The sequence below is a fragment of the Bradyrhizobium sp. AZCC 2262 genome, assembly GCF_036924535.1.
GTDB lineage: Bacteria > Pseudomonadota > Alphaproteobacteria > Rhizobiales > Xanthobacteraceae > Bradyrhizobium.
Genome location: NZ_JAZHRT010000001.1, coordinates 4159047 through 4618773, shown reverse-complemented (window position 1 = coordinate 4618773; position 459727 = coordinate 4159047). Strand labels below are relative to the sequence as shown.

433 protein-coding genes, 1 tRNA gene and 7 pseudogenes (2 of these 441 only partly in view) are annotated in these 459727 nt (G+C 63.0%); 258 read left to right on the top strand and 183 right to left on the bottom strand.

What is annotated here, in order from left to right:
• Together V1283_RS22055 and V1283_RS22050 are read left to right on the top strand one after the other, a co-directional pair.
• Positions 1–1617 carry the 3' portion of a S8 family serine peptidase gene (locus tag V1283_RS22055; RefSeq protein WP_442895769.1) on the top strand. Its footprint begins 93 nt before the window's first position, so only the last 1617 of its 1710 coding nucleotides appear in the window; its start codon lies beyond the left edge, outside the window; its stop codon occupies positions 1615–1617.
• Positions 1618–2168: 551 nt separating this feature from the next.
• Entirely contained in the window at positions 2169–2690 is a 522-nt protein-coding gene (locus tag V1283_RS22050) for a TIGR03809 family protein (protein WP_334388551.1), read from the top strand.
• Between the two features lie 72 nt (positions 2691–2762).
• Here the strand turns inward: V1283_RS22050 and V1283_RS22045 are convergent, their stop codons facing one another.
• The 9 genes from V1283_RS22045 to V1283_RS22005 all read right to left on the bottom strand — a co-directional run bounded on the left by V1283_RS22045 (position 2763) and on the right by V1283_RS22005 (position 13150).
• Positions 2763–3893 carry a hypothetical protein gene (locus V1283_RS22045; RefSeq protein WP_334388550.1) on the bottom strand — a complete coding sequence of 377 codons (1131 nt, stop codon included), beginning with the start codon at positions 3891–3893 and terminating at the stop codon, positions 2763–2765.
• Positions 3894–4042: 149 nt separating this feature from the next.
• Positions 4043–4750 (bottom strand): hypothetical protein, encoded by a 708-nt coding sequence (locus tag V1283_RS22040; protein ID WP_334388549.1) that lies wholly within the window; start codon positions 4748–4750, stop codon positions 4043–4045.
• Between the two features lie 319 nt (positions 4751–5069).
• Positions 5070–6440: a TIGR03808 family TAT-translocated repetitive protein gene (locus V1283_RS22035; protein WP_334393135.1), complete on the bottom strand. Its 1371-nt coding sequence runs from the start codon at positions 6438–6440 to the stop codon at positions 5070–5072.
• Between the two features lie 604 nt (positions 6441–7044).
• Entirely contained in the window at positions 7045–8208 is a 1164-nt protein-coding gene (locus V1283_RS22030; RefSeq protein ID WP_334385105.1) for an IS110 family transposase, read from the bottom strand.
• A gap of 79 nt (positions 8209–8287) precedes the next feature.
• A complete protein-coding gene (locus V1283_RS22025; protein WP_334388548.1) occupies positions 8288–8932 on the bottom strand; it encodes a pyroglutamyl-peptidase I in 645 nt (214 codons plus the stop codon).
• Between the two features lie 136 nt (positions 8933–9068).
• Positions 9069–10061: a methylmalonyl Co-A mutase-associated GTPase MeaB gene (meaB, locus tag V1283_RS22020; RefSeq protein WP_334388547.1), complete on the bottom strand. Its 993-nt coding sequence runs from the start codon at positions 10059–10061 to the stop codon at positions 9069–9071.
• Between the two features lie 54 nt (positions 10062–10115).
• On the bottom strand, positions 10116–11627 hold the full coding sequence (locus V1283_RS22015) for a tripartite tricarboxylate transporter permease (protein WP_334388546.1): 1512 nt from the start codon (positions 11625–11627) through the stop codon (positions 10116–10118).
• Positions 11628–11630: 3 nt separating this feature from the next.
• Positions 11631–12116 carry a tripartite tricarboxylate transporter TctB family protein gene (locus V1283_RS22010; RefSeq protein ID WP_334388545.1) on the bottom strand — a complete coding sequence of 162 codons (486 nt, stop codon included), beginning with the start codon at positions 12114–12116 and terminating at the stop codon, positions 11631–11633.
• A 38-nt stretch (positions 12117–12154) separates the two neighbouring features.
• Entirely contained in the window at positions 12155–13150 is a 996-nt protein-coding gene (locus V1283_RS22005) for a tripartite tricarboxylate transporter substrate binding protein (protein WP_334388544.1), read from the bottom strand.
• Positions 13151–13372: 222 nt separating this feature from the next.
• Here V1283_RS22005 and V1283_RS22000 point away from each other — a divergent pair, with 222 nt between their 5' ends.
• Together V1283_RS22000 and V1283_RS21995 are read left to right on the top strand one after the other, a co-directional pair.
• Entirely contained in the window at positions 13373–13843 is a 471-nt protein-coding gene (locus V1283_RS22000) for an SRPBCC family protein (RefSeq protein ID WP_334388543.1), read from the top strand.
• A gap of 142 nt (positions 13844–13985) precedes the next feature.
• The gene (locus V1283_RS21995) at positions 13986–14156 is read left to right on the top strand and encodes a hypothetical protein (protein ID WP_334388542.1); all 171 of its coding nucleotides are present in this window, start codon (positions 13986–13988) and stop codon (positions 14154–14156) included.
• Positions 14157–14267: 111 nt separating this feature from the next.
• Here V1283_RS21995 and scpA read toward each other — a convergent pair whose 3' ends face one another.
• The 8 genes from scpA to V1283_RS21955 all read right to left on the bottom strand — a co-directional run bounded on the left by scpA (position 14268) and on the right by V1283_RS21955 (position 21514).
• Complete coding sequence (gene scpA, locus V1283_RS21990) at positions 14268–16424, bottom strand: methylmalonyl-CoA mutase (RefSeq protein ID WP_334388541.1); 2157 nt, start codon at positions 16422–16424, stop codon at positions 14268–14270.
• A gap of 42 nt (positions 16425–16466) precedes the next feature.
• Positions 16467–16931 (bottom strand): GFA family protein, encoded by a 465-nt coding sequence (locus V1283_RS21985; protein WP_334388540.1) that lies wholly within the window; start codon positions 16929–16931, stop codon positions 16467–16469.
• A complete protein-coding gene (locus tag V1283_RS21980) occupies positions 16928–18796 on the bottom strand; it encodes a methylmalonyl-CoA mutase family protein (RefSeq protein WP_334388539.1) in 1869 nt (622 codons plus the stop codon). The genes V1283_RS21985 and V1283_RS21980 overlap by 4 nt, the downstream gene beginning before the upstream one ends.
• Positions 18797–18888: 92 nt before the next feature.
• Positions 18889–19380, bottom strand: coding sequence for a 2-amino-4-hydroxy-6-hydroxymethyldihydropteridine diphosphokinase (folK, locus tag V1283_RS21975; protein WP_334388538.1), 492 nt, complete (start codon positions 19378–19380; stop codon positions 18889–18891).
• A gap of 1 nt (position 19381) precedes the next feature.
• Positions 19382–19753 (bottom strand): dihydroneopterin aldolase, encoded by a 372-nt coding sequence (gene folB / locus V1283_RS21970; RefSeq protein WP_334388537.1) that lies wholly within the window; start codon positions 19751–19753, stop codon positions 19382–19384.
• Positions 19750–20607 carry a dihydropteroate synthase gene (folP, locus tag V1283_RS21965; RefSeq protein WP_334388536.1) on the bottom strand — a complete coding sequence of 286 codons (858 nt, stop codon included), beginning with the start codon at positions 20605–20607 and terminating at the stop codon, positions 19750–19752. The genes folB and folP overlap by 4 nt, the downstream gene beginning before the upstream one ends.
• 74 nt (positions 20608–20681) lie before the next feature.
• On the bottom strand, positions 20682–21089 hold the full coding sequence (locus V1283_RS21960) for a DUF4332 domain-containing protein (protein WP_334388535.1): 408 nt from the start codon (positions 21087–21089) through the stop codon (positions 20682–20684).
• Between the two features lie 59 nt (positions 21090–21148).
• Complete coding sequence (locus V1283_RS21955) at positions 21149–21514, bottom strand: DUF2267 domain-containing protein (RefSeq protein WP_334388534.1); 366 nt, start codon at positions 21512–21514, stop codon at positions 21149–21151.
• A gap of 336 nt (positions 21515–21850) precedes the next feature.
• Between V1283_RS21955 and V1283_RS21950 the strand changes: the two genes are divergently transcribed.
• The 5 genes and pseudogenes from V1283_RS21950 (at position 21851) to V1283_RS21930 (ending at position 28378) form a co-directional block, all read left to right on the top strand.
• Positions 21851–23482, top strand: a complete 1632-nt coding sequence (locus tag V1283_RS21950; RefSeq protein ID WP_334388533.1) for a helicase HerA-like domain-containing protein — start codon at positions 21851–21853, stop codon at positions 23480–23482.
• Between the two features lie 96 nt (positions 23483–23578).
• Entirely contained in the window at positions 23579–24901 is a 1323-nt protein-coding gene (locus V1283_RS21945) for a glycosyltransferase family 87 protein (RefSeq protein ID WP_334388532.1), read from the top strand.
• A 17-nt stretch (positions 24902–24918) separates the two neighbouring features.
• Entirely contained in the window at positions 24919–26319 is a 1401-nt protein-coding gene (locus tag V1283_RS21940; RefSeq protein ID WP_334388531.1) for a M20/M25/M40 family metallo-hydrolase, read from the top strand.
• 442 nt (positions 26320–26761) lie between these two features.
• Positions 26762–27193: pseudogene (locus tag V1283_RS21935) on the top strand (PAS domain-containing protein); the annotation flags it as partial.
• Complete coding sequence (locus V1283_RS21930; RefSeq protein ID WP_334393134.1) at positions 27173–28378, top strand: PAS domain-containing sensor histidine kinase; 1206 nt, start codon at positions 27173–27175, stop codon at positions 28376–28378. The pseudogene V1283_RS21935 and the gene V1283_RS21930, both read left to right, overlap by 21 nt.
• A 140-nt stretch (positions 28379–28518) precedes the next feature.
• Here the strand turns inward: V1283_RS21930 and V1283_RS21925 are convergent, their stop codons facing one another.
• From V1283_RS21925 to V1283_RS21915, 3 genes are all read right to left on the bottom strand, one after another.
• Positions 28519–29502: an NAD-dependent epimerase/dehydratase family protein gene (locus V1283_RS21925; protein WP_334388530.1), complete on the bottom strand. Its 984-nt coding sequence runs from the start codon at positions 29500–29502 to the stop codon at positions 28519–28521.
• 31 nt (positions 29503–29533) lie between these two features.
• Complete coding sequence (locus V1283_RS21920; protein WP_334388529.1) at positions 29534–30313, bottom strand: class II aldolase/adducin family protein; 780 nt, start codon at positions 30311–30313, stop codon at positions 29534–29536.
• A gap of 115 nt (positions 30314–30428) precedes the next feature.
• On the bottom strand, positions 30429–32078 hold the full coding sequence (locus V1283_RS21915; protein ID WP_334388528.1) for an ArnT family glycosyltransferase: 1650 nt from the start codon (positions 32076–32078) through the stop codon (positions 30429–30431).
• A gap of 347 nt (positions 32079–32425) precedes the next feature.
• Here V1283_RS21915 and V1283_RS21910 point away from each other — a divergent pair, with 347 nt between their 5' ends.
• Entirely contained in the window at positions 32426–33301 is an 876-nt protein-coding gene (locus V1283_RS21910; protein WP_334388526.1) for a DUF308 domain-containing protein, read from the top strand.
• A gap of 182 nt (positions 33302–33483) precedes the next feature.
• Positions 33484–33897, top strand: coding sequence for a MucR family transcriptional regulator (locus tag V1283_RS21905; RefSeq protein ID WP_057854862.1), 414 nt, complete (start codon positions 33484–33486; stop codon positions 33895–33897).
• Between the two features lie 75 nt (positions 33898–33972).
• Here the strand turns inward: V1283_RS21905 and V1283_RS21900 are convergent, their stop codons facing one another.
• From V1283_RS21900 to V1283_RS21890, 3 genes are all read right to left on the bottom strand, one after another.
• The gene (locus tag V1283_RS21900) at positions 33973–34401 is read right to left on the bottom strand and encodes a SufE family protein (protein ID WP_334388525.1); all 429 of its coding nucleotides are present in this window, start codon (positions 34399–34401) and stop codon (positions 33973–33975) included.
• 83 nt (positions 34402–34484) lie between these two features.
• On the bottom strand, positions 34485–34904 hold the full coding sequence (locus V1283_RS21895; protein WP_334388524.1) for a DUF5330 domain-containing protein: 420 nt from the start codon (positions 34902–34904) through the stop codon (positions 34485–34487).
• Positions 34905–34964: 60 nt separating this feature from the next.
• Entirely contained in the window at positions 34965–35153 is a 189-nt protein-coding gene (locus V1283_RS21890) for a hypothetical protein (RefSeq protein ID WP_334388523.1), read from the bottom strand.
• Positions 35154–35328: 175 nt separating this feature from the next.
• Between V1283_RS21890 and V1283_RS21885 the strand changes: the two genes are divergently transcribed.
• From V1283_RS21885 to V1283_RS21875, 3 genes are read left to right on the top strand one after another with little or no spacing between them, the layout of a single operon-like run.
• Positions 35329–37137: a PAS domain-containing sensor histidine kinase gene (locus V1283_RS21885; protein WP_334388522.1), complete on the top strand. Its 1809-nt coding sequence runs from the start codon at positions 35329–35331 to the stop codon at positions 37135–37137.
• Positions 37130–37867 carry a peptidoglycan-binding domain-containing protein gene (locus V1283_RS21880; RefSeq protein WP_334388521.1) on the top strand — a complete coding sequence of 246 codons (738 nt, stop codon included), beginning with the start codon at positions 37130–37132 and terminating at the stop codon, positions 37865–37867. Before V1283_RS21885 ends, V1283_RS21880 begins: the two co-directional genes overlap by 8 nt.
• 33 nt (positions 37868–37900) lie before the next feature.
• Positions 37901–38245: a DUF1491 family protein gene (locus tag V1283_RS21875; RefSeq protein WP_334388520.1), complete on the top strand. Its 345-nt coding sequence runs from the start codon at positions 37901–37903 to the stop codon at positions 38243–38245.
• A gap of 116 nt (positions 38246–38361) precedes the next feature.
• Here the strand turns inward: V1283_RS21875 and V1283_RS21870 are convergent, their stop codons facing one another.
• The gene (locus V1283_RS21870; RefSeq protein ID WP_334388519.1) at positions 38362–39339 is read right to left on the bottom strand and encodes a DUF2336 domain-containing protein; all 978 of its coding nucleotides are present in this window, start codon (positions 39337–39339) and stop codon (positions 38362–38364) included.
• Positions 39340–39577: 238 nt separating this feature from the next.
• Between V1283_RS21870 and V1283_RS21865 the strand changes: the two genes are divergently transcribed.
• Together V1283_RS21865 and V1283_RS21860 are read left to right on the top strand one after the other, a co-directional pair.
• On the top strand, positions 39578–39778 hold the full coding sequence (locus V1283_RS21865) for a hypothetical protein (RefSeq protein WP_334388518.1): 201 nt from the start codon (positions 39578–39580) through the stop codon (positions 39776–39778).
• A 16-nt stretch (positions 39779–39794) separates the two neighbouring features.
• The gene (locus V1283_RS21860; RefSeq protein WP_334388517.1) at positions 39795–40568 is read left to right on the top strand and encodes a hypothetical protein; all 774 of its coding nucleotides are present in this window, start codon (positions 39795–39797) and stop codon (positions 40566–40568) included.
• A gap of 167 nt (positions 40569–40735) precedes the next feature.
• Here V1283_RS21860 and V1283_RS21855 read toward each other — a convergent pair whose 3' ends face one another.
• Positions 40736–41926 (bottom strand): acyltransferase family protein, encoded by a 1191-nt coding sequence (locus tag V1283_RS21855; RefSeq protein WP_334388516.1) that lies wholly within the window; start codon positions 41924–41926, stop codon positions 40736–40738.
• A 197-nt stretch (positions 41927–42123) separates the two neighbouring features.
• The gene (locus V1283_RS21850) at positions 42124–43362 is read right to left on the bottom strand and encodes a cytochrome P450 (protein ID WP_334388515.1); all 1239 of its coding nucleotides are present in this window, start codon (positions 43360–43362) and stop codon (positions 42124–42126) included.
• 619 nt (positions 43363–43981) lie between these two features.
• On the opposite strand from V1283_RS21850, the gene V1283_RS21845 reads away from it, so the two are divergent.
• Positions 43982–44368 (top strand): DUF1330 domain-containing protein, encoded by a 387-nt coding sequence (locus V1283_RS21845; RefSeq protein WP_334388514.1) that lies wholly within the window; start codon positions 43982–43984, stop codon positions 44366–44368.
• Positions 44369–44551: 183 nt separating this feature from the next.
• Here V1283_RS21845 and V1283_RS21840 read toward each other — a convergent pair whose 3' ends face one another.
• From V1283_RS21840 to V1283_RS21815, 6 genes are all read right to left on the bottom strand, one after another.
• Positions 44552–45238, bottom strand: a complete 687-nt coding sequence (locus V1283_RS21840) for an ATP-dependent Clp protease proteolytic subunit (RefSeq protein ID WP_334388513.1) — start codon at positions 45236–45238, stop codon at positions 44552–44554.
• A 7-nt stretch (positions 45239–45245) separates the two neighbouring features.
• The gene (locus tag V1283_RS21835) at positions 45246–45797 is read right to left on the bottom strand and encodes a hypothetical protein (RefSeq protein ID WP_334388512.1); all 552 of its coding nucleotides are present in this window, start codon (positions 45795–45797) and stop codon (positions 45246–45248) included.
• A 416-nt stretch (positions 45798–46213) separates the two neighbouring features.
• Positions 46214–46654, bottom strand: coding sequence for a DUF2846 domain-containing protein (locus V1283_RS21830; RefSeq protein ID WP_334388511.1), 441 nt, complete (start codon positions 46652–46654; stop codon positions 46214–46216).
• A gap of 172 nt (positions 46655–46826) precedes the next feature.
• Positions 46827–47447 (bottom strand): DUF1254 domain-containing protein, encoded by a 621-nt coding sequence (locus V1283_RS21825; RefSeq protein ID WP_334388510.1) that lies wholly within the window; start codon positions 47445–47447, stop codon positions 46827–46829.
• On the bottom strand, positions 47444–48022 hold the full coding sequence (locus V1283_RS21820; RefSeq protein WP_334388509.1) for a DUF1214 domain-containing protein: 579 nt from the start codon (positions 48020–48022) through the stop codon (positions 47444–47446). The genes V1283_RS21825 and V1283_RS21820 overlap by 4 nt, the downstream gene beginning before the upstream one ends.
• A gap of 153 nt (positions 48023–48175) precedes the next feature.
• Positions 48176–50458, bottom strand: a complete 2283-nt coding sequence (locus V1283_RS21815) for a transglycosylase domain-containing protein (RefSeq protein ID WP_334388508.1) — start codon at positions 50456–50458, stop codon at positions 48176–48178.
• A 443-nt stretch (positions 50459–50901) separates the two neighbouring features.
• On the opposite strand from V1283_RS21815, the gene V1283_RS21810 reads away from it, so the two are divergent.
• The 3 genes from V1283_RS21810 (at position 50902) to V1283_RS21800 (ending at position 54435) form a co-directional block, all read left to right on the top strand.
• Positions 50902–51417 carry a YcgN family cysteine cluster protein gene (locus tag V1283_RS21810; RefSeq protein ID WP_334388507.1) on the top strand — a complete coding sequence of 172 codons (516 nt, stop codon included), beginning with the start codon at positions 50902–50904 and terminating at the stop codon, positions 51415–51417.
• Positions 51418–51698: 281 nt separating this feature from the next.
• Positions 51699–52679, top strand: a complete 981-nt coding sequence (locus tag V1283_RS21805) for a M12 family metallopeptidase (protein ID WP_334388506.1) — start codon at positions 51699–51701, stop codon at positions 52677–52679.
• Positions 52680–52860: 181 nt separating this feature from the next.
• The gene (locus V1283_RS21800; protein ID WP_334388505.1) at positions 52861–54435 is read left to right on the top strand and encodes an MDR family MFS transporter; all 1575 of its coding nucleotides are present in this window, start codon (positions 52861–52863) and stop codon (positions 54433–54435) included.
• 101 nt (positions 54436–54536) lie between these two features.
• Here the strand turns inward: V1283_RS21800 and V1283_RS21795 are convergent, their stop codons facing one another.
• Positions 54537–55250, bottom strand: coding sequence for a type 1 glutamine amidotransferase (locus V1283_RS21795; protein WP_334388503.1), 714 nt, complete (start codon positions 55248–55250; stop codon positions 54537–54539).
• Positions 55251–55281: 31 nt separating this feature from the next.
• Positions 55282–56910: pseudogene (locus tag V1283_RS21790) on the bottom strand (thiamine pyrophosphate-requiring protein); the annotation flags it as partial.
• Between the two features lie 367 nt (positions 56911–57277).
• Between V1283_RS21790 and V1283_RS21785 the strand changes: the two are divergent.
• From V1283_RS21785 to V1283_RS21775, 3 genes are all read left to right on the top strand, one after another.
• Complete coding sequence (locus tag V1283_RS21785) at positions 57278–58873, top strand: porin (RefSeq protein WP_334388502.1); 1596 nt, start codon at positions 57278–57280, stop codon at positions 58871–58873.
• Positions 58874–59017: 144 nt separating this feature from the next.
• A complete protein-coding gene (locus tag V1283_RS21780) occupies positions 59018–60619 on the top strand; it encodes a porin (RefSeq protein ID WP_334388501.1) in 1602 nt (533 codons plus the stop codon).
• Between the two features lie 232 nt (positions 60620–60851).
• Positions 60852–61016 carry a Flp family type IVb pilin gene (locus tag V1283_RS21775; protein WP_334388500.1) on the top strand — a complete coding sequence of 55 codons (165 nt, stop codon included), beginning with the start codon at positions 60852–60854 and terminating at the stop codon, positions 61014–61016.
• A gap of 44 nt (positions 61017–61060) precedes the next feature.
• Here V1283_RS21775 and V1283_RS21770 read toward each other — a convergent pair whose 3' ends face one another.
• Both V1283_RS21770 and ku read right to left on the bottom strand, forming a co-directional pair.
• The gene (locus tag V1283_RS21770; protein WP_334388499.1) at positions 61061–61297 is read right to left on the bottom strand and encodes a hypothetical protein; all 237 of its coding nucleotides are present in this window, start codon (positions 61295–61297) and stop codon (positions 61061–61063) included.
• A 36-nt stretch (positions 61298–61333) separates the two neighbouring features.
• Positions 61334–62299, bottom strand: coding sequence for a non-homologous end joining protein Ku (gene ku / locus V1283_RS21765; RefSeq protein ID WP_334388498.1), 966 nt, complete (start codon positions 62297–62299; stop codon positions 61334–61336).
• Between the two features lie 252 nt (positions 62300–62551).
• On the opposite strand from ku, the gene V1283_RS21760 reads away from it, so the two are divergent.
• From V1283_RS21760 to V1283_RS21700, 13 genes are all read left to right on the top strand, one after another.
• Entirely contained in the window at positions 62552–62704 is a 153-nt protein-coding gene (locus V1283_RS21760) for a hypothetical protein (RefSeq protein WP_190241678.1), read from the top strand.
• A gap of 270 nt (positions 62705–62974) precedes the next feature.
• Positions 62975–63646 carry a response regulator transcription factor gene (locus V1283_RS21755; protein ID WP_334388496.1) on the top strand — a complete coding sequence of 224 codons (672 nt, stop codon included), beginning with the start codon at positions 62975–62977 and terminating at the stop codon, positions 63644–63646.
• 98 nt (positions 63647–63744) lie between these two features.
• Complete coding sequence (locus tag V1283_RS21750; protein ID WP_334388495.1) at positions 63745–65118, top strand: sensor histidine kinase; 1374 nt, start codon at positions 63745–63747, stop codon at positions 65116–65118.
• A 153-nt stretch (positions 65119–65271) separates the two neighbouring features.
• Positions 65272–66678 carry a hypothetical protein gene (locus V1283_RS21745; protein ID WP_334388494.1) on the top strand — a complete coding sequence of 469 codons (1407 nt, stop codon included), beginning with the start codon at positions 65272–65274 and terminating at the stop codon, positions 66676–66678.
• A gap of 162 nt (positions 66679–66840) precedes the next feature.
• Entirely contained in the window at positions 66841–67944 is a 1104-nt protein-coding gene (gene ccmI, locus V1283_RS21740) for a c-type cytochrome biogenesis protein CcmI (RefSeq protein ID WP_334388493.1), read from the top strand.
• 98 nt (positions 67945–68042) lie between these two features.
• Positions 68043–68534 (top strand): cytochrome c maturation protein CcmE, encoded by a 492-nt coding sequence (gene ccmE, locus V1283_RS21735; RefSeq protein WP_334388492.1) that lies wholly within the window; start codon positions 68043–68045, stop codon positions 68532–68534.
• On the top strand, positions 68531–70510 hold the full coding sequence (locus V1283_RS21730; protein ID WP_334388491.1) for a heme lyase CcmF/NrfE family subunit: 1980 nt from the start codon (positions 68531–68533) through the stop codon (positions 70508–70510). Before ccmE ends, V1283_RS21730 begins: the two co-directional genes overlap by 4 nt.
• Before the next feature lie 4 nt (positions 70511–70514).
• The gene (locus tag V1283_RS21725; RefSeq protein ID WP_334388489.1) at positions 70515–71006 is read left to right on the top strand and encodes a cytochrome c-type biogenesis protein; all 492 of its coding nucleotides are present in this window, start codon (positions 70515–70517) and stop codon (positions 71004–71006) included.
• Positions 71007–71084: 78 nt separating this feature from the next.
• The gene (locus V1283_RS21720; RefSeq protein ID WP_334388488.1) at positions 71085–71609 is read left to right on the top strand and encodes a DUF1993 domain-containing protein; all 525 of its coding nucleotides are present in this window, start codon (positions 71085–71087) and stop codon (positions 71607–71609) included.
• Between the two features lie 348 nt (positions 71610–71957).
• Positions 71958–73550 carry a Do family serine endopeptidase gene (locus V1283_RS21715; RefSeq protein ID WP_334388487.1) on the top strand — a complete coding sequence of 531 codons (1593 nt, stop codon included), beginning with the start codon at positions 71958–71960 and terminating at the stop codon, positions 73548–73550.
• A gap of 275 nt (positions 73551–73825) precedes the next feature.
• Positions 73826–74506, top strand: coding sequence for a response regulator transcription factor (locus tag V1283_RS21710; RefSeq protein ID WP_334393132.1), 681 nt, complete (start codon positions 73826–73828; stop codon positions 74504–74506).
• Entirely contained in the window at positions 74490–75956 is a 1467-nt protein-coding gene (locus tag V1283_RS21705; protein WP_334388486.1) for a sensor histidine kinase, read from the top strand. The genes V1283_RS21710 and V1283_RS21705 overlap by 17 nt, the downstream gene beginning before the upstream one ends.
• The gene (locus tag V1283_RS21700) at positions 75953–78889 is read left to right on the top strand and encodes a bifunctional [glutamine synthetase] adenylyltransferase/[glutamine synthetase]-adenylyl-L-tyrosine phosphorylase (RefSeq protein WP_334388484.1); all 2937 of its coding nucleotides are present in this window, start codon (positions 75953–75955) and stop codon (positions 78887–78889) included. The genes V1283_RS21705 and V1283_RS21700 overlap by 4 nt, the downstream gene beginning before the upstream one ends.
• Before the next feature lie 187 nt (positions 78890–79076).
• On the opposite strand, the gene V1283_RS21695 is transcribed toward V1283_RS21700, so the two are convergent.
• Complete coding sequence (locus V1283_RS21695) at positions 79077–79829, bottom strand: anti-sigma factor (RefSeq protein ID WP_334388482.1); 753 nt, start codon at positions 79827–79829, stop codon at positions 79077–79079.
• On the bottom strand, positions 79826–80485 hold the full coding sequence (locus V1283_RS21690; RefSeq protein ID WP_334388481.1) for a sigma-70 family RNA polymerase sigma factor: 660 nt from the start codon (positions 80483–80485) through the stop codon (positions 79826–79828). The genes V1283_RS21695 and V1283_RS21690 overlap by 4 nt, the downstream gene beginning before the upstream one ends.
• Before the next feature lie 71 nt (positions 80486–80556).
• Here V1283_RS21690 and V1283_RS21685 point away from each other — a divergent pair, with 71 nt between their 5' ends.
• Complete coding sequence (locus V1283_RS21685) at positions 80557–81333, top strand: DUF4394 domain-containing protein (protein ID WP_334388480.1); 777 nt, start codon at positions 80557–80559, stop codon at positions 81331–81333.
• A 78-nt stretch (positions 81334–81411) separates the two neighbouring features.
• On the opposite strand, the gene V1283_RS21680 is transcribed toward V1283_RS21685, so the two are convergent.
• From V1283_RS21680 to V1283_RS21650, 7 genes are all read right to left on the bottom strand, one after another.
• On the bottom strand, positions 81412–81636 hold the full coding sequence (locus V1283_RS21680; RefSeq protein ID WP_334388479.1) for a formate dehydrogenase subunit delta: 225 nt from the start codon (positions 81634–81636) through the stop codon (positions 81412–81414).
• Positions 81626–82456, bottom strand: coding sequence for a formate dehydrogenase accessory sulfurtransferase FdhD (fdhD, locus tag V1283_RS21675; protein ID WP_334388478.1), 831 nt, complete (start codon positions 82454–82456; stop codon positions 81626–81628). Before fdhD ends, V1283_RS21680 begins: the two co-directional genes overlap by 11 nt.
• A 4-nt stretch (positions 82457–82460) precedes the next feature.
• Positions 82461–85334, bottom strand: coding sequence for a formate dehydrogenase subunit alpha (gene fdhF, locus V1283_RS21670; RefSeq protein ID WP_334388477.1), 2874 nt, complete (start codon positions 85332–85334; stop codon positions 82461–82463).
• 10 nt (positions 85335–85344) lie between these two features.
• A complete protein-coding gene (locus V1283_RS21665) occupies positions 85345–86901 on the bottom strand; it encodes a formate dehydrogenase beta subunit (protein ID WP_334388476.1) in 1557 nt (518 codons plus the stop codon).
• Positions 86898–87374 carry a formate dehydrogenase subunit gamma gene (locus V1283_RS21660; protein ID WP_334388475.1) on the bottom strand — a complete coding sequence of 159 codons (477 nt, stop codon included), beginning with the start codon at positions 87372–87374 and terminating at the stop codon, positions 86898–86900. Before V1283_RS21660 ends, V1283_RS21665 begins: the two co-directional genes overlap by 4 nt.
• A 234-nt stretch (positions 87375–87608) precedes the next feature.
• Complete coding sequence (mddA, locus tag V1283_RS21655; RefSeq protein WP_334393131.1) at positions 87609–88379, bottom strand: methanethiol S-methyltransferase; 771 nt, start codon at positions 88377–88379, stop codon at positions 87609–87611.
• Between the two features lie 73 nt (positions 88380–88452).
• Positions 88453–88776: a hypothetical protein gene (locus V1283_RS21650; protein WP_334388474.1), complete on the bottom strand. Its 324-nt coding sequence runs from the start codon at positions 88774–88776 to the stop codon at positions 88453–88455.
• Positions 88777–88940: 164 nt separating this feature from the next.
• On the opposite strand from V1283_RS21650, the gene V1283_RS21645 reads away from it, so the two are divergent.
• Positions 88941–90602, top strand: a complete 1662-nt coding sequence (locus V1283_RS21645; protein WP_334388473.1) for a winged helix-turn-helix domain-containing tetratricopeptide repeat protein — start codon at positions 88941–88943, stop codon at positions 90600–90602.
• A gap of 9 nt (positions 90603–90611) precedes the next feature.
• On the opposite strand, the gene V1283_RS21640 is transcribed toward V1283_RS21645, so the two are convergent.
• A complete protein-coding gene (locus V1283_RS21640; protein WP_334388471.1) occupies positions 90612–91457 on the bottom strand; it encodes a metal-dependent phosphohydrolase in 846 nt (281 codons plus the stop codon).
• Positions 91458–91563: 106 nt separating this feature from the next.
• On the opposite strand from V1283_RS21640, the gene V1283_RS21635 reads away from it, so the two are divergent.
• From V1283_RS21635 to V1283_RS21625, 3 genes are all read left to right on the top strand, one after another.
• Positions 91564–92652: an ABC transporter substrate-binding protein gene (locus V1283_RS21635; RefSeq protein WP_334388470.1), complete on the top strand. Its 1089-nt coding sequence runs from the start codon at positions 91564–91566 to the stop codon at positions 92650–92652.
• Positions 92653–92701: 49 nt separating this feature from the next.
• A complete protein-coding gene (locus tag V1283_RS21630; protein ID WP_334388469.1) occupies positions 92702–94519 on the top strand; it encodes an adenylate/guanylate cyclase domain-containing protein in 1818 nt (605 codons plus the stop codon).
• Between the two features lie 268 nt (positions 94520–94787).
• The gene (locus V1283_RS21625) at positions 94788–95693 is read left to right on the top strand and encodes a LysR family transcriptional regulator (protein ID WP_334388468.1); all 906 of its coding nucleotides are present in this window, start codon (positions 94788–94790) and stop codon (positions 95691–95693) included.
• On the opposite strand, the gene V1283_RS21620 is transcribed toward V1283_RS21625, so the two are convergent.
• On the bottom strand, positions 95690–96637 hold the full coding sequence (locus V1283_RS21620; RefSeq protein WP_334388467.1) for a LysR family transcriptional regulator: 948 nt from the start codon (positions 96635–96637) through the stop codon (positions 95690–95692). The two genes, V1283_RS21625 and V1283_RS21620, sit on opposite strands and share 4 nt — an antisense overlap.
• A 161-nt stretch (positions 96638–96798) precedes the next feature.
• Between V1283_RS21620 and V1283_RS21615 the strand changes: the two genes are divergently transcribed.
• From V1283_RS21615 to V1283_RS21590, 6 genes are read left to right on the top strand one after another with little or no spacing between them, the layout of a single operon-like run.
• The gene (locus tag V1283_RS21615; RefSeq protein WP_442895768.1) at positions 96799–97983 is read left to right on the top strand and encodes an ABC transporter ATP-binding protein; all 1185 of its coding nucleotides are present in this window, start codon (positions 96799–96801) and stop codon (positions 97981–97983) included.
• 55 nt (positions 97984–98038) lie between these two features.
• Positions 98039–98737: an HAD family hydrolase gene (locus tag V1283_RS21610; protein WP_334388466.1), complete on the top strand. Its 699-nt coding sequence runs from the start codon at positions 98039–98041 to the stop codon at positions 98735–98737.
• A gap of 19 nt (positions 98738–98756) precedes the next feature.
• Entirely contained in the window at positions 98757–100064 is a 1308-nt protein-coding gene (locus V1283_RS21605; RefSeq protein ID WP_334388465.1) for an NAD(P)/FAD-dependent oxidoreductase, read from the top strand.
• A gap of 39 nt (positions 100065–100103) precedes the next feature.
• Positions 100104–101156: an ABC transporter substrate-binding protein gene (locus tag V1283_RS21600; RefSeq protein ID WP_334393129.1), complete on the top strand. Its 1053-nt coding sequence runs from the start codon at positions 100104–100106 to the stop codon at positions 101154–101156.
• Between the two features lie 55 nt (positions 101157–101211).
• Positions 101212–102081 carry an ABC transporter permease gene (locus V1283_RS21595; protein WP_334388464.1) on the top strand — a complete coding sequence of 290 codons (870 nt, stop codon included), beginning with the start codon at positions 101212–101214 and terminating at the stop codon, positions 102079–102081.
• The gene (locus V1283_RS21590) at positions 102078–102863 is read left to right on the top strand and encodes an ABC transporter permease (RefSeq protein WP_334388463.1); all 786 of its coding nucleotides are present in this window, start codon (positions 102078–102080) and stop codon (positions 102861–102863) included. The genes V1283_RS21595 and V1283_RS21590 overlap by 4 nt, the downstream gene beginning before the upstream one ends.
• 8 nt (positions 102864–102871) lie before the next feature.
• Here V1283_RS21590 and V1283_RS21585 read toward each other — a convergent pair whose 3' ends face one another.
• The 3 genes from V1283_RS21585 to V1283_RS21575 form a co-directional block, all read right to left on the bottom strand.
• On the bottom strand, positions 102872–105175 hold the full coding sequence (locus tag V1283_RS21585; protein WP_334388461.1) for a sensor histidine kinase: 2304 nt from the start codon (positions 105173–105175) through the stop codon (positions 102872–102874).
• 192 nt (positions 105176–105367) lie between these two features.
• Positions 105368–106744: a cation diffusion facilitator family transporter gene (locus V1283_RS21580; protein WP_334388460.1), complete on the bottom strand. Its 1377-nt coding sequence runs from the start codon at positions 106742–106744 to the stop codon at positions 105368–105370.
• A gap of 1017 nt (positions 106745–107761) precedes the next feature.
• Positions 107762–109315, bottom strand: coding sequence for a winged helix-turn-helix domain-containing protein (locus V1283_RS21575; RefSeq protein ID WP_334388459.1), 1554 nt, complete (start codon positions 109313–109315; stop codon positions 107762–107764).
• A gap of 177 nt (positions 109316–109492) precedes the next feature.
• Here V1283_RS21575 and V1283_RS21570 point away from each other — a divergent pair, with 177 nt between their 5' ends.
• From V1283_RS21570 to V1283_RS21540, 7 genes are all read left to right on the top strand, one after another.
• Positions 109493–110689, top strand: a complete 1197-nt coding sequence (locus tag V1283_RS21570; RefSeq protein WP_334388458.1) for an ABC transporter substrate-binding protein — start codon at positions 109493–109495, stop codon at positions 110687–110689.
• Positions 110690–110738: 49 nt separating this feature from the next.
• Positions 110739–111344 carry an FAD-dependent oxidoreductase gene (locus tag V1283_RS21565; RefSeq protein ID WP_334388456.1) on the top strand — a complete coding sequence of 202 codons (606 nt, stop codon included), beginning with the start codon at positions 110739–110741 and terminating at the stop codon, positions 111342–111344.
• Positions 111328–111909 carry an FAD-dependent monooxygenase gene (locus V1283_RS21560; protein ID WP_334388455.1) on the top strand — a complete coding sequence of 194 codons (582 nt, stop codon included), beginning with the start codon at positions 111328–111330 and terminating at the stop codon, positions 111907–111909. Before V1283_RS21565 ends, V1283_RS21560 begins: the two co-directional genes overlap by 17 nt.
• 402 nt (positions 111910–112311) lie before the next feature.
• Positions 112312–113901, top strand: coding sequence for an ATP-binding protein (locus V1283_RS21555; RefSeq protein WP_334393128.1), 1590 nt, complete (start codon positions 112312–112314; stop codon positions 113899–113901).
• Between the two features lie 238 nt (positions 113902–114139).
• Positions 114140–114451 (top strand): hypothetical protein, encoded by a 312-nt coding sequence (locus tag V1283_RS21550; protein WP_334388454.1) that lies wholly within the window; start codon positions 114140–114142, stop codon positions 114449–114451.
• A 451-nt stretch (positions 114452–114902) separates the two neighbouring features.
• Complete coding sequence (locus V1283_RS21545; RefSeq protein WP_334393127.1) at positions 114903–115931, top strand: fatty acid desaturase; 1029 nt, start codon at positions 114903–114905, stop codon at positions 115929–115931.
• Positions 115932–116060: 129 nt separating this feature from the next.
• Positions 116061–117059, top strand: a complete 999-nt coding sequence (locus tag V1283_RS21540) for an aldo/keto reductase (protein WP_334388453.1) — start codon at positions 116061–116063, stop codon at positions 117057–117059.
• A 10-nt stretch (positions 117060–117069) separates the two neighbouring features.
• On the opposite strand, the gene V1283_RS21535 is transcribed toward V1283_RS21540, so the two are convergent.
• From V1283_RS21535 to V1283_RS21525, 3 genes are all read right to left on the bottom strand, one after another.
• The gene (locus V1283_RS21535; RefSeq protein WP_334388452.1) at positions 117070–117909 is read right to left on the bottom strand and encodes an SMP-30/gluconolactonase/LRE family protein; all 840 of its coding nucleotides are present in this window, start codon (positions 117907–117909) and stop codon (positions 117070–117072) included.
• A gap of 3 nt (positions 117910–117912) precedes the next feature.
• The gene (locus V1283_RS21530; protein WP_334388451.1) at positions 117913–118881 is read right to left on the bottom strand and encodes a zinc-binding dehydrogenase; all 969 of its coding nucleotides are present in this window, start codon (positions 118879–118881) and stop codon (positions 117913–117915) included.
• Between the two features lie 214 nt (positions 118882–119095).
• A complete protein-coding gene (locus V1283_RS21525; protein WP_334388450.1) occupies positions 119096–120088 on the bottom strand; it encodes an NAD(P)H-dependent flavin oxidoreductase in 993 nt (330 codons plus the stop codon).
• 397 nt (positions 120089–120485) lie between these two features.
• Here V1283_RS21525 and V1283_RS21520 point away from each other — a divergent pair, with 397 nt between their 5' ends.
• A complete protein-coding gene (locus tag V1283_RS21520; RefSeq protein ID WP_334388448.1) occupies positions 120486–120716 on the top strand; it encodes a DUF6719 family protein in 231 nt (76 codons plus the stop codon).
• 265 nt (positions 120717–120981) lie between these two features.
• Positions 120982–122525 (top strand): annotated as a pseudogene (locus V1283_RS21515) (SGNH/GDSL hydrolase family protein).
• A gap of 65 nt (positions 122526–122590) precedes the next feature.
• Here the strand turns inward: V1283_RS21515 and V1283_RS21510 are convergent.
• The 10 genes from V1283_RS21510 to V1283_RS21465 all read right to left on the bottom strand — a co-directional run bounded on the left by V1283_RS21510 (position 122591) and on the right by V1283_RS21465 (position 133843).
• Complete coding sequence (locus V1283_RS21510; protein ID WP_334388447.1) at positions 122591–123679, bottom strand: ketopantoate reductase family protein; 1089 nt, start codon at positions 123677–123679, stop codon at positions 122591–122593.
• Positions 123680–123837: 158 nt separating this feature from the next.
• Positions 123838–124269 (bottom strand): CBS domain-containing protein, encoded by a 432-nt coding sequence (locus V1283_RS21505; protein ID WP_334388446.1) that lies wholly within the window; start codon positions 124267–124269, stop codon positions 123838–123840.
• Positions 124270–124543: 274 nt separating this feature from the next.
• Entirely contained in the window at positions 124544–125839 is a 1296-nt protein-coding gene (oxlT, locus tag V1283_RS21500; protein ID WP_334388444.1) for an oxalate/formate MFS antiporter, read from the bottom strand.
• A gap of 213 nt (positions 125840–126052) precedes the next feature.
• On the bottom strand, positions 126053–127552 hold the full coding sequence (locus V1283_RS21495) for a tripartite tricarboxylate transporter permease (RefSeq protein WP_334388443.1): 1500 nt from the start codon (positions 127550–127552) through the stop codon (positions 126053–126055).
• Positions 127553–127580: 28 nt separating this feature from the next.
• Positions 127581–128078: a tripartite tricarboxylate transporter TctB family protein gene (locus V1283_RS21490; RefSeq protein WP_334388442.1), complete on the bottom strand. Its 498-nt coding sequence runs from the start codon at positions 128076–128078 to the stop codon at positions 127581–127583.
• Between the two features lie 87 nt (positions 128079–128165).
• Positions 128166–129179, bottom strand: coding sequence for a Bug family tripartite tricarboxylate transporter substrate binding protein (locus tag V1283_RS21485; RefSeq protein WP_334388441.1), 1014 nt, complete (start codon positions 129177–129179; stop codon positions 128166–128168).
• Positions 129180–129668: 489 nt separating this feature from the next.
• Positions 129669–129806, bottom strand: coding sequence for a hypothetical protein (locus V1283_RS21480; protein WP_334388440.1), 138 nt, complete (start codon positions 129804–129806; stop codon positions 129669–129671).
• A gap of 204 nt (positions 129807–130010) precedes the next feature.
• On the bottom strand, positions 130011–131288 hold the full coding sequence (gene frc / locus V1283_RS21475; protein ID WP_334388438.1) for a formyl-CoA transferase: 1278 nt from the start codon (positions 131286–131288) through the stop codon (positions 130011–130013).
• Between the two features lie 62 nt (positions 131289–131350).
• Entirely contained in the window at positions 131351–133081 is a 1731-nt protein-coding gene (oxc, locus tag V1283_RS21470) for an oxalyl-CoA decarboxylase (RefSeq protein WP_334388436.1), read from the bottom strand.
• A gap of 66 nt (positions 133082–133147) precedes the next feature.
• Entirely contained in the window at positions 133148–133843 is a 696-nt protein-coding gene (locus tag V1283_RS21465; RefSeq protein WP_334393126.1) for a GntR family transcriptional regulator, read from the bottom strand.
• Positions 133844–134062: 219 nt separating this feature from the next.
• Between V1283_RS21465 and V1283_RS21460 the strand changes: the two genes are divergently transcribed.
• The 3 genes from V1283_RS21460 to V1283_RS21450 all read left to right on the top strand — a co-directional run bounded on the left by V1283_RS21460 (position 134063) and on the right by V1283_RS21450 (position 138137).
• Positions 134063–136228 (top strand): acetate--CoA ligase family protein, encoded by a 2166-nt coding sequence (locus V1283_RS21460; protein ID WP_334388435.1) that lies wholly within the window; start codon positions 134063–134065, stop codon positions 136226–136228.
• A gap of 156 nt (positions 136229–136384) precedes the next feature.
• The gene (locus tag V1283_RS21455) at positions 136385–137233 is read left to right on the top strand and encodes an IclR family transcriptional regulator (protein WP_334388434.1); all 849 of its coding nucleotides are present in this window, start codon (positions 136385–136387) and stop codon (positions 137231–137233) included.
• Positions 137234–137369: 136 nt separating this feature from the next.
• Positions 137370–138137, top strand: coding sequence for an NYN domain-containing protein (locus tag V1283_RS21450; RefSeq protein ID WP_334388433.1), 768 nt, complete (start codon positions 137370–137372; stop codon positions 138135–138137).
• 98 nt (positions 138138–138235) lie between these two features.
• Here V1283_RS21450 and V1283_RS21445 read toward each other — a convergent pair whose 3' ends face one another.
• Positions 138236–138631: a hypothetical protein gene (locus V1283_RS21445; protein WP_334388432.1), complete on the bottom strand. Its 396-nt coding sequence runs from the start codon at positions 138629–138631 to the stop codon at positions 138236–138238.
• Positions 138632–139065: 434 nt separating this feature from the next.
• Between V1283_RS21445 and V1283_RS21440 the strand changes: the two genes are divergently transcribed.
• On the top strand, positions 139066–140127 hold the full coding sequence (locus tag V1283_RS21440; RefSeq protein WP_334388431.1) for a ketopantoate reductase family protein: 1062 nt from the start codon (positions 139066–139068) through the stop codon (positions 140125–140127).
• A gap of 112 nt (positions 140128–140239) precedes the next feature.
• Here the strand turns inward: V1283_RS21440 and tenA are convergent.
• A pseudogene (tenA, locus tag V1283_RS21435) lies at positions 140240–140909 on the bottom strand (thiaminase II).
• 39 nt (positions 140910–140948) lie between these two features.
• On the bottom strand, positions 140949–141908 hold the full coding sequence (locus V1283_RS21430; protein ID WP_334388430.1) for an aldolase/citrate lyase family protein: 960 nt from the start codon (positions 141906–141908) through the stop codon (positions 140949–140951).
• Between the two features lie 255 nt (positions 141909–142163).
• Here V1283_RS21430 and gcl point away from each other — a divergent pair, with 255 nt between their 5' ends.
• The 4 genes from gcl to V1283_RS21410 all read left to right on the top strand — a co-directional run bounded on the left by gcl (position 142164) and on the right by V1283_RS21410 (position 146345).
• Positions 142164–143963, top strand: coding sequence for a glyoxylate carboligase (gene gcl, locus V1283_RS21425; RefSeq protein WP_334388429.1), 1800 nt, complete (start codon positions 142164–142166; stop codon positions 143961–143963).
• 161 nt (positions 143964–144124) lie between these two features.
• Complete coding sequence (gene hyi, locus V1283_RS21420) at positions 144125–144910, top strand: hydroxypyruvate isomerase (protein ID WP_334388428.1); 786 nt, start codon at positions 144125–144127, stop codon at positions 144908–144910.
• Between the two features lie 34 nt (positions 144911–144944).
• Positions 144945–145832, top strand: coding sequence for a 2-hydroxy-3-oxopropionate reductase (locus V1283_RS21415; protein ID WP_334388427.1), 888 nt, complete (start codon positions 144945–144947; stop codon positions 145830–145832).
• Between the two features lie 129 nt (positions 145833–145961).
• Positions 145962–146345: a DUF1236 domain-containing protein gene (locus tag V1283_RS21410; protein WP_334388426.1), complete on the top strand. Its 384-nt coding sequence runs from the start codon at positions 145962–145964 to the stop codon at positions 146343–146345.
• Positions 146346–146405: 60 nt separating this feature from the next.
• Here V1283_RS21410 and V1283_RS21405 read toward each other — a convergent pair whose 3' ends face one another.
• From V1283_RS21405 to V1283_RS21395, 3 genes are all read right to left on the bottom strand, one after another.
• Positions 146406–146759, bottom strand: coding sequence for a VanZ family protein (locus V1283_RS21405; RefSeq protein ID WP_334388425.1), 354 nt, complete (start codon positions 146757–146759; stop codon positions 146406–146408).
• A gap of 76 nt (positions 146760–146835) precedes the next feature.
• Positions 146836–147450, bottom strand: a complete 615-nt coding sequence (locus V1283_RS21400) for a thiamine pyrophosphate-dependent enzyme (protein WP_334388424.1) — start codon at positions 147448–147450, stop codon at positions 146836–146838.
• 8 nt (positions 147451–147458) lie between these two features.
• Complete coding sequence (locus V1283_RS21395; RefSeq protein ID WP_334388423.1) at positions 147459–148013, bottom strand: decarboxylase; 555 nt, start codon at positions 148011–148013, stop codon at positions 147459–147461.
• Positions 148014–148235: 222 nt separating this feature from the next.
• On the opposite strand from V1283_RS21395, the gene V1283_RS21390 reads away from it, so the two are divergent.
• The 10 genes from V1283_RS21390 (at position 148236) to V1283_RS21345 (ending at position 158656) form a co-directional block, all read left to right on the top strand.
• Positions 148236–149225, top strand: a complete 990-nt coding sequence (locus V1283_RS21390) for a Bug family tripartite tricarboxylate transporter substrate binding protein (protein ID WP_334388421.1) — start codon at positions 148236–148238, stop codon at positions 149223–149225.
• A 16-nt stretch (positions 149226–149241) separates the two neighbouring features.
• Positions 149242–150126, top strand: coding sequence for an amidohydrolase family protein (locus tag V1283_RS21385; protein WP_334388420.1), 885 nt, complete (start codon positions 149242–149244; stop codon positions 150124–150126).
• A 27-nt stretch (positions 150127–150153) separates the two neighbouring features.
• The gene (locus tag V1283_RS21380) at positions 150154–151203 is read left to right on the top strand and encodes a hydroxyacid dehydrogenase (RefSeq protein ID WP_334388419.1); all 1050 of its coding nucleotides are present in this window, start codon (positions 150154–150156) and stop codon (positions 151201–151203) included.
• Between the two features lie 27 nt (positions 151204–151230).
• Positions 151231–152112, top strand: coding sequence for an alpha/beta fold hydrolase (locus V1283_RS21375; RefSeq protein ID WP_334388418.1), 882 nt, complete (start codon positions 151231–151233; stop codon positions 152110–152112).
• A gap of 8 nt (positions 152113–152120) precedes the next feature.
• A complete protein-coding gene (locus V1283_RS21370; protein WP_334388417.1) occupies positions 152121–152957 on the top strand; it encodes an SDR family NAD(P)-dependent oxidoreductase in 837 nt (278 codons plus the stop codon).
• Positions 152958–153451: 494 nt separating this feature from the next.
• A complete protein-coding gene (locus V1283_RS21365; RefSeq protein ID WP_334388415.1) occupies positions 153452–154453 on the top strand; it encodes a 3-oxoacyl-ACP synthase III family protein in 1002 nt (333 codons plus the stop codon).
• Positions 154454–155437: an NAD-dependent epimerase/dehydratase family protein gene (locus V1283_RS21360; protein ID WP_334388414.1), complete on the top strand. Its 984-nt coding sequence runs from the start codon at positions 154454–154456 to the stop codon at positions 155435–155437.
• Positions 155434–156228 carry an MBL fold metallo-hydrolase gene (locus V1283_RS21355; protein ID WP_334388413.1) on the top strand — a complete coding sequence of 265 codons (795 nt, stop codon included), beginning with the start codon at positions 155434–155436 and terminating at the stop codon, positions 156226–156228. Before V1283_RS21360 ends, V1283_RS21355 begins: the two co-directional genes overlap by 4 nt.
• Positions 156225–157508 carry a F390 synthetase-related protein gene (locus V1283_RS21350; RefSeq protein ID WP_334388411.1) on the top strand — a complete coding sequence of 428 codons (1284 nt, stop codon included), beginning with the start codon at positions 156225–156227 and terminating at the stop codon, positions 157506–157508. Before V1283_RS21355 ends, V1283_RS21350 begins: the two co-directional genes overlap by 4 nt.
• Positions 157505–158656 (top strand): hypothetical protein, encoded by a 1152-nt coding sequence (locus V1283_RS21345; protein WP_334388410.1) that lies wholly within the window; start codon positions 157505–157507, stop codon positions 158654–158656. The genes V1283_RS21350 and V1283_RS21345 overlap by 4 nt, the downstream gene beginning before the upstream one ends.
• 21 nt (positions 158657–158677) lie before the next feature.
• On the opposite strand, the gene V1283_RS21340 is transcribed toward V1283_RS21345, so the two are convergent.
• The gene (locus tag V1283_RS21340) at positions 158678–159661 is read right to left on the bottom strand and encodes a Rieske 2Fe-2S domain-containing protein (protein ID WP_334388409.1); all 984 of its coding nucleotides are present in this window, start codon (positions 159659–159661) and stop codon (positions 158678–158680) included.
• Positions 159658–160761, bottom strand: a complete 1104-nt coding sequence (locus tag V1283_RS21335) for a GNAT family N-acetyltransferase (protein ID WP_334388408.1) — start codon at positions 160759–160761, stop codon at positions 159658–159660. Before V1283_RS21335 ends, V1283_RS21340 begins: the two co-directional genes overlap by 4 nt.
• Positions 160762–160959: 198 nt before the next feature.
• Here V1283_RS21335 and V1283_RS21330 point away from each other — a divergent pair, with 198 nt between their 5' ends.
• Positions 160960–161127, top strand: a complete 168-nt coding sequence (locus V1283_RS21330; protein ID WP_334388406.1) for a hypothetical protein — start codon at positions 160960–160962, stop codon at positions 161125–161127.
• 25 nt (positions 161128–161152) lie between these two features.
• Here the strand turns inward: V1283_RS21330 and V1283_RS21325 are convergent, their stop codons facing one another.
• The 6 genes from V1283_RS21325 to V1283_RS21300 form a co-directional block, all read right to left on the bottom strand.
• Positions 161153–162088, bottom strand: a complete 936-nt coding sequence (locus V1283_RS21325; protein ID WP_334388405.1) for a 2-hydroxyacid dehydrogenase — start codon at positions 162086–162088, stop codon at positions 161153–161155.
• Positions 162089–162103: 15 nt separating this feature from the next.
• Positions 162104–163711 carry an ABC transporter ATP-binding protein gene (locus V1283_RS21320; RefSeq protein WP_334388404.1) on the bottom strand — a complete coding sequence of 536 codons (1608 nt, stop codon included), beginning with the start codon at positions 163709–163711 and terminating at the stop codon, positions 162104–162106.
• Between the two features lie 2 nt (positions 163712–163713).
• A complete protein-coding gene (locus tag V1283_RS21315; RefSeq protein WP_334388402.1) occupies positions 163714–164553 on the bottom strand; it encodes an ABC transporter permease in 840 nt (279 codons plus the stop codon).
• The gene (locus tag V1283_RS21310; RefSeq protein ID WP_334388400.1) at positions 164550–165521 is read right to left on the bottom strand and encodes an ABC transporter permease; all 972 of its coding nucleotides are present in this window, start codon (positions 165519–165521) and stop codon (positions 164550–164552) included. The genes V1283_RS21315 and V1283_RS21310 overlap by 4 nt, the downstream gene beginning before the upstream one ends.
• Positions 165522–165593: 72 nt before the next feature.
• Positions 165594–167147: an ABC transporter substrate-binding protein gene (locus V1283_RS21305; RefSeq protein WP_334388399.1), complete on the bottom strand. Its 1554-nt coding sequence runs from the start codon at positions 167145–167147 to the stop codon at positions 165594–165596.
• A 57-nt stretch (positions 167148–167204) separates the two neighbouring features.
• The gene (locus V1283_RS21300; RefSeq protein WP_334388397.1) at positions 167205–167993 is read right to left on the bottom strand and encodes a class II aldolase/adducin family protein; all 789 of its coding nucleotides are present in this window, start codon (positions 167991–167993) and stop codon (positions 167205–167207) included.
• 127 nt (positions 167994–168120) lie between these two features.
• On the opposite strand from V1283_RS21300, the gene V1283_RS21295 reads away from it, so the two are divergent.
• From V1283_RS21295 to V1283_RS21285, 3 genes are all read left to right on the top strand, one after another.
• Positions 168121–168861 (top strand): GntR family transcriptional regulator, encoded by a 741-nt coding sequence (locus V1283_RS21295; protein ID WP_334388396.1) that lies wholly within the window; start codon positions 168121–168123, stop codon positions 168859–168861.
• The gene (locus V1283_RS21290; RefSeq protein WP_334388395.1) at positions 168858–169883 is read left to right on the top strand and encodes a histone deacetylase family protein; all 1026 of its coding nucleotides are present in this window, start codon (positions 168858–168860) and stop codon (positions 169881–169883) included. The genes V1283_RS21295 and V1283_RS21290 overlap by 4 nt, the downstream gene beginning before the upstream one ends.
• Before the next feature lie 310 nt (positions 169884–170193).
• Positions 170194–170427, top strand: coding sequence for a hypothetical protein (locus tag V1283_RS21285; RefSeq protein ID WP_334388394.1), 234 nt, complete (start codon positions 170194–170196; stop codon positions 170425–170427).
• A gap of 19 nt (positions 170428–170446) precedes the next feature.
• On the opposite strand, the gene V1283_RS21280 is transcribed toward V1283_RS21285, so the two are convergent.
• Entirely contained in the window at positions 170447–171298 is an 852-nt protein-coding gene (locus tag V1283_RS21280) for an Mrp/NBP35 family ATP-binding protein (protein WP_442895767.1), read from the bottom strand.
• A 7-nt stretch (positions 171299–171305) separates the two neighbouring features.
• Positions 171306–173291 (bottom strand): 4Fe-4S binding protein, encoded by a 1986-nt coding sequence (locus V1283_RS21275; protein ID WP_442895766.1) that lies wholly within the window; start codon positions 173289–173291, stop codon positions 171306–171308.
• Positions 173292–173492: 201 nt separating this feature from the next.
• Between V1283_RS21275 and V1283_RS21270 the strand changes: the two genes are divergently transcribed.
• The 13 genes from V1283_RS21270 (at position 173493) to V1283_RS21210 (ending at position 184850) form a co-directional block, all read left to right on the top strand.
• Positions 173493–174248: a biotin/lipoate--protein ligase family protein gene (locus V1283_RS21270; RefSeq protein ID WP_334388391.1), complete on the top strand. Its 756-nt coding sequence runs from the start codon at positions 173493–173495 to the stop codon at positions 174246–174248.
• Positions 174249–174255: 7 nt separating this feature from the next.
• Complete coding sequence (locus tag V1283_RS21265; RefSeq protein WP_334388390.1) at positions 174256–174831, top strand: DUF6505 family protein; 576 nt, start codon at positions 174256–174258, stop codon at positions 174829–174831.
• Positions 174828–175850 (top strand): DUF6352 family protein, encoded by a 1023-nt coding sequence (locus tag V1283_RS21260; RefSeq protein WP_334388389.1) that lies wholly within the window; start codon positions 174828–174830, stop codon positions 175848–175850. Before V1283_RS21265 ends, V1283_RS21260 begins: the two co-directional genes overlap by 4 nt.
• A gap of 22 nt (positions 175851–175872) precedes the next feature.
• Complete coding sequence (locus V1283_RS21255; RefSeq protein WP_334388388.1) at positions 175873–176391, top strand: DUF3305 domain-containing protein; 519 nt, start codon at positions 175873–175875, stop codon at positions 176389–176391.
• A complete protein-coding gene (locus V1283_RS21250) occupies positions 176388–177089 on the top strand; it encodes a DUF3306 domain-containing protein (protein WP_334388387.1) in 702 nt (233 codons plus the stop codon). The genes V1283_RS21255 and V1283_RS21250 overlap by 4 nt, the downstream gene beginning before the upstream one ends.
• A 128-nt stretch (positions 177090–177217) precedes the next feature.
• Positions 177218–178006: a molecular chaperone TorD family protein gene (locus V1283_RS21245; RefSeq protein ID WP_334388386.1), complete on the top strand. Its 789-nt coding sequence runs from the start codon at positions 177218–177220 to the stop codon at positions 178004–178006.
• Between the two features lie 33 nt (positions 178007–178039).
• Positions 178040–178255, top strand: coding sequence for a hypothetical protein (locus tag V1283_RS21240; protein WP_334388385.1), 216 nt, complete (start codon positions 178040–178042; stop codon positions 178253–178255).
• A 13-nt stretch (positions 178256–178268) separates the two neighbouring features.
• Positions 178269–181235, top strand: coding sequence for a formate dehydrogenase subunit alpha (locus V1283_RS21235; protein ID WP_334388384.1), 2967 nt, complete (start codon positions 178269–178271; stop codon positions 181233–181235).
• A 14-nt stretch (positions 181236–181249) separates the two neighbouring features.
• A complete protein-coding gene (gene fdh3B / locus V1283_RS21230; protein ID WP_028348819.1) occupies positions 181250–181846 on the top strand; it encodes a formate dehydrogenase FDH3 subunit beta in 597 nt (198 codons plus the stop codon).
• A gap of 65 nt (positions 181847–181911) precedes the next feature.
• On the top strand, positions 181912–182922 hold the full coding sequence (locus V1283_RS21225) for a formate dehydrogenase subunit gamma (RefSeq protein ID WP_334388383.1): 1011 nt from the start codon (positions 181912–181914) through the stop codon (positions 182920–182922).
• 30 nt (positions 182923–182952) lie between these two features.
• Positions 182953–183108: a hypothetical protein gene (locus V1283_RS21220; RefSeq protein ID WP_334388382.1), complete on the top strand. Its 156-nt coding sequence runs from the start codon at positions 182953–182955 to the stop codon at positions 183106–183108.
• A gap of 14 nt (positions 183109–183122) precedes the next feature.
• On the top strand, positions 183123–183503 hold the full coding sequence (locus V1283_RS21215) for a DUF971 domain-containing protein (protein ID WP_334388381.1): 381 nt from the start codon (positions 183123–183125) through the stop codon (positions 183501–183503).
• Positions 183504–183515: 12 nt separating this feature from the next.
• Positions 183516–184850 carry a c-type cytochrome gene (locus V1283_RS21210; protein ID WP_334388380.1) on the top strand — a complete coding sequence of 445 codons (1335 nt, stop codon included), beginning with the start codon at positions 183516–183518 and terminating at the stop codon, positions 184848–184850.
• Between the two features lie 31 nt (positions 184851–184881).
• Here V1283_RS21210 and V1283_RS21205 read toward each other — a convergent pair whose 3' ends face one another.
• Positions 184882–185097 (bottom strand): hypothetical protein, encoded by a 216-nt coding sequence (locus tag V1283_RS21205; protein ID WP_334388379.1) that lies wholly within the window; start codon positions 185095–185097, stop codon positions 184882–184884.
• Between the two features lie 239 nt (positions 185098–185336).
• Positions 185337–185531, bottom strand: a complete 195-nt coding sequence (locus V1283_RS21200; protein WP_334388377.1) for a hypothetical protein — start codon at positions 185529–185531, stop codon at positions 185337–185339.
• A gap of 363 nt (positions 185532–185894) precedes the next feature.
• On the opposite strand from V1283_RS21200, the gene V1283_RS21195 reads away from it, so the two are divergent.
• Together V1283_RS21195 and V1283_RS21190 are read left to right on the top strand one after the other, a co-directional pair.
• A complete protein-coding gene (locus tag V1283_RS21195) occupies positions 185895–186131 on the top strand; it encodes a hypothetical protein (RefSeq protein WP_334388376.1) in 237 nt (78 codons plus the stop codon).
• A 136-nt stretch (positions 186132–186267) separates the two neighbouring features.
• A complete protein-coding gene (locus V1283_RS21190; RefSeq protein ID WP_334388375.1) occupies positions 186268–186450 on the top strand; it encodes a hypothetical protein in 183 nt (60 codons plus the stop codon).
• Between the two features lie 122 nt (positions 186451–186572).
• Here the strand turns inward: V1283_RS21190 and V1283_RS21185 are convergent, their stop codons facing one another.
• Positions 186573–187004, bottom strand: coding sequence for a CBS domain-containing protein (locus V1283_RS21185; protein WP_334388374.1), 432 nt, complete (start codon positions 187002–187004; stop codon positions 186573–186575).
• Positions 187005–187147: 143 nt separating this feature from the next.
• Positions 187148–187471: a hypothetical protein gene (locus tag V1283_RS21180; protein WP_334388373.1), complete on the bottom strand. Its 324-nt coding sequence runs from the start codon at positions 187469–187471 to the stop codon at positions 187148–187150.
• Between the two features lie 204 nt (positions 187472–187675).
• Between V1283_RS21180 and V1283_RS21175 the strand changes: the two genes are divergently transcribed.
• On the top strand, positions 187676–188131 hold the full coding sequence (locus tag V1283_RS21175) for a host attachment family protein (RefSeq protein ID WP_334388372.1): 456 nt from the start codon (positions 187676–187678) through the stop codon (positions 188129–188131).
• A 58-nt stretch (positions 188132–188189) separates the two neighbouring features.
• Here the strand turns inward: V1283_RS21175 and garD are convergent.
• Positions 188190–189726 (bottom strand): annotated as a pseudogene (gene garD / locus V1283_RS21170) (galactarate dehydratase).
• A gap of 325 nt (positions 189727–190051) precedes the next feature.
• Between garD and ytfQ the strand changes: the two are divergent.
• From ytfQ to V1283_RS21110, 12 genes and pseudogenes are all read left to right on the top strand, one after another.
• A complete protein-coding gene (gene ytfQ, locus V1283_RS21165) occupies positions 190052–191017 on the top strand; it encodes a galactofuranose ABC transporter, galactofuranose-binding protein YtfQ (RefSeq protein WP_334388371.1) in 966 nt (321 codons plus the stop codon).
• A gap of 135 nt (positions 191018–191152) precedes the next feature.
• Positions 191153–192697 (top strand): sugar ABC transporter ATP-binding protein, encoded by a 1545-nt coding sequence (locus tag V1283_RS21160; protein WP_334388370.1) that lies wholly within the window; start codon positions 191153–191155, stop codon positions 192695–192697.
• Positions 192697–193704: an ABC transporter permease gene (locus tag V1283_RS21155; RefSeq protein WP_334388369.1), complete on the top strand. Its 1008-nt coding sequence runs from the start codon at positions 192697–192699 to the stop codon at positions 193702–193704. The genes V1283_RS21160 and V1283_RS21155 overlap by 1 nt, the downstream gene beginning before the upstream one ends.
• A complete protein-coding gene (gene yjfF, locus V1283_RS21150; RefSeq protein WP_334388367.1) occupies positions 193701–194684 on the top strand; it encodes a galactofuranose ABC transporter, permease protein YjfF in 984 nt (327 codons plus the stop codon). Before V1283_RS21155 ends, yjfF begins: the two co-directional genes overlap by 4 nt.
• The gene (locus V1283_RS21145) at positions 194681–195463 is read left to right on the top strand and encodes a FadR/GntR family transcriptional regulator (RefSeq protein ID WP_334388366.1); all 783 of its coding nucleotides are present in this window, start codon (positions 194681–194683) and stop codon (positions 195461–195463) included. The genes yjfF and V1283_RS21145 overlap by 4 nt, the downstream gene beginning before the upstream one ends.
• On the top strand, positions 195460–196392 hold the full coding sequence (locus V1283_RS21140) for a Gfo/Idh/MocA family protein (RefSeq protein ID WP_334388365.1): 933 nt from the start codon (positions 195460–195462) through the stop codon (positions 196390–196392). Before V1283_RS21145 ends, V1283_RS21140 begins: the two co-directional genes overlap by 4 nt.
• Positions 196389–197528 carry an aldose epimerase family protein gene (locus tag V1283_RS21135; RefSeq protein ID WP_334388364.1) on the top strand — a complete coding sequence of 380 codons (1140 nt, stop codon included), beginning with the start codon at positions 196389–196391 and terminating at the stop codon, positions 197526–197528. The genes V1283_RS21140 and V1283_RS21135 overlap by 4 nt, the downstream gene beginning before the upstream one ends.
• 14 nt (positions 197529–197542) lie before the next feature.
• The gene (locus V1283_RS21130) at positions 197543–198427 is read left to right on the top strand and encodes an SMP-30/gluconolactonase/LRE family protein (RefSeq protein ID WP_334393125.1); all 885 of its coding nucleotides are present in this window, start codon (positions 197543–197545) and stop codon (positions 198425–198427) included.
• A 117-nt stretch (positions 198428–198544) separates the two neighbouring features.
• Entirely contained in the window at positions 198545–199618 is a 1074-nt protein-coding gene (gene chvE, locus V1283_RS21125; protein WP_334388363.1) for a multiple monosaccharide ABC transporter substrate-binding protein, read from the top strand.
• Positions 199619–199705: 87 nt separating this feature from the next.
• Positions 199706–201268, top strand: a complete 1563-nt coding sequence (mmsA, locus tag V1283_RS21120) for a multiple monosaccharide ABC transporter ATP-binding protein (RefSeq protein WP_334388362.1) — start codon at positions 199706–199708, stop codon at positions 201266–201268.
• Entirely contained in the window at positions 201265–202446 is a 1182-nt protein-coding gene (mmsB, locus tag V1283_RS21115) for a multiple monosaccharide ABC transporter permease (protein WP_334388361.1), read from the top strand. Before mmsA ends, mmsB begins: the two co-directional genes overlap by 4 nt.
• Positions 202447–202534: 88 nt before the next feature.
• Positions 202535–203478 (top strand): annotated as a pseudogene (locus V1283_RS21110) (IS630 family transposase).
• 119 nt (positions 203479–203597) lie between these two features.
• Here V1283_RS21110 and V1283_RS21105 read toward each other — a convergent pair.
• From V1283_RS21105 to V1283_RS21095, 3 genes are read right to left on the bottom strand one after another with little or no spacing between them, the layout of a single operon-like run.
• On the bottom strand, positions 203598–204296 hold the full coding sequence (locus V1283_RS21105) for a DUF1045 domain-containing protein (protein ID WP_334388360.1): 699 nt from the start codon (positions 204294–204296) through the stop codon (positions 203598–203600).
• 20 nt (positions 204297–204316) lie between these two features.
• Positions 204317–205510, bottom strand: a complete 1194-nt coding sequence (locus tag V1283_RS21100; protein ID WP_334388358.1) for an alpha-D-ribose 1-methylphosphonate 5-triphosphate diphosphatase — start codon at positions 205508–205510, stop codon at positions 204317–204319.
• Positions 205507–206172 carry a transferase hexapeptide repeat family protein gene (locus tag V1283_RS21095; protein WP_334393124.1) on the bottom strand — a complete coding sequence of 222 codons (666 nt, stop codon included), beginning with the start codon at positions 206170–206172 and terminating at the stop codon, positions 205507–205509. The genes V1283_RS21100 and V1283_RS21095 overlap by 4 nt, the downstream gene beginning before the upstream one ends.
• Before the next feature lie 193 nt (positions 206173–206365).
• Here V1283_RS21095 and phnC point away from each other — a divergent pair, with 193 nt between their 5' ends.
• The 4 genes from phnC (at position 206366) to phnE (V1283_RS21075) (ending at position 210028) form a co-directional block, all read left to right on the top strand.
• Positions 206366–207175 (top strand): phosphonate ABC transporter ATP-binding protein, encoded by an 810-nt coding sequence (gene phnC / locus V1283_RS21090; protein ID WP_334388357.1) that lies wholly within the window; start codon positions 206366–206368, stop codon positions 207173–207175.
• Between the two features lie 78 nt (positions 207176–207253).
• The gene (gene phnD, locus V1283_RS21085) at positions 207254–208189 is read left to right on the top strand and encodes a phosphonate ABC transporter substrate-binding protein (protein ID WP_334388356.1); all 936 of its coding nucleotides are present in this window, start codon (positions 207254–207256) and stop codon (positions 208187–208189) included.
• A 109-nt stretch (positions 208190–208298) separates the two neighbouring features.
• Positions 208299–209183 carry a phosphonate ABC transporter, permease protein PhnE gene (phnE, locus tag V1283_RS21080; RefSeq protein ID WP_334388355.1) on the top strand — a complete coding sequence of 295 codons (885 nt, stop codon included), beginning with the start codon at positions 208299–208301 and terminating at the stop codon, positions 209181–209183.
• Positions 209180–210028 (top strand): phosphonate ABC transporter, permease protein PhnE, encoded by an 849-nt coding sequence (phnE, locus tag V1283_RS21075; protein WP_334388354.1) that lies wholly within the window; start codon positions 209180–209182, stop codon positions 210026–210028. The genes phnE (V1283_RS21080) and phnE (V1283_RS21075) overlap by 4 nt, the downstream gene beginning before the upstream one ends.
• Positions 210029–210129: 101 nt before the next feature.
• Here the strand turns inward: phnE (V1283_RS21075) and phnF are convergent, their stop codons facing one another.
• Positions 210130–210861, bottom strand: a complete 732-nt coding sequence (phnF, locus tag V1283_RS21070; protein ID WP_334388353.1) for a phosphonate metabolism transcriptional regulator PhnF — start codon at positions 210859–210861, stop codon at positions 210130–210132.
• Positions 210862–211020: 159 nt separating this feature from the next.
• On the opposite strand from phnF, the gene phnG reads away from it, so the two are divergent.
• The 9 genes from phnG to V1283_RS21025 are packed head-to-tail and all read left to right on the top strand — an operon-like array spanning position 211021 to position 217919.
• Positions 211021–211434: a phosphonate C-P lyase system protein PhnG gene (phnG, locus tag V1283_RS21065; protein WP_334388352.1), complete on the top strand. Its 414-nt coding sequence runs from the start codon at positions 211021–211023 to the stop codon at positions 211432–211434.
• Between the two features lies 1 nt (position 211435).
• Positions 211436–212041 carry a phosphonate C-P lyase system protein PhnH gene (gene phnH / locus V1283_RS21060; RefSeq protein ID WP_334388351.1) on the top strand — a complete coding sequence of 202 codons (606 nt, stop codon included), beginning with the start codon at positions 211436–211438 and terminating at the stop codon, positions 212039–212041.
• A 2-nt stretch (positions 212042–212043) separates the two neighbouring features.
• Complete coding sequence (locus tag V1283_RS21055) at positions 212044–213147, top strand: carbon-phosphorus lyase complex subunit PhnI (RefSeq protein ID WP_334388350.1); 1104 nt, start codon at positions 212044–212046, stop codon at positions 213145–213147.
• A complete protein-coding gene (locus V1283_RS21050) occupies positions 213144–214028 on the top strand; it encodes an alpha-D-ribose 1-methylphosphonate 5-phosphate C-P-lyase PhnJ (protein ID WP_334388349.1) in 885 nt (294 codons plus the stop codon). The genes V1283_RS21055 and V1283_RS21050 overlap by 4 nt, the downstream gene beginning before the upstream one ends.
• Entirely contained in the window at positions 214021–214821 is an 801-nt protein-coding gene (gene phnK / locus V1283_RS21045; RefSeq protein WP_334388348.1) for a phosphonate C-P lyase system protein PhnK, read from the top strand. Before V1283_RS21050 ends, phnK begins: the two co-directional genes overlap by 8 nt.
• An 8-nt stretch (positions 214822–214829) precedes the next feature.
• Entirely contained in the window at positions 214830–215528 is a 699-nt protein-coding gene (phnL, locus tag V1283_RS21040; RefSeq protein WP_334388346.1) for a phosphonate C-P lyase system protein PhnL, read from the top strand.
• 15 nt (positions 215529–215543) lie between these two features.
• On the top strand, positions 215544–216695 hold the full coding sequence (locus tag V1283_RS21035) for an alpha-D-ribose 1-methylphosphonate 5-triphosphate diphosphatase (RefSeq protein ID WP_334388345.1): 1152 nt from the start codon (positions 215544–215546) through the stop codon (positions 216693–216695).
• On the top strand, positions 216692–217291 hold the full coding sequence (phnN, locus tag V1283_RS21030; RefSeq protein ID WP_334388344.1) for a phosphonate metabolism protein/1,5-bisphosphokinase (PRPP-forming) PhnN: 600 nt from the start codon (positions 216692–216694) through the stop codon (positions 217289–217291). Before V1283_RS21035 ends, phnN begins: the two co-directional genes overlap by 4 nt.
• 16 nt (positions 217292–217307) lie before the next feature.
• Complete coding sequence (locus V1283_RS21025; protein WP_334388343.1) at positions 217308–217919, top strand: pyridoxamine 5'-phosphate oxidase family protein; 612 nt, start codon at positions 217308–217310, stop codon at positions 217917–217919.
• A gap of 40 nt (positions 217920–217959) precedes the next feature.
• On the opposite strand, the gene V1283_RS21020 is transcribed toward V1283_RS21025, so the two are convergent.
• Positions 217960–218847 carry a LysR family transcriptional regulator gene (locus tag V1283_RS21020; protein ID WP_334388342.1) on the bottom strand — a complete coding sequence of 296 codons (888 nt, stop codon included), beginning with the start codon at positions 218845–218847 and terminating at the stop codon, positions 217960–217962.
• A gap of 104 nt (positions 218848–218951) precedes the next feature.
• Between V1283_RS21020 and V1283_RS21015 the strand changes: the two genes are divergently transcribed.
• The 9 genes from V1283_RS21015 (at position 218952) to V1283_RS20975 (ending at position 228292) form a co-directional block, all read left to right on the top strand.
• Positions 218952–220382 carry an amidase gene (locus V1283_RS21015; protein ID WP_334388341.1) on the top strand — a complete coding sequence of 477 codons (1431 nt, stop codon included), beginning with the start codon at positions 218952–218954 and terminating at the stop codon, positions 220380–220382.
• A gap of 49 nt (positions 220383–220431) precedes the next feature.
• Positions 220432–221382: an ABC transporter permease gene (locus tag V1283_RS21010; protein ID WP_334388340.1), complete on the top strand. Its 951-nt coding sequence runs from the start codon at positions 220432–220434 to the stop codon at positions 221380–221382.
• Positions 221379–222275 carry an ABC transporter permease gene (locus tag V1283_RS21005; protein WP_334388339.1) on the top strand — a complete coding sequence of 299 codons (897 nt, stop codon included), beginning with the start codon at positions 221379–221381 and terminating at the stop codon, positions 222273–222275. Before V1283_RS21010 ends, V1283_RS21005 begins: the two co-directional genes overlap by 4 nt.
• A 2-nt stretch (positions 222276–222277) precedes the next feature.
• Positions 222278–223291, top strand: a complete 1014-nt coding sequence (locus V1283_RS21000; protein WP_334388337.1) for an ABC transporter ATP-binding protein — start codon at positions 222278–222280, stop codon at positions 223289–223291.
• Positions 223292–223293: 2 nt separating this feature from the next.
• The gene (locus V1283_RS20995) at positions 223294–224319 is read left to right on the top strand and encodes an ABC transporter ATP-binding protein (RefSeq protein WP_442895875.1); all 1026 of its coding nucleotides are present in this window, start codon (positions 223294–223296) and stop codon (positions 224317–224319) included.
• Between the two features lie 53 nt (positions 224320–224372).
• Complete coding sequence (locus V1283_RS20990; protein WP_334388335.1) at positions 224373–225869, top strand: ABC transporter substrate-binding protein; 1497 nt, start codon at positions 224373–224375, stop codon at positions 225867–225869.
• Positions 225870–226693: 824 nt separating this feature from the next.
• Positions 226694–226774: a pyrroloquinoline quinone precursor peptide PqqA gene (gene pqqA, locus V1283_RS20985; RefSeq protein ID WP_072824652.1), complete on the top strand. Its 81-nt coding sequence runs from the start codon at positions 226694–226696 to the stop codon at positions 226772–226774.
• Positions 226775–227076: 302 nt separating this feature from the next.
• Entirely contained in the window at positions 227077–227943 is an 867-nt protein-coding gene (locus tag V1283_RS20980; protein WP_334388334.1) for a hypothetical protein, read from the top strand.
• A 112-nt stretch (positions 227944–228055) separates the two neighbouring features.
• Complete coding sequence (locus V1283_RS20975; protein WP_334388333.1) at positions 228056–228292, top strand: hypothetical protein; 237 nt, start codon at positions 228056–228058, stop codon at positions 228290–228292.
• A 19-nt stretch (positions 228293–228311) separates the two neighbouring features.
• Here the strand turns inward: V1283_RS20975 and V1283_RS20970 are convergent, their stop codons facing one another.
• The 5 genes from V1283_RS20970 to V1283_RS20950 are packed head-to-tail and all read right to left on the bottom strand — an operon-like array spanning position 228312 to position 231949.
• Entirely contained in the window at positions 228312–228656 is a 345-nt protein-coding gene (locus V1283_RS20970) for a hypothetical protein (protein WP_334388332.1), read from the bottom strand.
• Between the two features lie 36 nt (positions 228657–228692).
• Positions 228693–229487, bottom strand: a complete 795-nt coding sequence (locus tag V1283_RS20965; RefSeq protein WP_334388331.1) for a pentapeptide repeat-containing protein — start codon at positions 229485–229487, stop codon at positions 228693–228695.
• Between the two features lie 48 nt (positions 229488–229535).
• Positions 229536–230264 carry an ABC transporter ATP-binding protein gene (locus V1283_RS20960; protein WP_334388330.1) on the bottom strand — a complete coding sequence of 243 codons (729 nt, stop codon included), beginning with the start codon at positions 230262–230264 and terminating at the stop codon, positions 229536–229538.
• Positions 230254–230991, bottom strand: coding sequence for an ABC transporter permease (locus tag V1283_RS20955; RefSeq protein WP_334388329.1), 738 nt, complete (start codon positions 230989–230991; stop codon positions 230254–230256). The genes V1283_RS20960 and V1283_RS20955 overlap by 11 nt, the downstream gene beginning before the upstream one ends.
• 1 nt (position 230992) lies before the next feature.
• The gene (locus V1283_RS20950; RefSeq protein ID WP_334393123.1) at positions 230993–231949 is read right to left on the bottom strand and encodes an ABC transporter substrate-binding protein; all 957 of its coding nucleotides are present in this window, start codon (positions 231947–231949) and stop codon (positions 230993–230995) included.
• Between the two features lie 104 nt (positions 231950–232053).
• Here V1283_RS20950 and V1283_RS20945 point away from each other — a divergent pair, with 104 nt between their 5' ends.
• Positions 232054–232413, top strand: coding sequence for a hypothetical protein (locus tag V1283_RS20945; RefSeq protein WP_334388327.1), 360 nt, complete (start codon positions 232054–232056; stop codon positions 232411–232413).
• A 15-nt stretch (positions 232414–232428) separates the two neighbouring features.
• On the opposite strand, the gene V1283_RS20940 is transcribed toward V1283_RS20945, so the two are convergent.
• Together V1283_RS20940 and V1283_RS20935 are read right to left on the bottom strand one after the other, a co-directional pair.
• Entirely contained in the window at positions 232429–233247 is an 819-nt protein-coding gene (locus tag V1283_RS20940; protein WP_334388326.1) for a quinoprotein dehydrogenase-associated SoxYZ-like carrier, read from the bottom strand.
• Positions 233248–233302: 55 nt separating this feature from the next.
• Positions 233303–234226: a quinoprotein relay system zinc metallohydrolase 2 gene (locus V1283_RS20935; protein ID WP_334388325.1), complete on the bottom strand. Its 924-nt coding sequence runs from the start codon at positions 234224–234226 to the stop codon at positions 233303–233305.
• Between the two features lie 236 nt (positions 234227–234462).
• Between V1283_RS20935 and V1283_RS20930 the strand changes: the two genes are divergently transcribed.
• Positions 234463–235347, top strand: a complete 885-nt coding sequence (locus tag V1283_RS20930) for a substrate-binding domain-containing protein (RefSeq protein ID WP_334388324.1) — start codon at positions 234463–234465, stop codon at positions 235345–235347.
• Positions 235344–235919, top strand: coding sequence for a PQQ-dependent catabolism-associated CXXCW motif protein (locus V1283_RS20925; protein WP_334388323.1), 576 nt, complete (start codon positions 235344–235346; stop codon positions 235917–235919). The genes V1283_RS20930 and V1283_RS20925 overlap by 4 nt, the downstream gene beginning before the upstream one ends.
• 134 nt (positions 235920–236053) lie before the next feature.
• Here the strand turns inward: V1283_RS20925 and V1283_RS20920 are convergent, their stop codons facing one another.
• From V1283_RS20920 to V1283_RS20890, 7 genes are all read right to left on the bottom strand, one after another.
• On the bottom strand, positions 236054–236665 hold the full coding sequence (locus V1283_RS20920) for a hypothetical protein (protein WP_334388322.1): 612 nt from the start codon (positions 236663–236665) through the stop codon (positions 236054–236056).
• The gene (locus V1283_RS20915) at positions 236662–237510 is read right to left on the bottom strand and encodes an ABC transporter permease (protein ID WP_334388320.1); all 849 of its coding nucleotides are present in this window, start codon (positions 237508–237510) and stop codon (positions 236662–236664) included. Before V1283_RS20915 ends, V1283_RS20920 begins: the two co-directional genes overlap by 4 nt.
• Positions 237507–238256 (bottom strand): ABC transporter ATP-binding protein, encoded by a 750-nt coding sequence (locus V1283_RS20910; protein WP_334393122.1) that lies wholly within the window; start codon positions 238254–238256, stop codon positions 237507–237509. Before V1283_RS20910 ends, V1283_RS20915 begins: the two co-directional genes overlap by 4 nt.
• Positions 238257–238324: 68 nt before the next feature.
• Complete coding sequence (locus V1283_RS20905) at positions 238325–239296, bottom strand: YVTN family beta-propeller repeat protein (RefSeq protein WP_334393121.1); 972 nt, start codon at positions 239294–239296, stop codon at positions 238325–238327.
• Positions 239297–239313: 17 nt separating this feature from the next.
• On the bottom strand, positions 239314–240495 hold the full coding sequence (locus V1283_RS20900; protein WP_334388318.1) for an ABC transporter substrate-binding protein: 1182 nt from the start codon (positions 240493–240495) through the stop codon (positions 239314–239316).
• 114 nt (positions 240496–240609) lie between these two features.
• On the bottom strand, positions 240610–241455 hold the full coding sequence (gene fghA, locus V1283_RS20895) for an S-formylglutathione hydrolase (protein ID WP_334388317.1): 846 nt from the start codon (positions 241453–241455) through the stop codon (positions 240610–240612).
• Between the two features lie 31 nt (positions 241456–241486).
• The gene (locus V1283_RS20890; RefSeq protein WP_334388316.1) at positions 241487–242107 is read right to left on the bottom strand and encodes a response regulator transcription factor; all 621 of its coding nucleotides are present in this window, start codon (positions 242105–242107) and stop codon (positions 241487–241489) included.
• Between the two features lie 230 nt (positions 242108–242337).
• Between V1283_RS20890 and V1283_RS20885 the strand changes: the two genes are divergently transcribed.
• Entirely contained in the window at positions 242338–243705 is a 1368-nt protein-coding gene (locus V1283_RS20885) for a histidine kinase (RefSeq protein ID WP_334388315.1), read from the top strand.
• 126 nt (positions 243706–243831) lie between these two features.
• A complete protein-coding gene (locus V1283_RS20880; protein WP_334388314.1) occupies positions 243832–246279 on the top strand; it encodes a TonB-dependent receptor in 2448 nt (815 codons plus the stop codon).
• A 100-nt stretch (positions 246280–246379) separates the two neighbouring features.
• Here V1283_RS20880 and V1283_RS20875 read toward each other — a convergent pair whose 3' ends face one another.
• Positions 246380–247348 carry a helix-turn-helix domain-containing protein gene (locus V1283_RS20875; RefSeq protein ID WP_334388313.1) on the bottom strand — a complete coding sequence of 323 codons (969 nt, stop codon included), beginning with the start codon at positions 247346–247348 and terminating at the stop codon, positions 246380–246382.
• Positions 247349–247753: 405 nt separating this feature from the next.
• Here V1283_RS20875 and xoxF5 point away from each other — a divergent pair, with 405 nt between their 5' ends.
• From xoxF5 to V1283_RS20845, 6 genes are all read left to right on the top strand, one after another.
• Positions 247754–249559 (top strand): lanthanide-dependent methanol dehydrogenase XoxF5, encoded by a 1806-nt coding sequence (gene xoxF5 / locus V1283_RS20870; protein WP_334388312.1) that lies wholly within the window; start codon positions 247754–247756, stop codon positions 249557–249559.
• A gap of 108 nt (positions 249560–249667) precedes the next feature.
• On the top strand, positions 249668–250147 hold the full coding sequence (locus tag V1283_RS20865; RefSeq protein ID WP_334393120.1) for a c-type cytochrome, methanol metabolism-related: 480 nt from the start codon (positions 249668–249670) through the stop codon (positions 250145–250147).
• Between the two features lie 73 nt (positions 250148–250220).
• On the top strand, positions 250221–251327 hold the full coding sequence (locus V1283_RS20860) for an S-(hydroxymethyl)glutathione dehydrogenase/class III alcohol dehydrogenase (RefSeq protein WP_334388311.1): 1107 nt from the start codon (positions 250221–250223) through the stop codon (positions 251325–251327).
• Positions 251328–251362: 35 nt separating this feature from the next.
• Positions 251363–251932: an S-(hydroxymethyl)glutathione synthase gene (gfa, locus tag V1283_RS20855; RefSeq protein WP_334388310.1), complete on the top strand. Its 570-nt coding sequence runs from the start codon at positions 251363–251365 to the stop codon at positions 251930–251932.
• A 459-nt stretch (positions 251933–252391) separates the two neighbouring features.
• On the top strand, positions 252392–253582 hold the full coding sequence (locus V1283_RS20850; RefSeq protein ID WP_334388309.1) for a fumarylacetoacetate hydrolase family protein: 1191 nt from the start codon (positions 252392–252394) through the stop codon (positions 253580–253582).
• Between the two features lie 32 nt (positions 253583–253614).
• Positions 253615–254784 (top strand): Gfo/Idh/MocA family protein, encoded by a 1170-nt coding sequence (locus tag V1283_RS20845; RefSeq protein ID WP_334388308.1) that lies wholly within the window; start codon positions 253615–253617, stop codon positions 254782–254784.
• Positions 254785–254861: 77 nt separating this feature from the next.
• Here V1283_RS20845 and V1283_RS20840 read toward each other — a convergent pair whose 3' ends face one another.
• Together V1283_RS20840 and V1283_RS20835 are read right to left on the bottom strand one after the other, a co-directional pair.
• Positions 254862–256172, bottom strand: coding sequence for an ABC transporter substrate-binding protein (locus tag V1283_RS20840; protein WP_334388307.1), 1311 nt, complete (start codon positions 256170–256172; stop codon positions 254862–254864).
• Positions 256173–256463: 291 nt separating this feature from the next.
• Entirely contained in the window at positions 256464–257435 is a 972-nt protein-coding gene (locus V1283_RS20835; protein WP_334388306.1) for a LysR family transcriptional regulator, read from the bottom strand.
• Between the two features lie 149 nt (positions 257436–257584).
• Here V1283_RS20835 and V1283_RS20830 point away from each other — a divergent pair, with 149 nt between their 5' ends.
• The 7 genes from V1283_RS20830 to cbbX all read left to right on the top strand — a co-directional run bounded on the left by V1283_RS20830 (position 257585) and on the right by cbbX (position 265664).
• Positions 257585–258622 (top strand): class 1 fructose-bisphosphatase, encoded by a 1038-nt coding sequence (locus V1283_RS20830; protein WP_334388305.1) that lies wholly within the window; start codon positions 257585–257587, stop codon positions 258620–258622.
• A gap of 13 nt (positions 258623–258635) precedes the next feature.
• Complete coding sequence (locus V1283_RS20825; RefSeq protein WP_334388304.1) at positions 258636–259511, top strand: phosphoribulokinase; 876 nt, start codon at positions 258636–258638, stop codon at positions 259509–259511.
• A complete protein-coding gene (gene tkt / locus V1283_RS20820) occupies positions 259508–261547 on the top strand; it encodes a transketolase (RefSeq protein ID WP_334388303.1) in 2040 nt (679 codons plus the stop codon). The genes V1283_RS20825 and tkt overlap by 4 nt, the downstream gene beginning before the upstream one ends.
• Positions 261548–261584: 37 nt before the next feature.
• On the top strand, positions 261585–262670 hold the full coding sequence (gene fba / locus V1283_RS20815; RefSeq protein ID WP_334388302.1) for a class II fructose-bisphosphate aldolase: 1086 nt from the start codon (positions 261585–261587) through the stop codon (positions 262668–262670).
• A 55-nt stretch (positions 262671–262725) separates the two neighbouring features.
• Entirely contained in the window at positions 262726–264186 is a 1461-nt protein-coding gene (locus V1283_RS20810; RefSeq protein WP_334393119.1) for a form I ribulose bisphosphate carboxylase large subunit, read from the top strand.
• A 12-nt stretch (positions 264187–264198) separates the two neighbouring features.
• Positions 264199–264618, top strand: a complete 420-nt coding sequence (locus V1283_RS20805; RefSeq protein ID WP_334388301.1) for a ribulose bisphosphate carboxylase small subunit — start codon at positions 264199–264201, stop codon at positions 264616–264618.
• Between the two features lie 152 nt (positions 264619–264770).
• A complete protein-coding gene (gene cbbX / locus V1283_RS20800; RefSeq protein ID WP_334388300.1) occupies positions 264771–265664 on the top strand; it encodes a CbbX protein in 894 nt (297 codons plus the stop codon).
• Here the strand turns inward: cbbX and V1283_RS20795 are convergent.
• Complete coding sequence (locus V1283_RS20795; protein ID WP_334388299.1) at positions 265661–266134, bottom strand: Lrp/AsnC family transcriptional regulator; 474 nt, start codon at positions 266132–266134, stop codon at positions 265661–265663. The genes cbbX and V1283_RS20795 overlap by 4 nt on opposite strands.
• A 144-nt stretch (positions 266135–266278) precedes the next feature.
• Here V1283_RS20795 and ald point away from each other — a divergent pair, with 144 nt between their 5' ends.
• Entirely contained in the window at positions 266279–267394 is a 1116-nt protein-coding gene (gene ald, locus V1283_RS20790) for an alanine dehydrogenase (protein ID WP_334388298.1), read from the top strand.
• Between the two features lie 37 nt (positions 267395–267431).
• Here the strand turns inward: ald and V1283_RS20785 are convergent, their stop codons facing one another.
• Positions 267432–268349: a LysR substrate-binding domain-containing protein gene (locus V1283_RS20785; RefSeq protein ID WP_334388297.1), complete on the bottom strand. Its 918-nt coding sequence runs from the start codon at positions 268347–268349 to the stop codon at positions 267432–267434.
• Between the two features lie 212 nt (positions 268350–268561).
• Here V1283_RS20785 and V1283_RS20780 point away from each other — a divergent pair, with 212 nt between their 5' ends.
• The 3 genes from V1283_RS20780 (at position 268562) to V1283_RS20770 (ending at position 271441) form a co-directional block, all read left to right on the top strand.
• Complete coding sequence (locus V1283_RS20780; RefSeq protein WP_334388296.1) at positions 268562–269896, top strand: C4-dicarboxylate transporter DctA; 1335 nt, start codon at positions 268562–268564, stop codon at positions 269894–269896.
• Between the two features lie 87 nt (positions 269897–269983).
• Positions 269984–270520, top strand: a complete 537-nt coding sequence (locus V1283_RS20775; RefSeq protein WP_334388295.1) for an ureidoglycolate lyase — start codon at positions 269984–269986, stop codon at positions 270518–270520.
• Positions 270521–270565: 45 nt separating this feature from the next.
• Positions 270566–271441: a bifunctional allantoicase/(S)-ureidoglycine aminohydrolase gene (locus tag V1283_RS20770; protein ID WP_334388294.1), complete on the top strand. Its 876-nt coding sequence runs from the start codon at positions 270566–270568 to the stop codon at positions 271439–271441.
• Between the two features lie 45 nt (positions 271442–271486).
• Here the strand turns inward: V1283_RS20770 and V1283_RS20765 are convergent, their stop codons facing one another.
• The 3 genes from V1283_RS20765 to V1283_RS20755 are packed head-to-tail and all read right to left on the bottom strand — an operon-like array spanning position 271487 to position 274578.
• A complete protein-coding gene (locus V1283_RS20765; RefSeq protein ID WP_334388293.1) occupies positions 271487–271750 on the bottom strand; it encodes a hypothetical protein in 264 nt (87 codons plus the stop codon).
• A gap of 54 nt (positions 271751–271804) precedes the next feature.
• Entirely contained in the window at positions 271805–274123 is a 2319-nt protein-coding gene (locus V1283_RS20760) for a xanthine dehydrogenase family protein molybdopterin-binding subunit (protein WP_334388292.1), read from the bottom strand.
• A 2-nt stretch (positions 274124–274125) separates the two neighbouring features.
• Positions 274126–274578 (bottom strand): (2Fe-2S)-binding protein, encoded by a 453-nt coding sequence (locus tag V1283_RS20755; protein WP_334388291.1) that lies wholly within the window; start codon positions 274576–274578, stop codon positions 274126–274128.
• Between the two features lie 723 nt (positions 274579–275301).
• Here V1283_RS20755 and V1283_RS20750 point away from each other — a divergent pair.
• Together V1283_RS20750 and V1283_RS20745 are read left to right on the top strand one after the other, a co-directional pair.
• Positions 275302–275889: a QcrA and Rieske domain-containing protein gene (locus V1283_RS20750; protein WP_334388290.1), complete on the top strand. Its 588-nt coding sequence runs from the start codon at positions 275302–275304 to the stop codon at positions 275887–275889.
• Between the two features lie 72 nt (positions 275890–275961).
• Positions 275962–277686 (top strand): methanol/ethanol family PQQ-dependent dehydrogenase, encoded by a 1725-nt coding sequence (locus V1283_RS20745; protein ID WP_334388289.1) that lies wholly within the window; start codon positions 275962–275964, stop codon positions 277684–277686.
• A gap of 93 nt (positions 277687–277779) precedes the next feature.
• Here V1283_RS20745 and V1283_RS20740 read toward each other — a convergent pair whose 3' ends face one another.
• The 3 genes from V1283_RS20740 to mdcA form a co-directional block, all read right to left on the bottom strand.
• The gene (locus V1283_RS20740; RefSeq protein ID WP_334393118.1) at positions 277780–278559 is read right to left on the bottom strand and encodes an alpha/beta fold hydrolase; all 780 of its coding nucleotides are present in this window, start codon (positions 278557–278559) and stop codon (positions 277780–277782) included.
• Positions 278560–278623: 64 nt separating this feature from the next.
• Positions 278624–279928, bottom strand: a complete 1305-nt coding sequence (locus V1283_RS20735; RefSeq protein ID WP_334388288.1) for a malonyl-CoA decarboxylase — start codon at positions 279926–279928, stop codon at positions 278624–278626.
• A 13-nt stretch (positions 279929–279941) separates the two neighbouring features.
• Positions 279942–281588 (bottom strand): malonate decarboxylase subunit alpha, encoded by a 1647-nt coding sequence (mdcA, locus tag V1283_RS20730; RefSeq protein WP_334388287.1) that lies wholly within the window; start codon positions 281586–281588, stop codon positions 279942–279944.
• A 109-nt stretch (positions 281589–281697) separates the two neighbouring features.
• On the opposite strand from mdcA, the gene V1283_RS20725 reads away from it, so the two are divergent.
• Entirely contained in the window at positions 281698–282558 is an 861-nt protein-coding gene (locus V1283_RS20725) for a LysR substrate-binding domain-containing protein (RefSeq protein WP_334388286.1), read from the top strand.
• A gap of 96 nt (positions 282559–282654) precedes the next feature.
• Here V1283_RS20725 and V1283_RS20720 read toward each other — a convergent pair whose 3' ends face one another.
• The 5 genes from V1283_RS20720 to V1283_RS20700 all read right to left on the bottom strand — a co-directional run bounded on the left by V1283_RS20720 (position 282655) and on the right by V1283_RS20700 (position 287462).
• On the bottom strand, positions 282655–283440 hold the full coding sequence (locus V1283_RS20720; protein WP_334388285.1) for an ABC transporter ATP-binding protein: 786 nt from the start codon (positions 283438–283440) through the stop codon (positions 282655–282657).
• Complete coding sequence (locus V1283_RS20715) at positions 283437–284210, bottom strand: ABC transporter permease (RefSeq protein ID WP_334393117.1); 774 nt, start codon at positions 284208–284210, stop codon at positions 283437–283439. Before V1283_RS20715 ends, V1283_RS20720 begins: the two co-directional genes overlap by 4 nt.
• 91 nt (positions 284211–284301) lie before the next feature.
• Positions 284302–285246, bottom strand: a complete 945-nt coding sequence (locus V1283_RS20710; RefSeq protein ID WP_334388284.1) for an ABC transporter substrate-binding protein — start codon at positions 285244–285246, stop codon at positions 284302–284304.
• Positions 285247–285363: 117 nt separating this feature from the next.
• Positions 285364–286107, bottom strand: coding sequence for a histidine utilization repressor (hutC, locus tag V1283_RS20705; protein ID WP_334388283.1), 744 nt, complete (start codon positions 286105–286107; stop codon positions 285364–285366).
• The gene (locus V1283_RS20700; protein WP_334388282.1) at positions 286104–287462 is read right to left on the bottom strand and encodes a formimidoylglutamate deiminase; all 1359 of its coding nucleotides are present in this window, start codon (positions 287460–287462) and stop codon (positions 286104–286106) included. Before V1283_RS20700 ends, hutC begins: the two co-directional genes overlap by 4 nt.
• A gap of 91 nt (positions 287463–287553) precedes the next feature.
• Between V1283_RS20700 and hutI the strand changes: the two genes are divergently transcribed.
• From hutI to V1283_RS20655, 9 genes are all read left to right on the top strand, one after another.
• Positions 287554–288768 (top strand): imidazolonepropionase, encoded by a 1215-nt coding sequence (gene hutI / locus V1283_RS20695; protein ID WP_334388281.1) that lies wholly within the window; start codon positions 287554–287556, stop codon positions 288766–288768.
• Positions 288765–290342, top strand: coding sequence for a histidine ammonia-lyase (hutH, locus tag V1283_RS20690; protein ID WP_334388280.1), 1578 nt, complete (start codon positions 288765–288767; stop codon positions 290340–290342). Before hutI ends, hutH begins: the two co-directional genes overlap by 4 nt.
• Positions 290339–292009, top strand: a complete 1671-nt coding sequence (gene hutU / locus V1283_RS20685) for a urocanate hydratase (protein WP_334388279.1) — start codon at positions 290339–290341, stop codon at positions 292007–292009. The genes hutH and hutU overlap by 4 nt, the downstream gene beginning before the upstream one ends.
• 70 nt (positions 292010–292079) lie before the next feature.
• On the top strand, positions 292080–293363 hold the full coding sequence (locus tag V1283_RS20680) for a cystathionine gamma-synthase family protein (RefSeq protein ID WP_334388278.1): 1284 nt from the start codon (positions 292080–292082) through the stop codon (positions 293361–293363).
• A 230-nt stretch (positions 293364–293593) separates the two neighbouring features.
• Positions 293594–295678 carry a hydantoinase/oxoprolinase family protein gene (locus V1283_RS20675; RefSeq protein WP_334388277.1) on the top strand — a complete coding sequence of 695 codons (2085 nt, stop codon included), beginning with the start codon at positions 293594–293596 and terminating at the stop codon, positions 295676–295678.
• 2 nt (positions 295679–295680) lie between these two features.
• Positions 295681–297339, top strand: a complete 1659-nt coding sequence (locus tag V1283_RS20670) for a hydantoinase B/oxoprolinase family protein (RefSeq protein WP_334393116.1) — start codon at positions 295681–295683, stop codon at positions 297337–297339.
• Between the two features lie 52 nt (positions 297340–297391).
• A complete protein-coding gene (locus V1283_RS20665; protein WP_334388276.1) occupies positions 297392–298390 on the top strand; it encodes a TRAP transporter substrate-binding protein in 999 nt (332 codons plus the stop codon).
• A 10-nt stretch (positions 298391–298400) separates the two neighbouring features.
• Positions 298401–298994 (top strand): TRAP transporter small permease subunit, encoded by a 594-nt coding sequence (locus tag V1283_RS20660; RefSeq protein WP_334388275.1) that lies wholly within the window; start codon positions 298401–298403, stop codon positions 298992–298994.
• Between the two features lie 55 nt (positions 298995–299049).
• Positions 299050–300354 carry a TRAP transporter large permease gene (locus V1283_RS20655; RefSeq protein ID WP_334388274.1) on the top strand — a complete coding sequence of 435 codons (1305 nt, stop codon included), beginning with the start codon at positions 299050–299052 and terminating at the stop codon, positions 300352–300354.
• An 81-nt stretch (positions 300355–300435) separates the two neighbouring features.
• Here the strand turns inward: V1283_RS20655 and V1283_RS20650 are convergent, their stop codons facing one another.
• The 8 genes from V1283_RS20650 to V1283_RS20615 are packed head-to-tail and all read right to left on the bottom strand — an operon-like array spanning position 300436 to position 308429.
• Positions 300436–301992, bottom strand: a complete 1557-nt coding sequence (locus V1283_RS20650; RefSeq protein WP_334388273.1) for a hydantoinase/oxoprolinase family protein — start codon at positions 301990–301992, stop codon at positions 300436–300438.
• A 4-nt stretch (positions 301993–301996) separates the two neighbouring features.
• Complete coding sequence (locus tag V1283_RS20645) at positions 301997–303106, bottom strand: DUF917 domain-containing protein (RefSeq protein WP_334388272.1); 1110 nt, start codon at positions 303104–303106, stop codon at positions 301997–301999.
• Positions 303103–303777: an AroM family protein gene (locus V1283_RS20640; protein ID WP_334388271.1), complete on the bottom strand. Its 675-nt coding sequence runs from the start codon at positions 303775–303777 to the stop codon at positions 303103–303105. Before V1283_RS20640 ends, V1283_RS20645 begins: the two co-directional genes overlap by 4 nt.
• Positions 303778–303781: 4 nt before the next feature.
• Positions 303782–304855 carry an ABC transporter ATP-binding protein gene (locus V1283_RS20635; RefSeq protein WP_334388270.1) on the bottom strand — a complete coding sequence of 358 codons (1074 nt, stop codon included), beginning with the start codon at positions 304853–304855 and terminating at the stop codon, positions 303782–303784.
• The gene (locus tag V1283_RS20630; RefSeq protein WP_334388269.1) at positions 304852–305907 is read right to left on the bottom strand and encodes an extracellular solute-binding protein; all 1056 of its coding nucleotides are present in this window, start codon (positions 305905–305907) and stop codon (positions 304852–304854) included. Before V1283_RS20630 ends, V1283_RS20635 begins: the two co-directional genes overlap by 4 nt.
• 28 nt (positions 305908–305935) lie before the next feature.
• Positions 305936–306757, bottom strand: coding sequence for an ABC transporter permease (locus V1283_RS20625; protein ID WP_334388268.1), 822 nt, complete (start codon positions 306755–306757; stop codon positions 305936–305938).
• An 8-nt stretch (positions 306758–306765) separates the two neighbouring features.
• Positions 306766–307638, bottom strand: a complete 873-nt coding sequence (locus V1283_RS20620; protein ID WP_334388267.1) for an ABC transporter permease — start codon at positions 307636–307638, stop codon at positions 306766–306768.
• Positions 307635–308429, bottom strand: a complete 795-nt coding sequence (locus V1283_RS20615; protein ID WP_334388266.1) for an IclR family transcriptional regulator — start codon at positions 308427–308429, stop codon at positions 307635–307637. Before V1283_RS20615 ends, V1283_RS20620 begins: the two co-directional genes overlap by 4 nt.
• 935 nt (positions 308430–309364) lie before the next feature.
• On the opposite strand from V1283_RS20615, the gene V1283_RS20610 reads away from it, so the two are divergent.
• The 3 genes from V1283_RS20610 to V1283_RS20600 all read left to right on the top strand — a co-directional run bounded on the left by V1283_RS20610 (position 309365) and on the right by V1283_RS20600 (position 311907).
• On the top strand, positions 309365–310582 hold the full coding sequence (locus V1283_RS20610) for a sigma-70 family RNA polymerase sigma factor (protein WP_334388265.1): 1218 nt from the start codon (positions 309365–309367) through the stop codon (positions 310580–310582).
• 24 nt (positions 310583–310606) lie between these two features.
• Positions 310607–311401: a hypothetical protein gene (locus V1283_RS20605; protein ID WP_334388264.1), complete on the top strand. Its 795-nt coding sequence runs from the start codon at positions 310607–310609 to the stop codon at positions 311399–311401.
• Between the two features lie 194 nt (positions 311402–311595).
• Positions 311596–311907 carry a hypothetical protein gene (locus tag V1283_RS20600; protein WP_334388263.1) on the top strand — a complete coding sequence of 104 codons (312 nt, stop codon included), beginning with the start codon at positions 311596–311598 and terminating at the stop codon, positions 311905–311907.
• A 256-nt stretch (positions 311908–312163) separates the two neighbouring features.
• On the opposite strand, the gene V1283_RS20595 is transcribed toward V1283_RS20600, so the two are convergent.
• The 3 genes from V1283_RS20595 to V1283_RS20585 all read right to left on the bottom strand — a co-directional run bounded on the left by V1283_RS20595 (position 312164) and on the right by V1283_RS20585 (position 315299).
• On the bottom strand, positions 312164–313807 hold the full coding sequence (locus V1283_RS20595) for a caspase family protein (RefSeq protein WP_334388262.1): 1644 nt from the start codon (positions 313805–313807) through the stop codon (positions 312164–312166).
• Between the two features lie 173 nt (positions 313808–313980).
• The gene (locus V1283_RS20590) at positions 313981–314412 is read right to left on the bottom strand and encodes a hypothetical protein (RefSeq protein WP_334388261.1); all 432 of its coding nucleotides are present in this window, start codon (positions 314410–314412) and stop codon (positions 313981–313983) included.
• Positions 314413–314570: 158 nt separating this feature from the next.
• Complete coding sequence (locus tag V1283_RS20585; protein WP_334388260.1) at positions 314571–315299, bottom strand: DUF4908 domain-containing protein; 729 nt, start codon at positions 315297–315299, stop codon at positions 314571–314573.
• A 265-nt stretch (positions 315300–315564) separates the two neighbouring features.
• On the opposite strand from V1283_RS20585, the gene V1283_RS20580 reads away from it, so the two are divergent.
• The 8 genes from V1283_RS20580 (at position 315565) to V1283_RS20545 (ending at position 323270) form a co-directional block, all read left to right on the top strand.
• Complete coding sequence (locus tag V1283_RS20580) at positions 315565–315996, top strand: hypothetical protein (protein WP_334388259.1); 432 nt, start codon at positions 315565–315567, stop codon at positions 315994–315996.
• Positions 315993–316319, top strand: coding sequence for a hypothetical protein (locus V1283_RS20575; protein ID WP_334388258.1), 327 nt, complete (start codon positions 315993–315995; stop codon positions 316317–316319). Before V1283_RS20580 ends, V1283_RS20575 begins: the two co-directional genes overlap by 4 nt.
• Before the next feature lie 75 nt (positions 316320–316394).
• Positions 316395–317585 carry an amidohydrolase/deacetylase family metallohydrolase gene (locus tag V1283_RS20570; protein WP_334388257.1) on the top strand — a complete coding sequence of 397 codons (1191 nt, stop codon included), beginning with the start codon at positions 316395–316397 and terminating at the stop codon, positions 317583–317585.
• Positions 317586–317797: 212 nt separating this feature from the next.
• Entirely contained in the window at positions 317798–319402 is a 1605-nt protein-coding gene (locus tag V1283_RS20565; protein WP_334388256.1) for an ABC transporter substrate-binding protein, read from the top strand.
• A 17-nt stretch (positions 319403–319419) separates the two neighbouring features.
• Positions 319420–320361 carry an ABC transporter permease gene (locus V1283_RS20560; protein ID WP_334388255.1) on the top strand — a complete coding sequence of 314 codons (942 nt, stop codon included), beginning with the start codon at positions 319420–319422 and terminating at the stop codon, positions 320359–320361.
• Between the two features lie 2 nt (positions 320362–320363).
• Positions 320364–321281: an ABC transporter permease gene (locus V1283_RS20555; RefSeq protein WP_334393115.1), complete on the top strand. Its 918-nt coding sequence runs from the start codon at positions 320364–320366 to the stop codon at positions 321279–321281.
• 4 nt (positions 321282–321285) lie between these two features.
• A complete protein-coding gene (locus V1283_RS20550) occupies positions 321286–322275 on the top strand; it encodes an ABC transporter ATP-binding protein (protein ID WP_334388254.1) in 990 nt (329 codons plus the stop codon).
• Entirely contained in the window at positions 322272–323270 is a 999-nt protein-coding gene (locus tag V1283_RS20545; RefSeq protein WP_334388253.1) for an ABC transporter ATP-binding protein, read from the top strand. Before V1283_RS20550 ends, V1283_RS20545 begins: the two co-directional genes overlap by 4 nt.
• Before the next feature lie 18 nt (positions 323271–323288).
• Here the strand turns inward: V1283_RS20545 and upp are convergent, their stop codons facing one another.
• From upp to V1283_RS20530, 3 genes are read right to left on the bottom strand one after another with little or no spacing between them, the layout of a single operon-like run.
• Positions 323289–323918 carry a uracil phosphoribosyltransferase gene (gene upp, locus V1283_RS20540; RefSeq protein WP_334388252.1) on the bottom strand — a complete coding sequence of 210 codons (630 nt, stop codon included), beginning with the start codon at positions 323916–323918 and terminating at the stop codon, positions 323289–323291.
• Positions 323919–323935: 17 nt separating this feature from the next.
• Complete coding sequence (locus V1283_RS20535) at positions 323936–325144, bottom strand: URC4/urg3 family protein (RefSeq protein ID WP_334388251.1); 1209 nt, start codon at positions 325142–325144, stop codon at positions 323936–323938.
• 42 nt (positions 325145–325186) lie between these two features.
• Positions 325187–326437 carry a GTP cyclohydrolase II gene (locus V1283_RS20530; RefSeq protein ID WP_334388250.1) on the bottom strand — a complete coding sequence of 417 codons (1251 nt, stop codon included), beginning with the start codon at positions 326435–326437 and terminating at the stop codon, positions 325187–325189.
• A 527-nt stretch (positions 326438–326964) separates the two neighbouring features.
• On the opposite strand from V1283_RS20530, the gene V1283_RS20525 reads away from it, so the two are divergent.
• Entirely contained in the window at positions 326965–327897 is a 933-nt protein-coding gene (locus V1283_RS20525; RefSeq protein ID WP_334388249.1) for an N-carbamoyl-D-amino-acid hydrolase, read from the top strand.
• On the top strand, positions 327898–328557 hold the full coding sequence (locus tag V1283_RS20520) for a flavin reductase family protein (protein ID WP_334388248.1): 660 nt from the start codon (positions 327898–327900) through the stop codon (positions 328555–328557).
• Here the strand turns inward: V1283_RS20520 and V1283_RS20515 are convergent.
• Entirely contained in the window at positions 328551–329213 is a 663-nt protein-coding gene (locus V1283_RS20515) for an aspartate/glutamate racemase family protein (RefSeq protein ID WP_334388247.1), read from the bottom strand. The genes V1283_RS20520 and V1283_RS20515 overlap by 7 nt on opposite strands.
• Before the next feature lie 205 nt (positions 329214–329418).
• Between V1283_RS20515 and hydA the strand changes: the two genes are divergently transcribed.
• From hydA to nikE, 8 genes are all read left to right on the top strand, one after another.
• Positions 329419–330888, top strand: coding sequence for a dihydropyrimidinase (gene hydA / locus V1283_RS20510; RefSeq protein WP_334388246.1), 1470 nt, complete (start codon positions 329419–329421; stop codon positions 330886–330888).
• A gap of 31 nt (positions 330889–330919) precedes the next feature.
• Positions 330920–331897, top strand: a complete 978-nt coding sequence (locus V1283_RS20505) for an NAD-dependent epimerase/dehydratase family protein (RefSeq protein ID WP_334388245.1) — start codon at positions 330920–330922, stop codon at positions 331895–331897.
• 1 nt (position 331898) lies between these two features.
• Complete coding sequence (locus tag V1283_RS20500) at positions 331899–332660, top strand: SDR family oxidoreductase (RefSeq protein ID WP_334388244.1); 762 nt, start codon at positions 331899–331901, stop codon at positions 332658–332660.
• Entirely contained in the window at positions 332657–334093 is a 1437-nt protein-coding gene (locus V1283_RS20495; protein ID WP_334388243.1) for an NAD(P)/FAD-dependent oxidoreductase, read from the top strand. Before V1283_RS20500 ends, V1283_RS20495 begins: the two co-directional genes overlap by 4 nt.
• Before the next feature lie 141 nt (positions 334094–334234).
• Positions 334235–335851 (top strand): ABC transporter substrate-binding protein, encoded by a 1617-nt coding sequence (locus V1283_RS20490; RefSeq protein ID WP_334388242.1) that lies wholly within the window; start codon positions 334235–334237, stop codon positions 335849–335851.
• A gap of 12 nt (positions 335852–335863) precedes the next feature.
• The gene (locus V1283_RS20485) at positions 335864–336895 is read left to right on the top strand and encodes an ABC transporter permease (RefSeq protein ID WP_334388241.1); all 1032 of its coding nucleotides are present in this window, start codon (positions 335864–335866) and stop codon (positions 336893–336895) included.
• Positions 336892–337740, top strand: a complete 849-nt coding sequence (locus V1283_RS20480) for an ABC transporter permease (protein ID WP_334388240.1) — start codon at positions 336892–336894, stop codon at positions 337738–337740. The genes V1283_RS20485 and V1283_RS20480 overlap by 4 nt, the downstream gene beginning before the upstream one ends.
• A complete protein-coding gene (gene nikE / locus V1283_RS20475; protein WP_334388239.1) occupies positions 337737–339404 on the top strand; it encodes an ABC transporter ATP-binding protein in 1668 nt (555 codons plus the stop codon). Before V1283_RS20480 ends, nikE begins: the two co-directional genes overlap by 4 nt.
• Positions 339405–339477: 73 nt before the next feature.
• Here nikE and V1283_RS20470 read toward each other — a convergent pair whose 3' ends face one another.
• A complete protein-coding gene (locus V1283_RS20470) occupies positions 339478–341238 on the bottom strand; it encodes an MOSC and FAD-binding oxidoreductase domain-containing protein (RefSeq protein WP_334388238.1) in 1761 nt (586 codons plus the stop codon).
• A gap of 231 nt (positions 341239–341469) precedes the next feature.
• Between V1283_RS20470 and V1283_RS20465 the strand changes: the two genes are divergently transcribed.
• Positions 341470–342237 carry an SDR family oxidoreductase gene (locus V1283_RS20465; protein ID WP_334388237.1) on the top strand — a complete coding sequence of 256 codons (768 nt, stop codon included), beginning with the start codon at positions 341470–341472 and terminating at the stop codon, positions 342235–342237.
• Between the two features lie 256 nt (positions 342238–342493).
• Here the strand turns inward: V1283_RS20465 and V1283_RS20460 are convergent, their stop codons facing one another.
• On the bottom strand, positions 342494–343120 hold the full coding sequence (locus tag V1283_RS20460) for a hypothetical protein (protein ID WP_334388236.1): 627 nt from the start codon (positions 343118–343120) through the stop codon (positions 342494–342496).
• 481 nt (positions 343121–343601) lie between these two features.
• Here V1283_RS20460 and V1283_RS20455 point away from each other — a divergent pair, with 481 nt between their 5' ends.
• Both V1283_RS20455 and V1283_RS20450 read left to right on the top strand, forming a co-directional pair.
• On the top strand, positions 343602–344036 hold the full coding sequence (locus V1283_RS20455; RefSeq protein ID WP_334388235.1) for a hypothetical protein: 435 nt from the start codon (positions 343602–343604) through the stop codon (positions 344034–344036).
• 484 nt (positions 344037–344520) lie between these two features.
• A complete protein-coding gene (locus V1283_RS20450) occupies positions 344521–344895 on the top strand; it encodes a hypothetical protein (RefSeq protein ID WP_334388234.1) in 375 nt (124 codons plus the stop codon).
• A 104-nt stretch (positions 344896–344999) separates the two neighbouring features.
• On the opposite strand, the gene V1283_RS20445 is transcribed toward V1283_RS20450, so the two are convergent.
• Both V1283_RS20445 and V1283_RS20440 read right to left on the bottom strand, forming a co-directional pair.
• Positions 345000–346289, bottom strand: coding sequence for a polysaccharide deacetylase family protein (locus V1283_RS20445; protein ID WP_442895765.1), 1290 nt, complete (start codon positions 346287–346289; stop codon positions 345000–345002).
• 197 nt (positions 346290–346486) lie between these two features.
• On the bottom strand, positions 346487–347233 hold the full coding sequence (locus tag V1283_RS20440) for a polysaccharide deacetylase family protein (protein ID WP_334393114.1): 747 nt from the start codon (positions 347231–347233) through the stop codon (positions 346487–346489).
• Between the two features lie 155 nt (positions 347234–347388).
• Between V1283_RS20440 and mgtE the strand changes: the two genes are divergently transcribed.
• The 4 genes from mgtE (at position 347389) to V1283_RS20420 (ending at position 351149) form a co-directional block, all read left to right on the top strand.
• Complete coding sequence (gene mgtE, locus V1283_RS20435; protein ID WP_334388232.1) at positions 347389–348822, top strand: magnesium transporter; 1434 nt, start codon at positions 347389–347391, stop codon at positions 348820–348822.
• Between the two features lie 119 nt (positions 348823–348941).
• Entirely contained in the window at positions 348942–349292 is a 351-nt protein-coding gene (locus tag V1283_RS20430; RefSeq protein ID WP_334393113.1) for a helix-turn-helix domain-containing protein, read from the top strand.
• Positions 349293–349421: 129 nt separating this feature from the next.
• Positions 349422–350240, top strand: coding sequence for an aldo/keto reductase (locus V1283_RS20425; RefSeq protein ID WP_334388231.1), 819 nt, complete (start codon positions 349422–349424; stop codon positions 350238–350240).
• Between the two features lie 21 nt (positions 350241–350261).
• Positions 350262–351149 carry a hypothetical protein gene (locus V1283_RS20420; RefSeq protein WP_334388230.1) on the top strand — a complete coding sequence of 296 codons (888 nt, stop codon included), beginning with the start codon at positions 350262–350264 and terminating at the stop codon, positions 351147–351149.
• A gap of 5 nt (positions 351150–351154) precedes the next feature.
• Here V1283_RS20420 and V1283_RS20415 read toward each other — a convergent pair whose 3' ends face one another.
• Positions 351155–351832 (bottom strand): DUF599 domain-containing protein, encoded by a 678-nt coding sequence (locus V1283_RS20415; protein ID WP_334388229.1) that lies wholly within the window; start codon positions 351830–351832, stop codon positions 351155–351157.
• Between the two features lie 101 nt (positions 351833–351933).
• Between V1283_RS20415 and V1283_RS20410 the strand changes: the two genes are divergently transcribed.
• From V1283_RS20410 to V1283_RS20395, 4 genes are all read left to right on the top strand, one after another.
• A complete protein-coding gene (locus tag V1283_RS20410; protein WP_334388228.1) occupies positions 351934–352590 on the top strand; it encodes a glutathione S-transferase family protein in 657 nt (218 codons plus the stop codon).
• 300 nt (positions 352591–352890) lie between these two features.
• Positions 352891–353094 carry a hypothetical protein gene (locus tag V1283_RS20405; protein ID WP_108517906.1) on the top strand — a complete coding sequence of 68 codons (204 nt, stop codon included), beginning with the start codon at positions 352891–352893 and terminating at the stop codon, positions 353092–353094.
• A 151-nt stretch (positions 353095–353245) separates the two neighbouring features.
• Entirely contained in the window at positions 353246–354223 is a 978-nt protein-coding gene (locus V1283_RS20400; protein ID WP_334388227.1) for a hypothetical protein, read from the top strand.
• A gap of 40 nt (positions 354224–354263) precedes the next feature.
• Entirely contained in the window at positions 354264–354704 is a 441-nt protein-coding gene (locus V1283_RS20395) for a DUF1489 family protein (RefSeq protein ID WP_108517902.1), read from the top strand.
• Here V1283_RS20395 and V1283_RS20390 read toward each other — a convergent pair.
• Together V1283_RS20390 and panC are read right to left on the bottom strand one after the other, a co-directional pair.
• Complete coding sequence (locus V1283_RS20390; RefSeq protein ID WP_334388225.1) at positions 354701–355489, bottom strand: hypothetical protein; 789 nt, start codon at positions 355487–355489, stop codon at positions 354701–354703. The genes V1283_RS20395 and V1283_RS20390 overlap by 4 nt on opposite strands.
• A 66-nt stretch (positions 355490–355555) precedes the next feature.
• A complete protein-coding gene (panC, locus tag V1283_RS20385) occupies positions 355556–356407 on the bottom strand; it encodes a pantoate--beta-alanine ligase (protein WP_334388224.1) in 852 nt (283 codons plus the stop codon).
• Between the two features lie 340 nt (positions 356408–356747).
• Between panC and V1283_RS20380 the strand changes: the two genes are divergently transcribed.
• Positions 356748–357683 (top strand): division plane positioning ATPase MipZ, encoded by a 936-nt coding sequence (locus V1283_RS20380; RefSeq protein WP_334388223.1) that lies wholly within the window; start codon positions 356748–356750, stop codon positions 357681–357683.
• Between the two features lie 25 nt (positions 357684–357708).
• Here V1283_RS20380 and V1283_RS20375 read toward each other — a convergent pair whose 3' ends face one another.
• Complete coding sequence (locus V1283_RS20375) at positions 357709–358791, bottom strand: zinc-binding alcohol dehydrogenase family protein (RefSeq protein WP_334388222.1); 1083 nt, start codon at positions 358789–358791, stop codon at positions 357709–357711.
• 107 nt (positions 358792–358898) lie between these two features.
• On the opposite strand from V1283_RS20375, the gene V1283_RS20370 reads away from it, so the two are divergent.
• From V1283_RS20370 to V1283_RS20360, 3 genes are all read left to right on the top strand, one after another.
• A complete protein-coding gene (locus V1283_RS20370) occupies positions 358899–359684 on the top strand; it encodes a helix-turn-helix transcriptional regulator (protein WP_334388221.1) in 786 nt (261 codons plus the stop codon).
• A gap of 317 nt (positions 359685–360001) precedes the next feature.
• The gene (locus tag V1283_RS20365) at positions 360002–360898 is read left to right on the top strand and encodes an alpha/beta fold hydrolase (protein WP_334388220.1); all 897 of its coding nucleotides are present in this window, start codon (positions 360002–360004) and stop codon (positions 360896–360898) included.
• A gap of 91 nt (positions 360899–360989) precedes the next feature.
• Entirely contained in the window at positions 360990–361754 is a 765-nt protein-coding gene (locus tag V1283_RS20360; RefSeq protein WP_334388219.1) for a VWA domain-containing protein, read from the top strand.
• Between the two features lie 124 nt (positions 361755–361878).
• Here V1283_RS20360 and V1283_RS20355 read toward each other — a convergent pair whose 3' ends face one another.
• Positions 361879–362283, bottom strand: coding sequence for a DUF302 domain-containing protein (locus V1283_RS20355; RefSeq protein ID WP_334388218.1), 405 nt, complete (start codon positions 362281–362283; stop codon positions 361879–361881).
• Between the two features lie 159 nt (positions 362284–362442).
• Between V1283_RS20355 and V1283_RS20350 the strand changes: the two genes are divergently transcribed.
• A complete protein-coding gene (locus V1283_RS20350) occupies positions 362443–363168 on the top strand; it encodes a DnaJ domain-containing protein (RefSeq protein WP_334388217.1) in 726 nt (241 codons plus the stop codon).
• Positions 363169–363547: 379 nt separating this feature from the next.
• Here the strand turns inward: V1283_RS20350 and V1283_RS20345 are convergent, their stop codons facing one another.
• The gene (locus V1283_RS20345) at positions 363548–365377 is read right to left on the bottom strand and encodes a D-alanyl-D-alanine carboxypeptidase (RefSeq protein WP_334388216.1); all 1830 of its coding nucleotides are present in this window, start codon (positions 365375–365377) and stop codon (positions 363548–363550) included.
• Between the two features lie 401 nt (positions 365378–365778).
• Between V1283_RS20345 and V1283_RS20340 the strand changes: the two genes are divergently transcribed.
• The 3 genes from V1283_RS20340 (at position 365779) to clpA (ending at position 369734) form a co-directional block, all read left to right on the top strand.
• Positions 365779–366117, top strand: a complete 339-nt coding sequence (locus V1283_RS20340; protein WP_334388215.1) for a phasin family protein — start codon at positions 365779–365781, stop codon at positions 366115–366117.
• Between the two features lie 607 nt (positions 366118–366724).
• On the top strand, positions 366725–367057 hold the full coding sequence (clpS, locus tag V1283_RS20335; protein ID WP_334388214.1) for an ATP-dependent Clp protease adapter ClpS: 333 nt from the start codon (positions 366725–366727) through the stop codon (positions 367055–367057).
• Between the two features lie 265 nt (positions 367058–367322).
• Positions 367323–369734 carry an ATP-dependent Clp protease ATP-binding subunit ClpA gene (clpA, locus tag V1283_RS20330; protein ID WP_334388213.1) on the top strand — a complete coding sequence of 804 codons (2412 nt, stop codon included), beginning with the start codon at positions 367323–367325 and terminating at the stop codon, positions 369732–369734.
• Positions 369735–369807: 73 nt separating this feature from the next.
• Here clpA and V1283_RS20325 read toward each other — a convergent pair whose 3' ends face one another.
• Complete coding sequence (locus V1283_RS20325) at positions 369808–369993, bottom strand: DUF1737 domain-containing protein (protein ID WP_442895764.1); 186 nt, start codon at positions 369991–369993, stop codon at positions 369808–369810.
• 86 nt (positions 369994–370079) lie between these two features.
• The gene (locus tag V1283_RS20320) at positions 370080–370436 is read right to left on the bottom strand and encodes a PilZ domain-containing protein (protein WP_334388211.1); all 357 of its coding nucleotides are present in this window, start codon (positions 370434–370436) and stop codon (positions 370080–370082) included.
• Positions 370437–370710: 274 nt separating this feature from the next.
• Between V1283_RS20320 and V1283_RS20315 the strand changes: the two genes are divergently transcribed.
• The 7 genes from V1283_RS20315 to V1283_RS20285 all read left to right on the top strand — a co-directional run bounded on the left by V1283_RS20315 (position 370711) and on the right by V1283_RS20285 (position 377008).
• On the top strand, positions 370711–371637 hold the full coding sequence (locus V1283_RS20315) for a lytic transglycosylase domain-containing protein (protein WP_334388210.1): 927 nt from the start codon (positions 370711–370713) through the stop codon (positions 371635–371637).
• A 276-nt stretch (positions 371638–371913) separates the two neighbouring features.
• Positions 371914–372888 (top strand): hypothetical protein, encoded by a 975-nt coding sequence (locus V1283_RS20310; protein ID WP_334388209.1) that lies wholly within the window; start codon positions 371914–371916, stop codon positions 372886–372888.
• Positions 372889–373137: 249 nt separating this feature from the next.
• Entirely contained in the window at positions 373138–373881 is a 744-nt protein-coding gene (locus tag V1283_RS20305; RefSeq protein ID WP_442895763.1) for an AzlC family ABC transporter permease, read from the top strand.
• Positions 373878–374222: an AzlD domain-containing protein gene (locus V1283_RS20300; RefSeq protein WP_334388206.1), complete on the top strand. Its 345-nt coding sequence runs from the start codon at positions 373878–373880 to the stop codon at positions 374220–374222. Before V1283_RS20305 ends, V1283_RS20300 begins: the two co-directional genes overlap by 4 nt.
• A 59-nt stretch (positions 374223–374281) precedes the next feature.
• Entirely contained in the window at positions 374282–375253 is a 972-nt protein-coding gene (locus V1283_RS20295) for a Bug family tripartite tricarboxylate transporter substrate binding protein (RefSeq protein ID WP_334388205.1), read from the top strand.
• Positions 375254–375270: 17 nt separating this feature from the next.
• The gene (gene tsaA / locus V1283_RS20290; RefSeq protein ID WP_334388204.1) at positions 375271–375762 is read left to right on the top strand and encodes a tRNA (N6-threonylcarbamoyladenosine(37)-N6)-methyltransferase TrmO; all 492 of its coding nucleotides are present in this window, start codon (positions 375271–375273) and stop codon (positions 375760–375762) included.
• Positions 375763–376030: 268 nt separating this feature from the next.
• Positions 376031–377008 carry a Bug family tripartite tricarboxylate transporter substrate binding protein gene (locus V1283_RS20285; RefSeq protein WP_334388203.1) on the top strand — a complete coding sequence of 326 codons (978 nt, stop codon included), beginning with the start codon at positions 376031–376033 and terminating at the stop codon, positions 377006–377008.
• A gap of 32 nt (positions 377009–377040) precedes the next feature.
• Here V1283_RS20285 and V1283_RS20280 read toward each other — a convergent pair whose 3' ends face one another.
• From V1283_RS20280 to V1283_RS20265, 4 genes are all read right to left on the bottom strand, one after another.
• Positions 377041–377463: an HIT domain-containing protein gene (locus tag V1283_RS20280; protein ID WP_334388202.1), complete on the bottom strand. Its 423-nt coding sequence runs from the start codon at positions 377461–377463 to the stop codon at positions 377041–377043.
• A gap of 51 nt (positions 377464–377514) precedes the next feature.
• Complete coding sequence (locus V1283_RS20275; protein ID WP_334388201.1) at positions 377515–378753, bottom strand: GNAT family N-acetyltransferase; 1239 nt, start codon at positions 378751–378753, stop codon at positions 377515–377517.
• Between the two features lie 106 nt (positions 378754–378859).
• Positions 378860–379612 (bottom strand): glycerophosphodiester phosphodiesterase, encoded by a 753-nt coding sequence (locus tag V1283_RS20270; protein WP_334388200.1) that lies wholly within the window; start codon positions 379610–379612, stop codon positions 378860–378862.
• A gap of 14 nt (positions 379613–379626) precedes the next feature.
• Positions 379627–380094 carry a RidA family protein gene (locus tag V1283_RS20265; protein WP_334388199.1) on the bottom strand — a complete coding sequence of 156 codons (468 nt, stop codon included), beginning with the start codon at positions 380092–380094 and terminating at the stop codon, positions 379627–379629.
• A gap of 248 nt (positions 380095–380342) precedes the next feature.
• Between V1283_RS20265 and V1283_RS20260 the strand changes: the two genes are divergently transcribed.
• The gene (locus V1283_RS20260) at positions 380343–381209 is read left to right on the top strand and encodes a cell envelope integrity EipB family protein (protein WP_334388198.1); all 867 of its coding nucleotides are present in this window, start codon (positions 380343–380345) and stop codon (positions 381207–381209) included.
• A 136-nt stretch (positions 381210–381345) separates the two neighbouring features.
• Here V1283_RS20260 and V1283_RS20255 read toward each other — a convergent pair whose 3' ends face one another.
• On the bottom strand, positions 381346–381666 hold the full coding sequence (locus tag V1283_RS20255; protein ID WP_334388197.1) for a hypothetical protein: 321 nt from the start codon (positions 381664–381666) through the stop codon (positions 381346–381348).
• A gap of 82 nt (positions 381667–381748) precedes the next feature.
• Between V1283_RS20255 and pdhA the strand changes: the two genes are divergently transcribed.
• From pdhA to V1283_RS20225, 6 genes are all read left to right on the top strand, one after another.
• Positions 381749–382834, top strand: a complete 1086-nt coding sequence (gene pdhA, locus V1283_RS20250) for a pyruvate dehydrogenase (acetyl-transferring) E1 component subunit alpha (protein ID WP_442895874.1) — start codon at positions 381749–381751, stop codon at positions 382832–382834.
• A complete protein-coding gene (locus tag V1283_RS20245; protein WP_334388194.1) occupies positions 382827–383807 on the top strand; it encodes an alpha-ketoacid dehydrogenase subunit beta in 981 nt (326 codons plus the stop codon). The genes pdhA and V1283_RS20245 overlap by 8 nt, the downstream gene beginning before the upstream one ends.
• 19 nt (positions 383808–383826) lie before the next feature.
• A complete protein-coding gene (locus V1283_RS20240) occupies positions 383827–384927 on the top strand; it encodes a dihydrolipoamide acetyltransferase family protein (protein ID WP_334388193.1) in 1101 nt (366 codons plus the stop codon).
• Between the two features lie 138 nt (positions 384928–385065).
• The gene (locus V1283_RS20235; protein WP_334388192.1) at positions 385066–386478 is read left to right on the top strand and encodes an NfeD family protein; all 1413 of its coding nucleotides are present in this window, start codon (positions 385066–385068) and stop codon (positions 386476–386478) included.
• Positions 386475–387239 (top strand): slipin family protein, encoded by a 765-nt coding sequence (locus tag V1283_RS20230; RefSeq protein WP_334388191.1) that lies wholly within the window; start codon positions 386475–386477, stop codon positions 387237–387239. Before V1283_RS20235 ends, V1283_RS20230 begins: the two co-directional genes overlap by 4 nt.
• A gap of 147 nt (positions 387240–387386) precedes the next feature.
• Positions 387387–387788 (top strand): RidA family protein, encoded by a 402-nt coding sequence (locus V1283_RS20225; protein ID WP_334388190.1) that lies wholly within the window; start codon positions 387387–387389, stop codon positions 387786–387788.
• Between the two features lie 149 nt (positions 387789–387937).
• Here V1283_RS20225 and V1283_RS20220 read toward each other — a convergent pair whose 3' ends face one another.
• Together V1283_RS20220 and V1283_RS20215 are read right to left on the bottom strand one after the other, a co-directional pair.
• Positions 387938–389242, bottom strand: coding sequence for a DNA polymerase IV (locus V1283_RS20220; RefSeq protein ID WP_334388189.1), 1305 nt, complete (start codon positions 389240–389242; stop codon positions 387938–387940).
• The gene (locus V1283_RS20215; RefSeq protein ID WP_334388188.1) at positions 389239–389538 is read right to left on the bottom strand and encodes a DUF3572 domain-containing protein; all 300 of its coding nucleotides are present in this window, start codon (positions 389536–389538) and stop codon (positions 389239–389241) included. Before V1283_RS20215 ends, V1283_RS20220 begins: the two co-directional genes overlap by 4 nt.
• Positions 389539–389769: 231 nt before the next feature.
• Between V1283_RS20215 and V1283_RS20210 the strand changes: the two genes are divergently transcribed.
• Both V1283_RS20210 and V1283_RS20205 read left to right on the top strand, forming a co-directional pair.
• A complete protein-coding gene (locus V1283_RS20210; RefSeq protein WP_027538546.1) occupies positions 389770–390135 on the top strand; it encodes a response regulator in 366 nt (121 codons plus the stop codon).
• An 18-nt stretch (positions 390136–390153) separates the two neighbouring features.
• A complete protein-coding gene (locus V1283_RS20205; RefSeq protein ID WP_334388187.1) occupies positions 390154–391527 on the top strand; it encodes a PleD family two-component system response regulator in 1374 nt (457 codons plus the stop codon).
• 137 nt (positions 391528–391664) lie between these two features.
• Here V1283_RS20205 and V1283_RS20200 read toward each other — a convergent pair whose 3' ends face one another.
• On the bottom strand, positions 391665–392882 hold the full coding sequence (locus V1283_RS20200) for a serine hydrolase domain-containing protein (RefSeq protein ID WP_334388186.1): 1218 nt from the start codon (positions 392880–392882) through the stop codon (positions 391665–391667).
• 169 nt (positions 392883–393051) lie between these two features.
• The gene (locus V1283_RS20195) at positions 393052–393669 is read right to left on the bottom strand and encodes a TetR/AcrR family transcriptional regulator (protein WP_442895761.1); all 618 of its coding nucleotides are present in this window, start codon (positions 393667–393669) and stop codon (positions 393052–393054) included.
• A 131-nt stretch (positions 393670–393800) separates the two neighbouring features.
• Between V1283_RS20195 and V1283_RS20190 the strand changes: the two genes are divergently transcribed.
• The 3 genes from V1283_RS20190 (at position 393801) to V1283_RS20180 (ending at position 397261) form a co-directional block, all read left to right on the top strand.
• A complete protein-coding gene (locus V1283_RS20190; RefSeq protein WP_334388185.1) occupies positions 393801–395033 on the top strand; it encodes an MFS transporter in 1233 nt (410 codons plus the stop codon).
• A 531-nt stretch (positions 395034–395564) separates the two neighbouring features.
• Positions 395565–396956 (top strand): ammonium transporter, encoded by a 1392-nt coding sequence (locus tag V1283_RS20185; protein ID WP_334388183.1) that lies wholly within the window; start codon positions 395565–395567, stop codon positions 396954–396956.
• A 176-nt stretch (positions 396957–397132) separates the two neighbouring features.
• The gene (locus tag V1283_RS20180; protein WP_289660397.1) at positions 397133–397261 is read left to right on the top strand and encodes a hypothetical protein; all 129 of its coding nucleotides are present in this window, start codon (positions 397133–397135) and stop codon (positions 397259–397261) included.
• Positions 397262–397460: 199 nt separating this feature from the next.
• Here V1283_RS20180 and V1283_RS20175 read toward each other — a convergent pair whose 3' ends face one another.
• From V1283_RS20175 to V1283_RS20160, 4 genes are all read right to left on the bottom strand, one after another.
• Positions 397461–397991 carry a hypothetical protein gene (locus V1283_RS20175; protein ID WP_334388182.1) on the bottom strand — a complete coding sequence of 177 codons (531 nt, stop codon included), beginning with the start codon at positions 397989–397991 and terminating at the stop codon, positions 397461–397463.
• 175 nt (positions 397992–398166) lie between these two features.
• Positions 398167–398334, bottom strand: coding sequence for a 50S ribosomal protein L33 (gene rpmG / locus V1283_RS20170; RefSeq protein ID WP_027537094.1), 168 nt, complete (start codon positions 398332–398334; stop codon positions 398167–398169).
• A gap of 123 nt (positions 398335–398457) precedes the next feature.
• Entirely contained in the window at positions 398458–399783 is a 1326-nt protein-coding gene (locus tag V1283_RS20165) for an LLM class flavin-dependent oxidoreductase (protein ID WP_334388180.1), read from the bottom strand.
• A 108-nt stretch (positions 399784–399891) separates the two neighbouring features.
• A complete protein-coding gene (locus tag V1283_RS20160) occupies positions 399892–400854 on the bottom strand; it encodes a LysR family transcriptional regulator (RefSeq protein ID WP_334388179.1) in 963 nt (320 codons plus the stop codon).
• 111 nt (positions 400855–400965) lie between these two features.
• Here V1283_RS20160 and V1283_RS20155 point away from each other — a divergent pair, with 111 nt between their 5' ends.
• On the top strand, positions 400966–401703 hold the full coding sequence (locus V1283_RS20155; protein WP_334388178.1) for a glucose 1-dehydrogenase: 738 nt from the start codon (positions 400966–400968) through the stop codon (positions 401701–401703).
• A 56-nt stretch (positions 401704–401759) separates the two neighbouring features.
• Here the strand turns inward: V1283_RS20155 and V1283_RS20150 are convergent, their stop codons facing one another.
• Genes V1283_RS20150 through topA form a run of 4 tightly spaced genes read right to left on the bottom strand, consistent with a single transcriptional unit; the run spans position 401760 to position 408081 of the window.
• Positions 401760–402497: an NUDIX hydrolase gene (locus V1283_RS20150; RefSeq protein WP_334388177.1), complete on the bottom strand. Its 738-nt coding sequence runs from the start codon at positions 402495–402497 to the stop codon at positions 401760–401762.
• A 38-nt stretch (positions 402498–402535) separates the two neighbouring features.
• Positions 402536–402976: a DUF983 domain-containing protein gene (locus tag V1283_RS20145; RefSeq protein ID WP_334388176.1), complete on the bottom strand. Its 441-nt coding sequence runs from the start codon at positions 402974–402976 to the stop codon at positions 402536–402538.
• Complete coding sequence (gene rnr / locus V1283_RS20140) at positions 402964–405303, bottom strand: ribonuclease R (protein WP_334388175.1); 2340 nt, start codon at positions 405301–405303, stop codon at positions 402964–402966. The genes V1283_RS20145 and rnr overlap by 13 nt, the downstream gene beginning before the upstream one ends.
• Positions 405304–408081 carry a type I DNA topoisomerase gene (gene topA / locus V1283_RS20135; RefSeq protein WP_334388174.1) on the bottom strand — a complete coding sequence of 926 codons (2778 nt, stop codon included), beginning with the start codon at positions 408079–408081 and terminating at the stop codon, positions 405304–405306.
• 231 nt (positions 408082–408312) lie between these two features.
• On the opposite strand from topA, the gene V1283_RS20130 reads away from it, so the two are divergent.
• Positions 408313–408555: a hypothetical protein gene (locus V1283_RS20130; protein WP_334388173.1), complete on the top strand. Its 243-nt coding sequence runs from the start codon at positions 408313–408315 to the stop codon at positions 408553–408555.
• Between the two features lie 14 nt (positions 408556–408569).
• Here the strand turns inward: V1283_RS20130 and V1283_RS20125 are convergent, their stop codons facing one another.
• The gene (locus V1283_RS20125) at positions 408570–409046 is read right to left on the bottom strand and encodes a winged helix-turn-helix transcriptional regulator (RefSeq protein WP_334388172.1); all 477 of its coding nucleotides are present in this window, start codon (positions 409044–409046) and stop codon (positions 408570–408572) included.
• 116 nt (positions 409047–409162) lie between these two features.
• Between V1283_RS20125 and V1283_RS20120 the strand changes: the two genes are divergently transcribed.
• Positions 409163–409936, top strand: coding sequence for an SDR family oxidoreductase (locus V1283_RS20120; RefSeq protein WP_334388171.1), 774 nt, complete (start codon positions 409163–409165; stop codon positions 409934–409936).
• 145 nt (positions 409937–410081) lie between these two features.
• Positions 410082–410222: a hypothetical protein gene (locus tag V1283_RS20115; RefSeq protein WP_334388170.1), complete on the top strand. Its 141-nt coding sequence runs from the start codon at positions 410082–410084 to the stop codon at positions 410220–410222.
• Between the two features lie 70 nt (positions 410223–410292).
• Here the strand turns inward: V1283_RS20115 and V1283_RS20110 are convergent, their stop codons facing one another.
• Positions 410293–410901 carry an FMN-dependent NADH-azoreductase gene (locus tag V1283_RS20110; protein WP_334388169.1) on the bottom strand — a complete coding sequence of 203 codons (609 nt, stop codon included), beginning with the start codon at positions 410899–410901 and terminating at the stop codon, positions 410293–410295.
• Between the two features lie 100 nt (positions 410902–411001).
• Here V1283_RS20110 and V1283_RS20105 point away from each other — a divergent pair, with 100 nt between their 5' ends.
• On the top strand, positions 411002–411403 hold the full coding sequence (locus V1283_RS20105; protein WP_442895760.1) for a winged helix-turn-helix transcriptional regulator: 402 nt from the start codon (positions 411002–411004) through the stop codon (positions 411401–411403).
• 94 nt (positions 411404–411497) lie between these two features.
• Here the strand turns inward: V1283_RS20105 and dprA are convergent, their stop codons facing one another.
• Together dprA and V1283_RS20095 are read right to left on the bottom strand one after the other, a co-directional pair.
• Entirely contained in the window at positions 411498–412622 is a 1125-nt protein-coding gene (gene dprA / locus V1283_RS20100; protein WP_334388168.1) for a DNA-processing protein DprA, read from the bottom strand.
• 67 nt (positions 412623–412689) lie between these two features.
• Positions 412690–412899, bottom strand: coding sequence for a GDCCVxC domain-containing (seleno)protein (locus V1283_RS20095; protein ID WP_334388167.1), 210 nt, complete (start codon positions 412897–412899; stop codon positions 412690–412692).
• Positions 412900–412984: 85 nt separating this feature from the next.
• Here V1283_RS20095 and V1283_RS20090 point away from each other — a divergent pair, with 85 nt between their 5' ends.
• Complete coding sequence (locus tag V1283_RS20090; protein WP_334388166.1) at positions 412985–414223, top strand: amidase; 1239 nt, start codon at positions 412985–412987, stop codon at positions 414221–414223.
• A gap of 95 nt (positions 414224–414318) precedes the next feature.
• On the opposite strand, the gene plsY is transcribed toward V1283_RS20090, so the two are convergent.
• Genes plsY through V1283_RS20075 form a run of 3 tightly spaced genes read right to left on the bottom strand, consistent with a single transcriptional unit; the run spans position 414319 to position 417204 of the window.
• The gene (gene plsY, locus V1283_RS20085; RefSeq protein WP_334388165.1) at positions 414319–414909 is read right to left on the bottom strand and encodes a glycerol-3-phosphate 1-O-acyltransferase PlsY; all 591 of its coding nucleotides are present in this window, start codon (positions 414907–414909) and stop codon (positions 414319–414321) included.
• Between the two features lie 35 nt (positions 414910–414944).
• On the bottom strand, positions 414945–416246 hold the full coding sequence (locus tag V1283_RS20080) for a dihydroorotase (protein ID WP_334388164.1): 1302 nt from the start codon (positions 416244–416246) through the stop codon (positions 414945–414947).
• 4 nt (positions 416247–416250) lie between these two features.
• Positions 416251–417204, bottom strand: a complete 954-nt coding sequence (locus V1283_RS20075; RefSeq protein WP_334388163.1) for an aspartate carbamoyltransferase catalytic subunit — start codon at positions 417202–417204, stop codon at positions 416251–416253.
• A 236-nt stretch (positions 417205–417440) separates the two neighbouring features.
• On the opposite strand from V1283_RS20075, the gene V1283_RS20070 reads away from it, so the two are divergent.
• Genes V1283_RS20070 through V1283_RS20060 form a run of 3 tightly spaced genes read left to right on the top strand, consistent with a single transcriptional unit; the run spans position 417441 to position 420687 of the window.
• Positions 417441–418187: a M15 family metallopeptidase gene (locus tag V1283_RS20070; RefSeq protein WP_334393109.1), complete on the top strand. Its 747-nt coding sequence runs from the start codon at positions 417441–417443 to the stop codon at positions 418185–418187.
• 21 nt (positions 418188–418208) lie between these two features.
• Positions 418209–419852, top strand: coding sequence for an acyl-CoA dehydrogenase family protein (locus V1283_RS20065; protein ID WP_334388162.1), 1644 nt, complete (start codon positions 418209–418211; stop codon positions 419850–419852).
• Between the two features lie 52 nt (positions 419853–419904).
• Positions 419905–420687 (top strand): CPBP family intramembrane glutamic endopeptidase, encoded by a 783-nt coding sequence (locus V1283_RS20060; RefSeq protein WP_334388161.1) that lies wholly within the window; start codon positions 419905–419907, stop codon positions 420685–420687.
• Here the strand turns inward: V1283_RS20060 and V1283_RS20055 are convergent.
• The 3 genes from V1283_RS20055 to V1283_RS20045 all read right to left on the bottom strand — a co-directional run bounded on the left by V1283_RS20055 (position 420684) and on the right by V1283_RS20045 (position 422471).
• Complete coding sequence (locus tag V1283_RS20055) at positions 420684–421613, bottom strand: AEC family transporter (protein WP_334388160.1); 930 nt, start codon at positions 421611–421613, stop codon at positions 420684–420686. The genes V1283_RS20060 and V1283_RS20055 overlap by 4 nt on opposite strands.
• A gap of 2 nt (positions 421614–421615) precedes the next feature.
• Positions 421616–422098, bottom strand: a complete 483-nt coding sequence (ruvX, locus tag V1283_RS20050; RefSeq protein WP_334388158.1) for a Holliday junction resolvase RuvX — start codon at positions 422096–422098, stop codon at positions 421616–421618.
• A gap of 109 nt (positions 422099–422207) precedes the next feature.
• On the bottom strand, positions 422208–422471 hold the full coding sequence (locus tag V1283_RS20045) for a PepSY domain-containing protein (RefSeq protein ID WP_334388157.1): 264 nt from the start codon (positions 422469–422471) through the stop codon (positions 422208–422210).
• 779 nt (positions 422472–423250) lie between these two features.
• Between V1283_RS20045 and V1283_RS20040 the strand changes: the two genes are divergently transcribed.
• The 7 genes from V1283_RS20040 to V1283_RS20010 all read left to right on the top strand — a co-directional run bounded on the left by V1283_RS20040 (position 423251) and on the right by V1283_RS20010 (position 429081).
• Positions 423251–424114 carry an N-acyl homoserine lactonase family protein gene (locus tag V1283_RS20040; RefSeq protein WP_334388156.1) on the top strand — a complete coding sequence of 288 codons (864 nt, stop codon included), beginning with the start codon at positions 423251–423253 and terminating at the stop codon, positions 424112–424114.
• 121 nt (positions 424115–424235) lie between these two features.
• On the top strand, positions 424236–424991 hold the full coding sequence (locus tag V1283_RS20035) for an ABC transporter ATP-binding protein (protein WP_334388155.1): 756 nt from the start codon (positions 424236–424238) through the stop codon (positions 424989–424991).
• Complete coding sequence (locus V1283_RS20030) at positions 424988–425689, top strand: ABC transporter permease (protein ID WP_334388154.1); 702 nt, start codon at positions 424988–424990, stop codon at positions 425687–425689. Before V1283_RS20035 ends, V1283_RS20030 begins: the two co-directional genes overlap by 4 nt.
• Positions 425686–427248 (top strand): GldG family protein, encoded by a 1563-nt coding sequence (locus V1283_RS20025; protein WP_334388153.1) that lies wholly within the window; start codon positions 425686–425688, stop codon positions 427246–427248. Before V1283_RS20030 ends, V1283_RS20025 begins: the two co-directional genes overlap by 4 nt.
• A complete protein-coding gene (locus tag V1283_RS20020) occupies positions 427245–427766 on the top strand; it encodes a hypothetical protein (protein ID WP_334388152.1) in 522 nt (173 codons plus the stop codon). Before V1283_RS20025 ends, V1283_RS20020 begins: the two co-directional genes overlap by 4 nt.
• A 113-nt stretch (positions 427767–427879) precedes the next feature.
• Positions 427880–428818, top strand: coding sequence for a HupE/UreJ family protein (locus tag V1283_RS20015; protein WP_334388151.1), 939 nt, complete (start codon positions 427880–427882; stop codon positions 428816–428818).
• Positions 428819–428865: 47 nt separating this feature from the next.
• Positions 428866–429081 carry a hypothetical protein gene (locus tag V1283_RS20010; protein ID WP_334388150.1) on the top strand — a complete coding sequence of 72 codons (216 nt, stop codon included), beginning with the start codon at positions 428866–428868 and terminating at the stop codon, positions 429079–429081.
• Here the strand turns inward: V1283_RS20010 and V1283_RS20005 are convergent.
• Positions 429068–429949: a LysR family transcriptional regulator gene (locus V1283_RS20005; protein ID WP_334388148.1), complete on the bottom strand. Its 882-nt coding sequence runs from the start codon at positions 429947–429949 to the stop codon at positions 429068–429070. The two genes, V1283_RS20010 and V1283_RS20005, sit on opposite strands and share 14 nt — an antisense overlap.
• 103 nt (positions 429950–430052) lie before the next feature.
• Here V1283_RS20005 and V1283_RS20000 point away from each other — a divergent pair, with 103 nt between their 5' ends.
• The 3 genes from V1283_RS20000 (at position 430053) to V1283_RS19990 (ending at position 432934) form a co-directional block, all read left to right on the top strand.
• Positions 430053–431027 (top strand): NAD(P)H-dependent flavin oxidoreductase, encoded by a 975-nt coding sequence (locus V1283_RS20000; protein ID WP_334388147.1) that lies wholly within the window; start codon positions 430053–430055, stop codon positions 431025–431027.
• Between the two features lie 38 nt (positions 431028–431065).
• Complete coding sequence (locus V1283_RS19995) at positions 431066–432142, top strand: NAD(P)H-dependent flavin oxidoreductase (RefSeq protein WP_334388146.1); 1077 nt, start codon at positions 431066–431068, stop codon at positions 432140–432142.
• A 303-nt stretch (positions 432143–432445) separates the two neighbouring features.
• On the top strand, positions 432446–432934 hold the full coding sequence (locus V1283_RS19990; RefSeq protein ID WP_334388145.1) for a peptidoglycan-binding domain-containing protein: 489 nt from the start codon (positions 432446–432448) through the stop codon (positions 432932–432934).
• Positions 432935–432976: 42 nt separating this feature from the next.
• Here V1283_RS19990 and V1283_RS19985 read toward each other — a convergent pair whose 3' ends face one another.
• The 3 genes from V1283_RS19985 to V1283_RS19975 form a co-directional block, all read right to left on the bottom strand.
• On the bottom strand, positions 432977–433855 hold the full coding sequence (locus tag V1283_RS19985) for an MBL fold metallo-hydrolase (RefSeq protein ID WP_334388144.1): 879 nt from the start codon (positions 433853–433855) through the stop codon (positions 432977–432979).
• Positions 433856–433894: 39 nt separating this feature from the next.
• On the bottom strand, positions 433895–434686 hold the full coding sequence (locus tag V1283_RS19980; RefSeq protein WP_334388143.1) for an alpha/beta fold hydrolase: 792 nt from the start codon (positions 434684–434686) through the stop codon (positions 433895–433897).
• Positions 434687–434918: 232 nt separating this feature from the next.
• On the bottom strand, positions 434919–435083 hold the full coding sequence (locus tag V1283_RS19975) for a hypothetical protein (RefSeq protein ID WP_334388142.1): 165 nt from the start codon (positions 435081–435083) through the stop codon (positions 434919–434921).
• A 402-nt stretch (positions 435084–435485) separates the two neighbouring features.
• Here V1283_RS19975 and gatC point away from each other — a divergent pair, with 402 nt between their 5' ends.
• The 7 genes from gatC to V1283_RS19940 all read left to right on the top strand — a co-directional run bounded on the left by gatC (position 435486) and on the right by V1283_RS19940 (position 441541).
• Complete coding sequence (gatC, locus tag V1283_RS19970) at positions 435486–435773, top strand: Asp-tRNA(Asn)/Glu-tRNA(Gln) amidotransferase subunit GatC (RefSeq protein ID WP_334388141.1); 288 nt, start codon at positions 435486–435488, stop codon at positions 435771–435773.
• 26 nt (positions 435774–435799) lie between these two features.
• On the top strand, positions 435800–436012 hold the full coding sequence (locus V1283_RS19965; RefSeq protein WP_057836657.1) for a hypothetical protein: 213 nt from the start codon (positions 435800–435802) through the stop codon (positions 436010–436012).
• The gene (gene gatA / locus V1283_RS19960) at positions 436009–437481 is read left to right on the top strand and encodes an Asp-tRNA(Asn)/Glu-tRNA(Gln) amidotransferase subunit GatA (protein WP_334388140.1); all 1473 of its coding nucleotides are present in this window, start codon (positions 436009–436011) and stop codon (positions 437479–437481) included. The genes V1283_RS19965 and gatA overlap by 4 nt, the downstream gene beginning before the upstream one ends.
• A 1-nt stretch (position 437482) precedes the next feature.
• On the top strand, positions 437483–437776 hold the full coding sequence (locus tag V1283_RS19955; RefSeq protein WP_334388139.1) for a hypothetical protein: 294 nt from the start codon (positions 437483–437485) through the stop codon (positions 437774–437776).
• Positions 437773–439257, top strand: a complete 1485-nt coding sequence (gene gatB / locus V1283_RS19950; RefSeq protein ID WP_334388138.1) for an Asp-tRNA(Asn)/Glu-tRNA(Gln) amidotransferase subunit GatB — start codon at positions 437773–437775, stop codon at positions 439255–439257. Before V1283_RS19955 ends, gatB begins: the two co-directional genes overlap by 4 nt.
• Before the next feature lie 1663 nt (positions 439258–440920).
• Positions 440921–441187, top strand: a complete 267-nt coding sequence (locus V1283_RS19945; RefSeq protein ID WP_334388137.1) for a hypothetical protein — start codon at positions 440921–440923, stop codon at positions 441185–441187.
• A gap of 42 nt (positions 441188–441229) precedes the next feature.
• Positions 441230–441541 (top strand): hypothetical protein, encoded by a 312-nt coding sequence (locus tag V1283_RS19940; RefSeq protein WP_334388136.1) that lies wholly within the window; start codon positions 441230–441232, stop codon positions 441539–441541.
• 71 nt (positions 441542–441612) lie between these two features.
• On the opposite strand, the gene V1283_RS19935 is transcribed toward V1283_RS19940, so the two are convergent.
• Positions 441613–442254: a DUF4145 domain-containing protein gene (locus V1283_RS19935; RefSeq protein ID WP_334388135.1), complete on the bottom strand. Its 642-nt coding sequence runs from the start codon at positions 442252–442254 to the stop codon at positions 441613–441615.
• Between the two features lie 119 nt (positions 442255–442373).
• Positions 442374–442467 (bottom strand) — tRNA-Ser (locus tag V1283_RS19930).
• Positions 442468–443437: 970 nt separating this feature from the next.
• Between V1283_RS19930 and V1283_RS19925 the strand changes: the two genes are divergently transcribed.
• The gene (locus tag V1283_RS19925) at positions 443438–445033 is read left to right on the top strand and encodes a porin (protein ID WP_334388134.1); all 1596 of its coding nucleotides are present in this window, start codon (positions 443438–443440) and stop codon (positions 445031–445033) included.
• A 305-nt stretch (positions 445034–445338) separates the two neighbouring features.
• Here V1283_RS19925 and V1283_RS19920 read toward each other — a convergent pair.
• Positions 445339–445590, bottom strand: a pseudogene (locus V1283_RS19920) (lytic transglycosylase domain-containing protein); the annotation flags it as partial.
• A gap of 251 nt (positions 445591–445841) precedes the next feature.
• Here V1283_RS19920 and V1283_RS19915 point away from each other — a divergent pair.
• The 4 genes from V1283_RS19915 (at position 445842) to V1283_RS19900 (ending at position 451573) form a co-directional block, all read left to right on the top strand.
• Positions 445842–446768 (top strand): formylglycine-generating enzyme family protein, encoded by a 927-nt coding sequence (locus V1283_RS19915; protein ID WP_442895873.1) that lies wholly within the window; start codon positions 445842–445844, stop codon positions 446766–446768.
• Positions 446769–446893: 125 nt separating this feature from the next.
• Positions 446894–448567 carry an arylsulfatase gene (locus V1283_RS19910; protein ID WP_334393108.1) on the top strand — a complete coding sequence of 558 codons (1674 nt, stop codon included), beginning with the start codon at positions 446894–446896 and terminating at the stop codon, positions 448565–448567.
• A 240-nt stretch (positions 448568–448807) separates the two neighbouring features.
• Positions 448808–450457: an arylsulfatase gene (locus tag V1283_RS19905; protein WP_334393107.1), complete on the top strand. Its 1650-nt coding sequence runs from the start codon at positions 448808–448810 to the stop codon at positions 450455–450457.
• 138 nt (positions 450458–450595) lie between these two features.
• Positions 450596–451573 (top strand): HAD family hydrolase, encoded by a 978-nt coding sequence (locus V1283_RS19900; protein ID WP_334393106.1) that lies wholly within the window; start codon positions 450596–450598, stop codon positions 451571–451573.
• Between the two features lie 123 nt (positions 451574–451696).
• Here the strand turns inward: V1283_RS19900 and V1283_RS19895 are convergent, their stop codons facing one another.
• Complete coding sequence (locus V1283_RS19895) at positions 451697–453925, bottom strand: lytic transglycosylase domain-containing protein (RefSeq protein WP_334388132.1); 2229 nt, start codon at positions 453923–453925, stop codon at positions 451697–451699.
• A gap of 290 nt (positions 453926–454215) precedes the next feature.
• Here V1283_RS19895 and dapA point away from each other — a divergent pair, with 290 nt between their 5' ends.
• The 4 genes from dapA to V1283_RS19875 all read left to right on the top strand — a co-directional run bounded on the left by dapA (position 454216) and on the right by V1283_RS19875 (position 456718).
• Positions 454216–455106 carry a 4-hydroxy-tetrahydrodipicolinate synthase gene (gene dapA, locus V1283_RS19890; RefSeq protein ID WP_334388131.1) on the top strand — a complete coding sequence of 297 codons (891 nt, stop codon included), beginning with the start codon at positions 454216–454218 and terminating at the stop codon, positions 455104–455106.
• Between the two features lie 43 nt (positions 455107–455149).
• Complete coding sequence (gene mscL / locus V1283_RS19885; RefSeq protein WP_334388130.1) at positions 455150–455563, top strand: large conductance mechanosensitive channel protein MscL; 414 nt, start codon at positions 455150–455152, stop codon at positions 455561–455563.
• On the top strand, positions 455563–456036 hold the full coding sequence (gene smpB, locus V1283_RS19880) for an SsrA-binding protein SmpB (protein WP_212421706.1): 474 nt from the start codon (positions 455563–455565) through the stop codon (positions 456034–456036). Before mscL ends, smpB begins: the two co-directional genes overlap by 1 nt.
• A 106-nt stretch (positions 456037–456142) precedes the next feature.
• Entirely contained in the window at positions 456143–456718 is a 576-nt protein-coding gene (locus tag V1283_RS19875; protein ID WP_334388129.1) for a peroxiredoxin, read from the top strand.
• 176 nt (positions 456719–456894) lie between these two features.
• Here the strand turns inward: V1283_RS19875 and V1283_RS19870 are convergent, their stop codons facing one another.
• Together V1283_RS19870 and V1283_RS19865 are read right to left on the bottom strand one after the other, a co-directional pair.
• Positions 456895–457548 carry a uracil-DNA glycosylase gene (locus V1283_RS19870; protein WP_334388128.1) on the bottom strand — a complete coding sequence of 218 codons (654 nt, stop codon included), beginning with the start codon at positions 457546–457548 and terminating at the stop codon, positions 456895–456897.
• A 158-nt stretch (positions 457549–457706) separates the two neighbouring features.
• Complete coding sequence (locus tag V1283_RS19865; protein ID WP_334388127.1) at positions 457707–458336, bottom strand: LabA-like NYN domain-containing protein; 630 nt, start codon at positions 458334–458336, stop codon at positions 457707–457709.
• A 354-nt stretch (positions 458337–458690) separates the two neighbouring features.
• On the opposite strand from V1283_RS19865, the gene rpoZ reads away from it, so the two are divergent.
• Together rpoZ and V1283_RS19855 are read left to right on the top strand one after the other, a co-directional pair.
• Positions 458691–459083: a DNA-directed RNA polymerase subunit omega gene (gene rpoZ / locus V1283_RS19860; protein ID WP_024512695.1), complete on the top strand. Its 393-nt coding sequence runs from the start codon at positions 458691–458693 to the stop codon at positions 459081–459083.
• Between the two features lie 291 nt (positions 459084–459374).
• Positions 459375–459727, top strand: partial view of a RelA/SpoT family protein gene (locus V1283_RS19855; RefSeq protein WP_334388126.1) — the 5' end (the start) only. It continues 1939 nt past the right edge of the window; the window shows 353 of its 2292 coding nt (coding positions 1–353); the start codon lies at positions 459375–459377; the stop codon falls past the right edge of the window.

The following is a 459727-nucleotide window of genomic DNA, read 5'->3' as shown; positions in this document are numbered from 1 at the left end:
TCGGCGCATGCGCAAAGCATCATGCGCACCCCCAATCTCAATATCGGCTCGCGTGTTCCCACCATCAATCCGACGGTAACGCCGCGGATCAACCCGACCATCGCGGCCCGGCCGGTGGTGCGCGTCGATACCGTCGCGCGGACGCCGCCCTCCCGGATCGGCACGATGAACTCGACCCTGCGCGTCCGACCGGCGCTGCCTTATGCGCGGTTTTCGCCGAACGTCTATCCGGCTTGCCAGGCTGCGCTTCGCGGTCCCGACGGCGAATGCTTCGACCGTCCGGTAATGTCGGCCGGTGGCGGCGACGGCGCTTCGGCCAAAAAGGGCAGTAAGGGATCGCACAACAACAATGCGCAGGCGGCAGTCAATCTGCGCGCAGTCAAGAACGAACTCGTCGCCGAGATCGACGGCGCGCTATCCACCGCCGAGGCCGATGAATTGGCGCGGCGTCATGGCCTGGAGCGCATCGCCTCGCAGAGTTTCCCGTTGCTCGGCGCTACCATCGGCCTGTTCCGCATCGTTGATGGGCGGCCGGCGGACACGGTGCGCCGCGAGTTCGCCGCCGATGTGCGTTCGGTGCAGCTCAATTTCCGTTACTTCCTGCAGGATGCGAAGAAGCCCGCGATCGAGGGCGATGCCGCGCAATACGCCGTCGCTCAGCTTCGGCTGCCGCAGGCCCACACGCTCGCCCGCGGCATGAACGTCACCATTGCGGTGATCGATTCAGGCGTCGACGCCAAACATCCCGAACTCGCCAATTCGGTCGCCGACGGTTTCGATGCGCTCGGCAGCAAGGAAGGTCCGCATGTCCACGGCACCGGCATTGCCGGCGCGATCGTCGCGCACGCCAAGCTGATGGGCAGCGCGCCGGAGGCGAGGCTGATTGCGATCCGCGCATTTGGCGCGGGATCGAAGGGCGCGGAGAGCACGTCCTACGTGATCCTCAGGGGATTGGATTATGCGGCCGAGCATGGCGCGCAGATCATCAACATGAGCTTTGCCGGCCCGAAGGATCCGCTGATCGAGCGCGGCATCGCCGCCACCGCGGCCCGTGGCATCCTGATGGTGGCTGCGGCAGGCAATGCCGGGGCGAAATCGCCGCCGCTCTATCCAGCCGCCAATCCGAACGTCATTGCGGTGAGCGGAACCGACGCGCAGAAAAAGCTGTTTACGGCGTCCAACCGGGGCAACCACATCGCGATATCGGCGCCGGGCGCGGATATCTTCCTGCCGGCGCCGGATGAAAAATATCAGATCACGTCGGGCACCTCCTTCTCCGCTGCCTATGTCAGCGGCGTTGCGGCGTTAATGCTGGAGCACAATCCTGCGTTGAAGCCGAACGATGTTCGCGCGATCCTGACAAAGACCGCCCGCGACCTCGGCGTCCCCGGCCGCGATGATCAGTTCGGGGCGGGCGAGGCCGACGCCTTTGCCGCGGTCACCGCGGCGACCGCCGCGCCGGAAGTTCCGCTTGCCGCTGTTTCCGGCAAACCTGCGGGAGAAAAAACCCCGGCGGCGCTTGACCCGTCTGCCGATAACGCTTCCGTGAGCCGGGCGCTGAATGACCCCCCGCCGTCGATGGCGTCGGACAAATCGGCCGCAAACGCCCCGAAATAGCCTGCTGTGCAGGGGTTTTTCCGATAATCGTCCCGAACACCAGGTTAAAAAAATCGCCCGGCGTTTTGAACGTTCGGCGAAGGTCCTGCGACTTATTGATGTGGGAGCGGTAATCCCTCCCCATCGGCTGTATTCGGCGCGAGCGCCCATCCACCCCAAGCGCCCCATATGGCTTGACCCGTCCGGTTGTCCCCCCGGACGGGTCTTTCATTTCCGGCACAGGTTTTGTTGGAAGAAGCTGCGTCGCGTGCGGCGGACTCGGGTTTGCCGATCGCAGACTTTTCCGTTCGTCTGCGTGATGCCGCGATATTTCCTCGCGTCTTCCCAAACGAAATTATCGAGACGCGCTTCGCAACGTGGCCATGCTGCCGTGCAGCTTGACGGTGAATAGAGCTGACAACTCCGTATTTTTGCGGATTTCTTCGATCGCGACGCGATCCGTAGCTTCACGCACTGGACAACGAGAAAGTTTTCCACAGAATATCCATGTCACGTCCAATTGATTCGTTTCAGGTAGCGTCTGCGTCCGTCTCTCTCTTACGGGCTAATTTATGGCACTTCCTGCAGACGTGGCGCGCGGCCGCAACATCGTTGCGCGCTGGTGCAACCTTGCCGAGCAACGGCTGGAACATCTCACCGAACTGTTCGAGAGCGGGCGCTGGCGCCGCTATCACACTGAACTCGAATTTCTTGAAAACATCCAGGAGGCCAAGGCCGCGGTCGAAACCTGGCGTGACCTGTTGAACCGCGAAGCCTCGCTGGAAAACACCGCGATCGACCTGACCTGGCTTGGCCGCCGGCGAACGACGCCGCTGCCGCGCGATACGGGCTTCCGTCAGCCGGTTGTGCACCTGAAGCCGCCGCCCGCGCCGATTGTGGCCGCGCCGCCGATCGCTGCCGCGCCGCGTCGCGATATTTCCGCTGATGTTCTGGCCGCGTTGGAAAATCAGCTCGCCGTTGCGGACAAGACGCCGTCCGTGCCGGATGCGCCGGCGCTGGACGATATGCCGTTGCCGGCGCTCGATCTCAACGTGATGAAGGAACGCTATCCGCTGCTGCGCAACATGCTGTAGGCGGGCCACGAACGACGATGATGAGCACTACGTCTACGCCATAGCACTATGATATTACCGAACGGCTGCAACTCAGCCGCAAAGGCTTCGTACCTTGGCCGTGATGCCCACGAAGCGAAGGCGCCATTCGTCCTCTGCCTCAGCGTCCCCGAGGAATTTGGCAATCGGCCCGTTATTTGCCCCGCTTGCATGGGGCATTCCGGCGAGAATCCGATCGTTGGCAATGTCCATTTTTCGTCCAATGCGGGTCAGTGCCTCCGAGACCATGTCCCCCATAGGGACGATCACTGCGTCTGGGAACAGTAAGAGTTCTTCCCCGAGCCAGTTCTTTGACCGATCGAACAAGAAGGGCACGCCATTCATGTCAGGCGATCGGCTATAGTTCTCGCCATTGACGAACGTCGGGTACCTTAGCGCGGAGGTGAAATGGGCGCGATGGTTGTCGCCTCCCCAGAGGCTCGCCGTCGAGGCAATGCCTAGCAGTACGTTCAGACCCACGCCATCCATCAGCTTCACGAGGTTGGTCCGCATGGTCCCTGCGAAGCTCGCATGGACTTTCGCGCGCGCAAGGACCTCTGCGTCCGACAGACCGAGCATCATCGCCCGGCGGGCCTCCTCGATGGCCTCGCGCATCTGCTGCTTACCTGGCGTGATGCCGACGATGACGATATCTGCCCGGGTATTCATGTGGTCAAACGGAGCGTAGACGATATCTAGGCGCTTTGTCTTGTATACGTGGGTCCCCATAAGGAGCCTACGAGGATTGTCTGTTTCGGCGACTACCTCGGCCTCTGACATGGCTGAGATAATCTGCAGATATTCGGTCACTCCGCCAGCGACTGGTTTGGTCGCCGGCGCTATCGGAACAAACTCTACGGGTTTCCTTTCTATCATTTGGGCGAGAGGCTGTGCGGCGAAACCCTTGGCCTGCTGGTCGTCTCCAGGGGCGGGTCCGTCCTGTGGCGGATCGGAATCGACGATACCTTTCGAAATCAGACGGCGGTCCCTAGTACCACGGATAGACATCCAAACCGGCCAGCCTCTGCGGAGATATTCCTTAAGTTCCTCGATGCTTGCAGCGATAACTCTGTTCGCGATGTGGTGTCGTTGTTTACCGAGGTCAGGATCGGCTGCACCATAGGTGCCGTCTTCGAAGACGTGAGGAACTAGGACTTCGCCTGTCTCAGTATTGATACGGTACACGAAAACTCCCAATGCTGGCTGTCGGCGGTTGTATCCCAGGATATCGAAAAATCGGTGGCATTTGGCGGGCCTCACCGATGAAGCACTGCCTCTACGCTATAGCCCTTTGAGGTTGCTCCGAATTCCTCTCAGCACGATATTAGACAAGCCTAATCGGGAGTGAGGACGCCCGCGTCGAGCAAGGCTGCTGCCCCAAACGCCTTTACGACGAAGGCGTAACCTAGCTGAGTGAGTCTCAGGACTTCCCTTGTTACTGTGGCGTCGTGCAGCGTGATCATGCCGTTCGAAATCATGTCCCGCCCAACGCCGTTCTCAATGATGTATTCAACCCTTTCGATTTCTAGCCGCCGAGGCAATAGGCAATCGGGTTCAAGTAAAACCCGGTTGGCGATGGCACTCGCCACGATAGCCCCTGCCTGCCTCGGTTTCATGCCTATCGTGTCATCATTCTTCCAAAGTCCTGCCGCCCGCGTGAAGGTTGCAACCGGCTTAATAGGGACCGACTTCACCGGCGTAAGCTTCTGAAACCAGCTATTGGCGATTTGACGCTCTGGATCGTTCGCATCCCCCCAAAGTGAATCGCGCCGTCGCTGACGACTTTCTTCGGACGGATTGGAAGTTCCTTCGCCTCCATCGGTTTGATTCGTAAGAGGCCCGAGCTTCAAATCGTGACGGCCAATTTCGGTTATTAGCGCACGCTCACGGGCCAACGCCCCTGCTTCGTCAGCGAACGAACTGTCGACGCGATATGCGATGTGTTGGCCTTGATGGTGGAGGCTACGGATTAGATTCAGCTTATAAGTCAGTATTCTAGTTGTTCGTGCCTCTGCTTCATGCTGAAGAACACGGAGCTTCACGCCCTTTCCGACATAGAACGGCTCTCCACATGGGCGGCATAGGACGTATACGTAAAACGGTCCATGTTCCCGTAACTCCGCTCGGATGCTGTCGGCGTCGAATAGCTTGACCATGGACCAGAGAATAAGCCGCGCCGCACATTGATTCAACGTCGCTCCGAATCTGCCAGTCCGTCGAGACTTCGAACTGGGGGTGAAGCGAGGAGGGCGGATGCTCCGCTGCCCCCAACGTGTTTCATCGTAGCACCGGCGGCTACCGGACGGCGGGTCGTGCGATAGCGTAAAAACGGCAGGTTTGGCGGGCCGAGAGGGATGCGACCTAGCGCCTTACCGCGTTGCCCCCGACCACCACCTGCGCGTAGCGTTGGGCGCCTTCGGCTGAAAGATCGGTCGTGATGGTACGGGCGTGATCGAGCCCGACCACGGCGCCGCGCGGGGTTTCCGAAATCATGTTGTTGTTGACCAGCGCCGTGCCGGCGCCGGGCATTACCGACACGCCGACACCGACGAAGGCGTTGCGGATCACATTGCCGGTGATCGCGACATCGCGGAGATACTTGCCCCAACCGGCAATGATGCCGAACGAAGGCGCGTTTTCGATCACGTTGCCGGTCACGGATGAATCCGCCTCGACATAGATGCCGATCCCGGCGTCGTCATCGGGCGCGGTGCCGATCGGCCGCTTCGGCAGCAGATTGCGGATGATGTTGCCCTGCACGACGGCGATGCGGCCGCCTTCGTTGAAATTGCACACGGAGACGCCGACGGCCGCGCCATCGACGGTGTTGTTGGCGATGACGGCACCCTCGAACGAAAACTCCGAATAGAGCGCGACCTCGCGGACATTGCTGACGCTGTTGTCCGTGATGTGGATGTTGGAGGCTGAATTGCCGCGCACCGCGGAGTAGTCGCAATTCCTGATGCGGTTGCCGCGCACGATCACATTGCCGGCGCGGAATGCATTGATGGCGTTGCCATATTGGCCGGAGCCGCCGGGGCCGGCCTTGATGTCCTCGATGCGGTTGTCGAGAACGAGCGTGCCGTCATCGCCGATCGCCGTGCGCAGGATCTCGATGCCGTTGTCGTTGGTGTCGGTGATGGTGTTGCGCGAGACGATCAGGCCCAGCGCATCGAACGAGACCACCGCCGTGGTCGCGATCTTCCTGAAGATGTTGCCGGAAATGTCGCCCGAGACCTGCTCGAGCCAGATGCCGTTGCCGCCGCTGCCCGATATTTCGCAGTCGACGATACGGACGTCGCGGCCGCCGAGGCAGTGCACGAGACCGCGCCGCTCCGGCAGCGCAATGCCGCCGCCGTCGAAGGTGATGCCGGTCAGGCCGATATTGTTGGCACCTTCGCTCTGCAGCATCGAGGCGCCGCCATTGAATATGAGCCTGGTCGCGCCGCGTACGCCGACGAGTTGCGTGCCGCTTTGCAGGCGAAGCATGCCGGCGCGATAGATTCCCGGCGGCAACGCCAGCGGCGCTTGTGCGCGCGCGGCTTCGTCGATCGCGCGCTGCAGTTTTGCGGTTTGATCGTCGGGGCTGCCGGGACGCACGCCATACTGCGTGACGTCGCGGCCGAGCGTGGAGGTGAGGGGCGCCGCGCGCGCGGCATCCGGCGAGATCGCCAGCGCACCCGCGACGCCGGCGGCGGATGTTCCAATGAGATTGCGTCGGCTGACATGCATGGTTGAATGGTCCTCGCGCAATGCAGATCGCGGCATCCGCGCCTTCATAGGTATCGCGAAAATGCGGCCGGGCATGGTGAAGACCAGGGGGGAACGCGGTGATTGTTCGGGGTAGGGTTAATGTTGGGTGCGACAATCAATCCACGTCGTCTCGGCCAAGCGAAGTCCCTAGGGAGGGCAAAGGCGCACTTGCGCCGTGCCCACCGTTTCAATTTGCTGGACGAAATAGTGGGCACGCTTCGCTTTGCCCACCCTCATATGAGGGCTTTTGAGTCAAGCATCCCGACCGGGGCTTGGATGTGATTTTTTGCATTCGGTGGAGCGGCGGCGCGCGGAGCCATGCGTAGCGCAGCGTGCCGCCGCGGTCGGTGCGCTCAGGAACTGGCTTCCGGCGATTTATGCAGCATCTCACTGCATCACCTCATATCCGGTCGGGCGTTTTGCAGCCCGGTACCCACATTCCGCATGCATGCGGCGAGGAAGCCATGAGGATGAGACCCATCTACGAAGCGGCCTGTTGATTTGGCCCAAGGGTGGCACGGTCATCATCCATTCCGCGCTGACCGCGGCCGACGCCGCGACGCTGACGCGTTGCTTGAAACGTTTACGCCTTCGCGGCCTTGAGCACGGCTCCTTCGGGAACCATGCCGGTTGTGAGGTAGCGCCAGAGCGCCACCATCAGCTTGCGCGCCAAGGCCACGATGGCGATGCGCTTGTTGCGCTTGCTGGCATTGTTGTGGGTGCGGCTGCGGAACCATCGGGTGAGCGCACTCTCCGGCTGATGCCGCAGCCACAGCCAGGCCAGTTCGATCGCGGCGCAGCGGGCGCGTGGATTGCCCGCCTTGCTGATGCCCTGGTCGCGGTCGGTCCCGCCGCTCTGCCATGGACTGGGCGTCAGCCCGAAATAGCTCGCGACCTCACGCCGATTACGAAAGTCCTTGTAGAACACCTCGCTGGTCAGCGTCGTCGCGAACGCCGGACCGAGGCATTTGAGCCGGAGCAACAGTTCGCTGCGCTCGGTCATCTGCGCCGCCGCAGGTGCCGGATCCGCTTGAGCCGACGCCTGTGCGAGTTCCTCGAGCCGTTCGCGCACCAGCATCAGCCGTGCGTGCTCGTGCCTGATCTCCGCCAGCATCCGTGGCGGCACCGCCTGGCCCTGCCAATCCCGCTGCGCCGAAAGCCAGCTCAGCCAGTCACGCCGGCGCGGGTTCCCCACCGCCATGCCCAACAATCGCAGCAGCGCCTTGATCCGGGTGGTGTGCGCGGTTTGCTCCTTGATCAGCCGGCCGCGTTCACGGCTGGTGCGGCGGGCGTCCTCTTGCTCCGGCGCAGGTGCCCGCACGATCCGCACCACCTGCGGCTCACCGCGCAGATACGCCATCAGCGTCCGTAGCATCTTCTCGCCATCGATCCGGTCGGTCTTCACCCGCCGTGCCCGCTGATCCACCGCTATGCTCGCAGGGTCAAACACGTAGTTCGTGATCCCGGCAGCCAGCAGAAGCCGATGCAGCCAGAACCCGTCGTAGCCCGCTTCGTAGCAGCTCACCACCGCCGGAACGGCTCCCAGCGCCCGGGCCGCCCGCTCCCGAACCTGACCGATCAGCGCCAGCAGCGCAGCATGATCGCCGCCCTCCAGCTTGTGACGCGACATCTTGCCTTTGTCCGGACTGTGCAGCGTTACCAGCCAGCTCTTCTGGCTCAGTTCAATCGCAACGAAAATCGTGCCACAATGCCCGGCGGTGGGCGTGTCTACGGTCGATGCTTGCATCTGGCTCTCCGATGGTTCGAGTGTGGAAACCCAAACCTACCGGAAAGGGCACGCTCACCGCCCCATGGAATCTACGAACCTACGAAGCTCTTCGCGCCAGCCTAACCATTTCCAGCAGCATCGCTTCGCCGGCATCGACCAGCTCTTCCAGCGTGATGCGCGAAAATCCCTTGCGCCTGACGGCGCCGCCGCGCGCCAGCGGCGGGATGTGAACGAAGGCGGCGAGACGAGGGCCGTTGTCGGCATTGATGGCTTCGATCGCACGCCAGCTCAGATAGTTGCAGAGATAGCTTCCGGCATCGCGCGAGGCGCGGGCATCGAGGCCGGTACCCTCAGCGGCACGCAGCAGCTTTGCGGTATGCGGGCCGAATCTCTGCGCGTCCGCCCCGTCGGCGATCGATCCCTTGCGGGACCGGGTTTGCGCGGCATCGGGCCACAGCATGGTGACGGCATTGCGGGCGCGGGTCTCGATACGGACGTATCCGGTGCGGCCGGCGAGGCCGAACATCAACAGCGCATGTGGCTTGTGTTTTTGCAAGGCCAGCGGCAATTCACGGTCGACCGCCGTGTAGGTCACGGGAAAGATGTGGCTGGACAGCTCGACGTCGGTGAAGGCGGGCCGGCGCAGCCGCATCAGCCGCGCCACCAGCGGCTGTGTTGGATTGTAGGGTGCACCGGGAAACGGGCCAAAACCGGTGACGAGAATGCGAAGTTTTTCGCTCAATTGCCCGACCCTGTCGTCATGCCCGCGTAGGCGGGCATCCAGTACTCACCGGCTCCAATGTGATTCAAGACTGCCTCCTGCGATTACTGGATCGTCCGCCCCAGTGCGCAACTGCGCACAAGGCGGACGATGACGGCTAGCGTAGCATCTCCGCGATCTGTTCGGCGGCGACCGCCGGCGTGATGCGACCTTCGGCGACTTCGGCCTCGGTCTTCTTCACCTTGGCGCGGATCGCGGCGTCAGACCGCAGCCGGGCCATCATCCGCTGCTCCAGCATCGACCACATCCATTTCACCTGCTGCTCGCGCCGCCGGCCGGCGAACTCGCCCGAGGCGTTCATGGCGGTGCGGTGATCGAGGATCTTCTGCCACAGCGTGTCCATGCCGGTGCCGGTCAGCGCCGAATAGGTCAGGACCGGCGGATGCCAGTGTTCCGAGCGAGGGCTCAAAATATGCAGCGCGCCGCGATATTCGGCCGCGGCCAGATTGGCGCGCTTGATGTTGTCGCCGTCGGCCTTGTTGATCGCGATCATGTCGGCGAGTTCGACGAGACCTTTCTTGATGCCCTGCAGTTCATCGCCGGCGCCGGGCAGCATCAAGGCCAGAAAGAAATCGGTCATGTCGCAGACGGCCGTTTCGGACTGGCCGATGCCGACGGTCTCCACCAGCACGACGTCGAAGCCGGCGGCCTCGCACAACAGCATCGCCTCGCGGGTCTTTGCGGCGACGCCGCCGAGCGTGCCTGATGACGGCGAGGGCCGGATGAAGGCGGCGTCCGAATTCGCCAGCCGCACCATCCGCGTCTTGTCGCCGAGGATCGAACCGCCGGTGCGCGCCGAGGAGGGGTCCACCGCCAGCACCGCGACCTTGTGGCCGCGCTCGATCAGGAACATGCCGAGCGCGTCGATGGTGGTGGATTTGCCGACCCCGGGCGAGCCGGTGATGCCGACACGCACCGCCTTGCCGGTGTCTGATAACAGCGCCTGCACCAGATCGCGCGCCGCGGCTTGGTGATCGCCGCGCCGGCTCTCGATCAGCGTGATCGCGCGCGCCAGCGCCGCGCGGTGGCCGGAGCGGAGTTCTTTGGCGAGTTTCCCGGCATCGGGGGAGGGATTCTTCGGCAGGGTCATGGCGTTGGTTTACAACGCCCGCGCCGGGCAGGCGAGGGGGCCTTGTGCAGTCCCTCAGCGCGCCGACGCGGCCGCTGGGGCCTCGCCCTTGAGCTTCCGCCACACCCAGACCAGCACCGGCCAGATCAACGCGCCGATCGCCATGGCGGCGAGGATCGCGGCGATCGGACGCTCGAAGAACGGCAATATGCTGCCATCGGATTTGATCAGCGAGGTGACGAACGCCTGTTCCACCATGGTGCCCATCACGATGCCGAGCACCATGGCGGCGACCGGATAGCCGTTTTCCTCCATGACGTAGCCGATGATCCCGAACATCGCGACGGTGACGACGCCGAACATGTTGTTGCCGATCGCGAACGAACCTACCGCGCAGCACAGCATGATGACCGGCATGACGGTGGAACGCGGCGCGCGCAGCACGTGGCTCGCCAGCCGGATCATGACGATGCCGAACGGGATCATGATGATATTGGCGATGATGAACATCAGGTAGATCGCGTACATGCTCGACGCTTTTTCGGTGAACAGCGTCGGTCCGGGATTGAGGCCCTTCATGTAGAGCACGCCGATCGCGATCGCCGCGATGGTGTCGCCGGGAATGCCGAACAGCAGCGAGGGCACCCAGCCCGAGGCGATACTGGCGTTGTTGCTGGCGCCGGCTTCGACCAGTCCCTCGACATGGCCGGTACCGAATTTCTCGGGTTCTTTTGAGAAGCGTTTCGACATGGCGTAGCTGACCCAGGCGGCCATGTCGGCGCCGGCGCCCGGCAGCACGCCGATGATGATGCCGATGATGTTTCCGCGCGTCATCTGCCAGTGGTACTTTTTGGTCAGCAGCCACTGGCCTGCCATGATGCTTCCGAACTTGCGCCGGGGAATCGGCGGCGGCTCCGGCGTCAGCATCGCGCGCATCACCTGCGCCACGGCGAAGACGCCGACCAGCGCCGGGATCGGTTCGATGCCGCCGAAAAGGTCGGTCATGCCAAACGTGAAGCGCGGCACACCGCCGGGATTCTCAATGCCGATGCAGGAGACGAGCAGGCCGATGAACATGCCGGCGATCGCCTTGACCGGCGAGGAGCGCGCGACCAGCGTGGCGCACATCAGCCCGAGGAACGCCAGCCAGAAATATTCGAAGGTCGAGAACGACAGCGCGATCTCGGCGAGCGGCGGCGCCAGGATCATCAGCGAGAGCGTGCCCGCGATGCCGCCGACGGCGGAGAACCAGACGCCCGCGCCGAGCGCCAGTTCAGCCTCGCCCTTGCGCGTCATGGCGTAGGCTTCGTCCGCATACGCCGCGGAGGCCGGGGTGCCGGGAATGCGCAGCAGCGCGCCGGGAATGTCGCCGGAGAAGATCGCCATCGAGGAGGCCGCCACGATGGTGGCGATGGCGGCGATCGGCGACAGATAGAAGGTGACGGGGACCAGAAGCGCAGTCGCCATGGTCGCCGACAGGCCCGGCAGCGAGCCGATGACGAGGCCATAGATCGAGGCCGCGAACATCGCGATAATGACTTCCCAGGTGGTAATGAGCGCGAACGCTTCAAGCAGGGTTTTCAGCATCGATCACCATGGCATCGGCAGCAGCCCGGCCGGGAGCGGCACGCGCAGCAATTTTGCGAAAATCAGATGAATGCCGATCGGCGCCAGCACGGCGAGCGGCAGCGACAGCTTCCATCTTGCGCCGAGCGCGCTCGAGGTCACGAACACGATCAGCGCTGCCGTGATGATGAAGCCAAGCCGGTCGGCGACCACCACGTAGAACAGCAGCAATGCCGGCGGCAGCAATGCGCGCAGGCCGTAAAACTTCCCGGTCGGCGGCCTCGGCTGGCCGCCCTCGACCGGAATGAGCTCTTCCTCCTCTTCGAAGGAATGGCCGATCCCGAACGCGATCGCGAGCCCGCACAACGCGAGACCCGTTCCGATCACCAGCGGAAACACGTTGGGCCCGACCGGCTGGCCGGGCACCGGCGGCAACAGCCAGCCGCCATAGGCGGCAGCCGCGCCGAGGCCAACGAGAAACAATCCCGTGACGCGATCGGGAAGACGCATGGACTGGCTCCGTGGGTTCGGACGATGTCAGCCGATGATCAGGCCTTCGATAGCCCGGCGGCCTTCATCGCCACGCCCATCTGGGCGTCGCCCTTGTCCATGAAGGTGGCGAATTCGGTCGCATCGCCCCACACCGTTCCGAAGCCGCGATTGCTCATGAACTCCTTGAACTCCTTGGAGTCGAAAACCTTCTTCAGTGCCGCGGTGAGTTTTGTCGCGACATCCGCAGGCAGGCCCTTGGGGCCGGCAATGCCGCGCCACGCCCCGGTCGAATAATCGATGCCCATCGCTTCCTTCAGCGTCGGCACGTCGGGGAAGGCGGGGTTGCGCGCCGTGGCCATCAGCGCAAGGCTGCGTGCCTTGCCGGCCTCGATGATGGCGCGCGCTTCCGGCACCGAACAGGTGGTGAGATCGAGGCCGCCTGCCGCGAGATCCTGCATTGCGGGCGCCGCGCCGTTCGACGGCACCCAGGCGACATGATTTGGCGCAAGTCCCATCGCCTGCATCCAGCCGACCAGCGCCAGGTGCCAGATGCCGCCCTGGCCGGTGCCGGAGGCTTTGAACTTGCCGGCAGGCGCGGCCTTGATGGCGTCGGCGAGTTCTTTCACGGTCTTGTAGGGCGATCCGGAACTGACCTGGATGCCGGGCGGATCCTCGTTCATCAGCGCGAGCGGTGTGTAGCTCTTTGGCGCCAGTTCAGTGAGGCCCTGCCAGTGCATCATCGAGATTTCCACCGTCAGCATGCCGATGGTGTAGCCGTCGGGCTGTGCGGTCGCGATCGCGGAATGGCCGACCACGCCGGAGCCGCCGGTGCGGTTGACCACGTTAAAGGGCTGGCCGAGATCCTTCTCCAGCAGCGCCGCGACGATGCGTGCGGTCGCGTCAGTGCCGCCGCCGGCGCCCCACGGTACGATCACGGTCACCGGGCGTGCCGGGTAAGCCTGCGCCAAAGCCGGCTTGAAGCCAAAACCCGCGACAGCCGCCGCAGCAGCGGATGAAGCCGCGAAGGCGCGGCGCGTGATCTTCCTGGACATGGTGGGTCCTCCCCTGCGGCACCCGTGAGTCCAGGCGCTCTTGTGATGTCCGCATTCTAGGCGGCTTTGTGCTGCAGTCGCAAGCCGTTGGCCGATCATACGGTTTCATCTCCGGTGGGCATCTCGCCGCATCCGGAAATCGGGTGGCGGCGATCAGGCTACCCGAAATAGGTATCCATGTGCGGCTCAGTCATCGAGCCGCGATCGATTGCGGAGACAACCATGACGACAGCCTATTACAGCACTGTGCTGAACCATCCCGTGCCAGTCGTGTGGGATCTGATCCGCGACTTCAACAACTACCCGGCCTATATCGACGGCGTCACCGAAAGCGTGATCGAGGACGACAAGAGCGGCGACGAAATCGGAGCAGTGAGGCGCTTCTGCTATCTCGGCAACTGGGTTCGCCAACGTCTCGCCGGCCATTCCGACGAAGGCCACACGCTGACCTATGCCGGCATCGAGCCGCTGCCGTTTCCATCCGGTCTCGTGCCCGAAGCGCCCGCACCGACTCACTATCAGGGCACGATGCACCTGCTTCCGGTCGTCGAGGGCAACAGAACATTCATCGAATGGGCTGTAACGCTCGACACCGCGCCGCAGGATGCCGAGCGTTGGCGGACGCAATTCCAGTCCTGGATTCCGGATTGGACTCGTTCGCTCGAAAGGGCGTTAAGCCGCCTTCGCGCGTGAGGCGATGGTCTTCACTTTTGCGGGTATTGCAGAACCTTTCGGTAGCGATGCAGCCGCCAGATTCCGCGTTTGCGCCGCAATAATTCCTTAATTGAGGGAGCCAATGTGCCCGCGCTTGGGGGTCAGAGCATGGGGAGACATCATGACTGACAGCGACTGGAAGGAGCGCAGAAATCAGGTTGCGCGCTATCGGGCGATGGAGCAGGAAACCACGGATCCACTCGCGGCGCGTTTGCTACACGATATCGTTTTGGATTTGGAAGCAGAGTTGGAAGGACTGCGGCAAAGCATCGGCCTTGATGCTGCTGCGTAGGCACTGACGCATCCGACATCAGGATGGTCTACCTGGGGGCACTGCGGCACCATTGCACGGTGCCCCCTTTCATTGACACAGCCTATCTCAATCGTACGCTTCGTGTCGAAGCTACTCCGCCGCCTCGCTATGGCCGAGCCGGGCGTTGAGCTTGCGGATCAGCTCTTCGGCGGCATCCGAGATCACCGTGCCGGGCGGGAAGATCGCTTCGGCGCCGGCCGCATAGAGCGCCTCATAATCCTGCGGCGGGACCACGCCGCCGATGATGATCATGATGTCCTCGCGGCCGTGCTTCTTCAGCGCGGCCTTGAGTTCCGGCACCGCGGTGAGGTGGGCGGCCGCGAGCGACGACACGCCGAGGATATGGACGTCGTTCTCCACCGCCTGCCGCGCCGCCTCGTCGGCGGTGGCAAACAGCGGCCCGATATCGACGTCGAAGCCGACATCGGCGAACGCGGATGCGATCACCTTCTGGCCGCGGTCGTGGCCGTCCTGGCCGATCTTGGCGACGAGGATGCGGGGCCGGCGGCCCTCGGCAGTCTCGAACGCATCGATCAGCTCCTGCACCTTTTCGACCCGGTTGGACATGGCGGACGCCTCCCGCTTGTAGACGCCGGTGATGGATTTGATTTCGGCGCGGTGGCGCCCGAACACTTTTTCCATCGCGTCCGAAATTTCGCCCACGGTTGCTTTGGCGCGCGCGGCATCGATCGCCAGCGCCAGCAGGTTGCCATTGCCTTCGCCGGCGCTGCGCGTCAGTGCGGCCAGCGCAGAATCGACTTCCTTCTGGTCGCGCTCGGTGCGCAGCCGCTTCAGCTTGTCGATCTGCAGCCGCCGCACGGTGGAGTTTTCCACCTTGAGCACGTCGATCGCGGCTTCATTGACGGGCTTGTACTTGTTGACGCCGATCACCGCCTGCCGTCCGGCGTCGATCCGCGCCTGCGTCTTGGCGGAGGCTTCCTCGATCCGCAGTTTCGGCACGCCGGCCTCGATCGCCTTGGCCATGCCGCCGAGCGCCTCGACTTCCTGGATGTGGCCCCAGGCCTTCTCCGCGAGATCGCGGGTCAGCCGTTCCACGTAATAGGAGCCGCCCCAGGGATCGATGATGCGGTTGGTGCCGCTTTCCTGCTGCAGGAACAATTGCGTGTTGCGCGCGATGCGGGCTGAGAAGTCGGTCGGCAGCGCCAGCGCCTCGTCGAGCGCGTTGGTGTGCAGCGATTGAGTGTGGCCCTGGGTCGCCGCCATCGCCTCGATGGTGGTGCGCATCACATTGTTGAAGACGTCCTGCGCGGTCAGCGACCAGCCGGAGGTCTGGCAATGCGTGCGCAGCGACAGCGAGCGCGGATCCTTCGGGTTGAACTGGGCCAGCAGCTTGGCCCACAACAGCCGCGCGGCGCGCATCTTGGCGACTTCCATGAAGAAGTTCATGCCGATCGCCCAGAAGAACGACAGCCGCGGCGCGAAGCGGTCGACGTCGAGGCCGGCGGCAAGTCCGGCACGCAGATATTCGACACCGTCGGCCAACGTATAGGCGAGCTCGAGGTCCTGCGTGGCCCCAGCTTCCTGCATGTGATAGCCGGAGATGGAGATCGAGTTGTACTTCGGCATTTTTTGCGAGGTGTACGCAAAAATGTCGGAGATGATCCGCATCGAGGGCACGGGTGGATAGATGTAGGTGTTGCGCACCATGAACTCTTTCAGAATGTCGTTCTGAATGGTGCCCGACAATTTCTCCGGGGGAACGCCCTGTTCCTCGGCGGCGGCGACGAACAACGCGAGGATCGGCAGCACCGCGCCGTTCATGGTCATCGACACGCTCATCTGGTCGAGCGGAATGCCCGCAAACAGCGTGCGCATGTCGTAGATGGAATCGATCGCGACGCCAGCCATGCCGACGTCGCCGGAGACGCGGGGGTGATCGCTGTCATAGCCGCGATGCGTGGCGAGGTCGAACGCGACCGAAAGGCCCTTTTGCCCGGCCGCGAGGTTACGGCGATAGAACGCGTTGGAATCTTCCGCCGTGGAGAAACCAGCGTATTGCCTGATGGTCCAGGGCTGGTTGACATACATGGTCGGGTAGGGGCCGCGTAAGTATGGCGCGACGCCTGGCCATGTTTCGAGGAAGTCGATGCCCTCGAGATCGGCCTCGCTGTAGCCGGGCTTGACCGGGATACCTTCGGGCGTCAGCCACGGCTCGGCGCCGCCGGCGGGCGGCGCGGGCGCGGTGGCTTCAAAGGCGACATTTGCAAAGTTCGGTATGCGGCTCATGGTACCCATCATAGCACATGTGAAGTCGAGGGCGCGCCACCCCTAATCATGATCCGGATGCTGGTGGCTGCTGATGGTCGCCAACTTCTCCGGCCCGTAATTCTGCATTGTGGTCTGGCTCGGCAGGTTGGCGATGCCGACCACCCAGCCAAGCCGGGATTCGGTTCCATATTGCCGCGTCGGCACCACCCGGTCGGGGCGGTCGAACGTGCCGGTCATGATCTCGATCCGGGGGCCGCCGATGCGCCGGAAGCTTAGCGGCGTGCCGCAGTCGGAGCAAAAATCGCGCTCGGCGATGGAGGAGGATTGGAATGCGGATGGCTTGCCGCGGGTCCAGGTGAAGTTTTCATGCTCTATGTCGGCGAAGGAGGCGAAGGGCGCGCCCGATGCCTTCTGGCACATCCGGCAATGGCAGATGCTGATCTTGGCGGGCACCCCCGATACCGCGAAGCGGATGGCGCCGCACTGGCAGCCGCCGGTCAGGACCGTCTTGTTGTTTTCCGTCATGCTTGCTCCATCCGCCGCCAGGCTTCCTTCAGCATCGCCAGCGCATCGCCGCCGGCAAAGATGAAATCGCCGACGCCGGCCGAGCGTAGCGCAGCCTCCTGTTCGCCGGGCCGCCCTGCCAGATAGATATGCTTGGCGCCGGCCGCTTGAAGGGCCTTTGTGGCGGCTACTGCGTGTTCCGCATAGGCCTTGTCGGACGAGCACAGGCAAACAATCGCCGCGCCTGACGCCTTGAACGCGGCGGCCAGCGCCGCCGGGTCGACAAACCCCTGCGTGTCGATCGCCTCGATGCCACCAGTTTCGAAAAAACTCTTGGCAAAGGTGGCGCGTGCGGTGAAGTCGGCCGCCGTGCCGAGATTGGCAAGGAATATCTTTGGCCGCGCGCCGGATGCCTTGAGCTTTTCGTCCGACTTGTCGCGCAGCGCCTCGAACGGCGCGGCCAGCCGCATCGGCGCCAGCGGGTCGAACTTGAACTTTGCCTCGCCATAGGGCGGCAGCACGATCGGCGTCGCATCGAGGACGGCGATCTCAGGCTCATGCAGGTTCGGGAATTCGCTCGCGCCGGTCAACACGTCTCTTCGCTTGGCAATGCTGGCCTCGCGCGCGGTCCGCGTGGCGGCGACCTTGCGCTGGATCAGATTCTGTTCGAGCGCGGAAAATATGCCGCCGGCGGTTTCGATCTCCTGAAACAGCGACCACGCGGATTCGCAAAGCTGTTTTGTCAATGCCTCGATGCCGCCGGCGCCGGCTGCGGGATCGCTCACCTTGGCAAGGTTGGACTCTTCCAGCAGCACCAGTTGTGTGTTGCGCGCGGCCCGCCGCGCGAACGGATCGGGCAGACCCAGCGCCAGCGTATGCGGCAATACGGTGATGGCGCTGGCACCGCCGAGACCGGCGGAAAAAGTCGCCATCGTCGCGCGCAGCATGTTCACATAGGCATCGCGCTGCGTCAGCATGCGCCATGCGGTATCGGCCGCAATGAACAGCGGTTTGGGCGTGAGACCGCAGGCCTGCTCGACCCGCGCCCACAACAGCCGCAGCGCCCGGAATTTCGCCAGCGTCAGGAACTGGTCCGCGTCCGCGCTCAGCCGCGCATAGACCATGCCTCGCGCATCTTCGAGCGCAATGCCTGCCTGTTCGATCGCGCGCAGATAGGCGACGGCGGCGGCGAGCACGAATGCCAATTCCTGCACCTCCGATCCACCGGCATCGTGGATCACCCGCCCATCGGCGACCGCGAACGGGCCCTTGAAGCCCATGGCGGCGAGGCCCTTGATCGAGCCGGTGACCGCGGGAACGATCTCCTCCCAGCTATAGGGACTGAAGCCCCACACCGCACAGGATCCGAGCGGGTCCAGCCCAAAGCGGATATCGCAGGCGGCGGGGTCGATACCTCTGCGCTTGATATATTCCGCCACGTGAATCGCTGCCATCCGCGACTGCGGGCCGATCTGCAGCTCGATACCGATGCCGGCGTCGAGATAGATGCCATCGAGAACCTGCGCGACCGCCTCTGCCGAAGGATCCAGCCCGAAACCATGGGCGCCATTGGCGCCGGCGAATACGAGCGTCAGCCCCGTCGCGCCGTTCTCCAGATCGTGCAGCGCCTGCGCGTTGGCCGCCTTTGCATCGGGATGATCGATCCGCTGCATGATCTGCCAGGGCGCAGCCGCGGCACGGCCGGCGACCGGCGTAGCACCCTGGGCCCGGCGATAGATCGGATCGATTTTCAACCCGTCGGACGTCTTGCTGACCAGTTTCTCGAACGGCGCGCCCTTCAGCACCCCGTCGACCAGCTTGCGCCAGTCCTCGTAGGTCGCCTGCGGAAATTCCGCCGCCAATGTCAGCTCGTCAATCCTGGTCATCCGGCCCATTATTCCCTGGTCGTCTCTTGATTTGACCGGAAATTGCCACGGGGCGGCCGCCAAGCCAAACGGTTGTTTTGGGTCCTTGCCGGTCAATCCAGGTCGGGTAGCCGCTGGATCCCCTCGGTCGAAAGCTGCGCCAGCGCATCAATGACACGGCGTCCCGCAATGACACGGTCGGGCGCGATCTCGGCCAGCGGCACCAGCACGAAGGCGCGCTCGAACAGGCGGGGGTGTGGCAGCGTCAGTTCCGGCTTCTCGAGCCTGACGTCGTCATAGGCGATCAAATCGAGGTCGAGGGTGCGCGGACCCCAGCGCGTCTCGTGGGCGCGGTCGCGGCCGAATTTTTTCTCGATCTTGTGCAGCGTAAACAGCAGCGCGTGCGGATCGAGGCTGGTTTCGATCTCGATACAGGCGTTGGTGAAGGGCGCCTGATTTTCCTCGCCCCAGGGCGGGGTAATGTAGTCGGAGGAACGCGCGAGCAGGGCGGCCTGTGTCATGCCGCAAATATTGGCGATGGCTTTCCGGAATGTGGCGCGGATGTCGCCAACATTGCCGCCGAGCGCGATCAGCACATCGGCCATGTCAGGGCGATTGCCGCTTGCGCGTCAGCACGACGCCGACATCCTCGAAGATCGCGGCAATCGGCGCATGCGGCTTGTGCACGGTGACCTTCACCGCATCGATGCGCGCAAACGCCGCGAATATCGCATCTGCAACGGCGCCGGCGGCGCGCTCCAGGAGCTTGTAATTGGTGTTCTTGAACGCCGCCGTCGCGGTCGCCACCACACTGGCATAGGATACGGTGTCGGACAGGTGATCGGTGCGCGAGGCTTCCGACAGATCGGCGGAAAGTTCGAGGTCGATCACGAAACGCTGCCCGACTTCGGTCTCGTGCTCCATCACGCCGTGGCGGGCATGGATGACGACGCCGGTGATGAAGATCGTATCGCTCATTCCTGTTCCCTGATTGCGGCGGTGACGCGCAGCGCCTGTACGGTTTCGGCGATGTCATGCGCCCGGATGATCCGCGCTCCGTTCTGGGCCGCCAACAGATGCGCGGCAATCGAGCCGCCGAGCCGCTGATGCGGCTCCGACGGCGTCACCGTGCTGATGAAGCGCTTGCGCGAGGCGCCGACCAGCAGTGGAAGTTCGAACGACTGCAACTCACCGAGCCGCGCCAGCGCGGTCATGCTTTGCTCGGGCGTCTTGCCGAAGCCGATGCCGGGATCGAGGACAATCTTGTCAGGCGAAATTCCCGCTTTCGCCGCGATGTCGAGCGAACGCGCGAAGAAGTCGGCGATGTCCTGCATAATGTCGATGGCGGGATCGGCGCTATCGCGGTTATGCATGATGATGACAGGCGCGCCGCGCTCGGCGACGAGGCCCGCCATGCCTCTATCGCGCTGCAGGCCCCAGACGTCGTTGGCGATCGCCGCCCCTTGATCGAGCGCCCAGGCAACGACGGCCGATTTCATGCTGTCGATCGATACGGGAATGCCGAGCGCGACGACATCGGGCAGCACCGGCTGCAGGCGCTTCAATTCTTCTTCCGCCGAGATCGGTTCCGATCCGTAGGGCCGGGTGGATTCCGCGCCGATGTCGATGATGTCAGCGCCCTCGGCCACCATACGCCGGGCCTGCGCCAGTGCGCGCTCGGGGGCGGTGAATTGTCCGCCGTCGGAGAATGAATCCGGCGTTACATTCAGCACGCCCATTACCGCCGGATAGGGCCTCGACAGCAGCGCAGGCAGCACCGGATGACCGGCCGGACCGGTCGCGGCGGTGGGTCTGGGCTTGGCTGCGATCATGCGGTCGCTTTGCGCGGTCCGCGCCGGGGAGTCAAGGCGTGAGAGCCGGCTCCCGCGGGCCGGTCTGACCGGCCTCAGTAGCTGATTTTTGGCGAAAGCTTGCGCGCCTGCTCGATCAGTTGCTCGACGGATCTTTCGGAGGGCAGAACCCGGACGAGTTTACGCCTGGTGTTCACGTCTTTCATGTTCTGGGCCAGGCGTGCCGGATTGCGAAGCGTGAGTTCGCGTACCGTGGTGACGCCGGCCGCACGCACCAGGCCCACCTTGGCCTTGCCCATCCCGGGAATGCGCATGTAGTCGGAAAAATTCGCCCATTCGAGCAGTTGCTGTTCGCTGATGCCGGTCTTCGCGGCGAGCGCCTTGCGCCCCTTCACCGTGCGGGCGGCCTCCAGCAGCGCCTCGGTGGTGCGAATGCCCAACGATTTCAGTTTCGAGGCGGAGTAGGCGGTCAGGCCTTCGATCTCGGAAAGGGGGTAGGTCATGACGCTCGATAAATAATAAAGAATGTGCTCGGGCTGAATGTGCTTGCCAGGATGCGCATCTATGCGAACTGGCTGAGGCCCGGCGTCCCTGAAATGATTTCGCCCATTTGATCCGCTCCGATTTTGTCGCGACCGAACCTGAAAAGTTCACGCGCCACGCTCTGAATCTCGCTCATGCCCAGGCCGAGCGCCATCAGCTTGGTGCCGACCGCCATCAAGCCTCCGCCCATCAGCCTCGAGAATCCACCATTGCTGCTGGAAGCCGCGATCGCAGCTTCAGCCCCCGGAATTTGGTCGATCAGCGCCTGAACCTTGTCGGAAGGCGCCTCGTTACGGAGAAAGCCCAGAACGATGCCGATGGTTTTTTCAGCGACAACGCTATCGATGCTGGCCTTCGAGGCCAGCCGTCCAATCAATTCGTCCATATTGCCCCGTCTCCAACCGGTTTTTACCGGGTCGCCTGCTTGTCAATTGATCTTGAGCGCCTGCGGATTGAAATACAAGCGATCAACGCACATCAAGGCGATGTAGCTCTCGATTCGCGCGGCGAGTGTTGCAGCAATGCAAGAGTGAATAGCGGATTCACACTGAGTTATTGCGCTGCGCTCTCGTTTTTTCTGCCGGAGGTCGGAAAAAAGTATAAGAGGCACGCCCTTGGGCCGCTGCAACCGTGCGGCTGGCGGTTTCAATCGGCGGACAGGATGCGATATGATGGTGTAACTTGGCACCTAAAGCTGCCTGATGCGCGAAGAGGCGATGTGATGGCCACCTCCGATAACAAGATTGCCGATACCGACGAGAAGATTTTCATTGGTAAGGGCGAACAGACGGCCTGGCTGACGCTTGCACTTGCCAATCGGCATGGCCTTGTCACCGGAGCGACCGGGACCGGCAAGACCGTGTCGCTGCAGGTGATGGCGGAGGGCTTTGCTCGCGCCGGTGTTCCCGTGTTCGCGTCCGATATCAAGGGCGACCTGTCCGGAATCTCCGAAGTCGGCGAAGCCAAGGACTTCATCCTCAAGCGCGCCGGAGAGATGGGCCTTAATTTCCAGCCCGATCAGTTCTCGACGGTGTTTTGGGACGTATTCGGCGAGCAGGGCCATCCGGTTCGCGCCACGGTTACGGAAATGGGACCGCTATTGCTGTCGCGAATGCTCGATCTCAACGACGTGCAGGAAGGCGTGCTCAATGTCGCATTCCGCGTGGCGGATGAAAACGGCTTGACGCTGATCGACATGAAGGATCTGCGGTCGCTGTTGGATGCGATCGTTCCCGATGGCCGCAAGAAGGGGCCGGATGCCGAGGAAGATCCGTTGGCCGAGATTCGAAAGGCTGCGCAGAGTTTTGGCAATGTCAGCAAGGCGACTGTCGGCACCATTCAGCGCCAGCTTCTGGTGCTGGAAAACCAGGGCGGAACGAAATTCTTCGGCGAGCCGGCGCTCACCCTGAAGGATTTCATGAAGACCGACAGCGATGGCCGGGGAATGGTTAACATCCTGGTCGCGGACAAGCTGATGCAGAGCCCCAGGCTCTACGCCACCTTCCTGTTGTGGATGCTATCGGAACTGTTTGAGGAACTGCCGGAAGCCGGCGACCTGCCGAAGCCGAAACTGGTGTTCTTCTTCGACGAGGCGCATCTGTTGTTCAACGATGCGCCGAAGGCGCTGATGGACAAGATCGAGCAGGTGGTGCGCCTGATCCGTTCCAAGGGTGTCGGCGTCTATTTCGTCACGCAAAACCCGATCGACGTGCCGGACAAGGTGCTGGCCCAGTTGGGCAACCGCGTGCAGCACGCGTTGCGCGCCTTCACGCCGCGCGACCAGAAGGCGGTAAATGCCGCCGCGCAGACCTTCCGGCCGAACCCGAAGCTCGACACCGCCCGCGTCATCATGGAACTCGGCAAGGGCGAAGCGTTGGTGTCGTTCCTCGAAGGCGGCGGTACGCCGACCATGGTCGAGCGCGTCATGATCCGGCCGCCGACGGCGCGGATCGGGCCGATCACGCCGGAAGAACGCAAGGCGATCATGAACAAGAGCCCGGTCAAGGGCAAATACGACACCGCGATCGACGCCGAATCCGCCTATGAGATGCTGCAGAAGCGCGTGGCCGGAACAGCGGCGCCCGCGGACGGAACGGATGGCGGCGCTGGTGCCGCCGGCGGCGGAATTCTCGGGCAGATCGGTTCGATCGTCGGCACGATTTTCGGCACCAACGTCAAGCGTGGCAGGATGTCGACCGGCCAGGTGATTGCGCGAGACGTTACGCGTTCTGTCACCAACAAGGTCATCGGTGGTGTCGCTGCCGATCTCGGCAAAGCAGTTGGCGGATCGCTCGGCGGCTCGGTTGGGCGTGCGCTGGTGCGCGGCGCGCTCGGCGGCTTGCTGCGGCGGTAAAGCGTTTTCGAGCGAAGTGGAAGCCGGTTCGCGTGAAGAAAACGCGTCTAAACAAAAGAGTCGCTACGATCTCCCTCTGACCTCCGGAACGAGTGTGTGCTGAGATATCCGTCGCTACGAAGGCCGCTCGATCTCCTGTTTCTGGTCTGCTGCATCGCCCTGACCGCTGATGTCCTGGTCCCGGAAATCTGGGGCAGCGGCAAGACCAAGGATTATCCGCTGTGGTTCTGGGCCGGGCAGCAGGTGCTGCACGGCAGGAATCTCTATCCTGACGATCCCGGTGCTTATTTCGAATTCATCTATCCGCCGCTGTCGGCGGTGCTGCTCGCGATCCCGAGCTGGTTCGGCAAGATCCCGCTCTATCTGTGCCTGTCGTTTCTCAACGTCGTCGCGTGGTGGATGACGGCACAGTTCTCGCATGCGATGGCGGGATCGGGGCGCAAGCCCGGGCCGTGGCTGGAAGCGCTGCCGGGTTTCGTCACCGTCACCTTCGTGTTCGACATGTTCGACCTCGGCCAGCCGAACCTCGTCCTGCTGGCGCTGATGCTTTACGCCTTCTGGCTGCTGCGCGATCACCGTGGCTGGATGGCAGGCAGCATGTTTGCGCTGGCTACCGCGATCAAGGTGTTTCCGGTGGCGGTGCTGCCTTATCTGGTGTGGCGACGACAGTGGGCGGCAGCGGCAAGCATGCTGGTGTTCATCGGCGTGTTCCTGTTCGTGCTGCCGGCGCCGTTTCGCGGCTTCCAGAACAATTTCACGGAGTTGAAGACCTGGTACCAGGGCATGGTCGGAACCAGTTCGGAGAAGGGGTTCGGACAGCGCGACGAGCAGAACTGGTCGTGGGTCAATCAGTCGATCATCGCGGTGACGCACCGGCTGACGCGGCCCGTCAACTACAATCAGGACGATCCGTCCAAGCCGGTGCGCACGATGAACGTCGCCAACCTCGATTTCAAGACGGCGAACTGGATCGTGCTGGCGATCTCGCTCGCGATCGGGCTCGGATATCTCGCGGTGATGCCGAAGGCCTCGCGCCGGACCGAGCGGTCGGATGCGGAGGAGCTTGGCATTCTGTTCTGTCTGATGACGGTCGCTTCGCCGCTGGCTCGCCAGTATTACTTTCTGTGGCTGTTCTTTCCGATCACCGTGCTGGCCCATCGCGCCGCCTACGATCCGAGGCCGGCGGCGAGGGCCGGCACGTGGGTGTTGCTGGTTGCGGCAGGCGGCCTGTTGTGCCTCTCGCTTCCGCTGTTCCCGATCGACCTGCAGGCGTATGGCAACAATCTCGCCGCCACCATCCTGCTGACGGCGGGGCTGGCCTGGCACATATTGCATCCGCCTGCCGAAGACGTCGCCTTGCCTCAGGCCACGGGCAAGCTACAACTTGAGGCCAACAACAAGGCCCACAGCCAAGGGTAACCCAGGGATAGTCAGCCATGTCCAACGCAAAGATGCAGCCGGTCCTCGATCACATCGACGCCGATTTCGACAACAGCCTGGAGCGGCTGTTTGCGCTGTTGCGGATCAAGTCGATCTCGGCCGATCCGGCCTTCGCCGGCGATTGCAAGGCAGCCGCCGATCATCTTGCCAAGGATATCGCCACGCTCGGCTTCAAGGCCGAGGTGAGGCCGACGGCGGGGCATCCCGCGATCGTTGCCAAGGCGAACGGCAGCACCGACGGCCGGCCGCATGTTCTGTTTTACGGCCATTATGATGTGCAGCCGGTCGATCCGCTCAATCTGTGGCACCGGCCGCCGTTTGAGCCCGTCGTCACCGACCATGCCGATGGCAGAAAAATCATCGTGGCGCGCGGCGCCGAGGATGACAAGGGACAGTTGATGACCTTCATCGAGGCCTGCCGGGCCTGGAAGAAGGTCACGGGATCGCTGCCGGTCGATGTCACGATCCTGATCGAAGGCGAAGAAGAAGTTGGCTCGAAGAATTTCGTGCCGTTTATGGAGGCGATCAAGGATGAGTTGAAGGCCGACTTCGCGCTGGTCTGCGACACCGGCATGTGGGACCCGAACACACCTGCCATCACAACCTCGCTGCGCGGCTTGATGTATGACGAGGTCACCATCAAGGCCGCCAACCGCGACCTGCATTCCGGTGTGTTCGGCGGTGGCGCGCGCAACCCGATCCGCGTGCTGACCAACATCCTCGGCGGCCTGTTCGACGACAATGGCCGCATCACCATTCCCGGCTTCTACGACGGCGTGAAGGATCTGCCGCCAGACATTTTGGCGCAGTGGAAGAACCTGAACCTCACGCCGGAGTCGTTCCTGAAGCCAATCGGGCTCTCGATCCCCGCCGGCGAAAAGGATCGCCTGCTGATCGAGCAAGTATCCTCGCGTCCGACCTGCGACATCAACGGCATCATCGGCGGCTATACCGGCGAGGGCTCGAAAACCGTGATTCCGGCGGAAGCTTCCGCAAAGGTCTCCTTCCGTCTGGTCGAAGGCCAGGACCCGCAGAAGATCAAGAAGGCGTTCCGCGACTATGTCACCGCGCGACTTCCTGGCGACTGCAAGGCCGTCTTCACCGAGCACTCCAGTGGCGCGGCCATCGCGCTCGACTGGAACATGAAGCCGCTGGCGGCTGCCAAGCGCGCGTTGACCGAGGAATGGGGCAAGGAGGCGCTGCTGGTCGGCTCAGGCGCATCGATCCCGATCGTCGCGGATTTCAAGCGCACGCTCGGCCTCGACAGTCTGCTGGTCGGTTTCGGTCTCGACGACGACAACATCCACTCGCCGAACGAGAAGTACGACCTCAAGAGCTTCCACAAGGGCATCCGCTCCTGGGCGCGGATTTTGGGAGCACTCGCGGAGCCGAAGTAGAGCGCGAGACAGTAGGGTGTGAAGGCGCGTTGCGCCGTGCCCACCAACTATCCGAGTAGTTGGCCTTGAATGGTGGGCATGCGGAGCCTGTCACCGGACACACGTTCGCGCAACTCGTTGGCTTTGCCACCCTGCCGCGCTTGGCACCGTCATTGCGGCGACCGCGCGCCGGTGCGGAATGTGGTGATTCTGGGGCGATCCGGGCAGGTCCAAGGTTATTGTGACCATTGCACGTCACCCCATTGAGGCGTTCAATCCCGCAGATAACCGTGTCGTCGTCCGATACGGACGAGCTCGATCTGCCGCCGGCAGACGAGACGGTCGGCGACATGATCCGGATCTTTGGCGGTACGCATGCCGAAGCGATCACTGCCTCTACAAGCGTATCGGATTTAGTTGTGTCGTGCGCGGGAGGATTGGCGATAGAAGCCGATAGCAACCGATGACACCATATCAATCCCCGATCGCGACCGGCGTACCGCCGAGATTTTCAGACGAGGTGTTCGATCCGCGGCAGCCGACGCTGCAACTGATCTACGACACCGCGCCGGTCGGCCTTGCGTTCCTGTCGCCTGACTGCCGCTACCTCCAGATCAACCAGCGCCTGACCGATATCTGCGGCATTTCTGTAGAGGACCATCTTGGCCGTTATGTGCGGGATTGCGTACCGGCGCTGGCGGATGCGGTCGAAGGCATCGTGCAGTCGATCATGCGTACCGGCGATCCCGTCACCGGCGTCGAGGTGGCTGGCCAGCGCGCCGACCAGACCGATGAGCGTTTCTGGGTCACCTACTGGCACCCGCATCGCAACGCCGATGGTGAGATCGTCGGCGTCAATGTCGCTGCCGAGGAGATCACCGAGCGCAAGCGCGCCGAGGCCGCGCTGAGGGCCAGCGAACGCCAGTTCCACACGCTGGCGGATTCGATTCCGCAACTAGTGTGGATGGCGCACGCCGACGGCGCAATCTACTGGCTCAACAGTCACTGGTACGAATACACGGGCCGGCCCGCCGGCGAGATCAATCCGCATGCCTGGCATACGGTGCTTGGCAATCGCTGGACCGAGGCACTGGCAGCCGGCACTGCCCTGGAGTCGGAGTTGTCGCTGCTCAGCAAGGACGGCGAGTACAGCCCGTTCCTGACGCGCGTCGTTCCGCTGCGCGATCCCCAGGGCGTGGTCTATGGCTGGATCGGCACCCATATCGACATCAGCGAACGCAAGCGCAGCGAGCGGGAAGTGCGCCGGGCCAGGGATGCGGCCGAAGCCGCGTTGCAAAATCTGCGCGAGACCCAGAACTGGCTGATCGAGGCGGAAAAGCTTGCAGCGCTCGGCCGGCTGGTCGCGGGTGTCGCGCACGAAATCAACAACCCGCTCGGCACCAGTCTGACGGTCGCGTCATCGCTGGAGCGCAAAAGCCGACAGTTTGCCGCGGAAGCGGCGCAGGGAACGCTCAAGCGGTCGAGCCTCAACGAGTTTGTGGACGCAGTGTGCGACGGCTCGGCGCAGCTGCAGGAGAGCCTGAACCGCGCGGCCGGATTGATCCAGTCGTTCAAGCAGGTGGCGTCCGACCGCAACAGTTCTGAGCTTCGATCGTTCGACCTCGGTGATCTCACCGAGCAGGTCGCCACGGGCCTGCGGCCGGCTCTGCCGAAGCACGGTGTGACGCTGAACGTCGAGTGCGAGCAGGGCCTTTCGATCAGCAGCTATCCCGGCTCCTACGGGCAGGTGCTGACCAACCTTTTCCTCAACGCGATCGCGCATGCGTTTCCGGACGGCCGGCGGGGAAATATTGCCATCAAGGTGAGCGCATCCGGCGCCGATAATGTCGAGATCATCTTTAGCGACGACGGCTGCGGCATGAGCCCGGACGTCAGGCGGCAGGCGTTCGATCCATTCTTTACTACCCGCCGCCACCAGGGCGGCACTGGCCTCGGCCTGCATATCGTCTACAGCGTGGTGACGGATCGCCTGGGCGGCCAGCTTCGCTTGAGCAGCGAACCCGACAAGGGGACTGATGTAAGGATCATACTCCCAAGACAGATGCCGGACAGGACGTGAGCGTTACGCCATCCGCCGTCCCCAAATAAAAACGCCGCCCGGGATTGGGCGGCGTTTTGATTCCAAACGCGTAGAGGGTCTGTGGCGGGCAGTTTAGCGCATCCGCGCGGCTCGTCCAACCGATATCTTCCGCCGCGCCCTCATTCCACCGGGTACGGGCCCTTGCGAAAAGCGCGATCGTGATAGCCCTTGCTGCCGACTTCGCGCGCCAGCGGACTGAGGATGTCGTCGTCCTCCCTCAGCCTCGCAATCAGCGCGCGGAAATCATGGCGCGGCTGCCAGCCGAGTTCGGCGCGCGCCCGGTCGTTGACATAGACGCGATCGATGCCTGGGATCATCGTCCAGCCGCGCCGTGCAAACTCGGCCTCATAGTCAGGTACGTAACGGCGGACTACCTGCGGTGCATTGCTGCGCAGACCTGCCACGTCGTCGCGCGAGAATGGCGTGGTGGCGCTGATGATGTACCTCGCGAAGCCGACTGAAGGCGCGTGGCGGGCCGCCAGCAGATGCGCGCTGACCACGTCTTCGATATCGACGCGGCGATAGAGGAACTCGTTGGTCTTGATGTTGGCGTCGGTGTAGGCCTCGCGCACCGCGCGATTGTCGTCCTCCTCGGGAAAGAAGCGCGAGGTGCGCAGCACGATGGCGCGCAGCGAATGATTGCGCGCGAACAGCTGGCACAGATCCTCCGCGGCCGCCTTGGTGACGCCGTAGATGTTCTTCGGTACCGCCGTGACGTCTTCGGTTATCCAGGCCGCCGGTTCGCTCGGCGGCGGCACCAGCGCATCGCCGAATACGCTGGTGGTGCTGGTGTAGACGAACGCCGTGACGCCGGCGGCGGCGGCTTCTTCGAGCAGGTTGAGCGTGCCTGAAACGTTGACGTCGACGAAGTCCTGGCGGCTGTGGGTTGCCACATGCGGCTTGTGCAGCGTCGCGGCGTGCAGCACCGTCGTGACGTTCTTCATGCAACGGCGCACGAAGGCGCGGTCCGCGATCGAGCCTACATGGTAGGTGAATGCGCCGGGCTGAATATCGATACCAATGGTCTCGCGCCGCTGCGCCTGCAGCGTACGCATCAGCGCCTCGCCCAAATGGCCGGAACTGCCGGTCACCAGTACCGTCACGCCGCCAAAACCTTTCGCGGGCTTGCCCGGCTCAGGTCTTGTAGCCGGGATCGATGCGGTCGAGTTTGCGCAACAGCGGCGGCCATACCAGATTGGTCGAACGCAATTCCGCGCGATCGGGATTGGCGAACAGTTGTTCGTTCTTGTCGATCACGGCCTGCTCGACGGGATAGGCGGTCGGTCCCAGCATGCGGGTGCGCACCTGCATGGTGCAGGCGCGTTCCAGATGGTACATGCGCTCGAAGGCGGAGGCGACCGAGCGGCCGACCGTCAGCGTGCCGTGGTTGCGCAGCAGCATGTGGTTCTTGTTGCCGAGGTCCTTCTGCAGCCGCGGGCGTTCGTCATGGTCCAGCGCCACGCCTTCATAGTCGTGATAGGCGAGGTCGTGGGTGACGAATTGTGCGGTCTGGTTCATCGGCAGCAAGCCTTCCATGCAGCTCGCGACCGCAGTGCCGTCCGGCGTATGCAGGTGAAGCACGCAACCGGCGTCCTCGCGCACCTCGTGGATCGCCGAATGGATGGTGAAGCCCGCCGGATTGATGCTGTATTCGCTCTCGCTGAGCTGGTTGCCGTGCAGATCGACCTTCACCAGGCTCGACGCCGTGATTTCCTCGAACATCAACCCGTAAGGGTTGATCAGAAAGTGATGGTCGGGGCCGGGCACGCGCGCCGAGATGTGGGTGTCGACCAAATCGTCCCAGCCATACAGCGCGACGAGACGATAGCAGGCGGCGAGATTGACGCGCTGGTTCCACTCGGCATCCGTCATGCCGGAGGGAACTTGCTTCAAGCGAGCTTCGGCTGGCGACATGGCGCGCTTCTCCGGGCAAAATTGTTGATTTTGGAAGTGCGAGCCTAGCCCTGCGCCGGACGGGCAGCAAGGCGGACGTCCCGCGTGGCAGTCATGCTATCGCGGCGATGCGCCGTTACGGCGCCGGAATGGCCAGCAGCGTCGAGATGCCGCGGCCGCGGATATCGTAGACGCGCGCGAACACGACATCGTCACGCTTGATTTCCACCATGACGGGCGCGGTGAGGCCCTTGCAGTAGAACTCGCCGAGCGTCATTGCGAAGTCGGCGGACTGGCTGTCCCAGCCGATCGTGAAGTCGGGGCCGAGCGCCACCTGCGCCGGGCGCTGCGGGCCGCACACCGCGACCTTCCATTTACGTCCCTGCGGCGGCGATTCCTGCCGTTCGACCAGCTCTTCGCGCAGACCATCGGAAGCCTGCTTCAGTGCCAGTCCCCAATAGTCCAGCATGAAGAAATTGTCGGCGGAGCGAACCGTGCCGGCGATGTGGTTGAAATGGGTGTATTCGTAAGGGTGCAGGCGGATCATCTCGCTGAGCGGCAACAGCAGGCCGAACATGAACACCGCCAGCGCGGCGGGTTGCCAGCGGCGGTGATTGTCCTTGAGCCAGTTCATGCCCCAGGCGAACGATGCGCCGGCGAGCACGGCCATCGGCGGGATGACGAAAACGAAATGCCGGATACCGTTGTACAGCGCCGGCCGTTTCACCATCGCGATCACCAGCGGCAGGCTGGCCGCCAGCGTCAGCATCAGGAAGATGGTCTTGCGGCGGGCCGAAACGTCCGTGCGCGACAGCGACATGAAAGTGCCGACGACGCCGGCTATCAGAAGCGCAAGCATTACTTCCGGAAGCTGCAGCGCAAACAGGGTCGGCAGATAGGACCAGGGCATATCCGGCACCGAGACCAGCGCGCCGTCGAACATTTCCTTCCAGGGCTTTTCGAAGAAGTGCGAGAAATAGGTCAGCGCCTTGAAGGGATGGTCCGCTTCCATGATCGACCACGGCCACATCAGGCCCATGATCAGGTATCCGAGCACGAGGCCGGGCAGCAGCACGTATACGACATGGCCGAAGCGGCGGACCGCTTCACGCGAGCCTTGCGTGCGGACTTCATCGATCAGCAACGGGACGAAGCCGACCAGCGCATAGACCAGCGCCAGCCCGCCGAGAATCCGGCAGCCGATCGAGAGGCCGGCGCCGAGGCCGACCATCAGGATGGTTCGCGGCGACGGGGCGGGATATTCCTCGGCGAGGCGCACAAGACCCAGGATCAGGATCACCATCGAGACCGCAAACGGCGCGTCCTTCGGGTTCATGAACATGTGCCCGTAGAAGGTCGGGCACACCGTCAGCAGCAGCAGCGTTGCGAACCCGGCAAGCGGGCCGCCGACGCGCCGCGCCAGCCGCCAGGTCACGGCAAGGCCGATCAGTCCGACGACGGCGCCGAGCAGGCGGCGCGTTTCAAACAGTTCGAGCGGGATGATCTTGTGCAGCAGGGCCGCAGCCATGTCGAAGCCGCCGCCATACATATAGAGATTGGCGAACGACAGCGCGCCGGTGTCCCTGAAGCCGGAACCGTACATCCGTAGCAGCAGGTCGGCATATTCGGCGTGCGTGTAGTCGTCCCAGCCAAGCCCGTAGTCGCGGAAGGTCAGGCCCGCGACAATGGTGACCACCGCCATCACCAAGATGGCAAGGTCGTCGCAAGTCCGCTCCACCGAGCGCCGCGCAGGCGTATCGAGCGCAGAAGTCGTGATCGATGACATGGCGATTGGTAACCCAGAGTCCCCTATGGCCCAGCTTGGATATTCTTGAGCCTCATTCCCCGGGTATCCATATAGCGTAGTTCCATTTCCAAGTAATTGGGAATTGTGGCTTAAATCCCTGATGCAATGCAACAAAAGGGCAGTAATTGGTAGGTGGTAGAACTACTGGCGACGGGCTGAACGGTACCTGAATGGCAGCATGATTGTCCGAGATGGGAATCCTGCAATCGAACCACGCCATTGCGGAACCCTTGATGCAATTGGCGGTTGGCGGTGCACACAATATGACGGTATCGTGGCGTGGGGCGGCTTGCGAGCGTTTCGGGCGCGGCTGAGGGATTAGTTCAATGATGTTTGTGATGTTGGTCGCCGGGATCAGCCTCGTTTTGGCAGGCCTGCTGGCGACCGGCTACGGAATCTCGATCAAGGAATTCAGCACCGGCAACACGCTGATCATTGCCGGCGTGATCGGCTTCTGCACCGGCGCGATCATGCTCGCGCTCTGGATGGCGGTCCGGGAGTTGAAGAATATCGCGCGGAAACTCAGCGCCGGGGTACCTGAAGCGCGCGGCGAGGCCATGGGGCTTCCGGTCGCCGCGACGCGGGATTCCGCCGCCGGTGGCGGCTTCCCGGCCGCCGAGCAGTTCGGCGATTCCGGACCCTTTTCGCCAGCGGCACCGCCGGCTTTCCCTCCAGTGACACCGCCGCCGTGGCAGAACGAGGCTGTTCTGCGTGATCATCCGATTCCGGAACCGTTGCATCCCGAACCGCCGCCACCAGCCCCTAAACCGAAGCGCAATTTGCTGTTTTCATCGACATCGCGAAAAGAGCGCGAGCGTGGCCAAGGGCGGTCCAGCGAGGCGCTGCCGCCGGACCTGTTGTCGTCGGACCTTCGCTCCAGGCCGCCCACCGTGCCGCTCGAAATTGCGGAACCGCAGCCGGCGTCGTTCGACAATAGCTGGCCGAAAGCGGAACGCGTCAGGCACGGTGAAATTTCGCCGCAGTGGCGCAGCGGCCGCATGCCCCCGACGCTCGCAGAAGCCAACGGCGGACCGGCGCTGCCTGAGGATCAGCCGGAGGTGACGGTGCTGAAATCGGGCATCGTCGATGGCATGGCCTATTCGCTCTATTCCGACGGTTCGATCGAGGCCCAGATGCCGGAAGGGATGATGCGCTTCGCCTCGATCGATGAACTGCGCGCGCATCTCGACCAGCGGGCATAGAGCCTGCAATACTTGCCGCGAAACCCGCTCTTGAAAATAAAGCGCCGTCGTTCTTGTCAGTTTCTGGGCATTTCGTTCATATTCGGCAAGTCGTATGGGATTCCGCTGATGTATAGACGCGGTTGGATACTGTCCGAATCGTACGGCCGACAGATGCGTTTGCGATCCCAGAAGGTTGAGCCATGACCGATTCCGCCGGCAAGACGCCCGTCGAACTGACCGCCAATATCGTGTCGGCCTATCTCAGCAACAATCCGACCCAGGCCTCGGAAATCCCGAACCTGATCAGCCAGGTCCATGCGGCGCTGATGCGGGTGTCGAGCGGCCGTCCCGAGACGCCGCTCGAGCCGGCCAAGCCGGCCGTGTCGGTGAAGAAGTCGATGACCCCGGAATATCTGGTCTGTCTCGAGGACGGCAAGCGCTTCAAGTCGCTGAAGCGCCATCTGCGCACGCAGTACAACATGACGCCGGAACAATACCGCGACAAATGGGGCCTGCCGCCGGATTACCCGATGGTGGCGCCGAACTACGCGGTGGCGCGTTCACAGCTCGCCAAGAAAATGGGCCTCGGCCAGCAGGCGCGGAAGCGGAAATAGTTTTGCCATAGCGTTTTCGAGCGAAGTGGGCACCGGTTCGCGTCAAGAAAACGCGTCAAACATAAGCTCTGGACGTCAGGAAGCCGCGGCCAATGCCTCGCGCGCGTCGGTGCGGATGCGCTCGACCATGGAGCGCAGCCCGTTGGAACGCTGCGGGGTCAGGTGGTCGCGAAATCCAAATTCGTCGAACACGGCAAGCGCATCTGTTGCCAGGATCTGCTGCGGCGTGCGGCTAGAATAAAGCGTGAGCAAAATCGCGATCAGGCCGCGCACGATGTGGGCGTCGCTGTCGCCCAAATATTTCAGCCGCGGCTCGCCATTACCGCTGCGGTCGATCTGCCTGGACAGCCAAACCTGGCTGACGCAGCCGTTCACCTTGTTCTCGGCGGAATGCTCGGCCTCCGGCATCGGGTCGAGCGTGCGGCCGAGTTCAATGACGTACCGGTAGCGGTCGTCCCATTCCTCCAGCAGCTCGAAATTGTCCCTGATTTCGTCGATCGTCATCGTGGCCCGCGTCCGTTGTCTTGAAATCTTATATAGGATGCGGATCGAACGAAAGCGACGGAAATGGAACCGGTTCCGCGGCCTTATTTTGCGGCCAACGGCGTCCGCGGCATCCGCCATTCGATCGCCATATCCTCTTCCGTCAGCGCGTCGGCGATCGGCGCGTTCACGACCACGGCCTCGGCGTCGTCGCCGATCGAGCTGGTATGGTCGGGCTTCTTGTCCGGGACGCTGGGCTGGTCGGGCTTGGTGATGATCTTGTAGAGCTTGCGGGCGCCGTCCTGGGCGCGCTGGCCGAGCACGGTCGCGGCCTGACCGCCGACCTCGCAGGCCGCCGGCTGACGCTTGCAGAATTGGCCCATGTCGGAGACGGCGGCGGTCGCAGCCGATACGGCTTCGGACGCGCCGATCTGCGGCATCTTGTCCGATTCAGGCGTCTTTTCCCTGGGCAACAGCACGAGCACCAGCCCGAGCCAGAATGCCATGCGAAGCAGAAAAAACATCTCGCGACCCCGGTCGTCTCTTATGGTTGTGTTGCGGTTAAACCGCAGCTTTGTTCCTGACTACCAGTCGTCGATAAATCGGAAGTGTTTCCATTGAGGTAAAGTCGCCGAAAATTCGCTGAAAATGGCAATCATTCGATTCGGCGTAAATTTTCGATTGATGACCACCATCGCGCGAAAAGTTCGCGCCGCTCGCGCATCCACCATTTCGAAACCATAGATCGATGCGGCTCTAAACCTGTCGTTCACCATCCGCCTCGAATGAGCGTCTTGCGGGGCGTCAAATCCCCGCCAATGCGCGGCGTTTGCCGGTGGTCCACCGCGCCTTAGCGTTCGCTTAAGTTCGCTCTGACACGGTGACGCAAAGGATAATGGGGGGCGTTGCGGCGCGTCTGTCTGACGAACAAGCCGAAGCGCGAGGACCGTGATTGTTTTGAGTATCATCCGCGATTGTCTCGATGCCTTGCTGCATCCCTCGGCACGTTATGATGCGTTGACGCGTGCGCGTCACCGCGCATTCATGGCGCCGCGGCTGCTCGGCAGCCTGGTGGCGCTTGCGGCTTTTCCGATCTATCTGGCGATGCGCGGGGCGCCCACGGCGCTCGAGGTCGCGGCCTTCGCCTGGCTGATCGCACCCATTCTATTGTCGTGGTTCCTGTCGCGCACCGGCCGCTACGAGGGCGCGCATATCCTCTCGGCGCTGGCGCTGGCAGGCCTCGTCATGATGGTTGCCATAACGACCGGCGGTATCGAATCATTCGCCGCGGTCTGGCTCATCGTCGTTCCGCTGGAAGCCGCGCTGTCGGCCTCGCGCCGCGTGGTGGCATTCGCTTCCGCGCTGGCGCTGGCATGCGCAGCCTTGCTGATCGCGCTCGGACATTTTCACTTCCTGCCGGTGCCGGAGTCGAACACGGTTCTGCACAGCGTCCTGATGGGGGCTGGCGTCGCTTCCGCGACGCTCTATGCGGCAGGACTTGCGGTCAGCGCGGAATCGCTGGCGCGCACTTCCGTGGCGCTGCTCTATCTCGAGGAAGACCGTTATCGCCTGCTCGCGCGGAACATGAGCGACGTGATTTCGCGTCACAACCGCAGCGGCGCCGTGGAGTTCATTTCGCCGGCGGCGGAAGCCATGCTCGGCACGCCAGGTGCACGGCTCACCGGCCATGGCCTGTTCGACCGCGTCCATGTCGTCGATCGTCCCGCCTATCTCACGGCACTGTCGGATGCCGCGCGCGGCAGCGAGCAACGCGTCGAATTCCGTCTCCGCCGCGACGCGGTTCGCGGCCAGAACGTTTCCGCCGATTTCATCTGGGTCGAGATGCGTTGCCGGCCGCTCGAGCAGGGTTCGCCCGAGGCCGACGTCGTCGCCGTGATGCGCGACGTCACCGACCGCAAGGTCCAGGAGCAGGCCCTCGAACTGGCGCGCACCGCGGCCGAGCAGGCAGATGCCTCCAAGACCCGATTCCTGGCCACCATGAGCCACGAATTGCGCACGCCGCTGAACGCCATCATCGGCTTCTCCGAGATGATCGTGCATGAAGAGGCGATGATGCTCGACGTCGCGCGCCGCAAGGAATACGCGCAGTTGATCAACGATTCCGGCCAGCATCTCTTGTCGGTCGTCAACGGCATCCTCGATATCTCCAAGATGGAAACCGGCAATTTCGAAATTTCGCCGGAGCCGTTCGCGCCGCGCGCGGCGCTCCTGCACTGCTGCAATTTGTTGGCGCTGAAGGCGCGGGACAACGGCGTCGATCTGATCACCCGCGCGCCGGAGGACTTGCCCGTGATGAACGGCGATCCCCGCGCGTTCAAGCAGATCGCGCTGAACCTCGTCGCCAACGCCATCAAGTTCACCGAGCGCGGCGGCAGCGTGACGGTTTCCGCCGCGGTCGAGGGATCGCGGTTGATGCTTGTTGTCACCGATACCGGCGTCGGGATCGCCGCTGAGGATCTCGCACGGATCGGCGATCCGTTCTTCCAGTCCGGCAAGACCTATCAGCGCAAGCACGAAGGCACCGGCCTCGGCCTGTCGATCGTGAAGGGCCTGGTCGGATTGCACAATGGCGAGATGAACGTGCAGAGCACGGTCGGGGAGGGCACCACGGTGGCCGTTGCCTTGCCGCTTGACTTTGCGCCGCCGCTGACGCCTTCAAACAACGTCGCGACGCTGAACCCGGCGCTGCGATCCGGATCACAGGACCAGGTCCATCAGGTGAAGAAACGTGCCTAGGCGTATTGACGACGATGATGACGAGATGCCGCGGCGCCGCCGTCGCGGCACGAAGGCGGCTGCGATTGAAGTGGAGGAAGAGCGCGGTCTTGTCATGCGCATGCTCCTGCACAGTCCGAAAGACGTGGTCGCGGGCCTGCTCGCCGCTGCCGCGATCTGCGCCATCCTCGCCAATGCGCTGTTCCTGCAGGCCGGCCGCCATCCTTCGCCGATGTTCGGCTCGGTGGTGACGCTGCCGTCGCCGCAAACCACCGTCGCGAGCCCGTTGCCGCGCCCGCGCCCGGTCGAACTGATCTCAAGGCCGGTCGAGGCAGAGCCGCCGGAAATCAGGCCGGTCGAGGTGAGAGGCGCTGATCCCAGGCACGTCGAGATCAGGAGTGCCGATCCCAGGGGCGACGCCAGGAATCCTGACCCCAAGAACCCTGACCCGATGGCCAATCTCGTGGTCAAGTCGACCGGTGCGCCTGCCGCGACGCCCGCGAACGTGGCGCGTCCGCCCGCGCCGATTCCGGCCACCGCGCAAAGCGCCGGCGCGCGCCGCGTGGCGGCGGTGCAACGCGCGCTTACCCAATATGGCTACGGCCAGTTGAAGCCGACCGGGGCGGTCGGTGCGGAGACGCAGGCCGCGATCTCGAAATTCGAGCGCGACCGCAAGCTCCCGGTGACCGGGCAGATGTCCGATCGCCTGGTGAAGGAGCTCACGGCGATGATCGGCCACCCGGTCGACTAGCTTCCGCCCGGTCGCTGGCCTATCGTCTTTTCCATGCGATTGAAATCAAGCATCTGGGTGGCCGCTTACCTGCGCCGCTGCCAGACGGAGGGCGTGTTTGGCGCCGTGCGCAAGCGCGGGGCGGAGGAGGCGGGGGCGGTGTTCGTCAAGGTGGCGCTGCTCGACGGCAACGCCATGCTGTATGCACCCGCGCCGCAGACCGTCTATGACGAGAGCCGCCCGGCCGAGCGGCTGTTCGCACCGGCGTCGCCGCAGCCGGTGCCGGAGCAATCCGTGGAGGAGCGTCTCGCCAAGGAACTCCGGTTCGATCCAGATGCCTGGATCGTCGAGACCGAGGACCGGGCAGGGCGGCACTTTCTCGATTTGGCCAAAGCCTAGAGCCTTTTCGGTTCTGATTAAATCAGAACCGGGCTCTGCATTTTTGTTTTGACGCGTTTTCTTGATGCGAACCGGTATCCACTTCGCTCGAAAACGCTATTGAAGCGCCGAACGCGTTAGCGTTTCGAACCGTCGGTGCCGGTGCGAATGGCCGGCGCCGTTCCAGGCTGCACGGCGGGCCGGGATTGCGATGGTGCCGCACGCGCGCGATGGCGCTCGTCGTCGTAGAGCGTAGCGCGATATTTGGCGCGCGTGACCGCCATGGTCGAGCCGCGCCACGCGGCCAGCATCACCAGCGCTGATCGTTCGCTCAAACGGTCGTACAGCCGCGACAAACGATAAACATTATGCACGGATGAGCCGAACTCGGGATTGAGGAACAGCAGCACGCGCTGGAAGGCGGCGCTCGGCATGTCCAGCGCGCGCGCAGCGCAGGCCAAGGGCTCGCCACCAGGATCGTGCACCACCTGTTCGGCAATCCGCTGCGGCAGGATCAAGGCTTCGCCGAGTTCGAGCGCGAAGTTTTCGGTGTCCTCGGCGAATGCGGCCATCTCCAGGATATGGAGCGCGCGCGCGGCGCGGGCTGCGGGAATTCGCGGCGAGGCTTTCAGCGGGGTGTCGTCGAGATTGTGCAGGATCAGCGCGCGCTCGCTGGCGCCCGCCGCGAAAAACATGTCGCTGATTTCGGCGGCATCGTTGGGCCGCATCGACAGGGTGGAAGCCATCCGCAACTGCGCTTCGGTCGGCGCCGTCACCGCCGGCTCACTGGCCGGAGCAGCGGCAATCGGGGCTGCGAGCGGCAAGCCCTGGCCGGGATGCGAACGCCGCAGCCCGAGCTTGTCCATGATCTCGGCCGGGGTCGCCGGATAGATCGCGAGCCGGGCCCGCACCGCGGCGCGGGTGGCGTCGTCGACCTGGTCGATCAGGCGGGATGTCAGTTCAACAAATTGCCGTTCCTCGTCGGCGGAATGGGCGCTGGTCTGGACATAGAGGTCGGTCAGCACGCGCAGCAAGGTCGGCCTGATATCGACGCCCTCGCGGCGCGAGAGCGTCATCAGCCCGTCAAATCCTGGAAACAATGGAGCTGCGGTCATGTCAGGTGTACGCGACTTCGGTAATCCCTCGCGTCAGCCTACGCACGGCACTTTAAGAGTTGGTTAAGGAAAACAGCCCGTGAAGAAATCCGATAAAATGCAAGCTTTCGGCGGGCGGCGCCGACACCCGTAACTGTACCGCCTGCACAAATTAAGATGCCGTTAACCACGTTCTGTTCTGAATAATGGCATGTCGTCGGCCGGATCGTGTCCGTGCGGCAATTAGAGAGAACGAATTATGGGCACCATCATTGAATTTCCGGCGGATGCGGCTTCGCGGCGGCCGGGCTCAACCATGAATGGCGCTCCACGCGATGGCCTGGGAACCGTGCTGATCCTTCCCGTTGTCCGCATCGAACGTGAAGCCGTTGAAACCGGCGACGGGCGCGGGCCGGAAGAGGGGGCGGCGCCCGGTCGCCGTCGCCGTCGGCGCCCCTGAACGACGGACCTTTGAAATGCCGGAGCTGTGCCTTCCGATCCGGACCACCGGGCTTCGGTCACTCCCGGCTCTCATGCTGCTTGTCGCAAGCGCGGTGCTCGGCGGCTGCAGTGGCGGCGATTTCGGCCGCACCCGCGCCGATATGCGCAACGACGACATGCACCGCTGGCTGGGCGCCGAGGCCACGGCAAGCCTCGGCCTCAAGCCCTCGCACTTTCAGCTCACCGAAAACGAGCGCCAGCTTCGCGATCTCGCCTATCCGCTGATCGAACCGCCGCATTCGCGGCCCGCCTGGAAGAGCGTGTTCGGCGATTACCAGCCGTTGCCCTCGCCATGGCGGCAGAAGGTGGTGTTCGACCGCACCACCTACGGGCGCGCTTTGATCGACGAGCCGCACCGCTCGCACACCTCGCGTTACCAGCAGTTGATCGAGGACGTCCGCAACGACATCACGCGGTTCGAGCCGTTCTTCGCCTCCGCCGCGAATGTCATCGAACTCGACCGCAAGCGCAGCGCCAGCCTGAAGATGGTGTCGGAACTGTCGCCGCGCGAACAGGCCGATGCGATCGCCCGCATGGAAGAGAACACGCTGATCGTGCAATGGGTCCAGCAATGCCTGGAGCGGCGCATTGCCTCGTATCGCTGGGCGCTGGAGCGGCTGGTGATTCAGACGCCCGACAGCATCGCGGCCGACGCCGACCGCCTGATCGGCGAACTCGCGGCGCAAACCGCCAATCCGCCGGTCGCCGCCCAGCCGGTGATCGGACGTGCCGTGACGGTGAAGGGCTAAGCCGCGGCGTTACTCATAAATCTGAAAAGATCCCTGGCGATGGCCGGATTGCGCTCGGAAGCCAACATCTGAGCTGGCTCTTTGCGAGTCTGGTTTAGGCCAAGAGGCGACATCATCCACTTCGGACCTTGCGTCAAGCGCGTCAGCGATCCACGAGACCTGATGAGCTAGCCGGAGATTGGCGGGATACGAGCTGCAGATAGGCTGTCGCGGCATGAGCACGGTCCCCGAAAACCCAAGCCGCTCTCTGGCCGGTGTCTGATCACGAAAGAATTCCTGAGCTTCAGCACTGGATACTCAAGCACGTGCCACGAAATCACGGCTGCCGTCAGCGAAAGTGAAAACCCGGCAAAAAATAACATCCACCATAGGTCACCGGTCCGAGCCTCCGGGAAATAGTGAATCAGCAATTGGAGGAAGGGCGTGTGGTAGAGATACAGCCCGTATGAATAATCACCGGTTCCGAATCCCGGAAGACGAGGCATCGGCGACACCCCAATCATCACAGTTAAATATCCGAGAAGCGGAAGTATGATGGCGTGGACTGCGGGGCTCAACAGGAGGTTTGAATCGCCTAACGCGCTCACAAGGATCGCCACACACACTAAGCCAATCGCAACTGATCTAGAGAAAGGTACGTAGTGCCGCAGCTGATAAAGGACAATTCCGATCAAAAAAGAGGGCAAAAGTAGTGACCCCTTGAAAAGGAAGAGGTTCATCGCCAGGCTTTCAAGCAACGATACATGATCGCTTACCAGATGCGACGTTACGAAACGGAGAGGAATCCCGACCATCAAAACGGTGTAAGTGAACAGTAGTACCAATCTCGGGCGCTTGATTGCTCCGGTAGTCATCAGCCCGGCGAGCATGACGTAACAACCGATTTCGAAGGGGACCGTCCACAGCGCCCCGTTCACTTCTGGCAATGGATTGTTCTCAAAGACGCCCGGAAGAAAGTATTGCATCCAGCCCGTGATATTGAGGAAGTAAGCAAAGAAAGTTGCGTCAACGAAATACTGCTTTGCAGGCAGTGTCGTCACCAGCGGACCAATTAGAAGCGCTGCGAAGACGATGTCGGCAACGAGTGCTGGCAAGATGCGCGCGGCGCGGTTCAAGAGAAAGTTTTTCGTAGACAGGCGCATGCTGCTACCTGCTACAAGAAATCCGCTTAAAGCAAAAAACATCGGCACCAGCATATATTCGGAAAACCAAAAGACAGAGGCCCTCGCCATTTCCACATGCCCGCTCAACTTGGCGGTGTGCCATCCGATAATGCTCGTTGCCAAAAATATGCGTAGGAAATCGAAGCCCTGAGCAAACCCCTTTTGCTCGTCCAAGGCGGAACCTAGGGTTTGCATTCAGTACATTCTCCAACGCAAAGGCCAAGTGGTTGGAGGCCAGCGCTACAATCTGAGCGGGAATGTGGACGGGGAGCTATTAAATCTCCATTAAATCCTCCGATAAGAATGCACCCTAGGTTGTGGATTTGTCGAGCAATCAAACGCCACAGGCTTTGGGCCATTTTCGGCTTTGACGTCGAGGCCTCATCCGGATTTCACGGCTGCCAGGATATCCGCATGGTATCGACGCGACGGATGCCGCTGTGCCCTTTGATCGCAGGCGCTTCATCCAATTGGAGCTGCGGGATGCGGGCCGCGAGCGCCGCCAGGCTCTCCTCGAGTTCGGCACGCGCCAGCGCTTCACCGATGCAACGATGGGCGCCGGCACCGAAGGCGGGAATTAGCCGCGGCTGGTCGGTTCGACGGATGTCAAACACGTCGGGACGTTCATAGGTCTCTTCGTCACGCGCGGCGGACATGGTTGACAACATGATGAATTGCCGGGCCGGAAGAACAGCGCCGCCAACCTCGATGTCTTCAGTTGTCACCCTGACGAACGATGCGACGCTCGGCTCGAAGCGCATCGCCTCCGCAACCGCGCCTGGAATGAGCGAGGAATCGCGACACACCGCGTCCCATTGCTCCCTGTGCTGGAGCAGGAGCGCCAGTTGCACCACGATGGCGACACGAGTCGTGTCGGTGCCGCCGACGATCAACTGCACGATCTGGAATATGATCTCGAGAGGTGACAATTCACCGGCTGCGTCCGCCTTCCCCAGGAAATCCGAGAGGAAATCGTCGCGAGGGGCGCGACGCCTGTCTTCGAGCGTCTTTTCCACGTAATCGCGCAACTGTTGGCACGCCACCTCTGATTCAGGGATTTCGTCCGGCAGTACGCTGGAGCTGATGAATCGTGTCACCGAGTAGACAAGTTCTGTAAAGGATGGGATGTCGGCTCGCGGCAGGCCGAGAAGATCGCCAATGACGCGGGCGGGAAGTTGAGCTGCGAACTGACCGACAAATTCGACCTGACCATCGGCATACCAGCTCTCAATCAACTGCTCCGAGGAACGCCGTATCTGCGGCCGCAGACCGGCGATCGTGCGAGCCGCAAAGCTTCTGGAGAACGGTGAGCGCCGGCGACGGTGAACGGCGCCATTGGCGGTGAGCATTCCCTGATCGAATAAATCAAAGAGCGCTCCCTCTGTGACACCGAACAATTCCGGGTGGACCGTTTCGGATGCGGCTATACGAGAATCACTACCCAGCCGCTCAATGTCGGCATGGCGGAGCACGAGGTAAGCTCCCGTTTCATGTCCGACAAAGGGATAGGCGGCACGATACCTGCGGAACATGCCATGAGGATCCGCGTCGAGGTCTGCCACATTAAGGACCGGCAGGTCTTCAGCAGCGGCGAGAGCCACCCGATCGTTTGCGCCGATAACGTCTGTCATTGGGGTTCCCTCTCGTCCTTGACTGCGACTTCTCCTCTCTAGGCATCCCGTTTTACGTCTCGATTGCCGGACAGCCGAAATTTGTTGCAATCGTAACGGGCCGGCCGCAATACCGGTCCAATTCCCGTGGCACCGCAAATGACGTGATGGGTCAAAAGGCAAAATTTGACCAGCGCATGTCTGCTCTTGCCCCGGCGAACGGACATTCGCAGGATAGCCGTGCATGTCTCAAACGTGCCACAGACAGACGTCGGCGTCGCGCATACATCGTTACCTAAGCTGCCTTGGGTAGGTCGCCAGCCCTCACACCGCCCCCCCCCCGTTTTTTTCAACGAGAGAGACTCGAACGCCGAGGGGCTGGTCCACTTTGGGGTCCTGTACTCTTCCGACAATCCGGTCCACGTTGTATGCTGCATAGACGGACATCGAGTTAGTCCGCGAGCTGTCACCGGGGCGTGCCGAAGTCCCCGTTTCGTATTGGCAGCGTCGATGCCGTCGGCAGGCGTCGCACTTCAATAGACCGACGTCTTTTTTTGCCGGTGCTTTTTGCATTCGCGATCGCACGGTCGTGCGAGCCAGCGCGACCGATTAGTTTTCGCAGTGACCAGGGAGAAGCGTCATGAAGACTCACTATTCAGTGACATTGGCGATGCTGGCGGGCTTCGGACTCGGTGCAGTCGCAGTTGAGGGACTTCATGCTCAGGCTAAGCCACCAGTATACCAAGTCGTTGAAATCGAGCCCTCGAACATGGAGGCCTATGTGAAGGACTACGTGCCGAAGGCTCAGGCCGCCATCAAAGCGGCTGGCGGCAAGTTCCTTGCCGCCGGAGGTAAAACCACGACAATCGAAGGAGAGCCGCCGAAAGCACGCGTTGTTATTCAACAGTGGGATAGCGTTGAGAAAATCCAAGCGTATCGGGATTCAGCGGCCTTCAAAGACCTCCTGCCGCTCCGCAACAGCATGGCGAAGTTCCGCAGCTATGCCGTTGAGGGGGTACCTCAATAGCTGTTCGGACAACCGGCGTGCCGGATTGAAGGTCGCCTTAGCCGGCGGCCTTCTTCCTTCCGCGCCACCAAATCGAGCGGCAATCCAACCTACCTTGTTGGGCATGGCGGTTCTGTGAGGGCGTGCGGGCGGGGTGATGTCGGAGATGGGTCCAATAGCAAACCTGCGGCTCAACTGGCCCAGCTAAAGGGCTGGTGTGCGAATGAGACGATCGACGATGCCAGAGCGTTCATCGACGAGCTGTTGACCGCTCATCCAGATATCGCGGCCCGGGATTTTCTCACGCATCCTGGCAAGCCAGACCCTGCTAACGCCGCGGATGCCGATGTCGTTGTGGAAGAAATCGTCAGTGACTTGCGTCTCGATCGACTTTACGGCTTGCGAGAAGAGAGCTGTCTCGGAATCGCTGAACTGCTGTCGCTTCACGTTTTCCCGAGCGCTAATGTTCAAGCTGGCCTGGTGAAACATGAAGTAGGCTTCGGGATCGGCCATTCGCTCGGTGCCGGCGAGAAAAATCGGAACGCACATGGAAGCGCAAACGCCGGCTTTTTGAACGAGCGTATCAATCGCGCGATCACGCGCACGGATCACGGCGACGACTTTACGCCCCTGTTCGATCGAGCCGCCCGGCGAATTGAGGATGAGGACGAGCCGACGTCGATCGGCCTTGTAGCGATCGAGGGCCGCGGCGATACGCTCGCTCATCGGCTCTTGCACCGGCCCGCTCCAGCCGAGCACGATGCGGTCCGGCTCTTCGCTGATGGACAAGGTTTGTCGAGATGCCACATCTCCGGAGCCGGAAGGCAATTGGAAAGTCGCCCAGAAGAGCAAGACCCCGCCGACGCCGCCAACAATTTTGAGCAGCGACACGGTCTACTCAATCAAAATAGTTGACCGCTTTGAAGAAAGCGAAAAGAGCACCGACACCGAACAGGGCCAGTATGCCCGCCGCGAAAATGAATGACAGCGTACGGTTCCAAAGTTTGGTTTCCGCTGCGTAGAAGATCGAAACCGCTGTGCGGTCGGTCGTTGAGCGCACCGGCACCAGAGCCTCTCCGCCACCGCCTGCAAAAAGCATCATGAAACGATGGGCAGTTGGCGCTTGACTGGGGTTGGCGACCGATTGGATTTTGGCGCTGCAGAAGGTGATCACGAAGTTTCTTCGCTCGCACTTCCCCTCCATCGCCCGCAAATCATACGCCGGTTGCCAGGTTCCGGCCAGGCGATGGTCGCGCAGGATGTCCGGACCATAGCTCACGACGAGACCGTAAAGCATCGCCCCACAGGCAAGGAGTATGATGAGCCAACGAATCGGGTGACCTGTCGGCGCAGTGCTCTCGGTGACGACATGGCCCTGTGCGGCAGCCAAGTTCACGTTGAGAGCTTGTGCAGCAGAGCCAACCCCGGATTGACGCTTGCCGAATGTCATTGTGAATATTTCCTGATATTATAAATCGCCTGCCACCTAACCTGGCCCTCCGTAAGATTTCGCTAAGGGGCATCGGCGAATTGTCCGGATTCAGACATCGTTAAGCGCCGAACGATGCGGGACAGAACAAAGCCAATCGATCGAGATCAGGAGCGTCGGACCGGGTGCCAGCTCACCCTGTTTCCGGGGGTGTAAGACCCGCTTTTCGGCTTCCGCTTTTCCATTTCTTGATGTCGGTCGCGATCAAGTCGGCAAATTCTTTGGCGACGAGTTTTTCGGCGTCGCGCCGAGCGCACCACGCGCGGGCACTCCAACGTGCAGCTCCGGTAATGTGCAACTTTGGCGGGAAAAGAGGTCAGGCCGCGGGCCTTTGCTCGGACCCGCGGCATGCAGTTTAGTTCGTCCCGCGCGAGGGATCAGAATTTGGCGCCGACGTACCTGAGGCGGCCGATGTCGGATTGTCCCTGCTCGGGGAATTCGAGCGTCGGTGTGACGTGGCCGACGAGTATGCCGGGTGTCACTGCTGTCTTGATGTACTTCGACTCGCCCGCTGCCAATTGGAACGTAACCGCATTTTCGACCTCGGTTGCGGTTGTTACGGCGTATTTCCCCGGGGGGCGGTCGACATAAGAGAAGCCGCCGGGCACCGATCTGCCGACGACTTCATTGTTCATCCGAATCTCGGGTTGAACAGCCGAACCCGCAAATTCACCCGGCCGGGTGAAGTAGACACGGCCGTAGCCCGGCTTCATTGCCGGAATCTGCAACGGCGGTTCATCGAGGCCGCGTGGACTCGCACAACTCGCCAGCAAAAATCCGACAAGCACAAGGGGCAGCGCCCCGATCTTTGACCTCATATGCCCCCGTCCCAATCGTGGAAAGCGCCCAGTTCGAAGTCGACGGCAAACAACGAACGGCTGGCAATTGCCCTGCTGTTTCCTCGCCCCAAGAGCTCAATTGGCATACTCGCTTTGGTTGTTCAACGTTTTTCGCTCATCGCGATCTCTGCGTTCGCGCGACAGACCGTCTTCAGCGCTTGCCCTTCGGCGCGGGGGCAGGGGCCGGCGCGGGGGCGGCGGGTTCGGGCTGCTTGGACGGTGGCGGCTCGGTCTGGATGGCGCATTGCGACGCTGCGAGCGAGGCTTGTGCCTGCGGCATCAGTCCCGGCTCCGGCGCCAACGCCTTCAGCACGATCAGGCCGGTCGCGGTGGGGGAATCGATGATCAGCCGGTCGGCGGCGGTCACTTCCTCATCCTCCGGCAATGCGGAATGCTGATCTTCCGTCATCAGGTCGAGTTCGATCACCTTGCGGCCGGCCGATCGGTCGTTGATCGCGTAATAGGCGACCTCGTTGCGCGTGTAGAACGACACTGATGTGTAGGCCTGGCTGACCGGTACCGTCAGCTTGAGCGGTCCGCCGGAGAGGTCGTAACGGCAGATCGCGACCGCAAAGGCCGGGTCCATGAACGGCATCGGCGCGTTGTTGGGCTCGGCGAGCGGAAGCGCTGTCACCGCATTCTCTTTGGTCATCGGTGTCAGCCGCGAATAGGCGTCCTGGGTGGCAATGCGCGGCAGCGCAAGCACGCTGACGAGATGCACCACGCCGCCCAGCAGCACGCCTGCGATGATGGTGAATACCAGCCGGATCATGGGCAGTTCACCGTGGAGATGGAGGGCATCGGCGCGTCGCGCTGCGTCCGCGTCGCCACGCCTACCGGCGTATCGTAGAGCCGCAGCATCAGCGCGTAGCGCTCGATGCCGCCGGTCGGCAGCCAGTTGCCGGACCGCGACCGCGCCGCCACCCGGATCTCGAACGCGCCGTCGGAGCCACGGACGATTTCCTGGCTGGTGAAGCCGTAGCGCTGCAGTGAATTGGCGACCAGATGCCCCTTGCGGTCGAACAGGGTCAACGTCCAGAACCGGGCCGCCGGCGTCACCCCGCTGACGACCACGTCGCAGCGTCCGTCGAGCGGCTTGTTCTTGTCATCTGATGTGGCCGAAAAGGCGATGCCGTCACCGGTGCCGATCGGCAATTCGCCGCTGCGGGCGATCGAGGCGCGCGAATAGGGATCGACCTCGGCGGTGCCGCTCTTGGGCCGCGCGGTCCAGGCGCCGATCGTGAGCGTGCCGAGATCGGTGCCGCGCGTCGCCGTCATGTAGGTCGAGCCGAGACCGACGGCCGTGGCAAGCGCCAACGCCAGCAAGGTGATGAAGATCAGCCGCACAGCCCAGTGCTCCGAAATCTCACGGCATCAGATTCCGCTTGAACCGGCTTCATTCGAAACCTGAAGCGCTTCGTTTGGTTTGAGCATGCCGGCGCAGACGCCTCGCATCTCTTCCGAGGAAATCCCGGTTAGCATTCTGCCGGATCATGCCTTTTAATTCTTCCGCTGCGCCGGTGCCGGCTGGTCGCCAGCGGCTGCGATATAGTTCTCGGGGAAGGCCAGCGCGCCCGATGTGACCGGCTTGGCCGGCTGCTTCTGATCGTTGGACGAGGTCTTCCCCGCGGCCTTGCCGGCCTCGTCGAGCAGTTTTTCGACACGCACCAGAATGTCCGCGCCACGCTTGGTCAATACCGGCGGCGGCCCCGGCTTGGTCTCCAGTATCTTTGGCGCGGCATTCGCCATCGTCGGCGACGCCGGCTGCGGCGGCAGCTTCTGGCCCATGCCGATCCCGGGGATTTCCTTTACCTCGACGCCCTGATGGGCGACGACCATGATGTCGTGCCAGGTTTGCGCGGGCAACGAACCGCCGGTCATGCGGTTGGTCGGCGAGTAGTCGTCATTGCCGTACCAGACCGCGCAGGTGAAGTTGCCGGTATAGCCGACGAACCAGGCGTCGCGGTAGGCGTTGGTGGTGCCGGTCTTGCCGGCGGTAGGAATGCCGTCGAGCGCCGCGCGCCGGGCGGTGCCCTCGCTGACGACGTGGCTCATCATTCCCGCCATGTCGGCGGCGACCGAGGCAGGAATGGCTTGAAGCGGCTTCTTGCCATCGCGGTCGAACCGCCAGACCAGGTCGCCGGCGCCGGTGCGGACTTCCAGAACCGCGTGCGGCTTGACCGACTTGCCCTTGTTCGGGAAGGTCGCGTAGGCGACTGCGTGCTCGAGCACGGTGACTTCGTCGGAGCCGATCGGCATCGATGGCGTATCGGGCAGCGGCGCCGTGAGGCCGAACCGGCGCGCCACCTCGGTAATCTTGACGCGGCCGGCCTTGGCGGGGTTCGGCGACTTGCCGCCCAGCGCAATCGACAGTTTTACGGGCACGACGTTGATCGAGCGGGTGATCGCCTGCGTCAGCGTCACCGAGCCCGAGTAGGAGTGGCCATAGTTCTGTGGGCACCAGTTGCCGATGCAGACCGGGCCGTCGACCACTTTCGAGTTCGGGGTGAACCCGTTCAATAGCGCCGTGGTGTAGACATATGGTTTGAACGACGAACCGGGCTGGCGCATCGCGTCGGTCGCGCGGTTGAACTGGCTCGCGCCATAGTCGCGCCCGCCCACCATGGCACGGACGCCGCCGTCGAGATCGGCGACCACGGTAGAGGCTTGCGTCGCATGGTAATCGCGGCCGAACTGGCGGAGCTGGTTTTCGACCGCTTCCTCGGCGGCGCGCTGCACGTTCATGTCAATCGCGGTGCGGACCACGAAGACGCGCTCGACATAGGATTTCGGGAAGGTGTCGACCAGCTTGCGCATCTCCTCGAAGGCGTAGTCGAGATAGTAGTTCGGCGAATTCTCGTCGCGGCGGTCGACGGCGACCGCCGGGTTGCGCCGGGCACCGAACACCTGGCCTTCGGTCATGAAGCCGGCATCGACGAGGTTGTCGAGCACGACGTTGGCGCGGGCGCGCGCGGCGGGCAGGTTGATGTGCGGGGCGTATTTGGTCGGCGCCTTGAACAGACCGGCCAGCATGGCGGATTCCGCGAGATTGACGTCGCGCGCCGACTTGTTGAAATAGAAATGCGCCGCGCCGTCGACGCCGAAGGTGCCGCCGCCCATATAGGCGCGGTCCAGATAGAGTTTTAAAATCTCGTTCTTGGTCAGCCGCGTCTCCAGCCAGACCGCCAGGAACGCCTCCTTCACCTTGCGCTCAATGGTGCGCTCGTTGCTCAGGAACAGGTTCTTCGCCAGCTGCTGCGTGATCGACGAACCGCCCTGGCGAACGCCGCCGGCCTGCGCGTTGGTGACGAGGGCGCGCGCGGTGCCGGCGATGTCGATGCCGAAATGGTCGTAGAAGCGGCGGTCTTCAGTGGCCAGCGTCGCCTTGATCAGATTGTCCGGAAAATCTTCCAGTGGAATCGAGTCATTGTGCTTGATGCCGCGGCTGCCGATCGGATTGCCGTAGCGGTCGAGGAACGACACCGCGAGATCGGATTTCTTCAGCCAGTCGTCATCGGCGGTTTCGCGAAACGCGGGGATCGCGAGCGCCAGCATCAGGATCAGCCCGCCGAGGCCGATCGTGGCGGCTTCCGAAAACGGCTCGATGAAGACCCAGCGCTTCCAGCGGCCGACATAGAAGCGGTCCATGAAGGTGGAGTAGCGCTCGTACAGCTCGCGCAGACCCTTGCCCGACGAGAACAGCGTCGAGTCGATGCGCGCATCCAGATCCAGGAAGAAGTTCCAGATCTTCTGCTTCCAGTGTGGAGATAGGATCTGGCGCACTAGTGCCCGTTTTCCGAAGTTCGTAATACTTTGCCGCACCCCTTGTACGAACTTCGGAAAACAAAGGGCACTAGCTTAATTAAAGATTCTAGTGCCGATCTTCGATTTGAAGTTCCTGCAGTGCCCGCGGCGATACCGTCAGGAACTTCAAATCGGCGGCACTAGGACCTTGGTCGTTCGAAACGCTGACGCACCCGGCCGGGCGCTATCGAGACGTCTTGCTTTGACGTTGCGGCAAACCCAAGGCGCTTTTAGGACGCTTGGGGCTCGCAATTGTTCTATCCGAGCGGGGGCTATAAACCAATGCTCTCGCTCACCATTTTGGTGGTCAGCCCTAACGTGTTCCCAGCCTTTTCGCGCCCGTCGTCAGCCCGCTTGCGCCCCGGTTGCCGAACCCCCTAGAAGGGCTGCAGCCGAACTCGAGCCGGAAACCATCCGACTTCATGACCGCGCCGCCCAAACGCACTTCCAGCCAGGAGGGATTCTTCTGGAAAACCAAGACGTTGGAAGAAATGTCCAACGCCGAATGGGAAAGCCTGTGCGACGGCTGCGCGCGCTGCTGCCTGGAAAAGCTCGAGGACGAGGATACCGGCAAAATCTACTTCACCCATGTTTCCTGCAAGCTGCTCGATTCCGGCCTATGCGCCTGCAAGGACTACCAGAACCGTTCCGACAAGGTTCCCGATTGCGTGCGCCTGACGCCAGAGAACGTCCGCACCCTGAACTGGCTGCCGCCGAGCTGCGGCTACAAACTGGTGGCTGAGGGACGCGATCTCTACTGGTGGCACCCGCTGATTTCGGGCGATCCCAACACCGTGCATGAAGCCGGGGTTTCGGTGCGCGACAGAGTATACGGTACCGAGGACGAGATTCCGGACGAAGACCTCGAAGACCACATCGTGCAGTGGCCGGCATTATTGCCGAAGCGCGCGCGGCTGAAGAAGCGGCCAAAGGCCTGAACGGCTGGCGACGCCGCGGTGCACCAGGACCCGCCTTGATCTGGTTTTGCCCGGACGCTACCTTGGCTTGTATTTCTGATGATTTGATTTTCAAGAGTGAATTTTGAGGAGGAGCCGACATGCTGCGTGCTCGCGCCAAGAAAGCACGGAATACAACCTACAAGAAGACAGCCAAGAAAGAATACGGGAAGGCATCGCGAAAGACTCTCCCTGCAGTGAGGTCTGCCAAACGTCTGTGCGCGCTACCCCCGCGGACGCTCCGGCCGCTCAGCGATGCCGTGATGGCCAATCCGATTCGCGCCAGTGCGATTCTGGTCTCGCAATCGAAGTGGCTCAACGGAACGGTCCTGCACTACTGCTTCTTCAAGTCGGGCCACTTCGCGGTACCGAAGAAGCAGGCGAAGGCGATCCGCACTGCTTTTGCCAAATGGAAAGCGGTTGGAATTGGCCTTCAGTTCAAGGAAGTCAGCGAACTCGGCGAGGCCGAGGTTCGGATCGGCTATTCGGTCAAGGACGGCGACTCTCAATCATCCGTCGGTCGTGACGTGCTGAATGATCCACTCAACAGTCCAACGACTGTATATGGTTGGGACCTCACAAAGGACGACAGCGGCACGGCGCTCCATGAGATCGGGCACGTGCTCGGCATGGAGCACGAACATCAGAATCCATTTGCCGGAATCAAATGGCACGAGGCGGCGGTCTACAAGAATCTCAAAGCGCCACCCAACGGGTGGACTCGCACCGAGACGTTTCACAACATCCTGGAGAAACTTTCCCCCGAGCAGGTGCAGGGATCGAAGTGGGATCCGGACTCGATCATGGAATATGATTTCGACCCGGGCCTCATCGCCGAGCCGAAGCGATACGAAGCTGATGGCCTGTCTCCGCCCGGCACGCTTTCGGCGGCCGACAAGAAATGGGTCCGCAAATGGTACCCGCCGCTGAAGAAGTCGCCGGACCGGCTGCATGCGAACAAGCCCGCCGTCCTCGATCTCACCGCCGGCAAGCAGGTCAATTTCGTCATCGAACCGGCGTCATCCAGAAAATACCGGATCGAGACCAGGGGAGCATCGGACACGACGCTCGTCCTGTTCGAAGTCATCGACGGTTCGCCGCGCTATGTCTCCGGCGATGACGATAGCGGCGAAGAGCGGAACGCTGCGATCAGCCACAAGCTCTTCAGAGGCCGTCAGTACGTCGTACGGCTTCGTTTGGTGCATCCCGGTTCGACCGGCGAGGTATCGCTGATGTACTCCTAGCGGGGCCAGCTCCCGTCGAGGACCGTATCGTCCCGCACGATCGCGGGATTGCGATGGTGCCTTCGCGGGATGCTCCCATGCGCCGGGGGTGCTGCCGCGAGGGGAATTTGCCCTTTAAGGTGCTGCCGATAACGCGATTCCATCTCGGCGGCCTGGCCGCGTAGAAGAATATTACGTCCTGATGAACAAGCACCAACGGCAGAGCCGCGAGCCTGCCGGCCAAACGACATTGCCCGACGATATCGGCCGCGAGCTTTCGCACATCACGACGGAGGTCATCGATGTCAGCGATGCGCCGTCGATTGCGCCGCCTGCGCCGCTGAGCCCCGACGAGGTTCGCACCATCCTGATGAGCCTGTTGCTGACGATGTTCCTGGCCGCGCTCGACCAGACCATCGTGGCGACGGCGCTGCCGACCATCGGCCGCCAGTTCAACGACGTCAGCAACCTGTCCTGGGTCATCACGGCCTATCTGTTGGCCTCGACCGCGGTAGCACCCGTGTTCGGCACGCTCAGCGACATCTACGGTCGCCGCGTCATGATCACCGTTTCGCTGGTCCTGTTCACGGTCGGCTCGATCCTGTGCGCGGTGGCGCCGAACATGACTGTCTTGATTATCGCGCGCGGCCTGCAGGGGCTCGGCGGAGGCGGCATCATGCCGGTCGTGCAGACCGTGATCTCGGACGTGGTTAGCCCACGCGAGCGCGGCAAGTACCAAGCCTATTTCAGCGGCGTCTGGATGGCCGCGGGATTGCTCGGGCCCGTGCTTGGCGGCGTGTTCGCCGAGCATCTGCACTGGTCGATGATTTTCTGGATCAACGTGCCGCTCGCCGTCGGCGCGCTGTTTCTGCTGCTGCCCAAGATGGGCAAGATCCCCGTGTTCCATCGCCGCCGCAAGGTCGACTGGCTCGGCGGCGTGCTGCTGATGGCCTCTGCGGTCGTGGTCATGCTGGTGCTGAGCTGGGGCGGCAATCGCTACGCCTGGCTGTCGCCGGCGATCATGGGGATGATCGGCGGGGCCGTTGCGCTGGCGTTTGCCTTTGTCTGGCACGCGCGCAATGCCGAAGAACCGTTCCTGCCATTGCCGCTGCTGGGCGGAACGGTGGTGCCTTACGCGATGGCGGCCGGCGGCTGTGCGCTCGGCGCCATCACCGGGCTCACCGTGCACCTGCCGCTGTATTACGAGGTCGTCTATCATTTGACCGCGAGCGAAGCGGGGCTTGCCCTGATCCCGCTCGCGGCGGTTTCGACCTGTGGCGCGGCGATCGCCGGACGGACCATGGCGCGCGCCAAGCATTACAAGCGCGTGGCGATCGCGGGCACTTCGGCGGCGACGATCTTCGGCGCGGTGCTGACCGTGACGACGCTGCCGCTGTGGGGCTTGCTGATCGTGCTGTCACTGTTTGCGCTCGGGCTCGGCACCACGTTCCCGGTCAGCGTGGTCTCGCTGCAAAATTCCGTGGCGCGTGCGCAGATCGGTACCGTGACCGGCGCGATGAACTTCTTTCGCGCGCTGATGTCGTCGTTCATGGTCGCCGCCTTCAGTGCGATCCTCCTGATGGCGCTCGGCGCCGGCATCTCGCTCGGCGAACATCGGGGACCTGCGAACGCAATTCCGGCCGCCGACATGGTCACCGCGTTCCATTACGTATTCGGCGCGGCCACCGCGTTGCTGGCCTGCGCCGCGCTCTGCATCCTCCTGATGGAGGAGAGGCCGCTGGCCGGCCCCTCGACGCCGGCGGAGATGGCGGAGTAATTAGATACCGTCGTTCCTGACCTTTTCTACTTTGCATGGGGTTGTTTTGCGAGTTTTTGTGTCGGGGCGTCCCAATGCAGCGCCGAAGCCTGTCTGCGTGTCTAGGCTGAGCGGGTGAGAAAGCGCGTGATCACGCCGCCGAGCCGGGCACTCTCCAGCGGTTCGGCAAGCGACGCCTCCGCCAATGTCACGACATCATCGGGCGCATCGCCCTTGCTGCGCACCATCTCGCAGCAGGCCAGCGCGAAGCCGATGGTGAATTCCGGGTGTGCCTGCACCGAGAGCGTGGTGTCGCCGGCATAGAGTAGCCCGGCATGCGGCGTGAAATCCGAAGACAGGATCGTTCGGGCGCCGGCTGGCGGCGTGATGACCTGATCCTGGTGCGAGCAGGCGAGGGCAATACGCGGTCCCTCGATCACCCCGTTGCCCGGCGCGACGTCATAGACGTGCCGCCCGAGGCCAAAGCCTTTCTCGGACTTGCGCGCGATGCCGCCCAGCGCCTGTGCGATCAATTGATGACCGAAGCAGACACCGACCATCGGCACCTTGCTCTGGTGAGCCTTGCGCACGAACGCCTCGAGTGGCGCGATCCAGTCGAACCCGTCATAGACGCCGGCCGGCGATCCCGTGATGAGGATCGCCTTCAGCCCTGCGATATCCGGCAGCGGCTCGCCGGCGGGAAGGCTGACGGTATTGAAGTTGACGGAGGCGTCGGCCGCGCCGATCATCCGCTCGAACATCTGCGGATACGATCCGTGGCGTTCGCGGTTTTTGGGACTGACAATCCCGGTTTCGATGATGGTGACGTGCGGCATCGATGACCGACAGTTGTTTGAGCGTCAGGTCGCCCGGCCTTGAAACTTCGGTCTCCTTGCTGGTGATGAACTCCAGCAGCACCGGGACGCCTTCCTTGGTCTTCTGAATGCCGCGCTGGATGGCGGGGATGATGTCTTCCGGCTTGGTCACCCGCTCGCCATAGCCGCCGAAGGCGCGCGCCATCGCGGCATAGTCGCCGGAAATGTCGGTGGAGCGGTATTTCTCGGTCGAGATCGGCATCACCTTCAATTCGATCGCCATGGAAAAATTGTTCAGAAGGATCGACATGATCGGGATGCGCTCACGCACCGCGGTCTCGAAATCCATGCCGGTGAAGCCGATCGCGGCATCGCCCCAGACGTTGATGCAGAGCTTGTCGGGCCTTGCCAGCTTGGCGCCCATCGCAAGCCCAAGGCCGTAGCCGAGCTGGGTGGTCTTGCCCCAGCCGATATACGAGAGCGGCTCGACCGATTTCCAGAACGGAGAGAGTTGGTCGCGCGGGCTGCCGGCGTCGTGGGTGATGATGGTGTTGTTGATGTCGACGGTGTGCTGCAGATCCCACAGCACGCGATAGGGGTTCAGCGGCGCGTCGTTATGCGTCAACTTCGGCATCCATTTCGCCAGCCACTCCTTGTGGGAGGCCGCGATCTCGGTTGCGACCGCCGTCGCGTCGCGATCCGACGTGACGGTCTTGCTGATCTCTTCCAATAGCGCGTCGAGGACGAGCCCGGCATCGCCGACCAGGCCGATTTTGGCTTCGACGTCCTTGTTGAGATGGTTGGGGTCGAGGGTCGAATGGATGATGGTCTTGCCCTTCGGCATGGCGATGCCGAATGACGTCTCGGTGAAGGAGCAGCCGATGCCGAAGATCACGTCGGCATCGCCCAGAAATTTCGGCACCGCGCGGGGCACGGCGAGGCCGCCCGATCCCAGCGACAGCGGATGCGTCTCCGGAAAGGACGACTTGCCGCCAAGGCTGGTCGTGACGGGGATGGCGAGGCGCTCGGCCAGCCGTCTGAGCTGCAGCCAGGCTTTGGCATAATGCACGCCCTGGCCGGCATAGATCACTGTACGCTTCGCTGCGACCAGAAGGGCGGCTGCTTCCTTGACGTGAACAGGATCCGCACCGTAGCGGGTGCGCAGCACTGGCGTGTAGTTCAGCGGTTCCGGCACTTCTTCGTTCCACATGTCCGCCGGGATTTCGACGATCACCGGCCCGCCGCGGCCGTTCTTCAGCTTGGTGAAGGCGCGCCGGAAGATGTTGCAGACCTCGGCGGCGATGTTGATCGGCTCGGACGATTTCGAGAACGCCTTCATCGCCTGGCTGGAGTTGAAATTCGGGTCGATATTGGCGAGCCTGCGCGCATAGCCCATCGGTAGCACTAGCACGGGAACCGACTCGCCATAACATTGCGCAACGCCGCCCATCGCGTTCTCGGCGCCGGGCCCATGCTGCATGCAGAACGCACCGATCGATTGCCCTGAGGTGACCCGCGAGATCGCGTCCGCCATGTGAACGCCGATGCGTTCCTGGCGCACCATCACCGGGCGGATATCGGCATTGGCGGCATATTCAATGAGATGGTTGACCGGATAGCCGCAGAGGATTTCGATTCCCTCCCGCTTCATGATTTCCGCAATGGCGACGCCGAGCTTCATGACGCTCTCCCCCCGGGATTTGCAGGCCGGTTCGGTCCGGCCAATTTGCGATAGTTGGAGCAGGGTTTTGCCGCGCCGTAAAGCGCACGCGCCGCGTGGGGGCGGAAGTGCTGATATGCGTTTTGCCGCCCAAGAGGCTTGTTCGCAAAATTACCGAGATGCAGGTCAGGGAAGAATTTTCTTGCTCGCGACGCCTCAGCGAGAGGTTGAAAGTAGTTCATTTGCATCGGCTCGCCACGGAGACGTTGCGAAAACATCACAGCGGCGATCCAAGTGATGCGGCATCACGTTGTTGTCATGCCAGCTAAGGATTTTTGGATTACTTGTGGCGCATGCAGCTGCATGAATCGCAGGACAGGAGACTTAAATGATTACGGCGCGAACACTCATTCTTAGCTCGGCGGCAGGGTTGATGGCCCTGAGCGGGGCACAGGCGGCCGACCTTCCGGTCAAGGCCAAGGCGGTCGAATATGTGAGGATCTGTTCGCTTTACGGCGCCGGCTTCTTCTACATCCCGGGCACCGACACCTGCATCAAGCTCGGCGGTTATCTGCGCGTCGATACCACCTTCAACGGCGGCGCCCACGGCGCACCGGCGTGGAGCGGCGATCTCGGCCAGCAGAACCGCTATTACGACTACTTCCTTTCCCGGTCCCGTATGGCGCTGACGGTCGATACCCGTACCGCGACCGAGTATGGCGTGGTCCGTACCTTCGGTCAGGGTGACTTCCAGTTCCAGAACTTCGGTAGCTCCAACCCGAGTCTTACGGTCGGATCGCAGGCTGGCCTGAATGCTGCGCTGCTGTCCACCGCTGGTGGCGGCTATGTGGCGGTCGAGTATCTCTTCATCCAGTTCGCCGGCTTTACCTTCGGTAAGTCCTCGTCGGCTTACTCGACGCCCTGGAACGGTTTCCCGGGCAACATCAATTCGAGCCTGCTCGGTGGCAACAACACCGACACCGGCGTCAACAACATCCAGTACACCGCCGAGTTCGGCAACGGCGTGTCGGCCTCGATCGGTCTCGACGACCCGACCGTCTGGAACCGCACCGCCGTCTACAATCTGGCTATCCCCGCGGCGATCGGCGCCAACGGCACCGGATCGAACGCCTATGCCGGCACGCATTCGCCCGACATCGTCGCCAGGATCCGGGTCGATCAGGCCTGGGGTCTGTTCCAGGTGTCGGCGGCCGCGCATGAGGTCAGCGCTTCGTACAACACGCTTGGCGCCGGCGCCGTCCCGACTGCGCTCTCCGAAATTAGCGGCCACCCCGAAACCAAGTGGGGCGGCTCGGTGATGGCGGCGTTGCAGATCAAGAATATCCCGACCGGTCCTGGCGACGATATCAAGTTCGATGTCTCCTATGCCAAGGGCACGACCAAGAACGTGATCGCCACCAGCGGCGGCTCGCCGAGCTTTGCGATGTTCGGCGGCAGCGGCTTCGGCTACCAGAGCGTCGGCTTCGGCGCGACCACCGACGGCGTCTACATGCCCGGCGCAGGCGGCACCGGCGGCATCATCCTGACGACGGCCTGGGGCGTCCGCGGTGCGTTCAACCACAACTGGGATCCGTACTGGTCGTCGAGCCTGTTCGGCGGCTACTCTCAGGTCAAGTATGACGGCGGCGCCAACGACAACCTGCTGGGTGCCGGAACTACCTCGGCCAAGGGTGCTTACTGCGCCGCCTTCGCCGCCAGCCACCCGGGTCAGGCGCTGGCCGGAAACGCTGCGGGCAACTACACCTGTAACCCCGACTTCAACGTCTCGCAGCTCGGCGCCAACCTCCGCTGGACACCCGTCAAGAACCTGACGTTCACGGGCGAAGTCCAGTGGTTCCATCTCGACCAGAAGATGTCGGGCAGCTCGGTATTCGCGGCCAGCTCTCCGAAGCCTGCCGCGCTCTATGAGTTCAAGGATCAGAACACGGTCCTGCTTCAGGTCCGCGCCCAGCGGAACTTCTGATCGAACTGTACTGCCGGTGATTGTTCCCCTCTCAAAGGGGGACAATCACCGCGCTGACGGCCTTCGTATGGCACGCCTCGCATGTTAGAAGGGTAGTATTCGGAAAGGCAAAGGAGAATCTAAAACGCGGGGCGGGAGAGTTACATGGGGACCTCAAAACAACTTATCCTCGGGGCATCGGCGAGCTTGGTTATCTTGAGCGGCGCACAGGCGGCCGACCTTCCGGTCAAAGCCAAGCCAGTCGAGTATGTAAGGATCTGCTCGCTTTACGGCGCCGGCTTCTTCTTCATTCCGGGCACCGACACCTGCATCAAGATCGGCGGTTATCTGCGCGCCGACACCACCTTCAATGCCGGGGGCGCCCACGGCCAGCCGGCATGGAACGGCGATCCTGGGCAGCAGAACCGCTTTCGCGATTATTTCATCGACCGCTCGCGCATGGTGCTTTCGGTCGATACCCGTACCGCCACCGAATACGGCGTGGTCCGCACCTTCGGTTCGGCCAAATTCCAGTTCAACAACTTCAGCACGAGCAACCCGTCGAACTCGATTGGCAACGCGGCGGGCCTCAATGCAAACCTGCTTTCCACCGCCGGCGGTGGTTACGTCGCTATCTATGATCTATTCATTCAGTTTGCGGGATTCACCTTCGGCAAGTCAGCTTCCGCCTTCGCATCGCCCTGGCAGGTTACTCCGGGCAATCTCACGTCGTTCCTGCTGGGTGGCCACACTGGCGATAACAGCGGGCCGAACAACATCCAGTACATGGCGGAATTCGGCAACGGCGTATCGGGCACGATCGGCCTCGACGATCCGACCGTCTGGGATCGCACGGCCGTCTACAATCTGAGCATCCCCGGCGCGATCGGCGCCAATGGTACGGGATCGAACGCCTATGCCGGCACGCACGCCCCCGAAGTCGTGGGCAACATCAGGGTCGACCAGGCCTGGGGTCTATTCCAGATCTCGGCTGCGGCGCATCAGGTCAATGGCTCCTACGACATTCTGGGCGCCGGCGGTGTGCCGACGGCTCTGTCGGAAATCTCTGGCCACCCCGAGACCAAGTGGGGCGGCGCTGTGATGGCGGCCTTGCAGGTCAAGAACCTGCCGACCGGCAAAGGCGACGACATCAAGGTTGATGCGAGTTTCGCCAAGGGTGCCACGAAATACGTCATCTCGTCTGATTCGACCTCGCCGAGCTTTGCGATGTTCTCCGGCAGCGGCTTTGGCTACCAGAGCGTCGGATTTGGCGCCACCACAGACGGCGTTTATATGCCGGGCGCGCTAGGCACCGGCGGCATCGTCCTGACGCAAGCCTGGGGCATTCGCGGCGCGTTCAATCACAACTGGGATGCGTACTGGATCACCAGCCTGTTCGGCAGCTACTCATCGGTCCGCTATAGTGGCGGCGCCAACGACAATATCAATGGCCTCGGTACCACCACCGCCAAGGGCGCTTATTGTGCTGCCTTCGCCGCCAGCCATCCGGGTCAGGCCGCGATCGGCAACACGACCGGCAACTACACCTGCAATCCCGACTTCAACGTCGCGCAGCTCGGCGTGGTCACTCGCTGGACTCCCGTCAAGAACCTGACGTTCTCGGCCGAAGTGATGTGGACCCACCTCGACCAGAAAATGTCGGGCAGCTCGACTTTCACTGCAACTGCGCCGAAACCGGTCGCGCTCTACGAGTTCAAGGACCAGGATACGTTCCAGCTCGAGCTTCGCGCCCAGCGTAACTTCTGAGAACGACCTTCCGGACCGGGCGACTGCCCGGTCCCTTGTTCAACGCCGCGGCGGGACGGGCGATGCGCAATCGATGGTAAATTTTCCGTACCATATGATTCCGGGCGCGGTTTATCCCTCGGCCTTAATCGATCGTTCATTCTGTTCCTCAAGACCTCTTCAACCGTTCCCGCCTAGAGTTTAACAAGTATGGCGCGGGGGAATTTCGGGGAGCGTCGGCAGGAGTTTGTCTATGCGTCGTTTATTTGCACGATTTGTCGACGATGAATGCGGTGCGACCGCCATCGAATATTGCCTCATTGCGGCCGGCCTCAGCATCGTGATCGTCACCGCCGTCAACGGCGTCGGCAGCGCGCTAAGCACGAAATTCAGCGACGTCGGCGCCTCGATCAAGTAGCCGGGGGCGGGGACATAGAAAGCAGCGGCGATTGAAGCCTCTGGCTAGCGATCTTTCCCGTCCGCATTGAGTGCCCGCATGACAGCGATCCGCGCGAACATCAGCCAGCCGCCGCCGGTCTCGGCCGCATTGATCAGATTCTCGACCGCGGTCTGCCAGTGCGCCTCGTGCTGCACTTTTTCCGGCAATGCCATGACATAATCGGCGGCCTGCTGCAGCGTCACGAGCCTGCCTCCGCCGCGAAGCGCTATCGGGTCATCGAACGGGGCAGACCAGGGCATCGCGCGCTAGATGATGCTATCGCGCTCCTTGCCCAATCATCCGGCCTTCTTGGTGCGGGCGGCAGTGCGCACCGGCTTCTCCGCCTTCTTCGGCGCTTCCTTGACAGTTTCCTTGGCAGCGCGTTTGCCGCCGCCGCTGATCGGCAACAACATCTCGCGTTGGCCGGCGGCGGCCTTCTTTGGCTTTTTGCCCTTGGCCTTCTCGGCGGCAGGGGTAGCCTGCTTTTCGCTGGCGAGGCTGCGCTTGAGCGCATCCATCAGATTGATGACGTTGCCGGTACTCTTCGGCGCCGCCTTGGCGTTGGTGCTTAGCCCGTTGCGCTTCTGATTGATCAGGTCGACAAGCGCCTGCTCGTAGCGGTCTTCGAACTGTTCGGGCTCGAATGAAGCGGATTTCTGCTCGACGATATGCTTTGCGAGATCAAGCATATCCTTGGTGATCTTCACGTCCTGGATATCATCGAAATATTCCGTCTCGCTGCGCACCTCGTAGGGGTAACGCAGCAGCGTACCCATCAATCCCTTGTCGAGCGGCTCCAGCGCGATGATGTGCTCGCGGTTGGTCAGGACCACGCGTCCGATCGCCACCTTGTCCATGTTGCGGATGGTTTCGCGGATCACCGCGAATGCGTCGTGGCCGACCTTGCCGTCCGGCACGAGATAATAGGGGCGGATCACGTAACGGCTGTCGATATCGGCCCTCGGCACGAACTCGTCGATCTCGATGGTGCGGGTCGATTCCAGCGCGATGTCGTCGAGCTCGTCCTTCGACACTTCGATATAGGTGTCGGTGTCGATCTTGTAGCCCTTCATGATGTCGTCGTTGGCGACTTCCTCGCCGGTCTCGGCATCGACCTTGGCGTATTTGATGCGGTGGCCGGTTTTGCGGTTGATCTGGTTGAAGGAAACCTTCTCGGTGTCCGACGTCGCCGGATAAAGGGCGACCGGACAGGTCACGAGCGACAGACGCAGAAAACCCTTCCAATTGGCGCGGGGGGCCATGGGCTACTCCGAAAAAAACGCAACAGACGACCGGTGAGGATACCATCGGATTGCCCTGTCTCAAACACGGCGGGCGGGAAATCTCGGAACGGCGTTAACTGTCCGATCTGACGCCGCACTGCGACGTTTTGGACGCTGCTGCCGCGCGGCACGGCCCGAAGAGGCGGAACATCGCTTCCGATCATGCGTTGCTTTAACCGGCGGTGTCGAAGCATTCGCTGGCATTACAGGCACTTACTCGAGGAGGTCCTCATGGCAACGCAACGACACGGCCAGATCGTCGAAACCCCGACCGAGGCGCGCCAGGCCGAACCCGGCCCGTCGGTGCTCGCGCTCCTGACGGTTTCGACCGGGCTCGCGGTTCTGATCCTGGGTATCGTCTGGTTCGTATTCTTCCGCACATGAGCGGCTGACCGGGCGACGCGATCGGGCTTGCCCGCCCCCTGCGGACGGAAAGCGTCCCGCCTTTTCGGAAGTTGTCGACGCAAGCCCTGCCGGCCCCCTTGGGGCAGTCAATTGGCCATGCTAGGCGTTTGGCCCGCGGTCATTCCCGGGCCGTCGAAAACGTTATGACGAAAAAGTAACATTGCTCCATGCCCCTCGTTCATGGCCCGTTCACGCCGGAGGGCCTCATCTTGAGATCTGATATCGTAAGGCTCATTTTTGGAGGCCAGCTTGCGCCTGCTCGTTGTTGAGGACGATCCGGATCTCAACCGTCAGCTTACGACGGCACTGACGGATGCCGGTTATGTGGTCGATCGCGCGTTCGATGGCGAGGAGGGGCACTACCTCGGCGACAGCGAACCTTATGACGCCGTCGTGCTCGATATCGGGCTGCCCAAGATGGACGGCATCTCGGTCCTGGAGGCGTGGCGCCGTGGCGGCCGCGCGATGCCGGTCCTGATCCTCACCGCACGCGACCGCTGGAGCGACAAGGTGCAGGGTTTTGACGCCGGCGCCGACGACTACGTCGCCAAGCCGTTTCACCTCGAAGAAGTGCTGGCGCGAATTCGCGCGTTGTTGCGCCGCTCCACCGGTCATGCGCAGTCGGAACTGACCTGCGGTCCGGTGTCGCTGGATACGCGTACCGGCCGGGTCAGCGTCTCCGGCAATCCGATCAAGATGACCTCGCACGAATATCGCCTGCTGGCCTACCTGATGCATCACACCGGGCGCGTGGTGTCGCGCACCGAACTGGTCGAGCATCTCTACGACCAGGACTTCGATCGCGACTCCAATACCATCGAAGTATTCGTCGGCCGCATCCGCAAGAAGCTCGACGTCGACATTATCCAGACCGTGCGCGGGCTCGGCTATCTGCTGACGCCGCCGTCGCCCGGGGCTTGATTTGCTCGTTGTTTAATTCGAGCATGCCTCCATCCGAAGGCTGGTCTCCATCCTTCGGGTCGAGGCCTTAAAGACATGCTTTTCTGGATCGTGCCCTGATGCGCGGAAGCTCGCTCGCCACGCGCTTGTTCCTGTCGGCGACCGCGTGGGTGGTCGTGATCCTGGTCATCACAGGCGTGATCCTGTCGTCGGTCTATCGCAACGCGACCGAGCGCGCCTTTGACCGCCGCCTTAACCTCTATCTCCGCACCCTGATCGCCGAGGTCGCGACCCCGGACGAGCCGCCCGACCACCAGTTCCAGTCGCTCGGCGAGCCGCTGTTCGAACTGCCGCTGTCCGGCTGGTACTGGCAGATCGTCCGTACCGACGAGAAGGCCGAGACGCGGGCGTCGCGTTCGCTGTGGGACAAGAAGCTGCCGAAGCTCGAGGAGATCGGCGCGGAGCTGACGCCCGCCGGCATCCGTCTCGGTTACGTCGACGGGCCCGAGGGCCAGAGTCTGCGGGTCGTCGAGCGGCCGGTCGACCTCGGCGCCGACGGCAAATTCCTGGTCAGCGTGGCCGGCGACGCATCCGAGATCTTCGACGAGATCCGCGCCTTCGACTATTACCTCGGCGGCACCTTCGCAGCGCTCGGTATCGTGCTGCTGCTGACCACGATCTTCCAGGTCCGTTTCGGGTTGGCGCCGCTCAAGCGCATTTCTGAATCGATCGCCGACATCCGCTCCGGCCGCGCCGAACGGCTGGAAGGCGAGTTTCCCGTCGAGATCGCGCCGCTGGCGCGCGAGACCAACGCGCTGATCGACGCCAACCGCGAGATCGTCGAGCGCGCCCGCACCCATGTCGGCAATCTCGCCCACGCCATCAAGACGCCGCTCTCCGTCATCGTCAACGAGGCTTCCGCCCACGCGGTAGATCCCTTTGCCAGCAAGGTCTTGGAGCAGGCAGATGTGATGCGGGATCAAGTGGCGCATCATCTGGAACGGGCGCGCATCGCCGCGCGCGTCACCATCGTCGGCACCGTCACCGAGGTCGCGCCCGCCATCGAGGCGCTGCGGCGGACCATGGAAAAGATCCATCGGGACCGCGCCATCACGATCGCGGTGAAGGCCGACCCGCACGCCAAGTTCCGCGGCGAGCGCCAGGACCTCGAGGAGATGGCCGGTAATCTGGTCGACAATGCCTGCAAATGGGCGGCCTCGCAGGTCTTGATCGAGGTGAGAGTGGAGCCGCCGTCAGAGCCCCGTGCCGGGCCGCGGCTCCGGCTCATTGTCGATGACGACGGCCGCGGACTGTCCGCCGCCGAGCGCGCGCAGGTGTCGAGGCGCGGCCAGCGCCTGGACGAATCCAAGCCGGGTTCCGGGCTTGGGCTTTCGATCGTGGTCGATCTCGCCGGCCTCTATGGCGGCAGCCTTGTCCTGGGCGACGCCCCGATCGGCGGGTTGCGGGCGGAACTGGTGCTGCCGGGGGTCTGAACGCGTCGCCCGCCGGTTGCCTGGGGTCGAGAGGACGGTGTCCGGCAGGGTCGATTTCGCTATTCCTAACGGCTTCTTAACGCGCCCCCTTCTAAAATTGGCGCTGGACGCGCTTTACCGTCCGAATGACACACGCATATCCACACCAGGCGAATGAGCCAGACATCGACCGAGCGGCTGAGGGACTATCTCGCCCAGCTCCCGCCCCAATCGCAGGCGCTGCTGATGCGGGAGTTCGAGCGCGCCATTGAGCGCGGGGAGGACATCGTCGTCGCCAATTTCGTGCTCGAGCAACTTCGCAAGGTCGTGCGCGGAACCGAGGAAGACGACGAGGCGCGTCCGCGGACCGACGATCCGGGCCGACTGTTGTATGGTCCGCTCGAGCCTTTTCTGGTCGACAGCAATTTCCCGGTCAGGGCCGGGCAGATCCGTCGCGCATCGCTGCTGCCGATCTGGCAATGGCTGTGCCGCGACGGGGCGCCCGAGCCCGCGCGCGCGTTCGAAACCGCGCTCGCCGAAATCAGGCAGAGCGGCAGCAATGCCGGCCTCGAAGGCGCGACCCGCAAGTTCCAGCTCGCCGCAGCGGATGCGATCATCCAGGTCGTGACGCCGGTCCCGGGGGGCGACAGGCAGCGGTCGCTCGCCCGTATCGGCTCGCCCAATGTCGTCGAGGATCTGTTGTCGATCGCAGGCGTGCTGCGCGCGCGCGAAACGCTGGATACGCTCGGCAGCCGGATGCCAGGCCAGATGCGGGTGTTTTCGGAAGCCCAGATTGCCGCGGTGGAGTCCGCGCTCAACGTTCCCTCGTTGCAGACGCCGCAATTGCTTCCGTTCGCGCTGTCATTGATCATGCAGCGGCTGGCGCAGCCGTGGCAGATCATCCGTCTGGCGACCAAGATGGCGGCATCCGACGACGAGGTTCGCGTGGCCGCCACGCCCTACGGCATCGCCGTCACGATCGCGCTGCACGATCTCTCGTTCCTCACGGCCTGCCTGCGCACGGACATCAGGCGCGGCCATTTCGACAATGTCGGCGAGCAACTGAAAATCCTGCACGACGGCGTGCGCGGGCTGCGCACCGAGCTCGATCTGCGCAACGATTCCGCATGGGGCCGCCAGCTCACCTCGATCCGCGCCGAAATTTCCAATTCGCTGCAGTCGGAGATCGAGAGCGTGCCCGGCCGGGTCCGCCGCATCCTGCGTCAACGCGCCGACAAGGATATCGCCGCCGCGCCCAAGATCGACGCCTCGGAGGTCGAAGAGATTGCCGACCTGATCGACTTCGTGGCGGTGTGCCGCACCTATGCTAGCGAACTCGCCATCAACGAGGTCACCTTGCGGACCTATTCCGACCTGCAGCATTACGTCGAGCGATCCACCGAAAGCCTGGTGCAGGCGCTGCGGGGCGGCGACGCCAAGGCGCGCGCCTACCGCCAGATGCAGGCCCAGGCGGCGATCCGCTTCTGCGAAATCCTGTTCGGCCATGATTATGCGTCACTGATGAGCCGGGCGGCCGAAAATGCCGTGACCGGCGAGCGCAAGACAACCAGGGCCAGCTAGGATCGTGCGTTCCGCCGAATTCCTGCCGACCTTGCCGTCTGGAGGCCCCCCGTCGGGGTGTTTTTCTGCCGCAATTGTCAATTGGCGGGCTTGCCGCCGGTGGTGTAAAGCGGCGCATCGGCGCTCACCTGGACGCGCCGTTTCGTCCCCGGGAACCGCTTGATGACACTGTGGTTTGTGTTCGCGCTGATGACGGTTGCGGCGATCTTCGCAGTGCTTTGGCCGTTGGGCCGCGGCTCTTCTGCGCAGGCCGGCGGCAGTGAGGCCGTGGTCTACAGGGATCAGCTCGCCGAGATCGATCGCGATGTCGCAACCGGCCTGATCGGCGTGTCCGAGGCCGAGGCCGCACGCGTCGAAATCGGCCGCCGCCTGCTGGCTGCCGCGGACGGCCAGCGCGACCTGCCGGCGCGGTCGAACCTTGGTCTGCGCCGCGCCTCGGCCATTGTGGCGCTGGTCGGGTTGCCGATCGTGGCGGTGACGTTCTACCTCGCACTCGGATCGCCGCGTCTCGGTGATTTTCCGCTGGCCTCGCGCACGCGCACGGCGGATGTCAACCAGCCGCTCGACAACATGGTGGCGCAGGTCGTGGCGCATCTCGAAAAAAATCCAACAGACGGCCGCGGCTGGACCGTGCTGGCGCCGGTGCTGGCGCGTCTCGGCCGTTGGGATGATGCGGTCGGGGCCTACCGCAATTCCATCACCTATGCCGGTGACAGCGCGGAGCGCCGCTCTGATCTCGGCGAAGCGCTCGCGGCTGCTGCGGGCGGCGTCGTCACGGCGGAGGCCAAAGCCGAGTTCGAACACGCGTTGGCGCAAAATGCTGATGAGCCCAGGGCAAACTATTACCTCGGGCTCGCCGCCGAACAGGATGGCCGCCAGGCCGATGCCGCCACGATCTGGCGCGCGATGCTCGCCAAGGCGCCGGCGGACGCGCCATGGCGGCCGCTGGTCGAGGCCGCGCTGACGAGGGTCGGTGGCCCCGCCGCGCCGGCGCTCTCCAACGACACGATGGCCGCCGCCAGGGACATGAATGAGGCCGACCGGGGCACGATGATCCGCGGGATGGTCGACCGCCTTGCCACCCGGTTGAAGCAAAACGGCCATGATGTCGAGGGATGGTTGCGGCTGATGCGCGCCTATATCGTGATGGGCGAACGCGACAAGGCGGTGGGCGCGCTGACCGACGCGCGTCAGGCCGTTGCCACCGACGCCGAACGCTTGCGCCAGCTCAATGAGGGCGCGAAGAATCTCGGGCTTGATGGATGACGCATGATGCCGAAAAGTGTGGAGCGGTTTTCCGACAACATCATGCGTGAGGACAGGCGAATGATGCCGAAACCTGAACACGGGGACAGAGGATAGCCATGACGCGCAAGCAACGGCGTTTGACCATGATCGGCGGTTCGCTCGCGGTGCTCGCAATTGCCGCGGCGCTGGTCTTGAACGCCATGCGCGATTCCATCGTGTTCTTTTCCACGCCGACGATGGCGGCCGAGAAGCAGATCCCGCCCGGCAAGCGGTTCCGCCTCGGCGGCCTGGTGCAGCCGGGATCGCTGGTGCGCGGTGACAATCTCGCGGTCAATTTCAGCGTCGCCGACGGCGGCGCCACGCTGCCGGTCGCCTACAAGGGAATCTTGCCGGATCTGTTCCGCGAAGGGCAGGGCGTCGTCGCCGAAGGCGCGCTGGATGCCTCAGGCGTCTTCAAGGCCGACACCGTGCTGGCAAAGCATGACGAAACCTACATGCCCAAGGATGTCGCCGACGCCTTGAAGAAACAGGGACACTGGAAGGACGATTACGGCGCCAAGCCCGGCGCTGCGGCCTCGGCCGCGCCGGTGCAGGGGGCTTCGAAATGATCGCGGAGGCCGGGCATTACGCGCTGGTGCTGGCGCTCGGACTGGCGCTGATCCAGTCCACCGTGCCGTTGCTCGGCGCGCGCTGGGGCGATCATGCCCTGATGAACGTCGCGCGCTCCAGTGCGCTGGCGCAATTGCTGTTCGTCGCGGCGTCGTTTGCGTTGCTGACGATGCTGCACGTGATGTCGGATTTCTCCGTCGTCAATGTGTTCGAGAACTCGCACTCGATGAAGCCGCTGCTCTACAAGATCACCGGCGTGTGGGGCAATCACGAAGGATCGATGCTGCTGTGGGTGTTCATCCTGGCGCTGTTCGGCGGCCTGGTCGCCGCGTTCGGCAACAATTTGCCGCTGTCGCTGCGCGCCCATGTGCTGGCGGTACAGGGCTGGATCGCGTCAGCGTTCTATCTCTTCATCCTGCTCACCTCGAATCCCTTCCTGCGCATCGCAAGCCCGCCGATCGAGGGCCGCGACCTCAACCCGGTGCTGCAGGACATCGGGCTCGCCGTGCATCCGCCGATGCTCTATCTCGGCTATGTCGGGTTCTCGATCTCGTTCTCGTTCGCAGTTGCCGCCCTGATCGAAGGCCGCATCGACGCCGCCTGGGCGCGCTGGGTGCGGCCGTGGACGCTGATGGCATGGATATTCCTCACGCTCGGCATCGCGATGGGGTCGTACTGGGCCTATTACGAACTCGGCTGGGGCGGCTGGTGGTTCTGGGACCCGGTCGAGAACGCTTCCCTGATGCCGTGGCTCGCCGGCACCGCGCTGCTGCATTCCGCGGTCGTGATGGAAAAGCGCAACGCGCTGAAGGTCTGGACCATCCTGCTGTCGATCCTGACCTTCTCGCTGTCGCTGCTCGGCACCTTCCTGGTGCGCTCGGGCGTGCTCACGTCGGTGCATGCGTTCGCGAACGATCCGGCGCGCGGCGTGTTCATCCTGCTGATCCTCTGCCTGTTCATCGGCGGCAGCCTGTCGTTGTACGCCTGGCGCGCGTCCGCGCTGAAGCAGGGCGGGCTGTTCGCACCGATCTCGCGCGAAGGCGCGCTGGTGCTCAACAATCTCTTTCTTGTCTCGGCCTGCGCGACCGTGTTCATCGGAACGCTGTATCCGCTGGCGCTGGAGGTTCTGACCGGCGACAAGATTTCGGTCGGCGCGCCCTTCTTCAATCTGACGTTCGGCCCCTTGTTCGTGCCGCTGATGCTCGCGATGCCGTTCGGGCCGCTATTGGCGTGGAAGCGGGGTGACCTGCTCGGCGCGGCACAGCGACTGACCGCCGCCGGCATTGTCGCCCTGGTTGCGATTGCCGTGGTGTGGGCGTGGACCTATGGCGGCAGTACATTCGCGCCGCTCGCAATCGGACTTGCGGTATTCGTCATAGCAGGCGCCTTGTGCGACCTCGCCGAACGCGCCGGACTGTTCCGAACCGCCTTGCCGGTCGCGCTGCGGCGCGCGCGCGGATTGCCGCGCGCGACCTGGGGGACGGCGTTCGCCCACGCCGGCGTCGGCGTCGCCCTGATCGGGATCGTTTGCGAGACCACGTGGAACACCGAATATATCGGCTCGATGATGCCGAATGATGTTGCCAGGGTCGCCGGCTATCAATTGAAGCTCGACGACGTCACGCAGCGGCAAGGGCCGAATTTCCGCGAGATGATCGCGCAGTTCACGGTCAGTCTGGACGGTGAGAAGCTCCGCGTGATGACGCCCTCGAAGCGCAACTTCACCACACGGGAGGCGTCGACCACCGAGGCCGCGCTGCTGACCCGCGGCGCCAGTCAGCTCTATGTTTCGCTCGGCGAAACCAGCGCCGGCGCCATCGCGGTACGGATCTATCACAAGCCGCTGGTGCTGTTGATCTGGTGGGGGCCGGTGCTGATGGCGTTCGGCGGCCTGCTGTCGCTCTCGGACCGGCGGCTGCGCGTCGGCGCGCCGAAGCCTGCCAAGGCCGCCCGTGCGCTGCAGCCGGCGGAGTGAGCCGTTGAGGAAGCTTCTCGCCAGCGTATTTGTCGTCGCCATGATGATCGGATGTCCGGCCGCTCATGCCGTGCAGCCCGACGAGGTCATGGAGGATGCTGCGAAGGAGGCGAGGGCGCGCGACCTGTCGCGCGAGCTGCGCTGCATGGTGTGCCAGAACCAGTCGATCGACGATTCCGACGCGCCGCTGGCGCGTGACCTGCGGCTATTGGTACGCGAGCGGATCGCGGGCGGCGACAGCGACAGCCAGGTGATCGATTTCCTGGTGGCGCGCTATGGCGAGTTCGTGCTGCTGAAGCCGCGGTTCACGCTGCATACGCTGCTGCTGTGGCTGCTGCCGCCGCTCGCGTTGATCGGAGGCGGACTGGCGCTATGGTTCTACAGCCGCCGCCGCTCGAAGGCCGGCAGCGCAACCGATCCCTCGCACCTGACGGAAGAGGAAGAGGTGAGGCTGGAGCGCCTGCTCGCGGCGGAGACGTCGGACAAGCAGGCCTAGCCGGCCGTTGCAAGCGGGCCGGTTTCCGCTATGACATCCCTCTGGTCAAAATAAACACGGCACAGGGGGAAACCGGACATGGCTCTTTCACTCTACGACGCCAGCGTGGCGAATTATCTGCAGATCCTCGGCGCCGTCGGCGGCTTCCTCGACCGCGGCCTCGTTCATTTCCGCGAAAAGAACATCGATCCGGAAACCATGGTCGAGGCGCGGCTGGCGCCGGACATGCTGCCGCTGCGTTTTCAGATCATCTCCGTCGCCCAACATTCCCGCGGCGCCATTGAAGCCGTGCAGAGCGGAGAATTTCGTCCGCCCTCGTTCAAGACGCCGTACGATTACGCTGGATTGCAGGCGCTGGTCGCGCAAACCCGAGAGGCTCTGGAGGGCTGGACGCCGGACGCCGTCAATGCGCTCGGGGGCCGCGACGTCGTCTTTCTCCTCGGCGATCACAAGCTGCCGTTCACGGCAGAGGGCTTTCTGATGTCGTTTTCGCTGCCAAACTTCTATTTCCACGCCACCACGGCCTACGACATCCTGCGCACCAACGGCGTGCCGCTCGGCAAGCGCGATTTCATGGGCCGGCTGAAGATGAAGAAGAGCTGAAGGCGGGTTCGGGAAGGACGCTTTGACCCGCGCCGCGCACGTCTCGTTGCGCCGTTTACGCTGTCGGCGCCGAAGGGCAGAGCTTGGTATCCCGTGTATCGTCCGTCCCGCGAAACCGATCCCGGTCTGACCGCCTTCCGTGACTGTCCCAGGCAGAATTTCACGGAAAAGCCGCAGAGCTAACCGGCTGATTCGCCTGCGATATTCTGCCGCATCCATGACCGCCTGCATTACAAAAGTTTAATTCCCTAGCCAGCGCGCGGTAAGGCGGCAAACCCCATGTTCAGTCCTGTCAGGTGCCCGGCTCCCCGCACCGTCGAATTCGCTTTCTCTGGAGATTTTAGAAACATGACCGAACGTCCCGTCGATCTTTCCTCGCTACCGTCCTACGGCGCGCGCCGCAGGCTGTTCTCCGCGCGCAAATTCGCGCTGATGGCTTCCGTCGTCGCCGGTCTCGGCGCCGCCGTCTATGGCTTCTCGCCGCAGCAGGGCCCCATCGACGTCTTCACCAGCGCGGCGCATGCGCAGGTCAATAACGAGGTCCGCAAGGTCGAGCGGCCGATCGGATTCGCAGACATCGTCGAGCGCGTGAAGCCGTCGGTGATTTCGGTCAAGATCAACATCGCCGACAAGAGTTCCAAGGACGACAGCGCCAACAAGGACGACGACTCGCCGTTCCAGCCGGGCTCGCCGATGGAGCGCTTCTTCCGCCGCTTCGGCGGTCCGGATGGCTTGCCGCCCGGCCTGCGCGGCGGACCGCGTGGCGGCCGTGGCCCGGTGACGGGTCAGGGTTCCGGTTTCTTCATCTCGCCTGACGGCTATGCCGTGACCAACAACCACGTGGTCGATGGCGCCGACAAGGTCGAAGTCACGATGGACGATGGCAAGACCTTCACCGCGAAGGTAATCGGCACCGATCCACGCACCGACCTGGCGCTGATCAAGGTCGAAGGCAGCAAGGATTTCCCGTTCGCCAAACTGTCCGATAGCAAGCCGCGGATCGGCGACTGGGTGCTGGCGGTTGGTAACCCGTTCGGCCTCGGCGGCACCGTGACCGCCGGCATCGTCTCGGCCTCCGGCCGCGACATCGGCAACGGCCCGTATGACGATTTCATCCAGATCGACGCGCCCGTGAACAAGGGCAACTCCGGCGGTCCGGCGTTCGACACCAATGGCGAGGTGATGGGCGTCAACACCGCGATCTATTCGCCGTCCGGCGGCAGCGTCGGCATCGCGTTCTCGATCCCTGCTTCGACGGTCAAGAACGTGATCGCCCAGCTCAAGGACAAGGGCTCGGTCAGCCGCGGCTGGATCGGCGTCCAGATTCAGCCGGTCACGTCCGACATCGCCGACAGCCTCGGCATGAAGAAGGCGGAAGGCGCACTGGTAGCGGAACCGCAGTCGAATGGTCCGGCAGCCAAGGCCGGTATTCAGTCGGGTGACGTCATCACCGGCGTGAATGGCGAGCCGGTCAAGGATGCCAAGGAGCTCGCCCGCACCATCGGCGGCCTCGCGCCCGGCGCCGCGGTAAAGCTCAACGTGCTGCAGAAGGGCCAGGATAAGGTCATCAACCTCACGCTCGGCCAGTTGCCGAACACGATCGAGGCCAAGGCCGACACCGACAAGGAAGACAAGGGTAGCCTGAGCAAGGGAACCGGCGTGCCGAAGCTCGGCCTGACGGTTGCCCCCGCCAACAGCGTGGCCGGCGCCGGCAGGGAAGGCGTCGTGGTTACCGAGGTCGACCCGAAGAGCGCGGCGGCTGAGCGCGGCTTCAAGGAAGGCGACGTCATTCTCGAAGTCGCCGGCAAGAGCGTCGGCACCGCCGGCGAGGTGCGTGAGGCGATCGACGCCGCCCGCACCGACAACAAGAACAGCGTTCTCATGCGCGTGAAGAGCGGCGGTTCGTCGCGCTTCGTGGCGGTGCCGCTGGCGAAGGGCTAAACGAGGACTAGATACCAGATGGAGGGTTACGCCGGCATTCGTCGCCCCCGCCGACGTCTCCTTCCGGGGAGCGGGTCGAGAACTCGCTCCCTCTGGCTACCTTCCAGCGGAATACGCCCCCCTCCGTCGGAAGGGCCTAAGGGCGGTGAGGTCCCCCAGCTTCACCGCCCGCTCTTTTCACTTGATCGAGAGATTGGCCGGTCGCCTTGCATGTGCAGGGCGGCCGCGCCATGGTGAGAGAAAGCATGTTCCCAGTGACCGCAACTGCCTCGCAAATGCGCCTTTTGATCATCGAAGACGACCGCGAGTCCGCCGACTATCTGGTCAAGGCGTTCCGTGAAGTCGGCCATGTTGCCGATCTCGCCAGCGATGGCGACGAGGGCCTGTCGATGGCCGATGGCGGGGATTACGACGTGCTCGTGGTGGACCGCATGCTACCCAAGCGCGACGGCCTGTCCGTGATCGGTGCGCTGCGCGAGAAGGGCAACCGCACGCCGGTCCTGATCCTCTCCGCGCTCGGCCAGGTCGATGACCGCATCAAGGGCCTGCGCGCCGGCGGCGACGATTATCTGCCAAAGCCCTATTCATTCGCCGAACTGCAGGCGCGCGTCGAAGTGTTGTCGCGCCGCAATGTCGGCCCCGCCGAAGAGACCACCTACCGCGTCGGCGATCTCGAGCTCGACCGTCTTTCTCATCGCGTTGCGCGCGGCAAGGACGAGTTGACGCTGCAGCCGCGCGAGTTTCGTCTGCTCGAATATCTAATGAAGCATGCGGGCCAGGTGGTGACCCGCACCATGCTTCTGGAAAATGTCTGGGATTATCATTTCGATCCGCAGACCAACGTTATCGATGTGCATATTTCGCGGCTGCGCTCCAAGATCGACAAGGGTTTTGAACGCCCCTTGCTGCACACGATCCGCGGCGCCGGATACATGATCCGTGACGGCCTTCGGTAAACTGATCCGCACCACGGCGTTCCGGCTGACGCTGGTCTATCTGTTTCTGTTCGCGCTGTTTGCCGCGTCGCTGCTGGGTTATTTCGCCTGGAATACGCGGCGGATGATCAACGAGCAGATCACCACGATCGTCAATGCCGAGATCGCCGAGATCGAGACCATCTACACGCGCCGCGGCCTGCGCGGCCTTTACAACACGCTCGGCTACCGCGCGCTGCGGCCTGGCGCCAATCTCTATCTTGTCACCACGCCTGAGGGGAAAGCGTTCGGCGGCAATGTCGAATCGCTGTCCCCGGGCGTGATGGCCTCCACAGGCTGGTCGGAGACGATGTATCGCAGGCTCGACGAGCAGGATACCACCAATCATCGCGCGCTGGTGCGTGTCACCGAACTTGACAACGGATTCAGGCTGCTGGTCGGCCGCGATCTTGAGGAACGGCGGCGGCTGTTCGGCATCGTCGCCAAGGCCGCGCAATGGTCGCTGCTGGTCGTCATCGTGCTTGGCATCGGCGGCGGCATCTTCGTGGCGCGGCGGGTGCTGCAGCGGATCGATGCCATGACCGGCACCACCAGGCGCATCATGGCCGGCGACCTTTCCGGGCGCCTGCCGGTCGGACGCAGCGGCGACGAACTCGACCGCCTCGCGGAAAACCTCAACGCCATGCTGGAGCGCATCGAGGCGCTGATGACGGGGCTGAAGGAAGTCTCCGACAACATCGCGCATGATTTGAAGACACCGCTGACGCGCATGCGCAACCGCGCCGAGGAGGCGCTGGCGAGTTCCGGCAGCGAGGCCGAATACCGCGCCGCGCTGGAGCGGACCATCGAGGAATCCGACGGCCTGATCCGCACCTTCAACGCGCTCTTGATGATTGCGCGCGCCGAGTCCGGGCAGGCGCGCGGCAACATGGATGATTTCGACGCGGCCGACGTCGCCAAGGGCATCCACGAACTGTATGAGCCGCTGGCCGAGGACGACGGCATGACCCTGCGCGTCAAGGCCGCGACCGCGCGGCTGCACGGCAACCGTGAGCTGATCAGCCAGGCGCTCGCCAACCTGGTCGAGAACGCCATCAAATACGGCAAGGCGTCGCCGGTGGTGCAGCCGCTGGATCCTGCCGCCGCTGCACGCACCAGGGAGATCCTGATCGAGGCGCGGCGCGAGCGCGACCATGTGCTGCTCAGCGTCACCGACCATGGACCGGGTATCCCCGAAGGGGACCGCAAGCACGCGGTCGAGCGGTTCGTGCGGCTCGAGGCGAGCCGGACGCTGCCGGGTTCCGGGCTTGGCCTCAGCCTGGCGTCCGCGGTCGCGACCCTGCACGGGGGCGAACTCAGGCTCGGCGATTCGCATCCCGGCCTGACCGCGACGCTGGTCATCCCGGCGCTATCTGCCGCGGCTGACAGGCTTGCGGCCCAAACGCCGGATGTGCCACAGAAGGTGGCATGAATTCCTCTGCCTTGGCCGCGCGGTTCGTGAGCGGGCCGCATATTACCGCCAGCAGCAACGCCGAACACCGCCTGGGAGACTGGCTCGCCGAACTGGAGCCGCGGCAGGCGGCTGAGATCGGCGCGTGGCTGGATCGTCCGCCGGCCCGGGCCATCCTGCTCGGCATCGCCGAGTTCTCGCCGTACCTGTTCGACCTGATCCGCGCCGATGCCGCGCGGCTGCTCCGCCTCCTGGCATGCGACCCGGAACAGCATCTCACCTCGCTGATCGAGAACACCTCGCGCGACGTGCTCGCCGCCGCCGGCGAGGCCGACGTCATGCACCTGCTTCGCCGCATGAAGTCGGAGGCCGCGTTGCTGATCGCGCTGTGCGACATCGGCGGGGTCTGGCCGGTGATGCGGGTGACGGCGGCGCTGACCGATCTTGCGGTAACCTCGGTGCAGGCGGGCTTGCGCTTTCTGTTGCGTCAGGAAGTTGCGCGGGGCCGCATGACCGTCTTCAATTATGACCGGCCGGAGGAAGGCTCTGGCCTGATCGTGCTCGCGATGGGCAAGATGGGCGCGGGCGAGCTAAACTATTCCAGCGACATCGACCTGATCGTGTTTTTCGATCCCGCCGCCACCTCGCTGGTCGCCGACATCGAGCCGGCGCCGTTCTTCGTGCGCGTGACGCAGGCGCTGGCCCGCCTGCTGCAGCAACGCTCCGGCGACGGCTACGTGTTCCGCGTCGATCTGCGCCTGCGGCCCGATCCGGCCTCGACGCAGGTCGCGATCTCCACCGACGCGGCACTGCATTATTACGAGCGCGAAGGCCGGACCTGGGAGCGCGCCGCGATGATCAAGGCGCGCGTTTGCGCTGGCGACGCCAAAGCGGGCGAGGCGCTGATCACGGAACTTTCGCCGTTCGTCTGGCGCAAGCATCTGGATTTTGCCGCGCTTGCCGACGTCCACGACATGAAGCGGCAGATGCAGACCTATCGCGGCCAGAGCGAGATTTCGGTCGAAGGCCATAACGTCAAGGTCGGCCGCGGCGGCATTCGCGAGATCGAGTTCTTCGCGCAGACGCAACAGCTCATTGCCGGCGGCCGCCATCCGCAATTGCGGGTGCGCCCCACGCTGCACGCGTTGCAAGTCCTGGCCACCAGCAACTGGATCACCTTTCAGGCCTGTGACGAATTGACGGCGGCCTATGAGTTCCTGCGCAGCGTGGAGCACCGGCTGCAGATGATCGCGGACGAGCAGACCCATGCGCTCCCCGAGGATGCCGCGGCCGTCGAGCGCTTTGCGAACTTCTTCGGCTATGAGAGCCGGGCAGCCTTTGCGAAAGACCTGCTCGGCCATCTCAACATCGTGCAGGGGCATTACGGCAAGCTGTTCGAGGGCGATCCCGCCGGCACGGTGAAGCTGCCGCAGGTCAACTACGCCGCCGGACCTGAGGATGCGCGCCTGCTCGACCATCTGGCGACGCTCGGCTTCAAGAAGCCGGTCGCGGTGGCTGGCACCCTGCAACTCTGGATGCAGGGCAATTACCGCGCGCTCCGCAATGAAGCGACCAAGTCAGCCTTCATCGAATTCGTGCCCGGCCTGATCGACGGGCTGGCGCATGCCGAAGATCCCGATGACGCCGTGACCGCGTTCGATCGCTTTCTCGGCGCGTTGCAGCGCGGCGGCCGGCTGATCTCGCTCTTGAGGGAGAACCGTGACCTGGTCGCGCTGGTGGCGCTGATCCTGGGTGCAGCGCCGCGGCTCGGCGACATGCTGGCGCGCCAGCCGCAGATCATGGACGGCCTGATCGATCCGCGTTTCTTCGGCGCGATGCCGGACCAGAAGGAGTTGTCGGCGCGGCTGGCGGCGACGCTGAAGGACGCGGACTCCTACGAAGACTTTCTCGATCGCCTGCGGCTGTTCGGCCAGGAGAGCCTGTTCCTGATTGGCACGCGCATTCTCTCTGGTACAGTTTCTGCCCAGCAGGCCAGCGTCGCCTTTGCCGACGTCGCCGAAGGCATCGTGCACACCGTGCACGGCCTGGTCAGGGATCAGTTCTCGACCCAATACGGCCGCATCAAGGGGCAGGAGACCGCGATCCTCGCGATGGGCCGGCTCGGCAGCCGCGAGATGACGGCGTCCTCCGACCTCGACCTGATCCTGCTGTACGATTTCGACGGGGATAATCCCGATTCCGACGGCGAGCGATCGCTGCACGGCGCGCAATATTTCGCGCGGCTGACCCAGCGGCTGATCTCGGCGTTCACCACGCGGACCAATTACGGCGTGCTCTATGAAGTCGACATGCGGTTGCGCCCCTCGGGCCGCGCCGGGCCGCTGGCATCGCGGATCGATTCATTCGCGGACTACCAGGAACGCGAAGCCTGGACCTGGGAGCACATGGCGCTGACGCGGGCGCGGGTGATTTCGGCTTCGCCGGCGTTTCGTGCAAGGATCGAGGGCACCATCCGCAGCGTGCTGACGCGGCCGCGCGACGCGGCCTCCACCGCCGGCGACGTCGCCGACATGCGCCGGGCGATTGCGCAGGAAAAGGGCGAGGACGACATCTGGGACCTCAAGCAGGCCGCAGGCGGACTGGTCGATATCGATTTCATCGCGCAGTATCTGCAGCTCGTGCACGCCGCGGAGAAACCCGAAATCCTCAACGTCTCCACGCTGCAGGTGCTCGACAACGCCGCGCGCCTCGGCGTGCTGCCGCAGTCCGACGCCGAGATTTTGCGCTCCGCGGCGCGGCTCTATCACGACCTGACGCAGATCATCAGGCTTTGCGTCACCGGCAAGTTCAATCCGGAAACCTCGGGCGATAATCTCTTGCACGTGATGGCGCGGGCGGGCGACACGCCTGATTTCTCGACGCTGGAGGCAAGGGTGCGCGAGACGCAAGGCGAGGTGAGGCGGGTGTTCCTGGCGCTGGTGGGCGGAGGCTAACCCGCGATGATTTCAGATCGATGCATGCGCGCGCACCATCTCCGTCATCCTGTGAGGTGCGAGCGAAGCGAGCCTCGAAGGATGAGCGGCCCGTGGCCGTCGCCCCTTCGAGGGCCGCGCTGCGCACGGCCACCTCAGGGTGACGGATCACATCGATTCACGCTTGCTTCATCAGGCTTCAGGTCGACTACAACGCCCGTGCCGCATTGCCCTTGAACAGGATTGGGCCGGTCGGCCGTCCGATGGGTGAGCCGCCTTCCGGCTCCAGCGTGATCTCGAACAGTTGATCCTGCACGGTTTCCGGCAGCGCCTCCAGGTCGAGCTGCAGCGTGCGCGACTGACCGGTGACGCCGATCGATTTCGGGCCGACCGCGCGATCCCACAAGGTCCAAACCTGCAGCGTGCGGCCGGCGGGAACCTCGATCGGCCGCAACGGTATCAGCTCGACCCGGCCGTTCGAAAACGCGTTGACGATGGCCCCGGCCTCTTTGGTGGTGTCGTTCACCAGCACGGCGACGTAAACCGGCTTGCGCTGCGCGAGTGCGAGCATGTCGTGACGAAGCTGGCGCGACGTCGCCAGCGCACCGATCATGATCGTTGCAAAAAGCGCTGCAGCGAAGGCGCCGCCGATACCGAGGCCGCGCCAGAACCGGATGTTGTCCCACAGCGTGGTGCCACGCAGCGCGGCGCGTGCAGAGGGCAGGGCGTCAATCGGCGCGATCTTGGTCGCATCCGCGATGCGCTGCCAAAGCGCCGGGCTCGGTGGGGTTTCCTCGGCCGTGAGATCGAGGTCAGCAAGCCGTGTCCGCCACGCGCTGACGGCCTGAGCAAATGAGTGGTCGGTTGCGATGCGCTGTTCAGCGGCGGCTTGTTCCGCCCCATCGAGGAGGCCCATCACGTAATCGCCGGCCATGGCGTTATCGGCGTCGTGCGGGTTCATCCCATGCACTCCTGCAACGCAAACAGGCTGCGCCGCACCCAGCTCTTGACCGTGCCGAGTGGAACCTTGAGCCTTCCCGCCAGTTCGCCGTGGCTCATGCCATGCACATAGGCCAGCACCACCACGTCGCGGCGCGGGCGGTCGATCTGCTCGAGACACCGGCGTAGTGCGCTGGTCTCCGGCATCCGCGACAGAGTGGCCTCGCAGTCGACATCCTGGGCGCTTTCATCCGATGTTTCATAGCGGTGCTCATCGCGATGAATGCTCAGCGCGCGGTTGCGCACCACCGCATAGAGCCAGCCCCGTGCGCTGCCGCGGCGCGGATCGAAGCCGGCCGCGCCATGCCAGATCCGGATAAAGGCGTCGTGTACCGCCTCTTCCGCAAGGTCCTGCCGAAACAGGATGCGGCGGGCGATGCCGACCATGCGCGGCGCCTCGCTGTCGTAGATCACGCGCAACGCGCTGCGGTCGCCGGCCGCGCAACGCGCCAGGGCCGCGGCAAGCTGCGCCTCGCGTTCCCCATCTGGCGGGGCGGGAGCCTGCAGGCTGGCGGTGATGGTGCCATTTCCGGTCATGTCTATGCCTTTGCATAGGTGTTCTACCTTGAGATGCGGCATTTGGATGCATGGTCCGAAAATTATTTTCAGGTGCTGCATCCATTTCGCCGCGCCGCCGGTACCCGCTGTGTTGGTCCCGAGAGGATCATGGCAACACAGGGAGCTCACCGATGAATTATCGTTCGATTTTCGCCACCTCGGCGGCATTATTGCTGTCATCCGCAGCCGCCAACGCCGCGCAGGTCGCAGCCCTGATCGGCGGCGACACCATTGCGATGGTCGATACCGCGCAGAAGAAGGCGACCGGGTCCGTCAAGGTCACCGGCATTTCCGGCGCGCTGGTCGGCATCGACGTACGTCCGGCCGACGGCATGCTCTATGGACTGGTCGACGATGGCACCATTGTGACCATCGCAACGGACGGCAAGGCCACGATGAAGTCGAAGCTCGACACCATGCTTGCCAGGGGCGTGGCCGCGACGGTCGATTTCAATCCGGTGGCGGACCGCCTGCGCGTGATGGGCGCCGACGGGATGAACCTGCGGGCCAATGTCGATGACGGCAAGGTGACCAAGGACGGCGACCACAAGTTTGCCGACGGCGACATGCACAAGGGCGAGAAGCCGAACATCGTCGCCGGCGCCTATACCAATTCGGTGAAGGGCGCGAAGGAGACGGCCCTGTTCAACATCGATGCGACCATCGGCGGACTGATCAAGCAGGCGCCGCCGAATGACGGCGTGCTCGGCGCGATCGGCAAGCTCGGGATCAAGGCGGACAGCGTCGCGTTCGACATCTGGTCCGACGGCGCCGGCAAGAACGAGGCCTGGCTGATGGCGGACGGCACGCTCTACAGCGTCGACCTCGCTACCGGAAAGGCGACCGAGGCCGCACAGATCACCGGCATGAGCGGCACGGTGAAGGATATTGCCATCATGGGAATGTAGCCGACCGCTGCAGTCTCCGGACGGCCGAATTCTGCCGGTTGCTCGCGCGACCGGCAGAACCTTGCGGTGAATTCGGGATCAGCCAGGTGCTTGAACTTTCTTCAGCGACACGAGCGCATCGTGGACATTGGGATCCAGACCTGCGCCACCGGCGTCCAGGTGAGCAAAGATCGCCTTGCGCATCCGCGGGTCCCAGAACTTCTGGATGTGTTCGGCAATGCCCGGCACCGCCTTGTCGTGGCCCTGGCTCCTAAAGAACGCGCCAATTTGATTGGCCATATAGATCAAGCGATCAGGCGACATGAGCGGCTTCCTTGGCCTCGATAGCGGCCTTAATTCTTTCCGGATGAGTAAAGACTTCGAAGCCGTCCGTACGTGCGATGGCGACGAGGGTGATGCCGGCGGCATCCGCCATCCGGACGGCCAACGCTGTTGGCGCTGACACCGCGACCATCAATGGGGCGCCCATCGCGGCAGTCTTTTGCACCATCTCGACCGAGACGCGGCTGGTCAAAAGCACCATGCCGTCGGCGGTGGAAATTTTCGCTTGCGCCAGCGCACCAGCGAGCTTGTCGAGCGCATTGTGGCGGCCGACGTCCTCGCGTAACGCGACGATGCCGCGCGTCGGCATCCAGAACGCCGCGGCGTGCACCGCGCGGGTCTCGATATTGATCGTCTGCAGCGGGGCAACGCTCGCCATCGCCGCCATGATCTCGCGTGGCGAGAAGGTTCGCCCCTTGGCGACCACGGCGGCAGGGCGAACCGCCTCGGCGATCGAGTCGATACCGCAAATGCCGCAACCGGTTGGACCGGCGATATACCGCCGCCGCTCGCTCAGCAGCTCCGCCTTTGAGGACGCCAGCCACATCCGCAACTCGATTCCGTCATCCAGTTCGACGATGTCGAGTGAATCAATCTCGTCGGACGACTGCACGATGCCTTCGCTGAGGCTGAACCCGATGGCGAAATCCAGCAAATTCTGCGGCGAGCCCATCATGACGGCGTAGGTGCCGCCATTATAGGTCAGCGCCAACGCAGTCTCCTCCGGGATCAGGCGCGTGCCTTCGCTGAGGCTGCCATCGCGCCAGATCTGCCGATGGGCGGTATGGACCGGGCCGGGCATTGCGTTACTCCGCAGCCTCAGCCGGTGCGATCCGGCGCGAGTGGCGGGCCTGCTCGTCATAAGCTTTTTGCCATTCGGACGGACCGTTGGACGGCGAAATCTCCACCGCCGTGACCTTGTATTCCGGGCAATTGGTGGCCCAGTCGGAAAAGTCCGTGGTGATGACGTTGGCCTGCGTGTCCGGATGGTGGAACGTGGTGTAGACGACACCCGGCGCAACGCGGTCGGTGATCTCCGCGCGCAGCGTGGTCTCGCCGGCGCGGCTCTTGAGCCGCACCCAATCGCCATCGCGCACGCCGCGCTGCTCGGCGTCGTGTGGGTGGATCTCGAGCCGGTCCTCGGCATGCCAGACGACGTTTTCGGTGCGGCGAGTTTGCGCGCCGACATTGTACTGGCTGAGGATGCGGCCGGTGGTCAGCAGCAGCGGATAGCGTGGCCCGGTGCGCTCGTCGGTCGGGATGTATTCGGTGATGACGAACTTGCCCTTGCCGCGGACGAAGCCGCCGATATGCATGACTGGCGTGCCTTCCGGCGCCTTCTCGTTGCAGGGCCACTGCACCGAGCCGAGTTCTTCCAGCTTGGCGTAGGAGACGCCGGCAAAGGTCGGCGTCAGCGCCGCGATCTCGTCCATGATCTGCGAGGGATGATCATAGTGCATCTCGTAGCCCATCGCCCTGGCGAGGGCGATGGTGACTTCCCAGTCGGCCATGCCATTGAGCGGCGTCATCACCCTGCGGACGCGCTGGATGCGGCGTTCGGCGTTGGTGAAGGTGCCGTCCTTCTCCAGGAAGGTCGATCCCGGCAGGAACACATGGGCGTAGTTGGCGGTCTCGTTGAGGAAGAGGTCATGCACGATGACGCATTCCATCGACGACAGCGCCGCCACCACATGCTTGGTGTTGGGGTCGGACTGCAGGATATCCTCGCCCTGCACATAGATGCCCATGAAGGTGCCTTCGATCGCGGCGTCGAACATGTTGGGAATGCGCAGGCCCGGCTCGGGATTGAGCTTGACGTTCCACATCGCCTCGAACTGGTCGCGCACGGCGTCGCCCGAGATATGGCGATAGCCGGGCAGCTCATGCGGGAACGAGCCCATGTCGCAGGAGCCCTGGACGTTATTTTGGCCGCGCAGCGGATTCACGCCGACGCCGGGACGGCCGATATTTCCGGTCGCCATCGCGAGGTTGGCGATCGCGATCACCGTGGTCGAGCCCTGGCTGTGCTCGGTGACGCCGAGTCCGTAATAGATCGCGCTATTGCCGCCGGTCGCGAATTGCCGTGCCGCTTCGCGCAAATCCTTCGGGTTGACACCGGTCATGAGCGCGGTGGCTTCCGGGCTGTTGTTCTTCTGGGCGACGAAGGCCGCCCATTCCTCGAACTCGCTCCAGTCGCAGCGCTCGCGCACGAAGGCTTCATCGACGAGGCCTTCGGTGACGATGACATGGGCCAGCGCGGTGAGCACGGCGACGTTGGTGCCGGGCATCAGCGGCAGATGCAGCGCCTTCATATGCGGCCCTTCCACCATTTCGGTTCGCCGCGGATCGAGCACGATCAGCTTGGCGCCCTGGCGCAGCCGCTTCTTCAGCCGCGAGGCGAACACGGGATGCGCGGAGGCCGGATTAGCGCCGATGACCATGACGACGTCGGTGTGTTCGACCGAGTCGAAATCCTGGGTGCCGGCCGAGGTGCCGAACGTCGTCGACAGGCCGTAGCCGGTCGGCGAATGGCAGACGCGGGCGCAGGTATCGACGTTGTTGTTGCCAAAACCGCCGCGGATCAGTTTTTGCACCAGATAGGTTTCCTCATTGGTGCAACGGGAGGACGTGATGCCGCCGACGGCATCTCGGCCATACTTCTGTTGGATGCCTTTGAACTTGGCAGCGGCGAAGCCGAACGCTTCGTCCCACGACACCTCCTGCCAGGGATCATCGATGCTCTCGCGGATCATCGGCTTGAGGATGCGCTCCTTGTGGGTGGTGTAGCCCCACGCGAAGCGGCCCTTGACGCAGGAGTGGCCGCGATTGGCCTTGCCGTCCTTGTAGGGAACCATGCGCACGACTTCCTCGCCGCGCATTTCAGCTTTGAAGGTGCAGCCGACGCCGCAATAGGCGCAGGTGGTGACCACCGAATGCTCGGGCTGGCCGATCTCGATGACGGATTTTTCCGTCAGCGTCGCGGTCGGGCAGGCCTGCACGCAGGCGCCGCAGGACACGCATTCGGAACCGAGGAAGCTTTCGCTCATGCCCGGCGAGACGCGGCTGTCAAAGCCGCGACCCGAGATCGTCAGCGCGAAGGTGCCTTGCACCTCTTCGCAGGCGCGGACGCAGCGCGAGCAGACGATGCATTTCGAGGGATCGTAGGTGAAGTACGGGTTGGACTCGTCCTTTGACATCCAGTTGTCGTTGGTGCAGCCGTCCGCCTTGGCGAACACGTGGTTCTCGCCCTCATAGCCGTAGCGCACGTCGCGCAGGCCGACCGCGCCGGCCATATCCTGCAATTCGCAATCGCCGTTGGCGGCGCAGGTCAGGCAGTCCAGCGGATGGTCGGAGATGTACAATTCCATCACGCCCTTGCGCAGCTTCTTCAGACGCTCGGTCTGGGTGTGCACGACAAGCCCGTTCATGGCGGGCGTGGTGCAGGAGGCCGGCGTACCGGCGCGGCCCTCGATCTCGATCAGGCAGAGCCGGCAGGAGCCGAAGGCATCGACCATGTCGGTCGCGCAAAGTTTCGGGATTTGCGTGCCGGCTTCCATGGCCGCGCGCATGATGGAGGTGCCCTCGGGCACCGTGACGCTGTTGCCGTCGATGGTGAGCGTCACCATCGCCTCGGATTTCGAGCGGGGCGTGCCGAAGTCGATCTCTTCGATCAAGGACATTGTCAGTCTCCTATTCCGCGGCCTGAAGGGTGGCCGGCGCCGGGCCAAAATCTTCCCGGAAATGTTTCAATGCGCTCATGACGGGGTAGGGCGTGAAGCCGCCGAGCGCGCACAGCGAGCCGAATTTCATGGTGTTGCAGAGGTCTTCGACCACGGCGAGGTTTTCGGCGGTGCGCTCGCCGCGGATGATCTTGTCGATGGTCTCGACGCCGCGCGTCGAGCCGATCCGGCACGGCGTGCACTTGCCACAGGATTCGACCGCGCAGAATTCCATCGCAAAGCGCGCCTGCTTCGCCATGTCGACACAGTCGTCGAACACGACGACGCCGGCATGGCCGATCAGCCCGTCGCGCGCCGCAAACGCCTCATAGTCGAACGGCGTGTCGAACAGGGCGCGAGGGAAATACGCGCCAAGAGGTCCACCGACCTGCACGGCGCGCACTGGGCGGCCACTCGCGGTGCCACCGCCAATATCGTCGATCAGTTCGCCGAGCGTGATGCCGAACGCGGTCTCGAACAGTCCGCCGTGCTTGATGTTGCCGGCAAGCTGGATCGGCATCGTGCCGCGCGAGCGGCCCATGCCGTAGTCGGCATAGGTCTTGGCGCCGCCGGCGAGGATGAAGGGGATCGCAGCGAACGACAGCACGTTGTTGATCACCGTCGGCCGGCCGAACAGGCCCTTGTGGGCCGGCAGCGGTGGTTTTGCGCGGACGATGCCGCGGCGGCCCTCGAGGCTTTCCAGCAGCGAGGTTTCCTCGCCGCAGACATAGGCGCCGGCGCCGACTCGGACTTCGAGGTCGAACGTGTGATTGGAGCCGACGATGCGCTCGCCGAGATAACCGGTGCGCCGGGCGACCGTGATCGCGGCGTTCATCGCCGCCACCGCATGCGGATATTCCGAGCGGATGTAGATGTAGCCCTTGGTGGCGCCGACGGCGACACCTGCGATCGTCATGCCCTCGATCACGACGAAGGGGTCACCCTCCATGATCATGCGGTCGGCAAAGGTGCCGCTGTCGCCTTCGTCGGCGTTGCAGACGATGTATTTGCGATCGGCTTGGGCTTGCGCCACCGTCTTCCACTTGATGCCGGTCGGGAACCCGGCGCCGCCGCGCCCGCGCAACCCGGACGCCGTGACGTCGGCGAGGATTTCGTCCGAGGTCAGCGTCAGCGCGCGCTCCAGCCCCTTGTAGCCGTCGTGGTCGCGATAATCCTTGACCGAGCGCGGATCGATCACGCCGCAGCGTGCGAAGGTCAAACGGGTCTGCCGCTTCAGCCATGGAATTTCGTCGGTGAGGCCGAGCTTCAACGGGTGCGAACCGCCGGCGGCCATGGCATCAAATACGGATGGCACATCGACCGCAGTCACCGGACCGAACGCGACGCGGCCCTGCGACGTCGCGACCTCGACCATCGGCTCCAGCCAATAGAGCCCGCGCGATCCCGTCCGGATGATCTCAACGGCGATACCGCCTTTGACAGCGGCACGCTCGAGTGCCGTGGCCACTTCATCGGCGCCCACGGCGACCGCACCGGCATCGCGGGGAACGAAGATGCGCATCGTCATCGCTGCGCCTCCGCCATCAGCGCATCGAGGCGCGCTTCATCCAGCCGTCCGACGACGCGGCCATCCAGCATCGCCGATGGCGCGGTGGCGCACAGCCCGAGGCAATAGATCGGCTCCAGCGTGACGCGCGAATCGGCGGTGGTGTTTCCGATCGATATGCCGAGCTTGGCTTCCGCACGCGCGGCGAGGGCGTCGCCCCCTGCGGCCTGGCAGGCCTCGGCGCGGCACAGTTTCAGCACATGCCGGCCGGCCGGTTCGTGCCGGAAATCATGATAGAACGTGAACACGCCATGCACTTCGGCGCGCGAAAGACTGAGCGCGGATGCGATCATCGGGATGGCGGGTTCCGGCACGTAACCGAATGCCTCCTGCATCGCGTGCAGGATCACCAGCGTCGCGCCTTCGAGCTTGTCGTGTTCGGCGATGATCTCGACGCCGCGCGCTTCATTCCAGGGTTCGTATGCCGATGTCATTCGCGTTCTCATCAGAGGTTGTGGCTTCTGATGAGTAGGGGAAACGCGCGGAATATCAATAAAGCTGTCTCATGTTGCGATTTCAAAACGCAATCAAGACAAGGGCATAGGCAAAGCCTATGGATGCGATGGCGGGAGGATTGGGTTAACGCCTGATTATCGTCATATTCCGCAGCGGAACGCGCCCGTCAGATCTGTCCCGACGAGCGCGTTTTGCATGCCTAATCGTTGTTTTCAGAAAATGCCCGGCACCAGCATCGCCACCTTTTCGCGATAGCGCCGGTATTCACTGCCGAACATCGCCACCAGATCGCGCTCTTCGAGATAGATGCCGACGAAGATGTAGGCCGTCGTCACCGCAGCGAACAGCAAATGGCCCAGCGTCATCATCGGCGTGCACCAGAAGGCGATGATAAAGCCGAGATAGATCGGATGCCGGATCAGGCGATATAGGCCCGGCGTCTTGAACTTCATGGGCTCAGCCACGCGCCCGGCAAAATGCGTCACCACCTGGGTCAATCCGAACAGCTCGAAATGGCTGATCAGGAACGTGCTGTAGAGCACGATGAGCCAGCCCAGGAAGCCGCAAGCGGTCACGACGCCGGCGAGAACCGGGGCTTCGATGTTCCAGACCACCATCGGCATCGGCTGCCACTGCCAGTACAGCAGTATCAGCGAGAGGCTCGCCAGCAGCACATAGGTCGAGCGTTCGATCGCAGGCGAGGCGAAGCGCGTGAACAGCTTCTTGAAGCCCTGCCGCGCCATGCCGCTGTGCTGCACGGCGAAGATCGACATCAGCACCAGATTGACCAGCAAGGCCGTCGTCGGCGAGGACGCCGAACCGGTATCGACGGTCTTGGGTACGACGTATCCCGAGACGAAGCCGACCGCGTAGAGAAACGTGCCGAAGAAAATCAGATAGGCGAGGCCGCCGTAGCAAAGGGCGAGCAGCCTCGTTGCAAGAGAGGCGACGGCGCCAGGTGCCGCATTCGGCCCGGTGTGCATCGTAATCGACATCTCAAATCTCCTTGGTTTGGAATGCTGACGTGGGAAAATCGTCTTGAGGCAATGGCTTTGTTCAGGACGGCTTGAGGCGCCTTCGCTTGCGCAGGAGCGCGGCTCTTTCGAGCGCGTCATCGATCGGACCGCGGTAGATGCGCTTGTTGTTGAGGCCGCGATCGCCAGCCCGATGCGCCGCGAGCAAGGCGACCTGCCGTTCACGGTAGGCGCTGGCGGCGGCAATCCAGCCGCTGAGAAGGTGCTTGAGGCGCGCGGCCGGCACGAGCGGGTCGGCGGCGGGGTCTGCATGGATCCGCGCGCGGGAGCAGATGGCGCCCTCATGCGGCAACAAGCCTTCTGGCGAAACATCCGCCTTGGTGGGATTGAGCAACAGGCCAATCATGGTCATCTCCGATTGAACGACGATTGGCCCGTCGTTAGATTGAGATGCCTGTTCCCGCTTGGCGGATTCCTTGAGAAGAGCTTTGTTTTTCCTCCGCAAGTGATTGTTTTTGCTTAGTGTGTATCGTGCGGCTCGTGGCGGGACCTCGTGTTGGATTGACAGAGGTGGTATTAAAATACCGATTTGCCGAGTTTGAGATTGACCTCAGCCAGCAGGAACTGCGCCGGCTCGGGGAGGCGGTTCATATTGAGCCCCAGGTATTCGATCTCATCGTTCACCTCGTGCGCAACCACGACCGGATTGTCAGCAAGGATGAGCTGATCGAGACGATCTGGAACGGCCGGATCATCTCCGAGGCGGCGCTCTCCAGCCGCATCAATGGCGCCCGGCGCGCGCTTGGCGACAACGGAAACGACCAGGCCCTGATTCGGACGTTGCACAAGCGTGGCTTCCGCTTCGTCGGCAATGTTCAGGCCGTCAGCGCCCTGGAAGCGGATGCACAGGCGGTTCGGCTCGTTCCTGACGACGATGCCGCGGCGGCAGGTGTCCCCGTCAGCGTCTCGGTTTCTGCGGAAGTGCGCCGCCTTGATGATGTCGTGTCGGAATCCGTGAAGGCCGAGGCCGTCACGCGGCCGTCGATCGCCGTGTTGCCGTTCGGGAACATGTCCGACGATCCGGAAAACGACTATTTCAGCTACGGCCTGACCGAGGACATTATTCGTCTGCTCGCCCGTAACCGATGGCTTTCGGTCATCTCGCGACACTCGACCGTGGCGTTCCAGGGACGAACGGTGGACGCACGTGAAATCGGCGAGCAGCTCGGCGTCAGGTATGTGATGGTCGGCAGCGTGCGCAAGAGTCGCGACACGGTACGGATCACGGCGGAACTGGTCCGGGCCGCGGACAGAAAGCAGTTGTGGTCCGACAAATACGACCTGCAGCTCGAATATATCTTCGATATCCAGGAGGAGATGGCACGGCAGATCGCCGCAACGATCGAGCCAGAGCTGTCGAAGGTCGAGCAGCAGCTCGCCGCCCGCAAGGCGCCGGAAAGCCTGGACGCCTGGGACTGCTACCAGCGCGGCCTATGGAATCTGTGGCGCTTCACCACGCCGGGATTCGACTTGGCGGAATCCTATTTTCAGCGGGCGATTGCCGCCGATCCTAATTTTGCGCGCGGCCACGGCGCGCTCAGCTACGTCAATATTCAACGCGCGTTCATTGACGAACCGAAGGATCGCGCGGCGCGGCTGGAAACGGCGCTGCGCCAGGGGCGCCATGCAGTGGCGCTCGACGAACTCGATTGTTTCTGCCACTGCGCGCTCGGACGCGCTTTGTGCCTGATCCATCAGAACGACGAGGCGCTGGCAACGCTCGATGTGTCGCTGGAGCTCAATCCGAGTTTTGCGCAGGCCTATTTCGCCCAGGGGTTCAACATGCTGTGGCACGGACGGGAGATCGAGGCGGAAACGCTGCTCGATCGGGCGACCATGCTGAGCCCGCGCGACAGCCATATTTCTGCTTTCCACCACGTCCGCTCCTGGGCGCACTTTTCCCTTGGCGAGTATGACATAGCGGTAGAATTCGCGCGGCGGGCGACACGGCAGCCCAGTGTCACCTATCAGGCGTTTGCGTCACTGGCAGCGTCGCTCGGACTTCTCGGGGATCGGGCGCAGGCGCAAACGGCGGCCGCCGAACTGCTGCAGCGCAAGCCGAACTACAGCACCGGGACGGCACGGCAGGAGTTTTTCTTCTGCAACGACATCGGCTTCATCGACCGCTTCGTCGAAGGGCTGCGCGTAGCGGGAATTCCGGCAACTGGCTGAGCCTTCCGATCACGGCTGTGGACCGGACAGATTCATTTCGCGCTCGGCCCGGAATACATTGCTGTAAAGGTTTGCAATCCACTGACGCCCCCTTGAGGTGACGTTGAGGTAGCGTATCGCTGTCTGGATCTGCGGAGCCACATTGTTCCAGTAGAACTGCGGATATTTGTAGACGACATCTGCCGGCGTGTCGTAGCCGAGCTGTTTGGTCAGGCCGATCTCCTGAAATTCATAGAACAGGGCATTCGACTTCTTCAGGTAATTGGGGTCGCCCAGCTGCCCGATAAGGTCAGCGGCGCGCAAAAGCAGCCCTTCCTCTTCGATCAGATCGTCGCCTGACGCTTCCGGGTAGGGAAAGCGGGTATATTCGATCGCCCTGGCGATCCGGCTGGCGTCGACTTCTTCTGTGGTGTCGAGGTGCTCGAAGACGAAAAGTTTCGAGCGGTCCACATGGTAGGGCGCCAGCGATGCATCGGACGAGCCTCTCGGCAGGCGAATAGTTCGGCCGCTGAGGTCGGCGACATAGGACTCGCCGTCATCCCCCTGAACGGTTCCTCTGACATATCCGATGTCGTGGGTCAGGCACGCCAGGATGAAGTTCGCGTAGTCGTCGGGCGTCGTCGGCCGCAGCACCGCCCGTCCCATCAGGATGTCGTGGCCGGCCAGGGTGACGAGCAGGGAATGCTCGACATTGTGATAGAGCGCGTCGCTGTTTCCAATGCACTCCAATGTGAGCCGGGCGGCATAGGGCAGAAACTCAGCCAGGCGCGCGTGGGATGCGCCAAACCGGCTCTTGGTTTCCGAGGTCAGGAATGTGCCCAGGGCTTGCGCCACCAGTTCCGGGATCGTGATCATCTGAACCTCCATATCGGCATGCGACGTCGCGAGGCAGAGTGATGGCGATGATAGCACGTTGTCGCTGATCCGGGCGTGTCCCGGCGTCGCGAGGAAGGCGTGGCCGTTGGCAGCGCCGCGCCGTCCCCGTGCCGAGCCCAAAAGCTCAAAATCAAGATTATCTGCAGATTATCTGAATGCCGGCTTTAAGCGCGGAAAGCCTGTTCAAGCCATATTGGCCGGCATGAACCGACGAGATTTCATTGCATTTCTGGGTGCGGCGATGGCGTGGCCGTCCGCTGCATTCGCGCAGGATTCGGCAAAAGTTTATCGTATTTTCTGGGTATCCACCGACTCCCAGCCCGACCCGTTCCTGGCCGGGTTTCGGGAGGGATTGCGGGCGCGGGGCTATATCGAGGGAAAGAACGTTACCTTCGAGCTGCACTATGCACCCGGCAATCCGCAGGCGCTCCGCGAGGTCGTATCCGAACTGAGGCGAGGGAACATCGACCTGGCCGTGTCGAGCGGCCCGGCGACGCGGGCGATGACGGCGGTAACGGACGTTCCGGTCCTGTTTGCGTTGAGTGGCGACCCGGTGGAGTTGGGCATCGTCAACAGCCTCGGAGAGCCCGGCGGCAATTTCACCGGTTCGACCTTCCTTTCGCTTGAGCTGGCGGGCAAGAGGGTTGAACTGCTGAAGGAAGCCGTGCCGACGGTGCGCAGGCTTGCCGTGTTTTCAAACACCCTTCATCCGGGAGAACAATCGGAGTGGCGCGCGACCAGCGAAGCCGCCAGGGCGCTGGGCATCGAGACCGTCTACGTTCCCTTTGCCGGCAAAAGCGAACTGGACAAGGGACTGGCGGCGGCAGGAGACGCTCGAGCGGACGCGTTACTGGTCTTTCCGGACGTCCTCACGATGGTGCATCGAGCCAAAATTGCCGACTTCGCTATCACGCATAGGCTGCCGTCGATGTTCGGCTGGGGCGAATATTGCGACGCCGGCGGACTTCTGAGCTACGGCGCGAACCAGCGGGCGACCTATTTCTGGCTGGCGACTTATGCTGACCGGATCTTGCGCGGCGAAAAGCCCGCCAATCTCCCGGTTTTTCAGCCCACCAAATTCGAGCTGGTCGTGAATCTCAGGACGGCCGAACGGCTCGGTATCGACCTGGATAAATCTTCAATTCTTTTCCGCGCCAATCGAGTGATCGAATGACCCCGGCGCATCTCATATTGGTTCAAAACTCTTTCCGTCGGATTTTCCTTTGACTCGTCCGCGACGCTCCCTGTTCATCAAGTACTTCGTCACGCTGTTTGTCGCGGTGGTGACGCCGCTCATGCTTGGTTCCGCGACCGAAGCCTGGTTCGCGTTTCGCGACAATCGCTTCGATCTCAATGAACTCCTTCAGGTCGAGGCCCGCTCCGCAGCAGACCGGATACAAGCCTTCACCGATGGAATTCGCGATCAGCTCGGTTGGGTCGTGCAGTTTCCCTGGACCCAGGGCGAGGACGAACGGCGCAGGATCGACGGGCTGCGGTTGTTGCAGCAGGTACCGGCGATCGTTTCGCTCTCGCTGGTCGACCCGACCGGCACCGAACGGGTTTTCGTTTCCCGCGTCAGCATGAACAGAACCGGTCGCGGCGCCGATATGTCGGCAGATCCTGCGGTCGTCGGCGCGCGCGCCAACCGGGTCTGGTACGGCCCGGTGCACTATCAGCGCGATTCCGAGCCTTACATGCGGATCGCGGTTGCGGGAAACCGCACCGCTGCCGGGGTTGTCGTTGCCGACATCAACCTGAAACTGATCTGGGACATCATCGCGGCGATCAAGATCGGCGATACGGGCCACGCGCTGATCGTCGACGACACTGGAAGGCTGGTTGCCCATCCGGACATCAGCCTTGTGCTGCGCAGCGGTGCCGGGGCAGGGGATTTCGACAGCCTCAAGTCCGTCGTCAGCGCCGCGAACGGATCGGCGGTCGCCACGACCGGCGAGGACGGCAAGCCCGTTGTTGCGCTCTCGGTGCGTGCCCCCAACGTGGGTTGGACGGTGATCGCGGAGCTGCCCGTCCGCGAGGCGTTCGAATCGATCCGCGCCGCGCTGTGGCGTTCTCTGGTGCTCATCGCCATCGGCATCGCATTCGCACTTGTCCTCGCCTATTGGCGGGCGTGCCGCATGTGGGGACCGATCAGGCAACTGGAGGCCGGCGTCGAACGGATCGGGATGGGGCAGTTCGACCATCGCGTCACGATCGAAAGCGGCGACGAACTGCAGCAATTGGCGATCCGCTTCAATCAGATGGCGGAGGAACTCGGGGCCTCGCAGCAGAAGTCCGAGCGCATCAATCGCCTGAAGCAATTCCTTGCCCCGCAGGTAGCCGAACTGGTTGAACACTCCGATCAGCGGCTGCTGGACGCACAGCGGCGGGAAGTGGTCGCGATTTTCGGCGATCTGCGCGGCTTCACCGCGTTTACCGCGCGTGCCAAGCCCGATGCCATTCTGGCCGTGCTGCGGCAATATTACGAGGCCATTGGCGCCGTCACGGCCCGCCATGAGGCAACCTTGATCCGCTTTGCCGGTGACGGCGTGATGGTCCTCGTCAACGCGCCGGTTGCTTGCGAGAACCCGGCACACCGCGGCATTCGGCTTGCAATCGACATGCAGGCTGCCGTGCAATCCCTGGCCGGGGCCTGGAACGCCGATGGCTGCGCCATCGGGTTCGGCGTGGGCGTGGCGATGGGACCCGCGACCGTCGGAACCCTCGGTTATCAGGGACGCCTCGATTACACGGCGATCGGAAACGTCGTCAATCTGGCGTCACGGCTTTGCAGTTTGGCCGATGACGGGCAGATCCTGGTAGACCCGGTTGTCACCGAGCATGTCAGGGACAGCGTTGCGCTTGTCTCCATCGGAGAGCGGGCCATCAAGGGCTACGATCGTGAAGTCGAGGTTTTTGCCGTGGTTCGCAAGTACGCGCCGATCCGGCATTTCGATCATCCGTTCCATCCTGCGAACGTGCCAACTGCCGCAGCGGCATGTGCCGGGAGTGCGCCAAAGCTTGCTCCGGCAGATGCCGGTTGAATTCCGTTTCAACCCGGCTCAAGCCGAAGGGAGAGGGGCTCTCCACCCATCCTGCGAAATCCGCCCAAGAAAAAAGCACTGGCGAAGTCAGCTTTGCTCGTCGTAACGACGTTAATAAGATCGGGGAATGAGGCGATACGAGAACCGAATTATCCGCCGAAATCGAGCCCTTCGGACGCCGCTTTTGCCGTATTGATGGCCACCGGTCCGTGCTATTTCTGGCTACCGGGCGATCGCCTTTGCCACCACACTTCCTGGGACCAATTCCTTGATCGATAAGCTTGAACTGCTGCTGGCGCTGGCCAAGGAACGGCATTTTGGACGGGCTGCGGAGGCCTGCGGCGTCACCCAGCCGACCATGTCGACCAGCCTCAAGCAGCTCGAGGAAATTCTCGGTGTCATGCTGGTGCAGCGTGGGTCGCGGTTCCAGGGTTTTACGCCGGAGGGCGAGCGCACGCTCGACTGGGCGCGGCGTATCGTCGGCGACGCCCGCGCGATGCGGCAGGAGATCAACAGCCTCAAGGACAAGCTCTCCGGCGAGATTCGGCTTGCCGCGATCCCGACCGTGCTCGGCATGGTGGCGTCGCTGACGACGCCGTTCCGCGCGCGCTACCCTGATGTGCGCTTTCGTGTTCAGTCCTGCACCTCGGCCGACGTGCTGGGCCTGCTGGAAAATCTCGAGGTCGATGCCGGGCTGACCTATATCGAGAACGAGCCGATCGGCAAGGTGCGCACCATTCCACTCTTCAACGAGACCTATCGCCTGCTGACGTCACCCGATGCCATGTTCGGTGATCGCAAGCAGGTGACCTGGAAGGAAGTAGGCCAGGTGCCGCTGTGCCTGCTGACGCCCGACATGCAGAACCGCCGCATCATCGACCGCGCGTTGCGCTCGGTAGGCGCGGAGGCCACGCCGTCGCTGACCTCGAATTCATTGCTGGTCCTCTACACCCACGTGAAGACCGGGCGCTGGGCAAGCGTGATGCCGGCAAAACTGGCGGAGACCCTGGGGTTGTCCGACTCCGTCCGCAGCATTCCGATCGTCGATCCCGTCGTCGACTACAGCGTCGGGCTGGTGATCCCGCAGCGCGACCCGATGACGCCGCTGATCGCGGCGCTGGTGCAGGTCGCCCGCGAAGTCGCGCCGACGCTGGAAGATCGCGCGGGCGCCTAATAGCTCGCGGGCATCAGCCGCAGACGCGGGTAGAGCCGGTCGATGGCGGCCATATCGGCGCGCATCTGTTCGATGATCCAGTCGCGGATCTCGCTGACGACCGGCCGGATCGATCGGTCGTGCGGATGCACCAGTTCGCAAAGCCGCCGCGTCGTGCTGAGCGTTTCCGAGGCCGGGACCAGTGCGCCGGTGAGCAGCCAGTGCGCCGCGACCGTGAGCCAGCCGAGCGCAATGCCTTGGCCGAGCAGCGCCGCCTGCACCACCACCGCATAGTCGGAAAAACTCAGCGACTTCGCGGACCCGGATCGTCTGGTGAGGAAGGCCGGATATTCCGCAGCCCAGTCGCCCGGCGTATCGGCGAGGCGGATGATGGTGTTGGCCTCGATCGGCCCGTCCGCGCTATCCGCGTCGCGATAGGCCGGGCTGCAGATCGGCAGCATGACTTCCTTCATGACCAGCGCGCCGTTCCGCGCAGGATCGTATCGGTCGCGAAACCGCATGCCGAGATCGACATTATCGACCGGCCCGCGCAGCGGACCGGAAATAAGCTGGAAGCGGAGATCGACGGTCGGAAACTGGCGCTGCAGCTTGTCGATGCGCGGCATCAGCCAATGGGTGGTGAACGCCGAGGACACCGAGAGCGTGACCGTCTCGGTGCCCTTGCGGCGGCGGTCGATCTCGATCAGGCCGCCTTCGATGCTGCGGAACCCATCCGATACGTGGCGATAGAGGATCTCGCCTTCTTCCGTCAGCGCCGCGCGGCCATTGGTGCGATCGAACAGACGAACGCCGAGATAGTCCTCGAACTGTCCGAGCATTCGGCTGACTGCAGGCTGGGTGACGTTCAGTTCGGCCGCAGCCGCCGTAAAGCTACCGTTGCGCGCCGCGGCGTCAAAGACGAACAGCGCGTGGCTCGAGGGCAGCTTCCGCCTGAGATCGGGCATAACCTGATGTTATGCCGCCGGTGAGAATTTGGCAATTGCCCCTGCCGGGCAACTCTGGTTGGCTTGCGCGATCGCCCGCCAGCACGGGCAGGATTGAAAATCCGGCGCGGCGGGGACGGCCTTGGAGTCGTCCTGAAGTGCCCGGTCTATAAGACGAGATCATGCCGGTTTCAACCGTCGCTTGCGCCATCGCAGGTGACGTCGATGGCGCGCATCGGTGCACGCCCTCGGCAACGCAACGGGGTCGATCATTGGGCCAGGGCGGAGAGAGCGTCGACATCAGGGCCGCGAGCAAGAATTATGACGCCGTCCGGGCGCTGGACAACGTCAGCCTGAACGTCGCGCCGCGCGAGTTCGTCTCCCTGCTCGGGCCGTCCGGATCCGGCAAGACCACACTGCTCGGCATCCTTGGCGGCTTCATCCAGCCCTCGTCGGGCTCGATCCATTTCGGCGACCGCGACGTGACGTTCCTGCCGCCACACAAGCGCGACATCGGCGTGGTGTTCCAGAACTACGCGCTATTCCCGCACATGAGCGTCGGCGAGAACGTCGCCTTTCCGCTGCGCGCGCGACGGATTGCAAAGGCCGATTGGCCTGCGAGGGTGCGCAGTGCACTCGCGATGGTCGGGCTGTCGGGCTACGAGGCGCGCGGCATCGCCCAGCTCTCCGGCGGCCAGCGCCAGCGCGTGGCGCTGGCGCGCGCCATGATCTTCGAACCGCGGCTGATCCTGATGGACGAGCCGCTGTCGGCGCTCGACAAGCAGTTGCGGGAAGCGATGCAGATCGAACTGCGCGAGCTGCACAAGCGGATCGGCGCCACCATCATCTACGTCACCCACGACCAGCGCGAGGCGCTGACGATGAGTGACCGCGTGGCGATCCTCAAGGACGGGCGGCTGGTCCAGATCGATCGCCCGGAGCGGCTACACGATTATCCCGCCGACTCCTTCGTGGCGAGTTTCATCGGCGAGGCGAGCCTGTTGCCGGTCCGGCGCATCGACGCCTCTAGCGTGGCGCTTGGGCCGGCCATCCTGAAAAGCGCGCGCGCGATTCCGGACGGCGAGGCGCTGATGCTCGCGGTGCACAGCGAGAAGCTCCTGATCGCAAACGGGCGCGCGGATGCCACGCTCAACCGCCTGACCGGCAAGGTCACCGACATCGTCTACCAGGGCGAAAGCCTGCGCGTGTTCCTGCAACTGGCCGATGGCACGTCCTTGAGCCTGCGTCAGCCGAGCCATTACCAGGCCTCGCGCCTGTTACCCCCGGTCGGCGGCGAACTCTCTGTCACGCTCCACCCTGAAGACACCATCGTCGTGCCCGAAGCGCAGGAGAAAGCGCGGGGATGAGTGCCGACCGTCAAACCCGAGTGCAACACCAGACCAACCAGAACAAGAGATGAAAATGTCCTATCATAGCTTCAAGGTTCTCACCTTCGACGTCGTCGGTACCTTGATCGATTTCGAAACCGGCGTGCTCGACGCCGTGCGCAAGATCTCCGGTCGAAAGCTGGCCGAGCTCAGCGACGATCAGATCTTCGCGTCCTACAAGCGCGGCCGCGACGCCCATCCGGAGCGGTCGAGCGAAGTGATGTTCCATGTCTACCGGTACCTCGCCAAAGAGCTCGGGCTGCCGGCCGACGATGCCGCCTGCGATTCTTTCCAGCTTGCCGTGCTGCGCTGGCAACCGTTCTCGGATTCGGTCGAGGCGCTGAAGCGCCTACGCACGAGGTTCAGATTGGTCGCCATGACCAATGCGGATCGCGTCGCGCTGTCATGCTATGCCCACGCGCTCGACAATCCCTTCCACGACACCATCTGCGCCGATGACACCGGCGTTGCGAAACCCAATCCGGAGTTCTTCGCCTACAACAAGGGCCGGCAGTCGGCGTTCGGCTACAAGCAGTCCGAAATCCTGCACGTGGCGCAGAGCCAGCATCACGACATCGGCATCGCCCGCAAGCTTGGCTACAAGGTCTGCTGGATCGAGCGGCGCCAGGGCATGAAGGGTTTTGGTGGCACGCCCGAAGTGCCGCAGCTCACAAAACCCGATTTCCATTTCGCCACGATGAAGGCGTTCGCCGACGCCGCGGTCGGAAGCTGAGACGGGCAGGGCGGCTGATATGGCAGAGGTCTGGACCCCAATGGCATCGGCCGCCTCGCTTTGGGCGGATACGGCGGAACCGTTGCCTGCCTTTCCGAAGCTTGCCGGCGAGGTAAAGGCCGACGTCGTCATCATCGGCGCGGGCTACACAGGGTTGTCTGCCGCGCATCATATCGCGAAGAGCGGCCTTTCGCCGGTCGTGCTCGAAGCCAATCATCCCGGCTGGGGCGCGAGCGGCCGCAATGGCGGCGTCATCACCGCCAAATTCCGGCTCTCGTTCCGTGACATCGATGCCGCCCGTGGCCGCGCCATGGCCAGGCGCATGTACGAGATCGCGCATGACTCCATCGAGATGGTCGATGAGCTGGTGTCCGAATTCGGCATCGCGAGCGCGCGGCTGACGCGTAGCGGGCAGGTCAAGGCGGCGCACAATCAGGCGACGCTCAGGTCGGCGATCGACGAAGCCGAATGGATGAAGCGGGAGATGGGCGATACCGAGGTTCGTATCCTCGATGCCCATCAGGTGCGCGAAGAGACGGGGTCGCGGGGCTTTGTCGGCGGGGTGCTCAATCCCGGCTCCGGCGGCATCCATCCGCTGAATTACCTGCGTGGCCTCGCCAAGGGCGTTGCGCAGCGGGGTGTGCCGGTCTTTCAGGAAAGCCCGGTACTCGCACTCCGTCGCGACGGTGATGGCGTTATCGCCGAGACGCCCGGCGGCAGCGTGCACGCGCGCCAGGCGATCATCGCCACCAACTCTTATTCCGACCTGACATCGGCGACGGCGCGGCTGCAGCGCACATTGGTGCCGTTCCGCAGCGCTCTCATCGCTACCGAAAAACTGTCACCGAACCTCGCCGGCAGCCTGATGCCGACGGGGCGAACCTACACAGAGACCAAGCGGATGATGCGCTGGTTCCGCAAGGTCGACGATCGCGTCATCTTCGGCGGCCGCGGCGCTTTCGGCAAACTGGATTCGGAGAGCGCGTTCGAGGCGCTGCGCAAGGCAATGGTCGGCATCTTCCCGGAGCTTGCGGATATTCCGCTCGCGTTCAAATGGTCGGGCCTCGTCGCGATGACGCTCGATTCCGTGCCGCACGTCGGCCGTCTCGATGATCGCACCCTTTTTTCGGTCGGCTACAATGGTGCCGGCGTCGCGATGTCGAGCCTGATGGGCCGCTACCTCGCGGCCCTCGTGCGCGGGGAGAATGTAGATCTCGGCCTACTCGATGCTGGCCGTCTCAAGACTATTCCATTCTATGCGTTCCGCGAACCGGCCGTCCGCGCGGTGGCCGGCTGGTACCAATTTCTGGATGCGATCGGGCGTTAGGAGTTCTGCGCCCGATCATAACAAGAGGGGTTGAACATGATGATTGCATCTTGCTGCCGGCGCGCACTGCTCGGCGTCTCCTTTGGCGTCCTCGTGACGCTGTCGGCGTTTTCGGCCAATGCGGACCAGATCACCTTCGTCTCCCAGGGCGGCGCCTACCAGAAGGCGCAGACGATCGCGATCCTCGATCCATCCGCCAAGAAGCTTGGCATCACCATCAACCAGGACAGCATCCCGGACGCCTGGCCCGCGATCAAATCGCAGGTCGCCAGCGGCAAGCCGACCTGGGACGTGGTCGACGTGCCGACCGGCTATTGCCTACGCGGCGGCGAGCAGGGGTTGCTCGAAAAACTCGATTTCTCGAAATTGCCGAACGGCGCCGCGATGCCCGAGGCCTATCGTTCCCCTTATTCGGTGGCCTACGAATTCTATTCGAGCGTGCTGGCCTACAGTCAGAAGAAATTCTCGGCGGAGGCGCCCAATAGCTGGGTCGATTTCTGGGACGTGAAGAAGTTCCCGGGCCGCCGCTCGCTGCGCAATCATCCGATCGCCACGCTCGAGGCGGCGCTGATGGCCGATGGCGTCGCGCCCGACAAACTCTATCCGCTCGATGTCGACCGCGCCTTCAAAAAGCTCGAGGAGATCAAGCCCAACATCACGGTGTGGTGGACTTCGGGCGCGCAATCCGCACAGCTCCTCAATGACGGGGAGGTGGACATGGTGATGGCCTGGAACGGCCGCGTCAGTGCGCTGACCAAGGAAGGCGCCAAGGTCGGGTTCACCTACAATCAGGGCATCCTGCAGAGCACCTCGCTCTGCATTCTCAAGGACGCACCCAATCTCGCGACCGCGGTCCGCTTCCTCAACGAAGCGGTCGATCCCGTGCACCAGGCCAATTTGCCGCTGCATATCGATTACGGCCCGGCCAACCCGAAGGCCTTCGATACCGGCGTAATCAAGCCGGAGCGGGCGGCGCAACTGCCGAGCGCGCCCGAGAACGCGGCCAAGCAGGCGCTGATGTCCTACGCCTGGTGGTCGTCGCCGGCGGGCGAGGCGGCGGAAAAACGCTGGGTCGGCTTCATGCAGAAATAGTTCCATCAACCCGGTGCGGAGTGCATCACGCATTCCGCGCCATCGCAGGATCACCATGAGCAGCCCCGTGCAGGACCTCTCGGTACTCCACCAACGTCGCGAACAGCGCCTGATGCTGGCGCTGGCGCTGCCGGCGCTGCTCGTCATCCTGCTGCTGGTGGTGCTGCCGGTCGGCTGGCTCGCCTGGCAGTCGGTCTATCACAACGGCCTTACGCTGGAGAATTATCGCCGGATCTGGAGCGAGGACATCTACTGGCGCAGCTTTGCGCTGACGTTTGAAATCAGCCTGCTGGTGACGCTGCTGGCGCTGCTGCTCGGTTATCCCATTGCCTATGCGGCGAGCGTCGCGCCAAAAAGGTGGAGCATCATCATCCTGGCGCTGGTGGTGCTGCCGTTCTGGACCAGCGTGCTGGTCCGCGCCTATGCCTGGCTTGCGCTGTTGCAACGGACCGGCGTCATCAACCAGCTGCTGCGCCAGATCGGCGTGATCGACGAGCCGCTGGCGCTGGTCCACAACAGTTTCGGCACCGTCGTGGCGACCCTGCACATCCTGCTGCCGTTCATGGTGCTGCCGCTTTACGCCACCATGCAGCAGATCCCGCGCGATCTGATGCAGGCCGGCGCCAGTCTCGGCGCCGGTCCCATGCTCACCTTCTGGCGGATATTTTTGCCGCTCTCGCTCCCCGGGGTGCTCGCGGGCAGTACGCTGGTCTTCGTGCTCGCCCTCGGCTTCTACATCACGCCCGAACTGCTCGGCGGCGGCCGCACCATCATGATATCGATGCTGGTCAGCCGCAATGTCGAACTCTACGACCAATGGGGCGCCGCCAGCGCCGTCGGCGTGGTGCTGCTGGTCGCGGTCGGCCTGATTTTCTTCGCCGTCAGCCGCTTCATTCCGCTCGATCGCGTGTTGGGGCAGAAATGACGACGTCCCGCCCGTTCCGCATTGCCCTGGTCGTGACCTGCGCGCTGGTACTGCTCTATCTTATCCTGCCGATCCTGATCATCGCGCCGATGTCGTTCTCGGCCGCGCGCTACCTGAGCTTTCCGCCGCCGGCGCTGTCGCTGCGCTGGTATCAGGAATATGTCGGCAATCCGGCCTGGATGCAGGCGACCGGCGTGACGCTGGCGGTCGCCGGGCTCACGGTGGTGATCGCGACCCCGCTCGGCGTTGCCGCGGCCTATGCGATCAGCCAGTCGAAATGGCGCATCATGCGGCTGATCCACATCACCTTGCTGCTGCCGCTGGTGGTGCCGATCATCATCACCGCGGTCGGCATCTTCTTCGTCTACGCCAAGGTCGGCCTGGCCGCGACCATGACCGGCCTGGTGCTCGCCAATGTCATGCTCGGTCTGCCCTATGTCGTCATTTCGGTCGCGGCGGGGTTGCAGAGTTTTGACGCCACGCAGGAGATGGTGGCGCGCAGCCTCGGCATGAACAGGCTGCGCAGTTTCTTCGTGGTGACGCTGCCGCAGATCAAGCCCAGCGTGATCGCAGGCGGCATCTTCGCCTTCATCTCGGCGATGGACGAGACCATCGTCGCGCTATTCATTTCCGGCGGCCAGTATCAGCCGCTGACCAAGCGGATGTTCACCGCGCTTCGCGACGAGATCGACCCGACGATCGCCGCCATCAGCACGCTGATGACCGCGGTCTCGTTCATGCTGGTGCTGGTTGCGACCAGCCGCTCGAAGAAGGGCGCGTGAGCGGGAAGTCAGGCGGCGGCCAGGCTCTTGGCCTCGATTGAACGCGTGTCGCGCGGCAGCGTGATGCGCACCACCGTGCCGGTGCCGAGCTTGGAGCGCAGCCGCATCGTTCCGCCATGCAGGCTGGTCAGCGAGCGGGCGATGGCAAGGCCGAGACCCGAGCCCTGGTAGGTCTTGGTGAGCTGGCTCTCGACCTGTTCGAACGGGTTGCCCAGCCGCCGCAGCGAAGCGGGCGCGATGCCGATGCCGGTGTCGGCGATCATCAGCACGATCGAGTTGGGCAGCACGTGGCTCCGCACGGTGACCTTGCCGTTGTCGGGGGTGAACTTGACGGCATTGGACAGCAGGTTGACGAAGATCTGCTTGACCGCGCGGCGATCGGCCATGACGGAGATGGTGCTTTCGATATCAGCGTCGAGCGTCAGATGCTTGTCCTCGGCACGTCCGGACACCACGCGCAGCGACTCCGCCAGCAGCTTCGACAGGTCGAGCTCCTCCATGTCGAGCTTCATGCGGCCGGCCTCGATCTTCGACATGTCGAGGATGTCGTTGATGACTTCGAGCAGGTATTTCCCGCTGGTCAGGATGTCGTGGCAGTACTCCTGGTACTTGTCGGAGCCGAGCACGCCGAACATGCCGCTGCCCATGATCTCGGAGAAGCCGATGATGGCGTTCAGCGGGGTGCGCAGTTCGTGGCTCATATTGGCGAGGAACTTGGATTTCGCCTGGTTGGCCTCCTCGGCGCGATTCTTTTCCCGCGAGTATTTTTCGGCAAGGTCGGCAAGCTCGGCTTGCGAGCGCTTGAGGTCGAGCACGTTGGCGCGCAGGCGGACGTCGTTTTCGATCAGCTTCTGCTCGTGCGCCTTGATGCGGGTGATGTCGGTGCCGACCGAGACGTAGCCGCCGTCCTTGGTGCGGCGTTCGGAGATGTGCAGCCAGCTTCCGTCGTCGAGCTGCGCTTCGAAGGTGCGGGCTCCCGGCGCGTGCGCGCCGGTCTCCTGCAGCCGGGTGCGCACTTCCGGCATGCTGCCGACCTCGATCACGGTCTCATACGACGTGCCGGGGGTCACCGCCGTATCCGGCAGCTTGTGCAGGCGCTGGAAATGCGAGTTGCAGAGCACGAGGCGGTCTTCCGCGTCCCAGAGCACGAAGGCTTCCGGGATCGTCTCGATCGCGTCGCGCAGTCTGAGGTCGGCCTCCACGGTCTTCTCGGCGAGGCTCTTCTGTTCGGTGATGTCGACGGCAATGCCGATCAAATGCAACCCGCCGTCGGACGAGGTGTGGCTGAGCTCGCAGCGCACCCGCAGCCAGATCCAGTGGCCGCCGGTGTGCTGCATGCGGAAGCTCTGGTCGATGTGGTCGAGCTGGCCGGCGATCATCTGGTCGGCGATCGCAAACAGGTCGATGTCGTCGGATTTCACCAGCGCGTTGACTTCGCCGAAAGTGAGGAGGTCGTTGCGGGAGTCGAGCCCGAGCATCGTGAACATCGATGCCGACCAGAAGATCCTGCCGCGGGAGAGGTCCCAGTCCCACAATCCGCAGCGGCCGCGGTTGAGTGCGGTGTCGATCCGGCCGCGCACCGCGTCGTTGATGAGATCGCCCTCGCGGGCGCGGGTCGACTGCCAATGGAAGGCGAAGCCGAGGATCAGCACGACGAAGCCCGTGGTGGCCGAGAGCGTCACCGACAATGCGGCATCCGAGCCCCACAGTGGCTCGTTCTTTTCCTGGATGACGATGACCTGGCCCGGCAGCGATTTGACCAGCCGCGAGATCGCCATGGCGGCGTTGCCGTTCGGCAGCGTCATGTCGCTGACCACGCCCTGCTGACCGGGGGTGGTGAGCAGTTGCGCCGTGCTGATGATGTCGAGGATGCGATCACCGTCGTCAAGGCTGCCTTCGACCGGGACGCGGGCCAGAATCCGGTGATCGGCGCCGGTGATGATGACATGGCGGCCGCTCGCCACGCCCCAGGCCGGAATCAGGTCGGGCAGCAGGCCCTGCAGTCGCTCGATATTGGCGGCACGGTCCTGCCGGATGGCGCCAAGGCGGTCGAGGCGTTCGGCCAGCAGCTCGGTGAGCGCGGAGAGGTCGCGCTTCATGGCGGCGCGTTTTTGCCGGCTCTGGTCGATCACCTGCACGAAGGCGCCGAGGCAGATGGTGATGAGGAAGGCAATGATGAGGGTCGGCACGGCGCGACGAAGCGCCGGCTCAGCGACGAGCAGCCGGTGATAGGCAGGTTTTGCGATCGACTGCGCCAATCCCTTGATCGAATCGGATTGGACGCACGCGTTCGCCGCTTGCGCGCGCACCATGCCTTAGACCCCCGCCGAGAGCTCTTGCACACTATTTCGGAAGCACCCCGCGCCGCTTTCCGAATCATAGCGATTTGAATCCAGATTTTCCGGGCTGTCGAGAGTCAACGATTCATTAACTCGAAATAAATGTTGTCCAACGCGAATTAAGGCATGGCGGAAGCGAGTCCGAAACGGGAACGCGCCGCAAAGCTACGCGCGCGGCGGTTCGGCATGGCTGATCACGCGCTTGATGGTCGGAAACGCGCGGCGCAGCGCGCGCTCGATCTCGTCGACGTTCTCATGCACCTTGATGACGCTCATCGACGGCGCGGCGCGGCAATGGAAATTAACGATTTCGCCGGCATCGGTGTCGCGCACCCGCACATTATGGATGTCATGGATCGCGCCGTTGGCGGCAAAGCGCGTCAGCGCGGCCTTGATGGTCTCGACGCGCTCGGGGGCGGCGTCGGTGCCGTGCGGCAGTTCCGGCTCGAGCGGCTCGATGTGGGTGTCGACCTCGACGTCCTCGCCAAAGTCCGAGCGGATGCTTCGCTCCAGTTCCTGAGCGATGTCGTGCGCCGCCGTCAGCTCCATGTTGCCGTCGACCTCGAGGTCGATGCCGACGATCAGCTTTTCGCCGAGATCATGCACGGTGACATGGTGGATCGCGAGGCCGGAATTGCGGGCGATCACCATGATGCGCTCGCGCACGCTCTCATTGTCGCGCGCGACCGGCACGGCGGTGAAGGTGAGGTCGGCATCGCCGAGCGCCTTGCTGACGGCTGCCTGTGCGCTCTTCTTGATCGCCTCGACGCGGTCGATCGGGTAGGTGCGCGGCACAGTTGCGATGGTATCGATGAAATGCGTCGGGCCGACCATGCGAACCCGCAGGCGCTCGACGCCGACCACGCCGGGTACCGCGCGGATGGCGGCGATGGCCTTTTCCCAGGCGCCCTGCGGCGCGCGATCGAGCAGGGTTTCGATGGTGGAGCGCCCGAGCCGCAGGCCGAGGATCGATATCATCACGGCAACCGCGATGGCGGCGACCGAGTCGCCCCAGCCAAAGCCGAGGCCGGTCAGCACCAGCCCGATAATGACGGCGATGGAACCGAGCACGTCGGAAGCGAAATGCAGCGCGTCCGCCGCCAGCGCCTGGCTCCGGGTTTCGCGCGCGGTGCGATGCAGCGCCCGCGCGCGCCAGAAATTCACCGCGATATCGATCACCAGCACCACGAAGGGAATCGCCGAGAGCGTCGGCGGGGCTGCGCCCTCGCGCAGGCGGCTCCAGGATTCGACCAGGATGCCGCCGGCCAGCACGTAGAGCAGGGCGATGACGAACAGCGCCGACAGGCTCTCGAACTTGCCGTGGCCGTAATGATGTTCCTCGTCGGCCGGCTGGTCGGACACCCGCACCACCAGCCAGGTGATGACGGTGGCGACCACGTCGACGGATGAGTGCAGGGCCTCCGAGATCAGCGCCAGCGAGCCGATCGCGATGCCGACGGCGAATTTCGCCGCAGCCATGCCGGCGCTGGCGAAAATCGAGATCGCCGCGACATTGGTCTTGAGGGTGGGAGGATGAATCATGGACGGCGGTTTAGCAGGGCGTTGTGCGGGATTAAAGCCGACGGTTGGATGCGCTATCGCGACTCACTCGCAGGAGCGATTTGTTGCGAATTGTTATGATTTAAAGGGGCCGTCATTGCGAGCGAAGCAATCCATCCTTGTAGCCCGGATGAGCGCAGCGACATCCGGGGCGGTGTTGAAGCGGTCCCGGATGTCGCTGCGCTCATCCGGGCTACGAAGCAGCATTCCGCAATCTCGCGGCGCGATCCGCCCGAGCTTTGTAAATTCATTCGCCCTACAGCTGAGAGGGCGCAGGGAATGCCGGGTGCTTGCTGCACCCGCGGTCTCGTGTGCAATAGTGCGAAGAAAGACGCACACGAGCATACAGGTACAGCCGAGGCACTCCGGCATTCCCTGCGCAGTGGTTTTACGGCTTATGCCGCGCTCTCCCCGGAGACGAATTCCTTTTGCCTCCGTCGCCGACGGATTGAAGGCTTGTCGAACCCGGTTGGGTTCGAAAAACCTCCGTCAGCTTGACACCAGCCACGGGTGCCAGGACCACACGGTTTTGCCGTACGCCGCCTCGCCAGTCGTCTGCGCGCTGTGTTCGCTCACGGACCAAAGCCCACCCTGCGACCACGCCCACGCGCCCGACGCTGCCGCGTCCACCGCAACCCGCCCCAACGTTCGTGACGATGGCCAACGCCCCTCTAGCGGGACGGGATGGCCGGAGTTGTACGGGTGATTTGGGTTTGCGACGAAGAAGTATATTTTTGCGAGAGATACTGGACGGGGCAAATCACGTTGAAGTTGTTAAGGAAAATTGATCTTTCAGGAAAAGTCGATTTTCGCGCGCGCCAGCTATTTGTCAAACAAGCAGAATAAGCCGCACGGCCGATGGCTTGACTTTGCACTAATAGACTCAGGACTTCGCACTGAAGACAGGGCCAACGCCGACTTATGTTGTGCTGCGTGAGTCAGTAGCTGGATCATAGCGGATATTGGTTTTGCGATGTCAGTTTTGACCCAAAGCTGACATCAACCCTCGGGTATCCCGGCCAGGCGCAAACCCTCAAAGTAGCGCTCGCGTCGCGCGAGATAGGCCGGATTGCTGCTTTTGCGGTTGATGCGGTAGCGGCGGATCGTGAAGTCGGGATCGAGTGCAAGTCCTGCCTCGGCGATCGATCGCGCCTCCCGGAGGTCCCCCACCAGCGCCAGCGCCATAGCAAGTTGAAAATGAGAAAGCGCATGATTTCGGTTGGCCTCGAGGCTCCGGCGAAACCAGTCGACTGCTTCGGGGTCTGCCTTGATGCCTAACTTGCCCAACCCGACAAACATGAACCACAGGAAGGCGCGCGTATCGTGCGGGGACAGCCGGAGCGCCTCTCGAATGTGCCCCTCGACTTCCTCGCTCTGGCCCTGTTGATACTTGCCGAGGCCGATGAACGCGTGGGCGTCGGCCAAATTTCGATCGAGCGCCAGTGACCGCTGCAATCTGGCAATACCGTTCGCGGCGCGGTCGGTCTGAATCTGCACGGCGCCGAGCAGCATGTGGGCTCTGGGATGATTGGGTGCATGGAGCAATGCGCTGTTCAAGGCAGTCTCCGCGGCGTCGAAATGCGCATTGCCGTCATCGGCCATGAAGGCCGATCCCATGGACACATCGACCTGCGCCGCGGCGACCGCCGCTTCGATGTTGCCGGGATCGAGAGCGAGGGATCGCGCGAAGAAATCCCTTGCTTGCGCCAGAAGCGCACGTGTTACGCCCCTGTTCTGAAAAGCTCTGCCCTGGAAATACAAGTCCATGGCGTCCGGGCGGGGTGATCGTTCCGCGCGGCGCGCTTCGGCGGCGATGAGTTCGGCATTCAAGGTGTTGGCCAGGCGAGACACAATCTCGTCCTGCATGTCCAGTAGTTCGGCTGCCGGCTTGTCGAAACGTTCGGCCCACACATGGCTTCCGGTCTCGGTGTCGGTCAGCTGGGCATTCAAGCGAAAACGGTTGCCGCCGCGCTGCACCGAGCCTTCCAGCACGTAGCGGACGTTCAGGTCGCGGCCGATCTGCCTGACGTCGACGGCTTTTCCCTTGAAGGTGAACGCGGTGTTGCGGGCGATGACGAACGAGCCGGCGATCCGCGACAAGTCCGTCGTCAGGCTTTCGGTCACGCCATCGACGAAATAGTCCTGCGCGGGATCGCCGCCGATGTTTGCGAACGGCAGAACAATGATGGACAAATGCGGCATCGACGACGGTGCCGCCAGGTCTTCAAGGCTTGACGGCCTTGAGGTCGCGTCGCTGGAAACGACCGCGCTGTCGGTCGGCTCTCCGTTCGTGACCAGCATGTAGCCGCGGCGGGGCAGGGTTTTCAGGGCCGATCGGCCCGCGTCTCCCAGGGCACGCCTGATGTCGCCGATGGCCTGGACGAGAGAGTCCTCCGTGACCTCGCAATCCGACCAGACCTCGTCCATGATCTCGTCCTTGCCGACCAGCTGCCCGGCCCTTGTCGCAAGCAGCCGCAGCACCGCCCAGGCACGCGGACGCAGGGGGACAATATCGCCGCGTCCGTCGCGCAACGTTTCGCGGGCCAGATCCACGGTCCGGTCGCCGACAACGATCGAAGGCTGCGATGACTTCAACAGGGCGCCTCGTGGGGCTCGCTTTCGGAAAATTTCGGCGGAATTTCGGGACGCCGGGACGATTGTACAGCATCATCCTGCAGCCCGGGATAGCAAAACGCCCCTGTTGAAGCCGCTAAAACGAGGTACGCCGCCATGATCCGGCCCCTGATCCTTGCGCTAAGCTTCTCGATCGCCAGCCTCTCGCCCGTTGGGGCGGCCGAGAAAAAATACGGTCCCGGCGTCACCGATACCGAGATCAAGCTCGGTCAGACCATGCCGTACAGCGGACCGGTTTCCTCCCTGGCCAGGTTCGGCCGGGTGGAGGCTGCCTATCTCAGAAAAATCAACGCGTCCGGCGGCGTCAATGGCCGCCAGGTCACGCTGGTCTCGCTCGACGATGCCTTCGCGCCGGCCAAGGCGGCCGAGCAGACACGAAAGCTGGTCGAAAGCGATGGCGTGCTGGCGATCGTCGGATCGGTTGGAACCCCGAGCAACCTTGCGGTCGCAAAATATCTCAACAGCAAGGCCGTACCGCAAATCCTCCTGCTCGCCAGTACGCCGAAACTCGACGACCCCGAGAACCTGCCGTGGACAACCACGTTCATGATGCCGCAGCCGGTCGAGACCCGGATCTATGCCGAATATCTGCTGAAGACCAAACCTGACGCGAAGATCGCCGTCATCTACCAGAATGACGATTTGGGGAAGGGCAATCTCGCCGGCTTCAAGGCCGCCCTGGGATCGCGCGCCTCGACCATGGTGGTGGCAGAGGCGGCCTACGACATCATGGATCCGACGGTCGATTCACAAATCGTGGCACTCAAGGCTTCCGGTGCCGATACCTTGTTTCATGCCTCCAACGCGCGCTTTGCAGCGCAAGCCATCCGCAAGGCACACGAGCTTGGCTGGAAGGTCCAGCATGTGCTGCTGTCGGGCGTCAGCGGCATTGCGGCGGTCATGCGTCCGGCGGGACTTGCCGCCTCAACCGGCGCGGTCACCGCTTTCTGGCTGAAGTCGTCCGAGGATCCCATGTGGGAAGCTGATGCCGGCATGAGAGAGTATCGCGCCTTCATGAAGGAGTGGGCGCCGAACGAGGAGGTCGAGGACTCGGTTTTCCCCTATTCGACCGCGCAGATCATTGTCGAGATACTGAAGAATTGCGGCGACGACCTGTCTCGGGAAAATCTCATCAGGCAGGCAACCAATATGCGCGGCGTTCAACTGCCACTGTTCCTGCCCGGCCTGACGATCAACGTCACCCCAACGAACCGGATTGCCTGGAGAAAGGCCAGGATGGCGCGTTTCGACGGCACCAGATGGGTGCTGCTCGATGATGTCATCGGCAACTGACGCTGATCTTTTCGCGAAACCAAGACGCTTGATGGTTGGATTGGTGCCAATGATCGACAGACTGAATATTGCCATCGTCGGCGCGGGGATCGGTGGATTGTCTGCCGCACTGGCGCTGCGCGCGCGGGGCATGAACGTCACGGTTTTTGAAGAAGCCCAGTCCCCACGTGAGGCCGGGGCTGGAATATCTATCCCTCCGAATGCAGCGATCTTGCTCAAACGCGCCGGTCTTTGCGAGGCGATCGAGAAGATCACCACAAGGAGCCAGGGACTCACGCTACGAACGTCACGGGGAGAGCCTGTTCCGAGGCCGTCTGCTACCCCCACGGTGCCGAGCTATCAGATTCACCGCGTCGAGTTCCTCGAGATGCTCCTTGGCGCGTGGGCGGGAACGGTTCGGTTCGGGCATCGCTGTGTTGCCGTCAACGATGTAGGAAGCGGAGCGCGGCTGACTTTCGCTGATGGTGCCGTTTGCGATGCGGATGTGGTCATAGGGGCAGATGGCATCCATTCGATTGTCCGGCGCGAGATCGGCCTGACGGCGAGCCCGACGAGCGAGGGCATCGTGGCTTACCGAGGTCTCGTGCAGACGCCAAAAACTGTCGTGGGCCGCAGACTTGCGCGGCTTGAACATGTGGATGGGCGACGGTCGTAGCTTCATTTGCTTCCCGGTTTCCCAGGGGCACCTGGTCAACATTGTCGCGTTTGTCCCGAGCTCACTCGACATGGAGGAGACCTGGTTCGCGCCGGGCGACGTCCGGACACTCGCAGGCGAATACAGGGGCTGGGACGCTCCGGTCCAGGACATCATCGCGGCGCTCGATCAAACCTTTCGCTGGGGCATCTACGATCGGCCACCGCTACCCTATTGGTCGAGAGGCTGCGTCACCCTGCTTGGCGATGCGGCTCACCCGATGGTCCCGCATTTTGGCCAAGGGGCCGGACAGTCCATCGAGGATGGCTTTGCGCTTGCCGTTCTGCTCGAGCACGCAGGGCGCGAAGAGATTCCGGGCAGACTGCAAGCCTACCAAAATCTGAGGCTGGGACGTACGAGCGGTGTTCAAGCTGCCTCGCGCCTGGCCGGCAGGTTCTATCGATCCGCAGCCGGAAATCCCTCAGACCAGGCGGAGAGGATGCGGGAATGGATGTCGGCCGCAGCCTGGATATTTCCTTACGATACCGAGGAAGCGGCAGCGGCATTGCTGAGGAGCGTGAACTGATCACAGGTCCGCTTTTGACCCAAGCGGACCTCTATCGCTCGCGCAGCGCATAGGGCGGATTAGCCGAAGGCGTAATCCGCCGCAGCACCTCAGACAAGATGGCGGATTACGCTTCGCCAATCCGCCCTACGGGCTGGACCCTTCCGCCTTGGATATTCGCTCTTTGAGCTTCCGCCTTCGCTCTGACGAGCTACGGCGGAAAAGTCGCCCCATCCATTTTGCGTGCAGCGACCACGCCACGCGCCCGACCCCGCCGCGTCCACCGCCCGACGCCAGAGCGTACGCGCGGGTAGGGCTCTTCGCCCTACGGTCGGCGGAAGCCTGGATGATCTGGCCCGTTGTCCCGGCGGGCCGATCGGATCAAGATGCAACCTGTGGTGCTGTTTTTGGAGTATTTTGGGTATGTCGACACTCATCCCGCATGGCGCGTGCCTGCTTTGGCAGCCGGAATTGATCTGGCTGAATGCCATTTCCGACGCCATGCTCGCTTGCGCTTTCTTCGTTACCGCGTTCGTCCTCGGGTTCTTTGCATGGCGGCGGCGCCGCGAAGTCATGTTTCGCAGCGTGTTCCTGGCCTTCGCGACTTTCCTCGCCGTCTGCGGGGTGGCACGCCTGCTGTCGATCCTCACCTTGTGGGTGCCGGCCTACGGCATCGAGGGCCTTGTAAAGGGCTTCCTGGCGCTGGTCTCGATCGGAATCTCGGCGGCTCTGCTGCTATTGCTGCCGCGAATCCTGGTACTGCCGACACGCATTCAGCTTCAGCAAGCCTATGCGGCGCTTGAGGAGGAGGTCCGGCAGCGCCGCAGCGCCGAAGCGATGGTCAAGCGTTTTCAGGAGATCGAGGCCACCGAGACGCTGGTCCGGCAGGCACAGAAGATGGAAGCCATCGGGCAGCTCACCGGTGGCGTTGCGCACGACTTCAACAACATTCTGACGGTCATCACCGGAACGATCGAAATCCTCAGTGACGCGGTGAAGGACCGTCCGCAACTCGCAGAGATCACCGATATGATCAGCGCTGCGGCGGCAAGGGGCGCCGACCTGACCCGGCATCTGCTGGCCTTCGCTCGCCGCCAGCCGCTGCAGCCGCGCAATACTGATGTCAATGCCCTCGTCATCGATGCCGCGCGGCTACTGCGGCCGACGCTCGGCGAACAGATCGAAATCGAATCGATGCTGGCGCATGATTCCGCGACGGCCCTGATTGATCCCAGTCAGCTTTCCACAGCGATCCTGAACCTCGCCCTGAACGCGCGCGACGCCATGCCTGATGGCGGCAAGCTGACGCTGGAAACCAAGAATGTCGTCCTCGACGAGAACTACGCGAGCACGAATCCCGAAGTGATTCCTGGAAACTACGTGATGATTGCGGTGAGCGACTCGGGGGAGGGAATCCCCGCTGACTTGCTCGACAAGGTGTTTGAACCGTTCTTTACCACCAAGGAGGTCGGGAAGGGAGCGGGGCTCGGCCTCAGCATGGTCTATGGTTTCGTCAAGCAGTCCAACGGGCATGTCAAGATCTACAGCGAACCGGGACACGGGACTACCGCGAAGCTCTATTTGCCGCAGGCCGCAGGCGCCGCAGAAGCGCTGCCCGACGAAGCAGGAACGGGCGCGGTCGAGCGCGGCGACGAAACCATCCTGATCGTCGAGGATGATGCCCTGGTCCGTGAATACGTGGTGACCCAGATTGGCCGCCTCGGCTATGCCACGCTCACTGCCAGCAAGGCCGCCGAGGCTCTGGCAATTATCGATGGTCCTGAACGTATCGACCTGCTGTTCACCGACGTTATCATGCCCGGGGGAATGAACGGCCGCCAGCTCGCGATCGAGGCGCGGAAGCGACGCCCCGGGCTCAAGGTGCTGTATACGTCGGGCTATACCGAGAACGCCATCGTGCATCACGGCCGGCTCGACGCCGGCGTGCTGCTATTGACGAAGCCTTACATCAGCTCGGACCTCGCGCGGATGATTCGGGCCGCACTTGTTTGAAATGAAGTCGGTTCGATCTGCGTCGAGCCATGAATCTTTCGTCAGCGTAGATGGCAATCTGCGGGCCGTCGCACAGCCTTCGATTTACTGTTTTGCTCCGGTCCAGCTTCCCGCGCATCCATCGGATCGCTGGAGTGTGCCGGATCCGCTGCGGCCCGAGAAGCGGCCGGACATGGTCCAGCTCAGGCTTCCCGCGGACCCGATTCCTGACACGGCGCCATTCGGACTGACTTGAGCGGTGTCGTATTGCTCCACCATCCTGCTGCCGGTGATGACCACCGTATCGGTGGAGCTGCCGCAGGGCGTGCCGACGCTGGTAAGCGCCCATGCTCCATCCAGATTGCCGCCGCCACTGCCGCCGCTCTTTCGCGACGCGCGGCTCGGCGCTTCGGTCTCGGGCTTATTACGTCGTTCCGGCTTTGAGGGGTCAGCCGCGCGAGGCGTCGCGCGCGAACCGGATAGCGACTTTTCGTCATTGCCAATGCTGCCACCGGCGCTGCCTGAGCGCGCGCGCCAGGCCCGGCAAGACGACAACAGCAAGCGTGGCTGATAGAAGGGCGGCTTTGGTCAGATGTCGAATGACGTTTGGCAAAATACACACGGTTTCCAATGAACAGGGTCCTGACGGCCGGACCCATCGCGCCGATAATGCAGCAAGATTTGCCGATGTCGCCGCACGCGTCAAGCGATGGCGGATGACGCCGGAGCCTGGCATCGGGCCGCGCCTTTGCGCGGACCCGTCGGCTGATCCGGGCCGGCGGGCTTGACCCAGGGGGATGCCGGTAACGCGGCGTTGCAGTCCTTGACGCCACCCCGATTCATGTCATATGTCGGCGAGTCGACACTTGGCCGAACTGCTGGGCGGTTTGCCTTGCCACTGACAGGCACGCACGTTTCAGACCCTTCTCCAAAAATCGATCAACCGACGAAGGTGCCGATCCGTCGGTGTCTCGATTCTACGTGCACCGTCAGAAGGGAATATTTCTTTGCATAAGACAGCTGTGCAGTCGTCTAACGGGCAACCTGCCGGTGGCGGCGATGACGTCCTCAACGCCCGGCGCTGGCAGCGCATCCTGGTCGACTACAGCACCCCAAATCGTCTGCGCAGCATCGCCGAACTGGCGATCACGGCTTTGCCGCTCATCCTGTTGTGGGCCGCGGCCTGGTTCGCGTTCTACCTTGGCCACGCCTGGGCTTCTTTCCTTATCGCGATTCCAGCTGCCGGCTTTCTCGTACGCCTGTTCATGATCCAGCACGACTGCGGTCACGGCACCTTTTTTGCCGGCCGTCTGGCGAATGACTGGGTCGGCCGCGTCCTTGGCGTGCTCACGCTCACGCCCTACGATTGCTGGCGCCGCTCGCATGCGATTCATCATGCCACCACCGGTAACCTCGATCGCCGCGGTATCGGCGATCTCGATACGCTGACCGTGCGCGAATACCGGGCCCTTTCCTGGTGGGGTCGTCTGAAATACCGGCTTTACCGCCACCCGCTGATCATGTTCGGTGTCGGGCCGGCCTATCTGTTTCTTTTGCAACAGAGGCTCCCGGTCGGCCTGATGCGCAACGGTTGGCAGCCCTGGGCCAGTACAATGGCAACCAATCTCGCGATTGCCGTCATCGTCGCTTTGCTCACATGGTTTATCGGCATCAAGGCGTTCCTGCTCGTGCACCTTCCGATTACGCTCCTGGCCGGCACGGCCGGCGTATGGCTGTTCTACGTGCAGCATCAGTTTGAGCACACGATGTGGGAGCGCGACGAGAACTGGGATCTGCGTCACGCCGCGCTGCACGGCAGCTCACATTACGATCTGCCGGCGCTGCTGCGCTGGTTCACGGCCAACATCGGTGTACACCACGTGCATCACCTCTCCAGTCGCATTCCCTATTACCGGCTGCCGCGCGTGCTGCGCGACTACCCTGAACTGCGCGACGTCGGTCGCATCACGCTGCTGCAGAGCTTTCAGTGTGTACGGCTTGTGTTGTGGGACGAGGCGCAGCGCCGCCTGGTGTCGTTCCGGGAAATCTGAGCGTAGAGCGGAACCGAGTTGTCCACTGTGGCTCGAGATGTGACGCCGATCATCACGGCAGCAAACATCAGGGTTGAGCAACCGCTATTCGACGTCGCATAATCTCCCGGTCACCCGGAGGGAACAGCGATGCAATTGCGGGTCTTTGGGCGCACGGGAATGCAGCTCTCGGTGCTGGGTTTTGGGTGCGGCGCGGTCGGCGGATTGATGGTGCGCGGCGATGCTGCCGACCAGGAGCGGACCATCGCGCGCGCGATCGCCGCCGGCGTCAACTATTTTGACACCGCGGTGCAGTACGGCGATGGGGAATCGGAAAAGAATCTCGGTCGCGTTCTGCAAAAGCTGAAACCGGCCGACGTGGTCGTCGGCACCAAGGTCCGGGTGCAGCCCGGCGAGTTTGGCCGCATCGCGGAAGCCGTCACCAAATCGCTCGAAGGCAGTCTGGCGCGGCTGTGTCTTGACCGGGTCGACATCCTTCATCTGCACAATCCGATTACCGCGAACGGCGGCGGATCGGCGCTGAGCGTCCGGCAGGTGCTCGACGAGGTGGTGCCGGCGTTCGAGCGGCTGCGTCAGCAGGGCAAGATTCGCTTTCTCGGGATCACGGCGCTCGGCGTTACGGCGGCGCTGCACCAGGTGATCGATGCGCGCGTCTTCGACAGCGCGCAGGTCGTCTACAACATGCTCAATCCATCGGCGGCCTGCGAACTGCCGCAAAACTATCCGGCGCAGGACTATGGACGGTTGTTCGATGCGACCAGGGCCGCAGGCGTTGGCGTCGTGGGCATCCGCGTGCTGGCCGGCGGCGCGCTGTCGGGCTCGTCCGAGCGTCATCCGATTGCGGGGCCGGCGCCCGAGCCGATCGGTTCGGCGATGAGTTACGATGCCGATATCGATCGCGCCCGCCGTCTCATGGCACTGGTAGAGGAGGGGTTCACCGCCAGCCTGACCGAAGCAGCCACGCGGTTTGCGCTGTCTCACCCGGCAATGGGCACGATCCTTGTCGGCATGGCGACGCCGCAGCAATTCGGGGACGCGCTCGCCGCGGCGGAGAAAGGCCCGCTGCCGCAAGCTGCGCTCGACCGGCTGTCAGCGCTGCGGCAGGCGTTTTCGGGCGAGCCGCGATAACTGCCAGCGGTCAGGGATAACCAGCCCCCGCAACTTCCACATCGACCACGTCGATGCGTGAGGACGATTTGCGTTGCCGGAGTTCTTCGTAGGACGTTGCCGCGCTCAGGCAGAAAAGTGTCCGCCGTTCGGGCCCGCCGAGGACGCAGGCGAGGGCGCGGCGGCCGGGGACTTCTATTCGCTGCAACTCGCGTCCGCCGGGGTCGAGCCGAATGAAGGCGTCTTCTTCGAAGGACGCGACCCACACATCGCCTTGCTGGTCGAGGCAGATGCCATCGGGAGACTTCATGCTCCCGAAGCGGCCACGAAACGTCAAGTCGCCATTCGGCGCGATGTCATAGTCGGCGAGGCAGGCGCCGTCCATTTCGGCCACGACGAGCCGGCGATGGTCGGCCGAGACCGCAATGCCGTTGGGAAACCGCAATCCTTCGGCGACCACGCGGGCCGCGCCATCAGGCATCACCAGAATGATGCGGCCGGGAGCGCCGCGGTCTGATGGAGGCGGCATGTCGAAGCCGAGGTCGCCGACATAGGCGCGCCCCTGCCCATCGATGATCATGTCGTCGATCGTGCCTTTGGCTATCCCGGAAAGGTCGGCGTAAAGCGAAAGCCGGCCGTCGGCATAGGTCATCAGGTGTTTGCGATACATCGTCAGGACGACAAGCCGTCCGTCCGGCAGGACGCCGACGCCGCAAGGCGTGTCCTCGAATTTCGCACGCTGCTCGCGCTCGCCGGAGGGAGAGAGGCTGAGCAGGGTCCGATCCATGCAGTCGACGAACCAGAGCCGGCCCGCATGCCACCGCGGCCCCTCGAAATAGCGCCCGCCATCAAGCACACATCGCAGCGTCATCGGCTACAGCGTCACCACGATCTTGCCGAGGTGCTTGTTGGCTTCCATGTGCGCGAACGCGGTTCCGATCTCGGCGAACGGATAGACCTTGTCGATCGGCAGTTGCAGTTTTCGCGATTCCACCGCACCCCAGATGTCCTTGCGGACCTCGTCAAAGATCTCGCGGACTTCCTCGATGGTGCGGGTGCGGAAGGTGACGCCGATATATTGGATGCGGCGCGCGGCGTGCAGGTCGAAGTTGAAATCGCCGTGGGTGCCGCCGAGCCGGCCGACATTGACGATGCGGCCCTTGACCTTGGTGGCTTTCAGATTCTGGTTCGCGACCGGGCCTGAGACCTGGTCGACGATCAGGTCGACGCCTTCGCCTCCGGTGGCTTGCAATACCTGATCCACCCAGCCGGGGTCCTTGGAATCCACGGCGAGGTCCGCCCCGAACTCCTTCAAGCGGCCACGGCGCATTGCGTCCGTTGAAGAACCGATCACGAGTTTTGCGCCTTTGAATTTCGCGATCTGCATCGCCATCAGGCCGACGCCGGAACTGGCGCCCTGGATCAGGACCGTCTGACCCGCCTGCAGCGCGCCGTTGGTCACGACCGCATTGTGCATGGTGGCGAGCGCAACGGGGAGGGTGGCGGCTTCCTCAAAGTTCATGTTCGAGGGCGCGCGGAACAGCCGGCGGTGATCGGCCAGCGTATACTCCGCAAACGCCGCGCCGCCCGAGCCCATGATCTTGTCGCCGACCTTGACGCCCTTGGCATCGGGCCCAAGCTCGGCGACTTCGCCAGCCCATTCCATGCCGAGCACGGTGCCGACGCCGCCGGCCGCACCATGCACATGGCCCTTGGTCATGCCGAGATCAGCGCGGTTGAGGCCGCACGCATGGACCTTGACCAGCACCTGGGTGCCCTTCGGCGAAGGTTTTGCGACGTCGGTGATTTCGGCGCCGTTGGCGCCGTAGACATAGGCTTTCATGGGCTCTTCTCTTTGTGTCGTCTAACGCGAGGTGAATTTGCGTTGAGTATATGTTCCGTCATCTCAGGAATAAGCGCACTTGCGCTTATTCCGAAGGTGCGAGCAAAGCGAGCCTCGAAGGATGTACGGCCCGGCTAGCGGCCGTCGCCCTTCGAGGGCCGCGCTGCGCGCGGCCGCCTCAGGGTGACGGATAACGTTTCGTACGCCACGCGGCCTATTCGGCCGCTTGCCGCTGCGCGCCCGACATCATGCCTTCGAGCCGGCTCCGGATGATCGCTTCCGCGTCGCGCATGATGCGCGACACCAGTTCGGCGCAGGTCGGGATGTCGTGGATCAGGCCCTGGACCTGGCCGGCCGACCAGATGCCTTCATCGGCATCGCCGGTCGCGTAGACCATCTTGCCGCGGGCGCCGGCGACGAGCTCGCGCACGTCCTCGAACTTCGCGCCTTCCTTTTCCATCGCGACGACCTTGGTCGAGATCGTGTTCTTGGCGACGCGCGAGGTGTTGCGCATGGTGCGAAAAATCAATTCGGTCTCGCGCTCGTCGTTCGCAACGATGCGCTCCTTCACCAGCTGATGGATCGGGCTTTCCTTGGTGCACATGAAGCGCGTGCCCATGTTGATACCCTCGGCGCCGAGCGCGAGGGCCGCGACCAGGCCGCGGCCGTCGCCGAATCCGCCGGAGGCGATCATCGGGATCTTGATCTTGTCGGCGGCGGCCGGGATCAGGATCAGGCCTGGCGTGTCGTCCTCGCCGGGATGGCCGGCACATTCAAAGCCGTCGATCGAGAGCGCATCGACGCCCATCCGCTCCGCCGACAGCCCGTGACGGACGCTGGTGCATTTGTGGATGATCTTGATGCCGTGCTTCTTGAATTCGGTGACGTGCTCCTGCGGCTTGTTGCCGGCGGTCTCGACGATCTTGATGCCGGCCTCGATGATGGCCTGGCGATACTCGGCATAGGGCGGCGGCTTGATCGCAGGAAGAATGGTGAGGTTCACGCCGAACGGCTTGTCGGTCATGTCGCGGCAGCGCGCGATTTCCTTGGTCAGATCTTCCGGCGTCGGCTGCGTCAGCGCGGTGATCAAGCCAAGAGCACCGGCATTGGCGACGGCCGCGACCAGTTCGGCGCGGCCGACCCATTGCATGCCGCCCTGAACGATCGGGTGCTCAACGCCAACAAGTTCGGTAAATCGCGTCTTCATGTCTGCCCTCTGGTTTCCATGAGCATTTTCCATTTGGAAAATGCTCTTTCCTGTCATTTTCCGCCCGGGGGAAGCCCACGCGCGTCTTTTGTGAGATTTCGAGGGGCAGGATGCCGTCACCTCCCGCAAAAGTCTACCGGGAGCGGGTGGAGGCGAGGGCAACGCCATCATGCAAAAGCGGGGCTTGTTCCGCAGTGCGAACAAATCCGCACAAGGTCCCCGCTTTCCGAGACCTCCGGCTAACCGGACATGCTGCAGACATGCCGAGATCGACGCTTTCGATCCAAAGGTGACATTCAACGTCCGCGCTGGTGCCGCAGTGAGCGATTGCAGGTTGTGAAAAACCATAGCAGTGTCCCGTTTCAGAACGGGACAATTGCGCGGAACAAGAGGGGCCATGAGAACGCTTATCACGGGATCGGCTGCGTTAGCTGCCGTACTTGCTGCAAGCGGGATGGGCGTTGCGCAAGTCGTCGTCAAACAAGAGCCGCTGGACATGAGAAACGGGGCCACGGTTCTGGTCGATGATGGCACCTGCGGCAAAGGCAAGATCAAGCTCGTAACCGTAACGCACGGCAATGCCATGCCCGGGGCCCCTCTGCGCGATGTAAAATGCATTCCAAAGTGAGACGACGGAAGTCGCCTCGATTTGAGGCCGCTTCGTCAATTGACCAGACCAGGGAAGCGACACCGTTTACCGCCAGAACTGTTGGTCAGCAGGTGGCCTGCATGAGCGCAGCGATATCCGGGGGACAAGCGACCCAAAAAGTTCCGGATGTCGCGTCGCTCACCTGGGCTACGCTTGCTGAAGACTTCACGGTAAACTGAGACTCGCCACACGGCGGTTGTGCTAGTCTGCCAAGAGAAGTTCTGCGTACGTGCGGTCCAGGCGCATGCCGAAGGATCCAAAAAAGCTAGGCATCTTTACCGGGCGTGGTCGGCTGGTTGCGCTGGCTGTCGCAGTGGGGTTGGTGCTGGGCATAGGACCCACCTCAGCACAATTTTTTAATTTCGGCGGATATCAGCAGCGGCCGCAACCGCAGCGCGGCGGATGGTTTGGCAACGAACAGCGCGGCGGCGGCTGGTTCGGTAACGAGCAACGCGGTGGCGGCTGGTTTGGTAACGACACGTATGCGCCGTACCAGCAGCAGTCCCCGCCGCCTCGGCACGGTCGGCAAGTGACGGTGCGCGAGGATTTTTCAAAAGCGCCGCCGCCCGAGAAGCGCAACACTGTTCCCGAGCGCCACATTCTCGTGCTCGGCGACGCCATGGCGGACTGGCTCGCCTATGGGCTCGAGGATGTCTATGCCGATCAGCCTGAGATGGGCGTGGTCCGCAAACACAAGACAGGTTCCGGCCTGATCAAGTATCAGCCGAAGGGCAATCCAGCCGATTGGGCCGCCGCCGCCAAAGGCATTTTGGCCGCCGAAAAAGCGGACGCCATTGTCGTCATGCTCGGACTTGACGACCGCGTCGCCATCCGCGAGCCGGCAGCCGATAAATCCGACAACAAGCCGGGGGACAAGAAAGACGCCAAGGCGAAGCCCGATGGCAAGCCTTCGGGCGAAAAACCGGCGGCGAAGCCGGATAGCGCAACCAAGGTGGCGGATCCCGAATTGCCGCCAGACGATGCCGCCGACAGCAGTGGTGCGCGGCCGGTCACAGGATCGGAGAAGAGCGCGGGCCCGCCGAACGGCCTCCACGAGTTTCGCGAGAAACGCTGGGTCGAACTCTATAGGGAAAAGATCGACGAGATGATCGGCGTACTCAAATCCAAGGGCGTGCCGGTGCTGTGGGTGGGTCTGCCGGTGGTACGAGGCCCCAAGGCGACCGCCGACACGGCGTTTCTGGATACGCTCTATCGCGATGCGGCCGGCAAGGCCGGCATCACTTATGTCGATGTCTGGGACGGATTTGTCGATGAAGCCGGGCGCTTCTTGCAGCAGGGCCCCGATTTCGAAGGGCAGATCCGCCGGCTGCGCTCCTCCGACGGCGTGTACTTCACCAAGGCCGGTGCGCTTAAGCTCGCGCATTATGCCGAGCGCGAAATCAACCGGCTGTTGGCTGCGCGTTCGGCGCCGATCGTACTGCCCACCGAGCCGGCAACGCCCGACGCCAATGCGCGGCCGGATCAGCCGGCGCCGCGTCCGCTGGCCGGGCCGATCGTTCCCTTGACGGCCTCTTCTGTCGGCGCGGGGATCAATTGCTCGGCGGTCCGGGGGCGCGGCCGATGACGATGGATGCGCAAGCAGCTCGGGTCTTGATGACCGGTGAAGCCTTGTTGGCACCAGCCGGTCGCGCCGACGATTTTGTCTGGCCGCGCCGCGAAGTTGGACGCGAAGGGACCAAGGGTGAGACGCCAGTGGCATCAACATCGCTCGATGCCAACGCACGGGCGCCGGCTGCATCGCTAAAGCCGAAAAAACACCGCCGCTAGAGCCCAATCGCTTCTAGCGCTCCCGAACAACCGGTATCCCACTTCGCTCGAAAGCGAACGGGGCTCTACGTCACGGCGACTGGAGCGCCTCGCGGCGCGGCGGATCCGCCCGCCACGACGCTCTCATTCAGCTTCTGATTGACGATCTGGACCGTACGGTCGATTTCGGCGTTGGGTACGCCAAGCTGATGCGAAATCAGCTTCACCAGCAGGTCGACGCGCTCGATGGAAGGTGCGCCACCAGCGACCGCCCGTGCGGCCGACGAGGGCTTGAGAAGGCTTTCCGCCGCTTTCGCGTATTTCTCGAAAGGTACCTGATCGGTGGGATCGGCGCCCAGACGCTGGGCGATGGCATCGACATGGTCATAGATCGACTGCGAGAGATTGATATCGCCGTGCACCGCGTCGCGGATCGATTGGGGCTCTTGCTGTGTGATGCAGCGGTAATTCCCGGTCAACAGCATCGACCATTTGGCCAGAGGGACGAACATCGAATCGAACACCTTGAGCTTCACCGGAACGTCCTGGCCATCCAGCTTGACCGCATCGATGTCGGCTTCCAGCTCCCGAAGCAGCAAATTATGTTTCTCATCGGCAAATGACGCTGCCTTGAAGTTCGTCGGCAGGCCGACATGAAGAACATTCGCCGCCTCTTCCGGCGGACGGAAGGCTTGCGGATCAGGGGAACAGAGCGAGACCAGGCCCGGCTCGAATCGTTCCCATACCGCGGCATTGGTATAGGCCTCCTCGAGTTTCATTTTCGAAAGGGCCGGGATCCTCTGGAGATAGGGCAAGGGCGGCATGTTCATGATCGAAAGGCAAGGCAGCTTCGCCTCGGCGATCTTGATCATCAGAACCTGGATCGCGTGATCGGCGTATTGCGGCTCCTGCATGGCAAGACCAACCAGATCATAACGGGAAGGATCGACGTCGGCGGGCTCGACCGCGTCCAGGATCCCGGGCAGGTCGCGCGAGAAGATCGGCCGGTGGGCTGCCTCGTCGCGGAGCTTGATGCGAACTTCGGTGCCGTCGCGATTGATGAGCTCTGCCGTCTGCTTCCGGCACACCAGGGTCACGTTGTGACCCGCCATCAAAAGCTTTGTCGCCAGCAACGAGCCATACGAGGCTCCAAGGATCAGAACGTTACGCGCCATGCGCCCCCCACAGATGATGTTTTCCGGCGCGCCACCACTTCGGCGCAGCTTTGCGAGCGCCTGGCTTGCGACAGGTGTTAAGCCGAATTGTTCGGTGCGATACCGTCTTCCCTGGGGGTGCAGCCCCAGGGAATGACGGCGGAGTTCGAAGCGACCGGTCAGGCCGACGCGGCCAGCGTGAAGGGCGTCGCTTCGTCGTCGAACGCGTTGAAGATATCGCGAATGCTGATGACGCCGATCAGGCTGAAATTGTCGATCACCGGCACGTGGCGGATGTGATGCTTGCTCATGAGGTGACGGACGTGCTCGAGCGTATCCGTCGAGGTGCAGGAGACGAGCTGCTGCACCGAAATGAGTTGAGAAACGCGCATGTTCACGCCGGCCGCGCCGTGCTGGGCAATCGCGCGAACCACGTCGCGCTCGGTGAACATGCCGACCGCCGTGTTGCCTTCGGTGCGGACGACATCCTTGACGACCAGCGCGCTGATATTGCCGGAACGCATCAGTTGCGCGGCAATGGCGACGGTCTCGTTCATGCGAACCGTTGCGACACGGGCGGCTTTCTTGCGCAGGATATCTCCGACTTGCATGGCAACCTCCTTGGGGTGAATTATTGGTCTAAGTCTGGTATACATAATGCCAATTGTCAACAAGCTTCATAGTGGAAATCTTGCGCCGGGATGAAGATAAATAGGCAGTATTACTGACGTTATTGGCGCGTTGCATCCGGGCCGGAGCCGGGAGAGGCATCCCAGGAGGAGTCAAAAAAGCACTCAGGTATACCAGAGGGCCGCCCAGGCAAAAGAAAACGCGCCCATCCCGGAGGATGAGCGCGCTTCTTCCGAACAACCGATCCGGCTGGGATCAGGCGGCAATCTGCGATTTGGCGACCACCGTCTTGCGCCAGGGTTTTAGCAGCGCGATCGCCAGCAGCGAGGCCAGAATATTCGCGCCGGCCGCGACGATGAACACCGCGTCCCAGGTGCCCGAAGACTGCTGCATGTAATTCGCGACCGGTACCAGCAACGCCGCGGTGCCCTTTGCCGTGTAGAGCAGGCCGGCATTGGTGGTCGCGAACTTCGCGCCGAACGTATCCGTGCAGGTCGACGGGAAGAGGGAGTAGATCTCACCCCATGCAAAGAACACGAAGCCCGACAGCAGCACGAACCACACCGGATCGTGGCCCAGCATGTAGAGGCCCCAGATGCCGATGCCTTCCATGCCGAACGCGATGAACATGGTGTTCTCGCGGCCGATCATGTCCGAGATCCAGCCGAAGAAGGGACGGGTCAGGCCGTTAAGGACGCGATCGATGGTGGCCGCGAAGGTCACCGCCGTCATGGTCATGCCGACAAGCGTGACCGGGATGGCATCGACTTTCCAGTCGACGGCGATCGGCTTGAGGTTCGCGGTGACCATCAATCCGCCGGCGCCGACGATCACGAACATGAAATACATCAGCCAGAAGATCGGCTGACGGATCACCTCGGTCGGCTGAAAGTTGCGCCGGCTCTGGATGATGTTGGCGTTCTGCGTCACCGCGGGCACTTGGCCGGATTTCGGCGCGAACAGGAAGAAGGAGAGGAGCACGATGATGATGCCCTGGCCGAGACCGAAATAGAGGAAGGTGGTCTGGAAGCCGGAGTCCTTGATCATCGCCTGGATCGGCGCGACCGTCAGCGCCGAGCCCGCGCCGAAACCGGCGGCGGTGATGCCGGCAGCGAGGCCGCGCTTGTCGGGAAACCATTTCAGCGCGTTGCCGACGCAGGTGCCGTACACGCCACCGGCGCCGATGCCTGCGATGATCATGCCGAGATAGAAGCCGTTGAGCGAGGTCGCCTCGGCGTTGATCGCCCATCCGATGGCGCAGAGGATGCCGCCGATCAGGACGACGATGCGCGGGCCATATTTATCGACGAACCAGCCTTCGACCGGCACCAGCCAGGTCTCGAACAAAACAAAAAGGGTAAAGGCCCACTGGATCGACGCGCGATCCCACCCGAATTTCTTCTGGATGTCGGGGACGAAGAAAGTCCAGCCATATTGGTAGTTGGCGATCATCACCATCGCGAGGACGCCGATGGCTAGTTGGGTCCAGCGATAGGCATCGCTGACTCGGGCCGCCGCGACGGGGGCCGCTCCGTGCACTGTGTCCGTCATCTTCCCTCCATAGGCTGTTCTATCAAATTCCCGACAGCTCAAGAGGGCAGTTTGGTATATGTTATGCCAGTAGACAAGCGAAATCTTGGCCGGCCCACTGCAATTCGTCAGCCCGCGCCGGAATGCTGCAGGCGCGAAGGGCCGTGCGTGAGATAGCACGGCCCCTGACCAGGACAAAAACTTGTTTGATTTTATGGCGGTAACGTTCCGCTTTTACGCGGTGGCGCCGCGCAGGCGGGTATAGCCCTGCTGAATCACCGACCAGAACAGTGCAATCAATCCCAGGATCATGATCGTGCTGACCAGTGTGTTGGAGAAAAACACGCCGAGCGAGCCTTGGGATCCCAGCAGCGACTGCCGGAATGCCTCTTCCGCCTTGTCGCCGAGCACGATGGCCAGCACCAGCGGGGCGAGCGGATAATTGCACTTCTTCAAGAGGTAGCCGATCACGCCGAACACCAGCATCAGCATCACGTCGAACGTAGAGCTGTGGACGGAATAGGCGCCGATCGCGCACAGCACCAGGATGAGCGGCGCGATGATGCTGAAGGGGACGCGCAGGATGGCCGCGAAAACCGGCACGCAGGTCAGCACGACGAGCAGGCCGACGATATTGCCGAGATACATCGAGGCGATCAGACCCCAGACGAATTCCTTCTGTTCGACGAACAGCATCGGTCCGGGCTGCAGGCCCCAGATCAGGAGGCCGCCGAGCAGCACGGCCGCCGTCGGCGAACCCGGCACGCCAAGCGAAAGCATCGGCAGCAACGCCGCGGTGCCGGCGGCGTGTGCCGCGGTCTCCGGCGCGACCACGCCTTCGATTTCGCCCTTGCCGAAATTAGCGCCGTTCTTCGCCACCCGCTTGGCGATGCCGTAGCTCATGAAGGAGGCCGGCGTTGCACCGGCCGGCGTGATGCCCATCCAGCAACCGATCACGCAGGAGCGCAGCGAGGTCATCCAGTAGGCCGGCAACTCCTTCCAGGTCTGCAGCACCACCCGCAAATTGATCTTGGCGCTGCCGCCGCGGAAGGCGAGGCCTTCCTCCATCGTCAGCAGGATCTCACCGATTCCGAACAGCCCGATGACGGCGATGAGGAAGTCGAATCCATTCAGCAATTCCGTAAAGCCGAACGTCAGCCGCAACTGTCCGGTGATGGAGTCGAGGCCGACGGCGGCAAGCGCAAATCCGATCATCATGGCCGCAATGGTCTTGAAGGGCGGCTCCTTGCTCAATCCGACGAAGCTGCAGAACGCCAGAAAATAGACCGCGAATTTCTCCGCCGGACCAAATCGCAGCGCGAAACTTGCGACCAGCGGCGCGACCAGCGTGATCATGGCGACTGCAAACAGCGCGCCGACGAAGGACGAGGTGAAGGCGGCCGTCAATGCCTCGCCGGCCTTGCCCTTCTGCGCCATCGGGTAGCCGTCGAACGTCGTCGCCACCGACCATGGCTCGCCTGGTATGTTGAACAGGATCGAGGTGATCGCTCCGCCGAACAACGCGCCCCAGTAGATACAGGACAGCATGATGATGGCCGATGTCGGCGGCATCGAGAACGTCAGCGGCAACAGGATGGCCACGCCGTTGGCGCCGCCCAATCCCGGAAGCACGCCGATCACGACGCCGAGCACGATGCCGACGATCATCACCATGATGTTGAAGGGCTGCAGCGCGACCGCAAAGCCGTGAAACAGATTGACGAGTTCTTCCATCTCGGAAAATCCTGACCGTGCGACGACGTTACAGACCGAGCCACTCTTCGACCGGCCCCTTGGGAAGCGGGACCAGAAACCAGCGCTCGAAAATGAAATAGGTGACAATAGGCATGCCGAGCGCGACGGCCAGCACGGTAATCCAGCGGTATTTGCCGAGCCATCGCATGAACCATCCGATGAAGATGATCGAGGCAAGGTACAGCCCGGTGAACGGCATGACGCCGACATAGATCGCGGTCGGAATAACCACGCTCAGGACCTGGCGAAGCTGTCCCCATTCGGCGAACAGCTCGTCATTGTCTTCGCGCAGTCCGTTCCACAGGTTTATCGCGCTGGAGACGACGATGAAGATTCCGATGTAGAATGGAAAGAAGCCGGCGCGCGGGCCTTCCGCGCCCCAGTTGATGCCGGCCTTCACGCTGCCGGCGATCACGATCACGCCGAACAGGGTGATCAGCAACGTGATCCCCGCCTCAACCATTCTGTGGGTGGGGCCGGTCTTGCTCGAACTGCCTGTAGTCATCAAAACTCCATGCGAGATCCGGGCCGCAGCCAACGGACCCGGCGTTCGCGTTTCGGGGCTGGCTGGGCCAATCAGTTTTCTTCCCGATCAGTTTCCCGGAGCGGCGAGGAAGCCCGCGTCCTTCATCAGGACCTCGTGACGCTTTTCCTCGACTTCGACCCACTTGGCGTAATCAGCGCCGGTCAGGAAGGTCGTGTTGAAGGCGCCGCTCTTCATGAAGTCCTGCCATTCGGGCGTGGCGCGGACCTTCTTGAACAGCTCGATGTAGTATTCGACCTGGTCCTTGGTCGCCCGTGGCGACATGAAGATGCCGCGCAGCATCAAATATTCGATGTCGAGGCCCTGCGACTTGCAGGTCGGAATGTCCTTCCAGCTCTTGCCGTCGGCGATCTGCTCGTCATAGCCCATCGGCTGCGCGTCGAACACGCAGAGCGGACGCAGCTTGCCGCCGCGCCATTGTGCGACCGCCTCGATTGGATTGTTGACCGTCGAATCGACGTGGTTGCCGACCAGTTGAACGGCGACTTCGCCGCCGCCCTTGTAGGGAATGTAGGTGAACTTGGCGCCGGTGGTCTTTTCGAGCGCGACGGTGATGATCTGGTCTTCCTGCTTCGAACCGGTGCCGCCCATCTTGATGGTGCCCTGGGGAGCGGCCTTCACCGCATCGACATAATCTTTCGCCGTCTTGTACGACTGCTCGGCGTTCACCCAGAGCACGAACTCATCGAGCGCCAGCATCGCGACCGGTGTGAGATCCTTCCAGTTGAACGGGATGCCGGTGGCAAGAGGGGTGGTGAATAGGTTGGAGAGCGTAATGATGATCTTGTGCGGATTTCCGCCCGATGTCTTGAGGTCGAGGAAGCCTTCGCCGCCGGCGCCGCCCGACTTGTTGATGACGACCATCGGCTGCTTCATCAGATTATGCTTGGTGACGATGCCCTGGATCGTCCGCGCCATCTGATCGGCGCCGCCGCCGGTGCCGGCAGGCACGATGAACTCGACCGGACGCACCGGTTCCCAGGCAGCGGTTGCTGGAACAGAAATCCCGACCGCGCACAAGGCAACAATTGCGCCCAACGCCTTTTGTGCTGTGTGCTTCATTTGATTCACTCCCGTCGATCTGTGGTTGCACCGGTCTTTGCCGGCTTCCCTTTGTTGTATTCAATGCCGCGGCGATTGGCTTCTCCGAACGATCATAGGTTGGGAATTGTAAAAGGGGCCCGTTGGCGCGGCATCCGCTCCTTTCGGCCAATTGTGAATTTGCGATACGCAGCCACGGGAAGTCATGGGAGGGCCCCCATGTTCCATCGCCGATCGGGCTGTCTGTCCCCGTAACGCCAAGGCCGTCCCCCAAAGCACGCCCTTATTATTTGTGCGAGCGTTGGGGGTCATTTTTGTATGCGATATGCCAGGACGCAAACCCATTATCACCGCAGATTGCCGTTCGGGCTGATTTGTCGCAGATGTTGGTGAAGGCGGCGGCGGGTTGCAAAAAAATGGCCCCGGAAAACCGGGGCCATGGTCTAAATCATCGACGGCTGGATCGCTCGCGCGATCGCGCCTGTTTGCGGAAGGCCTGTGTTTTCAGGCTCAGAGACCGAAACGGGGGAGATCGCCGTTGCGGATGGCAATGCGGCTGCTGGCCATCAAAAGGCGGTCGATGGAAGCCATCAGGCGGCCGAACAGGGTGCTGGAGGGCAGGAGGCTGATGGGTGCTGTCTTGGACATGTGTGTCCCCTTTTCTTCGGTCGCGGAACCATTCCGCTTGGTGATCTGGGGACAGTTTATGTATACCAGATGCCAGCTACAACAGACTTGTTTGCATAGCAGCAATTGGTAGTTTGCATTGCAGCAAAATTAACGAAAGTGGCACTCCAGACAGCAAAAGGCCGCCGCAAACCGGCGGCCTTTGTATTCAGGGTACAAACGGGCTTATTCGGCCGCCTGCTTCCGCGGCGGGTCGAGCGCGCCGGAATCGTGGATTTCGGCCACCTGGTGGTCGGAGAAGCCGAGCACCTGGCGCAGGATCTCGTCGGTGTGCTCGCCGAGCAGCGGCGAACGGCTCACCTCGCTCGGTGAGTCCGACAATTTGATCGGGTTGCCGACCGAGATGTACTTGCCGCGGGTCGGATGATCGACCTCAACCACGGTGCCGGTGGCGCGTAGCGACTGGTCCTCGATAATCTCCTTCATCGACAGGATCGGGCCGCACGGGATGTCGTCCCTGTTGAGGATTTCCATCGCCTCGAACTTGGTCTTCGTCATCGTCCACTGCTCGATCCGCGCGAAGATCTCGTTCAGGCGCGACAGCCGGGCCGGCGGCTTGGCGTAGTCGGGATGGGTCTTCCAGCCGGGCTCGCCGATCACGTCGCAGATCTTCTCCCACACCGGCGCCTGGGTGATGAAATAGAGATACGCGTTGGGATCGGTCTCCCAGCCCTTGCACTTGACGATGCGGCCGGGCTGGCCGCCGCCTGAATCGTTGCCGGCGCGCGGCACTGCGTCGCCGAACGGAATGCCTTCGCCATACTGGCTGTATTCCTTCAGCGGGCCATGTGCGAGGCGCTGCTGGTCGCGCAGTTTTACGCGCGCGAGGTTCAAGACGCCGTCCTGCATCGCGGCGGTGACCTTCTGGCCCTGGCCGGTCATGGTGCGCTGATAGAGTGCGGTGACGATGCCCAGCGCCAGATGCAACCCGGTGCCGCTGTCGCCGATCTGCGCGCCGGTGACGAGCGGCAGCCCGTCGCGGAAGCCGGTGGTCGAGGCCGCGCCGCCGGTGCACTGGGCTACGTTCTCATACACCTTGCAGTCTTCGAAAGGTCCGGGGCCGAAACCCTTGATCGAGGCCACGATCATCTTCGGATTGATGGCGTGGATCTTCTCCCACGGAAAACCCATGCGGTCGAGCACGCCGGGGCCGAAATTTTCCACCAGCACGTCGCAGGTCTTGATCAGCGCGGTGAGGACTTCCTTGCCCTTCGGGTTCTTGGTGTCGAGCGTGATCGAGCGCTTGTTGTGGTTCAGCATGGTGAAATACAGGCTGTCCACATTGGGAATGTCCTGCAACTGGCCACGCGTGATGTCGCCGACGCCGGGGCGCTCGACCTTGATCACGTCGGCGCCGAACCAGGCCAGCAACTGCGTGCAGGTCGGGCCCGACTGAACGTGGGTGAAATCGAGAATGCGAACGCCCTTGAGCGCCTTTGTCATCGTCTTTGCTCCGTACTGTGTCTGTCTGCCTGTGGGTGCAGGATGAAATGGTTGAATCAGGTCTATTTCTTTTTCAGAACGCTTTGCGGATTGAGGTTGCCGATGCGGCCGCTCTCGGAGCCGGCCGCCGGGTCGATCACCGCGTTGATCAGCGTCGGCTTGCCGGAATCCATCGCGGCGTTGACGGCGCGCTTCAATTCGTCGGGCGAGGTGGCGTTGATGCCGACGCCGCCGAAGGCTTCCATCATCTTGTCGTAGCGCGAGCCCTTGACGAACACCGTCGTCGCCGGATCGGAGCCGCCCGCATTGACGTCGGTGCCGCGATAGATGCCGTCATTGTTGAAGATGACGATGCAGACCGGAAGCTGGTAGCGGCAGATGGTCTCGATCTCCATGCCGGAGAAGCCGAAGGCCGAGTCGCCCTCGATCGCCAGCACCGGCTTGCCGGTCTCGACGGCGGCCGCGATCGAATAGCCCATGCCGATGCCCATCACGCCCCAAGTGCCGACGTCGAGCCGCTTGCGCGGCTTGTACATGTCGATGACGCCGCGGGCGAGGTCGAGCGTATTGGCGCCCTCGTTGACCAGGATAGCGTCGGGCCGCTCCTTGATGATGGTGCGCAGTGCGCCGAGCGCGCCGTGATAATCCATCGGCGACGCGTTGCTCATCAGCTTCGGCGCCATCTTGGCAACGTTGTCGTCACGCTTCTTGTTGACGGTGTTGACCCAGTCGGCGGGCGCAGCCGGCCAGTTGCCGCCCATGCCCTCGAGCAGGGCGGAGACGCAGGAGCCGATGTCGCCGACCACGGGGGCCACGATCTCGACGTTGGAGTCCATTTCCTTGGGCTCGATGTCGATCTGGATGAATTTCTTCGGGGCATCACCCCAGGTCTTGCCCTTGCCGTGCGACAGCAGCCAGTTGAGCCGGGCGCCGATCAGCATGACGACGTCGGCATCCTTCAGCACGGTCGAGCGCGCCGCGCCGGCCGACTGCGCATGCGTGTCAGGCAGCAAGCCCTTGGCCATGCTCATCTGCAGGAACGGGGCGCCGGTCTTTTCGACGAAGGCGCGAATCTCGTCGTCGGCCTGCGCATAGGCTGCGCCCTTGCCGAGAATGATGAGGGGGCGTTTCGCACCCTTGAGCACGTCGAGCGCGCGCTTGACGGCCGACGGGGCAGGGATCTGGGCGGGTGCTGCGTCGATCACCTTCACCAGCGAGTTCGCGCCGGCAGCCGCGTCCATCACCTGGCCGAAAAGTTTTGCGGGCAGGTCGAGATAGACGCCACCCGGGCGGCCCGAGACGGCGGCACGGATCGCACGTGCCAGCCCGATACCGATGTCGGCGGCGTGCAGGACGCGGAAGGCGGCCTTGCAGAGCGGCTTGGCGACCGCAAGCTGGTCCATCTCTTCATAGTCGCCCTGCTGCAGGTCGACGATTTCGCGTTCGGAGGAGCCCGAGATCAGGATCATCGGGAAGCAGTTGGTGGTGGCGTGGGCCAGCGCGGTGAGGCCGTTGAGGAAGCCGGGCGCCGAGACGGTGAGGCAGACGCCCGGTTTCTTGGTCAAATAGCCGGCGATCGAGGCGGCGTAGCCGGCGTTCTGCTCGTGGCGGAACGACAGCACGCGAATGCCCTCGGCTTGCATCATGCGGCCGAGGTCCGTGATCGGGATGCCCGGCACACCATAGATGGTGTTGATGCCGTTCAGCTTGAGCGCATCGATAACGAGATGAAAGCCATCCGTCAGCTCCTGCTCGGTGCCCGGTGCTTCGGACTTGGTCGCGGTATTCAGCATGGGCTTCATCTCCCTGATCGTTTGTTTCGGACGATTTTTCGTCGTCTTCTGCTGCGAAGTTACGTCTTAGCTAAACAGTTCCTGGCCGTGCGCTTCGACATAGGCGGCAAGGCCCAGCGTATGGTCGCGTGCGCGTTTCTCGGCGAGTTCGGTGTCGCGTGCTTCCAGCGCCTCGATGATCCCGAGATGCTCGGGCAGGGAGGTCGCGGTGCGATCCTTCCGCCCGATGGTCAGTTGCCGGTAGCCGCGCACGTGCAAAAGGATATCGTTGGTCATGTCGACCAGCACCGGCGATTCCGAAAGCGAGATCAGCGCTTGATGGAACGCGATATTGGCCTTGGAGTATTCCTCGACATGATCCTGCGGCAGACGATCCTTGCCAAAATCCTTGAAGAAGTCGCGCAGCGCCGTGATGTCCTTCTTGCGCGCGGTGGTCGTGATCAGGCGCGCGGCCATGCTCTCGAGCGCGGCCCAAGCGCGGATCATGTCGACGATCTCGGTCTTGGTGCGGCGGACCACGACGATGCCGCGGCGCGGCACGGTTTTGACGAAGCCGTCCTGCTCCAGCATCGCGATGGCTTCGCGAATAGGGGTGCGGCTGACGCCGAGACGCTCCGACAGAGCGCGCTCGTCGAGCATCACCTGCTCGGGCGTCGCATAGATATCCATCTTGAGAATGGCTTCCTTCAAGGCCTCGTAGGCCTTGTTCTTGAAGCTCGTCTCGGGTGCAATCCGGACGATCGCGATATCTGCATCAGCCATGACAGGCGGCGCCTTGGTTTGTTTAGGTGCGGGCACGACTCGTCTCCTCCCTGTGTTGGAGACGTCTTCTTAGCAGAAGAAACACCCGAATATTTTTGGCATACCAAATACCAAGATGTCAAGATGCCCGTGTTTTCGCTGTTTCTGCGCGATAGTTTGTCTTGACAATCTGATCTCTGGCATACCAAATGCCATAAAATTAGCCCCAGGAGGAAGCCAATGTCAAATTCTGCAGATGCGGCCCGCAAGATCGCCGAGCCCAGCGCCCACCAGGCTGTCCGCCGGGTGCTCGATGCGGTGAAAGCCGAGAAGCGCACCAGCCTGACCGCGCCGGAAGGCAAGCTGGTCTGCGACGCCTACGGCATCCCGGTTCCGAAGGAAGGCGTGGCCAAGTCCGCCGCCGAAGCCGCCAAGCTCGCAGCAGGCATGGGTTTCCCGGTGGTTATGAAAATCGTCTCGCCGGACATTCTCCACAAGACCGAAGCCGGCGGCGTCGTGGTCGGCGTCAAGACCGCGGCCGATGCGGAAAAGACCTACGAGACCATTCTCGCCAACGCCAAGAAATATAAGGCCGATGCCAAGATCGAGGGTATCCAGGTCCAGCAGATGCTGGCCGGCGGCACCGAGGTCATCGTCGGCTCCATCACCGACGGCTCGTTCGGCAAGCTGGTGGCGTTCGGCCTCGGCGGCGTGCTGGTCGAGGTGCTGAAGGACATTACCTTCCGTCTCGCGCCCGCGACCAAGGACGATGCCCTGTCGATGCTCGACGGCATCCAGGCCCACGACATGCTGAAGGGCGTGCGCGGCGGCGATCCGGTCTCTCGCGAGGCGCTGGCTGATGTCATCGTCAAGGTGTCGCAGCTCGTCAGCGACTTCCCCGAAATCGTCGAACTCGACCTCAACCCGGTGTTCGCCACCAAAAAGGACGCGATCGCCGCCGACGTGCGCATCGTTGTCGACTTCGATTACAAGCCGCGCCCGGCGCCGCGTCCTACCGAAGAAATCGTCACTGCGATGAACCGCATCATGCAGCCGAAGGGCGTCGCCGTGATCGGCGCCTCCGCCGAGGACGGCAAGATCGGCAACTCCGTGATGAAGAACCTGATCAACGGCGGCTACAAGGGCGAGATCTACCCGATCCACCCGAAGGCCGCCGAGATCCTGGGCTACAAGGCCTACAAGAGCGTCAAGGACGTGCCCGGCGTGATCGACACGGCGGTGTTCGCGATCCCCGCGAAGTTCGTGGCCGGCGCGCTGGCCGAATGCGGCGAAAAGAAAATTCCAGGCGCCGTGCTGATTCCGTCGGGCTTTGCCGAAGCGGGCGCGCCGGAATTGCAGGCCGAAATCGTCGAGGTCGGCAAGAAGTACAACATCCGCCTGATGGGGCCGAACATCTACGGCTTCTACTACACGCCTGCCAATCTCTGCGCCACGTTCTGCACCGCCTATGACGTCAAGGGTTCGGCAGCGCTGTCGTCGCAGTCCGGCGGCATCGGCATGGCGATCATCGGGTTTTCGCGCTCGGCGAAAATGGGTGTGTCGGCGATCGTCGGCCTCGGCAACAAGTCCGACATCGACGAGGATGATCTGCTCGCCTTCTTCGAACAGGATCCGAATACGGCGATCATCGCGCAGCACTGCGAAGACCTGAAGGACGGCCGCGCCTTCGCGGAAGCCGCCAAGCGGGTTTCCAAGAAGAAGCCGGTGGTGGTGCTGAAGGCGGGCCGCACATCGGCCGGCGCGAAGGCTGCCTCGTCGCATACCGGCGCGCTCGCCGGCAACGACAAGATCTATGAGGACGTATTCGCGCAGTCCGGCGTGATCCGTGCCCGCAGCTTGCGGCAGTTGCTCGAATTCGCCCGCGGCGTGCCGGTGCTGCCGACGCCGAAGGGCGAGAACATCCTGATCATCACCGGTGCGGGCGGTTCGGGCGTGCTGCTGTCGGACTCGGTGGTGGATAACGGCCTGTCGCTGATGGCGATGCCGCCGGATCTCGATGCCGCGTTCCGAAAATTCATCCCGCCGTTCGGCGCGGCCGGAAATCCTGTGGATATCACCGGCGGCGAGCCGCCGATCACCTACGTCAACACGGTCAAGCTCGGGCTGTCGGATGAGCGGATTCACGCGCTGATCCTCGGCTACTGGCACACGATCGTCACCCCGCCGATGGTGTTCGCCCGCAACATGGTCGAGGTGAAGAAGGAGATGGAGGCGAAGGGCTTTGTGAAGCCGATCGTCGCCTCGCTCGCCGGTGACGTCGAGGTCGAGGAGGCCGCCGAATATCTCTACCAGAACGGCATCCCGGCCTATGCCTATTCGACCGAACTGCCGGTCGAGGTGCTGGGCGCCAAGTACAAGTGGGCGCGCGGCGCGGGCCTGCTCTAAGTTTATCAACAACAAATGCCGCTTCGGAGCGACCCGGAGCGGCATTTCTCCAGGTCATCCCGGGGCGATGCGAAGCATCGAACCCGGGATCTCGAGATTCCGGGTCTGGTCCTTCGGACCATCCCGGAATGACGAACACAAAAGCGGCAGGTCGCGATGAAGAGAGACGTGATCCGGCGCAAGGCCATCGAGCCGAAATCCAGTGCGGACCATGAGACCGACGCGCGCGACAGCGGCGTCCAGTCGGTCGATCGCGCGCTCTCGATCATCGAAACGCTGGCGGAAGACGACGAAGGCTATCGCCTGAGCGATCTCGCCATCCGCACCGGGCTTTCGACCTCGACGGTGCATCGCCTGCTGGGGACGCTGGAAAACCGCCGCTTCGTGCAGTTCGACCGCACCGAATCGAAATGGCATGTCGGCGCGCGCGCCTTCACGGTGGGAGCGACGTTTGCCCGCCGCCGCAATTTCTCGGCACAGGCGGTGCCATATCTGCGCAAGTTGCGCGACCTGACGCGCGAGACCGCCAATCTCGCCGTCGTCGACGATGAATTCATCATCGTACTGACCCGCATGGAAAGCCGCGAGATCATGCGCTCGCTGACCAAGGTCGGCGGCCGCGTCGCCATGGTGGCGTCAGGCGTCGGCAAGGCCGTGCTGGCGACCTATTCCAACGAGGACGTCAGCGCCATCATCCATCACCATGGCATGCCGAGATTGACGGAAAAGTCGATCGTGCGGCCGGGCGACCTGTTCAAGGAACTCGAAAAGATCCGCCGCCAGGGTTTTGCCATCGACGACGAGGAGGCCTGCATGGGCCTGCGCTGCATCGCCGCCGTGGTCTACGACAACTGCGCCGAGCCGCTGGCCGCCATTTCCGTCTCGGGCATGACCAGCCGCCTGACCGACGAGCGGCTGCCGCAGCTTGGCCAGACCGTGCGGGAAGTGGCGGCTGAATTGACGGTGGCGCTCGGCGGCGTGATGCCAGCGGCGAAATCGGCCTGAGCCGGATTGCGGTCATTGCCCGCCGCGCCAAATTAGGTCTGGCGGCGAGAGCCCCGACATCGGTATATCCATCCATCGCTATTCATGGCGCGGTCTCGAGGGACGATGTCCTCCGCTTCAACGATTGGGGAAAGTCATGCCTTCTGAAACCCGCTCACCCCGTCTCGCTGTTCTGATCGATGCCGACAATGCCTCCGCAAAGATCGCGGACGGGTTGTTCGAGGAGATTGCCAAGATCGGGGAGGCGAGCGTCCGCCGCATCTATGGCGACTTCTCCAATGCCCGGTCCAAGGGCTGGGCCGATATTCTGTCGAAGCACGCCATCATACCCCAGCAGCAGTTCGCCTATACGACTGGAAAGAATGCCTCCGACATAACCCTGGTCATCGACGCCATGGACCTGCTTCATGGCGGTCGGTTCGACGGATTCTGCCTGGTATCGTCAGACAGCGATTTTACGCGACTTGCCGCCCGCATCCGCGAGCACGGCGTCGATGTGTATGGGTTCGGCGAACAGAAGACACCGGAAAGCTTCCGGCAGGCCTGCCGACGATTCGTCTATACCGAGAACCTGCTCGGCGGCACGGCGACCAATCAGGACGCCACCGCGAGGTCGCAGCCGCTCCAGCCGCTTGATGCAGCCACCCCTATCATCAAGAAGGTCATCGCCCAGATGGAAAGCGAAGATGGATGGGTCGCTCTCGGGGAAGTCGGAAAAGGGCTTACCAACCTGGCCTCCGATTTCGATTCGAGGACCTTCGGCTCCCGCAAGCTGAGCGATCTTGTGCGGAAGACGAACGCTTTCGACATCGATCAGCCCAAGGGCGGGTCCATGCGAATTCGGATCAAGCCGCCGGCCGGATCACCTCCGAAGACGCGAGCCGCCCGAAAACCTGCGGAATAAGGCGCCTGAAGTCGCGACGCGCCCGGCCGAAATCGAAATCTCGCGGCTGCCAACGATAGGGCGAAAGCCAACCCGTGCACCAAATGGTGCTTCTGTTTTCAGCGCGTGATGAGACCTCGGCTCACTTCAACTTTTGATGTGCTCATCGTGTAATCCTGGACGATCTTCTGCTTGTCAAAAAATACGACGAGCGACTTCTTGTCCCCCTCTGCGCCGCTGTGCACCAAATTGACGTAGGGGATAAAGTTCGTCGGTTTCGAGTGCATTCTGGAAAATTCGTATTCCCAGGATTCGTTGCCGTTACTGGCGAACGAGGTCTTCATTGGGTCACCGTAGAGTCTACGGACGTCAGTCTGGCGTGTCCTGCCTTTAATGATCTGTGACGAGACTGTCTCACCTGTGGCGTCGGCGATGCTCTCGTTCCCCGAGCTCGCGCACCCGGCTACGACCAGCGAGATCAAGAGTGCAACGGTGACGCTTGCCGGTCCCGTCATGGCTTCCCCCTACCGCGATGTGTCAATCTGAAATGGGGCTGCTACTCAAAGAGCGGGCTCTGGTGTTCGGCTGGTCGAGGTGCCGGGTTCCATTCTCCGAGCAACTAAGCTCTTCCTATCTGGCTGCAACCTTCAGTAGCCGCCCGACAGTGTTATAGTCAACGCAGCCTCCCTCGCTCGAGTAACGATTTCGCACCTGGCGTGGTTTTCCGGCAACGTGGCCTCATTGACCACCACCCATAGGGCTTGATGCGCTGCCTGCTTTGATCGGAAGCGGGCTTTCGTTTCCGCAACGACCAACTCCCTAACGCATGGCACGGGCCCGCTTTTGGCATGAAGCGGCCGTTGGCGGGACGGCCCGATCCACTAAAGTGATCCCCAACGGACAAGCGGACGTGGTTGCGTACCGCAAGAAAATGCAAGGGGAGGAACGCATGGGCCGGAAGATCGCGATCGTCGGAGCGGGCGCCGTCGGCGGGTATGCCGGCGCCCATATGGCGCAGGCGGGCGAGGACGTCACCTTCATCGATCCCTGGCCCGAGCATGTCGAGCACATGCGCAAGCACGGGCTGCGCGTCACCCACGCGATGGATGTTCCGGAATTCTCGGTTCCGGTGCGCGCGCTCCACGTCACGGATGCGCAGCAGCTTGCCAAGGAGAAGCCGGTCGACATCGCTTTCGTCTGCATGAAGTCCTACGATACGGCCTGGGCCACCATGCTGATCCGGCAATATCTGGCGCCGGACGGCTATGTCGCGTCGCTGCAGAACTGCATGAACGAGGAGACCATTGCCGGCATTGTCGGCTGGGGCAAGACGCTGGGCTGCATTGCCAGCAGCATCACGGTGAACCTGCCGGAGCCCGGCCATATCCACCGCGGCGCCGGCAAGGGCGGGGCGGCGCACACGGTGTTCCGCGCCGGCGAAGTGCACGGGCGCATCACGCCGCGGGCGGAGGAGATCTGCCGTCTCGTCGGCTACTCCGACAGCGCCAAGGTGACGGACAATCTCTGGGGCGAGCGCTGGTCGAAACTGGTCGCCAACGTCATGGGCAACGGGCTCTCTGCCTGCACCGGCCTGCCAGGCGCAGAAATTCTGCAAAGCGAGCCGCTTCGCCGTTTCTCCACGCGGCTCGGCAGCGAAGCGATCCGCGTTGGCCAGGCGCAGGGCTATCAACTGGAAGAGATTTTGCATCTGCCGCCCGACACGATCGCGCGGGCCGGGGAGGGCGACGAGGCCGCAATGCGCGTCTGCGACGAGCAGCGTTTCAAGGACGGCAAGCGCACCTCATCCCAGCAGCGTCCGTCCATGGGCCAGGACATGCAGAAGGGCCGCCGTACCGAGATCGAATTCCTCAACGGTCTCGTCGTGCGCGAAGGCGAGAAGATCGGCCTTTCCTGCGCCGCAAACGCCGCGCTGACGGATATCGTCAAGCGCGTGGAGCGGGGCGAACTGAGCCCGGACCCGCGGCACATCACGGAACTGCGGCTGAACTGAGCGCCTCAATGGCGGAAAGCGTAGCCCGGGTGAGCGCAGCGACACCCGGGACGATGCGGAGATTTACCCGCATATCGCTCCGCTCATGCTGGCTACGAGCTGAGCGGTTAGCTCAGCGCTTGCCCGCGCGCCAACCCATTTCCCAGAAGTCGGCTTCGAGCCGTGTGGCTTCCTTGAAGATCGCGATCAGTTCCGCCTCGCGGACCGGCGTGGCGTAACGGCCGGCAAGCGCCTCCAGATGCGCCTGGGCGTTCGCCGCGACGTCCTGATAGGCCGCCCCGGCATACTCGGCGATCCAGACGCTGTAGGGATTGGTCGCCGCGAGCGCGTCGGGCCGGGCGGCCAGCCGCGTCGCGATCTCGGCATAGCCGATCACGCACGGCGCGAGCGCCACCTTGAGCGCCAGCAGGTCGCCGCGCATACCCGCGTCGAGCACGTAGCGGGTATAGGCCAGCATCTCCGACGCCGGAGGCGCGCGTTCGAGGTCGGCCGCCGACAGGCCCCAGCCGGCGCAGAGTTTGACGTGCAGATTCATCTCGACGTCGAGAATGGCCGAGAGGCCGGCCGCGGCTTCGCGCATGTCGGCGAGGCTGGGCGACTTGTAGACCGACAGCGCGTAGGCGCGGGCGAACTCGATGAGGAACAGGTAATCCTGAACCGAGGTAGTGACGAAACGCCGCCTCGGGAAGCGAGGCGTCTGCCAGCCCCTCCGTGAAGGGGTGCTCGGTGTAGGCCCGCCACTCGGCGGATGCTGCTGTCTTCAGTCGCTCGAAGAAACCCATGATCTTTCGCCGGCCTTTCTTTAATCCGCGCCTCTCAGGCTATACCGGCAACTTCCGCTTCTGGTGTGCCCGGCCCTTGATGGCGGATGCCTCGCTATGCCCGGCGATTACACGCACGCCCTCGTCAATCCGGGCAATCACGTTATCAGGTGTGCAGCCCTGCAGGAAAGCGATGCCGTTCTTGTGGCAGGCCGCGAGGATACGGTCGCGCGCCGCCTGCATTTCCGGTGGCCAGGGTTCGGCAGGAATCGTGCGATAGCCGAGCGACAGACTCAAGTCGCCCGGACCGATCTCGGCAAATCCGAGCCCCGGCACCGCGAGGATCTGTTCGCAATTGGCGACGCCTTCGGGGCTTTCCAGCTTCACCCCCAGCAGCAGTTCACCTTTCGGATTAAGCGGCCAGGGATCACAGCGTTCCAGATATTCCTCGGCCGACAGGCCCCAGATCGGCGCCGCCGTGGTTTCCGATCCGCGCCCCCGCGTGCCGACGCCGAGCCGCTGCCCGGCGGCGTCGGTCCCGCCGTGCTTTGCCCGTATCGCTCCCTCCATCCGCGCCATCGGCGACGGGATTGCGGGGTCGACGCCAATCGTGTTGTGCGGATAGCGGCAGGATTCCACGAAGGCCCGCACCGCGTCGGCGGTTTCCGCCTGGCAGAGCAGGATGCCATGCACACCGCGGCCGAGGATCTGGCGGAACTGCCAGGCGTTGTAACGCACATGCGCGGCGTCGATTCCATTTACCGGCGCCTCGACGATCACCGTCGGCGTGCGGTGTCCTGATCGTGTCGGTCCGGCATCGACCATGCCGCGCATATAGTCGGCAAGGCCGGCCATGTCGAAGCAGCCGTGTTCCATGCCGACATTCATGTAGTCGGCCCAGGTGCCGGCATCGATGCGGCCCTGCGCATGGGTCAGCACGTGGCCGCTGTGCGGACCGTCGTAATAGATCGCCTGATCCTGCTCCAGCAGTTCGACGCAGCGACTGATCCGCTTAGCCATGATGGTCCGTCCTCAATGCTTCGGATCGGCATCCTAACGGAGCAATCGACCGGCGCGGAGGCCGACCTCAAACACCCCGGCTCAATTCTGCACATCGCCGGCCATCCCATCGTTTCACCGCGTAGCCGACCCAACCGACTGATCCGGCAGGCCTTTTCGCCGATCATTCCACATCGCGGGAAACAAATTCAGCTTCGTTGAGATCGTCGGTCGTTCCCGTGATCATCGCGTCGAGCAAACACAGCGAGGCGCGACATGGCGAAGATGCGAGCGATCGATGCGGCCGTACGAATCCTGGAAAAGGAAGGCGTGACCATCGCCTTCGGTGTGCCGGGAGCTGCGATCAATCCGTTGTACTCCGCGCTGAAGAAGCGCGGCTCGATCGGCCACATCTTGGCACGCCATGTCGAGGGCGCTTCCCACATGGCCGAGGGCTACACCCGCGCCAAGGCCGGCAATATCGGCGTCTGCATCGGCACTTCGGGGCCGGCCGGCACGGACATGATCACGGGGCTCTATTCGGCGATCGCGGATTCGATCCCGATCCTCTGTATCACCGGGCAGGCGCCGCGCGCGCGGCTCTACAAGGAGGACTTTCAGGCCATCGATATCGAATCGATCGCCAAGCCGGTGACGAAATGGGCCGTTACCGTGCGCGAGCCGGCGCTGGTGCCGCGCGTGTTCAGCCAGGCGTTTCACATCATGCGCTCCGGGCGTCCCGGACCTGTGCTGATCGACCTGCCGCTTGACGTGCAGCTCGCTGAAATCGAATTCGACGACGAGACCTATGAGCCGCTGCCGGTTTACAAGCCGGCGGCCACGCGAAAACAGATCGAAAAGGCGATCGAGATGCTCAACGCGGCGGAGCGGCCGCTGATCGTGGCGGGCGGCGGTGTCATCAATGCCGACGCGTCGGAGCTGCTCGTGCAGTTTGCCGAGGCCGTCAACGTTCCGGTGGTGCCGACGCTGATGGGGTGGGGCGCCATCCCTGACGACCACGTGCTGATGGCCGGCATGGTCGGGCTGCAGACCAGCCACCGTTACGGCAACGCGACCATGCTGCAATCCGACTTCGTGCTCGGCATCGGCAACCGCTGGGCCAACCGGCACACCGGTTCGATCGAGACCTACACCAAGGGGCGGACGTTTGTGCACGTCGATATCGAGCCGACGCAAATCGGGCGCGTCTTCAATCCCGATTTCGGCATCGTGTCCGACGCCAAGGCGGCGCTGGAACTGTTCGTCACGGTCGCCAGGGAGTGGCGGAAGGCCGGCAGACTGAGGGAGCGTCAGGCGTGGCCGGCGGCGTGCCAGGACCGCAAGCGCACGATGCTGCGCAAGAGCCATTTCGACGACATGCCGATCAAGCCGCAGCGTGTCTATGAGGAGATGAGCAAGGCGTTCGGGCGCGACACCTGCTATGTCAGCGTGATCGGCCTGTCGCAGATCGCCGGCGCGCAGTTCCTGGGTGTCTACGGTCCGCGCAACTGGATCAACGCCGGGCAGGCCGGTCCGCTTGGCTGGACACTGCCGGCGGCGCTCGGCGTGCGCGCGGCCGATCCTTCGCGCCAGATCGTAGCACTTTCGGGCGACTACGATTTCCAGTTCCTGATCGAGGAGCTCGCCGTAGGCGCCCAGTTCAAGCTGCCTTACATCCACGTCGTCGTGAACAACTCCTATCTCGGACTGATCCGCCAGGCGCAGCGCGGCTTCGACATGGACTACCACGTCCAGCTTTCGTTCGAGAACATCAACGCGCCCGAGCTCGGGGCCTATGGCGTCGACCATGTCGCGGTAGCCGAGGGACTGGGCTGCAAGGCGATCCGCGTCACTGACCCGAACCATGCGCAGGCGGCGTTCGCGACCGCGCAAGAATGGATGGCGGAATTCCAGGTGCCTGTGGTCGTCGAGTTCATTCTCGAACGGGTCACCAACATCTCGATGGGCACCGAGATCGACAACATCGTCGAATTCGAGGAGGTGCTCGATCTGCCGCTGGACGACACGCCGGCGAAGTCGAGCGCGCCGCAATCCGGCAAGCTGCTGCCGGCGTAATCGTACTGCCGCCCCTCATGGTGAGGAGCGCGGAACGCGCGTCTCGAACCATGAGGCCCGTCTGTGGCCTACATCCTTCGAGACGCCCGCTGCGCGGGCTCCTCAGGATGAGGGGTTTGAGTGGCCATGACGCAGTAAGACTAACGCAAGGAGAGTAGATCGTGCCCAAATTTGCCGCCAATCTCACCATGCTGTTCGGCGAGCAGCCCTTCCTCGATCGCTTCGCCGCCGCCAAGGCTGCGGGATTCAGCGGAGTGGAATATCTATTCCCCTATGACTTCGACAAGGCCGAGTTGCGTGAGCAGTTGCACCAGCACGGTCTGACCCAGGTGCTGCACAACCTCCCCGCCGGCAATTGGGCAGCCGGCGAGCGCGGCATCGCCATCCTTCCCGACAGGGTCGAGGAGTTTCGCGACGGCGTCGCGCGCGCCATCGACTACGCCAAGGCGCTGGATTGCCGTCAGCTCAACTGCCTGGTCGGCATTGCCCCCGACGGCACGAACGCGATCGACCTCAACGAGGTGCTGGTAGGCAATCTGCGTTTCGCCGCGGATGCGCTCGCCAGGGAGGGCATCAGGCTTCTCATCGAGCCGATCAACACGATCGATATTCCCGGCTTCTTCCTGAACAAGACGGCACAGGCGCTTCAGCTCATTGCCGACGTGCGATCGAGCAATCTGTTCGTGCAATACGACATCTACCACATGCAGGTCATGGAGGGCGACATTGCGCGCACCTTGCAAAAACACTTAGCCCGGATCGCCCATGTCCAGGTTGCCGACAACCCCGGCCGCAACGAACCGGGCACCGGCGAGATCAACTATCCCTTCCTGTTCCGCCATCTCGACGCTATTGGTTATCGTGGCTGGATCGGGTGTGAATACAAGCCGAGGACGACGACGGTCGATGGCCTCGGCTGGCACGCTGCGCTGACGCTCGATACCTGACCAAGAAGCAAGAAAAGACAAAGGGGAGTTTCAAATGATCGATATTGGTTTCATCGGCCTCGGCACCATGGGGCGCCCAATGGCCGGACATCTTCAGGCCGCCGGCCATCGCCTGTTCCTGCACGACGTCGCCCCCATTGCGCCGGAACTGGTCGCCGAGGGCGGCGTGGTCTGCAAATCGGGCAAGGAAGTCGCCGAGAAGGCCGACGTCGTCATCATCATGGTGCCGGACACGCCGCATGTCGAGGCGGTCTTGTTCGGGCAGGACGGCGTTGCGGCCGGGATCTCGAAAGGGCAGATCGTCGTCGACATGAGTTCGATCTCGCCGCTCGCCACCAAGGAATTTGCCAAGAAGATCGAGGCGCTCGGCGCCGACTATCTCGATGCGCCGGTCTCCGGCGGCGAGGTCGGCGCCAAGGCGGCGAGCCTGACCATCATGGTCGGCGGGCCGGAGCGCGCGTTCAACACCATGAAGCCGGCGTTCGACAAGATGGGCAAGAACGTCACTCTCGTCGGCGGCAATGGCGACGGACAGACCACCAAGGTCGCCAACCAGATCATCGTGGCGCTGACGATCGAGGCGGTCGGCGAGGCGCTGTTGTTTGCATCGAAGGCCGGCGCGGATCCGGCGCTGGTGCGGCAGGCGCTGATGGGCGGCTTCGCATCGTCGCGGATTCTCGAAGTGCATGGCGAGCGCATGATAAAGCGCAATTTCGATCCGGGCTTTCGTATCGAACTGCACCAGAAGGATCTCAATCTGGCATTGGAGGGCGCACGTACGCTCGGCATTTCCTTGCCGAGCACGGCGGTGGCCCAGCAATTGTTCAGTTCCTGCGCCGCCCATGGCGGCAAGGCGTGGGACCATTCGGGCATGGTGCGTGCGCTGGAGATGATGGCGGACCACCAGGTCGCAAAAGGCTGAAGATTGGAACTCCCCTGTGACTGGAACCGCGTCGAAATTTCGGCGCGGCCCTTTTTGCTGCCGCATTGGAACAGGAACCTCTCACGCCTCCAGTGGTTGAGACGCATCGTCAATTCACTGGAGGATGTGATGAATAATCGTTTGGCTATTTCACTGATTGCCGCCTCGCTGCTGATGCCGGGCGCGGCATTTGCTCAGTCGACCACCGCCCAAGGTGCGGCGGAGGGCGCCGCGAGGGGTGGTGAAGCCGCTGGTCCGGTCGGCGCCATCGTCGGCGGCACCGTGGGTGCTGCGGTCGGCGCGGCCGTGGAAATTCCGAACGCCGTGATCACCGGGCTCCCGCGAGATCGTTCGGTCGTTGTTCGTGAGCGCGTGGTGGTCGGCGAGCCGCTGCCGGACACGGTGGTGCTGCGGCCGGTGCCGAGCCATGCTGAATATAACTATGCCGTCGTCAATGAGCGCCGTGTGATCGTCGAGCCGCGCACACGCAGGGTCGTCAAGATCATCGACTAACTAGTAGCTATCACGAAATCCTCGCGGGCCATCGTCCCGCGAGGATTTTTTGTGACGGTGCTAGGGCAGCGATCGCTGGGTTCGCCTGATCTTCCAGTCGAGAGCCGCAGCGACCGCAAGTCCGACGCCTGCCGCCAGCGCGTCGACCACAAAGTCTCCCAGGCGTGCGTGCCGGCCGGGCGCCCAGAACTGCAGAATTTCGATCGCGCCGGTGAAGGCGAAAACGAATGCCGCGGTGAGCGACCGGTTGCGTGTATGGGCTAGTCCGAAAGCCAGTCCCAGCAGCACGAAGGCGAGCGCGTGCTCTCCGTTCTGCCCCAGGCTTAAATGTGGCCGTTGTTCCGCCGGCCCGAGCGTCGCAAAGGCGATGGCGGCGGCAAGGCACCAGGCGAATAGTCGAAGGATGATCGTCATCGCGGTGGCATAGCACGATTTATGTGACGGAAAATCCCCACGCACGCCCTGTGGCGATGCCTGTGGTTAACTGCCCTCAGAGCGGTTCCCGTACGCCCATACCGTGCATGAAGCGTTCCCGGATTTGCACGGGATCGCGGCGGGTGGTGCCTGTGCCCGGCTTGTCGTCGATCCGCACGCCGATCAGCGTCGGGCCCGCGGCCAACATCGACGCTTCGATCAGGCGCTCGAAATCGTCCTCGTCCGCCGCCCAGCTGCTCTGGGTGAGCCCGCTCGCGACAGCGATGGCGACGATGTCGGCGACGGCCGCACCCGGCGTCGGTTGCGCGCCGGTGATCTGGTAGATGCCGTTGTCCATCACCACCATGGTGAGGTTCTTCGGCGCCAGCGTCGCGATTGTGGAGAGCGACCCCAGTTGCATCAACAGCGAGCCGTCGCCTTCGAGCGCAAATATGCGCCGGTCCGGTTGCGCCAGCGCCACGCCGAGCGCGATCGGGAAGGCGAGGCCCATGCTGCCGAGCATGTAGAAATTCTGCGGCCGGTGGCCGGCGGCCCACAGGTCGAAATTGGTGTTGCCGATGCCGCCGATCACGGCTTCCTCGTTCTTCAATTTCGCGATCAGCCGCGAGGTCAGATCGAAGCGGTTCATGACCTTGGTATTGCGGGCAGGGGTGTCGTTGGCGCTGTTCATGGGATCGCTCACTTGTCGAAGACCTTGCCGCCGGTCAAAAGCGGCGAGAGGATCAGGGCTACCGGCGCCTGCGTGGTGATGGCCTGCTTGATGGAGCGGTCGACGATGAATTCGAACTCGTCGAGCCTTGTCGCGGTGTGATGCTCCATGGCGAGCGAATCCAGCACCGGGCGCATGGTACGGCACACCAGCGACTGGCCGTAATTGAATTCGCCGAGCGTGCCGCGCTCGGACACGAACATGATCAGCGGGATCTGATAGGGGATGGCGAGTGACGCCAGCACGTTGGCGAGCGTGGCAAATCCCGAAGTCTGCATCAGCACCGCGCTGCGCATGCCGCCCATCCAGGCGCCGGAGACGATTCCGACCGCTTCCTCCTCGCGCGCGGTAGCGAAGGTCGTGAAGAAGGGGTCGGCGTGCAGGTTCTTGATCAGCGGCGTCAGGACGCGGTCGGGCACGTAGGGGACCAGGCGGATATCGTTGCGCTTGAGCGTTTGCAGCACGATGCCGTGCCAGCTCTTCTCAGAGGTTTCGGGCGAGGTTTTTTCCTCCGCAACCGCCATTTTGGTCTCCTTTACCGCGACGATCTCTCGTTCGCTACGGCGACGATCTTTCGTTCGCTACCCGCGACGATCTTCGTTCGCGTTCATCCCTGGAGCGGCGAAACTTGACGCCATCGGCGGGATTGTCAACATGTCCCGATCGTATCCGGCTCTGCGTCTCGCGGCACTACAATCGGCATGCGACGATGTGAGATAAATAAGAAAAATATCAGGAGGGGAGCCATGGGCAGGTGGTTTCGGATCGCTGCCGCGGCGGCGGTCATCCATATTGCGGCGGCAGCCATGCATATCATGTGTGGCAGCTCCTTCGCCCAGACGGCGTTTCCGTCGAGGCCCGTGCACATTCTCGTGCCCTATCCCGCCGGTGGTGGCGTTGATGTCCTGACGCGCACGCTCGGCGATGTCGTCTCCAAGCAATGGGGGCAGTCCGTCGTCGTGGAGAACCGTCCCGGCGCCGGCGGCGTGATTGCCTCGCAGGCGGTCGCAACCGCGCCGCCCGACGGCTACACCCTGATCATGGTGGCGAGCGGCCATGCCACCAATCCGTTGCTGTATTCCAGGATCCCCTATGACACGTTCAAGGATTTCACGCCGGTCTCGCTGCTGGCGTCGTCGCCCAATATCCTGCTGGTGCGGGCCGACTCGCCGTTCAAGACGCTGGCCGAGATGATATCGGCGGCAAAAGCCAAGCCGGGCAGCCTGTCCTTTGCCCATGCCGGCAATGGGACGTCGACGCATCTCTCAGGCGAACTGCTGAAGAACCTGGCCAAGATCGATCTTGCTGCCATCCCCTACAAGGGCGGCGCGCCCGCGATCAACGATCTGCTCGGTGGTCAAATCCCGATGTCATTCAACAACGGCCCGGAATCGGTTGGCCAACTTCAGGCCGGTACGCTTCGCGCGCTCGCCGTCACCACGGCGTCGCGCGCGCCGTTCCTGCCCGATGTCCCCAGCGTGTCCGAGACCGTGCCGGGCTATGACACCGGCGTCTGGTGGGGCCTGCTCGGACCGGCTGGAATGCCATCCGATGTGCTGGCAAAACTCTCGCAGGATTTTGTCGCGGCGCTCAATACCGACGCCGTCAAGGAGCGGCTGGCCAAGCTCGGGGCGCAACCGATCGGCAGCACGCCGCAGCAATTCGACGCGAAAATCCGCGACGACTATGAGAAATGGGGGCCGATCATCAAGGCCGCCGGAATGAAAGCGGAATGACGGTGAGACGCCCCCGATGATCCCTGCTTGTTTGCCGCCTCGTCCCGTCAGCCGTCCCAAGGTCCCACTACCGCCAGGCGCCTGCGATACCCATGCGCACGTGTTCGGTCCTTCGGATCGCTTTCCTTACGCGGAGGATCGCAGCTACACGCCGCCGGATGCGCCGTTGGAAAAATATCTCGGCATGCTCGATGCGATCGGATTTGCGCGCGGCGTGCTGGTGCAGGGGAGTGCGCATGGCCGCGACAATTCGGCAATGCTGGATGCGCTGAAGCGCCAGCCAGAACGCCTGCGCGGCGTCGCGGTGGCCGATACCGAAGTTCCGCCAGCCGATCTGCGCGCGTGGCATGCGATTGGCGTTCGCGGATTGCGCTTCAACCACTTCTTTCGCGGTGGACAATTGCACTATCGCGGCGGCGTCCCGCTGGGCGAAGCGCAGAAGCTTGCGCCCGTCATGGCCGAGCTCGGCTGGCATCTGCAATTGTGGATCGACGTCAAGGATTTGCTGGAGACGATTCCGCTTTTGAAATCGCTGCGGTTACCGGTCGTGATCGACCATATGGGGCGCACCGACGCCCGTGCCGGTACCGGCACCGAAGGTTTCCAGAGTTTGCTTCGCGCCGTCGGTGAAGGCTGGTGCTGGATCAAGCTGTCGGGCGCCCATCGCCGCAGCCAGAACGCGCCTGATTATCCCGACGCGCGGCCATTTCATGAAGCGCTGGTGAAGACCAATCCGGAGCGGCTGGTGTGGGGCGGTGACTGGCCGCATCCGCGCGTCGAGGGCGAAATGCCCGATGCCGGGTATCTGCTCGAGTTGTTTCAGGCGTGGACGCCTGATAGAGCGACGCAGCAGCGCATCCTCGTCAGTAACCCCGCCAGGCTCTACGGCTTCCCGAACTGAAAGTTGCCAAGAAAGTTGTAAGCAAACATGACCGTCAACAACAAGCGCGTGTTCTACGTCAAATATCTCGCTCACGAGATCTATATCGATATCCTGAAAGCGCGCGCCGACGTGCGGCTCGACCGGCTGGAGAACGACAGTCCGGATGCGGTCGCCGCGCCAATATTGTCAGCGGCGCATGCGTATCAGGTCGGAGCGGCGCGCGACGAGATCGCTGGGCATTTCCATGTCAATCAGGATTTGCTGAAGCGGGCGCCCAACCTGCTGATCGTGTCGTCGAACGGCGCGGGCTTCGATCCCGTGGATGTCGATGCCTGCACTGCGGCGGGCGTGCTGGTCGTCAATCAGTCCGGCGGCAACGCCAATTCGGTCGCCGAGCATGCGCTGGGAATGATGCTGACGCTGTCCAAGCGCATCCTCGAGGCCGACCGCGCGCTGCGCCGCGAGGCCAATGTCAATCGGAATTCGCTGATCGGCAACGAGGTTCAGGGCAAGACCGTCGGTATCGTCGGCATCGGCAATGTCGGCCGCCGCATCGCCGAACTCTGCAACGGCCTGCTGCATATGAAGGTGGTTGCCTACGATCCCTATCTGACCGCGGAAGAAATCGCCGCGCGCGGCGGCGAAAAAGTCGAGCTGCACGATTTGATGCGCCGCTCGGATTTTGTTTCGATCTCCTGTCCGCTGACCAAGGACAATCGTCGCATGATCGGCGCCCGCGAATTCGCGCTGATGCAGCAGCACGCATTTTTCGTCACCACCGCGCGCGGCTTCATTCACGACGAGGAGGCGCTGTACGGGGTGTTGCGCGACAAGCGGATCGCGGGAGCCGGCCTCGACGTCTGGGACAAGGAGCCGCCGCCGCCGGAGCATCCGCTGCTGCAGTTCGACAACGTGCTGGCCAGCCCGCACACGGCCGGCGTGACCAAGGAAGCACGCATCAACATGGGCAAGATCGCCGCCGAACAGATTCTCGATGCGCTGGACGGCAAGCGCCCGCCGCGAATCGTCAATCCCGAGGTGTGGCCCGGTTACGTCAGGCGCTTCGAGCGCGCGTTCGGATTTGCGCCGAAATAGGCCATCACCTCCGCGAGAGACGATCCGATGACGGCCGAACCGGCAGACCGCTTCTACGAATCCCAGGGGTTGCGGCTGCACTACGCCGATTGGGGCAACGAGGCCGCGCCGCCCTTGATCCTGATTCACGGCGGGCTCGACCACTGCCGCAGCTGGGACGCGATCGCGCAGGCACTGCAGCCCCATTTCCATGTCATGGCCCCCGATCTGCGCGGACATGGGGATTCCGAATGGGCGAAGGGAAGCAGCTACAGTATTTCCGACCATGTCTACGACCTCTCCCGCCTGATGCGTGTTGCGACGCTGCAGGATGCAACGATCGTCGGCCATTCGCTGGGTGGGATGATCTCGCTGGCCTACGCCGGAACCTATCCGAACCGGGTATCGCGCCTTGCCGTGCTCGACGGCGCCTTCCTGCCGGGCTCGCGCCCGGCGCCGATGCACGAACAGATGTCGCGGTGGATTGACCAGCTGGATCGTATCGCAGAGCATGTACAAAGCGCCTTCCGGACGATCGAGGAGGCAGCGCAGCGGCTTTCGGCGCGCAACAAGCGGCTGACGTCGGCACAGGCGCTTCATCTGGCGCGCCATGGCGTCCGCCAGAACTCCGACGGCCTCTATCGCTGGAAGTTCGATCATTATCAGCGGGCGAGGGCGCCGTACCGGATACTGCCAGACGACTACACCGCCGTGTGGTCGCGCATCACCTGTCCAACCCTGTTGATGTGGGGCGATGAGAGTTTTCTTCCCGACCCGGAAGCCGCCGGCCTGCTCGCACATTTCGGGCAGGCCGAACTGCAGAAGGTCACAGGGGCCGGGCACTGGCTTCATCACGACCGGCTCGACGAGATCCTCGCCGCGCTGCGACGGTTTTTCGGGACGCCGCTGGCTGCGCAAGCCGCGAAGTGAGGCAAGAAATGTCCGACAAGATACGTTACGTCCGCCAGTTCAGTTCGGAATCCGCAGGCGAGGCGCCGGGCCGTGGGCGGCTTCAGGGCCGCAAGATTCTGGTGGTCGGCGGGGGACAGCGGACGTTCGACGCCGCCACCGATCCTGTCGGAAACGGCCGGGCGATGTCGCTGCTGTTTGCGAGGGAAGGCGCCCATGTCGCGGTCGCCGACCTGAACCGCGCCAGCGCCGACGACACCGTCCAGCGCATCGCGGCCGAGGGAGGCCGGGCGTTTTCGATCGAAGCCAACATCGCGCATGAAGCCGATGTGAACCGGATGATCGACGAGGCGATGGAGGGTCTCGGGGGCATCGACGGCATGATCCTCAATGTCGGCATCGGGGTTGGCGCGCTCGGTCTCGACGGCGTGGATCTCAAGGAGTGGAACGAGACGTTTGCGGTCAACCTGACCGGGCCGATGCTCTGCTGCCGCAAGGCGCTCAAGCACATCGCCGATGGATCCTCGATCGTGTTCATCTCCTCGATCGCCGCCCTTCGTTCCGGCTCGCAACTGATCGCCTATGACGCGTCGAAGGCGGCGCTCGGCGGCCTGATGCGCAATGTCGCGAAGGAGGGGGCCAGGCGCGGCATTCGCGCCAACATCATCTATCCAGGGCTGGTCGATACGCCGCTCGGCCGGCAGACCAGCGCCGGCCGCCCATCGCGAAGCGCGTCGGGCGTGCCGTTCGGGCGGATGGCGACGGGCTGGGAAATCGCCTACGCGGCGCTGTTTTTCATCTCGGACGAGAGCGTTTACGTCAACGCGCAGGCGCTGGCGGTCGACAGCGGGATTACCGGGCTATGAAGGCCGGAATCCGCGGAGAAAATCTCAGTCGCCGCCGGGGCGATCGGGGCAATAAATCCACTGCCGATCGACCCCCGGACGAAGCGCGCATTGCTATTTTCCGAGGGATATCGACTACTTAGCCGCGCAAGACCATCTTCCCTGTGCGCCTTTGCCCCCCGGCGCATATGGAAGACGAAGAGATGCGACAGGTTCGTTCATTGCTGAGCAGCGCGTCCTCCCGGATCGGACGCCGGCTGTCCCAGATCGTGGCCATCGCCGCAGCCAGCCTGCCCGCCGCCGGCGCTTAAGCTAGCCGCATAGCCGCCGCTGCTTTTGGACGGTCCGCCCGGCGCGGAACGGTGCGTCGGCTGACGCCTTCGGCGGCCGAATTCCCCACAGGAGGCCTCACCGCCCCCGGTACAATTAAAGGTTGGTACGACCGGTTCGATGCCGCATGGCGATTGGCGTTGGGATGCCGTAGATTGATGATTATCAATCGAATCAGAGCCGCTATGGCAGGCATTGCATTCAATTTGTGCGGAACCGGATCCTTTCTTCCGCAAAAGCAAGTCAGTTCAAAATCTCTCGATCGCCAGATTGGAAAGCGCGAGGGGTGGATCGAGGAGAACTGCGGTGTCAGGGAGCGCTTTGTATGCGGTCCGGAATCGCAGGATGAGCTTGCCGCGTCCGCAGCGAAAGAGGCGATTGCTGAAGCCGGCATCTCGCCTTCATCGATCGATCTGGTGATATTCGCCAGCGCCGTCCCCAAATATTCGATTCCCGCCACCGCACCGCTGATCGCGCGACACCTGGACATACCGAGCGGGAGTTGCGCAACCCTTGACGTCAACTCGACCTGCCTGAGCTTCCTCTCAGGCTTCGATGTCGCCACATCGATGATCGCCGCCGGCCGCTATCAATGCGTGCTTGTCGTTTCCTCGGAAATCGCCTCGCGCGCCTTGCCATGGCGCAGCGACCCCGCCACGGCGGGATTGTTCGGGGATGGCGCGGCGGCCGCCGTGCTGACGCGTCCGGAATCGAACGCGGCGAGCTACGTTCGTGCCAGCCGATTTGAAACCCATCATGAGGGCTATGAGGCCTGTCAACTCGCCTCCGGCGGCACGGGAATTGATCTCCACCGGGAGCCCGAGCGGTTCGCGGCGGGTAGTTTCTTTCAGATGAACGGGCGTGAACTGTTCAAGCTGACAGCAGGCAAATTTCCCGATTTTGTCGACCATCTTCTTGCCAGCGCGAACTGGGATCGCGACAGCGTCGATATCGTCGTCCCGCACCAGGCCAGCCCGCTCGCGCTTGCCCATCTCGTCAAGCGCTGCGGTTTCCCGCGCGAAAAGGTCATCGATATCGTCGCCACGCACGGCAATCAGGTGGCCGCCTCGATCCCGACTGCCCTGCATTTTGCAAGGATGAAACAGCAGATACGCAGGGGATCGAAGGTCATCCTGGTGGGTACGTCCGCCGGCGTGTCGTTCGGCGGAATGGCGATCGAGATCTAGATGTCGCGGATCGTGGTGACGGGGGCTGGCGGATTCCTTGGGGCTCGCGTCGCCCGCCACCTCGCGGCGGGCGACGGCGAGGTCATCGCGCTCGGACGTTCCGCCGCCTTGCGGGAAACCCTAAAGGACCAGCCGATCGCGGTTGCGACGTGCGATCTCGCAGATGCCGCGTCATTATCCTCGCTCGCGATGGCGAAGATCGACAGCGTGGTCCATTGCGCGGGCCTGTCGTCGAATTGGGGACCGCGGCACGATTTCGAGCGCAACAATGTGACGGCAACCGCCAATCTGCTGGATCAGGCCAGGCGATGGGGAACGCCGCATTTTGTCTATGTATCGTCGTCGAGCGTTTATTTCAGGTTCGGCGACCAGTTGAACGTCAACGAGCGTTCCGAACTTCCCGTGCCGGTCAATGACTACGCCTGGAGCAAGGCGGCCGCGGAAAAGCTGGTTCGAGCGGCTGCGGATTTTCCGGTTACCATCGTGCGGCCCCGCGGCATCTATGGAAAGGGAGACAAGGCGTTGCTGCCCCGATTGTTGAGGGCTGCGAAAAGAGGGCCCGTGCCATCATTCCGCGGCGGTCGTTCCGTGATCGATCTCACCCATGTCGACGACGTCGTGGCGGCGATTGCCAGCATACTCTCCCAACGAGACAAGGCCGCAGGCGCGACTTACAATGTTTCGGGAGGCGAAGCCGTTTCTATCCGCGACATCATAACTGCAAGCGCGAAACTCGCCGGCGTCGATGTACGTTGGCGCGAGGTACCATGGCCGCTCGCGCTTGCAGCCATCCGTGCGATCGAGAGATTTCATAAAACCTTCCGGCCCGCGCGCGAGCCAATCGTGACCGCCTATTCGGCGGGGTTGCTCGCGTTCAGCCAGACGCTGGACTTGTCGGCCATCCGGGACGAAATCGGATGGCGGCCGAAGATCGGGTTTGACGAAGGCTTGCGCCGGACCTTCTCCGGCGGCGAGGCGTCATGAAGCTTTTCAACAGCGCGCATATCGATGTGTTTGCCGGGCTCGTCAGGCGAGGCGCAGGGCTGAAGATCATCAGGCTGTCCGTCCGATATGGCCTGATTGATCTGAAGGAGAGAGGTCTGTGCCTTGTCGATACCGGCATGGGAACGGAGGTCACGCGCGGACCGCGGACTGCCGCCTTGCGGTTCTATAGTTCGGTGCTTCGCCCGGACTTGAATGCGAACGCGGCGCCGGAGGCCATGCTTCGGAACATGGGAGCCACCGCGGACGATGTCCGTCTTGTCGTCGTCACCCATTTCCACGCCGATCACATCTCAAGCCTGCGTGCATTTTCGCGCGCGGGGATCATTGCCTGTGGCGACGCGACGCGTCGGGTTTTGGCCATGAGTTCGGCTGCGGCCTTGCACCACGGGATATTCAGGGAATTGATCCCGCACGATTTCGAGCGCCGGCTGCTACCGCTTCAGGGCATGCGACGGTTGCCGACCGGCACGGTGCTCGGCGAAGGATATGATCTGTTCGGTGGTGGGGCCTATCTGGCGGTGCCGTTGCCGGGACATGCCTTTGGCCATTTCGGAATCTTCTGGCGAGACGAAACCGGTCCGGTCATCTACGCCACCGATGCCGCCTGGACGACTGGGGCGCTACTCGACGACGCGACGCCCTGGATTTCCAGCGCCGTCGTTTTCGACGACCGCCGCGCCGGCCGGGCAACCCAGCGCCTGCTCAGGGAATTCCGGCGCGAGGATGGCCGGCTTTTGCTCTGCCACGATATCGAGGAAGCGGCATCGTGACCTCACGGACGAAACTGGCTTTGGCGTTCCTGCGAACGCATCTGCTTCATCGCTGGCTGAACAGCCGCGATCGGATTACGAGATGGCAGAACTGGAATCTGGAGCGCCTGCGGCGCCATGCGGTTGCGCATGCGGCGTTCTATCGTGAGCTCGGCAATTTGCCGTTTTACGATTTTCCGATCGTCGGAAAGCGCGAGGTCATGAACCGTTTTGAGGCCTTCAACCAGCTTGGGCTGTCGGCAGCCGAAGGCTGGGCGATGATCGAGCGCGGTGATGCGCCGGCGGGGCACGATATCGGCTGCAGCACCGGAACAAGCGGCAACCGCGGCCTTTATCTGATCTCGGATGCGGAGCGCTTCGTCTGGCTTGGAACCATTGTTGCCAAGGCACTTCCGATCTCGCTGCGGAAGCCGCATCGGGTCGCCATTGTGCTTCCGCGAACCTCACGCCTTTATGACGCCGCCAATGAATCGAGAGTCTTGAAGCTTCTTTTTGTCGATCTGCGGAACGGCCTGGCGTCGGCGGCCGAGGCCCTGGTCGCATTCAAGCCGACGGTCGTGGTCGGCCCACCGAAGGCGTTGCGGTGGTTCGCGGAAAACGGCGTTGCGATTGCGCCGCGACGGATGTTTTCAAGCGCGGAGGTGCTCGACCCTCCTGATCGCCGGCTGATCGAGCAGCATTTCAAGCTGAAACTGCGGGAAATCTATATGGCGACGGAAGGCCTGTTCGGCGTGTCCTGCGAATATGGAACGCTGCATCTGGCCGAGGATGTCGTCCACTTCGAGTTCGAGCAAATCGCCGGCGCGCCCGATCTGGTTACGCCGATCGTGACGGACTTCACCCGCCGGACCCAGATCACGGCGCGCTACCGCATGAACGACATCCTCCGTCTCGATCGGAAACGCTGTCCTTGCGGTTCGGCGCTGCAGGCCGTCGCCGAAATCATCGGACGGCGCGACGATGCCTTCGCGTTGCCGAACCGGGATTCGTCGAAGCCTTCGGTGGTGTTGACGCCCGACGTGCTGCGCAATGCCGTGCTGGCGGCGCACCCTGGTATCGACGATTTTCGTATCCGTCTAGCGGAAGAAAATCGTATCGAGGTCGTTCTGCCGGTCCAGATGTCGCGCGACGTCGGCGAGATCGCGCGCGCCGAAGTCGCGCAGGCCTGCATCCGTGCCGGAACGTCTCCTGAAGTTGCCCTGCGGTATGATGCCTTGCTGCCCCGAAACGACATCAAGCTTCGGCGCGTCGAAAATTGCCTGAAGCCAGGCATTTCATGAGAAGGACGATCATCGTCACCGGTGCGCGGGCACCCTCGGCGTTGCACCTGGCGCGTGTCTTTCACTGCGCCGGTCACCGCGTCATTTTGGCCGACACATTCCGTTATCCGATGTCGCGGGCGACGCGCATGAAGGATTCCTACGTCCGATTGCCATCACCCCGACAGAGTTTTTCCGACTATGCGGCCGCCATCGCTGACCTTGTCGCGCGAGAATCTCCAGACCTGATCGTACCGACCTGCGAAGAGGTATTCTTTCTGGCGGCAGTGCGAGACAGGCGTGGCATCGACATGCCGCTATTCGCGCCGGATTTCGATTTGCTGGCCAAAGTCCATAACAAGGCTGATTTCGCAGAGATGGCCGCAGGTCTCGGCGCCGATCCGCCCCGGACCTGGCGGCTCAACTGTTGCGAGGATCTGTCGGGGCTTTCGACGCCTGCTGGCGCCCTTGTGTTCAAGCCTGCATGGTCGCGCTTTGGCTTGCGCGTGCTGATCAGACCTTCAGAAGCCGACATCCAGAAACTTCGTCCGACGGAAGTCGACCCTTGGGTCGCGCAAGCCTACCTGCCGGGCGAGGAAATCAGCGCCTACGCGGTTGCCGTCGACGGCCGTCTGGCGGCGTTCCAGAGTTACCGGCCGACCTATCGGGTCGGCCAAGGTGCCGGCGTCGCCTTTGAGGCCGCGGATGTTCCGGTCGCGCGGGCATTTGTCGACGCGCTGGTGTCGCGATTGCAATGGACGGGCCAGATTTCGTTCGATTTTCGTCGCGACGCCAATGGTGAACTGCACGTCATCGAATGCAACCCGCGCACCACCAGCGGGGTGCATTATTTCGGACCGGAGGACGGTCTCGCTCAATCCTTTCTTGAAGGGCGCGCCGCACAGACCTCGTCGACGGCGCCGATGACGCTTCCGATGGCCATGCTGGCCTATGGTTTGCCCTACGCGCTTCGTAATCAGGGTTTTGCGCGGTGGCGCCGGGATTTTGCCCGCATGCAGGACATCTCGCATTGGTCCGGCGATCGCAGCCTTCTGCCGTCGCAGCTGCTGGCGCTCGGCGAAATCGCGATCAAGGCCTTGCGGGAAGGAAATGGGCTGGTTGAGGCGTCCGTTCGCGATATCGAATGGGATGGGGAGCCGTTGGATTAGAGCAGGGCTCGATTTCGTCTCTCACAGTTCCATCGTGAGTTCGGTGGGCGCGTCCGCGACAGAGGGGCGTTCGCCGCGTAAAATGGCCTCGATGTGAGGCCGCAGGATGTCAAGCCGCCCCACCACGGGTTTGGCGTCCGGCAATCTGTTTTGCCGCGCAGCCGTCAGGATTGTTTGATCCTGGCGCAGCGCGATGTGAAAGAGCGGCTTGAACAAGACAGCCTTGAGATATCCGAGGCCGCCTTGCATTGGACCCGCCAGAACGCCGAAACCGTGGACGTGCTCGTCGTCTTCCTGGCGGAGATGAAATGTCGTCGACAGGTTGATCCGGCCACGCCCCCAAAACTCGAGTTCGGCGACCCCGGGCGCGATGAAGCGGCCGACACTGATCGATCGTTCGCCTTCGAGCAGGCGGCTGATAATGCCCTCCTGTCGCGGTTCTCCCTCGTAGCGGGCTTCGACCCAACCGTCGCCGCCAGTCACGGTGACCTTGACGTTGTAGCGGCGGCTGCTCAGGCCGCGCAAAATGCCGCTGTGGGTGAAATGGGTGTGGGTGGCGTCGAGGATATTTTCGGCGACGTCGATCAGGCTCGAGCGAACCCGGTTTTCAACGACGCTGCTGACGGTGCCCGGGCCCGAAAGCACGCCGGGATATGGCTCGCCGCGCGCGGCTTCCGGCGAAATATAGACCAGGCCATTGGCTTCGCGAACCGCATGCGGGGGCACGATGACGTTTGGTACCGGCTCCAGCAGCCCGGGCACGGCCCGGCATCGGCCGGTTCCGTCGAACCGCCAGCCATGATAGGGGCATTCGATGGTGTCCGCGACCACCCGCCCGAGTGACAGCGGTGCGAAGCGGTGCGGGCAACGATCGGTGAGGCAACGCAAGGCGCCACCTGATCGAAAGATGACAAACGCCTGTCCGGCAATCAGCACACGGTGCGGTGTTCGGCTGACCGCGCGGCTCAGGGCGACCGCATACCAACTTGATGTCCGGTCAGTCACAATTCAAAGCTCCGGAGAACGGGAACGCCGACCCATTCCAGTATCTTTCTGACCAGAAGCGCCGCCAGCCGGCGTCCTGGCGAAAGCCCGATATTGTAGACGGCGGAATATTCGAGCGCAGCGACGCCGCCACGGTTTCGCTTGAAGGAAGCGGCGCCGGCGCTCATGTTGTACAGCATCTTCCGTTTCCGCGCGCGCTGCGCCGCCAGCGCCATAAGCATGCGATAAAGACCTTTCGCCTGGGGAAGGGCGCTGTCATATCCGACGATCGGGGCCGTCATGGTGCGGCCGGTGTCGAAAAAAGCGATCACGCCGGCCAGCCGACCGTCTTCGGCGCGAAGTCCCTGAAATTCGAGGATGCCGTTCGCATGCATCGATTTCATGAACGCAGGCGTATAGTGCGGGTTCAACCAGGTGTATTTCTCAAGATAGAGATGCTGGTAGAGCACTTGCGCGCGAATGTAATCGTCTTCGCGAAACTCTGACGAGGAGACGAGTGTGAACTCGCCGTTTTCCAACAGAGCTGTGTCGCGCCGTTCGTCGCGATGAAGCTTCGGTTGGGTGTCCCTGCAGTCGAACATGTAAATCTGGCGGGCCGGAAACATCCGGTATCCGGCTTGACGAAAGATGCGTATGGCGTCCCGGTCGCTGTAGTCATTCAGAGATCGCCAGATGACGACGTGCCCGGGATTGGCCAGAACGATCTCCCGCGTCGTGGCTTCAAGTGTAGACCCCGTCACGTCGGGGATCGGATTGGTGGCGAGCAGCCAGTTATTGATTTGCACCTGCCGATCGAGCTGAGCGGCCCGAATCAGGGGATATCCGAGCCTCACGACGGCATCCAGCATGCTCGAGAGCAGCCGGAAATCCGAGAAGTGGCGCAATTCGTCGCGCGCGTAGTCGATATAGGCAACCGACGGGCAGCACAGATAGCAGGTAGGCAGGGAAGGATCGCTGTTGATCGTGATGGGGAGAAGATCGCGACCGAAGCTGTGCAGGCCGGACCTGGTGCGGAGATTGCCGATCAGGTTTTCGGTCGGCTCTGACTCGAACAGTTCGTGCAACGAAAGCGCCTTGGCGTTGTTGTTGTTTTCAGTCACCCGGACCCCGGCCCTTCCGACCCACTCATCACCACAGCCTAGAGAAACTCTTGCCTGAACGCCACGCCTTCCAGTTCGGGACGCGCTGCCATCCCGACGACGGGATGGCCGTTGCCCATTGGCTTGCCCATGGTGACGAGCCGCTGGCAATGTCGTATCCCCGAGCGGGATTCTAATTCCAACCAACGGAGTACCCGCGTGAAGGCCGTCTACACCGAACAGCATCGCAGCCACGATCCGCAATTTTTCCTGGTGCGGGGCTTCGATCCGGTCGGCGACACCAGCGAGCAGGCGGCGAGCGTCTTCAGGCGCGACTATGAGCGCTTCGGCACGGTCATTCGCGAGTTGAAACTGAAGGCCGAATAGGCGCTAGAATATCCATTGACGTCGCTCAGTAGCCGCGTTCGCGGTCGATGGAGTGCGGTGGGCGCCGGCCGGCGCGTATTGCTTCCGCGGTCGCGCGAAACGTCGCCCCGATCGCTTCCACGCTGACTTCACAGGCATCATGAGGCGTGACGACGATGTTGGGATGTCGCCAGAACGGATGCCGCGGCGGCAATGGCTCGGTCGCGAACACATCGAGCGCAGCGCCGGCAAGCTGGCCGTCCTCCAGCGCGGCGAGCAGATCGGCTTCGACCAGATGCTCGCCGCGGCCGACCTGGATCAGGTAACCGCCTCGAAACATGCGCCCGAATGTCTTGCGGTTGAGGATGCCTTTGGTCTCCGATGTAAGAGGGAGCAGGTTCACCAGAACTTCGGTTTGACCCAGCATAGCCTCAAGGCCGGCAGCGCCATGAAAGCCGTGCACGCCTTGCGACGCAAGCTTTGCGGTTCGGCTCCACGCCATGACCGGGAAACCAAGCAAAGCGAGATCGGCGGCGACCCTGCGGCCGATTTCGCCAAACCCTAGAATCCCGACCGGCACATCCTGTGTCCGGCGCGGGCCGAGACGTTGCCAGCGTTCCTCGCGCTGCTGCGCCTGATAGGTCGCAAAGCGCCGCTGATGGCCGATGACGTGCCAGGCGACGAAGCCGGACATCATCTGCGCCTGCGTGGGGTCGACGACGCGGATCACGTCGACATCGGGGCGCAGACTGGGGCACGCCAGAATGTTGTCGACGCCGGCGCCGATCGAGCAGACCGCCTGCAGATTGGGATAGCGTTCGAACGCGTCATCCGGCGGATGCCAGGCGACCGCCAGTCGGACATCCGTTGCCGGACCCTCGTGCGGGTGGCTGACGATTTCGATGCGGTCGGCGGCGCGCATGAACTGCGGACCGAGATAGCCGCGGAGATCGAGGCTTTTGCTAACCAGGATGCAGTGCATCGCTCGTGATCCGGTTCATGCCGCCTTGGACGATGACGTCTGGCCGGGCACCGCGGAAAGCAGTTCGCGCGTGTAGGCGTGCTCGGGGGCCGCAAACAGCAACGCCGCCGATTTGAGTTCGACGATCGCGCCGTGCTGCATCACCGCAATACGGTCGCAAATCTGCGCGGCCACGCGCAGGTCATGGGTGATGAACAGCATCGACAAGCCCAACCGGCCCTTGAGGTCTTCCAGCAGGTCGAGCACCTGCGCCTGCACCGACACGTCGAGCGCGGAGACCGCTTCGTCGGCGACCAGGATTTCCGGATCGAGCGCCAGCGCCCGCGCAATGCCGATGCGCTGCCGTTGGCCGCCGGAAAATTCATGCGGAAAGCGTTCCATCGCGCTCGCATTGAGGCCGACCAGGCTGAGTAGTTCGCCGGCACGCTTGCGCGCTGCCGCCGGATCGACGCCATGCGCGATCGGTCCGTCAGTGATGATGTTGCCGACCTTTCGGCGTGGATTGAGCGAGGCGAATGGATCCTGAAAAACCATCTGGATGCGGCGGCGCTGCTCGCGCAGCGCCTTTCCACTGATCCGGGTGAGATCGACGTCGCCGATACGGACGGTGCCGGCGTCGGGTTCGATCAGCCGCATGACGAGGCGTGCGACAGACGATTTTCCGGAGCCGGATTCGCCGACCAGACCGAGCGTCTCGCCGCGAAAAATGTCAAAACTGACTTCTTTGGCCGCCTGCACGCGGCGCTCGCTGCGAAACCAGCCGCCCCCGCTGACATAGGTCTTACCGAGGCCGATCACCTCCACCGCCTTGCTGCGGTCGAGCAGGGGCGTCCGCGGCGGCGGCTGCAGGATGGGAACCGCAGCAAGCAAGGCGCGGGTATAGGGATGCTGGGCGCGCAGCAGCACATCATCGGCCGTACCCTGTTCGACCACCTTGCCGTGCTGAAGCACGACCACGCGATCCGCAATTTCGGCGACGACGCCGAAATCATGAGTGATGAACATGACGGCCATGTTGCGACGGCGCTGCAGGTCGCGGATCAGCTTGAGGATCTGCGCCTGCGTCGTGACGTCGAGGGCGGTGGTCGGTTCGTCGGCCACCAGCACGGCCGGCTCCAGCGCCAGCGCCATGGCGATCATCGCTCGCTGGCGTTGGCCGCCGGACAGTTGATGGGGGTAGGCGCGCACCGCGCGTTCAGGATCGGGCAGACCGACTTCGCCGATCAAGGCGAGGGCCTTTTGCCGGCGCTCCTTTGGCGTCAGGAGATCATGCGCCTCGAACATTTCGGCGATCTGGTCGCCGATGCGCATCAGCGGATTGAGCGCCGTCATCGGCTCCTGGAACACCATGGCGATGCCGCGGCCGCGCAGCGCCAGCCATTCCGCTGGCCCGAGCGACAACAGGTTCTTGCCCTCGAACAGGATCTCACCGGCTTCAGCCGTCACCGTGTCCGGCAAGAGGCCCATCAGCGCATGCGCGCACATCGACTTGCCGGAGCCGGATTCGCCGACCACGCAGAGGATTTTGCCGGCGGCAAGCTCGAACGAAACGCCGTCCACGGCATAAGGGCGATCGCCACCGGGCGGCAGCGCTAGCTTCAGGTTCCTGATGACGACGCTCATGCTCAGCGCCCTCCCTTGGCGAGGCGGGGATTGAGTGCGTCGTTGAGGCCTTCACCGATCAGGTTCAGCGCCAGCACCGAGACCAGAATGGCGATGCCGGGGAATACCGTGATCCACCAGGCCTGGCGGATCACGGTGCGGCCGGCGCCGACCATGTAGCCCCATGACATCAAATTGGGATCGCCGAGCCCGAGGAAGGAGAGCGAGGACTCCAGCAGGATTGCGGTTGCGACCATCAGCGAGGCCAGCACGATGACCGGCGACAGCGCGTTCGGCAGGATCTCGCGCCATATGATCCACCAGTTGGTCTGGCCGGTCACGACCGCCGCCTGGACATATTCGCGCGTGCGCTGCGACAGCACTTCGCCGCGCACCAGCCGCGCCACCGGGGGCCAGCTGACGATGGCGATAGCGACCACGATCGACACGATGGAGGGCTGCATGATCGCGACGAGCACGATTGCGAGTGCAAAGCTCGGGACGGTCTGGAAGAACTCGGTGAAGCGCATCAGGGCATCGTCGATCTTCCCACCGAAATATCCGGCCGTCGCGCCGAGCGGGATGCCGACCGCCAGCGATGCGAGCGTCGAGATCAGGCCGACCAGCAGCGAGACGCGCGCGCCGTAGATGATGCCCGCCATTACGTCGCGCCCGAGCGCATCAGTGCCGAGCGGCAGGTTGGCCATGGTGAACGGTGGCAGGAACGGCCGCTGTACCATGCGCCAGGGTGAGGTCGGAAACAGCAACGGACCAACCAGCGCAACCGCAATCGCAATCGTCAGGATCGCGACGCCGATCATGCCGCCGGGATTGCGCAACAGCATTCGCCAGACCGGTCTCATGAGGCGAACTCGATGCGGGGATCGACGGAGCGGTAGACAAGATCCGTGATCAGGTTGAAGGCCAGCACCATGGCCGAGCAGACGACGAAGACGCCGAGCAGCAAATTGTAGTCGCGCTGCAGCAGCGCTTCGTACATCAGGCGGCCGATACCCGGCCATGCGAACACGGTCTCGGTCAGAACCGCGCCGCCGACCAGCGTGCCGGCCTGCAGACCCGCGAGCGTCACCACCGGCAACAGCGCGTTGCGCAGCACGTGACGGCGCTGGATCACCGTGTCGGACAGGCCCTTGGCGCGCGCGGTCTTGACGAAGTCGAGCCTGTTGACCTCGAGCATCGAGGCGCGCGTCATGCGGGCATAGGTGGCCATGAAGAACAGGCCGATGGTCGTCGCCGGTAGGATGAGGTGGGCGGCTACGTCGAGCACATGTGCAAGCCCGGTATAGTTTGCGCCCACCGTCTCGTAGCCAAAACTTGGCAGCCAATCCATCGTGACCGAAAACAGCAGGATTGCCATCAGCGCCACCCAGAACAGCGGCGTGGCGTAGAAGACCAGCGCCAGCACCGTGATTGCGGTATCGGCCCAGGTGCCGGCAAAGCGCGCCGCCAGTGCGCCGAACACGATGCCGAAGGCCAGCGAAATCGCGAACGCGGTCCCCGTCAGCAACAGCGTTGCCGGCAGGCGCTGCAGGATCAGGGTTGCGACCGGCATCTGCTGGCGAAACGAGAATCCGAGATCGAGGCTGAGGATGCCTTTGACATAAAGAAACAGCTGCACCGGCAGCGGCTGGTCGAGGCCGAATTTCTCGCGCAGCTGCGCTAGGAAAATCTGATCGCCTGCGCCCGCTTCGCCCGCCATCACTAGCGCCGGATCGCCCGGCGCCAACCGGATTAGGAAGAAGTTGAGAACGACGAGCGCGAGAAGCACGACAATGGCCTTCGCGATCCGCTGGGCGATGAAGGAAATCATGTTCGGCCGATTTGCGTTGGGGCGCGATATCCGGGCGTCAGGCTTGGGGACTGACGCCCGGTGCGTCCGCGATTACTTTTCGATCCAGGCGTCGCGGAAGCCGTCGTTCACGCCAATGCCGGTCGTGACCAGGTTCTTGACGCTGCAGCGGGTGATGGTCGGGAATTGTAGTTCGAGCATCCACGCCACCGGCACGTCCTCGACGAGAATCTTTTGCGCCTTGGCGTAGATCTCCTCGCGCGCTGCATCGGGGAAGGCGACCGCGCCGTCGGCGAACAGCTTGTCGATTTCGGGGTTCGAATAGCCTTCGACGTTGTTGAACGGCGAGCCCTTGGCGATCTGGCTGGAGATGTAGTTGCGGCCGACGCCGAGCGCGGGATCGCCATACTGATAGAGATAGGTAAAGGCGATGTCGTAGTCCCACTCGCTGACTTTTTGATTCCAGCCGGGGACGTCGGTCGCGACCATCTCGACGTTGACCCCGACGTCCTGCAGGTTCTGGCGAACCATTTCGGCCCAGCGCTGCCACGTCTCGCCATAGGGCAAAGGCAGCATGCGCAGCTTCTCGCCGTTGTAGCCGGCTTCCTTGAGCAGCGCCTTGGCCTTGGCCGGATCGTAATCGTATTTCGGCACCGCGCCGGTGTAGTACTTGATCGCCGAGCCCGACGGGCCGGTGGCGACCTTGCCGAGGCCGTTCCAGACCACGTCCTTGGCCATGTTGCGATCGATCGCAAACATCAGCGCCTGACGGAATTTCTTGTTTGCGGTTGGCCCTGCGCGGTTGTTGAGCCACAGCCAGGAATGTGGGCTGAAGAATTCCCAGCCCGCTCCGGTGACGCAGGTGTTCTTGAGCTTGCTCAGGCGCGGCACGTCGAAATTTTCCACCGAGCCGCCCGGCAGCACGTCGACCTTGCCGGTCTCATACGCGACCGAACGCGCGGCGGCATCCGGAATCACGTGCCAGTAGATCTCGTCGATGTTGGGCTTGCCCTTGACGTGGTAGTTCGGATTCTTGACCAGGCGGATGAACGAACCCTTCTGCCATTCCTTGAACATGAAGGGGCCGGTGCCGACAGGCGTGTTGTTGGCCGGGTTGGTCTTGAAATCGGTGCCTTCATAGATGTGCTTCGGAATCATCGGCAGCGAGCCGACCTCGAAGATGCCGATGAAGGGGCCGAACGGCTGCTTCAGCGTGAAGACGACGGTCGATTCATCCGGAGCCTCGACCTTGTCGAGCTGCACCAGATTGCCGCGCGCCCGTGGGTGGGTCTGCTTCAGGAAGTCGATCGAGAACAGGACGTCTGCGGAAGTGAACGGCTTGCCGTCATGCCAGGTCGCGCCCTTGACCAGCTTGAACGTGTAGATCTTGCCGTCCTCGCTGACCGTCCAGCTCTCGGCGAGGCCGGGCAGGGGATCCAGTTTGGGGCTGTAGCGCAGCAGGCCTTCATAGATGTTGCCGGCCACCATCTGCGTCGGGCCGTTCTGGACCAGACCCACCATCAGGCTTGGCGGCTCCGGCTGAATCACGGCATTGACGACGCCGCCTGCCTTCGGTCCCTCGGCTACTGCCGCGGTACTCAGCATGCAAAGCACGGCAAAGCTCACCAATATCTTTCGCTTGGACATTACATACCTCGTTCAAAAAAGGCTGGCCGGCGCGCTACCGGCTGCGCGTTATGTTTGTCAGTTCGCAAAATCGGGATCGGTCCGTTCAAGCATCCGCTTGAAGGCGGCCCATTCGCTGTCCGGCACGCCATTGGTTTCGATCGCGTCGTAGAAGCTGGCGTATTGGCCGGCCGTCTTGCGGGCGACTCCCGCGGACAGCTCGATGACCTCGGCGCCGGACGACTGCACGGCGAGTTGCGCGCGGCAGGAGCGTTCCAGATTGTGCATCAGCTTGAAGGCCTCGGCGACGGAACGCCCACAGGTCAGCATGCCGTGATTGCGCAGCACCATCACGAACTTTTCGCCGAGGTCGGCGACGAGGCGTGAACGTTCATCGAGATCGAGCGCGATGCCTTCGTAGTCGTGATAGGCGAGGCTGTCGGTAAACTGCAGCGACCATTGATTGAGCGGCAACAGGCCCCGCTTCTGGCAGGCAACGGCGATGCCGGCCACCGTGTGCGTGTGCAGGACGCAGATCGCATCATGTCGTACGGCATGGATCGCGCTGTGAATCGTGAAGCCGGCAGGGTTGATGCCGAGACCCATGGGGTCGTCGATGACGTTTCCGTCCAGATCGACCGTCACCAGGTTGGATGCCGTGACTTCCTCGAAGCGCAGGCCATAGGGATTGATGAGGAAGCGGTCTTGCCGGCCCGGAAGCCGGGCGGAAATGTGGGTGTAGATGCTGTCGTCGAGACCGAGCCGGTGAATCAGCCGGTACGCAGCTGCGAGGTCGATCCGGATTTGGAGAGTCTGGTCTGCCGCTGCCGGCCATGCCTTTGCGGTGTTGTGGGCTGCGCTGGTCATTTCCGCCTTGATCCATCTTCGATTTTTTCAGCTTGCGTGCGACGCAGCATTTGGGCAAGATTAAAGTGTCGACAATCGACGATTAAAAAATGATCACCATATGACGCGGGTTTAGCCGATGCGCCCTATGTCGCTTCCTGTTGGATTACCGGCCCTTGCCGACAGCGATCTGGTCGGCCAGATCGCCCGCATGCTGATGCAGGCCATTGTTCAGGGCCGGCTGCCTCCCGGCTCCAAAGTGGTGGAGGCAGGCATTGCCCGCGAACTAGGCGTCAGCCGCGCCCCGGTACGGGAGGCGGCGCGGTTGCTGGAGAAGCAGGGGTTGCTGGTCGCGAGCCCGCGGCGAGGCTTCTTCGTGCGCAAGCTCGAAATCAGGAACATCGACGAGATCTACGATTTGCGCATTTGCATCGAGCGGCATGCCGGCGTGCTGGCGGCGCGGAATCTCACGCCCCAGTCGCGCGAGGTGCTGCGGCGCCAAATCGACGTTCTGCACAAGACCGCCGATCTCGACGATCCGGCGCGGCAGGTGGAGGAGGACTATCGCTTTCATCGGCTGATCTTTGAAATTGCCGACAACAGGCGCCTGCTGCGGCTGTTCGATGATCTCGCGGCGGAACTGCGCATGGTGATCGGACTGATCGGGCGCCTTTACGACGATCCGCATGAGATCGCGCGGACGCACGAGCCGCTGCTTGCTGCGATCGAGGCCGGTCATCCCGAACGCATCACCGCGCATGTCGATTATCATATCGGTCATGCCTGGCGCGAAGTCGGTAAACTGGTGCGGGAGCTCGCACCATCGGCCGGCAATGTCGTCGCACCCCCGGGCGGGATCTTGTTTCCAACCAACGGAGTACCCGCGTGAAGGCCGTCTACACCGAACTGCATCGCAGCCACGATCCGCAATTCTTTCTGGTGCGCGGCGTCGTCCAGCGCACCACCGAGCAGCCGGAGCGCGCCGACCGCCTGCTGGCAGGGTTGAAGGCCGGCAAGCACGATCTGGTTGCACCGACTGTTTTCGGTCAGGGACCGCGCGCCCGCGTGCACAGCCCCGAATATCTTCGTTTCCTCGAGGAGGCGTGGGACGCCTGGAGTGCGCTTGGTGATGCAGGCCCCGAAATGATTGCCAATGTGCATCCGGTCCGCAACGCCGCCACTTACCCGACGCATATTGTCGGCCGTCTCGGCTGGCACGCGGCCGACACGGCGTGCCCGATTGGTCCAGGCACCTGGGCGGCGGCCTGTGCGGCGACCGATGTTGCCACCACGGCTGCCCAGCTCGTGATGGACGGAGAAGACGCGGCCTACGCGCTCTGCCGGCCGCCCGGTCATCATGCCTACCGCGATCTCGCCGGCGGATTCTGCTTTCTTAACAACAGCGCAGTCGCGGCGGCTCAACTTAAGCTGAAACACGAGCGGGTCGCGATTCTCGATGTCGACGTGCATCATGGCAACGGCACGCAGGGCATCTTCTACGAACGCCCCGACGTTCTCACGGTTTCGATCCATGCCGATCCCGTCTTCTTCTATCCCTATGTATGGGGATATGCGCATGAGCGCGGCGCTGGCCCCGGTCTCGGCGCCAATCTGAACATTCCGCTGCCGAAGGGCACCGGGGATGACGACTACATCAAGGCGATCGGTGAGGCCCAGAAAACCATCCGCGCATTTGCGCCCGGTGCACTCGTGGTGGCGCTCGGTCTCGATGCCTCGGAGCACGATCCGCTCGCCGGCCTCGCGGTGACGACCGCGGGATTCCGGCGCATCGGTGCTGCGATCGCGCGGTTGGGCCTTCCGACCGTTTTTGTCCAGGAGGGCGGTTATCTGTCCGATATCCTCGGCGCCAACCTCACGGCTACGCTCGGCGGTTTCGAAGAGGCGCGTTAAAGCCTAATGAGGGCCAGTTTGAATGAGTTTGACCCGTCACCTCAGGAATATGCGCGCTTGCGCATATTCCGAAGGAGCGCGCTCTTGCGCGCGTCTCGAAGGGCGACGGCCACCAGCGGGGCCGTGCATCCTTCGAGGCTCGCTTCGCTCGCACCTTCGGAATAAGCGCAAGCGCTTATTCCTGAGATGACGGAGATAGGGCGAGTGCATTGCATCGAGCAGGTGTGGCACGATGTCCCGCTGCCCAAATCTCGACATTGGCCAGGGGCCGATCTAAGCTCAGGGCGCGATGCAGCGAAGAACGGTCCGAATGCTCTCAGCTTTGCGGGCTCTGCTGGCTCCATTCTGGAGCTATTCCCGAGAGCGGACGGCTGCGCAGCGCGATGCTGCAAATAGATCGGCCTCGCCACTTCTGATTTACGTTGCCGCCGCTCTTTTCCTGGTGCTGTCGATCCTCGTAATCGATCTGCACCGCGACGAACTGCGAGCGCTCGGTCTTGCCGGTGGAGCAGAGCGGATCAATCCGGTCTTGATGAGCCCGTAGGTTACCAACGCGCAGACATCTATTCGATGACGATACGCGGCGGCGGCCGGTGCGCTGCACCGGTGACGATCGTGGTCCAGATCTCGCGCGCCATGTCGATATAATGCCTTGCATGGACGCCGTCGGGCTCGATCGCCACGATCGGGCGGCCATCGTCGGAGGTCTGGCGGATCTGGATATCCAGCGGGATCTCGCCGAGATAGGGAATGCCGCGGCTTTCGGCTTCCGTCCGCGCGCCGCCATGGCCGAAGATCGGCGTGACGTGGTTGCAGGCCGGGCAGCAGAAGCTCGACATGTTTTCGATCAGGCCCAGGATCGGAATGCTCACCTTCTGAAACATCGCGATGCCGCGCCGCGCGTCGATCAGGGCGATATCCTGCGGCGTCGAGACGATGATCGCGCCGGCCAGCGGCGCCTGCTGCGCCATGGTGAGTTGGGCGTCGCCGGTGCCGGGCGGCAGGTCGACGACGAGGATATCGAGATCGCCCCATGCCACCTCGCGCAACATCTGCGTGATCGCGGAGATGACCATCGGCCCGCGCCAGATCATGGCGTTGTCTTCCTCGACCAGAAAGCCGATCGACATCACCTTGACACCAAAACGCTCCATCGGCTCCAGCATGCGCGGCCCAAGTTGCCGCGGCTTGCCACGCAGCCCGAACAGTTTTTGTTGCGAAGGACCATAGATGTCGGCATCGAGGATGCCGGTCTTCAGTCCGAGCGCGGCGAAGCCAAGCGCGAGGTTGCAGGAGGTGGTGGACTTGCCGACGCCGCCCTTGCCGGAGGCAACGGCGATGATGTGCTTGACGCCGGGAATGCCGGCGGCTTTTGAGGTCGCGCGGGCCTTGAGATCTGGAGAAGTGGCGGACACAGGCTGCTCACGATCCAAGGGGATCGTCCTTCTTCACATTGCGCGCGCGCAAATAATCTTCTGTCGACATGACCGGGGGGCGCTGCGGCGCGGCATGCGGGTCGAAACTTTCGTTCACCACGGCTTCGACGCGGCAGTCCGCGCACATCTTGATGACGTCGAGCCGCCTGGCATTGGCGCCCTGGAACATCCAGTGCTTCTCGCCGAGTTTCGCCAGCACGCGATCGATCGAGCTCTTGGTGCCGAAGGGTTTGCCGCAGGCGATGCAGTTGAACGGCTCTTCTTCCTTCAGCACACGCGGCGTGTTCCAGGCCTGGAAGTCAAGACGCGGCTCGATGGTGATGACCTTCTCGGGGCAGGTAGATTCGCAGAGCCCGCATTGCACGCAGAGGCTTTCGGTGAAACGCAGCATCGCGCGATCGGGGTTATCGGACAGCGCGCCGGTCGGGCAGGCGGTGACGCAGGCATGGCACAGCGTGCAGCCGTCGACGTCAAGGTTCACGGTGCCGAAGGGCGCGCCCGGCGCCAGCGGTATGACATCGACCGGTGCGGGGGCGGCGAGGTGAAGCTCGCGAAACGTCGTCTCCAGCACGCCGCGTTTCGCACCCCGCGGCACGAAGCCGGCGGGCTTTTGCGTGGCGATGCCACGAGGGGCAGCATCCAGCGCGGCGCGCAACTGGTCCGGATCGTCGGTCTCGATGATCCGAATGATGCCGGTGCCGAAGCCCAGTGCGGTAACGATCCGATCCGACGTCTCGACCGCGCGGCGAAGCGCCGTGATGTCGTGGCGCGGCTTGGCGCGCGTGAGCAGCGCGACGCCGCTGCCGCCATAGGCAAACACGGAGGCGAGGAGTTCCGGACCGAGTTGCGTCACTTCGTTGACGCGCAGCGGCAGCACGTTGGCCGGCAAGCCCTCGCCGAACCGCGCCAGCGCATCGATGATTTCCTCGCCGTGCTCGCCGTCGTGAAACAGGACCACGGCATCGCTTCCGCCTGCCTTGCGGTAAGTCTGCAGCAGCGTCCGCAGCCGCCGCATCAGGGCGTCCGCGCTCGGTAGCGCATAGGAGGCCGCGCCGGTGGGGCAACCGGAAGCGCAGGAACCGCAGCCGGCGCACACATTGGCATCGATCGCGACTGCGTTCCCGTTCGGCGTGATCGCGCCGGTCGGACACAGATCGAGACAGCGCGTGCATCCGGTAATGGAGGAGCGCGAATGCGCGCACAGTGACGGCTCGAAATTGACAAAGCGCGGCTTGTCGAAGGTGCCGATGAGCCCACCGGCATCCGCAATCGCGCGCTCCACGGCGGCTTTGTCGCGCGGATCGGCGCGCAGATAACCCGGGCGCAGTTCATGCGCGGGAAACAACGGTGTTCCGCCCGAGAGATCGAGGATCAGATCGCAGGTGGAAGTGGCGCCGTTACGCGAAGGCCCGAACACGAGTTTTGCGCGCGAGGAGGGGGAGGGCAGCGCGTAATCATCGATCGCAAGCTCGAATTGCCCGAGATGTCCGCGGGCGTTTCGGATTGTGCCCTTGAGCACGGGAAACTCGTTCGTCCGGCGCGGGATCACATCGCCAGGGTTGGTCAGAAGCACGGTAATGTCGAGACGATCGGCGAGACGCTGCGCCGCCTCGATGGCAATTTCGTCACGGCCATAGATCAGTGCGACGCCGCTGCTCTCGAGCGTCACCAGCGTGATCGGCGGCATGTCTTCGCCCGCCGCGGCAATCAACGCGGCTGCTTTTGGACCGGCTGCCGCGGCGTCCTTCGACCAGCCGCCGGTCTCGCGGATGTTGACGAAGGTGAGCTGGGCTTCCGGCGAATTCTCCGCGACTTCCCGAAACAGCGGCGCTTCCTGGGTGCAGGCAATCGTGATCGGTGCGCCGTCAGCGAGCGCCTCCTTGAAGCGGTCGAGATCGAGGCCGCAAAGCTGGTTGGCTTGCGTGATCCTGGCCGTGCAGCCACGCCCGATCGCTTCCGCGTCGAGCGGCATGGTCTTCTCGCAACTGCAAATCAGGAGGCGAGACGCCACCGCACTCATTTTGAAATACCTTAAACCCGATTGCCTCATCCCACGGTTCTGCGGTAACCGCTCGGGCGGACATCCGCAAGCGACTAAAGGCCGCTCGCACCGCGGGCTTGCGCGGGATAGCATACACCCGTGGCCTTTGAAGCAATGAGGGAATAGTTCTTTGTGATCACTCGTCTCGGGGATACGGAACAGACACTTGATCTGCCCCCCGGTTATACTTTGGTCGCGTTGCGCGAGCTCGGCGACGCCTTTGCCCGGGCTTGCGAGATCGCACCGGAGGCCGGCGCCGGGACACTGGTGTGGGTGCGCCGCTACGACCTGGTCGAGTTCGCGGTGGTACTTGAACCCGACGAACCGCTGAGATCGGCGCGCCGGGCACTCTTTGCCGGCATGAATGCACTGGCCGATGCGATTGCCGCCCATTGTCCGCCGGAGCGGGAGGTCAGTTTCGACTGGCCTGATGCGATCCGTTTCGATGCGGGATTGCTCGGCGGCGGGCGGCTGGGATGGCCGGCCGAATGCATCGAAGACGACATACCTGAATGGCTCGTTTTCGGCGTGATTCTGCGCGCGGCCGCGATGGCGCATGTCCCGGAGGTTCAGGCCGCCTCGGGCGTGTCCTTGCTGAGCGAAGGTTTCGAGATGGTCGATACCGATGCCATCATCGAAAGCTTCACCCGCCACCTCATGACCGCGTTCGACCGCTGGAAAGAGCGCGGCTTCGAGGCGATCGCGCGGGACTATCTGGAGCGGCTTCCCAAGCGCAAGGCCGGCGAGCGCCGGGGGATCGACGTCAACGGCGATCTTCTGGTCAGCGTACCGGCCGGCCGCGGACAGCCGGCGCGGAGCAGTCTTGTGGATGCGCTTGGGCGCGCGGCTTGGTATGATCCGCAGGCGCGCGGTCCGAAATTCGGATGAGGCGGACATGTTGAAATTTCCGCGAACCATCAGGCTGGACCCGTCGGATACGTTCGTCTTCGAGCGGGCAGCCGAACCCGGGGAATGGGCGGTTTCCGGCGCGTTCGTGTTCTGGAACCGCGATCCGGCCACGCTCGGCCAGAAGCAGCGCGTGGCGTTGCGCTCGGGCTTTCTTGGGATCGACAGCCTCGGATGGTCGACGCTTGCCATTGTCACCGAAGCCACCGAAGCGGAGCGGCTGGCGATGACCGAGCAACTCGCAGCGCAGTTGATAGAGAAATTCGGGGCGCCCGACATCGAGGCCGCGCGCCTTGCCGCCGAGGAGGAGATCGCGTTCGCAGCTTCGCTGTGCGAGCATCCGCCGCAGACGCTGCTCGCAGTGCAGCGCAGCGTCGAAAACGGCGAAATCCGCGAGCGCTTTCGCACCCTCAAGCCGCGCCCGGTTACCGCAGATGCCGACCGGTTGCATGCGCATGCCAGCGCCTTTACCTTCCATGAAGTCGAAGGCGATGTTGAACCCAAGGAAGAGGTCGATCTTCTCGGGCTGATCAGGACCGATCGCAAGACGACGGATCGTACATGAGAGAATTCTGGGTCGCCTCGGGCCATCACCTCACGCGCCGCACCGATCACGGCGGGCTGGTCGCGACGCCCGAACTCATCATGGCCTATCTGGCGCGGCCTGAATTGTTGCCGCCGGCGGATGCCTGCGAGGCCGAGCGCAATCTGCATGCGAGCCTGATGGCCGATCCGCTGCGCGCTGTGTCGGCCAGGGACATCGCTCGGCTTGCCGATGCCGACGCGCGCGAAAACTGGTCTTTCATGATGAATTTCCGCGACCGGCTGATGGCGGCGCCGTCGCTGGAGGCGGTTTATGTCGCGCTGGCCCGCAAAGGGGCTGGCGACCTGCCGCCGATCTTTCTGTCGCAGCTGTGCCACCTGATCCTGCGCAACGCGCTCGAAGGCTGCGATGACCCTTATGTCTTGCGTGCGGCAGAGCTGTTCTATCGCAGCCAATTGGCGGCCGTTCACGACGGCACGCTGCTGCTGGCCGATGCGGAGGTGATCGAGGCAGAGCAGCATGCCCAGCACGACCTGCATTCGTCGCCGCTTGCGGCCATGCTGCAACAGCCGAAGGCGTTCGGCGAGATGGACGTCATGGACGACGACAACGCCTGGACCTACTGGTCGCGATCGGACGCGCACGCAATGGTCATGAATCTCGGCGGCAATGCCAAGGCGCGCGCCGGCCTGTGCCGGGTCATCGAACGCTGGATTGGCCACTTGCTCGGCGTTACCGTCAGCGTCGAAACCATCGCCTCGATCGAGGATCGCGACTGGCGCTGGTTCGTCGGCCTCGACAGCGACGCGACGCGGATCGGCAATGCGCTGTGGCGCGGCGAGCGGCCGGAGGGCGGCGTTGCGGAGCGCATCGTGGCCCTCATGCGCCTGAGCTTCGAAGACACGCGGCTGGTGGATGAGCGGGTCGGCGACAAGCCGGTCTACCTCATCCTCGCGGTGGGCGCGGACAAGGTGGTGAGACTAAAGCCGCAAAATCTGATCGCGGGGTTGCCGCTTGCGGCGACCGCGAATGTCACATGATCCACCGAAGGGAGGATCGGGAATGGCAATGATTGAAGCATCCCGCGAGGTTGGCGTGGTGGTGCGACGCCGTTCGATCGACAATCCCTGGATCGACCAGTTGTGGTCGCCGGCGATGATTTTGGACGAGGTGCCGTCGACGGCGCCGTGGACCGCGCTGTCCACCGAGGCCGATGCGACGACCTATTACGCGGGCTCGGCCAGCATTGAACTCTTCAGTGCGGAAACGGCGAATTATCGCGATAACCTCGCCGACGGCGAGCCGCGGATCTGGGTCGCGTTGCGGCGCCAGGACGGCGGCGCCGAACTCGAACTGACGAAGGTAACCGCCGACCCGACCGAAGGGGAGGCGATGTTCGAAAGCGGCTGCGACGTGATCGGTACCGTGCCGATGCCGCCCGAGATCGCGTCATGGATTGCGGCCTTTGTCGATCGATTCCATGTCGAGCGCGTGTTCCACAAGCGCAAGCGGGATCGTGCGAGCGGCGATCGGCCGCGCGTGCCGGGCGGCCGGCCGGATGAGGGAACGGAGCGCACATGAGTGGTCCGGACGAAGCCGATCGAGACAGGGGCTTTCTGGCGCGATGGTCACAGCGCAAGCAGGAGGCAAAACAGCCGGAGCCGCAGCCGGACGCGCCGGCCGCCGAAAGCGTCGAATCGTCGGGCTCGCCCGCACCGAGCGAAGACGCCGCGTCGGAATTCGATCTCTCAACCTTGCCAACGCTCGAGGAACTGACGGCTAGCACCGACATGTCAGCATTTCTGCGCAAAGGCGTTCCCGAACATTTGCGGAATGCAGCTTTGCAAAAATCCTGGGCGCTGGACCCCGCGATTCGCAATTACGTCAATCCCGCGCTCGAATACGCCTATGACTGGAATACGCCGGGCGGGGTCCCGGGCGGCGGCGAACTCGGCGCAAGTGTCGATGTGGCGCGGCTGGTGTCGCAGATCATGGGTGAACCCGCAGCCGAACCGATAAATTTTGACGCAAATTCCGGTGATGAGGCGGCACGCTCTTCAGTTGAGCCGCCCGAACACGATCTGCCGGCAAAACCGCAGGAAAATCTGCCGGCGCAGTCTCTCAGACGATCCGGTGGGCCGGCGGCGGAAACGGAAGCCGTTTCAAAGGCCGAAGGCGATACCGGGGAACCCGCGCAGGCCGATGAATCGCGGCCGGCGAAACCTGCTGCACCGCAGCAGCCAGTGCGACGTCATGGCACCGCAAAACCGATTGTTTAGACAAAAGTTTTTGCGGACATAGGCACAGCCTATGTTAGATATCTCACACTTGGAATAATTCCAGTTCTAAATTGTACGCCTGAGGGACACGGGTGGGCGCGAGTGGGCGGGGAGAAATCGGTAGCACCATGCGTGATGCCGGACTGGAACTAGCAATCAGGGCAGCAGGTGGCGTTGGGTCGCTCGCGCGGGCGCTCGGTATTGCGCAGCCGTCGGTTTCGGCGTGGTCGCGCATTCCCGCCGAGCGGGTTGTTGCCGTCGAGGCGCTGACGCAGGTCAATCGTTTTGTCCTGCGCCCCGATCTCTACGGATCATCCGAGGATCAGGTGACATCGAAGCCCGAAGTCGACGAGATCGATCAACTGCGCGCCGCGGAATACGGCCTGCTGTCGCTGCTGCTCGGCAAGGCGCCCGATGCCGAGACGCTCAAGCGGGTTGCAACGCTGAAGGGCGACGGTTCCGAACTCGGCATGGCGCATGTCGAACTCGCTGCCGCGGCTGCGGCGACCGACGACCGTGCCGCGAGCAAGGAGTTCTTCGATCTCTTCATCGGGCTCGGCCGCGGCGAATTGCTGCCCTATGCCTCCTACTATCTGACCGGCTTTCTTCACGAGCGTCCGCTGGCGCGGGTGCGCGAGGACCTGCGTGCGCTCGGGATCGAGCGCGCCGGCACCTCGCGGGAACCGGAAGATCACATCGCTATCCTGCTCGAGGTCATGGCCGGCCTCGCGCGCGACGACTTCGAGGCCGAGTTCGCCGAACAGGCGCGCTTTTTCGAACGGCATCTCAAGCCTTGGGCGGCGCGGATGTTCGCCGATCTGGAAATGTCGCAATCGGCGCGCTTCTACCGCGCCGTCGGCCGTACCGGCCGTGTCTTCATGGAATTGGAATCCGAGGCCTTCACGCTGTCCGAGTGACGGCGAAAGACGACGTGAGAAGGGGAGATCGCAATGAGCAAACCATCTGACAGCAAGGGCAAGTCACGGGCCACGGGGGTGGATCGGCGCAGCCTGTTTCTGATGGGCGGCTCGGCGGTCGCAGCAGCAGCCGTTGTCCCGCTCACCGGCGGCGAGGCCGTGGCGGACGAGTCGCAGGCCGAGCGCGTCAAGGCGCGCTACAAGGAAACCGATCACGTCAAGAACTACTACCGCGTCAACCGCTATTGATGGGACAACGCACATGTTGATGAAGCGAAGAGACGGATCCGCGGGCAGGGCGCGTTTGCAGGGCATCGCTGCCGGCCTCGCGTCTGATGTTCTCGACCGCCGCACGTTCCTGCGGCGGTCCGGCCTGGCGGCCGGTGCGGGCGCCGCGATCGGCCTGATGCCGCTCGGCTCGGTGCGCAAGGCGCAGGCTGGTCCGAAGATCGTCGGTGCGCCGACGGAAATCAAAAAGAACATCTGCACGCATTGCTCGGTCGGTTGCACCGTGATCGCCGAAGTGCAGAACGGTGTCTGGGTTGGCCAGGAGCCGGCCTGGGACAGCCCGATCAACCGCGGCTCGCATTGCGCCAAGGGCGCCTCGGTGCGCGAGCTCGTGCATGGCGACCGCCGGCTGAAATCTCCGATGAAGCTGGTCAACGGCGAGTGGCAAAAGATCTCGTGGGACCAGGCCATCAACGAGATCGGCGACAAGATGCTCGAGATCCGCGCCAAGTCCGGCGCCGATTCCGTCTACCTGCTGGGCTCGGCGAAATTCTCCAATGAAGGTGGCTACCTGTTCCGCAAATTCGCGGCGTTCTGGGGCACCAATTCGATCGATCACCAGGCCCGTATCTGTCATTCGACCACCGTCGCCGGCGTCGCCAATACCTGGGGCTACGGCGCGATGACCAACTCCTACAACGACATGCGCAACTCGAAGACCGTTGTCTTCATGGGGTCGAACGCCGCGGAAGCGCATCCGGTATCGTTGCAGCACATCCTGACCGGCAAGGAGATCAATCGCGCCAACGTGTTCGTGCTCGATCCGCGCTTCACCCGCACCGCGGCCCATGCCACCGAATATGTCCGGTTCCGCGGCGGCACCGACATTGCGGTGATCTGGGGCATGCTGCACCACATCTTCAACAATGGCTGGGAGGACAAGCAGTTCATCCAGCAGCGCGTCTACGGGATGGACCAGATCCGCGCCGAAGTCGCGAAGTGGACGCCGGAAGAGGTCGAGCGTGTCACCGGAATTCCCGGCGAGCAGTTGAAGAAGGTCGCCGAAACCTTCGCCAAGCAGAAGCCGTCGGCCTTTGTCTGGTGCATGGGCGGCACCCAGCACACTGTGGGAACCGCCAACGTCCGCGCTTATTGCAACTTGTTGCTGGCGACGGGCAACGTTGGCTCCTTCGGCAATGGCGCCAACATTTTCCGCGGCCATTGCAACGTGCAGGGCGCGACCGACATCGGTCTCGATATCGTGACGCTGCCGCTCTACTACGGACTGGTCGAAGGCGCCTGGAAGCACTGGGCGCGCGTCTGGGAAGTCGATTACGATTATCTGCAGTCCCGCTTCGACGAAGTGCCGGCGAAGGCCGGCCGTCCGGCCCGTACCCGCAAGCAGAACATGGAATTGCCGGGCATCCCGTGGACCCGCTGGTTCGATGCGACGCTGGCCAATCCTGACGACGTCGACCAGCGCGATGCCGTGAAGGGCGTGGTCATCATGGGGCACGGCGGCAATACCGTGCCGCGCATGACCGAGATGGTGAAGGGGATCGAGAAGCTCGAGTTGCTCGTGGTCGCCGATCCGCATCCCACCACGTTTGCCGCGATCTCCGAGCGCAAGAACGGGACATACCTGTTGCCGGCCTGTACCCAGTTCGAGACCTCGGGCTCGCGCACGGCTTCGAACCGCTCGCTGCAGTGGGGCGAGCAGATCGTCAAGCCGATCTTCGAATCGAAGGACGACTACGAGATCATCTATCTGCTTTCCAGGAAGCTCGGTTTCGCCGATCCGATGTTCAAGAACATCAAGGTGGAAAACAATCGCCCGTCTCCGGAAGACCTGCTGCGCGAAATCAACCGCGGCGGTTTCTCGACCGGCTATTCCGGCCAGTCGCCGGAGCGCTTGAAGGCGCACATGAAGAACCAGGGCAAGTTCGACCTGGTGACCCTGCGTGCCAAGGCCGACGAACCCGAAATCGGCGGCGACTATTACGGCCTGCCGTGGCCGTGCTGGGGCACGCCGCAGATCAAGCATCCGGGCACGCACACGCTCTACAACACCAACCTTCATGTGAAGGATGGTGGCGGCACGTTCCGGGCGCGCTTCGGCGTCGTCTATGAGGAAAAGCAGCCGGACGGTTCGGTGAAGAACGTCAATTTGCTGGCCGAAGGTTCCTACAGCAAGGGCTCGGAACTGACCGACGGCTATCCCGAGTTCACCTATGGGCTGCTCAAGAAGCTCGGCTGGGACAAGGATCTCACCGCGGACGAACTCGCCACCATCAACAAGATCGGCGGCAACAGTCCTGATGGCGTCGGCTGGGCAGTCGACCTGTCGGGCGGCATCATCCGCGTTACGTTGGAGCGTGGCGTGATGGCGTATGGCAACGGCAAGGCCCGCGCGGTGGCGTGGAATCTGCCCGATCCCGTGCCGGTGCACCGCGAGCCGATCTACACCGCGCGGCCTGATCTCGTCGCGAAGTATCCGACGCGTCCGGACGGGCGTCAGTTCCGCATGGCCAATCTCGGCTTCTCCGTTCAGAAGGCGGCGGTGGATAAGGGGCTTGCCAAGCAATTCCCGATCATCCTGACCTCGGGACGCCTCGTTGAATACGAAGGCGGCGGCGAGGAAACCCGGTCGAACAAATGGCTGGCCGAATTGCAGCAGGACATGTTCGTCGAGGTCAACACGTCTGACGCCGCCGAGCGCGGTATCAAGGACGGCGGCTGGGTCTGGGTGTTCGGTCCGGAAAACAGTTCGAAGGCCCGCGTCAAGGCGCTGGTCACCGATCGCGTCGGGAAGGGGGTGGCGTTCATGCCGTTCCACTTCGCCGGCTGGTTCCAGGGCGTCGACCAACGCGGCAACTATCCGAAGGGGTCAGATCCGATCGTGCTGGGCGAAAGCGTCAACACGATCACGTCCTACGGCTACGACCCGGTCACCGGCATGCACGAGGGCAAGGTGACCCTGTGCCAGATCCAATCGGCGTGAGAGGAGAATAGATCATGGCTCGCGTCAAATTTCTCTGTGATGCCGACCGTTGCATCGAGTGCAACGCCTGCGTGACGGCCTGCAAGAACGAACATGAAGTGCCGTGGGGCATCAATCGCCGCCGTGTCGTCACCATCAATGACGGCAAGCCCGGCGAACGCTCGGTCTCGATGGCCTGCATGCATTGCACGGATGCGCCGTGCGCCGCGGTCTGCCCGGTGTCGTGCTTCTACACCACCGCCGACGGCGTCGTGCTGCACTCCAAGGATCTGTGCATCGGCTGCGGCTACTGCTTCTACGCCTGTCCGTTCGGCGCGCCGCAGTATCCGAAGGTCGGCAACTTCGGATCGCGCGGCAAGATGGACAAGTGCACCTATTGCGCGGGCGGGCCGGAAGCCGACTCGACGCCGGCCGAATACGCCAAATACGGCGCCAATCGTCTGGCCGAAGGCAAGCTGCCGATCTGCGCCGAGATGTGCTCGACCAAGTCGCTGCTCGCCGGCGACGGCGCGATCATTGCCGAGATTTACAAGGAGCGGGTGATGAAGCGCGGTTACGGCTCCGGCATGTGGGGCTGGAAGACCGCCTACAGCGACTCGCCGACCGGTTGATGCAATGGCCGTCGCGCCCGGCGCGGCGGCGCTCACGTAACTGGAAACGGGAAGGTTATCGGCCCATGCCAAGTTCTCTTTCAAACCTCAGGGCGCTAGGCGCTGCCCTCGTAATGCTGTTCGCGTTCGCATATCCGGCCGCCGCGCAACTTTCCTTCAGGCCGACAGCCGAAGCCGTCCAGGAAGAACAGCTTCTGAATTCGCTGCAGAGGGGCGACAAGATCACCGGCCGGATCACCATTCCGGATACGAGGGCTTCCAGCCTCATTCAGCCCGCCGGGCGCGACTGGCGTGATTTCCAGCGCAGCAGGCTGCCGATCATTGGCGGCGTCGCCATCATCGGGATGGTGGCCCTGCTGGCGATTTTTATGATGGTCCGCGGCCGGATTCGTATCCACCAAGGTTTCTCCGGGAGGACGATTTTGCGCTTCGCCGGCTTCGAGCGCTTCGTCCACTGGCTGACGGCAAGCTGCTTCATTGTGCTGGCGCTATCGGGCCTGAACATCAGCTTCGGCCGCATCCTCATCCTGCCGTTGTTCGGTCCCGACGTCTTCGCGACCATGTCGACTTACGCAAAATTCGCCCATAACTATCTCGCGTTCCCCTTCATGCTCGGTCTCGTCATCATGTTCCTGATCTGGATCAAGGATAACATTCCAGGCAGGCTCGATCTGGAATGGATCAAGCAGGGTGGCGGCATCCTGTCCGCCGGCAAGCATCCGCCGGCGAAGCGCTTTAACGCCGGACAGAAGGGCATTTTCTGGATCGTGATCATCGGCGGCGCGCTGATGTCGGTATCCGGCTGGTTCCTGATATTTCCCTACCTTGCGGCCACCGTGACGGTGCTGCAGTTCTGGACCGTGATCCACGCCGTGATCGCCATGCTCTTTATTGCTGCCATGCTGGCGCATATCTATATCGGCTCCATCGGAATGGAGGGGGCTTTCGACGCCATGGGGACCGGCGAGGTCGATCTCAACTGGGCCAAGGAGCATCACTCGCTCTGGGTCGAGGAAGAGCAGGCAAAGGCCCACGGGCCGTCCGACAGCACGCCGCGCGCCGTCCCGGCCGAATAGTCCGGCTCAAGTCAAAGGTGAGGAAGTGCCATGAAAGTCTTTGTTGCAGCTGTGGCTTTTGCTGTGGTTGCCGCCGTCGGAGTCGCGATGGTGCTTAATACCATTCAGGAGCCAAGCTCCGTTGCCTTTACGACGAGCGGCGCCAGGGTAAGCGATCCCGGCCACAATTTGATCGGTTCGGGCTGACGCCGGCAGTGGGCGTGCCTGACGTCGCGCTGGCGTGGCCGGTCGAAATTCGCCTGCCGAAGGATCGCCGCGCGTTGCGTGTTGCCTTTGACGACGGCCGCACCTTCGATCTCTCCGCCGAATTGCTCCGGGTGACCAGCCCATCCGCCGAGGTGCAGGGGCATTCCGAAGCCGAGCGCAAGACGGTCGGCGGCAAACGTAATGTGACCATTCTTTCCGTCGATCCTGTCGGCAATTATGCCATCAGAATCGGGTTCGACGACATGCACTCGACCGGCATCTATTCCTGGGCGTTCCTGCGCAATCTCGGTGTGAACGCCGAACAGCGCTTTCAGGAATACCTCGACGACTTGCAGGCCAAGGGGCTCGACCGCGACAGGCCGGGCGTGCGCTGAGGGCCGAGGGGAATGGTACGCACGGTCTCGGCGCAAGCTGCACGTCGCAACAGAGGCCGATCGGCGCTTCTGGCGCTTGTGGCCGTGTCGATCGCTTTGCCGATCGGAACCAGCTCAGCCTTCGCGCAACTGCGCGGGCATGGCGGGCCGGTGCGGGCGCTGGCGATCTCGGCCGACGGCCAAAGCGCGATCTCCGGCAGCTTCGATTCGACCGCGATCCGCTGGTCGCTGACGCGCAATGCGGCCGAGCAGGTGCTTCGTTTCCATTCCGACGCCGTGAACGCCGTCGCGCTGCTCGGCGAAGGGCGCGCCGCGACCGCCGGTGCGGATGGGCGCATTGCGATCTGGACTTTTGGCAGAACAGAGCCCGACGCGGTGTTCGAAGGCCACACGGCGCCGATCGTAGCACTAGCGGTATCGCCCGACGGCGCAACGCTCGCATCGGCCTCGTGGGATCATACGGTGCGGCTCTGGCCGCTCGCAGGCGGCGCGCCGCGCGTGCTCGACGGGCATACGCAGAACGTCAACGGCGTGACGTTTACGGCCGATGGCCGTGCCTTGGTCAGCGTCAGCTACGACCTCAGCGTTCGCATCTGGCCGCTGTCGGGCGCGCAAACGCCGACCGTCGTTCCGATGCCGACCCCGCTCAATGCCGTGGCTACCGGCACCGATGGCGAAATCGCGGTCGGCGGCGCGGACGGCAACGTCTACTTCCTGACCGCAGCCGGCACGCGGGCCGGCGAGGTTACGGCAGGGCCAAGGCCGGTTATCTCGATTGCGATGTCGCCTGACGGTGCGCTGGTTGCCGCCGCCGGCATCGGTGGCACGGTCGCCGTGATCGACCGCAAGGCGCGCGCGCTCATGCGTACGCTGGTCGGTCCGGGACTGCCGGTCTGGTCGGTGGCATTCCTGCCCGACAGCCGCACGCTGCTCACGGGCGGCGCTGATAATATCATCCGGCGCTGGAACGCGGCGACGGGTGAACCGATCGATCCGATTCTGCTGGAAACGGCGGGAGATCCGCTCGCTGCCTATGCCGGCGATCGCGGCGCGGAGGTCTTTCGCGCCTGTGTCGCCTGCCATACGCTTGGCGCGGACCTGCCCAACCGCGCCGGACCAACGCTCGCCGGAATCTTCGGCCGCCGCATCGCCACCGCACCCGGTTATAATTTTTCCGAAGCGCTCAAGCGGCTCGATATTGTCTGGACGCCGGAGACGGTTTCCAGACTGTTCGAGATCGGGCCGCAGGCCTATACGCCCGGCACCAAGATGCCGGAGCAACGCATCGGCTCGGAGCAGGATCGCGCCGCGCTCGTTCAATTCCTCGAGCGGGCGACGAAGCGATAGGCCGATCGACGCGGCGGTTAATCCAGCTCCGTCAATGCTTCACAGGGGTCGAATAGACCAGCGACATATCCTCGAATTCCTCGATGGGAAGCCTGGTTACGCCGGCAGCGGCCGGAGATTTCTTCGACAATGCCACGCCGGTGGTGACGGTAGAACGTTCGGCCGAAATGATTGAATGCGAGCGATATGTGGTTGCGACAGCGAGCAGGGCGACTGCCACGAATCCGGAAATCAACAGACGCTTCATGGAAAACTCCGTTGGTTCGATATGCCGTGTGGCTTGCACCACCGCATTAAGGCCAACGGTCACGCGCGAATGTGGCCTGCGTCACCTATCACGATCTTGTTTATGGCAATCTGGCCAGCTTCCATTTTGGCGCACGAGGAATTTCGCCTCCACTTTATGTTGAGTTGAATCTCTGCCGCTCGCTCGGGGATAGGAATCGAATGGCAACGTTGCGACCCGTTCCAGCAGTCCGCTGTGGATCAGGTCTTCGGAGGACGCCCGCGTTTGGCGAACAGTAATCCCTGCATGTCAGCGGCGTTCTGGAGAATACCAGCGCGCTTCAGCGCCTCGCTTCGCGCAGGGCCATGGGGCATGGATCGCGCTTGTTCCAGCGCAGCCAGCGCCTCGAGTTGCAAATCCTGCTTGGGCCGGACTTCGGCCTTTTTCTTGTCCATCCGAAAAAAATAGGAGCGGGATCATCGTCTGTCTGTTCGGTTCCGAACCTAGGAACCGTAATTGCTGTGGATGGGGCAGGTGGCCGCCGCCGCTTAAGGAGAAACTGAAGGAAGCGATTGTCGCAGAGCTGAAACGGCAAGCAGCGAATGAACCGCAGTCGCTTAGCATCGCCAATGCCGACGACCTTGTCGTCAACGAAGATCGATCTGGACGATCTGGCGATGGTGATCGTGGGCGCCGTCGCGGGAGGGCCGTGAAGATTCCGCTGCAAACCCGCATTTCCGCCGGCAGGCCCAATCAGGAACAGAGATTGCCGCCGGACGTTCTCCCAAAAATGGTTGCAAAAATGGTTGGACGTAGACATGACGGAACCGCTGCCGCTGCTGATAGAAAGTTCGATTGAAATCGCCTGGGACTACCTCGCGCTTACGGGGGAGTTGGGCGATTCGATGCTGGCCGGCCGCTTTCTCAACGACACGATAGAGTTGATGGTGCGCCGCGGCGAGCGACGGCGGTTGATGCTGGCCAACAAGGCAATCGCGGCCTATCAGCAATTCAGGCGGCAGCGGTCCCTACATCCGGTACTCGCTTCGGCCTGATGGCCGTTCACTCGTTTGCGTCGGAACCCTTTGTGCGGGTGCTCGTTGAAGAGTCACTTTAACCAAGGGAGTTCCCTCATGAAGAAAACTATCCTGGCTTGCGCATGCGCCCTGTTGCTGTCGACCGGGAGCGTATTTGCACAAGCTCAGCCGGCCCCCCGGCGCTTCAAGCGAAGGCAACGTTGGCCCCGGCGCGACCAAAAGCACTGCCAAGCACACGAATATGAAAAAGGGCACGACGACCGGAACCTCCACCGGCAAAATGAAGGCTGGCAGTTCTTCCAGCATGGACAATGCCGGGACCGGCGCCAAAAAATAACTACGGTCCGGTGGCCGCTGCACGCTAGCGCGAATGCCGTTGTCTGCGGGCGCCGGCATTCGCTTCAGTTCGTGCGTGATGATGCGGGCGCGCAATACTCACGGCTAGCGCAATACTCACGGCTAGAATTGTGCATGCTGCCCGCCGGGACGTGAAATTCCGCTCAACGCCACGCCCGTGCCGTTGCCGCTTTGGACCAGCGCGATGTCGCCGAGCGCAATGATGCCGACGAGACGCTTGTCGCGATTGAGCACCGGCAGGCGACGGACCTGGAGGTCGCCCATGATCGCGCTCACCTCGTCGAGTTCCTGATCTTCGTAGCAATACCTGACCTCGGCCGTCATCGCGTCGCCGACCCGTCCCTCGGGACCTCGGCCCATGCCGATACCGCGGATCGCGATGTCGCGGTCCGAGATCATGCCGACCAGTCGCTCATTGTCGGCTACCGGCAGCAACCCGACGCCGAGCGCCGCCATGGCCTGCGCGGCGTCCTTTAACGTGTCATCGGGCGTGCAGAGTTGAACCTCAGCGGTCATCACGTCGGAAACTTTCATGTGAGGCTCTCCGGTTGGCCGTTGCTTCACCGGCTAACAGGCAGCGCCGACCGCCGTTCCCGCGGGGAAATGAAATATTCCCAACTCCGGCGGAGAGACTTCAGACTGAGCCGAAGTCTCTCGCCGACGATCTCCTGATCCGTTTACCAACGATCGCTGTCGACGCCGACGCCCACACTCACGCCGGGCGCACGGATACCGACGCCGGCTCGCGGCTCATCGTAGTCGCGGTAGCGTCGCTGCTCGATATATCGCTCGCGCGGCTGATAGGCGTATGAATCGCGGACGATCACGCGGCTTTCGCCGCGGGTGCGATAGCAGCGTCCGTTTTCGTCGCAGACCATGCGAACCTGCTGTATCAGGTCGGAGTTGGTATATTCGCTCGTGGTGTAGATGTCGGACGCATTTGCGCTGCCGGTCAGGAGTGCGCCCGCGCCGGCCAGCAGGCCGATTGCGATCTTCCTCATAAGTTCCTCCTCATTCGAATACTGCCCTCCTGGCTCAAAGCATCGCATCCGCTTTGGTTCCGACGCGGGGAAGGCAAGGCTGGAGTTCCATCCGCATGCTGGGGGAGCAGTCGGTGCCGATCGTGGTTGGTAGCCTGGACGGCGGCGTCGCAGAGGCAACTACGCGGCGATTCATGCGTTGGGCCGATATGGAGGCACCAAGCAATGACAAATGAATCTATCCCCATCATCTCCCACAATGCACTCGTTCTGATCGGCGACGGCCAAAAGGCGCTCTTTCTGCGCAACAAAGGCACCGCGCACCAGGTCAAGCTCGAAGTCGAGCAGATCCTGGAGCAGGACAATCCGGCAACGCGCGAGCAGGGCACCGATCGTCCGGGGCGCTCCGTTGCAAGCGTCGGTACGGCACGAAGCGCGGTAGAGGAGGTCGACTGGCATTACATCGCAAAGGAGCGCTTTGCCGCAGAGATCGCAGAAGCGCTCTACCGTCATGCCCACGACAATCGCTTCGACAAGCTCGTCGTCATCGCGCCGGCGAAGGTCCTCGGCAATCTGCGCAAGGCATTTCATGCCGAGGTTACAGACAAGATCGTGGGTGAGATTCCGAAGGAATTAACGTCGCATCCGATACCGCACATCGAAAGGCTGGTCGCGGCCTAGCCGTGTATCGGCGGGCTCCGGTGCTGGCAGCCTCACGACGGTGAGCACCGGGCCGTCGTTATGTCACCGGGCCCGGATTGAACAGCGCAAGCGAGTTGGTCAGCTTCCAGTGTTCGGCCCAGGTCTCGCGGCCGCTCGCCACGTCAAGCATGAGACGGAAGAGTTCCCAGCCGACGTCCTCGATCGTTGCATCGCCGGTTGCGATGCTGCCGGCATCGACGTCGATCAGATCGTGCCAGCGTTGCTTCAGTTCGCTGCGCGTCGAGACCTTGATGACCGGCACGGCGGCAAGCCCGTAGGGCGTGCCGCGCCCGGTAGTGAAGACGTGCAGCGTCATGCCTGAGGCCAATTGCAGCGTGCCACAGACAAAATCGCTGGCTGGCGTTGCCGCAAAAATCAGCCCTTTCTGGCTTACCCGCTCACCCGGCGCGAGCACGCCTGCGATCGGGCTGGTGCCTGACTTGATGACCGAACCCATCGCCTTCTCGACGATGTTGGAGAGGCCGCCCTTCTTGTTGCCCGGCGTGGTGTTGGCGCTGCGGTCGGCTTCGCCGCCGGCGAGATAGCGGTCATACCAGGCCATCTCGCGCACCAGCGCGTCCGCAACGTCCTGGTTCGCCGCGCGCGGCGTCAGGAGATGGATGGCGTCGCGTACTTCCGTGACTTCGGAGAACATCACGGTAGCGCCGGCGCGCACCAGGAGATCCGCAGCAAAACCCAGCGCCGGATTGGCGGTCACGCCCGAGAACGCATCGCTGCCGCCGCACTGCATGCCGACCACCAGCGCTGACGCCGGGCAGGTCTCGCGGCGGCGCCGGTTCAATATCTGCAAGCGCGCGTCGGCCATCTGCACGATATCCTCGACGATTTCGCCAAAGCCGGTCAGGCCTTCGTCCTGCATGCGCATGATTTCGTCGTCGGCGCTCATGCCCTCGGGCAGCAGCAATTCAGGTTGCAGCTTCTCGCAACCGAGCCCAACGATCATCACCTCGCCACCGAAATTGGGATTGCGGACCAGGTTCTGCAGCGTACGGATCGGGACGGCCGCGCCGGGAGCGTTGATTGCGACTCCGCAGCCATAGGCATGCGTGACCGCCACCACGTCATCGACATTGGGATATCTGGGCAATAGCTCCTTGCGAATCCGATCCAGCGCGAACTCGACGGTACCGGCGACGCATTGCACGCTGGTCGAGATCGCGAGAATGTTTGCGGGTGCCGACCGAACCGTCGGCATTGCGATAGCCTTCGAATGTATAGCCTTCCAGCGGCGGCAGGCGGATCGCGCCGCCGTTCGGCTGCGGCAGATTGTCGAATGACGGCGCGTCGGGCATTTGCACCAGCGATTCCTTAACCCAACCACCCGTGGCGATCGGCGCCGCGGCATGGCCGATGACCTCGCCGTAGCGGCGAATGGCTTCGCCCGCTGCGATATCGGCAAGCGCAACCTTGTGGCCTTGCGGGATCTGCTCGACCAGTCGCAAGCCGCACGCGAACTCAGCGCCCGGGTGCAGACCTCCGCGGTTTGCGACGATCGCGACGTTATCGTCAGCGTGCATGCGGATGTAGAGCGGTTTCGCGGTGACGGGCTGCATGTCGAATCCTTGCTTCACGGGCGGCATCAGACAACGCGTAGCCGCGCGGCATGATCGAGGCAATCAAGGTCCAACCGCGCGCCTGATCAAGCGGCCTTCGGACAACAGACCGGCGGATAAGGGTCGGCATCCGACTATATGGGGAAGTAATCCTAGCCTGGTTGGTGGCGCTCGCTTGGAACTAAATAGTCAAATAATATTACTAGTCAGATCAGATCTTCCGTGAAATATTCCGCGCGCTGCCATCAATGGACAGCTTTAAGGTGCCTTGATACCGAATTCGGGCATGCAGGCACCCTGAACAACAGTTGGGAGAATGCGCTTCATGACCTCCAAAGCCCTCCTTGCGGCCACCGCGCTGGTCGCCATCACCCTTTCGCTTCCCGCAACAGCCGCTGAGCTTACCGTCGGCTTTTCCCAGATCGGATCCGAATCCGGCTGGCGGGCGGCGGAGACCTCGGTCTCCAAATCGGAGGCCGCCAAGCGCAAGGTCACGCTCAAGATCGCCGACGCCCAGCAGAAGCAGGAGAACCAGATCAAGGCGATCCGTTCGTTCATCGCGCAAGGCGTCGACGCCATCTTCCTCGCGCCTGTCGTGTCGAGCGGCTGGGATGCGGTGTTGAAGGAGGCCAAGGAAGCCAAGATTCCGGTCGTGCTGCTCGATCGCGACATCGATCCGTCGGGCAAGGAGCTTTATCTCACCGCCGTCACCTCGGACAGCGTGCACGAAGGTGCCGTCGCCGGCGAATGGCTGGCGAAGGCGGTGAGCGGCAAGGCGTGCAATGTCGTCGAACTGCAGGGCACGGTCGGTGCGAGCGTCGCGACCAACCGCAAGAAGGGCTTTGACAGCGTGGTCGCCAAGAACGCCAACCTCAAGGTGGTGCGCAGCCAGACCGGCGACTTCACCCGCGCCAAGGGCAAGGAGGTGATGGAAAGCTTCATCAAGGCCGAAGGCGGCGGCAAGACGATTTGCGCGGTCTACGCCCACAACGACGACATGATGGTCGGCGCGATCCAGGCGATGAAGGAGGCCGGCCTCAAGCCGGGCAAGGACGTCCTGACGGTGTCGATCGATGCGGTGCCCGACATCTTCAAGGCGATCGCGGCCGGCGAGGCCAACGCCACCGTGGAGCTGACGCCGAACATGGCAGGTCCGGCGCTGGACGCCATCATGGCCTTCAAGGCGAAGGGAACGGTGCCGTCGAAGTGGATCCAGACGGAATCGAAGCTCTACACGGCCGCCGACGACCCGCAGAAGATCTACGACAGCAAGAAGGGCCTCGGCTACTGACCGGCCGGTGCCACGCCGCCGGGTCTCAAGCCAGCCCCGGCCCGGCGGCGAAAGCCTTCTCGACGAATCCGCCACATGAGGCGAACATGCCGGGCGTTCGCGCTTGATGCGAACGTCGGTAGGAGTGATGCCGGCATGAATGCAAGTTCCGACCCTGGCCCCGCTCTGCTTGAAGTGCGGGCCTTAAGCAAGAGTTTTGGCACGCTGCGGGCCCTGCAGGAGGTGGATTTCACCTTGCGGGCCGGTGAAATCCACGCGCTGCTCGGCGAGAACGGCGCGGGCAAGTCCACCTTGATCAAGGCGGTGACCGGCGTGTTCCCGCGCGATGCCGGCATCGTCCGGCTCGGCGGCGCCGAGGTCGCGCCGCGCTCGGCCAAGGCGGCGGTCGATGCGGGGATTGCGACCGTCTATCAGGAGGTCAATCTGCTGCAAAACCTGTCGGTCGCGCAAAACCTCTATCTCGGCAGGCAGCCGACGCGGTTCGGCCTGGTGCGCGAGGCCGAGATGCGCCGCTGCGCCGCCGCGCTGCTTGCGGAGTTCGATCTGCATATCGACGTCGCCGAGCCGCTCGGAAACTATTCGGTCGCGGTGCAGCACATCACCGCGATCGCCCGCGCCGTCGACCAGTCGGCCCGCGTGTTGATCCTCGACGAACCGACCGCGAGCCTCGATCGTCACGAGGTCGAGATTCTGTTCGCGGTGATGCGCAAGCTCGCGCTGCGCGGCATCGGCGTCCTCTTCGTCACGCATTTTCTCGATCAGGTCTATGAGATCTGCGACCGCATCACGGTTTTGCGCAACGGCCGGCTGATCGGCGAGCGGACCACCGCCGAACTGCCGCGGATCGAATTGATCCGCATGATGCTTGGCCGCGAACTCGCCGAAACGACCAGCGAGCGCGCGGCGGCGCAGGTGCGGCCGGCGGGCGAGACTTGCGCGCGCTTCGAAAACTATGGCAAGGCCGGCTATGTCGCGCCGTTCGATCTCGCGCTTCGCCGCGGCGAGGTGGTTGGTCTCGCCGGCCTGCTCGGCTCGGGGCGCACCGAAACTGCGCGGCTGGTGTTTGGCGCCGAGCGTGCCGACAGCGGCAGTGCCATGGTCGACGGCAGGCCGGTCCGGCTGCAATCGCCGCGTGATGCCGTCGCCCATGGCTTCGGCTATTGCCCCGAAGAGCGCAAGACCGAGGGCATCATTGCCGATCTCACCGTGCGCGAAAACATCGTGCTGGCGCTGCAGGCCAAGCGCGGCCTCGCAAAACCGCTGTCGCGCTCCGAGCAGGAAGAGATTGCGATGCGTTTCATCAGGCTGCTCGACATCCGCCCGCCGGAGCCGGAACGGCCGATCGGTCTATTATCCGGTGGCAACCAGCAGAAGGTGCTGCTCGCCCGCTGGCTCGCCACCGCGCCGCGCGTCCTGGTGCTGGACGAGCCGACCCGCGGCATCGATGTCGGTGCCCATGCCGAGATCATCCGCCTGATCCGCGAATTGTGCGACGACGGCCTGGCGCTGCTGGTGATTTCTTCCGAACTCGACGAGATCGTGACCTATTCGGACCGTGTGATCGTGCTGCGCGATCGCAGCCACATCGATGAACTGGAAGGGGAAGCCATCGACGTCTCCAATATTCTGGCAGCGATCGCTGTCGCCGGCACTGCCAGTGCGGAAGCCGGACAGCCATGATGCCAGGACTGTTGCAAAGCCTGCTGCAAAGACTGCTGCAAAGTCGTGGCCTTGCCCAGATCATCGCCTTGCTGGTGATCCTCGCGGTCGACCGCGCCGTTTCGCCGCAATTCTTCGATTTGCGGATGCAGGACGGCCGGCTGTTCGGCAGCCTGATCGATGTCCTGAACCGCGGCGCGCCGGTCGCGCTGCTTGCCTTGGGCATGGTGCTGGTCATCGCGACGCGGGGCATCGACCTGTCGGTGGGGGCGGTGATGGCGATATCAGGCGCAATCGCCGCGAGCCTTGCCGACGCCCACGGCCTGCCGCTGGCGCTCGCCGCAGCCCTCGGCGCCGGGCTGCTATGCGGGCTCTGGAACGGCTTTCTCGTTGCGGTGCTCGGCATCCAGCCGATCGTCGCCACCCTGATCCTGATGGTGGCTGGCCGGGGCGTCGCGCAGCTCATTACCGAGGGCCGCATCGTCACCTTCACCGCTCCCGACCTGGTCTGGCTCGGCAACGGCGCCGTACTCGGCGTGCCGGCGCCGGTGGCGGTCGCGCTCGGCATGTTGATCGTCACCGGTGCGGTGGTCCGAGGCTCTGCGCTTGGGCTCTTGATCGAGGCGACCGGCGGCAACGCGAGGGCGAGCGAACTGGCCGGGATCGGTACCCGCGCCATGATCCTTGCGGTCTATGTGTGGTGCGGCCTGTGCGCGGCGCTCGCGGGTGTCATCGCCGCTGCAGACATCATGGGCGCGGATGCCAACAATGCCGGGCTCTGGCTCGAGCTCGACGCGATCCTGGCGGTGGTGATCGGCGGCACCTCGCTGTTCGGCGGGCGTTTCAGCCTGGTGCTGGCGATGGTCGGCGCCCTGATCATCCAGGCCATGAACACCGGCATTCTGCTGTCGGGCTATCCGCCGGAGTTCAATCTCGTGGTGAAGGCGGCTGTGGTGCTGATCGTCCTGCTGCTGCAGTCGCCGCGCTTCGCCAATGCCGGGGCCGTGCTGGGAAGGGCCCGCCAATGAGGGGTCTGCCGCCGGTCGCGATCACGGCCATGGTATTCGTCGTCGGATTTGCGCTCTGCACGGCGCAGTTTCCCAATTTCGCTTCCACCCGGGTGGCCGCAAATCTGCTGACCGACAACGCCTTTCTCGGCATCGTCGCCACCGGCATGACGTTTGTGATCATTTCCGGCGGGATCGACCTGTCGGTCGGCTCGGTGATCGGCTTCACCACCGTGTTCGTCGCGCTGGCGATCGAGCGTCTCGGCGTGCCGCCGCTGGTCGCCTTTGTCGCGATCCTGCTATTGTGCGCCGCCTTTGGCGCGGCCATGGGCGCCATCATCCATGTCTTCGACATGCCGCCTTTCATCGTCACGCTGGCGGGGATGTTCCTCGCCCGCGGCGCCAGTTTCCTGATGTCGACGGAATCGACGCCGATCACTGCGCCGCTCTATTCGACGGTGTCGGATTTCGCACTGCGGCTGCCCGGGGGAGGCCGGATCACCGCCATCGCCCTCATCATGCTTGCGGTGGTTGCGGCAGGTGCCGTGCTGCTGCATTTCACCCGCTTCGGGGCCAATGTCTATGCGCTCGGCGGCAGCCGCACGACCACGGCTCTGATGGGCATACCGGTCGGATCCATGACGGTGCGCATCTACATGCTGTCGAGCGTCCTTGCCGGCCTCGCCGGCATTGTGTTCTCCTTCTACACTGCGGCGGGCTACTCGCTTTCCGCCGTCGGCGTCGAACTCGATTCCATTGCGGCCGTGGTGATCGGCGGCACCTTGCTGACCGGCGGGCAGGGGTCGGTGGTCGGCACGTTGCTCGGCGTGCTGATTCAGGGCCTGATCCAGACCTACATCAATTTCGATGGAACCCTGTCGAGCTGGTGGACCAAGATCGTGACCGGTGTTCTTCTTTTCGCTTTCATCGCCCTGCAGCAGGCCATGCTGGGCATCGCCCGCCGCGCCGGCCCTCGTAAGGCAGGAGTCCAGAAATCATGACGTCCCGGCTTGTCGTCATCCCGACGCGGCGCGCGCATTCCAACCACGCCGAGGTCGCCCGCAGCATTGGCGTCGACATCATCGCCGGCCGTTACGCCGAAGGCGGCCGCCTGCCGGGCGACGCCGAACTCACGGCGATGTTCGGCGTATCGCGGCCCGTGTTGCGCGAGAGCGTCAAGACTCTGGTGGCCAAGGGTCTGCTCACCACCAAGGCGCGGGTCGGCACCGTGGTGCGCGAGCGCGGCGCCTGGAACATGTTCGACGCCGACGTGCTGGCCTGGCATCTCGATGCCGGCATCGATCGGCGCTTTCTCAACGATCTCGCCGAAATCCGGCTCGCCGTCGAGCCGCGCGCCGCCGCGCTCGCGTCAGCCCGGCGTTCGGAGGCCGACATCGCCGAACTCCATCGGAGCATGGAGCGGATGCGGCGCGAGGCTTCCGACTCCGTTGGTTTTGCCGACGGCGATCTCGCCTTGCATCTGGCCGTCGCCAACGCCTCCGGCAATTTGTTCATGCGTTCGATCGGCAACGTCATCGAGGCGGCACTGCGCGCCTCGTTCCTGCTCAGCGCGCCGGTCGAGACCCAGGACCGCGAGACGGTGCTGTTGTGGCACCAGCGCATTGTCGATGCGATCGAGAGCGGCGATGCCGAAACCGCCTCCGCCGCCATGGCCGAGGTGATCCACAATGGATTGCGCCGTCACGAGGGGGGAACTTCGGCATCGTCCGGCGTTGTGCCTGCGACGTCAGCGGCAGTCCGATCTGGAGAGCCATCATGAGCCCGCTTCGTGTCGCCATCGTTGGCTTCGGCAAGATCGCGCGCGACCAGCATGTGCCGGCGATTGCTGCAACCGACGGTGTGGAGCTCGTTGCCGTCGCCAGCCGCAATGCCTCGCTTCCCGGCGTACCGCATGCGGCAACGCTCGATGAATTATTGCGCGACGGCCCGCCGATCGATGCGGTGGCGCTGTGCACTCCGCCGCAGGTTCGTCACGCGCAGGCGGCGATGGCGCTTGCCGCCGGCAAGCACGTGATGCTGGAAAAGCCGCCGGGAGCCACGGTAGCTGAAATCACGCCGCTCGTGACCGCGGCGCGGGCCGCGCAACGTACGCTATTCGCCACGTGGCACTCGCGGTTCGCACCTGCCGTCGAGCCGTCGCGGCAATTGCTCGCCGGCCGGAAGGTCATATCAGTCAAAATTACCTGGAAGGAAGACGTGCGGGTCTGGCATCCGGGGCAGGCTTGGATCTTTGAGCCGGGCGGGCTCGGCGTATTCGACCCCGGCATCAACGCGCTGTCGATCCTGACGCGCATTCTGCCGCAGCCATTGTTTGTGACGTCGGCCGACCTCGCATTCCCCGCCAATCGCGACGCGCCGATTGCCGCCAACCTTGCGCTTACCGACGCTCAGGGACTGAAGATCACAGCCGAATTCGACTTCCTCCAGACCGGACCGCAAAGCTGGGACATTGATCTCGACACCGACGGCGGCTCGGTCACGCTCTCCATGGGCGGGGCGAGGTTGCGGGCAGGGGGCAAGCAACTCGTCGATGCCCCGGACGCCGAATATGCCGGGCTCTATCGCCGCTTCCGCGAACTCGCCACAACCGGCGAGACCGACGTCGATCTCGCCCCGCTTCAACTCGTCGCCGACGCGTTCCTGCTGGGGCGACGCCGTACGGTCGAGCCATTCGAGGACAAGACATGAATACGCCATCTGTCCCCCGCGTGACGCGTTCCCGCTTCGGTGTGCTGCCGGATGGCAGCGAGGTCGAGCGCATCGTCTTGCATGCGGCCGGCGGCCTGGAAGCCCGCATCATCACCTATGGCGCATCGCTGCAGGCATTGCTGGTGCCGGATGCGACCGGACACCGCGACGACATCGTGCTTGGTCATGACGCGTTCGAGGGATACCTCGCCCGGCGGCAGTTCTTCGGCGCAACCGTCGGGCGCTATGCCAACCGCATCGCCGGCGCGCGCTTCACGCTCGACGGCACCGAGGTGCAACTCGCGGCGAATAACGGAGCCAATGCCTTGCATGGCGGGTTGGAAGGTTTCGATCGCCGCAACTGGCGGATTGTCGCGATCGAGGATGGAGATCATCCGGCCGTGACGCTTGCGTATACGAGCGCCGATGGCGAGGAGGGCTATCCCGGCACGCTGGAAGTGGAGGTGACCTGGCGCCTGACCGGGCCGATGGAGCTGTCGCTCGATATGTCGGCGCGCACGGACCGTCCTACCGTGGTCAACCTTAACAACCACAGCTTTTTCAACCTGGCCGGCGCACGCTCGGGCCGCAGCATTCTCGACCATCACCTCACCGTGGCGGCGGATCATTTCCTCGCCGTCGATGCCGGCGCAATCCCGCTGCCGCAGCCGCCCTGCGCGGTAGCCGATACGCCATTCGACTTTCGGGCAGGCGTCGTGATCGGTGCGCGGATTCGTAACGACCATCCGCAGCTCCGGGTTGGCCGCGGCTATGACCATAATTTCTGCCTTGCGCCGCCGAGCCTTGAGCCTCGCCTTGCCGCACGGCTGGCTGAGCCTACGTCCGGCCGCGTGCTCGAGCTGTTCACCAACCAGCCCGGACTGCAGGTTTATTCCGGAAATTTTCTCGACGGCTCCACCGCCGGAAAGGGCGGCCGCCTCTATCGGCAGTCCGACGCCATGTGCCTCGAACCGCACGCGTGGCCCGATACGCCCAACCGGCCCGACTTCCCGACCGCACGGCTTGCCCCGGGCGAAGTCTATCGCCACACCACGCTGTACCGCTTCACGCATGTGATCCACGGCGCAATCGAGACACAATCCGCGGTAGAGTCGCCCGAGGGAGCCGGGCGATGATCGGTGGTCACAGGATGGAAGAGGTGCCGACCACCGTTCTCTGTGGCGAGCGGTGCCATCTTGGTGAGGGCCCGACCTACGACCCCGCTACCGATACGGCCTGGTGGTTCGACATTGTCGAACGCCGGCTGTTCGAAGCGCGGCTCGACACCGGGCGGATCACCATCCATTCGCTCGACGTGATGGGCAGTGCGCTGGCCCGGATCGACGCGCATCGCCAGCTCCTCGTTGCCGATGACGGTCTCTATGTCCGCGATGCGGCTGATGGGCGGATGACCCTGTACCATCAGCTCGAAGCCGACAATGCCGCAACGCGTTCGAACGATGCCCGGGTTCATCCGTCCGGCACGTTCTGGATCGGCACCATGGGCCGGCAGGCCGAGCAGGGGCTGGGCGCCATCTATGCGCTGCATCGCGGGGAGCTATCGCGCCTGTATGACGGCGTCACGATTCCGAACGCGATCTGTTTCTCGCCGGATGGGACTATCGGCTATTTCGCGGACACCGGGAAGAATACGCTGTTCCGGGTCGATCTCGATGCGGCGACCGGCCTGCCGCGCGGCGCGCCGGTTGTGCTGGTCACCCGGCGGGGCGGCGGCGGCATTGACGGTGCGGTGGTCGATGCCGAGGGGCTGATCTGGAATGCGCGCTGGGGCGGTGGCTGCATTGATGTCTACAGTCCGCAAGGCGAGCATCTGCGCACGCTCCGCGTCCCGGCGCGGCAGTCGAGCTGCCCCGCCTTCGTCGGGCAGGATTTCTCGCGCCTGCTCGTCACGTCGGCCTGGCAGGACATGGGCGATGACGCGAAGCGCGCCGATCCCGATCATGGCCGCACCTTCGTGCTCGATGTCGCTGCGCGTGGTCGCCCCGAACCAGACGTAAGACTTGCAACGGATTGATGGAGGAAGACGAGGCGCGGCAGCCAAACGCGCAGGAGCGACGGAGTTTCAAGAGCCGCATTCAGCGGTCTGACGATCCAGGAACCATAGATCCTCGATGATCAAAGGGAGTGAAGCATGACTAGTCTGAAGACCACATTGTCGGCCCTTGCGCTGGCAGCAACCATGGCCGCAACGGCGGTGACCGGCGCTTTCGCCCAGGGCAAGGGAACGGTCGGCATCGCCATGCCGACAAAGTCCTCGGCGCGGTGGATCGACGATGGCAACAACATCGTGAAAATCCTGAAGGAGCGCGGCTACGGCACCGACCTGCAATATGCCGAGGACGACATTCCGAACCAGCTCTCGCAGGTCGAGAACATGGTGACCAAGGGCGCCAAGGTGCTGGTGATCGCGGCGATCGACGGCACCACGCTGTCGGACGTGCTGAAGCAGGCCAAGGCCAAGGGGATCACGGTGATCGCCTATGACCGGTTGATCCGCGACACGCCCAATGTCGACTATTACGCCACCTTCGACAATTTCCAGGTCGGCGTGCTGCAGGCGCAGTCGATCGAGCAGAGGCTCGGGCTGAAGGAAGGCAAGGGGCCCTTCAACATCGAATTGTTCGGCGGCTCGCCGGACGATAACAATGCCTATTTCTTCTACAACGGCTCGATGTCGGTGCTGCAGCCCTATATCGACAGCGGCAAGCTGGTGATCGGCAGCGGCCAGAAGGGCATGGACAAGGTCTCGACGCTCCGCTGGGACGGCGCCACCGCCCAGGCGCGGATGGACAATCTGCTGAGCGCGTTCTATGGCCGCAAGCGGGTCGATGCCGTGCTCTCTCCCTATGACGGCCTCTCCATCGGCATTCTTTCGTCGCTGAAAGGTGTCGGCTATGGCAGCGGCAACATGGCGATGCCTGTCGTCTCCGGCCAGGATGCCGAAGTGCCGTCGATCAAGTCGATGCAACGCGGCGAACAGTACTCGACCATCTTCAAGGATACCCGCGATCTCGCGCGCGTCACCGCCGACATGGTGGATGCCTCGCTCAGCGGCAAGGAAGTGACCGTCAACGACACCAAGACCTACAACAACGGTGTCAAGGTGGTGCCGTCCTATCTCCTGAAGCCCGTCGTCGTCGACAAGAGCAACTGGGAGAAGGTGCTGATCGACAGCGGCTACTACAAGCGTTCGCAGTTCGACTGAGGCAAATGGCGGCGGCGCCGGCGAACGCCGGCGCCGCTGCCTGTCGGGTGTACGATTGGGTTGACGGACAATGGACGTGATGGCGCAATGACCGCAATTCTCGAAATGCGCGGCGTAAGCAAGAGCTTTTCTGGGGTTCAGGCCCTGCGCGACGTCAACTTCACGGTGGAGGCGGGGCAGATCCATGCGCTGGTCGGCGAGAACGGCGCCGGCAAGTCGACCCTGATGAAGGTTCTCAGCGGCGTCTATCCCTTCGGCGACTACGAAGGCAGCATCATCTTCGACGGCGAGGAGCGGCGCTTTCGCGACGTCAATGATTCCGAGGCGCTGGGCATCATCATCATCCATCAGGAGCTGGCGCTGATTCCGCTGATGTCGATCGCGGAGAACATTTTTCTGTCTCATCCGCCCTCGCGTCTTGGCGTGATCGACCGCGACACGGTCTACTGCCGGACCCAGGAACTGCTCGCCCAGGTCGGCCTTACCGAGATGCCCGATACGCTGGTGACGGACCTTGGCGTCGGCAAGCAGCAATTGGTCGAGATCGCCAAGGCCTTGTCCAAGAGGGTGCGATTGCTGATTCTCGACGAGCCGACCGCCAGCCTGAACGAGAATGACAGCGCGGCACTGCTGGATCGCCTGCTTTCATTCCGCGCCCAGGGCATCGCCTCGATCCTGATCTCGCACAAATTGTCGGAGGTCGCCCGCGTCGCCGACCGGATCACGGTGCTGCGCGATGGCCGCACCGTTGACAGCATCGATTGCCGGACCGAGCCGGTGGAAGAGGACCGAATCATCCGCAGCATGGTCGATCGCGACCTTGCCCACCGCTTTCCGCAACGCACAGCCACGATCGGCGAACCTGTCTTCGCTGTGCAGGACTGGACGGTGCATCATCCGCAGCACAGGGAACGCCGTGTCATCAAGGGCGTGAATTTTGAGGTCCGGCGCGGCGAAGTGGTCGGAATCGCCGGCCTGATGGGCGCCGGCCGCACCGAATTCGCCATGAGCCTGTTCGGTCGCGCCTGGGGAGACCGGATCAGCGGCCGCGTCTGGCTCGATGGAAGGGAAGTCAACCTGTCGAGCGTGGCGACGGCGATCGATGCCGGCCTCGCTTACGTCACCGAGGATCGCAAGCAACTCGGCCTGATCCTGGACAGCGACGTCCGCAAGAACATCACGCTGGCAAGTCTCGGCCGCGTGGCGCGGCAGGGCATGATCGACGACATGTCCGAATTGCGCGTTGCGAGCGATTACCGCAACCGGATGCGGATCCGCTGTTCCGACGTCTATCAGGAGACCGGCCAGCTCTCCGGCGGCAACCAGCAGAAGGTGGTGCTGTCGAAATGGCTGATGACCGATCCGAAAGTATTATTCCTCGACGAGCCTACGCGCGGCATCGATGTCGGGGCAAAATACGAAATCTACTGTATCATCAACGAGCTTGCCGAGGCCGGCAAGGGGGTGGTGATGATCTCGTCGGAAATGCCGGAACTGCTCGGCGTCTGCGACCGCATCTGCGTGATGAATGACGGCGCCTTCGTCGGAGAATTCACCGCCGCCGAGGCCACCCAGGAAAGGATCATGCGCGCCATCATGCGCAACAAGCAAATGGACAAGAAGGTACTTCAGGGAGATTTGCGGCCATGACCGACAAGGCGGTTGCGCTGCCCGGGCACGCCGGCTTCATCAAGAACAATCTGCGCAACTACGGCATGCTGCTGTCGCTGTTTGCGATCATGCTGTTCTTCCAGGTCATGACCGACGGTACGCTGCTGCAGCCGCTGAACCTGACCAATCTGGTGCTGCAGAACAGCTACATCGTGATCATGGCGCTCGGCATGCTGCTGATCATTGTCACCGGCCATATCGACCTGTCCGTGGGCTCGGTCGCGGGCTTTGTCGGCGCCGTCGCGGCGGTGCTGATGGTGCGCTATCACATTGCCTATCCGCTGGCCTTCGTCGTTTGCCTGCTGGTTGGCGCCCTGATCGGCGCCGCGCAGGGCTACTGGGTCGCCTATTTCAAGATACCGTCCTTTATCGTGACGCTGGCCGGCATGCTGGTGTTCAAGGGACTGGCGCTCGCCATCCTGCAGGGACAGTCGGTCGGACCGTTTCCGCCGACCTTCCAGAAACTGTCCTCGGGCTTCATCCCCGAATTGTTTCCCAGCGCCGGCACGCTCTATCCCACCTCGTTGTTGATCGGGGCCGTCTTGGCGGTGGCCCTGGTCTATACCAGCGCCAAGAGCCGGGCGCGGCAGGCCTCGCACGGCATCGAGGTCGAGCCGTTTGGCTTCTTCGTCGCCAAGAGCGCGGTGCTGTTCGCCGCGATCGTGTTCTTCGCCGGCCTGATCGCCTCGCATCGCGGCCTGCCCAACGTGCTGGTGATCATGACCGCGCTGATCGCGCTCTATGGCTTCGTCACCACCCGCACCGTGATCGGCCGTCATATCTATGCCATCGGCGGCAACGCCAGGGCTGCGAGCCTGTCCGGCATCAAGACCGAGCGGCTGACGTTTCTGACCTTCGTCAACATGGGGGTGCTGGCGGCGCTCGCCGGCCTCGTGTTCGCCGCGCGGCTCAATACCGCGACGCCGAAGGCCGGCGCCGGCTTCGAGCTCGACGTCATCGCGGCCTGCTTTATCGGCGGCGCGTCCGCCTATGGCGGCGTCGGCCGGGTCGGCGGCGCGGTGATCGGGGCCATGATCATGGGGGTCATGAACAACGGCATGTCCATTCTCGGCATCGGCATCGACTACCAGCAGGTGATCAAGGGGCTGGTGCTGCTCGGTGCCGTCTGCCTCGACGTCTACAACCAGCGGCGCTAGAGCGGTATGAGGTTAGGTTGATTCGATTTGGGATTCCCAAATCGGTGCGGCTCTGATTCAACATGCTGGCTGGAGGAGGTCAGCATGGATGGGCAAACCTTATTCGATGGATCTTCGTGAGCGGGTGGTTGCGGCAGTCGATCCGGGTGGTCTGTCTTGCCACCGGGCGGCGGCGCAATTTGGGGTGGGCGTCAACACGGCCATTCTCTGGGTCCGGCGCTTCCGAGAGACCGGCAGCGTTGCGCCGGGCCAGATGGGTGGGCACAAGCCGAAGAAGATTTCGGGAAAGTACCGTGATTGGTTGCTGGAGCGCACCAAGGCAAGGGACTTCACCTTGCGCGGACTGGTGGCCGAACTTGCCGAGCGTGGGCTGAAGGTCGACTATCGGTCGGTGTGGGAGTTCGTCCACGCCGAGAATCTAAGCTTCAAAAAAAACCGTGGTCGCCAGCGAACGCGACCGTCCTGACGTCGCCCGCCGGCGCGCAATGGCAGAAGTATCAGGGCCAGATCGATCCTGAGCGCCTGGTCTTCATCGACGAGACCTGGACCAAGACCAACATGGCCACCTTGCGGGGCTGGGCGCCGTGCGGCACCAGGCTCACAGCCAAAGTCCCGCACGGCCACTGGAAGACCACAACCTTCCTGGCCGCATTGCGCTACGATCGGATCGAAGCACCATGGGTTCTCGATGGCCCGATCGACGGTGAGAGCTTCACAATTTACGTCGAGAAAGTTCTCCTCCCGACCCTGCAGCCCGGTGACATCGTCATCATGGACAATCTCGGCAGCCACAAAGGTAAAGCCGTGCGAGCTCTCATCCGCTCGGTTGGCGCAAAGCTCTTCTTTCTGCCGAAATATTCACCCGATCTGAATCCTATCGAGCAGGTCTTCGCCAAGCTCAAGCACCTGCTGCGCAAAGCCGCCGCACGAACCGTCGAGGCCGTCTGGGCCGCAATCGGTCAGGCGCTCACAGCCTTCATGCCAAACGAATGTGCCAACTACTTCGAAAACGCGGGATACGCCTCAACCTAAATTCATCCCGCTCTAGGGCAGGATGAAATCAGGTTGGGCCGTGACGACGGACCAATTCGTGTCCCATTCTACTTTGCATGGGGTTGTTTTCGCGATTTTGAGTCTGGCCCGCCGGCCCGTCATACCTGCAGTGGCCAGCGGCCAATGATCCGAAACCGCGAATTCGGATTGTCCTGGCGGCATAGGGCAATCGCGTCGATCGCGAGCGGCCCGATGCCCGTTGCCGCAAACCTCTCGCGCAGCATCGCTACAACCGGCTCGCGCCGTTCTGCGGGAAGCCGTCCCGTCAGCGTCATGTGGAAGCGAAACTCTTCGAAGACGTAAGGGTAGCCCCAGCGGTCGAGATAGTCGCGCTGCTGCGGCGTCAGCTTGTCGGGATTGCGCCGTGCGCGATCTTCCGGGCTAATGGGGGCACGGAACGGATCGAATGCCTTGGTCGCTTCGGCGGCGAGCAGTTCGAGTTCTGCCGATGGTTCGGCCGGAATCACCGCGATGAATCCGCTGATCGAATCGACGACCGGCTGGATTACCGGCACAGGCCGGGCGAGATCGGCGAACAACTCGCATGCCGCGGCAAGCTGTGTCGCGGCCTTGCCGTCAGCCAGCGCCATCGGCGCCTTCAGCGTGGCGTGAAAGCCGTATTTGCGCGGGTCATGCGTCAGATCGCGCCAGTCCGGAATTGTCTGAATCATGCCATCCGGAAAAGGCACGTCGTCGCCGCCATGGGCATCGTAGCCGAGCAGGGTCGCGCCGAACCGGTCGAGCGCGCTGCCCGCCGCGGCGGTGTAATAGATTGCGTAACGGGGGTAATTTGCCATTGCGCCAGAATAGGGCCGCCTTACGCGGCTGCAACTGCCTTGCGTGATGCTGTGGACGAATGGACGAGGCGATTCGCCTCCGTCAGATGCACGAGACGTCCCGCTGCAATGACCGCGACGACCCGCGGGCGCAACGGCACCGTGTCATCGACGAGAATGATGTCGGCCCGCTGTCCCGCGGCGAGCAGGCCACGATCGGCGAGGCCGGCAGCGCGCGCTGGCGCTGACGAGATCAATTGCCACGCCTCGGCCAGCGGCAGCACCCCGTCGGCTGCGAGCCGGAAGGCCGCCAGCAGCGGCGCCGGATAGTAATAGTCTGACGCCAGCACCGAACACAGGCCCTTGGCGATCATGTCGGAGGCCTTGGTCCAGCCGGTGTGGCTGCCGCCGCGCACGACATTGGGTGCGCCGAACACGATGAAGTCGCCGGCTTCGGCTGCCTCCCGGGTGGTTTCCTCGTTGACCGGAAATTCGGCGATGGCAACACCCTGCGCACGAAAGGCCTGTCGCATCGCCGGGCTCTCGTCGTCATGCGAGAGCATCCGGACATCAGCCGCGCGCGCCGCTTGCGCCAGCCGGCTGATCGACGCCGGTACGTCGTGGCTGCGGGAGACCACACTTTCCACCAGGCGATCGAACGCCTCGTTCGTGAGACCCGTGCGCTCAACCATTCGGCTGCGCCTCTGTGGCTTGGCGAGGTTGGCGACGGTCGAGTCAATGTGGTCGTTGAACGCGAACAGGTCGACGCGTCCTTCCGACAGCCAGTCGATTATTTCGCTTTCCGCGTCGAGATTGTAGGTTTCGTGGCGCAAATGGAAGCGGGTGTCGGCGGCGAGTTGCGGCCGCAACTGCTCGATTGCTTCCAGCAAGCGCCTGGCATTGTCGGCGCCGCGCAGGCCGGGCTCCCACGACCAGGTCGTGGCATGATAGACGGTCGTGATCCCGTTGCTGACCGCCTGCCGGTCGCTGTCAACGAGCGCCACATCGATCGGAAAATCGACGCCGGGGCGCGGCATCATCTGCCGCTCGAAGGCATCGCCATGCAGGTCGACAATGCCCGGCAGAACCAGCAAGCCGACGGCATCGATGCCGGGCGAGCTGTGGTTGTTGTCCGTACCCATGGCGACGATCTCGCGGCCGGCGATCCGCAGCGAGGTCTCGACGATTTCGTTGCCGAGCAGGGCCCGGCCACCTTCGATGAACGATTCGGTCACGATGCGGCACTCTGGTTGAATTGCGGATAGCCGGATACTTCGGCCGATTCGTATTTTTCGAGAAAGCCCTCGACATCGAGCTTGCGGAAATCGGGCAGGGCGCGGCGAAGCGTCTCATGGTCCCAGTCCCACCATGCGAGCTGCGCGAGCCGGCCGGCGATGGATTCGGGAAACCGCCGCTTGAGTGGCCGCGCCGGGTTACCGCCCACGATCGTGTAGGCGGGAACGTCCTTGGTCACGATCGCGCCGGCAGCGACCACGGCGCCGGTGCCGATCGAGCGGCCGGGCAGAATGACCGCGCCGTGGCCGATCCAGACGTCATGGCCGATGCGGACATGATGCTCGCGCCGCCATGCAAAGAAGTCGGCATCATCGCTCTCGCCCGGAAAATAACTGCTGGCGCGATAGGTGAAATGCGCCTGTGAGGCCCGGTGCATCGGATGATTGCCCGGATTGATCCGCGTCATGGCCGCGACCGAACAGAATTTTCCGATCGTGGTGTAGGTGATCTGCGCGTCGTTCACGACGTAGGAGTAATCGGCCATCGTGACCTCGAGCAGAATGGTGCGAGCCCCGACCTCGGTGTAGGCGCCGAGCTTGCTCTCCCGCACAGATGCGCTGGGGTCGATCGTCGTTTCGGTGGAAAGCATTTTGCCGGCCATCTGCGCGTCCATCAGCAACAGGGGAAGGTCGAGGGGATGCGCGCTCGTCTTCGATGCGCTTGATGACAGTGTCATGACGGACGCGTGACGGTCGCCATGGGTGTGGACGATCGCCGCACCGCAGCACCGGTGTCACACAACTGTTAAACCCTGCCGTTAGCGATGGTCTACGTTTGCGCAGTTGGAGCATTGCATGCTGGTGGTGGAAGGTTTGACGTGCCGGTTCGGCACCAAAGCCGCGGTGGATAATGCGTCATTTTCGATTCAGCCCGGCAGCTTTGTCGGCGTCATCGGCCGGTCCGGCGCCGGCAAGTCCACGTTGCTTCGGATGATCAACCGTCTCGCCGAACCATCGGAGGGACGCATCCTCTTTGAAGGCGTCGACGTGACCGCACTGCGCGGCAAGGATCTGCGGCAGTGGCGTGCGCGCTCCGCGATGATCTTTCAGCAATTCAATCTAGTCGGCCGGCTCGACGTCCTCACCAATGTGCTGATGGGGCGGCTGGCGGAAATTCCGTCCTGGCGCTCGCTGACGCAGCTCTGGCCGCAAGAGGACAGGGCGCTGGCGATGTCGGCGCTGGAGCAGTTCGATATGGCTGCTATCGCCGCCCAGCGCGCCGACCAGCTTTCCGGCGGCCAGCAGCAGCGCGTCGCGATCGCCCGCGCGCTGGTTCAGGAACCCGACATCATTCTCGCCGACGAGCCGATCGCCTCGCTCGATCCCCGCAACACGCGGATCGTTATGGATGCGCTGCTGCGCATCAACAAGCATTTCGGCATCACCGTGATCTGCAACCTGCATTCGCTCGATCTGGCGCGGAACTACTGCGACCGCCTGATCGGCATGGCAGCGGGGCGGGTGGTGTTCGACGGTGCGCCCGAGACGCTGACGGATCACATTGCGCGCGAACTCTACGATCTCGAAGCCAACGACGTCATGGGCACCGCGCCGGCGCCCGACGATGCTGCCGTTCCGGCGCTCGGCACCGCCGCCGCGGCCTGAGTTTTCATTTCTGTACAGGGTAGCCGGCTGCAAACCTGCAATCGGCGAAGAGGCGTAACCACAACAAGAGGGCTGACCATGATCACTCGTCGTATCGTTCTTGCCAGCGCGGCCGCGCTGGCGTTTACCGCTTCCGCCTCGGCGCAGGATTGGAAGAGCAAATATCCGGAGCTGACGTTTGCCGTGGTGCCTGCCGAAAATGCCTCTGGCGTTACCGAGCGCTGGACGCCATTCGTCACGTATCTCTCCAAGGAGCTTGGCGTGAAGGTCACGCTGCGCATTGCCAACGACTACGCGGCCGTGATCGAAGGCCAGCGCGCCGGCAACATCCATATCGCCAGCTACGGCTCGGCATCGTTTGCCCGCGCCCGCCTGACCGGCGTCAAGACCGACGCCTTCGCCAACGACATCAATGCCGACGGCTCGACCGGCTACTACTCGGTATTCTTCGTCAAGGCGTCGAGCGCTTACAAGAATATCGATCAGTTGAAGGGCAAGAACCTCGGCCTGGTCGATCCGAATTCGACGTCGGGCAACAATGTGCCGCGCTTCGAACTCGACAAGCTCGGCATCTCCGACGCCGATGGGTATTTCGGCAAGGTCGTCTTCACCGGCAGCCATGAGAACGCCATGCTGGCGCTGTCGCAGGGCACCGTCGACGTCGCCGCCAATCAGTGGACCAACGACGATGATTCCACGCTCGCCCAGATGCTGCACAAGGGCATGCTGAAGAACGCCGACGGGTCGGCGATGAAGAAGGACGATTTCCGGATGATCCACAAGTCGGCCCCGATCATCAACGGACCCTACGCCTATAATTCGGACCTCCCGGCCGACCTGAAGGCTGCGATTGCCAAGGCGTTCACGGAATCGCCGACCAAGGACAAGGCCGCGTTCGACCGCCTGTCCGACGGCCAGAAGAAGGGCTTCAACCCGGCCACGACCAAGGACTGGGACGCCACGATCGAATTGATCAAGTTCGTCGATGCATTGCGTAAAAAGAAGGCGTCCTGATCAATAGCCTAGACGAGCCTGGCCGGGTCCGAGCGACCCGGCCTTTTTCTATCTCACACCCGTTCTGTTCAACACCTGTTCTGTTTAACGCTTGGGCACAGTGATTCCGATGGCGAATGCCATATCCATCCTTCCAGACCAGCAACTTGCGGTGCTCAACGATACCTATCGCAAGGCGGTCGCGCGCAAGCGTTTGAAGGTGACTTTGGCGGCGGTAGTTTTCTTCGCCGCGTTGATTATCGCAGCGATCGGCGCTGAAGTGAATCTGCGTACGCTCTTCAGCTATTTCGGCAACTTCGTCAGCTATTTCGACCGCATTCTTACCCTGGAAGACGGCGCGCGGGTATGGACCAATTTCGGTGAATGGTTCTGGGGCTGGCAGAAGTGGCTCAAGATGCTCGGCGAGACGATTCTCATCAGCTATGTCGGCACGCTGACCGGCGCGGTCCTTGCCTTTGTGCTGAATTTCTTCGCCGCGCAAAACACGTCGCCCGCGCCATGGCTGCGGTTCGTCATCCGGCGTCTCCTCGAGTTCGCACGCACTGTTCCCGGCATCGTATTCGCGCTGATTTTCGTCATCGCCTTCGGCCTCGGGCCGATGGCGGGCGTACTGGCAATCGCCGTGCATTCCGCGGGCGCGCTCGGAAAATTGTTCTCCGAGATCGTCGAGAACGCCGACATGAAACCGGTCGAGGGTGTGCGCTCGACCGGCGCAAGCTGGCTCTCCTGCATGCGCTTTGCGGTGTTGCCGCAGGTCACGGCCGGCTATGCCAGCTACGCGCTGTTGCGCTTTGAGATCAATGTCCGCGAGGCCTCGGTGATGGGCTTTGTTGGCGCCGGCGGCATCGGGCAGGAGCTCGTCGTCGCGATCCGCAAGTTCTATTACTCCGACGTCAGCGCGATCCTCGTCACCATCATCGTCACTGTCTTCGTCATCGATATCACGACCGGCTGGCTGCGCGGAAAACTGTTCGGCAAGGAGGCTCGCGCATGAGCCAGTTGCCGAAACCGGATACAGACGCGCTCCGGACCAAATACCCTGACGTCTTCGATCGGCCTGCATCGGCGCGCCTCGCCATGCCGGCGATGCTTCTGGCTGTGTGCGCGATCTTCGTGTTCGGGGTGGTGGATCTCGGTTTTTCGCCGGCCAAACTGGTGTCGGGCCTGAGCCAGCTCGGCTGGATCGCGGTGATGATGATCCCGCCGGATCCCGGCTCATCGCTGCCCGCCTATCTCGCAGCCCTCGGTGAGACGCTGTCGATCGCGCTGCTCGGCACGACCTTGGCCGCCGTGGCGGCGTTGCCGGTCAGCCTGCTGGCGGCGCGGAACATCATTCCGTCGAACCTGCTTCGCTTCCCGGTACGCCGGTTCCTCGATTCCATCCGCGGTGTCGATACGCTGATCTGGGCGCTGGTGTGGATCAACGTCGTCGGCCTCGGGCCGTTCGCCGGTGTGCTGGCGATTGCGCTGTCCGACTTCGGCGCGTTCGGCAAATTGTTTTCCGAGGCGATCGAAGCCGCCGATAAGAAGCAGGTCGAGGGCATCCGCGCCTCCGGCGGCAATGCGCTGCACGAAATACGCTTCGGCCTGATGCCGCAGGTGCTGCCTGTCATCGCGGGGCAGGTGCTCTATTTCATCGAATCGAATACCCGCTCGGCGACCATCATCGGTATCGTCGGTGCTGGCGGCATCGGCCTGCAGCTTGCCGAGCAGATCCGCGTGCTGGAATGGCAGAAGGTTTCTTTCCTGATCCTGATGATCCTGGTCGCGGTCGCCGCGATCGACTGGATTTCGGGCAAGCTGCGCTTTGCCATCATCGGACAGCGCGCGGTCGCCTGATCGTTCCGTAGTCCGTAGTGGGCAAAGGCGCGCTGGCGACGCGCCCACCATCGATCTGCACGGATGCAAGAATGGTGTGGGCACGCTTCGCTTTGCCCACGCTACAAACTGCTCTCCACCAGGAACTCGACACGTTCGGCAGCAAAGCGCGAACGCTTGGTTGTCAGCGGCTCGCCAGCGGTATCGACGTCGGTGCTGTCGACCACGAGCACGGGACGTCCGAGCGCGAGGTCCAGCCGCGCCGCGTCGGTTGCGTCCACGATACCGGCGGTAATCCGGGTCGACGCACGACGAAAATCCCGGATACCGTAATGCGCCACCAGCTTGGTCATCGAGCGCACATTGGCGAACACCTTGCCGGCGTCGGGGAAGCGTTCGGCCGAAAGCCAGGTGGTGCTGACGCAGATCGGCGTGCGGTCGGCGAGCCGCACCGATTCGATCCGGACCAGCGGCGCGCCGGTCTTCAACCCAAGCTCCCGCGCCAGTTCGCGCGTGGCTTCTTCTTCGGTTGCGTCGATGAATTGGCCGCGCGGCTCCCGGCCGCCGGCTCCGACGATTTCGGAAAACCGCGTTCGTGAGCGCAGGGGGTAGGCGATGCGCCCGGTCTCGACATAGGTGCCGCTGCCGCGCTCGGCGCGCACCAGGCCGCGTTCGGCGAGCGCGGCAAGCGCCCGGCGCACGGTATGGCGGTTGACCCGATAGGTCTCGGCAATCTCCATCTCGCCCGGCAGCTTTTCGCCCGCGGCAAAGCGGCCGTCGGCGATGCCGCGCTCGATGCCGTCGGCAACCTGCCGCCACAGCGCGACGCCGGATGCGGTGTCCTGAATGCTCATGTGGCGATATCGGCCATTGGAGAAAAATCACCTCATTGTCACGAAATCGTCATGGCGTTTCGGTATCGAGTTGTCTAATATCATAGACAACTTGATTCAGGCAAGGTCGATGTGATGGCAGGCGAGGATAGTCACGGGCAAGCCCGGCGCAAGGCTGCGATGGCGGTACTGGCCCACTTCGAGGCCACGGCCATTGCCGGTCATCTCGAGGCGATTGCGTTGCCGGCGCATGAGAACCTGCGCGAGCCTGAAAATGGCCTGGTCATGGTGCGCGGCCGCGTCGGCGGCGACGGCGCGCCCTTCAACCTCGGCGAAGCCACGGTTTCGCGCGCCGCGGTGCGGCTTTCGACCGGAGAAATCGGCTTCGGCTACACGCTCGGTCGCGACCGTCACAAGGCGAAGCTGATCGCGCTGTGCGACGCCATGGTGCAGTCGGACGAGTTCGCAGCTGCAGTTGAAGCCAAGGTGGTCGCGCCGCTGCGTGCGGCGGTGATCGAAAAGCGAAACCGCAAGTCCGCAGAGGCCGCAGCGACGCGGGTTGATTTCTACACACTGGTGCGGGGTGAGGGTTGACATGGCGACGGTTGCCGAATTGCCCGCAGGATTTGCCGACAAGGTGTTGTCGGCGCAATCGACCTTCCGCTCCGTGATGGATGCGATGGCGCGCCCCGGCAGCGTTCAACGTATCGCGTCCGCAGCCGGCACGCCGGTCGGGATGATGCGCGGCACGGCCGCCATAGCGTTGACCCTGTTCGACCACGATACGCCGGTCTGGCTCGACGGCCGGATGTCGGCGACGGCGGACGTTGCCAAATGGCTCAAGTTCCACACCAGCGCGCCGGTCGTCGCGGATTCGTCGATCGCGAGTTTTGCGCTGATGGGCGATCCGCAGAGCCTGCCGACGCTCGATCGCTTCGCGTTTGGCAGCAATGAATATCCGGACCGCTCGACGACGCTGATCCTGCAGGTCGAAAGCCTGACGGATGGCCCTGTTGCCGAGCTACGGGGGCCCGGCATCGACGGCACCGCGGCGCTGCGCGCTTCCATCCAGCCGCAGGATCTGTTCGAGCGGCTTGCCATCAACGTCGCGCTTTTTCCGCGCGGCATCGATGTCGTGCTGGTTCATGACGAGTCCATCGTCGCCATACCGCGCACGACGCGGCTCGTGAGGGGAGGCTGACCATGTATGTTGCCGTCAAGGGAGGCGAGCGCGCCATCGAGAATGCCCACCGTCTGCTGGCGCATGAACGGCGCGGCGACCGTGACGTACCCGAACTGTCGCTGGCCCAGATCTCCGAGCAGCTTTCGCTCGGCGTCGACCGCGTCATGACCGAAGGCTCGCTGTACGACCGCGAACTCGCGGCGCTCGCCATCAAGCAAGCGCGTGGCGATTTGATCGAGGCTATCTTCCTGGTGCGCGCGTTCCGCGCCACGCTGCCGCGCTTTGGCGCAACCGAACCCGTCGACACCGGCGCGATGCAGGTGCGCCGCCGGGTTTCCTCGACGTTCAAGGATATCCCGGGCGGGCAGATTCTCGGTCCCACCTTCGATTACACCCATCGCCTGCTCGATCCGCAACTCGCCGAGGGGTTCGCGCCCGAGGCTCCCGCGACAGGAGATGCCTCCGCAGCAGCGACCCCGCGCGTGACCGACATTCTCGGTCGTGACGGCCTGATCGAGCCTTCGCCGTCGGCGGATGCCGACGCCCCTGTGGGCGATTTGACGCGCGAGCCGCTCAATTTCCCGGCGGATCGCGATCTGCGCCTGCAAAACCTGGCCCGTGCGGACGAAGGCTTTCTGCTGGCGCTCGGATATTCCTCGCAGCGTGGATATGGCCGCAACCATCCCTTTGCCGGCGAGATTCGTTTCGGCGAGGTGGAGGTCGAATTCATGGCCGAGGACGCCGGCTTTGCCGTTCCGCTCGGTTCGATCGCGCTGACCGAATGCCAGATGGTCAACCAGTTCAAGGGGTCGGCGACCGAGGCGCCGTGTTTTACGCGTGGCTATGGCCTGGCGTTCGGGCAAAGCGAGCGCAAGACCATGTCGATGGCGCTGGTCGATCGCAGCCTGCGCGCTCGCGAGCTTGGCGAGGAAGTGATCGCGCCCGGCCAGGACGAGGAATTCGTGATGTCGCACTCGGACAACGTGCAGGCGACCGGCTTCGTCGAGCATCTCAAACTGCCGCACTACGTCGATTTCCAGTCCGAACTCGGCCTGCTGCGTAAGCTGCGCAAAGAGTTTGCCGAGGCGAACGAGACGCCGCCGATGCGGGAGGCCGCCGAATGAACGCGCCAGCTTACAACTTCGCCTATCTCGACGAACAGACAAAGCGGATGATCCGTCGCGCGATCCTCAAAGCGATCGCGATTCCCGGCTATCAGGTGCCGTTCGCCAGCCGCGAGATGCCGATGCCCTACGGCTGGGGCACCGGCGGCGTGCAGGTGACGGCAGCGATCCTCGGGCCACAGGACGTATTGAAAGTGATCGACCAGGGTTCGGACGACACCACCAACGCGATCTCGATCCGAAAGTTCTTCGGCAAGACGGCCGGCGTCGCAACCACGACTTCGACGGCGGACGCCACCGTGATCCAGACCCGTCACCGGGTTCCCGAAGCGCCGCTGCATGCAGGGCAGGTACTGGTCTATCAGGTGCCGATCCCCGAGCCGCTGCGGTTCCTGGAGCCGCGCGAGACCGAGACGCGGCGCATGCATGCGCTCGGCGAATACGGCCTGATGCACGTCAAGCTGTACGAAGACATTGCGCGCTTTGGCCATATCGCGACCTCCTACGCCTATCCGGTGAAGGTGAACGCGCGTTATGTGATGGACCCATCACCGACGCCAAAATTCGACAATCCGAAGATGGACAACTGTCCGGCGCTGCAACTGTTTGGCGCGGGGCGCGAGAAGCGCATCTACGCGATCCCGCCACACACCGACGTGGTATCGCTCGATTTTGAGGATCACCCATTCACGCGCTACCGGTTCGACGCGCCCTGCGCGCTGTGTGGCGCCGGCGATTCCTATCTCGACGAAATCGTTACCGACGATAAGGGCGGCCGGATGTTCGTCTGTTCCGACACTGATTATTGCGAGTCTCGCCAGTTGGCCGGCCACCGCGGCAGCGAAAGCGCCGCGCCGCACAAGGAGAGGGCGCATGGCTGAGCTGCAAGACGTCACGCCGGACGATCAGCCGCTGCTGGTTGCCGAACACCTCGGCAAGAACTACGGCCGGCTGACCGCCTGCCGCGATGTCTCCTTTGCGCTTTACCCCGGCGAAGTGCTGGCGGTCGTTGGCGAGTCCGGGTCGGGCAAATCGACGCTGCTGCAACTGTTGTCGGCGCAACTCGCGCCGAGCGCCGGCCGCGTGTCCTATCGGATGCGCGATGGCGTGTTGCGCGATCTGGCCGCGTTAGGTGAGGCCGAGCGGCGCTTCTTGTTCCGCACCGACTGGGGCTATGTGCATCAGGACCCCGCGCAGGGCCTGCGGATGGCGGTCTCGGCCGGCGCCAATGTCGGCGAGCGGCTGATGGCGGTGGGCTGGAATCATTACGGACGCATTCGCGATACCGCCTCGTCCTGGCTGGAGCGGGTCGAGATCGATACCGCGCGCATCGATGACGCGCCGCGGACCTATTCGGGCGGCATGCGGCTGCGGCTGCAGATCGCACGCAATCTGGTCACCGAGCCGCGCCTGGTGTTCATGGACGAGCCGACCGGCGGGCTCGACGTATCGGTGCAGGCGCGGCTGCTCGATCTGATGCGCAATCTCGTCAGCGAGCTCGGCCTTGCCGCCATCGTCGTCACCCATGACCTCGCCGTGGCGCGGCTGCTATCGCATCGCGTGATGGTGATGAAGGGCGGCCGCGTCATCGAAACCGGTCTGACCGACCAGGTACTTGACGACCCCCGCGAGCCCTACACCCAGTTGCTCGTTTCCTCGATTTTGCCGGCATGAGCGCGCCAATGACTGCGATGATCGACATCACCAACGCTGAGAAGACCTTTATCATGCACCTGCAGGGTGGCGTCGAGCTGCCCGTGGTGCGCGGTGTCTCGTTCCATGTCGATCCGGGTGAATGCGTGGTGCTGTCCGGCCCTTCCGGCGCCGGCAAATCCTCGATCCTGAAAATGATTTTTGGCAATTACCGCTGCGATGGCGGCCGGATCGGCATCCGGCATCGAGGCGCGGTGATCGATCTTGCGACCGCCGAGCCGCGAGAGGTGCTCAGCGTGCGCCGCTCGACGATCGGCTATGTCAGTCAGTTCCTGCGTGCGGTGCCGCGGGTCGCCACGATCGATGTCGTCGCCGAGCCCTTGATTGCGAATGGAACGACACGCACGGAGGCCCGCGACAAGGCGGGCGCGCTGCTGCGCCGTCTCAACATTCCCGAGAGGCTGTGGGCGTTGCCGCCATCGACGTTCTCCGGCGGCGAACAGCAGCGGGTCAACATCGCGCATGGTTTCATCTCCGACCTGCCGATACTGTTGCTGGACGAGCCGACCGCCTCGCTCGATGCAGCCAATCGCGCTGTTGTCGTCGAGTTGATTGAAGAGAAGAAGCGTCAGGGCGTTGCGATGGTGGCGATCGTCCATGACGATGAAATTCGTCACCTGATCGCTGACCGGATCGTCGACGTGACGTCATTTGCCGCCGCGGCTTGAAGGAAGAGATGTGAGATGACAAGGCAAGAAACCATCCTCGGTAACGCCAGCATCGTGCTGGCCGACCGCGTGATCGAGCGCGGCTGGATCGCCTTTGTCGACGGCCGCATCGCCGAGTTCGGCGAGGGCAGTGCGCCGTCCGGTAGCGAGGACGCCGGCGGTGACCTGATCATGCCCGGCTTGATCGAGCTGCACACCGACCACCTCGAAATGCACTATGTGCCGCGCCCGAAAGTGTTCTGGGATCCGATCGCGGCGGTGGTTTCCTACGACGGACAGTTGGCCACTTCGGGCATCACCACCGTGCTGGATTCGCTGCGGGTCTGGCGCGAGGATGGCGCCGAGGAGGTTGACGGCAGGGCAGGCGTGCTGGCGGAGGCGATCACATCCGCGCGCGATGCGAACCTGCTTCGCGCCGATCACTTCCTGCATCTGCGCTGCGAAATCCCGATGCCGAGCGTGGTCGAGGAAGCCAAGGAGCTGATCGACCGGCCCGACGTGCGGCTGATGTCGCTGATGGACCACACGCCGGGGCAGCGCCAGTTCCGCGACGAGGTCAAGCTGCGCGACTATTATCGCGGCAAGGGCGGCGGAAAAACCGACGCCGAGCTCGATGCGCTGTTCGAGAAGCGCTTCCACTATCAGAAGACATATGCCGCGGCCAACATGCGTGAGATCGTGGCCCTTGCGCATCAATATGAGATCCCGCTTGCCAGCCACGATGATACGACCGAGGAAAATGTCGCCGATGCGATCCAGGATCGCGTTTCGGTGGCGGAGTTTCCGACCACGATGGAAGCCGCACGCGGGTTGCACCAGGCCGGCATCGGCATCCTGATGGGGGCGCCGAACGTGGTTCGCGGTGGTTCGCACTCCGGCAACATCGCCGCCATCGATCTCGCCCGCGAGGGATTGCTGGATATCCTGTCCTCCGACTACATCCCCTCGAGCCTCTTGATGGCCGCGCTGCAATTGCCGGAGCACATTCCGGCGATCGACCTGGCCGCCGCCGTCCGCACGGTCACCAAGACGCCGGCTGAAGCCGTGGGCCTTGCGGACCGTGGCGAGATCGCAGCCGGCAAGCGCGCCGATTTGATCCGCGTGCATGTTGCCCGCGGCATTCCGGTGGTGCGCAGCGTCTGGCGGGAAGGGCGGCGGGTGGCATGACGGAGACGCTGACAACCGCTACGGCAGATCAGACCGCCGCCATCGGGCCGGGCCGGTTGGTGCTGGTGGTCGGCCCAAGCGGCGCCGGCAAGGATACGCTGCTCGGCCTTGCCAAGGCAGCCTGTGCTGACGATGGCAACATCGTGTTTCCGCGCCGCGTGATTACGCGCGAAGCGTCGGCATCGGAGGAAAACGAAGAGGTCAGCGCCGGCACCTTTCAGGAGGCGTTGACGCGTGGCGAGTATGCCATGCATTGGGAAGCTCACGGCCACCGCTACGCGTTGCCGCGCGCGATCGACGATGAAATCCGCGCCGGACGAACCATCGTCGCCAACGTATCGCGCACCGTAATTGGCGCAATGCGCCGCGCCTATGCCGACGTGGTGGTGATTGTGATCACCGCACCGCCAAACGTTCTGGCTGAACGGATTGCGATGCGCGCACGAAGCAGCGACGGCAGGGTGGAAAACCGTTTGCGCCGCACGGTGGAGGACGCCGCGGCGGCGCCCGACGTGACCATCGTCAACACCGGCAGCGCCGAATATCATTCCCGCCAGCTCGTCCGCGTCATCAAGGGCGAGAAATGGGACGATTGAGAGGAGGAGACCGGAAATGACCGTTGTTGCGACCATCGAGCAGCTCGAGGCCGTCTACGGCTTTCCCAACGATGCCTCGACGGTCAAGGTCGCGGACAGGGTCACGCCGGCCTATCGGGTGTTGATGGACAAGTCGCCGTTTGTGGCGCTGGCGACCTGCGGGCCGGAAGGGCTCGACTGCTCGCCGCGCGGCGACCTGCCGGGCTTCGTTCGCATCCACGACGAGAAGACGTTGATGATGCCGGACCGCCGCGGCAACAACCGCTGCGATTCGCTGCGCAACATCGTGCGTGATCCCCGGGTGGCGCTGTTGTTTCTCATCCCGGGTTCCGGCAGCACGCTGCGCGTCAACGGCCGCGCGCATGTCTCGGTCGATCCGGAATTGCTGGCGTCGTTCAAGATGGAGGGCAAGGCGCCGCGCACCGTCATCGTCATGACGGTGGAGGAGGTTTACTTCCAGTGTGCGCGGGCCATCGTGCGCTCCGATCTCTGGAATCCGGACAAGCGCGTCGATCCCAGGAGCTTGCCGACGCCGGGCCAGATCCTTGCCGAGATGAGCGACAACACCGTCGGCGGCGAGAAATACGATCGGGAATGGCCGGAGCGCGCGCGGCAGACGATGTGGTGATATGCTGATAATCGCATCGCGATCTGGCAAGCCGATGGTCTCAGGCGCTGCGGATTACCTTTTCCGCGCATTTGAGAAAATTCCGGACCAGTGGATTGAGAGAATCCCGACGCCAGCAAACCGCGACGTCGATGGCATCGTCGGCGTCGCGGAAGGGCCTGAACACGACGCCGGTCGGGCATCCGAGCTGGGCGCAGGCGGGAAGGATCGCCATGCCCTCTCCGGCAAGGACGAGGCTGAGCGCCGAGTGGACCGTCTCGACCCGGTTCGCGACCGTCATGCTGACCTGATGCCGCCGTAGCAGCGAAGTCACAACGGAGTTCGCCGGGTCCTCGGCAGACCCGGGCAAACTTATCAGCGGGCGGCCTTGCAGCTTTCTCACCGGGACGGTCGCCGAGCGCGCCAGCTGCGAACCGGCCGGCATGGCCAGCATCAATCGCTGCTTTCCGATCGTGGAGACCTCGATCTCGCTGTGGCGAATGGCGGGCATGCACAGCGCGACAGTCACGCTGTGATCCAGCACCCGTGCCTCGCGCGTCGATGCGCTCAGTTCGATAAACTCCAGGTCGACCTTTGGAAGGGACCTTCGAAGTTCCGGAACGAGCCTCGGCAACACGGCGTGGGCAAGCGCGAACATGTAACCGACCGACAATCTTCCCCGACGTCCCGCTGCCACAGCGCGGGCTGCCTCAAAACCTTCAGCCGTCAGGGCCAGCGCTTCACGCGCGCGCAACAGCAAGGCGCGACCGGCCGCGGTCAGCTCCATCCCCCGCGCGCCGCGACGAAACAGCGGGGTTCCGACTTCCGATTCCAGCTTGCGGATCTGGACCGACAGCGGCGGCTGCGCCATGCGCAGGCGCACGGCCGCCCGGCCAACGCTGCGTTCTTCAGCGACGGCGACGAAATAGCGGAGACGCCGGAGGTCCATTTTTGCTATACCGATCTCGTATGGGTAAGTTGTGCGATGGTATTGGACCTGAAGTCAATGTGGATGTCATCTTTGCGTCATTCGACCCTGGGGACTTTAGCGCGATGAGCGATGAACTGTGCTTGCTGCCTGCGACCGAACTCCGCGCGCGGATCGCCCGCAAGGATGTTTCACCGGTCGAAATTACGCGTGCCGTTCTTGCGCGTGCCGAGCGAATGCAGCCCGAGTTGAACTGCTTCATCACGCTGTGCGGCGATGAGGCCATGGCCGAGGCGAGGAATGCGGAGCGTGAGGTCATGGCCGGGGGGCAGTTCGGCCTTCTTCACGGTATTCCGTTCACCGTGAAGGATATTGTCAACACCAAGGGGGTGCGAACGACCTTCGGTGCGGTGCCCTACAAGGACAACATTCCCAACCATGATGCGGTCGCCGTGGCGCGAATGCGGGCAGCGGGTGCCATCCTCCTGGGCAAGACCACGACGCCGGAGTTCGGCACCAAGTGCCTGACGGATTCGCCGTTGTTCGGCCGTACGCGCAATGCCTGGAGTGGGGCGCGCTCGAGCGGTGGTTCAAGCGGGGGAGCGGCGGTCGCGGTTGCCAGCGGTATCGCGCCGCTTGCCATTGCAACCGATGGCGGCGGCTCGACGCGGATTCCGGCAGCCTGCAACGGGGTTGTCGGGCTGAAGCAGAGCAACGGCGTTATTCCCCATAGTCAAGTGCAGGACGCGTTCGGCAACCAGACCTTTGTGACGCCGACGACGCGCACCGTCGCCGACACCGCCTTGATGATGCAGGCGATGTCTGGAGAAGACGCATCCGATCCGTGGTCGATCGGATTTCCACAGTGGAATTTTGTCGAGGGATCGGCTCCGAACGGCGATCTGCGCGGGCGCAGGATTGCATTCTGCCTCGCGCCGCTCGGCCGGCCGGTTGCGGCCGAAGTCGCCGCTGCTTTCAAGGTCGCGCTTGCCAGGCTGGAAACCCTCGGGGCCGAAGTCGAGGAAATGCCCGGCGATGGATTTGAGGTGGAGCCGATCTGGCGCGCCATCAATCACACCGCCTGGCGCGCGCGGTTCGAGAAGCTTGCCGCCGATCATGGCGACGTGCTGAGCGAGACGTTCCTGAAGCAACTGGCGCTGGCCACCAAGGTCAGTGGTGTTGACTATCAGCGGGCGATGTTTGACCGTACGGCTCTGTTCCGGCGGGTTCAGACATTGTTGCAAAGGGTCGACATTCTCGCGATGCCAACCATCACCCGAACCGCGCTTCCGATCGACCAGGACCTGTTCGGCACGATAGAAATCGACGGGCGGGTATTCAGCGACGTGCGGCCGAGCTGGTTTCCCTGGACCATGCCGTTCAACATGACCGGTCATCCCGCGGTCAGTCTGCCCTGCGGCTTCGATGCGGACGGCCTGCCGATCGGCATCCAGTTGGTCGGCCAATTCCGTGGAGACGTCGAACTGCTGCGCGTCAGCGCGCTGTTTGAAGGCTCGCAAGAACTTCTCGGCCGGTGGCCGAGCTTGAACAGCTAAGCGAAAATGTGGCTGCCACCACACTGGCTGCTAACAAGGGAATAGGGACTTGAGCGTCTTCATTTTCCGCCGCTTTCTGACGCTGATAGCGACGCTGGTTGGCGCGTCGCTGATTATCTTCCTTGTCCTGGATGCTTTGCCCGGCAACGCCGCGCAGATGCTGATGGGCGCGGATGCCTCGCCTGATGCGGTTCGGGCGCTGGCAGCCAAGCTCGGGCTGGATCAACCGCTGCACTATCGGTACGTCCATTGGATCGTGGGGATGCTGACGGGCGATCTCGGCAACAGCTACGCCTATGGCACGCCTGTTGCAGGATTGATTGCCGAGCGTCTCACGCTGACAATTCCATTGGCGATCATGTCCATGGCCATGACGGTCGTGCTGGCCCTGTCTGCCGGCATCTATACGGCGGCAAATCACAACAAGCTCGGCGATGTCGGCGTGATGTCGCTGACGCAGTTCGGCATAGCGCTTCCCAACTTCTGGTTCGCCATCCTGCTTATTCTGCTGTTCTCGGTGAAGCTGCAATGGCTTTCGGCCGGCGGATTTGCGGGCTGGGACGAGAGCATCATTGCCGGGATCAAGTCGCTGCTGTTGCCCGCGATCTCGCTATCGGTGGTGCAGGCGGCGATCCTCGCGCGGGTCACGCGCTCCGCGGTGCTTGAGGTGCTGCGTGAGGATTTCGTGCGCACCGCGCGCGCGAAGGGCTTGAGCAAGCGCGGCGTGTTGTGGCGGCATGTGCTGCGCAACGCGATGATTCCGGTCATGACGGTGATGGGCCTGCAGTTCGCCAATCTGCTGGCGGGGACGATCGTGATCGAGAACGTGTTCTATCTGCCGGGTCTCGGCCGGCTGATCTTCCAGTCGATCGCCAATCGCGACCTGACCGTGGTGCGCAACTGCGTGATGCTACTGGCGGCCGTGGTCGTCATCGTCAACTTCGTGGTCGATGTGCTCTATGCCTTCATCGATCCGCGCATCAAGGTACACAACCTATGAGCACCCCGCTGAGCGCCTCAGTCGAGGTTGGGGACGCTACCGCGTGTCCGCGGCTTGCAAACGGCTTCTGGCGCCGCGCACTGCGCCATCGCAGCTTCGTTGTGGGCGGCGCGCTCAGCTTGATGGTGCTCTGCGCCGCCTTGCTGTCGCTGGTCTGGACGCCGTGGTCAGCCTATGAAATCGACGTGGCCTCCAAGCTGCGGCCACCGTCAGCCGCGCACTGGCTCGGCACCGACGTGCTCGGCCGTGATATCGTCTCGTTGCTGCTGGTCGGCGCCCGCTCCACCATCATGGTCGGTGTGATCGCCATCGGGATCGGCCTCACCTTCGGGGTGTGTCTTGGGTTGATCGCCTCCGCGCGCAAGGGCTGGACCGAAGAGCTCATCATGCGGATGAGCGACTTCACCTTCGCATTTCCCGCGGTGCTGTCGGCCATCATGCTGGCGGCTGTCGTAGGCCCGGGCATGGTGACCTCGATCATTGCCATCGGCATCTTTCAGATTCCGACCCTCGTCCGGCTCACCCGTGGATCGGCCAATGCGATCTGGGCGCGGGAATTCGTGCTGGCCGCGCGCGCCTCCGGCAAGGGTGGCTTCCGCATCACCATCGAGCATGTGCTGCCGAACGTCCTGCCGATCCTGATCGTGCAGGGAACGATCCAGTTCGCACTGGCGATCCTGGCCGAAGCGGCATTGTCCTATCTCGGGCTCGGCACGCAGCCGCCGCAGCCGTCCTGGGGCCGCATGCTGAACGACGCGCAGACGCTACTGTTCCAGTCGCCGATGCTTGCGGTCTATCCGGGCGCTGCGATCGCGGTCGCCGTGCTCGGTCTCAACCTCCTTGGCGATGGGTTGCGCGATCTGCTCGATCCCCGGCTGGCGCGGGAACGCTGAACATGAGCGTATCAGCCAACACGCCTCTGATCGAAGTCAGGGACCTCGGCGTCCGGCTTAACACCAGCCGCGGTCCCGCGCAGGCCGTTCGCGGGGTCAGCTTCGCGCTGAAGCGCGGCGAGACGCTGGGCCTCGTCGGCGAATCCGGCTGCGGCAAATCCGTCACCGCGCTCGCGCTGATGGGCCTGCTGCCCGACAGCGCCGTCATCAGCGGCAGCATCCGCCTCGACGGCAGCGAACTGGTGGGCCTGTCGGATGCGAATTACTGCAAGCTGCGCGGCAATCGCATCAGCATGATTTTCCAGGAGCCGATGACCGCGCTCAATCCGATGCACACGATCGGCCGTCAGGTGGCCGAGCCGTTGCGGCGCCACACCAATTGCTCGGCCGCAGAGGCGCGCAAGGAAGCCGTCGCCTTGCTCGATCGTGTCGGGCTTCCCGATGCGGCGAAACGCGTCGATGCCTATCCGCACCAGTTCTCTGGCGGTCAGCGGCAGCGCGTCACCATCGCCATGGCGCTGGCCTGCCAGCCCGACGTGCTGATCGCCGATGAGCCGACCACGGCACTCGACGTCACCATCCAGGGACAGATCCTCGATCTGATCGCAGACCTCGTTGCCGAGCGCGGCATGTCGATGATTCTGATTTCGCACGATCTCGGCGTCATCGCCGAGAATGTGCAGCGCATGATGGTGATGTATGGCGGCACAGTGGTCGAGAGTGGCGCGACCGATGCCGTGTTCACGCGGATGGGACATCCCTATACGCAGGGCCTGTTTCGCGCCCGTCCGCGCCTTGGTGCGCGGAAGGGCACAAGACTGAAGACCATCGCCGGCACCGTGCCCGAACTTGCCGATCTGCCCTCGGGGTGCACCTTCGCCGACCGCTGCGCGATCGTCGAGGACCGTTGCCGCGTGGCGCTGCCGGCCGCGGTCGACGTCGGCGCCAGCCACCGCGTGCGCTGTCTCAGGACGGATGTTTCGATGGCCGAGGCGGTAGGAGCATTGGGCGCATGACCATGCTTGAGCAGACGCCGCCACCCGCCGAGCACCCGCTGCTCGATGTCAAAGATCTGGCGCAGCGCTACACGCTGCCGCGCGAAAGCATGTTCAAGCCGGCCGGGCAGGTGCACGCACTCAACGGCGTCACCGCGCAGGTGATGGCAGGCCGAAGCCTCGGCGTGGTCGGCGAGTCCGGATCGGGCAAGTCGACCTTCGCCCGGCTGGTGATGGCGCTGGAACAGCCGTCGTCGGGGTCGGTGTCGCTGATGGGCCGCGACCTGCACCGGATGCCGGCTGACGAGCTGCGCCGCGCCCGGCGCGATTTCCAGATGGTGTTTCAGGATCCCTATGGCTCGCTGGACCCGCGACAGACCGTCGCGCGTATCGTTGCGGAGCCTTTGACCGCGCTCGGACGCATGGATCGCGCCACGCTGCGTCAGCGCGTTGCCGGGGTGCTGCGGCAGGTCGGGCTGCGCGACGCCGACATGGACAAGTTCCCGCATGAATTCTCCGGCGGCCAGCGCCAGCGCATCGCGATCGCGCGTGCGCTGATCACCCAGCCAAAACTGATTGTCGCCGACGAGCCGGTCAGCGCACTCGACGTCTCCGTGCAGGCGCAGGTGCTCAATCTCCTGCAAGACCTGCAGGATCAGTTTGGGTTGAGCTACATCCTGATCAGCCACGATCTCGCTGTCGTGGATTATCTCTGCGACGAGATCGCGGTGATGTATCTCGGCCGGATCGTCGAGCAGGGGAGCCCTGAGGATCTGTTCGCGCATTGCGCCCACCCCTATACGCGGGCGTTGCTCGAGGCCGTGCCGCGCGCCCGCGCCGGCGGGGTACGCCGCCGCCGCGGCGCCCGGCCGATCGCCTCCCAGTCGACCGGCGCGACAGGATGCGCTTATGCATCGCGCTGCCCACTGGCCGACCAGCATTGCCGCGACACCGCGCCGGCGCTGCGCAACGTCGGCACGGCGCACCTTGCCGCATGCCACCATGCCGAGGCCGTAATGGCGCTGCCACAGGTTGTGGCGGAGGGTTAGCCTTTCGCGCGGGACTGCACTAAAATTGTCTGAGATACGTCGGGGGAACAAACATGCTGAAGAAACTGACCATTGTCGCGGTAGCCGCCGCGTTCGCCGCAATGCCGCTGCCGAGTCTCGCGCAGGGCAAGAAGGACAGCGTCGTCATGGGCATGACGCTGGAGCCGCCGGGGCTCGACCCCACCAACGCCGCCGCTGCGGCCATTGCCGAGGTCACGCTCTATAACCTCTATGAGACGCTGACCAAGATCAACGAGGACGGTTCGGTATCGCCTTTGCTCGCCGAGAGCTGGCAGGCGTCGCCCGACCTGAAGACCTATACGTTCAAGCTCCGCAAGGGCGTCAAATTCCATAACGGCGAGCCGTTCGATTCCGCGGCGGTGAAGTTCGCCTATGAACGCAATGCGGCGCCGACCAGCACCAACAAGGACAAGAGCCTGTACCAGGCGTTTGAGCATGTCACCGCCCCCGATGCGGATACTATCGTGGTCGCGCTGAAATATTCCGAACCGAACCTGCCGTTCCTGCTCGGTCAGGCATCCGGCTCGATCGTCGAGCCGAAGAGCGCGCCGACCAATGCGACGCAGCCGGTCGGCACCGGACCCTACACGCTCGGCGCCTGGGCCAAGGGATCGTCGATCACCCTGAACAAATGGCCTGACTATCGCAACGCCGCCGCGATCAAGCTTTCCAAGGTGACGATCCGCTTCATCGGCGATCCCTCCGCGCAGGTCGCGGCGCTGCTGTCGGGCGACGTCGATGCGTATCCGCGCGTTGCCGCGGCGCGCAGCCTGGCGCAGTTCAAGGCCGATCCACGCTTCAATGTGTTGATCGGCGGCTCCAAGGCCAAGACCATCGTGGGCATCAACGAACGGAAGAAGCCGCTCAACGATGTGCGGGTTCGCCGCGCCATTCTCGCTGCCATCGACCGCAAGGCCATGATCGACGGCGCCGTCGATGGCTTTGGTGCGCCGATCGGCAGCTTCTATACGCCGGGATCGCTGGGCTATGTCGACACGACAGGCATCAATCCCTACGACCCCGAAAAGGCCAAGAAACTGCTAGCGGAAGCCGGCGTGAAGACGCCGCTTGAGCTCAGCCTCAAGCTGCCGCCGCCGCCCTACGCGCGGCAGGGCGGCGAAATCCTCGCAGCCCAGCTCGCCAAGGTCGGCATCATCGCCAAGATCGAGAACGTGGAATGGGCGCAGTGGCTGTCGCAGGTATTTGCCGGTAACGGTCCGCACAATTTCGACCTCACCATCGTCTCGCATGTCGAGCCGTTCGATCTCGTGAAGATAACCGAGTCCGACTACTATCTCGGCTATAACAACGAGGCGTTTAACGCGCTCTACCAGCAGATCAGGGCAACACCGGGCGAGGCCGAGCGCGCCAAGCTGCTCGGCGACGCCCAGCGCATGCTGGCGACGGACGCGGTCGCCGGCTTCTTGTTCCAGCCGCAATGGATCACCATTGCGAGCAAGAAGCTGAAGGGCGTGTGGAAGGAAGTCCCGCAATTCGAGAACGACTTCTCGACCTGGTCGTGGGAATAGCCGCGGCGGACAAGGGCGACGACGCTGCATCACATTGCGCAGCCCTGCTGTTGCGCCCCGTTGTGCGGTCGTCGCTGATCATCCCGATGGAATATGGGGGCAGGCGCTGGATCGTGGTCTGCTCCCGCGCTTGTCGATCGGCACGTTGCAATTGTCGAGCCGTTGCTCGTCCATCCACTTCTTGCCCAGGCGCTCTTTGCCGGTCAGCGACGGCCCGTTGGCAGGAACAGTAGTCCCGGCGTTTGGCGCCGTCTGGTCAGGCTGCCTGTCCTGCGCAAAAGCCCCTGATGCAAAGCACATTGCGGCAAGAAAACTGATCAACCCTCGGTGAATCGGTCCCATCGGCTGTCCTCACACAAAGCTCGGACGTCAGATTAAACATGCCGGGATTCGCCTAGCCACCCGGAATCTGGAAGCAATGGCTCGGTTGCCTCTCATCACGTTGTGTGTGCTTCACGAGAACAGGAGAGACAGCAACACTGCAGACAAGGGCTGCTGAAGGCGCGGAGCTGATGCGGTGAGGGAGTGTCGCTGCTTCGGCAAGCCCGTCAGCAACGCGTCCGAAGTCGCCGCCTTCGACAGGCGGCTTCGGAAGGCAAACCGAATTTACGAACCGTGATCGATGCAACGCATGCGTCGATCCGCCGCTCTCATTCGTTTACCTTGTCCAAGAGCGAAGTAGCTTTGCCCAAGAGGGAAATTGCCGGCATCAGGTGCGTCCAAATGCTTCGAGGTCTGATGTTCCGCGCTTGCGCTACGTTCGAGGTCCACCTAGTTTCGCTCCCGGCACGAACGTCGTGCCAAACACTGCTTGGGAGACCCTCATGAGTTGGAAAACTCCGAAGATCGTGGAAGTGCCGGTGGGCATGGAAATCAACATGTACGCCTGCGCGGCGCGTAAATAAACGCGTCGAAACGGTCTGCCCGGCTCCAGCAACAGCTTGTTGCTGAGGGCCGGGCAGTTGTTCGATCCCGCTGTACGATCACGAGGAAGTTCTCTACTGCCTGCATCAAGACGCGGTCCTGCCGAAGTGGACAGGAATGCCTTGTAGGCCGCCGCCGGAAGGCGATCCGGTCCTGATTCCTTTCTCTCCCCAGTATTCCACATATTCCCATGGCTCGCCGACCGTCCCGGCATCATGCTAGGGTGGTCCATGGCTGACGCCGCCCGACTTACCCGTTCAACCCCATGACCCGCTGAATGCGAATGCCTACGCGTGCAAAGACCTTCCAGGCGGCGGTCGTGTCTCTTGCTGCGCTGCTGCCGGCCTGCGTCCACGCCGAGGGCATCGATACCGAGCATCTGTTCGGGTTCATGATCGGCGCCGATGTCGGCAATGTCGGCGAACGGGAGTTTCAAAGCGAGACGACCGGTCGCTTCGGCAAGAACGGCGGCAGTTATCGGGCCGTCGGCCAGGAGTTCGAACTGGAGTTTGTTCCTGTTCAGAACTTTCGAATCGAAATCGGAAGCACGTTTGCGTCCCACCTGATCAGCGGCGTGCCAGGTCTTGACGACCAGCGCCGGCTAGCGTGGCAGGGCGGGTCGGTCGATTTTCGCTACCGCTTTCTCGATCGGGAAACAGCCCCGTTCGGGCTCACCTTTGCGACGGAGGCGCACGCGCATCGGGTCGATGAGACGACGGCCGAAGCGGTTCGGAGTTTTGGAACGGAGTTCAGGCTGGCGTTCGACCGGGAGATCGTGCCCGACCGCGTCATCGCGGCGTTCAACCTGATCTACGAGCCGGAATGGACCCGCCTTGTCGGCAGTGGCTTGATGGAGCGCGAATCCACCGCAGGCGCGGCGCTTGGGGTAATGGCACAGTTGCGTCCCGGTTTCCTCCTGGGCGGTGAAGCACGTTACTTGCGGAAGTATGAGGGGACCGGTTTGGAGGAACTTGCCGGGCAGGCATTGTTTGTCGGCCCAACCGCGTATTTGCAATTGTCGAAACGCTCGCGGTTGACCGCAAGCTGGAGCGTTCAGGCGTGGGGGCGTCCGGCGGGGGCCGCTGCCGGCCTTGATCTCGTTAATTTCGAACGCCATCAGGCGCGGCTGGTTTTTGGCGTCAACTTTTAGGGCTGGCGGGCGGCCGAATTTCCGGCTTTTCACGGTGTAGTGAAACTTTCCGCCACCGGTTGCCGTATATTTTTGAGTAATCTATTTGGGAACAATTCGAGGGATATCAGGCATGACTGCGATAGATCTGGTCGTGACCGTCTGTGCGGTGCTCTCGCCGACCACCTGCGAGGAAACCCATCTGGTGTTTTCTTCAGATGTTTCGTTACGGCAGTGCGTCATGGCTGCGCAGCCCTACATCGCGCAGTGGGTGGGCGAACATCCGAAATGGACCGCGGTTAAGTGGCGTTGCGAATACCCACGTAACAACCAGAAGGCCTCCGGCGATGCGGTGCGGTCCGCGGGCTGAATATAGTCTGCAGTGGCAGCTACTTGTTGCAGTCCTTTAAATCCTTGTCTGCGATCGAAAACACGGCGTCAGCCTTGATTTCGATATCGCGAACGAAGCAGTGTTTTGCACCGCGATAGCCGACCTTGGCGTCATAACGTCCGGGCCCAACGCCCGTGATGCGCAGGCGCTCGTCGTGGTCGACTTCCTTGTCCTTGTCGTTCAGGGTCTGATTGGGCCCCCAGTCATTCTTTCCAACCGGTGAAAGCTGAAACTCCGAAATCGTCGCGGTGGTCAGATTCCACAGTCGGACGCCTTTTCCCTGCGCGGCCACTTCATTGGCGCTCGTTGACAGCAGTGCCACCAAAGCCAGTATCCATCGCATCAGGTAATCCCTTTCATCGCGGAGCGTTCGGAGCCGTCATTGCTTTATCAGACGGTCTCGGTTTTTTGCTTTATCGAAATTTCTCGCCCGATCGAGACCGATTGGGGCGATCAACCTGGCTGAATCGAGATCGGCACCATCGAAATCGGTATCGATGACGGTGATACCGGTCAAGTCGGCTCCCCCGAGCTGGGCCCCCTTGAGCGAAGCTCCCGTGAGGTCACCGCCCTTCAGCGCGGCAAACTCAAGATCGACACGCGACAGGTCGGCGCCGCGGGCGTTCAGCCCCTCCAGATTGGCGGATTTCAGTATCCCGCGCATCAGGCCCATCGACTGGTTGCGCATATCCGCGCCCAGATTTGCTCCCGCGATCGAAGCTCCGACAAGACTGGCACCGGTGAGATCAGCAGCGATGCGTGCTCCCGAAAGATCGGCGCCGTTCAGGCGGGCGCGAACCATCTGCGCAGCGAACAGGTTTGCGCCCTTCAGGCTCGCGCCGGTCAGGTCCGCGTCGAGCAGCCATGCCTGGTCGAGGATGGCACGGTCGAGCCTGGCGCCGACAAGCTTCGTCTTGTTCAGCTTGGCTGCACGAAAAATCGCGCCCGACAGATCGAGCGCGGAAAGGTCGAGGCCCGACAATCGCTTTCCAGTGAAATCGGCGGGCGCGGCTACGGTTGCCGCGGTCAATACGGCCTCGACCTCGGCACGGGTCATTTCGGCGGAGACCATATCGGGCGACGACAGGTCGACGTGACGCATCATGTCCTGCGCCGTCGCCGTCATGGTCACAAGCACGAGACCGAGCGCTGCGATTCCGATCGAGCGTTTCATCGTCAACCCCGTCGATGGCCGCATGTTAGCACCAGCCTCAAGCGCTGCCTATGAGGCATCCCGTTCGGCGGGAGCACCGTTGATGCGCCGCATGATGTCCAACTTGATGGCGGCGATCTCGGCGTCCCCGCGCTCGCCGCGCGGTGTGCGGATGGGCACGTCGGCGAGAATCCGGGCCGGGCGCGGCGATAGCAGGAACAGGCGGTCGCCGAGGCGAACCGCGTCGTCCACGTCATGGGTAACCAGCAGCGATATCACGGAACGGCCGTCCATCAGCACGGCAATCTGATCGCGCATACGGGCGGCGAGGGCGGCATCGAGCGAGGCCAGCGGTTCGTCGAGAATGAGGAACGCCGGCTCGACGGCGAACGCTCGCGCAAGCGCAACGCGCCGGGCCAGCCCCAGCGATAGTTCGCCGGGAAAGTGGTTGCGATGTGCGTTCAATTCCAGAATCTCGAACAGCGCTGAAAGCTTCGCTTCATCGGCCAGCGGTGCAACAAGTCGCACATTTTGTTCGACCGACCGCCAGGGTAATAGCCGCGGCTCCTGGAAGACGAAGCCGATCCGTGCGCCGACCGGACGCGACACGCGCCCTTGAAAGTCGTGGTCGAGGCCGGCGAGAATCCTGAGCATCGTACTCTTGCCGCAACCGGATGGACCGACCAAGACGCCGACCTCTCCAGCATCAAGCGCAAAGGAGACGCCGGCGATCACGTCGTGCCGTTCGCCCGCTGCGTTCCTGAACGTCTTGCTGGTGATATCGACCTCAAGCCGCACGGGGACGCCACCGGGATAGCCGGGCCTCAAATGGCTGCACCAGCAAGGTTTCAATGAGGAGCACGACCGCCGCGAAGCTCAGTGAATAGGCAAGCAATAGCGGAATGTCGAACAGCTGGAACGCCACGCCAATCTCGAAACCAACCCCGTTCGGACGTCCGAGCAACTCCGCAACGAGAACGATCTTCCAGACCAGGGAAAGTCCTGATCGTGCGGCGGCTGCGATGTAGGGCGACAGTTGCGGCAAAATGACGTGGCGGAATTTCTTCCAGCGCGGCAACGCAAATACCGTCGCCATTTCGTCGAGCGCCGCATCGAGGGCCCGCGCGCCCTCGCGCAGCGTAACAACGGCGGTCGGGAGCTTGTTGATGGCGATTGCCGCAATCGCCGCGACTTCAGTTAACCCAGCCCAGATGTAGGCGAGCACGATGACCACGAGCGCCGGCAGATTGAGCAGCAGGATCAGCCAGGGGTCGCCCAGCCGATCGGCAAGCCGTACCCGGCCCATCAGGTATCCAATCGCAGCGCCCAGCGCCATCGCCAGCGTGAAGGCAAGCGCAACACGCGCCAATGTGACTCCGAGGTGGAAGAAAAGGTTACCCGACTGGGCTTCCGCGATCATGGCTGCGAACACGGTGGGCGGAGGCGGCAGCTTCGCGTCGCCGGCAAGCAGCGAGCCGATCCACCAGGTTGCGAGGAGCACGGCGAATGACAGCAGACGTGGCACCTCAGCCTCCCGGGATCGCGTGATAGAATGTCCCGGAATCGAGTTCAGGCGCCGGCCCGACAAGCTCGCGGCCGCCGATCTCGGCCAGCACGCGGTAGAGGATGCGTGCGTCGGCTTCTTCATCCGCGACCGGGCGACGCGGAATGCCTTCCCGATAGCGATCGCGATAGGCGCGCAACGTTGCGGCGTCGGGAGCGCCGGTGAGTGGCGCAATTTTCTCCCACTCCGCATCCGAGGTCGAGAGGATTTCTTTTGCCGCGCGGGTCATGGCGATGAAGCGGGCCATTCTGTCCTGGTTTGCGTTCGCCCATTTCTCGTCGAAGACGTAGCCGATCATCGCGGTGCGGCCTTTGGCGCCGAGTTTCGGCAAAAGATCCTCAACGCCGGCGATGCGGCGGAAACCCTTCGCTTCCAGTGCGGCGCAGAAATTCCAGTAGTTCAGGGTCGCATCCATTTCTCCGCTGAGCGTCTTCGCCGCCAGCAGCGGTGGCGCGCCGTATGCGATTTCCGCGTCCGACTTCAGATCGATGCCGCTCTTCTTCAACCACGCCAGCAGCAGCAGCCAGCTCTTGTCGATCGGGCCACCCGCGACGGCGAGCTTGCGGCCCTTGAGGTCGGCCAAGGTCTTTATTGGTGATGAGGCAGGTGCCATCACGGCGCCGAGTGCGCTCGAATAAGGATAGAATGTCAGTTTGGCGCCAAGTCCGCGTTCGCGTGACACCCAAAGCCAGTCGGTGACCACAATGTCGGCGTTGCCGGCGCGAAGCGCGATCTTGCCCGCCTCGGGGCTCGCCAGTTCGAGAACCTCGACCGAAAGGTTGGCCTGCTTGTCGAGGCCGTGCGCGCGGATCACCGCGAGTTCCCAAGCGAATGTTCCGGTCTTCTGCACCGCAACGCGCAAAACCTCGGCGCTGCAGCACGTGCCGAGCGAGACCGAAACAATCGTAGCGAGCAGCATGCGAACAAAAAACTTCATGGTGCCTTGAGCCGTTTCCCCGAACATCCGCTTTTCTATGGGACAGTCATAGCATAGCTTCCACAATTACTAGCGAGAGGAAGAGGATGACGATTGTCGGATCGGTACGACGTATTGTCGCCGTGTTGGTAGCGCTAATGACGATGGCAGTGGCCGCGCGCGCCCAGGAGATCAACGATTACCCGACGTCAGCACGCGTCGAATATGTTTTCGGCTGCCTGAAGGCGAATGGCGAGACGCGGCAGGCGATCGAGCAGTGCTCCTGTTCGGCCGATGTGGTCGCTTCGCTCGTGCCCTATGAGCGCTACGTCACGGCCGAAACGGTGCTCAGTATGTCGCAGGTCAGGGGAAATCTGGGCGGGCAGTTCCGTACGTCCGAGCAGGCGGCAAGCGCGCTCAACGAACTCAGGCGGGCGCAAGCCGAAGCGGAAGTACGCTGTTTCTGAGGCGGCGGCCCCGCGTCACATTCCGGAATCGTCGATCTTCCATTCGCGCTGGAAAACATGTCCCTCGGTATCCTTTGCCTCCGCGCGGAAATTTTTCGCTCCGTTCGAGACGTAGGTGAACCTGATATTGGGATCTTCCGAAATTGAAATGCCGCCTTCCATGGTCAGCACCGGACTGTCGTCCTGCCAGAGCCGCAGCTCATTGACGAAGAAGGCCGGAACATACAATTGCGTGACCTGGTCCATCTGCAGGCCGGAATTGTTGGGGTGCCCGATCATGATCTGGGTCTCGCGCGTCCCGCTGGTCGGGCCTTCACCGTTCTTTGCGAACTGTCGGTAGCGCATCTGGCCGAGCCTGCCCTTGGCTTCGTCGGCATTCTTGGCTGCAGGCGCGGAGCAGCCCCCGGACGCCTTCACATAGGTCTTGGCCATATAGAGTTTGCCGTCACTGAGTTCGGCCACCACATGAACATCGGTGTAATTGTTGACGCGAACGCGGGTCGAGATTTCTGATACTTTGGCGTCCGGTCCGAGCTGGAATTTGGCCGCCATCGGCGCTGGATTCTGGTCGATCACCAGCGTGATGCTCAGCACCTGCCTGATATCGCCGGGCAATAGCTTCGTTCGCAGGGTTACCGGCACAATGGCGGCATCCTCGGCACGGGTGGGCATTTCGACGGCGATCACGTCGCTGCCATCGTTCATCTGGCGGCTATTGAAGATGTCCTGCACCAGGCCGGGCCAGGGGTCATTCGCCTCTGCCGCAAGCGCCAGCGGCGCGCCGAACAGCAGCAGGCCAGCGACGCCGAACAGGCGAGAAAGATATCCGGGCATGCACCACCTTGCAGAGGGAAGGAAGCAATGACCGCAATATAGGGCAATGCGCGCGCTATTCCCATTCAATTTCCGAAAATGCTGCGGTTGCGTTGCGGGTGTTGAAATCGTCGAACAATTCCCATCGGGATCGTTCGGAGCCCGCTGCCGTACCCGCCGTCGCTATCGGCTTGCCGCTTTTGACGAGCCCACGTACGTCTGCGGCCAGCGTTTGGAGATAGCGGCGCTCCTCGGCGAGGGCGGCTGGCCATCCGCTCACAGGACCGTGACCGGGAACCACGCGTTGTGCTGATAGGGCGCCAAGTTCGTCGAGTGCGCCGAGCCAACCGCGAATGCTGCCGTCCAGTACGGGCGTGTGGGTCAGAAACACCAGATCGCCCGCAAACAGGGTTCCGGTTTTTTCATCGAGCACCGTGAGATCGCAATCGCTGTGCGCTGCAGGCCACGCCCGCAAAACGAGCGGCCGTCGCCCGAGATCCAGCTTGAGCGTGCCGCTGACGAGCAGCGTTGGCGGCACGATGCTGACCTCGTCGATCAGATCGTCGCCCATGGTCCGGCGAAATGCATCGAGGTAGAATTGTCCGCGCGTGGCCAGCGTGCGCGGCAGGTTCGCGTGACCGACAAAGGTCGTTCCGTCCTGCACGAAAGCACCATTGCCGAAAACGTGGTCGGGGTGGCCATGCGTATTGATGACGTAGCGGATCGGCTTGCCCGTCCGGGCGTGAATGGCTGCCATCAATTGCCGTCCTTCACGAACGCTGCCACCTGTATCGATCACCGCGACCGCGTCCTCGCCAACGATGAAACCGACATTGGCGATCGCGCCGTCGTTCTCACGCGTCATCTGCGCGGTTTTGCCATTGTGCACGAACACGCCATCCGCGACAGAATTGACGGGCAATTCCTGTTGTTGCGCGCGCGAGGCTGTTGCCGTAGCGAGCATCGCGAGCGCGATCGGAATCAATGCGGCACGAGCCATATTTCGGCCTCCGTCTCAGCACGAAGCGCTGTCGGCAATTCCATGTTACGTCGTAGCCAGGTTTGCGTCGCAGCACGGGCAACGAGGCCGTTATCGGGATTATTCCAGTTGCACGCGCCAATTGACAAGCTTAGCATTTTGGTTGTCTGCGGCTTCAACGGAACTTCGTTCGTCGGGGTTGCCGATATTTTCCCGAAGTTGGCAACCATGGTGGGCCGGAAGTGCAGCAGTTTTCGATGACATATGCCGGGCAAAAGCGCTGGCTGGCGATTGCGATATTGGCGATCCTCGCGGTCTTCCTCGGGCGCGATGTCGCGCGTGCGCAGATCAAAGAAAGCGGCGATTTGTCGATCGAGCTCGTCGACCCCAAGGTGCTGCGCGTCTGCGCCGATCCGCACAACTTGCCGTTTTCCAATGAAAAGGGCGAGGGATTCGAGAACAAGCTTGCCGAACTGTTCGCCGAGAAGCTGCAGAAGAAGCTGGACTACATGTACTTCCCGCAGGCGACCGGCTTCGTCCGGATGACGCTTGGCGCCCATCGTTGCGACGTCATCATGGGCTTTCCGCAAGGCGATGACCTGGTTCAGGGGACCAATCCCTATTACCGCACCGCCTATGCGCTGGTCGCCAAGCCGGGCAGCGGCCTCGAAGATGTTGCGACGCTGGAAGACGAACGCCTGAAAGGCAAGCATATCGGCATCGTGGCCGGCACGCCTCCGGCCACCAACATGGCGGTCAACGGTCTGATGGCGAATGCCAAACCATATCAGTTGATGGTGGATACGCGCATCGACTCGTCGGCGGAGGCCATGATCGCTGACCTGACATCGGGGACGATCGATGTCGGCATCCTGTGGGGACCGATGGCGGGCTTCTATGCGATGAAAGCGAACCCGCCGCTCCATGTCACGCCTCTCGTGAAGGAAACGACCGGCCCGCGTTTGGCGTTTCGGATCGGCATGGGGGTGCGGGGGGCCGACCAGAACTGGAAGCGGCAACTCAACCGCCTGATCCAGGAAAACCAGCCCGCCATCAACAAAATATTGCTCGATTACGGCGTCCCCTTGCTCGACGAGAATGACCGGCCGATCGGCGCGGAGACGGCAACGAAAGTGCAATGAAGGAAAAGCTGGCAGGTCTGATCCTTGCGGCATTTGCATTCGTTGCCTCGACCGTTGCACAGGAAAGGCCGCCTGAGCCCGACGGCTATCGCATGGAAGATTACCGTGCGCCGGTTCCTGCAACCCTCGCCGGCGTGCGTGTTCTCACCACCGCGGAAGCCGGGGCGATCTGGCGCGCAAAGACGGGCGTGTTCATCGACGTCCTGCCCCGCGCGCCAAAACCGAAAAATCTGCCCGAAGGCACGGTTTGGCGTGACAAGCCGCGGCTCAACATTCCCGGCAGCATGTGGCTGCCGGACACCGGCTACGGAAAGCTCGCGGCGGCGACGGAAGACTATCTGCGGCGCGGGCTCGTCCGCGCGACGGCAGGCAACAGCGCCGCGCTGGTCGTGATTTACTGTCAGGCCGATTGCTGGATGTCCTGGAACGCGGCAAAGCGAATCCTGACATGCGGCTATTCCAATGTGGCGTGGTACCCCGAAGGAACGGATGGCTGGGAACGGGCGGGGTTGGACCTGGCGGAGTCGCAGCCAGAACCACGGACCGGTGAGGAGCCTTCATCGCCGCGGTAGAGCGGGAGACAAAATATCGAAAACAACCCCATGCAAAGTAGAATAGGCCCGGGCTCGCAGCACTTGGACTGCTTGCGTCCAGGGCACGAGAGGGGCCGTCGTCACGGCCCAAACTGATCTCATCCTGCTGGTGACTATTCGATCTCCTGCTGAATCGTCCGGCTGAGGGCGAACAGACGCTGGTCGATCGCCGTCGGCACCTCGCAGACGAATTTGATGACGCCGCGCCGGTCCTCGAAGATCCGCGTCTGCCAAACAAGCTGATTGCCGAGGTCGTCGATCTTGGCCTGGTCGCGCGGCGTTTCGCCCTGCAGCGCCTGCAGAGCAAGCGTGTCGGTGCGGATTTTGTCGGCCGCCTCGCGCTGCTTGCGGGTGACGCGCTCCAGCCCGCTCAGAACCTGGGAGCGTTGGGCATTGAGGGAATCGAACAGGCCGGCAAACAGCAGCTTGCCGCTTCCGGTCTTGTCGGCGGCACCGTTCAGGTATTCGGTGATCGCCTTTTGCGCTTCCTCGAGCGGGGTCCGCCTTGCCGCCAGCTTTGCGACCAGCGCGCTGACCTTGGCGTCGTCTTTCCACTTGCCGGAGACATCGTCGAGCGGCGGGCCTGCCCACACCGCGGCGACGGATATCTCGGGCACCTTGGCCTGGGCGCACGGCCAGTCCGGATAGCGCGGATCGGCGGCATGGCCCGAGCTGATCGTCGCCGTAACGGCAAGCCATACTGCGATCGCGGTCCGATACTTCATGTCTCGCCTCCGGCCGGTCCGCGGCGGATCAGGCCGCGCGATGGATCGTAGGCGTAAATCGCGCCGATCAGGAAGGCCGCCGTGCAGCCGCCGACAACCGCAAGCGACGTCCAGTTCACTTGCCCATATAGCGCAAAGCGTATCAGCTCCACGGCATGCGTGAACGGATTGAACAGGCAGACATAGTAGAGCATCGGGCTGCTCTCCAGGATGCGCCACAGTGGATAGAGCGCTGAGGAAGCGAAGAACATCGGAAAGATGACAAAGTTCATCACGCCCGCGAAATTCTCAAGCTGCTTGATGCCGGAGGAGATCAGCATCCCCAACGCGCCGAGCATCAGGCCCGATAGCACCAGCGCCGGCAGCACCGTGAAATAGCCGGCCGGGGGCGGGGCGATATCCCAGAACCAGGCGATCAGCAGGAAGGCATACACCTGAAGCAGCGAAACCGCGGTTCCCGCCAGCAGTTTGCAGGACAGGAGAAACCATCGCGGCAGTGGGCTCACCAGCAAGGTGCGCATGTTGCCCATCTCGCGATCGTAGACCATGGAGAGCGAGGACTGCATGCCGTTGAAGAGCTGGATCATCGCCATCAGGCCGGGCGCGATGTAGACCTCGTACAGAATGTAGGTCTCGTAGGGCGGGATGATGGAGAGGCCGAGCACCTGACGGAAGCCCGCCGCGAAGATGAACAGCCACACCAGGGGCCGCACCAATGCGGAGATGAAGCGTTCGCGTTGATGCAGGAAGCGAAGCGCCTCGCGCCACACAATGCCGCTCAGGCAGGTGAAATATTCGGCGAGCGAGAAGCCGCTCCTGATTGGCCTCATGGTTGCGGAGGTCATGATATTGGGCTCCCGCTCTGTGCGGTGGAGCCGGTCAGCCGCATGAACGCCGTGTTGATATCGCTGCCGCCGGTATCGGCGATAACCCGGGCCACCTGGCCCTGGGCCAGTATCCGGCCCTGATGCAGGACAACCAGATCATCGTTCGAACCGATCTCGTCGAACAGATGCGTCGCCCACAACACGCTTATTCCCTGCTCGGTAACGAGCTGGCGAACATGATTGAGGATGTCGGCGCGCGCCTTGACGTCGAGGCCGACGGTTGCCTCGTCGAGCAGGAGCAGGCGCGGGCGGTGCAACAGTGCACGCGCGATTTCCAATCGCCGCATCTGGCCGCCGGAAAGGTCGCGCACCTTGCTGCCGGCGCGGTCGGCAAGCCCGATGCGCGCCAGCACCTCGCGGCTGCGTTCGCGTGCATCGCGCCTCGCGATGCCGTGCAAGGCCGCGTGATAAAGCAGGTTCTGCGTCACCGAGAGGTCGAGATCGAGCGTGCGGGGCTGAAACACAACGCCGAGCAGCCGCAATGCCTCGCCCGGCGCTCGCGCGATATCATGGCCGAAAATTCCGATATGTCCGCGCTGGATTCCGAACAGGCGCGTGATCAGCGAGAACAGCGTGCTCTTGCCGGCGCCGTTCAGACCAAGCAACGCCGTGAAACTCGCGGGTGCGACGGTGAAGCCGATGTCGATCAGCGCTTGTCGCGCGCCATAGGAATGGCTGACGCCGTCGATCGACAATGCAGGCATCTCAGCAGCATCGGGCCGCGGGGGAGTGTCCTGCGTGTTCTGACCGGCGGAAAGTGCGTCAGTTGCGGTCATGGTTGTGCAATCGTGATACCCCAGGGCAGCTCGCCGACCTGGATCGTCTTGATGACTTTTTGCGCGGCGACGTCGATGACCGAGACATCGTTCGACACGCCGTTGGTAACCATCAGATATTTCTCGTCCGGGGTGAATGCCATGTGCCACACCCGCTGCCCCACCAGCAGATATTTGGTGACCTTGTGGCTGGCGGCATCGACGACCGCGATGCGATTGGCAGGGCCGAGCGCGACGAAAGCGGTCTTGCCGTCCTTGGTCATGCCGATGCCGACCGGCTGGATGGCTTCGCTCCGCAAGCCGGGAATCTCGAATGTAATCTTCTTCGTCACCTCCCGCTTGACCGGATCGATCACCGAAACGGTGCCCCCGATCTCCGATGAAATCCATATTTCGGAATTGTCACGCTTGAACTCGGCGAAGCGCGGGCGCGCATCGACCAGTACGTTGGCAACGATCTGGCGCGTCGCGGTATCGATGAAATGCGCCATATTGGTGGTCTCGGAAGTATTGATCAGGATCTTGCCGTCCGGGCTGATGGCCATACCCTCCGGCTCGACGCCGACCTGGATCTCGCCGAGACGGGCGCGCTTTTCGACGTCGATGATGGTCACCGTGTTGTCGTTTTCGTTGGCGACGTAGAGGATCTTGCCGGCAGCATCGAGCGCGAACAGTTCAGGGTCGGGGCCGGAGGGCAGGGTATCGACCACCTCCTGCTTCGCAACGTCGATGACCTGGATGCTGTCGTCGTCTCCGACGGCCACGAATACAAACTTGCCGTCCCTCGTGAACTCGATGCCGCGCGGCCGCTGGCCGACCTTGATGGTCTTGGTGACGGTCCAACTGTCCGTATCGATCACAGTTACCGTGTTGCCCTTCTCATTCGAGACATAGGCGATGAAGGCCGAGGCGGGAGCCGCCGTCGCGAGCAGGAAAGCCGTTCCGGAAAGCAGGCAATGACGCCACATACGCAATCCATCCTCCTTCATTGCAGCTTGCATTTGGTCTCAGGCCGATCGACGCCAAGCGTGTCGAGCTCTGAGACCTGGTGCAAAAATCCCTCCTGCGGCGAAACCGAGACCACCATGCGTCCGTCGACCAGCAGGATTGGCTGACGAAGCTGCAGGTTCCAGTCCCGCAGCGTCAGCCGCCGGCCCTTGAATGCCGCAATGGAAAAGTCGGGTCCTTTGAGGAACGCCGACACCGCCTTTGGGTCACCGGACTTGGTGCGTGAAGCTGCTTCACCGATCATACGCGCTGCCGTCCAGGCTTGCATGTCCAGTGCGGTCATGTGTCGCGAATTCAGCTTCACAAACCGGTTCTGCATCTGGATCGCGCCCCACTGATCCTGCGCCGCATGCCAACTGGTCGGAACCAGCCCGGCCGAGCCCGCAACCGGCCGCGGGTCCCAGGTGCGGTAGGGCAGGTAGGACGCGAATACCTCGCTTTCGTCAGCCGCAACGAGGACGTCATAGGCCGGCGCCTGCTGGGTGAATACCGGCATTTGCCGCTGGATCAAGGTGACCCCGCTGTCGGTGCGGCGGGCGCCGCCGGTATCCTCGAAAATTCGCTCCTGAACGATCTTCGCGCCAAAGCGTGTGGCCGCGCGGCGCAATGCGTCGGCATACAACTTGTCCTGATCATGCGAGCCGACGACGAACAGCCAGCGTTTCCATTGCTTCCACACGAGATACTGGGCGAGTGCATCCGCGAGCATCGAGCGCGTCGGCGCGATGTGCATCACATTGGCGCGACAGTCTTGCTCGCGCAACCGGTCGTCAATGGCGCCGGCATTCAATAGCAGCGTTCCCCGATCGCGAAGCGCGTCGGCGGCCTTCAATAAATCGTCCGCCGGAAGGTCGGCGATGATGAAGCCGGTGCGCTCGGCGAGCGCCCCCGCGGCTTTTGCGACGTCCTCATTGTCCTTCAGCCGGACTTCCTCCAGCGTGAAATGCTGATTGAGGAACTTGCCCGTGGTGTTGTTGTCCTCGACGGCAAGGCGCGCGCCGGCAAACCCGTCGTTCTCCGCCGGCAGTTCGACCAGTGACAATTTCGGCTTGACGCCGGCGCGGCCGAGATAGCCGATGCCGATCTCGATGGGGTCGGCCGCGAACACGGGGGTGGTCGCGATGCAGAAACCGATCGCAACGACCAACCATCGGAACATGGCTTCTCCCTGACAGGTCTTTCTCTTCGCCGTATGGCGGACCGTTTGACCTGAACCATGACCGAATTGTTTTGGCTTGCAACCCAATTCTCTGTGGGAAGGCTCTACGCCGTTTCAGCCCTTCAGCCGCTCCGCATGCCAGCGCAGATGATCGGACATGAACGTGGAGATGAAGTAGTAACTGTGGTCATAGCCGGGCTGCCGGCGCAAGGTGAGGGGGATTTTGGCTTTCTCGCACGCGCTCTGCAGCAACTCCGGACGGAGCTGTTCGGTCAGAAACGGATCGGCATCGCCGTAGTCGACCAATAGATCGGGCACTCTGGCGCCGTCCTCGATCAACGCCACCGCATCGTGCTTGCGCCATGCCTGTCCGATGTCGCCGAGATAGCCGCCGAGCGCCTTGATGCCCCATGGCACCTGCGAGGGAGCGACGATCGGCGAAAACGCGCTCGCCGTGCGATAGCGGCCGGGATGGCGTAGCGCGACCGTCAGTGCGCCATGACCGCCCATGGAGTGGCCGAGAATGGATTGCCGGTCGGGATCGACCGGAAAGTTTTCAGCGACCAGTTTCGGCAATTCCTCCGTGACGTAGCTCCACATGCGGTAATTGCGGGCGAACGGCTCCTGCGTCGCATCGACGTAGAAGCCGGCGCCTAGCCCAAAGTCGTAGGCATTGGCGGGATCGCCGGGCACGCCGTCGCCGCGCGGGCTGGTGTCGGGCGCAACGAAGATCAATCCGAGTGCGGCGCAGGCGCTGCGAAATTCACCCTTTTCCGTCACGTTGGCGTGGGTGCAGGTCAGGCCGGAGAGATACCAGACCACCGGCAGCCTGGCGCCGCTGGCGTGCGGCGGCACATAGACCGAGAAAGTCATGTCGGTCCCGGTTTCGCGGCTGGCGTGTCGATAGACGCCCTGCGTTCCGCCGTATGATTTGTTGAGCGAAACGGTTTTCATGGTCATGATCTTGCGACTCCTGCGCCGCGCAGCACGATCACGCCACGCCGCTCTCTATTGCAAATCGCACCAGCTCGGCGGACGTGCGTACGCCAAGCTTGTGGCGCATGATCGACGAGGTGTTGGCGACGGTTTTGTAGGAGGAATGGATTAGCCACGCGATCTCGGAGAGGCTCTTGCCTGCACTGAGCAGGCGCAGGATCTCCATCTCGCGCGAGGTCAGGCGGGAAAGCGGACTTCGGGCGAACGAGGGTCTCGCGAATGCAATACTTCGCGCCATCGCCGGCGGCAGAAAGACCCCACCCTTTGCAACCTCATGGATCGCCTCGACAAGGTCCTGGGGATCCCCAGCTTTGGAAACATAACCCTTGGCGCCGATTTCGATGGCGCGCGCGGCGAATACCGGATCATCGTTCATGCTGAACATGATGATACGTGCAGACGCATCGCGCGCGAGGAGACGCCGTGCCAGTTCAAACCCGGAAACCGTCGGAAGGTTGATGTCGAGTACGCAGATATCCGGTTGCCGTTCGCCGAACACGCGCTCGCCACTCTCCGCGTCGGGGGCTTCCAGTATGTCGATCTCGGGGTCGTCGGCGAACAGGGCACGGCAGCCCGAAGCAACGATGCGATGATCATCAACAATCAGAACGCGCATTGGCACTGGTCCCGAACACCGCTTCACTCCCATTGCTGCACCGCATCAGGCGAAACACCGGCGCAGACTTCGGGGCGATACCTGCCGTCGATGATCATGCAACCCGGGCGATGTTGCTATACGCTTCGATTAGATAGACGCCTGTTTTATCTGTCAACGCTCCCAACGATGGGGAACTGAAGACGCCTTCGCTCCTAGACAAAGGCGATTTCGCTCCTGGACAAAAGGCTATGTGGCAAAATTTTTCCTTGCGCGCCCGGATCAACTTGCTGCTGGCGCTCGTCCTCACGCTCGGTTTAGCCGCCAATATCGCGCGACTTGTGCTCGAGGCCGGGCCTCGCGTCCAGGCTGAAGATCAAAGCGTCATACGACTGGCGCGTGAATTCATCGATACGATCGTTGCGGGACTGAAGGAGGCGCCGGACGCAGAAATGCGGCTGAACCAGATTGTTCACGACCTCAACCGGCTTCGCCACGTCAGTATCACGTGGCAGGGTGAAGCGGTCGAGATGTCAGGGACAGCGGCCAACACGGACGACAATCCCGACGCACGCTCGCCGCCGGCATGGTTTGTCACGCTGGTTCATCCCGAAAAGACCACGGTGAACGTGCCGATCTCGATCAAGGGAAAGCCGGGTGCGCTGCTGATCACGTCGCATCCGAACGACGAGATGGCCGAGATCTGGGATGGAATTATCACCCAGCTCCAGATCGGCACGGTGATTGCGATCGTTCTCTTCCTCATCACGATCAGGGTCGTCAGCCGGGCGCTTGCGCCAATCCAGACGCTTTCGGAAGCAATGACGAAAATCGAATCCGGTGGTTACGACACGCGTGTGAAACCGGATGGCCCGCCAGAACTCGTTGCTATCTGCGACAAGTTGAACCACCTTGCGGCCACTCTGGCCAACGCGGTTGACGACAAGAGGCGTCTGGCCGAGCGCGTCGTCTCGCTGCAGGATGTCGAACGCAAGGAAATCGCACGCGAGCTGCACGATGAGTTTGGGCCCTATCTCTTTGCATTGCGAGCACACGCCAGTGCGCTGACGCGGATTGCAGATGCAGGGGGTCCGAATGTGGAAGCCACGCGAAAGCACGGCAGTGCCATATTGGAACAGGTAAATGCCTTGCAGCAATCCAATCGGCGGGTTCTTGAAAAGCTGCGGCCCGTGGGGCTGATGGAGCTTGGTCTTCGCGAAGCGCTTGGCGCGCTCCTGCGCCTATGGGGGGAGTCGCATCCTGGCGTTGCCATCGAAACGGAAATCTCGCAGTCGCTGGGCGACACAGGAGAGACAGCCGATTTGACGATCTACCGCACCATTCAGGAAGCACTGACCAATGTCTTTCGCCACGCGGGCGCCACCTGCGTCAACGTAACCGTTGAACCTGTTGAGCTGCCTTCGGGATTGACCGGGCGCGGCGGCGCGTTGGTGCGGGTGCGCGACAATGGCGGCGGATTGAGACCGGATCACAAGCTCGGCTTCGGGCTCACGGGAATGCGCGAGCGCATTTTGGCGCTGGGTGGCTCGCTCACGATTGCTTCTGGAGATAATGGCGTAACTGTGGAGGCCGTGATTCCGAGGGACGCGCGTTACTGAGCCGGGAATTTTTCCCGTTTTGTCCGGGACGTTTTGAATGGTGCGCGATCTGATTGACATTCTAAGATCATCCGCAACCAGCCGGCGGGGACCAATGTGGCCGGTAGGGAATGGGGGTGAAACAGAATGGGCGCTCGATTCCTGTTTATTGGGACACTATCGCTATGTGTCGTTCCGGGGATTGACTGTGCTCAGGCCCAAACCACGTCAGGCGATAGCGAGGTCCTGCCGGCCATCGAGGTCGTCGCCCCGACCACGGCCGACAAGCCAGCTCGCAGCACTCGCAGCCGGGGTGCGCCTCAGCCTCAGGCCACCAGGAACGTGCGCCGGGTCTATGTCTACCCGACAGCGCCGACGCCGGTCGCCGGTACGGGAATTGATGTCGACAAGGTGCCGGCAGCGATCAATGCCGTTGGTGCCGCGCAGATTGCGCGAACCGACTCGCTGAACATTACCGACGCCCTGCAGCAACACGTGCCGGGCCTCATCATCAGCGACACTACCGGAAATCCATTTATGCCGGGCATACAGTTTCGAGGTTTTGATTCGTCTCCGGTCGCCGGTACGCCTCAGGGATTGGCGGTTTACCAGAACGGCATGCGCATCAACGAAGCGTTCGGCGACACCGTCAACTGGGATTTGATCCCGACCACTGCGATCAAGTCGGTCACAGTCGTAACCAACAACCCCGCCTTCGGTCTCAACGCATTGGGTGGAGCCGTCAACGTGCAGATGAAGAACGGCTTCAACTATCAGGGCGCTGAAATCAACACGATGGGCGGTTCGTTCGGTCGCATCCAGAGTTCGGCGCAGTATGGCAAGCAGATCGACAATTGGTCGGTCTACGGCGCGCTCGAAGGCGTGCGCGACAATGGCTATCGCAATTTCTCGGAATCGGCGATCCGGCGCTTTTACGGCGATGTCGGGTACCGGACAGATAGCAGCGAGTTTCACCTCAACGTAGGCGCTGCCAAGAACAATTTTGGCGCGTCGGCAGCCGTTCCGGTCGAACTGCTCCAAAAATATTGGGGCGCCACCTATACGACGCCGCAGACCACGGATAACCGCGTGGCCTACGCCAATCTGACCGGAAAGGTCGAGGTGACGCCGACCTGGACGATCGACGGCTCGGTGCGTGTCCGTGCTTTCCGCCAGAAGACGGTCGATGGCAACCCGACCGAGACGGCGCCATGTGTTGGCGATCCGACGCTGCTTTGCTTCAACGAAGAGACCACGCCGGGAGCGCCGGCGAACGGACTCAACGATGTCCAACTCGCAAACCCGTTCCCCGCCGACGCCATACTTGGGGAGATCGATCGGACAACCACCCGTTCGACGACGACCGGGGCGACCCTGCAGGCGACCAATACCGACCAGTTGTTCGGGCACAACAACCAGTTCATGGTCGGTACCAGCTTCGATTCCGGCGTCACCCGCTTCGGAGCAAGCGGAGAATTGGGCACGATCGGCTCAAATTACGTCGTCAGCGGTAGCGGCATCTTCCTCGGGCCATCAGGCACCCCGATTTCAATCGGCCCGGTCTCGCTTCGCGCCACCAACCGCTACACCGGCCTCTATGCACTCGACACCTTCGACGTGACGGACCGGTTCTCAATCTCGGGCGGCGGCCGGTTCAACTATGCAAGCATCAACCTTCAAGACCTGATCGGCACCGATCTCAACGGCAGTCATACGTTCAGCCGTTTCAATCCGATGATTGGCGGCACCTACAAGGTTACGTCTGAAGTGACGGCTTATGCCGGATACTCGGAAGCCAATCGTGCGCCGACCCCGCTGGAGCTCGCATGCGCCGATCCTGCGCGCCCCTGTATCGTCGCGGCATTCCTGATTGCTGATCCGCCGCTGAAGCAGGTCGTGTCGCGTACCGTCGAGGCGGGCTTCCGCGGCACCAAGGAGCTGAATATCGGCACCCTCGGATGGAAAATTGGCGGGTTCCGCGCGACCAATGCGGATGACATTCTGGCGGTTCCGAGTCCGGAGGTGCAGGGCTTTGGCTATTTCCAGAACGTGGGCAGGACACGGCGGCAGGGTATCGAGGCGCAGGTCAATCTGACGTCGAAGACGCTGCAACTTTATGCCAGCTATACCCTCGTCGATGCGCGCTTCCTCGATTCCTTGACGCTCAACTCTCGCAGTCCGTTCGCCGATGACGATGGCAATATCCAGGTCGTACCGGGCAACCGGATTCCGGCCATCCCGCGCAATCGGGTCAAGTTCGGCATCGATTATTCGGTCACCGACGCTTTCAAGGTCGGCGGCGATGCACTGTTCGTCGCCAGCCAGTATTTTGCCGGCGATGAATCCAACCAGGCGGCGAGGCTGCCCGGGTATTCGGTTTTCAACCTGCACGCCTCGTATCAGATCAACAAGACGTATCAGATCTACGGCCGCGTCGATAATATCTTCGACAGTCGCTATTCGACGCACGGGACGTTTTTCCAGACCAATGACGTACCGAATTTCGCCAATGGCGGCGCGGATTTCACCGACCCCCGCTCCGTCAGCCCGGCGCGGCCGCGCGCCTTCTATGCGGGGTTGAAGGCAACCTGGTAGTCGTGAGGCGGCAGACACGGCGGGAAGACACGAAGCGATTCGCCGCAACTCAAAGATTCGCGGCAGCGCGTCAGCTTACCGCGCGGCTTTGACGCTCTCGTCAGGAAGCATCCCGCGCCGGATCGGCGCAATGCGCCTTGTGGATCGCGGAGGGAACGAACCCGAAATGCTTCCGAAACACGCGGCTGAAGTGCGACGAGCTGGAAAAGCCCCACGAAAATGCGACGTCCGTGATGGTCTTGCCGTGCTGCGTCTCCAGTTCCTGGCGGCAGTGCAGCAGTCTCGCCCGCCAGATGTAATCGCTGACGGTCATGCCCTTGTCGCTGAACAGCATGTGCAGATAGCGCTTGGTGCAGCCCAATGCCGCCGAGATCTGGTCGATGGAAAGCTCCGGGTCGCGCAAGTGCTCGCGGATGAAGGCTTGAGCCCGAATGTACATCGCTTCGGGACCGACGCGATCGAACATCGTGTCAGCTTCGCGCAGCGGCAACAGCAGCAGATCGATCAGCGAATCGGCGACGCCGATGGCGTTGTAGGGCGACAGTCTTTTCGCTTCGTCAAACGCGGTGTGCACGAAGTCGTAGGCGATGCGGCCGGTGCCGTTACGCGCGGAGAGCTTGCACGGCAACATCTTCGCTGTGCGGAAGCCGCGTTCGTGAAGCAGTTCCTTTGGGACGATCACGACCTCGTGCCGGGTCAGCGAGGGGCTGACGATCGTGTGCGGACAGGAGACGTCATAGGCGAGGCAGTCGCCGGGCATGATGTCGATGCGACGGCCGTTCTGTTCGAAATGCGAGATGCCGTAGGTCTGGAACAGTATCTTGACGTAGGGATGTTCGCTCAGTTTTGTGCTTGAGACCGTGTGCGCGATGCGATGTTGGCTCGCCTCAATCTGACACAGTTTCAGCTGCGAGACGGTTGTGTAATTTATCCGCCCCTCGAGCGAAGAACCTTCCAGCGGGTCGACATCAAATTGGCCGCAGAGATCCGTCAGTGCATCTGACCAAGTTTGGAGCTGCTTCTTCGGTGCCAACCCGGAAGTGCTGAGTGAGCGGACTGTATCGGACATGGTTCAAGCACCGATTCGAGAACAGGCCGCGACCTCGGCAAATGCTTCGGTCACAGGACGCTACATTTGACTCAACCTAAGACAGTCGCAGGGAAGTCGCGCAGATTCTTCCCAATATCCCTTTGACAATCCTCCAACTTAGTTTCGGCTGCGTCAAGGGGAACCTCAGCCTCGGGACGCGCGGGGGTGCTTGTGGGAACAAGCCCACGATTGATGCTTCGCAGCATGAGAGGACGGCTCCCGGCGGCCCAAAATTAAAAAGTTCATTGTGTTTCGCTTTTGAGCAAACGCGGTTCGCTCTTGGGCAAGTTTCCCGCTTCCGATCAGGATAGGAATAGGGACCAAGAATGGAAAATGGGCCGTCTCGGCGGAAACCCAAAACTCTTAAATCTGGGAGGAACCACTATGCGCAAGGTGCTATCCGCTGCCTGTCTCGGCGCCATGGCGACATTCGCCGTCGGCGTCGCGTATGCCAATGAAGAGCTGAGCAAGATGGCGCAGAACCCGAAAGATTGGGTGATGCCGGCCGGCGACTACGCAAATACACGATACTCGAAACTGAACCAGATCACCGCAGCCAATGTCGGCAAGCTCCAGGTCGCCTGGACCTTCTCGACCGGCGTGCTGCGCGGCCATGAAGGTGGGCCGCTGATCGTCGGCAACATCATGTACGTCCATACGCCGTTCCCAAACAAGGTCTACGCTCTTGACCTTTCGCAGGAGAACAAGATCGTCTGGAAGTACGAGCCCAAGCAGGATCCGAACGTCATCCCCGTGATGTGCTGCGACACGGTCAACCGCGGCGTGGCTTATGGCGACGGCAAGATCCTCCTGCATCAGGCCGACACCACCCTGGTTGCGCTCGATGCCAAGACCGGGCAGGTGGCATGGAGTACCAAGAACGGAGATCCGGGCAAGGGCGCCACGGGCACGTCTGCGCCGCTCGTCGTCAAGGACAAGGTTCTGATCGGCATTTCCGGCGGCGAGTTCGGCGTGCAATGTCACGTCACGGCCTACGATCTCAAGACCGGCAAGCAGGCCTGGCGCGCCTTCTCCGAAGGACCGGACGACCAGATTATGGTCGATCCCGTCAGCACCACCGAACTCGGCAAGCCGGTCGGCAAGGATTCGAGCATCAAGACCTGGCAGGGCGATCAGTGGAAGATCGGCGGCGGCTGCACATGGGGCTGGATATCCTATGATCCCAGTCTGAACCTCGTCTATTACGGCTCCGGCAATCCCTCGACCTGGAATCCGAAGCAGCGTCCCGGCGACAACAAGTGGTCGATGACCGTCTGGGCGCGCAATCCGGATACCGGTATGGCCAAGTGGGTCTACCAGATGACGCCGCACGATGAATGGGACTATGACGGCGTCAACGAAATGATCCTCAGCGACCAGCAGATCAACGGCGCGGAACGCAAACTGTTGACCCACTTCGACCGCAACGGTTTGGGTTACACGCTGGATCGTGCCACCGGCGAACTCCTGGTCGCCGAGAAGTACGATCCGAAGGTCAACTGGACCAGTGGCGTCGACATGAACAAGAGCTCGCCGACCTACGGCCGTCCCAAGGTCCTCGATCAGTATTCGACCGAGAAGGGCGGTGAAGACAAGAACACCAAGGGCATCTGCCCGGCCGCGCTCGGTACCAAGGACGAGCAGCCGGCAGCCTATTCGCCCGATACGCAACTGTTCTACGTGCCGACCAACCACGTCTGCATGGACTACGAGCCGTTCAAGGTGAGCTACACCGCAGGTCAGCCCTATGTCGGCGCGACCCTGTCGATGTATCCGCCTCAGGGCGAGAGCCACATGGGCAATTTCATTGCCTGGGATGGCAAGACCGGCAAGATCGTCTGGTCGAACAAGGAGCAGTTCTCGGTGTGGTCGGGAGCGCTCGCGACGGCCGGCGGCGTGGTGTTCTACGGAACGCTCGAAGGCTATCTGAAGGCAGTCGATGCCAAGACCGGGAAGGAACTTTACAAGTTCAAGACCCCGTCCGGCATCATCGGCAACGTCACGACCTATGAGAACGGCGGCAGGCAGTACGTAGCCGTGCTGTCCGGCGTCGGCGGCTGGGCAGGTATCGGCCTTGCCGCAGGTCTGACCGATCCGACGGCGGGTCTCGGCGCGGTCGGTGGCTATGCCGCGCTGAGCAACTATACCGCGCTCGGCGGCACGCTCACCGTGTTCGCACTGCCGCAGTAAAGCAGGACCACCTCGTCCGGCGCGTGGCTCGTTCCACGCGCCGGTTGATCTACATCGAATATCGAGGATGAGCTCTTGCGTAGAATTTGGTTGATTGTAGCCACGCTCTTGCTTGTGGCGCCGGGATCGATTGCCCACGCTGCGGACGATCCGACCGCCGTCAAGTCCGAGGATGGCAAATATCTCGACAAGGAAGGCAACCCGACCTTCAAGGTCGCGTCCGATGGTACGGTCGATTGGTACACCTATTCAGGATACCGCCGTTATCACTCCGAATGCCATGTCTGCCACGGCCCTGATGGGATGGGGTCGACCTATGCGCCGGCGCTACAGGATTCATTGAAGACGATGAGTTACGCCGACTTCCTCGGTGTGGTCGCCAGCGGTCGCAAGAATATCAGCACCGCGCAAGAGAACGTCATGCCGGCGTTCGGCGATAATCCGAATGTGGCATGTTACATGGACGACCTCTACGTCTATCTGCGCGCCCGCGCGCATGACGCGGTCGGCCGTGTGCGACCTGCCAAGCGTGAAGACAAACCCGAGGCCTACACTGAGGCAGAGAAGTCCTGCATGGGAGCCAAATGATCATGCCGAACATGCGAATCGCGCGTCCCGGCAGGTCCGTGCAGCGGCTTGAAAAAGAAATGTGGAGTTTAAGATGAAGACCCGCGCTGCTGTCGCATTCGAGGCCAAGAAGCCTCTTGAAATCGTTGAGGTCGATCTGGAAGGCCCGAAGGCCGGCGAGGTTCTCGTCGAAATAAAGGCGACCGGGATTTGCCACACCGATGCCTACACGCTCGATGGATTCGACAGCGAAGGAATCTTTCCGTCGATTCTCGGTCATGAGGGCGCGGGCATCGTCCGCGAAGTAGGGCCGGGCGTGACGTCGGTCAAGGCGGGCGATCACGTGATTCCGCTCTACACGCCCGAATGCCGGCAGTGCAAAAGCTGCCTCAGCCAGAAGACCAACCTCTGCACCGCCATACGCGCCACCCAGGGCAAGGGTGTGATGCCGGACGGCACATCGCGGTTCAGCCACAAGGGCAAGCCGATCTTCCACTACATGGGCTGCTCGACCTTCTCGAACTTTACCGTGCTGCCGGAAATCGCGGTGGCAAAGATTCGCGAGGACGCGCCGTTCGACAAGAGCTGCTACATCGGTTGCGGGGTGACGACGGGCGTCGGCGCGGTGGTCAATACTGCCAAGGCGACACCGGGCGCCAACGTCGTGGTATTCGGTCTCGGCGGCATCGGGCTCAACGTCATCCAGGGCGCGAAGATGGTGGGGGCCGACAAGATCGTCGGCGTCGACATCAACGATTCCAAGGAGGATTGGGGCCGCCGTTTCGGCATGACGCATTTCGTCAACCCGACCAAGGTCAGCGACATCGTCCAGCATCTGGTCGGACTTACCGACGGCGGCGCGGACTTCACCTTCGACTGCACCGGCAACACCAACGTGATGCGGCAGGCCCTCGAAGCGTGCCATCGCGGCTGGGGCGTCTCGGTGATTATCGGGGTCGCAGAGTCCGGCAAGGAAATCGCCACCCGGCCGTTCCAATTGGTGACCGGCCGCGTCTGGAAGGGAACGGCCTTTGGCGGCGCGCGCGGCCGCACGGACGTGCCAAAAATCGTCGACTGGTACATGAACGGAAAGATCGAAATCGATCCGATGATCACACACGTCCTCAAGCTGGAGGAGATCAACCAGGGATTCGATCTCATGCATCAGGGCAAGTCGATCCGCTCGGTTGTCGTGTTCTGAAATTAGAGAACCTAAAACACAAGGAGGATAGGCCCATGACTGCTCATATTCATCCATCGGTCGATAGCGGCGTAAAGAAGGGGACCGGCAGTTTCGCCGGCGGGACCCTTGTCTGCAAATGCACGGACAGGCCAGTCAAGGTCGCCATCAAGGGCGATGTGGCTCACAACCACGCCTGCGGCTGCACCAAATGCTGGAAGCCCGAAGGGGCGACCTTCTCCGTCGTCGCCGTGGTCCCGCGCGACAATGTGAAGGTGACCGAAAACGGTGACAAGCTGCAGATTGTCGACGCGGCGGCGACGATCCAGCGCTATGCCTGCAAGGCCTGCGGCACGCATATGTACGGCCGGATCGAGAACACCGGGCATCCATTCTTCGGCCTCGACTTCATCCATCCCGAACTGTTCCAGGAAGGTGGATGGGCAGCCCCGGGGTTCGCCGCATTCGTGTCGTCCGTTCTGGAGTCCGGCGTTCAACCGGGCGAGATGGATGGAATCAGGGGACGGCTGAAGGAACTCGGGCTCGAGCCCTATGATTGCCTGTCGCCGCCTTTGATGGATGCGATCTCGAGCCATGTGGCAAAGGCCAAGGCCAAAGCGGCCTGAACAAGGCGGCCTGAAACGGGCGCCGGCCTGATCCTGCCCGATTTCGAACCTCCGCTGATGGCGATCGCCATCAGCGGCGCCACACGCCGGGCGCGCCGCGAGGTCGTGCAATTGCTTCGTTGAGGCCGGTGGGTGAAGGACGCCTGCCGGCCAATGAAACCGTGTGCCCTTCTGGGGCAGGCGGCTGGCTCGACCTGCCCCCGCGCACAATTCCCTGACATCGAAGCCTTCCGAGGTCTTTGTTCGATCGCCATGCCGTCCATGGCGAGTGGCGGCGTGTACCCAATCGGCTGCACTTGACCGATCGTCTGATTTTGCATGCTGCGGCGCGATGAGCTTTGTCGTGACAGCGCAATGCTGAAGGCGGGCATATTCCGAAGGTGTTGACCCATCGAGCGGTTCCCTTCGATGGACGATGCTGCCCGGACCGCACAGGCGTTACCTCGCGAGGACTCCCCGATGCCGATCACCACAGATGCCGCATTCATTTTACCCGACGATTTCGCCGGCGCCGCGCTGATGGGGCGGATCTGGTGTCCCGATCTTGCCGGCCCGTCGGTGGTCGCGATCCGCCAGGACGGCGTGTTCGACATCACCGAGGATTTCCCCACCGCCAGCCAGCTTGCCGCCGCCGCCGATCCGGCCCGGGCGCTGCGCGCCGCGCGGGGCGAGCGGGTAGGCACGCTCCAGGATCTGCTGAACAACACGCCGCCCGATACCCGCGATCCGACCAGGCCATGGCTGCTTGCCCCGATCGATCTGCAGGTAATCAAGGCTGCCGGCGTCACGTTCGCCGTATCGATGCTGGAGCGGGTGATCGAGGAGCGGGCGCGGGGCAATCCGGATTCGGCAGCGGCGATCCGGGCCGAGGTGACACGGATCGTCGGCACCGACCTGTCGCGGCTGAAGCCGGGTTCGGCGGAAGCGCAGCATGTCAAGGACGTGCTGGTTTCCCAAAATGCCTGGAGCCAGTATCTCGAGGTCGGTATCGGGCCGGACGCCGAGGTTTTTACCAAGGCTCCCGTCCTGTCGGCGGTGGGCACATGCGTGGATGCGGGCCTGCATCCGAAATCGACCTGGAATAATCCGGAGCCCGAGGTGGTGCTGGTGGTGACGAGCGACGGCCGCATCGTCGGCGCCACGCTTGGCAATGATGTCAATTTGCGCGACTTCGAGGGACGCTCGGCGTTGCTGTTGTCCAAGGCCAAGGACAACAACGCGTCCTGCGCCATCGGGCCGTTGGTGCGGTTCTTCGATGAAAGCTTCACGCTCGACGAAGTGCGGAAGATGGAAATCTCGCTGGAGGTGAAGGGACCGGAGGGTTTTGTCCTGCACGGCGCATCGTCCCTGACCCAGATCAGCCGCGACCCGGCCGACATTGTCGGGCAGACGATCAACGAGAACCATCAATACCCCGACGGTTTCGTGCTGTTCCTGGGCACCATGTTCGCCCCGATCCAGGACCGCGCCGCGAAGGGCCAGGGGTTCACCCATGTGGAAGGCGATCTGGTGACGGTCGCAACCCCGAAACTCGGCCGATTGACCAACCGGATGCGCCGCAGCGGCGATTGCGAGCGATGGCAGTTTGGCCTGACCGAGCTCTTCGCCGCGCTGATGCGCCGCAAGGGTGTTGGCCGAAGCAGCAATTAGCTCGAGCCGCGACAATTGGAAGGCGTTCCGTAATGGCGAAAATCAGGGTTGGTCTGGCCGGCTGCGGCTTCGTATCCGAGCTGCACATGCATGCCTACAGGCGCGTTTATGGCGTGAATGTCGAAGTCAGGGCCGTTGCGGCCAGGGGCGATCATGTCGTCGAGTTTGCCCGTCGCCACCAGATCCCGAATGCGTATCGCAGCTTTCGCGACCTGATCGCCGACGCTGATATCGATGTCATCGACATCTGCACGCCGCCCAATCTGCACACGTCGATGATCGTCGATGCGATGCAGGCCGGTAAGCATGTGATCTGCGAAAAGCCATTCGGGGGCTATTTCGGGCGCGAAGGTGACAAGGCGCCGATCGGCAAGCATGTGCCCAAAGCGCTGATGTACGAGCGCGTGCTGGAAGAGATGGAAGCCACCCGCGCGGCGATCAACAAGACCGGCAGGCTCTTCATGTATGCCGAGGACTGGATCTACGCGCCGGCGGTGACCAAGACCGTGGAGATTCTCAAGGCCACGAAAGACAAAATCCTGTTCATGAAGGGGGAGGAGAGTCATTCTGGTTCGCATGCCGCGCACGCCACGCAATGGGCGATGACCGGCGGCGGCTCGCTGATCCGGATGGGATGCCATCCGCTTTCGGCCGTGCTCTATCTCAAGCAGGTCGAGGCTCGCGCGCGCGGGGAGACGATCACGGTCGCGAGCGTGACGTGCGACGTCGGCAACGTCACGGCGTGCCTGCGGCCGGACGAACGGGCCGTGCTCAAGGCCAATCCGGTCGATGTCGAGGATTGGGGCATGCTCACGGCCACCTTCTCCGACGGCACCAAGGCCACGGTTTTTTCCGGCGACATGATCCTCGGCGGCGTGCGCAACCTGATCGAAACCTATACCAGCAGCGGCTCGCTGTTCGCCAACATCACGCCGAACACCCACATGATGAGCTACCAGACCAGCGAGGAGAAACTCGCCGGCGTCTACATCACCGAAAAGGTCGATCGCAAGACCGGCTGGCAATATGTCTGCATCGAAGAGGAATGGACGCGCGGCTACGTGCAGGAAATCCAGGACTTCATGGAATGCGTCGCAACCGGCCGGCAGCCGCTCTCGGATCTCGCGCTGGCCTTCGAGACGATCAAGGTCAACTACGCCGGCTATTGGGCCGCCGAAGAGGGCCGCCGCGTTACACTGTGAGTTGATCTCCCTCGCCCCGCTCTTGCGGGGTCGAGACGAGCGGAGCTCGCTCTTAGAGGGTTGTCGTCACTCTCGCGTCAGACTGCGTAGACCGACGATTTCGGCAGCGGAAACACCGGGTCTTGCGTCCGAATATTGGTCGGCCACACCACCGAAATATGCTCGCCGGCATTTTGCATCACCACCGGCGTCGAGCGCTCGTTCTGGCCGGAAAGCGGCGTGCCGGGCCGATAGAATTTTACGCCGTAGCCCTGGATCGTGCCGCCCGGCGGGATGTCGACGTCGAGCGCCGCCTTGCGAATGGCCTCGGGATCGAAACCGCCGTATTTCTCCTTGGCGACGGGCAGGACGTTGTTGAGCAGGATCCAGGTCTGGTTGAAGCCCATCGAGCAGTGCGGCGGAACGTCGGTCGCGCCGGTCTTCTCCTTGTAGCGCGCGACCATGATTTTGGTGAGGTCGCCGATGCCGGGCGCCAGTTTGGCAGGATCGAGCAATTGTGCTGGCACCGGATCGATGTTGCAGAAATTGTCGATGTCGGCTGCGAACGTCGCCCGCAACTTGTCGAGCTGGCTGTAGCCCGCGCCGGCACCGAACAGCATCTTGAACTTGAGACCGTTCTCGCGCGCCTGACGCAGGAATAAAGTGATATCAGGGTTGTAGCCTGCGTGCGAGATCACGTCGGCCTTGGCACGCTTGAGCTTGGTCACCAGTACCGAGAGGTCGGGCGCGGACGCCGAATAACCTTCCCTGAGCACGACCTGAAGGCCTGCCTCCTTGGAATAAGCCTCGTCGGCGGCGGCGACCCCGACACCATAGGGGCCATCCTCGTGGATCAGCGCGACCTTGACGTCCTTGGGCTCCATGCCGAGCTTGGCCTTGGCATGTTCGCTGATGAAGCCCGCAAAGGCCTGGCCATACTGGTCGGAATGGATCTGCGCGCGGAAGACGTATTGCAGGTTCTTGTCCTTGAACACGGCGGTCGAAACCGCGGTCGTGATCCAGAGGATCTTTTTCTGCTGCTCGACTTTTGCCGCGAGCGGGACTGCGTGCGAGCTCGCATAGACGCCGTTGATGATGTCGATCTTCTCCTGGTCGATCAGGCGATTGGCCTCGTTGATCGCAACGTCGGGCTTGCTCTGGGAATCGGCGGCGATGGGGGCGATCTTGTACTTGCCGCCGATGCCGCCCTTCTCGTTGACGAGGTCGATGGCGATCTGCGCGCCGATCGAGGATGCGACCGACCCGCCCGCGGCAAAGGGCCCGGTCAAGTCGTAGATCAGGCCGATGCGCACCGTCTCGGCTTGTGCCTGCGCGCGCGTCCAATCGAGGCTGAATGCGGCGGCGGCAGCGGCGGAAGTCTTCAGCAGCGTTCTGCGTGAAGTCGGCATCGTGTCCTCCCACTGAATTATCATTGTCGCCGGGACCGGTTTTTCCGGCTTTCAGGCAAGTATTTGGACAATGCGGAAAGAAGTCAACCTGCGGACGCGCTCCGTGGGCCGGGTCACGGCTGCGGAAACGCGCGGTCACGCTGGCGAGGGGCAGGGCTCATCAACTAAAGTCTGAGAAATCCCTTCGTCCGGCGGCCAGCCGATTCCGCAACGGCGATCTCGTCCGACTGCCTCGACGCTCGGCTGACCAGTTTGGCGTTCAGCCAATCCGCCGGCACTTCGCATATCGCGCTATCGGCGTCTGCTGCGCGCCGACGTGCGGGTGATCCTTATCCTGCCATGGGTTCGCGGCAGGAATTGCGCGCCGCGTACGCTGAGGAATTCCAGCATGGCGCGTGCCGGCGGCAGCAGGATCTTGTCCTTTCGGGAAAGGGCGAACCATTGCCTGATGACGGGAAGACCAACCACGTCGAGCGTGACCAGTCGCCGCTCGTCGAGTTCGGTGGCGACCGTGTGCGCCGAAATGAATGCAATGCCGAGACCCGCGATCACAGCCTGCTTGATCGTCTCGTTGCTGCTCATCGCCATGCCGATCTTTGGTCGAATTCGCGCCGTTTCGAACAGCTGCTCCATCAGGCCGCGCGTGCCTGAACCGGGTTCGCGCGTCAGGAATGTTTCGTCGGCAAGGTCGCTCAGCGGTATGCGGGATTTTCGCACCAGGCGATGGCTCGTCGGTGCGATAATGACATGGGGGTGATCGCCTATCGGATGAACGTCCATCTCGATGTCTGCCGGCGGGCGGCCCATGATCGCGAAATCGAGATCATAACCGCGTAGCGCCTCGCCGACCTCCTGCCGGTTTCCGATCGAGAGCGTGACATCGATGTTCGGATGACGTTTCGAGAATCCGGAGATCATGAACGGCACGAAATATTTCGCGGTGCTGACAGCGCCGATCGAGATGCGGCCTGCGGTCTTTCCCGCCATCATCTCGAGCGAGGTCTCGCAGTCCGCAATCGCCGCCTCGATACGCTCGGACAGCGAGAGCACCTCCCGCCCGGCATCGGTCAACAACATTCCATCACTGGTGCGCTGAATCAGCGGCAGACCTGCAAGCTCCTGCAGATTGCGGATCTGCAGGGTGACGGCCGGCTGCGTGAGGTGCAGGTGTTTGGCGGCGGCGGTGACCGACCGATCCCGGTGAACGGCCGCGAGCGCGCGCAGCTGGCGAATGGTCAATTCCCGCGGAAACCTGCCTGGCATGGGTTCACCAATATAAGAATAACTTTGCCAAAGCCAAAGATAAGAAAATTTCACTAATTTTGCAAATTGGGTTGTTCTTGGAGCGCGGAGTGCCGAACGGCATGACGCGTTGGAGTGGCCCCGAAGAGGGCGCCAATCGGGGAACGGCCATGGACGCACGCATAACCCTATGCTCGCATCTCGACCATGCAGGGTCGGAGACGCCGACCGGCCCCGCCGTGGCCGCCGTGATCGAGGCGATTGCCAATGCTGCGATCGGCCTTTCCGATCTCATCGCCGACGGACCGCTGGCGGGCATTACCGGACGAACCCGTGGCATCAATTCTGATGGCGACCATCAGAAGGATATCGACCTCGCCGCCGACGAGATGATGCGCGCGGCGTTACGTGCCACCCCGGTCGCCGCCGTCCTGTCCGAGGAACTGGATCTGCCTGAAGTGCTCAATGCCGAGGCGTCGCTCTGCGTCGCCATCGACCCGCTCGACGGATCGGCCAACCTCGAAAACAACATCTCGGTCGGAACCATCTTTTCGATTCGTTTGCGCGGCAACGATATCATCTCCACCTTCTTCGAGCCCGGGACGGCGCAGTGTGCTGCGGGTTTCGTGGTCTACGGTCCGCAAACCACGCTGGTTCTGGCGTTCGACGAGCGTGTCGACATCTTCATTCTGGACCGGCGCACCCGGGAATTTCTGCTGATTGCGCGTCGTGTGAAAATCGCGCCAAACGCGCCTGAATTTGCCATCAACGCGTCGAACCGGCGGCACTGGCATGGGCCGGTGCGGGCCTATATCGACGAATGCCTCGCCGGCACGAGCGGCAACGGTTCGGTCGATTTCAACATGCGCTGGATCGGGTCGCTGGTCGCGGAGTCGCTTCGTATCCTCGTTCGCGGCGGCGTGTTCCTGTATCCGGCGGATGCGCGGCCGGGATATCGCGACGGACGTCTTCGCCTGCTTTACGAAGCGCATCCGATGGCGCTCGTGATGGAGTGGGCGGGCGGAGCCGCCTCCACCGGCCGCCGGCGCATTCTCGAACTTTCAGCGAAAACGCCGCACCAGCGGGTGCCGTTGATCATGGGATCGATGCGCGGTGTTCGCGACGTTGCCGCCATTCACGAAGCCATCGAACCGATGTTCGACAATAGCGACGCACCGCTGTTCGCGCGGCGCGGCCTGTTTCGCTGACCGGAAAGAACAGATGTCGCGCAGCTATCCCATCATATCGATTACCGGATCGTCCGGAGCCGGCACCACCTCGGTGAAGAAGACGTTTGAAAACATCTTCCGCCGCGAAAAGGTCGAGGCCGCCTATGTCGAGGGCGACGCCTTCCACCGCTACAACCGCTTTGAGATGCGCACAAAAATGGCTGAGGAGGCCGAGTGCGGCAACAAGCATTTCAGCCATTTCAGTCCGGAAACAAATCTGTTCGAGGAGCTGGAGAAACTGTTCCGCGACTACGGCGAGTCCGGGACCGGAACTACCCGGCACTATGTCCACGATCATGACGAGGCCAAGCTCTACGGCGCAGATCCCGGCACATTCACCGAATGGACGCCGCTGCCCGAAAAGTCCGATTTGCTATTCTATGAAGGTCTGCATGGCGCCGTCGTGACCGATAAGGTCAACATCGCGCAGCATGCCGATCTCAAGATCGGCGTCGTTCCCGTCATCAATCTGGAGTGGATCCAGAAGCTGCATCGCGACCGTAGCGACCGCGGCTACACCGCCGAGGCGGTCACCGATACCATTCTGCGGCGGATGCCGGACTACATAAATTACATCTGCCCGCAATTCACCGAGACCGACATCAACTTCCAGCGCGTGCCGACGGTCGATACGTCGAATCCGTTCATTGCGCGCTGGATACCGACGCCCGACGAATCCATGGTGGTGATCCGGCTAAAAAATCCGCGAGGCATCGACTTTCCCTACCTGCTGTCGATGATTCCGAACAGTTTCATGTCGCGGGCCAATTCGATCGTGATCCACGGCTCGAAGCTCGATCTCGCGATGCAGCTCATCCTCACCCCGCTGATCCTGCAACTGATGGAACGCAAGAGGCGCATGCTATGAACGATTCCGCTCTGTCCCGTATCGCCACCCAGCCGATCGTCTCGCATGCCGAAATGGCGAACGCGATCCGTTTTCTGGCCATCGACGCCGTCGAAAACGCGAAGTCGGGCCATCCCGGCATGCCGATGGGCATGGCCGATGCGGCCACGGTGCTGTTCTCGCGCTTTCTCAAATTCGACGCGTCCGATCCGGCGTGGCCGGATCGCGACCGGTTCGTATTGTCGGCCGGCCACGGCTCGATGCTGCTGTATGCATTGCTGCATCTGACCGGCTATCAGGGCGTCACGATGGACGAACTAAAGGCGTTCAGGCAGTGGGGATCGAAAACCCCTGGCCATCCGGAGTACGGGCATACGCCCGGTGTGGAGACGACCACGGGGCCGCTGGGGCAGGGGATCGCGACCGCGGTCGGGATGGCGCTGGCGGAGCGCCTGATGAATGCGCGCTTCGGCGACGATCTTGTCGATCACTACACCTATGTGATCGCCGGTGACGGCTGCCTGATGGAGGGCATCAGCCATGAGGCGATTTCGCTGGCGGGACATCTCGGGCTCAGCCGGTTGATCGTTCTGTATGACGACAATGAAATCTCGATCGACGGATCGACATCACTGTCATGCTCGGATGACCAACTGGCACGCTTCAAGGCGTCGGGCTGGTCGGCGAGCCGGATCGATGGCCATGATCCCGAGGCGATTGCCGCGGCGATCCGGCGCGCCCGGCACGACAGCCGGCCTTCCCTGATTGCCTGCCGCACGGTGATCGGTTTCGGCGCGCCCAACCGTCAGGGGACCGAAAAGGCGCATGGCGCGCCGCTCGGTGCGGATGAAATCGAGAAGACGCGTAGCGCGCTGGACTGGCCGTACGCACCATTTCAGGTTCCAGGGGCCGTAACCGATGCCTGGCGCGAAATAGGCGCACAGGGACATGCGGCGCGGCGGGCATGGATCGAGCGCAGCAGACGCCTCAGTTCGACAGGACGGTCGCCCTTTCATGACGCGCTGAATCGAAAGCTGCCCTCTGGGTACGCCGACGCGATGGCGCAGATCCGAACCCGGTTCGGTACCGAACTGCCGAAAATCGCGACCCGCCAGGCGTCGCAATTGGTCATCGACGTGATCGCGGAAGCGCTGCCCAATCTCCTGGGTGGCTCGGCCGACCTGACCCATTCGAACCTGACGCGCGCAAAGACGCAGCAACCGGTGCGGCCCGATACGCTCGATGGCAGCTATATCCATTACGGTGTCCGCGAGCATGCCATGGCGGCTGCGATGAACGGTATCGCATTGCATGGCGGCTTCATCCCATATGGCGGCACGTTTCTCAGCTTTGCCGATTACAGCCGCCCCGCGATCCGGCTGGCCGCGCTGATGGGAATTCGCGTCGTCCATGTGATGACCCATGACTCGATCGGACTGGGCGAAGACGGTCCGACGCATCAGCCGGTCGAGCATCTGGCATCGCTGCGGGCGATACCGAACCTGCTGGTATTCCGCCCAGGCGACGCAGTCGAGACGGCGGAGGCGTGGGATTGCGCGTTGCGGGCAGATACCAATCCGTCGGTGCTGTGTCTGTCGCGGCAGGCGCTCCCGACATTCCGCGAAGAGACCAACGAAACCAACCTGGTCGCATTCGGCGCCTATGTCGTCGTCGAACCGGAGGACGGCCGCGACGTCACCTTGATCGCAACCGGCTCCGAAGTGTCGATCGCGCTCGAAGCGGCAAGCCTGCTCGATAAAGACGGCGTCCGCGCCGCGGTCGTCTCAGCGCCGTGCTTCGAGCTGTTTCGCCGCCAATCCCGCGAATACCGCACCGCCGTTCTCGGACGCGTTCCGAGGGTCGGTATCGAAGCCGCGATCGAAGGCGACTGGGCGCGCTGGCATGGCGATGGCGGTGAATTCGTCGGCATGACCGGCTTCGGTGCCTCGGCGCCTGCGGAAACTCTCTATCGGGAGTTTGGCATCACGCCGGAGGCCGTTGCGACGGCTGCCATGCGTTGTCTCGCCCGAACGAGAATGGAGACGACTTATTCATGATTCCGAACAAAACGCCAGAAAACGAATGGAGGCGCCGATGGCCAGAATCACGCTGAGACAATTGCTGGATCATGCCGCCGAGCACGGCTACGGCGTGCCGGCATTCAACATCAACAATATGGAGCAGGGGCTCGCGATCATGGATGCGGCGGCAGCGGTTGATGCGCCCGTGATCATCCAGGCCTCGCGGGGCGCGCGCTCCTATGCCAACGATATCATGCTGGCGAAGATGATAGACGCGCTGGAGGAGATGCATCCGCAGATTCCGCTCTGCCTGCATCAGGACCACGGCAACGAGGAATCAACCTGCGCCACCGCGCTGCAGCACGGCTTCACCTCCGTCATGATGGACGGTTCGCTGAAGGCCGATGCCAGGACTGCGGCGAGCTACGAATATAACGTCGACATCACCCGCCGCGTGGTCGACATGGCGCACTGGATCGGCGCCTCGGTGGAAGGGGAGCTCGGCGTGCTCGGCTCGCTGGAGCATGGTGGCGGCGAGCAGGAAGACGGCCACGGCGTCGAAGGTGAGGTCAGCCACGACCAGCTGCTGACCGATCCCGACCAGGCGGTTGATTTTGTCCGCGCCACCAAGGTCGATGCGCTGGCGATTGCGATGGGGACCTCGCACGGCGCGTATAAATTCTCGCGCAAGCCGGACGGCGACATTCTGGCGATGCGGGTGGTGGAGGAAATCCATCGCCGGCTGCCCAATACGCATCTGGTGATGCACGGCTCGTCGTCGGTGCCGCAGCCGCTGCAGGACGCCTTCAACACGTTCGGCGGCGAGATGCCGCAGACATGGGGGGTGCCGGTCGAGGAAATCGTCCGTGGCATCAAGCATGGCGTCCGCAAGGTCAATATCGACACCGACTGTCGGCTGGCGATGACCGCGGCGTTCCGCAAGGTGGCGGTGCAAAACAGAAACGAATTCGATCCGCGCAAATTCCTGAAACCGGCGATGGATAGTTTGCGCGATCTCTGCCGGGAACGCTTCGAGCAATTCGGCACCGCAGGCCACGCCTCACAGATCAAGGTCATTCCGTTGGCCGAGATGGCAAGGCGTTACCGTTCGGGCGCGCTCGATCCACGCATGGGAGGAATGGCCGATGCCGCCGAATGAACTGATGACTGCCTCGATCCCGACCAGTCGCCGCACACCAAACGAGGAGACCACGATGAACATGCACTCGATGACCGTTCGCGGCAAGGATCGCTACAAGTCCGGCGTTCTCGAATACAAGAAGATGGGCTATTGGGAGCCCGACTACACGCCAAAGGATACGGACATCATCGCGCTGTTCCGGGTGACGCCGCAGGACGGCGTCGATCCGATCGAGGCTTCCGCAGCGGTGGCCGGCGAATCCTCGACCGCGACCTGGACCGTCGTCTGGACCGACCGGCTGACGGCGGCCGAAAAATACCGTGCCAAATGCTTCCGTGTCGATCTCGTGCCGAACTCGCCGGGGCAGTATTTCGCCTACATCGCCTACGACCTCGATCTGTTCGAGCCGGGATCGATCGCCAATTTGTCGGCCTCGATCATCGGCAACGTGTTCGGCTTCAAGCCGCTGAAGGCATTGCGGCTCGAGGACATGCGGCTGCCGGTGGCTTACGTGAAGACATTCCAGGGCCCGGCGACCGGCATCGTGGTCGAGCGCGAGCGGATGGACAAGTTCGGCCGGCCGATGCTCGGCGCCACCGTGAAGCCGAAGCTCGGCCTCTCCGGCCGCAACTACGGACGCGTGGTCTATGAGGCGCTGAAAGGTGGGCTCGACTTCACCAAGGATGACGAGAACATCAATTCACAGCCCTTCATGCACTGGCGGGAGCGGTTCCTCTATTGCATGGAGGCCGTCAACAAGGCGCAGGCTGCGTCTGGCGAGATCAAGGGCACTTATCTCAACGTCACCGCCGGCACCATGGAGGACATGTACGAGCGCGCCGAATTCGCCAAGGAGCTCGGCTCGGTCATCATCATGATCGATCTCGTGATCGGCTACACCGCGATCCAGTCGATGGCCAAATGGGCGCGCCGCAACGATATGATCCTGCATCTGCATCGGGCAGGGCACTCGACCTATACAAGGCAGCGCAGCCACGGCGTCTCGTTCCGCGTCATCGCGAAGTGGATGCGGCTCGCCGGCGTCGATCACATTCATGCCGGCACCGTGGTCGGCAAGCTGGAGGGCGATCCGGCGACCACGCGCGGCTATTACGACATCTGCCGCGAGGACTATAACCCGGCGCGGCTGGAGCACGGAGTGTTCTTCGACCAGCACTGGGCCAGCCTCAACAAATTGATGCCGGTGGCGTCGGGCGGCATTCATGCCGGCCAGATGCACCAGCTGCTCGATCATCTCGGCGAAGACGTGATCCTGCAGTTCGGCGGCGGCACCATCGGTCATCCCATGGGCATCCAGGCCGGCGCCACCGCCAACCGCGTGGCGTTGGAAGCGATGATCCTCGCGCGCAATGAAGGCCGCGACTATCTGCACGAGGGCCCCGAGATTCTGGCCAAGGCGGCAGAGACCTGCACGCCGTTGAAGGCGGCGCTCGAGGTCTGGAAGGACGTCACCTTCAACTATGAATCGACCGACATGCCGGATTACGTCCCAACGCCGTCCGTCGCGATGTAAGGAGAGCAAATCATGCGCATTACCCAAGGCTGCTTCTCGTTCCTGCCCGATCTCACCGACGAGCAGATTTCCCGCCAGGTACAGTATTGCCTGGAGCAGGGCTGGGCGGTGAACATCGAATTCACCGACGATCCGCATCCCCGAAACAATTTCTGGGAAATGTGGGGCCTGCCGATGTTCGATCTCCGCGACGCCGCCGGCGTGATGATGGAGCTGAATGAATGCCGCAAGGTGTATGGCGAGCGCTACATCCGCCTGTCGGCGTTCGATTCCAGCCACGGCTGGGAATCGGTGCGGCTGTCCTTCATCGTCAACCGGCCGAAGGAGGAGCCCGGCTTCCGCCTCGATCGGCATGAAATGGCCGGCCGCAACATCCGCTACACGACCACATCATACGCTGCCGATCGCCCCGAGGGCCGGCGCTACGGTTAGGCATGCGTTCGGTCCGGCAGACGAGTTCTCCCTGAACGTGCCTGCGTCTGCCGGACGCACTGCTCCGTCGCTGCGGAAGCGGCGACGGAGTCTTTTCCGAAACGACGCGTGCAGCGCATTGAGGTTAGCAGATGGACGTGGATATCACCCCAATGACTGAGGCGGTAAACCTGCGCGACGAACTCAAAGCCGTCGGCATCGAGGAGATCCTCTCGCAGCTCGACCGCGAACTGATAGGCCTGAAACCGGTAAAGACGCGTATCCGCGAGATTGCGTCGCTGCTTCTGATCGAACGTATCCGCAAGCGCATGGGCCTGGCGTCGGAAGCACCGACGCTGCACATGTCGTTCACGGGAAATCCCGGCACCGGAAAGACGACGGTGGCGCTGCGGATCGCCAGCATCTTGCACAGGCTCGGTTTCGTGCGCCGCGGCCAGGTCGTGTCGGTGACGCGCGACGAACTGGTCGGGCAATATATCGGCCACACCGCGCCGAAGACCAAGGAGATCCTGAAGAAGGCGATGGGCGGCGTGCTGTTCATCGACGAGGCCTATTATCTGCACCGGCCGGACAATGAGCGCGACTATGGCCAGGAGGCGATCGAGATCCTGCTGCAGGTGATGGAAACGCAGCGTGAGGATCTGGTCGTGATCCTCGCAGGCTACGGCGACCGGATGGACAAGTTTTTCGCCAGTAATCCCGGCTTCCGCTCGCGTATCGCGCACCACATCGACTTCCCGGATTATGCCGACGATGAGCTGCTCGCCATCGCGGAGCTGATGCTGCGAGACATGAACTACGGATTCACCTCGGAAGCGCGTACGGAGTTCGTTCGCTACATCGCATTGCGCAAGAACCAGCCGTTATTTTCAAACGCGCGCTCGATCCGCAACGCATTGGATCGCCTGCGGTTGCGCCAGGCCAATCGCCTCGTCGCCGATCTCGATCATATCCTGACAGCGGACGATATCAGGTCGATTGAGGCGTCGGACGTGCTTGCGAGCCGCGTATTCGGGAACGGCGGAAAATCCGCCGAGGCGGGCTAACGCTGTAACGCCGTTTCAGGGATCGCCCTGCGAACCACTTCGCGCATCGCAAAGCTCGAATGGATGCGCGCGACGCCGGGCATCCGCGAAAGATGCTGCTTGTGGATCCGCTCGAAGTCCGCGATGTCGCGCGCGATCACCTGCAGATGATAGTCGTCGCTGCCCGACATCAGATGGCAGGACACCACGTCGGGACAGCGGGCGATGGCTGCCTCGAATGCGGCGAGATACTCCTCGCTCTGTTTTTCCAGCGTGATGGTGACGACAACCGTCGTGACGAGTCCGAGCGCAGTCGGTTCGAGGTCGGCCCGATAGCCGCGAATGATGCCGGCTTCCTCGAGCTGACGAATGCGACGCGCGCAGGCGGTCGGCGATAGCCCGACCTTTTCGGCGAGTTCGATCTGGCTCGCTCTTGCATCGGAGAGCAACTCAGCCAGAATCCGAAGATCAATACGATCCAGCCCGATCACGCCATTATTCTCTATTAGTTATTATTTCAGCGCAGAATATCTGCGTAAATGGCCCTCGGCAAGCCGCTATTCGCAGAGAAGCGTTGCCTGTTCAAGAGTACTTTTGTTGCATCGGAGAGCAGCTTCCAATGCAGGAGCAAGGCGATGCGGGTCGGTGTGCCCAGGGAAATCAAGGTCGAGGAATACCGCGTCGGTCTGACGCCGGCTTCGGTGCGGGAATATGTGGCGCATGGACATGACGTGATCGTCGAGCAGGGCGCCGGGCTCGGCATTGGCGCCGGCGATGATATCTACCGGTCGGCCGGCGCAGCGATCGTGGACACGGCGGCCGAGATCTTCGCGACCGCCGACATGATGGTCAAGGTCAAGGAGCCGCAGCCGACGGAGTGGCGCCAGCTTCGCGAGGATCAAATCCTCTTCACCTATTTGCACCTGGCGCCGGATACGGCGCAGACCAAAGGGCTCCTGGCATCCGGCTGCACCGCGATCGCCTACGAGACGGTGACGGACGCCCATGGCGGGCTCCCGCTGCTGGCGCCGATGAGCGAGGTGGCGGGACGGCTGGCCATCGAGGCGGCGGGTGCCGCGTTGCGAAAATCGGCAGACGGCATGGGCAAGCTGATCGGCGGCGTGCCCGGCGTCGCTCCGACCAGGATCGCGGTGATCGGCGGTGGCGTGGTCGGTACGCATGCCGCGCGGATGGCCGCAGGTCTTGGCGCCGACATCGTCATCCTTGATCGCTCGCTGCCGCGGCTGCGCGTCCTTGATGAGATGTTCCTCGGTCGCGTTCGCACACGCTACGCGACGCTGGAAGCGATCGAGGAGGAGGTGATCGGCGCGGACGTCGTCATTGGCGCCGTGCTGGTACCGGGCGCCAGTGCGCCGAAACTCGTCTCTCGCGCCCAGCTCGCCCGCATGAAACGTCGCGCCGTGCTGGTCGACGTCGCGATCGACCAGGGGGGCTGCTTCGAGACGTCGCGGCCGACGACCCATCAGGCGCCGACCTATCTGGTTGACGAGATCGTGCATTATTGCGTTGCCAACATGCCTGGCGCCGTGCCTGTCACGTCGAGCCACGCGCTCAACAATGCCACGCTGCCATTCGGCCTTGCGCTGGCCGGGAAGGGCATTCGCGCACTGGTCGAAGATCCGCATCTGCGCGCGGGGCTCAATGTGCATCGCGGGCAGATCACCAACCGTGCGGTCGCCGACAGCCAGAATCTGCCTGCGGAGACGCCCGAGAAAATTCTGGCGGCGTGAAGTCCGCCGGCTGACAGGCGAGGCGCCGGGCCGACCATCAGCTGCTGGCACCGGCCGGGCGGCCTGAATTTCGTTTCTGGCCGAGAAAGCGACGTGCCAGCTTGGTGAAGTTGTGTACGACCATCGAGGTCTCGTCTTTTCTGAACACGAGAAAGACATCGGCGGATGGCGGTGAAGGCCTGATTGGCCGGAATACGATTTCGTCGGTCGTGAAGCGGGCAATTGATTGTGGGACCAGGGCCACTCCGAAGCCCGCGGCGATCAGACTGGGGACCGACTGTGCATCGATGACTTGCTGAGAGACGCGCGGCAGGAAGCCGGCGTCGACACAGCATTTCTGGATGTAACGTGCAAATTCAGAACTTTCGGGCTGCAGGACAATCTGATCCTCCGACGCAAGGTCGCCGAGGGTGATGCGCTTGCGTCGCGCCAGTGGGTGCGTCTTTTGCATCGCAACCACCACCTCTTCGGACCACGCAAGCTCGCTGTGGAGCATATGCTCGGTCGGGATGCTGCGGTTCAGGCTGATGTTTGTCGTGCGATTGAGGAGAGCCGCGATCTGCAGGGCCGGCGCCTGCTCATGCACCGTCATCCTCACCGAAGGCGCGTCCTTTCGATACGCGGCGAGCAGGTCGGCCAGGCGTCCGCGCAGGATGGAGCCGGTTGCTCCGATGTCGAGAGTGCCGACTAGACCGGCGCCGATTGAATGGACCTCGTCCTCGGCCAGTTTGATCTGCTGTTGAATGGCGCGCGCGCGAGCCAGGAGCGCTTCTCCGGCCTGGGTCAACTCGACCTTGCGACTGGTTCTGTGGAGGAGCTGCGTTCTCAACGCGGCTTCGAGCGACTGGATGTGCTGGCTGAGGGGAGGCTGCGAAAGATTCAACCGTCGCGCCGCAGCGGTGAAGCTGCGCTCCTCGGCCACCGCGATGAAGTACCGAAGCTGGCGGAGATCCATAGCGAAATCCTCTAGATCAAGTCGTTCTATATATTGGACGCGCGGTTCGGCATGGTCAACGAATGGTTTGGGGCGCGGCCGGGACGGAAGTCCGGCGGGCGACCATCCGTTTCGAAGCGACGTCAGCGTCGCGGTTAAAAGCAAAAGTGGCACCCGGCCGAGGGCCGACGAAGCCACATCAAATGGAAACACCGACCAAGCGAGGGAACGCCGTGCCAAGGTTATTCAGGTCACTCTTCTTCCAGGTCGTCGTGGCGCTAGCGCTGGGTATCGCGCTTGGCATGGCTCACCCGGATGCCGCTCTTCAGATGAAACCGCTGGGCGATGGCTTCATCAAGCTCATCAAGATGCTGGTTCCGGTGATCGTGTTTTGCGTTGTCGTGCACGGGATCGCCGCTGCCGGGGATCTGTCGAAGGTTGGGCGAGTCGGGGTGCGCGCGCTGATATACTTTGAGGTCATCACGACGATTGCGTTGGTGCTCGGCATTGCGCTCGCCTATTACTTCCAGCCCGGTGCCGGAATGAATATCGATCCGAAGACGCTGGATGCAAAAGCGTTGAGCGGATTCAGCCAAACGGCGGCCCAGGTCGCTGGCGGCGGGGTCTCGGAATTCCTGATGAAACTCATTCCCACGACGGTGGTCGGGGCCTTCACGACCGGCGACATCCTGCAGGTGCTGATCGTCTCGATCATGTTCGGCTGTGCCGTCTCCCTGTGTGGCGAGCGGGCCAAGCCGGTGACGGATTTCATCGGACGTGTGAGTGACATCGTCTTCAAGATGATGAATTTCGTCGTCAGGTTGGCGCCGCTCGGCGTGTTCGGGGCGATCGCATTTACAGTCGGCAAGTACGGCATCGGCTCGCTCAAGCAACTCGGCGGTCTCGTCGCCCTGTTCTATGTGGCCGTGGCCGTTTTTGTCGTCGTCGTGCTGGGCACGGTCATGCGCTTTTCCGGCTTCAGCCTGTTCAAGCTGCTCCGCTACTTGCGCGAGGAACTGACGATCGTTCTCGGCACGGCGGCCGGAGACAGCGTGCTTCCGCAGACCATGCGCAAGCTTGAGCTTCTTGGCATCAAGCCGTCGACCGTCGGACTGGTCATCCCAACGGGATATTCGTTCAACTTGGACGCCTTCTCGATTTACCTGACGCTGGCCGCGGTGTTCATAGCCCAGGCGACCAACACGCCGTTGGCCACAGGTGATCTTCTGGCAATTCTCGGCGTTGCCCTCCTGACGTCGAAGGGCGCCCACGGCGTCCCCGGCTCGGCCATTGTCGTGCTTGCGGCCACCCTCGCAGCCATCCCGGCCATTCCTGCGATCGGACTGGTGCTGATCCTGTCGGTGGACTGGTTCATCGGCATCGCGCGGGCGCTGGGCAACTATATCGGGAATTGCGTCGCCACGGTCGCCGTGGCCTCTTGGGAAGGTGACATCGATCGGGAGAAGGCGCATCGGGTCCTGAATGGACAGGTCGATCCCGGGAGTGCGGAAGCCGAGATCGATCCGGTGGGCCTGGACACCGCTGGAGCGCAGCCTCAGGCGACCTGATATCAGGCACAAGGCGTCCGGTATCGGCTGGACCGAGCGGCCGGTCTGGACGCCTCGCCACGCTCGAAGTTGATCGGAGTTTGAACGATGCTGGCGCTTTCGGTTGCACCTTTGACAAAGGCGGGGTTCGCGCCTTTCGGTGAGGTCGTCGAGACGGAAGATGTGAAGCCGAAACTGATCAACGAAGGATTTGCCAGACGCTATGACGACCTGGCGAAAATTGACGTGGCCTCGGCGGACGGAGAGGTCAATATCAGCCTGTTCATCGGGGCAGTGAGACCGGCGCCGATTGTCATCAGGATGATGGAGCGCCATCCGGTCGGAAGCCAGCTTTTCGTCCCGTTGACCGAGGTGCCCTGGCTGGTGGTCGTTTGCGCAGATCCGGGCATCCCGTCGAGCTACCGGGCGTTTGCTGCGTCGGGACGGCAGGGCGTGAACTACGCGAGAAACTGCTGGCATCATCCGCTACTTGTCACTGCAGACGCCAGTCCGTTCGCTGTCGTCGATCGAAAGGGCGCGGGCAGCAACCTCGAGGAAAAGTGGCTTGAAGAAGCAAACTGGCTGCACATCGCGTTCGATGGTGCGGCAGCAACCCGCCCGGACATCACAGCGAAGCCGGCCTAGTCGTCCGGCGAACGTCCGCAGGAACCATCTTCAAGAGGCCAAGAAATGTCATCTCGAACCTATCACGTCCCAACCGGCGGGCATCCAGCTCAGACCGAGCTTCTGACCGGCCGCGCGGTTTTCACGGACGCCTATGCGGTGATACCAAGGGGCGTCATACGCGACATTGTTGCAAGCTATCTTCCGCACTGGAACGATGCCCGCGTCTGGGTGCTGGCCCGACCGCTATCCGGTTTCGCCGAAACGTTCTCCCACTATCTGATGGACGTGGCGCCGGGCGGCGGAAGCGAATCGCCGGAGCCCGATACGGAAGCGCAGGGCGCGCTGTTCGTGGTTGGCGGTAAGTTGGCCTTGAGGCTCAACGGGACGGAACACGTGTTGCGGCCCGGCGGCTTTGCGTATCTTCCGTCTGGGTGCCGCTGGAGCGTGCTGAACCGCAGCTCCGAAGCGGCGCAATTTCACTGGATCCGGAAGCTGTACCAGCGCGTGCCCGCGGTCGCGACGCCGGAACCCATTGTGACCAACGAAGACTCCATCGCGCCAACGCCAATGCCTCATACGGATGGAAGATGGGCCACGACACGCTTCGTCGATCCATCAGACATCAGGCACGACATGCACATTACCATCGTCACTTTCGAGCCCGGCGCGTCGATTCCGTTCGCGGAGACCCACGTCATGGAGCACGGTCTTTATGTTCTTGAGGGCAAGGCCGTCTACCGGCTCAATCAGGACTGGGTCGAGGTCGAGGCCGGGGACTACATGTGGCTCCGCGCTTTTTGCCCCCAGGCGTGTTACGCCGGTGGGCCTGGGCGGTTCCGTTACCTGCTCTACAAGGACGTGAACCGGCATATGGATCTCCGAGCCCTGAGGCCGGCGGCAGCTTCTGAAAGCCGGCTTGTCGGATGCAATGCCTGCTGAGCAGGAGAGGGACGACCAGGTTTAACAGGCCGAACCTGAACTGCGCTACTTGCCTTTGGTATCGACCTTCTGCTTTTCGTCCTCGTTCATTTTCTTCACGACGGGATCGCGACTGGCTTCGCCGGTGGTCTGGGTTGTCGTGGCCGGCGGGCTTTCGTTGGGCATGGAGGTTTGCCCGGGCGGTGTCGTCGCCGGCCGCGTTGCGGTTGCGCTCGGCGGCGACGTCGTTTGAGCGATCGCCGTCTGAGCATTCAATAGAACCACGCTCGACAGTAGCGACACCGCGAGCGCTGTTGCGTTGGGTTTCATCGGTCTGAACTCCTCTCAGACCAAGGAAACGGCCCGTTCGCTCCAACGTTCCCCTTACGCCTCCAATTGCTTGCCGATCGGCAGGGCGCGGATACGCTTGCCGGTCGCGGCGAAGATCGCGTTGATCAGCGCCGGCGCAAACGGCGGCACGCCTGGCTCGCCGACGCCGCTGGGCGGTGTGTCGGGGCCGGGAGGCACGATGTAGACGTTCGTGACAGCCGGAGACTCGTCGATCCGGATCACCGGGAAATCGTCGAAATTGCCCTGCTGCACCTTGCCGTCCTTGAAGGTGATCGCGCCATGTTTGGCGAGGCTCATGCCCATGATCGCGGCGCCCTCGATTTGCGACTGGATCCGCTCCGGATTGACGTAGGTTCCGCAGTCTATGGCGGTATCGACCCGCGGCACGGTGAGCTTGCCCTTGTCGTCAACGGCCACCTCGACGATGGTCGCGATGTAGCTGACGAAGCTGCGGTGCGCGGCAATGCCGAGCCCGTGACCCTTGGGGACGGACCGGCCCCAACCGCCCTTGTCCGCGACCAGTTCGACGACCTTGCGAAGACGCGCGGTATCGATCGGATAGCTGTCATAGGGCTCGCCGTAGTTCCAAAGGTCTTTCACCGAATCGAGCTTGACGATCCGCGGAGAGCCGATCAGCTCCAGCAGCATGTCCTTTGGATCGCGTTTGGTCGCCTGCGCAAGTTCGGCCACCATCGACTGCACCGCGAAGGCGCGCGGGATGTTCGACACCGAGCGGAACCAGCCAATGCGGGTATGCGCGGCCGCTTCCGGATTCTCGCACTGGACGTTGGCGATCTCGAAGGGCATGTCGACAAGCCCCATGCCGAGTTCAAACGGGGCCTGATGCACTGCACCAGCGGCAAATGTCGAGGCGATGCTCGGCGCGACGCTGCGATGCCGCCACGCCGTCACCTTGCCGCTCTTGTCGATGCCGGCCTCGATGCGTTCCACCGAGACGGTGTGCAGGAAGCCGTTGCGAACGTCGTCTTCCCGCGTCCATTGCACCTTTACGGGGGCTCCGAGCTCTTTTGAAAGCAGCGCCGCTTCGAGGGCGTAGTCGCATTTCGACTTGCGCCCGAAACCGCCGCCGAGCAGGGTGACGTTGACGGTGACATTCGCCTCGGGAATCCCGAGCGTTTTGGCGACGTCCTCGCGTGTTCCGCCCGCGCTTTGCACCGGCCCCCAGATCTCTGCCTTGTCGCCGCTGACGTTCGCGACCGCAGCCGGCGGCTCCATGGCGACATGGGCAAGATGCGGCAGATAGTACTCACCCACGATCACCTTGTCGGCGCCCTTCAGAGCGGCCTCCACGTCACCCTCCTTACGCAGCACCAGGCCGGGCTTCCGCGCGGCTGCCTCCAGTTCGGCCCGGTAGGCGACCGATTCGTATTTGCTGTTGGGGCCATCGTCCCAGACGATCTTCAGGGCGTCGCGCCCCTTGATCGCCGCGCCGGTGTTGCGCGCGATCACCGCGACGCCGCCGAGTGGTTGGAATTTTGAAGGCCACGGCCAGCCCTTGACTTCCATGACCTTCTCGACGCCGGAAACCTTCATCGCCGCCGCCCCGTCAAACGACGCGACCTTGCCGCCGGTCACCGGCGGCCGGGCAATGACGGCATATTTCATGCCGGGCAGGCGGACATCGGCGCCGTAACGCGCGGTGCCTACCGTGATGTCGCGCAGATCGACCATGCTGATCTGGCCTTTGCCCAGATAGCGGAAATCCTTTGGGTCTTTCAGCTTCAGGCCTTCGACGCTCGGTACCGACTCCTTGGCGGCATCGGCTGCCAGATCGCCAAAGCCAATGCGGCGTCCGCTCGCGCTGTGGACGACTTCGTGATTGACCGCCTTCACTTCGGTTGCCGGCACACCCCAGCGCTTCGCCGCTGCGCCTTCGAGCATCGTGCGGGCCGAGGCGCCGATTTGACGCATCGGCATCAGGTAGTGACGCGTACTGCGCGATCCATCGGTATCCTGGTTGCCGAATTTGACCTCGTCGCCATGCGCCTGCTGGACGCGAACGCGCGACCAGTCGGCCTCCAGCTCTTCGGCAACGATCATCGGAAGGCTGGTGCGGACGCCGGTTCCCATCTCGGCGCGGTGCGCGACGATCGTGACAATGCCATCGGGCGCGATCGCGACGAACACGCGCGGGTCCACGACGGTGCCGTGCGGCATCTTGTCTGCGCCGGTCTGGTACGCGGCAAGGGCGGGGCGTGACATCACAGGGGCGGCCAAAACGAAGCCACCGGCCAGTCCGAGGCCCTTCAGGATGCTGCGGCGCGAAACGTTGTCGACTTTGACGTATCGCTCAAAGCCGCGGAGCTTCTTGGGATTGGTGAGAATGTTCATGATCATACCCCCGTCGAAGCGAGGTGGACCGCGTTTTCGATGCGCTGATAGCAGCCGCAGCGGCAGATATTGCCCGCCATCGCCTCGCGTATCTGATCGTGGTTGGGTTTCGGATTTTCGATCAACAGGGCCGCGGCCTGCATGATCTGGCCGACCTGGCAAAAACCGCATTGTGGGACATTGAGCTGGCGCCAGGCCTTCTGGACCGCGTGATCACCCGTCGGGTGAAGGCCTTCGATCGTCGTGACCTCTCGACCGACCACGTCGGAAACCGACGTGACGCAGGCGCGCGTCGCCTGCTTGTCGACGATCACGGTACAGGCGCCGCAAAGCGCCTGGCCGCAGCCGTATTTCGTACCCGTCAGTCCGGCTTCATCGCGGAGAAACCAGAGGAGTGGGAGGTCGGGATCGCCATCCCAGTTCTTTTGCTGGCCGTTAATCTTCAAAGTAATCATGATCAACCCTCGCTCTTCGTAAGCTGCTGATGGTAGCTCCGACGTGAGCGAAAAACGTTACGGCTGATCGCTCAACGCCGTCGCTTCGAAATTCCTTGCTGTCTTGCCTGGCTGGGATTTCTTTGAGCCATCCTCCTGATCATTATTATTAGCTGTTGTTCAGTCGGCCGCGCTTGGCGGATCGGCCGCCACAAGGCGTTCTACATTTGCTTCCGCATGTTTGGCGAAAGCGGGGCATCGGCAAAGAATTGCATTTGGTCAGCAACGCTGACGCAGCGGGCGCGAGCAAAAGTAATTGTCGTCAAACTTGAACGTTGGTGTCAGAACAAGGTGTGGGAACGCCTCTTCCACGTCGCCCGGCGTAGCAAGGACTTTCACCAGTTGCGCTCAGGGGGACACCGACGTTCGTCGAACGCTTCGCGTCGACTCCGGCAATTCTCGGCCGCACGTGCGATAACGCACCGCACACCGCAGAAGGCTGAGCTGTTCTGCGAAATACGCATGATGCGCTGATCGGCGGTTAGGGTCGCACGAAATGCATTGGCTCTCGTTGTTGCTGGCTTTTCCTGGAATCGCTGACGCATCTGGAAAGAGTATTGTGCAAACGACAAATTTGCTTGTCGCCATTCTTTTGACCGACTCCCTCCTTCAGTTTGCGTGATGTGCAAATCGGATCAGCCCACAGCGTCGATCACAAGCACAGGCGCGGAACCCGCGACAGCGATGTGTCAGGATCCGACACGGCGCGCACTCATCCTGACGGTTCTCGCCACGGGAGCCTGCGTCGCGTCGTCCAGGTCCTCCGTTGCCGAGGAAGATTTGCCGGGCAGCAACGAGCGGCCTCAGAAAGCCGACGTGCTGGTTTTCTCCGAAGGGGAACATGCCGGCGAGGTGATCAAGCCGCAGGACCTGAAAGTTGGTGGGCCGCCGGTGCGGGCCTGGCCAAAGGATCCCAGGACATCGGTAATCCGCAAGGGCTCGCGCCTGAACGAGGTGCTCGTCGTAAAACTCGACCCGGCCGAACTGGACGAAGAGACACGTTCGCGTGCTGCCGGCGGCGTCGTGGCCTATTCGGTAATCTGCGTCCACACGGGTTGCCCGATCACCGCATGGGTGAAGGCGGCAAACAGCGACAAGGACGTGTTCAAATGCGTTTGCCATAATTCGGAATATGATCCCAGGCAAAGTGCGCAAGTAATCTTTGGACCGGCGCCCCGGCGTCTGCCGGCGCTTCCGTTGGAGCCGGACGACGGTCCACTTACGGTGGCCGCAACATTTGTTGGAAAGGTAGGTGCACAGCAGGCCAGGTGACGGCCGCCCGCCGTCGATCCACGACAAAGGAAAACAGAATTCGTGAGATGAAAACAAAGGGGAGGATTTGTTATGGCCTTGAAGCAATGGCTTTTGTCGGGTTTGCTCGCGTCCACATGCCTCGTTTCGATCGCTGCCGCAGGCCCGATCGAGAACTACAGCCCGGTGACGGCCGAGCGACTCAAGAATCCCGAACCCGGCAACTGGATGCATTACCGCCGGACCTATGACGGCCAGGGATACAGCCCGCTCGACCAGATCAACACCTCGAACGTGAAAAACCTGACGCCGGTGTGGACGTTCTCGACCGGCGTGATCGAGGGACACGAGGCGCCCCCGATCATCAACAATGGCGTGATGTTCGTTGCAACGCCGTCGGGGCAGGTGATTGCGCTCAACGCCAAGACCGGCGACGAGTACTGGCGATACAAGCGCCAGCTTCCGGAAGACCTCTTTCAACTGCACCCGACCAATCGCGGCGTGGGGCTGTGGCAGGACAAGGTGTACCTCGCCACGACGGACGACCATGTGGTCGCGCTCGAGGCCAAGACCGGCAAAGTGGTCTGGGATACCAAGGTTCAGGACTACAAGAAGGGGCAGTATTTGACCCTGATGCCGTTGGTCGTCGACGGTAAGGTGATCGTCGGCGGTTCCGGTGGCGAGCTCGGCGTGCGCGGTTACGTCGTTGCGTACGACGCCGAAACAGGCAAGGAATTGTGGCGAACCTTCACCATTCCCGGCACGGGTGAGCCAGGTAACGAAACGTGGAGCGGCGACGACTGGAAAACGGGTGGCGGATCTGCCTGGATGACAGGCAACTACGATCCAGACACCAAGACAGTCTATTGGGGCACCGGCAACGCCGCGCCTTGGCCGGGCGACACTCATTCCGGCGACAATCTCTACACAAGTTCAGTGCTCGCGCTCGATCCCGATAGCGGCAAGATGAAAACCTACTTCCAGTATCATCAAAACGATTCCTGGGATTGGGACGAGGTGGATGCACCAATGCTGGTCGACCTGCAAAAGGACGGGCGCACGATCAAGAGTCTTATTCATCCGGGTCGCAACGCGATTTTCTGGGTACTGGAGCGCAAGCCGGACAGCATTAAATATGTGGCTGGCTGGCCCTTTGTTCATACCGACGTCTGGAAAGGCATCGAGCCCGAGAGTGGCAAGCCGATTGTCGACCCGGCTCACAAGCCGGTTATTGGCAAGCGGGTTGAATTCTGTCCTTCGTTGTGGGGCGGCAAGGATTGGCCGTCGGCAGCGTATAGTCAGAAGACCGGATTGGTCTACGTTCCGGCCAACGAGAATTTCTGCGGCGGCTTCACCGGTGAGAAAGTGCCGTTGGTTGCCGGCCAGCTCTGGCTCGGGACCAAGCCCGAGGATATCGGCTTGACGCCTCGTCCCGGCGCGACCCACTTTGGCGAGTTGCAGGCGTGGGATCCGGCCACGGGCAAGAAGGCCTGGTCGCACAATTTCCCGAAGTCACAACTGTTCGGTTCGGTGACCGCTACCGCCGGCGACCTCATCTTTGTCGGCGGCACCAATGACCGGATGTTCCGCGCCTTCCATGCCAAGACCGGCGAACTGCTTTGGGAGCAAAAGACCAACTCCGGCATCATGGCCATGCCGATCGCCTATGAGGTGGACGGCACGCAGTATATCGCCGTCCAGTCGGGCTGGGGCGTCGACGCGCAACGCATCCAGGACGGATTGGTGGGCAAGGTCCCAGGCCTGGAGAACAACGTGCCTCAGGGCGGCGTTGTTTGGGTGTTCGCCGTCAAGAAGTGACCGCGGAAAGATCCGGCGTCTGGCCGCTGCACAGGCAGTGGCCAGGCGCCGCCGCGCGGCACGTTTCATGAGTTCTTTGCCGCACAGGCTTCGTCAAGCTTGCTGTCCCGCGGCTTCGAGGATGAGCCGCGTGATTTCCTCGGGCTGTGAAATCAGGGAGAGATGACTGGCCTTCACCTCGATGGTCTTGGCTCCCATCCGTTTGGCCATGAAGCGCTCAAGGTCGGGATTGATGGTGCGATCTTCCGTGGAGACGGCGTAGTAGCTCGGCTTCGTCAGCCATGCCGCGTGCGCAGTCTTGCCGGTAAGCAGGGCCTTATGGAACGGCTGCTGCACGGCGTAAAGAACCTTCGCCTTTGCTGCGGGCAGGTCGCCCGCGAAATCACGCAAGAAGGCCTCTTCTGAAAGACGTCCTTCATCGCCATCGAACACGATCCCCGCGCTCGCTGGCGGCGTCGGGAATGTCTTGGCCAAAGCGGTATAATCCTCGCCGGCATCGGGCGCGCGCGCCGCCACATAGACCAGCGCAGAAACATTCGGATGCACGCCGGCTTCTGTGACGATCATGCCGGAAAAGGAATGGCCGACCAGAACCGTCGGGCCATCCTGACGCGCCAGCACGCGCTCGGCCGAAGCGACCGCTTCGGGCAGCGTTGTCAACGGGTTTTGCACGGAAGTGGCGTTGAGACCCGCCGCCTGTAATCGCGCAATCACTTCGGTCCAGCACGATCCGTCGGCGAACAGCCCGTGCACGAGCACGACATTGCGTGCCTTTGTCGGAGTTGCATTTGCGGCCATGCCGCGTGTGGAGAGCAGCGAAGCTGCTGCACCGGCAAGCAGGGCGGTCGAAAAGGCGCGTCGGCTTATCATGATGTCTACTCCTTCATTTGAGGTGTCACTGGAAGTACGATTTGGTGGGGCTCATCGTTACGTCGTCTCAAGCAGAGCAGTCCCGCAGCTCCGTATCTGCAAGCAGCGTATCCACATCATGCGAACGCACGATGGCATCGCCACGGACGAAGTGCTCGTGATTGTCCTCGATGCTGTCATGGTCGTAGAGATAATTGACCATGATGCCGAAGGACTCCGCGATCGCACGCGGCGCGGTGTCGCCGAGCCAGTTGATCCGCTCGAGCCGCGCGCCGTTGCCGAGATGAAAACGCGCCACCGGATCGATGCGGCTTCCGGGCACGGATGGCCGCGTCAGATAGTGCGCGCAAAGCCGCATCAAGCCGGGGCGCAGCTTTGCGCTCCGCGCCGGGTCATGCCACCAGCCGTCGGTCTCGGCTTCCGGCAACAGGTCTGCGCCGCGATTGCGACCATCCGCGGCCTGCTGGCCGAGCCAGCGGCGAAAACCCGGCACCGGTGACAGCGTGGAGAAACGCTTCAATCCCGGAAACTCGGCCTGCAGCTCCTCGACCACCTGTTTGATCAGGAAATTGCCGAACGAGACGCCGCGCAGGCCGTCCTGGCAGTTGGAGATCGAGTAGAAGATCGCGGTGTCGGCGCGCTCGGCCTGTGCACGCCGGACATTTTCGTCGGTGTCGTGCGACAGCAGCGGCTGCACGGCGGTGGCCAGTCCCTCCACCAGCGCGACCTCGACGAAGATCAAGGGCTCGTCGGGCAGCACGGGATGGAAGAAGGCGAAGCAGCGGCGGTCGGGCGCAAGGCGGCGCCGCAGATCGTCCCAGCCATGGATCTCGTGCACCGCCTCGTAGGCGATCAGCTTCTCCAGCACGGCGGCCGGCGACTGCCAGTCGATGCGCCGCAGTTCGAGAAAGCCGCGGTTGAACCAGGAGGCGAACAGATGCCTGAGGTCGGCGTCGAGCAGTTTTAGTTCCGGCTCGGCGCGCAGGCGCGGCGTGATTTCGCTGCGCATCGCGATCAGTGCGCTGGTGCCCCCGGGCGCCATGTTCATTCGCCGCAGCAATTCCTGCCGAGGCGGATCGCCAGCCTGAGCAAGGGCGGCCGCGGCTTCCGCGGTGCTATCGGCGAGATAGTGCTCCGCTGCCGCGCGCAGCGCCGTTCTGTCGGGCTGAAAATCCGTCGCGAGATAGCGCTGGAAGCCGTGCCGATCGTCAGGGTCGAGCGCGCACAGCACCTCATGCAGTTGGCGCGCGACCAGTGCGCCGGACGCTTCGCCGCGCTCCGACAGCAGTGTCGCAGCAAGTTGCTTCGCGCGGCCGAGCAGTGCCGGCCTGACGTTGGACAGGTCATCTGGGACTTGACTGGCTGGGGTCATCGTTACCTCCATTTCAAGCAGCAGCACCGACGGTTCGGCGGAATTTTGCCGGCGGCGCGTAAAGCCCGCCCGAAGCCGTCACCAGCTCGTCGATTGTCTTGGCTGCGAGCCAGTCGCGCGTCGCCGTTCCGTCGTCGATACCGAGGTCGGAGGGAAACATCACGATGCCGCGGCGGCGCAGGTTATCGGTTGCTTCAGGCGACTGTCGCCTGCCAAAATCGGTATCGCCTGCGACGGCGCGCAAGGCGGCTTCGCGTTCTTGCGGTGACCGGCATCGCAGCAGGTTGGCTACGCCCCGTTCGGTGATGACGTGGCTGACATCGTCGCCATGGATCATCACCGGCGGCAGCGCGAAGCCCGCGGAAGCTGCGAGGTCGAACGCGTCCAGCCGTTCGACAAAGCTCGGTGCGCCGTTCGGCTGATACGTCTGCACCATTTGCACCACGAGCTTGCGTCCGCGCAGGCTCTCTCCTGCTTCCTGGCCAGCGCGCAGCCAGGCAGGCGTGTCGTGACGCCGGCCACGCGCGTCGGCGCCCATGTTCGGCGCGCCGCCGAAGCCGGTGATCCGGTCCTTGGTCGCTGTCGAGCTGTTGCCCGCTGCATCGATCTGCAACGTGCCGCCGATGAAGAGGTCACAAGCATATTGGCCGGCGACCTGGGCGAGGGCACGGTTCGAGCGCAGATTGCCGTCGGCGCCTACCGGAAACACGTCCGCGCGGTTTGAGACGTAGCGTTCCATGCCGAGTTCGGAGCCGAAGCAGTAGACGCTGTCGACGAAGCCGGTTTCGATCGCGGGGATCAGGGTCGGATGGGGATTGAGCACGAAGTGCCGGGCGACCTTGCCTTTCAATCCGCGCTGAGCGGCGAAGGTCGGCAGGATCAGTTCGATCGCCGCGGTGGCGTAGCCGATGCCGTGGTTGAGGCGCTGCACCTGGTAAGGTTCGTATACCGCAGATATCGCCATCATCGCCATCAGCACGTTCTCGTTTCTGATCTTGGCGGGGTCGCGTGTGAAGAGCGGATCGATCAGATAGGGCTTTGGGCTCGGCACCACGAAATCGATCCAGTCGGAGGGGATGTCGACGCGGGGCAGGCGATCGACGATCTCGTTCACCTGCGCCACGACAACGCCGCCGCGGAATGCCGCAGCTTCGACGATGGTAGGCGTGTCCTCGGTGTTCGGACCGGTATAAAGGTTGCCATCGCGGTCGGCCTTGTCGGCAACGACGAGCGCGACCTGGGGCGTCAGGTCCACCAGCATGCGGGCGTAGAGTTCGAGGTAGGTGTGGATGGCGCCGATCTTGAGCGCTTTCGACGCGACAAGTTCGGCGAGCTTGCGGCTTTGCGGTCCGGCAAAGGCGAAGTCCAGGCGGTTTGCGACACCGCGTTCGAACACATCAAGATGTTCGGGCAGTGCGATGACCGATTGCACCATGTGCAGATCGTGGACTCGTGCGGGATCGACCTTCGCCAGTGCCGCCGCGAGAAAGTCCGCCTGCTTCTGATTGTCGCCTTCGATCGCCACGCGGTCGCCGGGCTCGACGATCGCTTCCAGCAACTGCGTCGCGGCTTCCGCTGGGCAGAGTTTTCCGCGTACGCCGTAGACCACAGCAGCTCGCGCCAGACGCGAGGTGCGATTGGGCCGGGACGGGTCTGACATGGTGAAGCTCCTTCGCTCGTTGCTGTCCTTCGAAGCGAAACGTAGGAGCTTGCCATTGATTATAAAAACAGTATTTTATAATATCATTGATCGTAATAATGGATCAATTATGCTGGATTTCGAGCTGTTACGCGCTTTCGTTGCGGTCGCTGATTGCGGCGGTTTCCATCGTGCAGCCGAACGGCTCAACCTGACGCAGTCGACGGTAAGCCAGCAGATCAAGCGTCTCGAACTCGAGACCAAACGCCCATTGTTCCGGCGCACGACGCGGAGCGTCGCACTGACCGACGATGGCGAAATGCTGCTCGGCGACGCCCGTCGCCTGCTGCAGCTCGAGGAAGCGGCGCGTCATCGTCTGGCGGCGCCGCGGCTGTCCGGGTCGGTGCGTCTCGGCGTGGTCGAGGAAGTCGCCGGCGGTTCGCTGCCTTCGGCGCTCGGCCGCTTCGCGGCGCTGCATCCGGGAGTGAAGCTCGAGGTGCAGATTGGCGTCAGCGCGGAGTTGATCGAACAGCTCAATGCGGGACGGCTCGACGTGGTATTCGCCAAGCGTCCGCTCGGGACGTCGAAGGGGCGTCTGGTTTGGCGCGAACCCATGGTGTGGGCCGCGGCCGACACGTTCGACCTCATTCCCGGCGCGGCGCTGCCGCTGGCTCTGTACCGCGAACGGTCCGTATCGCGTGAGGCGGCGCTCAACGCGCTGCAGGACGGCGATCTCACCTGGGAGATCATCTACACCAGCCCCAGCCTTACAGGTGTACGCGCGGCGGCGCTTGCGGGCCTCGCCGTTACGCCGCTTCCCGCGAGCGCGGTCATCGCGGGCTTGCGCATTGTCGGTGCCGCGGAGGGCCTGCCACGGCTTCCGGACCTCGAGTTCGCGCGCTACGAAAAGACCCGGCCCGACAAAGCCGCCGTGGCACTCGCTGCGGTTCTGTTGACGCTCGCACAGGGGCCATCGCGTCCGACAATTTGAATGAACGGTCGGGCAAGCCGCCCGCGCGTCGGTCCTCTTGTCGGCCTTTTGCAACGACCAAGACGATTTCGATCTATGGAAGCACAGGAAAGCTGCTCAAGCATCAACCGCAACCTTCAATGCCTCGGCCCGGATTTCCTCGACGAGCCGTTCCTTCAGCCTGACGAATTCAGGCGCGGTCTTGATCTTGTAGGATCGTGGGTGGGGCAGATCGATCGCGATCTCGGCCTTGATGCGACCGGGACGGGCGCTCATGACGATGACGCGGCTGCCGAGGAAAATCGCCTCCTCGATATCATGGGTGACGAACAGCACGGTTTTCTGCTCGCGTTCCCAGATGCCGAGCAGCATTTCCTGCATCAGCACACGGGTTTGATTATCCAGCGCCCCGAACGGTTCGTCGAGCAACAGGATCTTGGGATCGTTGGCAAGCGCACGGGCGATCGCCGTGCGTTGCTGCATGCCGCCGGAGAGTTGCTTCGGCCAGTGGTTCCCAAAGCCTGATAAGCCGACCCGATGGATGAATCCATCGGCGATCTTGCAGCGATCCGTTTCAGATATCCCGCGCTCGCGCAGGCCGAACGCGATGTTTTCGCGCACCGTCAACCACGGGAACAGCGTGTACGATTGAAACACCATGCCGCGATCGGCGCCGGGTCCCGTGACCTCTTGCCCGTCCAGAATGACGCGGCCGCTGGTCGGCCGGTCAAGCCCGGCGATGATCCGGAGCAGCGTGGATTTTCCGCAGCCCGACGGGCCGAGGATGGTGACGAAGTCGTTGTTGCCGACGCTGAGATTGGTCGGTTCCAGCGCCCGCGTTGGCGCATTGCCCTGGCGCGCAGGAAAAACGCGGGAGACCTGATCGATCCTCAGCTCGGTCACGCCAATCTCCACGGAAACAGCCAGGCATTGAAGGCCTTGAACAGGAAATCCGACACCAGCCCGATCAGTCCGATCACGATGATGCCGAAGATGATCTGGCCGGTGTTGAGCAGCGCCTGGCTGTCGGTGATCATGTGGCCGATGCCCGACGATGAGCCGATCAGTTCTGCGACGATGACATAGGTCCATGCCCAGCCGAGGACGAGCCGAAGGATCTCAGCGATCTCGGGGGCTGAGGAGGGCAGCAGCACACGGCGGATGATGCCGCTGTCGCGGGCACCCAGCGTGTAGGCGGCTTCAACGAGGTCGCGACGTGTACTCCCGACGTTCACGGCGATCATCAGGATAATCTGGAACACCGAGCCGATGAAAATGACCAGTAGCTTCTGCAGCTCTCCGATGCCTGCCCACAGAATCAACAGCGGGATGAAGGCCGAGGCGGGCAGGTAACGGGCAAACGAGACGAATGGCTCGAGAAAAGCCTCGATCGGTTTGTAGGCGCCCATCAGAACGCCGAGCGGCACCGCGATGATTGCCGCCAGCACAAAGCCGCCGATGACCCGCCAGATCGTCATGCCGATGTCGAACAGGAAGCCGTGCTTGGTGAGGAGTTCAAAGCCCTCGTGCAGCATGGTCAGCGGGTTGGCGAGAAACGTTTTGGACACGTAGCCGCCAAAAGTTGCCCACGCCCACAGGGCTACGAACAGGACGAAGAACGCCAAGCCATAGGCTGCGCGTTGCTTTGACGTCACGGGATCCAGGGGACGCATCACGGGGCGTGTTCCTCAGAGCGGAGCGCTGATCGCGGACAGCTCCGCATCCACAGGTGTGGAAGCGGGGCCAGCGCGGCGCCAAACGAACCTACTTGATGAAGCTCGTGTCAACGAGGTCGTCGATTTTCGGAATCGATTTGATGATGCCGATCTCGAGCAACAGGTCTGCGGCTTCCTTGGTAAACGCCTGGAAATCGCCCGCGAAGAACTTCTGGTTCGCGGCCTTGTCCTGCCAGCGCAGATATTTTGCGGAATTGCCGAACTGCTCGCCGGACTGCTTCACGTCGGAGCCCATGATCTCGTAGGATTTTGCCTGATCCTTTTCGATCAGGGCGACAGCCTCGAAATAGCTGTCAGCCAGCGCTTTCGCGGCCTTCGGATTTTCGGTCAGGAATTTCGGTGTGCAGCCGAACGTGTCCATGATCATCGGGTAGTCGAGCGTGGTGGCGATGATTTTCCCCTTGTCGGGCGCTGCGCGCACGGTCGAGAGGTAGGGCTCATAGGTCATGGCCGCATCGTTCTGACCGGCCACGAATGCCTGCGCGGCCGCAGCCGGCTCCAGGTTGACCACTGTCACGTCCTTGACCGAGAGGCCGTTCTTCTTGAGCATCCAGGCCAGGGTGAAGTAGGGCGCAGTGCCGGGCGCGGACGCGGCGACCGTCTTGCCCTTCAGATCCTTGATCGAGGCGACATCGTTTCGCGTGGCCATGCCGTCGGCGCCGTAGCTCTTGTCGAGCTGGAAGATCTGCTTGGTGGCGACGCCATTGGCGTTCCAGGAAATCCAGGTTTCGACGGTGGTCGCCGCACACTGGATGTCGCCCGATGCCACGGCCAGATGGCGGTCCTTCTGCGGGATCTTCTTGATCGTCACATCGAGGCCGTTCTTCTTGAAGATGCCGGCCTGGTTGGCGAGCGTGAGCGGCGCGAAGCCGGTCCATCCTGAGATGCCGATGGCGACCTTCACGTCTTGTGCGACGGCTGGCGCGGACACCAGGAGAGCGGCGGTTGCGGCGAATACTCTATAACTAAGCATGATTGTCTTCCCTCTGTCGGTTTATGGATTGCGTCCTGTTCGTCCTACTGCTGTATGAACTGCTGCATCAACTGTTGCATAAATTGTGCCGGACTTTCATTTGCATTGATATGCCTCTCAGCAGCCCTTGAAGCGGGCAATCAGTTTGTGGGACTCACCCGGATAGACGAGGCGCACGGCGGTCAGCGTCCGTGCGCTGCGCCAGGTGTGGCGGTCGATCACGAGACAGGGGGCGCCGATCGCAATGTCCAGTGCCGTTGCGGTCTGCTCGTCAGCCACGATCGCGCTGATCGAATGTTCGGCCTCCGTCCACGGGACATGGTGGAGCAGCCACGTGCCGGGCGGCTCGATCGCAAAATCCGCGGTGGCGGCTTCGGGCACCGCGTCGAGATCGATCAGCCGGTCCTCGATCGCGAACGGCACGCCATCGGCGCTGTGCCGGCATGAGATCGCGATCACCTTGCCGGCTTTCCGTACTCCGAGGCGTTCACGGTCGGAGGCGTTGGCCGCTCGGCGCGAGCTTCGGATCAACTGATAGCCATAGTTGCGGCCGAGCGCGGTAATCTCCGCGCGAATGTCCGGGATCGTCAGGACTGCCGACAGGAATTTGGGGCGGCGCACAAATGTGCCGGCTCGCCGCCGCCGCTCGATGAGATCGGCTTGCGCCAGTTCCGACAACGCCTTGCTCACGGTCATTCGCGAGCAGCCATAGCGCGTCATCAGTTGGTGCTCGAACGGGATGCGATGACCCGGCGGCCATTCGCCGGTCAGGATGCGGCGTTCGATGTCGAGCCGGATCTGCTTGTACAGCGTCGGTTTATCGGCTGCCTGGAATTTGTCGCGATCGATCGAGAGGCTCATGCCACGAGCCTTCGCACGGTTGAGTTGAATGCGTCGCGCGCCTTCTCGCGGAGCCGGTGGCGTCCACCTTCGACGATCTTGTTTCCGCCCGCCCACACACAATCGACGGCACCCGAGCCCGCTGCAAAAATCCAGCCGTCAAGGACGGTGTCGCCGCGACGCCCGGCGAGCGAGGGATGCGTGGTGTCGAGGGTGACGATATCGGCCCGTGCACCCGGCTGGAGTCCGACGACCGGCTGCGCGAGCGCCTGGGCGCCGCCGGCCAAAGCAGCGTCGAATAGCGCGCGGCCGGTCGAAATGCCGGGACCGCCGGATAACACGTTGCGCTCCCGATGCTTTAGCCGCTGGCCATATTCGAGCTGACGCAGTTCGTCGGCCACGCCGACCAGCACATTCGAATCCGTGCCGACGCCGAACCGGCCGCCCGCGTCGACGAATTCACGGGTCGGGAAAATGCCGTCGCCGAGACTTGCTTCGGTAATCGGGCAGAGGCCTGCGACGGCGCCGCTTCTGGCAAGCGCGGCGATCTCTGTCGCAGTGGTGTGGGTCGTATGGATCAGGCACCAGCGCCGATCGACGGGCGCATGTTCGAGCAGCCATTCAACCGGCCGCCGGCCCGACCAGGCGATGCATTCCTCGACTTCTTTGATCTGTTCGGCTGCGTGGATATGAACCGGCCCACCTTCGGCGAGTGGCGCGATTGCCGCCAATTCGTCCGGTGTCACGGCGCGCAGGCTGTGCGGGGCAATACCGACATTGGCCCCGGGTAATCCGCGGACGGCCATTTCTGTCGCGGCAATCAGCTTGGCGAACTGATCGATCGAGCAGATGAACCGACGCTGGCCGGCATGCGGTGCGGCTCCACCAAAGGAGCTGTGCGCGTAAAAACTCGGCAGCAGTGTAAGCCCGATGCCGGTGACCTCGGCGGCGCGCGCAATTCGTGTCGCCATCTCGGCAGGATTGGCGTAGGGCGTGCCATCGTGGTCATGATGGAGATAATGGAATTCCCCGACGCGCGTGTAGCCTTGCTCAAGCATCTCGACATAGAGCAGCGTTGCGACGGCTTCGGTGTCGTCGGGGGTCATTTCCAGCGCGAAGCGATACATCGTCTCGCGCCATGTCCAGAACGTATCTGCGGTGTTGCCGCGTGTTTCGGCGAGGCCGGCCATGCCGCGCTGGAACGCGTGACTATGCAGGCTCGCTATTCCCGGGATGGCCAGTCGGTGGCGTTCATCGTTGGCTCCCGGCGCTACGCCGGCCGTCACCTTCGTGATGGTTCCATCGATCACAACCACCTGCACATCGTCAGCCCACCCGGAGGGAAGCAGCGCTGAAGCGAAATGCAGAGTGGACATGTTTTCCAAACCGGCTGGACAGAACACCGGCACGATAATATGTATAGACATATATCCCCGTCAAGCTTTCGCCCTTGAGGGAAAATGCTGCATGGCCGAGCGCTTCGATCGAATCTGGCATAATGCCCGGCTCGCCACTGTTCGGGAGGATTTGCCCGACCTCGGCGTGATCGAGGGTGGCGTGGTCGCTGCGCGGGATGGCCGCATCGCCTTTGCAGGCAGCCGTTCCGACTTTCCATCTGGCGCCGATGCGGCCGAACGGATCGATTGCGGCGGCCGGTGGATCACGCCCGGACTGGTCGATTGTCATACCCATCTGGTTTTCGGCGGAAACCGCGCCCACGAGTTCGAGCTGCGGCTGAAGGGCGCAAGCTACGAAGAGATCGCGCGGGCGGGCGGCGGCATCGTCTCGACGGTTGCGGCGACACGGGCGTCCAGCGAGGCTGAACTCGTTGCCGGCGCGCTGCCGCGGCTCGATGTCCTGATCGGCGAAGGCGTGACGACGGTCGAGATCAAATCCGGTTATGGGCTCAATACGGAAACCGAGATGCGGCAATTGTCAGCCGCACGCGCGCTGGGTCGCAACCGGCTCGTCAGCATCCGGACGTCGTTTCTTGGCGCGCATGCGCTGCCGCCCGAAGCCGATGGCGACAAGGATCGATACATCGATCTTGTTTGCCGCGAGATGCTCCCGGCGGTGGCGAAGGCCGGCCTTGCGGACGCCGTCGACGCTTTCATGGAAGGCATCGCATTCTCTGGCGATCAAACGGTGCGGGTGTTTCGTGCGGCAAAGGCGCTCGGACTGCCGGTCAAATTGCACGCGGATCAACTGTCGAATCTCGGCGGAGCAGCGCTTGCTTCGGAATTTTCTGCCTTGTCCGCCGATCATCTGGAGCACACGGATGAGGCCGGCGTCGCGGCCATGGCGCGTGCCAACACGGTAGCCGTGCTGTTGCCGGGGGCGTTCTATTTCATTCGCGAGACGATGAAGCCGCCGGTCGAGCTGTTCCGTGCCCACGGCGTGAACATGGCGCTGGCTACCGACTGCAATCCTGGCAGCTCACCGCTGACGTCGCTTCTATTGGCCATGAATATGGGCGCGACGCTGTTCCGGATGAATGTTGCCGAATGTCTCGCCGGCGTAACGCGGGAAGGTGCGCGTGCGCTGGGTGTTCTCGGTGAGGCCGGCACGCTCGACGCCGGCAAATGGTGCGATCTCGCGATCTGGGATATCGAGCGGCCTGCCGAGCTGATTTACCGGATGGGTTTCAACCCGCTGCACCGCCGGGTGTGGAGGGGGCAATGAGCGATCGAGGCGCATCCATTGTCGTTTCGCCCGGAACGGTCAGCCTCGACGAATTTGCGCAAGTCCTTGCAGGCACGTCCGTCGTGCTCGATCCATCGTTCTGGGCGCGCGTCGAGGCAGCATCGGCCATTGTTGCGGAGGCTGCGGGTGCCGAGGCGCCGGTTTACGGCATCAATACTGGGTTCGGAAAACTGGCGTCGAAACGAATTCCGCCGGATCAGACGACGCTGCTCCAGCGCAACCTCATCGTGTCGCATTGCTGCGGGGTAGGGCCGCCCACACCCGAACCGATCGTGCGCCTGATGATGGCGCTGAAGGTCGTTTCGTTGGGGCGAGGCGCATCGGGCGTGCGTCGCGAAATCATCGAGCAACTTCAGGCCATGCTGGCGCGAGGCGTTTGTCCTCTGGTGCCGCAGCAGGGGTCAGTGGGAGCGTCCGGCGATCTGGCGCCGCTGGCGCACATGACCGCCGTCATGATCGGCGAGGGGCAGGCGCTTGTCGGCGGCAAGGCTGTGCCGGGCCGCGATGCGCTGGCCGCGGCCAATCTCGCGCCGATCACGCTGGGGCCGAAGGAAGGCCTGGCGTTGATCAACGGTACGCAATTTTCGACGGCCTATGCCATTTCCGGGTTGCTGCGTGCCCACGGCCTGGCTTGCACGGCGCTGGTGACGGGCGCCTTGTCGGTTGACGCGGCCATGGCTTCGACGGCCCCGTTTCGTCCGGAAATCCAGCAATTGCGGGGGCATGACGGACAAATCGCGGCCGGCGTCACCCTGATGGCGTTGCTGGAAGGCAGCGATATCCGCATGTCGCATCTCGAAGGCGACGAGCGCGTGCAGGATCCTTATTGCCTGCGCTGTCAGCCGCAAGTGGCCGGCGCCGCGCTTGACCTGTTGATGCAGGCCGCCCACACGCTGACGACCGAGGCCAACGCCGTGACGGACAATCCGCTGGTGCTGGTCGAGAGCGGCGAGATCGTCTCGGGTGGAAATTTCCACGCCGAGCCGGTCGCATTCGCAGCCGACCAGATCGCATTGGCGCTGTCCGAGATTGGCGCGATCAGCGAACGGCGCATCGCCACACTGGTCGACCCCGCGCTGAATTTTGGCCTGCCGCCGTTCCTGACGCCCGATCCCGGCCTCAACTCCGGCTTCATGATTGCGGAGGTGACGGCGGCAGCGCTCTATGCCGAGAACAAGCAACGCGCCGCGGCCTGCTCGATCGATTCGACGCCGACCAGCGCCAACCAGGAAGATCATGTGTCGATGGCCGCGCACGCGGCGCGCCGTTTGTCTGACATGGCGGACAATCTTGCCGCCATTCTCGGCATTGAACTGCTGGTTGCGGCGCAAGGCATTGGGCTGCGCGCGCCACACACGACCAGCCCCGCGCTTGCCGCGGTCATTGCGGTGTTGCGCGGACAGGTGCCGGCGCTAGGTGGCGATCGCTATATGGCCGACGATCTCGCAAAGGCAACGGCGCTGGTCGCAGCCGGCACCTTGCCGGCCGCCGCGACGTCGGTGCTCAAGAACAACCCGTTTCCAATATTTGCCGAGAGAGGTCATCTGTCATGAACCGCCGACTGGACAACGAGCGTACGATCCGCGCGCCCCGCGGGTCCGAGATCAGCGCCAACAGCTGGTTGACGGAAGCGCCGCTCCGGATGCTGATGAACAATCTCGACCCTGATGTTGCCGAACGGCCGAGCGAACTTGTCGTCTATGGCGGTATCGGCCGCGCAGCCCGCGACTGGGACAGTTTTGACCGGATCGTTGCCTCATTGCGCAAGCTCGACGCCGATCAGACACTAGTGGTGCAGTCGGGCAAGCCGGTTGGAATTTTCCGCACCCACCCCGACGCACCGCGCGTGCTGATCGCGAATTCGAACCTGGTGCCGCACTGGGCGACGCTCGATCACTTCAACGAACTGGACAAGCAGGGGTTGATGATGTTCGGTCAGATGACGGCCGGCTCGTGGATCTACATCGGCAGTCAGGGCATCGTGCAGGGGACATATGAAACGTTCGTCGAGGTAGGGCGACGTCATTACGGCGGCAGCCTCGCGGGCAAGTGGATCCTGACGGCAGGGCTCGGCGGCATGGGTGGCGCTCAGCCCCTTGCCGCGACGATGGCCGGAGCGTCGATGCTTGCGATCGAGTGCCAGCCGAGCCGCATCGAAATGCGGCTGCGTACCGGTTATCTCGATCGGCAAGCGAGCACGCTCGATGAGGCGCTCGCGATCATGGCGGAGGCGGCGCAGAGCGGGAAACCGGTCTCAGTCGGTTTGCTCGGCAATGCCGCCGATATTTTTCCCGAGCTGGTGCGTCGCGGCGTGAAGCCGGACATCGTCACCGACCAGACCAGCGCGCACGATCCGATCAACGGCTATTTGCCGAAGGGATGGACACTCGCAGAGTGGGAGTTGAGGCGCAACGCCGATCCGAAGGCGGTTGAAGCGGCAGCCAAGACTTCCATCGTCGGCCATGTCCAGGCCATGCTGGATTTTCATGCCCAAGGCATTCCCACGCTCGACTACGGCAACAACATCCGCCAGATGGCGAAGGACATGGGATTGAAAAACGCGTTCGACTTCCCAGGCTTCGTTCCGGCCTACATACGCCCGCTGTTCTGCCGCGGCGTCGGGCCATTCCGGTGGGCGGCGCTCTCAGGAGATCCCGAAGACATCTTTCGGACCGACGCCAAGGTCAAGGAACTGATGCCCGACGACAAACACCTTCACAACTGGCTCGACATGGCGAAGGCGCGGATCAAGTTCCAGGGGCTGCCGGCGCGGATCTGCTGGGTTGGCCTTGGCGATCGCCACCGGCTGGGACTGGCGTTCAATGAAATGGTGGCGCGCGGCGAACTGAAGGCGCCGATCGTGATCGGGCGCGATCATCTCGACAGCGGCTCTGTTGCAAGCCCGAACCGCGAGACCGAAGCGATGCGCGACGGCTCGGACGCGGTGTCCGACTGGCCGCTCATCAATGCGTTGCTCAACTGTGCCAGCGGGGCGACGTGGGTCTCGCTGCATCACGGCGGCGGCGTCGGCATCGGCTATTCGCAGCACGCCGGCATGGTGATTGTCGCCGACGGAACGCCGGAGGCTGCACGCCGTATCGAGCGGGTGCTTTGGAACGACCCGGCGACGGGGGTCATGCGTCACGCCGACGCGGGCTACGAATCTGCGATAGAATGCGCCCGTGCCAACGGGCTCGATCTGCCCAGTCTGGCGCCGTAACGCACTGGAGATTTATAGCGCCATTGGTGCGCACCGGGTTTGAGCGTCCCTCAAGACAGCGAGAGAGGCCATGGTGAAACCGTTTCCGTCGAAGACCCACATCGGCAACCACGTGCTGCATCCCGAAACGCTGATGCTGAACTACGGCTACGATCCGCAACTGTCGGAAGGAGCCGTCAAACCACCGGTTTTCCTGACGTCGACCTTCGTCTTCAGGACCGCCGAAGACGGGCAGGACTTCTTCGATTACGTTTCGGGCCGACGCGAGCCTCCGGAAGGGATGGGCGCGGGCCTGGTCTATTCGCGGTTCAATCATCCCAACAGCGAGATTGTCGAAGACAGGCTCGCCGTCTACGAGCGCGCAGAGTCCTGTGCGCTGTTCTCGTCCGGGATGTCGGCGATTGCGACCACGATTCTCGCGTTCGCACGGCCGGGCGACGTGATCCTGCATTCGCAGCCGCTCTATGGTGGCACCGAAACGCTGCTGGCGAAAACGCTTGCCGGCTTCTCGATCAGCGCGGTGGGCTTTGCCGACGGCATCGACGAAGCCGCTGTCGAACTGGCGGGCGACGACGCCATGCAAAAGGGGCGGGTTGCGATGATTCTCATCGAAACCCCGGCAAATCCCACCAACGGGCTCGTCGATATCGCGATGGTCCGCCGCATCGCCGACAACATCGGCGAGGCGCAGGACCACGTGCCGATCGTCGCCTGTGACAATACGCTGCTAGGGCCGGTGTTTCAGCGGCCGATCGAACATGGCGCGGATCTTTCGCTGTACTCGCTGACCAAGTATGTCGGCGGTCATTCCGACCTGATCGCCGGCGCGGCGCTCGGCTCAAAGGCCCTCATGAAAGACATCAAGGCGTTGCGAGGCGCGATCGGCACCCAACTGGATCCTCATTCCTGCTGGATGCTCGGCCGCTCGCTCGAAACGCTGAGCTTGCGGATGGAAAGGGCGAACCAGAATGCGCGGCTCGTGGCAGACTATTTGCGCGACCACGACAAGGTGGAGAGGGTTCACTACCTCGCTCATCACGACGGAGCCTCTCAAGCCGGCCGTCTGTTCGCGAGACAATGCCTTGGTGCGGGCTCCACGTTTTCGTTCGACATTGTCGGCGGCCAGGAGGCGGCGTCGCGATTTCTGAATGCGCTGCAAATCTTCAAGCTGGCGGTGAGCCTGGGCGGCACGGAGTCTCTTGCCAGTCTGCCGGCCACCATGACCCACTCGGGCGTTCCGGCCGACATCCGCCAAAAGATCGGCGTTCTCGACTCCACGATCCGACTGTCGATCGGCATCGAGCACCCGTCTGATCTAATCGCAGACATCGCGCAGGCTTTGAATGAGGCATAGCTGCGGCCCGGGTGGGCCCATCGGCGCCTGATATTTCTCTCGATGACGAAAATGTGGCGATGTGCTTGCGAGCGCAGCAGTTGCTGGGCCAAGCAGCGCGAATTCGTCAAAGGTGCCCTGCATAGGTACCCGGCAAAATAGCCGGGCACGTCTCCGCGGGCGCAGTCAATGGCATGGAAATTGCTGAACATTTGGCTACAGTTCGTCGGTCAGCACGCGGAGGTTTTGGAATGCTTGAGGGAGCCGAAGTGCGGCTTGCGGTCGATATCGGAGGCACATTCACGGATATCGTCTTGGACATGGGCCAGGATCGCAGGACGCGCAAGGTGCTGACGACGCCCACGCGACCGGAGCAAGCGGTGCTGGACGGGATGCGTCTCATTCTGGCCGACGCGCGCGCCCACATATGCGACATCGATGTCTTTATTCACGGCACGACGCTTGCGACCAACGCCATCATCGAACGTCGCGGCGCGAAGACGGCGCTTGTCGCCACGCAAGGTTTCCGCGATGTGCTCGATATCGGTACCGAAAGCCGTTACGATCAATACGATCTTGCGATCGACAAGCCGAAGCCGCTGGCGCCGCGCGCCCTGCGTTTCACGGTCCCCGAGCGCATCGATGCGCAAGGCGCGGTGCGATTGCCGCTCGACGAAGCCGCTGTGCGTGCACTCGTGCCCGAGCTACGCGCGCAGAATGTGGAAAGCATAGCCTTCGCCTTCCTTCACTCCTATGCCAATCCCGAGCACGAGCGGCGCGCCGCCGCGATCCTGAAAGAGGAAATGCCTAATATCTGGGTCACGTTGTCGTCGGCGGTGTGCCCCGAAATACGCGAATACGAGCGGACCTCGACTGCGGTGGCCAATGCCTATGTGCAGCCGTTGATCGACGGCTATCTCGCACGCATGGCCGAGGGGCTGCAGGTCGAACAGTTTCGCGGCGCCATCTATCTTGTGACCTCGGGCGGGGGCGTCACCTCGATCGAGATCGCGCGGCGCTTTCCGGTGCGCCTGGTCGAATCGGGGCCGGCAGGCGGTGCGATTTTCGCGGCGCAGATCGCCGCGCGTCTCGGCGAGAGCAGGGTGCTGTCCTTCGACATGGGCGGCACCACCGCAAAAATCTGCCTGATCGAGAAGTATCAGCCCGAAACCTCGCGCGTGTTCGAGGTCGATCGCGCCGCCCGGTTCCTGAAAGGGTCGGGGCTGCCGGTGCGCATTCCCGTGATCGAGATGGTCGAGATCGGTGCCGGCGGCGGCTCGATCGCGCGGGTTGACGCCCTGAAGCGTGTCACGGTCGGCCCGGAGAGCGCGTCATCCGAGCCGGGCCCGGCCTGCTACGGCCGCGGCGGTCAACGCCCCGCCGTGACCGATGCGGATGTTGCGCTCGGCAAGATCGATCCCGACGCATTCGCAGGCGGGACCATCAAGCTTAGCGCCGAACTGTCCAGACAGGCCTTGTTGCGCGACATTGGCGAACCGCTGGGACTGTCGGCGGAAACGTCGGCTTACGCCGTGCATGAGGTGGTGTGCGAGAATATGGCGAGCGCTGCCCGCGTGCATGCGGTCGAGCGTGGCGCCGTCGTTGGCCAGCACACCCTGATCGCTTTCGGCGGCGCCGCACCATTGCACGCGGCCCGCGTCGCCGAGAAGATCGGCGTCTCGCGCGTGATTGTACCGTCCAATGCCGGGGTCGGCTCGGCCGTCGGATTTCTTGCCGCGCCCATCGCCTATGAGCTTGTGCGCAGCCGTCATGCCAGGCTCGATGCGTTCGATGTCGCCGCTGTGTCCGACCTGCTAGATGAGATGGCGACCGAGGCGCGCGCTTTGGTCGAGCCCGGCGCCGCCGGTGCGCCGGTGCGCGAACGACGCGCCGCCTTCATGCGGTATGTCGGACAGGGACACGAGATCACGATCGAGCTGCTTAACCGGCGGTTGACGGCCGCGGATCTCGCAGGCCTGCGCCAGGCCTTCGAGACGGATTATGCGGCCTTGTTCGAGCGGTCGATTCCGGGTGCTGCGATCGAGGTGCTGAGCTGGTCGGTACTCGCGACCACCGAGCCACGCAACCCGCCGCGCGTTGCCGAGGTGACGCGCAAGCCGGCCGGAAAGGCCGCGGGCAGCCGCAAGTTTTTCGATGGCCGCGCGGGGAAGGTCGTCGAAATTCCACTGTATCACCGCGACCAGATGACGCCGGGGGCGACCATCGCGGGACCCGCCGTGATTGCGGAAGACGAGACATCGACATTCGTCTCGACGAACTTCGACGCTCATATCGACGGCGCCGGCAGCATCGTCATGGAACGGAAGGCGGCATGACCATGAATGAACCAAGCGGCGCGGGCCTGATCGATCTGCAGATCATGTGGCACCGGCTGATCGCCGTGGTCGAAGAGCAAGCGCAGGTGCTGCTGCGCACGGCCTTCAGCCCGATCGTGCGCGAATGCGGCGACCTCTCTGCCGGTGTGTTCGACCTCAAGGGACGTATGCTGGCGCAGGCCGTGACGGGTACGCCGGGCCACGTCAATTCCATGGCCGAGTCGGTCAAGCATTTCATCGCGCATTTCCCGATCGAGACGATGAAGCCGGGCGACGCCTACATCACCAACGATCCCTGGATGGGGACCGGCCATCTCAATGACTTCGTCGTCACCACGCCCTGCTTCAAGGACGGCAAGCCGGTCGCGCTGTTTTCCTGCACCAGCCATTTGATGGATATCGGCGGGATCGGTTTCGGGCCTGATGCCACCGACGTGTTCATGGAGGGGCTCTACATCCCGATGCTGAAGCTGATCGATCAGGGCGTCGTCAATGAGACGCTGATGGCGATGATCCGCAGCAACACGCGTCTGCCGATCGACACCGAAGGCGACACCTATTCTCTAGCCGGCTGCAACGATGTCGGCTGCCAGCGCCTTGTCGAGATGATGCGTGAATTCGAGATCGATTCTCTCGATATGCTTGGCGATTTCATCTGTGACCGCTCGCGGGACGCCGTGCTGGCCGAGATCGGAAAGCTCCCGAAGGGCGTCTGGCGCAACAGCATGATCGTCGATGGCTATGATGCGCCGGTCACGCTCGCGGCGACACTGACGATTTCGGAAGCGGGTATTCACGTCGACTTCGACGGCACCTCGGGCGCCTCGAAGTTCGGCATCAACGTGCCGCTTTCCTACACTACCGCTTACACCGTGTTCGGCCTCGGCTGCGTGGTGGCCTCACATATCCCGAACAATGCCGGCTCGCTTTCGCCACTGACTGTCTCGGCGCCTGCGGGCACGATCCTCCATGCGCCGAAGCCGGCGCCGGTGGCGTCGCGCCATGTCATCGGCCAGATGCTGCCCGACGTGGTGTTCGGCTGCCTGCGTCAGATCATTCCCGAGCGGGTGCCTGCCGAAGGCACGTCCTGCCTGTGGAATCTCAATGTGCGCGGACAGACGCGCAGCGGTGCCGGCGGCAATTACGGATTCTCGATGGCGGTGACGAGCAACGGCGGCACCGGCGCGCGTTTTGCCAAGGATGGATTGTCGGCTACCGCCTATCCCAGCGGCGTCCGCGGCACGCCCGTCGAGATCGCGGAGACGCAGACGCCGTTGATCTTCTGGCGCAAGGAGCTGCGACCGGATTCGGGCGGCGCCGGCCGCACCCGCGGCGGTCTCGGCCAGATCATCGAAGTCGGCAGCGGCGTCGATGCGCCGTTCGACATCCTGGCCGCCTTCGACCGCATCGATCATCCGCCCCGCGGCCGTGACGGCGGCTGCGACGGCGAAGCCGGCTATGTCGGGCTGAAGTCGGGACAGAAGCTGCGCGGCAAGGGCTTTCAGACCGTGCCGCCGGACGATCGGCTGGTGGTGTTGACGCCCGGCGGCGCCGGCATCGGCGACCCGAAGCAGCGCGCGGCGGCGAGCGTGCAAGACGACGTCGAAAGCGGTCTGGTGTCGAGCGCGAATGCGATTGCGGTCTACGGTTTGGCGGGCTGACGCGTCCGCGCGGCGGTGTTGCGCTTCAATTTAAACAAGACGGAGAGCACGGATGATTACGCGGCGGACCTTTACGGCGGGAGCGGCGACGATGCTCGCCGCCGGCCATCTCTCGACGCACGCCATGGCGGCAACGGCGAACTGGGACATGTCGACGGTGTGGCCCGACGGCAATTTCCATACCCATAACGCCATGGCTTTCGCCGACGCGGTCAAGAAGCAGACCGACGGTGCCGTCAACATCACGGTGAAGGCCGGCGGCCAACTCGGCTTCAAGGGCCCTGAACATCTGCGCGCCGTGCGCGATGGTCTGGTTCCGCTCGCCGACGTGCTCAATATTCAGCAGGTTGGCGACGAGCCGTTCATGGGCGTCGAAAGCATTCCGTTTCTCGCCGTCTCCATGGACGAGCTGAAGATACTGCACAAATATGTACGGCCCGAATACGATAAGATCGCCGAGCGCAACAACCAGAAGATCCTCTACGTCGTGCCCTGGCCGACGCAATATCTTCACCTCAAGGTGAAGGTAGCGGGCGTTGACGGGCTGAAGAACATCAAGATCCGCGTGCCGGACAAGAATGCCGTCGACATGCTGAACGCGGTTGGCATGGCGCCGGTCATGATTCCCTGGGGCGAGACGATACCGGCGCTGGCGTCGGGCGCGGTCGCAGGCGTTTCGACCTCGGCCGTGTCCGGCGTCGACGGCAAGTTCTGGGAGTTCATGAAGTACATCTATCCGACCAACCATGTCTGGTCGTCGCAGATGCTGACCGTCAATCTCGATTCCTGGAAGGCGTTGAGCGCCGATCAGCAGAAGACGGTCGCCGACATCGCCACGAAAATGGAGCCGGATTTCTGGGCGAATTCGCTCAAGGCCGACGTCGACAGCCTCAACCGCCTCAAGGAAGGCGGCATGGAGGTGGTGCCGGTGTCGGATGCGATGATGGCGGATATCCGCGCCAAGACGGCACCGCTGCTTGAGGCCTTCCTCAAGCGTGTGCCGGCGGCGGACAAGCCGGTGCGGGCTTATCTCGCCGAAATCAAGCGCTAGGAGCAGGGGCGTGGTGAGCGTGCTGCCAGCTGCTCCAGAGAGCCTCAACGCGGCGGCGCCGGCGCCGCTGCGCATCCTGCTCGACGCGATCGATCGCCTCGGCCGGCTCGACGGCTGGATCGGCGGCGGCTGCCTGCTGACGCTGACGCTGTTGATGCTTGCGGAGGTCGCGACGCGCTTGCTGTCGAACCTCCTGCCGTTCTTTCCTCCGACCATCTCGATCGCCTGGGAGTATTCCTCCTATCTGATGGCGGCCTCCTTCACCTTCGGCGCTGCCATGACGTTGCGTGTCGGCGGCCATATCCGTGTCGTGCTGCTGCTGAAGAACGTGCCGGCGCCGGTCCGGCGTGGGCTTGATATCCTCTCGGCGTTCGCGGGCTTCGTCTTCATGGCATTCCTGACCTCGGCGATGGTCAAGTTCGCCTGGGGCTCCTTCACGCGCGGGCAGCTGTCGACGTCGAGCGACACGCCGCTGTGGTTTCCGCAAGCCGTCGTCACCTTCGGAATGCTGCTGCTGACGTTGCAATTCCTGGCGCGCGCCATCCAGGCGGCGCTCGGGCTGCCGCTCGAAGATCATCGCATGAAGGCTTCGCCCGTCGAATGACCATGCGCGCAATGAGGGCCGGCGCCACCGCTCCCGCCGCTGGAAAGCAAGTGCCATGACTATTGAAGTCGTCAGCCTGTTCGCCATTCTGTTCGCGCTGCTGGCGGGGGGCCTCTGGATCGGCTTGACGCTTGCGCTCACCGCGACCCTGCTGCTCGCGATGTTTCGGTCGATCCCGCTCGACAAGCTGCTCCCGCAATATGCCTGGAATATCCTGACCACGCAGGAACTGCTGGCTCTTCCGCTGTTCATCCTGATGGGCGAGCTGTTGTTCCGCACAAAGCTGTCGCGATCGCTGTTTCAGGGGCTGGCGCCGTGGGCCGGGCTGCTGCCAGGGCGTCTGCTGCATGTGAACGTGATCGGTTGCACGATCTTCGCGGCGATCTCGGGGTCGTCGGCGGCGACCACGCAGGTGATCGGCCGCATGTCGCTCAACGAGTTGCTGCGCCGGGGTTATTCCAGGGATATCGCGATCGGTTCGCTCGCAGGTGCGGGCACGCTCGGCTTTCTGATACCACCGTCGAACATCATGATCATCTATGGTGTGCTCGGCGACGTCTCGATCCTGAAGCTGTTCACCGCCGGAGTCCTGCCGGGCCTGATGCTGGCGGGGACTTTCATGGCCTGGGTGATGCTGCACACCACCCTGAACCGGACGCTGGTGCCGGAGGCCGAGGCGAAGCTCGCACTGGTACCCTGGAGCGAACGCTTCACCGCGCTGAAGGACCTTGCGCCGGCTTTGTTCCTGATCGCATGCGTGCTCGGCTCGATGTATGGCGGCCTTGCGACCCCATCGGAGGCGGCGGCGGTCGGGGTGCTCGGCGCCGCGCTGGTCGCCTGGGGCCAGAGATCGCTGTCGCAGCAGGTGATGCGCGATGTGGTCATCGGGTCGGTGGTCACCTGCTCGATGATCGCACTGATCGTGCTCGGCGCGTCGATCCTCGGAAACGCCGCGGCGTTCCTCGGTATTCCGCAAGCCGTGGCGGCGTTTGTGAAAGGTCTTGGCCTGTCGCCCTTCATGCTGATCGTCGTGCTGATCGCCTTCTATCTTGTCCTCGGTTGTTTCCTCGATGGCTTTTCGATGATCGTGATGACGTTGCCGATCGTGCTACCGATCGTGAAGGCATCGGGCTTCGACGACATCTGGTTCGGAATCTTCCTTGTGCTTGCCGTCGAGATGGCGCAGATCACGCCACCAGTCGGCTTCAACCTGTTCGTCATCCAGGGCCTCACGGATGACGGGCTCGGCTATATCGCGCGGGTGACGTTGCCCTACCTGATCATCATGGTCAGCTTCGTGCTGCTGCTGACGCTTTTTCCGAGCATCGTCACGATCCTGCCCAGACTTCTTTACGGATAGACCGCTCTCGCGGGGCAACTGCTGCGAGCCCGAAGCTGACGGACTTGCCTCAATGTTCGTCGCAAAAGATCGGGCCGCCGCCTAAGCCACCTCCCGGCTGGCCTCGATCCGGCTGAGCGCGCCGGCAACCCGGACGCGGACGCGCAGTGAGTTGCCGGGCAAATAGGCGATCGGCATGTCCTCGATCTCGATTGTCTTCAGGCTGCGGGGATCCGCGCCGGCGTTGATGGCCTTGCGTTCGGCGATTTCCAACGCTGCCGCAATGGCTTCGTCGCGCGTGAGATCGCGGAAAACCTGGTCGGCCTCGCCGCTGACGCGGGCAATCGCTGCGCCGACAGCATTGGCGCAATCGCCGAAGGGAACCCGGATGATCTGCGAAACGCCGGCCAGCCTTTCGGGTACCAGGAAGGCGCCGCCGCCTACCGCAATCAGGGGCGCGTCGCCAGCCTCGGTTTTCATGCGGTCGATATTTTCTTCGAGCTGCCGCGTGGCGTCGGTGAGCGCCGCGGCGATCATATCCTTCGAGATCGACGCTGTGCGGGAACGATCCCCAACATCCAGCAGTCCGGCGGCGACCGCGATATCGGTCGCGGTCAGCTGTATTCCGCCAAAGACAAGCGCGTCCTGCGTCAGACGGTAGCCGACGCTGAGCGGGCCAACCCTCGCCGACGCCGGATCGATATGGCTTCCGCCACCGAGACCGATCGACAGCAGGTCCGGCATGCGGAACAGCGTGCGCACGCCACCGACCTCGACGACCGCATTGGCCTCACGCGGAAATCCATGGCGCAATTGGCCGATATCGCTTGTTGTACCGCCGACGTCCACGACCAGCGCGTCGTCGAGCCCGGACAGATGCGCTGCGCCGCGCATCGAGTTGGTCGCACCGGAGGCAAAGCTCATCACGGGGAACGCGATGGCCGTTTCAGCCTGCATCACCGTGCCGTCGTTTTGGGTGAGGAACAAGGGAGCGTCGATACCGCTTTCGGCGGTCGCCTTGCGGAAGGCGGCTACCGTTTCGACGGCGAGATCGTGCAGCACCGCATTGAGAAGCGCCGCGTTCTCGCGCTCAAGCAGGCCGATCCGCCCAAGATCATGCGACAGGGTCACGGCGACGTTCGGGCAGATTTCCTGCAGGATATCGCGTGCCGCAATCTCGCAGCTTGGGTCGAGCGGTGAGAAGATCGACGAGACGGCCACCGAGCGCAGACCGAGATCAGCAATGCGCTGTGCGGCCGCGCGCATGCCGGCGGTGTCGAAAGGCACGATCGGCCGGCCGTCATAATCGTGGCCGCCTTCGAGCATGAAAATCTCGCCGCGCACGCGTTCGGCGAGGCCCTGTGGCCAATCGCAGAATGGCGGCAGCGAAGCGCTGGCCGGCATGCCGATCCGGATGGCCGCGACCTTCATCAAATTTCTGCGTTGGACCACGGCGTTGATGAAGTGTGTGGTTCCGATCACCACCGCGTCGACCGGCCCCCGCGCGGCGGGATCGGCGCGCAACGCCTTCAGCGCGTCGAGAATGCCGGATGTCGCATCCTGCGTGGTCGGACATTTGACGGCGAAAACCACCTTGTCGCCATCGAGCAACACGGCGTCAGTGTTGGTGCCGCCGACGTCAATTCCAATGCGTCGCATCAATTTACACTCCAGCGCCAGCGCGCTCTTCGAAGACGGAACGGAAATCCAGGTCGTAGCCAAAGGCGCGCGGGCCGACGAATTCGAGGCCGCGCGGGCTGGTCAGGACGGCGGGAGCGGGCAGCGCCACCACGGTGACACGCTGGCCGTAGCGGACCGTCTCGGTGCCGACCGCATGGCCCGAGATGCTCTCGAGCACGCAGATCAGGTCGGGCGACATCGCAACGGCCTTGCCTTCGCGCCAGGCCACGATCCACTCGTTCTGGAACGAGAGTTCCAGCCGTGAGCCGCGGTCGTCATCGATGCCCTCGATCGCGACAGAGCCGCGCAAAAAGCCTTCCGTCGTCCGGCGGGCGACATCGACCACCTTGCCGGTGAAGAGCCGCTTGCCGCCTTCGCTTTCGAGCAGGGCTGCGATCGGATCGGTATGCAGGCGATTGGCTTCGCGCACCAGCCGGCCGATCCGGATCGCCGCTGTTGTCGTGAAGTGAATGCCCCAATCCTTCACCTCGCGGCCGGTGCGTGGTGCCTTGCTGGTCGAGGCGATCGAGCCCATTTCGACGCAGATCTTGCGGCTGGTCCGCTCCATCCATTTCCAGCTTGGCACTTTCGTGACGATCGCTTCGATACCGCGCGGATCGTACAGCGTGCAGGGGTAGGGGCGCAGCCCGCCGATCGCGACCGAAGTCATCTGCGCCTCGGGGAAGGCGCGCCCCATGCAATCGGCGTCGACGACGGGTATATTGAGATGGGCGGCGGCCATCAGCGCCTGCGTGCCGTTGCCGCCGCCGATCTCGACCGACATCACGGCGCGGAATTTGAAACCGCCGAATTCCTCCTGCATCTCGACCGCGCGGGCGATGTTGCGGCTGTCGGCCAGGCGCTCCTGACCGATCAGCGGCGCCCCCATGTTGGAGACAACAGCGACACGATCGTCATCATCAAGGTCCAGCGGCGACATCAACTGCACGCGATAGCCTTCCGCGTAGAGCCGGCGCAGGTTGAGCAGACCCAGATAGGGGCTGCCGCCGCCACCGGTGCCGAGAATCCAGGCGCCGACGGCGAGGGACTCGATATCCTCAAGCGTAATCTCGGTGAGAACCGGCTCATTCATGCGACCAGCTCCTCGACGGCACGTGCAGCGGCGGCGATGGCGAGAATGACCGGCCCGCCATAGCTCAGGCGCACGCGCGCCTTGTTCGCGCGCGTGTAGCTCATGCAATCCATCACCACGAGGTCCGGCGACAGGGCCGCCATTTTCCGTGCGGCCTCATCAACGGTCCCGTCATCGGAACCTGGGCGCATCGTCACGCCGACAACTTCGACGTCCGGTCGTTGCCATTTTCCGGCGATCAGCGCGGTCTGTTCCGGCAGCGGCGAGAAGACGCCGAGACGTCCCTTCGGAAAAACCGCCTCGACCATATGGTGCAGCACGGCCGAGGGCAGGATTACCAGACGATCCGGCGCGAGATTGGGAAATTTGCCGGTGCAGGCGAGCATGGCGACCTTGACGCCTTCGCGCGCGAAATTCTCGATCTGGATCGCCGCCCGCGCCTCGACCGCCTTCTTGCTGATGGTGACGCTGTCGCCATTCGGCAGCAGGGTGAACAGGGCGTCGTGGCCGTCGCTCGGCGGAATCGCGTCTATCTCGGCGCGCGTCATGCCGTCGAGTGCCCCGCGCAGATCGATCTCCAGCCCGGGCGATAACACCGCCGCGATTTCGTTCACGACGGAAGGTCGCGGGCTCTGGCCGATCACGACCACGCCCATGCGTTGTTGTTGCATGATATCAATCCCTCAAGATCACGATGTCGGATGGTTTCCAGCGCAGCGCCACGGCGGCGCCGGCTTGAAATAGCTCGTGCGAGCCATTGTTCGGTTGTTGCGCGAGCACGCGCCTGCCGCCGGCCGTCTCGATGCGGTAAAGCACCGAGCCGCCCTGGAAATTGGCGCTCTCGACGACACCGTCGAGGCCGTGCCCGGTTCGCGCGGGTGAGGTGGCCAGGCTGATCTTTTCCGGCCGAAGCGCGATCGAGACCGCGCCGGTCGCCTCAGGCGGGGCGGCAAGCTCGATCGACAGGCCCTTGTCGACCTGCAAGACGGAAGTACCGCCGCCGTCGCGGATCACCTCGCCGTGGAACAGGTTGGTGTCGCCGATGAAATCGGCGACGAAGCGCGTGCTTGGCCGGTCGTAGATATCGGACGGCGCGCCGATCTGCTCGACCTTGCCGGCATTCATCACGGCGATCCGGTCGGACATGGCGAGCGCCTCCTCCTGGTCGTGGGTGACGAAGACCATGGTCAGACCGAGCTTGCGTTGCAGCTGCTTCAGTTCGAACTGCATCGCCTGCCGCAGTTTCTTGTCGAGCGCACCGAGCGGTTCGTCGCAAAGCAGCACCCGCGGTTCGATCACGATGGCGCGGGCCAGGGCGACGCGCTGTTGCTGGCCCCCGGAGAGCTGGCCGGGACGGCGATCCTCGTATCCGACTAGCTCCACCTGTGCCAATGCATCGGCGACCTTGCGGGCAATCGTGGTGCGCTCCATGCCGCGCATGCGCAATCCGAAGGCAACGTTTTCACCGACCGTGCGATGCGGAAACAGGGCGTAGTTTTGGAAGACCATCCCCATGTCACGCTTGTGCGCTGGCACATGCGTAACATCGACCCCGCCGACCTCGATGACGCCTTTGGTCGGGGTCTCGAAGCCGGCTATCATGCGCAGTGTCGTCGTCTTGCCGCAGCCGGACGGCCCCAGCAGCGAGAAGAATTCTCCCTCCCGAATGCTCATATCGACGGCATCAACGGCGCGCGTGTTGCCGTCATAGGTCTTGGTGACGCCGACAATGTCGATACGGGCGCTCATGCGCGGAAGATGCGGTTGACGCGGGAATCGATCTCGTCCTTGCGCGCGTTGTACCATTTCCAGTCGGGCTGGATCAGCTTGGCGACCTTCTCCGGCGTGGTCAGGAGTTTATCGTTGTACTTGTCGTCGAGCTTTACCTTGCTGTTGGCAGGTGAATACCAGACCGACTCGGCCAGCGTCTTCTGCACGTTCGGGCGCAGCATGTAGTTCACATAGGCGTTGGCGAGCTCGCGAACCTTGGTACCCGGGGTGAGCGTGAGGACTTGTTCAAGCGAGAGAACGCCCTCGGACGGCGCCACGAAGGTGGTCGGCTGGTTCTGGCCGTCATAGCGCAGGATGCCGGAGTCATGGATCACCGCGAGACCCACTTCACCTGAAAGGATCATCTTTTCCATCGTGCCGGTGAAGTCGACGAGCTTGATCGGCTTCAGCTTTTCCATCGCCGCATAGGCGGCGTCGAGATCGGTCATCCCCTTGCCAAAGAGCGCGCCGCTCATCATCAGGAAGGCTTGGCCCAGGCTGTTCACCGGAATGACATAGCCGCCGCGCACGCCGTCATAGGCGCGGTCCCAGAGGTCTTTCCAGGACGAGACCTGGCCGTAACCCTTGTCGGTGCGCATGCCGAGACCGATGGCGCTGGTGAAGATGCAGACTCCGACCATCTTGTCGCTGACGGCGTAAGGATAGACATCGGCGATATTCGGGACCTGCTTGGCGTCGATCTTGGCTTCGACGATCCCCATCTCCAGCGCAGCCCATTGCTCGTTGGAATTGGTGTGCAGCACGTCATAGACCGGCGCCGAACGCGGGCTGGCCTGGAGCTTGGGCAAATATGGAAAGGCCGAGTCCGTCTCCACCTTGCACTTGAATTCCTTCTCGAAGGCGGGGATCAGCTCGCTCGACATGGTTTGTCCCCATTTCCCGCCCCATCCGGTGATGCGCAGCGTCGCCGCATCGGCACGGGCGATGCGGGGAGCAGCGATCGCGCCGATGCCGGCGGCGGCGCTGGTGGCGAGGAACTGACGTCGGTTCAGGGGCAGGCGGCTCGTCATGGGATGATCCTCTCTCTGGGAATGACAGTCACAGCTTTGCGTAGGACCTGAGCCCGACCGTGCGGTCGAGCCCGAAGACGACCAGCACGGCGAGCAGGATCGAGACCACCGAGGCAGCGCCGATCGTTCCGTCCAGATCGAACTTCAGATAGTTGAACAACGTGATTGGCAGCGTCTCTCGGCCCGGGGAGACCAGGAAAAGCGACACCGGAAACTGGTCGAAGGAGACGATGAAGGCGAACACGGCTCCCGCCATGACGCCGGGCTTGGTCAGCGGCAGCGTCACCTCGAAATAGGTGCGCAAGGGACCGGCGCCGAGGTTGCACGCAGCTTCCTCCAGGCGCGTATCGAAGTTTTGCAGAACCGCCAGCGTGGTGCGCACCACATAGGGGATCGACACCAGCGTATGACCGAGCACCAGTCCCCAGAGCGGCCGGCCGACATCCAGCAAGACGTAGGATTGGAATAGAGCAAGACCGGTCAGGATCGCCGGCAGCATCAGCGGAGACAGCATGATCGCGGTGATGACGCGCGAGCCGGGCAGCCCGCCGCGCGCCAAGGCGAGGGCGGCACTGGCGCCGAACAGGGTCGCGGCGATGGTCGTCATCGCGGCGACCTCAAGGCTCAACCACAAAGCGTTCATGAAGTCGCGCGAGGCGAAGAACTTTTCGAACCAGCGCAATGAAACGCCAACCGGCGGAAACTGGATATAGGGGGTAGGATTGAGGGCGAACACGAAGACGATGGCGATCGGCGCCAGCAGGAAAACCACCACCGCAACATTGAGGGCCAGGTAGCAGAAGCGGCCCAGGCGGGGGGTGAGGCGAGCGACGAGCGGCGCGGTGGTCATCGGCGGCCTCACTGCAGGTCGCGCTGGCCGGAGACCAGCCCGAGGATACGGTTATAGGCGATGACCAGAACCAGCGAGATCGTCAGCAGCACCATGCCGAGCGCCGCGGCAAAGCCGACATTGAAGCTCGAGGAGATCTGCTGGTAGATCAGCATGGGCAGCGTCATGATCTGGAAGCCGCCCATCAGGATCGGCGTGACATAGGCGCTGATGGCCAGCGCAAAGACCAGGAGCGAGCCGGCCAGGATGCCAGGCAGGCTCAGGGGCAGCGTCACTTCAAGGAAAGCCCGAAGCGGCGAGGCGCCAAGATTCTGCGCCGCATGTTCCAGCCGCTCGTCGATCCGCCCGATGACGCCGACCAGGGTCAGAACCATGTAGGGCACGTAGATATGCGTCAGGCCCAGCACGATGCTGAATTCGTTGTACATCAGCGGCAGCGGTTTCGAGATCAGGCCGAGGCCGATCAGGGCTTGGTTGATCGCGCCCTTGTCGGACAACAGCGCCATCCAGGCAAAGGTGCGGACGACAATGCCCGTCAGCATCGGTGTCAACACCGCCATCATCAGCATGGCATAGGCAGTGCGACCACGAATGCGCGCCATCCAGTGGGCCAGCGGGTAGCCGATCAGCAAGGCCGAAAGCGTAGTGAGTAGGCCAATCCGGATCGTGGTCCAGATCACCTCGAAGTAATAGGTGTCGTCGAGAATTCGCCGATAATATTTGGTCGTGAAATCGACATTTGGCTGCACGACCGGATTGCCGGTGAGCAGGCTGATCACGGCCATCAGCCCCATCGGCAGGAAGAAGAACAGGGTGAACAGCAGCGCGCTCGGCGCGATCAGCCAGGCAATAGGTGTGATGCCCGTGCGAACCGCATTCATCTTGCTGCGGCCTTGCGTACGGGGGTGGCGCTATCCAGCGCGACCCATATTGGATCGTCGAAGAGCCGGCCGAGGTCGACCGCCATCGCGCGCAGCGCTTGCCAAAGTTTCGCGCGCTCTTCGACCGAGGTTAGCTGGCTCGGATAGGATACGGCGACCCCGATCGTTTCATTGGTGTCGCGACGGGTGAGCGCGAAACCCAACGAGCCTACGCCCGGCAGGGATTCATTGCTGGCCTCGGAATAGCCGGTGCGGCGGATTTCGGCGATACGCGCCATGAGCGCCGTCAGATTCCGCGGCGCAGCTGGCGAGATTGCGGGCAAGGGCTTTGGCATGCGGGCGCGAATATCGGCATCGCTCAGGCGCGCAAGCATGGCCCGGCCGTTGGACGTCGCGAACGCCGGCGCCCGTACGCCGGGCGGCGTCACCACCTGAAGCGGATTGGATCCGGGGACGACGCGCAGCACGACCTGCTCGGCGCCGTCGAGCACGGCGATGTAGCCGGTATGGCCGGTCTTGGCGCAGACGGCATGCAGCCGCTGCTCGGAGAGGGCCACAAAGTCATTTTGAGTCCGATGCAATCGGCCGAGTTCGAAGACCAGCAGCCCCGGCCGATAGCGTCGGGTTACGGCGTCCTGCTCCAGCAACCCACATTCCTTGAGTTGGCGCAGCAGCCGCGACGTCGAGCTCTTCGGCTTGCCGGTGAGCCGGATCACGTCGGCATTGCTGATCTCCGGCTGATGCGGCGAGAAGCAGCGCAGGATTTCGATGGCGTTGTCGAGGGCGCTCATGGGTCTTGAACGGCTTTCCAGTCAGTTCCAGAAAACGGAACTAGGTTTTTAATTTTGAGACCTGGAATTGCCGTCGTCAACGGGCCGATACGCGGCATTTTTGAACAATCCACGCTCAAAATCCGCGCAAATGACCTAAGACTGCCTGTTTCAGGGACGTTGCCGAGTTGGCTAGCCTCGCTGCCAAGCTGGTTTCTGTAATTGAGGTATCAAACCGGCACGCCGCCAAAACCGTTCGATCGATCCAATCGAGCGAGCGGCCATATGAACTTCCGCTCTGGATCGCCCAGTCTCCATTGGCACTGGGCGCCTTGCTGTTCACGCTGCAATCGATGACGCGGTTCACGCGCGTGCTGAAGCCGGCGAAGATGAGACGTTGCGTGTCGGTCGGGAAGCTTTCTTCTCTGCCTTGGTGAGGCTGAAAGGCGATCTGTCGATCTGAACTACGGGAGGGCGACTGTGGATTTTTGCTGACCGTGATGCCTCGGCCACACCGGGTAACGGGTGCAATCAGGGAGTGCAATCATAAGGTTCAAATCCTATTCGTATCGAGTCCTGGAAGCGTGATCCTGATTTCGTGCGCTCATCGCAGCTGACGCCGGCTGCGATAACTCTGCAATTTCAAGGGGGCGTGGACTCGGCAGTCGACGCAATGCGGCCCGTGGCATTTGCGGGCGCGTAGTTGTGACAAAATTGGTGCGATGTCAGGGCAGACATGACGAACGGATGTCGCGTGCACAGCAAGTGGAGCGCTCGCTCAGGCTTAGGCGCGCTCGCTGCATTGTTGCAATTCATAATCTCGCCAGATTGGCACACCAGTTGTTTTACGGACAAAACCAGTTGTTTGGCGACGAAAAAGGCCAACTTGGGAAGGCCGCAGTCTCTGGCTGTTCAACTGTCGTTCGGCGTGTCGACTGTTTGTCAGGGGAGAAGTCATGTGGTCGCGCAGCCTGTTGGTCCAGAGTTTGTTGGTCCCGAAAAAGGCCAAGCCACGCGACAACGATGCCGACAGTGACGATGCGGCCGCCGAAAGGCCAGTCTCTTCTGAGATGCGGATTGTGCCGCCACTGAGCGGCAACTTCGAACATGCGCTCGTCAATGCTGTCCTCTCTGGTGAGGCTGAGGCGGCCAGCAGATTTCTCGAACACGTCTCGACGACGCTGTGGTCGATCGTCGTGAAGCTGGCAGGCGATGGAGCCGACGCGGAGGCTGCATTCCTTCACATCGTCGCATCGCTGAAGGCTAACGATCATGCACGGCTGCGGGGGTTCGACGGACGTTCACGTCTTACGACGTATTTGTCGCTTGTCGCTCGCGATGTTCTCGCCGACCAGCTCGCAGGACAATTCAGCAAGACGCCGCACGAGGCGTGGGAGCGATTCTCGCGTTACTTCGAGACCGACATTCGAAGCCGGATCGGCAGACAATTGCCAAGCAAACTCGGTAGAGCCGGTCGCGAGGACGCGTATCAGGAAGTGTGCCTCAAGCTGATCGAGAACGATTTCCATCGCATCCGCTCATACGGGGGCCGCGGCAGCTTCACCGGCTATATTCTGACCGTGGTCGATCGTATCCTGATCGATCTCGTGCGGCGTGAAACGCCCCGACGGCGTATGCCGGCGGCGATTTCCCGTTCGGCGCCGCTCGACCAGGCTATTTATACAGCTGTGGTGTGGGAGGGTTGTCCGCTGGACGCCGATCGGCTCGCCGCTGCACTGCGCGGCAGGCTGGTGCAAGATCCGACAGTCGCTGATATCGCCGAGTCGGTCGCGCGACTTGCCGGTATCGCGACGTTGGAACGCGCGTCGCCAGCCACCGAGGCCGTCTCGCTCGATGCACTGCTTGGCGAAGGTGGAGGTCTTTCGATCGCGGATTCGTCGCCAACGCCTGAGGACCGCTTGCTGCTCTTTGAGGAGGAGCGGCGTCGCGCAGCTCTCGTTGCTGCCGTTAATGCGGCTGCGGAGAAGCTTCCGACCGATGAACGATTGTACCTTCAGATTGTATTTTCGGCGAATGAGCCGTTGCCGGCACGCGGCATCGCGAGGCTGATGGGTTGTCCGGTCGAGGAAGTCTATCGTTTGAAGCAGCGTACCCAAAAGTGGTTGAAAGAAATTGCGGTGCAATTGGAAAATAATTCCGATATGTCCGTCTAAACATGGGTACTGGATTTCTGTCCGATGATCGAACGCCTCAGTCACGAACCGGCGCCTGCGCCCGCGGAGGACGACGGCCACTCCGACCGGCTACAAGCGCTTGAGCTGCTTCGCGCGCAATTGTCGCGGACCATTTCCGAGGGTTTGGGGCAGGGTTCCGTTGCAGGTCAATGGGGCGAGATCGACAACGCTCAGATCGCCGCGTTTCTCGACGGTTCCCTGTCGCGGGCAGAGTGGGAGGCTGTCGCCACGAGACTTGCCAACGACCCGGCGGCCCGCGCGGAGTTGGCTGCCGCGGCGGCATTGCTGGACGAAATCCAGGCGCAGCCAGCGACAGCTCCAGCGGGTTTGATGGGGCGGGCGGCCGCCGTTCTTGCTGCGCCGGAACAGAACCGCCCGCGGGTTTCGGCAGTGGCAGCCACTCCAGTTGCCTGGTACCGGCGTTCGATTGCGTGGTCCGGCTTCGCTCTCGCCGTCCTGGCCGTGATCGCGGTACCGACTGTTTTGAAGATGGTTGGAGACGGCGCAACAACCGCGGTCAAGCAGGACGACCCGGGTGACACGATCAGCCGCACAATCGTGGTGACCCCGTCCAGTCCGACCAGGAAGAAAGATGCTCGGTCGTGCGTTGACGCGAACGAGCAGGCCAGGAAGTCGACACCTGACAATATGGGGAATGATCGCCGTACTGTAACGCGCGCGACCGGCGAGGGGGCCGAACGTCCAGGCGAGGCGCCCACCGATAACGATGATTCCTGCGGGCCGAAGCCGGCAGGAGCCGGTAAGCATGAGCGCCCCGCTGCCGCAGGATCGAACTGACCTCAACACGATGCTCAAGTTGTCCGGGCCGCATCTCGGTTGCGGGCGGTCCTTTGCATTCTATTCACGAGGACGGCATCGCGATGGCTGGCGACAGACCAAAAGCGAGAGCCTGTCCGTCTGCTCCAATGTTGTCAAACTCTCACGCTGCAAAGGAGCAAGAGATAATGCGTTATACAACGACGAAGGTTGCGATGCGCAGGGCGTTGCCGCTCCTTCATGCGGCAGGTGCTGTTCTGCTCACGATTGCCCTGGCCGGGCCTGCACGTGCGCAGAGCACCGGCATCGCCGCTTGCGACGACTTTCTGCAAAAATATGATAGTTGCGTTACGTCGAAGCTTCCGGAGGCGCAGCGTGCGACCTACAAGGCACAACTCGACCAGACGCGCAAGATGTGGGTCGACATGGCCAAGAACCCATCAGCGAAGTCAACCATGGAAGGGACGTGTGAGCAGACGATGGACGCGATCAAGGTCTCGTTGCAAAGCTTCGGCTGCTCGTTCTGATGTAGCCGCGCGGGCAGAAAGGCGTGCGGTATCCATCGGTCCCAGTCTTCTGAGGAGCCGCACGTCGAAGCGAAGAATTTGGAGTTCATCCCGCTCGAAGCATGATCCGGAAAAGCATGCCCTTGGGCGACGACCCGATGGGTGAATAGGTGAATACCGGTGTTCGCGCGTTTGCGCGGAGATCAGGTTCAAACAACAAATTGGAGCGCGACGGCGATTCACCCTGAACCCGTCGCGCTCTGGCGCGATTACTCGCCTATCGCGATTTGATTTCCCGGCAGCGGGCCGCGCGCAGTCCTGTTAAAGCGTCGCGCCGCAGCAGTATCGGGCAGGCATTGCCGAGGTAGTAGCTGTTGTCGCCGGTCTCGCGCGCGACCTGTGCCACGACCGCGGTGCCGAGTGTGCTCCAGCAGGCTTCCGTGAGCGCTTCCGCTGCCTTGGCCTCATCCCAGTCGGGAGGCCGGCTGAGTGCGGCAATGACGGCGTCCGTGAGATCTCGATCCGTACAGACCGCCGCATTCGTTTCGGCTGGGGCCTCGATCGCGATGGCGAAAAACGGCGCGGCGGCCGAGCGGTTGAGTTTGCGCCCGACGAGACGGGCGGCGTCACGCGCGAGGTCGGCGCGTGCCGTGCCGACGCTCTTGGGCGTCGTGCGCACGAAACCGTCCAGTTCCCGGCGGCAGTCGTTGAGACCTGTCCCGTAAGACTGCTCAAGGCAGTCGCCGAACGCGGACAGGCCGATTGACGCGCGCAGGGCCAGGAATTTCGGGTTGTCGTTCAGGATCTGAAACGTCTTTGCATAGTGCTCAAGCGCCGCAAGCCGATCGCCAAACGGACGCGCCGACGTCGCAAGCGGAGTTAATTCGCCGATCGCGGCTTGTTCGGCCAGCGAAGCCCAGTGTGCGTCGCGCGCCGTCGGCCTCACCGTTGTCAGGTGGTCGCGGAGCTCGCTCCAGCTCTTCGCGGCAGCCAGCGCGTCGAGTTCGGCGATCACAGGATCCGCCGAAGGAGCCGGCACGGCCTCGGCGGCGCGCTTGTCGATGTCGGAGAGCAGGGCCGCGGCTTGCGGCGGCGGGGTCAAGCCGATGCCGGCGGGCGTGGTGTGTCCACTTGAGTTGAGTACGATCTCGCCGACGACCTGGTCGTAGTAGGCCGGCGTTTGGTCGCGCCCGACGCTCGCCGCCAACTGCTTGACTTCGATCTGCAGGCGTTTGGCAATCTGCACCAGCGTCAGGTCCGGCTCCGCCAGCCGGTGGATGAGGTTTCGCGTGAACACGGAGTTCGAGGCGCGGTCGGTGTTGGACAGCCGGTCGAGCGCGGTCTGCTTGGCGCCAGCGGAGAACATGATGAATACGCCCTCGGCAGGCGTCATCGCGGCGAGTCCGCCGCTGCCCTTGAGCCCGCGCCCGCCCGACCGCTCGAACGGATTGTTGCGGCAGGCGTCGAGCACGAGCACCGCAGTGCGGGCGCCGCGCGCCTGCAGCCGGTCGATGATCCGGTCGGCCGGAAACGCGGAATCGCGGATCAGTTCTTCCTGTCCTTCGCGGACCTCCGGGATGTCCGTCGGCAGCAGGTAGTTCTGGCCGCGGATCTCGAAGCCGTGTCCAGCGAAGAAGAACAGCGCGATGTCACCCGGTTCGATCGCCTTGTCGAAAGCGAGCAGGGCCTCGCTCATGGCACGGCGCGACTGGTTCTCGGCAAGAATCACCGAGAAACCGAGCCCGCGCAGTGTGGTGCCGACCGAACGCGCGTCGTTGACGGCGGTCTGCAGCCGCGGAACGTTCTGGTAGGCATTATTGCCGACCAGCAGGGCAACGCGTTTCTCCGCGCGAGCGGTCGCGGCGAAACTTATCGCGACACTCAGCGCGAGGATCGCGAGGCACAAGTTTTTCTTCGACATGGATGCTCTCGTCGATGCTCTGGAGCAGGACCCGGAAAAGCACGCCTCCGCACTGATGGGGGTTGGAGACCGGTTTTCCTTCGGCAAACGTGTCCGCGTTTGTTAGCTAAGGGAAAGCCGGTCTCCCGCCCGCATCAAAGTGCGGGCAGGCGTTTTCCCGGATCATGCTCCAGCTAGACACGATAGAGAAACGTTGCGACGATCGTCCATAGGCCGAGGGCGATCGCGGCATAACCGAGCACGGTCTGATAGGGGACAATGGCAGCGCGAATCTGCTCGCCGCGCTGCGCCGCACTGGCGTTGTGGCTGAAAATGAGCTTCGTCAGCAACGCATAGCCGAGCAGCAGGCCGAGCGATGCAATCAGCACGCCGGTCGCGAGGTAGGTCAGCCACCAGACCGGCACGTAGCCGAACCAGTTCAGGTTGATGATCGCATTGATGATGATCCAGGCGCCCCACAGGCAGGTTATGAATCCGAACCATCCCTGGTAAGGTACCATCAGTTCGATATACGCCTTTGCGTCGGGACGCCTCGCGACGATGCTCGAAGCGGCCGCCAGGGCGCCGAGCGCGAGCAAAACCAGCCCAGTTATAAGACCCGACATTCGATTCCTCTCTTTCTTGACAACATTTTGCACCACATTGCGGTGATATTTCGAGACGGCCTGCGGCCGTCGCCACCACATCACGATAGAGAGACGGACCGGTGAGCATTTTTCTTCGCGCCGGCTGCTGTAAATTCGTGCCCTGGGTATGGATTTAGCTACAGGAGGTCACCGATCGCAGACTTGAGGCGCGCCGAGGACGGCCGGCCTGTGATCGGCTCCCTGGCTTCGACCTCCACGATCAGGGTGTCGCCCGCCAGCCTGACATCAACCTGGTCGGCGTCGCGGATGACGACGCGCCGCAGTTTCGCCGCGATGATCTCACGTGCGATCGGTGAGGTGAGCATCTCAGCCAGGGTTGCTCCGGTGACGGCGATTGCGTCCGCCATGGCGGACCATGCGGCGGCGTCAGCGGAAAGGCGAGGCGCGTCCAGCGAGATCGCGAGCTCCGGGGCGCCCGCGCGCTTGAGGCTGCGCCCGAGCGACTCGGCCTCGGTCTCGGCCTGCTCTTTCGTTGCCCTCTTGACGGCGAGCGGCTCGGCGTCCTGGTCGCGATACGCGTCAGCCGAACCGCCCGACAATTTGTCGCTGAATATCAGAATGCGACCCGTTTCGTAGATCCGAAGAACCGAGACGCCGTCGTCGCGCTTGAGCGTCATCGAATTGTATGGGGCCTGCTCGGTGGTCAAGGCCAGGATTTCGTCGGAGCCGTCGAAGCGCAGCTTGATCGGCGTTCCCATGCGGTCGATCACAAAGCCGATCAATCCGCTGCCGGTGCTGTAATGCCCGATGCGAAGCGGCGGCCCGCTTTCCGCGGCGAGGGCGCCAATGCTGATGATCAAGGTGAGGGCGGCGCCGACGGCGATCTTTTGGAAACGTCCGGACATGGTAGACCTCACAGCATCACGACAATCGCGGGGTGCGGTATCGCTGATGAGCGCAGGGAGAAGTGAGAAGCAAATGCGGAGTTTTTGCGGCCGACACCCATGTTGAATGCGGCGCATTCGTTCTTCAAAATGTTTCAATCAAGATGCACCGCTCCACACGGGAAAATTATCGCCGCTGTCCGTCTATCCCTGGGTCCGCCGCAGTGGCCGGATGCCGTACCCGCACGGGATGCGCGCATGAACGTCTAATTTGGAGTTATCCGCTATGAATATCCGTGCCGGTGTTGCCGTCGTCACGCTCTCGATCTTCTCGTCGGTCGCGATTGCGCAATCGCTCAAGGACAAGGAGTATTTCGCGGACCAGGAGAAGTATCTCGCGGGAGAGGTCACCTCCACCAACGAGCGGTGCGGCAACAGTCTCACAGCGAAGTTTGACTGGTTGAAGCCGCCGGCGCCGGAGGAGCGGAAGACCTACAGCGCCTACGGTTACTGCAGCGCAGCGCTCGAGGCCACGCGCCGCGTCTGTGACTCCCCGGCCGGCAAGGAAGCGGTCAAACAGAAGATCAAAAGTCTGACTTGTAGTTTTGGACCGCAGCGCACGGTTGTGCTCAAGGATGGCACGATCGACTACGAGGTCAATTTCAATTCGAGCAACGACGCCGACTACGTGTTCGAATATTTGCAGAACAATTTATGAGCGCCCTGGAGTGGATCAGGGCCTACTTCGGCCTCGCCGCGCGCGACCTTGTGCTCAAGATCGCCGGGAAACCAAGAGGGCTGCAGGGCCGGATTTGGCATGCCACGCTTGACCCCCATTTGCTGCCATTGTTCGATCCACGGCGCGGGCTCGTCGCGCTCGGGAACCGCGCCAACATCGATCAGGTCATCGTTGATGGGCGGGTGCTGATCGACGCAGGCCGATACATTCACGGCGACGAGACCGCGATGATGTCGGCTGCTAATGCGGCGATCGGCAAGATCTGGGATTTGCCGGAAGCCCAGGCCGCCTTTAATAGTTGACGGCTCGTCGGTGCGCGCGCTTCCGTGGATGGGCGAGGCGCCCTCGCGCTGCTTCCCTTATTTCAGGAGATAACGATGCCTTTCGATTTGGTTCTGCGCGGCGGCCGGGTGGTTGATCCTTCCCAGAAGCTCGACGCCGTGACCGATATAGCCTTCGCCGGCGGCAAGGTGGCCATGATCGGAAGCGAGCTCAAGGCCGATCCCGGAACCGATGTGCGGGACGTGTCTGACTACATCGTCACCCCCGGTTTGATCGATCTGCACACCCATGTCTATTGGGGTGGCACCTCGCTCGGCATCGATGCCGAAGAGTTCTGCCGCACCTCGGGCGTCACTACGGCGGTCGACACCGGCAGCGCCGGTCCGGGCAATTTCGCCGGTTTCCGCAAGCATGTCATCGAGCCGAGCCAGGTCCGCATTCTCGCCTATCTGCATGTCTCCCACGCTGGCATCTACGGCTTCTCGCATCGCGTCATGGTCGGCGAGAGCGAGGAGATGCGCTTGATGAATCCGATCGATGCCGTCGCGGTGGCGGAGGCCAACCGCGACCTCGTCGTCGGCATCAAGGTGCGGGTAGGGCTCCACGCCTCGGGCACGTCGGGGATCGTGCCGCTCGACATCGCGCTGGAGGTCGCTGAAGAGGTCGGCATGCCGCTGATGGCGCACATCGACCACCCGCCGCCGAGCTATGAGGAGGTGCTCGCCCGCCTGCGGCCGGGCGACGTTCTCACGCATGCGTTCCGGCCGTTTCCCAATACGCCCGCCACCGCCCAGGGTACGGTGAAAAGGGCGGTGCTGGAGGCGCGCGAACGCGGCGTGTTATTCGATATCGGTCACGGCAAAGGCTCATTCGCCTTCAAGACTGCCCGCGCCATGCTTGCCAACGGCTTCTATCCCGACACCATTTCCTCTGACGTCCATGCCCTGTGCATCGACGGGCCGGCCTTTGATCAGGTGACGACCATGTCCAAGTTCCTGTGCATGGGCATGCCGCTGTCTGATGTGGTCGCCGCTTCGACGGTCAATGCGGCGATGGCGCTGCGGCGTCCGGAACTCGGCAGCCTCAAGCCGGGCAGCGTTGGGGACGCCACCCTCATCTCGATTCCGCAAGGCCAGTTCGACTATGTCGACGTCATCGGGGAGCATTTGATCGGCGACCGCAAGATCGCGTCCGAAGGTGTCGTCATTGGCGGCCGCTGGTGGCATCCGCAGCAATCGTCGAAATTCAAGCAGCTTGCAGGCCAGGCAGAACGCGAATGGATGTGACCGTGCAAAAATGTGATGGCTTGAAAGGGTTTACCATGCGGTTGGCCGGAAGTTGGCCGCGGCGCGAGTGGGCCGTGCTGGCATACCGCTTGCAAGCAAAAGGAGACTGATTGGCATCGGTTTGACTGGCCCGCTTCACCTCACGCGGCGTCGAACCTTCGGCCATCGAATTGGCCGGAATCGCCGTGACAACTCAAGACTGGGAGAGCTCCATGGATCGCAGGACTGTGTTGAAGGGATTGGCCGGGGTAGGCAGCCTGGCGGCGACGGGCGGCCTTTCGATGCCGGCGCTTTCGCAAGGCGCTGCGGCGCGCACCTTACGCTTTGTGCCGCAGGCCAACCTCGCGAATTTCGATCCGATCTGGGGGACCCAGTATGTCGTGCGCAACGCCGCCGCGCTGGTGTGGGACACCCTTTACGGTCTCGACGCCACGCTGCAGCCGCAGCGCCAGATGGTCGAGTCTGAGGAGGTGTCCGACGACGGTCTGGTCTGGACCTTCCGGCTCCGGCCGGGGCTCAAGTTCCACGACGGCGAGCCGGTGCTCAGCAAGGACGTGGTGGCGAGCCTGACGCGCTGGTCGGCGCGCGATCCCATGGGCCTGATGCTCAAGGCGATCCAGAACGAGCTGACCACCGTCGACGACCGCACCTTCAAATGGGCGCTGAAGTCGCCTTATCCGAAGATGCTGCTGGCGTTGGGCAAGAATAGCACGCCCTGCGCGTTCATTATGCCGGAGCGCATTGCCCAGACCGACCCGTTCAAGCAGATTCCCGAATATGTCGGCTCGGGCCCCATGAAGTTCGCAAAAAGTGAATGGGTGCCCGGCGCCAAGGCGGTGTTCGAGAAATTTGCCGATTACACGCCGCGGCAGGAGAAGGCGTCCTGGCTCGCGGGCGGCAAGCAGATGCTGGTTGCCCGCATCGAATGGGTAGTGATCCCGGATCCTGCCACGGCGGCGGCCGCACTTCAGAATGGCGAGGTCGATTGGTGGGAGAGCCCCATCACCGATCTCGTGCCGTCGCTCAAGAAGAACCGCAACATCAACGTCGACATCGCCGATCCCCTGGGTAACATCGGCTCATTCCGGATGAACCATCTGTATCCGCCCTTCAACGATGTGAAGGTGCGACGTGCCGTGCTCGCGGCGCTGAGCCAGGAAGACTACATGCGCGCGCTTGTCGGCGACGATACCGCGCTCTGGAAACCGCTGCCCGGCTTCTTCACGCCGGATACGCCGCTCTACTCGGAAGAGGGCGGCGAGATCCTGAAGGGCAAGCGCGATCTCGCAATGGCAAAGAAGCTCTTGGCCGAGAGCAGCTATTCAGGCCAGCCGGTCACCTGCGTGGTGGCGCAGGATCAACCGATCACCAAGGCGCAGGGCGATGTCACTGCCGATCTGCTGAAGCAGATGGGCATGAATGTCGACTTCGTCGCGACCGATTGGGGCACGGTCGGTTCCCGCCGCGCCCAGAAAACGCCGCCGGGCCAGGGCGGCTGGGGAATGTTTCACACCTGGCACGCCGGGGCGGACTGCATCAGCCCCGCCGCCTACAACGCCATTCGCGCCAATGGCGACAAGGCATGGTTTGGCTGGCCCACAAGCGCGCCCGTGGAAAAGGAAGTTTTGGCATGGTTCGATGCCAAGAATCTCGATGAGGAGAAAGCTGCGGTCAATCGTCTCAACAAGGCGGCGCTCGAGGACGTGGTTTATGCGCCGACCGGATTCTTCTTGAGCTACACGGCGTGGCGCAAGAATGTCTCCGGTATCGCCAAGGGGCCGCTGCCCTTCTTCTGGGGCGTATCGAAGACCGCATGACGGCGCAGTAAACCCACATGCTCTCGTATATCCTCCGGCGCATTCTCTCGACCTTGCCCGTGATGGGGATCGTCGCGCTGTTCGTCTTCAGCCTGCTCTACATCGCGCCGGGCGATCCGGCCGCGGTGATTGCGGGCGACCAGGCGAGCCCCGCCGACGTTGAGCGCATTCGCCAGGGCCTCGGTCTCGACCGGCCGTTTCTGGTCCAGTTCGGGTCTTGGCTCTGGCATATCGTGCACGGCGATCTCGGCACCTCGATCTTCACCAACCTGCCGGTCTCCGCGATGATCGCGCAGCGCATCGAGCCGACGCTCTCGCTGATGGCGATTACGCTCGTCCTGACCATCCTTGTCGCGGTGCCGCTCGGCGTGGTGGCGGCGTGGAAGGCGGGAAGCTGGGTGGACCGCACCATCATGGCGTTTGCCGTGTTCGCCTTCTCGCTTCCCGTCTTTGTTGTCGGATACGTCCTTGCCTACGTATTCGCGCTGCAATTCGAATGGCTTCCCGTGCAGGGCTACACACCGTTGACCGCGGGCTTCTGGCCATGGCTGCAGAACCTGATCCTGCCGGCAGTCGCGCTGGGCACCGTCTACATCGCGCTGATCGCGCGCATTACCCGCGCCTCCATGCTTGAGGTGCTGCAGCAGGATTATGTCCGCACCGCCCGCGCCAAAGGCCTCGACCAGCGCAACATCCTGTTCGTTCACGCGCTGAAAAACGCAGCCGTTCCGATCGTGACGGTGATCGGTATCGGCATTGCGCTACTGATCGGCGGTGCGGTGGTGACCGAAAGCGTGTTCGCCATCCCCGGCCTTGGCCGGCTGACGATCGATGCGATCCTGCGCCGCGATTATCCGGTCATCCAGGGCATCGTGCTGCTGTTCAGCTTTCTCTATGTGCTCGTCAACCTGATGGTCGACGTCACCTATACCCTGGTCGACCCGAGGATCCGCTATTGAGCATCTCCGCCACAAGCACGGCGCCGGTGCCGCCGGGCCTCGTCATTGCGCCGCAACTGCCGGACCTGCTGGCGCCGGTGGCAATCCGACGCGGTGTCCTTGGCTTCCTGCGCAATCATCCGACGGTTGCGATCGGCGGCGTCTTGCTGCTCTGCCTCGTATTGGTCGGGATCTTCGCACCCTGGCTTGGGACGGTCGATCCGACCGCGCTCGCGCCCGCCAAACGTACGCGCTTGCCTTCCGCGGATTTTTGGTTCGGCACCGACCTGCTCGGCCGTGACATCTATTCACGCGTGCTTTACGGGGCGCGGGTCTCGCTTACCGTAGGCCTGTCGGTGGCTGTACTGGCCTCGCTCGCCGGTCTCGCCATCGGCCTCGTCTCGGGTTTCGTGCGATGGGCGGACGGCATCCTGATGCGGTTCATGGACGGGCTGATGTCGATACCGCCGATCCTGCTCGCCGTGGCGCTGATGGCGTTGACACGCGCGAGCGTCGGGAACGTCATTCTGGCCATCACGATTGCCGAAATCCCGCGCGTCTCGCGGCTGGTGCGCAGTGTCGTGTTGTCGTTGCGCGAGCAGCCCTATGTGGACGCCGCCACAGCCTCAGGCACACGAACGCCGATGGTTATCCTGCGCCATATCCTGCCCAACACACTGGCGCCGATGCTGGTCCAGGCAACCTATATCTGTGCCAGCGCCATGATCGTGGAGTCGATCCTCTCTTTCATCGGCGCCGGCACGCCGCCGACCATTCCATCCTGGGGCAACATCATGGCCGAGGGCAGGGCGCTGTGGCAGGTCAAGCCTTACATCGTTTTCTTTCCCGCCGCGTTTCTGTCCGTCACCGTGCTCGCCGTCAATCTGCTCGGCGACGGCCTGCGTGATGCGCTCGATCCGCGAATGGCCAAGAGTCTCTGATCCGATGGCATTGCTCGAAGTCGATAATCTGCAGACCCATTTCCGTACCCCCGAGGGCATCAATCGGGCTGTCGACGGCGTCTCCTTCCATGTCGACGAAGGCGAGACGCTGGCCATCGTCGGTGAATCCGGCTGCGGCAAATCGGTCACCTCGATGTCGCTGATACGGCTGATTGCCGAGCCGCCGGGCAAGATCGCGGGTTCTATCCGCTTCCAGGGCAAGGATCTGCTGCAGCTGTCCGAACGCGAGATGCGCGCCATCCGCGGCAACGACATTTCGATGATCTTCCAGGAGCCGATGACGAGCCTCAATCCGGTGCTGACGGTCGGCCGTCAGATCGGCGAGACGCTGCGGATGCATCAGGGATTGGACAAGCAGGCGGCGGAGGCGCGCGCCATCGAGATGCTGACATTGGTCGGCATCCCGGAGCCGGCGCGGCGCGTGCGCGAATATCCGCATCAGCTTTCTGGCGGCATGCGGCAGCGCGTGATGATCGCCATGGCGCTCGCCTGCAATCCAAAGCTCCTGATCGCAGACGAGCCGACCACGGCGCTTGATGTCACGATCCAGGCGCAGATCCTGCAACTGATGCTGGACCTCAAGCGCCGCGTCGGCGCGGCAATCGTTCTAATCACCCATGATCTCGGCGTGGTCGCTGAAATCGCCGAGCGCGTCATGGTCATGTATGCCGGCCGCAAGGTCGAGGAGGCGCCGGTGGCCGAGCTGTTTCGCTCGCCCCGCCACCCCTATACGCAGGGCCTGCTCGGTGCGGTGCCCAAGCTCGGCTCCTCGCTATCAGGCGCGGCGCGGCGGCTCGCCGAGATCCCCGGCCAGGTGCCCAGCCTCAAGGGGCGGATCGAGGGCTGCGTCTTTGCCGGGCGCTGTTCGCTGGCGACCGATCTTTGCCGGCAGGTTGCCCCGGGTCTCGAAGAGAAGGGACCTCGCCACATCGCCGCCTGCCACTACGCACGCAAGGAGGCGGCCGCGGCATGAGGGCCCCACTACTGCAGGTCAACGACCTCAAGAAGCATTTCCCGGTCCGCGGTGGCCTGTTCAGCCGCAAGTCCAACTGGGTCTATGCCGTGGACGGCGTGTCCTTTGAGGTCGAGCGTGGCGAGACCCTGTCTCTCGTCGGCGAGTCCGGTTGCGGCAAGTCGACGGTCGGCCGCGCCATCCTGCGGCTGTTCGACATCACCGCCGGCCAGGTGGTGCTGGATGGCCAGCGGATCGACCGTCTTTCACCCGCAAGGCTGCGCAGCATGCGCCGCCGCGTGCAGGTGGTGTTCCAGGATCCGTTCTCCAGCCTCAATCCGCGCATGCGCGTCCGCGATATCCTGGCCGAGCCGATCCGTAATTTCGGCCTGGCCAAATCTGCCGCCGAACTCGAGGCGAAGGTTGCGGCGCTGATGGACACCGTGCGCCTGCCGCGCGACGCACTGGGCCGCCGGCCTCACGAATTCTCGGGCGGTCAGCGCCAGCGCATCGGCATCGCCCGGGCGCTTGCCGCGGAACCCGAACTGATCGTCTGCGACGAGGCGGTCTCGGCGCTCGACGTCTCCGTCAAGGCGCAGATCGTCAACCTGCTGCAGGATCTGCAGCGGGAGTTCGGCCTCGCGCTGCTCTTCATCAGCCACGATCTCGCGATTGTCGAGCACATGACGCACCGCGTTGCCGTGATGTATCTCGGCAAGATCGTCGAGATGGCGCCAAGGCAGCAAATCTTCACCGCGCCGAGGCATCCCTATACGAAGGCCCTGCTGTCAGCCGTACCGGTGCCGGAGCCCGGGGCCATTCGCAACCCGATCATCTTGAAGGGCGATGTGCCAAGCCCGATCAATCCGCCCAGCGGCTGCCGCTTCCACACCCGGTGTCCGTACGTGTTTGATCGCTGCCGGACGGAAGAGCCGGAGCTGCGGTTGACCGACGGCAGTCAATGGGTGGCATGTCATCTCAAAGCGCTGCCGGAAGTGCCGGGACCCGCTCACTGATCTCGTGCGGCAGCTAAGCTACTTCGTGCCGTAGGCGCGGTCGCCGGCGTCGCCGAGACCCGGCACAATATAGGCGTTGTCGTCCAGCCCCTGGTCGATCGCCGCGAGCCAGATCGGAACTTCCGGGTGAATGCCGCGCATGCGCTCGACGCCCTCAGGCGCGCCGATCAGGCATACCAGTCGAATGTCGTTGGCACCGCGCTCCTTCAGCCGGTCGACCGCGGCGACGGCGGAGTTCGCCGTTGCCAGCACCGGCGAGATCACGATAACCAGCCGCTCGTGCAGATCGCTCGGCGCCTTGAAGAAGTATTCCACCGCGGTGAAGGTTTCTGGTTCGCGGTAAAGGCCGATATGAGCGATCCGTGCGGTCGGTACCAGATCGAGCATGCCTTCCGCAAAGGTCACGCCGGCACGCAGCACCGGCGCGAACACCAGCTTCTTGCCCGCGATCTGCGGCGACTTCATATGCGCAAGCGGCGTTTCGATTTCGATGTCGGCCAGCGGCAGGTCGCGGGTGACCTCGTAACAAAGCAGCATCCCGATCTCCTTGAGGAGCTCGCGAAACGACTTGGTTGAAATGTCTTTCTGCCGCAGCAGCGTCAGCTTGTGCTGCACCAGCGGGTGATTAACGATCGTAACGCCGTCCATTTTTTCTGACCTCGGATCTAGAAAACCGTGCCGTCACTGATGACTTTCACTGGAGGCGACGCGTCGGGGCGGCGTTCGCGCGCCAACCGTCGGCCCGCGGCCCACGTGCCGCCCTCGAGAATTTTCGCCAGCGGCATCGATGTGGCATCGCGTCCAAGCCGATGCCGCAGACCGTCAGCCACGCGGTCGAGCAGCGCCACCGTCAGCGCGCGCCATTCCACGACAAGCGGTGACGATACCTCGTGTTCCTGCTGGGCCGCTCCTGCATCGCGAAACGCTAGCACGCCGGTATCGACGAACAGCCCGCCATTGCGATATTCCGCAAGCCCGGTCAGCCCGTCGATATCGGTCACGCTGATGCCGGACCGCTGCAGCGGCTCGATGAGGGAATAGGCCAGCCATTGCGAGAGCTTGTGCAGCGGTACGAGACCGCTGGTTGCATCCGCGGTCGTCATGGCCGGATGCCGCCAGCAATCGCCGAGTGCTACTCCGCCGAGCGTCAGCCGCGACGGCCAGATCGGTCCGAGCTGCTGCAGTAGTTCAGCCAAAATCGTCGGCGCAGGCAGCTTGCGGCCATCCGCCAGCGTCGCCAGCCGGTCGTAGAGGCCGCCGGGCCGCGGCGTATCATGGCTGCCAAAGATGTCCGGCTTCGAGGCGACCAGTTTACCCAGGCGACGCAACAGATCGGCGCGGCCGTCCAATCCGACCAACGGGTTGTCATCCCTGACCTGCATGCCGCGCGCGAGTTCGACAACATCCAAAGCCGCGAGCTTGTCAGCATCGGCGCGCAGCTCATGTGGTGCGGTCGAGAAGGCGCCGCCCGTGAACATCCCGAGACTCGCAAGCCCTAACCCTTCCGAGCGACCGATGGTTAATCTAGTCTTTGCATCTCGGTAGCGCCACGATGGGCCCGCGCCGGCATCGAGGAACACGCTGACGATGGCGAGATCGAACTCAGCCCGGGCGAGAGCCGCGCGATCGGGCCAATCGAAGCAGCTGGCAACGTCAGCCCATCGATCGATGCCATAGGTGAAGAAGTGCCGCCAGCGCGAATGAAAGGGAACGTCGAACGATGGGTAGGCGGCGCGCGTCGTTTCCAGCACCAGCTCGACCACGTCGTCCATGCGGCCGAGATCGATGCGAAAACTCGGCAGCCTGTCTTCAAGGCCGATCGCGAGCATGCGGTGCGCGCGCTCGCGGACTGCGCTGGCATTCAGTAATGACAAGGCGGCCGACGTCTCCGGATTTACTGATGACACTGCGCGCTCTCAATATTTTTCGAGCGAACGGCCGACTGGGTTGTCCGGATCCTGTTGCGGCTCGGGCGTGTAGTAACCCGCGGCCTTCTTGGCCGCGATTTCCACATGCGCGTCGGCCGGGATCATGTCGTCGGGGATAGGCACACGCTCGACGATTTCGATGCCCTGGCCGGTCAGCGCGTCGTGCTTCATGTCGCTCATGGAAACGAAGCGGTCGATTCGCTTCAGGCCGAGCCAGTGCACCACATCCGGCATCAGTTGCTGGAAGCGGGCGTCCTGCACGCCGGCGACGCATTCGGTACGCTCGAAATACTGGGCCGCCGCATCGCCGCCTTCCTGACGCTTGCGGGCGTTATAGACGAGAAATTTTGTCACTTCGCCGAGCGCGCGGCCTTCCTTGCGATTGTAGATGATGATGCCGAGCCCGCCGCTTTGGCCTGCGCGTGCGCATTCTTCGATGCCGTGAATCAGATACGGACGGCAGGTGCAGATATCAGAACCAAACACGTCGGAGCCATTGCATTCGTCATGCACACGGCAGGTTATCCTGGTGGAGTGGTCCGGCAGTTTGGTAACGTCGCCGAACAGATAGGCTGTCGTGCCGCCGATCGGGGGTAGAAAAACATGCAAATCAGGCCGTGTCACCAGCTCCGGAAACATGCCTGCGGTCTGCTCGAACAATTGCCGGCGCAGATTGTTCTCGGTGGTGGCGAAGCGCGCCGCCAGGCCGGGCAGATACCAGACGGGGTCGATCGCAATCTTGACCACGGAGACGCTGCCATTTTTGTGCACGACCTCGCCATCCTGCTTGAGCCGTCCGGCCTCGATTGCTGCCTGCAGTTCGGGTAGATCGAGGCGGGCGCGTGTGATGGCAATACTCGGACGGATGTCGATGCCCTCGGTGATCTCGCTCGCGAAGGTCTCCGCGGCGAGATGTCCCCATGGATCGAGCGAGACGATCCGCTGCGGCTCGGCCCATTGCGGAAACGGCCCGATCGTTTCAGCAGGGTGGGTGTTGGTAAGGTCAGGACGTCGGATCGGGTCGAGAGCGCCGGACGAGACGGCGAGCGCGCGATAGACCGAATAGGAGCCGCCATGCGTCCCGATCACGTTGCGGTCCGCCGGGCGTGACACCGTGCCGATAATCGGTCCGCGTTCGCGCGCGCTGGCCGCGCCCCAGGCGATCGGAAATTTAAGTTTGGCACCCGGTGCCGGGTGCGACGTAATGCGAATATGATCAATCCGATTGGAACGAGTCATCGCCACGAACCCTGAAACGGCGACGGCCCGCCTGGATAGACGGGCCTGGTCACCAACGATAAAATCAGCAGCGGTTGCAGCTGAGATAACAGTATAGGCAGATTTTTGCGGAAAACAACGCCTTGAATGCGGTTGCCGTTAGTTGGCCGTTAACTCTCTGGGCGCGGAAACCTGCACCGCAGGTGCTTGCTGCGCTGCGGTCGTCGATCGAAACGAGATCGAGGATCGCGACTTGACGTCGCCCTTTGACACGCTCGATCCAGTAAGGGTCGCGCGGTCTGCACGACGACCTGCCGGTTTTGTTCAGATGCGATCGTCGCGACATTAGAGCTTTTGTCAGTGGGTTCGAACGGCTGAAACGCAGAACTGAAGTGCATTGCGTAAAGCCGTCTCCGGAATTGACTCTGAGCGAACCAGAACTTTAACTGCTGCTGACTCCACTTGAACCAGATCGGACTTCGAGCTCCGCAAACTGCTTCATTTCCATGCAAACGCCGCTCTAAATAGAAGCATCCAGGAAGTTATTTATGCGCGTCATCAATGTTGCCGCCGCCCAGTTGGGCCCGATCCAGAAAGCCGAGAGCCGCGACGCTGTCGTCAAGCGCATGATCGCGCTGATGGATGAAGCCAAGGCGAAGGGCGCTGATCTGATTATCTATCCGGAGCTCGCACTCACCACCTTTTTTCCGCGCTGGTACATGGAGGATCAGGCCGAGGTCGATACCTGGTTCGAGCGCGAGATGCCAAATGCGGCGACAAGGCCTTTGTTCGAGCGAGCTGCCCATCACAAGATCGCAATGAATTTCGGCTATGCCGAACTGACGCCGGATGGGCATCATTTCAACACCTCCATCCTCACCGACAAGTCCGGAAAAATTGTCGGCAAGTACCGCAAGGTTCATCTTCCCGGTCATTCGGAGTTCGACACGAAACGCGCGTTCCAGCATCTGGAGAAGCGCTACTTCGAGCCGGGCGATCTCGGTTTCAACGTCTGGCGCGCGCTCGGCGGCATCTTCGGCATGGCGGTCTGCAACGACCGACGCTGGCCGGAGACTTACCGCGTGATGGGCCTGCAAGGCGTGGAGATGGTGCTGATCGGCTACAACACGCCCTCGGTTAACGCCGAGAAGAGCGAGGAAGGGCCAGAAAAGCGGCTGTTCCACAACCGGCTCTCCGCGCAGGCCGGCGCCTACCAGAATTCAACCTGGGTGGTATGCGTCGCAAAGGCCGGCGTCGAGGACGGCCACCCCTTGATCGGCGGCAGCCTGATCGTCAATCCGGACGGCGAGATTGTCGTCGAGGCCAGGACCGAAGAGGACGAACTGCTGGTTCACCCCTGCGATCTCGACGCCACCACCTTCGGCAAGAACACGATCTTCAATTTCGCGCTCCACCGCCGCATCGAGCATTACGGCCTGATCACCGGCCGAACCGGCGCGGTGCCGCCTCCGGAAAACTAGATGTCCGGCATCTCCTTCCGCGAACTTGATCCGCGCGACCGCCACAAGCTGCTGTGTGGGGTCGTCGTGCCGCGGCCGATTGCACTGGTCACGACGCTCGACGCAAACGGTGCCGTCAACGCGGCGCCGTTCAGCTTCTTCAACGTCTTCTCCGAAGATCCGCCCCTTCTGGTGCTCGGCCTGCAGCACAAGGCCGATTTCAGTCCCAAGGACACGACGCGCAACATCCACCGCAGCGGGCAGTTCGTGGTGCATCTGGTGGACGAGGCGCTGGCCGCGGCCATGAACGACTGCGCGATCGACTTTCCCGCAGGTGACAGCGAGGTGGAGGCGACGGGGCTAAAGACATTGCCGTCGATCGATATCGACGTGCCGCGATTGGCCGCCGCGCCTTTTGCGCTCGAGTGCCGGCAGCATGTCGCGCTCGCCTTCGGGCCAGGCCGCGAGCTTCTCGTCGGCGAGGTATTGCGCCTGCACGCGCGTGAGGGGCTGATCGACCACGAAAAGATGTATGTCGATTTCGACGTCTACCGGCCGATCGGGCGCTTGTTCGGCAATCTCTACGCCGCCCAGCGCCAGACCTTTGCGTTGACGCGCGAAAGCCACGCGCAATGGCTCGCGCGCAACGGGGCGGCCGAAACGTCCGACCAAAATCAGTGATGCGAGAACTGCACGGTGCCCAGCGCCATGGTCACAGCCGCCTGGGTCGGGTCGATCACGGGAATCCCGAGCGCCTGCTCCAGTGGCTGGCGGTGGCGCGCCATGCCGGCACAGCCCATCACGATGGCGCCGGATCCGTCTTCGTCCTTGAGTGCGCGTCCGACCTCAATCATCTTCGCCAGCGTTCCTTCACCCGACGCGGTCTCCGCCACGCTCATGTTGAGCGGCCGTTCCCTGGTCAGGCGATCCATCAGGCCCATCTGCCGGAGGTAGCGGACATGGCGGCGGATCGAGCGCTGTGCGATCGCAATCACGCCGAAGGTTTCGGCGCGCGCCAGCGCCGTCAGCACGCCGCATTCGGCGATGCCGAATACGGGCCGGTCGGTCGCTTCGCGGCAGACATGCAGGCCAGGATCGCTGTAGCAGGCAATGACGAAGGCGGTCGAATGGTTGTCGCCTTCGACGAGGCGGCGCAGCGGCATCGCCACGCCATCGACATCGGCCTGGCTCTCGATCCCGTAGGGGCCCTCGGTCAGCGTCTCGCAGACGATCTCCGGTCCGCCCGCAAAATCGAGCGGCTTCAAGGCTTGCTCCAGCCCTTGGGTAACGAGCTGGTTGGAGTTGGGATTGATGACGAGAATGCGCGGTCGTGACATGGTGTTTTCCTGCGGGACGACGCGTCGGATGATAGAGCGAGACCGGCGCGCAACAAGACGGCAACGGAAGCAATGACCATGCCATCCAGCGATGCATGGTCCACTGTCTGATGCGAAAGCGCAAGGGAGTGTGACGGCACGATCTGTGCTTTCATCCGGCGAATGCAAGACTTAGGATTCAAGACTTGATACTTGGGAGTTTGTCATGACCGAGCCCGCCTACGACCTTCTCATCCGCGGCGGACGCGTCGCGACTGTAAGCGACGTATTCGAGGCCGATGTCGCTATTTCCGGCGAGACGATCGCAGCTGTTGGCCGCGGGCTGCCGGGCGCGCGGCGGGAGATCGACGCGCGGGGCAAGTTGGTGCTGCCCGGCGGTGTCGATAGCCACGCCCACATCGAGCAGCTCTCGGCCGCGGGCATCGTGAACGCCGATACGTTCGAGAGCGCAACCGTCTCGGCAGCCTTCGGCGGCACCACCACCGTGATCCCGTTCGCGGCCCAGCACGTCGGCATGAAGCTGCCGCAGGTGCTGGAGGAGTATCATGCGCTCGCGAAAAAGGGCGCCGTGATCGATTATGCCTTCCACATGATCATCGCCGATCCGACCAAGGAGGTATTGGAGAAAGATCTGCCCGCGCTGATCAAGCAGGGCCACGGCTCGATCAAGATCTTCATGACCTATGATCGCCTGAAAATCGACGACGAACCGCTGCTCGACATTCTGCTTGCGGCGCGCGACGGCGGCGCGATGCTCTGCGCCCACGCTGAGAACCACGGGATTATCTCCTGGATGGTGAAGCGGCTTCTGGCGCGCGGTTATACCGACCCGAAATACCACGCCATCAGCCATGCCCGCGTCTCGGAAGCGGAAGCCTTCAACCGGCTGATCGGCATGGCCGCACTGATCGACCAGCCGATCATGATCTTTCATGTGTCGACGGCGGAAGGCGCCAAGGTGATCCGCGATGCGCGCGGGCAGGGGCTGAAGGTGTTCGCGGAGACCTGCCCGCAATACCTCTTTCTCACCGCCGACGATCTCGACAAGCCCGGCGTGGAAGGCGCCAAGTGGATGTGCAGCCCGCCGCCGCGCCGCGCCGCCGACCAGGAGGCGCTGTGGCAGGCGCTTGCGCTCGGCGACCTCCAGACCGTTTCATCCGATCACGCGCCGTACCGGTTCGATGAGACCGGCAAACTGCGCGCCGGCCCCAATCCCAATTTCAAGCAAGTGGCGAATGGTTTGCCTGGCCTCGAGGTCCGCTTGCCGTTGCTGTTCGACGCCATGGTGTCGAAGGGCCGATTGGGCCTCGAAAAATTCGTCGAACTGACCGCGACCGCGCCGGCAAAGATCTACAATCTGCATCCGCGCAAGGGTTCGATCGCGGTCGGCGCCGATGCTGACATCGCGATCTGGGACCCGGCGCGAGAGGTCACGCTGAGCGATGCGATGATGCATGATCTGACGGGCTATACGCCCTTCGCCGACCGCAAGCTGCGCGGCTGGCCTGTCACGGTCCTATCGCGCGGGCGCGTCATCGTGGCGGACGGCAAGCGTTCGGTCGAGGCAGGCTCGGGACGTTTCCTCGCACGCACGGGGGGCGAGGCGGCGAAACCGACCGGTCGGTTGGTATCCGATATGGACCCTGAGCAGAATTTCGGTGCGAGGCTGCTGTGAACCGTACGCTGCGACGCGTTCGGGTTGAGCGATGAGAATTCTTGTCTTCGGCGGCACCGGTTTTGTCGGGCTCAATATCGCCGCGACACTGCTGTCGCGCGGTCATGCGGTGACATTGTTCGACCGTGCGGGCCTGCCGCCGGACGCGAGGAAGGAGTTTGCCCTTCACGGCGATCGGCTGACGGCCATTCAGGGCGATGTCACGGATAGCCAGGCTGTGGAGGGGCTGATCGCCGCTGGTTATGACGCCATCATTCTGGGCGCCGCGATCACCGCCGGACCGGCGCGTGAGGCGAGCGACCCCGAGACCATTTTGCGGGTAAATCTGTTGGCTCAGGTGCCGATCCTGATCGCAGCACAGCGCTTTGGCGTTAAACGCATCATCAATCTGTCGTCCGCGGCAGCCTACGGCGCCAGCGCATTCAGGAACGTGCTGCTCGATGAAGAAACGCCCTGCGATCCGGCTTCACTCTATGCCATCACCAAATTCGCATCCGAGAAGGTCGCGGCGCGCCTGGCCGGTCTCTGGCAATGCGAGATCATCAGCGTGCGGCTGAGCGCCGTGTTCGGGCCCTGGGAGCGGAGCAACGGCGTGCGCGACACGCTGAGCCCGCAAGCGCAGATTCTCGCCGCGATGCAAGAGGGGTATGAGGCCGTTCTGTCGCGCCCGGGCGTCAGGGACTGGATCTATGCCGTGGATGTCGCGGAAGCCGTGACATTGCTGATCGAGGCCGCGAGGCCACAGCAACAGCTCTATAACATTTCAACCGGCGTGGAATGGTCGGCACTGCAATGGGGCCAGGAGCTTGCCGCGTTGCACCCGGGCTTTGCTTGTCGGCTGGCTGATGCCGGTGAGGTGGCAACGGTTGATCTGCATGGTCCAGCCGACCGGGCACCGCTGTCGGTCGCGCGCATGGCAGAGGAGTTCGGCTGGCGCGCGCGGTTCGGCTGCACGGACTCGGCTGCCGATCTGAGCCGTTGGTGGATCGAGCATCGAGGGGGAACCTGACATGAGACTGGCAGGGCGGACCGCGATCGTGACCGGCGCCGGCTCCGGCATCGGCCAGGCCAGCGCGGTGCTTTTCGCGAAAGAGGGAGCCTTTGTTGCGCTGGTCGATCGCGATAGCGCGGGCTTGCAAGTGACGCTGGCGGCGATCGAGGGCGACAAAGGTGAAGCCTCGCTCCATGTCGGCGATGTCAGCGAGGCCGATTTCGCGAAAGATACCGTGAGCGATGTCATGGCGCGTCGCGGCCGTCTCGACGTGCTGATGGCTGCTGCAGGCTTTTCCTGCGGAGGCACGGTACTGACCACTGATGCCGCCGATTGGGACGCGGTGTTCCGCACCAATGTCGGCGGCACCTGGCTTTGGTCGCGCGCGTCGGTGCCGGAGATGCAGCGGCAGGGCGGCGGCTCGATCATCACGCTGGCATCGCAGCTTGCAATCGCCGGCGGCAAGGGCAACAGCGCCTACATCGCCGCGAAGGGGGCGATCATCAGCCTGACCCGGACAATGGCGCTCGACTTCGCCATGGATGGCATCCGCGTCAATGCGATCGCGCCGGGCGCCATCGACACACCGATGCTGCGGCGCAGTTTTGCCCGTCACGCCGATCCCAAGCCGGTGCGCGAAGCATCCCGCAACCGCCATGCCATGAAACGGTTTGGCAAAGCCGAGGACGTGGCCGAGGCCGCGCTCCATCTTGCCAGCGATGCGTCATCCTTTACGACCGGCACCGTGATGGTGGTCGATGGCGGTTGGCTCGTGGCATGAACAGTGCCCTTACCGCTCTCGAAGCCCAGGTTCGCGCCGACCTTGCCAAAACCGCGCATCCGGACGCCGCGTGGCTTACGCCAAAACTCGGGCCGGACGCCAGACCAGCGCTGGACGTGCTCGTGGTAGGCGCCGGCCAATCGGGACTCGCGACGGCGTTCGGGCTGATACGCTCGCAAGTGAGCAATATCCTCGTGCTCGACAAATCCGGGGAGGGGCAGGAGGGACCCTGGCTCACCTATGCCCGCATGCACACGCTGCGCAGTCCGAAGCATTTCACCGGGCCCGATCTTGATATCCCGAGCCTGACCTACCAGTCCTGGCATGAGGCGCGCTTCGGCGAGCGGGATTGGGGGAGTCTCGACCTGATTTCGCGCGAGCTTTGGGCGGAATATCTGCTCTGGTTCAGGCGCGTCGTGGATCTGCCGGTGCGCAATGGTTGCGAGGTCGTCGATATCTCGCCTGGGGCGGGTGGATTACTCGCGGCCAGGGTGCAGACCGCTGATGGCGTCGACACTGTCTTTGCACGCAAGATCGTGCTGGCGACGGGGCAGGAAGGCACGGGTGACTGGACCATTCCTGAGCCGCTGCGCCATCTGCCGCCTTCAGTGTGCGTGCACGCGGCGCAGCAGATCGACTTCGACCGCTTGCGCGGCAAACGGGTTGCAGTGATCGGTGCCGGCGCTTCGGCCTTCGACAATGCTGCAACAGCATTAGAGGCAGGCGCGGCTGAGGTGCAGCTGTTTTGCCGCAGGGCGGAGATCCAGGTGATCCAGCCCTACCGCTGGCTCACCTTCCGCGGCTTCCTTCGGCATTTTTGCGATCTGGACGATGCCTGGCGCTGGCGCTTCATGCGCGCCATCCTGGAGATGCGGGAAGGCTTTCCGCAGGCGACCTACGATCGCTGCGCCCGTCATCCCAATTTTCGCCTGCAGGAGGGCGCGCCGATCGACGCTGCCAGGGAAACGGGTTGTGGTGTCGAATTGCAGACGCCGCGTGGCGTATTCGCAGCCGACTTCGTGATTTGCGGCACAGGGATTGACATGAATTTTGCTGGCCGCCTCGAATTACGAAATTGCGCCGCCAACATCGCAACCTGGGCCGACCGCTATCAGCCGCCGCCGGACGAATGCAGCCCGCGGCTTGGGCGCTTTCCCTATCTCGCTGACGACTACGCCCTGATTGAGCGCAGCACCGGAGCAACACCCTGGATTGCGGATATCCATATCTTCGCGATCGCCTCCACCATGAGCTTCGGTGCTTCGGGCTCGTCGATCAATGCGATGACCACGGCCGTGCCGAAACTGGTGCACGGGTTGACACGCGGCCTGTTTCGCGCGGACATCGAACGGCACTGGGCTTCGTTCAAGGCGTATGACGTGCCTCAGGCCGTCGTCGAGCGGAAAATAAAGGCCACGGGCGAGGAACGATGAACGGTTTTCGATGCCGTTGGGAAGCTTGGCTCATATCTACTATGCTTGTGCCTCCGGTGGGTCCGGTTGGCATATCCTTTGCTTTAAGTTGATGTTCTCATTCAGAAAATAAAAACTTGGCAAAAACAGGGAATAAGTCCGATGAGCGTTACAGGGTCCAGGCGTCTGCTTTCGGTGGTTGCCTTTATCGCGGTTTCATTGGCCGCCGGATCGGTGCAGGCGCAAACGCGCGCCGAAACGTTGCGCTATGTGACCGGCGCATCGGTCAATACGCTTGATCCGAACATTCCCGGGTCGACCCGCGAAGCCTTCGCGGTGAGCCTGAGCACCTACGACCGGCTGGTTTCCTTCGGCCGCAAACAACTCAACGGCAAATGGGTGTTTGATCTCGGCAAGATCACGGGGGAGTTGGCGGAGTCCTACGAAGTCAGCCCGGACGGGTTGAAGATGACATTTCGCCTGCGCAAGGACGCCAAGTTCCAGGACGGCTCGCCGGTCACGGCGGAAGACGTCAAATGGTCGCTTGACCGGGTCGTCACGGCGCCGGTCCTCGGCAAGGCACAGCTCCTCACGGGATCGATGACATCGGCTGATCAGTTCAAGGTGATCGATCCCCTGACCATCGAGGTGACGCTGCCGAAGCCGGACAAGCTTGCCTTGCCCAATCTCGCCACCGTCTATCCCATCATCTTCAACTCCAAGGTCGCCAAGGAACATACGACGGCAGACGATCCCTGGGCGCTCGCTTGGTTGAAGGAGAACACAGCCGGCAGCGGCGCTTACAAGATCGAGACCTTCAAGCCGGGTGAACAGGTGATCATGGCGCGCAACACGGCGTGGGATCGCGGTACAGCCGACAAGTCGGCGTTCTTCAAGCGAGTCATCGTGCAGTCGGTCCCGGAGCCCGCGACGCGCGCCAATCTGGTCGAACGCGGTGACGCTGATCTCGTCATCGATCTGCAGGCGAGTGACGTCCAGTCGCTCGAGGCAAAGGGCAAGCTGAAGGTGATCTCGACGCCGCAATACAACGCCGTCACCTTCATTTCGATGAACAACCAGATCCCACCCTTCGACAACGTCAATGTGCGGCGCGCGGTCGCCTTTGCGTTGCCCTACGACGACATGTTCAAGGCGGCGCTCTTTGGCCGCGGATCGCCGCTGTTCGGCGCAACATGGACGGATGGCAAACCAACGAGCGGCGCCTATCCAATCGCGCAACCGGTGAAGCTCGACCTCGAAAAGGCCAAGGAATATCTGAAGGCGGCGGGCATGCCCGACGGCTTCTCGACCACCTTCAGCTTCAATGTCGGCCAGGCCTCGACCGCCGAACCGATGGCCGCGCTGGTCAAGGAATCGCTGGCCAAGATCGGCATCAAGGTCGATATCCAGAAGCTGCCGGACGCGCAGATGTCGACGCAGATCAATGAGAAGAAGCTTCCGTTCTTCACCGAGGGAATCGTCGCCTGGCTGCCGTCGACCGATTACTTCTACCGCAACTTCTACACCGGCAATCAGCGCTGGAACTACTCATCGATCAACAATCCGGAATTGGTGGAGATCGCGCAGAAGGCACGTTTTGAGCCCGATGCGGCCAAGTATGAGGAAGACGGCCTGAAGCTCAACGCCATCCATTTCAGCGAGCTACCGCAGATACCACTCTGGCAGCCCAGCCAGGACGCCGTGATGGCATCCTCGGTCGAGGGCTACACCTACCAGTTCCACCGCCAGGTCGACTATCGCGATCTCAATCGCAAGTAACCGGGAGGTCGGATGGCGGCCCTTGGAGCAACGGTGATACGGGCGGGCAGACGCTTCCTGTCCTCGCTGCCGGCGCTCTTTGGCGTGCTCGTCTTCACCTTCCTCCTGATGCGGGTGCTGCCGGGCGATCCGGCGGTGTTCTTCGCCTCCGGTCCGAATGCCGGCAAGGAGGAGATTGAGGTCATCCGCAAGCAGATGGGCCTCGACAAGCCGGTGCCGGAACAATTGATGCTGTATCTCTATGATGTCGGCAGCGGCAATCTCGGCCGATCGATGATGACCGGGCAGATGGTCACGAAAGATCTGCGCGAACGGCTGCCGGCCTCGCTGGAGCTTACCTTCACGGCCTTGCTGATCGCGCTGGTGACGGCGGTACCGCTCGGCGTGCTGGCGGCGCTGCGGCCGGGCTCCATCATCGACCACGGCGTGCGGTTCTTCTGCGCGCTCGGGGTCTGCGTGCCGACGTTCGTGTCAGGCCTGCTGTTGATCTATGTCTTCTACTACCTGCTCGGGCTCGCGCCAGATCCAACCGGCCGGGTCGATATCTTTGCATCGCTGCCGCCACGACAGACCGGCTTCCTGTTGATCGACTTCCTGCTCGCCGGCGATTTCGACGGATGGTGGGCTGCCTTCAGGCAACTGATCCTGCCGGCACTGAGCATGGCGCTGTTCGTGGTGGCGCCGCTGGCGCGCATCACGCGGGCTTCGATGCTGGTCTCGCTTGGCAGCGATTTCGTGCGCACCGCGCGTTCGGTCGGACTTCCCTGGTGGCGGGTCGTCGTCACTTATGCGCTAAGGAATGCCATCCTGCCGGTCATCACTATCGCAGGCATCGTGTTCTCGACCATGCTCGGCGCCAACGTCTTGGTGGAGAAAGTATTCTCCTGGCCGGGCGTGGCCTCCTACGCACTTGATGCGTTGCTCTCTTCGGATTATGCGCCGGTGCAGGGTTTTGTGCTGCTGATGGCCACCGTGTTTGTGATCGTCAATCTGCTGGTGGATATCCTTTATGGCATCGCCGATCCTCGAGTGACAATCGGATGACCACAGCGACGCTTCGCCATGCCGGCTGGATTCTGCGCGGCAACCCGCTCACAGCCGTCGCCGCTGCCGGCGTCTTCCTGCTCGCGTTGATCGCGATTTTCGGGCCCTGGATCGTGCCCTATGATCCAATCGTCTCGAACGTGTCGCAGGCCCTGATGCCGCCGAGCGCGGCGCACATCGCCGGCACTGATCAGCTTGGCCGCGACGTGTTCAGCCGCCTTATCGTCGCGGCGCGGCTCGATCTCGCCATCGCGATCTCGGCGGTGGGAATCTCCTTTGCCATCGGCGCCGTGATCGGCGCGATCTGCGGCTACACCGGTGGCCGGCTCGATCGCGGCGTCGGCCGCTTCGTCGACGTCGTGATGGCCTTTCCGCTTTTCGTGCTGGCAATGGCGATGGTCGCAGCGCTGGGCAACCGGGTCGAGAACATCGTCATCGCGACCGCCATCATCAATCTGCCGTTCTACATCCGCTTTGCGCGGGCTGAGGTGAATGTCCGTCGCAATGTCGGCTGGGTCGAAGCGGCGCGCGCCTGCGGCGACAGCCACCTCTCGGTCGTGCTGCGCTTCCTGCTGCCGAACGTGCTGCCGGCCATGGCGGTGCAAATCTCACTCAATCTCGGCTGGGCGATCCTCAATGCCGCCGGACTTTCCTTTATCGGCCTCGGTGTCAAGCCGCCGACGCCGGAATGGGGGATCATGGTTGCGGAGGGCGCGCGCTTCATTTCCACCGGTAAATGGTGGCTGGTCGCCTTTCCAGGCCTGGCGTTGATGCTGACGGTGCTGTGCTTCAACCTGCTCGGCGACGGCGCGCGCGACATTCTCGACCCCCGCATGCGAACATGACCAAATCGCTGCTGGCATTAAGCGACCTGCACGTCACCTTCTCGACGCGGCGCGGCCTCGTCGAGGCGGTGCGTGGTGTCACGCTGTCGCTCGGCGAGGGCGAGATGCTCGGCCTTGTCGGCGAGAGCGGCTCGGGCAAGTCCGTCACCGGGTTTGCGATCACGCGGCTGCTCGATGCGGCCGGGCGGATCACGGCTGGCCATATCCGGTTTCGCGGTCAGGACATCACGAGGATATCAGCGGGCGATTTCCGCCATCTGCACGGCGCGGCGATGGCGATGATCTTCCAGAACCCGCGTGCAGCGCTCAATCCGATCCGTGCGGTCGGGGACCAGATCGCCGACGCTATTACCGCGCATAAGCGAATGCCCCGCGATGAAGCGCGCGTGCAGGCGCTGGAGCTGCTGCGCGCCGTGCAAATCCGCGATCCCGAAAAGCGGATGGCTGCTTACCCGCACGAACTCTCCGGCGGCATGTGCCAGCGCGTGATGATCGCCATGGCGATTTCCTGCAACCCGGCGCTCTTGATCGCGGACGAGCCGACCACCGGCCTCGACGTCACGACGCAAAAGGTGGTGATGGACCTTCTGACCGGGATCGCGGCCGAGCGCGGCATGGCGACCATCCTGATCACCCATGATCTCGGTCTCGCCGCGCGCTACTGTCGCCGTGTCGTGGTGATGGAGCAGGGCCGGCTGGTCGAGGAGGCGAAACCGAAGACTCTCTTCCGCACGCCACAGCACCCTTACACCAAACGTCTGGTGGCGGCTTCGCCCACCGCGAGCTCGCGGATCGCGGATCTGGTGCCGGAAGAGGAGAGGGGGCGGCAAATTGCGGTGCCCGCCCCGCCCCGGCCGCAGCCGGCGCCGGGTACACCGCCGCTGCTGGAAGTGCAAAAACTCGCCAAGCGGTTCGATGAGGGCGCCGCGGCGGTGGCAGACTTTTCATTGACGATCAGCGCCGGCGAAAGTGTCGGTCTGGTCGGCGAATCCGGGTCCGGCAAGAGCACGACGTCGCGCATCATCTGCCGCTTGATCGATCCGAGCGACGGGGAGATCGCATTCGAGGGACAGTCGATCGGCCATATCCCGGCTCGTGATTTTCACCGGTCGCCGTTTCGCAAGGATATCCAGATCGTCTTTCAGGATCCGAACGACAGCCTCAATCCGCGCTTCACCGCCTTCGACTGCATCGCCCATCCGCTGTTGCGGCTTGGCGGCATGCGTCCGGGCGATGCATTGCGGCAGCGGGTGGAGGAGTGCGCGCAGCGCGTTGGACTGGGGATCGAGCTCCTGACGCGCTTCCCGCATCAGCTTTCAGGCGGCCAGAAGGCTCGTGTCGGCATCGCCCGCGCCATTGCCTGCCGGCCGCGCCTCCTGGTGCTGGACGAGCCGACGGCGGCGCTCGACGTCTCGGTGCAGGCGGTGGTGCTGCAACTACTCGACCGGTTGCGGCGCGAGGATGACCTGGCCTTCCTTTTTGTCAGCCACGACCTCAACGTCGTTCGCATGATGTGCGATCGAACCATCGTTCTGCAAAACGGCCGCATCGTCGAACAGGGCGAGAGCCGGGCGATGTTCGACAATCCGAAAACTGCTTACACGCGTGAGTTGGTCGAGGCTGTGCCGCATATCGAGCCGGAGCTGGCGGCGTTTGCCACCTGATATCATGGCAGGCAACGTGTGCACGATATGTGTACCGGGAGATCAACGAAAATCCTCCGGCCCTCATACGCCCTCACAAATCAACAACGACGTCGCCCTCTGGCTGTGAGCAGCAGATCAGTACATTGCCGTCCGCCGGTGCATCGACCGGGTCCGGCCGGTAGCCGATCGTCCCTGCCACGAGTGCGGTCTCACAGGCGTGGCAAACCCCCGTTCGACACGACCATCGCACGGGCACGTCGCAAGCTTCGGCCAGTTCAAGCAAGCTGTGGAACGTCGGCACCCAGCGGACACTGAGACCGCTACGGGCGAATGAAACCAGCGCGCCTGAGCCGGGAAGCCCCTCCGGTAAATGTGGCGGCCTGCGCGGCCCGGCAGCAACGCCGGGCGTAATCGACGGACCGGCTCCGAATATCTCGGTGTGAATGCGATCTGGAGCAACGCCCGAGGCTGCAAGACCGGCAGTCAGATCGCTCATGAAGCTCGAAGGTCCACAGATATAGAAATCATCATTGCGTGGCAGATTAAGCTTCTGGAGTACTCGCATATCCAGGTGACCAACACTGTCGAAATCAACATTGGGCCGATCCTTGGGATCGGGCGAGCTGTAGCAAATATGGCTGTGGCGGTGGGGAAGCGCTGCGAGCAGCCCACGCGTTTCCGCAGCAAAAGGATGTTCGCGGCTGCTACGAGTCCCGTATAGCCACCAGATTTCCCTCGTCGATGCTTCGGCTGCCAGCGCGTGAAGCATCGCGAGCACCGGCGTCACTCCGATTCCGGCACTCAACAAAACAGCCGGTGTGTCGCCCGGTCGCAATGTGAAGCTGCCTCGTGCCGCGCTTGTGTGCACGATGTCGCCAACCTGCAGTTCGTCGTCAACGTAGGTGCTGACCGCACCATGGGCTTCCCGCTTGACGCTCACACGATAGTACGCGGCGCCGGGCTCTCCCGACAGTGAGTAGCTGCGCATCAGCGCAGGCGCGGAGTCGGGTCCGACCCGCAACACGACAAACTGTCCGGGGAGGGCCGCGGCGACGGGCTGCCCGTCCGCGGGCTCGAGCACCAGCGAAATCACGTTGCTGCTCTCGCGCACCTTGCGCGATACGCGAAGCGGACGGAAGCCACGCCACGCCGGTGGCGGGCCGGACGCTGTGGTGAGCCCGGCGTTTCCTGTTGTCGTACCATCCTTGCGCTCCTGCTTCAGCAGCGCCTCAAAGGAGCTACGCCAGCCGGCGCTCAGCGCCGGGATGCGCAGCGCGCGCTCCAGTTGATCGCGGAGGTGGCCGGGCTTGTAGAGCAACGCATCGATCTCGACCACGCTCATGCGTTCGGGTCCGGAGGCGACGCGCGTGATCTCGTCGCCGGCCTCTACTTCCCCTTCCTCGAGCACACGGAAATAGAAGCCGGGTCTGCCGTGCTTGACCAGCAGCGCGGCCATTTCCGGCTCGTTCATGCGGATACCCGCCCGGTAACAGGTGACGCGTGGCTGCGTCACCTCGAACAAGGCGCCGCCGACCCGGTACCGGTCTCCGATGCACACCTCTGCGTCCGACAAGCCATCGACGGTGAAGTTCTCGCCGAACTGTCCGTAAGCGAAGTCGGTTCGACCCAATTGGTTCTGCCAATATCGATAGGAATCGTGCTGATAGACCAATACGGCCCGGTGTTCGCCGCCATGGCCCGCCAAGTCTCCTTGTCCGTCGCCGTCTATGTTGAGACGGCGCACCATGCGCGGGCCTTCAACCGGCGTCTTCCATATGCCGGTATGGACCGTCCTGTCTTGCCAGGTGACGTCGCGCGGTAAGCCAACATTGATCGAAAGCAAGCGTCCCATCACGTTTCTCTCCAACGCCCTGCCGTCGATCAGGCCTCCGCGGCTACGGCGATAATCACTTCCACAAAGGCTTTCAGCGCTTCTTGCGGCAGATTGTACCCGATCCCGCCCTCGAAAAGGGCGTGCAGTTCTTCTACATTTATTCAAACCCTTCCGGGACCTCGGATTGGACGGTATCAGGGGGTCGCTCGGGCGCTAAGCCCGACGGCGTCGGCAGCGAGGGATCGTTACATGGCTTTTGAACTGTTCGAACTAACGGGCAAGAGGGCGCTCGTCACCGGCTCGTCGCAAGGTATCGGGTTCGCGCTCGCGCAAGGCCTTGCCGAACATGGCGCCGAAATTGTCCTCAACGGCCGTGACGCAGCCAAGCTCGAGGCGGCAGCCGCGAGACTCGTGGCCGCTGGCCACAAGGTATCGGTCGCCAACTTCGACGTGACGCACGCGCAAGCCGCCAAAGACGGCGTCGAGGCGATCGAGAAGAATTCCGGTCCGATCGATATCCTGGTCAACAATGCCGGCATGCAGTTCCGTTCGCCGCTCGAAGACTTTCCCGTCGAGAAGTGGGAGCAGTTGCTGGCCACCAATGTTTCGAGCGCGTTCTATGTCGGCCAGGCTGTCGCCCGTCACATGATTCCGCGCGGCAGAGGCAAGATCATCAATATCGCATCGGTGCAGAGCGAACTTGCACGACCGGGTATCGCGCCGTACACGGCAACAAAGGGCGCCATAAAGAACCTGACCCGCGGCATGTGCACCGATTGGGCCAAATACGGCCTTCAGATCAACGCGATCGCACCGGGTTACTTCAAGACCCCGCTCAATCAGGCGCTGGTCGACAATCCGGAATTCTCGAGCTGGCTCGAAAAGCGGACACCCGCCGGGCGTTGGGGGAACGTCGACGAACTGGTCGGAGCTGCCGTGTTCTTGTCCGGCAACGCGTCGTCCTTCGTCAATGGACATACGCTCTATGTCGATGGCGGGATCACCACCAGTCTCTGAGATGGCGTCGCTTCATCCGCGCACTCGACCGCCTGAACGGTTCCGGCGCCGGCCTGCCGCTGCCGGGCTTCTACGAGCGTGTGTGGAAGCGCCTGACCGGAGCGGACGGCGATAGCAAAAGCTCGCTGACCGAGGATATCATGGGGATCCGAGGTCTCCCCGGGCCCCACCATTCAGAAAATCAGCTTTGTTTTTATTGGGTTTTTGGCACTGTGCTTCGTTGGTTGGGCATGAAGCCACGACTGCAGGTCCCCGTTTAGGGTTGCTTGTTCGAGGGTCGAGGCGAGAGCGGGACTCGAAAGGTCCGGAGGCGTGCAAGCTCGGGAAAGCCGTCCGCTGCACTGACCGAGACTAGCCCGACGACCGCGGCCGGAACTTCCTTGGCTACCAGCCGATTGATCGCCGTGGCATGACCTTTGCTCAGTTGGACTTCGAGCGCGCCCGCCGCCGCCATCGCGGTCCTGACGCGGCTGATCGACTGCTCGGAATATCTATCGTCGATCGCAATCGTCTTGCCAGCCAGGTCGGAGACCGACCTGACGTCGGGTCCCGCCACGACGACGGCCACGAGAGCATCGAGCGACGTATCCAACGTCGGGACCGACATTCGCTCCGCGACCCCGGAGGCGGCCGCCACCTGCTCCTCCGTCGTCCGGGTCTGCGGAACGTCGGTCGTTGATTGCGGATCGGTGGTTCTTGCGCGAGCAGCGTCGGACGCAACGGCATTGCCGGTCGTCTGCTGGTTCGCCAGCGGAGAAGGAATCGGTATCGGAACGGTAGCTGCGGCTTTTGCCGCGACCTTGATCGGCTTGGGTGTTCGACGGACGGCGTGGTGCGCGTGAGATCGGGGCGCGTCGTCGCCGCGCCAGGCGACGAGGGACACTGGTTTCGCTGCGGCAGAAGCGCTGTCATATGATACAGGTTCAATCGGCACTTCCACCGCGGTCAGGCAGGCGAACGGGTTCAGGCCAGCGCATGATGGCTGTGCTGATTGTTGGCTGCTGCAACCGACCAGGGTCGTAGCCAGCGCGCAAATAAGAAGCGTCCTCAATCGATCCCCCTAAAGAGGTTGAGTGCTGCCCGCAATTCTTGCGGCTTGAGAAAATGTTGCGCTGGAATGTCAATCAATGATTCAAAACTGTTAAACGCGCCTTAAGCGTATGCCGCGCGCAGCGCGGATGCGCCGGCATGGTTAATGCTTTGGCTTGTGCAGCTTCGAGTGAATAGAAGCGCCCCGGTGCCTCCCTAGGGGGCTTGTATTCACACGTTCGCCTTCTAGTTGCTTTCTTCGACTCAGGTTCGCCACGAATCGGTCGCTATGCTTGATCGTTGGGGGTTGTTCATCGAGTGATGGAGAATGACCTATGGCGACTATCGAACGACTTCACAGGACTGCGCCGCTGGATTTGGCCAAGCTTGAGGAAGATGTTGTAGGAAGTCTTCCCGAGATCAGGGCGGCCCCACCGGCCCTGTCGGGGCCGATGCCAGCCTACGTGGAGCATGAAGAGGGCGTTCCGCGCGTCGGCGCGCTCACGGCCGAGGCTGTGGTCCGCGACTATGAAGCAGCCGCCAGGGAAATCGAAGCCATGGGAGCAGAGCTGATCAACGCGGCGAAGAAATGCGAGGCGATGACCGCCGAAGTGCACAATGCCATCGCCTTCATGCGCGACACTGCGGCCTCGTATCGTGAGGAAGCCAAAAAGATCTTCAAGCGCATCGAAGAGTGCGCGATCTTTACCGAGCACGTTCGCAAGACCTGCGAGACCGTCAAACTCAAGATGATTGAAGGCAAAGTATAGCCGCCGTGAGATATCCGGAACATCGATCAGGTCTGTTTTTTGAATAGTGTGTGTGAATTGCGGTACAGGCTGGCGCCGCGAATCAGCTTAGTTTGTAGTCTCCTCCCTAGACTCACACCCGTCGCAAATGACGGGTTCTCTTTTCGATAGCCGACAGTCAGAATAGACGTGCGGCCGCGCTGCGACGGGGCCGCACGTCTATCAGGCAGGTCCGCAGCCGTTTACAACGGCTTGTGTATTTGGGTGAACCGACGCCGTCCGGGCGCACCACAGCGTTGTAGTTTTGGCCCGAGACAATCGGTGTTTGCGTGTCCGCAATGCCACGGCGCGCGAATCGTTTGGCGTGGCGTGCGGGTTGTTGCCCCTACTGTCGCACCGTTCGCGTAAGCTAGACGCGCCGGCCGGCTGCCGATTCCCGCCGGTTCCGCCGCCGTTCGGCGTTTCCAGGAAGTTCGACACTGCCAAGACCACCCGGAGCATCTTCATGCTGTTTCTGAGCTACGCCTATCGAATCCTCTCCAACTTCGTGTTCCTGGCCCTGGTCTATTTGGCTCTGAATTTTCTCGAAAAGTACCAACACCGCGTGGTGGTCGCGATTCTCGTGCTGGTCTATGCCGGCATGCATGCCGCGTCGGCGCTCCGCTCGTTTCACTTCTTCCAGCGCGTCGAGCGGCTGGAGCTGGAGGCTCGCCGCCTGGTGGCGGCGCTGGGCGAGGGGCCGAATTCGACGTCGACGCGCAAGCAGGTCATCACCGACGTCAGCGCGCTCCGCCAGGCCGGTGAGGTGAAGGCCTATATCGACTTGCTGTTCCTCGCCATCGCGATCCTGCTCTGCATCGCCAAGATCGTGACGAATTGAGCCTTTGTCCCGATTGGAGGCTGCAAGAGACGCTTGAGATCATGAAAACGCATCAAAACAAATGATTGCTGATGGTCCTGATCCATTCGATCAGAACCGACCGATCAGCGCTTCTTCAACCCGGCGACCCGAACCGATCGTCCATTCCGTTTGGCTTGTGCCGCCGGCTTGGCGGCGATCCCGCCAGCACCTTGAGGCGCCTGCGCGGTCTGTCCGGCGGATGCCGGCGGCTGGGTCGCGGCCGCGCGGCCATGGCGAGATTTGCCGGCGAGCTTTGCGGAGGAGACTTCCATTGCACGCGCCAGCGCAGTCGATGCCGCCCGGCGCGCGGACGAGGCCAGCAGGGTCATGCGCGCCGTTTCCGGGATTTTGAAAAGGCTCGCCGCCGGAACCGGCAGCGCGGCCAGCGTGGCGGCCGGTGGCAACGTCGTCTGCCGCGGCCACGGCGCCACTGGTGGCAGGGGAACGCCGCGTCCGCGCCGCGGTGTGCGAACGCCAAGATCGGTCGTGTGCCAATCGAGATCGGACAAGACCGGGGCCGGCAGCACCGCAGGGCCGCTGGAAGCGAATTTCGGAACCTTCGGCCAGCGCGAAACCGCGACCATCTCCGAGGGCGGATGCAACTGCCATTGCGGTGGCTCGGTCGGCGTCGCCGGCCGATCGGGCGTCGCCGGCACCACATGCACGATACGATAGCCGCGCACTTTCAATTCGTGCAGAATCCTCGGCAGCGCCGCGACCGTGCGCGGCTGAATGTCGTGCAGCAGCAAGATGCCTTTTCCCTTGGCCTCCAGCCGCTTGATCGCGAGATCATAGACGCGATTGGCGGAGACGTTGCGCCAGTCGTCGGCCGGAAAGTCGGCGCTCCAGACCTGAAGTCCCTTGGAGCGCGCAAATGCCTCGATCCCGTCGTTGGTGCGCAGGCCGGGAATGCGAACGAACGGCGCGGGCGCGGTGCCGTCGGCCAGCGCCGCAGTCACCGACGCGATGCCCTGTTCGATCTCCTGCCTGGAGCGGTCGAGCGGCAGGCGATCCATGCCGGTCGGATGGTTCTGGCTATGGGTGGCCACCGTGTGACCGGCGTCGCGCACCTTGCGCACGCCTTCGGGATTGGCGTTGGCCTGGCGCCCGACCAGGAAGAAGGTCGCCTTGGCGCAATGGGCGGCGAGAATGTCGAGGATCTGGTTAGAGTATTTCGGCAGAGGTCCGTCGTCGAAAGTCAGCACCACCTCGTGGTCTTCGAGCGGCAGCGTCTTGGCATATTGCATGGTGCCGACGATGGGGTGGGCGCGCGGATCGACCACGATGGTGCGCGACGTGCCGATGGCGTCGGGATGGCCCGGGCAATCGGCGGCCGACGCAGCCTGCGCGGCAACGGAGACCAGCAGGCCCACGCACGAGGCGGTCCAGGACCGCCGCCGAAGACCTCCAAATACGCTACCGACCATAGAACCCCGGCTTCATTCCAAGAGCACGCAACGGCTTACATCTGGCGCCATGAATGCCGCCTTAATCACCTGATTTCTACACCTAATTTGGCTTCGGGGCGTGATCCAGGCCACACAACCGCGTCAGCCCAACAGATCGTGATCTAATGTGCTTTGTCGGACACGGTTTTGGCCCCTGCCGGGACCAGATGGACGACGCGGTAATGATTGTCGCGGAGGTAGCGCAGGAAGGCTGGCAGCATGGCGGCGGTCTGCGCCTTGGGATCGTGCAGCAGGATGATGCCCTTGCGAGCGATCTGCAGCCGCTCGGTAAGCAGCTTCAACTGCTGTGCCGGCGTCATCGGCATCCAGTCGCTGGCCCAGAGGTCGGCGCCGAACACGGCGATGCCGCGCTGTTGCAAGGCGTCCAGCGTCGCAGGCGTCATTTCAAAGAAAGGAAAGCGAAAGAACGGCGTGCTCGGGGTCGTGGTGGCCGTTCCGTGCAGCGCCGTTTCGACCGCCGCGATGCCCTTGTCGATCTCGCCGATGGCGGCCTCCGGCTTCATGTATTTGAGATTGTGGTGGGTCCAGGTGTGGTGCGCGATGGTGTGACCCTGCGCCGCTATTCTTCGCACCAGCTCGGGATGTTCCGAAGCAGGCTTGCCGATCAGGAAGAATGTCGCGCGCACGCATTCCTGCGCGAGAACAGCCAGTACCTTGCGGTCGGTCGCCGGCCATGGCCCGTCGTCGAAGGTCAGCACCACCTCGTGGTCCTCCAGCGGCAGCGTCTGTGGAAAGCTCTTGAGGCCGACGCGCGGTGAGGTAACGGCGTCCACCGCGAGAACGCGTGAGGTGCCGAGCGCGTCCTTGCGGGGACATTCGGCGGCCGGCGCCGCCGTAACGAAGGTCATCCATGCTGCGACCGCCGCGCACAGCGCCGCGCTAAAATTTAGGGTCATTTGCCGTTGGACATATTTGGCATTGCGCTGGGCGCAGCCGATTGGGTAATGCGTGCAGCTATAGCTCAGACGAGTTCTCTCATTCTGTCAAACCGGCGAGGCGCGGCATGGCCGAGAATATCGACGTTGCCCAAGCCGAGGCGCAACCTGCGCAGGGCTCCGTGCTCGACCATCTCCTGATGCGGGATGAAGAGGGGCAACTGCGTCACGAGTTTGTCGAAGAGATCACCCGCGCCATCCACGCTGCCGACCGGCCGCTGTTGTGCGAGGTGGTGGCGGAACTTCACGAGGCCGATCTCGGTGATTTGATCGCCGCCCTCGCACCCGACGACCGCGTCACGCTGGTCGAACTGACCGGCACCGATTTCGACTTCTCGGCGCTGAACGAGGTCGACGATTCCGTCCGCGAGGAAATCCTCGAGGAACTCGAACCGGAGACGGTCGCCGAGGGCGTTCGCGAACTGGAATCCGACGACGCCGTCGAACTGCTCGAAGGCCTCGATGAGGCCGATCAGGAAGAGATCCTTGAAAAGCTGCCGCCGGCTGAGCGCGAGCCGCTGGAGCGTAGCCTGCTTTATCCGGAAAATTCCGCCGGCCGGCGGATGCAATCCGAGTTCATCGCCGTGCCGCCGGACTGGACCGTGGGGCAGGCGATCGACTACATGCGCGACACCCCCGATCTGCCGGACCGGTTCTACGAGATCTACGCCGTGGATTCCGAAAAGCACTGGCAGGGTGCGGTCTCGCTTGACACGCTGCTGCGGGCGCGCCGGCCGGTGCCGATCGCCGACCTGATCGACGAAGACCGTCGTCGGGTCTCCGTGCTGGACGACCAGGAAGAGGTCGCGCGGATGTTCGGCAAGTACAATCTGGTCGCGGCTCCCGTCGTCGACACCACCAACCGGCTGGTCGGCGTCATCACCATCGACGACGTGGTCGACGTCATCGAGGAAGAGGCCGACGAAGACCTGAAGGCACTCGGCGGCGTCACCAGCGACGAAGAACTGTCCGACAATGTCTGGACCATCGCGCGCGCCCGCTTCAACTGGCTGCTGGTCAATCTGGCGACCGCGTTTCTGGCGTCCTCCGTGCTCGGCCTGTTCGAGGGCCAGCTCGAGAAGATGGTCGCGCTTGCGGTGCTGGCGCCGATCGTGGCGAGCCAGGGCGGCAACGCGGCGACCCAGACCATGACCGTGGCGGTGCGGGCGCTGGCGACCCGCGAACTCGGCTCCAACAATGCGTTGCGCGTGGTGATGCGCGAGGCGATGGTCGGCCTCGTCAATGGGCTCGCCTTTGCCGTGATCACCGGTGTCGCCGCGGTGGCCTGGTTCAAGATCCCGGGCCTCGGCGTCGTGATCGGGCTTGCCATCATCTGCAACCTGGTGGCCGGTGCGCTCGGCGGCATCCTGATCCCGATGGTGCTGGAACGGGTACGTGCAGACCCCGCGGTGGCGTCGGGAACCTTCGTCACGACGATTACCGACGTGGTCGGCTTCTTCTCGTTCCTCGGCATCGCCACGCTGTGGTTCGGGCTGAAGTAGCGTTTTCGAGCGAAGTGGATTTCCGGGTCGCGTGAAGAAAACGCCTCGGAACAAGGTGTCATTTATCGTTAATCGGGTCTTAAGGCGCTTGTCCGATGATGTTGGCTCACGAGGTCAACATGCAGCGCTTGCGGCTGAAAGCGGACGGACGGATTGTCGAACTGCGGGACGGGCAGGAATTTCCGCTCGCGCCGATGATGCCCGAACCCGCGTTCGCGACGCCTTCAGCCTTGCCTGACGCAGCGCCGGACGAAACCGGCACCTTGCCGGCCGTGCGTGACCTTCGCCGCCGCGCGCAGCTAACGCAGATCGAATTCGCGGCACGGCTCGGCGTGCCCGTCGAAACCATCCGGAATTGGGAGCAGGGCAAGCGTGTTCCCCGAGGGCCGGCGCGGGCGCTGCTCGCCGTGATCGCCCATTCGCCGGAAACCGTTTTCGCAGCGCTTGCCACCGAACCGGAGCCCGTTTAGCTCGCGGTTTGATGCGTTTTCTTCCCGCACGCCGGACCCACTCCGCCGCAGGATATCGCTTCAAAAACGCTAACTGTTGGCACGGCTGTTTCCGCAGCCCATAATGGGGCCGGTCCGCGGATACAACCAATGCTGTTTGTCGAAGCCAATGGCGCAAGAATTCCGGCGATCGGGCTGGGCACCTGGGAATTGCGCGGACGAAGCTGCGCACGCCTGGTCGAGCAGGCGCTGCGGCTCGGCTATCGCCACATCGACACCGCGCAGATGTACGACAACGAACGCGAGGTCGGCGAGGGCCTGCGCGCCTCGGGCGTGAAGCGCGATCAGGTCTTCCTCACCACCAAGATCTGGCCCTCGCATTTCGCGCCCCACGATCTGGAGCGTTCGGCCAAGGAGAGCCTGGTGCGACTGCGCCTGACCGAGGTCGACCTGCTGCTGCTGCACTGGCCGAACCCGCAGGTGCCGCTGGTGGAGACGCTCGGCGCGCTGGCGCGGGTCAGGCAGCAGGGCCTCGCGCGGCATATCGGCGTGTCCAATTTCACCGTGGCCCTGATCGAGGAGGCGGTGGCTTCATGTCCGGAACCGCTGGTGTGCGACCAGGTCGAGTACCATCCCTATCTCGATCAGACCAGGGTGATAGAGGCCTGCGCGCGCCACGGCATGGCCGTGGTGGCCTATAGTCCGGTCGCCAAGGGCCGCATCAAGAGTGACCGCGCCTTGCTGCGGATCGGTGACCGCTATCGCAAGACGGCGGCGCAGATCTGCTTGCGCTGGCTGGTGCAGCAGGGCGTGGCGGCTATCCCGCGAACTTCGAAGCTCGAGCGGCTCTCGGAGAACATCGAGATCTTCGATTTCGAACTGTCGGAAGCGGACATGCAGCAGATTTCCGCCATGGGCAGCGCCGGCGGCCGGCTTACGGATTTCGGTTTCGCACCGAAATGGGATTGAGGAGTTGCCGCGCCGGACGCTATGCTGGCGGGCAGCGAATATATTGAACATCGTTCTGATGCGATGGACCTGCGGCGGATCATACCCTCTGACATCACGGCGTCTGCGATCGCGCATCTGTCGCTGCTGACGCTGGTGCTGCTGTTTTCCGAGGTGCATCCGTTCGGCGCCGTGACCGCCGAGCAGATCCCGGTGGAGATCGTTACCCCGCAAGAGCTTGCCGAGCAGCAGACGCCTCCCGAGCAGCCGCCTGCCGAAAACAAGCCGGAACCGGCGCCAACGCCGCAGCCTGATTTCTCGCTGCTGGACAAACCGGCAGCGGCCAGTCCGCCTCCGCCAACGGCACAGCCGGCGCCTGCTGCGCGGCCGCAGCAGCAGGCTGCGCTCGCCGCGCCGCGCGCGGCTCAGCCGCAGTCAGTCGCGTCGCCGCCGCCACAAGCGGCGGCGCCGGGCTACAAGCCGCCCGAACCGGATGTCTCGGTCAAGTATCAGGTGCTGCTGGGCTTGCCGCCGGACCTCTCGCCAGCGCTGCCGCCCGCTCCCGCGCAAGGCCCCAACAAGGGTGACGACGATTTCGACGCGCCGGCGGTCGAGGCGGCCGATATCGCGAGCACGCTGGTGGCGGAGTTCCGGCACCACCTCAAGACCTGCTCGAAATTGCCGGCCTCGCTGTCGAGCACCGACGACGTCAAGGTCAAGCTGCGCGTGTTGATGACACCGGACGGCAGGCTCGCCGCCGAACCGATCCTGATCGAGGCCAGCGCTTCCATGAAGGGACCCTTGCTGATGCAGGGCGCGATCCGCGCACTTTCGGCCTGCCAGCCCTATGCCATGCTACCGGCGGACCGCTACGGTGAATGGAAGGTGCTCGACCTCAGCTTTACGCCACGGGATTTTTCCGCGTCCTAGAGCGGCTAATTCCCCATCGCCCGCCACGCGTTCGAGGCGAACTGCCGCCGCCAGGTCACGATAACGACCAGCGCGGTGGTTGCGAACAATACCCAGGGGCTGACGAACCAGCCGAGATAGCCGAGCGCGAAGAAGAACGCGCGCTGGCCGCGGTTGAAATGCCGCCCCGCCGCCTCGAACAAGCGCGTCGTTCGCATCACATGGGCTTCCGCCTCCGCGGTGTCGCGCTGTGACGACGGCGGCATCGCGCCGAGCAGGATCGCAACATAATTGAACAGGCGGTACGACCAGGCGAATTTGAAGAAGGCGAAGATGAAGATCAGGATCAGGCCGACGCATTTGATTTCCCACAGCGCGGGCGAGGGGGTGAGGTCGACCGGCAGTTCGCGCAGCACGGCAAGCGCATCGTGGGTCGCGCGCAACAACGCCAGCCCTCCGCCAATCGCGATCAGGCTGGTGGAGGCGAAGAAGGCGGTGCCGTTCTGTAGCGAGGCCATGATCTGCATGTCGACCATGCGCGCCTCGCGGTCGAGCATGTTCCGCACCCAGACCTCGCGAAAGCGGTTCATGCGCGCCGACAGGCTGTCGCGGCCGTAAGCCGTGCGCTCGAGCGTGAAGCCATAAGCCAGCCACTCCACGACAAAGAACACGACGGCGGCGATATCGACCCAATAGGCGCCCATGTGGCGAGATCCCCGGTGGTGGCTATGGCATCGAGATGTACAGGTTGAACGCGTGCGGTGCACTATGGCAAGATCAGGAGCGCAACAGGATTTCCCCGCAAATGTTGAAACTGGTCATCGGCAACAAGAACTATTCGTCATGGTCGATGCGGCCGTGGCTGGCGCTGCGCGCCAATGAAATTCCGTTCGAGGAAGTGTTCATCCCGCTCTACACCGATGACAAGGCGGACAAGGACCGGATTCTCAGCTTTTCCCGCGCGGGCAAGGTGCCGGCGCTGATCGATGGTGGGGTCACGGTGTGGGACTCGCTTTCGATCATCGAATATCTCGCCGAGAAATTCCCGCAAAGCCGACTGTGGCCGGAAGACCGCGCGCGCCGGGCGCATGCGCGCTCGATTTCGGCGGAAATGCATTCGGGCTTCATGCCGCTGCGCAACGAATGCGGCATGAACCTGCACCGGCCGGTCGGCGCGGTCGATCTATCGGATGACGCACGCGCCAATGTAGCGCGCGTTCAGGAAATCTGGGCCGATTGCAGCAGCCGTTACGGCAAGGAAGGACCGTTCCTGTTCGGCGCGTTCGGTGGAGCGGACGCGATGTTCGCGCCGGTGGTGCATCGCTTCCGCACCTATGCGATCGAGGTGAAGGGCGAGGCGCGGCATTACTTCGATGCGATGATGTCGTTGCCGGCATTCGAGGAATGGACCCGCGCCGGCCTTGCGGAAACGCTCGTCATCGAGCGGTTCGAGACGGTTTGATTTCGCGCGGGCGGCCGGCGGTCCGGCGGTGGGCGCCAAGGCCCCCGCAGCACTGCGGCATGCGATATATTGCCCGCCGGACTGTCCTATATTGGGAATGGCGGCCTGAATATTAGGCAGGCGGATTCCCGGGAGTCGGAAAAATTCTCGCTTATCGCCCTGAAAAACATGCGGAATTTGCGTATTTGCCATGCCCCGATGTTACTGGCTTTTCGGAGGGCGGCTGTGCTAGGTTGCCGCAGGGTTCTCAAGTCGGCCGAAAGCTAGCGGGACCGTGAGCGCGGCCGGCGTTCTTGCGTAATGGAGAGGGCGTTGAAGCATAAGTACTCCGTTGGAGAGACTGTCTATTTTACTGCCAGCAACGTTGCCCGTCCGGCCGCCAGCGGCACCTATGAGGTGATCCGGTTGCTTCCGACCGACGGTGACGACTGCCAGTATCGCATCAAAAGCTCGACCGAAGCTTTCGAACGGGTCGCCAAGGAAAGCCAGCTCGCGATTTCCTGAAACAGTTGTGTGCAAGCAGCCGGCTGACGGAGTTCCACCTCGCTCGCCGTCAAAAGGCCCCGTTCGCAAAACCATTCTGCCGAAAAGCGAATGCGACAAAGACGCATTCGTCGTTCGATCGCGTTTGATGCTGCGATAAGGGACACCGCGCATGAACTGGGACTGGGCTGCTTCGCTGGATAATATCTGGCGCTCGCCGAACATTCCGTTGTACCTGACGCTGGCCACGGCCGGATTTGTCGGGATCATTGTTCTGATCACGCTGCTGCGTTCGGAGAGATCCGTGGCCAACGGCGTGCTTGCCCTCATCACGCTGCTCGCGGTCGGGGTCGGGGGGGCCGTGACCTTCCGCGGCTTCGGCACGGCAAACGTGGTTCAGTCGACGGAAGCGCGTCCAGTTCAGACGGCTATTGCGCCGTTGCCGCAGCTTTCCTGCATTGACGAACTGGCCGGCGATGCAGTCCTCGCCGCGTGCGAGAAGGTGCTGTTCGGTTCGGCCGAGTCGGTGGCTGCGGCCGTGGCCTACGCCGCCTCGCAGATCACGCTGCTGACCTCGCTCGGAGATGTCGCCACCGCGAACAAGGGCGCCGGCTCAGACCTGCTGGCGCTGCGCCGCGCGGTCGAGCGCGACCGTTACGGGCTGATGGCCTATGTGCTGATGGTGCGGGACCGTTGCACGCCAGCCGCCTGCCGCGCGTTCCGTTCGCTGACCGAGACGCGCCAGATTGCCGCCAACATGGAAGAGCGTGCCTATGAAAGCCTGATCATGCGCTATGCGGCGTCGTGGAGCGCGCCGCAGGCCGCGACGGGCATGATCGCGGCGCTGCCGCCGTCGCTCCCCACGGGCAAGCCCACCAACGCCGAATTCCCGACCTCGGCCTCCACCCCGGCGGTCAGCATCATGACGCCCGAGCCATCGCTAGGTGCCGCGCCAAAGCCGTCGTCTGCAACTGCGGCTGCACCGGCTTCGCCAGCCGCGCCACGTCCGGCCGCGGCGACACCGCCGGCATCGCCCCCGGCACAGACCGCGGCCAAAAAGCCGCCGCCGGCGCCGAAGCGGCCGTCCGGCGCAGCGCCGGTCCAGCTCGCGCCGTCGGGTTCGGCGCCCACAGCTGATAACACCGAGTGATCTTTTCAAAGCGCGCGCGGGCCGCTACATCGGCGGGATCATGCCGCTTCATCTCATCAAGCTTGCCGTCGGCTGCGAGTCAGTCAAGGAACTCAAGGGCTGGGTTGCCGAACGCATGGCAACCGCCAAGAAAAAGGGCCTGCCGCTTCGTCACGTCCACATCACGCGGATGACGCCGAAGCGCGACGCGGAAATCCTCGCCGGCGGCTCGCTCTATTGGGTCATCAAGGGTGAAATCGCCGCGCGCGAAAAGATCATCGCGCTCGAGCCGTTCCGCGACAAGGACGGTATCGGGCGGTGCCGCCTGGTGATGCAGCCCAAGGTGTTCGCCGTCTCGCCGCGGCCGATGCGTCCGTTCCAGGGCTGGCGCTACCTCACCGAGGACGCCGCGCCGCCCGATCTCACCAAATCCTCGGCCGCCAGCGTGGCCGCGATGCCGGAACCGATGCGGCGCGAACTGCGCGATCTCGGGCTGCTCTAAGGCGACGCTGACGTCACGACGTGCAGTCTGGCCCACTCGGATGGCGGCATTTCGGTCTGGCGCTTTGCCTCCGAATTCCGGTCGACGATGTCAACGAGTTCCGGTTCAACGCCCATGTCCCGCAGATAGCGGCGCAACTCCTCGCCATATTGAACGGTCAGCCCTTGGCGCCGTTCTTCGGAGACATTGGGTGCCAGCCGGTTGCGGATTGACATGCCGCTCAGTATCACCCTTGTGCCGGCGGGCAGGCTTCGGTGCACGCCGCCGGCCAGCGTCAGCACGCAGGCGAGATCGCAGCGGGTATCCATCAGCGTCAGCTTGGCATCGAGCGGCCCGCCCGGACGCTTGAGCGCGAAACATTCCGTCTCGTCTTTTCCATGGCAGGCCTCGACGTCGGTCGTCCCCGCTGATGTGTCGATGCCATGGTCGCGCAGGATACGCCCGAGGCTGGCCGCGACGTTGAGATTGGAATCGCCCCAGGCATGGATGATCACCGGAAGCTTGCGCCCGGCCTGGCGGTCAAGGATCGCGATCAGCCGCTTGTGGGTGTCCCACTGAACGGTGCCTTCGGCGGCGATCCATTCGGAACAGCCTTTCCCGCAGGCACCGTCCGCACCGTGCGCGACATAAAAGATCATGGCATTGACCGGCGAGCCGATGCCGCCGACTGCCGGCCGGTGCGGATCCTGAGCCTGCGCGTAGCCGGCCGCAGAAAGACCGATCAGCCCTCCGATGATGGCAGCGCGTAGCGACGTGGCATCCCCCTGCAAGATCCCGCAAATCACGGGCAAATCCCTTGGCGCGGGATTTTCGATCCTGTGCTTGCAGGGTGCAAGGCAGTTCCCGGCTACTTACACGCCGATGTTATCGATCAGGCGCGTCGTGCCGAGTTTTGCGGCAACGAGGATCCGCACCGGCCCGTCCTTCATCGAGGTGATCGGCGCCAGCGTCTCGGCGTGCCGGGCCTCGAAATAATCCAGCGCGAAGCCGGCGCCGGTGATCAGTTCCCGCCCGGCTTCCATCGCAGCCGCAAAATCTTCGCCGGCCTTCAGCCGCTTGGCGCTTTCCTTCATGGCGCGGAAAAGCGTCGGCGCTGTCTGCCGTTCCTCCGGCGAGAGGTAGACGTTGCGCGAGGACATCGCCAGCCCGTCGCGTTCCCGCACGGTGCGCGAGCCGATCACCTTGACCCCGAGGTCGAGATCGGCGGCCATCCGCGTCACCACCCGTAGCTGCTGAAAATCCTTCTCGCCGAAAATCGCCACATCCGGCCGGACTTGGGTGAACAGCTTGCCGACCACGGTGGCGACGCCTCCGAAGAAATGTGGCCGGAAACGATCCTCCAGTCCGGCGGTGGCCGGACCTTCCGACACGATCCGGGTGGCAAAGCCGTCGGGGTACACCGCCTTGACGTCCGGATTCCAGATCAGGTCGACCTTCTCGGCGGCGAGTTTGGCGACGTCGGCCTTCCAGGTGCGCGGGTACGAACCGAAATCCTCCGTCGGCGCGAACTGCGTCGGGTTGACGAATATCGAAACGATGACTTTTTGCGCCCGGCGCTTCGCGAGCCGCACCAATGACACATGCCCGTCGTGAAGCGCTCCCATGGTCGGCACCAGCGCGACGGCGGCCTTTCGGGCGCGCAAGGCCTCGACGGCGCGGCGCAAGGCGGGAACGGTACGGACGACCATGGGACTTCGCGACATCTGGCCTCGATCTGTTGCAGCTTCTGATGGGGTGAGGGGGCCGGCGGCCCCAAGCCTTTCGGCGGGCGCGCCGACCTTATAAGGCCGGAGCATTGCATAAGGCCAGAGCATTGCCACCAAGGTAACACGGGAATGCCAAGGTTGCGGCAGCTCAACGCGAACGCCAGACGCTAGGCCCGGCTGGTTGAAAAGTTTGCGACTGATCGCGGCAACGGAACGAAGTCCGCACCATCGGGATTCATCATTAAAGACACGCTGCGAGCGAATTGAATGCGTCGTCGCGCATTTCACTTGACGCGCAGCCGTGCGTGATTTGAAGATATCGTGTGGGGGTTGAATCATGTTGGTTCAGGCGAGTCAGGGTCAATTCGGTTCGGCGCACGTTGTCGTGCTTGGCAACGAGAAGGGCGGGTCGGGAAAATCCACCTCCGCCCTGCATATTGCCGTTGCCCTGATGAAGGCCGGACAGCGTGTCGCCACTATCGATCTCGACTGCCGCCAGCAGAGTTTCACCCGCTACATCGCCAACCGGAGCGCGTGGGCGCGCCGCACCGGTCTCGACCTCGAAATCCCCGTGCACTACTGCGTCAAGCTCGGCGAGACGATGCAGATCGCCGACAATGAAAATTCCGAGTTCCAGCAGTTCATGGAGGCGGTGAGCGCAATCGAGCGCGCCTTCGACTTCATCGTCATCGATACGCCGGGTTCCGACTCCTATCTGATGCGCCTGGCGCATTCGATGGCCGACACGCTGGTGACCCCGATCAACGACAGCTTCCTCGATTTTGACGTGCTTGGCACCGTCGATCCCGCGACCTATTCCGTGACCGGCGAGAGCCATTATGCGGAGATGGTGCGCGACGTCAGGCGCAAGCGCCGCCAGCTCGACGGCGCCACGACCGACTGGATCGTGGTGCGCAACCGCCTGTCGATGATTGGCTCGCGCAACAAGCAACTGGTCGCCGACAGCCTGAAGGACCTTTCGCTGCGGCTCGGTTTCCGTTCGATCGACGGATTTGCCGAGCGGGTGGTCTACCGCGAATTCTTCCCGCGCGGACTGACGGCGCTGGACGACATCGACGAGGCCACCCTCGGCACGCGGCCGAGCATGGGCCATGTCACCGCGCGCGAGGAAGTGACCAGCCTGTTGCGCCAGTTGAAACTGCCGCTCGACGAACGCGGCCGCCGCCGCGCCGCGAACCGCGCCGAATGGTTCACCCAGGTCGACAAGCCGCTCGAAGTCCATGACATCATCGGCGACATCATCAGCGCCTGACCTCCCAAGCTGCCGGCTTGCCGGCCTATCGCGGCTGGATCACCGTCATTCTGAAGGGACCGCTGTGGGCGGCGGCATGCGAGACCGCCTCGTTGGCGTGGTCGAGACCGAAGGCTGTGATCTCGAAATGATCGAGATCGACCAGGCCTGAGCGGATCAGGCCAGCCATCAGGGTGGCCGCATGTGGCGGGTACATCCATTGCCCCCGGAGCGTGATGCAGTTGCGCATCATCCAGGGGTAAGGCAGGTCGAGGCCGGCGCCGCCCTGCATGCCGACGCCGCCCATCAGCACCACCCGCCCATACGGCCGTACCGCCATGATGGCAGTCCGCACCTGCACGGCATTGGCCGCGGGCGGAAGGATGTCGAGCACGCAGTCGATCGGGCCGGGTGCCGCCTGCAGGATGCGGGCGCGATCGTCAGCCTCGTGGCCGCGCATCGGCACGCTCCGGACGCGGTTGCCGAACCGCCGCGTCAGTTCGGTCAGCGCCTGCTCGTTCCGCCCGGTCGCCACCACACACTGCGCGCCCATCCCCAATGCGACGGCGACGGCGGCGCTGCCGAAACTGCCGGTGGCGCCATTGACCAGCGCGATCTCTCCGGCTTGCAGTTTTGCGGCGAGGAACCCGCCATAGGGCACGAGCAGCGTACCGAGCGCGCACCAGCGGCCCCCGTCCTTCTCGTCGATGTCGCCGATCGGAACCGCGTTTTCCGTCGGCAGCCGCATTTGTTCGGCCCAGGCGCCGTCATGGAAATATCGTTGCAGGCGCAGGCCGCCCTCGCTGCCGGCGGTGAGGCCCTGCAGGGCGATGTCGGGCGATAGCGCATTGTCGCGCGAGCGCACGGTCGGATCGCAATAGACCCAATCGCCGGGACCAAGCCGGGTCGCATCGGGGCCGGTGGCGCGGATGCGGCCGATCGCGCCGGGGCCGGGCACCACGGGCAGTTCCAGCAAGTATTTTCGCTCCCCGCTGAGCACCTCGTTGGCGTAGGCCAGCACACGGCTCGCCGCGACGTCGACAATGACCTCGCCGGTGCCAAGCTGCGGGTCGGGGACGGTCTCGATCGCAAGCGGTGATCCAAATGCATTCAGGACGGCAGCCTTCATGGGGCCTCCTCATTTCGGTTGAAACCGCATTCTCGCGGGCCTTCAAGGTCTCAACAAGACCTGGTATTATCCTAGGATTGTAAAACCCCTTCTCGGACACGGCGCGCATGGCGGCACCAGGTACGAATTCGAGGCAAAGCGAACTCGGCGACTTCCTGCGGTCGCGGCGGCAGAAGCTGACGCCAAAGGTGGTCGGGCTATCGGCGGGCCGGCGACGGCGCACGCCCGGCCTGCGGCGGGAGGAGGTGGCCGAACTCGCCGGCATCGGTGTCGACTGGTACATCCGCCTCGAGCAGGGAAGATCCGTCAGCCCGTCGACTGCGACGATCGACGCACTGGCGCGCGCGTTGCGGTTGACCAAAGCCGAACACCGGCATCTGACGGAGCTGACGCAAAATGCCGACCGGCGCCCTTTCGTCCGCGAGACCGTCCCGCCGGCGATCCGGCGCACGGTCGAACAGCTCAATTTGCCGGCCTATGTCACCGGACGGCGTTGGGACATTCTCGCCTGGAATGCGGCTGCGGAAGAAATCTTTGCGTTCAGCCGGCTGGCGGAGGCCGATCGCAACAGCCTGCTGTCGGTGCTGACCAACCCCGCGACGCGGCGGCTGTTCGGCGCGTCATGGGCGGAGGAGGCCCGACGCATCGTCGCCCAGTTTCGTGCGACACATGACCTGTGGGCCGGCGACCCCGCCTTCCGCGACCTGTTGGCGCGTCTGCGCGAAGGCTGTCCGGAATTCGCAGGATGGTGGGAGGCCCATGACGTCAGCGGCGTCGCGGCAGGACGGAAATCCTTGATCCATCCCAAGAAGGGCCGTCTCAAACTGGAGTATGCGAGCTTCCAGGCCAATGACGACCCGGCCTTGAAGCTCGTTATCTACACCACGGTCTAAGCCTTCGGAAACGTTGCCGGTATTTTTGCACCTGACGGCCGGCAAGTTCCCGGGAACCAGTCCGACACCAGCTCGTTTTCATTAGACTTTTATCCAACCCTCGAACCAAAGCTTGATGGGAGGCGTCGTATGCAATAATGGGGCTGAATTTTGTGGGGATTGAGCGGCTGCACAATGGATAGGTGCATCGCACAATGATCAGGCGGTCAACACACAACATTTGGCCTTTATGTCACGCCATCGTGACGTATATCATTAACAAGGGACCGAAAGAGTCTCAGAACAGGGATGGCCCCTAGCGGGGCGCGAGGACGAAAATGAAACGTGGAATTCTGGTTCTGCTTTCACTCTCCGTGCTGGCCACTGCCGGGTATTTCACCGCGAGCAAATGGGCGATCAAGCACGAGACCATTGCGTTTCATGATCCAGCCCGCGACAACCGCCTCGTGGCTGTCAGCGTTGCCGTTCGCCGCGACAAGGAAATGCAGGCCAATAGCGGCTTGATCAAGCTTCCAGTTGCGATCCTCAACCACGGCAACACCGTCAAGAACACCGAGTATTCTTTCCTTGCAAACGTCTTCGCCTGGCGCGGCTACCTCGCGATCAGCCCGCAGCACGATCTGCCGACCGATCCGCCGATGGTGACCAAGGTCGGTGAACCCTATGTCGGCCGTCTGCCGCAGATTCAGCGCGGCGTGGCCAACATCCATTTCGCCATTCACGAAATGCAGAAGGTCCAGCCCAACGCAGACTATGAAAAAGTAACGATGGTCGGCCATTCGATGGGCGGCGACATCTCGATGTATTTCGCCAAGGAATATCCCGACGAGATCAAGAAGGTTGTGACGCTCGACAATCTGCGCGTGCCGTTCCTGACCGACGGCAAGTTCAAGATCCTGTCGTTCCGCTCCAAGGATACCCACTTCAAAGCGGACCCCGGCGTCGTACCTGACGACGAGCAGTGCGAGCAGGCCGGGATCACGGTCGTGAACACCGGCTTCCAGCATAACGACATGCGGGACACCGGGCCGGACGCAGCCAAATCCTCGATCGAGTCGATGCTCGACAAGTTCCTTCAAGAGTCCGACAAGAGCGGCGAGTTGAAGCCCGTGCCGACCAATGTGCCTGACATTTTGACCGCCAGCCCGGGACCGGTGCCGCTGTCCGTTCCGTTGGCCAGCAACCCGACGCCGAATAAGTCCGTCCCGAACTAGACGGTCGTCGTGCCGTTGCGTCGCTGTCCGGCGCATTGACCGCCGCCTGGCGCCGTCCCACATAGAGCTTGCTGCTTACCCGCGAGCGCTCATGGCCGGCGAACCCACCAAACCGAAATCGGCAGGCGACGTTGCTTCGGCAAGGGCCGAGGCGCGTAAAGGCGGCTTGCTGCCGGAGACCAAGCCGTCGGCATCGGAAGACATCGCAGCCTTCGTGGCGAAGGCGCGCGCGATGTCGCCGCACGGGCCGGGCGCCAGGGGCAGGCTGGTGTTTGCGCTCGACGCCACCATGAGCCGGCAGCCGACCTGGGACATGGCCTGCGCGCTGCAGGCCGACATGTTTCGCGAGGCGGCCTTGCTCGGCAGCCTGGATATACGGCTGGTCTATTACCGCGGCTTCAACGAGTGCCGCGCCACCGGCTGGATCTCCGATTCCGCCCAACTGGCAAGGCTGATGGGCAAGATCGATTGCCAGGGCGGCAACACCCAGATCGGCAAGGTGCTGTCGGAGGCGCGCCGCGAGGCGGTGGCGTCCGGCGTGCGCGCCGTGGTGTTCGTCGGCGACGCCATCGAGGAGTCGGTCGATGATCTCTGCGCCAAGGCCGGCGAGCTCGGCCTGCTCAAGGTGCCGGTGTTCATGTTTCAGGAAGGCCATGACACCTCAGCGGAACAGGCCTTCCGCGAGATTGCGCGGCTCACCGGCGGGGCATGGTGCAAGTTCGATCCCGGCGCCGCGGCGCAGTTGCGCGAACTCCTGCGCGCCGCCGCAGCCTATGCCGCCGGCGGGCGCGAAGCGCTGCTGCGGCTGTCGAAAACCGCAAGCGGCGCGGCCTTGCTGATCGGCCAGATGAAGTGAACATCAGGCGGGTGCTGCTTGCGGCGGTGGTGCCGGAGCAGCATGCGTTCCTGCAGGAAGGCGGCGGGCACGATCGGTGGTTTGAAGCAGGTGGTCATGCGCGCACCTGTTATCGCGTCAAACGTCACGTCGACGAAATTGCCGCTTGCGCCACCGCATCAAGCGCCTTGGACATCATGCCGATCACTGTTTCCGTTTCGCCGGCCACCCCGTGCCGCTGTGCGAGCCATGCAGGGTCGTTGTAGGAAAGCCAGGTGGCGCCGGAGGCATCCTCCCAGACCAGCGCCTTCAGCGGCAGGTCGATGCCTGTGGTCTGAACCGTCTGCATCAGCGGCGTGCCGGCTTTGCCGTTGCCAAAGATCAAGAGCTCGGTCGGCCGCAGCGAGAGTGCTACGCCGGCGGCACCGGCCGCATGGTCGATGCGGGCGAAGACCGTCATGCCGCGGGCCTTCACCTCGGCCTCGAGCCGGCTCATGGTGTCTTTCGGTCCGTAGCTGCTCCGAAGGGTGGTCAGTCCGTCTGCTGCCATTCGCGCGCTCCTTCAATCTGCGCCGCTGTCGAAGCCAGATTACAAAATCAGTCAGGCCGCCGCCAAGGCTCGCCTTGCCAAGGCCGCTTGTGCCCTTGTCACGCCTGGGTGAACGAACGGCGCCATGCATTTTGCGGCCAAAGCGATTATAGTGGAGCGATGCCAACCCTGATTGCCGGCGTTGTCGCCGTTGTCGTTCTTTATTTGCTGCTGCAGATGTTTCGTGCGGCCAACCCGGTCGTGCTCGCGCGTGTGATCAAGATCGCGGGTGGCGTGCTGGCGCTGGCGGTCGCAGCCTTCACCGGGCTGCGCGGCGAGCTTGCGGTTGCAATTCCGCTCGGCATCTTCGGCGCCGGTCTGCTCGGCTGGTCGCCGTTCGGGCCGGGCAGCTTCAGCAATATCGGCGGGATCTTCGGCGGCAGCACGCAACGGTCTTCGGGGCAGGCCTCGCGCGTCCGCTCGCAGTTTCTCGACATGAGTCTTGATCACGACAGCGGCGCACTGTCGGGCCGGATCGTGGACGGACCGAATGCCGGCCGCACGCTCGACGAATTCGACCTGCCGCAGTTGATCGCGATGATCCCGGCCTTCGACGCCGAGAGCGTCGCCCTACTTGAAAGCTATCTTGACCGCCGGTTTCCCGCTTGGCGTCAGAACGCGCAAGGCGACACGGCAGGGGGGCACCGCCGCGCGGCGGCGAGTGGTAAAATGACGGACGAGGAGGCCTATCAGATCCTTGGCCTGCAGCCGGGGGCGGGGCGTGACGACATCAGCCGGGCGCACCGCGCCCTGATGAAGAAACTGCATCCCGACCAGGGGGGCTCGACGTACCTCGCTGCCCGCGTAAATGAGGCCAAGGATATTCTTCTTCGCACGCATCTCTAGCTAACTCCGGCTCACGCCACCGACGCTACAGACCGAGAGTGCTTCCGTATCTCTGGCTGACGCCCCACATCGCCCGCCGTTGTCCGGCGTGGTCGATCGTTCATTGCAGGGAAACCTAACCCTAAATTCTTGACGAGAAGTTTTCGCCTGGCTGGATCTGGCGTGATCGCGCGAGAGCCGCCTCGACTGTGCTCTCAGGGTTTCAGTTCTGACGGGGCAAACCGAAACTCCTAACTTTTGGTTGACGCGTTTTCGTCACGCGAACCGAGACCCACCCACGGATCAAGTCCGAGGGCACGCTTGGCTTGAAACCGCTATGAAAACAACAAAGCCGGCGCTTCCGGCGCCGGCTTTGCGAACTTCAACGCGGAGTTTCGGATCAATTCCGAACGGTCATGCAGGAAATGTCGGCGCGCTTGAGCGTGCGGCATACAGCCTCGGCAGAATCGCGATCGAGACCGGCGAAACGGGCGCGGTACAGCGTGCGATTGTCCTTGGACATGACGGTTTCGGTGAAGGGATCGGCCTTGCTGAGCAGCGCGCTGGCCTTGGTACGGGCGAGATCGATCCGCTGCTTGGCTTCGCTTTCGCTTTCGAGCGCGCCGACCTGGACGATCCAGCCGGTGCGTACCACCGCTGGCGCGGCTGGCTTGACGGCGTCGTTCTGTTGCACAGCCTGCTGCGGCTGGACATGGGGCGACGGATCGGCAAAGGCCAGCGTCTGCGCGTGCGAGGCGTGCGCCAGGCTGGAAGCGGGCAACACGCCGAGCACGCCGTTCCCGGTGCCATGGCCGGCCGGCTGCTGCGGCATGGCTGCCCTGAGGGCTTCCTTGGCGGCTTCGGCCCTGGCCTCGGCGGCGTTTGCGACAACGGCGCTGGAGGTCTCGGCGATTTCGGGGCGGGCAGGAATGGTGCTGGTGACCGGCGGCGCCGCGGGCTGCGAGGGGCCGGCAGCCGCCAGTTTTATCGGCCCGGCCTTGACCTGGACCGTCTTGACCTTGACCGGCTTCATCGGCTCAGCCGAGCCCGGGATCGCCGAGATGGACTGGGACTGAATGACGCCGCTGGTCAATGGTGCGGGTTCGGGCTTGGCTTGCGGCTCCAATTTGTTCTGCTCGATCTTGGCGGGCGGCGGAGGCAGGGCAGCGGCGGCAGCCGCCATCAGCGCCGGCGCGATCGAGCGCGTCACCGGCATGGCTGCGGGCCCCGGTTCGGCGCTGCCGGACTGGGCCACCTCGGCCGGACGCGCAGCGGTCTCGGCTTCGGCCACATCGACACTGCCGTCGGCGGGATTCCGCTCGGTGATCGCGGCGACGGTACGCTTGGTCGCGCCTTTCTCCAGGTTCTCGGCCAGCAGGTTGCGCATGATGGCGTCGCGCGAACCGCCGCTGCGGCCACCCAGCACCACGCCGACGAGGTGGCGGTTGCCGCGGCGCATCGAGCTCACGAGGTTAAAGCCGGAAGCGTGGGTGTAGCCGGTCTTGATGCCATCGACGCCTTCGACATTGCCGAGCAGGCGATTGTGGTTGCGGATCGACTGGCCGCGATAATTGAACACGGTGGTCGCGAAGTAGCGATAGTAGCGCGGATAGCGATCCTGGATCGCGCGGCCGAGCGTAGCTTGATCGCGCGCCGTGGTCAGCTGTTCGTCGTTGGGCAGGCCGGAGGCGTTGCGATAGGTGGTCTTGCTCATGCCAAGCGCGCGCGCCTTGCGCGTCATCAGCTTGGCGAATTCGTCTTCATCGCCGGCAATGGCTTCGGCGATCACGACGGCAGCGTCGTTGGCGGAACGTGTCACCAGGCCTTTGATGGCATCCTCGACCTTGAGCGTCTGGCCGGGCTTGAGACCGAGCTTGGTCGGCGCCTGTTCGGAGGCGTGCTCGGAGACTTCCATCTCGGTGTCCAGCTTCATCTTGCCGGCGTCGAGCCGCTCGAACAGCAGATAAAGCGTCATGATCTTGGTCAGCGACGCCGGGCGCCGGATACCATCGGGATTGTTGGAACTGAGCACCGCGCCGGAATTGCCGTCGACGATGATGGAGGAGAACTGCGGGCTGTAGCTTTCCCGCACGACGTGGTGGTGCCGACGGTGCTTGTAGCGGCGCGCCTCAGCGCTCTCGCTCGAGATCAGTATCGCCGTGGTGAAAGTAATGAGCCCGAGGGCGCACACGCGCAAAGCGCGCGAGGAAGCCAAGGTTGTACGAAGCATTTACTTCCCCGTCCCAATTTCTGTCTTGATCACCGCCACGTGAGGCAAAATTGTGCCCAACAGTCGCTGATATTTCCCCGTTCGAAGTCCCAATCCGGCCATCAGGCGCGGCTGGTTTGGCCGATCAGGTCGCTGTTCTAGCTAAGATGCTGTTCACAAACAGCTTTCGGGCTGTCTGCCGGAAGGCGAACAAGGTCCAGGAATCAGGTTAGGCCGAGCGAGTTTCCAAAAGATTAATTAACCGTTGCGTAAGACCCCGGGTTTTTGCGCTAATAGGCCATATTTGTGCGTCGCACAATATTTGTTGACTTTATTGTGCGGTGCACATACAAGGGTGACGTCAGGGGCCGGGACCTCCCGGCAATCGGTTTACACCTGCAGTCTGGGAAAGGACTCCATCGATGGTCAAGGTTGAAGACATTCAGAACTACGGCAAAGAGCATCTCGAATCGGTTGCCGCTTCCGCGAGCAATCTGCAGAGCGGCGTTCAGGCGATCGCAACCGCCTATGGCGATTACGCCAAGAAGTCGTTCGAAGACACCAAATCGTACGTTGAAAAGCTCTCCGGCGTGAAGTCGCTGGACAAGGCGATCGAAGCGCAGACCGAATTCGCGCGCTCGTCCTACGAGACCTTCGTCGCCGAAACGCAGAAGATCGCCGGCCTCTACACCGATCTCGCCAAGCAGACCTTCAAGCCCTACGAGGGCCTGGTCTCGAAGTTCACCCCGGCCGCGCACTAATTCGGCGACTTGATACTTCGCAAATAAAATACCTCGCAAATAAAAAGCCCGGCCGTTTCGGCCGGGCTTTTTCTTGTGCCTCGACCAGGCTCTTGGCGGCGGTCTGCATGGCCGTATCAATCCGGTCACGTCGAGCACCATCGCAACGCGCATGCGCACGTTGCCCCAGGCCGAGGTGGAACTAGATAAAAACGGGTCAAAGCGCGCGTACCGCCGAACCGGGCGCCAAAAGCGCCTGCAGCAGCGGCTAAACGGGCAGTCGCGATCCTTTGTCAAATCCGGCAGAAACGATTAACCTTGCTCCAGATAGCCGAGCCGGGAATCGGGCCGGTCGCGAGTCGCGCCGAGGCGGCATTTGTGCGCTTGCGGTGATCCGGCGGCGGACCCATATTCCAGGTGCCGGCCCGGCCAACGGGTCGGACCGGGGAGCGGCGATCTGGAAAAGCATTGCTGGGTACCTTGCGGTGGCGCACGCCAGCCGATCGCGAGTGAGCCGGGATGTGCTATTCGGTCACCCCTTGGAATTTTGAACGCCTGAGCCATGTTGCAGTTAACCTTCAAATCTTGTTCGTCCGTGACGGAAATGTCAGCCGCGCCTGCTCCCCGAATGAGCAATGACGAGAACCGCAACAGCGGAACCGGCGGGCCGTCGACGTCGGTCATCACCAAGGTCAAGCCGAAGACCAAGCGTCCGAACCTGTATCGCGTCCTGATTCTGAACGACGACTACACGCCGATGGAGTTCGTCGTTCATGTGCTGGAAAAATTCTTCCAGAAGGACGCCGAAGCGGCCACCAAGATCATGCTCCATGTGCATCACCACGGGATCGGTGAGTGCGGCGTGTTCACCTACGAGATTGCCGAGACCAAGGTCACGCAGGTGATGGATTTTGCGCGCAAGCACCAGCATCCCCTGCAATGCGTGATGGAAAAAAAATAGCCACGCATGGCGCTCGACCCGGCCGGAGACAAGGAACGGGTCTTGCATCGATTGCGTTGACGAAAGCCGATTGTATTCCCGGTAGTTTTTCGGGGTGGGATTGCGTGCCGTGAGGCGTGGTGCCGCAAATTTAGAGGAAAACCACGTTTGCGGAACCGGTCTTTCGCCACGATCGCAGGTAACTATATGACAGGGGATGACGAAGGTTGTTGTTGCCTGACCGGGTAATGGCGATCATGATGACCGGGGGCCACAGAGGACGAGAATGCCAACTTTTTCCCAAAGCCTTGAACAATCCCTGCATCGTGCGCTGGCGATTGCAAACGAGCGGCATCATCAATATGCGACGCTCGAACATCTTTTGCTGTCGCTGATCGATGACTCGGATGCGGCCGCGGTGATGCGTGCCTGCAGTGTCGATCTCGACAAGCTGCGCACCAGCCTCGTGAACTATCTCGAGACCGAATTCGAAAATCTGGTGACTGACGGCGCCGACGACGCCAAGCCGACCGCGGGATTCCAGCGCGTGATCCAGCGCGCGGTGATTCACGTGCAGTCCTCAGGGCGCGAAGAGGTGACCGGCGCCAACGTGCTGATCGCGATTTTCGCGGAGCGCGAGAGTCACGCCGCCTATTTCCTGCAGGAGCAGGACATGACGCGGTACGACGCGGTCAACTATATCAGCCACGGCATCGCCAAGCGGCCGGGCGTCTCCGAAGCGCGCCCGGTGCGCGGCGTCGACGAGGAGACCGAGACCAAGGGCAACGAGGACGCCAAGAAGAAGGGCGAGGCGCTCGAGACCTATTGCGTCAACCTCAACAAGAAGGCGCGTGACGGCAAGATCGATCCGGTGATCGGGCGCAATTCCGAGATCAATCGCGCGATCCAGGTGCTGTGCCGCCGGCAGAAGAACAATCCGCTGTTCGTGGGCGAGGCCGGCGTCGGCAAGACCGCGATCGCCGAAGGGCTCGCCAAGCGCATCGTCGATTCCGAAGTGCCGGAAGTGCTGGCCGCCGCCACCGTGTTCTCGCTCGACATGGGAACGCTGCTTGCCGGCACGCGCTACCGCGGCGATTTCGAGGAGCGCTTGAAGCAGGTGCTGAAGGAACTGGAGGCGCATCCGAACGCGATCCTGTTCATCGATGAAATCCACACCGTGATCGGCGCCGGCGCCACCTCCGGCGGCGCGATGGACGCGTCGAATCTGCTCAAGCCGGCGCTCGCCTCCGGCACGATCCGCTGCATGGGTTCGACGACCTACAAGGAATACCGCCAGCATTTCGAGAAGGACCGCGCGCTGGTGCGCCGGTTCCAGAAGATCGACGTCAACGAACCGACGGTGGAAGACGCGATCGCGATCCTGAAGGGCCTCAAACCCTATTTCGAGGATTACCACCGGCTGAAATATACCAACGAGGCGATCGAAGCGGCGGTGCAATTATCGTCGCGCTACATCCACGACCGCAAGCTGCCGGACAAGGCGATCGACGTGATCGACGAGTCGGGCGCGGCGCAGATGCTGGTCGCCGAGAACCGGCGCAAGAAGACCATCGGCATCAAGGAAATCGAGACCACGATCGCGACCATGGCGCGGATTCCGCCCAAGAGCGTATCGAAGGACGATGCCGAGGTGCTGAAGCATCTGGAGCAGACGCTCAAGCGCGTGGTGTTCGGCCAGGACAAGGCGATCGAGTCGCTATCGGCATCGATCAAGCTGGCGCGCGCCGGCTTGCGCGAGCCGGAGAAGCCGATCGGTTCCTACCTGTTCTCGGGTCCAACCGGCGTCGGCAAGACCGAAGTCGCCAAACAGCTTGCGGCCTCGCTCGGCGTCGAGCTGCTGCGCTTCGACATGTCCGAATATATGGAGCGGCACACGGTGTCGCGCCTCATCGGCGCGCCTCCCGGCTATGTCGGTTTCGACCAGGGTGGCCTGTTGACCGATGGCGTGGACCAGCATCCGCATTGCGTGGTGCTGCTCGACGAAATCGAAAAGGCGCATCCGGATCTCTATAACGTGCTGCTGCAGATCATGGATCACGGCCGGCTCACCGACCACAACGGCAAGCAGGTCAATTTCCGCAACGTGATCCTGATCATGACCACGAATGCGGGCGCCGCCGACCTTGCGCGCCAGGCCTTCGGCTTCACGCGCAACAAGCGGGAAGGCGACGACCACGAAGCGATCAACCGCCAGTTCGCGCCGGAATTCCGCAACCGGCTGGATGCGATCGTCTCGTTCGCCCATCTCAATGCCGACGTCATCGGCATGGTGGTAGAGAAGTTCGTCCTCCAGCTCGAGGCGCAACTCGCCGACCGCGACGTCACCATCGAGCTGTCGGAGCCTGCCAAGGCCTGGCTGATCGAACATGGTTACGACGAGCAGATGGGCGCGCGTCCGATGGCGCGCGTGATCCAGGAGCACATCAAGAAGCCGCTGGCGGACGAAGTGCTGTTCGGTCACCTGAAGGGCGGCGGGCATGTCCGCGTCGTGCTGGTCAAAGACGAGGCGAGCGCGGAGGCTAAGGACAAGATCGGCTTCGAGTTCGTCGAGGGACCAGTCACGCCGAAGCCGGAAAAGCTGCCCGGCGCCCGCAAGCGCAAGCCGAAGCCGGGCGGCCCCAACGGAGGTGGCGGCTCCAAGGGGCCGGCCTCGCGGGGGCCTCTGGTCAAGGCGTAAGCGGCCTCAATCTGGAACGAAGAGCCGGCGTGTCGCAAGACCGCCGGCTTTTTGATGGCCAACTGCTTGATGTCTAATTGCGCGGCCAAACCAACGCTTGGGCGGCCACGACGTATTCACCGTTGAAAGTCAGAGCAGGCGAGCCGTACAGCACATAGCCGGACTCAATGGCCTCCGAAACGCGTCGGCAGAACGCGGCATCGTCCTTGCCGGTCAGGAGGCGATAGACGGGCAGGCCATCTGGCGGTTTTGAAGACATGCTGGGCCCCAACAATACGGTGGTCGATACCGGCTGCGGCACCGTGGGACGCCTGTTGCGTTACTTGACGCCTTCCCCGCGAGTGCTCAGCGCTCGTTAAGCAGTTCGTCGATCTTTCGCTGCAGCTGCCGCTTCTTGATCTCGCTTCTGCGCAGCCGCTCCTCGAGATCGGAGACCGGCTCGGCCGGGCTCTCCGCCCTGAAGGCGACGCCGACGAAATTGTCGCGCCACCAGATCACCTTGGCAAGGAAGGAGCGGCCCTTGCGCGCGATGCGTAGCGAGAGCTGCTCTTTCGGCAACTGGAAATCATTGCTGAATTCGATGGTCGCGCCGTTGTCGGAGATGTTGCGGACGATGCATTCGCGCGTCGCGCCGCGTTCACCGATCTCGGCGACGCCGCCATACATTACCTTCTCGCGTACGCTCTCGCGCCGGTCCCGCATTGAAAGTCTCCCAACAAAGATGGACAGTTTTACCCCGCTTTGTTCCCCGTAAAAGACCGGCTGATGCAAAATGCGGCATTAACGTAAATTAACGGCGGTTCCGATGAGGCGCATTTCGGGACAATTGCAGCGCAAAAAGGCGGCGTGCGGCGGCGGAACCGCGGATCCAGCGGCTGGCCGTGATCGTTTGACTAACGCTTTTTACCGCCATGTACGCTCCCGGATTGCAACTGCCATGCAAAGAGGCCGGTTTCTTCGAGCCCTATGCTGCACGATGTCACTTTTGTCCTCGGTTGCGCCTGCCTGCGCCGAGGACGCGGATGAGGTTAACCAGTCGCGTGTCGAGCCACGCGCGATACCGGCCGAGACGCCGGCTGACGGGACGCGGCAGAGCGACACGCGCGAGGCGATGTGCCTGATGATCGAGTCGGCCGCGAGAGCCTCGAGCCTGCCGCTCGAATTCTTCGCTCGCGTAATCTGGCAGGAGAGCCGCTTCCGCTCCGACGCGATCGGGCCGGTGACGCGCAGCGGCCAGCGCGCGCAGGGGATTGCACAGTTCATGCCGGGCACCGCGAGCGAGCGCGGTCTGCTTGATCCCTTCAATCCCGTGCAAGCGCTGCCGAAATCAGCGGAGTTTTTGGCCGAGCTGCGCGACCAGTTCGGCAATCTGGGACTGGCGGCCGCCGCCTATAACGCCGGCCCGCGCCGGGTTCAGGAGTGGCTTGCGGGCACCGGGCCGATGCCGCAGGAGACCCGCAGCTACGTTATCGCCATCACGGGCTCCACCGTCGAGGATTGGGCGAAGGCGCAGAAGGGCGGCAGGACGCCGGAGCGGATACCGACGTCGAGCTGTCGAGACTTGATGGCGCTGCTGAAGCAGGCGCCCAGTCCCTTCATCACCGAACTCGAGAACCGCATCACGCTCGGCGCCGCCAAAGTGTGGGGCGTGCAGCTCGCCGCCGGCTTCAGCCGCGACAAGGCGCTCGCGATGTACGCCCGAGCCATCAAGCGGCTCAGCGCCGTGATCGGCGACCAGGATCCGAGCCTGCTCTCCTCGGTCATGCGGAGCCGCGGCACGCGCGCCTTCTATCAAGTGCGGATCGGCGCCGACACGCGGCCCGCCGCGGACGATCTCTGCAACCGCATCCGGAAGGCGGGCGGGGCGTGCTTTGTGCTGAAAAACAGGGGCGTGCCGGGCTGACCGGGATCGTCGCAAAGGCTACGGCCGCTCTTGCTCAAGTGCGGCTCAATGGTGAATCTTGTCTCCTGCCGCCGTAACTGGTCCATCAAGAGCGCGAGCCGATCAGCCTGTGCTACGTGATTTCGGTATCGGGAAGTTGGCCTTCCAGAGCGGTCTTGTCCGTTCGTTCTTGAAAATGGCTCCCATTGAATCGCTTTTCCTTCCAAACTCTCTTGTCGTCCATACAAGTGTCCTAGTAGGCTTGACAACTTTTAGTTTATTATTTGGGAGGGATGGGTGCTAAATCAATTGAAACAAGCAGTGAGCTTGATCGCTGCTAGCGTTATCCTTGCGAGCTGCGGCAATTCCTTGTGGACTCTGGCAGACGGTGAACAACCTCCAACCAACCTCGATGGCGCTTTTTTGTCTTACGCCCTCGCCCAAGGAGAGGTGAGTTTTACCGCTGAATTCAAAGACAAGCGACTCACTCTTTCCTCGGATCAAAAGATGACGGCTACGGCCGACTACAACGCGATGTATCGCGTTGTTTACGGACATAATTCGTTCTCTAACGATGATATTGACATTCAGATGGAAGGAGCCCTCATCAAGTCGCTGTCCTCTACAACGGAAGACAGGTCGATTGCGGTCGTTCAGGGGGTAACGGCGTTACTGACGCAGGTCTCTGCGACTCAAAAAGACCTGGAGAAATCTAAATCAATCGCGAAAATGCTTCCTGACGCGGGACCGGCGGCGCCTCCTCCTTGCACAGACATGACCGTGGTCCATCAAACGAATGTCACTCATGGCCGCGGGAAAACAATGACGACGAAGGCTGGCGAACCCTCCTGTAGCATACGATTTAATATCAAGCTCACGCCCCATCTGGATAAGATAATGGCGATATCCGGCTTTGTGCCGCAGGAAACAACTACTGAGGACCCCGGTCCTTTCTGCAAGTACGTTTTTTGTTTCCGCCGAGCTGGTCTGTTTACGCTCGAAGCGACGGCCATGTTGGTCCAGAAGGCTGACAGAGAAACGATTCTATCGACAACGCCTCCAGTTCGATTTGATGTTTTGGCGCCGGTGAACAATGCTCTAGGTTACGTGAAATTTGGTCGCAGAGCATTCGTTAAGAACAAGACAGTCATCGCTTTCTCTAACGGATTGGTGTCGGGATTTACCGCGAGCAACCCCAGTGAGGTGGTCGGTGCTATCCAGCTTCCAACAGAACTGCTGAAAGGTGTGAGCGCGGCAATTGTCATTCACTAATCTGCTCGGCAAACAACGATAGCAAGCCAGGAGGCGTGTGCTGTCGATGGTAACGGTTGGTGTGCGGATTGGCACCGCATGTGGTCTGCCCGCGACGAACCCTGCATCGCACGATGGGCGGCGCAGCCTTTGCATTGCGCAACACAGGCGGTGCCGGGCTGATGCATAGCCGCCCTGAGCGGGGCTTGCTTGACGCGGGCCGCTTTCGTTAGCCTTATCCGCCGACATCTCCACACTATCCGGTCACCTGTGAAGTTACCTCCACTCTCTTCCCGCAGTTGGAAAAGCCCCACCCGCGCCTTCGCGTGGGGCATGAGTTCGGTCGCGTCGACAGTGCTCACGCTGGTGCTGTTTGCGACCTATCTCGGCATCGGTGCGCTGGCCCATGACAGCCATTTCAGCCTGGGCTGGGTGCTCGGCAGCACGCTGCTGGTCTGGGCGGGCCCGGCGCAGATCATCCTGATTTCGACGCTGGGGTCGGGGGCGACCGCGGCACAGGCGGCGATTGCGGTGACGGTGAGTGCGATCCGGCTGTTTCCGATGGTGGTGTCGGTGTTGCCGCTGATGAAGACGCCGCAGACCAAACGGCGTCACCTCGTGCTGGCGACGCATTTCATCGCCGTCACGCTGTGGGTCGAATGCTACCGGCTGTTGCCAAAGGTGCCGCGCGAGCGCCGCATCGCATTTGCGCACGGGCTCGGCTGCGGGCTTCTCACCGTTTGCATGGTCGCCACCACGCTTGGCTATGGCCTTGCCGCCAATCTGCCGCCGCTGTTTGCGGCGGCGATCCTGCTGCTGACGCCGCTGGCATTCTTGCTTTCGACCGCGCGCAATTGCCGGCAGACATCGGACATAGTGGCGCTGGTGCTCGGGATCGCGCTGTTTCCGCTGGTCTCACAGCTGCACACCGGCGTCGACATCCTGATCAGCGGCGTCACCGCCGGCACCATTGCCTACGGGGTGCATTGGTGGCGGGAGAGGGCGCGCGCATGAGCGAATTTTTCGGCAGCCCGCACGCGCTGTTGATCCTGGTGCTCGCCGGCTTCCTGCCCAACGAGGTCTGGCGCATGGCCGGGCTGTGGTTCGGCGCCGGCGTCGACGAGGGCTCGGAAGTTCTGGTGTGGGTGAGGGCGGTGGCGACCGCGATCCTCGCCGGGGTCATCGCCCAGATCCTGGTGCAGCCGCCGGGCGCGCTGGCAGGCGTACCGGACTGGCTGCGCTACGGCGCGGTCGCCGCCGGTTTTGCGGTGTTCATGCTGACGCAACGCTCGATCTTTGCCGGCGTGGTCGGCGGCGAGATCGTCCTGCTGGCCGGGAAATGGTGGCTCGGTTGATTGCAGGTGGCGGATAATCCGGTACTGTCCGGCGCATCGGGAAACGCCGAGGAAACGAAATGAACTGGCTGAAAATATCGGCGCTGGCCTGCAGCCTCGTCTGCGCCGCGCCGCTGGCCCATGCGGCGGAATATCCGGTACGTCCGATCAAGCTGATCGTGCCCTATGCCGCGGGCGGCCCGACCGACGTTCTCGGCCGCATGGTAGGCGAATATCTCAGCCGCGACCTGAAACAGGCTGTCGTGGTCGAGAACAAGGCCGGTGCGCAGGGCGCGATCGGCGCCGAAGCCGCGGCGCGTTCCGAGCCCGACGGCTACACGCTGTTCTTTACGGCGGCGTCGATCTTCGTGCTCAATCCGCTGCTCTACAAGAAGCTGCCCTACGATCCCACGCGCGATTTTCGGCTGCTTGCGCTGGTCACCGATCTGCCCGTCGTGATGGAGGTTCATCCGTCCGTGCCCGCCAAGACGGTCGCGGAGTTCGTGGCCTACGCCAGGCAAAATCCGGGAAAACTGAATTTCGGATCGGCCGGCACCGGCGGCACCATTCATCTCGCCGGCGAGATGTTCAAGCAGATGGCCGGCGTCGACATGGTCCATGTCGCCTACAAGGGGGCAGGCCCGGCGCTGACCGATCTGATATCGGGCAATATCCAGTTGATGTTCGATACGCTCGGCACCGCGCTGCCGCCGGTCAAGGGTGGCTTGCTGCGGCCGCTCGCGGTTTCTTCTGCGCAACGCATTCCCGATCTGCCCGATGTCCCGACCATGGCCGAGAGCGGCTATCCGGACTACGGCGTCAGCGTCTGGTATGGCGTCTCTGCTCCGGCTAAACCGCCTGACGACGTCGGGCAGAAACTCATCGCCAGTTTGAACAAGGCGTTGAACGATGAAGCGTTCCGCGCTTCGCTGGACAAGGTCGGATTCCCGCCGCTGCGTCCGCAAAGCCAGGCCGAGATCGACAAGTTCGTCGCGACCGATCGCGCGCGATGGGCCGGTGTGATAAAAGCACTCAACATCTCACTGGATTAGGACATCTGGATCAGGACATGGTTCGAGAAAGCGAAGTCCGCGAGGGCGAACTTACCGTCGATATGCCGCCGGCCCGCGATGCCGGGCTGGTGTTTGTCGGCCGCATCCGCACGCCCTGGAAATCGCGGCTGGAGACACCGCGGCAGGGCCGTCACGACGGCCCGGTCTGCCGGCTGGAGATTTTCGAACCCTGGGTGCCCGCGATCAAGGGCGTGGATTTTTATGAGAGCCTCGAAGTGATCTACTGGCTGCACCAGTCGCGCCGCGATCTGGTGCTGCAAAGCCCGAAGAACAACCAGAAAACCCGCGGCACCTTCTCGCTGCGCTCGCCGGTGCGGCCGAATCCGATCGGCACCTCGATCGTGAAACTGGTGCGCATCGAGGGCAACGTCATCCTGGTGCGTGGCCTCGACTGCCTCGACGAAACGCCGCTGCTCGACGTCAAGCCCGACCGCTGCGAGTTCACGCCATTGGCGCCGCCGCAGCCTGGAGATTTCCAGACGGAGTGAGGATGATTCCGTAGCCCGGATGAGCGCAGCGAAATCCGGGAATTCCGGGCCAGGACGTGCACGCATAAATCGGGAGACGCCGATGGACTCGGCGATGACAGCACTACGCTCAGAGGCGGACGTCTGGGCTGGCCTTCAGCAGGTCTGCTTTGTGCCAAGAGCAGGCAGTGACCCCTTCCACCTCCTCGCAGGACGGGTGTAGTCTTTTCCCGCAGTGCGTCCAGTCGGATTGCAAGTCCGCGTCGTAGCGCGCTGTGGAGGGAGCATCATGAACTTTCCCCGCCGCGCATTCTTGCGTCTGGCCGCGGGTGCTGCTGCGTTGCCGGCGGTGCCCCGCATTTCGCGGGCACAAACCTATCCGTCCCGGCCGGTGCGCATCGTCGTCGGCTTTGCCGCCGGCGGGGCCACCGACATCCAGGCGCGCCTGATGGGCCAATGGCTGTCGGATCGCCTCGGCCAGCAATTCATCATTGAGAACCGCTCCGGCGCCAGCGGCAACATCGGAACCGAGGCGGTCGCCAAAGCGCCAGCGGATGGCTACACGCTGCTGCAAATCGTGACCCCGCATGCGATCAATGCCGCGCTCTACACCAATCTCAATTTCGACTTCATCCGGGACATCGCGCCGGTCATCTGCGCCGCGCGGCTGGCATACGTCGTCGTGGTGCATCCGTCGGTCCCGGCGACGACGATCCCTGAATTCATCGCATACGCCAAGGCCAACCCGGGCAAGATCAACTACGGGTCGGCCGGCCCCGGCACCCCGCAAAACATTGCGTGCGAACTCTTCAAGATGATGGCCGGGGTGGATCTGGTCCACGTCCCGTATCGCGGCGGCGCACCTGCGGCCACCGATCTGGTCGCCGGCCATCTGCAGGTGATTTTCGCCCCGGTGTCGGAATCGATCCAGCACATCCAGGCCGGCAAGCTGCGCGCCCTGGCGGTAACGACCGCGGCCCGATTGGACGTGCTGCCAGACGTTCCAACGGTGGCAGACTTCGTGCCTGGTTACGAGGCCAGCGGTTTTGCGGGCATTGGCGCGCCAAGGAACACCCCGGCCGAAATCATCGATCTGCTGAACAAGGAGCTCAATGCTGGCCTCGCCGATGCCAAGGTCAAAACCCGGATCGTCGAACTGGGCGGCACGGTGCTTGGGGGCTCGCCTGCGGAATTCGGGACGATCATCTCGGACGCCACCGAAAAGTGGGCGAGGGTGATCAAGTCCGCGGGCATCAAGGCTGAATAGGGCCGGTCGCGTCGCTTCCACGTAGTGGCGAGCTACCCCAGCGCCGCAACAAGCTTGGTCGCGTTGTCTTCCAGCACTTTCACATCCTCCTTGCGACTCGCCGGCGGCAGCAGTGCTACGCCGTCGTGGCGCGGCATCACATGCATATGCAGGTGGAACACGACTTGCCCGCCGGCCGGCTCGTTGAACTGCTGCACGGTGATGCCGTCGGCCTTGAAGGCCTTCATGGCGGCGGCGGCGATCTTGTGGGCGGCGCGCGCGACGTGGGCGTAATCGTCTGGCGTGATATCGAGAATGTTGCGGGCAGGGGCTTTCGGAATCACCAGTGTATGGCCCGGCGAGCGCGGCATGATGTCGAGGAACGCCAGAACGTGGTCGTCCTCGTAAACCTTGTGGCAGGGAAACTCGCCGCGCAGGATTTTCGCGAAGGGGTTGTTGGTGTCATAGGCGGGCATGGTTTTTTCCCTCGAGGTTTGATCTCAATTTCACGTCGCTCACCGAGCAGGTCAAGCCTCGTCGGCGGCCTTGCGGAACGGGCCGGATTCCGCCAGTTCGCGGCCGACTTCCGCGACGTAGGCGCGCTCGCGCTTCAGGTAGTCGGCGATCGCGCGGCGCAGATCGGGGTCGGCGATGAAGTGCGCGGAATAGGTGGTTTGCGGCAGGTAGCCGCGCGCCAGCTTGTGCTCGCCCTGCGCGCCGGCTTCCACGACCTTCAGGCCGCGCTGGATCGCGAAATCGATCGCCTGATAGTAGCAGACCTCGAAATGCAGGAACGGGTGATGCTCGACCGCGCCCCAGTTGCGGCCGAACAGCGTGTCCGAGCCGATGAAATTGATGGCGCCGGCAATCCAGCGGCCGTTGCGCTTGGCCATCACCAGCAGCACGTCGCGGCTCATGCTCTCGCCGATCAGCGAGAAAAATTTGCGGGTGAGATAAGGCCGGCCCCATTTGCGTGAGCCGGTCTCCATGTAGAACGCAAAGAATGCATCCCACGCATCCTCGGTGATGTCACTGCCGGTCAGATGGTGGATCGTGATCCCGGCGGCAGTGGCCTCGCGCCGTTCGCGCTTGATCGCCTTGCGGTGACGCGAGTTCAGCGACGTGAGAAAATCGTCAAAAGTCCCGTAGCCTTCATTGTGCCAGTGAAACTGCTGGTCGTTCCGTTGCAGAAAACCGTGTGCGCCCAAAAACTTTGCTTCGGCCTCGCGGGCAAAGGTCACATGCACGGAGGAGGCGTTGGTCGCGTTACACAGCGCCATCAGGCCACTCGCCAGCGCGGTTCCGATCTGCTCGCGATCGACGCCGTCGCGGATCAACAGCCGCGGGCCGGTCGCGGGGGTGAACGGCACCGAGGCCTGCAGTTTTGGATAATAGCGTCCGCCGGCACGCTCATAGGCATCCGCCCAGCCGCGGTCGAAAACGTATTCGCCTTGCGAATGCGATTTCAGATAGCAGGGCACGATGCCGGCGATCTCGCCGTCGAGCCGTGCCAGGAGATGCCGCGCGCCCCAGCCGGTGCGGGCGCAGGCCGAGCCGGAGGCTTCGGCGGCAGCGAAAAAGGCATGAGAAACGAAGGGGTTATAGGCAGGTTTGCAGGAATCGCTTTGAGACCCGCTTGCGGCCAGCGTATCGAGGTTTTCGAGACTGTTTGGATTTGGCTTCGGATTGGCGCAGGCGTCCCAATCGGCAGCCTTGATGTCGCTGACGGAGGGGACGGCTTCGAGGGTGATTTCGGATGACGCCATCTAGAAATTCGGACCGGTCCCATCGTGCGATCAGCCATCGCGCAGGGTGGCCAACCTTTCCAAGATCGTGCATCGGGCGGGCGAGTTCAAGGTGGCACTGCGCGGATCAGGTTCCCGGCAGGAACCCCTCGAAGATCATCTGATCGGCGTTGCGTGCCGCGTGCGCGCGCTGCTCCGGCGTGCGCACGGTCCAGGTTAGCAGCGGCAGCCCGAAAATGTTGCGGGCGATCCAGGGGGCGGCTGCCGGCAATTCATCCACCCAGTAAGCGACGAAATGCGGCCGGGTGCGGAAGGCGTGGCGCAGATGTGTCATGCCCCGGCGTTGTTCAGGGGAGGCTTCAGACCACTCTTCGGCGGTATATTCGCGCTCCGCCACAATGCCGCGGGCGCGGCCGGGGATCAGTTCGCGCAGCGCCACCACCTGGTCCGGATCGAAGGACATGCCGACGGCGGGGCCGGAATAAGCGCCAAGCACCTCCGCCATCCGCTTCACCAGCCGGCGGTCGCCCTCGAAATGGCTTTTGACCTCGATCACCAGCGGCACGCGGCCGGCAACGAGCGAACAGAGATCGCCGAGCGTCATCATCCGCTCCGGCGTATTCTTGAACGCAACCGCCTTGAGTTCGGCCGCGGTCTTGCCGAGCAACGCGCCGGACCCCTCGGTGAGGCGGCCGAGCGCGTTGTCGTGATGCACCATCGCCTCGCCATCCGACGAAAGCTGGATGTCGCATTCGATGGCGAAGTTGCCGTCGACGGCGGCCTGCGCGGCGGCCGGCATGTTTTCGACGATGCCGCGCGAAATATCATGGAGGCCGCGATGGGCGACCGGCCGTGCCGTCAGCCAGTCCGGCGCGCGCATGAGGGGCACTCCGCTCAGGACACCTCGAAGATGGCGTCCACCTCGACGGCGGCATCCGAGGGTAGCGAAGCGACGCCGACGGTGGTGCGGGCATGTCGGCCCTTGTCGCCGAAAGCTGCGACCATCAGGTCGGAGGTGCCGTTGAGCACCTTGGGGCCGTCGAGGAAGTCTGGCGCGGAATTGATGAAGCCGCCGAGCCTGACCACGCGGACCACCTTGTCGAGATCGCCGAGCGCTGCCTTGACCTGGGCCAGCAGGTTGACGCCACAGCCCTGTGCCGCGGCGTAGCCCTGTTCGATGGTGACGCCAGCGCCCAACTTGCCCTTGGCGATCAGCTTGCCCTCCGCGTTGGCGCACACCTGGCCGGAGACGAAGAGCAAATTGCCTGATCGCACGAAGCCGACGTAATTCGCCATCGGGGTGCGCGGCTCGTTCAGGACGATGCCTTGCGCCGCCAGCTTCTGTTCGACCGTACCCGCCATGTTTTTGTCCCCGATTGATTGACTGTCCTGATCCGCGATCAGGCCGCATTGTTTCGCGCATCGCACCGCCGGTTGCAAGCGAGGGCCGATCGCTGGCGCGCGACCACAACTGGCGTAAATCGTCCCGTAAAATTGCCGAAAAGCAAGGCTCCCCGGCCTCAAATTCCTGCGTTTCCGGGCGCTGCCCTAGTTGCGACGCAATAGGGCCATCACTAATGTAACGAATCTCCATCGAGGAAAAAAAGCACATGGCTTACTCGTTTCCGGTTCCGGTTCGTGCTTTGGCGTTTTCGGCTGTGGCCGCTTTGCTCTCAGGCTTCGCAAACGGGCCGGCTCAGGCCGCCGCCGGCGGGCCGTTTCTCTCCCATCAGGCGCTGTATGAATTGAAGCTGGTCAAGTCGCGCGGGAACAACGCGATATCAGGGGCGCGCGGGCGCATCCTCTACAATTTCTCGGGCAGCGCCTGCGAAGGCTACACGTCCGAATTTCGTCAGGTGTCTGAACTCGACAGCGGCGAGGGCAAGCTGACGCTGAGCGATCTGCGCTCGCATTCCTGGGAAGATGCCGCGGGCAAGAGCTACCGTTTCAAGATCGATACCCGAATGAATGATACCGACGCCATGCCGGTCGACGGCATGGCGGAACGGGTCGGCGACCACATCACGGTTAAGCTGAAACAGCCGGTTGCGAAGACGTTCGAGCTCGACGGCAAGATCGTGTTTCCGACCGAGCAGATCCAGCACATCATCGCAGCGGCGCGCGAGGGCAAATCGGTGCTGGAGCTGATGGTCTATGACGGCTCCGACAATGGCGAGAAGGTCTACAACACGCTGTCGGTGATCGGGCAGCCGATTCCGGGGACCCGCAGCATCACCTCGCCCGATCCGTCGACCGCCAACGACCAGATGAAGACGCTGACCCGTTGGCCCGTGACCGTGAGCTATTACGACCGCGACGCCAAGACCAAGGAAGGCGAACAGACGCCGGTTTACGCAATGTCGTTCGAGCTGTTCGAGAACGGTGTCTCCCGCGCGCTGGTGCTCGATTACAACGATTTCGTGATCGCGGGCGCGATGGGCCGGTTCGACGTCAGGGATTCCAAGCCGTGTAAGTGACGGGCGAAAGCCCGTCATCCCGGGGCGCGCTTAGCGCGAACCCGGGATCTCGAAATTCCGGGTCTGGTCTTTCTGTCCGTCCCGCCGGACCGCACCTCAGAGACTGCGCCCGCGTGTCTCGGGTGTTTGCTTGATTTCATCCGCGCGTGAAGTCGCCGCGCTTCAATCCGAGCGCCTTGACAGCTGGCTCCGGAAGCGGTCCCCAGGCTTCGACCGGTTCGTTCGGGGCCATCATTGCGGCGATAATTGCCTCGGCCTTTGCCGGATCCTGTTCAGCCACATAGTAGACCGAGCGAACCGGCGAACCGCCTCCCAACGGTTCAGTTGTTACGAGGACAACCTGACCATTTGCCATGGCTTGATATACCACTGACGCGGTGCCGTTTCCACGTTGGTGAAGGCTGATCGCCGCGAGCCTGCGGTGCAGCAACGGCCATGCACGATTGGGCGGAGCCACCTTGTATTGTTCCGGCCCAGCACCAATTACGAGCTGTGGGAGGCAGAATCGCTCACGGAGCGATGACGTGGCCAGTAAGAAAATGGCAGACGGAGGGCTGCCGGTGATCGCGCGCTTTGAAGTGCGCCACCGCAATTACCTCGCACCAGACGGCTCGATAAACAGGCCGCTCCCTGCGTTCGCCTCCGATGCAAGTCTGCTCGCCTCGCTCTATCGGGCGATGGTGCTGCTGCGCAACTTTGACCGAAAGGCTGTTGCATTGCAGCGCACCGGCCGGCTTGGGACCTATGCCGTTTCGCTCGGCCAGGAGGCGGTGTCCGTTGGCATAGCCAGTGCGATGCGGGAGGAAGACGTCCTGCTGCCCTCCTATCGGGATAATGGCGCGCTGATCTGGCGTGGCGTCAAGCTGGAGGAGATTCTGCTGTTCTGGGGAGGGGACGAGAGGGGCAATCACTTCTCCGGACCGGTCCAGGATTTCCCGTTCTGCGTTCCCGTGGGATCGCAGGCGCCGCATGCCGCTGGCGTTGCCTATGCCTTCAAGCTGCGCAAGGAGCCGCGTGTCGCCGTATGCATGTACGGCGATGGCGCCACGTCGAAGGGTGACGTCTACGAAGCGATGAATTTTGCCGGTGTACACAAATTGCCGGTCGTGTTCGTCGCCACCAACAATCAATGGGCCATATCCGTACCGTTACGGCTGCAGACCGCTTCCGAAACCCTGGCTCAGAAGTCCATCGCCGCCGGGTTCATCGGCGAGCAGGTGGACGGGAGCGACGTTGTGGCGGTGCGCGCCGCGGCCGAAGATGCCATTGCCGCAGCCCGCGACGGCCAAGGGCCACGCTTCATCGAGGCGGTCACCTACCGGCTCGGCGATCACACAACCTCTGACGACGCCTCACGCTACCGTCCGGAGGAAGAAGTCCAGGCTCGCTGGAAAGAAGAGCCGATCGCGCGTTTGAGAGCCTTTCTTGCCGGTCAGAAGATGTGGAGCAAAGCGGACGAGGAACAGCTCGCTGCGGAGTGCCATGAGCGCGTCGAGGCGGCGGTCGAACGCTACCTGGCAACGGAGCCGCGCGGGGGCGAAACCATGTTCGATTATCTCTATGCCGATCTACCTGAGGCTTATGTCGCGCAGCGCCGCCAACTCGCGGGAGAGGGCGATGGCTGAGGTAACGTTGGTCGAGGCCGTCAATCTGGCGCTCGCCCGCGCGATGGAGGATGATCCCGATGTCGTCGTGCTTGGCGAGGATGTCGGCATCAATGGGGGCGTCTTCCGCGCGACCGTCGGGCTGCAAGCGCGTTTCGGCCCGGAGCGCGTCCTTGATACGCCGCTTGCCGAACTCCTGATCAGCGGACTCTGCGTCGGCATGGCGGTGCAGGGGCTGAAGCCCGTCGGCGAGATCCAGTTCATGGGATTCCTGTATCCCTGCATCGATCAACTGGTGAACCACGCCTCCCGAATCCGCAACCGCACCCAGGGACGGCTCACCTGCCCAATGGTTCTGCGCACGCCGCATGGTGCCGGCATTCGCGCACCCGAGCATCATTCCGAAAGCGCCGAGGCGATGCTCGCCCATATCCCCGGCTTGCGCGTTGTCATCCCGTCGTCGCCGGAACGCGCGTACGGACTGCTTCTCGCTGCGATCCGCGATCCCGATCCGGTGGTGTTTCTCGAGCCGACCCGCATCTACCGCGCGGCCAAAGGCGAGGTGGAAGACAGTGGTGAGGCTTTGCCGCTGGATGTCGCTTTTGTCCTGCGGGAAGGCCGCGACGTCACCCTGATCAGCTGGGGCGCGATGCTGAAGGAAACCATGGCAGCTGCCGACGCGCTGGCTGCGGAGGGCATCGCCGCCGAGGTCATCGATCTCGCCACGCTCAAACCCTACGACGAAGTCACGGTGCTCGGTTCGATCGCAAAAACCGGACGTTGCGTCATCGTGCACGAGGCGACGCGGACTGGCGGATTCGGAGCTGAGATCGCCGCGTTGATCGCCGAGCGCGGCCTGACCTCTCTGCTCGCACCTGTGGCCCGCGTCACCGGCTACGACACGGTCATTCCGATGGCGCGTCTTGAGCAGAAGTTCATGCCGTCGGTTGACCGTATCGTGGCGGCCGCGCGCAAAGCGTGCCAGTTCAGTTGATTGCCAGCGGACTTGTCCCATGCGCCAGTTCGTATTGCCGGATCTCGGAGAGGGCCTCGAAGAGGCGGAGATCGTGAGCTGGCATGTCAACGAAGGCGATCACGTCGTCACCGATCAGCCGCTGGTTTCCGTCGAGACCGACAAGGCCGTCGTCGAGGTGCCGTCACCGTCGAGCGGACGCATCCTGCACCTGTTTGGCGCCAAGGGAGATGTGGTGAAGGTAGGCGGGCCGCTCGTCGAGTTTGCCGAAGGCCCCGAGCAAGACACCGGCACGATTGTCGGCGAACTCGGCACCAGTGAGCAGCCGCCGGCTGCAGCAACACTTTCCGGGCCAGCGGCTGGACAGAAAACTCAGGCGTTTCCGGCAGTGCGTGCGCTTGCACGCAAGCTCGACGTCGGTCTCGAGCTGGTCGAAGCCACGGGACCCGGCGGCTTCATCACGCGTGCGGATGTGGAACGAGCTGCCAAGAGTTTGTCCCATAGCGGACCCGCCGAGCCCCTGCGCGGTTTGCGGCGCGCGATGGCCCAACGCATGGCGGCAGCTCATGCCGAGATCGTCCCCGCCAGCGTCACCGATGACGCTGATATCGACGATTGGCGGAAGGGCGAGGACGCGACTATCCGGCTTGTGCGCGCGATCGCTGCCGCCTGCAAGGCGGAGCCCGCGCTCAATGCCTGGTACAATGCCGGCGCGGGAGAACGGCGTCTGATCGAGCGCGTCGACCTCGGCATCGCCGTTGATACCGGCGGTGGGCTGATCGTTCCAGTCTTGCGCAATGTCGCAGAGCGGGAGGCATCGGATTTGCGAGCCGGGCTCGACCGGATGCGGGCTGACGCCGTCGCGCGCTCGATACCTCCGGGCGAGCTGCGCGGTGCGACTATTACGCTGTCGAACTTCGGCATGATCGGAGGCCGGTTCGCCAACCTGATCGTCGTACCGCCGCAAGTGGCGATCATAGGCGCCGGCCGGATTGCCCAAAGGGTGGTCGCGCATTTGGGCCAGCCGGCGGTGAGGCGCGTGCTGCCGTTGTCGCTTACCTTCGATCATCGCGTCGTGACAGGCGGCGAAGCCGCCCGCTTCCTGGTGGCACTCAAATCGGATCTTGAGCAGGTCTCGTAGCTTTGGCCGGCCGCAGATTGCGGCATCGCAAACGGCAACAGGGATCATCGGGCGCGGAAACGCTGCGAACCGCCGATCCCGGGCATATTGAGGTTCGAGGAGGACACCCCATATCATCTCGATAAGGGAGTCCTTGCTGTGCAGACCGTACAGGCGACTCTTGTTGCGGCCGCTACAGTGGTAGCTCTGGTTGTCTCTTCCCTTACCGCCCCGGCGGGGGAGGCTGACAACAAGCTTGCGCTGACCGTCTCGGTCGACGGAGCGATCGGGCCGGCAACGGCCCGTTACGTGAAAGACGCTCTGACCAAGGCAAGCGAACGACATGCCGAAATTGTCGTTCTGCGTTTGAATACACCGGGCGGTCTCTCAACCAGCATGCGCGAGATCATCGCAGACGTGCTGGCGTCGCGCGTTCCCGTCGTCGGTTATGTTGCGCCCTCCGGAGCCCATGCGGCCAGTGCCGGAACCTATATCCTCTACGCCACGCATATCGCGGCGATGGCGCCGGGCACCAATCTCGGAGCGGCGACGCCGGTGCAGATTGGCGGCCCGCTGCCGGGCCTGCCGGACGCTACCCCTGACAAGAGCGATAAGGATAAGGAAAAGAAGGACGGCGGCGACCAGCAGCCGAAGACAAAGGATGCCATGACGGCGAAGGCGACGAACGACGCCGTCGCCCTGATCCGTAGTCTTGCCGAGTTGCGCGGCCGTAATGCCGATTGGGGCGAGAAGGCGGTGCGGGAGGCCGCCAGCCTGTCCTCCAATGCCGCATTGCAGGCGAATGTCATCGACCTCATCGCACGCGACCAGGCCGACCTGCTCAGGCAGATCGATGGTCGCACGGTCGAGCTTGCAGGTGGCGAGACGCGGCATTTGGCGACCAGGGACGCCGCGCGTGAAGCGATCGATCCTGGATGGATCTCACGATTCTTAAGGGTGATCACCGATCCCAACGTCGCCTTCATTCTCATGCTGGTCGGCATCTACGGCCTGATCTTCGAACTTTCCTCGCCCGGTGCGGTCGCGCCCGGGGTGATCGGCACGATCTGTCTGCTGCTGGGCCTTTATGCGCTCAACATGCTGCCGGTCAACTATGCGGGCCTCGCCCTGATCCTGTTGGGGATCACGCTTCTGGTCATCGAAGCCTTCAACCCGACCGTGGTTCTCGGCCTCGGCGGGATCGTCGCATTTGTCCTTGGAGCAGTGATGCTGTTCGAGCTCGAAGCGCCCGGATTCCGGCTGTCATGGCCGGTGATTGGCGTCACGGCGGCGATCTTCATCGGGCTGATCATGGTTGTCCTCGGCTCGCTTCGACGTGCCCAAAGAGGCCCCATACGCCTCGGTGCGCAAGCCATGTGCGGCCTGTCCGCCGAAATCCTCGACTGGTCCGAGAGCGAAGGCCACGTCTTCGCCCACGGTGAGCGGTGGCAGGCGCGCGGCACCGAAGCCTTCAAGCCCGGCGAGGTGGTCGAGGTGGCCAACATCGTGGATTTGACGCTGGTGGTGCGGCGCCGGCCGGTGCTGACTGCCCGCGAAGGAGGTACGACATGATGCTTGATTATTTGACTTATGGGGTGCTCGCGGTCGTCGTGGTCCTGTTTCTGTCCTCGGCCGTTCGCATCCTGCGTGAATACGAGCGCGGCGTCGTATTCACGCTCGGCCGCTTCACCGGCGTGAAGGGCCCGGGATTGATCATCCTGATCCCGGTCGTGCAGCAGATGGTGAAGGTCGATCTCAGGGTGATGGTGCAGGTCGTGCCGCCGCAGGACGTAATTTCGCGCGACAACGTTTCAGTCAAGGTCAATGCCGTTCTTTACTTCCGCATCATCGATCCCGAACGCGCGATCATCAAGGTCTCCGATTACATGGCCGCGACCAGCCAACTGGCGCAGACCACGCTGCGCTCGGTGCTCGGCAAGCACGAGCTGGACGAGATGCTCGCCGAACGGGACCGACTTAACGCCGACGTCCAGGAAATTCTCGATCAGCAGACCGACGTCTGGGGCATCAAGGTCACCACCGTCGAGATCAAGGATATCGATCTCAATGAAACCATGGTGCGCGCGATTGCCAAGCAGGCCGAGGCGGAGCGGTTGCGACGCGCCAAGGTGATCAATGCGATGGGCGAGCAGCAAGCCGCCGAGAAGCTCGTCGAGGCCGGCCGAACGCTTGCGCAGGAGCCGCAGGCGATGCAGCTGCGCTATTTCGCGGCGCTGCACGACATTGCCGGCGAGCGATCCTCGACCGTGGTCTTTCCGCTGCCGATGGATTTGCTCGGTCATCTGCCCCGGCGGCCGAACCAAGCAACGTGACTGTTGCTGGCGACAAGCCGATCGCGTGATGCCGCCGGACGGGTCAGGCCTCGGGACGCGCTGAGCATCCAGCGAGGATCCGTCTGGTCGAGAGCGTCGGACCCGGGTACGCTTCGGGTCAACCATGCACGTCAGGGAGGCGCAAACATGAGCAAGCTCGAACATATCAGGCCAAGCGGACTTCACCACAATCCGGCTTACTCCCACGTCGTCGTCGCTTCAGGTGCGCGCACCATCTATATCGCGGGACAGGTGTCCACCGACGAAGAGGGACGGGTGGTCGGCGAGGGTGATCTGGCCGCGCAGACGACACAGGTGATGCACAATATCGGCCTGGCGCTGAAATCCGCCGGTGCGAGTTATGGCAATATCGTGAAGATCACCACCTTTGTCGTCGGCTACAAGCCGGGGCTTCGTCCCATCATCGGCAAGGCGCGCTCGGCGTTCTTTGAAGGCATGGAGCCGCCGGCGAGCACGCTGGTCGGTGTAACGGCGCTCGCGGCCCCAGAATGGCTGATCGAGATTGAGGCCGTGGCCGTCGTCGATTGACGTTTCTGCGTGTAGCTGCTCACTCCGTCATTGCCTGCGACAAACGCGAAGCGTTTGCGCAAGGGAGCGAAGCGACGAAGCAATCCATCTATCCCCGGGTGGTGAGGTGGATTGCTTCGCTGCGCTCGCAATGACGAGGAGAGAGCAGTCTACTCCTCCTCCTCGTCCTCCTTCGCCGGTCCCTTGTACGCGATGCCCCGGATCACGGCGGCATTGCCGAACTTCTTCCTTAAATCATCCATCGCGCGCTCGGCATGGGCCGAGCGGCGGTCGAGCATGTCGGTGTCGTCGGCCTGCGATCCCTCGCGCAACGCGCTGACGCCGGTGCCGATCAGGCGGAAGGCGGTGCCGTCGATCTCCTTTGCCAGCATTTCGCGCGACACCGCAAAAATCTTCGCGGCGAGCTGGGTCGGTGCATGGATCGATTGCGAGCGGGTGCGCTGCCTGAAATCCGCGGTCTTCAGCTTCAGGGTGATGGTGAGGCCTGACAGGTCGCCGCTCTTCAACCGCGACGACACTTTTTCGGACAGCCGCCACAGCACCTTCTCCAGCGTGGCAAAATCCTTGATGTCGTTCTCGAACGTGGTCTCGTTGGAAATGGTCTTGGCGCCGCGGTCCGGCACCACGCTGCGGTCGTCGATGCCGCGCGCCAGCCGCCACAGCCGGCGGCCCTCGCCGCCGAACTGCTTCATCAGCTCGACCTCGTCGGCGCGCTGCAGGTCCGCAATGGTGCGAAAACCCCGCTGCACCAGCTTCTCCTGGGTCGCGGGGCCGACGCCATAGATGAATCCGACCGGCTTGTCCGCCAGCATCTCGCGCGCCTCGATCTGGTCGAGGGCGGCAAAGCCGCGCGGCTTGTCGAGGTCGGAGGCGATCTTGGCCAGGAACTTGTTGCAGGACAGGCCGACTGAGACCGTGATCCCGATGTCACGCTCGACGTCGCGAGCAAAGCGCGCCAGCACTTTTGCCGGAATCATGCCGTGAACGCGTTGCGTACCGGCAAGATCCAGGAACGCCTCGTCGATCGACAGCGGTTCCACCAGCGGCGTCAGCGTCTGCATGGCGTGGCGCACTTCGCGGCCGACGCGGACATATTTCGCCATGTCGGGCGGGATCACGGCAGCCTGGGGGCAGAGCGCCAGCGCCTTGAACATCGGCATCGCCGAGCGCACGCCATAGGTTCGCGAGACGTAGCAGGCGGCCGACACCACGCCGCGCTTGCCGCCGCCGATGATCACGGGCTTGTCGGCAAGCTCCGGGTTGTCGCGCTTCTCGACGGTGGCGTAGAACGCGTCGCAATCGATATGCGCCAGCGTCAGCGAGGGCAGGGCATGGTGGCGGACGAGGCGCGGGGAACCGCATTCGTCGCACCGCCTGGCGTTGATATCGAGGTCGCCGAGGCAATCCCGGCAGAACGCGCGCGGACCATCCAAGGTTGGCGCGAGTGCGCTCACGGCACGTCGCGCTCCCAGTGCGGGTCGCCGAGCACCTGGCGGGCGGCGGCGATATTGGTCGGATGTAGTTGTGAGGTGGTCGCAAACGCCTTTATGGTTGCATCGTCCCGCATCACAAAATCGAGCACAGAAGCCAGAAATTGGGGGTCGGCCGCGGCGGCGCGCAGCGTCTCCGGTCCGATGCCGCTTTCGGCCAGGAACAGGCCTAGCCTTTCAGGATCACCGGCAATAAAACTTAGCGCCTGAACCGCAACGATTTCAGCCACTTCGCGGGGGTTGTGAACAGGCTTTTTCAATATGTGGTTTGCCTTTCCGTTAACTTATGGTCTCTAATTTGGAACCATCATGCCCGAGTCTGTGGAGCATGTTCAAGCAAGTGGAAACCACTCCGCAAAAGTTGCGCATCGACTTAACGGCTTAGAGCGAAATCTGACGCTAGTTTGAATTCACTTTTCGACAGCCCGGCGGCGGTACAAAAGCGTACTGAAAGGCCGGATCTGTTTCCTAGGGACGAGGGGAGGGACGGGATGGCAAAAACCGTCCTGATCGTGGAGGACAACGAGCTCAACATGAAGCTCTTTCGCGACTTGTTGGAAGCGCATGGCTATCAGACTTCGGGCACCAGCAACGGTTTCGAGGCGCTCGATCTCGTCCGCAAGCTGCGCCCCGATCTGATCCTGATGGACATCCAGCTTCCGCAAGTGTCCGGCCTCGAAGTGACGCGCTGGATCAAGGACGATCCGGAGCTGCGCGCCATTCCGGTGGTTGCCGTCACGGCATTTGCGATGAAGGGTGACGAAGAGCGCATCCGCGAGGGCGGCTGCGAGGCGTATTTGTCCAAACCAATTTCCGTCGGCAAGTTTATCGAAACCGTGCGGCGTTTTATCGGGTAGGGGTAGGAGTGAGTTTCGATGTCTGCGCGTATCCTCGTCGTCGATGACGTTCCAGCAAACGTCAAGCTGCTGGAAGCCCGTCTGTCGGCCGAATATTTCGACGTGCTGACGGCTTCCAACGGTGCCGAGGCGCTCGACATCTGTTCGCGCTCGGAATGCGACATCATCCTGCTCGACGTCATGATGCCCGACATGGACGGTTTCGAGGTCTGCCGCCGGCTGAAATCCAACCCGGCCACCCATTTCATTCCTGTCGTGATCGTTACCGCGCTGGACAGCCCGTCCGATCGCGTCCGCGGGCTGGAAGCCGGCGCCGACGATTTTCTCACCAAGCCGGTGTCCGACATCGTCCTGATCGCGCGCGTCCGGTCGCTGACGCGGCTGAAGATGATGACCGATGAGCTGCGGATGCGCGCCATCACCTCGCTCGAGATCGGCATGGAGGCGCCCGAGCGCAGCGCGATCGCCGACAAGGGCGTCGGCGGGCGGATCCTGCTTGTCGAAGACCGGCCATCTTCCTACGAGCGGCTGGCGCCCATCCTTTCCGCCGAGCACACCATCGACGTCGAAACCAATCCGGCGGAGGCGCTGTTTCACGCCGCGGAGGGCAATTACGATTTGCTGATCGTTTCGCTCAGCCTGGAAAATTACGATGGCTTGCGCCTGTGCAGCCAGGCGCGCTCGCTGGAACGCACCCGCCAGTTGCCGATCCTCGCCATCTCCGATGCCGACAACAATGCGCGGCTCTTGCGCGGGCTCGAAATCGGCGTCAACGATTATCTCCTGCGTCCCGTCGACAAGAACGAATTGCTGGCGCGGGCGCGTACCCAGATCCGCAAGCGGCGCTATACTGATCATCTGCGCGACAATGTGCAGAACTCGATCGAAATGGCGATCACCGACGCGCTGACCGGCCTGCATAACCGCCGCTACATGGAAAGCCACCTCTCGACGCTGGCCGAGCAGGCCTCGAGCCGCGGCAAGCCGCTCGCGCTGATGATCCTCGATATCGACTTCTTCAAATCCATCAACGACACCTACGGCCACGACGCCGGCGACGACGTGCTGCGCGAATTCGCGGTACGAATCCGCAAGTCGATCCGCGGCATCGATCTCGCCTGCCGCTATGGCGGCGAGGAATTCGTGATCGTGATGCCGGAAACCGATCTGACCGTCGCCGGCATGGTCGCCGAGCGCCTGCGCCGCTCGATCGCCGGCGAAACCTTTGCGGTCAACAAGGGCACCAAGCGGATCGACGTCACGATCTCGATCGGGCTGGCGACGCTGGACAACAAGGGCGAGCCGGTCGCCGACGTGCTCAAGCGCGCCGATATGGCGCTCTATCGGGCCAAGCACGATGGGCGGAACAGGGTGGTTTCGACGGCGGCTTAACTGTCGTCCCTGCGAACGCAGGGACCCATAGCCACCGGCGGCCATGTTGGGAAAGGCGTCAGCCTCCCAGCCCAAAAAGTAGATCGCGCGGTATGGGTCCCTGCGTTCGCAGGGACGACGATGGATCGGTGGTTGCCTCAGGCGATAACCTTGGCGCTCTGCTTCACCGCCTCATACGCCAGCCGCTTGAACTCGAACGAGAACGGGTGAACGAACGCCATCTGGCGCTGCGCCATCATCACACCGGCCATGTTGTGCTTCGGCGAGATCCACCATTGCGTGCCGGCCACGCCGCCCCAGTAGAGTTCGCCCGCGGCATCGGGATGATCGAGCGGAGAGGGCTGCTGGATCATGCCGCCGGCAAGTCCGTGCACCTTGCCGGGCTGTGGTCCCATCAGGGCAAAGCGAATCCACTGGCCCTCGGGCAACTGGTTGGTCATCATCAGCGCAATCGTCTCCGGCTTGAGCAGGGTTTTGCCGCCCGGCAGCAGGCTTCGGATCAATGCGACCATATCGGGCAGCGTTGAAACCAGTCCGCCGCCGCCATTCAGTCTTGCGATGGGACGCAGATAGGCGCCGGGGAAGGGCGCGTTGTCGGTCCGGGTGAGGCCCGGCTTCATCGGTTCCATCAGGTCCGCGCCGGCGTAATAGGCGACAAGGCGGCCTTGATCCTTCTCCGGAACGACAAAGCCGGTATCGACCATTCCGAGCGGATCGAGGATGCGCGCCTGGATGAATCTATCAAAACTCTGGCCGCTGATGACTTCCACCAGCCGCGCGACGACGTCGATGGCGAGCGAGTATTCCCACGACGTACCAGGATGGTAGATCAGCGGCAGATCGGCCAGCACATCCACCATCTGTGCCAGAGTCGTTCTCGGGTCGTGCACCCCGCGCTCGTTGAGCGCCTTGAAGATGACGGTGCCCGGATCGAAAAAGCCGTAGCTCAGACCTGAACTGTGGCTCAGGAGCTGACGGATGGTGATCGAGCTCTTCGCGGGCTCCGTGTCGTCAAGCGACGTTGCGCCCGCGCGCAGCACTTTGCGATTTCCGAGCTGCGGAATAAACTTTTCAATGGGATCATCGAGCCCGAGTTTGCCTTCCTCGAACAGCAGCAGCGCGGCGCAGGAGGTGATCAGCTTGGTGTTGGAAAAGACGCGGAAGATGTGGTCGGTGCGGAGCGGCGTCTGCGCTTCCTTGTCGGCCCAGCCGACGCAATTCACGTCGACGAGGTCGCGTCCGACCATCACCGCCCAGGAAATGCCTGACAGCAGGTTGTTGTCGATGTAGCGCTGCATCGCCGCCTGCGCCGGCTTGAAGTCGTAACCGTTGGCGGTGACTTTCAAATCTTCCATTTTCGCTCCCTTTGCCGTCATGTTCTTGCGCGGCTTTTGGTTGTCCCTGCGAAAGCAGGGACCCATAGCCACCGGCGCTTGTTATTAGGAAGCTAACTACCACATCGCCTTACTGAAAGGCCACGGCGTATGGGTCCCTGCTTTCGCAGGGACGACGGCGGAGAGGGCCTCAAGAGGCCGGCCTTGAAGGCCGTTTTTTTGCCGCGCGCTTGTTCGTGGCTGCGCTCCCGCTCACCTTCACCCCCGAATTCCTTAGCAGCACCGTCGCCGCTTCCTTTGCCGCGCGCGCCATCGCCGGATCGTTTCGGACCAGATCCTGCGCGATTGAACCGTCGACCAGCAGCGCGAGCTGCGTCGCCAGTGCATCCGGATCAGGGACGCCGAGCTGCATCAGCAAATCGCGAAACCAGAGGCGTCGGCTTTCCTTGAAGGCGACGGCAACCTTGCGGACCGACCGGTCTTCGCCGAGTTCGGCAACCGCATTGACAAAGGGGCAGCCGCGAAAATCCTTCGCCGAAAAACGCCGCTCCAGCGAATCGAAAGTGCCGAGAATCTGCTCGACCGGCGATTTGTCTGATGGGCGCGGAGCCACGAAGCGCCGCGCCAGATAGGCCGAAATCAGCACGTCCTTGGACGGAAAATGATTGTACAGCGTGCGCTTGCTGATGCCGATTTCTGCAGCGATGGTGTCGACGCCGACCGCGCGAATTCCCTGCAGATAGAACAGCCTATCCGCGGTTTCCAGAATCCGGTCCTTCATGGCCGGTTTGGCGGGCAGGGTAGCCATGCGAATGCGCCGTAGCCTTTTTCTTGACAGCAGACCCCTTATACCCAAATTACACAGGTCTGTGTACCTATTTCAGATATCAATTGCAGGACGCGGCGTTCGAATCGCGCCACTTAGGGAGAACAAAAACAATGGCCCTGCTGCAAATCCTGCGGCCCACGCTTCCCATCCTGATCGGCGCCTCCATCATGCTCACGCTCAGCATGGGTCTGCGGCAATCGCTCGGCCTTTTCATGCAGCCGCTGACGCAGGACATCCGGATTTCAGTGTCCGATTTCACGCTGGCGCTCGCGGTGCAGAATCTCGCCTGGGGATTTTTGCAGCCGTTCGCCGGCGCGTTGACGGTGCGCTACGGTTTTCGGGCCATCATGGTGGCAGGCGCGTTGTTTTACGTCGTGGGCCTCGCGCTCATGGCGGGTGCGAACGGTTTTCTCAGCGTCATGATCGGCGGTGGCGTGCTGATCGGCATATCGCTGGCCTGTACCGCTGCGGCCATCGCTATGTCGGTAGCGGCCCGCGCCGTGCCCGCGTCGGTGCGTTCGACGGTGCTCGGCCTGGTGTCAGGTGCCGGATCGCTTGGCGCGCTGCTGTCGGCTCCGATCGGGCAGATGCTCAACGAAGGCTACGGCTGGCGGATCGGCCTCATCGGTTTCGTGGTGCTGTCGCTTCTGATGATTCCGGCCGCCTGGTACGCGGGCCGGGTGGACAAGATCCCGCTGCCCAAGCCCGCCGATGACGAGATCGGCAACTCTTCGGCCAGCGTCGCGACCAGGATCGCGTTCTCCAACGCCTCCTTCGTGGTGATGACCGGCGCCTATTTCGTCTGCGGCATGCAGCTCGTCTTTCTCACCACGCATCTGCCGTCCTATCTGGCGATCTGCGGCATGGACCCGATGCTGAGCGCGCAAACGCTCGGCATGATTGGCGGCTTCAACGTACTCGGCAGCATCTTCTTCGGCTGGGCCGGCGAGCGCTGGAACAAGCTGGCGCTGCTCGGCGGCATCTACATCTTCCGCTCGATCGCGCTAGCCTGGTATTTCACGCTGCCGCCCACGCCGGCGACCACGCTGCTGTTCGGCGCCATCATGGGCTTTCTGTGGATGGGCGTCGGCCCGCTGGTGGCGGGCGCAGTCGCCGAAATGTTCGGCCTGAAATGGCAGGCGATGATCCAGGGGCTCGCCTTCATGAGCCATCAGATCGGCAGCTTCCTCGGCGCCTTCGGCGGCGGGGTGCTGTACGACGCGCTCGGCTCCTACACCATGGCGTGGCGGATCGGCGTCGCTCTGGGGCTGGCGGGCGGCATCATCCAGGTCGCATTCGCCTTGATTCGGCCCTCACAACCGCCGGTGTTGCGAACGGCGTAAGGCCCGATCGAGAGGTAGCTTAAAACGAGGCAGTGGCGAGCCGTGCCCATATTTTAGGCGTTCCCGCCCTTAAAAGCGGCAGAAAAATAGAATGCTTTCGCACGGGAAGCCCGGAATCGCTGACGATTCATAAGGTTAGCCGAAGACCTTCGATGGCACGAATCTTGTCTGATCGAGGTTAAGAATCGGTTCTGGGAAACGTCATCGACATCGTCCGCCCTGGTTGAACGTCAGGGGAAGGCAGGTAGTTCATGAGGCTGGCCGCCGCCAATCCCCGGCCATTTCAACTCGACGCTGCCGCGACGTCGAGTATCGCGAGCCTCTTGCCCAAAATCAGCGTTGATCCTGCCGTCGCCGCTCAAGGCACCGGACGGTTCATGCCCGACATTCAAGACACTCTGAGAAACAAACTAAAGGGCACAGCAAATTCGGTATAGCGCCGATGGCGCGCCGTTCGCATTCGCATGGGAGAGATCGACAAAGTGGCTGGGTAAACCCTCACCGACATCTGTTGCGACGAGGAGAAAGACGATGGGACTCTGGAAATATGCGCGCCAAAGACTCGTACCTTTCGCGGTTGCTCTCTTGGGGATCGCGCTTCTCTGCGCGCTGTTCGGTGACATCGCGCTCGCGGAAGACGCGGGACCGCCGGCCTGCGGTGGCAAGATTCTCGAGAAGTGCACACCCAACTCCGGCGATACCGCATGGATGCTGACGTCGGTTGCGCTCGTATTGATGATGACCATTCCGGGTCTCGGACTGTTCTATGGCGGCATGGTGCGCAAGAAGAACGTGGGCGACACGGTGATGACCAGCTTTGCCGTCACCTGCCTCGTTACCATTCTGTTCGCGCTGTTCACCTACAGCATGGCGTTTCGCGCCGGCTCGCCGTTTATCGGGGGCCTGGATCGGATGTTCCTGAAGGACATCCTGAGCGACATCGGCAAGGGAGGCATCGGCAATCCCAATCCGCTCGCCGCGACCATTCCTGAAAGCGTGTACATCTGCTTTCAGATGACGTTCGCCATCATTACGCCAGCGCTGATTGCCGGCGCGTTTGCCGAGCGGATGAAGTTCTCGGCCATGCTCTGGTTCATCGGCCTGTGGGCGATTTTCGTCTATGCGCCGATTGCGCACTGGGTCTGGGGACCCGACGGCATCTTCTCCGCCGGCAACGACGCCGCGTGGGTGAAAGTGCTGGATTTCGCCGGCGGCACTGTCGTGCATATCAACGCCGGTGTTGCAGGGCTGATGTGCGCGATCATGCTCGGCAAGCGTAGCGAGACCGGACCGGCGCACAATATGGTGCTTACTTTCATTGGCGCCTCCCTGTTGTGGGTTGGCTGGTTCGGATTCAACGCCGGCTCCGCTGTGACCGCGGGCATGCAGGCCGGCATGGCCATGCTTGTGACCCAGATTGCCACGGCCGTTGCCGCCTTTACCTGGATGCTGGTGGAGTGGGCGCTGAAGGGCAAGCCAACCGTCATCGGCATCTGCTCGGGCGCGGTCGCCGGCCTTGTGGCTATTACGCCGGCTTCCGGTTTCGTCGGGCCGGTCGGCGCCTTTGCCATCGGAATCGGGGCAGGTGTCTGCTGCTACTGGGGATGCACCGGCTTGAAGCGCTTGTTCAGCTATGACGATGCGCTGGATTGCTTCGGCGTTCATGCGATCGGCGGCATCGTCGGCGCGCTTTTGACCGGGGTGTTCGCGGTCGAGCAATACGGCGGAACGGCGGGCGCTCTGGAAGGCAACGTTGGTCAGTTCGTCAACCAGTGCATCGGCGTCGCCACCGTTTTCGTTTATGATGCCGTCGTCAGCCTGATCATTCTCTTCGTGGTCAAGATCTTCGTCGGTCTCCGCGTGACGCAAGACATCGAGCGGGAAGGGCTCGACCTCGCGCTGCACGGAGAAGTCGTGCAATAATGCAAAGTCAAGGCGGCGTCCCGCAGCGCCGGCGTTCATCGCCGGCCGTTGCGGGAAAAAGCTGTCCCGGAACAGGGCTGGAAACGATCGAGGCGGCCAAACCTCAATGGGGGTGTTGCGTCCGGCCAGTTCTAATTACTTTACTGCTCTCGGCGATCATTCGGCGAGGAGATCACATGAACTGGTTCTATTGGAACACAGCGTGGTCGCTGTTCTTCAGCCTCGTTTGGTTCATGACCATCACGCACAATCCCGACGCACAGATCTCGGATGCGCATTTGCGCGATGAGGCCTTCGGCGGCTGAATGAAGGTCTGCGTTACAAAGTGGATCGGGCCGATACCACGGACGCTCGAGCGCTCTTCGTCGTGCCAACCTGTCCCGAGACCTCGCGACGGCTAGAGCCTTATCGGTCCTGATTGAATCAGAACCGGGCTCTAGTCTTTTGTTTTGACGCGTTTTCTTTACGCGAACCGGTATCCACTTCGCTCGAAAACGCTATGGTCTAGCTCCGATAGAAGCGCCACATCCTGAGGAAAGTTCGGTGAATCAGATCGGGCGACTGATCGAACGGCTCAAGACTGATCCGCACGGCGCCATTGTGGTCCATGCGCCACGGTAGGCGCATTAGCAGGCGATAGATTGGCTGCTTGCGCCAATCGACGACGAGAGCGCTGCGGAGCGGTGCGTTGAGCACAATCTGCAGCTCATGAACCGTCATCGCCCGCTCGGCGATCTGAACTACATCGATGCGCTCGATGGCCCGCCAGCGGATCAATCCGAAGGCCTGGATGAAGATGCCATATTGATTGGCGCCGATGGTCGGCCGCCCGGTCTCCAGCAGGGGGATGTTGTAGTAGGTGAAGCCGGCCGCTGCCACGGCAGCTAACAACCAATAGACGGCGCCGGTGATCCAGGCGGCCGTGCAGAATGCTGCAGCCAGCGCAGCGCTGATGTAGACGGGAAAGTAGATGTCTTCGCGCACATAGGCGACCGAGTAGCCACCGACATTTCGCTCGTCCAGGGTTGCGCTCATGTGAACCCAATGCCCGAGGCTTGCCAGAGTGGCACAAGTCGGCGCGGCGGAATCGCTTAACTCGAGCGAGGGTAGCAGTGCGCAGGTCCCGGTGCCATCTTGCGGGTGGCGGGCCGCAAAATGAAAACGGGGCCCGAAAGGGCCCCGTTCAATCCGTCAGCAATGGCTTGCGACGTTACTTGATCTTCGATTCCTTGAACTCGACGTGCTTGCGCGCGACCGGGTCGTACTTCTTCTTGACCAGCTTGTCGGTCATGGTGCGCGAGTTCTTCTTGGCGACGTAATAGAAGCCGGTATCCGCCGTGGAAACGAGCTTGACCTTGATGGTGACCGCTTTGGCCATGTTCAGAACCTCAAATAGGGGATATCGGGCGCCGGCCAAATCGGCCTGCATTTGCGCGCAACCTAGCTTCTGATCGCCCAAAGTCAAGGTTTTCGGGGCAAAAACAGGTATGAATCCGGGTAATTAACCCTCAAAGAACCGGTTTTTCGGCCTCGGCAGTCCCAAATTCTCCCGCAGCGTCTTGCCCTCGTATTCTTTCCGGAAAATCCCGCGCTTCTGCAGTTCCGGCACTACCTTGTCGACGAAATCGTCGAGCCCTGCCGGGAGGAACGGGAACATGATGTTGAAGCCGTCGCTGCCGCGGCTCATCAGCCATTCCTCCATCTGGTCGGCAATCGTGACTGGCGTGCCGACGAACGACAGCCCGCCATAGCCGCCGACGCGCTGGGCGAGCTGGCGCACCGTGAGCTTGTCGCGCGCGGCGACATCGACCAGCCGCTGGCGGCCGCTCTTGCTGGCGTTGGTTTCGGGGATCGGCGGCAACTGCCCGTCGGGATCGAAGCCGGAGGCGTCGGTGCCGAGCTGCACCGAGAGCGATGCGATGGCGCTGTCGTAGTGCACCATGCTGTCGAGCTTTGCCCGTTTCTCCTTGGCGTCTTCGACGCTGTCGCCGACCACAACGAAGGCGCCGGGCAGGATCTTCAGGTGCTCGGGGTTGCGGCCGATCTTCTCCATGCGGCCCTTGATGTCGGCATAGAGCTTCTGCCCGTCGGCGAGAGGGCCGCCGCCGGTGAAGACGGCTTCCGCCGTTTCCGCGGCGAGCTGCCTGCCGTCCTCGGACGCGCCGGCCTGCACGATCAGGGGCCAGCCCTGGACGGGGCGGGCGATGTTGAGCGGCCCGCGCACGGACAGATATTTTCCCTTGTGGTTGAGCACCTGCATTTTTTCGGGATCGAAATAAAGCCCCGCCTCGACGTCGCGCACGAAGGCGTCGTCGGCGAAGGAATCCCAGAGACCGGTGACCACGTCATAGAACTCGCGCGCCCGCTTGTAGCGCTCCGCGTGCTCCATGTGGTCGTCGAGCCCGAAATTAAGCGCGGCGTCCGGATTGGACGTGGTGACGATATTCCAGCCCGCGCGACCGCCCGAGATGTGGTCGAGCGAAGCAAAACGCCGGGCGACGTGATAGGGCTCGTCGAACGTCGTCGATCCCGTCGCGATCAGGCCGATATGTTCGGTGGCGCCGGCCAGCGCCGACAACAGCGTGAACGGCTCGAACGACGTCACGGTGTGGCTGCGCTTGAGCGCATTGACCGGCATGTTCAGCACGGCCAGGTGGTCGGCCATGAAGAAGGCGTCGAACTTGCCGGCCTCCAGCTTCTGGATCAGTTGCTTGATGCGCGCGAAGTTGAAGTTGGCATCGGGCCAGGCGCCGGGATAGCGCCACGCGCCGGTGTGAATGGAGACCGGCCGCATGAACGCGCCGAGCTTGAGTTGCCGTTGTGCCATCGCCCCGTTTCCGTGTGCGGTTATCGTTCGTTAGGAGATAGGGAGGCTGCACGGCAAAGACATCATGCGCCAGCCAGAAGATTGTTGTGTTTTATCCGACGCGTGTAGTCATTTCTTTCGAGGCGTACCCTTGCCGGAGGCGACTGCCTTCCGAACGGGACGGGGGCTGAGCTTGGGATCCATCGCGAACCGCTGCTCGAGAAAGTCGATCATGGCGCGCGTCTTTTGCGGGACAAATCGACGCGAGGGATAAACTGCGTGGATAGGCTCCGGCTTTGGTTCATAGCCGGCCAGCAATGCCACCAGGCGGCCTTCCTCGATTTCATCGGTGAAATGCCAGACCGGCGCATAGCCGATGCCGAGGCCGCAGAGGACGGCTTCGCGTATTCCCTCTGAATTGCGGGTCCGGACCGGACCTTTGACCTCGACACTGACAGTGCCGTCGGAACTGGAGCCTTCAAAACGCCAATGCACGCCGGCGGTGACCCCGGTAAAGGTGATGCAATCATGGGCGGCGAGATCGCTGGGGTGCTTGGGCAGCGTCCTGCCGCGCAGGTAAGATGGCGAGGCGACGACGACGCGTCGGGTCACGCCGATTTTTCTGGCGATCAGCGCGCTGTCGGTGACCTCGCCGCTGCGAATGGCAAGATCGATACCTTCCTCGACAAGATCGGCGTTGGCGTCATTCATCACGAGATCGATGGTGATTTCGGGATAGCGCGTCAGAAATTCCTTTAGATGCGGAATCACGCGCAGGCGGCCGAATACCACCGGCACCGCGAGCCGCAACGCCCCGGATGGCCGCGAGCGCCGTCGCCCTACCGCGTCCTCGGCTTCGCTTACCGCCTCGATCGCCGCCTTGGCGCGCTCATAGAAGCCACGGCCATCGTCGGTCAGCGTCAATTTCCGTGTGGTGCGGGTGAACAGCCTTGTGCCGAGATGATCCTCCAGAGCGGCGACTTGCCGGCTGACGGTTGGTTGGCTCGAGTTCTGCTCGTGCGCAACACGGGTGAAAGACCCGGCCTCGACGACCCGGATGAAAGCGCGAAACAAGGAGAGCGTGTCCGTCATTCATACATAATACGTATCAATCATATTCGATCAACCCTATAACCACTAACGGATGAATGGATCATGTTCTCCAAGACAGGCGGCGTCGCCGCTCATTCAACGGAGAGTGTCATGACCAAAAAGCTGGAAGGAAAAGTCGCAGTTATCACTGGTGGTAGCGCGGGCATTGGACTTGCCGCGGCCAAGCGGTTTGCCGAGGAGGGAGCGTACGTGTTCATCACCGGCCGCCGCCAGGCCGAATTGGACGCCGCTGTGAAGGAGATCGGTGCAAAGGCCGTGGCAGTGAGGGCGGATGCGTCAAGCATCGCCGATCTCGCGCATCTGTTCGATACGGTGAAGGCGGCCAAGGGCCGGATCGACGTGCTGTTCGCCAATGCCGGAATTTACGAATTCACGCCGTTCGGAACGATCACTGAAGACGCTTACGACAAGATGTTCGATATCAACGTCAAGGGCGTGCTGTTCACGGCGCAGCAGGCCGTGCCGCTGATGGCCGATGGCGGTTCGATCATCCTTACCGGATCGGTCGCAGGTTCGAAGGGGTTCGAGGCGGCCACGGTCTATGGCGCCACCAAAGCTGCAATCCGTTCCTTCGCGCGAAGCTGGACCTCAGATCTGAAGGCGCGGAATATCCGAGTCAATGTTCTCAGCCCCGGTCCAATCCAGACGCCCGGATTTGACGTGTTCGCCAACGATGACGTGAGGGCTTACATGAAATCGCTGGTTCCGCTGGGGCGCATCGGCACATCAGATGAAATAGCCAAAGCCGCGCTGTTCCTCGCCTCCGATGATTCTAGCTATGTCGCCGGCATCGAATTGTTTGTCGATGGCGGATCGGTGGCGATCTAGGCAAGCGCGGATGAACCGGAGGCGCCGCTACGCTTGCCTCCGGTCGTCATGCAGGCTCAGGCCCCCAGCACGTCCTTCTGCATCTTGCCGCCGTAGAAATGAAAGAACGGCACCGGCGCGTCGTGGCGCAGCGGACCGGTGGCAAGGCGGCGGTCGAGTTCGGCAAGCACGTTCTTGGTCATGGCATGCGCGTCGGCCAGCGGCTGGGAGCCGATCTCGACCCACACCAGCTCGACCAGTTCGGCATCTGCATGGATCACGCCTTCGACGCGATGGGCGATGCTGGAAGCATCCGCGGTGAAGAAGCGCGTATCGAACCGGCGGACGCGGCCGGGCGGGGTGATCGCGCGCGCGATCAGGAACAGGCTGGATGGATCGGGCAGCAGGCCAGCTTCCGCAAACGGCTTCCAGGCGCCTTCGAGCTTCACGGGTTTTTCAACCTTGCGGCCGAGGCAGAGGCCGGTTTCCTCGCAGGCCTCGCGGATCGCGGCGACCGCAAGCGCACGTGCGCGAGAGGGTACGATCTTCGGGCTGCCCTTGAGCAGATTGGCTTCGAGCTCGCCGGAAATCGGGGCAGCGACGGGAACGCGGTTGTCGGACTTGTCGACGCGGCCGCCGGGAAAGACATACTTGCCCGGCATGAACACCACCTTGTCGTGGCGTTTGCCGACCAGGACCTTCGGCGTGTCGCCGGAGCGATCGATCAGGATCAGCGTTGCCGCGTCCTTGGGCCGGAAATAGGGATGGTGATCGGCTTCTTTTTCTTCTTTTACGGCGGTCGCAGCTTCGGTCATTCCATCCCCGTTTGATGCTCTTGTTCTTTTCGGTTTAGCTAGACCGGCGGAATGTCGCTAGGGGCATTCTCGTCAAAGCCATGCATGCGCAGGGCCCATTGGAAGCCGACCACGGCGCCTTTCACCGGTTGCAGCAACGCGAGCGATGCGATGAAGGTGAATGGCAGATAGATCGCCAGTTGCAGCCAGACCGCCGGCGAATAATTGGTTTCGATCCACAGCACGGCCGGTACCACGATGTGGCCGACGATGACGATCACGAGATAAGCGGGCAGGTCGTCGGCACGATGCGGCGTGTAGTCGAGACTGCAGACCGAGCAGTGGTCATCGACCTTCAGGAAGGCGCGAAACAGCTTGCCCTGGCCGCAGCGCGGGCAGCGGCCGCGAAAGCCGCGCTTCATCGCGGTCCAGACGTCGCGCTTTTCGGCGTGTGCGGAATTCCGGGTCCAGACTGTCGTCGCGGTGCTCACCGTTTCCATGACTTGCCTTTCTTCGGTTTGCCGGGTTTTGGTTTGCCCGGCTTGCGATCCTTCTTGCGCGGGCTGCGGCCCGGATGCGCCTTCGACGGTGTGGCCTGCGCTCTTGAACCTTCGCGCCCGCCATCGCGTTTTCTGCCGCGCGGAATGACCTGGCCTTCCGACAACAACTCGAACCGTAGCGCGCCTGCTACTGGCGCTGCTTCTACCAGACGCACGTCGACAACGTCACCCAGCCGGTGCATGGCACCGCTGCGTGAGCCGACGAGCGCGTGACGCGTCTCGTCGTAATTGAAGTATTCGGTGCCGAGCGTGCGGATCGGGATCAGCCCGTCGGCGCCGGTATCCGAAAGCTTCACAAACAGCCCGGCGCGGGTAACGCCGGAAATACGACCCTGAAACGTCGCGCCGATACGGTCGGCGAGGAAATGCGCGATCAAGCGATCGGCGGTCTCGCGTTCCGCCTTCATGGCGCGGCGCTCGGTCACCGAAATCTGCGCCGCTACTTCGCTCAGCGTCTCCAGCGTCTCGGTTTCCGGCAGCGCGCCTTCGCCGAGGCCTAGCGCGCGGATCAACGCGCGATGCACGATCAGGTCTGCGTATCGCCTGATCGGCGAAGTGAAATGCGCGTAGCGGCGCAGGTTGAGGCCGAAATGGCCGTAATTCTCCGCCGAATATTCCGCCTGCGCCTGCGAGCGCAGCACCACCTCGTTGACAAGCGGTTCGTAATCCTCGCCGCGGACCTGGCCGAGCACGCGATTGAACAGGGAAGGGCGCAAGGCACCACTCTTCGTAAACGGCAGATCGAGCGTTTTCAGGAATTCCTGGAGATTATGAACCTTCTCCTGGGACGGTTCGTCGTGTACCCGATAGATAAGCGGCAACGCCTTCTTTTCAAGCATTTCGGCCGCGGCGACGTTGGCGAGGATCATGAATTCCTCGATCAAGCGGTGCGCGTCGAGCCGCTCGGGCACGATGACGCGATCGACGGTGCCATCAGGCTTGAGCAGGATTTTTCGTTCCGGCAGATCGAGGTCGAGCGGATCGCGCTCATCGCGCGCGAGTTTTACGAGCGCATAGGCCGTGTAGAGCGGTTTGAGGATCGGCTCCAGCAGCGGACCGGTTAAGTCATCAGGCCGCCCGTCGATCGCGGCCTGCGCCTGCGCGTAATTCAGCTTGGCGGCCGAGCGCATCAGCACGCGATGAAAGCTGTGCGAGCGCTTGCGGCCGTCGGGGCCGATCACCATCCGCACCGCGAGCGCGCCGCGCGCCTCTCCCGGCACCAGCGAGCAGAGATCGTTGGAGATGCGCTCGGGCAGCATCGGCACCACGCGGTCGGGGAAATACACCGAGTTGCCGCGCGTCAAAGCATCACGGTCCAGCGCCGAGCCCGGCCGCACATAGAAGGCGACATCGGCAATCGCGACATGAACGATGTAGCCGCCCTTGTTGTTTGGATCAGGATCAGGCGCGGCATGCACCGCGTCGTCATGATCTTTTGCGTCGGGCGGATCGATGGTGACGAGCGGCAGCTCGCGGCAGTCCTCGCGGCCTTTCAGCGTCGCAGGCTGGGCTGCCTCCGCTTCGCGCACCGCGCTCGGCGAGAATGCTTGCGGAATTTCGTGAGCGTGGATTGCGATCAGGCTGATCGCCTTCTCGCTTGAAAGCGACCCGAGGCGTTCCTTCACCTTACCGGAGGCGAGGCCATAGCCGCGCGTGCGCACCAGATCGACGCTGACGAGGTCGCCGTCCTCGGCGCCGCCGGTATCCGATGGCGCGATGTTCAATTCACGGCCGGCCTGCTTCTTGTCGACGGGAACGAGTCGGCCGCCGCCGCCGGGCGTTTGACGGAAGATGCCGAGCAGCCGCGTGCGGGCGTGATCGATCACCTTGATGACGCGGCCGCGATACAGCACGCCGTCGCCCTCATCCAGCTTCTCGATGCGCATCAGCGCGCGGTCGCCCACGCCGGCGGCCGTTCCCGGCTGCGGGCGGCGCGGAACGTGAATGCGGATTTTTGGCGCGGGGCCACTTTCCTCGGTGTCCCATTCGGTGGGCGTGGCGAGCAATTCGCCGTCGGTGTCGCGGCCGGTGATGTCGGCGACCACGGTGGGCGGCAGGGTGGCGGGCTCGTGGATTTTCCGTCCGCGCTTGGCGACGGTGCCTTCGTCGGCGAGCTCGCGCAGGATGCGCTTCAGCTCGACGCGGTCGGCATTTTTCAGGCCGAACTCGCGGGCGATTTCCCGCGTGCCGATCTTGCCTGGATTCGCACGGATAAAGGCGACGATGGCGTCCCGGCTCGGAAAACCATTGTCGTGTTTTCTCTTCACTTATCCCCGGGCCTTGCCCGCGCTCTTCTTCGCAGGCGTCTTGGGTGCAGTGGCGGGCTTCGCCGCCGATGTCTTGGCGGCGGACGCGACCGGCGCGCGCGCCTTGCTGACGGCTTCCGATTTCGGCTTTGCCGCGGCCTTCTTCGCCGCCGCCTTCTTGGCGGGCTTTGGCGCGTCGGGATCGGCAGCCTTGGCGGCAGTCTTGGCAGTATTCTTGGCCGCTTTCTTCGGCGCGGCCTTCTTTGCGCCGCGCTTCGGCTTGCTGCCGCCCTTGGCCGCGCGCTCGTCGATCAGCGCGATGGCCTCGGCAAGCGTGATCGTCTCGGGCGTCTTGTCGCTCGGGATCGTGGCGTTGACGCCGCCGGCCGTGACGTAGGCGCCATAGCGGCCGTTCTTGACAGCGACGCCGCCCAGACTTGGATGCTCGCCGAGCGGCTTGCCCGGATCGGCGCCGAAGCGGCGGCCGCTCGGGCCCTTGGCGATCTTTTCCGCGATCAGCGTCACGGCGCGGTTGAGGCCGATGTCGAACACCTCGTCGCCGGCCTCCAGGCTGGCATAGGTCTTTTCGTGACGCACGAACGGGCCGAAGCGGCCGATGCCGGCGGTGATCGGCTCGCCGGTCTCCGGATGTTTTCCGATTTCGCGCGGCAGCGACAGCAGTTTCAATGCCAGCTCAAGCTCCATGTCGCCGGGCGACATGTTTTTCGGGATGCCGGCGCGCCGGGGTTTTTCGCCCTCGGCATAATCCTTCTGCTCGCCGAGCTGAATGTAGGGGCCGAAACGTCCGGCCTTCACCGTCACGTCGAGATCGGTCTCCGGATCCTTGCCGAGGACGCGGTCGGCGCTCGCTTCAGAGTCTGCGGCGAGCGGACGGGTATAGCGGCATTCCGGATAGTTCGAGCAGCCTACAAAGGCGCCGAACTTTCCGGCCTTCAGATTGAGCTTGCCGGTGCCGCAGGTCGGGCACTGCCTGACGTCGCCGCCATCGGCACGGGCGGGGTAGATGTGCGGCCCCAGCATGTCGTCGAGCGCATCCAGCACTTCGGAGACGCGCAGGTCCTTGATGTCGCTGACCGCACCCGCAAAGCCGATCCAGAAATCCTTCAGCACCTGCTGCCAGGAAATCTCGTTGTTGGAGATGCGGTCGAGCTGTTCTTCCAGGCCGGCGGTGAAGTCGTACTCCACATAGCGCGTGAAGAAATTCTCCAGGAACGCGACCACCACGCGGCCCTTGTCCTCGCCATGCAGCCGCTTCTTCTCCAGCTTGACGTAGCCGCGGTCCTTCAGGACCTGCAGGATCGAGGCGTAGGTCGAGGGACGGCCGATGCCGAGTTCCTCCATCCGCTTGACCAGCGACGCTTCCGAGAAACGCGGCGGCGGTTCGGTGAAATGCTGGGTGACGGCGAGATCCTGCCGCTTCAGCGCTTCGCCCGCGCTCATGGCGGGCAGGCGGCGGGAATCCTCGTCATCGCCGTCGTCGTCCTTGCCTTCCTGATAGAGCGCGAGGAAGCCGTCGAACTTGATGACCTGGCCCGAGGCGCGCAGTTCGAGCACGCGGGCGCCGGCCTTCGCCGCGATGTCCACGGTGGTGCGTTCGAGTTCGGCCGATTCCATCTGGCTCGCGATGGTGCGGATCCAGATCAGCTCATAGAGCTTGGCCTGATCGGTATCGAGGCGGCGGCGCATCTCGGCGGGCCGGCGCGACAAATCGGTCGGGCGGATTGCTTCATGCGCTTCCTGCGCGTTCTTGGCCTTGGTCTGGTACTGGCGCGGCGCACCCGGCACATAGGCGTTGCCGTAATCCTCGCCGATCACCTTGCGGGCCTGCGTGATCGCGGAACCGTCGATCTGCACGCCGTCGGTTCGCATATAGGTGATGAGGCCGGTGGTCTCGCCGCCGATGTCGATACCTTCATAGAGCCGCTGCGCGATCCGCATGGTGTGCGCGGGTGCAAAGCCGAGCTTGCGGCTGGCTTCCTGCTGCAGCGTCGAGGTGGTGAAGGGGGCCTGCGGATTGCGGCGCGCGGGCTTTGCTTCCACGGTCGAAACCGTGAAGTTCGCCGCTTCAATCGCCTTCTTGAGGTCTTCGGCCTCGGCGCCGGAGCCGATGTCGAGCCGCTGGATCTTCTTGCCGTCGGCGCCGACGAGGCGCGCCTCAAAACTGTCGCCGCGCGGCGTCGTCAGCGTTGCCACCAGCGACCAATATTCGCGGGGGACGAATTTTTCGATCTCGAGTTCGCGGTCGCAGACCAGCCGCAGCGCGACCGACTGCACGCGGCCCGCCGAGCGCGCGCCCGGCAGTTTGCGCCACAGTACCGGCGAGAGCGTGAAGCCGACCAGATAATCCAGCGCGCGACGCGCCATGTAGGCGTCGACCAGCGCGCCGTCGATCTGGCGCGGCGCCTTCATCGCATCCGTCACCGCCTGCTTGGTGATGGCGTTGAACACCACGCGCTCGATCTTCTGATCTTTCAGCGCGCGCTTCTCTTTCATCACCTCCAGCACGTGCCAGGAGATCGCTTCGCCCTCGCGATCAGGGTCGGTTGCGAGAATCAGGCGGTCGGCGCCCTTCAGCGCCTTGGCGATGTCGTTGAGTCGGCCGGCTGCCTTCGGGTCGACCTCCCAGATCATCTGGAAATTGGCATCCGGATCGACAGAACCATTTTTGGCGGGGAGGTCGCGGACATGGCCAAACGAGGCCAGAACCTCGTAGGAGGCGCCCAAATACTTGTTGATAGTCTTGGCTTTCGCCGGCGACTCCACGATGACGATATTCATGTCATTCCAATGGCTTACGGGAAAAGATAAAGGCGGGTTCCGCGAGACTCGCGGCCCACCGATTGGACCCGAACATGGGTGGTGAGGCGGCCCCTGTCAAATCTACAAATGCCGTCAGGGAACCTCTGGGGTCGACTTTATATCTAGTGAGTTGCGAAATACGCCCTAGAGTTGCGCCATCAAAGAGGTTATTTCTGGGTCATACTTTGTGTCGTTCAGGATGCAAATTTTTTGAGCAAGGCTGCGGGCGGCCGGAAGCGCAAGGCTTCGGGCAAAAAACCGGAATCGCCAACCGAAGAACGAGCTGGAGAGGGCGGCCCGGACGAGGCCGTGGCTTTCATTGCCGAGACAGTCGCCGAATTGGTCAAGCTGGCGGAGCGCCATCGGCTGGAGGTACTCAGTCACCTGCTCGGCATGGCGCAGCTCGAGGCGGAAGAACGCCTGCGCACCCGGAGCAAACACAAGCTGTCGTGAGCCGCGCGGCTTCGTTACGCCGTAACGCGCTTGCCCTGCTTCCCCGCCGGTCGCGGCTTCAGCGCGGTATCGTCCACACCCAACAGCCGCCGCTCCTGCGAATAGAGTTCGAGCTTGCGAACCGGCCGGCCCTTCTCCTTGTCGACGAGGATGGTGGCGATCTCTTCCGGGCGCTCGTCGAACTCCTCGCTCCATTGCCGCATGGCGACCAGGATCGGGAATACGCCGCGTCCCTTCGGCGTCAGCAGATACTCCTGATACGCGCTGCCATCGGAGGCGGGCGCGGTTTTCAAAATGCCCTGGTCGACCAGTGTGCGTAGCCGCACCGAAAGAATGTTCTTGGCCAGCCCCAGTCTCTTCTGGAATTCGCTGAAGCGGCTTACCCCGAATAGCGCATCGCGAATGATCAGCATCGACCACCAATCGCCGATCGCATCCAGCGCGCGCGCGACTGGGCAATCGTCATGTTCAAAGCTGGTCCGTTTCACCATGGCGGGCTCCATCGAAAACGCGCTGCGGGTCGATCACACTCTTGTGTGGTTGCAATATTAAACCAGATGCTCTAGGTAAGCAATCTAGTTTAATAATGCAACCATTGGAGACGGCCATGAGGCTTGCGAACAAGACGGCGTTGATCACAGGGGGAAACAGCGGCATCGGCCTTGCGACCGCAAGACTGTTCGTGGCGGAGGGCGCCAGGGTCGTCATTACAGGACGAAATCAGGCGACGCTCGAGGCCGCCGCGAGGGAGCTGGGCCCGAATGCGCTTGCGCTCGCGGCTGACACCACCGACATCGCGGCGACCGAAGCCGCGATCGCGAAGGGGGCCGAAAAATTCGGCAAATACGACATCCTGTTCGCCAACGCCGGCATCGCCGGCAACACGCCGCTTGGTGCGTCGACCTTCGAGACGTTCGAGCGGGTGATCAACACCAACCTCACCAGCGTATTCTTCACCGTGCAATCGGCGCTGCCGCATCTCAACGACAACGCCTCGATCATTCTCAATGGCTCTGTCATCTCCGTGCTCGGCATTCCCGGCTACTCGGCCTATGGCGCGGCAAAGGCCGGCGTGCGCGCGATGGCGCGGATCATGGCGTCGGAATTGTCGCCGCGCGGCATCCGCGTCAACGTGGTGGCGCCCGGCGCGATCCGAACGCCGATTTGGGGCGCGGCGATCGCAACGCCGGAAGCCGAAAAGGCCTTCGAAAAACGGATCGGGCTGTCGACGCCGCTCGGCCGCATCGGTGAACCCGATCACGTCTCGAAGACGGTACTGTTCCTCGCCTCGGACGATGCCGCCCATGTACAGGGCCAGGAATTGTTCGTCGATGGCGGCGCCACGGCCTCGCCGAGCGGTGCGCCGATCTATCGGGGGTGAAGCGCACCTCCGTCATTGACGGCCGTCAGTCCGCCGCCCTGCGGCGGATTGGCGCTGAGCCGGAAGGGCGCATTGAACGTCAGTCGTCATTGCCGGACATTCGAACGATGGGAGCCTTTTGACCAAAGAGAACTGGAGAACAGTCATGCCGAAAAGGGCCGGCGTCTCCTCATCGGCCTTGCCGGATTCGGACACCGCCCAGTTCGTTTCAATCGCGCTGTTTTCCGGCGTCGGCCTTCTGATTTCCACCGTCATCGACATCTGCCGCATACACGGCATTTTCTGATCTGGCTTTCGTAATCGTGCGGAAAGCGGCCGCCGTCGGGCGCGGCGACGGCAGCCGCTCACGCCTCAACTCAGGCGGCGTTCAGATCGCTTGCGGCTTTCAGCGCGCCGGCCACGGCTTTTTCACGATGCTCGGGGCCGATCTGGATGCCGTCGGCGGAAATGAATTCCGCATCCTTGATTCCGATGAAGCCGAACACCCAGCGTAAATAGGTTTCCAGGTGCTCGCCGACGGCGGCCGGCGTGCCCGGACCGTAAAAGCCGCCGCGCGAGATCGCGACGATGACGCGCTTGTCGCCGGCCAGACCTTCGACGCCTTGCGCCGAGTATTTGAACGTCTTGCCCGCCACCAGAATGCGGTCGATCCAGGCCTTGAGCTGGCTCGGAATCGTAAAATTGTACATGGGCGCGCCGAGCACGATGACGTCGGCGGCCAGAAACTCTTCCAGTACGGCCTGGCCGGCGGCGATATCGTCGCGCAGCGACGCGTCCGGGGTGGCCCCCTGGCCGGCGGCGAGGTGCGAACCGGTGAGATGCGCCAGCGGCGTCAGCGTCAGATCGCGATAGCTGACTTCAAGGCCGGGCGTGGATTGACGCAGCCGTTCGACGACGGCGGCGGAAACCTGGCGGCTGACGGAGTGGGGGCCGAGAACGCTGGAGTCGATGTGCAGAAGTTTCATGGTAGATGTCACCCTTCGGTATAGGTTTGTAACTGGCGCTATATGAGTGACTGTGGCAAACCCCCGCAAGAACGCACATTTTTTACACCCGAGCACATCCATGAGACCCGAGCACAAGAAAGTGCCTGCCATGCCTCCGGGCCCACATGCCGAGGGTAGTTGCCTTGCCGTGGCTTCCGTACTGGCCCGCGTCGGCGACAAATGGAGCGTGTTGGTGATCATGACGCTGATCGACGGGCCGATGCGCTTCAACGAGCTCAAGCGCAAGATCGGCGGCATCTCGCAGCGAATGCTGACGCTCACCTTGCGCGGGTTGGAGCGCGACGGGCTGGTCACGCGCACGATCTTTCCGACCATCCCGCCTCGGGTCGACTACGAGCTGACCGATCTCGGCCGCGGGCTGGCGCAGCCGGTGCAGGCACTCGGCCAATGGGCGTTCGCACATCTGCCCGAGATCGAGGGCGCGCGGACCAATTTCGACGCGCGCAACGAGAAGGGCTAAAGCGTTTTCGAGCGAAGTGGGAACCGGTTCGCGTTAAGAAAACGCGTCAAATCAAGAATCTAGAGTCCCGTTTCGATTCTATCGAAACGGGACTCTAGATCAGCGACACCAGCCCGCCGCCATGGCGCTCCAACCGACCGGCCAGTTCGAGTTCGAGCAGCACCGTGCGAACGATGGCGGGCGAGAGGCCCGACATCCGGATCAGATCGTCGAGGCTGACCGGGCTAGGCCCGAGCAGCGTGACGATGCGCTCGTGCTCGCCCGGATCGATGTCGAAATCGAGCGGTGCGTCATCGTCCTCGCGCGCCTCGAGCACAATCGGCCGCTCCATGATCGGCTGGATGGCGTTGATGACGTCGCTGGCTTCGGTGACCAGGGTCGCGCCCTGCTTGATCAAATCATTGGTGCCGGCGGCGCGCGGATCGAGCGGTGAGCCGGGCACCGCGAAAACTTCGCGGCCCTGTTCGGCGGCCATCCGCGCCGTGATCAGCGATCCCGAGCGATGCGCGGCTTCGATCACGACGACGCCGAGCGACGCGCCGGAGATCAGGCGATTGCGCCGGGGAAAATCATGGGCGCGCGGCACATGGCCGAGCGGCATTTCGGAAATCGCGCCGCCTTGATCGAGCAGGGCGGAGAGCAAGTCCGCATGCTCCGGTGGATAGATCCGGTCGTGACCGCCGGCCAGCACCGCGACTGTGCCGCTTTCGACCGTCGCGCGATGCGCGGCCTGATCGATGCCGCGCGCCAGGCCTGAGATGACGACGAAGCCGGCGTCGCCGAGATCGCGCGCCAGTTGGCCGGCGAATTTCAGCCCGGCGCCCGACGCGTTGCGCGAGCCGACGATCGCGATCATCGGCCGGATCAGGATTTCGGGCGCAGCGCGCACGCGCACGCCGAGCAGCGGAGGCGCATCCTCGAGCGTCGCCAGCCGCGGCGGATAGGCGGCTTCGCCCGGCGCGACCAGCGTGACGCCGATCCTTTTCGCCGCGGCGATCTCGGCCCGCGCTTCCTCCTCGCTACAGATGCGTCCCGAACGATTGGCGCCACCGCGCCGCGCCAGGTCGGGCAGCCGCTCCAGCGCCGTGCGCGCATCGCCGAAATGGTTGAGCAGCGAGTTAAAGGTGCGCGGCCCGACATTGTCGCTGCGGATCAGCCGCAGCCGGTCGATCCGGTCGGTCTCGGTGAGGTGAAGCGTATGGGGTGTCCGGTCGTGCATGCGGGGCAGCTTTGCCCAACCTGAGATTGTGATCAACCTGTTTGAGGTAAAAACGTCCTGAGCTTTGTTAGCTGCAGCAGGCACCTTTGCCGCTTTCCTGCACGGGAGGACACGGCACGGAGCCGAACGAGCAGAACACGCAGCAGTCGCCCGCCAGCGGTTTCAGCCTCTCGCTGCAGCCTTTACAGACGTAGAAGAACTGGCACGCGTCCGTTGGCATTTGCTCAGCGGATTGGTGGCTGCAGCGCGGACAGGTCAGGACGGATTCAAGCTGCATCGGAACTCACGGACAATTTTGACAGCGGCGGATCAATCATATTCCATCTGGCCGACACGATCAAAAGCCGCAGGAACCACGCACCATGATCTCTCTCGCCGAACTCCAGCGCCGCATCGATTCCGGCGATCTCTCGCCCGACGCCGCAATCTCGCAATCGCTGGAGGCGATAGGCGCGCAGGACAAGACGATCGGCGCCTTCGTCTGCCATGCGGACGACGTCCGTGCGGCAAGCGCCGGGCCGTTGCGCGGCATTGCGGTCGGCATCAAGGACATCATGGATACGGTGGATTTTCCGACCGAGATGGGCTCGCCGATCTACCGCGGATTTCGATCGCGCGGCGACGCGGCCGTGGTGATGCTGTTGAAGGCGGCAGGTGCGACCATCGTGGGCAAGACCACGACCACGGCATTCGCTTCCTCGGATCCGACGCCGACGCTCAACCCGCACAACCATGACCATACACCCGGCGGATCGTCGTCGGGTTCGGCGGCAGCGGTAGGCGCCGGCATGATCCCGCTGGCGCTGGGCACGCAGACCGGCGGCTCTGTGATCCGGCCGGCCTCGTTCTGCGGCACGGCTGCGATCAAGCCGTCCTATCGCTTGCTGCCGACGGTCGGCGTCAAATGCTATTCCTGGACGCTCGACACCGTCGGCCTGTTTGCCGCCGGCGTCAACGACGTGGCGTGCGGGCTTGCGGCGATGACCGGCCGACCCGAACTGCTGCTGCCATCCGGTATTCCGACGCCGCGCATCGGCGTCGTGACGCAGGATTTTGCTGATGCGCCGGAAGCAGCAGGCGCGGAGGCGCTGCGGATGGCGACCAAGGCTGCGGAGCGTGCCGGCGCTTCGGTGTGGACGCTGGCTTTGCCCGAGATCATTGCGGAGGCGTGGCGCGTGCATCCGGTGATCCAGGAATTCGAGGCGCATCAGGCGCTCGCCTGGGAATACCGCGAAAATTACGACGCGATGGCGCCGAATCTCCGCGGACGCCTCGACGAAAGCAAGGGCGGGACACCGGCCGCCTATGACGAGGCCATGGATGTTGCTGGCCGCGCGCGGCAGGCGCTCGCCAAAATATTCGATGATGTCGATGTGATATTGACCTTGTCGGCGCCGGGCGCCGCGCCGAAGGGATTGGGTTCGACCGGCGACGCCCGTTACAACCGTCTCTGGACGCTGATGGGCGTGCCTTGCGTCAACGTTCCCGCGCTGATTGCGGATGGCGGCTTGCCAGTCGGTGTGACCGTCATCGCGCGATATGGCGCCGATGCGAAGGCATTGGCGGCGGCGCGGTTTGTGGAGCAGGCTCTCAAGCGGTGATGAACCCGTAGCCCGGATGAGCGCAGCGGCATCCGGGAAAAGTCCAGCATCGTCCCGGGTATCGCTGCGCTCATACGGGCTACGATGGCGGAGTTCTAATTCGCCCCGATCCGCCCTTCGGTCCCGGCCTGCAGCCGCTTGATGTTCTCGCTGTGCTTCCAGAACAGGAGCAGCGTCAGCACCACGAACAGCGACGCCAGCGCGGGGTGGCCGAACCACCACAGGAACAGCGGTGTCACGAACGCGGCGACCAGCGCCGAGAGCGAGGAGTATCGCGTGGTGAAAGCGGTAGCTAACCAGATCAGGCAGAACATCAAAGCCGCCGGCCAGAACAGGCCGATCAGCACACCGATATAGGTCGCGACGCCCTTGCCGCCGTTGAATTTGAGCCAGACCGGGAAGAGGTGGCCGAGGAAGGCGCCGAGCGCGGCCAGCATCGCGGCATTGGCGCCGCCGTAATAGCCGGCGATGATGACCGCGATCGTGCCCTTGAGCATGTCGCCGATCAGGGTTGCCGCGGCCAGGCCCTTGCGGCCGGTGCGCAGCACGTTGGTGGCGCCGATATTGCCGGAACCGATCGAACGCAAATCCTGCGTGCCGGCAAGCTTGGTCAGCACCATCCCGAACGGGATCGAGCCCAGCAGATAGCCGATCAGGAAGGCGACGATGAGGAACGCGTCAGACATTGCGGTAGCTCCCACCGCGGCCCGTTTCGCATGAATCAGACATGTTCATAGACCGTCCGCCCGCCCACGATAGTACGCACGACGCGTCCCGAGAAGCGGGCTTCGTCGAACGGCGTGTTCTTGCACTGCGATTTGAGGTCGGCGGGATCGAGTACCCAGGGCGTGTCGGGATCGATCACAACGACGTCGGCCGGGGAACCCGCGCGCAGCGAGCCGCCGGGCAGGCCAAGCAGTTCGGCGGGTCGTGTCGACATCGCCCGGATCAGCGTCTTGAAATCCATCTCGCCATTATGAATCAGCCGCAGCGCCGCCGGCAGCATGGTCTGCAGCCCGACCGCGCCGGAAGCCGCTTCCGCGAACGGCAGCCGCTTCACCTCGACGTCCTGCGGGTTGTGGTCGGACATCACGACGTCGACCAGGCCGGAGGCGACGGCCGCAACCAGCGCCAGGCGATCCTCCTCGGTGCGCAGCGGCGGCGACAGTTTCAAGAAGGTGCGGTAGGGGCCGATATCGTTTTCGTTCAGCGTGACATGGTTGATCGACACCGACGCGCTGACATCGAGGCCGGCGTCGCGTGCGCGCTTGAGGATTTCGAGCGACTCCAGCGAGGACAGCGAGGCGGCGTGATAGCGCCCGCCGGTCAGCGCCACGAGGCGCATGTCGCGCTCCAGCATCACGGCTTCGGCGGCATTGGGAATGCCGGCAAGCCCAAGTCGCGCGGCGAACTCGCCCTCGTTCATCACGCCTTCGCCAACCAGATCAGGATCTTCGGTGTGGTGCACGATCAGCGCGTCGAAATCGCGGGCATAGGTCAGCGCGCGGCGCATCACCTGCGCATTGGTCACGCTTCTGTCGCCATCGGTAAAGGCGACCGCGCCGGCGGCCTTCAACAACCCGATCTCGGTCATTTCCTGGCCGCCGAGGCCCTTTGTCAGCGCAGCCATCGGGTGGATGTTGACGATCGCGGTGTCGCGGGCCCGGCGCAGCACGAAGTCCACCGTCGCTGAGTTATCGATAACAGGCGAGGTATCCGGCTGGCAGATGATGGTGGTGATGCCGCCGGCGGCAGCCGCCTGGCTGGCGGAGGCAAAGGTTTCGCGGTGGCTGGCGCCGGGCTCGCCGACAAAGGCGCGCATGTCGATCAGCCCGGGGGCGACGATCTTGCCGGCGCAATTGATGATGTCGGTGCCTTCGGGCACGCCGGCCGCGCCAATGCCGCGCCTGGAGTCGCGGATGGTGCCATCGGCAATCAGCACGTCGCCGGGGCCGTCAAAGTCCCTCGAGGGATCGACGACGCGGGCATTGGCGAGCAGGATGGGGCGTCGATCAGTCAGCATGCTCTCACGCGTTCGGCAGGTTGCGGGCGAGCGCTTCGAGCACCGCCATCCGCACCGCCACTCCCATTTCCACCTGTTCGCGGATCAGCGATTGCGCGCCGTCCGCCACGATCGAGTCGATTTCGACGCCGCGGTTCATCGGCCCCGGGTGCATCACCAGCGCGTCCGGCTTGGCGTAAGCGAGCTTCTTCTGGTCGAGACCGAAATAATGGAAATACTCCTGGCTCGACGGCACGAAGGAGCCGTTCATTCGCTCCCGCTGCAGCCGCAGCATCATCACGATGTCGGCGCCATTGAGGCCCTCGCGCATGTCGCGCGCGACCTCGACGCCCATCCGCTCGATGCCGCGCGGCAACAGCGTGGAGGGGGCGACGACGCGGACGCGGGCGCCCATGGTGTTGAGCAGCAGGATATTGGAGCGCGCCACGCGGGAATGCATCACGTCGCCGCAGATCGCGATCACGAGCCCTTCCAGCCGGCCTTTATTCCGGCGGATGGTCAGCGCGTCCAGCAGCGCCTGGGTCGGATGTTCGTGGCTGCCGTCGCCGGCATTGATCACGGAACCGTCAACCTTGCGCGCCAGAAGTTCCACCGCGCCGGAGGCGTGGTGCCGCACCACCAGGATGTCCGGATGCATGGCGTTGAGCGTCACGGCGGTATCCATCAGCGTCTCGCCCTTGCGGATCGAGGACGAGGATACCGACATGTTCATGACGTCGGCGCCCAGCCGTTTTCCAGCCAGTTCGAACGAGGATTGGGTCCGGGTCGAGGCCTCGAAAAACAGGTTCACCTGGGTGCGACCGCGCAGGGAGGTGCGCTTTTTGTCCACCTGGCGGTTGAGCTCGACATATTCCTCGGAAAGGTCGAGCAGGCCGGTAATATCGGCAGCGGAAAGCCCCTCGATTCCCAGCAGATGCCGGTGCCCGAGGACGAAGGTCGATTTCGATATAGGGGTCATTAAAGCCAGAGCTATAGGCAGAGATGCCACGCAGGGCAAGCGTCAAATCCCGCGTCCGGACTTATCCACTAGCGCTTCGTCGGCAGGGTAAACGGCGGCGGACGGTGTTCCTGCGGCTGGCTTCGGCTAGGGTGGGCGCGATGCATCAGGCCATGAAGAACGTGCGGCATTTCATTCAATCCGTCCGGATCATGTTGCGGGCATTGGCGATCGCCGGCTGGGGGGCGGGAAGGTGGATGGCACTCGCGGCGATAGTCGTGGCGGGTTGCCCGGCGAACGCCGCCGCGCAGGCGCCAAAACTGCCTGCCGGCTTCGTCTATCTGCGCGATATCGATCCGACCATCATTCAGGACATGCGCTACGCCGGCGCCAACAATTTCGTCGGCCGTCCGCTCAAGGGGTATCAGGCCGCCGAATGCGTGGTGAAGCGCGAAGTGGGTGCGCTGCTGAAGAGCATTCAGGAAGAACTCGCGCTGCAGGGCCTGTCGCTGAAGATGTTTGACTGCTACCGGCCGACGCGGGCGGTTGCCGACATGGTGGCGTGGTCGCGCGACGGCCGCGAAACACCGGCGCAGAAGCGCTACAATCCGGCGTTCAGCAAGGGCGACCTATTTCGCCTCGGCTACATCGCTACCCATTCGGGCCACTCCACCGGCGCCGCGCTCGACCTCTCCCTGGTTGATCTGAAAGCCGACAATTCGGCAGTGTTCGATGCTGCCAAGGATTATGGCGACTGCACCGCCAACGTGAGCCTTCGCGCGCCGGACGGCAGCGTCGATATGGGGACCGGCTACGACTGCTCCGACGTCAAGTCGCACACGGCGGCGAAATCCATTACCGCAGCCCAGCGCCGCTGGCGGGAGAAGCTGATTCTGGTGATGGCACGGCGAGGATTTGTAAACTATTCGAAGGAGTGGTGGCACTTTTCGCTGCCGGGCGCGGGCGGGCGGGCCTATGATTTCCCGATCACGCCGCGGAAGTGAATCGCGGTTCCAGGACCAGCCATGAGCCAGGCAACATTTGCGACCCACGAGGTCTTCAACCAGTCGCCGCCGTTCGAAGATATCGACCTCTATGCGGCCGACCGGCCGCTGGTCGAGGCGGTCGCTGCCAATGGCGGCGCTTCTGCACAAAGCGAGTTGTCGGAGTTCGGCAAGCATTGGGGCTCGGCGGCAATGGCGGAACGCGGCCGTGTTGCCAACGAGAACACACCGAAACTGCGCATCTTCGATTCCAGAGGCAACCGCCGCGATGAGGTCGAATTCCATCCGGCCTATCACGAACTGATGGCGCACAGTGCGTATGCCGGCGTGCATAATTCGACCTGGGACGCGGCAGGCAAATCGGCCGGCGGCGCGTCCGAGGTGATGCGCGCGGCGAAATTCTACATGGCTGCGCAGGTCGAAACCGGGCATCTCTGCCCGATCACCATGACGCGGGCCTCGGTCGCCGCGCTGGCGGAACAGCCCGAACTGCTGGCCAGGGTGATGCCGGTGCTCGGCACGCGGTCCTACGATCCGGCGTTTGCGCCGTGGTGGACCAAGCGCGGCATGACGCTCGGCATGGGCATGACCGAGAAGCAGGGCGGCACAGATGTCCGCTCCAACATGACACGGGCGGAGCGCGACGGCAGCGCCTACCGCATCACCGGGCACAAATGGTTCATGTCGGCGCCGATGTGCGACGCCTTCCTGGTGCTGGCGCAGGCCGAGGAGGGACTGAGCTGCTTCCTGATGCCGCGCTTTGCGCCCGATGGGTCCATCAATGCGATCCGGTTTCAGCGGCTGAAGGACAAGCTCGGCAACCGCTCCAATGCCTCGTCCGAAGTCGAGTTTCACGGCGCCTATGCCGAGCGCGTCGGCGCGGAAGGCAAGGGCATCCGCACCATCATTCAGATGGTGCAGTTGACGCGGCAGGATTGCGCGATTGCTTCCGCCGGCCTGATGCGATCGGGCCTTGCGCATGCGTTGCATCACGCGCGGCATCGCAGCGTGTTCCAGAAGCATCTCGCCGATCAGCCGCTGATGCAGGCGGTGCTGTCCGACATGGCGCTGCATGTCGAGGCGTCAGTCGCGCTGGTGATGCGGCTGTGCCGGTCGTTCGACCGCGCGCCCGTTGACGCCAAGGAGGCCGCCTATATGCGGCTGCTGACGCCCGCCATCAAATACTGGGTCTGCAAGAGTGCGCCCGGCTTTCTCTATGAGGCCATGGAGTGCCTCGGCGGCAATGGTTACGTGGAGGAGGGCATTCTGGCGCGGCATTACCGGGAGTCGCCGGTCAATGCGATCTGGGAAGGCTCCGGCAATGTGATGTGCCTCGACGTCCTCCGCGCGCTGTCGCGCGAGCCGGAAGTGGCGTCCAGCATCGTGCATGAACTGACCGGCGAGACGCTTGGATTGCCCGGCGCGGGTGAGGTCATCACCTTCATCGGCAAGGCGTTCCGCCGGCCGGACAGCGAGCGGGTGGCGCGGCTGGCGGTCGAGAAGCTCGCGCTGCTGGCGGCTTCTGCCGCGCTCAACGCCGTGTCGCCGCGCCATGCGCAGTTGTTCGCCGCCACGCGCCTTGCCGGGAATCACGCCGGCATGTACGGCGCGGTGGATCTGGCCCATGACGACATAAGCGGCCTGCTGGGGCGCGCGCTGCCGTGAATACATCTCCGCAAGACAGAGAAAGAATGGTCTCACTAACGAAAGTCATCTGATGGAATCCCTCACTCCCGCAAGTGCTGTTGCCGTTCCGCCGGCAGTCCCCGATCCGCGGCCGCCGCGCGTCTGGAAATTCTGGGGCACCACGCTGTGGGGCCTGTTCATCTTCGTCGGGATGTTCCTCGGCCAGGTCGCTGTCATCGCCTATTTTGTGCTGCGGCAGGGCGGATCGTTCGACATCGCCGAAGCGATCCATATCGTCGGCAGCGGTCTGACCATTTCGCTCTCGGTCATCCTGGGATTGCCCGCCGTGCTGCTGGCGACATGGATCGCGATCCGTCCAACGCGGATACCTTTTGCCGATTATCTGGCGCTGCGCTGGACCCCATGGCGCAATTTCTTCATCGGCGTCGCGGCGCTGGCCATCCTTGTCGGCGGCTGGGACCTGCTGTCGCGGGCGCTCGGGCGCGAGGTGACATCGGGCTTCATGGGCGAGGTGCTGAAATCCGCGCAGGTCGACGGCGCGCTGTGGCTTCTGGTGATCGCGTTCTGCGTCGCCGCGCCGATGTGGGAAGAGATCTTTGCGCGCGGCTTCCTCTATCGCGGCTGGTCGGAATCAAAACTCGGCGTCGCCGGCGCCATCTTGCTGTCGTCGCTGGCCTGGACCTCGCTGCATCTGCAGTACGACTGGTTCTTCTTCGGCGAGGTGTTTTCGATCGGCCTGCTGCTGGGCTATCTGCGTTACCGCACCAACTCGACCTGGCTGACGATCGTGCTGCACGGCATCAACAATCTGGCCGCGACGATTCAGACGCTCTGGCTGGCCGGCTCGGGCTAGCACATCGCAGCGAGTGCAATCGCGATCGGCATCGTGATTGCGGCCAAAATCGTCTGCAGCGTGATGATCTGCGCCAGCAGCGGCGCGTCGCCGCCCATTTGCCGCGCCAGCACATAGGCGCTTGACGCCGCGGGCACCGCCGAACAGACCGCCACGACGGCGAGGTTGGAATCGGCAAGTCCAAATTTCGATGCCAGCGCGACCGCGATTACCGGCATCAGCACCAGCTTGAGGAACACCGCGACGCCGGCGGCGAGGCTCGGCCTGAGCAGGCCTTCGAGATGCAGCCCGGCGCCGGTCACCATCAGGCCGATGGCGAGCGAGGAGCGGCCGAGCGCGTCCGCCACCTCGTGCCAGAGTTTGGGCAGCGGAATGTGCGTGACGTTGAGCGCCAGCCCGACCGCACAGGCCCAGATCAGCGGATTGCTCGCCACGGTCACGATGATTGAACCGGCCGAGCGCTTTTCCGGCGAGGCGTAACGGGCAAGCACCGCGACACTGAACACGTTGACCAGCGGAACGATGGCGACCATCGCGACCGACGCCAGCGCCAGCCCGAGGTTGCCGAACAGACTGCCGGAGACGGAGAGCGCCACATAGGTCTGCCAGCGTGTCGCGCCCTGGAAGATCGAGGTAAAGGCGGGACCGTCGATTGCGACGCGGGCGAGCAGCGGACGCAGCGCAAGACACAGCAGCGACATCGCGAGTGCCGACAGCAGCAGCGCGCCGCCGACGCCGGTAACCGGCACGCTGGTGAAGTCGGCCTTCACCAGCGTCTGGATCAGCAGCACCGGAAGCAGCACGTAGTAAGTCAGCCGCTCCAGCCCATGCCACTGCGCCTCGGGCTGTATCAGCGTCCGCTTCAGGATGAAGCCGAGCACGATCAGCAAAAATACCGGCAGCAGCGCCGCAATGACGATCGCCATCCCTAGGCGTCCCCGCGCAGCTTCGTCAGCCGGTCCAGCGCGCCCTGCAGGATGAAGATAGCGGCATGTTCGTCGATCACCTCGGCGCGGCGGGCGCGGCTGACGTCCATGCCGATCAGTTCGCGCTCGACGGCCGCCGTCGACAGCCGCTCGTCCCACAGCGCGATGGCAAGGCCGGTGAGGTTGGAGAAATTGCGGGCAAAGGCGCGGGTCGATTGCGCGCGCGGGCCCTCGCTGCCGTCCATGTTGATGGGAAGACCCAGCACGAAGCCGACCACGTTGCGCTCGCCCGATATCGCCAACAGCCGCGCGGCGTCGGCCTTGAAGGCCTTGCGCTGGATGGTCTCGACGCCGGTCGCTAGCCGGCGGTCCGGATCGGATACGGCCACGCCGATGGTCTTGGTGCCGAGATCGAGGCCAATCAGGGCTCCGCGCTCGGGCCAGTGCGTGACGGCATCGATCAGGGGGAGGATGGGGGCGGGCATGACCCCGCATAACACCGGCTTGCCTGTCAGGCAAAGCGCTCACTTCACCTCTCCCGATCGAAGTCGGATTTATCCGACTTCGACTGAGACGGCTTTTCTACCTGCGCGCTTAGTCATCGAGCTTTTCGAAGGTAATTACACCCGTCTTGGGATCGGCATGGAAGTCCATCTTCTGCCCGTTTTTGATACCTTCACCTTCCCATCGGCCATCGTCGGCTTTAAGTTCGGTGACTTGCGTATAGCCCGACCTGAGAACCTGCTCGATGACTTGCTGCGCGGGCATCCAGTCCGGCCCCGGCTGATCGGCCCTTGCCAGGCTAAGCGAACCCGCTGAAAGGGCCACGGCGAAAGCGACAGACGCTAGTTTTTTCATGGCGAACCTCCCCTTACGTACAACGACCAACCTAGCCGGAAGGTGAGGGTTCCAAGGAAACCGACACGAGGCCGTTAGCGCAGTTTCTTTTCAGCCTTTTTTTCTTGGCCTTCAAAACCCTAGCCTGACTGCGATAGGCATGCGCCATACTCAGGTATCGTTCCGAGATTTCGACGTCGGTGGCTGGATCGCGCCATGCGCTCAGCCTTGTCGGCCTGCTTACGGAAGAACTTGGTTTCCTTCACCATCGTCCACCTCGGTAGAGAAGCGACGCCGCATGAAAGCGGGACGGTAGAGCGCCGGGGGTCAACACCCCCGAAGCAAGCAACAATCGTAGCCAATGTAACGGGAACGCTTGACGACGATGATGGTTCTGGCCGCGTGCCGATCCTGCCATTAGGCCGCGCTCCCTGAGGACGGCCGCAACTTACCCCCGGGGTGGCTCGTTTCGGCTCCACTCCCACCCGTGCACTCAATGCTTCCCGCCTTCACCGGTTGCCGATTATGTCGGCGGGATGGCGCGGTCCGCCTCAGACGCCGAGGTCGCCCAGGGTTTTGAGTATGGCAAAGGCCTATCGCAGTCAGGCGGAGGGGCCGAAGGCCAAGAAAAAGGCCGGCAAAAGTGGGGTTGACCGGGAGTGGCCTATTTTCAGATGGCATTCCCAACTTGCTTTTGGTGAGGCCCAATCTATTCTCAGGTGGCTGGCCTCGACCGCGTCGGGGCGACGCATAGTGGCTGCACAGACAGCCCGTAAAACGAAGGCAAAGGAGGACACGCTATGACGATGAAGCATGTTGCCCTGAGTCTAGCTATCGCGCTCGGCCTTGCGGCGGTTGCCGCGCCGGCCCCCGCACAGGATGGCCCGAAACTTTACGTCTTCACATCCGGCTCGTTGGGCGGCTTCCCGAAGGCGGCCCTGCAGATGGGTGGCCAAGGCAATATCGACTGGGCACCGGTGAGCTTCTATGTGCTCAAGCATCCCAAGGGCAATGTCATTTTCGATACCGGAAACAACGACAAGACGATAACCGATCCCGAGGGATGGTGGGGACCGCTCGCCAAGGGCTTCGGCCTCAAGATGACGAAGGACGACGCAATTCCGGCGCAGCTTGCCAAGATCGGTCTCAAGACCGACGACATCAAATACGTGGTGGCCGGTCACTTGCATCTCGATCACGGCGGTAACGTTGGTCAGTTTCCGAATTCGACCCTCGTCGTCCAGGACGACGAACTGAAGGCTGCCTGGTGGCCGGATGTCGGCTTCTCCGTCTATTACATTCCGGGCGATTTCGCCGACACCAAGAAGATGAACGTCATCCGTCTCAACGGCGATTTGGACCTGTTCGACGACGGCTCCATGCGCATCATGCGTGGTCCCGGTCACACCCCCGGCAGCCAGTTCGCGATCGTGAAGCTGCCCAAGACCGGCTCGGTGATCCTCACCAGCGACGTTGTCTATCTCAAGGAAAACCTCGACAAGAACCTGATCCCGCCGATCCCGGGCACGCAGAGTCCGGGCGACGCCTATCGCAGCTATCAGCGCATTCGGCTGATGCGTGACGCCAATAACGCGCAGATTTTCTACGGGCACGATCCGGAGATATTCAAGGCGACGAAGAAAGCGCCCGAATTCTACGATTGAAAGCTGAACCGGCGCGGGCTGTGCCAGGCGGAGTGCCCGCGCCAGATTCCAGGCCAGCCCGCCGAAGCGACGCGGCAGCAAGCTTGTCCGCTGGGCAGGCGCTGCTCTTTCGGGACGCTGCATGACCATCTCGTCAATCGACGCGGCGCTGCGGGATGATGCGCCAACCCGAGCGACGGATATTCCTGCTATTTCGGCGCTCGGCGTAAGCAAACGCTACGGCTCGGTCACGGCACTTGACCGGCTGACGCTTGACATCCGCCACGGCGAGGTGTTCGGCCTGTTGGGACCGAACGGCTCCGGCAAAACCACCTTCATGCGGCTGCTTGCGGGCTACCTGTTGCCTTCCGCCGGGCGGCTCACGGTAGCAGGCCTCGATACGATCCGCGATTCGCTCGAGGTGCGACGACGTATCGGCTATGTGCCGGAATCGGCACCTCTCTATCGCCAGATGCGCGTCGGCGAATTCCTCGCATTCATGGCCCGGCTTCGCGGGCTGCCCGAACGGGCGGTCGCCGCCGCCGTGGAGCGGGTGGTCGACCGGCTCGCATTGGGCGCTGTCGTGGACAAGCCGACCAGGGCCCTGTCACGCGGTTATCGCCAGCGGGCAGCGCTTGCCCAGGCCCTGATCCACGATCCCGAGATCCTCATCCTCGATGAGCCGACCAACGGGCTTGATCCCCGCCAGATCATCGAAATGAGAGAGCTGATCCGCTCGTTGGCCGGACGCCATACGGTGCTCATGAGTTCGCATATCCTGAGCGAGGTGGAGAAGACCTCAGACCGGGTAGCGGTGATGCTCGGTGGCCGATTGCTGGGGGTCCGGGCGATCGCGGACACCCCGGACCTTGAAAGCTGGTTTTTGTCGCTAACATGAGAGCGCTGCGCATCCTCTTCACCAAGGAGCTGAACGCGACGCTGACGTCGCCGATCGGATATACCGTTGCGGCCGTGTTCCTGCTCGTGCTGGGCTATACGTTCAGCCTGACGCTGTTCGTCACCAAGGTAGCGAACCTCCAATACATCTTTCACCAGATGTATGTGCTGTCGATCCTGCTGGTCCCCGTGCTGACAATGCGTACCTTCGCCGAAGAGCGGCGGTCGGAAACGCTGGAATTGCTGCTTACCGCGCCGGTTCGCGAACTCTCGGTCGTGCTGGCGAAATATGCCGCCACGCTGACGCTTGTGCTTGGGATTTTCGCGCTGACGCTCATTTACGCCGCGATCCTCGGCCGCTACGGCGAACCGGATTGGGGACCGATCTATGCCGGCTATCTGGCGCTCGCGCTCCACGCCTCGCTGCTAGTCGCCGTCGGCCTCTTGATGTCGAGCATCACCGAGAGCCAGGTCGTCGCCGCGGCGTTGTCGATCGGTGCATTCCTGATGCTCTGGTTCGCCGATTCGGTGTCCTATCTGTTGCCGCCGCCGTTTGACAGCTTTGCCATCAACCTCTCCTTGATCGGCCACTTCAAACCGATGGTCAGCGGCTCGGTGTTCCTGTCGGACATCGGCTACTTCGTTACCGCGAGCATGCTTGCGCTTTTCCTCACCACCTGGGGGCTTGCGCAGCGATGAGCGACCAGCAAGGTTCGAACGACCTGCCGGCCGAGGACACGAGCTTTCTTCACAATCTGCTCGAGCCGCTGCAATCGCTCGACTGGATCAATCTGGGCTGGTTTGCCGGAGTAGTTTTCGCGCTGGCGGCGCTGTTTGCGGCCGGGCTGAAGGTGCCGGCGCGGCTTGCCTTCGCCAGCCGCATTGCCTCTGCCACGCTTGTCGTCACCGCCGCCGTGGCGGTCACGATCCTCGCCAATGTGGCGCTGTTTCGCCACGACGCGCATCTCGATCTCACTCACGAAAAGGCCTTCACGCCGTCGGCGGAGGCGCGCGAGGTTGTGCGCAGGCTCAGCGAACGCGTCGAGGTGGTCTATTTCTACCAGAAGCAGAATGAGGCCGCTCGCGCGCTAGGCGCCATGCTGCGGCAGCTCGAGCGGCTGAACGGGAATTTTCGCGTGCGGTTGATCGACGCCGATCAGAATCCGGCGTTGGCCAGCAGCCAGGGCGTGCGAACCTACAATTCCGCCGTGCTGCGGCTTGACGAACGCCGCGTCGAAGTAATCACCACCGACGATCGCGAGATCGCGCTTGGTGTGTTGCGGCTGCTGCGCACACGCGACGTGGTGATCTGTTTCGCGTCGGGTCACGGTCAATACGACATCGACAATTTTGAGTTCCACACGCATTTCGAAGGCGCCCACAACCATAGCCACGATGCCTCCGGCACCGGTCTGGTGCTGATGGAACAGCATGGTCTCGGCCGCCTGAGGCGTGCCATCGAGAAGCTAGGCTTGGTCGCCCGCAAGGTTTCCTTCGCCACCGGCCAGCCGATCCCGGACGATTGTGCGGCGATGGTCGAAGCCAACCCGCGAACCCGCTACAGCCCCGGCGAAACCGACGTGCTGCGCCGCTATCTGGAACGCGGCGGTTCTGCGATGTTCCTGATCGAGCCGGACTATGCCCTCGACGAGAGCATCGCGGCGCTGCTTGCAAGCGCCGGCATCGCAGTGCGTGACGGCGTGATCGTCGATCCGACCGAGCACTACTTCACCGACGAGCAGATGATCGCCGTATCGCGCTACGGTTCCCACCCTGCCACGCGTGGGCTGGCGCTATCGTTCTACCCCGGCGCGCGGCCGCTGGAGGTCTTGCCGGCGCCGGGCGTCAAAGTGACGCCACTCGCCGCCAGCAGCGCCGACAGCTATGTCATCGCAAATCGTCTGGGGGACCAGACAAAGGCCAAGTCCGGCCCGCGCGCACCACAGATCATCGCGCTCGCCGCCGAGGGACGGTTGAATGGAACGGCCGCAGCGGCCTTCCGTTTGATTGTCGCGGGCGATGCCGATTTCGCCTCCAATTCCTTCTTTCCCTATCTGGCCAACTCCGACGCCGTGCTGGCCGGACTCGCGTGGCTCACGCGTGAGGAAAGAGCGCCGGCGATTAAACCGCCCGTCGAAGTCCTTCCAACGGTCTCGCTCACCGGCGAACAGATGCGCGGCATCTTCCTGGTCACGGTGCTGCTTATTCCCGGGCTCATAGCATTCGCCGGCAGCGCGATGTGGTGGTGGCGGCGATGAACCGGCTGGCCTGGGCAGCCGCCGCGCTCGGCGCTACCGGTTTCCTCGCCGCACTGGCGTTTACCGGCGGACGCGGTGGTCCAGGGCTTGAGCCTTTCGTTCCGAAGGGGCTGATGACGATTCCGGCGGAGGAGGTGCGGGAGGTCGATGTAATCGCCTCGCGCGGCCATTGGCATTTTGTGCGCACGCAAGCCGGCTGGCGCGCGACGCAGGGCGCGGCCACAGCAGGCTTCGAAGCGCGCCTCGATAGCGCGCTCAAGCTGCTTCGAAACTCGGGACCGGATCGCGTCCTGACCGAGGCGGAGGTCGCTCGGGTCGGCGTGGCGCAGTTCGGTCTCGCGCCACCCCGGCTGCGCGTCATTGTCAGCGGACCCGGCACTTCGGTGTTCGCGATTTCATTCGGCGGCACCACTCCGATGGGCCTGTCGCACTATGCAAGGCTTGACGGGAGCCAGGAGATCGCACTGTTGCCGGCCTTCGTTGTCGAAGAATGGGAGCGGGCGGGAGGCGCACCGTGACGATGAGGGTCGCGCCATGGGCACTCCTCTGGCTGACGCTTATTGGCTGCTGCGGCGCGCTTGCGCACGTAACCACCACGGGACTATTGCGCATCGAATTCACTGGCGGCCGGATGCTCTACACGCTCTCGCTCGCCTTGCCTGAACTGCCGGCGGCCTCGGCGGAGATCCTCACCGCCGCCGCCAATGCCGACCGTGGAGCGGCGGAAGTGGTGGCCGAAGCGGCGCGCAGGAGCGTCACGGTGGACCTCGACGGCGGACGCTGCCGGGCCGGGCGAGTGCGCATTGGCGGGGCTGGCACCAACGAGACCCGCGCAACAATCGAGATCGACTTCACCTGCGACTCTTCCCATGGCCGTCTCGACATCACCGAGGATTGGCGCGCCTTTCTGGGCGAGCACTACCAAACCCTCGGCAATCTTCGCACGCCGAGCGGCGAGCGGCAGGTGATCTTTGGGGAGGAATCGAGGTCCGTCACTGTGGACATCGACCGCACCGTCGCGACGGGCTGGTTCGACTTCGTCAAGCTCGGCATCGAGCACATTCTCACCGGTTACGACCATCTGCTGTTCCTGGTCGCGCTGCTGGCCACCGCGCGAGGTGCGTGGTCGGTAGTGCGCATCGTCACGGCCTTCACATTGGCCCACAGCGTGACGCTGTCGGTCGCGGCGCTGGGCATTGTGACGATTCCCGACCGCATTATCGAGCCGCTGATTGCGGCTACGATCGTCTGGGTCGCGCTGGAGAATCTTTTCGCGGCCGAGCCCGACAGGAGGCGGTGGATCTGGAGTTTCGGTTTCGGCCTTGTGCACGGCTTCGGGTTTGCCTCCGTACTTGGCGAACTCGGCCTGAAGGGGGCGACGCTGGTGCGCGGGCTGGTGGGTTTCAATGTGGGGGTCGAAATCGGGCAGCTAATTTTCGTCGCTGTCTTCTTGCCGGCGCTGATGTGGCTGTCGCGCGGTCGCGGCGCGCGGCTGACCCCGCGCATCGCCTCGCTGGCGGTGGCGGCGATCGGCACCTACTGGCTGGTCGAACGTATCTTTGTTGGTTAAGTGCCGTCGTGGCGCTGTGGCACTGGAGTTTGGGGCGGGGCTCGTCGATGGATACATTGAGCCTATTCGGTCTTTTCGCGGTGACCGCGATGCTGGTGGCCTACGCGCTGGAGGACCGCAGCCATTGGTACATTCTCGCCTTCGCCGGTGCTTGCGCGCTCGGATCGGTTTACGGATTTCTCCAAGGCGCCTGGCCGTTCGGACTGGTCGAGGCGATCTGGGCCGGCGTGGCGTTGCGGCGCTGGTATTTCAGGCGGCGATAACCGCGCCATTATCGTTCAGGCAAGCGGCGAAGCCCTGCAGCGCGCTATACTGGTGCGCGCTGCGGCGGGTGATGAAGAGCGTCTCGACCCGGGACTGTGTGGGCGTGAGCGTGTGGATACTGACCGTGTCGTTCCGCCCGACCACGGCGCGCGGCAGCATCGTCACGCCCATGTCGGCGGCGACGCAGCCGATCATCCCGTCGAGCGTGCCGAGTTCGAACCGGGCGGACGACGGCCAGCCGAATTCCGTGAAGACCTGCTCGAGCCGTTGGCGGTAGGTGCAGCCGGTGCGGAATACCAGTGCGGTCGGCCCCGACTCCGACGTGCCGGCGCGCAAGGCAGCGAGAGTTTTCCAGCGCTGAGCGGTGACCAGCACCAGTTCTTCGCGGAAGGCGACCGTTGCATCGAGTTCGGCATGTTCGATCGGACCTGCGACGAAGGCGCCATCAAAGCTGCCGTTGAGCACGCCGGCCACCAGTTCGGCCGTGGTCGAGGTCCGCAAGCTCAATCGTACCGCCGGGAAGCGGCGATGGAATTCGGCGAGCAGGGAGGGCAGGCGCACCGCCGCAGTCGTTTCCATTGAACCAATGGAGAGCGGTCCTTTCGGTTCGCCATCATCGCGCGCGGCCAGCAGCGCCTCGCGCGACAGCGCGGCCATCCGCTGCGCATAGGGCAACAGACGGCGGCCGGCGCCGGTCAGGGTCATGCCGCGGCTGTGCCGCTCGAACAGCGCGGTGCCGATCTCAGCTTCCAGCGCCTTCACCCGTTGCGTGACATTGGACTGCACGGTGTTGAGTTCGTCGGCGGCGCGGGTGATGCCGCCCAGGCGTGCGACGGTTGAGAAGGTCAGGAGATCGCTCAACTCCATGGGACGTACCGTTTCATTTTAGAGATGTCTGCATTCTCTAGTATTCATTTTTAGAGAATGATAGTTCGTCCTAATGTTGGTGTCCAGACTGCAGGGAGAGGACATGCCGATATCGACACCATTGACCGCCCGTTTGGGCATCCGGCACCCGATCCTGTCGGCCCCGATGGATGTCATAGCCGGGGTGCGCCTCACCAAGGCCGTCAGCGCCGCTGGTAGCTTCGGGATTCTCGGCGGTGGCTATGGTGACAGAGCGTGGCTCGAGCAGGAGACGGCCAAGCTTGCCGATGTCTCCGATCCCTTCGGCATCGGTTTCATCACCTGGAGCCTGGCCAAGCAGCCGGCGCTGCTGGACATCGCACTTGAAGCCGGTCCGCGTGCGATCATGCTTTCGTTCGGCGATCCAATGCCCTTCGCACCGCGCATCAAGTCGTCGGGCGCACTCCTGATCTGCCAGGTGCAGGACGAGGCGATGGCGCGGCAGGCGCTCGATGCAGGTGCCGACATCCTGATCGCGCAGGGGACCGAGGCCGGCGGCCATGGCGCGTCGCGGACGACAATCGACATCGTGCCGGCGATCGTCGATCTCGCAGCCGGCCGGGTGCCGGTCGCAGCCGCCGGTGGCATCGGCGACGGCCGCGGGCTCGCCGCGATGATGATGCTGGGGGCTTCCGGCGTGCTGCTCGGCACGCGCTTCTATGCCAGTGAGGAATGCGACGGCCCAGAGGAAGCGAAACGGCGCATCTGCGCTGCGTCGAGCGGCAACAGCGTCCGCGGCATCATCTTCGATCTGTCGCGCAACAATGTCTGGCCAGCGCCGTTTACCGGCCGTTGCCTGATTAACGAACATGCGCGGCGCTGGATGGGCCGGGAGGTCGAACTCATGCAAAATGTCAAAGCAGTCGCAGCCGAATATGCGGCGGCCAAGGCGGCAGGCAATTTCGATATCGCCGCCGTCATTGCGGGCGAAGCCGTCGGGCTGATCCATGATATCCCGCCGGCGGCCGAAATCGTTGACAGGATCGCCACCGAGGCCGAGCAGATATTGAACGGGCGGCGTAACTCCTTCGCCGCCTGACGCCTTGCACCTTCCACTTCATTCAAGCGAGCAGAACCATGTGGCCAGACCGCCGGATCATCGACCTCTTCAAGATCGAATTTCCGATCGTGCTTGCGCCGATGGCCGGCATCATGGATGCCGAGTTGGTGATCGCAGCGGCGCAGGGCGGGGCGCTGGGCTCGCTGCCATGCGCGATGATTACGGTCGAGAAGGCGCGCGAGCAGGTCAACATCATCCGCCAGCGCGTCTCCGCGCCCGTCAACCTGAACTTCTTCTGCCACACGGCGGTCGATGCCGATCCCGTGCGCGAAGCCGGCTGGAAGGCGCGGCTTGGCTCTTACTACAAGGAATTGGGGATCGATCCCGCCGCGCCTATCAGCGCCGCCAACCGCGCGCCGTTCGATGAGGCGATGTGCGCGGTTGTCGAAGAGTTGAAGCCGGAAGTGGTCAGCTTCCATTTCGGCCTGCCGCATCCGGCGCTGGTCAAGCGCGTCAAGGCGGCGGGATCAATCGTGATGTCGTCGGCGACGATCGTGAAGGAAGCGATCTGGCTGGAGGAGAACGGCGCCGACGTCATCATCGCGCAAGGCGCGGAGGCGGGCGGCCACCGCGGCATGTTCCTGACCGACAACATCACCCAGCAGCCCGGCACGTTTGCGCTGGTGCCGCAGGTGGTCGATGCGGTGAAAGTGCCTGTGATAGCAGCCGGCGGCATCGCGGACGGGCGCGGCATCGCGGCGGCGTTTGCGCTCGGCGCGTCCGGCGTGCAGATCGGCAGCGCCTATCTGCGCTGCCCGGAATCCAAAGTCATCGCGCCGGCACGCGTCGCGCTCGCCCAGGCGCATGATGATTCCACCGTCATCACCAATGTCATGACGGGACGCCCCGCACGCGGCGTCGCCAACCGCGTGATGCGTGAGGTCGGGCCGATTTCGCCGGATGCACCGGCGTTCCCGCACGCCGCCACTGCGCTCGGACCGCTGAAGGCGGCCGCCGAAAAGCTCGGCAAGGTCGATTTCAGCAATCTCTGGGCCGGACAGGCGGTGCGGATGGGCCGCGAGATGCCGGCGGCGGAACTGACGCGCTCGCTCGCGGGTGCCGCGCTGGCGCGGCTCGGCGCGCTGGGTGGATAGGGCATAAGCGCAAACCCGTGCCGCAGTGCGGGGGGAGGTCGGCTCTGCGGTTGATCGCCGCGCACTAACATGCATGGCTAGGGGTCCGAGTTGCGCCAAAAGCGGATATTGCCACGCGCTCAAATCGGCTAGATGTTCGGCGTGACGATCGGTGCGAGGCTGGGGAACCGTCTGCCATGGACGACAGTTACCCCCGCGACGAAGCGGAGTGGGGCCGCCGGATGTCGATAGCTCGGGGGCGGCGCGATGTATCCTTATCTTCCAGACCGCGTCATCAGCCGACGTGAGGGCAAAGGAAGGGTCGTGCGCGCCTTGATCCTGACATTGTCCATCCTGGCGATCATCGACAGCGCGCACTTTGCCAAGGCCGGTCTGAGCAGCACGCCCCGCGAAACGTTGGCACCCGCCGATACGGCCGAAGCGACCCAGGAGACCGAGGAACAGATCGGCCTCACCAAGGCAAAGCGTCGTGACGTGCAACGTCGGCTAACCAGGCTCGGGTTTGACACCAAGGTCAATGGGAAGTTCGATGAATCGACTCGCGCGGCCATTGCGCGCTGGCAGGAGGAGTACGGTTATTCTTCGACCGGCTTCCTCAACGCCGCCCAGCACAAGGTGCTGACGGACGCCGCGAAGCTGGCTGGCAAATCTGACCGTCAGGACCGTCGTCGCGCAGGAGGCCATGCTCGCTATTCGCGTGGTGTCGGCGGTCCAATCGGCGCGATCGGCGGCGCGGTACGCGGCGTAGGGAGGGGTGTGGGGAGCGCGGTGGGCGGACTATTCCGCAGGTGACTAGCCCAGCCACAAGATAGCTGGAAGCCCAACGACGCAGCCTCACAGCGCGTGAACCCAGGCCTCGGGAAACAGCGCGTAGGCGTCGCCGCGCCGGGCCAGCCGCGAGAACGCCGGGAAGTGCAGGTGCATCCCGGCAATGAGAATGCCGTCGGTGGCGACGCGGTCGAACATGCGCTTTCGCGCGGCGGCGGCTGCGGCGAGATCGGTATCGAAGGCCATGCCGGCCTCGGGAAACGCGGTCTGCACTTCCGGCACGTGCACCGTGTCGCCCCAAATCATCAACTGATCATTGCCCGATGCGATCAGATACGCGGTGTGGCCCGGCGTATGCCCGAGGCTCGGCACGGCGGTCACGCCGGGAAACACCTCACCCTCCCTGAACAATCGCGTCCGGTTCTTGTAGGGCGCGACCTGCTCACGACCGGCCAGAAAATAGAGTTGTGCCGATCGCTCGTCGACCTTGGCCATCGCGCCGTCGTCGAACCAGTGCGCCAGCTCGTTCTCGTGCATCACCAGTTCCGCGTTCGGAAACAGGAGCTGCCCATTCGACATGTCGGTCAGTCCGGCGGAATGATCCGGGTGCATGTGGGTCAGCAACACCGTATCGATCGATTTTGGATCGATCCCGGCGGCGGCGAGGCTGCGTTGAACAAAACCGGCTGTGGGCTGCAAATAGTTGCCCGACCCGGTGTCGACGATTGCGATGCGCCCCTTTGAGCGGATCAGGAAGGTGTTGACGCTGGTTCGCCGCGCCGGCCGGAACGCATCGTTGAGGATTTGCCGCGCCTTTTCGATATCGACATTGCGCATCACATCGAGAGTGCCATCGAGATAGCCGTCGCTGACAGCGGTGACGATGATGTCGCCGATCTTGCGATGATAGATGCCGGGAATCTGCTGGGCCGGTTGCGCATTCATGGGAAGACCTTGAGGCTTGAGGGGGACGGTCCACTTCGGTCAGGCGTCGACCGATTTCAGGAATTCTTCGATGCAATCGGAGAGCAGGTCGGGGGTTTGCACCGACATATAGTGCCCGGTTCGGATTTCGACGTAGCGGGCGCCGGGAATGGATTTGGCCACGGCTTCTGCCAGGGGCGGCGGGCGCACGCGATCCAGGCTGCCGCCGATCACGAGGACCGGACAGGCCAGCCTGGCGAGGTCGTCCTGCATGTCGGCTGCCGCCAGCATTCGCCAGATCGTGGCATAGCTCGAGGGATCGTTGCCGAGCCATCGCGTCCGGAAGCGCTCGAACCGGGCGATGTCGCCGCGAAGCTCCGGGGCATAGCCGTTCAACATGGAATCCTCGACTGCGAACGCCATGCCGGCCGCCTCGATCCGTGCGAGGCGCTCCAGCGCCGGCGCGCGACGCTCCGCTGCGATGCCGGTGGCCGGGCTGCCGACTGCAACGGCGCTGGTGCGCTCCTTGTACCGGGCCGCGAAGTGCAGGGCGATCGCACCGCCGACGGCGACCCCCGCCAGCGCGACCCTCCCGGCGATCTCGAACTTGTCGAGCAAAGCTGCGATGTCGTCGGCCATCGCATCGAGGGTGAGTTCGCCGCGCACCTTCTGCGACAATCCGGCGCCGCGGGTGTCATAGCGCAGGACCCGGCGCGATTTCGCGAACCTTGGCGCGACGTCGTCCCAGCTTTCGAGCGAGCCGCCCATTTCGTGAACCAGCACCAGCGTGCGGTCGCCGCCGCCGCTCAGCTCGCAGCGCAGCCCGACGCCGTTGGCCTCATTGAAATCCATCCTGCGCCCCCGGGTGCTTTTTTGTTGTTTGTCACGGCGAGCGACTTGCCGTTCAGCCTCGAAATCCGAGGTCCACGATACCCGAGATGATATGAAACTCAAATTCTCGAGATGCAGGGCTGCAGGAGGTCACGCTGGTTTTTTGGCGCCTGTTGGGCGACGCGGGGATCGCTGAGCCAGCTCTCGGCCAAACCGACCGTTCGCATCGCATAAGAGGCACCGCACTTCCGGACTAGTGTGCCGGTTCGTCGCGGTGGACCTCAAGATGCTCGACCGCCAGCGACCTGTAATGCGCCGCCATCTCCTTGTAATGCTGCCTTGAGATGGGATCGGTCGCGCTTTCGGCACGGCGTTCGAACATTTCTGCCTTTTCCTGCAGGATTTTGGCCTGGGACATGGCTCTCCCTCCAGCTTGTCAGGTTAAGCAGGCGAGGTAGACGATTGCGATGCCGAGCACCGTCCCGATGGACCAAATGGCAGGATCCCAGCTTTCCGATCCCGCGCTGTCATTTTTGATGGTCGACATGACACGGCCTCCCGATGTTCTGGCCGCGACTACATCCCCTGACTGTTTCAGGACGACTACGTAAGGTGCCAAAAATGGTTTCGTCAGGGGGCTTTGCCGGGAAAAGGGCGCTTGGCGCTCAAAACCCTGTGCGTCGGGGCGGGGTCGACTTTTGATCCCAAAAAGCGGGTATTCGGCGTCCGAAGGCCCGGCTCCGCCTGTTCCCGCGGTTGCGGCGCAAAAGCGGCGTCTGCTATACGGCGGATGCGAATTCCCCGTTTGAGGCCTATATTTATGTCGGTTGATGCCGCCACCGTTCGCCGCATTGCGCAACTCGCGCGAATTGCGGTCACCGAGGCCGAGGTTCCCCATCTGCAGGGCGAGCTGAACGCCATGCTGGCTTTCGTGGAGCAGCTTTCGGAAGTGAACATCGACGGCGTCGAACCGATGACTTCGGTGACCCCGATGGAAATGAAGAAGCGGGCCGACGTGGTCAATGACGGCGAGATTCCTGACGATATCGTCAGGAACGCGCCGGAAACGCAAAGTCATTTCTTTTTGGTGCCAAAGGTCGTTGAGTAAAACCTCTTTGCGAGATCGGAAGTCCGATGTGTCTGCTCTGCGACGATGAAAAGGCCTACCAGGCCTACATGAACTACCTCGACGCGATGGAGCGGCAGGGCAAGGCCGCCGATCCCGACAAGGCGATGGACGCCGTCCTCGATCAGCTCGAGGCCAATGAGCGAACGCGGCCCAAATCGAACGACCCGGCCAACGACAAGACGCTTTCTCCGTTCTTCTGCAGCCCGATCAATAAATGACCGACCTGACATCGATGACGATCGCCGAGGCCAAAGCCGGCCTCGCGAACAAGTCTTTCACCTCGCTTGAACTGACGGATGCGCATCTCGCCGCAATCGAAGCGGCGCGTTCGCTCAACGCCTTCATCCTGGAAACGCCGGATCATGCGCGCGCCATGGCGCGTGCGATCGACGCCAGGATCGCCAAGGGCGAGGGCGGACCGCTGGCTGGCATTCCGCTGGGGATCAAGGACCTGTTCGCGACCAAGGACGTGCGCACCACCGCGTGCTCAAAAATCCTCGGCAATTTCGTGCCGCCTTACGAATCGACCGTGACCTCTCAGCTCTGGCGCGACGGCGCGGTGATGCTCGGCAAGCTCAACAATGACGAGTTCGCGATGGGCTCGTCGAACGAGACCTCCCGCTTCGGCCCGGTGGTCAATCCGTGGCGGCGCGAAGGTTCCAACACCTCGCTGGTGCCGGGCGGCTCGTCCGGCGGATCGGCGTCCGCTGTGGCGGCGCAGCTCTGCATGGGCGCGACCGCGACCGACACCGGCGGTTCGATCCGCCAGCCCGCCGCGTTCACCGCGACGGTGGGCGTCAAGCCGACCTACGGCCGCTGCTCGCGCTGGGGCATCGTTGCGTTCGCGTCTTCGCTCGACCAGGCCGGACCGATCGCGCGCACCGTGCGCGACAGCGCGATCCTGATGCGCTCGATGGCAGGCCACGATCCCAAGGACACCACCTCGGTCGATCGCGCGGTGCCGGACTATGAGGCCGCGATCGGAAAATCCGTCAAGGGCATGAAGATCGGCATTCCCAAGGAGTATCGCCTCGACGGCATGCCGGCGGAAATCGAAAAACTCTGGAGCGAAGGCGCGGCGTGGCTGAAGGCGGCCGGCGCCGAACTGGTCGAGGTCTCGCTGCCGCACACCAAATACGCGCTGCCGGCCTATTACATCGTGGCCCCGGCGGAAGCCTCGTCCAATCTCGCGCGCTATGACGGCGTGCGCTACGGCCTGCGCGTGCCGGGGCGCAGCATTGGGGAGTTGTATGAGAACACCCGCGCCGAGGGTTTTGGCGACGAAGTCCGCCGCCGCGTCATGATCGGCACCTATGTGCTCTCCGCCGGCTATTACGACGCCTATTACCTGCGCGCGCAAAAAGTCCGCACGCTGATCAAGAAAGATTTTGAGGATTGTTTCGCCAAGGGTGTCAACGCGATTTTGACGCCTGCGACGCCGTCGGCGGCGTTCGGCGTTGGCGAAAAGGGCGCCGATCCGGTCGAGATGTATCTCAACGACATCTTTACGGTGACGGTGAACATGGCGGGCTTGCCGGGCATCGCCGTGCCGGCCGGCAAGGACGCGCAAGGTCTGCCGCTTGGCCTGCAACTGATCGGCCGTCCGTTCGATGAGGAGACGCTGTTCTCGCTTGGCGAAGTCGTGGAACAGGCGGCCGGCCGCTTCACGCCGCCGCGCTGGTGGTGACATGGCGGATTTCCGCGCCAGCCTGACGGACGCAGCCCCGGCGCCGGGACTGGAACCGCCGCTGGCTGCGCTGTGGTGGGCCGCCAAGGGCGACTGGGATCGCGCGCACAAGATCGTGCAGGACGAGAGTGATGCGAACGCCGCCTGGGTGCATGCCTATCTGCACCGGGTCGAAGGTGATCTCGGCAATGCCGGCTACTGGTACCGCCAGGCCGGCCAGCCGGCGGCAAAGGATTCTCTGGAAGCCGAATGGGAGCGGGTCGTGTCCGCGCTGCTCGGGAGTGGAAAAGCATGAACGTGTCAGTCAAACTTGGAAAACTGATCAAGGGCCAGACCGGCGACTGGGAAGTCGTGATCGGGATGGAGGTCCACGCCCAGGTCACCTCGAAGTCAAAACTGTTTTCCGGCGCCTCGACCGAGTTCGGTGGCGAGCCCAACACCCATGTCTCGCTGGTCGATGCGGCGATGCCGGGCATGCTGCCTGTCATTAACGAGGAATGCGTCAGACAGGCTGTCACGACCGGTCTAGGCCTCAATGCCAAGATCAACCTGCGCTCGGTGTTCGACCGCAAGAACTATTTCTATCCGGACTCGCCGCAGGGCTACCAGATCAGCCAGTACAAGTCGCCGATCGTGGGCGAGGGCGAGGTTGTGGTCGAACTCGATGGCGGCCGGAGCGCCACTATCGGCATCGAGCGGCTGCATCTGGAACAGGATGCCGGCAAGTTGCTGCACGACCAGTCGCCGACCATGTCCTATGTCGATCTCAACCGTTGCGGCGTGGCGTTGATGGAGATCGTCTCCAAGCCTGATATCCGCGATGCCGAGCAGGCCAAGGCTTACGTGACCAAGCTGCGTTCGATCCTGCGCTATCTCGGCACCTGCGATGGCGACATGGAGAAGGGTAGCCTGCGCGCCGATGTGAACGTTTCCGTGCGCAAGCCGGGCGGTCCGCTCGGCACCCGCTGCGAAATCAAGAACATGAACTCGATCACCTTCATCGGGCAGGCGATCGAGTACGAGGCGCGGCGCCAGATCGAGATCATTGAGGATGGCGGCACGATCGACCAGGAGACGCGGCTGTTCGACCCGAACAAGGGCGAGACGCGCTCGATGCGCTCCAAGGAAGAAGCGCATGACTATCGCTATTTCCCGGATCCGGATCTGCTGCCGCTCGAATTCACGCAAAGCTATGTCGACGAGCTCAGGTCGAAGCTGCCGGAACTGCCGGACCAGAAGAAGGCGCGCTTCATCGAGAGCCTTGGCCTGTCGCCCTACGATGCCGGCGTGCTGGTGGCCGAGCGCGAGAGCGCGGTGTTCTACGAAACCGTGCTCGCGGGCCTTGCCGACAAGGCGCGCGACGGCAAGCTCGCGGCCAACTGGGTGATCAACGAGCTGTTCGGGCGTCTCAACAAGGAAGGCCGCGAGATCGCGGGCTCGCCGGTGTCGGCGGCGCAGCTGGCGGCGATCATAGGTCTGATCGGCGAGGGCACTATCTCCGGCAAGATCGCAAAGGACCTGTTCGAGATCGTCTGGACGGAAGGCGGCGACCCGCGCGAGCTGGTCGAAAGCCGCGGCATGAAGCAGGTCACGGATTTGGGCGCGATCGAAAAGGTCGTCGACGACATCATCGCGGCAAATCCGGACAAGGTCGCGCAGGCAAAAGCCAAACCGCAACTCGCCGGCTGGTTCGTCGGCCAGGTGATGAAGCAATCCGGCGGCAAGGCCAATCCGCAGGCGGTCAACGATCTGCTGAAGGCGAAGCTCGGCATCTGAAGCGTCCCGTAATGGGACGCTCGCAACGTCGTCGACGTCGCGATCGATACTCGCATGCATGCATCGATCGTTTATCGCGATCCAAAACTTAACAGTCACGAGTGCGAGCACACGTCCGAATCGGCGGTCGCGATTCGTCCGAAAAGTTCGTTTTGGCGCGCGTCGACGAGACCCCAGCGCTGTGACGATGAAAATTTTTTTGTTGCCAAACTTTGCGACTCAGAGTCCGTGCACGCGGCTTTTTCACGGCATGACTGAGTCGTAACGACACTGATCGTGCACCGATCATCGTTATCGTGAATTCAAAAAAGCGCTACAGTAAAGGCAATTCCTGCAATATTGACAAATGCCGATGCCCGTCGTTGCGGCACTTTTTGCATCGAGACGCGCGCGTGTTGTGGTGTCGCTGATGTCGGCGCTTCGCGTCCTCTCACATTGCCTCGTCAACACTTCCTTAAGCGGGAAGCTGTTTTTTTGAATGCGTTGGTGTATTCGGGATGTAGTGCATCTCGATTCCCGAGTGCACGCAGCGACTAAGCCATCTCACTTACATTAGGAGGGCAACATGGCCAAGAAAGCTAAGAAGGCAAAGAAGGCGAAGAGCGCAGTGAAGAAGACTGCGAAGAAGACCCGCAAGGTCGCGAAGAAGAAGAAGTAACTTCGCTTCTCCAAGAATTGCCGGCGGCTTGATGCCGGCACGTCACACGAGCCCCGGATGAAAGTCTGAAGGCTCTGGTCGACGAAAAGAGGGTGTCGGCGAGACATCAGGTCAAACGGCTGGATCGTATTTCGGAAGAGCGTTCTTTTAAAAGAGGCCCGCTCTTTCAAAACCGGTCCGGCAGAAGAAACGGGTTTTCTTCGTTCGGTGCGGGTATCCTTAACTACCCGCAGTTTCACCGGGGCCAAAGCCCGGTATGAAATCTGGTCCTGACGTGTTCGCCGACGCCCTCGTTCCCGGAAAGCTCTCTTTCCCGGAACGCCTCGTTCCCGGAACGCTGCCCTCCGGAACGCCGCTTCCGCCGGGGTGCTCCAATAGCCCACGCATCAGATGTCCGGCGCCAAAGTCTTCCCCCGATTTGATATTGATCGTTCGCAGGTGTCGGCTGTTTCCGCCTGTTGCTCCGGGCGCGTCATCGTGCGCGAATTCGTTATCCGGCTCGCCGTGAACCCCTGAATGATCGAAAGAAGCCGCGCGACGCCCGATCAAGCGCTGGAACCCGTCATCGCGCGGCGTGTTGCGGCCTGACCGGTGACGAATGGTGACAACACCGGCCTTGCCGCAATGGTTATCGTTCTGCGAAACCGCAGGGTAAACCGAACTTCACGATTGGTAATTTCTCCCTGTGCCGCAGGCATTTCTGCGATTTCGCGTTTAACGCCACAAGGCGCACGTTTACACCCCGTTCATCGCGAACCTTAAACTGCCCTTCAAATTTGATCGGTCATGATCGCCTCAACAACAGACCGGAAAACGGTACGCGCATGATCCGCCAAAGTGTGGGCGGTTTGGCGATTAGATCATGCGCTCTTCTGATAAAGGGCGCGCGATCGGACGCAAAACCGGTTTCCACTTTTGCTGATCGCGCGCTGGGATGACAGGGTTTAACAGTGGACAGGGGCCGCACTCGGGGCAGGGCGGCAACGATAAAAAGGGGAGCTACCGATGTTTCAGGGGCAGATTGATCTCGACGCGGCCATCGCGGTGGAAGCGACGGCGATTCCGGACGTGCTGTTCGAGCGCGGCCTTTATTGGGCGAGCGGCCGTTCCGGCGTGGTGAACCTCGTCGCGGCCCACAAATGGTTCAATCTCGCCGCGCTGAAGGGACGCGCCGATGCCATCTCCATGCGCCGCGAGGTCGCCGAGATGATGTCGGATGCCGAAATCGCCACTGCGCAGCGCGAAGCCCGCGCCTGGATGACGGCGCATTAAGGACCGGAGCGGTCGCCGTCGATGTAACCAAGATTGGCTTGCGTGAACCGCTCGATATCATCGGGCGCGGATGAATCCGTCGATCGAACTGTCGATCATCAGGGCGAACAGCGCATCAGTGTCGCCATCGAATACGCCGGCGACGATCTTTGCCATGCTTTCGGCAACGGCATCGCCGAGCAGATCGTCCAGGTCCTGAAAGGGAAGGCGCAACAAGCGCAGAAGCGGCTGGCAAGCTTGGCTGTCGCGCGCAGCGATTGTTGGGTGGTGGTGTCCATGGCATTGCCTCCGCCCGGTCGAAACCTGGACACACATGACGGCAAGAACTTCTGGACGGCTGGTGGACTACCGTGAAACCGGACGCGGACGAAAGTCTTTTCTGGATCAGACCAGCGGGCAGGGCAGCCATTGCTTCGTCCCGCCGGCTACTTCTTTGATGGCGGCTTCCCGCCGGCCGCCAACTTCGCGTCAAGCGCAGCCTTCTTGGCCGCGGCCATCGCTGGACCGACATAGAAGTGCTCGAACAAGTCTTCGATCACTTCAAGGCACCACTCGGCTTCATGAGGCTCGACATCAATGACCTGGAGCGTTGTCTTGTCGTCGATCGGATGAGCAGAGAAATTGCCGAAGTTGCGGATGGCGTCAACGGTCTCACGCAGCTGGTGCGGAAGCGCTTTCCGAGGATCTGGCTCGTTTAGCAACAGATCGATCTCACGAGCGAGATCTCGGTCGCGGTAGTTGGCAGCATGCAGCATATTCTGCAAACAACGTCGCGACAAAGCAGCAGAAGCCTTAGCGCTTATCGGCAGAACGTTACACGCTTCGATATAGTCGGCAGCTATTGGCTTTGGCACTTCGCTAGAAACAGGGCCGCGAGATGCGCCAATGGGAAATATCTGCCGCCAACTAGTGACAGGCTCCTTGTTTCTTGCGACGCAAAATTCGATCGTCCAGCCCCTACATCCAGGACAGATCGCCGATCGATAGCACCAATAACCGGCGTCGTCGGTGGTGCCGTCGAGCACCTGCTTAAGAGGGTTGGTGTTTCGGATGAAATAATCCAGCACCCAATTATCGTGGAAATTGATAGTGCAGTGAGGGCACTTCATTGCTGGGGCTCATGATAGGGCCGAGCGATTTTCTCTCGCAAATTGTCAAGAAATCACAATGACTTATTGGAGAAACCTGGCGGAGCCGGAGGGATTCGAACCCTCGATAGGGCTTTACAACCCTATAACGGTTTAGCAAACCGCCGCCTTCAGCCACTCGGCCACAGCTCCATCAGCGCGGATATGCCTGACACGAGCGCCAGCCGCAAGCGGCAGATTCAGATTACGTCGAGGACATTTAGAGGCGCCGGAGCGTCGCGCGCATTCCTCACGGACGGCCGATATCCGGTATCGCGCGGTTGGGCGCATGTTTTCGGTGTCTGTGGTCTCGGTGGCACGTAGACCGCTCGGCAATCGGCACGGGCGGGCGGGGTGCGAGGCCTGATCTCTGAGGGGAGTTTTCGGCGCGTGGTTGCCTCATGCGCTTTCGAAATCGCGGGAAATTGATTCGATATCGCCGGCGGCCCGATTCGATACCGCGCAAATCACGGTTCCAGATCGCGGCGCGCGAGCGCAGGCTTTCACCACACTCCATAAATGTCCCCGATCCCGAGAAAGATCGGGCTTTCATCATTTTTCGCCGGCTTTTGCCCTGGTTGGGCGGCCGTCAACGGTGAGGCATCCGTTGCGGCCCGCGCCCCGCGTGCGATGAGCCTCGTCTGTGTCTCTATAATAGGTGCGAAATTGCCCGCCGCGGATTCGGCGAGCTCGCTTTCGATTCGATGCGAGAGGGCGCGCGATGGCGGCTACGAGCCACTTGCTGCGGCGCCCACAACAGCAATCGGGAGTCAACCGGAGTTATTCGAAAATACCGAATAGAAACAATGCCTTGCAGAAAAACTTCGATCACAAACACGTGTTATTTGTGCAACACCCTTCGGAAAAGGGGCGGAGCCGGCCCGTCCCAAGCGGTTCCTTTATTGCGTGTGCAGAAGTCCTCGGTAATTGTGATCACGCGACGGAGGGGGGCATCCCGAGGTCGTCCCGTTTTAGGTGGTTCGCTTAAGTCCCTCGCGTTCATGCGGGAGTGTCCGAAGGCGCGAAGCGACTAAGCGGGTTTCAGGGGACAAGGGAACCAACCTTAGGGTGTTACACCCAGCGGATCCGGAACCTTCCCTACAGAGCAACTTGGAGGTTTAACATGAAGATGGTTAAGAGCCTTATTCTCGGCTCAGCGGCGGGTCTCGTCGCCATGAGCGGAGCGCAGGCTGCCGATCTTCCCGTCAAGGCCAAAGCGGTCGAGTACGTGAGGATCTGCTCCCTGTATGGCGCGGGTTTCTTCTATATCCCGGGCACCGACACCTGCATCAAGCTGGGTGGTTATCTGCGCGTCGACACCACGTTCAACGGCGGCGTCTACGGCCAGCCGTTCTATAACGGCGACGCCGGCCAGGGCAACCGTTTCCGCGACTACTTCAACTCCCGTTCTCGTTTGGCGATCACGGTTGATACCCGTACCGCCACCGAATACGGCGTGGTCCGCACCTTCGGTCAGGGCGACTTCCAGTTCCAGAACTTCGGAAGCTCCAACCCCTCGCTCGCGGTCGGATCGCAGGCTGGCCTGAACAACGCGCTGCTCTCCACCGCTGGCGGCGGCTATGTCGCGGTTGAAATGGTGTTCATCCAGTTCGCTGGTTTCACCTTCGGTAAGTCGGCTTCGGCCTACGCGACGCCCTGGAACGGCTATCCGGGCAACAACAACTCGTTCTTGATGGGCGGTGCCGACTACGTCACCGGCGTCAACAACATCCAGTACACCGCGCAGTTCGGCAACGGCGTGTCGGGCACCATCGGCCTCGATGATCCGACCGTGTTCAACCGCACCGCCGTGCTAAACTTGGGCGTGGCCGCCACAGTCGCAGGGTTTGCGACGGGTTCTAGCCAAGCCACGGCCGCTGGTGCCAACGCTTACGGCGGCACGCATGCTCCCGACATCGTCGGCAACATCCGCGTCGACCAGGCTTGGGGTCTGTTTCAGATTTCAGGTATGGCGCACCTCGTGAACGCGTCCTACAACATCCTCGGCGCTGGCGGCGTTCCGACGGCGCTGTCGGAAATCGGCGGTCATCCCGAGGACAAGTGGGGTGGCGCGGTGATGGCTGCGTTGCAGATCAAGAACATCCCGACCGGTGCGGGCGACGACTTCAAGATCGACGTCTCGTACTCCAAGGGTGATACCAAGGCCGTGATCTCCACGAGCGGTGGCTCGCCGAGCTTCGCGATGTTCGGTAGCACGGGCCGTCTGGGTGCGTATCAGAGCATTGGCTTTGGCCAAACGGCTGATGCGGTTTTCCTGCCCGGGTTTCTTACCGGCGGTGCTACCGGCGACCTCAAGCTAGTGGATGCATGGGGTGTCCGTGGTGCGTTCAACCACAATTGGGATCCCTACTGGTCGTCCAGCCTCTGGGGTAGCTACGCCTCGGTGCGCTATGGTGGCAGTTCAACCGACATCCTCACCGCCAAGGGTCAGTTCTGCGCGAGCTTCAACTTCAGCAAGGCCGTGTCTGCAGACTATAGCTGCAACCCGGACTACAACATTGCCCAGGTTGGTGTGGTCACCCGCTGGACTCCCGTCAAGAACCTGACGTTCTCGGCTGAAGTCGGCGCGTTCTTCCTCGACCAGAAGTTCACTGGTGCGGCCACCTTGGCTCCGGCGGCTCCGAAGCCGACCACCGTGTACGAGTTCAAGGACCAGAGCACCGTGTTCCTGAACGTTCGCGTTCAGCGCAACTTCTGATCCCGAAAGACTTGAAACATTCGGAGAACCCCCGGTAGACAACTGCCGGGGGTTTTTCTTGTGTGCCGCGACCGGGCCCATTGTACTTTGCATGGGGTTGTTTTCGCGATTTTGGGTCTGGGCCCTGCGGTGTACCGTCATCCAGTATCTGCACTGCGTCCGGACATGAGATCGTTGGTACTTCGCGCTGGCGGCGAATCGACCCATCCCGCTCTAACAGCCTCAACGCAAACAAGGTTGGGTGACGGAGGTCTGGCCGCGAACGGAGCGAGGCGGCTGCACAACCAGCGCTGACGCGCGATCCCCTATTGGACGCTGGCGCCGCGATGCAGGTCGGCTTCGATCTGGAGCCTGGTCCCGCCGCCGAATCTCGCGCGAGACACCTGCAGGTTCTCCATGATCCGCTGCACGTAGTTGCGGGTCTCGGAGAACGGGATCTGCTCGATCCGGTCGACCGCGTCGATCTTGAGATCGCGCGGGCCGTAACGCTCGATCCATTTCTTGACGCTGCCGCGGCCGGCATTGTAGCCGGCAAAGGTCAGGACGTAGGAGCCGCGGCCCAAGTACGCCTGAGCGTTTGAAAGGAATGGTCGCAATCAGACTCATTGATTTAGATCAAAGGTCGCCGATTGATCTAGATCAACGTCCCCGATATCCCCCGCGGGTGAAATCACGCTCATGCTCGCGGGAGTGGTCTGTGGCCAGCATACCGCGATAATCACCTGGGGGTGACATGACGGCGCTATTCTCTGCCTCCACTGCCAAGGCTGATGTCACGGTTGATGACCTCTCCTCGCAACCTGGCGGGATGATCTGGATACCCGGCGGCACTTTCCGCATGGGTTCAGACAAGCACTATCCCGAAGAAGCTCCAGCGCACCGCGTCACCGTGGATGGTTTCTGGATGGACCGCCATCCCGTGACGAACCGGCAGTTCAGGGAATTCGCGAGGGCTACCAAGCACGTCACCGTCGCCGAGATCACACCTGACCCCAAGGATTATCCGGGAATGCTCCCGCATATGATCTACGCGGGCTCGCTGATGTTCTCTCCGCCCAACCATCCGGTCAGTCTTCGGGACTTCAGCCAGTGGTGGACCTTCGCCAAGGGCGCGGACTGGCGGCATCCCTACGGACCCGGAAGTAACATCCGCGGGCTGGACGATCATCCAGTCGTGCATGTGGCTTTCAGCGATGCGCTCGCCTACGCAAAATGGGCTGGCAAGGATTTGCCAACCGAAGCCGAATGGGAATTTGCGGCGCGCGGGGGGCTCGACGGCGCCGAGTTCGCGTGGGGCGAAGAGTTCACGCCGGCTGGCCGTCACATGGCCAACACCTGGCAGGGTGAATTCCCTCGCCAGAATACCAATGCCGATGGCTTCGAGCGCACCTCGCCGGTCAGCGCATTCCCGCCGAACGAGTACGGCCTGTACGACATGATCGGTAACGTCTGGGAATGGACGGCCGACTGGTATTCGTCAAAGCATCAGGCGGATGCCGCGAAGGCCTGCTGCATCCCGGAGAACCCGCGCGGCGGCCGCGAGGCCGACAGTTACGACCCCAGAACCACCAATGTGAAAATTCCACGAAAGGTCATCAAAGGCGGCTCGCATTTGTGCGCGCCGAACTACTGCCGACGCTACCGGCCGGCAGCGCGTCATGCGGAGCCGGTTGATACTTCCACGAGTCATCTTGGCTTTCGGTGCATCAGGCGAGCAGCCTCTGATGCATCATAAACAGGGAGAGCGTAGCTATGTTGAGTACCATGCTGGCTAAGCCATCTTTTATTGCAGCGCCGCCACGCAAGACGCCTGGTTGGCTTAAGCGTTCCCGCGCTGTCCTGCTGGGCGCGACGATGATGATGCCGCTGGCCGTACCGGTCAGCACACCCGCAGCCGCGCAGCAGCCAGCCCAGAAGCCCAATATTCTTTTCATCATGGGCGACGACATCGGCCTCTACCAGCCGAGCATCTACCATCGCGGCCTGATGGTCGGCGAGACGCCCAACATCGATCGCATCGGCAACGAAGGCGCGATCTTCACGCACTACTATGCCGAGCAGAGCTGCACCGCAGGCCGGAACGCCTTTTTCACCGGCATGCATCCGCTGCGCACCGGCATGATTCCTCCGCAACTGCCCGGCAGCCCGTCCTATCTGCGGCCCGGCACGCCCGCGCTCGCCAGGTTTCTGCTCGATCTCGGCTACAACACCGGCGAGTTCGGCAAGAACCATCTCGGCGATCACACCGATGCGCTGCCGACCGCGCATGGCTTCCAGGAATACTGGGGCTACCTGTATCATCTCGATGCGATGCAGGGCGTGAGCTTCCCGGACCTCAACAAGTCTCCCACCCAGCAGTCGATTGCCCCGCCATGCAAGAATACGCCGATCCCCGGCATTCCTGAAGTGCCGGGCGCGGTCGATCCGAAAACGGCGGTTTGCCTGACGCCTCCGCGCAACGTCCTGTCGTGCAAGTCGGATGGTACAGCCAAGACTCAGCAATGCATCGATCAGGGCCCGCTGACGCTCGAACGATCGAAGGGTGTCGACGAAGAAATCTCGGCCAAGGTCATCGACTTCATCGATCGCAACGATCCGAAGACGACGGGCAAGCCTTTCTTCGTCTGGTACAACCCTGCGCGCATGCACATCACGACCGTGCTGAATGACAAGTACGCGGCCATGGTCGGCGAGCCCGGCGGCAAGGACTGGGGCCTCAACGAGGCCGGCATGAAGCAGATGGATGACAACATCGGCTATGTGCTGAAGAAGCTCCAGGACATGGGTCAGCTCGACAACACGATCATCGTGTTCACGACCGACAACGGCGCCGAGACCATCACCTTTCCGGACGGCGGCACCACGCCGTTCAAGGGCGGCAAGCTGAGCACCTGGGAGGGCGGCATGCGCGCTCCGGCGGTCATCCGCTGGCCGGGGGTCATCAAGCCAGGGACCGTCAAGAACGACATCTTCGCGGCGCTCGATTGGCTGCCCACGTTTGTCAACATCGCGGGCGGCGCAAAGGGAGACGCGCTGAAGAAGCGCATCGAGGCCGGCCAATATCCCGGCATCGTGAAGACCACGCTCGATGGCGTCGATCAGACCGAATACCTTTCCGGACGTTCGGAAAAGTCGGCGCGCGATACCTTCTTCTACTATTCGGGCAAGGACCCTTCGGCGGTCCGCTACAAGAACTGGAAGATCTACTTCACGATGGTGTCCGACAACCCGGCGGGCTTTCTTGCCGGCGCGCTTCCCTATCACTGGGCCCAGGTCGTCAACATCAAGCGAGACCCGTTCGAGACCTCGATTGGTTCACAATACAAGACACTCATGGGCATGGGCGGCGTAATCGGCTCCCCTTCGACAGCCTACGTCTACGACTGGAACATGCTTCCCATCGGCCAGGCGCTCTGGCTGAAGGAACTCGAGAGCTATTCGGCGTACCCGCCGCTACAGGATCCGGCGAGCTACGACCTCAGTCAGGTCTACAATCAGATCAAGCAGGCCAAAACCGCCGGTCGCAGCGACTAGCTGCGAACGTCAGAGCGTGATCCGACGAAGCGGGCGCTCCACGGCGGGGCGCCCGCCAACGGAATAGCGAGCAACGTGATAACGCCCGCGCCGGGCCGGTCGGCACCTCCACAAGCCACGTGGGCTTCCGATGCATCAAGCGAACAGAACCAACTGCATCACAACAAAGAGGAGCACGTCATGAGTAACAAGCGCCCGTCTGGAGATTCCCCCGACGTTACCCCGCAATCGGGCAGCGGAATGAAACGCCGCGATCTCTTGTTGAGCGGAAGTTCTCTTGTCGCCGCTTCCGCACTCTCCGCGGTCGGGCTAACAAGTTCTGCGCAGGCGCAGCAACCGACACCGGCACCCGCGTCAGCCGGACAGCGGCCGAACATCGTTGTCATCATGGGTGACGACATCGGCATGTGGAATATCGGCGCTTATCACCGCGGCCTGATGGCCGGCCGAACGCCCAATCTCGACAAGCTCGCTGCTGAAGGCATGTTGTTTACCGACTATTATGCCGAGGCGAGTTGCACGGCAGGTCGCGCCAACTTCATCACCGGCGAGTTGCCCATCCGCACCGGCATGACCACGGTCGGCCAGGCTGGCGCGGCTATCGGGATACCAGCGCAAGCTGTGACCATCGCCACGGCGTTGAAAGGAATGGGTTACGCCACCGGCCAATTTGGCAAGAATCACCTCGGCGACAAGAATGAATTCTTGCCGACGGTGCACGGCTTCGATGAGTTCTTCGGTTACCTTTATCATCTCGACGCGATGGAAGACCCCGCGCACCCGAACTACCCGCAGGATCTGCTGAACGTCGTCGGTCCGCGCAACATGCTTCATACCTATGCGACCAACGTGGATGACCCGACGGTGGACCCGCGCTGGGGAAAGGTCGGCAAGCAGAGGATCGAGGATGCCGGAACGCTTTATCCCAAGAGGATGGAAACCGTAGATGACGAAATCCGCGATCTCGCCCTGAAGTTCATCGAGAAGGCCAAGGCCGACAACAAGCCGTTCTTCCTGTGGCTCAACCCGACCCGGATGCACATCGTCACGCATCTTTCACAAAAGTACGAGGCGACGCGCAACTCCAAGAACGGCTGGTCGATACATGAAGCCGGCATGGCGCAGCTCGATGACGACGTCGGCATCGTGATGCAGAAGCTCAAGGATATGGGCGTGGACGACAACACCATCGTGGTCTTCACCACCGACAACGGCACCGAGGTCTTCACCTGGCCTGATGGCGGACAGACACCTTTCGCGCAGAGCAAAGGCACCGTCATGGAAGGTGGCTTCCGCGTACCCTGCATGATCCGTTGGCCGGGCAAGGTGCCGGCCGGCAAGGTCGAGAACGGCATCATTTCCGGCCTGGACTGGTTTCCGACCTTCCTGGCGGCGGCTGGCAACCCGAACATTGCAGAGGAGCTGAAGAAGGGCAAACAGATCGGTGACACGACCTATAAGTGCTATCTGGACGGCTATAACCAGATGGACATGATTACCGGCAAGGGGCCGTCGAACCGGCACGAAATCTTTTACTTCGGAGAGAGCGAACTCGGTGCCGTGCGCATCGACGACTTCAAGTATCGCTTCATCGACCAGCCCAGAGGCTGGCTCGGTGAAAAAACCAAGGCTGACGTGCCCTACCTGACCAACCTTCGCCTCGATCCGTTCGAGCGCACGGGCTGGCCCGATAGTGGGACGAAAGAAGGCGCGCAGCAATACTTCGACTGGTTCAAATACGAATTCTGGCGCTTTGTGTTTGTTCAGCAGCAGGTGGAAAAGCTGGCGATGACGGCGATCGAGTTTCCGCCGATGCAGAAGGGCGCGAGCTTTAACCTTGATGCCGTGAAAGCGAAAATCGAGGCGGCCCGGGCGGCAGTGAGCAGGTAGCCGCCAGGGCTTCGACTGGTTTCATGGCGGGCGCGCCGAGATCCTGTGCGCCCGCTTGACAACGGAAAGGAGTCGACCATGAAGCCGATCATCCGTTTTCCTGCTATCAACCGTCGCGGCCTTCTTTCGTTCCTGGCGATGCTTCCGTTGCTCGCTGCCTCGCTTCGCTCCACCACGGTGGAAGCTCAAGCGCAGAGCGATCCGCTACCGTCCTGGAACGACGGCGCTACCAAAGCCTCAATTCTCGACTTTGTCGCGCGCGTCACGACGCAAGGTGGGCCCTTCTTCGTACCGGTCGAGCAGCGCATCGCGACCTTCGACAATGACGGCACGCTATGGGTCGAGCAGCCGATGTACATACAACTGGCCTTCGCACTCGACCGCGTGAAGGTCATGGCGCCGATGCATCCGGAATGGAAGACCAAGCAGCCGTTCGCGGCGGTGCTGGACGGCAATCTGAAGGCGCTGGCGGCGTCCGGGGAAAAGGGATTGGTCGAAATCATCGCCGCGACACATGCCGGCATGACCACGGCAGAGTTTGAGAAGATCGTCACGGACTGGCTGGCGACCGCGCGCGATCACCGCTTCAAGCGCCCCTATACTGAACTGGTCTACCAGCCGATGCTCGAACTGCTCGCCTACCTCCGGGCCAATGGCTTCAAGACCTTCATCGTCTCAGGCGGCGGCATCGAGTTCATGCGGCCATGGACCGGGCGGATCTACGGCGTGCCGCCGGAGCAGGTCGTCGGATCGTCGATCAAGACTCGATTTGAGATGAAGGACGGCGCGCCGACGCTTTTCCGGCTGCCCGACATCAACTTCATCGACGACAAGACGGGAAAGCCGATCGGCATCAACGAACATATCGGCCGCCGTCCGATTGCAGCCTTCGGCAATTCCGACGGCGATCTCGAAATGCTGCAATGGACGACGCTCGGCGCCAGCGGCGCGCGGTTCGGCCTGATCGTGCACCACACCGACGCGGAACGCGAATACGCCTACGATCGACAATCGCATTTCGGCAAGCTCGACGTGGCGCTGGACGCCGCAGCGGTGAACAGGTGGACGGTGGCCGACATGAAGAAGGACTGGAGCCGAATATTCGCATTTGATTAGGTAATTAGATACCCACATATAGCATCCAGCAGCCGCGCTTGTTCTGAGTCGGGTCACGCGATCGTTGGCCGCGCTGTTGCCGCTGCGAAGTCGCAGAATGCTTGAGGCAAGGTTCTAATGCCGCTATTCGATGCTGGCGCCGCGACGTAGGTCAGCTTCGATCTGGAGCCTAGTCCCGCCGCCAAACCGCGCGCGATAGACCTGCAGGTTCTCCATGATCCGCTGCACGTAATTCCGCGTCTCGGAGAACGGGATCTGTTCGACCCAATCGACCGCGTCGACCTTGGGATCGCGCGGATCGCCGTAACGCTCGATCCATTTCTTGACGCTTCCGCGACCGGCATTGTAGCCGGCGAAGGTCAGGATGTAGGAGCCGCGGTAGTCCTCGAGCAGGCCGCCGAGTTCGGCGGCGCCAAGCACGGCGTTGTAGACGGAATCGGTCTTCATCCGGTTGAGGTCGAAGCTGACGCCAGCCCGTTTGCAGACATAGCGTCCGGCGTCCGGCGTCACCTGCATCAGCCCGTAGGCCTGCGCCGGCGAGACCACGGCCGGGTTGAAGGCGCTTTCCTGTCGCGCGATCGAATAGACGACGCTCGGCTCGACCTCGGGTCCGATCTGCTTGAAAGACGGTATGCCGTTGACGGGATAGGCGTAATGGTCGAACGGCAGGCCGCGGTTGAGCGCGGCCTTGCCGAGCAGCAGCATGCCGCGGGCGTCGCTGTGGCGCGAGGTGAGTTCGCCGAGGCCGGCCAGGGCCTCGGGATCGCCATTCTCGCCCATGTCGGCGAAAATCGGAATCGCAAGCTCGCGCTCGTCGAGCTCATAGAGCAGCTGCACGGCGCGGACGATCTCCAGCCGTTCACCCCCGCGACCGCGGCCGGTCGGCGCACCGTTCAATTCGAGCTGCGGCATGCCGAGCTTGGCGCGTGCGAGCTGACCGTAATAGCTGGTCGACTGTTCGGCGGCGCGGCCGTAGGCGGCCCGGGCTTCCTGCATGCGGCCGGCGGCTTCCGCCGCGCGGCCCTGCCAATAGCCGCCGCGCGCCAGTGCGGTCGGGTTCGCACTGCCGACACCGATGCGCGCGAAGTGCTGGGCGGCGACGGCCGGATCTTTCAGGAACCGCAGCGCAATCCAGCCCGCGGTGAATTCCTGCTCGGTCTTGTAGATGTCGCGGGAGGGAAGTGCTGCATCGCGCGCAATCAGATAGGCGGTGCGATGCTCGCCGACGTCCAGCATCTTGCGCGCCAGCAAGCGCCGCTCGATCCACCATTCGTTGAGATTGTGCAGGCGGTTCGGATCCTTCGGCGCGGCCAGCATGAGCTGCGCGGCCTCGCTGAACTTCTCTTCGCGGCGCAGCCACTGGATCCTGGCGAACATGTAGCCGGGGTCGCCATGCAGCTCCCGTGGCACCGCCTCGAGCAGCGACTGGAGGTTCGAGGATTTCTTGTTGGCCGCAATGCGCGCCTTGGCCAGCGCGACATGGCCCGAGCCGAGCCGCTTGGCGGCGCGCATGCCGCCGGCTTCCTGCTCGGTGCTGTAAAGCAGCGTGTCCATCCGCGTCTTGTGGTCGCCCGCCGTCAGCAGCGCGCCGAACATGTCGAGCGCCGCGGTCTCGGTATCCTCCGACATGCCATCATTGCGCCAGGCCTCGCGCACCAGCCGTTCGGCATTGGTGCGGTCGCCGCGCGCGAGCATGGCCTTCGCCAGGGCGAACTTGCCCTTGGCCGAAATCGGCGATTCGTTTTCGAACCATGACCACACCGCGGCGTCGTCGCGGCGGTCGTCCCATAGGGCTGCCTCGAGGCGCCGGCGCAGGAAGGTCTGCGATGGCCAGCTCGGGTTGGCCGAGACGAATGCACGGTAGCGCTCGACGGACGCGTTATTGTTGTCGCTGCGCAGGATCACCCATTCTGCAAGCTTGCGGGCGACCGGATCCGATATCGAGGCCTGCAGCTGGGTGGCATCCCCAGGCTTCTGCTTGCGCACCAGCTCGATGACGTTCTCCAGCGCGTCCTTGTCTCCCTGCGACGTCGAGGACGTCGCGGCTACCGCTGCCTGCGGCACCTGCTTGCGCGGGGGCGGCAAGGCGGCATGCTGGCGGGTCGCAGGCGCGAGAACGGGTGGCGCAGGAGCGGGCGCCGCGGCGGCCGTCGGAGTATGGGCAGCGGCGGGCGCGCTGGTGTGTGCCGCGGGCTTTGGAACGACGTTGCGGGCGATCGGCCGCGGTTTCGGCAGGGGAACTTTTGGATTGGCCCAGGCATCCCAAGGCAGCGCCGCCAATCCAACAGCCAGCGCCAGGCTCGTGGCCAGTGCGGTCGATCGCAAGGCGGCGGCGCGGGCGGAAGAAATCACGGCGTTCCTCTGCGGCGGCGAATCATTCAATCGGTCCAGCCCTAGGTCTATTTGATTGAATATGTGGACAAAGTGTTAAAACGTCGCGCCCGGACCTGTTTGCGCCATCACCGCGGCAAAATCGCGGCTGTCGGCGCGCGCTGAGGAGGGCGCCTCGGCCAGCCTGAGAAAGAGCGTCGAAACAAAGCGCTAGCGCCTTACCGTACAGCCCTTTCGCCTGATCGCCAGACCCGATATGAAGTGAAATCCAGGTTCGGTCGTGCCGTTTCTTAAGCGTTTGGAGGAAGTCCATGGCAGCCAAGACAAAGTTCCGGGGATCGCTCACCGCCTTGGTCACGCCATTCAAGAACGGCTCGCTCGACGAGACGGCCTTCCGCGGGCTCGTGAGCTGGCAGATCGAGCAGGGGTCACACGGTCTCGTTCCCGTGGGTACCACCGGCGAAAGCCCGACGCTGAGCCATGCCGAGCATCATCGGGTAGTAGAGATGTGCATCGATGAGGCGAAAGGACGCGTACCTGTCATCGCCGGCGCGGGGTCGAACTCAACGCGCGAAGCCATCGATCTTGCTGTTCACGCCGAGAGGGCCGGTGCCGATGCCGTGCTGGTGGTGACGCCGTACTACAACAAGCCGACCCAGGAAGGCATGTTTCAGCACTTCAAGGCGGTGAATGACGCGATCGGGATCCCGATCATCATTTACAACATCCCGCCGCGCTCCGTCGTCGATATGTCGGTCGAGACCATGACCCGGCTGTTCGAGTTGAAGAACATCGCCGGCGTCAAGGACGCCACCGCCAATCTTGCCCGGGTGTCGCAGCAACGCCATGCGATGGGGCCGGATTTCATCCAGCTGTCCGGCGAGGACATGACCGCACTGGCCTACATGGCGGCGGGAGGACATGGTTGCATCTCGGTGGTCGCCAACGTGGCGCCGAAGCTGTGTGCCGAGTTGATGTCAGCCGTTATGCAGGGTGATTTCGCTACCGGACTGAAGATCCAGGACCGCCTGACGCCGCTGCATGATGCCGTCTTCAAGGAGCCCGGCCTCGCGGGGGCCAAGCATGGCCTTAAACTGCTGGGGCGGCTCGAAGAAGAAGTGCGCCTGCCGTTGATGAACGTGACGCCTCCAACCGGCAAGGTGATCCGCGACGCCATGGTGCATGCGGGCCTGATCAACTAAGCCGGCGAGGGTTTCGTCCGAACCACGAGGAGGGGGCGTCAACATGCTGAAGGAATTCCGCGAGTTCGCGATGAAGGGCAACGTCGTCGACCTCGCCGTCGGCGTCATCATCGGTGCGGCGTTCGGCGCCATCGTGACCTCGCTGGTCGGCGATGTGATCATGCCGATCATCGGCGCGATTACCGGCGGCCTCGATTTCTCCAATTATTTCACGGGCTTGTCGAAGTCGGTGACGGCGACCAACCTGGCCGACGCCAAAAAGCAGGGCGCCGTACTGGCTTGGGGCAGTTTCCTGACGCTGACCCTAAACTTCATCATCATCGCTTTCGTGCTCTTCATGGTTATTCGCGCCATGAACCAACTGAAGCGCAAGGACGAAGCCGCGCCCGCGCCGCCGAAGCCGACCCGCCAGGAAGAACTGCTGACCGAGATCCGCGATCTCCTCAAGAAGAGCTAATGGCCGAGAAGAACGAGCGCCCGATCAAGGTTGTCGCCGAAAACCGCAAGGCCCGGTTCAACTACGCGATCGAGGACACCATCGAAACCGGCATTGCGCTGACCGGCACGGAAGTGAAGTCGATCCGCAACGGCAAGACCACGATTGCCGAATCCTATGCGGATTCCAAGGACGGCGAGATCTGGCTGATCAACGCCAATATTCCGGAATATCTGCAGGCCAACCGCTTCAACCATGAGCCGAAACGGCCGCGCAAGCTGCTGCTGCACCGAAAGCAGATCAACAAGCTGATGGGCGCGGTCGATCGCGAAGGCATGACGCTGATTCCGCTAAAGCTGTATTTCAACGAACGCGGTCGGGCCAAGCTCTTGCTGGCCATCGCCAAGGGCAAGAAGCTGCACGACAAGCGCGAGAGTGAAAAGAAACGCGATTGGGGCCGAGAAAAAGGTCGCCTGATGCGGGCAAGAGGATAGGGGCGAATAGGGAGTAGCGAATAGCGAGTAGCGAACAGGAAACCTTGAGGAACGCGTCCCTATTCGCTACTCGCCATTCGCTATTCGCCACCCGGAGGAAGACGAGATGGCTCAATCCAACCTGCTCGAAGTCGACTGGAGCAAGATCCCGGCGCCGACGGACGACGGCGCGGCGGCGCATCTCGTCGGCATGACGATCCCGCCGGTCAGCCTGCTTGCCACCGACGACAACTCGGTGACGCTATCCGCGCTTGCCGGCCGCACCGTCGTATTCGCCTATCCCCGCACCGGCGAGCCCGGCAAGATCAGTCTGGTCGACGACTGGGACATGATCCCCGGCGCGCGCGGCTGCACGCCGCAAACCTGCTCGTTCCGCGATCTGTTTGCGGAGCTGAAGGCCGCCGGCGCGAACCACGTGTTCGGCCTCTCGACGCAGGACAACGTCTACCAGACCGAAATGGCGTCACGGCTGCATCTGCCGTTCCCGGTGCTGTCGGATGAGAAGCTGGCGCTGAGCCGGGCGTTGCGTCTTCCGACCATGGCGGTGGCGGGCCTGACGCTGATCAAGCGGCTCGCATTGATCGTCGATGGCGGCCGTATCACGCACGTCTTCTATCCGGTGTTTCCGCCGGACCGGAATGCCGGCGACGTGCTGGCGTGGCTGAGGGACAATCCGGTCTGAATTGTAGGGACTATTAAACCCTCATGGTGAGGAGGCGCGTAGCGCCGTCTCGAACCATGCGGCCCGGCTGGTGCCATTCATCCTTCGAGACGCGCGAAGACGCGCTCCTCAGGATGAGGTCTGGCAGGAGTGGTGGGGCAAAAACCGGTGGGTACGGTGCAACGCCTTTGCCCACCCTAAGAATCCAGATCTTTCCGCACCTTCGCAAATACGTTGCGAAACATCTCCGGCGTCAGCACCCGTGTGTTGGTGTTGTAGCGCGAGCAGTGATAGCTGTCGTAGAGCTTGACGGTGTCGGCCTTGTGCACGGCGCCGTGCGCGAAGGGGGCGGCGCCATTGCGCAAGCCGAGCGCCTTCAACGTCGAGTCATGGGCGATTCGCCCGAGCGCTACGATCGCGCGAAGCTTCGGCATCGTCGCAATCGTCTTCACCAGGAATTGCCGGCAGGTATTGATCTCGGCAGGCAACGGTTTGTTCTGCGGCGGCACACAGCGCACCGCGTTGCTGATCCGGCAACCGACCAGCTTCAGCCCGTCGTCGGGACGTGCCTGATAGACGCCTTTGGCAAAGCCGTATTCGAGCAGGGTCGCATACAGCAAGTCGCCGGCGTAGTCGCCGGTGAACGGGCGTCCGGTCCGGTTGGCGCCCTGCATGCCGGGCGCGAGCCCGACAATCAACAGCTGCGCGTTGGGATCGCCGAAGGAGTCGACCGGCGCATTGTGCCAATCCGGCGCTTTCGCGCGCGTCTGAGCGCGAAACTCGGCGAGCCTCGGGCAGAGCGGGCAATCGCGGCCGGGTTCGAAACTGTCGCGAGCGGGGAGACTAGCCATGTTTCCAAAGCGATTTCGAGCGAAAGCCGGCCACGGACCTGGATCGAGGCCGGGTCGCGTCGTCTACGCGCGTCTTCGCGTCGTTCACGCGCGCCAAACAAAAAGCCCCGGTTCTGTTCCAATCAGAACCGAGGCTCTAGCAGCGTACTGGCTCATTCTCAATCGTCGAATTCGTCGTCTCCGGCCCGCGGCGCCATGGTGGTCGCGCGCTGCAGGAACTGCGGCGAGTGATGGCGCGGTTCGCGCGGGGCAGGGCGTTCGGACGGATCGCGGCCCAGCTTCGATTGCAGCTCGACGAGGTCGGTGAAGACGTCGGCCTGGCGGCGCAGTTCGTCGGCGATCATCGGCGGCTGGCTCGAAATGGTCGAGACTACCGTGACGCGAACACCCCGACGTTGTACCGCTTCGACCAGCGAGCGGAAATCGCCGTCGCCCGAGAACAGCACGATCTGGTCGACATGCTCGGCGAGTTCCATGGCATCGACGGCCAGCTCGATGTCCATGTTGCCCTTCACCTTGCGTCGGCCGGAAGCGTCGATGAATTCCTTGGTCGCCTTGGTGACAACGGTGTAGCCGTTGTAGTCGAGCCAATCGATCAGCGGACGGATCGAGGAGTATTCCTGATCCTCGATGATCGCCGTGTAGTAGAACGCACGCAACAGCGTCCCTCGGCTCTGAAATTCCTTGAGAAGGCGCTTGTAATCGATGTCGAAGCCGAGCGTCTTGGCCGTTGCGTAGAGGTTGGCGCCGTCGATGAAGAGCGCAATCTTGTTGGAAGCGGGTGACATCAAATGGTTCTCACGTTGTTGTTAGCTTTTCTAGCGCAGCGGCCATCGACCGCGCGCACTTTCCAGTTCTGTTGCCTAAAGTTCGGTGAATCGAGCCCCACGACAGTCACCACTGCAATTATGGTGCGGCGAGGGCGAAAAACCTATACTTTTGACTGTGCAATGAAGAGATTTACTTGTCCTGTACGGCAACCCTGCCGCGTCTGGACGCTCCGGCCATTCTGGCCCCGAAGCTGGGGTAGCAGAGCCCATTAGGAAGGCAAATCACAAATTTAGTCTTGCGAAATAGCCTCCGCCGCTATAACTAGCCCCCAATACCGACATATTTGGCCCCAAATAACGGAGCGACAGTCTATGGCGCGCGTCACCGTGGAAGATTGCATTGATAAGGTCGACAACCGATTCGATCTGGTTTTGCTGGCTGCACATCGCGCCCGTATGATTTCGTCCGGCTCACAACTCACGGTTGATCGGGATAACGACAAGAACCCGGTCGTTTCGCTCCGGGAAATCGCCGATTCCACTATTTCCCCGGAAGACCTCCGCGAGGAACTGGTTCATTCCCTGCAGAAATTCGTCGAGGTCGACGAGCCAGAGCCCGATACCGTGCCTTTGATCGGCTCGGCCGGCGCCAGCGTCGATGCCGACGATACCGAGGTCGCGGTCGAGCGCATGACCGAGGAGGAACTCCTCAAGGGTCTGGAAGGCCTGGCGCCGCCTGAAGAGCAGCCCGAAGAGGACGAATAATCCGGAACATCCGGGCCGTCCCGAACTCCCGATCTGTCAAAGGCCCGGACCTCTGTCCGGGCCTTTGCTTTTGTTGACAATTTTGCGGTTACAATGCGTCCTTGGCCGGCGCGGCCGAAATCGGCTGACTTGCCTGGCCGGCCGGTCACCGGGTTGGGCGTTGGATGTCCGCTGGCCCAAGCGAAATTGAACCATTTCGTGGCCAGAGCGGCGTGCATCGCCGTTCGAAAACGCATTAGATACGTAAAGGGCGGGACCCGTCCGGGTCTGGTGGAAGAAGGCAGTGATGTAATGGCGTATTGGCGCCGCAGCTCCCGGCAAATGCAGGCCGCGACCGGTCAGGTCGCGGTGGCGCCGACCTCGCCTGTGACGGAGAAGCCGAAATCGCGCTCGCGCATGATGCGGCAATACGATCTGGTCGAACGCGTCCGCTCGTATAATCCCGACACCAACGAAGACCTGCTCAACCGGGCCTACGTCTACGCGATGAAGGCGCACGGCACGCAAACGCGCGCGTCCGGCGATCCCTATTTCTCGCATCCGCTCGAGGTGGCGGCGATCCTGACCAACCTCAAGCTCGATGACGCCACCATCGTAGCGGCCCTGCTGCACGACACCATCGAGGACACCGAGGCGACGCGCGC

Excerpts from the sequence above, each read along its gene's own strand:
- V1283_RS20295 (WP_334388205.1), top strand. The coding sequence starts at position 374,282 with ATGAACTGGCTGAAAATATCGGCGCTGGCCTGCAGCCTCGTCTGCGCC.
- V1283_RS21305 (WP_334388399.1), bottom strand. The coding sequence starts at position 167,147 with ATGTCCAAGCGAAAGATATTGGTGAGCTTTGCCGTGCTTTGCATGCTG.
- mmsB (WP_334388361.1), top strand. The coding sequence starts at position 201,265 with ATGACCGACAAGGCGGTTGCGCTGCCCGGGCACGCCGGCTTCATCAAG.
- V1283_RS21665 (WP_334388476.1), bottom strand. The coding sequence starts at position 86,901 with ATGACGATGCGCATCTTCGTTCCCCGCGATGCCGGTGCGGTCGCCGTG.
- dapA (WP_334388131.1), top strand. The coding sequence starts at position 454,216 with ATGGCAGCCAAGACAAAGTTCCGGGGATCGCTCACCGCCTTGGTCACG.
- V1283_RS20365 (WP_334388220.1), top strand. The coding sequence starts at position 360,002 with ATGAAACGTGGAATTCTGGTTCTGCTTTCACTCTCCGTGCTGGCCACT.
- V1283_RS21875 (WP_334388520.1), top strand. The coding sequence starts at position 37,901 with ATGCGATTGAAATCAAGCATCTGGGTGGCCGCTTACCTGCGCCGCTGC.
- pdhA (WP_442895874.1), top strand. The coding sequence starts at position 381,749 with ATGGCAGACGGAGGGCTGCCGGTGATCGCGCGCTTTGAAGTGCGCCAC.
- V1283_RS21180 (WP_334388373.1), bottom strand. The coding sequence starts at position 187,471 with ATGAGGAAGATCGCAATCGGCCTGCTGGCCGGCGCGGGCGCACTCCTG.
- V1283_RS21770 (WP_334388499.1), bottom strand. The coding sequence starts at position 61,297 with ATGCCCTGGTCTGCCCCGTTCGATGACCCGATAGCGCTTCGCGGCGGA.
- V1283_RS20745 (WP_334388289.1), top strand. The coding sequence starts at position 275,962 with ATGGCCTTGAAGCAATGGCTTTTGTCGGGTTTGCTCGCGTCCACATGC.
- V1283_RS21750 (WP_334388495.1), top strand. The coding sequence starts at position 63,745 with ATGCGCGGAAGCTCGCTCGCCACGCGCTTGTTCCTGTCGGCGACCGCG.
- V1283_RS21385 (WP_334388420.1), top strand. The coding sequence starts at position 149,242 with ATGATCCCTGCTTGTTTGCCGCCTCGTCCCGTCAGCCGTCCCAAGGTC.
- V1283_RS21485 (WP_334388441.1), bottom strand. The coding sequence starts at position 129,179 with ATGAAGCACACAGCACAAAAGGCGTTGGGCGCAATTGTTGCCTTGTGC.
- V1283_RS21345 (WP_334388410.1), top strand. The coding sequence starts at position 157,505 with ATGAGAAGGACGATCATCGTCACCGGTGCGCGGGCACCCTCGGCGTTG.
- V1283_RS21445 (WP_334388432.1), bottom strand. The coding sequence starts at position 138,631 with ATGACGGGACCGGCAAGCGTCACCGTTGCACTCTTGATCTCGCTGGTC.
- V1283_RS21490 (WP_334388442.1), bottom strand. The coding sequence starts at position 128,078 with ATGACTACAGGCAGTTCGAGCAAGACCGGCCCCACCCACAGAATGGTT.
- V1283_RS20940 (WP_334388326.1), bottom strand. The coding sequence starts at position 233,247 with ATGCCCGGATATCTTTCTCGCCTGTTCGGCGTCGCTGGCCTGCTGCTG.
- ccmE (WP_334388492.1), top strand. The coding sequence starts at position 68,043 with ATGACGCGCAAGCAACGGCGTTTGACCATGATCGGCGGTTCGCTCGCG.
- V1283_RS20225 (WP_334388190.1), top strand. The coding sequence starts at position 387,387 with ATGAGCAAGCTCGAACATATCAGGCCAAGCGGACTTCACCACAATCCG.
- V1283_RS22050 (WP_334388551.1), top strand. The coding sequence starts at position 2,169 with ATGGCACTTCCTGCAGACGTGGCGCGCGGCCGCAACATCGTTGCGCGC.
- V1283_RS21205 (WP_334388379.1), bottom strand. The coding sequence starts at position 185,097 with ATGAAGCGTCTGTTGATTTCCGGATTCGTGGCAGTCGCCCTGCTCGCT.
- V1283_RS21415 (WP_334388427.1), top strand. The coding sequence starts at position 144,945 with ATGATCGATATTGGTTTCATCGGCCTCGGCACCATGGGGCGCCCAATG.
- V1283_RS21365 (WP_334388415.1), top strand. The coding sequence starts at position 153,452 with ATGGCAGGCATTGCATTCAATTTGTGCGGAACCGGATCCTTTCTTCCG.
- V1283_RS21260 (WP_334388389.1), top strand. The coding sequence starts at position 174,828 with ATGAGAGAATTCTGGGTCGCCTCGGGCCATCACCTCACGCGCCGCACC.
- V1283_RS20670 (WP_334393116.1), top strand. The coding sequence starts at position 295,681 with ATGAATGAACCAAGCGGCGCGGGCCTGATCGATCTGCAGATCATGTGG.
- V1283_RS20245 (WP_334388194.1), top strand. The coding sequence starts at position 382,827 with ATGGCTGAGGTAACGTTGGTCGAGGCCGTCAATCTGGCGCTCGCCCGC.
- hydA (WP_334388246.1), top strand. The coding sequence starts at position 329,419 with ATGACCGAGCCCGCCTACGACCTTCTCATCCGCGGCGGACGCGTCGCG.
- V1283_RS20835 (WP_334388306.1), bottom strand. The coding sequence starts at position 257,435 with ATGCCAGGCAGGTTTCCGCGGGAATTGACCATTCGCCAGCTGCGCGCG.
- V1283_RS20885 (WP_334388315.1), top strand. The coding sequence starts at position 242,338 with ATGTGGCAAAATTTTTCCTTGCGCGCCCGGATCAACTTGCTGCTGGCG.
- V1283_RS21985 (WP_334388540.1), bottom strand. The coding sequence starts at position 16,931 with ATGACGGAAAACAACAAGACGGTCCTGACCGGCGGCTGCCAGTGCGGC.
- V1283_RS20430 (WP_334393113.1), top strand. The coding sequence starts at position 348,942 with ATGCAGCGCTTGCGGCTGAAAGCGGACGGACGGATTGTCGAACTGCGG.
- V1283_RS21525 (WP_334388450.1), bottom strand. The coding sequence starts at position 120,088 with ATGAAGACGCGATTTACCGAACTTGTTGGCGTTGAGCACCCGATCGTT.
- V1283_RS20785 (WP_334388297.1), bottom strand. The coding sequence starts at position 268,349 with ATGGATCTCCGCCAGCTTCGGTACTTCATCGCGGTGGCCGAGGAGCGC.
- V1283_RS21450 (WP_334388433.1), top strand. The coding sequence starts at position 137,370 with ATGCCTTCTGAAACCCGCTCACCCCGTCTCGCTGTTCTGATCGATGCC.
- ccmI (WP_334388493.1), top strand. The coding sequence starts at position 66,841 with ATGACACTGTGGTTTGTGTTCGCGCTGATGACGGTTGCGGCGATCTTC.
- V1283_RS21710 (WP_334393132.1), top strand. The coding sequence starts at position 73,826 with ATGCGCCTTTTGATCATCGAAGACGACCGCGAGTCCGCCGACTATCTG.
- V1283_RS21235 (WP_334388384.1), top strand. The coding sequence starts at position 178,269 with ATGTTGATGAAGCGAAGAGACGGATCCGCGGGCAGGGCGCGTTTGCAG.
- V1283_RS21870 (WP_334388519.1), bottom strand. The coding sequence starts at position 39,339 with ATGACCGCAGCTCCATTGTTTCCAGGATTTGACGGGCTGATGACGCTC.
- V1283_RS21785 (WP_334388502.1), top strand. The coding sequence starts at position 57,278 with ATGATTACGGCGCGAACACTCATTCTTAGCTCGGCGGCAGGGTTGATG.
- V1283_RS20805 (WP_334388301.1), top strand. The coding sequence starts at position 264,199 with ATGCGCATTACCCAAGGCTGCTTCTCGTTCCTGCCCGATCTCACCGAC.
- meaB (WP_334388547.1), bottom strand. The coding sequence starts at position 10,061 with ATGACCCTGCCGAAGAATCCCTCCCCCGATGCCGGGAAACTCGCCAAA.
- V1283_RS21535 (WP_334388452.1), bottom strand. The coding sequence starts at position 117,909 with ATGACGCTGCGATGTGTGCTTGATGGCGGGCGCTATTTCGAGGGGCCG.
- tsaA (WP_334388204.1), top strand. The coding sequence starts at position 375,271 with ATGGTTCGAGAAAGCGAAGTCCGCGAGGGCGAACTTACCGTCGATATG.
- folB (WP_334388537.1), bottom strand. The coding sequence starts at position 19,753 with ATGAGCGATACGATCTTCATCACCGGCGTCGTCATCCATGCCCGCCAC.
- V1283_RS20200 (WP_334388186.1), bottom strand. The coding sequence starts at position 392,882 with ATGGAAGATTTGAAAGTCACCGCCAACGGTTACGACTTCAAGCCGGCG.
- V1283_RS21600 (WP_334393129.1), top strand. The coding sequence starts at position 100,104 with ATGATTGCATCTTGCTGCCGGCGCGCACTGCTCGGCGTCTCCTTTGGC.
- V1283_RS20930 (WP_334388324.1), top strand. The coding sequence starts at position 234,463 with ATGACATATGCCGGGCAAAAGCGCTGGCTGGCGATTGCGATATTGGCG.
- V1283_RS21570 (WP_334388458.1), top strand. The coding sequence starts at position 109,493 with ATGATCCGGCCCCTGATCCTTGCGCTAAGCTTCTCGATCGCCAGCCTC.
- V1283_RS20240 (WP_334388193.1), top strand. The coding sequence starts at position 383,827 with ATGCGCCAGTTCGTATTGCCGGATCTCGGAGAGGGCCTCGAAGAGGCG.
- fdhF (WP_334388477.1), bottom strand. The coding sequence starts at position 85,334 with ATGTCCTTGATCGAAGAGATCGACTTCGGCACGCCCCGCTCGAAATCC.
- V1283_RS21395 (WP_334388423.1), bottom strand. The coding sequence starts at position 148,013 with ATGGCGGTTGCGGAGGAAAAAACCTCGCCCGAAACCTCTGAGAAGAGC.
- V1283_RS20020 (WP_334388152.1), top strand. The coding sequence starts at position 427,245 with ATGAACCGGCTGGCCTGGGCAGCCGCCGCGCTCGGCGCTACCGGTTTC.
- mdcA (WP_334388287.1), bottom strand. The coding sequence starts at position 281,588 with ATGTCAGACCCGTCCCGGCCCAATCGCACCTCGCGTCTGGCGCGAGCT.
- V1283_RS21780 (WP_334388501.1), top strand. The coding sequence starts at position 59,018 with ATGGGGACCTCAAAACAACTTATCCTCGGGGCATCGGCGAGCTTGGTT.
- V1283_RS21605 (WP_334388465.1), top strand. The coding sequence starts at position 98,757 with ATGGCAGAGGTCTGGACCCCAATGGCATCGGCCGCCTCGCTTTGGGCG.
- V1283_RS21455 (WP_334388434.1), top strand. The coding sequence starts at position 136,385 with ATGAAGAGAGACGTGATCCGGCGCAAGGCCATCGAGCCGAAATCCAGT.
- V1283_RS20640 (WP_334388271.1), bottom strand. The coding sequence starts at position 303,777 with ATGCAACAACAACGCATGGGCGTGGTCGTGATCGGCCAGAGCCCGCGA.
- V1283_RS20315 (WP_334388210.1), top strand. The coding sequence starts at position 370,711 with ATGTCACTTTTGTCCTCGGTTGCGCCTGCCTGCGCCGAGGACGCGGAT.
- V1283_RS20675 (WP_334388277.1), top strand. The coding sequence starts at position 293,594 with ATGCTTGAGGGAGCCGAAGTGCGGCTTGCGGTCGATATCGGAGGCACA.
- topA (WP_334388174.1), bottom strand. The coding sequence starts at position 408,081 with ATGAATATCGTCATCGTGGAGTCGCCGGCGAAAGCCAAGACTATCAAC.
- hutI (WP_334388281.1), top strand. The coding sequence starts at position 287,554 with ATGGCCGAGCGCTTCGATCGAATCTGGCATAATGCCCGGCTCGCCACT.
- V1283_RS21160 (WP_334388370.1), top strand. The coding sequence starts at position 191,153 with ATGAATGCAAGTTCCGACCCTGGCCCCGCTCTGCTTGAAGTGCGGGCC.
- V1283_RS21660 (WP_334388475.1), bottom strand. The coding sequence starts at position 87,374 with ATGACATCGGCATACGAACCCTGGAATGAAGCGCGCGGCGTCGAGATC.
- V1283_RS21540 (WP_334388453.1), top strand. The coding sequence starts at position 116,061 with ATGCAATTGCGGGTCTTTGGGCGCACGGGAATGCAGCTCTCGGTGCTG.
- V1283_RS20845 (WP_334388308.1), top strand. The coding sequence starts at position 253,615 with ATGGCGAAAATCAGGGTTGGTCTGGCCGGCTGCGGCTTCGTATCCGAG.
- V1283_RS20470 (WP_334388238.1), bottom strand. The coding sequence starts at position 341,238 with ATGGGACGCTTGCTTTCGATCAATGTTGGCTTACCGCGCGACGTCACC.
- hutC (WP_334388283.1), bottom strand. The coding sequence starts at position 286,107 with ATGAGCCTCTCGATCGATCGCGACAAATTCCAGGCAGCCGATAAACCG.
- V1283_RS20010 (WP_334388150.1), top strand. The coding sequence starts at position 428,866 with ATGGATACATTGAGCCTATTCGGTCTTTTCGCGGTGACCGCGATGCTG.
- phnE (WP_334388354.1), top strand. The coding sequence starts at position 209,180 with ATGAGCCAGTTGCCGAAACCGGATACAGACGCGCTCCGGACCAAATAC.
- V1283_RS20975 (WP_334388333.1), top strand. The coding sequence starts at position 228,056 with ATGACTGCGATAGATCTGGTCGTGACCGTCTGTGCGGTGCTCTCGCCG.
- V1283_RS20060 (WP_334388161.1), top strand. The coding sequence starts at position 419,905 with ATGGAATCCCTCACTCCCGCAAGTGCTGTTGCCGTTCCGCCGGCAGTC.
- V1283_RS19925 (WP_334388134.1), top strand. The coding sequence starts at position 443,438 with ATGAAGATGGTTAAGAGCCTTATTCTCGGCTCAGCGGCGGGTCTCGTC.
- upp (WP_334388252.1), bottom strand. The coding sequence starts at position 323,918 with ATGGACGGCGTTACGATCGTTAATCACCCGCTGGTGCAGCACAAGCTG.
- V1283_RS21520 (WP_334388448.1), top strand. The coding sequence starts at position 120,486 with ATGAGAACGCTTATCACGGGATCGGCTGCGTTAGCTGCCGTACTTGCT.
- V1283_RS20890 (WP_334388316.1), bottom strand. The coding sequence starts at position 242,107 with ATGCGCGTTCTGATTGTTGATGATCATCGCATCGTTGCTTCGGGCTGC.
- V1283_RS20270 (WP_334388200.1), bottom strand. The coding sequence starts at position 379,612 with ATGCGCGCGCCGGACTGGCTGACGGCACGGCCGGTCGCCCATCGCGGC.
- smpB (WP_212421706.1), top strand. The coding sequence starts at position 455,563 with ATGGCCGAGAAGAACGAGCGCCCGATCAAGGTTGTCGCCGAAAACCGC.
- V1283_RS20280 (WP_334388202.1), bottom strand. The coding sequence starts at position 377,463 with ATGCCCGCCTATGACACCAACAACCCCTTCGCGAAAATCCTGCGCGGC.
- V1283_RS19900 (WP_334393106.1), top strand. The coding sequence starts at position 450,596 with ATGCTTCCGTTGCTCGCTGCCTCGCTTCGCTCCACCACGGTGGAAGCT.
- V1283_RS20495 (WP_334388243.1), top strand. The coding sequence starts at position 332,657 with ATGAACAGTGCCCTTACCGCTCTCGAAGCCCAGGTTCGCGCCGACCTT.
- V1283_RS20825 (WP_334388304.1), top strand. The coding sequence starts at position 258,636 with ATGTCGCGCAGCTATCCCATCATATCGATTACCGGATCGTCCGGAGCC.
- V1283_RS21095 (WP_334393124.1), bottom strand. The coding sequence starts at position 206,172 with ATGGCCGGCAAAATGCTTTCCACCGAAACGACGATCGACCCCAGCGCA.
- V1283_RS21140 (WP_334388365.1), top strand. The coding sequence starts at position 195,460 with ATGAGCCCGCTTCGTGTCGCCATCGTTGGCTTCGGCAAGATCGCGCGC.
- yjfF (WP_334388367.1), top strand. The coding sequence starts at position 193,701 with ATGAGGGGTCTGCCGCCGGTCGCGATCACGGCCATGGTATTCGTCGTC.
- V1283_RS21920 (WP_334388529.1), bottom strand. The coding sequence starts at position 30,313 with ATGTCGCCAGCCGAAGCTCGCTTGAAGCAAGTTCCCTCCGGCATGACG.
- ytfQ (WP_334388371.1), top strand. The coding sequence starts at position 190,052 with ATGACCTCCAAAGCCCTCCTTGCGGCCACCGCGCTGGTCGCCATCACC.
- clpA (WP_334388213.1), top strand. The coding sequence starts at position 367,323 with ATGCCAACTTTTTCCCAAAGCCTTGAACAATCCCTGCATCGTGCGCTG.
- V1283_RS20520 (WP_334388248.1), top strand. The coding sequence starts at position 327,898 with ATGTCCGGCATCTCCTTCCGCGAACTTGATCCGCGCGACCGCCACAAG.
- V1283_RS21810 (WP_334388507.1), top strand. The coding sequence starts at position 50,902 with ATGACCGCGCCGCCCAAACGCACTTCCAGCCAGGAGGGATTCTTCTGG.
- V1283_RS21360 (WP_334388414.1), top strand. The coding sequence starts at position 154,454 with ATGTCGCGGATCGTGGTGACGGGGGCTGGCGGATTCCTTGGGGCTCGC.
- V1283_RS20665 (WP_334388276.1), top strand. The coding sequence starts at position 297,392 with ATGATTACGCGGCGGACCTTTACGGCGGGAGCGGCGACGATGCTCGCC.
- V1283_RS20850 (WP_334388309.1), top strand. The coding sequence starts at position 252,392 with ATGCCGATCACCACAGATGCCGCATTCATTTTACCCGACGATTTCGCC.
- V1283_RS20550 (WP_334388254.1), top strand. The coding sequence starts at position 321,286 with ATGGCATTGCTCGAAGTCGATAATCTGCAGACCCATTTCCGTACCCCC.
- V1283_RS21430 (WP_334388430.1), bottom strand. The coding sequence starts at position 141,908 with ATGGCTAAGCGGATCAGTCGCTGCGTCGAACTGCTGGAGCAGGATCAG.
- V1283_RS20860 (WP_334388311.1), top strand. The coding sequence starts at position 250,221 with ATGAAGACCCGCGCTGCTGTCGCATTCGAGGCCAAGAAGCCTCTTGAA.
- V1283_RS21285 (WP_334388394.1), top strand. The coding sequence starts at position 170,194 with ATGCTCTCAGCTTTGCGGGCTCTGCTGGCTCCATTCTGGAGCTATTCC.
- V1283_RS20015 (WP_334388151.1), top strand. The coding sequence starts at position 427,880 with ATGCTCTACACGCTCTCGCTCGCCTTGCCTGAACTGCCGGCGGCCTCG.
- V1283_RS20180 (WP_289660397.1), top strand. The coding sequence starts at position 397,133 with ATGAACTGGTTCTATTGGAACACAGCGTGGTCGCTGTTCTTCAGCCTC.
- V1283_RS22030 (WP_334385105.1), bottom strand. The coding sequence starts at position 8,208 with ATGCAAGCATCGACCGTAGACACGCCCACCGCCGGGCATTGTGGCACG.
- V1283_RS21825 (WP_334388510.1), bottom strand. The coding sequence starts at position 47,447 with ATGATCCGGCTGGTATTCACCATCATCGCAGGCGTGCTGCTGGGCGGC.
- V1283_RS21130 (WP_334393125.1), top strand. The coding sequence starts at position 197,543 with ATGGAAGAGGTGCCGACCACCGTTCTCTGTGGCGAGCGGTGCCATCTT.
- gcl (WP_334388429.1), top strand. The coding sequence starts at position 142,164 with ATGGCGAAGATGCGAGCGATCGATGCGGCCGTACGAATCCTGGAAAAG.
- V1283_RS20040 (WP_334388156.1), top strand. The coding sequence starts at position 423,251 with ATGACGATGAAGCATGTTGCCCTGAGTCTAGCTATCGCGCTCGGCCTT.
- V1283_RS21145 (WP_334388366.1), top strand. The coding sequence starts at position 194,681 with ATGACGTCCCGGCTTGTCGTCATCCCGACGCGGCGCGCGCATTCCAAC.
- V1283_RS21850 (WP_334388515.1), bottom strand. The coding sequence starts at position 43,362 with ATGACAGACGTTATCGGCGCAAACGATCGGGTGGCTCTCGCCGCTGCT.
- nikE (WP_334388239.1), top strand. The coding sequence starts at position 337,737 with ATGACCAAATCGCTGCTGGCATTAAGCGACCTGCACGTCACCTTCTCG.
- V1283_RS21320 (WP_334388404.1), bottom strand. The coding sequence starts at position 163,711 with ATGAGCGTCGTCATCAGGAACCTGAAGCTAGCGCTGCCGCCCGGTGGC.
- V1283_RS20185 (WP_334388183.1), top strand. The coding sequence starts at position 395,565 with ATGGGACTCTGGAAATATGCGCGCCAAAGACTCGTACCTTTCGCGGTT.
- ku (WP_334388498.1), bottom strand. The coding sequence starts at position 62,299 with ATGGCCCCCCGCGCCAATTGGAAGGGTTTTCTGCGTCTGTCGCTCGTG.
- V1283_RS20345 (WP_334388216.1), bottom strand. The coding sequence starts at position 365,377 with ATGCTTCGTACAACCTTGGCTTCCTCGCGCGCTTTGCGCGTGTGCGCC.
- V1283_RS21615 (WP_442895768.1), top strand. The coding sequence starts at position 96,799 with ATGCCGGTTTCAACCGTCGCTTGCGCCATCGCAGGTGACGTCGATGGC.
- V1283_RS20195 (WP_442895761.1), bottom strand. The coding sequence starts at position 393,669 with ATGGCTACCCTGCCCGCCAAACCGGCCATGAAGGACCGGATTCTGGAA.
- clpS (WP_334388214.1), top strand. The coding sequence starts at position 366,725 with ATGAGCAATGACGAGAACCGCAACAGCGGAACCGGCGGGCCGTCGACG.
- mddA (WP_334393131.1), bottom strand. The coding sequence starts at position 88,379 with ATGCACACCGGGCCGAATGCGGCACCTGGCGCCGTCGCCTCTCTTGCA.
- V1283_RS21135 (WP_334388364.1), top strand. The coding sequence starts at position 196,389 with ATGAATACGCCATCTGTCCCCCGCGTGACGCGTTCCCGCTTCGGTGTG.
- V1283_RS21200 (WP_334388377.1), bottom strand. The coding sequence starts at position 185,531 with ATGGACAAGAAAAAGGCCGAAGTCCGGCCCAAGCAGGATTTGCAACTC.
- V1283_RS21495 (WP_334388443.1), bottom strand. The coding sequence starts at position 127,552 with ATGGAAGAACTCGTCAATCTGTTTCACGGCTTTGCGGTCGCGCTGCAG.
- V1283_RS20155 (WP_334388178.1), top strand. The coding sequence starts at position 400,966 with ATGACCAAAAAGCTGGAAGGAAAAGTCGCAGTTATCACTGGTGGTAGC.
- V1283_RS20420 (WP_334388230.1), top strand. The coding sequence starts at position 350,262 with ATGCTGGCGGGCAGCGAATATATTGAACATCGTTCTGATGCGATGGAC.
- V1283_RS21585 (WP_334388461.1), bottom strand. The coding sequence starts at position 105,175 with ATGGTGCGCGCGCAAGCGGCGAACGCGTGCGTCCAATCCGATTCGATC.
- phnN (WP_334388344.1), top strand. The coding sequence starts at position 216,692 with ATGACGGAGACGCTGACAACCGCTACGGCAGATCAGACCGCCGCCATC.
- V1283_RS21175 (WP_334388372.1), top strand. The coding sequence starts at position 187,676 with ATGACAAATGAATCTATCCCCATCATCTCCCACAATGCACTCGTTCTG.
- V1283_RS21845 (WP_334388514.1), top strand. The coding sequence starts at position 43,982 with ATGAAGACTCACTATTCAGTGACATTGGCGATGCTGGCGGGCTTCGGA.
- V1283_RS21590 (WP_334388463.1), top strand. The coding sequence starts at position 102,078 with ATGACGACGTCCCGCCCGTTCCGCATTGCCCTGGTCGTGACCTGCGCG.
- V1283_RS21775 (WP_334388500.1), top strand. The coding sequence starts at position 60,852 with ATGCGTCGTTTATTTGCACGATTTGTCGACGATGAATGCGGTGCGACC.
- V1283_RS20725 (WP_334388286.1), top strand. The coding sequence starts at position 281,698 with ATGCTGGATTTCGAGCTGTTACGCGCTTTCGTTGCGGTCGCTGATTGC.
- ruvX (WP_334388158.1), bottom strand. The coding sequence starts at position 422,098 with ATGCCCGCCCCCATCCTCCCCCTGATCGATGCCGTCACGCACTGGCCC.
- V1283_RS21410 (WP_334388426.1), top strand. The coding sequence starts at position 145,962 with ATGAATAATCGTTTGGCTATTTCACTGATTGCCGCCTCGCTGCTGATG.
- dprA (WP_334388168.1), bottom strand. The coding sequence starts at position 412,622 with ATGCACGACCGGACACCCCATACGCTTCACCTCACCGAGACCGACCGG.
- V1283_RS20360 (WP_334388219.1), top strand. The coding sequence starts at position 360,990 with ATGGCCGGCGAACCCACCAAACCGAAATCGGCAGGCGACGTTGCTTCG.
- phnE (WP_334388355.1), top strand. The coding sequence starts at position 208,299 with ATGGCGAATGCCATATCCATCCTTCCAGACCAGCAACTTGCGGTGCTC.
- V1283_RS20265 (WP_334388199.1), bottom strand. The coding sequence starts at position 380,094 with ATGGCGGGTACGGTCGAACAGAAGCTGGCGGCGCAAGGCATCGTCCTG.
- V1283_RS20605 (WP_334388264.1), top strand. The coding sequence starts at position 310,607 with ATGATCGAACGCCTCAGTCACGAACCGGCGCCTGCGCCCGCGGAGGAC.
- V1283_RS20480 (WP_334388240.1), top strand. The coding sequence starts at position 336,892 with ATGACCACAGCGACGCTTCGCCATGCCGGCTGGATTCTGCGCGGCAAC.
- V1283_RS21225 (WP_334388383.1), top strand. The coding sequence starts at position 181,912 with ATGCCAAGTTCTCTTTCAAACCTCAGGGCGCTAGGCGCTGCCCTCGTA.
- folP (WP_334388536.1), bottom strand. The coding sequence starts at position 20,607 with ATGATCGCAGCCAAGCCCAGACCCACCGCCGCGACCGGTCCGGCCGGT.
- V1283_RS20945 (WP_334388327.1), top strand. The coding sequence starts at position 232,054 with ATGACGATTGTCGGATCGGTACGACGTATTGTCGCCGTGTTGGTAGCG.
- fghA (WP_334388317.1), bottom strand. The coding sequence starts at position 241,455 with ATGACCATGAAAACCGTTTCGCTCAACAAATCATACGGCGGAACGCAG.
- scpA (WP_334388541.1), bottom strand. The coding sequence starts at position 16,424 with ATGAGCCGCATACCGAACTTTGCAAATGTCGCCTTTGAAGCCACCGCG.
- V1283_RS20150 (WP_334388177.1), bottom strand. The coding sequence starts at position 402,497 with ATGACCGAAGCTGCGACCGCCGTAAAAGAAGAAAAAGAAGCCGATCAC.
- V1283_RS19865 (WP_334388127.1), bottom strand. The coding sequence starts at position 458,336 with ATGTCACCCGCTTCCAACAAGATTGCGCTCTTCATCGACGGCGCCAAC.
- V1283_RS20620 (WP_334388267.1), bottom strand. The coding sequence starts at position 307,638 with ATGAATGCGGTTCGCACGGGCATCACACCTATTGCCTGGCTGATCGCG.
- gfa (WP_334388310.1), top strand. The coding sequence starts at position 251,363 with ATGACTGCTCATATTCATCCATCGGTCGATAGCGGCGTAAAGAAGGGG.
- V1283_RS20190 (WP_334388185.1), top strand. The coding sequence starts at position 393,801 with ATGGCCCTGCTGCAAATCCTGCGGCCCACGCTTCCCATCCTGATCGGC.
- V1283_RS21025 (WP_334388343.1), top strand. The coding sequence starts at position 217,308 with ATGACCGTTGTTGCGACCATCGAGCAGCTCGAGGCCGTCTACGGCTTT.
- V1283_RS20565 (WP_334388256.1), top strand. The coding sequence starts at position 317,798 with ATGGATCGCAGGACTGTGTTGAAGGGATTGGCCGGGGTAGGCAGCCTG.
- V1283_RS20840 (WP_334388307.1), bottom strand. The coding sequence starts at position 256,172 with ATGCCGACTTCACGCAGAACGCTGCTGAAGACTTCCGCCGCTGCCGCC.
- V1283_RS20580 (WP_334388259.1), top strand. The coding sequence starts at position 315,565 with ATGAATATCCGTGCCGGTGTTGCCGTCGTCACGCTCTCGATCTTCTCG.
- V1283_RS20005 (WP_334388148.1), bottom strand. The coding sequence starts at position 429,949 with ATGGAGTTGAGCGATCTCCTGACCTTCTCAACCGTCGCACGCCTGGGC.
- V1283_RS20105 (WP_442895760.1), top strand. The coding sequence starts at position 411,002 with ATGAGACCCGAGCACAAGAAAGTGCCTGCCATGCCTCCGGGCCCACAT.
- V1283_RS21980 (WP_334388539.1), bottom strand. The coding sequence starts at position 18,796 with ATGACCAGGATTGACGAGCTGACATTGGCGGCGGAATTTCCGCAGGCG.
- V1283_RS20080 (WP_334388164.1), bottom strand. The coding sequence starts at position 416,246 with ATGCTGACTGATCGACGCCCCATCCTGCTCGCCAATGCCCGCGTCGTC.
- fdhD (WP_334388478.1), bottom strand. The coding sequence starts at position 82,456 with ATGCCCGGCCCGGTCCATACCGCCCATCGGCAGATCTGGCGCGATGGC.
- rpmG (WP_027537094.1), bottom strand. The coding sequence starts at position 398,334 with ATGGCCAAAGCGGTCACCATCAAGGTCAAGCTCGTTTCCACGGCGGAT.
- cbbX (WP_334388300.1), top strand. The coding sequence starts at position 264,771 with ATGACTGAGGCGGTAAACCTGCGCGACGAACTCAAAGCCGTCGGCATC.
- V1283_RS20935 (WP_334388325.1), bottom strand. The coding sequence starts at position 234,226 with ATGGCTCGTGCCGCATTGATTCCGATCGCGCTCGCGATGCTCGCTACG.
- V1283_RS21855 (WP_334388516.1), bottom strand. The coding sequence starts at position 41,926 with ATGCAAACCCTAGGTTCCGCCTTGGACGAGCAAAAGGGGTTTGCTCAG.
- V1283_RS21460 (WP_334388435.1), top strand. The coding sequence starts at position 134,063 with ATGTCAAATTCTGCAGATGCGGCCCGCAAGATCGCCGAGCCCAGCGCC.
- V1283_RS20075 (WP_334388163.1), bottom strand. The coding sequence starts at position 417,204 with ATGACCCCTATATCGAAATCGACCTTCGTCCTCGGGCACCGGCATCTG.
- V1283_RS20650 (WP_334388273.1), bottom strand. The coding sequence starts at position 301,992 with ATGCGACGCATTGGAATTGACGTCGGCGGCACCAACACTGACGCCGTG.
- V1283_RS20700 (WP_334388282.1), bottom strand. The coding sequence starts at position 287,462 with ATGTCCACTCTGCATTTCGCTTCAGCGCTGCTTCCCTCCGGGTGGGCT.
- V1283_RS21505 (WP_334388446.1), bottom strand. The coding sequence starts at position 124,269 with ATGCAAGTCGGAGATATCCTGCGCAAGAAAGCCGCCCGTGTCGCAACG.
- V1283_RS21355 (WP_334388413.1), top strand. The coding sequence starts at position 155,434 with ATGAAGCTTTTCAACAGCGCGCATATCGATGTGTTTGCCGGGCTCGTC.
- V1283_RS21580 (WP_334388460.1), bottom strand. The coding sequence starts at position 106,744 with ATGATTCATCCTCCCACCCTCAAGACCAATGTCGCGGCGATCTCGATT.
- V1283_RS22010 (WP_334388545.1), bottom strand. The coding sequence starts at position 12,116 with ATGCGTCTTCCCGATCGCGTCACGGGATTGTTTCTCGTTGGCCTCGGC.
- V1283_RS20165 (WP_334388180.1), bottom strand. The coding sequence starts at position 399,783 with ATGGCACAACGGCAACTCAAGCTCGGCGCGTTCATGCGGCCGGTCTCC.
- V1283_RS20810 (WP_334393119.1), top strand. The coding sequence starts at position 262,726 with ATGAACATGCACTCGATGACCGTTCGCGGCAAGGATCGCTACAAGTCC.
- V1283_RS21255 (WP_334388388.1), top strand. The coding sequence starts at position 175,873 with ATGGCAATGATTGAAGCATCCCGCGAGGTTGGCGTGGTGGTGCGACGC.
- V1283_RS21405 (WP_334388425.1), bottom strand. The coding sequence starts at position 146,759 with ATGACGATCATCCTTCGACTATTCGCCTGGTGCCTTGCCGCCGCCATC.
- fdh3B (WP_028348819.1), top strand. The coding sequence starts at position 181,250 with ATGGCTCGCGTCAAATTTCTCTGTGATGCCGACCGTTGCATCGAGTGC.
- V1283_RS20655 (WP_334388274.1), top strand. The coding sequence starts at position 299,050 with ATGACTATTGAAGTCGTCAGCCTGTTCGCCATTCTGTTCGCGCTGCTG.
- V1283_RS21210 (WP_334388380.1), top strand. The coding sequence starts at position 183,516 with ATGGTACGCACGGTCTCGGCGCAAGCTGCACGTCGCAACAGAGGCCGA.
- V1283_RS21295 (WP_334388396.1), top strand. The coding sequence starts at position 168,121 with ATGTCGCTTCCTGTTGGATTACCGGCCCTTGCCGACAGCGATCTGGTC.
- V1283_RS20570 (WP_334388257.1), top strand. The coding sequence starts at position 316,395 with ATGCCTTTCGATTTGGTTCTGCGCGGCGGCCGGGTGGTTGATCCTTCC.
- V1283_RS20370 (WP_334388221.1), top strand. The coding sequence starts at position 358,899 with ATGGCGGCACCAGGTACGAATTCGAGGCAAAGCGAACTCGGCGACTTC.
- V1283_RS21865 (WP_334388518.1), top strand. The coding sequence starts at position 39,578 with ATGGGCACCATCATTGAATTTCCGGCGGATGCGGCTTCGCGGCGGCCG.
- V1283_RS20770 (WP_334388294.1), top strand. The coding sequence starts at position 270,566 with ATGTCATCTCGAACCTATCACGTCCCAACCGGCGGGCATCCAGCTCAG.
- V1283_RS21020 (WP_334388342.1), bottom strand. The coding sequence starts at position 218,847 with ATGGACCTCCGGCGTCTCCGCTATTTCGTCGCCGTCGCTGAAGAACGC.
- V1283_RS20920 (WP_334388322.1), bottom strand. The coding sequence starts at position 236,665 with ATGAAGTATCGGACCGCGATCGCAGTATGGCTTGCCGTTACGGCGACG.
- V1283_RS21315 (WP_334388402.1), bottom strand. The coding sequence starts at position 164,553 with ATGAGACCGGTCTGGCGAATGCTGTTGCGCAATCCCGGCGGCATGATC.
- V1283_RS19985 (WP_334388144.1), bottom strand. The coding sequence starts at position 433,855 with ATGAATGCGCAACCGGCCCAGCAGATTCCCGGCATCTATCATCGCAAG.
- V1283_RS21555 (WP_334393128.1), top strand. The coding sequence starts at position 112,312 with ATGTCGACACTCATCCCGCATGGCGCGTGCCTGCTTTGGCAGCCGGAA.
- V1283_RS20025 (WP_334388153.1), top strand. The coding sequence starts at position 425,686 with ATGAGCGACCAGCAAGGTTCGAACGACCTGCCGGCCGAGGACACGAGC.
- V1283_RS19875 (WP_334388129.1), top strand. The coding sequence starts at position 456,143 with ATGGCTCAATCCAACCTGCTCGAAGTCGACTGGAGCAAGATCCCGGCG.
- V1283_RS20325 (WP_442895764.1), bottom strand. The coding sequence starts at position 369,993 with ATGTCTTCAAAACCGCCAGATGGCCTGCCCGTCTATCGCCTCCTGACC.
- V1283_RS21275 (WP_442895766.1), bottom strand. The coding sequence starts at position 173,291 with ATGCCGCTCGACGCGGAAGCGATCGGGCGTGGCTGCACGGCCAGGATC.
- mmsA (WP_334388362.1), top strand. The coding sequence starts at position 199,706 with ATGACCGCAATTCTCGAAATGCGCGGCGTAAGCAAGAGCTTTTCTGGG.
- V1283_RS19905 (WP_334393107.1), top strand. The coding sequence starts at position 448,808 with ATGAAACGCCGCGATCTCTTGTTGAGCGGAAGTTCTCTTGTCGCCGCT.
- V1283_RS20715 (WP_334393117.1), bottom strand. The coding sequence starts at position 284,210 with ATGCGTCCCCTGGATCCCGTGACGTCAAAGCAACGCGCAGCCTATGGC.
- V1283_RS20410 (WP_334388228.1), top strand. The coding sequence starts at position 351,934 with ATGTTGAAACTGGTCATCGGCAACAAGAACTATTCGTCATGGTCGATG.
- V1283_RS20900 (WP_334388318.1), bottom strand. The coding sequence starts at position 240,495 with ATGTTCCGATGGTTGGTCGTTGCGATCGGTTTCTGCATCGCGACCACC.
- V1283_RS20035 (WP_334388155.1), top strand. The coding sequence starts at position 424,236 with ATGACCATCTCGTCAATCGACGCGGCGCTGCGGGATGATGCGCCAACC.
- V1283_RS20630 (WP_334388269.1), bottom strand. The coding sequence starts at position 305,907 with ATGACGAGCCGCCTGCCCCTGAACCGACGTCAGTTCCTCGCCACCAGC.
- V1283_RS20465 (WP_334388237.1), top strand. The coding sequence starts at position 341,470 with ATGGCTTTTGAACTGTTCGAACTAACGGGCAAGAGGGCGCTCGTCACC.
- V1283_RS21310 (WP_334388400.1), bottom strand. The coding sequence starts at position 165,521 with ATGATTTCCTTCATCGCCCAGCGGATCGCGAAGGCCATTGTCGTGCTT.
- V1283_RS20765 (WP_334388293.1), bottom strand. The coding sequence starts at position 271,750 with ATGAAACCCAACGCAACAGCGCTCGCGGTGTCGCTACTGTCGAGCGTG.
- V1283_RS21860 (WP_334388517.1), top strand. The coding sequence starts at position 39,795 with ATGCCGGAGCTGTGCCTTCCGATCCGGACCACCGGGCTTCGGTCACTC.
- V1283_RS20030 (WP_334388154.1), top strand. The coding sequence starts at position 424,988 with ATGAGAGCGCTGCGCATCCTCTTCACCAAGGAGCTGAACGCGACGCTG.
- hutU (WP_334388279.1), top strand. The coding sequence starts at position 290,339 with ATGAACCGCCGACTGGACAACGAGCGTACGATCCGCGCGCCCCGCGGG.
- V1283_RS21195 (WP_334388376.1), top strand. The coding sequence starts at position 185,895 with ATGACGGAACCGCTGCCGCTGCTGATAGAAAGTTCGATTGAAATCGCC.
- V1283_RS21510 (WP_334388447.1), bottom strand. The coding sequence starts at position 123,679 with ATGGCGCGTAACGTTCTGATCCTTGGAGCCTCGTATGGCTCGTTGCTG.
- V1283_RS21015 (WP_334388341.1), top strand. The coding sequence starts at position 218,952 with ATGAGCGATGAACTGTGCTTGCTGCCTGCGACCGAACTCCGCGCGCGG.
- V1283_RS20750 (WP_334388290.1), top strand. The coding sequence starts at position 275,302 with ATGTGTCAGGATCCGACACGGCGCGCACTCATCCTGACGGTTCTCGCC.
- V1283_RS20095 (WP_334388167.1), bottom strand. The coding sequence starts at position 412,899 with ATGCAGCTTGAATCCGTCCTGACCTGTCCGCGCTGCAGCCACCAATCC.
- gatB (WP_334388138.1), top strand. The coding sequence starts at position 437,773 with ATGAACGTGTCAGTCAAACTTGGAAAACTGATCAAGGGCCAGACCGGC.
- V1283_RS21745 (WP_334388494.1), top strand. The coding sequence starts at position 65,272 with ATGAGCCAGACATCGACCGAGCGGCTGAGGGACTATCTCGCCCAGCTC.
- V1283_RS21440 (WP_334388431.1), top strand. The coding sequence starts at position 139,066 with ATGGGCCGGAAGATCGCGATCGTCGGAGCGGGCGCCGTCGGCGGGTAT.
- V1283_RS20545 (WP_334388253.1), top strand. The coding sequence starts at position 322,272 with ATGAGGGCCCCACTACTGCAGGTCAACGACCTCAAGAAGCATTTCCCG.
- V1283_RS20110 (WP_334388169.1), bottom strand. The coding sequence starts at position 410,901 with ATGAAACTTCTGCACATCGACTCCAGCGTTCTCGGCCCCCACTCCGTC.
- V1283_RS20710 (WP_334388284.1), bottom strand. The coding sequence starts at position 285,246 with ATGCTTAGTTATAGAGTATTCGCCGCAACCGCCGCTCTCCTGGTGTCC.
- V1283_RS21370 (WP_334388417.1), top strand. The coding sequence starts at position 152,121 with ATGTCCGACAAGATACGTTACGTCCGCCAGTTCAGTTCGGAATCCGCA.
- V1283_RS21400 (WP_334388424.1), bottom strand. The coding sequence starts at position 147,450 with ATGAACAGCGCCAACGACACCCCTGCCCGCAATACCAAGGTCATGAAC.
- V1283_RS20450 (WP_334388234.1), top strand. The coding sequence starts at position 344,521 with ATGCTGTTTCTGAGCTACGCCTATCGAATCCTCTCCAACTTCGTGTTC.
- plsY (WP_334388165.1), bottom strand. The coding sequence starts at position 414,909 with ATGTCTGACGCGTTCCTCATCGTCGCCTTCCTGATCGGCTATCTGCTG.
- V1283_RS21610 (WP_334388466.1), top strand. The coding sequence starts at position 98,039 with ATGTCCTATCATAGCTTCAAGGTTCTCACCTTCGACGTCGTCGGTACC.
- phnK (WP_334388348.1), top strand. The coding sequence starts at position 214,021 with ATGGCTGAGCTGCAAGACGTCACGCCGGACGATCAGCCGCTGCTGGTT.
- V1283_RS22015 (WP_334388546.1), bottom strand. The coding sequence starts at position 11,627 with ATGCTGAAAACCCTGCTTGAAGCGTTCGCGCTCATTACCACCTGGGAA.
- V1283_RS20055 (WP_334388160.1), bottom strand. The coding sequence starts at position 421,613 with ATGGCGATCGTCATTGCGGCGCTGCTGCCGGTATTTTTGCTGATCGTG.
- V1283_RS20090 (WP_334388166.1), top strand. The coding sequence starts at position 412,985 with ATGATCTCTCTCGCCGAACTCCAGCGCCGCATCGATTCCGGCGATCTC.
- V1283_RS21375 (WP_334388418.1), top strand. The coding sequence starts at position 151,231 with ATGACGGCCGAACCGGCAGACCGCTTCTACGAATCCCAGGGGTTGCGG.
- V1283_RS21265 (WP_334388390.1), top strand. The coding sequence starts at position 174,256 with ATGTTGAAATTTCCGCGAACCATCAGGCTGGACCCGTCGGATACGTTC.
- V1283_RS20595 (WP_334388262.1), bottom strand. The coding sequence starts at position 313,807 with ATGTCGAAGAAAAACTTGTGCCTCGCGATCCTCGCGCTGAGTGTCGCG.
- V1283_RS20395 (WP_108517902.1), top strand. The coding sequence starts at position 354,264 with ATGCCGCTTCATCTCATCAAGCTTGCCGTCGGCTGCGAGTCAGTCAAG.
- mgtE (WP_334388232.1), top strand. The coding sequence starts at position 347,389 with ATGGCCGAGAATATCGACGTTGCCCAAGCCGAGGCGCAACCTGCGCAG.
- V1283_RS21805 (WP_334388506.1), top strand. The coding sequence starts at position 51,699 with ATGGCCAATCCGATTCGCGCCAGTGCGATTCTGGTCTCGCAATCGAAG.
- V1283_RS21035 (WP_334388345.1), top strand. The coding sequence starts at position 215,544 with ATGACAAGGCAAGAAACCATCCTCGGTAACGCCAGCATCGTGCTGGCC.
- V1283_RS22000 (WP_334388543.1), top strand. The coding sequence starts at position 13,373 with ATGACGACAGCCTATTACAGCACTGTGCTGAACCATCCCGTGCCAGTC.
- V1283_RS21105 (WP_334388360.1), bottom strand. The coding sequence starts at position 204,296 with ATGGCAAATTACCCCCGTTACGCAATCTATTACACCGCCGCGGCGGGC.
- oxc (WP_334388436.1), bottom strand. The coding sequence starts at position 133,081 with ATGCTGAATACCGCGACCAAGTCCGAAGCACCGGGCACCGAGCAGGAG.
- V1283_RS20000 (WP_334388147.1), top strand. The coding sequence starts at position 430,053 with ATGCCGATATCGACACCATTGACCGCCCGTTTGGGCATCCGGCACCCG.
- V1283_RS21650 (WP_334388474.1), bottom strand. The coding sequence starts at position 88,776 with ATGATTGGCCTGTTGCTCAATCCCACCAAGGCGGATGTTTCGCCAGAA.
- V1283_RS21795 (WP_334388503.1), bottom strand. The coding sequence starts at position 55,250 with ATGCCGCACGTCACCATCATCGAAACCGGGATTGTCAGTCCCAAAAAC.
- V1283_RS21915 (WP_334388528.1), bottom strand. The coding sequence starts at position 32,078 with ATGTCATCGATCACGACTTCTGCGCTCGATACGCCTGCGCGGCGCTCG.
- V1283_RS20205 (WP_334388187.1), top strand. The coding sequence starts at position 390,154 with ATGTCTGCGCGTATCCTCGTCGTCGATGACGTTCCAGCAAACGTCAAG.
- V1283_RS20175 (WP_334388182.1), bottom strand. The coding sequence starts at position 397,991 with ATGAGCGCAACCCTGGACGAGCGAAATGTCGGTGGCTACTCGGTCGCC.
- V1283_RS19955 (WP_334388139.1), top strand. The coding sequence starts at position 437,483 with ATGGCGGATTTCCGCGCCAGCCTGACGGACGCAGCCCCGGCGCCGGGA.
- V1283_RS20875 (WP_334388313.1), bottom strand. The coding sequence starts at position 247,348 with ATGTCCGATACAGTCCGCTCACTCAGCACTTCCGGGTTGGCACCGAAG.
- V1283_RS20455 (WP_334388235.1), top strand. The coding sequence starts at position 343,602 with ATGGCGACTATCGAACGACTTCACAGGACTGCGCCGCTGGATTTGGCC.
- V1283_RS20760 (WP_334388292.1), bottom strand. The coding sequence starts at position 274,123 with ATGAACATTCTCACCAATCCCAAGAAGCTCCGCGGCTTTGAGCGATAC.
- V1283_RS21595 (WP_334388464.1), top strand. The coding sequence starts at position 101,212 with ATGAGCAGCCCCGTGCAGGACCTCTCGGTACTCCACCAACGTCGCGAA.
- phnD (WP_334388356.1), top strand. The coding sequence starts at position 207,254 with ATGATCACTCGTCGTATCGTTCTTGCCAGCGCGGCCGCGCTGGCGTTT.
- V1283_RS20755 (WP_334388291.1), bottom strand. The coding sequence starts at position 274,578 with ATGATTACTTTGAAGATTAACGGCCAGCAAAAGAACTGGGATGGCGAT.
- V1283_RS20045 (WP_334388157.1), bottom strand. The coding sequence starts at position 422,471 with ATGAAAAAACTAGCGTCTGTCGCTTTCGCCGTGGCCCTTTCAGCGGGT.
- V1283_RS20505 (WP_334388245.1), top strand. The coding sequence starts at position 330,920 with ATGAGAATTCTTGTCTTCGGCGGCACCGGTTTTGTCGGGCTCAATATC.
- hutH (WP_334388280.1), top strand. The coding sequence starts at position 288,765 with ATGAGCGATCGAGGCGCATCCATTGTCGTTTCGCCCGGAACGGTCAGC.
- phnF (WP_334388353.1), bottom strand. The coding sequence starts at position 210,861 with ATGAGCATTCAGGACACCGCATCCGGCGTCGCGCTGTGGCGGCAGGTT.
- V1283_RS21800 (WP_334388505.1), top strand. The coding sequence starts at position 52,861 with ATGAACAAGCACCAACGGCAGAGCCGCGAGCCTGCCGGCCAAACGACA.
- V1283_RS20230 (WP_334388191.1), top strand. The coding sequence starts at position 386,475 with ATGATGCTTGATTATTTGACTTATGGGGTGCTCGCGGTCGTCGTGGTC.
- V1283_RS20590 (WP_334388261.1), bottom strand. The coding sequence starts at position 314,412 with ATGTCGGGTCTTATAACTGGGCTGGTTTTGCTCGCGCTCGGCGCCCTG.
- V1283_RS21835 (WP_334388512.1), bottom strand. The coding sequence starts at position 45,797 with ATGACATTCGGCAAGCGTCAATCCGGGGTTGGCTCTGCTGCACAAGCT.
- V1283_RS21620 (WP_334388467.1), bottom strand. The coding sequence starts at position 96,637 with ATGCCCGATCTCAGGCGGAAGCTGCCCTCGAGCCACGCGCTGTTCGTC.
- V1283_RS20575 (WP_334388258.1), top strand. The coding sequence starts at position 315,993 with ATGAGCGCCCTGGAGTGGATCAGGGCCTACTTCGGCCTCGCCGCGCGC.
- V1283_RS20340 (WP_334388215.1), top strand. The coding sequence starts at position 365,779 with ATGGTCAAGGTTGAAGACATTCAGAACTACGGCAAAGAGCATCTCGAA.
- V1283_RS21560 (WP_334388455.1), top strand. The coding sequence starts at position 111,328 with ATGGGCGACGGTCGTAGCTTCATTTGCTTCCCGGTTTCCCAGGGGCAC.
- V1283_RS21050 (WP_334388349.1), top strand. The coding sequence starts at position 213,144 with ATGAACGCGCCAGCTTACAACTTCGCCTATCTCGACGAACAGACAAAG.
- V1283_RS20990 (WP_334388335.1), top strand. The coding sequence starts at position 224,373 with ATGCTGAAGAAACTGACCATTGTCGCGGTAGCCGCCGCGTTCGCCGCA.
- V1283_RS21685 (WP_334388480.1), top strand. The coding sequence starts at position 80,557 with ATGAATTATCGTTCGATTTTCGCCACCTCGGCGGCATTATTGCTGTCA.
- xoxF5 (WP_334388312.1), top strand. The coding sequence starts at position 247,754 with ATGCGCAAGGTGCTATCCGCTGCCTGTCTCGGCGCCATGGCGACATTC.
- frc (WP_334388438.1), bottom strand. The coding sequence starts at position 131,288 with ATGACAAAGGCGCTCAAGGGCGTTCGCATTCTCGATTTCACCCACGTT.
- V1283_RS21300 (WP_334388397.1), bottom strand. The coding sequence starts at position 167,993 with ATGACCAGCGCAGCCCACAACACCGCAAAGGCATGGCCGGCAGCGGCA.
- oxlT (WP_334388444.1), bottom strand. The coding sequence starts at position 125,839 with ATGACGGACACAGTGCACGGAGCGGCCCCCGTCGCGGCGGCCCGAGTC.
- phnH (WP_334388351.1), top strand. The coding sequence starts at position 211,436 with ATGGCGACGGTTGCCGAATTGCCCGCAGGATTTGCCGACAAGGTGTTG.
- ald (WP_334388298.1), top strand. The coding sequence starts at position 266,279 with ATGCGGGTCGGTGTGCCCAGGGAAATCAAGGTCGAGGAATACCGCGTC.
- V1283_RS21640 (WP_334388471.1), bottom strand. The coding sequence starts at position 91,457 with ATGATCACGATCCCGGAACTGGTGGCGCAAGCCCTGGGCACATTCCTG.
- V1283_RS21155 (WP_334388369.1), top strand. The coding sequence starts at position 192,697 with ATGCCAGGACTGTTGCAAAGCCTGCTGCAAAGACTGCTGCAAAGTCGT.
- gatA (WP_334388140.1), top strand. The coding sequence starts at position 436,009 with ATGACCGACCTGACATCGATGACGATCGCCGAGGCCAAAGCCGGCCTC.
- V1283_RS20950 (WP_334393123.1), bottom strand. The coding sequence starts at position 231,949 with ATGCTGCTCGCTACGATTGTTTCGGTCTCGCTCGGCACGTGCTGCAGC.
- chvE (WP_334388363.1), top strand. The coding sequence starts at position 198,545 with ATGACTAGTCTGAAGACCACATTGTCGGCCCTTGCGCTGGCAGCAACC.
- V1283_RS21950 (WP_334388533.1), top strand. The coding sequence starts at position 21,851 with ATGGCCACCTCCGATAACAAGATTGCCGATACCGACGAGAAGATTTTC.
- gatC (WP_334388141.1), top strand. The coding sequence starts at position 435,486 with ATGTCGGTTGATGCCGCCACCGTTCGCCGCATTGCGCAACTCGCGCGA.
- V1283_RS21910 (WP_334388526.1), top strand. The coding sequence starts at position 32,426 with ATGATGTTTGTGATGTTGGTCGCCGGGATCAGCCTCGTTTTGGCAGGC.
- V1283_RS20125 (WP_334388172.1), bottom strand. The coding sequence starts at position 409,046 with ATGGTGAAACGGACCAGCTTTGAACATGACGATTGCCCAGTCGCGCGC.
- V1283_RS20440 (WP_334393114.1), bottom strand. The coding sequence starts at position 347,233 with ATGACCTTCGTTACGGCGGCGCCGGCCGCCGAATGTCCCCGCAAGGAC.
- V1283_RS20615 (WP_334388266.1), bottom strand. The coding sequence starts at position 308,429 with ATGAGCGCCCTCGACAACGCCATCGAAATCCTGCGCTGCTTCTCGCCG.
- V1283_RS20400 (WP_334388227.1), top strand. The coding sequence starts at position 353,246 with ATGAACTGGGACTGGGCTGCTTCGCTGGATAATATCTGGCGCTCGCCG.
- V1283_RS20970 (WP_334388332.1), bottom strand. The coding sequence starts at position 228,656 with ATGCGATGGATACTGGCTTTGGTGGCACTGCTGTCAACGAGCGCCAAT.
- V1283_RS21905 (WP_057854862.1), top strand. The coding sequence starts at position 33,484 with ATGACCGATTCCGCCGGCAAGACGCCCGTCGAACTGACCGCCAATATC.
- V1283_RS20425 (WP_334388231.1), top strand. The coding sequence starts at position 349,422 with ATGCTGTTTGTCGAAGCCAATGGCGCAAGAATTCCGGCGATCGGGCTG.
- V1283_RS20635 (WP_334388270.1), bottom strand. The coding sequence starts at position 304,855 with ATGAGCGCCCGTATCGACATTGTCGGCGTCACCAAGACCTATGACGGC.
- V1283_RS21900 (WP_334388525.1), bottom strand. The coding sequence starts at position 34,401 with ATGACGATCGACGAAATCAGGGACAATTTCGAGCTGCTGGAGGAATGG.
- V1283_RS20065 (WP_334388162.1), top strand. The coding sequence starts at position 418,209 with ATGAGCCAGGCAACATTTGCGACCCACGAGGTCTTCAACCAGTCGCCG.
- V1283_RS21700 (WP_334388484.1), top strand. The coding sequence starts at position 75,953 with ATGAATTCCTCTGCCTTGGCCGCGCGGTTCGTGAGCGGGCCGCATATT.
- V1283_RS20260 (WP_334388198.1), top strand. The coding sequence starts at position 380,343 with ATGGCTTACTCGTTTCCGGTTCCGGTTCGTGCTTTGGCGTTTTCGGCT.
- V1283_RS20735 (WP_334388288.1), bottom strand. The coding sequence starts at position 279,928 with ATGACCCCAGCCAGTCAAGTCCCAGATGACCTGTCCAACGTCAGGCCG.
- mscL (WP_334388130.1), top strand. The coding sequence starts at position 455,150 with ATGCTGAAGGAATTCCGCGAGTTCGCGATGAAGGGCAACGTCGTCGAC.
- V1283_RS19975 (WP_334388142.1), bottom strand. The coding sequence starts at position 435,083 with ATGTCCCAGGCCAAAATCCTGCAGGAAAAGGCAGAAATGTTCGAACGC.
- V1283_RS20320 (WP_334388211.1), bottom strand. The coding sequence starts at position 370,436 with ATGCGGGACCGGCGCGAGAGCGTACGCGAGAAGGTAATGTATGGCGGC.
- V1283_RS20645 (WP_334388272.1), bottom strand. The coding sequence starts at position 303,106 with ATGAATGAGCCGGTTCTCACCGAGATTACGCTTGAGGATATCGAGTCC.
- V1283_RS20145 (WP_334388176.1), bottom strand. The coding sequence starts at position 402,976 with ATGGAAACGGTGAGCACCGCGACGACAGTCTGGACCCGGAATTCCGCA.
- V1283_RS19965 (WP_057836657.1), top strand. The coding sequence starts at position 435,800 with ATGTGTCTGCTCTGCGACGATGAAAAGGCCTACCAGGCCTACATGAAC.
- V1283_RS20585 (WP_334388260.1), bottom strand. The coding sequence starts at position 315,299 with ATGTCCGGACGTTTCCAAAAGATCGCCGTCGGCGCCGCCCTCACCTTG.
- V1283_RS20560 (WP_334388255.1), top strand. The coding sequence starts at position 319,420 with ATGCTCTCGTATATCCTCCGGCGCATTCTCTCGACCTTGCCCGTGATG.
- V1283_RS20120 (WP_334388171.1), top strand. The coding sequence starts at position 409,163 with ATGAGGCTTGCGAACAAGACGGCGTTGATCACAGGGGGAAACAGCGGC.
- V1283_RS20910 (WP_334393122.1), bottom strand. The coding sequence starts at position 238,256 with ATGCCTGCATTGTCGATCGACGGCGTCAGCCATTCCTATGGCGCGCGA.
- phnC (WP_334388357.1), top strand. The coding sequence starts at position 206,366 with ATGCTGGTGGTGGAAGGTTTGACGTGCCGGTTCGGCACCAAAGCCGCG.
- V1283_RS19980 (WP_334388143.1), bottom strand. The coding sequence starts at position 434,686 with ATGGATTTCAATGAGGCCAACGGCGTCGGGCTGCGCTGCGAGCTGAGC.
- V1283_RS21480 (WP_334388440.1), bottom strand. The coding sequence starts at position 129,806 with ATGTCCAAGACAGCACCCATCAGCCTCCTGCCCTCCAGCACCCTGTTC.
- phnL (WP_334388346.1), top strand. The coding sequence starts at position 214,830 with ATGACTGCGATGATCGACATCACCAACGCTGAGAAGACCTTTATCATG.
- V1283_RS21760 (WP_190241678.1), top strand. The coding sequence starts at position 62,552 with ATGGCAACGCAACGACACGGCCAGATCGTCGAAACCCCGACCGAGGCG.
- folK (WP_334388538.1), bottom strand. The coding sequence starts at position 19,380 with ATGGCCGATGTGCTGATCGCGCTCGGCGGCAATGTTGGCGACATCCGC.
- V1283_RS21325 (WP_334388405.1), bottom strand. The coding sequence starts at position 162,088 with ATGCACTGCATCCTGGTTAGCAAAAGCCTCGATCTCCGCGGCTATCTC.
- V1283_RS21390 (WP_334388421.1), top strand. The coding sequence starts at position 148,236 with ATGGGCAGGTGGTTTCGGATCGCTGCCGCGGCGGCGGTCATCCATATT.
- V1283_RS21005 (WP_334388339.1), top strand. The coding sequence starts at position 221,379 with ATGAGCACCCCGCTGAGCGCCTCAGTCGAGGTTGGGGACGCTACCGCG.
- V1283_RS20610 (WP_334388265.1), top strand. The coding sequence starts at position 309,365 with ATGTGGTCGCGCAGCCTGTTGGTCCAGAGTTTGTTGGTCCCGAAAAAG.
- V1283_RS21465 (WP_334393126.1), bottom strand. The coding sequence starts at position 133,843 with ATGGCTGATGCAGATATCGCGATCGTCCGGATTGCACCCGAGACGAGC.
- V1283_RS21940 (WP_334388531.1), top strand. The coding sequence starts at position 24,919 with ATGTCCAACGCAAAGATGCAGCCGGTCCTCGATCACATCGACGCCGAT.
- V1283_RS20160 (WP_334388179.1), bottom strand. The coding sequence starts at position 400,854 with ATGACGGACACGCTCTCCTTGTTTCGCGCTTTCATCCGGGTCGTCGAG.
- V1283_RS21245 (WP_334388386.1), top strand. The coding sequence starts at position 177,218 with ATGCGTGATGCCGGACTGGAACTAGCAATCAGGGCAGCAGGTGGCGTT.
- V1283_RS21185 (WP_334388374.1), bottom strand. The coding sequence starts at position 187,004 with ATGAAAGTTTCCGACGTGATGACCGCTGAGGTTCAACTCTGCACGCCC.
- V1283_RS21895 (WP_334388524.1), bottom strand. The coding sequence starts at position 34,904 with ATGTTTTTTCTGCTTCGCATGGCATTCTGGCTCGGGCTGGTGCTCGTG.
- V1283_RS21715 (WP_334388487.1), top strand. The coding sequence starts at position 71,958 with ATGACCGAACGTCCCGTCGATCTTTCCTCGCTACCGTCCTACGGCGCG.
- V1283_RS20115 (WP_334388170.1), top strand. The coding sequence starts at position 410,082 with ATGCCGAAAAGGGCCGGCGTCTCCTCATCGGCCTTGCCGGATTCGGAC.
- V1283_RS20530 (WP_334388250.1), bottom strand. The coding sequence starts at position 326,437 with ATGACTCGTTCCAATCGGATTGATCATATTCGCATTACGTCGCACCCG.
- V1283_RS20275 (WP_334388201.1), bottom strand. The coding sequence starts at position 378,753 with ATGGCGTCATCCGAAATCACCCTCGAAGCCGTCCCCTCCGTCAGCGAC.
- V1283_RS20405 (WP_108517906.1), top strand. The coding sequence starts at position 352,891 with ATGGAGAGGGCGTTGAAGCATAAGTACTCCGTTGGAGAGACTGTCTAT.
- V1283_RS21720 (WP_334388488.1), top strand. The coding sequence starts at position 71,085 with ATGGCTCTTTCACTCTACGACGCCAGCGTGGCGAATTATCTGCAGATC.
- V1283_RS22005 (WP_334388544.1), bottom strand. The coding sequence starts at position 13,150 with ATGTCCAGGAAGATCACGCGCCGCGCCTTCGCGGCTTCATCCGCTGCT.
- V1283_RS20905 (WP_334393121.1), bottom strand. The coding sequence starts at position 239,296 with ATGTGGCGTCATTGCCTGCTTTCCGGAACGGCTTTCCTGCTCGCGACG.
- V1283_RS20285 (WP_334388203.1), top strand. The coding sequence starts at position 376,031 with ATGAACTTTCCCCGCCGCGCATTCTTGCGTCTGGCCGCGGGTGCTGCT.
- V1283_RS19910 (WP_334393108.1), top strand. The coding sequence starts at position 446,894 with ATGCCGCTGGCCGTACCGGTCAGCACACCCGCAGCCGCGCAGCAGCCA.
- V1283_RS21240 (WP_334388385.1), top strand. The coding sequence starts at position 178,040 with ATGAGCAAACCATCTGACAGCAAGGGCAAGTCACGGGCCACGGGGGTG.
- V1283_RS20375 (WP_334388222.1), bottom strand. The coding sequence starts at position 358,791 with ATGAAGGCTGCCGTCCTGAATGCATTTGGATCACCGCTTGCGATCGAG.
- V1283_RS20515 (WP_334388247.1), bottom strand. The coding sequence starts at position 329,213 with ATGTCACGACCGCGCATTCTCGTCATCAATCCCAACTCCAACCAGCTC.
- V1283_RS21055 (WP_334388350.1), top strand. The coding sequence starts at position 212,044 with ATGTATGTTGCCGTCAAGGGAGGCGAGCGCGCCATCGAGAATGCCCAC.
- V1283_RS20210 (WP_027538546.1), top strand. The coding sequence starts at position 389,770 with ATGGCAAAAACCGTCCTGATCGTGGAGGACAACGAGCTCAACATGAAG.
- V1283_RS20600 (WP_334388263.1), top strand. The coding sequence starts at position 311,596 with ATGCGCAGGGCGTTGCCGCTCCTTCATGCGGCAGGTGCTGTTCTGCTC.
- V1283_RS21960 (WP_334388535.1), bottom strand. The coding sequence starts at position 21,089 with ATGACCTACCCCCTTTCCGAGATCGAAGGCCTGACCGCCTACTCCGCC.
- V1283_RS20485 (WP_334388241.1), top strand. The coding sequence starts at position 335,864 with ATGGCGGCCCTTGGAGCAACGGTGATACGGGCGGGCAGACGCTTCCTG.
- V1283_RS19915 (WP_442895873.1), top strand. The coding sequence starts at position 445,842 with ATGATCTGGATACCCGGCGGCACTTTCCGCATGGGTTCAGACAAGCAC.
- V1283_RS21690 (WP_334388481.1), bottom strand. The coding sequence starts at position 80,485 with ATGCAGCACCTGAAAATAATTTTCGGACCATGCATCCAAATGCCGCAT.
- V1283_RS20995 (WP_442895875.1), top strand. The coding sequence starts at position 223,294 with ATGCTTGAGCAGACGCCGCCACCCGCCGAGCACCCGCTGCTCGATGTC.
- rpoZ (WP_024512695.1), top strand. The coding sequence starts at position 458,691 with ATGGCGCGCGTCACCGTGGAAGATTGCATTGATAAGGTCGACAACCGA.
- V1283_RS20355 (WP_334388218.1), bottom strand. The coding sequence starts at position 362,283 with ATGGCAGCAGACGGACTGACCACCCTTCGGAGCAGCTACGGACCGAAA.
- V1283_RS21250 (WP_334388387.1), top strand. The coding sequence starts at position 176,388 with ATGAGTGGTCCGGACGAAGCCGATCGAGACAGGGGCTTTCTGGCGCGA.
- V1283_RS20965 (WP_334388331.1), bottom strand. The coding sequence starts at position 229,487 with ATGAAACGCTCGATCGGAATCGCAGCGCTCGGTCTCGTGCTTGTGACC.
- V1283_RS21695 (WP_334388482.1), bottom strand. The coding sequence starts at position 79,829 with ATGAACCCGCACGACGCCGATAACGCCATGGCCGGCGATTACGTGATG.
- V1283_RS21000 (WP_334388337.1), top strand. The coding sequence starts at position 222,278 with ATGAGCGTATCAGCCAACACGCCTCTGATCGAAGTCAGGGACCTCGGC.
- V1283_RS20070 (WP_334393109.1), top strand. The coding sequence starts at position 417,441 with ATGGCACTCGCGGCGATAGTCGTGGCGGGTTGCCCGGCGAACGCCGCC.
- V1283_RS19995 (WP_334388146.1), top strand. The coding sequence starts at position 431,066 with ATGTGGCCAGACCGCCGGATCATCGACCTCTTCAAGATCGAATTTCCG.
- V1283_RS21955 (WP_334388534.1), bottom strand. The coding sequence starts at position 21,514 with ATGGACGAATTGATTGGACGGCTGGCCTCGAAGGCCAGCATCGATAGC.
- V1283_RS20915 (WP_334388320.1), bottom strand. The coding sequence starts at position 237,510 with ATGACCTCCGCAACCATGAGGCCAATCAGGAGCGGCTTCTCGCTCGCC.
- V1283_RS21380 (WP_334388419.1), top strand. The coding sequence starts at position 150,154 with ATGACCGTCAACAACAAGCGCGTGTTCTACGTCAAATATCTCGCTCAC.
- V1283_RS21565 (WP_334388456.1), top strand. The coding sequence starts at position 110,739 with ATGATCGACAGACTGAATATTGCCATCGTCGGCGCGGGGATCGGTGGA.
- V1283_RS20525 (WP_334388249.1), top strand. The coding sequence starts at position 326,965 with ATGCGCGTCATCAATGTTGCCGCCGCCCAGTTGGGCCCGATCCAGAAA.
- V1283_RS20775 (WP_334388295.1), top strand. The coding sequence starts at position 269,984 with ATGCTGGCGCTTTCGGTTGCACCTTTGACAAAGGCGGGGTTCGCGCCT.
- V1283_RS20490 (WP_334388242.1), top strand. The coding sequence starts at position 334,235 with ATGAGCGTTACAGGGTCCAGGCGTCTGCTTTCGGTGGTTGCCTTTATC.
- V1283_RS20880 (WP_334388314.1), top strand. The coding sequence starts at position 243,832 with ATGGGCGCTCGATTCCTGTTTATTGGGACACTATCGCTATGTGTCGTT.
- V1283_RS22035 (WP_334393135.1), bottom strand. The coding sequence starts at position 6,440 with ATGCATGTCAGCCGACGCAATCTCATTGGAACATCCGCCGCCGGCGTC.
- V1283_RS21220 (WP_334388382.1), top strand. The coding sequence starts at position 182,953 with ATGAAAGTCTTTGTTGCAGCTGTGGCTTTTGCTGTGGTTGCCGCCGTC.
- V1283_RS20415 (WP_334388229.1), bottom strand. The coding sequence starts at position 351,832 with ATGGGCGCCTATTGGGTCGATATCGCCGCCGTCGTGTTCTTTGTCGTG.
- V1283_RS19945 (WP_334388137.1), top strand. The coding sequence starts at position 440,921 with ATGTTTCAGGGGCAGATTGATCTCGACGCGGCCATCGCGGTGGAAGCG.
- pqqA (WP_072824652.1), top strand. The coding sequence starts at position 226,694 with ATGAGTTGGAAAACTCCGAAGATCGTGGAAGTGCCGGTGGGCATGGAA.
- V1283_RS20625 (WP_334388268.1), bottom strand. The coding sequence starts at position 306,757 with ATGACCACCGCGCCGCTCGTCGCTCGCCTCACCCCCCGCCTGGGCCGC.
- V1283_RS20830 (WP_334388305.1), top strand. The coding sequence starts at position 257,585 with ATGGACGCACGCATAACCCTATGCTCGCATCTCGACCATGCAGGGTCG.
- V1283_RS20680 (WP_334388278.1), top strand. The coding sequence starts at position 292,080 with ATGGTGAAACCGTTTCCGTCGAAGACCCACATCGGCAACCACGTGCTG.
- V1283_RS21730 (WP_334388491.1), top strand. The coding sequence starts at position 68,531 with ATGATCGCGGAGGCCGGGCATTACGCGCTGGTGCTGGCGCTCGGACTG.
- V1283_RS20300 (WP_334388206.1), top strand. The coding sequence starts at position 373,878 with ATGAGCGAATTTTTCGGCAGCCCGCACGCGCTGTTGATCCTGGTGCTC.
- phnG (WP_334388352.1), top strand. The coding sequence starts at position 211,021 with ATGGCGGTACTGGCCCACTTCGAGGCCACGGCCATTGCCGGTCATCTC.
- V1283_RS20925 (WP_334388323.1), top strand. The coding sequence starts at position 235,344 with ATGAAGGAAAAGCTGGCAGGTCTGATCCTTGCGGCATTTGCATTCGTT.
- V1283_RS20380 (WP_334388223.1), top strand. The coding sequence starts at position 356,748 with ATGTTGGTTCAGGCGAGTCAGGGTCAATTCGGTTCGGCGCACGTTGTC.
- tkt (WP_334388303.1), top strand. The coding sequence starts at position 259,508 with ATGAACGATTCCGCTCTGTCCCGTATCGCCACCCAGCCGATCGTCTCG.
- V1283_RS21530 (WP_334388451.1), bottom strand. The coding sequence starts at position 118,881 with ATGAAAGCCTATGTCTACGGCGCCAACGGCGCCGAAATCACCGACGTC.
- V1283_RS21830 (WP_334388511.1), bottom strand. The coding sequence starts at position 46,654 with ATGAGGTCAAAGATCGGGGCGCTGCCCCTTGTGCTTGTCGGATTTTTG.
- fba (WP_334388302.1), top strand. The coding sequence starts at position 261,585 with ATGGCCAGAATCACGCTGAGACAATTGCTGGATCATGCCGCCGAGCAC.
- V1283_RS19870 (WP_334388128.1), bottom strand. The coding sequence starts at position 457,548 with ATGGCTAGTCTCCCCGCTCGCGACAGTTTCGAACCCGGCCGCGATTGC.
- V1283_RS20350 (WP_334388217.1), top strand. The coding sequence starts at position 362,443 with ATGCCAACCCTGATTGCCGGCGTTGTCGCCGTTGTCGTTCTTTATTTG.
- V1283_RS21995 (WP_334388542.1), top strand. The coding sequence starts at position 13,986 with ATGACTGACAGCGACTGGAAGGAGCGCAGAAATCAGGTTGCGCGCTAT.
- V1283_RS20500 (WP_334388244.1), top strand. The coding sequence starts at position 331,899 with ATGAGACTGGCAGGGCGGACCGCGATCGTGACCGGCGCCGGCTCCGGC.
- panC (WP_334388224.1), bottom strand. The coding sequence starts at position 356,407 with ATGTCGCGAAGTCCCATGGTCGTCCGTACCGTTCCCGCCTTGCGCCGC.
- V1283_RS20980 (WP_334388334.1), top strand. The coding sequence starts at position 227,077 with ATGCCTACGCGTGCAAAGACCTTCCAGGCGGCGGTCGTGTCTCTTGCT.
- V1283_RS21680 (WP_334388479.1), bottom strand. The coding sequence starts at position 81,636 with ATGTCGCCTGATCGCTTGATCTATATGGCCAATCAAATTGGCGCGTTC.